The sequence below is a fragment of the Spiroplasma endosymbiont of Sarcophaga variegata genome, assembly GCF_965178695.1.
GTDB classification, from domain to species: Bacteria; Bacillota_I; Bacilli_A; order Mycoplasmatales; family Mycoplasmataceae; genus Spiroplasma; species Spiroplasma poulsonii.
Window position 1 is genome coordinate 807398 of sequence record NZ_CBCXVU010000002.1, and the last position, 461373, is coordinate 1268770.

The following is a 461373-nucleotide window of genomic DNA, read 5'->3' on the forward strand; positions in this document are numbered from 1 at the left end:
CAAAATTTTTTAATAAGGATTTACATTTAATGTGTAAAGGCCAAGTTAAAACAATTAAAAAAATTGGGAAATCAATTGTTTGTTTTTTTGAAACTGATAATAAAATGATTTTAAAAGTCTTAGTTCCTGAAAAAGAATTAAATTTAAAGAGAATGACTACAATATATTTTGATAAACATGCGTTATTAATTTATAATAAAAGTAGTAATAACTTAGTTATTGACATTTAAAGTGAGGAATTTTAAAATGAAAAATTTAAAAAAAACAATTTTACAAAAAATTAAAGATTATAATACTATTATTTGTTTGCGTCATATTTCACCAGATGGTGATGCTTATGGTTCAGCGTTTGGACTAGCACAATTTATTAAGGATAATTTTCCTATTAAAAAAGTTTTGGTTGATGGTGAACCAAGTAAGTATTTGGCTTTTTTAGCAACACCTGATCTTGTTAAACAAGAAGATTATCGTGGAGCTTTAGTAATTGTGACAGATACAGGTAATGTTGAACGAATTGATAGTAAATATTGACAAGAAGCAAAAGAAATTATTAAAATTGACCATCACCCCAATGTAACACCATATGGAGATTTACAATGAGTTGATGCAAATAAAATTGCAGCTAGTGAAATGATTGCTGATTTAGTTTTAACATCAAAATTAAAAGTTTCAGCAGCAGCGGCAAGATTAATCTTTACGGGGATTATCACTGATTCTAATCGTTTTATGTATAACAAAACTTCTCTTGAGACTTTGACGTTAGCAGGGCAATTACTTGCAAAAGGTTTTGATTTGCAAAACATTTATCACAATTTATATGAAGAATCATGAACAAATGCGTGTTTTAAAAATTATTTGTTATCACAAGTAATGGTTTATGATGATCAAATTAGTTATGTTAAAATAACAGACAAAATGTTAAAAGAACATCAAATGGATTATGAAACTGTTAAACCATGAGTTAATATTATGAGCAATATTAAAGAATTTAAAATTTGAATGTTATTAATTGAAAACAAAGCAGAAGGTTATATTAATATAAGTATTCGTAGTAATACTTATATTATTAATGGTGTTGCTCAAAAATATAATGGTGGAGGCCACGAATTAGCTAGCGGTGCTAGAATTTATCAGTGAGAAGATACTGAGAAAATTTTAGCCGATTTAAGTATTTTAATTAAAAATAATGTTAAATATGTGGAAGGTGAATAATGTATTTTTTAAATAGTAAAGCACAAATGGGATGAATTGAGGTAATCACGGGTTGTATGTTTGCTGGAAAAACAGAAGAGTTTATTCGTCGTTTAGTACGGTTAAGTTATGCTAAATTTAAAATTCAAGTTTTTAAGCCAGAAATTGACAACCGATATAGTGAGAATAAAGTTGTTAGTCATAGTCAAAATTCAGTTGAAGCAATGCCAGTAAAAGATTCAGCAGAATTATTAAGTCGAATTGAGCCAACAACAAATGTGGTTGGAATTGATGAAGTTCAGTTTTTTGATAACAATATTGTTAAAGCTGCTGATTCGTTAGCAGATAAAGGAATCATTGTTATTGTAAATGGTTTAGATAAAGATTTTCGTGGCGAATCATTTCTTAATGTTGAGCAATTAATGACTCGCGCAGAAGAAGTTAAAAAATTGCATGCAATTTGTGTTAAATGTGGAAATTTAGCAAATCGTACGCAACGGTTGATTAATGGTAAGCCAGCTAATTATTATGATCCCATTGTTTTAATTGGCGAAAAGGATAAATATGAAGCTCGTTGTCGACATTGCCATGAAGTAACATATTAAGTTGGAAAGGAAAAAAATGTTAACAAAAGCAGGATTAAATGCAGAAGCATATTTTATTATAAATAGTAAACCAAGAACAGTTATCAAACTTAAAGCACACTTTGTTGAAAATTTACCAATTAATTCCTTTAATTTTGTCGAAAACTCTTGATGAAATAAAAAAAATCATCAATATGACAATTTGAAAACTAATTTTGTGTAAGATTATGATTTTGCTTTAAATTTTTTAAACGTTAAAATATAATACCGTTGATTGTTGGTTTGGTGTTAAACCTTTGTGTTGGTATTTTCATTTTCAGAGCTTTAAATAATTTTGAATATTAGTGAAACCCAAACCATGATAATGAATTAAGGCTTCTTTAAGACTGGATTGTAATTTACTAATCTTATTTAACTTTTGATAACTAGTATCAGGGTTTGTACTAGTTTTGGTGGAATATAGAGTAGAATTTGTTTGTTTTGCTACTAATAAATATAGTGGTTGCATATCAGAAATAATTATTGATTTTTCTTTAATTAGTTGCTTATTCATATTTTCAATAATCCATTGTTTTTGTAATCTTTTGGTATTGGTGGATTGAACAAAAATATTATTATTGCTATCAACTGCCATTTGAATACAGCATTTGGTATCAGTTGAAAATGGATCGAGATGAGTTTTTCGTTTATCAAATTTATCTTTAAAATTGCCTTTATGAATTTCTTTAATAAATGTTTCATCCATTTGGATTTGACCATTTAATTTTTTAAATTTTAACTGTGTATTTTCTAATTGTTTTGATTGCATTAATTTTTGTCGATTATATCAAGCGGTTTTTGGGGTTGTTTTAATAAAACGAGAAATTATTTTACTAGATTGTCCTAACAATGAAATTTGAATTAATAAATTTCACTGTTCATAATTTAAATGACTTCAATAAGTAAAATGATGACGAAATGCATCAAAACTAGCACGACATTTTTTACATAAATATTTTTGTTTTCCTTCGGAATTATGACCATTTTTAACACAATGAAAAGATTTGCAATTAGGACATATAATGCCTTTATCTCTAAATTTTTGATCAATTTCATTTAAACGTTTTTGTTTTTTAATTAAGTCTGCTTGTTGTTTTATTTTTTCATAAAATTCTAAAAATTGATCATCTGTTAAGCTATTTATTAATTCTGTAATTATTTTTTTCATCATTTATTTACCTCTATATATTAAAAATATACCTAATTTTAGGTATATTTTATAAATATCAAGAGTTTTCGACAAAATTAAAGATTAATTCTAAAATTACAATTATGGAAAATTTAATGGCGAAGGAAAATGATAATGTTGTTGTTAATGGCAATGTTTTTAAAATTAGTCAAAAGATTATTACTAAACATCCCGTTAAAAAAACCTTTGAGAGTTGTGAGTATCGTTTAACCCTCCTTGATCAATTAAGAAAATTACCAAAATTTCAAGAAATTATTGCCAATCAGTAAATAAATCATTAATTATTATGATTTATTTTTATTATAATATATTAAATTAGGCATTATAATTTAAAATATATTATAATAATTGCTAGGTATCTGAATAAATAGAGGTGGATAAAATGAATCAAAAAACAGTTGAACGATTAGAAGCAATGTTGAAGCGGTCAAATTTAATTAATGAAGAACTAACAAAACCAGAAATAGTTAATGATGTAAAAAAATTAACTAGTTTGGCAAAAGAACAAGCACAATTAGAAGATACTGTTGCATTATATTTAACTTATAAAAATGTTTTAAATAATATTAATGAGGCAAAAGCAATTTTAGAAAATGAAAAAGATGAAGAATTAATTGAGTTAGCTAAAGAAGAAATTAAGACTTCAGAAATTCGAAAAGAACAAATTACAGCGGAGTTAAAAGTGATGTTATTACCAAAAGACTCTAATGATGAAAAAAATGTTATTTTTGAAATCCGCGGTGCTGCTGGTGGTGATGAGGGAAATATTTTTGCTGGTGATTTATATCGAATGTATTTAAGATATGCTGAGCAACAAAAGTGAAAAATTGAAGTGATTGAAGAAAATGAATCAGAAGCAGGTGGGTTTTCCACAATTTCATTTATGGTGAAAGGTGATCGTGTTTATTCAAAAATGAAGTTTGAATCAGGTGCACATCGGGTACAACGAATTCCAAAGACAGAGAGCAAAGGACGAGTTCATACTTCAACTGCGACAGTTGCCGTTTTACCAGAAATTGAAGAGGTTGATTTTGAAATTAAAACAGTTGATTTAAAAATTGATACATATCGTGCTTCGGGGGCTGGAGGACAGCATGTTAATACCACCGATTCAGCGGTACGAATTACCCATTTACCAACTGGTGTTGTAGTTACATCACAAGATGGTCGTAGTCAACATGATAATAAAGCATTAGCAATGCAACATTTACGTAGTAAATTGTATGAAGAACAACAACGTAAAATTAATGAAGAACGAGGAACGTTGCGAAAAGATGCAGTCGGAACTGGTGATCGTAGTGAGAAGATTCGAACATATAATTATCCACAAAATCGAGTTACTGATCATCGTATTAATTTAACTTTACAAAAGTTAGATCAAATTATGGAAGGTAATCTTGATGAAATTATTACAGCTTTAATTAATGAAGAACAAAGATTGAAAATGGAAGGAAACTAATGACAGTTAACGAATTAATTGAAAAGTCAGAAGAGTATCTTAAAGCGTCTAAAATTGATAATTATCTTGCTGATGTTAAAACTTTGATAGCATTTTTTATGAAAATATCATTAGCTAAATTATATGCCGTTCAAAATGAAAAAATTAATTTTAAGGTTGATGATTATTGGCAAAAGTTAGTTGAATATCAAAATGGAAAACCAATTCAACAGATTACTAATTTACAGAGTTTTTATGGTTATGATTTTTATGTTGATGACAACGTTCTTATTCCACGTTATGAAACAGAAGAGTTGGTGGATAATATTAATGTTTTAATTGATGATAATTTTGTTGAAGGTAAAAAACCATTAACGTTAATTGATGTCGGAACCGGTAGTGGAGCAATTGCAATTAGCTTGGGGTTAGAAAATCCAAATTTAACAATTTATGCTAGTGATATTTCACCATTAGCCTTGAATGTTGCAAAAAGAAATATTAAACAATTAAATTGTAAAAATGTTCAATTATTAAAGGGTGATATGTTAGAACCGTTTATTAAAAATAAGATTAAAGCCGATATTTTAGTATGTAACCCGCCCTATATTCCAAGCAACCAACAGATTAGTCATCGTGTTAAAGATTATGAACCGCATGTCGCTCTATTTGGTGATAATGATGGATTATTTTTTTATCTTCAGATTTTTAAGAATTGACAAAAAATTGTTAATAAAAATGGTTTTTTATGTTTTGAACATAGCTATGATCAAAAAAAAGCATTAGAAAAATTAGTTAAAGAATATTTCCCAAACCAAAAATATTATTTTAGAAAAGATATAAATAAAAAATGACGAATGTTATTTGTTAATATTTTGTAGTAAAATAATAAGAGCTCAGGTGTGAGGTGAAAGTATGGATGATAAGATTAAAAAAATCAAAAGAATTTGCATTATTAGTATTGCATTTTTAGTAGTTTTATTTATTATGATGCCATATTTTGTTTTTATTGTTGTTTCGCACAATGATGATATTTTAAAGAATTTCTTTGCATTTACGGAAACAACACCGAAAGAAGTGTTAGAAACTTTTACAACTTCTAATTTGCCAAACCGCTTTTTAATTTTTGGTTTGCCATATATTGCTTTAGGAACGTTAGCTGGTGCAATTATTAGTACTGTTTTTTATATTTACTATCAAAAACGAACAATTAATTTTAATAATCGTATGTTGTTAATTGGAACAATTACTATTACTTCTTTTATTTTTATTACGTGTTTACTATTTTCATTTGCAGAGTATTATTATGATTTATTTACCGAATGATGTCGATCTTTAAAAGGAGGGTATACTGGTCCTGACTATATTGAAAATATTAATAATATGATTAAACCAGGAACTCCTAATCGTGATGCAATTATTGAAATATTAATTAATTTAGCAACAGGATCAGGAACTCAAAATCCTTATCCGTTGGCATGAATTGGAATTAATGTGATTTGATGAATTACAGGTTTACAGATGATTTTTATTATTTTTATTATGCTAAAAGTTGGTTTTAAATTAGAATGGTTATTAAATACTAATGTCAACTTAAATAAAAAGGAGGAATTAGTTGTTTTAAAAGACACTTTTAATCAGAGTGTTGCTAAGAAAATTATTAGTTTATTTTTAATTCCAAATGAATTTAACATTTCATTATGAGTCATTTTCTTTTCAAGTATTGCTTTTATTCCGCAACTAATTTATACAATTACTATAGGAAGTAGTTTTACCGATGCAAATCGATTTATTTTGTATTCTTATTTATATTCAGAGTTAACAATTAATGTTATTATTCCTGGAACAAGTAGTATTTTAGATCAACCAAATCTTGATTATTTCAATATGACAAGTAAAATGCCAGGATCACCGTTCTTTATTAGTATTGCACCAATTATTTTTTCCTCTTTAATTATTTCAATGCTATTTGCATTTAGTTTCGTAATGATTAAAAAACCAAATTTAACCAAAAAAGGATTTATTAGTTTTTATTTTAGTTTTTTAATTGTAACGGGAACATCGCTAGTAATGTTTTTAATTTCACAGTATCAAATGACACAAGCGGTTAACTATTGAAATAGCCAAAATGATCATTTTAAAGAAACAGTTATGAAACCACTTTTTGGAACAACAAAACTAAATTATTTTTGATTACAAGGAAGCGAACTTATTGCAAGTGGAATTTTATTATCTTCTTTTATTGGTGTGTTATCAATCATTGCCATTTCTCATATTTCAAAAATTAAAAGTAATAATAATTATGAAGAACAAGTAAGAGTAAATTCTAAAAATTTATAAGATAAGGGGGGTTAGGTAAAAAATGAAAGTATATACAGTAAAAGAACGCAAAGAAATTATTGCGGGTTATTTGGCGGAGAATGTTATTATTATTCCGACCGACACAATTTATGGCATGACATGTATTATTAGTTCACAAACAGCAAAAGCAAGAATTTTTAAAGTTAAAGGCCGTTCAGAAAGAATGTATTTATCAGTAATTGTTAGTTCGATTCAAATGGCAAAAAAATTTATTGATTTAACATATGAAGATCTAAAACTTTTTAAAAAAAATGAAACTATTACTATAATAGGTAACATAAAAAGTGATATTAATAGTCAGTATAATATCACTAGTGATAATACAATTGGGCTTCGAATTACGAAGTCAAAATGATTGCAAAAAATTATTAAAAAAGTGGGACCAATTTATGGGACAAGCGTTAATATTAGCGGCCAAAATTATGCAAAAGAATTTAATGAGCTAAAAAAATTTGATGTTGATATTATTGTTAATGATGGGTATTTATATAATCGTCCTTCAAAAATTTATAATTCTTTAACAAAAGAATTTATTAGATAAGAGGTAAACAATGGTAGAAAAAAATAAAACCAAAAAATGATCATGATATAAAATTGTTAATCTTGTTATTTTAATTATTTTAACGATTGCTTTTACAGCGATGTTTGTTATTGATCAAAAAGCATATACCGTTGCCTTTTTAATGAGTGTTTTATTGTTAGGAATTTGAGTAACTGGTTATTTCATGGGCCATTTTTTATTTATGAATCGAGAAAACATTAAAGATGGGACAAGAAAATTATTTGATGATTATCGCAAAAAGGATAAGAATAAAAATAAAGAATCGAAAGCAGAGAAAATTAAACGTTTAGAAAAAGAACTGGCGGATTTAAAAGAAGAGGAAGAAGATTAATTTTATAAAAAGAATAATATCATACCAAATTGCACTTTAAATTACAATTTTTCTTTAATTTTGTCGAAAACTCTTGATATTTATAAAATATACCTAAAATTAGGTATATTTTTAATATATAGAGGTAAATAAATGATGAAAAAAATAATTACAGAATTAATAAATAGCTTAACAGATGATCAATTTTTAGAATTTTATGAAAAAATAAAACAACAAGCAGACTTAATTAAAAAACAAAAACGTTTAAATGAAATTGATCAAAAATTTAGAGATAAAGGCATTATATGTCCTAATTGCAAATCTTTTCATTGTGTTAAAAATGGTCATAATTCCGAAGGAAAACAAAAATATTTATGTAAAAAATGTCGTGCTAGTTTTGATGCATTTCGTCATCATTTTACTTATTGAAGTCATTTAAATTATGAACAGTGAAATTTATTAATTCAAATTTCATTGTTAGGACAATCTAGTAAAATAATTTCTCGTTTTATTAAAACAACCCCAAAAACCGCTTGATATAATCGACAAAAATTAATGCAATCAAAACAATTAGAAAATACACAGTTAAAATTTAAAAAATTAAATGGTCAAATCCAAATGGATGAAACATTTATTAAAGAAATTCATAAAGGCAATTTTAAAGATAAATTTGATAAACGAAAAACTCATCTCGATCCATTTTCAACTGATACCAAATGCTGTATTCAAATGGCAGTTGATAGCAATAATAATATTTTTGTTCAATCCACCAATACCAAAAGATTACAAAAACAATGGATTATTGAAAATATGAATAAGCAACTAATTAAAGAAAAATCAATAATTATTTCTGATATGCAACCACTATATTTATTAGTAGCAAAACAAACAAATTCTACTCTATATTCCACCAAAACTAGTACAAACCCTGATACTAGTTATCAAAAGTTAAATAAGATTAGTAAATTACAATCCAGTCTTAAAGAAGCCTTAATTCATTATCATGGTTTGGGTTTCACTAATATTCAAAATTATTTAAAGCTCTGAAAATGAAAATACCAACACAAAGGTTTAACACCAAACCAACAATCAACGGTATTATATTTTAACGTTTAAAAAATTTAAAGCAAAATCATAATCTTACACAAAATTAGTTTTCAAATTGTCATATTGATGATTTTTTTTATTTCATCAAGAGTTTTCGACAAAATTAAAGCAATTTTTTTACAATTTTTTTAGTAAATATGATATAATTTAAATATGGAGAAATGATGCAGGAGGGCTAAACGTGTACATCAATCCATTCGAACGAATGAAAAATTTAAAATTAAATACAGAAGAGACAAAGCCAAATAATTCAAAGAGCAATGAACAAAAAATGAATTCAACACAAGTTGTTAATGAGGATGCAGGGATGGCAGTAGGTTTATTTAAAAATAGTGGGCATGAAATTAAAAAAAATATAAACAAAGAAGAATTAGGTAAGATTGATGGCATGGTATTATCAAATTATGAAATTGTTCGTGATTTAATAAAAACATTTAAAGAAAAAAATAATGAGATGCAGTATTTCTTAACAATCGTTGATAATCAACACCAGGATTCAATGTCGGAAATTGTTAGTTCATTTTTTTTAATGCCACTTGTTAATATTGATCTGTTACGTATTGAGTTATATGCTTCACCGTTCTTATTCCTACTTAAGAGAATTATTAAATGGTTACCAAAAGTTAGTTTAGAAGATAAAAAAGTTTTATGAGATCGTGTTAAATTGTTTGCAAGAACGTTACGAAACAATGAATTATCAGAACAAACTAACGATTCAAATTCAGTGGTAATTATTAATGAATTAGAATTTGATGATCCGCTAGAATATATTAAGAAAGAATTCGAAGACATTTTACGGGCATATGAGATTAAAGATAATATTGTAATAATTTTCAACAACATTGATTTAGTTGGATATGCAAAGTTTAAAACAGTTTTTAGTTTAGTATATGCAATTTTTAAAGGAATTATTCAATTTAAATTTATTGTTGCATTAAATCCGGTTTTAATTGAGACTTATGTTACCCAAGTTTATGGTAATAATTTAACAGACCAATTAATAAAACATGAAATTAGTGTTTTTGATAAATGCTACATTATTAGAGATGACCAAGACGATAATTCTGTTGAACAAGCAGCACCAAAAGTAGAAGAAGAAGCACCCCAACCAATGCAAAATTTTGTCCCAGTTGAAGAGGAAGAAGATGATGAAACAATTGGGTTTGATTATTGAGCTATGCGTGGCGGAAAGTAAATTAGAGGAGGATAAGTTGATATGTTTACATTTTTAGTAACCTTAGGATGAGTCCTAATCATAATTGGTGCAATAGTTCAAATTTTTGCGGCAATATTAAATATCTTGGTGATTCAACAAGTTGCGCTTCCAACAATTTTTAATTCAATAAATGATATTTTTCAAACATCAATTTTTAAACAAGAAGAAATTTTAAATGGTTTAACTGGTGATGCATGGGCATATACCATTAACGCATTATCAATCTTTGTTGCTTTAGCAGCAATTACGTTAGTATCATTTCAAATTAACCGTGTTAAGAAAGGACAACGAATTGCAAGATCATATATCAAAATGATTTTTGTCACATTAATTATTGCTTCATTAGTATATGGAAAAGTAGCTGTTTTAATCTTTGCTGCATTCATCTTTGTTGCTTTATTATTTATTGAATCGTCATTATTTGATGTAGAAGCTTTACAAAATTTTGTTGAAGAACGAAATATGATTGTTATTTACCATCAAGATAAAAAACTTGAAAGAGAGGTAAATAAAGAGGTAAAGTATCATGGAAGCGCAACTATGGGAGTTGGCGTTACTACCGCAGGGATCGAAGATACCGGAAAAAATTTCAGAGACAATGATTACGTAAGCGCGGATGATAATAAAAAATCATCGGCCCAAAAATCAAATGCAATGTTTACATCAAATGAATTAAATAATTTATTTAATTCTGGTAAGAGTGATGTTGATGAAAATGAATTAGCAAATTTAATTAGTGATATGACACATGTAGTGTCAAATCCTTCTAATTCAGAAGTAAGTAAGCTGAATGATTTAACAAAACCACCATTGCCAACAGAGCTTATTAAAGATATACCAGTAGAACCAGTAAAGGTGGAAGAACCATTAGTTGCAACAACGGTAAATGTTGAGCCCGAAACAAGTGCATTAGAAGGTAAAATTGTTAATGTTCCTATTACAGAAACTAATCTTAATTCTGATCATACAGTTAATGCTGATGTTGAACTTTTTGTTGATAAAACAGCAGTTTTAGAAGAAAATGATAATTTAAATGATGAAGAACAAGAAGAACCAACAAGAGATAAAGAAATTGATTTTGATTTTTTAAATGATGGGATATTAAATTCTTCATCTTCTGATGCAAGAGTATTAACAAAAAAAGAAAAGAAACTTTACAATAAATGAAATGAGATGTATCAGCAAGCTCTTAATATCAAAAACTTGATTGAAGAGGAAGTTCAAATTCAAAATACTAATGCACCAACTAAATCAATTAAAAAGAAAGCTAAGATTTATAATTTAATTGCTAAAGAAGCAAACGGTCTAGTAACAAAATTAAAATTAGGTTCTGATCAGCATTTGAAAATGATGCATATTGCTGAAATTTTTGGAGATAATTCACAAGCAACAAGTGATTTTCTGAATGAAAATGCTATTGTTTCAAATAATGATATTTTAGACAACATTTCAAATGAAACAAGTAGTAGTAAAGAAGATAATGATATTCTTGATAGTTTGACAAAAACAGATGATTTAATTACCAATGATTTGAATATTGGTACTGATGATGGTACGGTTATTTTTGGGACAACTGTTGCAACAGAAATTGTGCAAGATAGTCCGCAAGAAGATCTTACTTTTACTCCAAAAAATTATAATATTGATAAATTAGATGGTGAATTATTATCCGAAATTCAATCATCAGATAGTCAGACCCAAGAAACTATTAATTATATTGATGACAGTCACGGATATACATTTGCAGAATTAGAAGGATTGGATGATCTTCATAGTGAAGGATCTCCAACCGGAATTGAATATAAAGGCCCTGATGCTGAAATAATAACATTTGAAAATAATGAGCATGTTGAAACAATGCCGGAAGAATTAGCAGCAATTGATAATAATTCAATTTTAGATGAACCTTCAGAATCTGTTTTAGCAACTGCTGAAAAAATAGCAAGTTTTAATGCGCCAGTTGAAGAAAACAAAATGACAGCTTCACCATCAGAAAGACAGTTAGTAAATAACTTAGAAAATATTAACGATGAATTAGTTGATGATCATGATAATAATGATGGGGAACTATTAGACGATGTTATTGTAAGTGAACCAATTAAATCAGTACTATCGGAAATTAAATCAACACAATCAGAAATTAAACTAGCTTTAGATGATGAAATATCATATAGTTTGGATGAACTAGATAATAAAATTATGAATGGGGATTTTTCAAATCTTGATGACGAAGTAATTGAATATGAAATTGAACAAAAAGATCCACCAGTGGTAGAAACTACCCCAGTGAAACAAAAATTAGAACCAGAGCAGGGGTCAATTGCACTTCAACCAGAATGTGATAACAATTTTGATTGCCGATTTGAAAAGTTAGAAGATCTAATTAAAAATTCAATTGATTTGCAATCAGCTCATACAAAAACATTGGGTGAAGTACAAGAACATTTAACTAGTTTAACTTTAAAAGTAGAAACATTAGAAACAAAATCAACTGATTTTGCAAAAAAAATTGCAGATGTTGAAACAAAAAAATATGTTAATTATCATGGGGTAGTACCGATTGATCAGTTTTATCCACAAATTGATGATCTTAACTTAGCTTCAACACGTTATAATTTATACAATAAAAAAGGATATTCAAATACATATGGTGCAACTAGTGCTAGTGATGTTCCATATTGTTCGGGAAGTTATTATCGGGCAAAAAATCCTTCTTCAGGACAAGACGAAATGATGATAAACAATAATCCGCAGGTTGATTATAACCATCTTAATTTACATAATATTTCAAAATATACAAAGCAAGACATTCCTTATGAAAGTAATTGTCCATTCTGTAAAAAAATAGTAAATAAAAAAATACCTTAGGTAAATCCAAGGTATTTTTTTATTAAAGTAATTCAAGCCATTATAATTTTTTGAAAAAGTATTATACCATAAAAAATAGAAAATTTGACAATTTTATTTTTTTCTGTTATACTTACTGTAGTAGATGATCAGGATATCTACATTAATGGAGGTGCTATGTATGACCTTCCCTTCATTAGTGACTTTACCAGTTGAATTACAAAATCATGTTTTTAATGTTTGTATTAATATGAATATTAACTAAATTAACCTAATAAAAAACTCAGTCGCTTTGGAAACCTGACTGAGAAGAGTAGTTTATTTGACTGGTAAAGTCATTTTTTTTAATCACAGATTAATTATATATAAATTCTAAGAATAATGCAATATTTTTTGCTTTTTTCTTATAAATATGTAAAAACGGTAAATTATGCTATTTTTTAAATAAAAAGTAGCATTTTTTGCTTTTTAATTATTTAAATAAATGTCTTGTTTTTAAAAGCAAATATTAACTTATGGTATTATATAGGTACATCATAATTATATGATGCATAATTTATGATTAAGAAATGAGGCAACATAAAAATGAAAAAAATGTTAACATTTATTATTCCTGCTATTTTAACAGGGGCTTCTATAAGTACGGGAGCAAGTAGTATTAATCATATCAATCATGCAAAAAGTATTAATAATAAAATTGATAAAATTACAGAATATTATTCATTAGAAGAAATGACTACGAATTTTAGAATATTATCTAAGTGAACTGATTCAATTGGAATTGGAGTTGAAAGAGAAACAAATGAAGTATTTCTAGTTAAAGGGAATGATAATTTTGTTGCTTTAAACGTCAAAGTGACACCAGGGGTGGTGGTTAAACAACAATTAGTATTTTCCTTTGACCAAACTAATTGCATCATTAATTTGGGATCAAGTTTCGTTTTGGTTAATACATCAGGTGTGGTTAAAACCCTTAATGTGCCGTTTTCTGGTGTTTGAGATTTTATGGCAATTAATTCAAATTTAATGTTATATGTAGAAATTACTAATATTGGATTTAGTTCTGGTAATATGTACGAAATTGACGCACAAGGTAACTATAAATTTATTGGCTCTAATGTAGTAACTTTTTCAAAAGTTACAAATAATAGCTATATATATTCAGCAATTTTCTCAGATGGAAAAACATACAAAACTTATTTTGTTGATAAAGAAGCAGGGAAAGTTACTAGTTTTAATGGAATGGCAGATAACTTAGTAATGATTAATGATAATTGAGGAATTTCTCATGATAATTTTAAAAAAATCAGTATCTTTAAACCTTCAACTTATGATAAATTCAATGATTCAAAAGGAAACATTGCAATCAATGAAAGGAAGTTTTATTGATGAAGATGGAAACTTGACAGCGACAGCAGCAGCAGGTACTGGTGAAGAAAGATGTTGGAATGGAAATGTAGCTTTTGGAATGTCAGGAGATACTTGCTGATTTTTAGCAGATAACGGTACTATTAGAATAATTCCTAATATGTTAACAAATAACTATGCTATGGTTAACGATAACATTATCATTATTGGTGCACAATCAATGGATATAAGTTATATTCTTAATGCCCGTGGTTATTTAATAACACCAGTTCCGCTAAAAGCGTTAGCAATGGATTGTTTTACACCAACTTCGGCTTTTTTAATTGATGAGCGTACTAGTAAAAACTATATTTTAACTTTAAAATAAATAAGAATAAAGTTTTAGTTTAAAATAATATCTTTAAAGAGGAAAGAATCTTTCAAAGATATTATTTTTATTTAATTACAATAAATTTATAAAAAAGTTAAATTCAGTTAATATGAATTTATTTTTTTATTTGGAAAGTAAAACTACCTCCTTTCTTTTCTCTTAAAAATATGTTAAAAATAAATTAGCAATGATATATTACATTGCTGGCGTCTTAAAAATCATAAATATAATATAAAAGGGAATATTCAATTGCCAAATAGAAATTAAAAATATAATAGGAGGAAACACACGATGAGAAAATTGCTCAGTTTTCTAACAGTATCAACGTTAATAACAACTTCAGGTACTTCTCTTGTCGCTTGTGCAAAAAAATACACTTTTGATAGTGATATTTGGGTTATTACTGATGCTGGAACAATTACTGATGCATCATTTAATGAATCAGCATGAGATGGAGCAAGTAAATACGTTGTTTCGCAAAAAGATCCAAAAATTACCACTGCAGAGTGGAAAAAAAGTAATTGACGAGCTAGTTATTTTGAACCAGCAAGTCAAACCCCTTCTGATTTTAAAACAGCTTATGTAACGGCAAATATTGCTGGAGCTAAAACGATCATTTTACCAGGGTTTGCTCACGGTAATACAATTGGCTGAGCAGCAGAAGTGGCACAAAATATTATTTATATTGATGGAAGTAGCCAAAATATTCACTTGGGAATGGATACAACAAGACCATTAGCAAAAAATATTATTGGAATAACTTATGAAGCTGAATCTTCTGGTTTCTTTGCTGGCATTGCAGCAGCTTTATGATTGAATGCTAATCAAGAGAGATATCCTGATGGTTTAAAAATTGCGACCTATGGTGGAATGGATAACCCTGGTGCTGTTTCAAACTATATGTGAGGTTTTATTGTTGCAGCTGATACCTTCAATACAATTATTAATGATAGTAGTTTCCCAAAACTATATCAAATTAAAAATGATATTTTAAAACAAGTACAAAAAATGAATCCAAGGGTTACAGCATTACAACCAATTGGAAAAGTTCAAAATGTTGTTAAAAGTAATGAATCATGATTTTCACAATCATTTGAGGTTGGGCAAGGCAAAGATATTTCTGATGAATTGATTTCTCGTAAAGCAAGTATTATTTTTCCAGTTGCTGGACCGCAAACACAAGATACAATTGATCGAATTAGATATAATAAATCAATGGCAAAAGTTATTGGGGTTGATACGGAGCAATCAAAAATTTATGGCGAAGAAATTGTTGTGACAAGTGCTTTAAAAGAAATTGCAACTTCAACTTCAGAAGCATTAAAAAATATTTATTCATCAACGTGTGGTTATCAAGAAGATAATAAAACATGAGATAATAGTAAAGCAACTCCTGACTGTTGAATTAATACTGATCAATCATCAATTCAACATCCGACTTGAACTGGAATTGAAAAAACAAAGGCAATTAATGATGATACTGTTGCATTCATTCATAACGAGACAGATGAACATGCAAAAGATACTGTTTTTGATAAAATTGTTGAAGTATTACAAGATGTGTATTCACGTGGGATTGAAGGACAACCACCGGTTGCTGTACAAGTATTTTCAAAAACATTAGCAAATACTTATCAAAGTAGTGATAAATTAAAAGATTATATTCTAAATGCAATTGAAGCAGCTTTATAAGAAAGGACACAGTAATGGCAAATAATAATGAATATGCAATTGAAATGAAGTCAATTACAAAAGTTTTTGGTGATTTAATTGCAAATGATGATATTACCCTAAAAGTTAAAAAAGGTGAAATTCATGCTTTGATTGGTGAAAATGGGGCTGGAAAATCAACCTTAATGAGTATTTTATTTGGGTTATATGAACCAACAAAAGGTGAAATTCTTGTTAATGGAAAACCAGAATACATTAGCAACCCAATTAAAGCAAATAAATTAGGAATTGGGATGGTTCACCAACATTTTAAATTAATTGATATTTTTACTGTTTTAGACAATATTACATTAGGATATGAAAAAGTAATTGGTAAAGTATTTCTTGATCGACAAAAAGAAACACGAGATATTGCCCAAATTGCGATTAAATATAATTTACAAGTTGATTTTCGTTCAAAGATTGCCAACATTTCAGTTGGGATGCAGCAGCGGGTAGAAATTTTAAAAATTTTATACCGTGGTGCTGACATTTTAGTTTTTGATGAACCAACGGCAGTATTAACACCACAAGAAATTGAGAGGTTATTAAAAATTATGTTAGATCTAAAAAAAGATGGAAAAACAATTATTTTTATTTCACATAAACTAGATGAAGTTAAAAAAATTGCTGATCGTGCGACGGTTATTCGTCGTGGAAAAGTTATTGAAACATTTGAGGTTAAAGATAAAAACGAAAAAGAAATTGCTGAAGCAATGGTTGGGCGGAATTTGGTTGCTATTAAAAATGATGGAAAAGCCCTACAAAAGGAAGCCTTATTAAAAATTGAAAATTTATCAGTAAAGAAAAAAGGATTAACGCGTTTAATGGCTTTAGATTATTTTAATTTAACGGTTCAGGCCGGTGAAATTGTTGCGATTGCCGGAGTGGAAGGAAATGGGCAAACTGAGTTAGTTAATGCTCTAGCAGGATTAGAAAAAGTAACATCAGGAAAAATAATTTTTAATGATATTAATGTTACGAAGAAAAGCATTTATGAACGTTATCAAAATGGAATGTCACATATTCCCGAAGATCGTCATAAGTATGGTTTGATTTTAGATTTTAATGCAATTGATAATGTTGTGTTACAAAATATTAATCAAGAACCATTTTCAAATTATGGTTTATTAGATAAAGCTGCAATTCAGTTATATGCCCAACAAATTGTTACAAAATATGATGTTCGTGGTGCTAACTCCGGTTTTGCGATGACAAGAGAACTATCTGGTGGTAATCAACAAAAACTAATTATTGGTCGTGAATTATCACGTCAGCATAATATTTTAGTTGTTGTTCAACCAACCCGGGGATTAGATGTTGGTGCGATTGAATACATTCATAATAAAATTTTAGAAGAAAAGGCACAAGGTAACGCAGTGCTCCTTGTTTCTTATGAATTAGAAGAAATTATTAGTTTAGCTGACCGCATTGTTGTTTTACATAATGGTAGGGTGACGGGTGAAGTTTTTGGAAACAAGGTTAAACGAGAAGAAATTGGCTTAATGATGGCTGGGACATATCAGCAGAAAGGAACTCAAATTGATGCAAAAGCAAATTAAAAGTTATGGCTGATTGTTAAGACAAAAAACCAAAATTTTCTTTCGTTCAAATGAATTCAAAACAAAAATGAATTATTTTAAAGCATCTGTTTGTGCCATTATTGCGGGAGCTATTCTTAGTTTTATTATTATTGGTGCAAATGCTTCAAATCCATTGTTATTCTTTAGTTATGTTTTTCGTTTAGCTTTCCACCCTTTATTAAAAGACCAAACATTAACATATTGAGCAATCTATATTGTTGCGGGGTTAGCTGTTGCGGTTGGGTTTAAAGCGGGACTATTTAATATTGGAGTTCCCGGACAAATGCTCCTTGCTGGTAGTATGACAATTGTTTTAGGATTAAAAAATCCAGCTATTAGTCAAGGAGCTGGTGTTGTTGGAGCGTTGCTTATTTCAATTTTAGTTGGAGCAGCTTTAGCAGCAATCGCTGGTGCACTAAAAGCGTATTTTAATATTCATGAAGTTGTTTCAACAATTATGTTAAATTGAATTGTTTGATATGTGATGAAATGAATGTTTATGAATCCCGCGCATGGGATGTGAAATTCAAATCATAATTCAACAATTGATATTGTTACAGCTGCTCCTAATTTTAATTTAACATTAAATGGTCAAACATGAATTATTCCATTTATTATTGCAATGTTATTATTACTAACAGTTATCTTCATTATGAATTATACAGTATTAGGATTTCGGATTAAAGCGGTTGGAAAATCAAGAAATGCTTCACTATATGCTGGAACAAACGTTCGTGCCTATATGATTGTGTCAATGGCCTTATCGGGTGGACTAGCTGGTGTTTTAGGAATGCTATATTATATGACTCAATCAACGGTCTTGCGGTTTACAACGGATGCTTTGCCGGTGGTTGGATTTGATGCGATTGCTGTTGCATTAGTTGCTTTTACTAATGGTGTTGCAATTTTACCAATTGCTTTATTATGAGGAATCATTAAAACCGCAGCGTTACAAGCAACGCAATTACCAGATTTTCAAATGTCAAAACAAATGGGACAATTAATTTTTGGGATTATTATTTATATGACCGCGATTCCGGCCCTATTTATTTACTTCAAACCAATTTTTTGAATTCGTCGTTGGTGAAATATTCGCCATTATGTTGATTGAAAACAAGAATATAATGAATATAAGCAACAAATTAAAACATATCAGAGACAAATCAAAACAATCAATAAAAGGTATCGAGTTAAAATCCATGAATTAAAACAGCAAGGAGATAAGGAATTAATTAAAGCTTATCGTGAAGAAATTAATGATGAATTAACATTATATGCTGGAAAGATTACAACTTTAAAAACAGAAATGCGTTTCTTTACAAATTCAAAATACAAAGAAGCAGCAAAAATTGGGCAACGAGGAATTAAAACAAAATATGATTTAGCCGTTTTTATTGCTCTTGGTTCAGCGATGGATCATTTTGTACAAGTAAAAAATGAATATTTAGCAAAAAAACAACAAGCTAGTTTTTTAAAACGAAATTATGTTCAAACAGTTAAAAAATGTAAAGGACAAACAAAACAAAAACTTTCTCAACTTTATGGTCTACCGAAAAAAGATTTATATGCTAGATTAGCACAATTACAAACACAATATGGTGATTTAATCTTAAAACAAGAGGATGCCATTAAAAAGGTGCGTGAGAGTTATTATCCTGTTTTTGATGAAATTCAACAAAAATATTTAACTGATTTTAAAACATTGCAAAGTAAAGAAAAGGTTGTTACTAAACAATTAAATCAAGAAATTAAAAAACTAAAACATCAACAGTGGAAAGAAATGTGTCAGTTTAAAATAACAAATTACCAGACACGAAAAGAAATTAAATATGAATTAAAAGCAATTGATGTTAAATTAAAAAATGATCCTGGGATTAAAAAAGAAGTAGTGATGTTAAAAAAAGATTTAACAATACAATTAGCAACGATGAAACAACAATTTGATGTTGAAAATAAAGTTGTTAAAGAAAAACATCGGACAAATTTACCGCAGTGAAGAAATGAATTAAATCAGAAGTTAAATACAATTATTAAGGCTGTTGGTGAAGATAATAAAATTTTAAAAACAGAGTATCTTCGTCAGAAATCAGCATATCATAAGTCAGCACAAGAAGGAGGAAAAAACTAATGGAAGCAGTTTCACAATTATTTGCCAATGGTTCGGTCCTTTTTTCTGTATTATTAATTGCTGCAATGGCGGGGTTATATTCAGAACGAGTTGGTGTTATTAATATTGCGATTGATGGAATGATGATTATTGGGGCTTTAGTCTATGCATTGTTAGGAAAAGTTCTTTCACAATATGGAAATGGCATGCAAATCATTGCTTTATTAATTGCCACAATTGTTGGGGGAGCATTTGCCTTATTGCATGGTTTTGCTTCAATCACTTTAAAAGCACAACAAGTAATTTCGGGGACAGCTTTAAACTTATTAGCAACAGGATTAGGATTATTCTTTGTTAGTATTCCAGCTTTAGCTGCCGGAAATATGATTCAAACTGGTTTTAGCACAATTGGAATCGATCGAGCACAAATTATTAATATTTTTTTAATTATTGCAATTGTTCTAGCGATTTTTACCTTTGTTTTCTTTAGATTTACTAAAACAGGAATTCGCTACGCTGGATGTGGCGAAAATCCAAATGCAATTGATGCTGCTGGAATTAATGTAATTAAAACAAGGTATAAAGCGGTTATTATTTCAGGATGTTTAGCTGGTTTAGCTGGTGCAATGTTTACCCATTATGTTTCAGGTCAATTTCGTGGTGATGTACAAGGCCAAGGTTATATTGCCTTAGCAATTATGATTTTTGGACAATGAAGAATTCAATATATTACCTTAGGAGCTGTTTTATTTAGTTTCTTAATTGCGTTAGCAGGAACATTATGACGATTTACTGGTTGAAATATTGCTGATCCATCAAACCAATTGCTAAAAATATTACCATTTGTTTTAGCGTTAGTGACAATGGTCGCATTTTCCAAATATTCCAAAATTCCAAAAGCGTCAGGAATTCCCTTTGATAAGTCCCTGCGGTAAAAAAAACAACCATTGGTTGTTTTTTTATTATGTTTAGTTAAATACTTGCTTTTTTATAATAATAATAGGAAACAAAAGGTATTGTTTTTCGGAGGAAAAAAAATGAAAAAACTATTAACTATTTTTGCCATTTCGGCTATAATAACAGGGGTCCCAATTAATCTGGCGGGTTGTTATAAGAAAAATATTGTTAATGATTATGACAACTCAAATTTACAAAATGATATGATAAATTTAACTAAAATTTCTAGTAAAGTTAGTTCTGTTATTACTGATTGTGATAATAATGGTAATTTGAAGGATTCAAATGTCTTTTCAGAATTGACCCCTTTTTATGATTTAGTTAATAAAGATCAGCAAAGTATCGAACTTGATAAAACAGACCCAAAGATTAGTTTGGGATTAGAAAACGTTGAGAATGGTTTTCGCTCTGTTTTTGATAATTTAAATTTTGAAATTATTCGAGAATATTCAAATTATTATTTGGATACGGTGCCATTAACATTTGATAAAGAACAAAGTAAATTTACGTTAAATTATATTGATTTAGATAAAATTGGTAAATTAACCAATACCCCAGTGGCGGGCGTTAAAGCGGTGCAATTACAATATAAGTTTGTGTTAAATTTAAGTTTTAAAAATTTAAATCAATTAATGCCGTTTACGATTACTTATATTATTACAAATGAACCAGAAAAAATTCAAAAACTTTTACAAAATTCAATTCAAACAATTACTAAAATTTTAATTAGATTCTTTAATAATTATCAAAAAGTAGTTATTGATAGCAATGACAAGTTTCGTTCAATTTATACTAATTTTCAAATTAATTATAATATGGATGTTAAACCGTTGGATGACATTTTTGTTATTAATTTAAAGAACATGATTAGAGAAGATTCTGAAATTGACCAAGCAGTTCGTGATGCAATTGTATTTGACAATGGTGGAAATAAAAAATTAATGCGTTTAATTTCTGGAACAATAACCGCAGAAAATTCCGGTCAAATTCCAGAAAAAGCTGATATTGGAAACTATCAACCCGCGCTTTGAGCTGGTGAAGGTCTTAACCCAATTGGTTTAACACCAGAAAATTTTGTGACAGCATATAAGAAAAGTTTACCAATTTTTAATGTTGATCATAACAATATGATGTTAGCAAAATTAAATGTTAATTTAAATTATATTTCATTATATGGTTTACCATTGGCAGGAACTTTAAAAATTAATAATCAAACTTTTGAAAGTAATATTTTAATTAGTCGCCAAGGATTAGATAGCAAATTAATTAATTTTGGGAAAATTATTGTAGCATTTCATAAATACTATAATGTTGAATTAAAAAAACGAGTTCTTGGAAGTAGTGATGCTAATAATTTTAAAAACACTAGTGTTTTTCATGTTGGGGATAGTCTTTTTGCAGAATTTAAAAATGATATTAGTAGTGCAAATACAATATTTAAAAAACTCTTAACTAATTTTAAACGTAGTAAGATAGCAAAAAATTTACCTGATCTTGAATTATTCAATTTGCATAATCTAGTTAAGGACAAGTCATTATGAATTGGGGGACCAAATGATTATGAACCAACCCGTGACAAAATTGTTTTTAATTATAAAAACGGATCATTTTGCTTAGCATTTACTTTTGGCCAAGATCGTATGAATTCAATTTTTTATACAGCATATGGTTCAAATGCCGGAGATATTAATGTTCAGCATGGATGATGAGCATGAATTTTAATTGATAAATAATTAAGTTGCAAAACTTAATTATTTTTTAGTAAAATTAAGAAGACCTTAAAGGAGGTAAAACAGATGGCAGATTTTAATCCAAAATGTTTTAAATGTGTTGCAGAACAAGAAAAACAAGGAGTTGCTGGTGGCGCTGCGGGAGTTTTATTCGGAAAGATGAAACAAGCAATGGTTGGCGCAACTGATGATGAAATTTTTGTCTGTGACCGTCATGAGTAGTAAGGCTTGTGATAAATAGTGAACAAAAAGATTTTAAAAAAGATAAGGAAATGGTCAAAATGATTGACTTTTCTTCTAAACCAATATAAAATTTATAAGCGTATATTGTGAAAAGTGAGGTTAATAATTAATGGCATTAAAAGAAAAAGAATTTGGGCACTATGCTAAAAGAATCGATTATACAAAAGTAAGTGGGAATTTAGATTTACCAAACTTAATTGAAATTCAAACTGAAACATATGATTGATTTAAGAAAATCGGTATTAGCGAAGTGTTCAGTGAGGTATTTCCAATTGTAGGACATGAGGGAAATATTGTTTTAGAGATGTTAAATTGAGAATTTAGAGAGCCGCGGCGAACTATTTCTCAAGCAAAAGATGAGTCAAAAATTTTTGAAGCACCAATTTATTCCAATTTAAAATTAACAATTAATTCAAAAGATTTAGAAGTAGAAAAATTAATTGTTAAAGGGGAACCAGAATTAATTAAATCATGAATTGAAGAACGTGTTGGACACATGATCACAATTTTAAAAAAATCACCAGATGTTATTTATTATGATATTCACTCTGGCGATGAAACAGCAACATGTACGGTAACAATTACGGAAAGACTAGAAGATAGGTTATTAGTGGATATTACAATTGAAAAAGAAGGAGAGGTCTTTTTTGGTGATTTTCCATTAATGACTGGAAAAGGAACTTTTATTGTTAATGGTTCAGAAAAGGTTGTTGTTTCACAATTGATTCGTTCACCAGGAGCATATTATAAAATTGATTTAAACCGTAAAAATGGGGAAAATGTTTATTATGTTGATTTAATTCCATCACGAGGAACATGGTTAGAATTTGAATCAGATCATAAAAAAATTAAAGTGGGAAAAGAAGAACGCTTTGAAAATGTTTTTTATATAAAGATTGATAAATCTCGAAAAGTATCAGTTGCTAATTTCTTAACGGCATTAGGAATTGTTAAAGAGGATGCACTAGATATTTTTGGTGACAATAAATTAGTAAAAAGCACTTATGAATTAGATCCATATACTGGTGACATTGCTTATGATCAAAGTATTGCGGTTCAAGAAATTTATAAAAAAATTCGTTCAGGAGAAACCGCAACACCTGATGGTGCAACAAAATATTTATACGGATTATTATTTGATAAACGTAAATATGATTTAACAAAAGCGGGACGTTTTAAATTAGTTCAAAAATTATCTGTTGAAAACCGAATTTATAACAAAGTTTTAGCCGAGGATATTAAAGATGTTAATGGTAAAGTTGTTTTTAAAGAAGGAACTTTAATGGATAAAGAAGCCATTAATAAACTAAAAGGAGTTTTAAAAGCGGGAGCTTGTTTAGAAGAAGTTAAATTTAGTGATAAAGTTACTTGTTCAAAAAAAATTCAAAAAATTAAAGTTTATGTTGATAATGAAGTTCGCACGCGTTTAGCAAACATTATTGGAATTGATCCAAATGCAACTGATGAATATGTTACTGTACCAGATATTTTGGCAACATTTTCATATTTATTAAATTTAACGGATGGAATTGGTGAAGTTGACGATATTGATCATTTAGGAAACCGTCGTGTTCGTACAATTGGAGAATTATTACAAAATCAATTTCGTATTGGTTTATTAAGAATTGAAAAAAATGTTAAAGAAAAAATGTCAACATCAAACTTATTCAAAATGAAACCATCAAATATTATTAATAATAAACCATTGTCTGCTATTATTGGAGAATTTTTCAATTTATCACAGTTATCACAATTTATGGATCAAACAAATCCATTAGCAGAGTTAACAAATAAGCGTCGGTTAACAGCGCTGGGGCCAGGAGGGTTATCAAGAGAACGTGCTGGATTAGAAGTGCGGGATGTCCATTACTCACATTATGGACGAATTTGCCCGATTGAAACACCAGAAGGACCCAATATTGGATTAATTAATAATTTAGCAACATATGCTAAAATTAATGCCTTTGGGTTTATTGAAACACCATATCGTCGTGTGATTGACTGCAAAGTTACTGCTGAAAATGATTATTTAACAGCAGATCAAGAAAAAAATTATGTTGTTGCACAAGCAAATATTCGTTTAAGTGATAAAGGTGAAATCTTAGATGAACAAGTAGTTGCACGATTCCAAGGTGAAAATATTATTGCAACGCGTAATGATGTTGACTATGTCGATGTTTCACCAAAACAAATTGTTTCAATTGCGACAAGTTGTATTCCTTTTTTAGAAAATGATGATGCTAACCGTGCTTTAATGGGAGCTAATATGCAACGTCAAGCAATTCCACTAATTTCACCAAATTCACCATATGTTGGGACAGGAGTTGAATATGCGGCAGCACGTGATTCAGGATTAGCGATTGTGTCACAATATGATGGTAGTGTTGATTATGTTGATGCAACAAGAATTGTTTTAAAAACAAAAGAAGGGCTAAAGAATTATAATTTAGATACTTTTGTACGTAGTAATCAAGGAACTTCATTGACACATGTTCCATTAGTAAAACAGGGTCAAAAAGTTGAAAAAGGACAAGTTTTAGCGGATGGACCATCAATTGATAAAGGAGAGTTGGCATTGGGGCAAAATGTTGTTGTTGCCTTTACAACTTGAAATGGTTATAACTATGAAGATGCTATTATTGTTTCTGAACGCTTAGTTTCAGAGGATGTTTTTACATCGATTCATATTGAAGAGTATACAATTGAACGCCGTCAAACAAAACAAGGAGCAGAAGAGATTACTCGTGAAATTACAAATATTTCGGAGAATGCTCGTAAATTCTTAGATGATGATGGATTGGTCATTATTGGAACAGAAGTTAAACCAGGTGACATTTTAGTTGGAAAAGTAACACCAAAAGGTCAAACCCAATTATCACCAGAAGATAAATTGTTACAAGCAATTTTTGGTGAAAAATCAAAAAATGTTAAAGATAATTCATTACGTGTACCAAATGGTGGTGAAGGAATTATTCAAGCAATTAAACGTTTTCCTCGTGAAAAATATGAATTATTTGCTGATGTTTTAGAAGTAATTAAAATTTATATTGTTCAAAAACGAAAAATTCAAGAGGGAGATAAAATGGCTGGACGCCATGGAAACAAAGGGGTTATTTCAAAAATTTTACCATTAGAAGATATGCCCCATATGGAAGATGGAACCCCAATTGATATTATGTTAAATCCATTAGGAGTACCATCGCGGATGAATATTGGTCAGGTGCTAGAAATTCACTTGGGAATGGCGGCTAAAAAATTAGGACAAAAAGTTTCGACGCCAGTTTTTGATGGAATGACAAATGAAGAATTAATTGAAATTATGGAAAAAGCTAACATGAAAAACTTCGGGAAAGAAGTTTTAATTGATGGTCGTACGGGTGAAAAATTTGATAATCCAGTTTCGGTGGGAGTAATGTATATGTTGAAATTATCACACATGGTTGATGATAAATTACATGCCCGAAATGTTGGACCATACTCGTTAATTACACAGCAACCATTAGGAGGAAAAGCTCAAAATGGGGGACAACGTTTTGGAGAAATGGAAGTATGGGCGTTAGAAGCTTATGGTGCAGCACATACCCTACGAGAAATTTTAACAATTAAATCAGATGATATTAAAGGAAGAACTCGTGCTTATGAATCGATTGTAAAAGACAAAAAGATTCCTGAACCAGGGATTCCAGAATCATTTAATGTTTTAACTCGTGAAATTCAAGGATTAGGATTTAATATTCATATGATTGATGAAGAAGGAAACATTAAAAACATTAAAAGCTATGATGAATCAGATTATGTTGATGAAGATTTGTTGACCGATAATGATGAATTTGAAGATGAATTTGATATTGATAATTTTATTTTAAATACAAATCGGGAACCACAACAAGATGACATTTTAGATGGTTTTGCTAAAATTGATGATGAATTTGATTTGCAAAATAATTTAGAAGAAGACTCTTATGGCAATGGTGATATTGAAAGCAAAATTGATTATGTTGATGATCAAGAAGAATTAAATTAAGGGGGGCAGAGAAAATGGTTGAAAATAATGAAAAAAATAATTGTATGATTAAAATCGGTTTAGCGAACCCTGAAGACATTCGTGGTTGATCATATGGTGAAGTAAAAAAACCAGAAACAATTAATTATAAAACTTTAAAACCAGAACGTGATGGTTTATTTGATGAAAAGATTTTTGGGCCAACTAAAAACTTTGAATGTGCTTGTGGGAAGTATAAAAAATCAAAAAATAAAGGAAAAATTTGTGAACGTTGTGGTGTTGAAATTACAGAAGCAATTGTTCGTCGTGAACGTATGGGTCACATCGAATTAGAAGAACCAGTTAGTCATATTTGAATGTTAAAAGCAGCGCCAAGTCGAATTGCATTAATTTTAGATATGAAAACAAAAGAATTAGAAGAAGTTGTTTATTTCGTGTCGTATATTGTCTTGGATGCTGGTGATGCTAAATCATTAAAACAAAAAATGGTTTTAGATTTAGGAAATGCCAAAACTTCAGCAGCAACTCGTCAACGTTTAACAAAAACATTACGAGAAATTTTAGATACGTTAGAACAAGGGACTGTTGCTTATGAGGCTGGCGAAACAATGATTGAGGATTTAAAAAATACTTCATTACCTTTTTCAATGGATGAATGTGCACAGTTTATTAATCGCCATACTAATGCTCGTTTTGGAATTGGAGCTGAAGCAGTTGAAACATTATTAAAAAATCTAAATATTGATGATGAAATTGAAAAGATTAAACAAGATTTAAAAGATAAAAAAACACAATTAGATCAAAATAAATTAATGAAACGTTTAGAAGTATTAGACTCATTAAAAAAATCAGGTTCACGTCCAGAATGAATGATTCTGCGTGCAGTTCCAGTTATTCCGCCAGATATTCGACCAATTATTCAATTAGATGGTGGTCGTTTCACTACTTCAGAAATTAACGATTTATACCGTCGAATTATTATTCGAAACGAACGATTAAAAAAAGTTAAAGCAATGGGAGCACCAAGTGTTATTGTTAATAATGAAAAAAGGATGTTACAAGAGGCTGTGGATGCATTATTAGATAATGAACGAAAAGCACGGCCAGTAACTGGAAAAGATAAACGACCATTAAAATCATTAACAAGTATTTTAAAAGGAAAACAAGGTCGTTTCCGTCAAAACTTATTAGGAAAAAGAGTTGATTATTCAGGACGTTCAGTTATTGCAATTGGGCCAGATTTAAAAATGTATCAATGTGGATTACCTCGTGATATGGCAATTACATTGTTTAAACCATTTATTATTAGTAAATTAGTGAAGGATGGTTTAGCAGCAAATATTAAAGTTGCTGAAAAATTAATTTTAAATCAAGATGACAAAGTGTGAGAAGTTTTAGAAGAAGTCATTAAATCACGACCAGTGTTATTAAACCGTGCGCCAACATTGCACCGTTTAGGAATTCAGGCTTTTGAACCAAAATTAGTTAAAGGAAAAGCAATTCGTTTGCACCCCTTAGTGACAACAGCGTTTAATGCCGACTTTGATGGTGATCAAATGGCGGTTCATGTTCCGATTACCGATGAAGCTGTTGCTGAAGCACGTAGTTTAATGCTAGGAAGTCGTAATATTTTAGGACCAAAAGATGGAAAACCAATTGTAACGCCAACCCAAGATATGGTGTTAGGAAATTATTACTTAACATATGAAGAAAAAGGACAATTGGGTGAAGGAACAATTTTTAAAGATTTAAACGAAGCAGTTATTGCTTATGAAACTGGGGCCGTAGCCTTACATGCCTTAGTTGCAATTCCTGCCAGTGGTTTTGCTAATAAAAAATTCAAACCTGAACAAATGGATGATTATATTATTACAACACCAGGAAAAATTATTTTTAACCAAATTTTTAAAGAAGAGTTTCCATATTTAAATGAACCAAATGTTCAAAACTTGACAGCATTACCAGCTCGTTCATTAATTAAGGATAATGTTAATTTAGTTGAGTATTTAGAAAAATGGGAGGTCAATCCACCATTTAAGAAAAAAGACTTATCAAACATTATTGATCGTTACTTTAAACTTTATGGAGCAAATAAAACCGCTGAAATGTTAGATAACATGAAAAACTCAGGGTTTAAATACTCAGGTAAATCAGGGGTAACTGTTTCAGCGGGCGATGTTAAGGTTTATGATAAAAAACAAGAAGAGTTTAAAGAAGCAGATAATAAGGTTAAAGAAATTAATGAATACTTTAAAATGGGAATGTTAACAGGTCGTGAAAAACAACATCGAATTATTAACGTATGATCAAAAGTAAAAGATAACATTCAAACAGAATTAGAACATGTTTTACGAGAAGATCCTAAAAACCCAATCTTTATGATGGCTGATTCAGGAGCACGGGGGAATGTTTCAAACTTTACGCAGTTAGTTGGGATGCGGGGATTAATGAACAACCCGAAAGGAGATATTATTGAATTACCAATTAAATCTTCGTTCCGAGAAGGATTAACCGTATCCGAGTTCTTTATTTCAACCCACGGGGCACGAAAAGGGATGGCTGATGTGGCGTTAAAAACTGCGGATTCAGGTTATTTAACAAGACGTTTAGTTGACGTTTCACAAGAAATTATTATTACAATAAAAGACTGTAATGCTCGTCGTGGTTTTGTTGTTTCTGATATTATTGAACAAAAACACTCAAATATTATTGTGCCATTATTTGACCGTTTAGTTGGGCGTTATAATTTAAAAGATATTAAATTAAAAAATGGTAAAGTAATCACAGCGAATACATTGTTATCAGAAGAAGATAGTGCAGCGATTGTTGCTAGTGGGATTAAAGAAGTGATAATTCGTTCAGTTTTAACTTGTGAAGCTGAAAAAGGAATTTGTCAACGTTGTTATGGAAAAAACCTTGCGACAGGAATGGAAGTTGAAATTGGTGAAGCAGTTGGGACAATTGCGGCCCAATCAATTGGAGAACCAGGGACACAGTTAACAATGCGTACTTTCCATACTGGAGGTGTTGCTGGTGGAGCTGATATTACCCAAGGGTTACCACGGATTAAAGAATTATTAGATGTTACAACACCAAAAGGATCAATTGCTGTTATTTCAGAAATTGATGGAGTTATTAGTGACATTCGTGATGAAAGTGGAATTCATACCATTTATGTTGCATCAGATAGTGATGAACGAAAATATAAAACACAATATAATGCCGTTTTACGAGTTAAAATTGGTGATAAAGTTGTTCGTGGACAAAAGTTAACGGAAGGTTCAATTAATATTAAAGAATTATTAGAAATTGCTAAGATTGAAGATGTTCACAATTACATTTTAAAAGAAGTTCAACGTGTTTATCGTTTACAAGGGATTGAAATCTCAGACAAATATATTGAAATTATTGTTAAACAAATGTTGAATAAAGTTAAAATCATTGATGCTGGTGATACTGATTTATTGCCAGGTGAAATTGTAACAATTAAACGCTATCGTAATAAAACAATTAAAGCAGTTCGTTCAATGAAAAAACCACCAACTGCTAAACATGTTATTTTTGGAATTAAGAAAGCACCATTAGAATCAGAGTCATTCTTATCGTCCGCTTCATTCCAAGATACAACGCGTGTGTTAGTTAAAGCAATTATTAAAGGAAAAGTTGATCGTTTAGAAGGCTTAAAAGAAAATATTATGTTAGGACATTTAATTCCAGCTGGAACAGGATTAAAAAATCCGAAAGATATTATTACAGCCGGAATTGCGGCAAAAGCTGAAGAATATTAAAAAAAGACCGTCTGGTCTTTTTTTATGATAAACAGTTAAATAATTATCTTTAATTTTGTCGAAAACTCTTGATATTTATAAAATATACCTAAAATTAGGTATATTTTTAATATATGGAGGTAAATAAATGATGAAAAAAATAATTACAGAATTAATAAATAGCTTAACAGATGATCAATTTTTAGAATTTTATGAAAAAATAAAACAACAAGCAGACTTAATTAAAAAACAAAAACGTTTAAATGAAATTGATCAAAAATTTAGAGATAAAGGCATTATATGTCCTAATTGCAAATCTTTTCATTGTGTTAAAAATGGTCATAATTCCGAAGGAAAACAAAAATATTTATGTAAAAAATGTCGTGCTAGTTTTGATGCATTTCGTCATCATTTTACTTATTGAAGTCATTTAAATTATGAACAGTGAAATTTATTAATTCAAATTTCATTGTTAGGACAATCTAGTAAAATAATTTCTCGTTTTATTAAAACAACCCCAAAAACCGCTTGATATAATCGACAAAAATTAATGCAATCAAAACAATTAGAAAATACACAGTTAAAATTTAAAAAATTAAATGGTCAAATCCAAATGGATGAAACATTTATTAAAGAAATTCATAAAGGCAATTTTAAAGATAAATTTGATAAACGAAAAACTCATCTCGATCCATTTTCAACTGATACCAAATGCTGTATTCAAATGGCAGTTGATAGCAATAATAATATTTTTGTTCAATCCACCAATACCAAAAGATTACAAAAACAATGGATTATTGAAAATATGAATAAGCAACTAATTAAAGAAAAATCAATAATTATTTCTGATATGCAACCACTATATTTATTAGTAGCAAAACAAACAAATTCTACTCTATATTCCACCAAAACTAGTACAAACCCTGATACTAGTTATCAAAAGTTAAATAAGATTAGTAAATTACAATCCAGTCTTAAAGAAGCCTTAATTCATTATCATGGTTTGGGTTTCACTAATATTCAAAATTATTTAAAGCTCTGAAAATGAAAATACCAACACAAAGGTTTAACACCAAACCAACAATCAACGGTATTATATTTTAACGTTTAAAAAATTTAAAGCAAAATCATAATCTTACACAAAATTAGTTTTCAAATTGTCATATTGATGATTTTTTTTATTTCATCAAGAGTTTTCGACAAAATTAAAGATAATTATTGACTTAATTTTGGGTTTTATGTAATATAATATATGGATTGTATTCTTTGATACACTCGGATATGTGAAAAAGAAAGGAGCAAGTTTAATGCCAACAATTAACCAATTAGTTCGTAAACCACGTAAAGAAAAAGTGTGAAAAACAAAAGCCCCCGCTTTAAATAGAGGGCTAAACTCTTTACAAAAAAAACCAACTGATGTAACCTCACCACAAAAAAGAGGAGTTTGTACTCGTGTTGCGACAATGACACCAAAAAAACCAAACTCAGCGTTACGAAAATATGCCCGTGTTCGTTTAACAAACGGAATGGAAGTAACAGCATATATTCCAGGTGAAGGCCATAACTTACAAGAACATAGTGTTGTTTTAATCCGTGGAGGAAGGGTTAAAGACTTACCAGGGGTACGTTACCATATTATTCGTGGAACGTTGGATACTGCCGGAGTTAATAACCGTCAACAAGGACGTTCACTATATGGTACAAAAAGACCAAAAGCAACTAAAGCTTAGATAAAAAGAAAGGAGGAGTTTTATGCGTAAACGCCAAGCAGAGAAAAGAGATGTTTTACCAGATCCAATTTATAGTTCAAAATTAGTGACTCGTGCAATTAATAAGATTATGATTGATGGGAAAAGGGGAGTTGCTCAAACAATTTTATATGGAGCATTTGATATTGTAAAAGAAAAAACAAATAGTGAACCACTAGAAGTGTTTAAAAAAGCAATTGAAAACATCACACCACATTTAGAACTAAAAGTTCGTCGAATTGGGGGAGCTAATTACCAAGTCCCAATTGAAGTAAATGATGATCGTAAAGTTACTTTAGGATTAAGATGATTAATTAATTATGCAAGATTACGTAATGAAAAAAGTATGATTGATCGTTTAGCAAATGAAATTATTGATGCCTCAAATGGTATTGGTGGGTCAGTAAAGAAAAAAGATGATACACATAAAATGGCAGAAGCAAATAAAGCTTTCGCCCATTATCGTTGATAAGAAACACAGAAAGGAATCTAAAAATGGCAAGAGAATATTCTCTAGAAAATACGAGAAATATTGGAATTATGGCGCACATTGATGCTGGGAAAACCACAACAACAGAGCGGATTTTATTCCATACTGGTAAAATTCATAAAATTGGAGAAACACATGACGGGGCTAGTCAAATGGACTGAATGGCCCAAGAACAAGAACGTGGAATTACAATTACTTCTGCGTCAACAACAGCCTTTTGAAAAAATATTCGTTTAAATATTATTGATACTCCAGGTCACGTTGACTTTACTGTGGAAGTAGAAAGATCATTGCGAGTATTAGACGGGGCAGTTGCTGTTCTTGATGGACAATCAGGAGTTGAACCCCAAACAGAAACCGTTTGAAGACAAGCAACAACTTATGGGGTACCACGAGTTGTCTTTGTTAACAAAATGGATAAAATTGGAGCTGACTTTTTATACTCAGTAAAAACAATTCATAACCGTTTACAAGCAAATGCACATCCAGTGCAAATCCCAATTGGCGCAGAAGATCAATTTTCAGGAATCATTGATATTGTGGAACGTAAAGCTTACCATTACGATGGAGCAGCAAATGAAGAAGCCCAAGAAATTCCAATTCCTGATGATTTAAAAGATTTAGTGGAAGAATATCGTACAAGATTAATTGAAGCAGTTGTTAATTTCAATGAAGAGTTAATGCTAAAATACTTGGATGGTAATGAAATTACAATTTCTGAAATTAAAAGTGCAATTCGTGCGGCAACATTAACGGGAGACTTTTTTCCAGTCTTTTGTGGAAGTGCCTTTAAAAATAAAGGAGTTAAATTACTGTTGGATGGGGTAATTGACTACTTACCTTCGCCAGTTGATATTCCAGCGATTAAAGGAGTATTAGCAAACGGAGCAGAAGTTGAACGTCATACAAATGATAGTGAACCATTTTCAGCGTTAGCATTTAAAATTATGACTGATCCTTTTGTTGGAAAATTAACATTTTTCCGAGTTTATTCAGGAGTATTAAAAAAAGGAAGTTCTGTTTTAAACTCAACAAAAGATAAGAGTGAACGAATTGGACGGTTATTAAAAATGCACGCTAATAATCGTGAAGAAATTGAAGAAGTTTATGCGGGTGATATTGCTGCTGCAGTTGGGCTAAAGTTAACAACAACGGGAGATACTCTTTGTGATGAAAAAAATGAAGTAATCTTAGAATCAATGGTTTTCCCAGAACCAGTTATTAGTTTAGCGTTAGAACCAAAAACAAAAGCAGACCAAGAAAAAGTGAGTTTAGCATTACAAAAATTAGCAGAAGAAGATCCAACATTTAGAACATGAACAAATGAAGAAACAGGGCAAACAATTATTGCTGGAATGGGTGAGTTGCACTTAGACATTCTAGTTGATCGAATGAAACGTGAATTTAAGGTGGAAACCAATGTTGGAGCACCACAAGTTTCATATCGTGAAACCTTCAAAGATAGTGCGGAAGTAGAAGGAAAATACATTAAGCAATCAGGAGGACGTGGACAATATGGTCACGTATGAATTAAGTTTGAACCAAACCATGATAAAGGTTTTGAATTCGTTGATGCAATTGTTGGGGGAAAAATTCCCAAAGAATTTATTGGTTCTGTTAAAAAAGGAATTGAAGAATCAATGCAAACTGGTAAATTAGCAGGGTATCCAATGATTGATATTAAAGCAACTTTATTTGATGGGTCATACCATGATGTCGATTCATCACAAATGGCGTATGAATTTGCTGCTAGTTTAGCTTTAAAAGAAGCGGCAAAAAAATCTAAACCAGTTATTTTAGAACCAATTATGGCGGTTGAAGTTACTGTTCCAGAAGAATACTATGGAGATGTAATGGGGAACTTATCATCACGTCGTGGTCAAATCGAAGGAAATGATCAACGTGGAAATGCCCAAGTTGTTAAGGCAAAAGTTCCATTATCAGAAATGTTTGGATATGCAACTGATTTACGAAGCTTTACACAAGGGCGAGGAACATACACAATGTTATTCTCACACTATCAAGAAGCACCAAAATCAGTTACCGAAGAAATTATTAAAAAAGCTGGAAAATCAGCTGAATAAGGTTATTACACCGATGGTTTTTATCCACCATTATTAAAAAAGGATTGCAAAGCAAGACAAATTAATTTACAATAGTTATGACATTTGTCTATTAAATATAGGAGGAAAAGATTAAAATGGCAAAACAAAAATTTGATAGAAGTTTACCACACGTAAACGTTGGAACAATTGGTCACGTTGACCACGGTAAAACAACCCTAACAGCAGCTATTACAACTGTATTAGCTAAAAAAGGATTTGCAGAAGCACAAGGATATGATAATATCGATAAAGCACCTGAAGAAAAAGAACGTGGAATTACAATTAATACTTCACACGTTGAATACCGTACTGAAAAAAGACATTATGCTCATGTTGACTGTCCAGGCCATGCCGATTATGTTAAAAACATGATTACAGGGGCCGCACAAATGGATGGTGCGATTTTAGTTGTTGCGGCAACTGATGGGCCAATGCCTCAAACAAGAGAACATATCTTATTATCAAGACAAGTTGGTGTACCAAAAATGGTTGTTTTCTTAAACAAATGTGACATGATTGGTGACGATACTGAAATGATCGACTTAGTTGAAATGGAAGTTAGAGACCTATTAAGTGAATACGGATTTGATGGAGAAAATACCCCAGTTATTAGAGGATCAGCGTTAAAAGCACTTGAAGGTGATCCTCAATGAGAAGAAAAAATTATGGAATTAATGGATGCAATTGATACTTGAATTCCAGAACCAGAAAGAGATATCGCAAAACCATTTATGATGCCAGTTGAAGATGTTTTCACAATTACAGGACGTGGAACAGTTGCAACAGGACGTGTTGAACGTGGGGTTGTTAAAGTTAATGAAGAAGTTGAAATTATTGGATTAAAAGAAGACACTAAAAAAGTTGTTGCAACAGGTTTAGAAATGTTCAGAAAATTATTAGATGACGCTAAAGCTGGAGACAATGTTGGGATTTTATTACGTGGAGTAAACCGCGACGATGTTGAACGTGGGCAAGTTATTGCAAAACCAGGTTCAGTTAAACCACATAAAGAATTTAAAGCACAAGTTTATGTTTTAAGTAAAGAAGAAGGAGGGCGTCATACACCATTCTTCGGAAATTACCGTCCACAATTTTATTTCCGTACAACCGATGTTACAGGTTCAATTAAATTACCAGCTGGAGTAGAAATGGTTATGCCAGCTGATAATGTTGAAATGACAGTTGAATTAATTGCCCCAGTTGCGATTGAAGAAGGAACAAAATTCTCAATTCGTGAAGGTGGTCGTACAATCGGTGCCGGAACAGTTGTTTCAATTATTAAATAATTAACTTTTTTAAAAATAGCTCAAGTACGAGCTATTTTTTATTATTTAAAAGTTTATCTTGTTTTTATTATTATTTTCTTATATAATGATTAACAAATAGGCCCCCCGTAAAGGAGGAACAAAAATGGGATATAATCCAACAGTAAATAATGCAGAAGTTGCAGCAAAAAGTAGTTTTTTTGGCAAATTCTTTGTTTATATTTGGTTTATTTTAATTTTTCCAATTTTCTTATTTATTTTATCAAGAAATAATTTGATTCGTAATAAAGAAAAAATTGAGGAAACAGCATCAGATATTGACGTTCAATTAAAGCGAAGAGTTGATATGTTAACAAAATTAATTGACAGTACAAAACAATATATGAAGTATGAAAAAGATACTTTGACAGCAATTGTTGAGCTAAGAAGTCAAACTAATCAAAACTTAAATGTTAAAGAATTAGATAAGGTTAATAATGCAATTACTAGTCAAGCGGGGAAAATTAATGTTTTATTAGAAAATTATCCAGATTTAAAAGCAAACAATAGTGTTATTGAATTACAAACAGGAATTAAAGATTGCGAAGACAATATTGCTGCCGATCGTCGTTTCTATAATTCAGCAGTTCGTGATTTTAATGCCAGTTTAAAAACTTGGCCATCAAATGTTGCGGCAAGTTCATTACGTTTAAACACGTTCTTATATTTTGAAGCAGATGCTGTTGATCGTCAAGATGTTAAAATAGATTTAGGACAATAATTAGTTGTTCCTAATTCTATTTTTTAAATTAATGGGGGAATTAAAAGGAAGCAATGGAAAATAATATATTACCTTTAGAAGCGGTTGTTACACAAGAGTTTACCGACCCGGTTATGAAACATAAATTAACAAATATTAATTTTAAATATTTAAAAAAGCGCTATATGTTTTTGAATTGGTTTTTAGTAATAATTAAATTTTTATTATGATTTTTATTAATAATAACTTTTATTAAGCTTAGTTTGTTCTTTTTAGCAGCTCTAAGTTCGGTGGGAATTACTGGTCAAGTTCTCATTTTTCTTGCTAGTTTAGGTTCGTTAAGTGGTGCTGGATATTTAACATTTAAATATTCAAAAGCAATTAAATTACAAAAACTTATTATTCAAGAATTGCCCTTAGCAAAATTCTACCAAACAGAATTAGATGCTATCACAACAAAGAAATATCAAGTTGACACCGTTAAAAAAGATTTTGATCTTTTTCCCTATGTTGGAGTCCCAGCAAAAAGTGAAATTAGACAAGATTATGTTATTAACTTTCAAACAACAAATGTTAATTATTCGTTTGGAACTTTAACCCGTAAAGAATTAATCTTTAATTTTGTCGAAAACTCTTGATATTTATAAAATATACCTAAAATTAGGTATATTTTTAATATATAGAGGTAAATAAATGATGAAAAAAATAATTACAGAATTAATAAATAGCTTAACAGATGATCAATTTTTAGAATTTTATGAAAAAATAAAACAACAAGCAGACTTAATTAAAAAACAAAAACGTTTAAATGAAATTGATCAAAAATTTAGAGATAAAGGCATTATATGTCCTAATTGCAAATCTTTTCATTGTGTTAAAAATGGTCATAATTCCGAAGGAAAACAAAAATATTTATGTAAAAAATGTCGTGCTAGTTTTGATGCATTTCGTCATCATTTTACTTATTGAAGTCATTTAAATTATGAACAGTGAAATTTATTAATTCAAATTTCATTGTTAGGACAATCTAGTAAAATAATTTCTCGTTTTATTAAAACAACCCCAAAAACCGCTTGATATAATAGACAAAAATTAATGCAATCAAAACAATTAGAAAATACACAGTTAAAATTTAAAAAATTAAATGGTCAAATCCAAATGGATGAAACATTTATTAAAGAAATTCATAAAGGCAATTTTAAAGATAAATTTGATAAACGAAAAACTCATCTCGATCCATTTTCAACTGATACCAAATGCTGTATTCAAATGGCAGTTGATAGCAATAATAATATTTTTGTTCAATCCACCAATACCAAAAGATTACAAAAACAATGGATTATTGAAAATATGAATAAGCAACTAATTAAAGAAAAATCAATAATTATTTCTGATATGCAACCACTATATTTATTAGTAGCAAAACAAACAAATTCTACTCTATATTCCACCAAAACTAGTACAAACCCTGATACTAGTTATCAAAAGTTAAATAAGATTAGTAAATTACAATCCAGTCTTAAAGAAGCCTTAATTCATTATCATGGTTTGGGTTTCACTAATATTCAAAATTATTTAAAGCTCTGAAAATGAAAATACCAACACAAAGGTTTAACACCAAACCAACAATCAACGGTATTATATTTTAACGTTTAAAAAATTTAAAGCAAAATCATAATCTTACACAAAATTAGTTTTCAAATTGTCATATTGATGATTTTTTTTATTTCATCAAGAGTTTTCGACAAAATTAAAGGAATTAATTGATATGGGGAAAAGCAAAGATATTATTTATACACGTTATCCATATTTAATAATTGATGTTAATGAACTATGAATGTTAATTGCGACAATTAAGGCAATGCGAACTTTTTTAAAAATCTTTAAATCAAAAGATAATACGGACTTAGAATCAACAGAATTTGAAAAAATATTTGCTGTTAATGCAAATTATCAAATTCTAATTCGAAAACTATTAACCCCAAAAGTAATGGTTAATCTAATTGAATTAGCTAATAACAATAAGAAAATCCCCTTAATGCAATTTGATGGTGGTTATATTACAATTTCTTTCAATAATTATAATGTTAATAGTTTTAATGATATAACGGGGATGTTGCTTGGTTTTTGTTTTGTTGGAACTTACCAAGAAGCGATAACCAATGTTGTTAATGTTATTCGTAATGATTTAGAATGATTATTAAAATCATTGCAGTGAATTGAGGCCTATGATTTTAAGAATTAGGTTTTGATGGGGGAATTGGTCGGTTTAAGATAATTAAATTTACTGTATTAAAACCACCAATAATAGAACAACTTCATAAGGCATAACCAAAACCAGCATATCATAATTGTTTAATTGCATTGTTAAAAGTTGTTTTTAAAATTAGTTGGATTGAAACAATTGTTAAAAAGAAAAAAACAAGGGTAATAATAAAAACAAAAATATAAAAGTAAAAATTTAGACTTAATCTATTTTTTTCACCATCATAACGATAAATTTTTGAAAAAACAAAGGGGTTTTTGATAATTAAATAGTTAATAAATAATAGCAACAAATTAATGACAATAAAAATTGAACAGTACATTAATTTATCTTGGGCTGACATTTTTTTCTGTAATAAAAAGATAATTAAAAAGATAATTGTAACCAACCCCAAAGCGGCAAGAAGCCATAACAAATGCCACTTTATTTTTTTAAGATAGCTACGAATATTAATAATTTCCATTCTGAACTCCTTTTCTGCTAGTTATTTATATCTTACTATAAATTGATAAGATAATATTATTTTTTCGGTTTTTATGGTTAAATATAAATGAAAACCTGAGGAGGACATTTATGTATAAAGTAATTAAAGTAACCCCGTTTTTTTCTGAACGATTATGAGGGGGCCACAAGTTGAAGGATTTTGGCTTTCAATTACCAACAAATGATTTATATGGCGAAGCATGAGTTATTAGTGCGTTAGATAATGGTATGAGTTATATTGCAACTGGCCCAGAGCAATGAACGTCATTAAAATCATTTTATGAAAACCATCCTGAATATTTTGGCACTACGGAAAGCGAGTTTCCGTTATTGTCAAAAATTATTACAGCAAATGATTATTTATCGGTGCAAGTGCATCCTGATGATGAATATAGTTTAAAGCACAATAAGATGTTGGGAAAACCAGAATGTTGATATATTCTTGATTGTTCATCTGATGCCACAATGATTTATGGTCATCAAGCCCAAACCAAAACGGAATTGATTACAATGGTGGAACAAAAAGCATGAGAACAATTATTTACTAAAGTAAAAGTTAAGAAAGGTGATTTTTTATATGTCCCACCGGGAAAAGTTCATGCAATAACACCGGGAGTGACTGTTTTTGAGTTACAGCGTTCATCCGATGTGACATATCGTTTTTATGATTTTGATCGAGCCGATAAAGATGGGAACTTGCGTCCCTTACATTTACAAGAGTGTTTTGATGTAACCACAGTTCCAGATTCAAATGAACAAGTCCAACATATTATAGAAGGAATATTGGTTGATAATCAATATTTTACCTTACACTTATTAACAAAAACGCAGGTCCTTGATTTATCATTAGTGCAATGAGGGCAAGTAACAGTTGTTGAAGGGGAAATTACAATTGGAACAGAAACGCTTAAAGCTGGTGAATCAGCAATTATTTTTGATTTAAATCAAAAGATCACGGTTAAGGTTAATGGGAAAGCCCTACTAAGTTATAAGAAATAAGTGGTTTATTCAAAACCATTTTTTATAGAAAAAAATTCCAGTTTTTTTAAAAAAATAGATTTTTTTAAGTATTCTATTGCTTTTTTTTTTTTTTTTTGTTAAATTTAAGATTGTAGGAGGAAAAAACTATATGTATAATAAAATTTTTAATGAGAAGCATATCATTTTAGATTCAACCGCAAAGACTAAAGAAGAAGCTTTTTTAGAACTTGCTAAGTTGGCTGAAACATTAGGGTATGTTTCTGACCCGAACGAACTTGTTAAAGGTTTTGAGGCTCGTGAAAAAGAATCTTCAACAGGTTTTGAAGATGGTTTTGCAGTTCCGCATGCGCGGATTAAAGAAGTTAAAAAAGAAGCAGTTTTGTTTATTCGTTTTAAAGATGCTATTGATTGAAAAGCAATGGATGGAAAACCAACAAAAGTGGCAATTGCCTTAATTATTCCTGAGGCTAAATCAGGTGATATTCATTTAGGAATATTAAGTGAAGTTGCTCGAAAATTAATGGATGAAAACTTTAAAAAAGAAATGAAAGTTGAAACAAATAAGGACAAAATTCAAGCAGCACTATTAGCTGGTTCTGATCAAAACGATACGAAAGAAACTACTAAACCAACTGGTGAAAAACCGTTGATTTTAGCAATGACAGCTTGTGCAACAGGAGTAGCGCATACTTTCCTGGCTGCTGATAAATTAAATCAAACTGGTCCAAAATTAGGATATGATATTAAAGTTGAAACGCATGGGGCAGAAGGAATTCGTAACGATTTTACTGAAGCAGAAATTAAACGAGCAGAAGTAATTATTGCGGCAACTGATATTGGTCTTGATATGGCAAGATTTGGTGGAAAAAAGGTATATATTTGCCCCGTTGCTAAAGCAATTAAAGACCCTGAAGGAGTTATTAATGCTGCTTTAAAAGAGGGAAAAACTACACCAGTTGGAGAGTTTGCAACAAAAAGTGGTGGTAATAATGGTCAGAAAGTTGGAGTTATGAAACATTTGATGGCAGGGGTATCATATATGGTGCCAATTGTTATCTTGGGGGGGATTTTTATTGCTATCTCATTAGGATTGGCGAAAGCAATTTATGGTCCTAATTATGAAAACTTCCACGGTTCTTCAAAAGGGATGGGTTGAATTCCTGACCCAGCAGGAGGAACAGCACATTGAGGAGAGTTATTCTATACTGACCCATTAACTGATCCTAAGAACTTTTTCTATTATTTAAATATTTTGGGGGGATCAGCATTTACGTTAATGATTCCTGTTTTAGGAGCATTTATTGCTAACTCAATTGCTGGTCGTTCTGCAATTGCGCCAGCAATTGTTGTTTCATTTATTGGTAACAATGTTGCTAACTTTTATCCTTTACCAGGGATTGAAGCAGTTAATACGCCAACTGGATTTATTGGAGCGATTGTGGCTGGATTAGCTGTTGGTTATACCGTTAAATGAATTAATGCATGAAACGTGCCAAAAGGTTTAAAACCAGTAATGCCAATCTTCTTTATTCCAATTGTTGTTGGATTTATTTATGGAATGATTATGATGTTCGTAATTGGTTCAACAGTTGGATGAGTAATGGGAAAATTCCAAGAATGAATTTCAAAAACATGAGGAAATATTTCAAATGCTGCTAATGTGGCAATTGGATTAGCCTTTGGTCTATTAATTGGGGCAATGGCTGGATTTGATATGGGAGGACCAGTTAATAAAGTTGCTTTCTTAGCATGTACTGGTTTAATTGGTTCAAAAATTTATACTCCAATGGGAGCAATGGCAGTTGCAATCCCAGTTGCACCAATGGGAATGGGAATTGCAACATGAATCTTTAAACCATTTTATAATGAAGAACAACGAACAATGGGTTCAACAGCGTTCTTTATGGGTTGCATCGGAATCTCAGAAGGAGCTATTCCGTTTGCGGTAAATGATCCAAAACGTGTTATTCCAAGTAATATTGTTGGATCAGCGATTGCTGGTGGATTAGCTGGAGCAGTAGGGATTGCTGATTTAGCTGGACATGGTGGTCCAATTGTTGGGTTCTTATCCGCTTTAGGTCGTGGAAACGGTGACACTGGTGTTTATGGTTGAGCTGGTGCTTGAGGATGAACATTATTAGCATTCTTATTTATGGCGATTGGAGCGTTAATTACTGCCTTTATGTATGGATTTTGACAAATTGCTGATAAAAAACGTACTGGTGAAACAATTTCAATGAAACAATTTGTTTTAAAAACACGTTCTGATAAAGTTGCTGCTGATAAAAAAATTAAAGCAGCTAAAAAAGAGAACAAAAACAATATCGCTAAAAAACAATCATCAAAACGAAGTTAAGCAAATAAAAAATTAATAACGAATGTTATTAATTTTTTATTTTTGTGTATAATGGTAGATATTATAAAGGAGGAAAATTAAGTGATGTTAATGGTAAAATCATTGTTTGATGTTCTTCCGTGATGAGCAGCATTATTAATCGTCATTGTAATTTTAGAAATTGTTGTTGGGCTTGTTTTGTTCTTTAAACGAAAAACAGATCAAATTGAAAATCATAGTGAAAGAGTCAAGATTGAAAGTTTATGACAGAAAATTTGTAAAAACCACAAGAATAAAAAAACAGAAAAACTAGCAGTAAAGCAAAAGGCAAAAAAGAAAAAGCAAAAGTAGCAAATGGAGGCGCCAATGAGTTTAATGAGTTATAGTTTTGGTGGTTGGAACGGACCTTGAGGTTTTTTTGACCCCTTAGGTAGTCAATGAGCACAACCGAATGGACCCGTTACTTTTGGAATTGAATTTGGTGTTGGTTTAAGTATGGTTGTTGTTTTATTACTATTAGTTTTTTTATTACCAAAGTTTAATGCGAAGTTAGCAACAAGGAATGCCTTTCGTTATTCTTTGGGTAGTTATTTAATTTTTGCATGATTAATTTTTTGATTATTAAAAGTCATTTATTATTATCAAGTTATTCCAACTTTAATGTTTAATGGTGATAATAACATTTTAATTAATGGTTTGCAATATGGACAAAATAATATTGTGCAATATGAGGGGCAATGATATGCTCATTTTTTTTGATACTGGGGCTGTTGATCGTTTGCACTTGCCAATTTATAAGGCTTGAGTTAAAGTTAGGTTAATTAGTCCAGGTGTTTATGAAACAATTTCTAGTGGTTCAACGATTCGCGCTGATAATTGAACCGATGCTGTACCGTTAGAGTTATGTAAATGATTAAATTTAATTTATGGAATTTTATTATTGTGTCCACAGCATAGCAAAGTAACCAGAAACTTATATTCGTATTATGCGCCATGGGGAGTGTGATTGCCAATCTTGGCCTTAGTTTTTCCACCAGATGCTTATACTTTTGGGAATTATTATTATTGAGCTCATTATGGGAATCACGCTTTAATTATTGCTGTTTGTTGACATATGCACCTTTATGGAACCCCAAGTTATGATAAAAAACAAATTTTGGGAAGTTTAATAATGTTTTTAATATACGCTTTGTTGGCGTTATTATTTTCAGCAATTCTAAATGATAATTTTCAATATATGGGTAAAGGTGTTTGAAGTTTTGGCGGGACTAATGTTCGTGATTTACTGGGTGGTTATCCATCCCAAATCGTGCCTTTATTTGTCTTGGGAGCATTGGGAACAGTTACTGGCCATTTAATGTTGAATGCTTGTGGTCAGTGGTATCAAATTAACTTTAATAATCATACAGCACAATTAGTTCGAACAAAGAAAAATAAATTAGGGTTTTCAAAAGATGAATGAACATACCATAATTTATTGTGCTATAAGTTATACCAAAAATATTGTTTAAAAAAAATAAAAAAATAATGTTTTTTTATTTTTTTTATATTATAATATTTGCAGTGTAATTTAAGCTGAATGGGAAGGGATATACAATGACACAAATTCAAAGCAAGAAACGACCAAAATTTTTTGCTTCAAAAAAATGATATGCAACAGCTTTAGCTTTAATTTTATTAGCAACATTGCAAGAAATTATTATGGAGTCAACGGATTTAGTTGATAATTTTTTTGCTAGTGCAATTAAGAGCAATGTGCATGGTTTTCAACATTTGGCTGATGAGATTAAAACTATTTTTGGAGCAGATAATGTTTATAATGTAAAAGAAGTTTGAGAACAGTGGGGTTTAGGAAACTATGTTGGTTTTCATTATACGGCAGGTCAATTAGCGATGAATGGAGTTGCCGCTTCAAATCAACTTTATTTTATTATGTTTGCGATTTTAAGTGGAATCTGTTATGGGTTTGGTGTTTTTAATGCACAATATTTTGGTGCACAAAAATACAAAGAATTGCAAGAAGTTACCTTATTAAAAATTTATGTTTGTTTAATTATTTGCTTTATTGTGTTAATTTTATCGCAACTTTGTGGTTACCAATTAATTAGTTTTGCAACAACACCTAAGTATGCACCACATCCAGATGTTTTTCAACAATTACAACCAGGTGATAAAGACTTAGCAATTCAATGATTTAAATACTTTGAATATCAAGCAGCATCAATTTCAACGGAAGAAGGAGCAGAGTATTTTAAAATTATTGCTTTATCATATCCATTATTAGCAATTAATATTGCATTTATTACAACACTTCGTGAAACAGGGTGTGCTGGTTTGGCGGTTTGAATTTCAGTTATTGCTTTAAGCACAAATTGTTTTATGAATCCATTTTTAATTGAACCACATTTTCTTGGCGATTTTAAAGGAATTGGGATGCAGGGAGCAGCAATTGCGACCTCTGCTTCGCGGGTTCTGCAACTTATCTTTATTATTATTTTGTTTTGATATAAACGGTATGAATTTATTCCTCGTAATTGGTATCGTTTTGATGGCTATGTTACCCGTCGTGCGTTTCAAAAGGCATGGCCAATTGTGTTAAATGAAATCTTTTGATCAGTTGGAATGGTTTTACAGGTTAAGCTACGAGCATATTATAGTCTAGATGCTCTGACAGCAAATGCTATTTTTTCAACAATAATTGCCGCCTTGTATACCCCATTGTACCATGGGTTCTCAGCAGGAACCTCAGTGTTAGTTGGTAGTCGCTTGGGCGCTAATAATTTAGAAGAAGCAGAATACAATGGTAAACATTTAGTGATTTTAGCTTTCTTTGTTGGAATTATTACTGGATTAGTTTTAGTCGCCGGTGGTTGATTTTTACCAGAATTATTATTTAGAAATAATACGCCAGAAACATTTAGAATTGCTCACTGGATGCTCTTTGCTTATGGTCTTTGATATCCTTGTTTAATGATTGCTGCGACAAGTTATGCGATTATTAGAACCGGTGGGGCAGTTATGAATGCGTTTATTTTAGATGCTTTATTTATATGATTAGTTCCTGTTCCATTATTAGCAATTTTAATTTTTACATCAAATTTAGATATTATTTATATTGTTTTAATTATGCAAACAGCAGACATTCTAAAAGCAATTTGAGCGATCGTAATTTTAAGTCGTAAAAAATGAGTTAAAAATTTAACAGCAACAAAACATATTACTGAATTTGACAATAAAGTAAAAGAATTAAAAGAAAATGCAAAAGAAATTTAAAAATTTTGCATTTTTTTATTTTTTGTGTATAATATTGTTTTTAATTTTAACGGGTAAAAATAGCGAATATATGATATAATTATTTTGTAATAAAAAATGGGTATAAAAGTGGCTAGACAAAATTTAATAAAACAAATTAAGTTTTTTTGAATGGGGTAAATTGAGACAATGGAAAAAATTAAAGTATCATTTTTAGAAAAAAAAGGAATTTTAAAAGAATTCCTATATCAAGATGTTGCTGTCAAAGCGGGGGATGATATCGCCTTGATTGAAAGTGACAATGGCGAAGCCATCATTAAAGCCTCAATGGATGGAATCATTGTTAAACCAATTAAAGCCGGCAGCAAAATTAAAAAAAACGCTGTTATTGCTCATTTATTAACAACAGAAACTGAAATTGAAAAATATTATTTTAAACATCTTGAAAATGATGAATTCAGTCATTTAGATAAAAAAGGTGTTGTGTTTACAACAACCAAAAATGGTGAATTTGGAACAAAATGAAAAGATGTTGAAGAAGATGATTATTCTGGTATTAATCTTGTTAAATCCGACACTTTAAATCCGACTTTTACACCACCATTATTAGATCAACAACAAATGCAAAATAATAGTGAGGCAACACAATCCAATTATAATGAAATGAATATTGATTCTAAAGCAGAATTAATTAATGAAGCGCCACTTTCAAATGAAAGTTTTGGACAAGGTTTTGAACAAAATAATTTAAATCAACCATTGCCAACAACAATGGACTTTAATAATATGGGGCAACCTATTAATAATTCTAATTTTATTAATAACACAATGGTTCAACCAACACCAACAATGGAACAACAAACCATTTCAGAAAGTAAACCAACTGAAATTAAAAGATGAGACGAAACAGAATTAACATTTGGTCCTAAAAAAACTCGCCGCCTTTCTTTTAAAGATTTTGATATTGATGATGATCATATTATTAATAACCGTGCAAAAATTCCTTCAATTGATACAATTAAACAACCAAGTAATCAAAATGTAAGAAGTGAAGAAAATAATATGATGATTAATATGCATAATATAAATGATGTTATGAAAGAAAATAACTTTGATTCAGCAGTTAGCAGTCTTAATGTTAATACACAATCAACTGGACAAAATATTATTGCTAATGCTGTTCTAATTGGGCAAAAAAAAATAGAAGAAGAAAATCAAGCAAAAGAATATGCTAAGTATTTAGTTAATGAAACAAAACATCAAGATGAAGCCCCAGCTAATGCAGCCGCTCTTTTTGGCAATCAAGCAGAAAATAGTAGTTTTCGTAATCTTGTTAATAAACGTCGTCAGCAGTTACATAATAAAAATGATTTTCATGAATTATCATTAGAAAGTGATAATTCAAAAAGTTCAATGGATTTCCTAGATGATGATGGTCGTCCAAAAATTTTACGTAATATTGTACAAGGAAGGATGAATGATCTAATTAAAAGAAATGCTAGTCCAGAAATGTTAAGTGGTCAAAGTGGAGGCAGCACTTATGGTTATGACCAACCAGATTATCGTGCTAAGGATGACGACTTGTCAGATGAAGTTTATATTTCAGCTGACGGTTATACCGTTGATCCTAAGGATACAGAAAAATCAGCGCTTAAAAAACCGAGTTATTTTTCACCGTTAAAATCTTATCGTGATCGTTTATATGAAAAATTAAATGATGGGGGACAACGTGAAAAAATTTTAAAAACAAGAAACCAACGTGAATTAATTAAAAAAAGAATGGAACAAATTGCAAAAGGAAATGTTGAAGTTGATTCAGTATTAGGAGAAATTAATAATTATCGTCGTCCTTCTTTTGAAGAAATTGAATCACAATACGAAATGTTGGATAATGAATATTATGGAAATGAAAATCAGCATCATGAGCAATCAACAACAGAACATCAACAAGGTTTTGCTAATCAAAATAAAAACCAACCAGGATATGGACCGGTAAACCAAGAAGCAAAACAAGGAACAGGGAGTGTCACACCAATTACAAATAACTATCAATGTCCGTCAACGCAACAATCAGCAAGTGATAATACTATGCTTGTTGAACTAGCTGTTTTAAAAGAAAAATTATTAAATCAAGAACAAAGTAATCGTCAAAATGAATTGTTACGTGAAATTCAAAGTTTACGAGAAACAAATAATAATATGAATCAAAACAATAATGTTAACAACTTAGATAAAATGATGCAGTATATGTTAATGCAACAAATGTTGAAAACAATGAATGCCCCCGATCTAATGTTAAAAGAAATGTTGAAAGAATTTAATTTGAACAACAAACAAACTCTTAACCAAGGAATTGAAAATACTTCGGGTGGTAATAATTTACAAGTTAAAAAGTTTGATAGCGAAACAAATGCAATTCCCAATACTTATGGAAATTTAGTTCAACCATTAAACAATAGTTTAAACATTGTCAATACAAATAGTAAGATTGAACCACAAGGATTAGAAACAAGAGAAGAAATTAAAGCAACAAGATATCCGGCGATTCAGTCAATGATCATGTCACAAACGCATATACCACCATTAACAATTAATGCTGAAATTGATATGTCTTCAATTATTGATCAACAACGTAAATTGAAAAATGCTAATACTGAGTATGGTGTTCGTTTTTCAACAATGAGTTTTCTTGTTAAAGCTGTTTCATTAGCATTAAGTGAGTATCCAAAATTAAATTCATATTATGATTCAAAAACAAATCAAATCGTTATTAAAAATTCACAACATATTGGGTTAGCAACAGAAACTAGTGAAGGTTTAGTTATTCCTGTAATTAAATTTACGGAACGCATGAGTTTAAAACAAATTGCAATTAATATTCAAGAAACAATTGAACGTTTACGCCAAGGTGAATTATACGATTATGAATTACAAGGAAGTACGATTACGATTGCCAACTATGGAACGGTAGGAGCTGTTAATGCAACACCAACAATTTTTTATCCAAACTCAGCGGTAATTGGGATTGGCCGTATTGTTCGTAAGCCGGTTGTTATTAAAGGTGATAAATTAGTAATTCGTTCAATGATGAATATTGCTTTAACAGTTGATCAACGAATTATTGATGCAGCCGAGGCTGGAATTTTCTTAACACGTTTAAAAGAAATTTTAGAAGCGCCAGAATTAATTACTTTATCATAAAAAAATCTTATTAATAAATATTAATAAGATTTTTTAATTTTTTAAAATTTTATAACTATATATTATTACTTTAATAATTAAATTATCTAATTCGATTAAGACACTGTTGTTACGATCGATGATTATAGTAAAAATTAAGTCACCACGATAAATTAGTCTAGATACAATATTGATTTTATTTTTGTCTAAAAGTTCTCGTAAGAATACTTCGTTCAAGGGGCGCAATAAAATTCCAATTTTAATTTGTTCATTTATTTTTTCTAATTGGGCGGAAGTTAAAATAATACGGGTAATGGTCGCATACCCATTCTTAATCCAGTCTTCGGGTAAATTATAAATTGGATTATAATACCGATGAACTAAGACAATAATATTTGTTAGATTTTTTTCAATAATGTTTTCCAAAATGGTTTTTCCAGAGATATGTCGCGCTTTACCATTATCAGTTTTATAAATATTTTAACGCCTACTGCCGATGACATATGCATATGCGTTATGGTTTGCCTTTTTATTTTTATACTTTCTTAAGAAGTTAATAACATCTGTCTCTGTTTGAACGTAACTAGCGAAACAAAGGAATTTAACATTGCGAATTATTAGTTCTTTAGTTAAAATTTTGTTCTTTTTAATTATATACATTTAGTTACTCTTCTTCCATTCGCACTCCTTTGGGTACTGCATATATGTACCTAGTACATTATAATATAAAACTATTGATAAGATTTATTAACAATTTAATAGTTTTAAAATGTTTAAGGTGATGGCCGGAAACTTTTGGGGAACTAGAAAATTTTCTATTTACATTTTCTTGTTTTAAGTTATAATAAATAAGGTTATTTATTTAATCATACGTGGCGGTTGTGGCGAAGAGGTTAACGCTCCGGATTGTGGCTCCGGCACTCGTGGGTTCAAGTCCCATCAGCCGCCCCATTTTTAACTACAGGTAAGTAGTTTTTTTATTTTTGGAATTATGTAAAATGAAATGCAACAAATCTTATTAGTCAAATAATACAATAAAAATCATAAAAAATCAATTATAAAAGGCATCGTGTAAATTCAAGCAGCAAATTCTGTCTCTTGTTAGATTGATAATAACACTCTTTTTAAGAAATGCAACTATTTTTTTCAAAAAAATAAAATATTTGTAAATTTGCCCTATTTTTAGCATATTTAAACACACTGAAAAATAATTTATTAAATTTTTCAAATAAACTTATTTAAAATTCTCTGAAAATACTTCTTTGGAAGTTTTTCAATTTAGAACAGGCCTTAATTTTTCATTTATAACATCATTGACTACTCAATCTATTTCTTGTTGAGCGACATTATTAAAATCAGTTCCCTTAGGAAATCATTGTCTAAGTTCAGAATTCATATATTCAATTAATGGTTTTTTTTGTGGTTTACCAGGGTCGCAAAAATAAATATTAGAACCAGTAATCTTTTCCATTTCTTCAAACTTACTAAATTCTTTTCCTCTATCTGTTATTATTCCTTTAATTTTTCCAACTAAACCATTAATTCTAACTATATGTTCAAGTTTTTCTAAAACTTCACTTGAATTATTTTTTTCTAATTTCATTGCAAAATAATTTTTACTATTTTGTTCAACTAATACTAAAACAGCAGATTGATGGTCTTTTCCAACTACCGTATCCATTTCAAATCAACCAACATTAGATTGTTTATTTTCAATATCTCATATTGACTTAAATTTATCATCTAATTTTCCACGATTTTCAGTTTTTCCTTTTCTTTTGTATTTTTTACCATGATGGCGTAAATTTTGTTTATTTAATCCTAATAAATTTAACTTAATTCATTTATATAAAGTTTTTTTACATGCTGGAAATTTAACACCAAACTTTTTTTTAAATTTTCTAATAATTTGTGATGGTGTATCATGATATTTATTAAATCTTACATTTAATCATTCTTTTTGTTCTTCTGTAAATTCAGGTAGTTTTTTAATAGATTTTTTTCGTTTTTTATAATAATCACCATGTGCTTTACGAGCATCATAATCTTCTATATTTTTAAATCTATTAATTTCTCTTTTAACAGTATTAACTGCACGACCCGTTTGCCTTGATATTTCAGATAAATTAAGTGTGCCATTTTTCTTTTTACAACTATCAGATAAAAATAAATCCTTAAAAAATCTTCGTTCATCAAATTTTACATGTATATAATCTTGCATTTTTTTCTGTCTCCAATCTTTTAATTTAATTTATAACATTAAATTAAAAAATTAAAATTATTATATTGACAAATATTTTTATAGGAATATAATATACGCAATAAACAGTATTTGAATTCTGTCTCTTAAAAACTGTTTATATTAAAAAATAAAAAGTAAAGTAATTTGCTTTTTTTTATTTTGATGTAAAATATAGATAATAAAAAAAGAGCCGAGTTGGTTCTTTTGTTACATTTTTATAGTATTGTTTACTCTTTTATTTAATCATATTGTTTAAATAATAGCAATTTTAATATGCAAAAAGGAGTAAAAAATGAAAGAATTTAATCCAAAAACAGCAAGTTTAAGCACAATTAAGCGTAAAATAGAAGAATTTTGAGCCGATAAGAAACACAATATTCCCTATACTTTGAATGATTTAACCAATAAATTCAACCTTTCTCGCAAGTGAAGATATGATACTTATGCGAGCGAAAAGATAGTTCCTTTAATTGAAAGACAAATTAATAGGATTGAAAGTGAAATAATTGAATATATGATGCGTTCACCTGATGGTGCTAAATTATATTGACAACGAGCATTTAATTATAAATATTCACTGCAAGAAAAACAGTTAGAACAAGAATTAAACTTAAATAATCAACAACCAATAATAGTTAATTTACAAACTGATATTAGAGATATTAAGAAAGAAAATGATAATAATGCTTAACCATTTTACTTATTTGTTAGAAACTCCTTATTGGTTATTACAAAATAGTAGTATTGGTAATAAATATCCATTTGCTAAGAAATATGAGTTAGTTAATGAAATTAATCAAATTGGAACACGATATAGTGGTAAGACTATTTCAAATATTAAAATGTTTGGTGAATTATTAAAAATTAGTTTATTAATTAAAGAACCAATTTGTATCATTGCTAGTATGTATTGAAGTAAAGATTTAAAAGATAGTGTATTTCAAAATATATGAAATATGTTAGATGAAAATCATATTCCTTATACTATTAATTTATCAAATTTTACTTTTACTTTATCAAATGGTAGCAAAATATATTGTAAAGGTTTACATTCACCAAGTCGTAAAGAAAAATTAAAAGCTTTTGCTGATTTGAATAAATATAAATTAGTTATTGATTGAAGAGAAGAATGTGACCAATTTCAACAAAAAGATTTAAGTGATTTAGAGTTTGCTATTCGTGGTTATCAAAATAAAATAACAATTAATACATGTAATCCTGAAAGTTTAAAACGATATATTGTTGGTTATTGTAATGAATTAATGCCTTTTGATGAAGAAATAATGCGTAGTAAATATGAGCAAATTAAGTATATTGAAAAATGAAATATGAAAATTATTATTCATTATTCTAGTTGAAGATTAAATTATGAATTACCACAAGATAAAGTTAATGAGCAATTAAGATTAGAACAATTAGATATTGAAAGAGCAAGAGTTTGGAGTTGAGGTTTACCAGGTAATACTAGTGGTTCAATCTTTGCAAGATATCTTGATATTATGCAAGCAACAGATATTATTCAACCAACTAAGTTATTAGGTGGTGTTGACTTAGCAAACTCTACTAGTCCTAAGGGACATACAACAGCAGCGAGTTTTTGAATATATAATTCATTTGATAAAAAAGCCTATAAAGTTGCTGAATATACACACTCAAATGCTACTCAACAATTTAAAGGACCATTAGAACAAGTAAAAGATATATTGGAGTTTTATAATAATCAATTAAATCAATATTTTAATTTAATACAACAAGGTATATCAATTAATGTTGATGATAGTGCTTATGCAACATTAGAAAGTTTAAACCGAGAGAAATACAATTATACTTTTGGTCAATACATGCATTTTAAACCAGCGCAAAAGCAGAAATTTAAAATAAAGCATCGTGTAGAAGCATTTACAATGTTAATTAATACTAATCAATTAAAATGATTATGAGAAAAATGTCCTGTAAGTAAAACACAATATGAATTAATTCAATGAGAAGATAAACCAGATGCTAGAGAAGAGAGAATGTTAGATTTATATGATGATACATTTGATAGTGATTTTTATGCTTTACACTTTGAATTAGTTAATATGGTTAAACATAATAGTTCAGCAGATTATAAATTATGACAACAAAGGGAGTGAATAACTTAATGAAAAAAGATATTTATGTAATACACGATGAAAGAGTAATTAATGCAAAAAGACCATATATGTCTGTTTGTGGACAAGTTAAAAAAAGACTTTGTCAAGAATTAAAAAAAGATAATATCGCAATATGTAAATTAAATTTATATAACGAATATATTAAGAAATATCAAAAAGTTAAAGTATGTGTACAAGTTTTAGCAAATGAACCTAGTTTATTAACAGTAAATATTATTAATTATGCACTTATTTTAAAATTAAAGGAGCAAAATAACAATGAATAATACTTTTCCTAGTTTACCAAACTTAAATGATATTAATAGTGTTTTAAAATTTTATAATTATGATTGAACTATTAATTTAGCCAATATTATTGCTCGTCATCAAATGCGATTAATAAATGGTAAAGATATTTTATTTAAATCTCATCGTAAAGACATTTTAGAAAAATTAAACTGATGATATGAAACTTATAAAATAAAAGAAAAATTAGATAAAAATGAATTAACAGCAAGTTTAATGGGTAAAACTATCTTTGGTTTATTAGAGACTAATGACGGCAATATTGATTTATGAATTAACCCTTTTAACTTTACATCACGTGTAAGTAAAATAAACGAAATTGAACAAGGTGCTGATATTTGATTAAATTATCATCAATCAGATAGTGGTTTTATTTTAAATTTAATTTGTACCAAAGATAAAATAGTTATTAAAGGTTGACCTAAAAATAATGAAGTAGTTGTTGGACAAAGTAAAACACAAATTAAAGATGGTGTTAGACCTGTTTTAGTACAAGAATTTAAAAACAAATTAGGTATTGTCCCTTTTTGAGAAATGATTAATTAACCTAATCCATTATTTTTATCAACTTCAACAACATTAAACCCATGGCCTACTATGGCAAATTGTTATAAATTACAATTTGATTTATAAGATAGTTTTAATATTAAATCAAAAGAAATATGAGCAAATCGTACTCATTGATATGGGGTATTAGATGATGATTTAATGACTGCTTATAACAAAGGTAATAAAAAAGTATTACAAGATGCTTTTGATGATATTTTTATTCAATCAGGTCAATCAGCAGTAGATGGTCAATTATCCCAATCTTTACAAGTAGTACAAGGTACACCAACCTTAGAAACATATACCGAAGACCAAAAAGTTATTATTGAACAAGTATACTTAGCATGTCATTTTTCTAGTCCTTTTGGTGATAAATCAGATAATGACCAAAATAAAACACAGTCATTATTAACTAAAACAAAAGACTTAGAAAAACAAGCATATTTACAAGCATATCGTAAGCAATACTATACTAAAATGTTTGATACTGTTTTAAAATATTATGGTTTATGAGATGGTGTTGGTGAACGAGAATATGGTTTTGATTTTGTTAGTGCTAGTTTAGTTGACCAAATGCGACAAAATGAACTAATTACTGCTAGATTAGATAATTGCACAATGGAACCAATAAGAGCAATTACTGAATATGATAATATTGATGAATTAGAAGCAACCAAATATTTTGAAAAAGTAGAAGCATGACAAGAAAAAATGCAAGCCAAAGAAATAAAACATAATAATAAATTACTAGAATATGATTAAACTGGTAATAATCAAAATGCAGTACAAGGTAGAACGGAAATTAAGGAGAATTAACAAATGAGTAGAATTAACCCAGGTGTTATGGAAGAATTAAGAAGACAGGCCCATGATACTTTAATAGATATTAGAGAAAATATACGAGATAATAGACATTGAATGGTATTTCCTTTTAATGTTTATAGCTCATATATACCTGATACTGAAACAGGTTGAAAACCTAATAATGCCAAACCAAGTGATTATGGTAGTTATACAAGAATATTTGATAATATGGAAAGTACTATTGCGCAATGACAAGATAGTTTAAAAATAGTACAAAAATATAAAGGTGAAGAAATTAATATATTAATGATTGATGATTTTAATAAACAACCAATTAACTCAACTATATGAGCCAATAATGAAACACCTTTTGCGATAAAATTAAAAGATGAAAATAATAATTTTTATTGAAAATTAATTGATGGTGAAAAAATTTATGATGTTAATAAAATGTTAGAATACTTAAATCAATATAAATTAAGTTATTTTATGAATAATGATAATAAAGCAGATAATTTTTATACAAAAGAAGTTAAAGTTGGTAAATATTGAGATGCTTATATGATTGATGATAGAAGTTCAATTCAATTTGGTGATGTTAAATTTGAACAAGTATTTACTCAACAATCAACCGAAAGACAATATACTTTATTAATTTTAGATGAAGATGCCGATAAATTAAATATTAATGATTATTATAATTTTTATACTGTATTTAATGATCGTGGATTAAATATTGGTGGTGGTGATATTAATTCTGCACCACAAGATAGACAATGATTATATCCATCAAATGTTATTAATTATTATTCACCTTATGATGGTAGTTTTTTATGACAAGAAATTACCTTTTCAAGTATTAATGACAAAATTAGTAATAGTGGTTTGGCAGTACGACAATTTATTCAAACATCAGCACCAGGTGAAGGTTATTGTTTTCCTAAAATAACTTATGATGAAAAACTAAATAAAGGTATTGTTGAATTAGATGAAGTTTTATTAAAAGACCCAGGTGTTAGAGCAATGGCAGTTAAATTTTATGGTAATCCTATCTTTTTTGATATGCCTGTTATTGGCCGGCCAATTATTAAAGGTCAATTTAATAAAAAAGTAATGAATTCAAGAGATTTATTAATGTATAACATGTATCCTGCCCCACCTGATAAAATAAATACTTATGCATCACCCGAAGTAAGTTGATATAACATTCAAGGGATACAACCAACTATTATTACTGGATATAAAGATTGAAAAGAACATATTCAATCAATGTCTGATTTTTGAATTGAAAAAAATAATGAGGGTATGGTAATAACAGATAAAGCAAGTTCAACAGCAACCAATCCGACTGTTGGAACAACTATTAAGTAAGAAAATTCAAATTCTAAACCTTATTGGTCTAAAAGTTGAATGATTACTCCACCAAATCAAGTAAAAGTAAATAGTGGAACTGTTAATAATATTATTAGTACCCAAGCGTCATCATATTTTAGAAGAAAAGATGAATTTGGTAATACTGTTGGAAGTGTTCAAATTGAATATAATAAAATGGGTTCGTGTAATGTTTGAGACATTTTAAATATGAATAATTTTATTAATCGCCAAATTACCGTATTAACTTTAAACTATACGCAAAAATTAGTCTTTAATCCTTTTACTATACCTGCTATTGGAAAGTTTTTAAACTTTGTTTCTTTTGGTATTCCTTGGGACTTAATTGGAAATTTAACAATTACCCAAGATGATAAATGACCTAATTTTCCATGACTTAATGGTTTTATGAGTGCTAATGTTTATAGTTTTTATAACGATGCCTTTTGAGGTGATAAGTCTGCTGGTAAAGGTTATTTACCATTTGAAATATTTAGAGAACAAGGAAATGATAAAATTGGTGCTATGATTGGTGCTAATGCCACTAGTTTTAGTTTTACTACTTTATTAACTGATAAATTTAAAGGGACTGTTTTAACTAATGATGGTAAACCAACCGAAGAATTAGTTTATTCAACTTATAATTTAAAACAATTAAATCCTAAAACTAACCGAGTTTATTTAATTAATGAACAAACCAAAGCAATTGATGCACAAACACCAGTTAGTGATAGTGAAAAAGATAATGATTGCGAATTCTTACAAACACCAGATGGTACAAATTGTAGTTATATAATTGATATGTTTTCAATCCAAGCATTATATAAAGGTAATTTTGAAATTATCTTTTATGCTGATAACCCATATACTAATAATTAAGAAGATTATTTACGATTATCAGTATGGAGTTTTCGTGGAAAAACAAAAAGTACATTAAATAATTATTTACGCGATATGACAACTAACTATAAAACTAGTTTCTTAATCCCACATGATTATGAAATACCAACATTTAATTACCCTGAATATGTTCTGCCACCAGTTCCATATAATTATCAAGAGTATACAAAGGATATTATTCCTTCTGATGTAGTACAACCATTAAAAACTAAAATTACAACACCAGAACAATGTAAACATTCAAATATTCCTAATAGTTATTTTAATTTATTTTCTGATGAGTTTAATTCTGCTTATTATGAGGTAGAAATTGACTTAAAACAAATTGACCCAACAATTCAAAGTATAAGTAAATTCCAAGATGCTTATAAAACTATTGAAATAAGTAATCTGAGTAATTTACAAGTTGAGTGTGGACCATGTGATATAGAAAATTTTATTCCAAATAGAAATGTTAATATTTTAGCAGGTTATTCTACTTGTGAATATAATTTTGGTACTTTATCTGATGCAAGTTTACAAGAAAGTGGTAGTTCACAAACTGATAAAGTTAATTTCCCAAATATTTTTAGAATAAATGATACTAAAGAAATAACTAATAATATTAAAACATTTACTACTGGTAAAACTAATGGTTTACCAAGTTATGATGATTATAAAAGTAGATATACTATTTCTTGAAGAAGATGACCAATTAACTTTTTAACTTGTATACTGTAAAACTAAATCATAAAAAGTTATAATTATATTAACATATTAATCATGAAATACAATAAAAAAGTAAAAAGTAGTAATAAAACTATTTTTTACTTTTTTATATTTTTATTAATTTATTTATTTTCGTTTGTTTTACTAATATTTTCAATATTGTCTGTTTTATTTTGTCTTTTATTTAAGTTTTGGAATGCTGTTTTTATTTCCTGAATTTCTTTATCATCATTTTTTAATAATTCAGGGTGACAATTTTTATAACTTAATTTAAGATGTTTTTTAACTATATTAAAATCAAGCACCTCAACTTCAATTTCATCACCAATATCAAAAAAATATTTAATATCTTTAACAAAATAATCTGAAACTTCACTAATATGGATTAAACCATCAGCCTTTTCTGCTCGACAAAAAGCACCATAGGGAGTAATATTTGTTATTTTTACAATAATTTTGTTATTTTTATCATACATATATTTTTTCTCCTTTACTAAAATTCTTTAATTTTGTCGAAAACTCTTGATATTTATAAAATATACCTAAAATTAGGTATATTTTTAATATATAGAGGTAAATAAATGATGAAAAAAATAATTACAGAATTAATAAATAGCTTAACAGATGATCAATTTTTAGAATTTTATGAAAAAATAAAACAACAAGCAGACTTAATTAAAAAACAAAAACGTTTAAATGAAATTGATCAAAAATTTAGAGATAAAGGCATTATATGTCCTAATTGCAAATCTTTTCATTGTGTTAAAAATGGTCATAATTCCGAAGGAAAACAAAAATATTTATGTAAAAAATGTCGTGCTAGTTTTGATGCATTTCGTCATCATTTTACTTATTGAAGTCATTTAAATTATGAACAGTGAAATTTATTAATTCAAATTTCATTGTTAGGACAATCTAGTAAAATAATTTCTCGTTTTATTAAAACAACCCCAAAAACCGCTTGATATAATCGACAAAAATTAATGCAATCAAAACAATTAGAAAATACACAGTTAAAATTTAAAAAATTAAATGGTCAAATCCAAATGGATGAAACATTTATTAAAGAAATTCATAAAGGCAATTTTAAAGATAAATTTGATAAACGAAAAACTCATCTCGATCCATTTTCAACTGATACCAAATGCTGTATTCAAATGGCAGTTGATAGCAATAATAATATTTTTGTTCAATCCACCAATACCAAAAGATTACAAAAACAATGGATTATTGAAAATATGAATAAGCAACTAATTAAAGAAAAATCAATAATTATTTCTGATATGCAACCACTATATTTATTAGTAGCAAAACAAACAAATTCTACTCTATATTCCACCAAAACTAGTACAAACCCTGATACTAGTTATCAAAAGTTAAATAAGATTAGTAAATTACAATCCAGTCTTAAAGAAGCCTTAATTCATTATCATGGTTTGGGTTTCACTAATATTCAAAATTATTTAAAGCTCTGAAAATGAAAATACCAACACAAAGGTTTAACACCAAACCAACAATCAACGGTATTATATTTTAACGTTTAAAAAATTTAAAGCAAAATCATAATCTTACACAAAATTAGTTTTCAAATTGTCATATTGATGATTTTTTTTATTTCATCAAGAGTTTTCGACAAAATTAAAGTTTTCATTTATAAAATTCTTTTCCTCTATCTGTTAAAATACAACTAAATTTATTAATACCAATTTGTCTAATCATTTTCATTAAAACCATTAACACAATACTTGCTTTTTTAGTAAATAAAATATCATAAAAAACTATTTTAGATTTCCGATTTACTAAAACTAACAAATGAAAATTACCACAATCAAGGGTATCCATTTCTCAAATTCCACTAAAACTTAAATCATCTCCATAATCATTTAAAAATTGCTTATAATCTCTAATATTAAGCAATACACCACGATTATCATTTTTTTCACCATTTTTAGTTTTTCGCTTTTTATTTTTAAAATACAAATTATTTTTTGATAAATTAAAATAACCTAATCTAATATATTTATACATTGTTTTAAAACATACACTAAATTTTACATTATATTGTAATTCATACGACATAATAATATTTTGTGGCGAACGACCAAAATTATTATATTCATTAGAAAAATGACTTAATTCTTGTGAATTTAACATTGAATATTTACGACATTGTTTTTTGTTTTTATCATGTATTTTTTGTGCTTTTGCAGCATTATAATCACCAATATTATCAAACATATTTAATTCTTGCCAAATAGTTCTATAATCTCTATTCATTTGCTTAGCAATTTTTCGAATATTAATTGTTCCATTTTTCTTTTTAAATAATTCATTGTTTTTTAATTTTTCCAAATTTACTCTTTCATTAATATCTAATCTTTCATATTTTTTCACACTTTACCTCCTAAAATATTAAAATATGTTATAATTTACTTAAAATAATTATAGCATTTTAAGTAAGGAGTTAAATATATGAAAAAATGACTTAGCATTTTAGGAGCAATCGGATTAACAGCAACAAGTACAACAACATTAATTAGTTGTGAAAAACCAAATAACAATGAAAACGGAGGGGGTAATAAACCGAAACCTACACCTGAACCACAACAACCACAAGAACCACCAATTGGAAGTAATTGAAAATGATATTCAGGAGATGAATTGAACCATGGACCAACTAATAAATGATATATATTAATATCTAAATCAACTAATTCAACTGATGCAGTATATGCAATACATTTAATTCATTTTACAACAAGTACAAGTATTAGAACAACATATCCATTTTTAAAGTCAATATACAGATGAGAAGAACTAAATAAACCAGCTCTACCAATAATTGATAATAAAACAGGTAAAATTACTGATTGAAAAGAATAAAAGGACCTATAAGTCCTTTTTTATATTAATCGAACAAATTTCATAAAAATAATTAATAGGAATATATTTGTTATTGTGTTATATAATGCTGGACTAAATTTTCATACTTCGAATGTTTGATTAAAAAAACTATATATTGTTTGAAATATTTTACCAACTCCGCTTGCTAATTCATTCACTTGCTTAACACCAGGAATATTATTTACAATTCAAATTGCCGCATTTCTAATATGACACGCTAAATTATATCAACTACAACTTTCATATTGTGCTTGTCATCATTGCCCATCAGGAAATAATCCACCATTATTTATTTCTTGTCAGTTATAAATACCAAAATTAAAATCATAATAACGATACATATCATTTTCTTTTTGTGCTTGTAATTCAAAAACATTATAACCAATTTTTTGTTCTTCAATCTTTTTATATTTTAAACCATATTTATCTTTTAAAGCACCTTCAAAAATATAACCTTCATTTTGATTAATATTATAATCATTTGCAACAGAAAAATCATAATTAAATACATTACCATAGTTAATGTTATAAAATCGTTTTTTAAATGCTGAATACAATTTAATATCTAGTTGCTTATATTTATCAGAAAAATAAAAATAACGAGGATAAATCTTAAAACCATTATTTGCTAATAAACCATATTTTTTATTATAACCTTGCACATAAGTATTGTTTTCTAAGTCAAAAATTGTTCGTAAATAATCTTTATAAAAATTTTGGGAAACCGTAAACATACTATTTAATAGTTTTTCAAATTGATTTTTATTAGTATTAGTTTCATCAATTAAAACATCTCTAAAATTAATCAATTTTAAACCAAAAAAATTAATTAAAACAGTATCATACTGTAAATTATCAATATAACCACTTTCAATAAAATTACTGCGATTTTGAAATACAGGTACCAAAGCATGGGTAAAAAAGGCTTTTAAAAATTTATTAATCTCAATTTGACCTTTCATCTGTTCAAAAACCATTTTACCAATATTAGGAGTATTATCTTGATTATAATTATATGTTTCAACACTAAAATTAAAGATACTATCTTTTTCTTTCATAAAAGTAAACAAAAAACCTAAATCATCAGTATATCGATAACTATTTGCATTATTACCATCCCAATATTGTTTAAGATGTGTTAATTCTAAACTACCAGCAATAATATTTTTATGTTCATCAATCGTTAAAATCATTCGATAAATTGATTTTCTAGTTAAAATAATACTAGGTTTTCAGTCCAATTTTTCCATATTATTAATAATTTCAAAATCAAAGATTATTCTTTGAATGCCTAAATTTGAATCATCATAATCAGGATTACCACCTTGCTGTATTCTAATATTTTCTTGAACAATTACATAAATATACTTTAATAAAAAAGAACGAACCTTTTGATAATCATTATCAGTATAAAAAAGAAGATTACCTTGATTATCTATTTCAGGAACTTGTTTATCAGTTGGAATACTTGTATTTTCTCATCTGTATATTGACTTTAAAAATGGATATGTTGTTCTAATACTTGTACTTGTTGTAAAATGAATTAAATGTATTGCATATACTGCATCAGTTGAATTAGTTGATTTAGATATTAATATATATCATTTATTAGTTGGTCCATGGTTCAATTCATCTCCTGAATATCATTTTCAATTCTGAAATTTTAAATTAACTTGTTGCAAATTGTCAATACTTTTTTCTAATTTATTAATTATTTCAACAGTATTAAAATACTTAGCAAAAGAATAAGAAAAATTTGTTAATTCTTTTAGAAATTGTTTTTTATCAACATCATAAAATTTATCAATGTTATATTGTTTAACATAACTATCTCAATTTTTGTATAAATCCATAAATTCATTACTGGGTTTATCAAATGAAATCCCCGTTGAATAACTATCCTTTAAAAAATCTAAATATCATTTATCATTATAAGTTAATGATTGCGATGTTTTTAAAGTTGGATTAATAAAATAATTGGTTTCAGACCAATTTTCAAAAAAACTACTGCGTAAAAACATTGTATTAATAAAATCAGTTTCATTCATTCCTGTTGTTTGTTGATTAACAGTATAATTTTGTTGATTTAACGGTTTAAATGCTGTTAAAGTAATAAAAGGAATAATTAAACCTAAAAGCCCTAAAAGTCCTATTGAAAATAAAGAAAATAATTTTTTCATAAATAACTCCTAACTATATAATGTTTTTGAAACAATAAACCCAACAATATATAAACTTGATATTGTTAACATTAACGGATGACTAAACAAAATTGCCATCTTACCAAATAAAGAAAGTAAAAAAGTATCTGAGTTATATAAATCCATAATAATATTTTTTGCTGATGTTAATTGATTAATAATAACTGTAATAAAACCAGTACCAAATATAGCAATTGCCGCAACCAATAAAACTAGTCTAATCATTATTTATGCACTCTCCGATATCCTTGTTCTCTTGTTTTTGCTTGTTTTGCTAAACTTGATAATTGTTGTTTATTACGATTAATTTTAAACTGTTTACGCTCTGTAATATGTTTTTGCATACCTTGTTTAGTATCTGAAACTCCACGAGCAGTCGCAGAATAAATATTTGATACCCCCGTTTGTACTATTGAACCTAATTCGTTATATTGTGTTCTTGTGTCGTGAATTGCATAAATTGATAACTTAACAACCATAAAAAAAATAATAAAATAAGCAATTGTTGTATTTGTCATTGGTAATTTAGTATTTCAAATTACATCAAAAATAAACAAAAAAACATCAAAAATAAAACTAAAAATCTTATCTCAATTACTACTTTCTGACAACAAATTAATCATTTTTATCACTTCCTTTTTCTTTTTTAGGTTTTAAATTCTTTTTCAAAATATCAATATCAAACAATTCTAACCGCTCTTTAACACTCAATTTAGTAATTTCTGACCAATAGTATTCTTTGTTATTAATTATTTCATCATTTTTTAAATCACGAACAAACTTTAATCATTGACTATCATATTTCTGTGCAAATTCTAACGGAATAATTATTTTAAAAAACCGAATTCCTAAACCAACATCTGACTTATGTTTTACTCGTTTACCTTCTGCTGTTCGTTCTACTGATTTTGTTTTTCAAATTTCATAATCCGTAATATCTTGAAAAATACCAATTCGCATAATAAAGAAACGATTAAAAAAATTAAATCCTTTTTTAGCAATCGGTTTTTTAAGTGAAATTGGAATAATAATACCACTTGCTAATTGTCGGATATTATTTCAAATCATACCCTCACGCTGTGCTGTAAACAAAGCACGATTACCAAAATGTCTTGCTAAAACAATTCACGGAATTTTACCACTATGGACTTTTTTCTCATCGTGAGGACTAGTTCCATCAATATATAAATAACTTTCATCAAATAAAATAACACTATCATCAGGGGGAACTGGTTTTGTTCTATCTGTAAAATCTAAATTTTTAAATGTTAAAACTTTAACTTTCTCATCTTCTAACGGATAATTACTATAAATTTTATCTGTTAATAATTTCATAGTTTGTGATAAATAAGTTAAAAGTAAAGTTTTTCCGGTTCCTAATTTACCAATAATAACTGATAACGGATTATCTCAAACAAAACTTACTAACCGAAAAGCATTTAACTGATAAAATATGTTTTTTCAAACTCATCATACAAAATAAACACATTGCAAAGCAAATAATAATCAAAATACTAAACCAGTATAATTTAATGAAATTATTCAAAATAACAAATCAATTAAACTAAACAAAATCATTGAACTACTAATATAACAATAATTTTTTAAGAAAAATACAAACTTTTTCATTATTTAAAATACCCAACTATTTTAAAAATCATTCATAACAAAAACCAAGTTAAAAATAAAATAACAACTCAAACACCAACCATCAAAGTTAAATATTCATTCTGTGTCAAAGTCCAAGTTGTAATACTTTCAACATTTGTTTTATTTATAAACAAAAAGACATGAATAAAAAACTCTTTTAATTTTTCTCAATCATTTTGCATTTTTAAAAACTCCACATTTTTTGAATAAGTTTAAAAAACATCCCAAAAAATAAAACGATAAATAATACAAACGATATAACATATAAAAATTCAGGGGCATTTGAACCAAAAATATAACTAACAAATTGAACTCAATAGTCATATAAACTCATTTAATTTAAACTTTCTAAATCATTAATTAATTCTTGCTCTTTTTCAACACTTCAATTTGTTAAATTATTATTGTTATTATTTACTTTTACTTTTTTAGGTTCATTTGAAAATAATGCTTTGTGCATACGATTAAAATAATTTTGTTTATATTGATTATACAAATTAATTAATTCTGTTCCAGTTAAATACTTTCAAATATGACGTTTTAAATTTTCATCATATTTTACAATAGGATAAGAATTATCATAAATCAAACCGATTGCTACTTGTTCTGAGTGTTTTTCACTCGGATAAATAAATTTATTACTCAACCAAAAACCAATATGACGATTATGATTAGGTAAATTTATAAAAATTGCTTTTTCTGTTTCAAAAACTATCAACTCTTTACGAATAAAATAATTTTCTATATTTTGATTTTTCTTAACAAAATTACTCAATTTTATCAACTCCTAACTAAATATTTATTTAATAAACAATGTTATATTTAATGTTTATATATTGTTTACTTATTGATAAAAACACTGATTATTAACAATGTTATACATAATGCTATATATTGTTTATTTAATGTTTAATAAACAATGTTATTAACAATGTTAAATATATAAAATAATAAAAATTGACACACTGAAAAATACTATTAAGTTTTAAAATAATAGTTATACAAAATAAATTAATAAAAAATAAATAAACTAGTGTGCCTTAGTTTCTTATTACTAAAATCCTTTGACCATAACACGGAAAAAGTTTAATATTTTAACAATAACAAAAATACCAAATGGAATTAAAATAATTCACGCATCACCTAAAAAAGTCATTAATTGTGGTAATACAGCATAAATTGCTTCTTTAACTTTCATCATCGCTTGCCCTAATCCACTTCAAATAGAACCCATTCCATCTGAAATAGTAGGTGGAGTATCTGCTGCTAAAAAATTAATTGCTGTTGTTAAATACATCCCTAACATTATTTTTTATCCTCCTTGTTTTCAATTTCTTTTTTATCTTTTTTCTTACCTCGAATTTGGCGAATTTTCTGATAAATTGATAAACCAATTCACGCAAAAATACCTAATATAATAACAACACTAAATATTGTCGTTAATCAAACTGGCATAATATATCTCCTTTCAATAAATTAAAAAATTGAAATTTGCAAACTCGCTCCGCCCGTTGTCGCTTTGCTCCACTTAAAAAACATTATTGAATAAATTATCCGCTAATAAATTACGCGGAATAATTTATTCTTTTACTTTTTAATTTCAATATCTTTTACAATCTTATTGACAGTATTAATAACAATATCTTTACCATACTTTTTCACTAATGACCGCAAAATTAAATATTGCTTTGTTTGCATAATTTCAACCTCCTATAATTAACTTAAAAAAGTTAACTAAATTAATAGTTAACTTTTTATGATTTGGCATTTACAATTTACAACTCAAATAACAAAATTATCTAATAATGATAATAACAAAATTAGAGAAACATATATACAAGCATATTATACTAATGATGTAAAATTAAAAATTAGATTTTCAAAAATATTATTTATTCAACTATCAGGATATTGTGAAACAAATCATACTTCATGAGGTAATGATAAAGATATAACAATAGATATTAATAATCCAAATGTTTTAGGTATTAGAAATAAGAGCGATAGTTCTGTTAAAATTATAATTAAACCAAGATAAAAGAAAAAGAGATTTTACATCTCTTTTTTATTCGCCACTAACTTTTACAGTACCATCTTTATCAATATCTAAATTAGGTAAATTTTGTTTTTCACCATTTCAACGATAAACAAATTTAAAATAATTACCATGATATATTCTTCAAGGCCAGTTTGTCATATTAGATGGTTCATAAACATTTAAATCAACTTCATATTTTAAACTATAACGATGTAATTCAAGTTTATATTCATCTTTTTGTTCTAAAACTTTAAAACTATCCTTATTTTGTATTTCTTCATTATTTTTAAATTTGGTGATATTTCAATTTTTACCTTTTCATACAACATAATATCATTTATTATCAACTGTATTAAATGGCATTTCTTGTGGTGCTATTCATTCTAAATTGTCTTTAATTTCTTTGTTTTCAGTATCTATTTTATGTTTTTCTTTTAGTTCTTTTAATTGTTGTTCTGTATATTGTGGTGTATTACAAGCAACTAAACTGGTTGTACTGGTTCCTATTAAAGTGATTGTTCCCAAAAGACTTAATATTTTTTTCATTATCTAATGTTTTTTAAATATTCAGTTAAACCGTTTTTTTCATTTTGCATAGATTTTTTTTCTTTAATTATACGTCTAATTTTTTCCCTAGATTCATCTAAATATCTTAAATATCCTGTATCATAATTTTCTGCATATAATTTATTATAATTTTCCATTTTTTTTCTTTCATCTGTTTCTTCTAAAATTTTATTTTCAATTTCATTTTCTAAATAATATATCTTTTGTTGAATTTGTCTTATTTCATCATTAATATTTATTAATTTATTTTCTTCATAAGAATTGGCAGCAATTGTGGTTGGTATAGTAGTCCCACTAATTGTTAATACACTTAATAAACTAAGTAATTTTTTCATACTTGTATTTCTCCTTTTCTTATCTTGAAACTTTTTATCAAGATCTAATTGTATTATATATATAAGCAAGCAAAATATTATGAATTATTTTAAAAATTTATCTTGAAAAATAGCTCTTATGACGCGTTTTAAGGGATAAATTAGCAATGAAATATATTAAGTTTATTTTATAATAAATATATAAATATATAAATATATATATTAATATTTATATTATATTAAATATTATTAAAATATAGATAAATGACTTTATAAATGATATAATTTATATGTAAGTCCTAAGTAATTACGGTTTCGGGTATCCGGATGACCTAATCGCATTGTAAATGCGGGTAACCTTAGGCATTTTTTTATTTTATTTGTTTATTATTTTTATACATAAAGTATTGCTTTAATTTTGTCGAAAACTCTTGATGAAATAAAAAAAATCATCAATATGACAATTTGAAAACTAATTTTGTGTAAGATTATGATTTTGCTTTAAATTTTTTAAACGTTAAAATATAATACCGTTGATTGTTGGTTTGGTGTTAAACCTTTGTGTTGGTATTTTCATTTTCAGAGCTTTAAATAATTTTGAATATTAGTGAAACCCAAACCATGATAATGAATTAAGGCTTCTTTAAGACTGGATTGTAATTTACTAATCTTATTTAACTTTTGATAACTAGTATCAGGGTTTGTACTAGTTTTGGTGGAATATAGAGTAGAATTTGTTTGTTTTGCTACTAATAAATATAGTGGTTGCATATCAGAAATAATTATTGATTTTTCTTTAATTAGTTGCTTATTCATATTTTCAATAATCCATTGTTTTTGTAATCTTTTGGTATTGGTGGATTGAACAAAAATATTATTATTGCTATCAACTGCCATTTGAATACAGCATTTGGTATCAGTTGAAAATGGATCGAGATGAGTTTTTCGTTTATCAAATTTATCTTTAAAATTGCCTTTATGAATTTCTTTAATAAATGTTTCATCCATTTGGATTTGACCATTTAATTTTTTAAATTTTAACTGTGTATTTTCTAATTGTTTTGATTGCATTAATTTTTGTCGATTATATCAAGCGGTTTTTGGGGTTGTTTTAATAAAACGAGAAATTATTTTACTAGATTGTCCTAACAATGAAATTTGAATTAATAAATTTCACTGTTCATAATTTAAATGACTTCAATAAGTAAAATGATGACGAAATGCATCAAAACTAGCACGACATTTTTTACATAAATATTTTTGTTTTCCTTCGGAATTATGACCATTTTTAACACAATGAAAAGATTTGCAATTAGGACATATAATGCCTTTATCTCTAAATTTTTGATCAATTTCATTTAAACGTTTTTGTTTTTTAATTAAGTCTGCTTGTTGTTTTATTTTTTCATAAAATTCTAAAAATTGATCATCTGTTAAGCTATTTATTAATTCTGTAATTATTTTTTTCATCATTTATTTACCTCTATATATTAAAAATATACCTAATTTTAGGTATATTTTATAAATATCAAGAGTTTTCGACAAAATTAAAGAAGATTTTGATATTGGTTGTGGAATTGTTGTATCATCTAGTAAAGGTTTTTCAGGTTGGTATATTGACACAAATGGTCTTATTAGTTCTTTTGAAAATATAAAAATAGGTAATTTAAAAATTAAAAGAAAATTGGTGAGTTAATAATGAAACAAGATAAAACAACTTGATTAAAAGGTGCCTTACCTTGAAATTGATTTAAAAAAGACCCTATTCCGACTTATAATTGAACTCATAAAGATATTAGAGAATGAGAAAGAAAATATAAAATTCGTAGTTGAGTAGTTAGTTTTTATACATTGATATTTTTAGCATTAAATTGTTGATTAGAATATGGCATGATCAATGCAATAAAAGATAATATTAATTGATATAATTATGGTCAATATTGAGGTAATGGAATTGCTATTTTATTAACACCTTTATTTACACACGGAATTCAGGGTATATTTGTTGCTAGTAGTAAACCCAAAGTAGATATGAAAATTGATATTCCACGATTAAAAATATCTAAAATGGGATTAGTATTTACAATTTTACCTTTAATTACTTTAATAATTTCTTTAATTATTATTTGAATTGATAAATCAAAATGAAAAAAAGACCATTTAAGACATTGCTTAGATTGTCGAATTAATTCTCGTGTTATTCAACCAAGAATAGCAAAACAATGAAATAATTTGGACGGTATAACAGAAGAAATATTTAAAAATATGCAAGATGAATATACTAAAAAACAAGAAGAAAATAACAAAGAATTAAATTTAAAATAAACTATATATAGGGGCGGTTGATATTTTTGGGTGGTTATATAGTTTAATTTATAAATTATTTTGTTCTGAAAGAATGGATGGCCACTGTTTGAGTAAGGATAAGAAAGGAAATAAAGAAATGGAAATTAGTAATGAAATAGTAATTGCTTTACTTGTGTTAGCGGGTGCTGGTGGAATGGGTAGTATTGGTATTCTTGGATTATCTGCTAAAAAAATTAAAAAATATAAAGCAGAAATTAGAGAATTAAGAACTGCTGTTATTGCTCACGAAAAACATTTACGAGGACCTGATTATGCAACAGAATTAGCATTAAAAACAGGTCAAATTAAAAATGTTAAAAAACAAGTTAAAGTAAATGACAAAAAACAAGCACAAAAAGATGCTATTAAAAAACTAACAAATAGTATTTAAAAAAAATAACCTTAATTGGTTATTTTTTATTTTCTAATATTAAGTCTAAATTTTTAACTTTACAAATAACTAAATTATTTTTTCCATAATTATTTTTATAATATTCTCAGTATTCAGTTGAATTAATATCTACATCTTGTTTATCAATCCCAATTATATATTCACCACGAGGGTTTTTACAAGGGCGATTACCTTGTTCAGATCGATAACATAAAATATAATTATTCATATTCTTTATTTCCTTTATAATGTGTTATATAAAAGTTAATAAGATATTCAATTCGTTGCGAATAAGTAAAGTTATTAAATTCATTTCAAACTTTTTCTTCATTTTTATTTAAGTAAATATTAACATTACGAATTTGACAAGAATAATACTTTCCTGTTTTTTGATTATATGAATGTTTCATAATATTAACTTTCATAATTAGCAATAATAATTGCATCTCGTAAATGATTACTTATTTTTTCATTATTATAAAATCAACCTTTACCATATTGATAAGTTAAATTAGTATCTTTATCAAATTTTCATATACAACTATCATTATATTTACTTAAATTTTCCATATTTTTAACAACTGATTTAGTATTTTTTGGTGATACTCAATTAATAAAATATTTATAAACAGATAATGCTCCTAATAATCTTAATAAATCATCTCTATCTTTACTTGCATTAGCAGATGTATATAAACAATCTTCAATATTAATTTTTTCTTCATAATCAAACAATTTATCATTAATAAATTCATATTGTTCTTTTCAATTTTTATTTGTAAATTCTAATTTTTCAATTAATTTATTATCTTCATAAATAACAATAGCAGTAGTACCTGTTCCTGATGGGTCAACACCTATTTTTATCATTATCTTAAAAATCTTTCTTTAAATTGATAATAAAAATCTTCGCTTTGTTTTCTAATTATAACTGGTGATAATTTTTCAACATTTAATTCTTCCTTTATTCAATTTTTACCTTTTGAAATAATATCTTGTTCTATTTTTGTATTTGTAATAAAATCTTTAATATTATTAAAATGCTCTTCCCTCATTCAATTTAGATTTAAATTATTAATTTGTTGCTTATTAGTTTCTTTAATAACTTGATTACTATTTTCTTTACTTATTTCAGTACTATCAGCAGGGTCTAATTCATCAGTTGCTATACCAAATGTCTTACACAATCAATAACGAGCACCATAAGTTAAAGCACTACCAACTGCTTTTGCAATATCTGAATTTTGTGCTGATAAAATAATTCCTAATTCTAATTTTTCATCATTTTTATAAAGTGTTAATAATCCTTTTGAATAATAATTTACCATTTTATCATTATTAATAAATGTTGGTTCACCAACTGCTTGAATTGTATAAGTTATATGATGCTCTTTTAATTGTGGTTTTAAAGTTTGATACAAATCACTTTCAGTAAAATAATTATATTTATTAAAATCATTCCCTGCATTTTTACCAACAAAAATATTTATATTAGATTGAATTTCACCAATACTTTCTATTAATGTTTTTTTAATTTCTTGTGGCATTTTCTCATTCCTCTCTTTCTTGTCATATTAAAATGGCTTCTTTAATTTGTTCTAAATCTTGTTTAGTAATATTAACTTTTTCTTTAATTACTATTTTTAATTTTGGATTAATAATTATTATTAATATTTTTTTACTATCTATACAAAAATCTTTTTCTAATAAATAATAAAGTTTTAATTGTCAAATATAGCGTTCAATATCTGTTTTTTCATTAGAACTAGTAATTTTTCAATCACATATTATATACTCATTATATATTGTTATGCCAATAAAATCAGTTGTTCCACATAATAAAGGATGATAATATGTTTTTTCAGTTTCATAATGTTTAAATTTAATATCTTTAAAAGTTTCTTGATATAATTTTGTAAAATTTTTAAATAATTCACGCATCACCTAAAAAGGTCATTAATTGTGGTAATACAGCATAAATTGCTTCTTTAACTTCCATCATTGCTTGCCCTAAACCACTTCAAATAGAACCCATTCCATCTGAAATAGTAGGTTTATCACCAACTGCTAAAAAATTAATTGATGTTGTTAAATACATACCTAACATTATTTCTTATCCTCCTTATTTTCAATTTCTTTTTTATCTTTTTTCTTTCCTAGAATTTGGCGAATTTTTTGATAAATTGATAAACCAATTCATGCAAAAATACCTAATATAATAACAACACTAAAAATTGTCGTTAATAAAACTGACATAACTTATTCCTCCTAAAAATCTAATTTTCGCGGCACGCTTCGCGTGTTCGCTACGCTCAAAATAAACTATATTGAATAAATTACCGCTAATAAATTACGCGGATAATTTATTCATCTTCTTTTTCATTATTAATTACAATATTATTTACCGTATTAATAAAATTATCTTTTCCATACTTAGTTACTAAGGACCGTAAAATAAAATAATGTTTTCTTTCCATTAAAAAATCAACTCCTTTCTGAGTTGATTTGTTGCACTTAACTTACACGATGCCAATTATTTAAAATAAAAAAACAAACTACAGTTTGTTTTTTTCTGTTTCTAAGACAAAAACACTTGCATTTATTAATAAAATTTGTTAAATATATTATTGGCAGTTACATATGCCGTTTGCTAAAATTATAAATAAGGAGGGATTTTTGATGATAAAACCATTAGGCAAAAATATTGTCTTAGCAAAAGAAGAAAAAGAGGAAACTTTTATTAATGGAATTTATTTACAAGAAGATGAGAAAAGCAAAAGTCATATCGGAAAAATAATTGCAATTAGTACCGAAGTTGAAAAAGAACAAGCATTTGAAGGAAAAATTAATAATAAAGTTCTTTATCGTGAATATGCTGGAACCGAAGTTGAATATGATAATAGAAAATTAGTTTTAATTTCTGTCGAAGATGTTTTAGCTATTATTAAATAATAGACTTTAAAGGGGGAATCAAATTATGGCAAAATCAATTAAATTTTCAGAAGATGCAAGAATGATGTTAATTAACGGAATTAATAAATTAACTGATGCTGTTAAAGTAACATTAGGACCAAAAGGAAAATATGTTTTATTAGAAAAAGAATATGGTTCACCATTAATTACAAATGATGGTGTTACTATTTCAAAAGAGATTGAATTAAGTAATCATTTTGAAAATATGGGAGCAAAATTAGTTGCTGAAGTAGCAAATAAAACAAATGATGTAGCTGGTGATGGGACAACAACAGCAATTGTTTTAACACAAGCAATTGTTAAAGAAGGATTAAAAAATATTACTGCTGGAGCTAATGCGGTAGCAATTCGAAATGGAATTGAAAAAACAGTTAAAGCAATTGTGGAATTATTACAACAATCAGCAAAACAAATTAAGACTAAAGCAGAAATTGCTCAAGTTGCTAGTGTTAGTTCAAAAGATCCAGAAATTGGTAATTTAATTGCTGAAATTATGGAAAAAGTTGGTAATGATGGTGTTATTACAATTGAGGAGTCAAAAACAATTGATACTGAATTAAGTATCACCGAAGGATTACAGTTTGATAAAGGTTATTTATCACAATATATGGTAACTGATAGTGAAAAAATGTTAACAGAATTTGAAAATCCTTATATTTTAATTACTGATAAAAAAATTAGTAACATGAAAGAAATTTTACCAATTTTAGAAAAAATTGTTGAAGAAGGACGACCATTATTAATTATTGCCGATGATGTTGATGGTGATGTTCTACCAACATTATTACTAAATAAAATGCGTGGAGCATTTAATATTGCTGTTGTTAAAGCACCAGAATTTGGTGATAATCGTAAAAACTTATTAGAAGACATTGCTATTTTAACTAAGGCAAAATTTGTTAATGGTGAATTGGGAATGGATTTTAAAACATTAACTTTAGATGATTTGGGAACAGCAAAAAAAGTAATTGTTTCAAAAGATACAACAACAATTATTGAAGGCGGTTGCAAAAAAGCTGATTTAGAAGCACGAAAAGAGTTTATTCGTGGTCAAATTAAAAGTGCAACTTCATCATTTGAACAAGAAAAGTTACAAAAACGTTTAGCAAAATTAGCAGGCGGGGTTGGAATTATTAAAGTTGGGGCACCAACCGAAACGGAAATGAAAGAGAAAAAACTTCGAATTGAAGATGCATTAAATTCAACAAAAGCCGCAGTTGAAGAAGGAATTGTTGCTGGTGGGGGAACTGCTTTAGTTCAAGTTGGACATAAATTAACTAATTTGAAATTAAATGAAGAGGAAAAATTAGGATTAAATATTGTCTTACGAGCAATTGAAGAACCAGTTCGTCAAATTGCTGATAATGCAGGGGTTGATGGTTCAATCATTATTAATAAATTAAAAGACCAACCTAATAATGTTGGTTATAATGCTGCAACAAATGTCTGAGAAGACATGATTACAGCTGGAATTGTTGATCCCGTTAAAGTAACAAGATATGCCTTACAACACGCTGGTAGTGTTAGTGCATTATTGTTAACAACAGAAGCAGTTGTGGTAAATGACCCAGAAGAAAAACAACCAAAAATACCAAGTTATCCCGATTTAGGAATTTAATTAACAAGAATTTTATTTCAATAAAAGACAAGTTTTACTTGTTTTTTTTCATTAAAATAAAAAAGTATTTATTTTTATAATGTACAAAGGGAAGGTTTTATCTTATGAAAAAAATATTAAGTTTTTTTGCCATTACAACTGTTGTAGTTGGAAATAGCATGCCGTTATTAGCTTGTCGCCATAAAAATGACAGTAATAATGACAACAATGATATTCCTGAAAAACTTCGTAGTATGATTAATACAACAGGGTTGCTAACAAAAATTTCCTTATTAGCACGTTATGAAAATTTAAATTTTAACCCAAGTGAACTTGTGCGAAGTTTATATGATCCAGCAGCATATTTAAAATCAATTCCAAGTATTTATACTTACAATAATCAAAAAATTAATTTATCAAAATTAATTCAAGATGGCATCGTATAAGTGAAGTGCAACAAATCAACTCAGAAAGGAGTTGATTTGTTGCACTTCACTTATACGATGCCTTTGTAAAATTATTAAATTATTGGATAAAGTTTTTCTTGCTAGTTGGTGCTTTTTTATTTACTTAATAAATATAACTGTTATAATTACAATGTTGATGTGTTTAAAATATTAATTAAATAATTTTTATTTTAAATTAATTAATATCAAAAAAAAACAAAATTTTATATTATGGCAACTTATAATTTTACAGACATTTTTAATTGTTTTATTTTTAATTTTTTTTGTTGTAATTTTTATTAATGGATTAATAGGGAGGCAGCATAATGGACACGTTACAAGTTGGAGATAGTGTTTTAGTACATGCTTACAAACACAATGGCTCGGTTTATCGTAGTTGAGAATCAGCTGTTGTTTTATTGTTAGAAGAAGAGTATATTGTTTTAGTAAATGAAGATGTGACCGTAACAGAATTAAACGGCAGAAAATGAAAAACAAATGAACCAGCAATTTGAATTTTTAATCGTAAGAATTGGAGCAACATCATTTGTATGTTTAAAGAAACCGGAATTAATTATTATTGTAATATCGCATCGCCATTTATTATGGACCAAAAGACAATTAAATATATTGATTATGATTTAGATATTAAAGTTTTTGCTGATGGAAGTTATAAAATTTTAGATTTAAAAGAATTTAATCGAAATCGGATTGCATGAAAATATACGCGTGATATTATTAATGTGATTTGAACAGAAATTGATAATTTAAAACATTTAATCAAGAATAAAAAATTTATTTTTGAATATGAGGCAGCATTAGCAATGTGAGAACGGTATTTAAAATTAAAACCAAAAATCAAAAAATAAATCCTTGATGGGATTTTTTTAATTATTACAAATAATTTAATACCCAATAAAAAGCAAGGTGCTTTTTTTGAAGATGGTAAATTGTCTTCAAATTGAGATTATTGATTTAAGATTGAAAAATATCGTTTTTTTAATCAACAACCTTGTTTAAATGATTTTTATCATCGTTATCCAGAGGATATTAAAATTGCAAAGGAATTAAATTTTAATTCATTACGAACATCAATTCAATGGACTAGATTAATTCCAGATGGTAAAACAATTAATCCAAAAGGAGTTACATTCTATAATAATGTTATTAATGAAATGTTAAAAAATAATATTAAACCAATTATTAACTTATTTCATTTTGATATGCCACATTGAGCGCAAGAAAAAGGGGGCTGATTATCGCGCGAAGTCGTTGATGCTTTTGCTATTTTTGGTACTAGTTTTATTACGGTGATTATAAATCAATTAACATCAGCAAAAAATATCATTATGGATTTATATAACTCAGATACTTTTTTACTTTCTTTGTTTGGTAAAATGGCAATTTTGTTTAGTCATCCATTAATGTTAACAATATCAAGTTTATATATTGTTGGGTTTATTGTTTCAAAAACATTGTATAGTTAGGGGTTGAATTATAAATATGAAAAAATCATTATCTTTATTTGCCATATCTATTTTAGGTATTTTAGGTTTAATTATTCCATTTATTACTTTAACAGCATTTAAACCCTTAAATCAGCAGAATTATACTGTTAATTAACAAACAATGGGAATGAATGAAACTGATTTTATTAATACAATGTTTTTACGCAGTAGTTTTTTTGAAAACTGGTCTGAAACAAATTACTTTATTAATCCAACTCTAAAAACATCACAAACATTAACTTATAATGATAAATGATATTTAGACTTTTTAAAGGATAGTTATTCAACGGGAATTTCATTTGATAAGCCTAGTGATGAGTTTATGGATTTATATAAAAATTGAGATACTTATGCTAAACAATATAATATTGATAAATTCTATGATGTTGATAAAAAACAATTTTTAAAAGAATTAACTGATTTTTCTTATTATTTTGCTAAGTATTTTAATACTGTGGAAGTTATTAATAAATTAGAAAGAGGTATTGATAATTTACAATTAGTTAAAATGATTAATGAGTTTTGAATACAAATTCCTAGAACACAGGCACCTAATAAAGAATTTTTAACTGCTACTAATAAATGATATTTTTATGGAGAAAAAAGAAATGGTCAATATTTGCTTACAAAATTTTATTTTGATAATAATTTTATTAAAAATCAAAATTTGTTATGACAACACTTAAAAAATGATTCAGATTTTATTTGAAACTATAATTTAGTATATCGTTGAGATGGAAACGGTGAACCAGAATTACCCGTTGTTGATAATGATGGCAAATTAAAATGATATACTGAATATTATCAAAATGTTCGTTCTTTTTTGCTTAAATATATTGATGTTATTGTACAAGAAAATATCCGAATTCAGCAAGGTGGTAATCCAAACTATGATGACCCAAATTTGGGTAGTGAAAGAATAATTTTTGATTTTGAAATTATTAATAATATGGAAAAATTAGATTGAAAACCTGATGTTATTTTAACTAGAAAATCAATTTATCGGATGATTTTAACAATTGATTAAAATAAAAATATTATTGCTGGTAGTTTAGAATTAACACATTTTAAACAATATTGGGATGGTAGTGATTATAATAATTATCGGTATACTGATGATTTAGGTTTTTTATTTTCTTTCATAAAAGAAAAAGAAGATACTTTTAATTTTAGTGCTGAAACTTATAATTATTATCAAGGTAATTCTCCTAATATTGGTAAAATGGTTTTTGAACAGATGAAAGGTCAAATTGAGATTAATAAATTTTTAAAAGCCTTTTTTACCCATGCTTTGGTACCTGTATTTCAAAATCGCAGTAATTTTATTGAAAGTGGTTATATTGATAATTTACAGTATGATACTGTTTTAATTAATTTTTTTGGTTTAAAATTGATTAATTTTAGAGATGTTTTAATTGATGAAACTAATACTAATAAAAATCAATTTGAAAAACTATTAAATAGTATGTTTACGGTTTCCCAAAATTTTTATAAAGATTATTTACGAACAATTTTTGATTTAGAAAATGATACTTATGTACAAGGATATAATAAAAAATATGGTTTATTAGCAAATAATGGTTTTAAAATTTATCCCCGTTATTTTTATTTTTCTGATAAATACAATCAATTAGACATTAAATTGTATTCAGCATTTAAAAATCGTTTTTATAATACTAATTATGGTAATGTATTTAATTATGATTTTTCAGTTGCAAATAATTATAATATTAATCAAAATGAGGGTTATGTTTTTGAAGGTGCTTTAAAAGATAAATACGGTTTAAAATACAAAAAAATTGAAGAACAAAAAATCGGTTATAATGTTTTTGAATTACAAGCCCAAAAAGAAAATGATATGTACCGTTATTGTGATTTTAATTTTGGAATTTATAACTGACAAGAAATAAATAATGGCGGGTTGTTTCCTGATGGACAATGATGACAAGCCCAATATGAAAGTTGTAGTTGATATAATTTAGCGTGTCATATAAAAAATGCTGCAATTTGAATTGTAAATAATATTCCTGGTGTTAAACAAGTAAAAGAATTAGCAAGCGGTGTTGGTAAAATATTTCAAACAATATATAGTTTTTTTAGTCAAACATTTGAGGTATGAAAATTTAGTCCAGCATTATATAATACAATAACAAATATATTCCTATTAATTATCTTTATGAAGTTTGTTCGATTAATTTAAAAAAGGACTTGTTAGTCCTTTTATTCTTTTCAATCAATTATTAGTCCTGTGTCTTTATTAATTTCTGGTATTTGTGGTTCATTGTTTTTATTTCAACGATATACTAAATTATAGTTTCAAATAAAATCTGAATCATTTTTTAAGTGTTGTCATCAAGTGTTTTGATTATTAATAAAATTACTTTAATTTTGTCGAAAACTCTTGATATTTATAAAATATACCTAAAATTAGGTATATTTTTAATATATAGAGGTAAATAAATGATGAAAAAAATAATTACAGAATTAATAAATAGCTTAACAGATGATCAATTTTTAGAATTTTATGAAAAAATAAAACAACAAGCAGACTTAATTAAAAAACAAAAACGTTTAAATGAAATTGATCAAAAATTTAGAGATAAAGGCATTATATGTCCTAATTGCAAATCTTTTCATTGTGTTAAAAATGGTCATAATTCCGAAGGAAAACAAAAATATTTATGTAAAAAATGTCGTGCTAGTTTTGATGCATTTCGTCATCATTTTACTTATTGAAGTCATTTAAATTATGAACAGTGAAATTTATTAATTCAAATTTCATTGTTAGGACAATCTAGTAAAATAATTTCTCGTTTTATTAAAACAACCCCAAAAACCGCTTGATATAATCGACAAAAATTAATGCAATCAAAACAATTAGAAAATACACAGTTAAAATTTAAAAAATTAAATGGTCAAATCCAAATGGATGAAACATTTATTAAAGAAATTCATAAAGGCAATTTTAAAGATAAATTTGATAAACGAAAAACTCATCTCGATCCATTTTCAACTGATACCAAATGCTGTATTCAAATGGCAGTTGATAGCAATAATAATATTTTTGTTCAATCCACCAATACCAAAAGATTACAAAAACAATGGATTATTGAAAATATGAATAAGCAACTAATTAAAGAAAAATCAATAATTATTTCTGATATGCAACCACTATATTTATTAGTAGCAAAACAAACAAATTCTACTCTATATTCCACCAAAACTAGTACAAACCCTGATACTAGTTATCAAAAGTTAAATAAGATTAGTAAATTACAATCCAGTCTTAAAGAAGCCTTAATTCATTATCATGGTTTGGGTTTCACTAATATTCAAAATTATTTAAAGCTCTGAAAATGAAAATACCAACACAAAGGTTTAACACCAAACCAACAATCAACGGTATTATATTTTAACGTTTAAAAAATTTAAAGCAAAATCATAATCTTACACAAAATTAGTTTTCAAATTGTCATATTGATGATTTTTTTTTATTTCATCAAGAGTTTTCGACAAAATTAAAGATTTTAATATTAAATTTATAAATTAATGAAAGGTATATAAATGTTATGTATAGTCATTTAAGTTTTATTGATAAGGTTAAATTGGAAAAATTATTATTATCAAAATTATTTTTAAAAAAGAATGGTGAAATAAATATTTCACAAATTGCTAAATGTTTGAACAGAAATCGTAGTACTATTTTGCGAGAAATTAAGCGTTTTAAAACTATTGATGAATATAGTGCTTATAAGTCAGATAAAATGTATTATGAGAAAAGAAAAAAGAATAATAAAAGATATAAGTTTACAGAAGAACAATTAAATTTTATTAATATAAGATTTAATGTTTATCGTGATTCTCCATCACAACCTATTCATCGTTATTTTCTAAAGTTTGGTATTAAATTTCCTGTTTGTGTTAAAACATTGTATAAATGAATTCGTTTGGGTTTTTATGGTTTTTTAAAACATAATTTACGTCATCGTGGTAAAAAATATAAAACAAAAGGAAAATTTGATAATCGTGGTAAATTAATTAATTTTAAATCAATATGAGATATTGAGAATAAAGAGACTGATGTTGGTTGATTTGAAATGGATACCATAGTTGGAAAAGAGCATCAATCTAGTAATTTGGTTTTAGTTGAACAAAATAGTAAAAGTTATTTTGTTATGAAATTAAAAAACCATACTGCTAATGAAGTTGTGGAAAAGTTTAAAGATATTGTTATAAGTAATAATTTATTTGGGAAAATTAAAGGAATAATAACTGATAGAGGAAAAGAATTTAGTAAATGAAGAGAATTAGAAATATTTGCTGAAACACAAATTTATTTTTGTGACCCTGGTAAACCACAACAAAAACCATTAATTGAATATATGAATTCTGAACTTAGACAATGATTTCCTAAGGGAACTGATTTTAATAATGTTAGTCAACAAAAAATAAATTGAGTAGTTAATGTTATAAATGATAAATTAAGGCCTGTTCTTAATTGAAAAACAGCAAAAGAGGTATTTTCAGATAATTTTAAATAGGTTTATTTGAAGTAATTTAATAAATTATTTTTTAGTGTGCTTAATTTTCCTTAAAATAAAATAAAAACTATAAATATTTTGATTTTTAAAAATTTATAATTGATTTTTTATGATTTTTATTGTATTATTTGACTAATAAGATTTGTTGCATTTCATTTTACATAATTCCATGTATAAAAACTAACTACTCAACTACGAATTTTATATTTTCTTTCTCATTCTCTAATATCTTTATGAGTTCAATTATAAGTCGGAATAAGGTCTTTTTTAAATAAATTTCAAGGTAAGGCACCCTTTAATCAAGTTGTTTTATTTTGTTTCATTAATTAAAAATCCTTTCTAAATTACTTTTCATATCATTAAAACTAAAACTTGTATTAAAAATTAGTTTATTAACTTTTAATCATGTTTTCGCTCAGGTATTACTTGAATTTCATCCGTTTTTTGCCCGTGTATAAACTAGAAAATCAATTTTGATTTGATTATTTTCTAATTGATATCTTACATTTGCTCATCCTCATTCTTCATTTTGGGTATAACCTTGATAATGATGAAAAATTTGTGATGCTTTTGCTATGCCACTTATTTGATTTAGATCGATATAGTGATAAGCATTATAATCCACTTTTGCTGCTTTGTTATGATCAACATAACCCTCAAAATCTATTTTAATCTGCTTGTATTTATTTTTAAAATCATTTCAACTACTAGCATAATCAAGTACATTAACATAATAATATGATGATTCTACTTTTTTTGTATAATCACCACCCCAAGTTTCACCCGTTTCTACATCAATATCATCATTTCAATTAATATTTTTTGTAAAACTTGGTGCTGTTGGATTAAAACTTTTCTTTGCATTTTTACTAATAACTTGTTCTTGCTTTGCAATTGAAAAATTATCATTGATGGATGATTTAAAAATAAGTGGTTCACTTACACCAATCAACGATGTTAATAAACATGATAATATAATCTTTTTCACAGCATATAACCCCCTTTCTATTTTTTAAAAATGTAATTAGATAAAAATTTTAATCTTATATAATATTCAATCTATAAAATAAAAAAATATAAAATGAATTGGCATAATAACAAATCAAATTAATCATTCACTCATATTGTAATTTTTAATTAAATATATTGAATTTGTTGCGAAAAAGTACATTCCAGTTAAATAATTGCCAATTCGAAAAACACATATTAAAAACTTGAATATTATTTTCATTTTATTTCAAAGTTGGATATATTAATCCGAATCATAATCCAATTACTAACAAAAGCAACAACAAACAACTTATACTAACATATAATATTATTCGACAAGTTTTTTTATATTTGCTTATTTCAATTTGTTTTTTAATTTTTTGTAATTTAATACCAAGAAATTTTCATAAACAACCAAATAAACCGATTACAGCAATGGTTCCCATCATTCCGATTATTGTGTTTAACATCATTTACACTTCCTTTCTTTTTTATCTCTTATTTGTGGTAAATAACTTGTAAAGTATTCGTTTCAAAATGCTCATATTTTTGTTTGCATATTTTGTTTTGTTAATAACCAATATGCAAATCCCTCTGCCAATAACTCGTGATCATCACTCAATCCATAATTACTGTTGGCAAATATCTTTAACACTTTTTCTTTGTCTAGTTCTGAAAATTTATTTAAGTTGTTAATTTTTTGTCCTAAAAATTGCTTTAAATAAAAAATATGATTGATTTTAAATGTTTCTCAATCATAAAAATAAAAGATATGTCCTAATTCATGGATAAAAATATGCAGAAAGTTATTGGTTGTAAATTGACCTTTGTGTCATTCGTTATTTATTGTTTTTTCAAACGCACAAGATAAAACCTTTTTTATTAAAATAGTTTGGTAATTATTTGTTTGTCCTAGGACATTATTATCACCATCAATCACATTTTTAATTTCTATTTTCTTTAAAATTTCACTGATATTTGTTTTATTTCAAATATTAGCAACAAAATTATAAAACAATAAAATAAGTTGCTTTAAATTATCTTGGTTTTTTTGACAAATATTATTCAATAAATTTTGTCAATAATTTTGCTGGTATATTTTTAAATAACCTTGTAATTGTTCATAAGTGATAAATTTTGTTTTAAATTTAATTGCTAAATTATTATTTGCTTTGCTTAAAAAGGCATTAGTTAATTTTTTGATTATATCTGTTTTATATTGATTAAAGAAAGTTCCTTTATATTCTCGCTGTTGAATTAAAACAGGGTGGGGAAAGTATATTTTTTCTAAATCAATATTTGTTTCTGAATTAACTTTTAAATCATTATCTGAATTATGTTGTAAGTGTGGTTTTTTATTTGTAATATTTTCACAACTAATTAAATTCACCGTGTTTACAAACGACAACAAAAATATTGATAAAAAACTAAGTAATTTTTTCATTCATTTTTATTTTCCTTTCTATTTTGAAAAAATAAAAAAATAGCAACTTTATTTTTTGCTATTGATTTTTGGATTAAATGCTTGTCCTTTTCCGGTTTTTCCAACTATAAAATTAAAGTTATATTTATTTTTACTTTTTCTTAATATTTCATAATATTTAATATTTCCATTTTCAAAATATGAATTAGTATTTGCATCAAAATTAAAGATGTTATCTTTATTTTTCATTTTATTATTTCCTTTCTATTTTGATAAAATAAAAAACAGCAATTAAATTAAAACTGCTGTTTATTTTTAAGATATATTTAATTTTCACTAAGATAATATTTTTTTATTATTTTTTATTTTTAATTTTTTAATAATAATATAAATAGAAAATAATGTAATTGTTAATAATATAGCAATTATAATAAAACAAATTCAATTTGTTTTTCTTTTTAAATATTTTTTTTCTTCTAATGATAAGATATCTGTTCCTCAATAACCTATTATTTGTGTTTTAGTTTTTTTAAAATGAATAAAACAAAAACAATGCAAAATAAAAAATAATAATATTAATGAACTAGTTATTATTATTTCTGTTTGTAAATTTTTTATTGTTCCTATTTTTCAAAAACCTAAATAAAAAATATTTTCATTATTAATATACTGATATTGTAATAATATCAATATAGACAATGTAATTACACCAACTATATAAGAAAAACTGCAAAATCAATTAGCAATAATTTTATATACAATACTTTTTTTATATACATTATATATAAATTCTGGAATAGTATTTTCATCATTTTTTAATCATAATTTATATTTTTTTGCTTGTTTTTTTATCATTGTTAAATTAAAACAACCATATATAAATACAAGAAAAAAGATTATTAATAAAAAAATTAATAAAAATGGATAGGGAATTAATTCTATTTCAAGGGATTTAACAATCTTATTAAAAATAAAATTAATATTTGTATTTAATTTAAAAATTTTGTTTTTATAATCAATGTTATAATATAAAAATAATATGAAAGATAAAAACAAGAATAAAAATAAAGAAAATAATATTTGAAAAAACGAAATTACTTTAATAAAAGTAATTTTATTTTTAATAAATCTAGGAATTGTTTTTTTATTTTCAAAATAATTCATTTATTAATTTAACTCCTTTACTTTTTATATTTTTTCTTATTCTCTTGTTGTTTAATTCTACCAGGACAACAAATTTCTAACATATTTTTCTCCCTTTACTTTACACTTAATTACTTTTGCTAATTTATTCGTTTTCATTTGTTTTACTAATATTTTCAATATTGTCTGTTTTATTTTGTTTTTTATTTAAACTTTTAAAAGCTGCTTTTATTTCTTGAATTTCATTATCATAAGTTTTTAATAACTCAGGGTGACACTTTTTATAACTTAATTTAAGATGTTTCCTAACTGAATCAAAATCAAGTACCTCAACTTCAATTTCATCACCAACATCAAAAAAATCTTTAATATCTCTAACAAAGTAATCTGAAATTTCACTGATATGGATTAAGCCATCAGCTTTTTCTGCCCGACAAAAAGCACCATACGGAGTAATATTTGTTATTTTAACATTAATTTTATTTCCTTTTTCATACATAAATAAAATATATCTCCTTTTCTAAATTAAATTTTGATAAGTTAATATTTGATACATTTTATCTTTCTCTATTTGTTTCTTTTAGTTTTAGTTCCATTTCTAAAATTTCTTTTTTTAAGCGTAAATTTTCATTTTCAAGGATTAACTCAGGTTTTATTTCTTGCTTCTTTTGCATTTCTTTTGCTTTCATAGATTCCAACCCTCTTTTTAATTTAGCAATTTCTGTTTTTCTTAATGGTATGTTTTCTTCATAAGATTTAATTAATCTACGAGTAACTCGTGTAGGTTTTGGGTTGGAATTGAACTTTATTAAATCTTCTTCCATTTCTTCTAATTCTTTTTCGCGGATTTGAATGCGATATTCGAGAAATGGAATTATTCCACTTTTATAGTAATCATATCATTCTCACGCTTGATCTCAATCTTTCTGATTTTCTAAACTATGTTTTTGTTTTAAAGTTTGTTGAGGATCAAGATATGATTTTGATAAAAATGGATATCTATTTAAATCAGGAACTTGATGACCAAATTTTTCTAGTACTCACATAACATTATTTTGTTTATCACTATTTAATCTATCAATGCTTAAAGGAATATTCGCCCCCCCGAGTGCATCAATAATTGCAGCGTGAATTTCAGTTGCAAGACCTCTGTCTTGCATTCTTGAAACGCGTTCTCAGTTGACTTCGCCACCTAATAATCGTCATAATCCTATGATTTATCACTCCTTTTTATTTACATTATACCACATTTCTTATTTTTGTCAGGTGTTTTTTGACTTTAATTTTGTCGAAAACTCTTGATGAAATAAAAAAAATCATCAATATGACAATTTGAAAACTAATTTTGTGTAAGATTATGATTTTGCTTTAAATTTTTTAAACGTTAAAATATAATACCGTTGATTGTTGGTTTGGTGTTAAACCTTTGTGTTGGTATTTTCATTTTCAGAGCTTTAAATAATTTTGAATATTAGTGAAACCCAAACCATGATAATGAATTAAGGCTTCTTTAAGACTGGATTGTAATTTACTAATCTTATTTAACTTTTGATAACTAGTATCAGGGTTTGTACTAGTTTTGGTGGAATATAGAGTAGAATTTGTTTGTTTTGCTACTAATAAATATAGTGGTTGCATATCAGAAATAATTATTGATTTTTCTTTAATTAGTTGCTTATTCATATTTTCAATAATCCATTGTTTTTGTAATCTTTTGGTATTGGTGGATTGAACAAAAATATTATTATTGCTATCAACTGCCATTTGAATACAGCATTTGGTATCAGTTGAAAATGGATCGAGATGAGTTTTTCGTTTATCAAATTTATCTTTAAAATTGCCTTTATGAATTTCTTTAATAAATGTTTCATCCATTTGGATTTGACCATTTAATTTTTTAAATTTTAACTGTGTATTTTCTAATTGTTTTGATTGCATTAATTTTTGTCGATTATATCAAGCGGTTTTTGGGGTTGTTTTAATAAAACGAGAAATTATTTTACTAGATTGTCCTAACAATGAAATTTGAATTAATAAATTTCACTGTTCATAATTTAAATGACTTCAATAAGTAAAATGATGACGAAATGCATCAAAACTAGCACGACATTTTTTACATAAATATTTTTGTTTTCCTTCGGAATTATGACCATTTTTAACACAATGAAAAGATTTGCAATTAGGACATATAATGCCTTTATCTCTAAATTTTTGATCAATTTCATTTAAACGTTTTTGTTTTTTAATTAAGTCTGCTTGTTGTTTTATTTTTTCATAAAATTCTAAAAATTGATCATCTGTTAAGCTATTTATTAATTCTGTAATTATTTTTTTCATCATTTATTTACCTCCATATATTAAAAATATACCTAATTTTAGGTATATTTTATAAATATCAAGAGTTTTCGACAAAATTAAAGTTTTTTGATTATTGCTTTTTCTTTTCTGCTTTTTTGGCAGCTTTTTCATCTCATTTTTTCTGTCTAGCGTCTGATTTTGTTAAATGATCTTTAAGTTTTTCATTAATCTTTGTTTGTTTCTCATTTAAATTTTGTAATGAAACTTTTTGATTATGCTTCATTTCTTTTTTGATTGTTGGTTTAAGATATGAAAAACTGTTTTTGCTAGTAAATTTGTTTTCGACTTTCCCTGGTTTTTTGTTTAAAGATTTTCTATTTCATTTATCTAAATCTATTGTTTTTGATATGTTAGTTTCCGTTCCTTTGCTAGCTAGTTGTGGATTAAATCTTTTTCCAATTGCCTTGAATGGTGTTGCAATCCCAGTTCCAATTTGGCGGAAAAATCCTTTTGTTCCACCTCCGCGAGCTGCTCCCACTAGTTTGCTTGTTGCTAGGGTTGTGACTCCAAATCCAAATCCTGCCAAACCAACAATCCCGGCTCTTGAGCTCATTCCCTCGGTAGCATGTCAGAAATGACGAAAGTCAAGGGGTTTTTCTTGGCGAGATTGACCGCTTGCTGTTTCATTATCACCTCAATCACCATCACCGCCACCAGCCATTGAACCCATTGCGTTCATGGTTTTTTCGCCCATACTAGTGCCACCCATTGCCATTGCTCGTTTGGCTCTTTTACTTTTAGCAAATCCGAATGCTTTTCCTGCTATTTTCCCAGCCCCCATTGCCATCATTCCACCAGCAACAGTTGATTTCATTGAACTCATCCCTTCACGAACACCGGCTGCTTCACCAATTAGGTTGGCAACAACATCCGAAAATGCCATTACCGCTAAACCACCACCATACATCATCAGAATTACAAACAATGATTTACCATATCCTTCGATTCCCAATCCCGCTAAATTAGTGCTTAAAATTGTTTGAATTGTTGTCATAAAAATAAAATATCCTGTTAAAGTGGCGGTTGATGCTAGAAATTTTGCAATTACCATATCTTTTCAAATAAATGCTCCTTTCCCGTTGTCAATTGTCATAATAACCATTACTTATGGCGAAATAATAAATAAGAAAAACAATTCGATTATTTTTTGTACCAAAGCAATTCCAATCATAAACATTGCAAATAGCATAAATCATACTCCAAAAACTTCGGCAATCATATTAAAATCACCAATATTGTCAGGATAGGAATAATTGCTTGGTATATTATCACCACTACCATCTCAATGTTTGTTTCCGATATTGTATAGATAATTGGCAATATTTCCGTTTTCGCCCCCAAATCCAGATGTAATCATTTTGGCAATGTTAGCAATTGCAAAATTTGCCAAAAAGAAAAAGATTGGAATTAAAAATATAAAAATAAATGCCTTACTACCATTTTGTAAGGCAACAATAAATTTTGTTTTTGTTTCGCTGGCATCTTGAAACAAAATTTTAATCATGGTAATTGTAAATATTAAAGAAAATAAACAAAGAGCCGTTATGACAAAATATCAAAATGCCATTGGGATATTTTGAAAACTAAATTCTTGTTTTGATCCAAACATTAAATCACCAACCACACCACCTGTTAAATAATTTAGAACAGTGTTAAATGATGCAATTAACTGCAATGGCCCTTGTACAAAAATCGATCATATTAGTTTATATAGTGCATTAACTATCATAATTTTTCACCTCCTTTCATTTTTTATCAACTATGTTCCAATACTAGGGTTATATGTTTTGATAACTTGTAAAACAACATTCATAATGGCAGTAAGTACCAATATAGATATAATTGCTCCAATTGGGAATTTTAAAGCACTTAAATAATTTGCTCTTTCTTCCGGACTATCTGCACTTCGCATAATTGAAACTAAAATAAAAATTAGTTTTCAAATCGCAAATATAACTACAATTACTAAAAAAACACCAAATACAACATTACTTCATAAAGTAATAACATCACAATTATTTCTCTAAAATTTGCCGTGTTGTTTGATTTCATATTTTCCTCCTCCTTTGTTATTTTAAAAATTTGTTTTTGTTAAATTTGTTTATTTGTCAATAAAAAAGATTTTTATTTTTTTGATAGTGTTGTTGATGATTATTAAAATAATTTTTAATATTGTTTTTCTTAGTCATTTTTATTTTTCCTTTCAAAAGGAAGACAAAATAAATGCAACAATAAATCACCGAGCATAAAATCACAATCAATTCCGAGGGTAATTAAAAATAAAATGGGGGAAATTACTAGCAACAAAATTCCAATAATAATTGTTAAAGGATATAAAAGTCATTTTCACCAAACTTTTCTTTTATTTTGCATCTTTTATCTTTCCTTTCTATTTGAAACATTGATATAAATATTTTTTCTAACACATTAACAACAATACTGTTGCCGGCTTGTTTATAAAGTTGGGTTTCTGAAACAACTTTGCTTGCTTTATCAAAATCTTTATTACTAAATCCCATTAATAATCAACATTCTCGTGGAGTTAATACTCGTAAAAAATATTCTTTTTCATCAATTAAAAAATATAGTATTTTACTACTATCTTGTTCTTGTAATTTATGGTTATCAACGATGATTTTATTGATATTACTTGCTGCGATTGTTCCCATATAATTATTTCCTGTTTTTCAAAACTGATTATATGAACCGTTAACTAGTAAACCATCTTTTGCTCGTGGTAAAACAATAAAATTACCATAATCCTTAATTGGCAATGCAATTTGTGGTGGTCTTCCTTGTGCTGTTGTAATGGTTGGAATAAGATTATTTTTTGTTATGTCATTAAAAATATTAACTTGATTATAATTTCTCAGATTAATAATTAATTTTCCATCATTTAATTTTTTTATATAATTGGGAATTGCAATAATTCCTGCGTTTCCTCATCGCATTTGTTTTGTTGTAATTGTATAAGCACATTTTTCAATGATTTTAAGTTTATTGTTTTCAATTGCTTTTTTCATTGATTCTTGCCGAATAAAATATTTTTCATTCACATTATTTTCTAAAATATCTTTTACTAAAAATTTCAAATTACAAGGTTGGGGATATTGAAATTTAAAATCTTGTTTTAATGTTGAAATCATAAACAATCGTTTTCTATTTTGGGGAATTCCATAATCTTTGGCACTCATTGTAAAATATTGGTTATTATATCCTAATTTATTAAGTTGATTTTGTAGATTTTGAAATCCAACAAAAAACTTTTTACTTAATAAATTTGGTACATTTTCCATTAAAAGATATTGGGGTTTTATTGTCATTGTTTTTATTAAATCAACAACTTTGTAAGCTAAACCACTTCGTTTGCCATTTAATCCTTGGCCATTATTATTGGCATTTGATATGTCTTGGCATGGAAATGATCAAGTTATTAAATCAGCATACGGTAAAGTTTCTAGTTTAGTAATATCACCTAAATTAGGGGTTTCATAATCATTAAAAATTGCTCGGTATGATTTTTCAGCGTATTTATCATTATCACAAAAAGCAACTACTTTATGGTTAATTTCAATCTTTTCTAATGCTCTTCTTTGACTTCCAATCCCAGCAAATAATTCAATTACTTTAAGCATAATAAATCATCGTTCTTCCAATTTTTCTTTTATCTAAAATGATTCATGGATTGGGATATCTATAAGAACAAAAAAATAATATATGGATATTGTTTTCATTATAAGTATTATGAATATATTTACAAAACGGACAATTAATCATTGCCGCACCTCTTTCTAAAAACAAGATATTAATTATCTTGTTTTGTGTTATTTTAATTATTTATGTTATTTTTAATTTAATCTGTTATATGTTTTCATTATTTATATTGTTTTTGTTTTGTTTTTTATTTTTAATTAATTGTAAAATTTCAAAACAAATACATAATATAACTCCGCCACCAATAACAATATTAAAAATACAAACTACAACATAAACAAAAAGACCCCCACTATCATTTATTCATTCTCTACATAAAATTAAAAATGTAGTCATTAAAACACACATTATAATTGATAAGCAACTAATAAATAATTTTAATAAATTAATTTCTTTTAAAAATTTTTTCACATTAAATCATTCCTTTCTTTTTTAATTTTTTTGTTGTTTTTTATTATCTATAAATTCCAAGACTTCATGGAAAGTTGATAGTACAAACAAACTACCAAAAGTAAAATTAATAACACAAAAATAAATATATATTGGAAAAAATAAATTTTCTTTTGATGACCACTCTCTACATAAAATTAAAAATATAGTTGTTAAAATAAAAATTATAATTGATAGGTAATTTATTTAAAAAATTTTTTCACATTAAATCTTTCCCTTCTTAATTTCTTTTAACTTCATCCAAAATAATTTTTATATTTTTAATTTTTGTTTTAATTTTTTCTAAATCTTTCTGGTCAAAATCACTATTTTTAATTTCACTTAGTAAATTTAAAGCACTATTTAAATTTTTTATTTGTTTTTCTAACAACTTAATTGCTTGTTGTTTTTGTTCGTCTGCTTTAATTTTGTCGAAAACTCTTGATATTTATAAAATATACCTAAAATTAGGTATATTTTTAATATATGGAGGTAAATAAATGATGAAAAAAATAATTACAGAATTAATAAATAGCTTAACAGATGATCAATTTTTAGAATTTTATGAAAAAATAAAACAACAAGCAGACTTAATTAAAAAACAAAAACGTTTAAATGAAATTGATCAAAAATTTAGAGATAAAGGCATTATATGTCCTAATTGCAAATCTTTTCATTGTGTTAAAAATGGTCATAATTCCGAAGGAAAACAAAAATATTTATGTAAAAAATGTCGTGCTAGTTTTGATGCATTTCGTCATCATTTTACTTATTGAAGTCATTTAAATTATGAACAGTGAAATTTATTAATTCAAATTTCATTGTTAGGACAATCTAGTAAAATAATTTCTCGTTTTATTAAAACAACCCCAAAAACCGCTTGATATAATCGACAAAAATTAATGCAATCAAAACAATTAGAAAATACACAGTTAAAATTTAAAAAATTAAATGGTCAAATCCAAATGGATGAAACATTTATTAAAGAAATTCATAAAGGCAATTTTAAAGATAAATTTGATAAACGAAAAACTCATCTCGATCCATTTTCAACTGATACCAAATGCTGTATTCAAATGGCAGTTGATAGCAATAATAATATTTTTGTTCAATCCACCAATACCAAAAGATTACAAAAACAATGGATTATTGAAAATATGAATAAGCAACTAATTAAAGAAAAATCAATAATTATTTCTGATATGCAACCACTATATTTATTAGTAGCAAAACAAACAAATTCTACTCTATATTCCACCAAAACTAGTACAAACCCTGATACTAGTTATCAAAAGTTAAATAAGATTAGTAAATTACAATCCAGTCTTAAAGAAGCCTTAATTCATTATCATGGTTTGGGTTTCACTAATATTCAAAATTATTTAAAGCTCTGAAAATGAAAATACCAACACAAAGGTTTAACACCAAACCAACAATCAACGGTATTATATTTTAACGTTTAAAAAATTTAAAGCAAAATCATAATCTTACACAAAATTAGTTTTCAAATTGTCATATTGATGATTTTTTTTATTTCATCAAGAGTTTTCGACAAAATTAAAGTTCGTCTGTAAACTCATTTTATTTTTTACATAGTAAAATTTGATATTCACAATTATTTAGTTCCGACATTTTGATAAATTTTTCTGTTTGTGTTTGTTTTAATTCTGTTTGATAATCTTCTTCACCTTCATAATCCTTTTTACTATTTTCAATTTCTTTAATTACTTCATCATATTCTTTAGTTTCTGCTGTAATCTCTTGTTTTAATTTTTCATAGTAAAAAATGTCTTTGATTATTGGTTCTTTTGGTTTTGTTGGTGGTAAATGTGGTTTGTTATTTGTAATATTACCACAGCCTATTAAACTCACTGTGTTCGTACACGATAACGAAAATATTGATAATAAACTAAACAATTTTTTCATATTTGTTGTATCCTAAATAAAAACCATTATCTCAATAATTGGGGTTATCAATATTTTCTAAATCTTCTAGTAGTTGTTTTTCTTCTTCTATGGAAAATTTTTGTTGTGTTGTTTTGTTATCATAATTATTGTTATATTTATTTAGTAAATCATTATTATTATCATTTTTGTTTTGCAAATTAAACTTCTTTTTGTTTTCTTGCTTTAATTTTTCAAAAGATAAAATTAAATTTTTTCCCACAATATTGCCACTTTTGTTATTTAAGATATTATTTACTACATAATTTTTATTTTCATCAATTTCTGTTTTTAAATTTTCTAAAATTGCTTCTTTTTTTGTTGCCACTTTAAATTCACAAAGAATTGTTTTTTTTGTTGAAAAAACAGCACATTTTGAACTATTTCCCCCTAAATCAATTGCCAAAACATTCATAGTATTTTATTTCCTTTCTATAACTCAATAATTTGTTTATCATTAGTATTATTAGTTAATTCTAGAATTTTAATAATTTCTAGTGAAATAGCTTTTGTAACAATGTTTGATTCTATTTTTTGATTTTTTCATAGTTCATAAATGTGGTCAATTTCAAAACATAATCCTTCACCAGCTGTTTTTAGTTGTTCATTAACATTTTTAAGTAAATTTCCTTGTAAATCATACACTTGATAAGTATATGCCATATGACAAGAATCTTTATGATAATCAACATGAGATTTTTGATATCAATAAGGAGGCTTAAATGAAAATAGTTTTTATTGGAGCAGGACGAATTGTAAAATGATTTTTAGATGATTTAAAAAATACTAAATATTACGATAAGATAACCTTATTTGGGATTTATAACTTAACACATGAAAAAGCGTTCCAATATCAATCTGAATATCAAATTCAAAAAGTTTATCAATCTTTAGATGATTTTCTTCAAGATGCAGCAAACTTTGATTTGGCTTATATTGGAACAAGTGATGCCACCCATTATGAAATTGCAAAGCAATTATTGATTAATAAAATTAATGTTTTTTGTGAAAAACCATTAACATTATCATATCAAACCGCAAAAGAATTATATGATTTAGCAACTACTAATAATGTTTTGCTATTTGATGGTATTAAAACTGGCTTTTCACCGGTTTATCAACTAATGCGCAAAGATATTGAAGCTGGTTTAATTGGAACAATTGAATATTTAAGTGCTAGTCATTCTAAGGTTTCAACAAGTGGCAAGAAACCACAACCAATTTGAAATGATCCAAAATTTGTTGGATTGCATCTCGCGGGAGGGATGTATGCTTTATTTATTGGCCTTGATTTACTAGGACCAGCGCAGCTAGTAACACATTTAAATAATGCTTATGCAACCCATAGGGCGATTTAAACTTCTGTTTTAAATATTCGTCATAAAAATAATGGTATTTCAACAATTTTAGCAAGTGATAATTTATCCAGTGATTTATCTGCTCAAATTTTAGGAACAGCTGGGTATATTAAATTGGGGGGTAATTTACAAAAATATCATGTTGATTATCATAAAGATTCTTGTCATATGGCATATACTTATCAAGTGTATGATTTACAAGGAAATTTACTTAAAAATGTTAATGAACAACTAAAAACAGCTGGTGAAGGATTATGTTTTGAAATTGACCACATTTATGAACTATGAAAAAATCAAAAAATAGAATCAAACATTGTTACAAAAGCTATTTCACTAGAAATTATTAAAATTCTAGAATTAACTAATAATACTAATGATAAACAAATTATTGAGTTATAGAAAGGAAATAAAATACTATGAATGTTTTGGCAATTGATTTAGGGGGAACTAGTTCAAAATGTGCTGTTTTTTCAACAAAAAAAACAATTCTTTGTGAATTTAAAGTGGCAACAAAAAAAGAAGCAATTTTAGAAAATTTAAAAACAGAAATTGATGAACAACTAATTAAATATCACATTGATTGATCGACAATAAGTCAAATTGGTTTTGCTATTTCTGGTTTTTTAGATGAAAAAGGGGGAATTGTTGTTTTAGCGGGTAATTTAAATTGACATTATTTTAATATTAAAAAAGAAGCAGAAAATCTTTTTCAAAGACCAGTGCATATTATTAATGATGCTAATGCTGCTGTATTAGCTGAATATTGAGATCGCATTTATGATAAAAAAGAATCATTATTATTATATACTCTCGGAACTGGCATTGGTGGTGGTATTGTTTTAGATGGTCGCTTATGAACTGGGGCAAATGGATATGCGGGAGAATTTGGCCATAGAGGTTATTTTCAAAACCGTTTTCCTTGTACTTGTGGTTTACAACATTGTATTGAACCAGTTTCGTCGGCAACGGGCTTAACAAGATTAATCAACCAAGTGGCTGATGAAAAACAAGAAAGTTTATTAGCTACTTTAAAAAAGAACTTGCAATGTGATTTAAAATTAGTTGACATTAAACCATTATTTGATAAGAATGATGAAATTACAATTGCAACGATTACATAAGGATTAATTCCACTGGCCGACCACATTGTTACAATGTTATATACTTTAAACCCCGAAGTAATTATTTTGGCAGGAGTAGTTACTAATTTGGGGGTAAAATTAAAACAAATTCTTGAAAATTTAGTAAAAACACGAATTGGTGATTTTATGTTAAAAACTTTTAAAATTGAAATTTCTAATTTACAAGATAAAGCAGGAATGTATGGGACGGGATATTATGCCCTTTCGAAGATAAACGAGGTAAAATAAAGAAAAGGAGAAAATTATTATGGAACAAGTAAATTTTGAAGAAGTATCATTTGGAATTATTACTTTTGCTGGAATGGCAAAGTCAAATGCTTTAATTGCAATTAAAACAGCAAAAGAGGGAAAGATTGAAAATGCGAATAATTTAATTACAGAAGCAGAACAAAATATTATTGAAGCAGAAAAACAACATATGAGTATTATTCAACAAGAAGCCCAAGGTGTTAAACACCAAGTTCCGGTGTTATTTATTCATGCTGAAGATCAAATGATGACAGCACAAATGGTTATTGAACTTGCAAAAGAATTTATTGATTTATATGATAAATTACAAGCAAAAAAGGTTTTAGATTAATTATCATGCGTCTTGGTATTAGTTTATATCCACATTTGATTAAAGCAAACTATGATTTAGAAGGATATTTGATAAAGTGTGCAAAAGGACAGATCAACGTTATTTTCACTACTTTAATTAATGCTAAAAAAGATGACAAAGAATTATTGCAACGGTTTTTAACTTTAACGAAGATAGCTAACAAGTTAGGAATGGAAGTTTATGGTGAAGTCGATGATACTGTTTATGATGAATTTAAATTAGATAAGAATAATCGTGAAGAAATTATGCATTTTTTTATCGCAGAATTAGGATTAAAAGGAGTTCGTTTTGACGCAGGAGTTAGTGCTGAAGGAATTGCAAAGTTAACGCATAATCATGAGAATATTAAAATTATTTTAAATAGTTCAAATCCAGCGCAGGAAACCCCATATTTACTTTCCTTACAAGCAAAGAAAAGTAATTTAGTAGCATGCTGAAATTTTTATCCACAACGTTATACTGCTAGTTCATTATCATATTTTGTTGAAAAAATGAATGCTTTGAAAGCAACGGGGATTTTATCACAGGCCTTTGTTGCTTTACAACGTGTCGATGCGCAAGGTCCTTGACAACACAATGATAAACTACCAAGTATTGAAATGCACCGTGATTTGGCACTAGATTTTCAAGTTCGTCATTTTGTTGCTCTAGGTGTTGATGATATTATTGTTTCAACACAATTTTTAAATGATGATGAATTGATGACGTTAAATAATATTAACTTATCTCAAATAACGTTAAATTTAAGACCATCTGTTGAAATTACCGCAGCAGAAAAAACAATTTTGAGTGATAAAAGGGTCCATTTTGTCCGTCCAGATTTGGCAGAATATATGATTCGTAGTACTTTTTCTCGCTTAAAATATCATGACGATGATATTCCACCTCGTCACTTTGAAGGAAAATATTTTGAGAAAGGTGATGTTGTTATTTTAAATAATGAAGCTCAAAACTATCGTGGCGAATTACAAATTGTTACGAAACGAATGGCCAATGATGGCATTCGTAATTGAGTTGGACAATTGGATGAAAACGAGCAAAAGATTGTTGATTGTTTAATATCAAATCGTGAGTTTAGTTTTAATTTAATTTAGCAAAAAACTTAACAGTTTGTTAAGTTTTTTTGTTTAAGCATTTTAATTTTTATGGGTAATTGTTTATTAAACCTTGGTATCTTTTCTTTATTTATGTTAAAATCTAATAAATTAAGGAGGAAAAATAATTAATGTCATTTACGGTAATAAAACACCCCCTAATTTTAGATAAATTAACAAGGATGCGTAAGAAAGAAAGTAACTCAAAGGTGTTTAAGGAAAATCTAGATGAAATTGCCCAATTAATGGCTTACGAAATATTTCGTGAGATTGAATTAAAGGAATTTAAAATTGATACACCAGTAGCAAAAACAAAAGGATATAAAATTGCGAATGATATTGTTTTGTTTCCAATTTTAAGAGCCGGTTTAGGAATGGTTGATGGAATTATTAATTTAGTTCCAAATGCTAAAATTGGTCACATTGGATTATATCGTGATGAAAAAACACTAGAACCTCATGAGTATTTTGCTAAAAAACCAGAAAATATTATCAAGGCAAATGTTTTAGTTTTAGATCCAATGTTAGCAACAGGAGGTAGTGCTAATCTTGCGATTCAAAAGGTAAAAGAATGAGGAGCAACTAATATTAAACTAGTATGTTTAGTTGCTGCACCAGAAGGTAAAGCATATATTGAAAAACATCATCCTGATATTGATATTTATGTTGCTGCTTTAGATGAACGATTAGATGGATATGGTTATATTATTCCAGGTCTAGGTGATGCAGGAGACCGTATTTTTGGAACTAAATAAAAAGAATAAATTACATTGAAAAAAACATTTTAAAGGTGTAGAATATAAAATGTCAATAATAAATTTAATTATGTTTTTAGGAATATTTGCGATATTGACGATTATATATTTGACTTTAAAACAGGACTGAACTTTATACTCGGGATTAGTCTTAGGGTATTTGTTTTCTCTTATAGGTTTCTTAATCATTTGCTTTTCGGGATGATTGTTAAGTATAAGTTTAAATAAGTACTTTTTTATCTTATTGTACCTAGTTCGCTTAGTTATTTATTCTATACCAATAGTTATTTATGCTAAGAATACTAGTTTTTTTAGTATATATACGGTAATTGTGGGTATTAGTCTTTGTCCTTTATCGTCATTATTTGTTAATATTAAATTTTCAAGTCATAAGCACAGAAAGGAAGGGATAAATGGTGATGAAAGTTAATTTTTGTCAACTTTTTGCAATGGATTTAATTCCTGATCCAAATAAAACTGGAATGGACGTATGAAGTTATACAATTTTATTACCGCAACTAGTAACGATAGTATTAACTACTTTTATTATTATGCTTTTATCAATTGGTTATTATAAAAGGTTAAAAAAAATTGGTCCAACTGATGTTCCAACAGACTTAGTACTTTTTGCTGAAATTGCAATTAAATGAGTTGAAAAGCAAGTTGTGGACTTAATGGGACCAAAATATAAATTTTTAACAGTTTATGTTATGTACTTATTATTGTATGTTGGTATTGGTAATTTAATGAGTGTTGTTGGATTTGATTCACTGGCAACAGCTTATACAGTGCCACTATCAATGGGGTTAGTTACTTTTATTGGAATATATTATTTTGGGATTAAATATCAAAAACTAATGTATTTTAAAAAATTTATTGTTAACCCATTAGAATTATTAACGCAATTTGTGCCGTTAATTTCAATTTCATTTCGTCTATTTGGAAACATTTTAGGGGGAACAGTTATTATTGCTTTATTTACCGCTTTAATGAGCTTTATTTGAGGACAAATTCCTTATATTGGGCCAGTTGATTTATTAGCGGGAGTATTTTTACCATTTTTAAGTATTTATTTTGATGTTTTTGATAGTCTAATCCAAGCGTATATTTTTTCTATCTTAACAATTGCGTATTGGGCGATGGAAATGCATACTGATGAAAAAACCGATAAAGAAAAAACAATTAAATTAAAAAAACATAAAAAAATAAAAAATGTTCAAAATGTCCACTTAAATAGGTAAAAAAGTATTAAAATAAAATTATATATTTTTAAAGAAGAGGAGAATTACAATATGTTAGATTTAATGTCAAATATGATTGGCGTATGATTAATGGCAGGAATTAATGATGGGTTTACCAAAGGAATGTCTTTATTAGGAGCAGGATTAGCTGCGATTGGATGTTGTGGTTCAGGAATTGGACAAGGATACACTGGGGGGAAAGCAGTTGAAGCGATTGCTCGTAATCCAGAAGTTGAGGGGAAAGTTCGTACCCAATATATTATTGCTGCTGCTATTACTGAATCAGGTTCAATTTATGCATTAGTTATTGCTATTATTTTAGCATTTGTTACTGGTTAATAATTAATAATATTAAAAGAATTTTAAAACAGAAAGGTTTGGATGTCTTATGTTATGATTAATGTCAAAACCAATTGAGCCAGCAGAAATTATTAATCAACTATTTCCAAATTTATGAATTTTTATTGCTCATGTTATTGCAACAATTATTTTACTAATTTTATTATCAAAATGAGTATATAATCCATTTCGTAAAGCAATGCGTGCTCGTCGTAATAAAATTCGTGAATTAATTCAAGATGCTGCTGATAAACAAGCAAAAGCAACAATTGATCAGAAAGAAGCATCAAAATTGCTGACAACAGCAAAAGTAGAAGCTAATGGGATTCTTGCTGATGCGCGGACTGAAGCAGAAACAAAACGACATCAAGTGTTAGAAACAGCAAAAGCGGAAGTAGTTCGTTTAAATGAACAAGCACATAAAGAAATACAAAAAGAAAAAGAACAATATAAAGATGATATTCGAAAATCAATTATTAATATTGCGTTTAATGCAGCTGAACAATTATTAGAAAACGAAATAACAAAAGAAAAAAATGAAAAATTAGTAGAAGATTTTATTAAGGATTTAGACTAGAACATTATGTTAGTTAGTGAAAAATTTATTGATAATTACGCTGCTGCTTTAATGGATTTAGCGCTTGAAACAAAAAAACTTGATCATTATTTAGAAGTAAGTAATATGATTGTTGAATTATTTAAACAAGATCCAGAATATGTTAAATTAATGATGAATGCTTATATTACTAAAGAAGAACGCAAAAAAATATTAGCGAAACCATTTCAGAAGGCGGTTGATCCGTTAATTCTAAATGCGCTTTTTTTATTAATTGACCGAGAAGCCTTTTGTTATGTTCGAAGAATTTTTAAGCGTTTGCGAAAAATTATTAATATTAGTTATGATGTTCAATATGGTAATATTTTTTCAATACAACCGTTAACAAAAAAACAAATTGAAATAATTGAGAATAAATTAAGTAAAAAATTTGGATATCATATTGAATTAGTTAATAAAATTGACCCATCATTACTTGGTGGTGTTCGCGTTAAAATTAAACATGAAATTATTGATGGTTCGATTGCGGGCCAATTAGAAACAATGCGCCAAAAAGCAATACATAATAAATAGAAGATGGGGTGGAAAAAGTGGCTTTAAATATAAATGAAATTTCTGAAATAATTAAAAAACAGATTAAAGAATATGGAAAGAAAATTGAAATTCATGAAGAAGGAACTGTTGTTACCGTTGGCGATGGAATTGCTTTAATTGATGGACTTGATAATGCGATGATGAGTGAGTTATTAATTTTTCCAAACGAAATTTATGGGATGGTGCTAAATTTAGAAGAAGGTGCTGTTGGTGCTGTATTAATGGGAGATGATACAACTGTCCGTGAAGGTGACCAAGTTCGTCGTTCAGGAAAAATTGTTGAAACACCTGTTGGCGATGCTCTATTGGGTCGTGTTGTTAATGCTTTAGGTCAACCAATTGATGGAAAAGGACCATTGAAAGCAACAAAAACAAGACCAGTTGAAAGAATTGCGCCAGGAGTTATGACTAGAAAATCAGTTGACCAACCGATGGAAACAGGAATTATGACAATTGACGCGATGATTCCAATTGGAAAAGGGCAACGGGAATTAATTATTGGTGATCGTCAAACCGGAAAAACAGCAATTGGAATTGATACAATCTTAAATCAAAAAGGAAAACATGTAAAATGTATTTATGTTGCAATCGGACAAAAAGCATCAACTGTTGCTCAAATTGTTGAAAAACTGCGTGCAGCAGGGGCGATGGAATATACGACTGTTGTTTCAGCAACAGCAAGTGAATTAGCACCATTGCAATATTTAGCGCCTTATACTGGTGTGACAATTGGAGAAGAATGAATGGAATCAGGCGATAATGTTATTATTATTTATGATGATCTTTCCAAACATGCTGTTGCTTATCGAACAATGGCTTTGTTATTACACCGCCCACCAGGTCGTGAAGCGTATCCGGGGGATGTTTTCTATTTGCATAGTCGTTTATTAGAACGAGCAGCGCGAGTAACAAAAGAATATGGGGGTGGAAGTATTACCGCCTTGCCAATTGTTGAAACACAAGCTGGTGATATTTCTGCTTATATTCCAACAAATGTTATTTCAATTACCGATGGTCAAATATTTTTAAATAATGATCAGTTTAATGCTGGAATTCGTCCTGCTGTTGATGCTGGGTTATCAGTGTCACGGGTAGGATCAGCGGCGCAAATTAAAGCAATGAAACAAGTAGCGGGTTCTTTAAAATTAGAATTAGCACAATATCGTGAACTGCAAGCTTTTGCTCAATTTGGTTCGGATTTAGATGATACAACGAAAGAAGTATTAGAGCACGGAAAACGGGTAATTGAAATTTTAAAACAAAAACAATATGCCCCGCTTTCACAAATTGACCAAGCAATTATTTTATTAGCAGTTAATAAAAAAAGAATTCGTTGAGTTCCAGTTGATAAAATTCAGGAGTTTAAGGAAGAAATTATTGAACATTTTGATATAAAAGCAAAAAAATATTATGATGAATTAGCGCAAGAAAAAGCTTATAGCGAAACTTTAATGACAAATATTGATCATGAAATTATTAGTGTTGTGAAAAAAGTTACTAACAAAATTGCAGATTATAATCCAGAACGATTTGGGCGAATTGAAGAATGAAATAAACTAGGACGATAAAAAAGGTTATTAAGAATGGCAGTCGGAACAGGTTTAAAAAAACAAATTACTTCAATTAATTCAACTTCAAAAATAACACAGGCAATGAAGTTAGTCGCTACCGCAAAATTAAAAAAAGTTGGAAAACGAATTTCTAATGCAAAACCATATTTTGCTGAAGTTTATACCGTTTTTAACGATATCATTAGTAAAGCTGATGATTCAATTTATCAGAAAAAAGGCCCAACTAATGCTAGTATTAAAACTTGTTGAATTATTGTTAATTCAAATCTTGGTTTATGTGGTGGTTATAATATTAATATTAATAAATTAGTTTTAAAAGAATTGCGTCCAAATGATTGTATTATTGCAATTGGGTCAAAAGCAGAATCATTTTATCTTCATAAAGGTTTTAAAATTATGCATGCGAAAAAAGACATTGATATTAATTTTTCATATGATGATGCTCGTGAATTTGCTCAAGAAATTCTATCTGGTTTTAATAGTAACACTTATGATGAAATTAAAATTGCTTATACAAAATTTATTAATAATGTTACTTTTGAACCAACCATCTTACAATTGTTGCCAATTGTTAAAGCAAGTAGTAAAGAAGAAACTAAACACCCACATGTTATTACTGAATTTGAACCAGACCCAGCAATAATTTTGGAAAATGCAGTACCAATGTATTTAAATACAATTTTATTTTCAACAATTGTTGAGTCACAAGTTTCTGAACAAGCATCACGAAGAGTAGCAATGGAAAATGCAACCGATAATGCTAACGCAATGTTAGAAAAGTTATCATTATTATATAATCGTAAGCGTCAAGCAGCAATTACTCAAGAAATTACGGAAATTGTTGCTGGAGCAGGCGCACAAGAAAATTAAGAGGTGATTAGAAAAATGGAGAAAAATGGAAAAGTAGTACAGGTATTAGGACCTGTTGTTGATGTACGGTTTGCCGAAGAATATTTACCTGAATTGTACAATGCGATTATGGTTGATAATAATGGAACTAAATTAGTTTTAGAAGTTGTTCAACACATTGGTGATGATACTGTTCGGACAATTGCGTTAGGACCAACCGAAGGAATGGTCCGGGGAATGGAAGTTATTGATACCAAAGCCCCAATTACAGTTCCTGTTGGTGAAGAAGTGCTGGGAAGAATGTTTAATGTGCTTGGGGAAGCAATTGATGAAAAACCGCAACCAAAAACAAAATTAATGCAACCAATTCACCGTGAGGCACCATCCTATGAAGAACAACAAACAACTGCTGAGATTTTAGAAACAGGAATTAAAGTTGTTGATTTATTAGTACCTTTTGCAAAGGGAGGAAAAATTGGATTGTTTGGAGGAGCCGGAGTTGGAAAAACTGTTTTAGTACAAGAATTAATTAATAACGTTGCAAAAGCACACGGAGGAATCTCTGTCTTTGCTGGTGTTGGTGAACGAACTCGTGAAGGTAATGATTTGTATTATGAAATGATTGAGGCTGGTGTTATTGACAAAACAGCATTAGTGTTTGGACAAATGAATGAAACACCAGGTGCTCGTATGCGGGTTGCTTTAACGGGATTAACAATTGCCGAATATTTCCGTGATGATAAAAACCAAGATGTTTTATTATTTATTGATAATATTTTCCGTTTTACGCAAGCTGGTTCTGAAGTTTCAGCCTTATTAGGTCGTATGCCTTCAGCAGTTGGTTATCAACCAACATTAGCAACAGAAATGGGAGCATTGCAAGAACGAATTACTTCCACTAAAAAAGGAAGTATTACTTCCGTTCAAGCCGTTTATGTTCCAGCGGATGATTTAACTGATCCCGCACCAGCAACAACGTTTGCTCACTTAGATGCTAAAGTTGTTTTAGATCGTGAAATTGCGGCATTAGGAATTTATCCGGCGGTTGATCCACTAGGAAGTTCATCACGATTGTTAGATCCATTAATAGTTGGTGAAGAACATTACGAAGTTGCACAGGGTGTCCAAGAGATTCTACAAAAATTTAAAGAGTTACAATCAATTATTGCCATTTTAGGAATGGATGAGTTATCAGATGAAGATAAGTTAGCTGTTGCCCGTGCAAGAAAAATTCGAAACTTTTTATCACAACCGTTCTTTGTTGCTGAGAAATTTTCAGGAAAACAAGGAAAGTATGTTCCTGTTGTTGAAACAATTCGTGCTTTTAAAGAAATTTTAGCGGGAAAATATGATGATTTACCAGAGCAACCGTTTTTATATGTTGGAACAATTGATGAGGTTATTAAAGCAGCAACTGCTTTAAAACATAATTAAAATGGCTAATCAAATTGCTTTAAAAATTATTACTCCACAAGGGGTAATTGTTGATAATCCAGTTGATATTGTGACAGTAAGAACAATTACTGGTTATATGGGAATTTTGTATGGTCATATTCCGCTTGTTTCAACGCTTACTCCATCAGAAATGTCATATAAAATTAATAATCAAGAGCACAAGTTAAACATTGGGGGAGGAATTTTACAAGTTGAACAAGAATTTGTTAAAATTCTAACTGATGAAGTTGAAGTTATTAATTAAATAAGAAAAAATAAAATCTCTTTTTGAGATTTTTTATGTTAATTATAGTAAAAACACGATAAGATAATAAGTAATAGGTAGTAGAAAGTGGGAATTCCTATGGCAGTAAAAATGATTGTTTGTGATATTGATGGGACATTAGTGACAGATAAAGAAAAAGTGATTCCATTAGCTAATATTGAAGCATTAAAAAAGGCCCAAGCCGCCGGGATTTTAGTAACAATTGCATCAGGACGAGTACCAAGTAGTCTCTATGATTATGCTATGACGTTGGGGATTATTGATAATTGTCAGTATGTTGTTGGTAGTAATGGTGGTGCTGTTTTAAATTTAAAAACTAATGAGTATGTTTATGATGAAATAATTTCATATGAAGATACGTTATGAGCAATGGCAATTGTCAAAAAATTTGGTTATGATTTTTATTTAGCTCCTCTTGATGAACAAAAGGCTTTTGTTTCACGGAAAAATGTTATCACAGAAGATACTTTTTTATTTCGTAACAGTGATATAAAACCAGAACTATTTGATTGAAATAACATTCCGCAAATGCGCAAAGTTGTTATTTCTTGTCATGATGAAGAAAAACAAAATTGATTACGTCAACAAGTTGCTGTTAGTGCCACGTTACGTACGGAGGTTACTGGCTATCGTTTTATTGAAATTATTCCAAAGAATGTTAATAAATGGCAAGGAATCTTGCGATTAACGGCGGCGTTGAAAGATAATGCAAATATTCACATTGACTGAGATGAAATTATGTGTTTTGGTGACCAAATGAATGATTATGAAATGATTAAAAATGCAAAATATGGCATCGCGTTAGCTAATGCGACACAACAATTAAAAGAAGTTGCAACAGCTGTTACGAGTAAAGATAATAATGCGGCAGGAATTGCAGATTACCTTTATCAAACTATTTTAAAATAGAAAATGAGGTCCAAATGTTAAAAATTAATGATCACGAAATTAAGTTAATTGTAACTGATGTTGATGGAACATTAATTACCGATCACCAAGAGTTACCCGTTATTGTTCAAAATAAATTAATTGTTTTGCAAGAACAAGGGGTTTATGTTTCAATTGCTTCAGGACGAATGCCGTTGGGATTTGATAATTATACAACAGCATTAAAAATTAAGGATTATTCACAATATGTCATTGGAGCAAATGGGTCATTAGTTTACAATGCGAAAAATAACAAAATTGCTTATAGTAATTTATTGACTGTTGATGATGTTCGTGCTGTTGTTACAATTTTATTAGAATACCAGTGTGAGTTTACTATTTCATATGAAAATGATAATACTTTTTATTGTGCTGGTGAAGTCCTTTTAAAAGCGAAGTCCGAGCCAGGCGCTTTTTTAGATGGAATGAAAATAGCAAAACCATTTCAGTTTGATGAAATTAAACGCGCAAATAAAATTGTTGCAAAACATCTGTCGCGAACAGTTTTTCACGAAATGTTTCAGGTGTTGAAGCAAATGCAAAATATTAATGTTGAGCAATTATCAGATTATGGTTGTGATATTGTTCATGTTCAATCAAACAAAGGTGAAGCAATTTTGCATTTAGTTGATATTTTAAACCAGACCCAAAAGACAAATATTAAAATTGAAAATGTTTTATACTTTGGTGATAATTATAATGACCGTTCTGCTTTTGAAGTTTTGCCATACGCTATTGCAATGGAACATGCCCCAACGGAAGTATTAAAACTAGCTTTTGATGTTGCGGGCAGTAATAATGCCGGTGGAATTTATCATTATTTAAATAAACTTGAACAAAATAATTAAAAATTACCGTTAAAATGCTATAATTTTCTTGATATTATAGTATGATTAATAAGGACATAAATTAAGTTAGAGAGGACGGTTTTAATGAGCCTATCAAGTATGATGCTTTTAGCAATTGATTCACAAACAGCTAATACGGTTATCTATGTTTTTGAAATTGTGGCATTAATTGTTTCAATTATTATGATTATCATTGGGTTGCTGCAAAACAAAAAAGCCCAAACTGGTTTAAGCGCTTTGAACGGTGGTAATGATGAATTATTTGCTAATAGTAAAGAAAGAGGATTAGACTGTACATTATCAATTTTTATGTTAAGCTTTGGATCAACATTATTAATTGTTACATTGTTGATAAGTTTATTGACCAAAGTGTTACTTTAAAAAAGTAGATTACTAATAATGGCATTAATTTTAAAGAGATTTAAAAATGTCTCTTTTTTCATTTAGGGGGAAGTTGTATGCATGATCAAATCATTGCGATTTTAAAAAAACAAGCAAAGCCGATTGATACAATTGAATTAGCACAACTATTGGCAATTAATAATATTGATGATAATAAGATGATGTTAAAAACTTTAGTTGAACTAGAAAATGATAATATTATTGCGGTTGCAAACCACAATCGTTTTTACTATTTAGATCCAAAAGTTTATTTACAAGGAGTTGTAAGTGTTAATAAAAAAGGATTTGGTTTTGTTAAAATTGGCGAAGGCCAAGAAGAGTATTTTATTAAGCAAGATGATTTAAATAATGCATTAGATCAAGATTCTGTTTTATTTGTTTTAAAAAAACATAAACCTAATAATAATGCCAGAAAAATTGAAGCACAAGTTATTAAAGTTGTTAAACGAAATAATGAATATGTTGTTGGAGTTGTTAAAAAAAATCGTAATAATCAAAAGTATCTAGAAATTTTAAATAATAAATTAACACAGTATCGTGCTGAAATTATTAATTTTAAAGAAGCAATTGAAAATACAATTATTAAAGGGAGCATTGTCAATATTAATAGTAAGACCAATTTAATGCAAGTTAAGATTGCTGAAATTATTGGCAATGCTAATCAAGTTGGTGTTGATGTTTTAGCAGTCTTACATGAATTCAATATTCCCACTAAATTTAATGAGCAAGTCTTACGTGAGGCCAACCAAATTAAACAAGAGCTTGATGTAACAGAAGCATTAAAAAATAAATTACGTCGTGATTTACAAAATGAAATGTTTGTAACAATTGACGGTAATGATTCAAAAGACTTCGATGATGCAATTTTAGTTAAGAAAAATGCGAACGGGAATTACTTACTATCAGTTGCAATTGCTGATGTTGCACACTATGTTCCCTCGAATAGTGCCCTTGATAAAGAAGCCTTTGACCGGGGGTGTTCAATTTATCTAATTGATCGGGTTGTGCCAATGTTACCAGAAAAATTAAGTAACGGTATTTGTTCGTTAAATCCGTTTGAATCACGTTTAACATTAACTTGTGAAATGGAAATTGATGGACAAGGGCATGTTGTTACTTCAAGTATTTATGAATCTGTTATCATTTCAAAAGCACGGTTAACTTATGATGAGGTTAATAAATTTTTTCAAAATGAAAAAAACCAAATTCCTCTTGCGTTAACAGAGATGCTTTCTTTGGCCCATCAGTTGTACCAAATTTTAGCAAGAAAAAAACAACAAGATGGTGTTGTTGATTTTGATTTAGATGAACCGAAATTTATTGTTGATAAAAATGGTAAAATTAAAGATATCATTACTATTGAACGTGCGGATGCTGAAAAGTTAATTGAAAGTTTTATGATTCGTGCAAACAAAACTGTTGCTGAAACAATTTACTGAATGGATTTACCATTTGTTTATCGTATCCATAATAAACCAAAACCAAAAAAATTATTTGATTTGTATACCCAGTTGTCTTATTTGGGATTAAATATTAAAGGTAAAATGGAAAATATTCATTCTAAAGATTTACAACAAATTTTAAATAAATTAAAAGACAAAGAAAACTTTAAAGTTATTTCAGCATTAGTTTTACGCAGTATGGAAAAAGCTAAGTATATTCCAATTAATGATGGCCACTTTGGATTAGCGTCGTGGTGTTACACGCATTTTACTTCTCCAATTCGGCGTTATCCCGATTTAATTGTCCATCGATTATTAAAAGAATATTTGTTTCAGGCAAAAGTTAAAGTTACTGATTTGGAACAAACACGCGCTTTGGTTGGCCATGCCAGTCAGCAATCATCATTAGCAGAGTTACGAGCAATGGAATGTGAACGAGAAGTTGATAAGATGAAAGAAGCAGAGTATATGGAAAGCAAAATTGGTTATCAATATGATGGAATTGTGGCTGGTGTAACGGCATTTGGAATTTTTGTTGAGTTACCAAATACGATTGAAGGATTGGTTCACATTACTGATTTAAATGATGACTATTATCCTTTTGATGAAAAAAGTTTAAAATTAGTTGGAGAACGAAAACGAAAAGAATATTTTTTAGGAAAAAAAGTTCGGATAAGAGTTAAAAAAGCAAGCAAGAAATTACGACAAATTGATTTTGAATTAGTTAATTAAGCAAGGAGTTGATCATAATGTTAATAATTACAATTAATAAGCGTGCACGGTATAATTATGAAATTATTGAAACTTATGAAGCGGGCCTTGCTTTAACAGGAAGTGAAATTAAATCAATTCGAAATAATGATGTTTTAATTAATGAAGCATTTGTTATTATTCGTAAAAAGGAAGCATTTGTTATTAATATGGTGATTGCACAATATAAATTTTCAACAGCTTATGTTCCTGATGCTGATCGTACCAGAAAACTACTTTTACATAAATCTGAAATTAAAAAGATTTTGCAACGAATTAAATTAGAACGACTAACAATGGTTCCATTAAAGTTGTATTTAAAAAATAATTATGCTAAATTGGAAATTGCTCTAGTTCGTGGGAAGAAGAATTATGATAAACGAGAACTAATTAAGCAACGTGATAATGAACGTTTACGTCAAAAGCGTTAATAAATAAAATAAAAAGTTGGGAAGGTTAGGGTTTGCGGGAGCTAGTGCCCTCCTTTTTATTGCGGTTTGTAGTATAATTAATATGGTAATTTTTTTAACTAAGGGGTAAATAATATGAAATGAGATCCACAGCAAACTATTGAAATATTAAAGGAATATGTTTATAGTAAAAATCGAATTGATGAATATCGTAATCGAGTTGCCTTATCAAATTTACAATTGCCACCTTTTTATGTCAAAGAAAATAATAATCAGTCAATGTCATCGGTTGTTGTGCGTTTCATTAATGAAAAAGAAATTAAAAAAACATATGATAAGGAAACTTATCAATGAATTGTGACAAGTTTAGAAGAAACAATTTTAAATTCACTAAAAATGGCAGAAAATATTGTTGGTATTCATCGTCATGAAGATATTTATTTAGCATTATATGAAGATGATGGTGATTTAGATTATTTAATTGAAATTGCTAATTATATTAATACAACTGTTAAAATTATTAACTATACGTTATATGAAAAATATCAAACGGTAAAAGAAGTAAAAGTTGGAATTGGAATTGCAAATGATCCTTCCGAAGAAAAAATTTATGATTTAGAAGATAGTTTTTTAGTTCCCTTTGATGATCGCACAAAAGATAGTGTCAAGTTAGCAGAGATGTATGCAGCAGAAGTTATTATGTTTAATAACTTACCAGTTTGTACTGATGCATGAGTTTTTGTGAATTTAAATGATGAGAATCAGGAATTAATTCGAAAAAATTATCGCCAATATTTTAATACTAAAATGCCACACCAACGATTATTTACTGATTTAGTTGATCCTAAGATTGGACTAGAAATTGAACAGGGAACATTACAAGTTTCAGAATAAGTTAAAACAATGTTATTTAAAGTTGTTCTAGCTTATTCTTTTTTATTTGATATTTTTATTATTTGGGTATAATCATAGGTAGAAGGAAAAGAGGGCAAAAATATGAAAGCATTAATTTTTAAAGGAAAAAATAAAATTGAATGAACAGAAACAACGGAACCAGTTATTGTCGAACCGACAGATATTATTGTAAAAATTGAAGGGTTTACTTTTTCATGTGCCGATTATCGTCCTTATTTGGGCCAAGAAGATAGTGTTGCTCTAAATACAATTATGGGACACGAAGGGGTTGGTATTGTGACTGCTGTTGGTGTCAGTGTTATTAATCTTAGGGTTGGTGATCGTGTCGCAATTGGTTGTATTACGCATTGCAACATTTGCCAGTGGTGTCTTCGAAAAGCTTTTGCAAAATGTGTTAATGGTGGTTTTATTTTGGGAACAAAAATTAATGGAACGCATTCTGAATATGTTCGCATCCCATATGGTGACAATAGTGTAATCAAAATCTCTTCTACAATAAATTTAGCTGATGCATTAATGCTTAGTGATGTTTTACCAACGGCTTATGAGAATGTTATCAAAAAAGTTGATTTTCAAAATATTAATAATATTGCAATTATTGGTGATTGTCCAATCGGCCTTGCAGTTCTTTTGTTAATAAATAAATATCATAAAGAAGTTGATGTCTATGGTCATCATAGTCGAAAATTAGATTATTTTGAAAAACTTGGAGCACATAAGGGATATTATAGTACTAAAACTATTCTTAATATTAAATACGATTTAGTAATTGAATGTGTTGGGAATGATCGGGGAACCTTTGAACAAGCTCAACAAATGGTTAATTTTAATGGTACAATTATTACAATCGGTGTTTTTAATAAATCTGTTGTTTTTAATTTACAACAATTATGATACCAAAATATTACTGTTCACACTGGGATCTTAAATGTTTATACTCTTGATGAATTAGTTACAAAAATTGAAGCAAAGGAAATTTCACCAATGCAGTTAGTAACAAAAGCTTTTAATAAAAATCAAGTCTTACAAGGCTTATAAAGCTTTTATGGACAAAGATATATTTAAAGTTGTGGTGAAATTATAGTACGAAATAGAATAGGGTGAAGTTAAAAATGGGTTTTTTCCAAAGATTAAAAGCAAAGCGAGAAGAAAAAAAACAAGTTAAATTAGAAAAAGCATTACGTAAAACAAGATTAACTTTTTCAAATGATATTAAAAAATTAGCAAATAAATATAAAGAATATGATGATGAATATTTAGAAGATTTAGAAGCAATTTTGATTGCTAGTGATATGGGAATGAACATGGTTTTGCAAATTACCGATCAAATTCGAAAAAAAGTGCAAAAAGGATGAAGCATTGATGATACTAATGATTATTTGGTCGAAGTAATTATGGATTTATATAATGATCCCAAAAGTAAACAAAACCAATTAAATTTAAAAGATAACCGTTTAAATGTTATTTTAATGGTTGGTGTTAATGGGGCTGGAAAGACAACAACAATTGCCAAATTAGCTAAACAATTTCTTGACCAAGGGAAAACTGTTTTATTTGTTGCGGGCGATACGTTCCGAGCTGGAGCTGTTGAGCAATTAAACCAATGAGCAATGCGATTAAAAGTTAATATTGTCAAACCAGTTAAAGAAGGACAAGACCCCGCCAGCGTAATTTATGATGGTTTAATAAAAGCAAAAAACGAACAAGTTGATGTCGTTATAATTGATACGGCAGGGCGTTTACAAAATAAAGTCAATTTAATGAATGAATTAGATAAAATTAATCGCATTATTAAACGAGAAATTTCTGATGCTCCGCATGAAACATTATTAGTAATTGATGGGGTGACTGGTCAAAATGGGATTTCACAAGCAAAGAATTTTTCAGAAGTGACAAATGTGACCGGGATTGTCTTAACGAAAATGGATGGAACTGCTAAGGGTGGTGTTGTTTTAGAAATTAAAGATCAGTTAAATATTCCAGTTAAATTAATTGGTCTTGGTGAACAACCAGAAGATTTACAAGAGTTTGATATAGAACAATATATTTATAATTTGACAAAAGATTTATTTAATCATGATGAAGTGGATGAAGCATAATGAAAGATTTAGAAAAATCAAATGAATTAATTATTTTATATGATTTATATAATTCGTTATTAACACCTAAGCAAGTTGAGTATTTTGAATTATATTTTTTTGATGATTATTCTTTAAGTGAAATCGCTGGGCAAAAAAACGTTTCTCGTAATGCAGTTTATGATTCATTATTAAAAATTACAAACGCATTGCACAAATTTGAAAATAACCTACAATTAAGTTATACACAACAACAACGTGAAATTTTTTGTCAACAGTTTGATAAAATTGATGAATGTGTTCCATTAATAAAAAAATTAAAAGAAATTGATAATGATTAAGGAGAGGCTCGAATGAATATTTTAATGATTGGTGATATTTATGGTAAGACTGGTCGGATAGCAGTTAATAAGTATTTACCTTTACTAGTAAAAAAATACAACCTACATTTAGTTATTGCTAATGGTGAAAATACAACCCATGGGAAATCTATTTCAAAGCACCATTACAATGAATTAAAATCATATGGTATTAATATTATTACTTCTGGTAATCATATTTTTCGTAATCCTGAAGTATTAAATTATATTGAGGAAGTTAATGACTTATTGAAGCCAGCAAATATGAATTCATTTACGCCGGGGAACGGTACTGTTAAAATTAAAATTAATAATAAGAAAATCCGGATAACTAATTTAATGGGACGCAGTTTTATGGACCCAGTTGATAATCCCTATGCTGTTTTTGAAGAAATTCTGGTAAATGATGATAGTGATTTACATTTTGTTGATTTTCATGCAGAAGCTAGTGCTGAAAAATTAGCATTTGCTTGAAATTATGATGGCATAATTACTGGTTTTTTTGGAACACATACGCATGTGCAAACAGCAGATAACCGGTTATTACCACGAGGAACAGGATATATTACTGATGTTGGAATGTGTGGAAGTTATAATTCAATCATTGGGGCTAATCCCACTGAAATTATTATTAAAGAAAAAATGGGGTTACCATTACGATTTGAACCAGCAGAAAATGATGATCAATTAATTTTTTCTGCTGCGTTATTAGAAGTTGATGATAAGACAAATAAAGCAGTTAAAATTGAACGAATTTTAATTCGCCCGGAAAATGAAGCAGACTTTTTGAAATAAAAGAAGGAGAAGTTAAATGACTAGTTTTATTAAAACAGATCTTATTATTGTTATTTGTGCCATCGTAGGGATTTTTCTTTGCCGTTATTTGCTTTTTCGATTTTACCGTCTTTTTAATAAAAAAGCCAAACCAGGACAAATTCAACTACCAGAATATATTGAAAATAAACATTTTCTTACTGCTGATCAGTATGAATTAACAACATTGGGAACAGTTAATAAGGATAGTGAATATATTCTTTTGGCAGTGCATGACTTATATGGAGCGAAAGAGAATTTTATGGGATTAGTTAATAATGATGAGCTATTAAAAAACAAAATAAGTGTTATTACTTTTAACCAAAGAAATGTCAAGGATAATGTTTCAGCGCGCATCAAAAATGTTGGGGTTTTAGTTAACGACATTTTTGATGTCATTACGGCATTAAAAAATAAATACGAACAGCAAAAGATTATTTTGTTATTAGAAGGTTTTTCGATTAGTTTAATTGGTTTATTGTTAAAAAAGCAACCATTAGTTGAAAAGGTTATTTTAGTTAATCCAGTTACTAATCATAAAGGAATTCGTTTTTCAATTACTAGTAAAATTGGTATTGGTATTGGTTTTATTTTTAACTTAGATAAGTTACTTAAAATCCACATTGATTATCAAGTTTTAAGTCAAAATGAAATTTATAGTCAATTAATGTTGCAAAAAGAACAGACGTATTTTTTAAATCAAATTTTACAATTTAATTATTTAAATAAAAAACTTCTTAAACAACTTAATAAAATAAAACTAACCACTTTAATTGTTCAAGTAGAAAATGATAAATTTTATAATAATAAAAAAGTAAACTTAATTAACAATAAAATGATTAACATTGTCAAAGTTTCAGTAGCAAAGCACTATCTTTTTACTGATAAAAATATTGATCATAAAATTTTTACAGAAATTATTAATTTAAAACAAAATTAATTAATTTTTAAGTTATAATAAATATGTTGTCAAGTAACAACATAAAACTTATTTTGAAGTGGTTAGTACGCTAAACAATGATCCACTAGCAACCCTATATTTAATTAGAAGGTGCTTTTAGCAGGGCAAGATGATATGCTACCAATAAGATTTATTAGTTATTGAATAAAGTTAACTATTAATTTAAGTGTAAACATATTATTATTAATGCCACATTATTATGATGTGGTTTTATTTATGATTAAGGAGAAAAGGTATGAAGAAAGAGAAAATTTTATTTACTTCTGAATCAGTTTCAGAGGGACATCCTGATAAAATTTGTGATCAAATTTCTGATGCTGTTTTAGATACTTGTTTACGAGAAGACCCGTTTTCACGAGTTGCTTGTGAGTGTTTTGTTACAACGAACCGTGTTATTATTGGCGGTGAAATTACAACAAAAACAAACGTTGACTATGCAGCAGTAGCGCGAAAAGTGTTAAAAGAAATTGGTTATAATAATGCTGAATGAGGAATTGACTGAGAAACTTGCGAGATTGAAGTTTTAATTAAAACACAATCACCAGATATTTCCCAAGGGGTTGATAATTTTGGCGCTGGTGATCAAGGGATTATGTTTGGTTATGCGACAAACGAATCAGATAATTATATGCCATTAGCCATTTCGTTAGCCCATGCATTAGTTAAAAGAGCAAGTATTTTACGAAAAGAAGGAATTTTTCACGGAGCTCGTCCGGATATGAAATCACAAGTGACATTAGATTTAACAAATTCTAAAAATATTTTTATTGATACAATTTTAATGTCAATTCAATATGATGAAGATATTGATGAAAAGAAATTTAAAGGATTCGTTATTACTGAAATTATGGAACCAGTTGTGAAAGAATTTAAAATGAATTTAGATTTTAAAGTATTGATTAATCCAACTGGACGTTTTGTAATTGGAGGACCGAAGGGAGATGCTGGATTAACTGGTCGGAAAATTATTGTTGATACATATGGTGGTTATGCTCGCCATGGCGGGGGTGCTTTTTCTGGTAAGGATGGAACAAAAGTTGATCGTTCGGCGGCTTATATGGCACGCTATGTTGCCAAAAATATTGTTGCAGCAGGATTAACTGAACGTTGTGAGATTCAATTATCTTATGCAATTGGTGTTGCAGAACCAATTTCAATTTTTGTTGAAACCTTTGGAACAAATCTGGTTTCTAATGATGTAATTTTAACGGCTATTAAAGAGAACTTTGATTTTCAACCACAAGCAATGATTGCAAAATTAGAATTACAAAAGCCAATTTATCAACAAACAGCAACTTATGGTCATTTTGGTCGTTATCATAGTGAATTACCATGAGAGAAATTAGATAAAGTTCAAAGTTTAGTCAAATATCTGTTGGTTTCTTAAATTTTAGATATAATTAAAAGAAAGGAAATAAGGAGAAAGAACTAATGGAATATAAGTTAATTGCGCTTGATTTGGATGGAACAACAGCTCATCGAAATCAAATTTCAAAACAAAACATTGCTGCAATTAAATGAGCGTTAGCAAATGATATTAAAGTAATTATTGCCACTGGGCGTAGTATTGGAGTAATTCGAAAAGTGGCAAAAAAATTAGGAATTATTGAAAAACAAATGCCAGTGATTGGTTTTAATGGTGGAATTATTTATGATTTTGCTAAGGAAAAGATTATTCAACAAAATGCTTTTACAAATGAAGAATTAATTACTGTTTTTAATATTGCTAATGAATATCGTATTCAATTATGAGCTTATTCTGTTGCTAATGATCATTTAGCCTATGTTAATACTAACCATGGTTTTATGGTGAAATGAATGAGTATTCATACAAAACGAAAAAGAATTTTAGTTAAAAATAGTAATACTTTGCACGACCAAGCATATAAGTTTGTTGTTAGTGGTAAAAAGGAAGCTGTTTTAAAATTTAAAGCAAAAATTTTAGTGAAATACGAGTTTAATGTTTTTGATTCATCATATTTAACAAACCAGAGTTTAAATTTAGAAATTAGTCCAAAAAATAGTGATAAAAAAGATGCTTTAGAGTATTTGACAAAGATATATAATATTCAGCCTGCGGAAGTTATTGCCATGGGTGATGGTTCAAATGATTATGCAATGTTAAAATGAGCAGGTGTTGGAATTGCAATGGGAAATGCAACAGATGATATCAAGGGTATTTCTGATGATACAACAGCCCATTATCGTCGTTCCGGAGTTGCTAAAGCAATTGATAAGTATTTTAAAAAGTAAAAAATATCAAAAAAGTATTGATATTTTTTTTGTTTTCCCTATAATTAATGTGGTTGTAATTTTAAAACAAAAAGTTTAGTATAACTAAACACAATTACAAAAAGGATGTGTGCATATGTTACTGGGTGAGAAGATTAAGTTGTTACGTCAAAAAAACAATTTAACAATTGAAGAATTAGCTAATCGCTGTGAATTAACAAAAGGTTTTATTAGTCAACTTGAACGAGATATTTCTTCGCCTAGTATTGTAACACTTCAAAATATTTTAGAAGTGTTAGGCACCAACTTAGCAGATTTTTTTAAACAAGAAAAAAATAAAAAGTTTGTTTATCAAGCAGATGATCATTATGAAGTTAAACAAGATAATTATCGCATTGAGTGATTAGTTCCGAATGCACAAGCAAACGAATTAGAACCAATTTTAATTCAGATTAAACCACATTGTGAATCCGAACGGATTTTACCATTTGAAGGTGAAATTTTTGGATATGTTTTAAAGGGGACAGTAATGGTTTATTCTGGACCAAAAGCACAAAAAGCACAAGCAAAAGATAGTTTTTATTTATATGGGAACAACCAACATTATTTAAAAAATGAAACAGCTGACATCGTTGAAGTATTATGAATATCAACGCCACCAACATTTTAAGTTGCTAGAAAGGAAGAAAAAAATTGGAAAAAAATATTTTAGAGTTACGTAACATTTCAAAACAATATGATGGGAAAGTTGTTTTAAAAGGGATTAACTTAAACATTAAAGAAGGAGAATTTGTTACATTATTAGGTCCATCTGGATGTGGAAAAACAACAACATTAAGAATTATTGCTGGTTTTGAGCAACCAAATAGTGGTGAATTATTATTTTTAGGAAAAGATTATCTTAAAATTCCGGTTCATAAACGAGAGATTAATACTGTTTTTCAAAACTATGCTTTATTTCCCCATCTAACTGTTTTTGATAACATTGCTTATGGTTTGAAAATTAAACGAATTAAATATGATGTTTTGGAAGCAGAAGTTAAAAAATTTCTTTTTTTAGTCGGACTAGAAGGTTTTGAAGATAAGTCAGTTGAATTATTATCGGGGGGGCAACGTCAGCGCGTAGCTTTAGCGCGTGCCTTAATTAATAAACCAAAGGTTTTATTATTAGATGAACCAATGGCGGCGTTAGATGTAAAATTACGGAAAAAAATGCAAGCTGAACTAAAAGCTTTACAAGGGGAGATTGGTATTACGTTTATTTTAGTAACGCACGACCAAGAAGAAGCACTAACAATGTCTGATCGAATTATTGTAATGAATGATGGTGCAATCCAGCAAGTTGGAACCCCAACTGAAATTTATAATGAACCAGAAAATATTTGAACCGCACAATTTATTGGTGATTCAAATATTATTTCAAATGCTATTTTCTTAAAAGATAATTGTGTTCAATTTGATGGAAAGAAATTTGAATGTCTTGATCGTGGTTTTGGTGAAAAAGAGGATCAAATTGATATTATGATTCGCCCCGAAGATATTGATATTGTTCCAGTCGGAAAAGGATTTTTTACCGGTGTAGTAACTAGTGTTAATTTTAAAGGTGTTCATTGAGAAATTATTGTTAAATGTAAAGATCGCAAATACTTAATTCATTCAACTGATAAAGTTGAAGAATATGACACAGTTGATATTTCATGACATGTTGAAGATATTCATGTTATGTGAAAAGAGATTGATGATTAAGAGGAGGGTATAATGGCAAACAAAGAAAAACCACCAGGGAAAGTTAAAACTTGATTTAAAAAACAAACTAGTCGTGCTAAATCACGTAGACAACATTTTGCTGCTTGATGTCGAACAAAATATCTCAACATTTCTTATCAGGCAAAACAAAGTAAATGATTTAAACGAGGGTTAAATCCAATTTTATGACCATACATTATTATTATGATTTTATTAATTGTTGTTCCGTTACTAATTATTTTATTATATTCATTTATTCAACCAACCGGAAATAGTTTAGTTTTTGAAATTAATTTTAAAAATTTTGTAACTTTTTTATCAGAACGAAAATTTGTAATTGCATTGCTCTTAGCACTAGGTTATTCATTTATTGCGGCTTTAATTGCAATTGTAATTGCATATCCAGTTGCTTATGTAATGGCCTTTTGTAAGTCAAAACTATTATCAAAAAATATTTGAATTCTTGTAACTTTACCGATTTGAATTAATATGTTATTAAAAATTATTGGATTACAAACCTTATTTAATATTATTGCGCCAGGATTATTGGGGACCCCAATTTCAGTTGTAATTGGGGTGGTATATGCTTTTTTACCATTTGTGATTTTACCAATTTATAATAGTTTAGATAAAATTGATAAATCATTAATTGAAGCTTCAAAAGATTTGGGTGCAAATGGTTTTAAAACATTTTGAAAAGTTGTTTTTCGTCAATCAATTCCAGGAATCATTGCTGGAGGAACTTTATTGTTAGTTCAAGCAGCAACTTCTTTAATTATTGTTAAGTTTATGGGGAATGGTCGCATTAATTTAATTGTTGATGTAATTGAATCATATTTCTTTAAAGGCGAAAACTTTGGAATTGGAGCAGCAATCTCAGTTATTTTAGCAATTATTGTTTTTCTGATTATTGTATTATCAAACTTATTATCAAGATATTTTGAAACAAGAAAGGGGCGTCGTAATGAAAAGATTTCTTAAATCATCTTACATGGCATTAATCATATTGTTTATTTATGTTCCAATTATGATTCTAATTTTGTTCTCATTTAACATTGGGGAGAGTACGAGTATCTTTAATGGCTTTTCTGATCGTTGATATAAACAACTTGCTAATGAACAACCATTTCTACAAAGTATTATTGTTTCTGTTTTTACTGCCCTTATTGCAACAGTTATCTCGGTTATAATTGGAACATTAGCAGCGATTGGTTTAAGTCGTGCCCGTAAGATTACACAAAAAATGACATTATCAATTACTAATATTCCGTTAATTAATGCCGATATTATTACGGCGGTTTCGTTAATGATGTTATTTATTGCCCTGGGAGCTAACTTTGGAATGCTTACCTTAGTACTGGCCCATATTTCGTTTGATGTACCTTATGTAATTATTACTGTTTTACCAAGGTTACGAAAAGTTGATCCAAAATTACTTGAAGCATCATTAGATTTAGGAGCAAAACCATCACAAACCTTACGTAAAATTATTTTACCAATTTTAAAACCAGCAATTATCGCTGCTGCTGCAATTGCTTTTGCAATGAGTTTCGATGATTTCATTATTTCATATTTCACCGGGGGTGATGATGTTAACGTTGCAACATTTATTTACACAATGAAACGAATCAAACCATTCATTAATGCATTTGGAACAATTTGTATTGCAATTATTGCTTTTGTTATTATTGGTTGAAATGGTTGAAATATTTATAAAATTAATTACAATCGTTTACGCCGCGAAATGTTAAAAGGAACATATAAAGATAAAGACATTATGTGTTATGAAATGAAATTAGCATTGCTTTATCATCAACTTAATACTAAAAAATTTCAAAGTGAAAACCAAAAAGAACGTTTACGTTGAAAAATTATTAAATTAGAAAAAAAATATGAAAAAACCTTAGTATGAATTAAAAATAAAAAACAAACTTTTATTGAACGCCAAGAAACTAAAGAGAACATTAACAAAATGTCACGAAAAAAATTTCGTTGATTTTCACGGAGTTGAAAACCATTATTATTAGCAGTCATTTCAGTTGGTTCCGTTGGATTATTAACGGGGGTTTATATTAGTAATAACATTTATGATTTGGCCGTTGCCAATTGAGGTGGTTATATTACTTCTGATTTAATTAGTAATTTTGAGAAAAAATATAATGTTAAAGTTAAATATAGTGTTTATGATAGCAATGAAACATTGTACAATAAATTATATACAACGCATTATGATGTTATGGTTCCAAGTGATTATATGGTCAATAAATTAGCCCAAGAAGGGCGCTTAGAAGAAATTGATTATCAAAAACTAAATGATGTTGATAAAAGTTTTAATATTATTAAACCTAATCCAACATATAATGAAAATAATTCAGGTAAATGAACAATTGGTAATCAGTATTTTAATGATTTAAATATTTATATTACTGCAGTAAAAGAAATTAATCCAGATTTTTATCAAAACTGTGTTGTTTCAACTATTGACCCAACACAATCAAAGTGTTTTGATAAAACATATGCGGCATCATTAAATAATGGTTTGTTAAATATCTTAAATGAAAATAAAATTAAAGGGACTGATAAGTTGGCAGGGCAACCTAATGCTGATGTTAAAACAATTGTAAATTATAGTTTACCATACTTTTGAGGAGAAGTTTCATTAGTTATTAATCCAACAAAAAGTAACTTAGATTTTTTACAAGATATTTTTGCTAAAGCAAATACTAACTTACCAGCACCAGCAAAAGGAAAATTTGGTTATCAACGTGAACAATGAGATCCTGCAACAAATCGTGATCAAATTGCTATTAATGAAGTAACCCACAATAATATTTATTCAAATGGTATTTCATGAGATATTCTTTGGCAAGCAGCAGCAGCTAAAAAACGAGTTTTAGTAAATAATGATCCACGAAATTTATTTATGCTAGCAAATGAAAAAAATTATTTTAGACCAATTCCAAAAACACAAAGCCAAGTTGATGTTGATTATAATCAATTAACAACATTATTAAAAAACAATAATGTTGCTTTGATGAATGATGAATTACTTAATGCTGTTGGTGATGGAAACTTTGATTTTGCATTTATGTATAATGGTGATGCGATTTATGCTGACACATTATTTGCAAATAGTAGAAAAGAAGCCAGCGGTACAAAATTAATTATTACTCGTCCCCGTGCAACAACCCAGTGAATATCACAAACAACTGAAGGAACTAATATTTGAAGTGATAATATGGTATTAGCAAAAGATGCTAAACACAAAGATTTAGCTTATAAGTTTATGAATTATGTTGTTCAAAATGCAACAGCAATAACAGAAGAAGCAAATTATACTTCACCTTATCAACAAGTTATGGATTATGAAAATAATTACAACTATTATAGTAATGGCCATGATCCCGAATCAGGAACAATGGTTAACTATCGTCGTGATTATGTACAGGTGGCAAGATTTGATGAGACGCTTCAACAGTATATTGCTAAACCACAAATTTCCGACGGTCCATTTATGTTGACTGACTTAGATACTTATCTTTTAGATAAATATAATATTTTAATTGCTGGGAAGAATTAGAGATGTATCATCTCTTTTTTTCTTGCAAGGAAAATGAAAAGACAATGATTATATCATAAGTTGAAAGCGGGTGGTTTTTGTTAAAAAGAAGGGATATTTTATTTTTACAATATTATTTGGTATTTTAGTTACTTTAATTTATTTTTTATTTTCTTGACGAATAAATGTTAATAATTTTGTAGAAAAAGACCTCCGAAAATATGATTACAAAATAATTTTTACAAATAAATATAATTTACCATTAGCACAACCAAAAGTAATTCCAACTCCTGTTTGAATTTCTGCGGAAATGGTTGGTTGAACAATTGAAACAATTTTATTAAATTATCAGTTTGATTTTAATGTTTTTGCTCCAATTCATAAAAATATTTTGCAAAAAAAATATCAGCAAATATCAACAATTGGACTAATTCCAACAGCACAGTATATTAAATGATATCAACGGCAATTATTAACAAAACAACTTTTAAAACAAGTTTTAATTCCAAATTTTCTGCAATCAAAAGTTATCAAAATTTTGCAAGATAAAGTAAATTCTTCTAAGATTATCATTACTAAATTACAACAATATTTAAGTGGTAGTTATTTAAAATATTTTAATATTATTAGGTTGTTTTGTGTTTTTTAATCTAAAACAGATGTATTGTTTTTTTAAAAAAGCAGATTTTATTTTACTTGTAGGAATAATTCTTTCTAATTATTTACTTTTGATAAATAGTTATTATGCTATTTTAGTTATTTTTATTTTAGGTTTTGTTTTAATTTGACAACAACGAAGAATTCATTTATTAATATTAATTTTAGCGATTATTGTGTCAGCAATTTTATCTTATTATTTAAAGCAACCAAATTTTTATCACAATCAAATTGTTACTGGGCAGATTCAAAAGAGGGGGTAGGTTATTATTATTTGCAAATTGGTTGAAAACAATATTTTTCTTTAATTTTGTCGAAAACTCTTGATATTTATAAAATATACCTAAAATTAGGTATATTTTTAATATATGGAGGTAAATAAATGATGAAAAAAATAATTACAGAATTAATAAATAGCTTAACAGATGATCAATTTTTAGAATTTTATGAAAAAATAAAACAACAAGCAGACTTAATTAAAAAACAAAAACGTTTAAATGAAATTGATCAAAAATTTAGAGATAAAGGCATTATATGTCCTAATTGCAAATCTTTTCATTGTGTTAAAAATGGTCATAATTCCGAAGGAAAACAAAAATATTTATGTAAAAAATGTCGTGCTAGTTTTGATGCATTTCGTCATCATTTTACTTATTGAAGTCATTTAAATTATGAACAGTGAAATTTATTAATTCAAATTTCATTGTTAGGACAATCTAGTAAAATAATTTCTCGTTTTATTAAAACAACCCCAAAAACCGCTTGATATAATCGACAAAAATTAATGCAATCAAAACAATTAGAAAATACACAGTTAAAATTTAAAAAATTAAATGGTCAAATCCAAATGGATGAAACATTTATTAAAGAAATTCATAAAGGCAATTTTAAAGATAAATTTGATAAACGAAAAACTCATCTCGATCCATTTTCAACTGATACCAAATGCTGTATTCAAATGGCGGTTGATAGCAATAATAATATTTTTGTTCAATCCACCAATACCAAAAGATTACAAAAACAATGGATTATTGAAAATATGAATAAGCAACTAATTAAAGAAAAATCAATAATTATTTCTGATATGCAACCACTATATTTATTAGTAGCAAAACAAACAAATTCTACTCTATATTCCACCAAAACTAGTACAAACCCTGATACTAGTTATCAAAAGTTAAATAAGATTAGTAAATTACAATCCAGTCTTAAAGAAGCCTTAATTCATTATCATGGTTTGGGTTTCACTAATATTCAAAATTATTTAAAGCTCTGAAAATGAAAATACCAACACAAAGGTTTAACACCAAACCAACAATCAACGGTATTATATTTTAACGTTTAAAAAATTTAAAGCAAAATCATAATCTTACACAAAATTAGTTTTCAAATTGTCATATTGATGATTTTTTTTATTTCATCAAGAGTTTTCGACAAAATTAAAGATATTTTTTGAAAACAACGCTTAATTTTGAGGTGCATAATCAAGTTCGTTTACAAGGATATTATTCGGCAATTATCTCATCATCTAATATTTATGAATTAAATCGCCACGCTTGATTAAATGCGAACAATATTTTTTATCAATTTAACTTAACAAAAATAATAGAAGTTAAAACAGGAACTAGTATTCTTGCCAAAATAACAAATTTCTTTAATAATTATGATGATTTAACAAAGGATACAATTTATTTAATTTTGTTTGGTCAGAAAGCAAAAACAACACTTAATTTGTATAATGATTTTGTCAAAATAGGGGTCATTCATTTATTAATTGTTTCGGGATATCATATTAATATTTTATTTTGTTTTTTAGATAAATTATTTCAGCGAATTTTTCGAAAAAAAATTTATTATTATTTCATTTATGGTTTCTTACTTTTTTATTTATATCTTTTAAATTACTCTTTTGCAAGCGTTAAAGCTGTTATTTTATTAACCCTTTCATTGTTTAACACTCATTTTTTACAAAAAAAATTATCGTTGCACAAAATATGAGGATTAAATGTTTTCTTAGTATTATTATTTTTTCCGTATAGTTTTTTATCAAGTAGTTTCTGGTATAGTTTTACAGTAACATTATTTATTTTTACTTTTCAAACAAGGACAAAGCACTTTACTTTTTATCAAAAATTATTTTATTATAATTTTATGATTTTTGTTGTATTACTTGGTTGGACAATGTATTTTAATTATCATTTAAATTTTTCTAGTATGTTGTTTAATTTGTTATTAACACCAATTTTAGTGTTAATTTATTTCCTTTCATTTCTAATTATTTGCTTACCACCTTGTTATTTTGTTTACCAATATTTTTATTTGTTATTAAGGAACTATGTTATTCTTTGTACAAAAATTAATTTAGTATGAAATATTGGTGTTGTTAATATTGGTTATATTGTTTTATATTATCTTATTTTATTAAGTGTTATTAATAGTATTGGGTTATGAAAAAAGATCCTTGCTTTTGGGTTAATACTTTTTTTACTTTGTAGTAGTTTTCAAAATACTTTGTTTAATGCTAATTATTCTATGACAATGCTAAATGTTGGTAATGGTCAAACAATTGTTTTTCAAGATAACCGAACTTTAAGAACTGTTCTGTATGATGCCGGTGTGGGTAGGGGTCGGTCAAAACAATTAGTAAGTAATTATTTACGATGAGCAGGAGTTAATTGAGTTGATGCTGTTTTTATTTCACATCAATATGATGATCACTATAATAATTTATTAGGAGTGCAAAATTATTTTTTAGTTAAACAAATTATTTATAATAATACTAAGTTAACAAGGATTAGATTTGGAGAAATGAAATTTACGGTTTTACATCGGTGGATTAATGACTCTGATGAAAATAATAATAGTTTAGTTGTTTTAGTTAAAATTAATAATACTAAAATTTTATTAACAGGAGATATTACTCAAAAAATTGAACTTAATTTATTAGAACAAGATTTGACAACAGTTACTTTATTGCAAGTTGCTCATCGTGGCTCGGTGACAAGTTCTAATCTACTTTTTTTGCAAAGAATAAAACCAATGTTTTGTTTTATTTCTGGTGAAAAAACAAAACAACAAAAGTATCCTGATGCAACAGTTTTACAAAATTTGCAAGCTGTTAATTGCCAAATTTATTTTACTGGTGGTAAAAGAAATCTTCAGTTTCATATTATTGATAAAAAAACAGTTCTCAAATTATTTTAAGTTAACATTTTAATTATTTGTTTTTATGATAAGATTACTTTAACATAGTTTTTAGCACAGTTTAAAGGAGTTTTAAAGATGTTTTTAATATATGGGGAAGATGCTTTTTTAATTAAAATGCAAAAAAATAAAATTCTAAAGAAAATTAATCCAGATAATGAATATGATTTGCAAGAGTATAGTTATTTAGAAGATTTTCTTTTAACAATTTTAAATGATGCTAATACAATACCATTATTTTCTGAAAAAAGAATTATCATTATTAATGATAGTTACTTTATTACCGAAGAAAAAATTAAAACAAAAGTTGATAATAAAGAATATTTAACCCATTTAATGGAATATTTGTTAACTCCCAATCCAAGTACTTTCATTATTTTTATTTGCCCAGTAAATAATATTAGTAATCGTTTAAAAATAACAAAAAAAATGTTGGAATTAACTAGTGTTTTAAAAGCAACTAATTTATCATACAATGAATTAACAAAATTTATTGATAATTATATTGTTAAAAATAACGGAACAATTAAGCAAAATTTAATTAATAAAATTGTTGAATATTTACCAAATAATTTATATATTATTAAAAATGAACTAAAAAAATTACTTTTAATTGATAAAGTGATAGCTGATGATTTAATTGAAAATAATATGACAAAATATTTGGATACGGATATTTTTAAATTGGTTGATGACCTATTAAAAAATGATTTAAATAATTTTCTAATTAATTATCATTATTTGCAAGAACGGGGATTAAGTAGTATTGCTTTGTTAGCTTTAATTACTAATAGTGTTATTTTTACAAGAGATATTATTGTATTATCTGCTTTAAAGAAAACACCATCCCAAATTGCTGAAATTCTACAAATTCATCCTTTTCGGGTTAAAAAAATTGCTGAACATATGCATAATTTTAGTATCAAAAAAGCAAATAATATTATTAAGGAATTATTTTGAATTGATTATAATATAAAAAAGGGTATAATAAGGAAAGAAATTAGTAGTGATTTGTATTTAATTAAATTATTTGATATAAATTAAACTATAGCAAAGAAAGACGAGGGAAACAAATGAAAGAAAATAAATTATATGCTCATATAGTTTATACATTATACAATACATTTAATGATGACAATATAAAGGCACAAGTAATCGTTAATCCAGAGTTTAAAAAATTAGTAATTCAGCAAATTTGTAACCTATTGACATTAGAAAAAGAATTTAATGCAAATTTAAATGATAATAAGTTTACTCTTTCATTTGCACAAGTCTTAGCCGATATTACCAATGAATCAGAAACAATTGAAAAAGTTGACGGGGCTACTTTTAACTCGTTAGATGAAGAATATGTTGAATTTGTACAATATATTGTTCAAAATTTTGAAGTTGAAAAAAGTTATATTACGAGAGAAAATGTGATTACAAATGAATTAATTGATGCAACAGCTGATTTTACTGATAAAAAAGCAGTTGAAAATGCACAAGATAAATTAAAAATTAAAACTAACAAAGAAGAATTAGATGAATTACGGGACAAAACAGGACCAACAATTGCTGGTGCGGGTGCTGCTATGGGTGGGATGGGACCTAACTTTCCTGATCCAAATAATTTTGATATGTCGCAGATGATGCAACAAATGGCTAATATGCCAGTTCCACCGCGATTGGATCCCCGTTTTTACTTTTATACTTCAAAACCAAAATATATGCCGCTTTTGAAAAAAATTGTTGCTGGTGTTGTAATTCTAGCGTCGGTTTTATTAGTAATTCTATGATTTTTAACTTCTTATTTAAATATCCGCTTAGATACAAAAGTAATTGTTTATACAATTCCGGGAACAAAATTATCGATTATTGTTGGTGGAGGAGCAGATTCTGCCTTACATAATGTGAATAATAATTTTAGTAAAGAAGCATTTGCTTTTGGTTCGCAGTATAACTTCTCATTAATGTTGTCCGCTGGTTTACAAACATTTTCTGGGATTCTATCAATCTTACCGGGAATTTTCTTGGGCTATGAGTTATTGGGGAAAAAACGTTTTAAACGAGATAACTATGTTGTTCGTTTTTGACCAGTTGTGTTGTCAATTGTGATTTTATTATATTCTGCGTTATCATTAATTCAAGTTTTACTACCAAATATGGTTGAGAAATATCTTAATAAAATCTCAGTTCCTAACAATGGAGTAATTATTAAAAACGACCCCGGATTAGACATTACTGGTGGGTTATTATTGCCAGATTCTGATTTGGCTGAAACAATTAAAAGTTTAATAAATGAAGTGTATAATAATACAACTTATCAAGTTTTACGAATTTTTACAATTATTTCAATGATTATTGGTCTAATTGCTGGAATTATGGTTGTTATTTTAGCTGTTTTAGCACCTAAAGTAGATCGCAATAAATTGATTCGTGCTAATACAGAATATCAAAAAGCAGTGACAGCAATGATGAGTGGTCAAAAATACGAAATGGACCCAACGCTGTTTGATGATGAATTTAAAGATGACAATGTTTTTGAAAAAGATGACTCATATCGTAAGAAAGATAATTAAAATAAAAAGTTTTCATAAATTAATTATGAAAACTTTTTATTTTAATACTGTTGTCTATTTTGAAAAAGGATGCGTAATTAATTTGCTTTAAGCATTAATTTACTTTTAACACGAGCAGCTTTATTAGCATGATAAATTCCTTTAGTAACTGCTTTATCAACTAAACTAATTGCTGTGCTAACTAGTTCTGTTGCATTTGCATCATTTGCATTGATTGCAAATTCTGCTTTTTTAATTGCAGTTTTTATTGAAGATTTAAAAGATTTATTTGCTAAATTAGCTTTTGCATTTGTTGCAACTCTTTTCATTTGTGATTTAATATTAGCCATGTTAGGTCTCCTTTCATTTTTTAAGACACAAAGGAATTATAGCAAATAGATAAAAAGGTGTAAAGAAAAGTAGTACTTTTTCTCGATAATTTATAACTTTTTTTCTTGATTATATGTATAATAAAGGTAATAGGAGCTACGGGCATGGGTTATTATTATCAACATAAGTTAGGATTTTCTTTTCATGGTTTACAACGCGGATTCGGGAACGAATTCCACTTTTTAAGAATGAAAATGATTGAATCATTAAAGATAAAATTATTAAAATGATTGACAACTCTTCTGATCGGATTGAAACAAGGAGTAATTTATATATTAAATTAGATGATTTAGAGGGTAATTTGTATGTTGCTGTTGAAAAACAACAGCGTTTAATTGTTACTGTAACACCAATGAGTCCAAAAAAATTACTTGATGTAATTACCCAAAATTAGGGTCTAAGTGTTTTCGTGGGGAAGATGTGTTATAGTTAAAATATAGGCAAAGGAGAAAAGAAACTATGAAAGTGATTATAGGGAACGATCATACTGGTGTTGAGATGAAAAACGCAATTGTTAAATATTTAACAGATCAAAAACATCAAGTTATTAATTTAGGGACAAATAGTGATGCGGCAGTGGATTATCCAGACTTGGGTCAAGCAGTTGGTGAAAAAGTGATGCAAGAAAAAGATAGTCTTGGCATTGTCATTTGTGGAACGGGAATTGGAATTTCAATTGCAGCCAACAAAGTAAAAGGAGTAAGAGCGGCGTTGTCCAATGAAACAAATTTAACTAAATTAGCACGTGAACACAATAATGCAAATGTTTTGGCATTAGGGGCCCGTGTTATTGCTATTCAAAATGCAATTTGAATTGTTGAAACATTTTTAAATACTAGTTTTGATGCGGGACGTCATGCGTTACGTGTTGATAAACTTAATAAACTGTAATTATTGTTATGAATAATTGAGATAGTTTAATTTTGTATCCCTTTTTAACAATATTAGTAATGATTGCTTATGTTATTGGTTTGGTTAAAAAAGGAGCAAAATCTTTTTGGCAATGAGTTTTTATTGTTCAACATTTTTGTTTTTGATTAGCATTATCATGTACATTAACTTTAAACTATAATTTTATTATTTTTGATTTTGCAAAAAACATTACTTCAATTGCAATTTTATTTGCCGTTAGTACTTCGTTTTATGCTGCCATCTTTTTTATTCCAGGAGCATGAATTACTGTTTTGGTTCGTAGCCGGAAACTATGATTGTGGATTTCATATGGGTTAATGCTTTTTGGAATTTTATTAGTTTTAATTTTGCCATATAATTGAGTGGCAATGATTATTTGTACCATTGCGTTTGGATTTGGTGTTTCAACCAATTCAATATGATATTTAAGTTTTAATGAAGTTTATTTATATCGAACTAATCCGTTTTTAACAATTGCTTTAAACTTACCAGTTGTATTTTTAGCTAATATGGCAGGAGCAAATTTTTTAATGTTTGTAAAAAATTTTAATCAAAATCCTTTAACATTACATTATGTTATTTTTGGAACTATTTTTGGTTTGTTAATATTTGCGATGATCTTTTGTTTTTATTTGCCAGAAATTAAGAGTAATATTGGTGCATTTCAGCCACCAGTATTAAAACAACTTCCGCTGTTTTCATAATGAAAAGTTGTTATTATTTTTGTTTTGTTATTTTTTGTCGCAATATTAAGAGAAATAAGTCAAGGTGATTTTTAAACTTATTATTAGCTCAAGAAGCTTGGGTTAAGTACCATAACAAAATAATTGTCGAACAATATCTTCATTCTGTGCAAGAAATTTGGTGAATTGCACAAATTGTTGATGCCGCATTAATATATCATTTTTTTGTTAAAAAGGTTGGAATTAAAAATTCACTAATATTAGCATTTGCTATTTGAGGAGTATATTTCATTTTAGCCGCAACAATTTCAGTGCCAGAAGTTTTGTTGGGATTGCAAGTTTTAAATGGTTTTGCTTTAGGAGTATTATTTGGGGTTTTGTTTTCCTTAGCAATTATGTGGAATTATCGGATTCGAAACCGACCGGTAACTGGTTGTTTTTCGGCACTAAATTCTTTGATGACTTTTTTAGTTCAGTTTTTAATTCGTGTTTTTGCTGACAATCATTTTGGTATTTTTAATAATTTAGCGATAAATTGAAATTTACCATTTGTTGAAAACGATGCATTTTTAAAAACACTAAAAACTGTTATTTTATTTTTATATTTAGGGTGTGCACTTAGTTGTTTTGGATTAATTATTCTTGTTTATTTTACTGCTAAATTTATTAGTGGTGAGTATTATTATCCAAAACAAGCGGAAGTAAAATTAGCGGAATTAGTAGGAATGGTTGTTCCAGAACGGGTTGATCAAAAAATTGTCTTACAAGAATATTTACAAACAAAAAAAGAAGTTACATAATAACTTCCACTGTTTTAATGTCAGGCATTTCTTGTTTAACAATTTGTTCAACGCCATCTTTAATTGTTGAATCAATTAATCCGCAGCCAACACATGCCCCAGCTAATCGAACATAAACAACATTATCTTTAACTTCGACAAATTCAATGTCCCCACCATCTTGGTTAATATAGGGGCGAAGATTATCGATAATATCTTTTGCTTGACTTGTTTGTGTCATTTTATCACCTTCATTATTTATTATATCATTATTATTTTCTAATAAAAGATTGTTTAATTCATTATGGATAAGTATATAGTATAAGTAAGGATTCAATTTGAATTTTTATCTCATACCAAAATTTTATAGGAGGACTAATGGAAGAAAAGAGTTTTAGTATATATGGCCTGTCTGCTGGAGTTAAGTTAGCAGATGAAATTTGTAATATGTTAGGTGTTAAAAGAGAAGAAATGGAAACTATTCGTTTTGCTGATGGAGAAATTTTAGTACGAGCAATGAATTCAGTTCGTGGCAAAGATGTTTACATTATTCAATCAACATCACGGCCAGTTAATGAAAATTTGATGGAGTTATTAATTGCAATTGATGCTTTAAAACGCGGAAGTGCACAAAGCATTAATGTGATTATTCCTTATTTTGGTTATGCGCGACAAGACCGTAAAGCGCGTGGCCGTCAACCAATTACTTGTAAGTTAGTTGCTAATATGTTAACAACAGCAGGGGCAACAAGAGTGATGACTGTTGATTTACATTCACCACAATCAATGGGATTTTTTGATGTTCCTGTTGACGATTTACGTTCAACACAAGAATTAGCAACAACAATTATTCGTAAATTCGAAGAAGATCATATTACTGAAGAAGTAACAATTGTTTCACCAGACCACGGTGGATTAGTTCGTGCTCGTGACGTTGCTAATCGGTTAGGGAGTTTGGCCGGGAATATTGCGGTAATTGATAAACGTCGCCCAAAACCAAATGTTAGTGAAGTTCAATTTGTGTTGGGAGATGTTAAAGATCGAATTTGTTTTATTGTTGATGATATGATTGATACAGCAGGAACAATTTGCAATGCCGCTAAAGCTTTAAAAGAAAATGGTGCAAAAGAAGTATACTTATTAGCTTGTCATGGTGTTTTTTCACCACCAGCAAAAGAACGATTAACTGAAATCATCAATAATGGAACTGTCAAAAAAGTTATTGTTACGAATACAATTGATATTAATAGTGACCGTCTCTTTGATGGGTTAGAAGTTATTTCAATTGCTAGCTTAATTTCACAAATGATTAAAGCAATGATTGAAAAACGTAGTTTATCTGATGTTTATCTACAATGTAATGAAAAAATTAAAAAATTAGTAGAAAAAATCAAAGGAATAAAATAACAGTCATTTAATATATTAAATAAAAATAAGATACTAAAATAGTTATTAAAAAAGTTTAAGGTTAATTAAAAAATAGACCTTAAACTTTTTAATTTTAGTATGGTAGTTTTCTAAAACCTACTATATTTTGTTATTTTACTTTATTTCAAGTTTTGTAATTTGCTCTAACTAAAAATGATAATGTTGTACGACTATATTGTCGCACATAACCTGGATCATAATCAAAGAAGGGGCCATTATTTGTGATTTGATATTTTTTACTATTGTTTGGTTGTTTTGCTTCCTTTTTAGTTGGTGCTTGATGAATACTTTCTTGCTTTGAAATTGTACGACCGGCATAGTTAGTTTTTTTAATTTTTTGTGTAATTCGTTTATGTTTCTGTTCATTAATATACTCTAATTGTGAAGGCGGTTTAACTTGCTGTGGTTTAATTGCAACAATTTTTCCTTCTTTTTTATTATTAGTTTTTTTGATTGTAATTTGTTTTGGTGTTTTTGGCAATTCCAAAGTTTGACCGGGAGTTAAATTTTTTGTAATTGATAAAAGGAGTTGTTTTTGATCTTGTGTTAGTCCTTTTTTAAAACGTAATAATCTTTCAATCGTCGGTGCATTTAAGCGCATTGCTAATAGTTAATTTAAAATATTTTGATTTTCTACAGTATATTTTTTTGTTGTGATATAGGGTTGAAGTTGTTGTTAATTTGTTTGTACTCATTTTGTTCCTCATTTTTTACATATATTTTTACGATACCATATTTTTTAACAATCTGGTATGCTTTATAAGAATTTTTTAAAATTGTTTTTTAAATGTTGTTACATTTAACAATGCCAAAAAATTAAAATTTATTTACAAATTTTAAAAAATAAAAGAAAAATTTCTTGCAATTTATTTTTACATCGTGTATTATTTTATTCAATTTTTTATATTGATTAATACCTCCTTTTATGTTAATATTAATAAATTAGTGTAATTATTTAAGAGGGGTTATTTTAACATAAATAAAGATACTGAAAAAGATCTTAGTGAAGATATTGATCCAAACGCTTCGCCTGATCAAAATGAAATTGTTAATCCTAAATCTGAGAAAAAACAAACTACGGATAACATTAAATATGGACGTGCAACATTTGGGGGAATTTTTAAAACAGAATTATATAATTCTATTGCCCGTGATAAAAAACATTTGCTGCGATTTTTATTAATTTGTTTTATGTCTTTTTTGTATGGAATTATTTGTATTACTGGAGTTTGAGATCCAGTTGCTAATATTTCAAAAGTACCAATGGCAATTGTAAACCGTGATGATGCAACTTGTGTTGCTTATGTTAATAGTAAAGGTGGAAATGAATTTATTGACAATGCAGTTAAAGTTGGTTATTTAGAAGCAAAAAGCTCAGAAGAATGTAATGGGCAAGCAAGCAAATGATACCAAAGTGAAAGATTTGATCCAAATAAGTATGAACTTAATTATCGTTATTCTTCATTGGTTGATAGTGTTATTACTAATAATAACAAATATGATGAAAATTCAAAAACTTTAACAACATCAATTGGTGATATTGCAACAACAATTAAATATTTAAAAGAGACAGAAACTAGTTTTACTCCAAATAGTAAATACTGAGTGCAACTAAAAATTCCAACTGATTATTCTTTAAATACTTATAAATTAATGCGTGGATTAGCTCAAATTGGTGAACCAAATTTTACTGATGATGATGAAAACGATTTCTTTAAAACAATGGATTATTTCAGTGCTAATAAAATGGAATTTTGAGCGACATATGAACATAGTTTTATGATTGGTAATATGATGAATATGTTACAAGCGGGTTTTGGAAGTTTAGCTAGTAGTATTCTAGCAACATTAGCACCAGAAACAATGTTTTGATTAGCATCACGACAAGATTATGGTGAAAGTTCAAATGGTGGTGGGAGCTCTCATTTTGGTGAGTATTATATTATCCCCAAAAATATGTATAATTTTATCATGGCTGTTGTTCAAAACATTAGCACATATGATTGTGATGGGAAAGTATGTCAGGGACCAAAACCAAATGAGCCATCAAACTTATATAAAGCGTTACAACATCTAAAACAAAATAACCCTAAATTATATGAATCCGTTAACAAAATGTTTGGTCATATTAAAAACGATGTTATGATTTCTGTTGGTGGGATTATTGAATTAAAAATGGCGGATATTTTACCGCTTGCTTTTCAAATTATGTTTCCTGATTTAGGAAGCCCAAAAGATAATGACCCAAGATGAGAACAACGTGTTTACTTTTCAGATTATAAAACAAAATTATTATATGTAACTCAATATTTTTCTTTAATTTTGTCGAAAACTCTTGATATTTATAAAATATACCTAAAATTAGGTATATTTTTAATATATAGAGGTAAATAAATGATGAAAAAAATAATTACAGAATTAATAAATAGCTTAACAGATGATCAATTTTTAGAATTTTATGAAAAAATAAAACAACAAGCAGACTTAATTAAAAAACAAAAACGTTTAAATGAAATTGATCAAAAATTTAGAGATAAAGGCATTATATGTCCTAATTGCAAATCTTTTCATTGTGTTAAAAATGGTCATAATTCCGAAGGAAAACAAAAATATTTATGTAAAAAATGTCGTGCTAGTTTTGATGCATTTCGTCATCATTTTACTTATTGAAGTCATTTAAATTATGAACAGTGAAATTTATTAATTCAAATTTCATTGTTAGGACAATCTAGTAAAATAATTTCTCGTTTTATTAAAACAACCCCAAAAACCGCTTGATATAATCGACAAAAATTAATGCAATCAAAACAATTAGAAAATACACAGTTAAAATTTAAAAAATTAAATGGTCAAATCCAAATGGATGAAACATTTATTAAAGAAATTCATAAAGGCAATTTTAAAGATAAATTTGATAAACGAAAAACTCATCTCGATCCATTTTCAACTGATACCAAATGCTGTATTCAAATGGCAGTTGATAGCAATAATAATATTTTTGTTCAATCCACCAATACCAAAAGATTACAAAAACAATGGATTATTGAAAATATGAATAAGCAACTAATTAAAGAAAAATCAATAATTATTTCTGATATGCAACCACTATATTTATTAGTAGCAAAACAAACAAATTCTACTCTATATTCCACCAAAACTAGTACAAACCCTGATACTAGTTATCAAAAGTTAAATAAGATTAGTAAATTACAATCCAGTCTTAAAGAAGCCTTAATTCATTATCATGGTTTGGGTTTCACTAATATTCAAAATTATTTAAAGCTCTGAAAATGAAAATACCAACACAAAGGTTTAACACCAAACCAACAATCAACGGTATTATATTTTAACGTTTAAAAAATTTAAAGCAAAATCATAATCTTACACAAAATTAGTTTTCAAATTGTCATATTGATGATTTTTTTTATTTCATCAAGAGTTTTCGACAAAATTAAAGATATTTTTTAAATAATGTATCAAAATCAACTAGTGTTAATAAACATATCCAAGGTTATGAATTTGGAACTTATGGATATGGATTAGGATTATATTTTATTTCAATTTCATTGTGAATTGGAGCTATTACGCAAACATTTATTTATCGTAAAAAAAGTTATACGCCTAATGCAAAATGATATCAACACTATTTTTCAAAATGATTTACAATGTTGATAACTTCCTATGCCCAAACGCTATTGTTATTCTTAGGATTATTAGCTGTTGGTTATGGAAAATTAGGATCACCAATTGTTTATATGCTGATGTGGATGATTGTCACAGCGACCGTCTTAACAACAATAACCCAGGCGCTCTGGTACTCAATGCCAGATGATAATGTCGGGCGATTCTTATCTATTATCTATACTGTCTTTAATTTAACGGCCGGGGGAGGAAGTTTCCCAGTTATTTTACAAAATGGCTTTTTCCAAGCAATTAGTTATATTGTGCCATTTAAATATACGATTTTTGGAATGAGTAATATTGTCTATGGAATTGCATCTAACGAGGGAATTGTTAGCATGTATAACAATGAAATTTTAGGGTGTTTTGGAGCATTACTAATTTTCCTAGCAGTCTTTTTAGGAATTGGTTTAGGAACGGCATATATTTATCGTCGAATTGAAATGTTTGGAACATTTAGCTTAAAAGAAATTTATGAAACAATGGATAATATTGATGCAACAAAAGAATTTGTTAGAAGTCGTCGTGTTATTAACAATTTAAGTGTTGAATATGCTTTATTAATTAAAGAATATATTGATGAAAAACATCGTGAACAAAAAATTAAAGATTTAGAAGATAAAATTAATTCATTGTATAAAGATCCTGCTGTTGTTCGAATTAAAAAATTAGAAGCAATAATTGAAATGTATCGAAACCGTTTTGAAATAATTAAGCAAAAATATGTTATTTTAGTTCAAAAAGCTGAAATTACAAATGATAGTTATGATATTCGTAAATCACAAATATTAAAAGAAAAATTAGAAACTTTAGGCGAAAAAATTAAGGCAGCACGAAAAGAAATTGAAATGCTGAAAACTAATCCAAATTATGAACGTATTCTAAAATTACGTGAACAATTTGATAATTTAAAAGACAAATATAATTTTGCAACACGAACAATTAATGACAATAGTTCAAAGCTAAAATTACGAAAAGTATATACTTTACGACAACAATTAACATATATTCAAAATAAAATTGATGAGTTAAACAGTAATACAAAGAAAACAGTTTTTGATAACCCACGTGATAAAAAAATTAATAAATTAATTGTTCAATATAATCTAGAAAAAGAACATTTAAATCATTTAAAACAAACAAAACCAGAATCAAGAATAGTTGCAATTTGCCAAGAAAAATTATTAATATTGGCAAATGATATTAAAGATTTAGAGGCAAATAAAACCCAAGTTAATCATCATATTGAAGACCGTATTGCTAAATTAAAACGTCAATTAGAAGAATTAAATGCTGAAAAAGATAAAAATTATAAGTTATCGAAAATTACAAAAGATGAAATATACAATATTAGAATTCATAAGATTAATACTAAGATTGAAGATATTAATCACCAAATTGAAAATCTAGAAGATGAATTACGTTCAATTATTGAACAGCAAAAAGATAAAATTACTAATAAATTTAAATTTGCAAAATATAATGCGGAATTAGTTAAATTAAAAACAAATTATGTTTATGATGATAACCGCGAAGGAATAGATTGGGAGGCTTAGTGATGAAAAACGACGAGTACAAAATAAATAAAAAGAATAACACGGATATTAAACCAAAATTTAGTGATATTTTAAAAAACGAATTACGTGCCTTTTTTGTTGAAAAGCCATTTAATAAAGTAATCGCAATTGTTGGTTGTTTTATGACCTTTATTTATGGATTTTTCTATATTTGAGCCTTCTTTAATCCGTATCAAAATTTGCGAAGAATACCAATGGCAATTGTTAATCAAGATGCTAATGTTTGTATGATTTATAAAGATGATAAAAACTTGCCACCATCAACTGATGGGACTGATTAATTATTAAATGCAGAAGGAATTTCATTTGATTATACTGTTAATAATCAAGCAGATTGTACTTCACAAGCAAAAATGGTTGGGAAAATAGGTTATTATACAAGTATTTCTGATGAAGCTGTAACAAAATTAAATTTTTACAATGCTGACACTAATCGTTTTACTTATGACTTAAAAGTTGGAAAAGTTGAAGGAGATTATGTTCGCTATTCAGGGCAAAATGTTAGTGAATTAGATAGTAAATATTAAGTTCAAATCCGAATTCCACAAGGATTTACACAACATTTAGCTTCATTAATTGTCAACATGAATAAAGCAAATTATGCTTGCTTTGATGGTTTTGATAGTAACAATGTTTGCAAAGACGGTGACCCAACACATGTTTTACCAGCAACAGAATTAAATGGTATTATTATTAAGGAATTACGTTGATTTGTTCAAAACAGAATTATTTTTTGAGGAACATTTCGCCAGAATTTTGCAAGTGGGATGATTAGTAATTTTTATGGAAATTTAACAAAAGCATTAAGTGCTCAAATTTTACCACAGTTAATGGCTACAACTTTGTTTACAATGTTTAGTTATTATCCACCAAATTCAACAAATCCTAATGATCGAACAATTCAAGAAGCTGATATTAATCGCTTTCTATTTGAATTCATTGATCCATCATTGGTTCCACCAATGGTTATTGCTGGACGCCCAGTTAAATTAAGTGATTATATCCCAGTCCAAAAAAGAGCAATTGCTTTAAAAAATATTTTAGATGTTGCAATTTCAGGAAACTATATTAGTTCAAAAATTGCTGATGAAATTTATCGCTTCTTAACGGGAATTCAACCAATTTCATTAATGCCAATTGTTAATGACTTATTTCAAATTAACAATCCAAAACCAAATCCGGCATTTGACATTGATCTTATAACCTATCAAGTTAAATTTAATCGTAAGGAAATGAATTATACTGAATTTTCAGCAGCATCAAAAAGCTTTACTGAAACAGGTTCTAATTTAATAAATATTTTTAAAATGCCACATACTTTAGTTGGAAAACAATATAGTCAATATGGAATTGGGTTAGGATAAGCATTTATTTTAATTGCAACTTTCATTGGAATCTTTGCTTCAACAATTATTTATAATCGCCGGTCACGGACACCTAATACTAGATTTTATCAACATTATTTATCTAAAATGCTAATTTTACAAGTTAATATGTTTATTCAAGTCTCAATTTTATTATTAATGTTATTGCCAATTGGATTTTGACAGTTAGGATCAACATTTTGGTTACTATATTTATTCTCACTTTATGTTGGGTTTATCTTTACCTTTATTGTTGGTGGTATATGGTTATCCATTCCTGATGAAGTTTCTTCACGGGTATTAAATATGGTTGTTCTAATGTTTAATTTTGCTTGTGGATGAATTTTATTCCCATCATTTATGTCAAATCCATTCTACAATGCATTATCAAATATTATGCTACTCATTTATGCAATGCATAATATGGGAAATATTATTTATTGAATTGCATCGGGGGCGGGACAATTATGATACTATAAAGCAGATATTATTAAAAACTGTTTAGTCTTATTAGCAATGGCTATTATTATGATTGTTATAAAATTAGCGACATTACATATTCGGTTCTTTCGTGCTCATTATGGAACACGTCGAATGAGTGTTATTTATAAAGCAATGACACAAGTTGAAAGTACAGCAGAGTATGCTCATAAAAGAAGTGTGTTATTGATTTTAACAAAAGAGCAGAAAAAAGAAATCAAGGCAAAAGTTAATGAAATATTGTTTACAAATATTAGTGAAAAATATTCTTATACAAAATTAAGTAAAAGACAAATTAAAAAAATGGAACGAAATTCAATTGATTAAGGAGGACCAATAAATGAAAAAATTATTATCATTACTAACAATTTTTTCATTGTCAGCAGCAGTTGGAGTTAATGTTGTTGGTTGCAAGACAAACAATCTTGGTGATTTTCCTGGTAATAATCAAGTTGCGAAGACAGCGGCACCAGCAGTTATCAATGCTGTTAATAACTTTTTAATGTATAATGTTTTATATATTAAAGGTACTTCTGCTGCTGACAATAAGTTTTATTATAATTATCAAGATATTTTACAGAACCAATGAGAGCGTTATCCTTCGTTAGAGGATCCTTCATTAAATCCATGAACAAACAATGACCAAGGAACAACAGCCGTTAATTCACTAGCGGTGGTGTTATATACTGTTACTTTATTAGGAAATAGTAAGGATAAACCTTCGGGAGTTAATGGTGCTGTTGCGAGAATTATGCCCAATAAAAACGGAACATTATTTCAGACCGCACAAAGTTTGGTGCCAACATCAGATTTTATTGATGATGCAATGTATAAAAAAGCAAAAGTTAGTCCTGCTGCAAAAAAATGTTGATGGGTTACTACCAAATTAGTGGCAAAGCAAAAATTCATGAGTATGGTTATTCAATGTTACCTAATTTAAGTGCTGTTGATTTTGGGTGACTTAAAAAAGATTTTTTCACAACCAATGATAGTGAAGCAGATATTACAAAAGTTGTTATTGCTGAATTAGATAAAGAAAGTAACATTAAAATTGATCCTGCTGAAGTTGAATTAGTTGTTAAAACAAGACCAAGCGGTGGAACTGCCGGTGGGAAATTAGTGGTTGGAACTTACGAACTTACTTTGGAAGCAAAAAAAGACGCTAAAACAATTCAGGGATTAGGTAATTTTAAAGTTGATGTTGTTGATAAAGCTAACTTTAAGTTTAATTTAGAAACAATTCCAACAAAATATTTTTCAGTTGATTTAACTGTTGGTAACAAGGTTAGCGATTTAAAAGCAGCGGTTAAAAATTATGTTGAATCATTTGTTGCTCCAGCAGTTGATAAAACCGAAATTGAATATACTGTTGAAAATGAAACTGATGATACAAAAGCATTAACAGTAAAACCATATAAAGTTATTGTGTCAGCAAAAAGCGCGGCTACAACAGTGGATAAAAAATTAGAAATTATAGTTGGAGTTTTAAATAAACCAGTTGTTGACTTAGACTTAACAAAGTTTTCAAATAAAATTCCAGCACCATCATTTTTAAATAGTAATTATAAAGAAGATGACTTAGAAACAGCAGTTAAAGCAGCGGTTTTAAAATGAATGCCACGAGAATATCGCAATGGTGTTACTTTGAATACAACAATTGATGCACGACCAGCTGGTGGTAGTGCTGTTGGTAATTTAGTTGAAGTAAAGTATGCTGTAACAATCACGCCAATTGGTGGTAAAGTTACAGGAACTTATAAAATGAATATTCAAGTTATGAAATTTACAACTAATGAAACAATTGATATTTATTGAGCAGGAGTTGATATTCCAGTTGCCAACATTACGAATGGATAAAAAGTAAAATTAATTTTACTTTTTTTATTTTTAAAATATTTAAAGCGAAGATTGATATAATTAAAGTAGAATAAAAAGAGAGCAGTATAAGGGGGGTGTCATAATGTTTAAACTAATCGCTAATTATTTGCCAGCTGGTGACCAACCATTAGCAATTGAACAATTAACAACAAATTTATTTGCGAGTAAAAAGCATCAAGTTTTACTGGGAGCGACTGGGACTGGAAAAACCTTTACGATGGCAAATGTTATTGAAAATTATCAAAAACCAACATTAGTAATGGCTCATAACAAAACATTGGCAATGCAATTATATGTTGAATTAAAAGAAATGTTTCCGGAAAATCGGGTGGAATATTTTGTTTCAAACTTTGACTTTTATCAACCAGAAGCATATGTTCCTAGCAAGGATTTATATGTTGACAAGGATGCTCGTCAAAATATGGAATTAGATATGATGCGTCTAAGTGCTTTTAATGCTTTAACAACGCGTAAGGATGTAATTGTTGTTGCTTCAGTTGCTGCAATTTATGGTGCCCAAGATCCCAACGAATATAAAAAATCTTTTTTTCAAGTTGATCGTAACCAGAAAATTAGTAAAAAAGCGTTAGCAAATTTTTTAGTATCTTCAGGATATGTCCGAAATGATATTGAATTAATTCCAGGTAGTTTCAGTGCAAAAGGAGATGTCATTAAAATTGTTCCGGGATGAAATATTAAAACTTTTATTCGGATTGATTTATTTGGTGATGAGATTGAAGACTTAGCATATATTGATGGGTTAACTGGTGATGTAACACAACGGTTATCAACCTTAACAATTTTTCCGGCACAAGATTATATTACTTCACCAGAACGATTAGCAGAAGCAATCAAACGGATTGAAGCAGAATTAAAAGTTCGCCTAGCAGAATTAGAACAGGAAGGAAAAATTGTTGAAACACAACGATTAAAACAACGGACAGAATATGATTTAGATTCGTTACGAGAAAGTGGAATTTGTTCTGGGATTGAAAATTACTCACGGCATTTAGATTTACGAAGTGAAGGGGAAGCTCCATATACTTTAATTGATTTTTTTGGTGATGATTTTTTAACAATTATTGATGAATCACATATGTCATTACCCCAAATTCGGGCAATGTATAATACTGATCGCAGTCGGAAAGAAACACTAGTTAATTATGGGTTTCGATTAAAAAGTGCGCTAGATAATCGCCCGCTAAATTTTGATGAATTTAATCAAAAATTAAAGAATGTTATTTATGTTTCGGCAACACCAAGTGATTATGAATTAGCATTAGTTAATCAAAAAGTAGTTGAACAAATTATTCGACCAACTGGTTTATTAGACCCAACTGTTGAGGTAAAAGGAACAGTTGGGCAAATCAATGATATTATTGCCCAAGTTAAAAGTCGCCGTGAAAAAAATGAACGGGTATTTATTACAACTTTAACAATTCGAATGTCAGAAGATTTAACAAGTTATTTACAAGAACAAAATGTTAAAGTTGCTTATTTACATAGTGAATTAAAAACATTAGAACGGAGTCAAATTTTATTAGACTTACGAAAGGGTGTTTATGATTGTATTGTTGGTGTTAACTTGATTCGGGAAGGAATTGATATCCCAGAAGTATCACTAATTTGTATTTTAGATGCTGATAAACAAGGTTTCTTACGTAATGAACGTAGTTTAATTCAAACAATTGGACGCGCAGCACGAAATGCTAGTGGGCATGTTATTTTATATGCAGATAATGTTTCTGATGCAATGGAAAAAGCAATGGCAGAAACAGCACGTCGTCGTCGAATTCAAGACGAGTATAATCAAAAATATCATATTACACCAACGACAATTATTAAAAGCATTCGTGATTATACTAATATTAAAAGTCAGGATGATAAATTACAAAAAATTAAAAATAAAAAATCAAAAGAATATAAAACAGCAAAAGAAGCATTGCTTAACGATTTGCGAAAAGAAATGTATGAAGCCAGTGAGAAACTTGACTTTGAACGAGCAGCAGAATTACGCGATATTATTATTGAAATTGAAGCAGAATAAAAATTTGTGATAGTATTAAACTATGAGGAGGAACTTAGGGTGGAAAAGTTTATTGTAAAAGATATTGTTGATAGATTTGAATATGAAGTTTTAGCAGGAGCAAAAGGACTTAACCGTGAAGTTAAAGTTTATGGTCTTAATCGTCCGGGGTTAGAGTTAGCAGGATTTGATTTTGAAAAAAATAATAGTAACCGTCGGGTAGTTTTATTATCAAATAAAGAGCAATTATTTGTTAATACATTAACTGATGAGATAAAAAAAGAACGTTATGAATATATTTTAAATGAAAACATTCCAATGATTATTTTGACAGAAAAGTTTACGGATAAAGTATTATTAACAATTGCCGACAAGCATGATTGTCCGGTTGTTTTAGCAAAAAATATTACCACAAGTCGTTTGTATCAAGTTGTCCTAGAATTTTTTGATGAACAATTTGCTCCAATAGTGGAAGAACATGCGTCATTAATTAATATTTTTGGGAAAGGAATTTTATTAAAAGGAAAATCTGGCATCGGAAAATCTGAGATGACATTAGAATTAGTTAAAAAAAATCATTTATTTGTTGGTGATGATCGGATTATTATTCAACAACGAAATAATAAGTTGTATGGGCAATCACATGAAATGTTAAAAAATTTAATTGAGGTTCGTGGTTTAGGGATTTTAGATTTAAGCAAAATTTATGGCTTACAAGTTTTATTAGATGAAACAACAATTGATTTAGTAATTGAATTGATTCATCTTGAGGATGAGCAATATAAATCAATCGACCGTCTTGGCTCAGAATATAAATATATTAAAATTTTAGATACACAAGTTCCAATTGTAACAATTCCCGTTACGTATGGACGAAATGTTAGTGAATTAGTTGAAACAGCTGTTTCAAAATTAAAATTAGGAGCAGCTGGTATCTCTTCAATGAAAACATTACAAGATCGTTTTAAAAAATATTCAAAATAGAAAAAGGAGTAGGGCTGGTGAATTTAGGAATATGAATTGCCTATGATACTTATGGGAATTGATTTCGACCATATTGATTTTTAATTTTTTGTGGTTTTGCAATTACAATTATTTTGTCATGAGTTAATTTTTGTAAACGCCATATTCCCACCCAAGGATTATATTTAGGAATCTTTGTTATTTCACCAATTGCTTTATTAGGAGCTAGTTTTTTTGGAAAATACGATGCTAAGAATCCAATTTTCTTTTTTACGTTATTTTCGTTTTGACAACCAGGAATGAGTATTCATGGTGGTTTAATTTTTGGTTTAATAACCGGGTGAATTTGATTTGGATTTGAATCACGGAAACATAATATTTCCATTTGAGTTTATGCTGATTCAATTGTTCCAAATATTTTATTAGCACAAGCAATTGGGCGTTGAGGTAATTTTTTTAATCATGAGTTATTGGGAGCAGCTGTTGCACGAGAGCAATTAATGTGACTACCAAGTTTTATTCGCGACAATTTGTTTAAATGATATGTTCCTGATCCAATACCAAATAATTTTCACCCAACACAAGCGGTCGGAATTGGTGGTGGTCCTGTTGATCCAACTGATTTTAATAATGTGCAATATTTTCAACCAATTTTTTTATATGAATCATTTGCCAATATTTTATTATGAATTTTAATTGTGATTGCATTACCATTAATATTTCGTTATAGTTATTATTGACGGTTTAAAAAAGAAGAACCCGATTTTACGAAACTATCGTGAAAAGGGATTTGAGCAAAATGATATTATGATATTAAACCTGACCCAATGATAGTCAATAACCTATCACAGGAGGTAAATTTAAAAAAAGTTTATTTTAAAAATAAACATAAAATGACAAAAAAACAAGTAATGAAAACTTACTTTAAATATCACGGTGCACTTTTAAAACAAATTTTAAAAGCTGATAAACGAGAGTTAGAAAAAGTAGAAAATCCCCATCGATTAAAGATTTTCCGTTGTGGGATCCAAACAGGAATGTACCTTGCTGGTTATAATATTATTCGGATAATTTTAGAAACACAACGTGATGATCATGATTTATTTATTAAAAATATGCGGATCCTTGATTATGTTATTCTTAGTTTAATGATTGGGATTGGTTTAATTTTAATATTATTTGCACATTGAATAGCTGTTATGAAATGAAGAAAAGGCGGATGATTGTATGAAAAACAATACTAATGAAATATATGATATATTAATCATTGGTGCAGGACCAGGGGGGATAACTGCTGCAATTTATGGGGCACGGGCAATGGCCAAGATTGCAATGATTGAAAAAGGGGCTCCAGGAGGAAAAATAACAAAAACCAGTGAAATTGAAAATTATCCGGGGTTTGATAGTATTCAAGGCCCAGATTTAGCATTAAAAATGTTTGAACAAACCCAAAAATTAAATATTCCCTATTTAGCAGAACGCGTAACAAATATTACTAAAAAAGATAATTTATTTGAATTAGATTTATTATCGGGTAAAAAATTATTTGCAAAAGTAGTAATTGTGGCAACTGGAACTGTTGAACGAAAATTGGGAATTCCTGGGGAAATTGAATTAAATAGTCGTGGTGTTTCGTACTGTGCTGTTTGTGATGGTGCTTTATATCGAAGAAAAGATGTCGTTGTTGTTGGTGGTGGTTATGCTGCAATTGAAGAAGCAATGTATTTAGCACGGTTTGTTAATAAAGTTTATTTGATTCATCGTCGTGACCAATTCCGTGCGGATATGAACATTGTTAATAAAGCAAAGGCTAACCCTAAAATTGATTTTATTGTTGATAGCATTGTAACAGAAATTAAAGATGTTGATGCAAATCGGGTAACAGCAATTGTTGTCAAAAATGTTAAAACTGATGAAATAACAGAATTAGAAGTTAGCGCAGTCTTTCCATATATTGGTGCAATTCCAATTAGTGATTTTGCAAAAAATTTAGATGTCTTAGATGAAAATGGATACTTTATTGTTGATAATAAATGTTTAACAAAAGTGCCGGGGTTATATGCAACTGGTGATGTGACGAATACAACATTGCGTCAAATTGCAACAGCTGTTAGTGACGGGGCAAAAGCAGCGCAATTTGCCTTAGAATATCTTGATAATTGCTGTTAAAAGGAAAAATTTACGATAAGATATATATTAGATAAAGCACAAAAGAAAGTGAGAAAGTAGTTATTATGAATAAAAAAGAATTAAAAGATGTTCAAGTTAATGGGAAAAAAGTTTTAGTTAGAGTTGATTTTAATGTGCCAATGAAAGATGGGCAAGTAACAAATGATAATCGAATCACAGCAGCATTACCAACAATTAAATATTTGCTAGAGCATCAGGCAAAAGTTATTTTATTTTCACATTTGGGAAAAGTAAAAACAGTAGCTGATTTAGAAAAACGTGATATGGCGCCGGTTGCTAAAGTTTTGGAACAAAAGTTAGGACAACCAGTTAAATTTGTTGATGCTTTTGAAGGAAAAGAATTAGAAGCAGCAATTAATGAAATGCAAGAACAAGATGTTATTTTATTTCAAAATACCAGATTTGCTGACATTCTTGATAAAGATGGGCAAGTTAGTGTTGATGATAATGGCAATGCAACTGCAAAACGTGAAAGTAAAAATGATGCAGCATTAGGAAAATATTGAGCGAGTTTAGGTGATGTTTTTGTTAATGATGCTTTTGGAACAGCGCATCGTGCTCATGCTTCAAATGTCGGGATTGCTTCAAATATTAAGGAATCATGCTTGGGATTTCTAGTTGAAAAAGAAGTAAAAATGTTATCACAAGGAGTTGATAATCCAGTTAAACCATTTGTTGCAATTATTGGTGGGGCTAAAGTTTCAGATAAAATTGGTGTAATTGAACATTTATTAACAAAAGCGGATAAGATTTTAATTGGCGGGGGAATGGCATATACTTTTTTTGCCGCCCAAGGTCATAACATTGGAAATTCATTATTAGAAGCTGATAAAATTGATATTGCAAAAGAGTTTTTAGCAAAAGCTAATGGGAAAATTATTTTACCAATTGATGCGTTAGAAGCACCAGAATTTGCTGATGTTCCAGCAAAAGTTACTAACGGAGTTGAGATTGATGAAGGTTATATGGGCTTAGATATTGGGCCAAAAACAATTGAGTTTTTTAAAAAAGAGTTAGCTGGTGCTAAAACAGTTGCTTGAAACGGACCAATGGGAGTGTTCGAATTTAGTAACTATAGTATTGGAACAAAAGCTGTTTGTGAATCAATTGCCGAATTAAAAGATGCCCTTACCCTAATTGGTGGTGGTGATTCAGCGGCTGCTGCAATTCAGTTGGGTTATAAAGATAAATTCACCCATATTTCAACTGGTGGTGGGTCAAGCCTAGAATATATGGAAGGTAAACCGTTACCGGGAATTGAAGCTGTTCAAAATAAATAGGACATAAAAAACGACAATGTTGTCGTTTTTTTCTTTGTTAAAGTTGTTGTTGTGTAATACAGTGAATGTTTCCACCACCCAATAAAATTTCATAAGCATAAATTGTTTCAATCTTATGATGTGGGAAAGCAGTACTAATAATATCAATTGCTTGTTGATCGGTTGCTAAATTAAAGATTGGTAAAATGATTGCACCATTAGTGATGTAGAAATTAACATAACTACCAGCTAAGCGGGTATTTTCTAATCGTGCTTTAACATGTTCTTTGTCAACAATATCACTAGTATCTTCTCTTGTTGTATACATTGGTGTTGGAATTGGCAATTTAATTACTTTAATTTTACGACCCATTGCATCAGTTGTTGTTTCTAGCACTTTGAGGGCATCAAGACTACGTTCATATTGGGGATCATTTTGATAATCAGTTCAGGCCAAGAGAACGGTTCCTGGTTTAACAACACAGCACATATTATCAATATGGCCACTTGTTTCATCATTGAAAATTCCGTAGGGTAATCAAATTACTTTTTTAATATTTAAGTATTTTTTTAAAGCTGCTTCAATTTCTGCTTTTGATAAATCTGGATTACGATTAGGATTTAATAAACATTCTTCTGTCGTATATAAGGTTCCTTCACCATCAACATAAATACTACCTCCTTCTAAAACAAACGAAGTACGATAACGATCAATGTTTAAATAAGCACATACTTCAGCGGCAATTTTATCATCATTATCCCATGGAAAGTATAAGCCACCATTTAAACCTCCTCACGCATTAAATACTCAATCAACAGCATAGACATTACCACTTTTTTTAAAAAGGTTGGACCAATATCACGCATTCAGGCATCGTCGTTTTCGAAGATTAAAATTTTAATGGTTGGATCCAATAATTTTTTGGCAATTTCTTTTGTTCGTGGCGAAGTAATCATTGTTACAGGCTCATATTTATTAATTGTATTAGCAACTTTTGCATATACAATTTGTGCGGGTTCAGCATTTTTTCGTCAATTATCAATTCGTTCCGGGAAAACCATTCAACAGCCTTGGTGTGGTTCGAATTCTCCGGGCATATAATATTCATCATCTTGCGATATTGTTTTTAATAACTTATTCATGTTGTTGTGTTCCTCCTTTTTTATGTTTTCATTTGTTGTAACTAATTAAGATTTCTCCAACAATAATGACGATAATGCTCCAAACAATACAAAAGGTAACGTGTTGCCCGCCACCATTGAAAGCTCAGGTGTCATTCTTAACAATAATACTACCAAAAATAAACAAAATAACAGAAAAAATAATAATAATGGTTGGAAGTAAAACAATAATTCATTGAACTCATAGGGGTCCTTTAATTTTAAATGGCCGTTCAATATTAGGCTTGCTAAGCAGTAACTTAATATAGGCAGGAAAGATTAAAAAGTAAGGGGCTAAAAACATCAGCGATGAAAAAGCATATAAGGTTCAAAATAGGTTTGCAACATTTGGTGTTACTGATAGCATTGCTCCGCCAATTAAAATAACAATAGTTGAAATAATACCGGTAATAATTGATGCTCATAATGGTGTATCATTTTTTAATTTAGAAGCAAAGATGCTTGGAAATTCACCGTCTTCAGCCGCTTCTTTAATTGCTAAGTTTGCGCCAGATGTTCAAGTAATCATTGTTCCAAAGAAAGTAAACAAGATAAAAATAGCAACAATCATTGTAATTCAGGGTGCTTTAAAAGCAGCACCAATTGATTGGATAATTCCATTTGCTTCATCAAGGTGGTTAACATTAACAATAATGTTAACAGCGGCGGTTCCAATTAAATAACAAATAATGATAATAATTACACTAATTAAAATACTTTTTGGAATTGTTTTTCGGGGATTATCAATTTCATCAGTAGCATTACTTTGTAATTCAAAGCCAGAAAAATTATAAATAATAACCGGCAGAAAGATAACACCTGTTGATCAGGAAGGTAAAAAACCAAATTTTGCATCATTAATTGGAGTTGAAACTGGATGCCCATTTGCTAATCAGTAAATTGCACCCGCAATTAAGGCAACAGTTACAATTAATTTTGCGACTGATGTTAAATTTGGAATTGATTTTAGTTTCTCTAACCGAATAAAATTTAATACGATTGTAATTCAAGTTAGCAATAAGGCAATTCCAATTTGAATTCAAAAGTTTAGCGTATTATTAAAAAGGCAAATGATAAGGTACTTGAAAAAGCTAAGTAAACAGATGGCATTCATAGTCCAACGTTAATTCAATATAACCAATTTGTTCGTGCAGCTCATTTTCGTCCAAACGCTTTTTTCACTCAAACATACATTCCACCTTCAGCACCAAAGGTAGAACTTAATTCAGCACTAATAAAACCATACGGAAGAAAATAAAAGATTGCGAGTAAAAATCAATAAATAATTGATGATCATCCAATTTTTGCAGCAGCAGCAAATGAGTCAAGGACAAAAATGGCACTAAAGGTAAAAAGGATAATATCAGTTATTTTTAATTTCTTTGTTTTCATAAAGATTATTCTTTATGATTAAAAGTATAACGTTGTTTTCACGGACGCTGAATATTATATAATCAACTAGTAATATCACCACTATGATAAATTTTTGTATATTCTGTGGCAATATCGAGGCATTGATAGATAAAGTAAACTAACAAGGCCAGTTGGGCAGTTAAACGGTTTTCAGCTTGTTGAAAAACAATTGATTGAGTTCCATCAATAACTTCATCCATAACTTCAATGTTTCGTGAAGCTGGCAAACAGTGCATAAATCTTGCTTGTGGTCCCGCTTTTGCCATTAGGGAATTAGTAATTTGATAAGTTGGTTTAAAGGCTTTTACACGTTCGTCTGCTTCATCTTCTTGGTCAACTCATCATCATAAATCAGTATAAATAATATTGGCATCTTTAACATAATTTAAATCTTCCGTAATTAAAATACTACCGCTATTGTTTTCTTTAATGTTTGCTTTGGCAATATCAATTCACTCTGGTGGTGATTGATATTTTTTCGGGGCAATATGAACAAAGTTCATTCCCATTTTTGTCGTAATGTGCATTAACGAACTACAAACATTAGTTCGATCACCAATAAAAACAATTTTTAATTTGCTAAAGTCATTATTCAAATACAAGGTTGGGTCAGTGTGTTCTAAGATCGTAAATAAATCACATAAGGCTTGTGTCGGATGATTATAATCACTTAGGCCGTTAAAAACAGGAACATCAGCATTTTTGGCAATTGCCGTTACTGTTTCGTGTTTTCAAGCCCGAATTAAAATTCCATCAGTCATATATATGTGATAAAACTTTAATTGTGTAATAAAGAGACTCTTTTTGGCCAAGATGAATTTCTCCAGGTTTTAAATATTGTGCATGTCCGCCCAATAATGTCATTGCTGCTTCAAAAGAAACCCTTGTTCTTGTTGGAGGTTCTTCAAAAATCATTGCTAATGTTTTATTTTGTAATAAGGGTGGAATTGCACCATTATAACGAGCAGTTTTTAGTTTTTTCATTAGCGTTAATAAATCCAAGATTTCATTCTTACTAAAATCTTGTGTATCAATAAAATGTCGTAATTGATTCATTGTAATTCTCCTCTCTTTGCTTTTATTATATTTTTCTCGCAACATTTTACAAATTAAGATTCTAATTATTTTATAATTAATTAGGAAAAAAATGGATTTTTTTTCGGAAATAAGTTAATATTAAGGCATAAAAAAGGACATTAAAGGATTTTAATCAGTAGCATTAACATTTTAATTATAAAATAATGGTTAAAATAAGGACCTATTGGAATGAAATCAGGTTATTTTGTTTTTTTAATTAAAATTGAGAGGTAATAGTATGATTAGATTGGATGAAATAGATCGGGATATTATTGGGCAGTTGCAAAAAGATAGTCGCATTTCAGTACGCAAAATTAGTAAAACAATTAATATTTCTGAAAAAACAATTCGTATGCGAATTAATAAGTTAATGGGGCAAAATATTATTAAACCTATTTGTATTGTTAACCCAAATGCTTTTGGTTATGTTAATTTTGTTGATATTTTTTTTTAAAATTGAGCATGATGTTGATATTAAAGTTTTACAAGAATTATTACATAATAAAGTTTATGTTTCATACTTATCACGTCATTGACATGACCAAGACTTTGCAATTCAATGTTGGTTTCAGTCAGGAAAATAAATGATTAATTTTATTAGTGAATTAGAGAATTATCCTGGTGTTTTAGATGTTAAGTATTATTTAATAAGTGAGATTTTATGAGATTCTTATTCATGAAAACCAGAGGATAAGAATTATCGTTAATTAACATTGTGCAATAATTATGCGAACATTATTTTTTATGATATAATAAAAATGATTGTTTATAATTGTGTAGAATAGAGGAGATAGTTACATGGCAGTTAGCGACCGTAATATTGTAAAAAAACATGGAAAAATAGCAGATAAGATTATAGCCTTAGATGGAGCAATGCAAGCATTGTCTGATGAAGCATTAAAAGCAAAAACAGCTGAATTTAAAGAGAAATTAGCACAAGGTGCAACATTAGATGACATTTTAGTTGAGGCCTTTGCGGTGGCGCGGGAAGCAGCGCGTCGTATTTTAGGTTTGCATGCTTATTGTGTTCAATTAATTGGGGGAATTGTTCTACATGAAGGTGATGTTGCGGAAATGAAAACCGGGGAAGGGAAAACCTTAACTGCCTTAATGCCAACATATTTAAATGGTTTAACTGGGAAAGGAGTCCATGTTGTTACTGTTAATGAATATTTATCAAAACGGGATTACGATATTAATGGTCAAGTGTTTTCATTTTTAGGTTTAACAGTAGGGTTAAATACTCTTAGTGGAAATAAAGATGAAAAGAGAAAAGCCTATAGTTGTGATATTACTTATACAACTAACGCTGAATTAGGGTTTGATTATTTACGTGATAATATGGTTAAAAACTTTAGTGATAAAGTACAACACGGATTAAACTATGCTATTATTGATGAGGCTGATTCAATTTTAATTGACGAATCAAGAACACCATTAATTATTTCGGGAGGTCGCCAAAATCGAATTCCACAATATCAAGCAACTGATCATTTTGCAAAATCATTGGCACGCAAAAATGATCTTGAAATTGATTTAGAAACAAAACAAGTGTATTTAACGCCAGAGGGAATTTCAAAAGCAGAAAAGATTTTTTCAATTAATTCATTATTTGATATTAAAAATACCGAATTATATCATTTAATTTTAAATGCTTTAAAAGCTAACTTTGTTTTTAAAAATGGAGTTGAGTATGTTGTTCAAAATAATGAAATTATTTTAATTGACCAGTTTACTGGACGGTTAATGCCAGGACGGGCATATAGTGATGGTTTACAACAATCATTACAAGCAAAAGAATATGTTGAAATTGAACAAGAAACAGTAACAATGGCAACAATCACTTATCAAAACTTTTTCCGTTTATATAATAAATTAAGTGGAATGACCGGAACGGCAAAAACAGAAGAAGAAGAGTTTGTTAAAATTTATAATATGCGAGTAATTCAGATTCCAACTAATCGCCCCCTAATTCGTCGTGATGAAGCAGACTATATGTTTGCAAATCGTGATGCAAAAATGCAAGCAATGATAAAAGAAATTCTGACTTTACATGAAAAAGGACAACCAATTCTAATTGGGACAACTTCGGTTGAATCATCAGAAATTGTTTCGCATTATTTACGAAATGCTAATTTAAAATTTGAAATGTTAAATGCTAAGAACCATGAACGAGAAGCGGATATTATTGCGGAAGCTGGAGAAAAGGGGGTAATTACCTTAGCAACAAATATGGCTGGTCGGGGAACGGACATTAAATTAGGTGCAGGAGTAACAGAACTTGGTGGCTTGGCCGTGTTTGGTGTTGAACGAAATGAAGCTCGTCGGATTGATAATCAGTTACGAGGACGTTCAGGACGACAAGGTGATCCCGGATTTTCGCGTTTTTATGTTGCAATGGATGATGAGTTAATGATGCGTTTTGGTGGTGATCGCCTACGCCGCATTTTTGCAAGATTAGGATCAGACTTTATCCAATCACGAATGTTAACAAGAGCAATTTCAAATGCACAAAAAAAAGTTGAAGGAATGAATTTTGATCAACGAAAACACATTTTAGATTATGATAATGTTTTAGCACAACACCGTGAAGCAATGTATGCTCGTCGTGATCAAATCTTAACAGCTACTGATTTAAAACCAATTATTAAAAAGATGCAGTATTCAGCAGCATATGATTTAACAAAAATGTTTGGAAATCAATCACATGGTGAGTGATTTATTCATTATGATGAATTAATTAAAGGTGTTAATGATAAAGTTGTTGCAAATAATGTGTTAGATAAAACAGTAATGGAAAAAATGACGCGAGAGGAAGTTGCAAAATATCTTGCTGAAAAAATGAATGGCTTTTATCGTGCGCGAACAGAAGAAGTTCCTGTTGATGTGATGAACCAAATTGAACGAAATGCGATTATTTCTTCGTTTGATGAATATTGAACAAAGCACATTGATCAAGCAAGTAAATTACGAAGTGGGATTTATTTACGTAGTTATGCACAAACTAATCCGATTCATGCTTATGTTGAAGAAGCGGCAAAATTATTTGAACATATGCAATTATCAATTGCCCATGAAGTTGTTATTAAATTAGCAAATGTTGTAATCCGAAAAGTTGAGGATGGGGGAATTGAACCAATACAAGATTCTGAACAAGAGGTTCGCGAATTTAAACAAAAAGGTTAATTGTCCAAACCACTATGCCAAGATAGTGGTTTTTTCTGTACTATTAAACGAGAATTAAAAGAGGGATAAAAATGAGTTTTGCGTTAGAAGTTAAAGAGGAAATTGTTAAAAAAGAATTTGACCTAATTTGTCAAAAAGCTTTTCTATGTGGTTTTGTTAAATATAATATGACATTAAATATTAGTAACCATTATTTTAATTTTGAAGTTAGTTCAATTAGTAACGCAATTATTCGAACAATTTATATGTTTCTTAAAAACTTATACCACGTTGAAATTGACATTATTATTATGCAAACAACAAAATTAAAGAAACATAAAACGTTTATTCTGCGGATTGAAGAACGGGCAGCTGAAATTTTAAAAGACTTAAATATTTTTGACGCTGACACTAACGAAAAGATTATTACAATTCCAGTTGATTGAAGTGAACGTCAACAACGTGCTTATATTGCGGGGATTTTTGTTGCGTGTGGTAGTGTTAATTCCCCTGAAACAAGTAACTATCACTTAGAGGTACAGTTTATTGATGAAATTTCCGCACAAACTTTTCGTAAATTATTACATAAATTTCATTTTCCTTTTAAAATAATTATGCGACATGATAAATGTGTTTGTTATCTTAAGAAATCAATTTTAGTTTCTGATTTTCTAAAATTAATTGATTCAATTAATAGTGTTTTAGCATTTGAAAATACCCGCATTTCGCGCGATATGGTAAACAGTATTAATCGGTTAAATAACGTTGAGATTTCAAATCAACAGAAGGCAATGAAAGCTGGAGAAGAACAGGCCGTTATGATTAATTATTTGTTGGATCATAATTTATTTGATGAACTAAATGATAATACTCGAAAAGTTGCATTATTACGGGTTTCTTATCCCGATGCATCATTACAAGACCTTTCACTATTATTAGAAAGTGAACATAATTTAGAAATTTCAAAGTCGGGAGTTAATCATTTGTTTCGTGAAATTAAGAAAAAATATTATGAAAACCAAAAATAAGATATGCTATAATTTACTTATCTTTTTTATAAGATATGTTTATTGAAGGTTATGTATTTGAAAATGGAGGAAAAAAATTATGGGAAAAACGAAAAAACATGTTAAGTTCTTTGAATTTTTAACTGTTTTTTCAACGGCTGTTGGAATTACAATCGGAATTGGGATTTATTTAAAAAATGATACTTCTGAGGGCCATGTTTTATATTTTACTCAAAATCCATATTTAGCAATTGCCCTATGAATTTTAGTTGGAATTTTAGGAATTGCGATGATTATGGTTTTTATTGAAATTGCTTCCATTAACACAAAGAGTGGTAATGGAACATTAGCATTATGAGCCAATGTCTTAATTGGTCGTAAGGTTGGAAGTTTGTTTTCAATTTTTTATATCTTTTTTTATTTTCCAATCTTACTAGGAATTTTTCCAATTTTTAGTATTAATGCAATGTTTGATGCGTTAGAAGTAACGAGTATTACGAAGGGAACACAAAATGCAATTGCAATTAGTGTGGGTAGTATTCTTTTAATTTTGTTTTACTTATTAAATATTTTTTTACGAAATGTTGGAAAATGAGTACAAACAATCGGGACTTTTGTTAAATTTATTCCACTAGTGGTAAGTTTAATTCTTGGATTTATTATTCCAATGAGTGGTAACGTGTTTGATACTTTTAAAGAATTAAAATTTGGGAATTTCTTTATGGGTCTTTTGCCGGTGTTATTTTCTTTTGATGGCTTTATTTATGCCGCCGGATTACAAAAAGAAGTTTCTAACAAAAATGTTGTCCCAAAAGCATTATTTGTGGCAATGGTTTTTATTACGGTTTTTTACTTGATTCAAGTTATTTCATTATTTTTAGGAACAAATGATGGAAGTGTTTTTAGTTTATTTAATAACATTATTAGTGGACCAATTGCCCGTATTTTAACTTGATTTATTGTTATTACCGCATTAATGAGTATTAACGGTTTAACATTTGTTTCACCAGCATTGGGACAAACTGTTCAAGATGAACGTCTTGTCTACATTGGTAAAAGAGAACTAAGTTATCAACAAATTGGTTTAATTCAAATGACAATTACAGTTAGTTTTAACTTAATTATTATGGGAACTAGTTTAGCAGTCAAAGATGATCCGCTTTATTTGTTAGATATCTCTTCAAATGCTGTTAGTTTTGTTGCTTTTATTTGTTATATTAGTTTAATTGTTGCAGTATGAGTAAATCGTTATACAAAGCGGGTTGAAGTAACGAAAGTAAAAGGAATGTATTACTATGCTGGTTTTGCGATCTTCTTGTTAGTAGTTTCAATTTGCTATATTATTTATAGTTTTGTTGCTTTTAAAAGTAATCACAATACCTTATATAGTTTAATAATTATTGTTGGAGGAAGTTTAATTTTGTGAGAAATTAATGAATTATTATTAAGCAAAACAGCGCCCCCAGTTCCATACCAAATAAAAACCCCAATGATTAATAAAATTAATCAATAGGGTTATAAGTTAAGATTTTATCAATTTCATCAGTGTGGTGAACTTTTTTTCAGCCGCCCATCAAAATATAAACTTTAAAATTATGTTTTTTTAGCAAACGATATAAGTCAAGATGTGAATGACCTGCACTTGAAATAAAAAGGATTTTTTTATCTTTAATAACTTTTTTTGAATAAATTAAACGGAACAAATGATGAGAAATATTAATACTATTAGTAATATGACTTTCATGTCATTCTTCTTTTGGGCGAACATCTATAATTAATCATTTTTTAGAATTATTAATTTTTGGTAATTTTTTAATTGATTTTGTATTATATTTAATTTGAAATGCTGAAAAAAACATCTTTTCACCTCTTTGTAATATATTATAACATTAAGAAAGTTATTATTTTACTAGGAAATTCTTTAATTTTGTCGAAAACTCTTGATGAAATAAAAAAAATCATCAATATGACAATTTGAAAACTAATTTTGTGTAAGATTATGATTTTGCTTTAAATTTTTTAAACGTTAAAATATAATACCATTGATTGTTGGTTTGGTGTTAAACCTTTGTGTTGGTATTTTCATTTTCAGAGCTTTAAATAATTTTGAATATTAGTGAAACCCAAACCATGATAATGAATTAAGGCTTCTTTAAGACTGGATTGTAATTTACTAATCTTATTTAACTTTTGATAACTAGTATCAGGGTTTGTACTAGTTTTGGTGGAATATAGAGTAGAATTTGTTTGTTTTGCTACTAATAAATATAGTGGTTGCATATCAGAAATAATTATTGATTTTTCTTTAATTAGTTGCTTATTCATATTTTCAATAATCCATTGTTTTTGTAATCTTTTGGTATTGGTGGATTGAACAAAAATATTATTATTGCTATCAACTGCCATTTGAATACAGCATTTGGTATCAGTTGAAAATGGATCGAGATGAGTTTTTCGTTTATCAAATTTATCTTTAAAATTGCCTTTATGAATTTCTTTAATAAATGTTTCATCCATTTGGATTTGACCATTTAATTTTTTAAATTTTAACTGTGTATTTTCTAATTGTTTTGATTGCATTAATTTTTGTCGATTATATCAAGCGGTTTTTGGGGTTGTTTTAATAAAACGAGAAATTATTTTACTAGATTTTCCTAACAATGAAATTTGAATTAATAAATTTCACTGTTCATAATTTAAATGACTTCAATAAGTAAAATGATGACGAAATGCATCAAAACTAGCACGACATTTTTTACATAAATATTTTTGTTTTCCTTCGGAATTATGACCATTTTTAACACAATGAAAAGATTTGCAATTAGGACATATAATGCCTTTATCTCTAAATTTTTGATCAATTTCATTTAAACGTTTTTGTTTTTTAATTAAGTCTGCTTGTTGTTTTATTTTTTCATAAAATTCTAAAAATTGATCATCTGTTAAGCTATTTATTAATTCTGTAATTATTTTTTTCATCATTTATTTACCTCTATATATTAAAAATATACCTAATTTTAGGTATATTTTATAAATATCAAGAGTTTTCGACAAAATTAAAGAGGAAATTTATAAAATTTAAGTATATAATTAAAATGTTATTATAGAAAAGAAACGAGGGAAAAAAATGCGAAAACCAATTATTATTGGAAACTGAAAAATGCATAAGACAACGAGTGAAACAATTGAATTTTTAAAACAAGTTGATGCTGCTTGTGCTAATCTGACATTAGAAGCAGGAGTAGCAGTACCATATGTTAATTTAGCTGTTGCAAAACAATATGCTAAAAATTTAATTATTGCGGCGCAAAACTGTCATTATGAAGATTTTGGGGCCTTTACTGGTGAAATTTCAGTTGATATGTTAGAAGATTTAAAAATAACACATGTTATTATTGGGCATTCTGAGCGTCGTCAAATGTTTAATGAAACTGATGAAACTGTTAATTTAAAAGCAAAAAAATTATTAGCAAAGGGAATGATTCCAATTATTTGTTGTGGTGAAACATTACAACAATATGAAAATAATGAAACTCAACAAATTGTTGAAAATCAAATTGCAAAAGCTTTTCAGGGAATTGATTTGGAAGATGCAAAAACAGTTGTTATTGCTTATGAACCAATTTGAGCAATTGGAACTGGAAAAACAGCAACTGCTGAAATTGCTCAAAAAGTTTGTGCGATAATTCGTACTAAAATTGCTGCGCTTTATGATGAGGTAGTAGCAAGTGTAATTCGAATTCAATATGGTGGTAGTGTTAAACCAGATAATATTAAGGAATTATTAGCACAACCTGATATTGATGGTGCTTTAGTTGGGGGAGCTAGTTTAGAACCACAAACTTTCTTAGGATTAGTAAAATAAAGAGGAATAAAAAGGGACTGAATAATTTTTGCCAGTTATTGTTTTTGAATCCGATGCGTTAAAATAAAAAAAGTTATATTTTAAAAATATAACTTTTATTTTGAAAATGATCTTTAATTTTGTCGAAAACTCTTGATGAAATAAAAAAAATCATCAATATGACAATTTGAAAACTAATTTTGTGTAAGATTATGATTTTGCTTTAAATTTTTTAAACGTTAAAATATAATACCGTTGATTGTTGGTTTGGTGTTAAACCTTTGTGTTGGTATTTTCATTTTCAGAGCTTTAAATAATTTTGAATATTAGTGAAACCCAAACCATGATAATGAATTAAGGCTTCTTTAAGACTGGATTGTAATTTACTAATCTTATTTAACTTTTGATAACTAGTATCAGGGTTTGTACTAGTTTTGGTGGAATATAGAGTAGAATTTGTTTGTTTTGCTACTAATAAATATAGTGGTTGCATATCAGAAATAATTATTGATTTTTCTTTAATTAGTTGCTTATTCATATTTTCAATAATCCATTGTTTTTGTAATCTTTTGGTATTGGTGGATTGAACAAAAATATTATTATTGCTATCAACTGCCATTTGAATACAGCATTTGGTATCAGTTGAAAATGGATCGAGATGAGTTTTTCGTTTATCAAATTTATCTTTAAAATTGCCTTTATGAATTTCTTTAATAAATGTTTCATCCATTTGGATTTGACCATTTAATTTTTTAAATTTTAACTGTGTATTTTCTAATTGTTTTGATTGCATTAATTTTTGTCGATTATATCAAGCGGTTTTTGGGGTTGTTTTAATAAAACGAGAAATTATTTTACTAGATTGTCCTAACAATGAAATTTGAATTAATAAATTTCACTGTTCATAATTTAAATGACTTCAATAAGTAAAATGATGACGAAATGCATCAAAACTAGCACGACATTTTTTACATAAATATTTTTGTTTTCCTTCGGAATTATGACCATTTTTAACACAATGAAAAGATTTGCAATTAGGACATATAATGCCTTTATCTCTAAATTTTTGATCAATTTCATTTAAACGTTTTTGTTTTTTAATTAAGTCTGCTTGTTGTTTTATTTTTTCATAAAATTCTAAAAATTGATCATCTGTTAAGCTATTTATTAATTCTGTAATTATTTTTTTCATCATTTATTTACCTCTATATATTAAAAATATACCTAATTTTAGGTATATTTTATAAATATCAAGAGTTTTCGACAAAATTAAAGAAAATGATTAATTAGATTCTAACTATTTTTAGTTATAATTAAATTTATTAAAATTATAAGCTTTTAAAAATAGGAATAAGTTTGAGAAATTAAATAATTTCTCAAACTTATTATATTGTTTTTTTTGTATAATAGTAAAAATCTTGTTTTTTAGGAAGGCAATTTGGTAAAAGATGGTAAATTATGTTAAAAAACTATTAATTTGTTAAATGGAACTGTTCTTACTCTTAATGATGTTAATGTTTCAGTAAAACCAGATGAACATTCTGCTAATTATAGTAAAGGGGTTATAACTCTAGCTCTTAAGGCTGGATCACGCTTATTTGAAATTAGTGATGGTAAAGCAAAAAAATGACAAAGAAAGTAAATTATCTAGTATCAACTCAATTTGATATTGATTCTAATAATCACAGTGCGTTGGAATAATAATAAGGTTAATACTATTTTATAAAAGATAATTTTATGTTATAAAAACTCTGGTATGATTAATATTTGTTTTAATTAAAAAATAGGAAAGATTATTATTAATCTTTCCTATTTTAAATTAATTTTTTTATTTTATTTCAACTAAATTATCATTTTTAATGATATATGTTTTGGGGCCATTTAATGGTTGATATTTATCATTGTTAAAAATTTGAACACGATTTCCTTCGGCAGGAATAATTTCAATTTGATAATTTTCATCATATTTAATGCCATTAGTTAAATCATGTTTTTTAATAATTTCAGCGAAATTTTGATCACCAGTAATAACAATATCTTTTATTAACTCACCAAGATTATTTTTAATTTTAATAGTATAGTACATTTCGTGTTTAAAATAATAATGAATTTCTTCAGAATTACCATCAAATTTAATTACTTTATCTTGTGAATGTAAACCAATTATTCCTTTATATCCATCACTGATTCCTTGGAATACCATTGTATTATTTAATTTGTTTAACTTAAACAAATATTTTTGAATATTTGGAATTTTATTTTTTTGAGCAATTTTCAATTCAACAGGAACTAACAAAGTATTTTTGTCTTTTAAAAATGTGTTTACTGCTGAATTATAATCAGTAGCTACTGTTATTTTTTCATCGTCACTTAAATTAGGCACTGTAAAAATTTTTTTAATTGCACTCATTGTTTTAAATTCATCACCAAAATTTATTGTTACATTTTTTGCAGCAATTTCTTTGGTTGATGCTATTTTTTTATTGGCATAATTTTTTGAACAATTGGGTGCTCTTTTGTTAATTATTCGATGATGTTATTTCAAATTGGTTTTGTTAAACGTTGATATTTACTAATAATATTTTTAGTTTCTTTAGTTGGTGATAAACCTCATTCTTGAAAGAATGGTGCTAAATTATAACCTGATATTTCTGATGTATGAATAATAAAATTTTGAATTTTAACTTGATCACTATTAAGTTCGTTTTTTCTGTATTAAGCATTGCGCGATAAGTTTGATTTAATTGTGGATAAAAGTTTTTGCCAAATGCCATTTGTAATTTTCAAAACATTGCTAGTTTAACTCACAAAGGTTCTTGTTTTATTTTATTAAAATCTCGTTTTTCAATTGGAGTTTGGAAAAATAATTTAATTTCTTTAATGTAATTGAAAATTCGCAATGGAACATTAAAATGTTCTTGGACATATAGGGCACTAATATTATTAGTAACTTCTCCTAAATCGTTTCATTTATATTGGGAACTTTAATAAGTATGACCAGTTTCATGTCATAGTGCTCATTGACCAGAAATTTGATCTAAAAATAAATCTTGTCCAGCTGAAGTACTATTTTGAAACATTATTCGATTATCACTAGCATTAGCATAACCATTACTATCATTTTCGTTGGCAATATGAACATATTGTGGATATTTTTTATTGATTCCCTCATTTGCTTCATTTAAACCAAGAATTTCATTAGTATATTTTCACGTTTTATCTCACCCTGCTAAAATAGCATTAAAATGTTGTTCTAGGCGGGGAAAAACTTTCTTAATAATCATTTCTGTTTGCATTGTAGCAATAAAATGATTAGAAACAAATTCAACAAAAGGAGAATTTGTGTTTAAAACACCATTAATAAAATCATATTGATTAGATTTATTTATTTTAAAAGTTGGCATTTTAATAACAGCATTAGAATTTTCTGCTGTCACGCTAGTTACTTGTAAATCCGTTAGATTATTATCGGCAAGATAAAGAACGCCATCAGTTTCTAAATAAAAAGTAATAAAATTAGCTTTTGTTGGAATTACAAAATGACTAAAAACACTATTTTTGTTTTCATTTATTTTTTTGTATTGTCCTCACTGCCCAATTGATAGTTTAATCTGTCCTAATTCATTGTCTGTTAAATCACGGTTTAATGTTACTTTATAAGTATTGTTTGCTTGTAAATAATATCATGTTGGTTTAAATTCTGAGTGTGTAAGAACACGATTTTCTCGATCAGCAATTTCTCTACTATTTAAAAATTGATAGTTCTCTTTTAACAATTGGTTTGTATTGATACTATACTAGTGTCTGAATAAATCTTGAATGCAAGAATTGTGTTTGTGCTAGTAATTGTTAATCCGGCGGCCCCCAAAATACTCAATAACCTTTTCATGTTATTTTCCTCCTTAGTATTTTAAGTTCTCTAATTTTTATAATTATTTTAAAGTTTAGACTGCTGGCGGTTTATACTCCTTTTTAAGTAAAGACAAGCATTTTGTATGTAAGGCATTAATTAATAATGCTTTCATTAGACAAGCATTATTAAGATTATGAACAAGAGGTTGCATTATTAATTTCACTCCTTTACATATTATTATGTTTTCATTTTATAATCTTTTAAAAAAATGTAAAGAGATGATGAACTTAACACCTTGATAAAACTAATTATTAAATAAGACCGAATATATTTTTAAAAACTAATTCTAAATTTTATTAGTTAAAATTAAGTTTTTTAATAAATGTAAAAATTTCGACAGTAATGTTAAGAAGTTATTTTATATAAAACTTTTCTTTAATTTTGTCGAAAACTCTTGATGAAATAAAAAAAATCATCAATATGACAATTTGAAAACTAATTTTGTGTAAGATTATGATTTTGCTTTAAATTTTTTAAACGTTAAAATATAATACCGTTGATTGTTGGTTTGGTGTTAAACCTTTGTGTTGGTATTTTCATTTTCAGAGCTTTAAATAATTTTGAATATTAGTGAAACCCAAACCATGATAATGAATTAAGGCTTCTTTAAGACTGGATTGTAATTTACTAATCTTATTTAACTTTTGATAACTAGTATCAGGGTTTGTACTAGTTTTGGTGGAATATAGAGTAGAATTTGTTTGTTTTGCTACTAATAAATATAGTGGTTGCATATCAGAAATAATTATTGATTTTTCTTTAATTAGTTGCTTATTCATATTTTCAATAATCCATTGTTTTTGTAATCTTTTGGTATTGGTGGATTGAACAAAAATATTATTATTGCTATCAACTGCCATTTGAATACAGCATTTGGTATCAGTTGAAAATGGATCGAGATGAGTTTTTCGTTTATCAAATTTATCTTTAAAATTGCCTTTATGAATTTCTTTAATAAATGTTTCATCCATTTGGATTTGACCATTTAATTTTTTAAATTTTAACTGTGTATTTTCTAATTGTTTTGATTGCATTAATTTTTGTCGATTATATCAAGCGGTTTTTGGGGTTGTTTTAATAAAACGAGAAATTATTTTACTAGATTGTCCTAACAATGAAATTTGAATTAATAAATTTCACTGTTCATAATTTAAATGACTTCAATAAGTAAAATGATGACGAAATGCATCAAAACTAGCACGACATTTTTTACATAAATATTTTTGTTTTCCTTCGGAATTATGACCATTTTTAACACAATGAAAAGATTTGCAATTAGGACATATAATGCCTTTATCTCTAAATTTTTGATCAATTTCATTTAAACGTTTTTGTTTTTTAATTAAGTCTGCTTGTTGTTTTATTTTTTCATAAAATTCTAAAAATTGATCATCTGTTAAGCTATTTATTAATTCTGTAATTATTTTTTTCATCATTTATTTACCTCTATATATTAAAAATATACCTAATTTTAGGTATATTTTATAAATATCAAGAGTTTTCGACAAAATTAAAGAAACTTTTATTTTATTTCTATTTTAAAATAAGGTATAATTATATATTGTAATAAGGGATTGAGGTTAAAATGAGTTTAATTAATATTGAAAATTTAAGTCATGCTAACGGTGGAAAGATTTTATATAAAAACGCAACAGTTCGAATTAATAAGGGTGAACATCTAGCATTAATTGGGGCTAATGGAACGGGGAAGACTACTTTATTAAGTATTATTTATGGAAAAATTACACCTGATGAAGGAATGATTGACTTACATCCAAAAGTTAAAATTGGTTATTTAGATCAGCACCAAGAGTTAGATGGTAGTTTGACCGTTGATCAGTTTTTAAAATTAACATATCAACATTTATTTGATATTGAACAAAGAATTCATGATATTTATGAAAAAATGAGTGCTAATTATGATGAAGATGAATTAGTAAAAGCTTTAAAATTACAAGAACATTTAGACCAAAATGGGTTTGAAACAATTGATAAAGAAATTCGTAGTTTAGTTAATGGATTAGGAATTGACCCCACAAGGTTAGATGCAAAGTTATCAGAATTATCGGGGGGACAACGGTGGAAAGTTATCTTAGCAAAATTATTATTATCAGAAAATGATTTTTTATTGTTAGATGAACCAACTAACTTTTTAGACTTAGAACAAGTTGAATGATTGGCAAAGTTTTTGCAAAGTTATGACAAAGCTTTTTTAGTGGTTTCGCATGATATTGATTTTATTAATAAAGTCGGAAAGGTTATTTATGCAATTGAAAATTTAACAGTTAATCGTTATGTTGGAAATTATCAACAGTATTTAGCATTAAGTGAATTAAAAAACGAACAATATGATAAAGCCCAAAAAGGACAAGAACGGTTAATTAAAAAATTAGAAACTTATGTTGCAAAAAATAAGGCTCGTGCTTCAACAGCAAAAAGTGCCCAATCACGACAAAAACAAATTGATAAAATGGAAATTATTGAAAAGCGTCATGAGTTGACTAAACCAAAGTTTAGTTTTAAATATAAACGCCCAGCAAGCACAATCATTGTTAGTGCTGAAAAATTAGAAATTGGTTATCAGTTTCCGTTAATTCAACCACTAACATTTGATATTCGTGATGGTGAAAAGTGTATTTTTCGTGGATATAATGGAATTGGAAAAACAACTTTTTTGAATACGCTAGCTGGAAATATTCCGAGTTTAGGGGGAACTTTGAAACTTGGGAATGGCGTTGTTATTGCTTATTTTCATCAAATTGAAGCAATTATGGATATGACGCCAATTGAATATTTAAAAAATTTATACCCTGAGCTTGAAGATGGGCGCATTCGTAGTATTTTAGCAAACTTTGGAGTTAAAAGTACGTTAATGCAAAATCAAATGATAAAGTTATCGGGGGGAGAACAAACAAAAGTTCGTTTATCAGCGTTATCATTAGAACCATGTAGTTTATTAATTTTAGATGAACCGACAAATCATATTGATGTTTTGGCAAAAGAAGCATTATTAGAAGCAATTCAAGCATTTGAAGGAACTGTTTTAATTACAACCCATGATATTAATTTTAATGTTAATTGAGCAGATAAAGTGCTTGATTTTGAGAAAATGATATAGGAACTAATTATGAAAAAACATTATTTTTATGTGCTAGTTTGTGCTGATAAAACATTGTATGCTGGATATACTGTTGATTTAGTTCGCTGTGAAGCAAGAACATAATTTTGGAACGGGGGCTAAATATACGGCGCAATCAAAACGAAGACCAGTTAAAATAATTTATAGTGAAGAATATCAAACTCGTTCTGCCGCAATGCAACGCGAAGCTGCTTTTAAGCAGTTGTCACGGGTTGATAAAATTAGTTTTTTACAAAAGCAAAATGTTTATTTATCATTTGTAATAAAAACAGATGTGGTAAAATCATAATAGTAATATTAAAACGGGGGTAGGATGGATAACAACATTCAAGTTTTAGTTGATGAGTTAACACAACTATATCAACGATATCAAGTACAATCATTACAAAATGACATTATGATTTGCTTAGATATTTTAAAATACTATGATTTTAGTGATTAAAATAATCAGGTTTTTATTGGCTATGTGTTACGAGTGTTTTATATTTTAAAAGCAAAACTTGAACAAAATATTGATTTAACAACTGATTTATCAAATTTAATGGCAAAAGGATATACAACAGGTAATAACCGGAATATTTTTCGCCGTAAAATTGGAAAGAATCGGCAAGAATTTGAAAATGAGGTTGAATTTTATGTTAACCGAAATTATTTTGATGATGAATATGACCGGTTACAACGAATGCTTTTGAAAAATGGGGCAAAATTAGTCGGGTCCGCAAGTGCTTCTTTAGCTGGTTTTAACTACGAAAAGATTCTAACAAATTCAATTCAATTATTGGATAGTCAAGAGTTAGCATTACGATTACAAAAAATTGTGATGCGAGTATTAAAACCATTTGAAAATGAAAAAAGTCAATTTTTAGCAAAGCAGACAATGGTTAATGAAGATTTGGATGAAACGATAACTAAACGAGAAAATTATTTGCAACAATATAACAAATTATTTAAACAAGAAAATAATTAATTTATATAGTACAATATAAGTAGTTAAAATAAGGGAGGAAAATATGAAACCAGAATTAAAAGAATTATTATTAGAAATTAAAACAAAAATTAATGATGATAAACTTTTTCGCGATTTTGTTGGTGAAATTTTAAATGAAGCTAATTACAATAACTATTATGAACAATCAGTTGCTGATGAAGAAATTGCAGAGCAATTAGTTGAGATTTATTTTATTGAAAATTATAGTAGTGATGAAGAAGTTTCAGAACTAAAAGAAAAAATCATGAAAATTTTATTCTTCTTAGAAGGACAAAAAGAATTAGTTAAAGAATATTCCTATTTTATTGAAAATAAAGTAAGTCAATTTGCTACAGAACTTAACTAATTTTATTAATCTGACAGCAAATGTTAGATTTTTTTAAACTATATTTGCATTATTTTTAAAAAATAATATCATTTTACTATGTTACTTTTACAAAATAATAATTAAGAAGGTGAAAAAATGGGAAAAGATTGGATTGTTGTTAAAGGAGCACGTGAAAATAATTTAAAAAATATTGATGTTCAAATTCCAAAAGATAAATTAGTTGTTTTTACTGGCTTATCTGGGAGTGGAAAATCATCATTAGCTTTTAATACTATTTATGCGGAAGGTCGTCGACGTTATATTGAAAGTTTGTCGAGTTATGCCCGTCAATTTTTAGGTGGAAATGAAAAACCAGATGTTGATGCAATTGATGGATTATCACCAGCAATTTCAATTGATCAAAAGACAACTAGTCATAATCCCCGAAGTACAGTTGGAACGGTAACGGAGATTTATGATTATTTGCGATTGTTATACGCTCGGGTTGGAACCCCTTATTGTATTAATGGCCATGGTGTTATTAAGTCAGTAACAATCAAGGAAATTATTAATAATTTAAAACAACTTTTAAACGAAGGTGAAAAGTTTATGATTTTATCAACAGTTGTGCGTGACAAAAAAGGGAGTTTTAAAGATTTATTTGCACGATTAAAACAAGAAAGTTTTATTCGGGTAAAAGTTAATGGTGAAATTAAAACATTAGATGAAGAAATTGAGTTAGACAAAAATAAACGACAAAACATTGATATTATTATTGACCGATTAGTGTATAAAAATTCGGAAGATTTATTGAGTCGGATTCATGATGCAATTGAAGTTGCTTTAAAATATGGAAATGCTTTAGTAAAAATTGATTTTGTTGATCAACAAAAAGAAACGTTATTTTCAACAAATTATTCATGTAATATTTGTGGTTTTGTGATTCCAGAATTAGAACCACGATTATTTTCTTTTAATTCACCAGCTGGAGCTTGTAATGAATGTAAAGGGTTAGGAGTGAAATTAGAAGTTGATGAAGATTTATTAATTCCAAATCGCTCACTATCAATTTTGCAAGGAGCAATTGTTTATTTAAAAAATATTGTTAACACAACAAATATTGAATGACAAAAATTTAAAGTTTTAGCAGAGCACTATCACATTGTTTTAGAACAACCAGTTAGTGATTTGACAAAAGAACAGTTAGGATATTTAATTCGTGGTAGTGATGAACCAATTGAATATAATTTTAAAACAGCAAGCGGTAATATTATGCGTGGTTATGATTATATTGAAGGAGTTGGGCAATTAATTGAACGGCGCTATACGGAAACTGCTAGTGAAACTGCTCGGGAATATTACAAACAATTTATGACAGATAAAAAATGTGGAACTTGCCAGGGGAAACGATTAAATGAAATTCCATTGTCGGTAAAAATTAATAATATTAGCATTTCTGATTTTACCGATTTATCAGTTGAAGATGAATTAAAAGAAATTTTAAATTTAGTTTTAACCGAATCACAACAAGAGATTGCACGATTAGTTATTAATGAATTAGTTAATCGTCTTGATTTTTTAAACCGTGTTGGTTTAAGTTATTTAACATTGTCACGGAATGCCTCAACTTTATCAGGGGGAGAAGCACAACGAATTAGATTAGCAACACAAATTGGAAGTCAACTAACTGGAGTACTATATGTGTTAGATGAACCATCAATTGGATTACATCAACGTGATAATGATAAATTAATTGAAACCTTAAAAAGTTTACGTGACTTGGGAAATACTTTAATTGTTGTTGAACATGATGAAGATACAATTCGTGCCAGTGATTATGTTGTTGATATTGGTCCACGGGCAGGAATTAATGGTGGTGAAGTTGTTGCTGCTGGAAGTATTGAGGACATTAAACAAAACCCAAATTCAATTACTGGAAAATATTTGACGGGTGAATTAGAAATTACAGTACCAACTAAACGTCGTGGTGGTAATGGTCTAACATTAGAGATTAAAGGAGCGCGTGAAAATAATTTAAAAAATATTAATGTAACAATTCCTTTAAATAAATTTGTTTGTTTAACCGGAGTTTCTGGTAGCGGGAAGTCAACATTAATGAATGAAATTTTATGAAAAGGAATTAAAAAAAATCTTGGATTGGCAACTGATCGCCCCGGTGCTTATGATAAAATTGTTGGGATTGCTAACATTGATAAGGTTATTAATATTTCACAAGATCCAATTGGAAAAACGCCACGGAGTAATCCAGCGACGTATACTTCTGTCTTTGATGACATTCGTGATTTATTTGCAAATACAAATGAGGCAAAGGCCCGTGGTTATTTAAAGGGGCGTTTCTCTTTTAATGTGCCTGGTGGGCGTTGTGAGAATTGTCAAGGTGATGGAATTATTAAAATTTCAATGCATTTTTTACCAACGGTTTATGTTCCTTGTGAAGTTTGTGAAGGAAAAAGATATAATGATGAAACATTATTAGTTAAGTTCAAAGATAAAAATATTTATGATGTTTTAGAAATGACAGTTGATCAAGCTTGTGAATTTTTTGCAAAGCAACCAAAGATTAGCCAAAAGTTAGCAACAATGCAAGAAGTTGGTTTGGGTTATATTAAGTTAGGACAATCAGCAACTGAGTTGTCAGGTGGTGAAGCACAACGAGTTAAATTATCAACATTTTTATTAAAACGAACAACAGGAAAAACATTATTTTTATTAGATGAACCAACAACGGGGTTACATATTGATGATGTTAAAAGGTTATTGTTAGTTTTAAATAAAATTGTCGATAATGGTGATACGGTTGTTACGATTGAACATAACTTGGATGTAATTAAAGTAGCAGATTATATTATTGACTTAGGGCCAGAAGGTGGTGTTGGTGGCGGAGCTGTTATTGCAACAGGAACACCCGAACAAATTGCGGCAAAAAATGATATTAGTTATACCGCTCAATATTTACAACCATTATTGGATAAGGGAAAATAATTGATGGATGTTAAGAAACAACTTTTTAAAGCTGCTTTGTTTAAGAAAGAATATAATTTAACAAAACTATTAGTAGAAAAATATCATAATGGACAAGATAAAATTCAAGTTATTAATGTTGTTGGAACTAATGGCAAATGTTCTGTTTCTAATTATTTGCAACGCCAACTAATGTTGAATTATAAAAAAGTTGGTCTTTTTACTTCACCAGCATTTTTAAAGCACAATGAACGAATTAAAATTAATAACCAAGTTATTAGTGACAATGATTTAAAACGAATTATTAAAAGTATTAAAAACGAAATTGAAACTTATCAGTTAACTTTTTTTGAAATTTGAGTTTTAATTTGTATTAAATATTTTTTAGAACAACAAGTTGAAATTGCTGTTATTGAAGCTGGCATTGGTGGACGATTAGATGCAACTAATGTTTTTAATAATCAACTAGCGGTGTTATTGACTTCAATTGATTATGACCACACCGAAGTTTTAGGAACAGAATTAGAAAGTATTATTCAAAATAAAGTGGGAATTGTTAAAAATGATTGCCAACTTTTTATTAGTGCAAGTTGTCAAAAATATTTTTCTGTTATTGCAAAATATCTTAATTTGGATAGAATTATTACAAGCGAAGTTTATCCGCAAGCAATTAATTATTATCAGGAATTTAATGTTGGATTAGTAATTAAGTTTTTGACAGTTTTTAAGTTTAAAATTAATTATGCACTTTTTAAAGTAAATCCGGTCTTGGGCCGTTTTACCCAGTTGAGTAAAAATCCGTACTTTATTATTGATGGTGCGCATAATCCAGAAGGAATTCGTGCTTGCATTCATACATTTGAAACGTTAAATAATTTAAATCATAATGAGGTTCTAGTGTTATATGCATCATCGCAAAAGAAAGATTATTTGCAAAACTTAACGTTGTTAAAAGAACATTTTGGGACAAATTTATATATTACTGCTTTTAAACACCCAATGTCGTGAGATATTACGGACATTAATTTTCATAATAAAGTTAAAAATTGAAAGAAATTATTATTACAAAATAAAACAAAAAATATTTTAATTTGTGGATCGTTATATTTTATTTCGTTAGTATATCAGTTTTATTTAGAAAGGATGTAAAGTATGTTGTATTTATTAACAAATATTGGCGCTTGATTAGGGATTGCCCTGTTACTTGGAATTGGCGCTTGATTAGATTATAAAAATTTAAAAAAAATTAATATTTTAACAATAACAATCACAAGTCTATTGATTGCATTATCAGTTATTTTAACAAATTTAATTGGTTACACAATTCCAATTACAGGAGGAATTAAGTTAGAATTAGGTAACTTTTTAATTTTTGTTGTTGGAATGTTATTTGGGCCTTTCTTTGGTGTTTTAAGTGGAATTGCCACCGATACTTTAGGAGCCTTAGTTAATATTCAAGGAACTTACCATGGTGGTTTTGCCTTTAATCTTGCCTTTTATGGTTTTATGGGCAGCATTGTTTTTCTTTCTAAAAATGAAAAATTCTGAATTATAAAAACAATTATGTTATATATTATTTCCTTTATGTTAATTTCATTTGGATTTAATGTTTTATGACTATATTCAATTGGTTGAAATTCAGTTGTGTTAGGAGCAACATTTATTGCAAAAGCCGTTAAGTTTCCAATTCAAATGGCAATTTATTTACCAATGACAATTTCTAGTTTTACTATTTTATATAAATTAATTACATCACGGCACAGCATTACTTTGTGGTGTGCGCAAAACAAGGCGTTAGCATTAATGCCATTTAAATTTAGAAAACGTAATTCTTCTAATAATTAAAAATTGTTTATATGTGCAAAACTTTTAAAAATATAATAAAAATAAGACTTTTTATTAAAAATATTTGTGGATAACTAAACAGATATTATGATTTTGTTAATTTATATTTACTTATTATTTGTTAGTTGTAATATTATTAGTGAAATTTAAGTGAAGAGGAATGTGAAAAAATGTTGGGGAAAGTGGTTACATATTTAATAAAACAAGAAAACCAGTTATCAGATGATGAACGTATGCTGCTTTTATGTTTATATCGTCCAATTATTGGCGATAAAGCACATATGTTATATCTTGCTTTTACAGCACAAGATTTTGTTTTAGAATTAAATATTAAGTATCAATTAGACCATCTTTTATTATTATTACAAATGACATATGAAGAGTTTTTGACAGCAAAAAATAAATTAGAAACAATTGGATTGTTAAAAATGTTAAAACGCAAAAATGGTGCGCATCATATTTTAAAACCGCAATTACCTATTTCTGCAATTGCTTTTTTTGAAAATAAAATCTTAAGTGAGCACTTATTAAATATTGTTGGGGGTAAATGTTTTGCAATTATTAAAGCTAAATTTAGCGAAGCAGATTATTCTAATGTTACTAATGAACCAGCACCGCCACTAAATAGGACCAATGTTAATTTAGATTTTGTTTATATTGATAAGTACTTAGCAGCTAAAAACGCCAATCATAAATTATATCTCCCATATCGTGAAAAAATCATTCAACTAGCAAATTATTACCATGTTTTAACAAATAATCTTGCTATTTTTATTTATAAGAGTATCGAACTAGTTGAGCAAAAACGTATTTTTAATTATGAAAAATTTCAACATTTATTATCTGATTTTCATCAAAAAACAATTTTGAAAAAACAAATAACTGGAGAGCAGTTAAACTTAACTGTTAATGAAGAAAATATTGTAAGGCCAACAAATATGTTAGAAGCAAAAATTAATGAAATGACATCAATTGATCCAATTGAATATTTAACTTTATTACGTGAAAACACAAAACCAACGCCAATGGAAATTGATTTAATTCGTGATTTAATTGTTAATTATTCGTTAAAGCCAGGGGTTGTTAATTGCTTAATTGAATATGTTTGGTTTAAAAATTCTCGTCGAATTGAAAGAAAATATTGTGAAAAAATTGCAAATACTTTTAATCAATTACAAATTGACACAGTTGATAAGGCAATGCAACATTTACGTAGTGCTTATGCGAAGACACAAAAAAATAAAATTGCAAAAGAAACAATTAAAAGTACTACTTATAAATTTAAAGAAACAACGGCGAAAGATAACATGTCATCGTTAGAATATAATAAACTTTATGAACAAAAACGACAAAAACGAGAAGAAGAAAAGGTTGACCTTAACCAATTATTAGATGATTTAAAAAACTTATAAAATAATTTTCAAAAGAGGAGACACAGGAATGACAAAACTAAATTTGTTAGAACAAATTAAGATTAATGAAGAGTTAATGCTTAATTTGCAAGCAATTGCTTTTGATGTTAATGATTATGAAAAGTTTAGTTCGCTCTTTGAAGAATATTTAAATAATTATCATTACTGTGAATCTAGTCCGAATTTATTATTTTGTCAACAACAATTTAAAGGTTATAAATATTATTTTAAAAAAGAAGCTGACAAGTTATTTTTAACACGGGTTGAGTGTAACCATACTATAACATTGAACGAAGTAAACAAAGTTAAAAATAATTATCTTTACTATGACTTTAGTGATGAGTTATTAAAACTTCGTTTAAATGATATTAAAAAAGATGAAAACTTCAATAATATGCATCAGATTATTGTTGAAATGGTTAAATTTGTTAAAGGACAACGCCAAAAAGGATTATATATTTATGGTGAACCGGGGGTTGGGAAAACTTATTTATTAATTAGATTAGCTAATGTTTTAGCAAATAATAATTGGAAGGTTGCTTTTATTTCAGTAATTAATTTAATTAACCGCGTAAAAGAGTCATTTAATATTTTTAATAACAAATCCTCGTTAGTTGTGGACTTATTACGAGCCGATGTTTTATTTTTAGATGACATTGGTGGGGAAACTATTTCACCATGAGTTCGTGATGATTTATTATTTCGAATTTTAAATGATCGGATCAGCCACCAGTTACCAACTTTTTTTTCTTCTAATTTTACAACAACTGCATTAACAACAATTTATGCTAATGTTAAAAATGAAATTGGTGATAAGGAAATTAATAAGGTAAAAGTGTTGCGGATTGTTGATCGGATTCGAGGACTGGCAACAGAATTAGAATTGATTGGAAGTAGTAGGAGAAGTGATAATGATTATGCTAAAGTATGAACTACATAAATATTTTTTTAAAGGATATGATCAAAAAAATAAGGTGCAAGATATTTTATATTTAGATGTTCAAAAATATTGATATGAACCACAAGTTGGGATTAAAGTAATAACAAAAGATAAAAAAGAATATCTAATTAAAAATTATTGATTTGATTATGATAAACCAGACCCAGATGATAAGTTTAAGTTTGAATGTTTTGAACGTGATTTACATCGAATTTTATTTTTAAATGAATGACAACAAGACAAAGAAGCACTTATTGATAAACATTATTTACCATTAGAAAAATTCAATCTTTTAAAAGAACAAAAACAAAAAATTCTGGCCGAATATTTGGCTGTGCATGGAACGCTAGCAAAAGATGATCCAGCATATCGTAGTTTAGAAGCTTCTTTTAGTTTATTAAAACATAAAACACAGCCAGAAGTAGTACAAGAATTAACGGAAATGGCAGAATATTATGAAATGGATATGAAAGAATTTTAAAAGCTAAAGCAAGCAAATTCGTTGTTAGCTTTTGAAGCGATTGCATTAGATTTATATGGTGACCCATTATTATTTGAAGCAGCAGTTGATGATGAAAATGAGTTTTTAATTCACAATGAAGATTTCTAGTTTTTTGTGCTTGCTTTATTTGGATATTTTCTAAATTTCTTGCAAATTAAGGAACGAGGTTGTAAAATAAGAGTAAGGATGCAATGTTTTATTGCAGACTAAGTTATTAAACTAGTAGAGGAGAAAGAGTAGATGACAAAAATTGCAATTAACGGATTTGGACGTATTGGCCGTTTAGCATTTAGAAAATTATTTGAAGAAAAAAATGTTGAAATTGTCGCAATTAATGATTTAACAGATGCAAAAACATTAGCAACATTATTAGAACTTGATTCAGCCCAAGGGGGATGAATGCGTGGAAAAATTTCTTCAGAAGAAAATGCTATTATTGTTAATGGAAAGAAAGTAGTTGTTTGTGCAGAAAAAGATCCAACCGCTTTGCCATGAGGGAAATTAGGAGTGGGTGTTGTTGTTGAATCAACAGGAAGATTTGCTGATAAAGCAGGAGCTTCACAACATATTACAGCAGGAGCAAAAAAAGTTTTAATTTCAGCGCCAGCAAAAGGAACTGATGTTAAAACGATTGTTTACAATGTTAACCATAAGGATATCACAAAAGATGATACTGTTATTTCGGGAGCAAGTTGTACCACAAACTGTTTAGCACCAATGGCTAAAGTTCTAGATGAAAAATTTGGAATTGAAAAAGGATACATAACAACTGTTCATGCTGTTACAAACGACCAACGTTTATTAGATTTAGCTCATGATGATTTAAGAAGAGCGCGCGCTGCCTTTTCTAATATTGTTCCAACTAAAACTGGAGCAGCCGCAGCCGCAGCATTAGTATTGCCACAATTAAAAGGTAAGTTTGATGGAATGGCGTTACGTGTCCCAACAATTACCGGTTCAATTGTTGACTTAGCAGTTGAATTAAAAACAACAACAACAGTTGATGAAATTAATAATGCAATGAAAGCAGCTGAGTCAGAAACTTTTGGTTATAATACGCAACCAATTGTTTCATCAGATATTATTGGCGAATCACATGGATCAATCTTTGATGCGACATTAACAAAAATTATTGAAGTTGATGGGAAACAATTAGTTAAAGTATATGCATGATATGATAACGAAATGTCATATGTATCACAAATGGTACGAACATTATTATACTTTGCAACAGTTTAATTAAAAGTAAGAAGCACTAAAAATTTTTTAGTGTTTTTTATTTTTTTAGAAAAATATATTTCTTATGTTATGATAATTATATATAAGAAACTAACCTTATAATTAATAAAACTGAATAATAATACCTTTTGCGTATTTATAACAGTGCTGTTAAATGGCTGAAGTATTGAAGGAGATTATTAAAATGAAGAATCCTATTTTAGAGAAACACTTTCATAATATTCGCGACAAATTAAAATTAGTCTTAAGTATTGAAAAAATTCGTGATTCCACTAATCCGATTCAATTGTTATATGACAATGTGCTTTGAATTCGAAATAGTGGTCGTGTTATTACTGAAGATGATTTTACATATCGATTGGAATTAGCGTTAGCTGACACCTATAAAACATTATTGCTGCGAATTGATTCCTTATTGTTAAATGCTAAAACATTATCTTTTAGTTATTTCAAAGAGAAATTAGATGTTAAAGTTTACAATAATAAATTATATAAACAGGCAACTAATATTTTAAAGGAAAATTACGATAATCGTATTGATGACATTGATTTTATTTATATTGCTTATCAAATGACAGAATTGCTAGGAGAAGGCTTACGTAGTATTTCTTCTCGCAAACTAAGTGAAGTAACAAGATAAATTATTGTTAATGAAAAATAGTTATCATCATAACTATTTTTTTATTTATCTGATAAACAGAAAATGCGATATAATTTATATTAGCAATTATAAAAATGAGAGGGATATTATGAGTCAGAACAAGAAATTATTTTATGTTACAACCCCAATTTATTATCCAAGTGCCCAATTACACATTGGCCATGCTTATACAACAACCTTAGCGGATATTTTAAACCGTTATAAGAAGTTAGATGGCTATGAAACCTTTTTCTTAACTGGTAGTGATGAACATGGTGAAAAAATTGAAAAGAAAGCAAAAGAAGCGGGTGTTACACCATTTGAATTTACAACAATGATTGTTAATAATTTTAAGTTATTATGAAATAAATTAGGCATTGAGTATTCAAAATTTATTCGCACAACAGATCATGCTCATGAACAAGGGGTTCAAAAGATTTTTAGTAAATTATATCATAAAGGAGATATTTATTTAGGTGAATATGAGGGCTTATATTGTGTTAGTTGTGAGGAGTTTTTAACAGAATCACAATTAGATAAAATAACGCAGCAATGTTTGGTGTGCGGGAACAAACCAAAGAAAGTTAAAGAAGAAACTTATTTTTTTAAAGTTTCAAAATATAGCCAGTTTTTAATTAATTATTATAATGCTCACCCAACTTTTATTGAACCAGAAGCTAGAAAAAATGAAATGTTAAATAATTTTATTCTACCAGGATTAACTGACTTGTCAGTAACAAGAACAACTTTTTCGTGAGGAATTAAAACATTAGAAAATAACAAACATATTATTTATGTTTGAATTGATGCGTTATCTAATTACTTAACAGCATTAGGTTATTTATCAGAAGATGAAACATTATTTAATAAATTTTGAAATAACACAAATGTTGAAATTTTGCAATTATTAGGAAAAGAAATTGCTCGGTTCCATACCATTTATTGACCAAGTATGTTAGAAAGATTGGGGTTACGTCAGCCAAATAAACTTTTATCCCATGGTTGAATTTTATTCAAAGATACAAAGATGAGTAAATCAATTGGTAATGTTGTTGACCCATTATATTTAATTGATCAGTATGGTCGTGATGTTTTAAGATTTTATTTAGGATATGAAATTCCAACTGATCATGATGGGAAATTTTCTTATGAAATGTTTTTAGAATCATATAATACTCATCTAGTCAATAATATTGGAAACTTAGTATCACGTGTCAGTAATATGATTAGCAAATATTTTAATGGGGAACTTTTATCGCAAGGAACATTAAAAAATGATTTAATTGATAGTTGTTTGTTAGCAATTAAAAATTATCAAATAGCAATGAATAATTATCAAATTGCAAAAGCATTAAGTATTGTTTTAGAATTATGTAATAAAGCAAATAAATATATTGAAGAAAGTAAACCATGAGAATTAGAAAAGAATCAAGAAACAACCCAATTACATACAACATTAGCAACGCTAGCTTATGTTATTATTGTTAGTGCCTTTTTATTACAACCAGTATTAATTGATCACGCGCAAAAAATTGCGGATTACTTTAACATTGATTTACAAAATTTAACATTTTCAACAAGTTTAAGTCAAGAAATGATATATAATAAAAGGATAGAGAAAAAAGCAAATTTATTTGAACGTTTAAATGTTGAACAAGAATTAAAACGAATTGAAGCAGAATTAAATCAGTAAAATAATTTAAAGGAGGGGTTTTAATGAAAGAATACGATGTAATTGTTATTGGGGCTGGATATGCTGGTGTTGAAGCAAGTTTAGTTGCTGCTAGAATGCAGAAAAAAACATTGTTAATTACTTTACATAAAGATAAAATTGCCTTAATGCCATGTAATCCCTCAATTGGTGGCCCAGCAAAAGGCATTGTTGTTCGTGAAATTGATGCTATTGGTGGTGAAATGGCCAAAGCTGCTGATGCGACTGCTTTACAAATGAAATTATTAAATTCTTCTCGTGGTCCAGCAGTATGAGCATTACGAGCACAATCAGATAAAATTAAATATGCAAAATATATGCAAACTGTTATTGAAAACCAAGTTAATTTGGAATTATATGAAGGAGCAGTGCAAAGTTTGTTGGTTGATGATAATAATGTTTGTTATGGTGTTGTTTTAAAAGATCAAACCCAATTTTTTGCGAAAAAAGTTATTTTAACAACAGGAACATATATGCAATCATTAGTTTTACAAGGAAAAGAAAAAAAGGCACAAGGACCTGATGGAGATATTACAACAGCGGGGTTATCAACACAATTAAAACACTTAGGGTTTGAATTATTTCGGCTAAAAACAGGAACACCCGCTCGTGTTCTTAATACTTCAATTGATTATACGAAAGCACAACCAGAACCAGGAACTGATATGAAGTTAGCTTTTTCTTATGCTACCAAAAAATTTACCCCGTTACAAGAACAAGAATTATGTTGATTAATTCATTCGACCCCAACCACGCACACTATTGTGCAAGATCATTTGCCTTTATCAGCAATGTATTCTGGAAATGCGAAAGGAACTGGCCCACGTTATTGTCCTAGTTTTGAAGATAAGATTGTTCGGTTTGCTGATAAACCTCGTCACCAAATCTTTTTAGAACCAGAGTCAAAGAGTTTAAATACAATTTATGTGCAAGGATTTTCAACATCAATGCCAATTGATGTTCAAGATAAGATGCTCCGTTCATTACCTGGTTTTGAAAATGTTGAAGTTTTAAAATGAGCATATGCAATTGAATATGATGCAATTGTTCCAACCCAATTGGCCCACACGTTAGAAACAAAACGAATTAAGAATTTATATACTGCTGGACAAATTAACGGAACAAGTGGTTATGAGGAAGCTGCTTGCCAAGGTTTAATGGCGGGAATTAATGCGGTATTGAGTATTAATAATCAAGAACCATTTATTTTACGTCGTGATCAAGCCTATATTGGTGTTTTAATTGATGATTTAATTACAAAAGGAACCGAAGAACCTTATCGGTTACTAACTTCTCGCGCAGAATATCGCTTATTATTACGAAACGATAATGCTGAAGAACGGTTAAAAAAATATGCTCATCAGTTTGGTTTAATTGATGAACAAAGTTGAAATGAATATCAAACAAATGTAAAAAACTATAATGAGGTAATCCAATTATTAAAAGATACTTATTTTACTGTAAAATCACCAATTATTCAAAAGTTAGCAACGTTAGGAATTGCCAATATTACGGAACGAATCTCGGGATATAATTTGTTAAAACGACCAAATATTGAGTTAAAATATTTAGAAGAGGAGTTACTACCTTTACAAAACTTAAAATCATTTTTAAAACAAAATCTATTAATTAACATTCGCTTTGAAGGATATATTAAAAAAGAACAAGAAATTGCTTTAAAAACAATTAAATTAGAAAATAAATTGATTCCCGCTAGTTTAAATTATGATTTAGTAGATAATTTGGCACTTGAAGCACGAGAAAAATTTAAAAAGATTCGTCCTATTTCAATTGGCCAAGCAAACCGGATTTCGGGGATTAATCCAGCTGATATTCAAATGCTTTTGTTTCATTTGAAGAAAATGGAATTTGAATCAAATAGATAAGAGGGTGAAGTATGAGATTATATAATACTTTGACTCGTGATTTTACAGATTATGGTCAAACAAAAAAAGTTAATATTTATGCATGTGGACCAACAGTTTACAATTATATCCATATTGGTAATGCGCGCGCTATTATTAGTGTTGATTTATTAGTTAGTTTTCTACAATTTCAAGGGATTGAAGTTAACTATGTGCAAAATTATACGGATATTGATGATAAAATCATTAATAAAGTTGTTATGGAAAATAAAACGGAACAAGAAATTGCTGAATTTTATATTCAAGCGTTTGAAGAAGATGTTACTAATTTAAATGTTAAAACGCCAACAGCGCGGGTACGGGTTACTGATCATATTAATGATATTGTTATTTTTATTAAAGCATTAGTTCAAATTGGAGCCGCATATGAAGTTAATGGTAATGTTTATTTTAATATTAAAGAATATCAAGAAGTTTATGGTTGTTTAGCTAATAAAAAGTTAGCAGAATTAGAAGTTAATGCACGGATTGAACATAATGCAAATAAACATAGTCAATATGATTTTGCTTTGTGGAAAAATACTTCGACAGGGCTTTCGTTTCCATTTTATGATATTAATGGTCAAAAATATCGGGGTCGTCCAGGATGACATACAGAATGTGCGGTTTTAATTGATAAATTTTTTAACCATCAAACAATTGATATTCATGCTGGGGGGATTGATTTGGTTTTTCCGCATCATGAAAATGAAAGAATTCAATTTTTTGCTAAAAATAAAGGAAAAGAAATTAGTAAAATTTGAATGCATAATGGGCATTTAAATGTTGCAGATGAAAAAATGAGTAAATCATTAGATAATACTATTTTAGTTCGTGATTTTATTAAATCATATGGTGCTAATGCGTTGCGCTACTTGTTATATGCAACTAATTATACGCAACCTTTAAATGTCACCGATACTATTATTGGTGTTGTTCAAAATGAAATTGACAAGATTTTAAAGGTTTTGAAAGCAATTAATTTATTTTTAGCAGAATATGATTTAAGTTATAATTTAGCAAAGCACGGTGAATATGTTAAAAAGGTTCTTGCTGAATTAGCTAATAATTTAAATAGCCCTAATGTTTTGACAATTATTAGTCAGATGATAAAAATGATCAATACACAATTACGTAATAAAATGTTAGATTTGCAATTAGCTAGTGATTTTTATAATATTATTTTTAATATTATGAATTTTAATTTTAAATTACCGGTTATTAGTGGTGAAATTCGGGAATATTTATTGGAATGAATTAAATCTAAAGATAGCAAAGATTTTGTTAAAGCTGATGAGCTTCGTAAAGTTTTATTAGAAAAAGATATTTTTTAAACTGATGAAGACAAAAGAAATTAATATTGTTGGTGCTGGTTTAGCTGGTTCAGAAATTGCATATCAATTAGCAAAACGAGGATTAAAAGTTAACTTATATGAAGGAAAGAGCAAGCAAAAGAATTCGGTACAAAAATTAGAAACTTTTGCCGAATTAGTTTGTTCTAATTCTTTTCGTAGTGTGTCAAAAGAAAATGCGATTGGCATTTTAAAAGAAGAATTAAAATTATTGGATTCATTAATTTTAAAAACAGCTTATGAAATACAAGTACCAGGAGATGACGCTCTTAGTGTTGATCGTGAATTGTTTTCTACAAAAATTACAACAACATTATTGAATCATCCTAATATTTCTATTATTTACGATGAATTTGTGACAATTGACCCACAACAAGTTACCATTATTGCAGCAGGACCATTAATTAGTCCAAATTTTGAGACAGAATTAAAAAAGTTAATTGGAAACAAAGCGTTATATTATTATGGTGGTTCAGCACCAATTATCACAAAATCGGGAATTGATTTTACGAAAGCATATTATGGGGCACGCCATTCCGAACAGAAAGATTATATTATTTGTCCATTAACAGAGCAAGAATTTGACCAATTAGTGACAGAACTAGTTAATGCAAAGCGAGTTATTATCCCTGCTTTTGAAAAATATTTTAGAGGTTGTCAACCAATTGAAGTTATGGCGCAAACATCACGAAAAATTTTGTTAAATGGTCCAATGAGTAGTAATAATCTTTTAAATCAATATGGTGAACAACCATTTGCTGTTGTCCAATTACGCCAAGATAATGTGATTGATAGTTTATATAATTTGGTTGGTTGACAAACAAATTTAACCTGACCAGAACAAAAACGAATTATTAAACAATTTATTCATGGTTTAGCGGATGTTGATATTGTTCGTTATGGTGTTTTACATAAAAATAATTACATTAATGCACCAAAGATTTTAAATCAATATTTGCAATTTAAACAAAATAGTAACATCTTTTTTGCGGGTCAAATTATTGGTGTTGAAGGTTATTTAGAATCCGCGGCATCAGGGTTATTGTGTGCTTTAAATGTTTATCAATATATGATGGAATTGCCGTTAATTAAATTACCTTCAGAAACCGTTTTGGGTTCATTAATTAATTATGTTACTAATCCAAAACAGAAGGATTTAAAACCAATGAAAGCAAATATTGGGATTCCCAGTCTTGGAACCTAAATTTCCAAGTAAAGCAGCAAAAAACTTGGCAATTTATCAGCGAGCAATCGAAAAATTAAAAGAAACTATTAAAAAGTATAAAATTGAACTATAATATTTGTAAAATAATTTATTAATATTGGTTATGCATAATAAAATAGGAAAAGGAAGATAATATGCAAGAATATATATACATTTATGGAATTAATCCCGTTGTTGAATCCTTATTAAACCCAACAATGAAAGTTAATAAATTATATTTATTAGATCAAAGTAAAAATAATGATTATTATTTAAAATTAACCCAAGATCGCCATTTAAAGGTTGCTTTTTGTTCTTCTGATAAAATGACCACATTAGTAAAAACAAATAAACATCAAAATTTAGTGTTAGAAATTTTAAAACCGCAAAATTATTCGCTTGAAACACTAACCCAAGAAGCTTTGCAAAAGAAGCATCCATTTTTATTGGTTCTTGACCAAATTTCTGACCCGCATAATTTTGGTGCCATTCTTCGAACTTGCGATATGTTTAATGTTGATGGGGTAATTATTTTAGATAAACGGCAAGTTGATATTAATGCCACGGTTGCAAAAACTTCGGCCGGAGCTTTTAATTATGTTCATGTTTCGCGGGTAAATAATTTAACAAATGCGGTTGAATATTTAAAAAAACAAGGTTTTTGAATTTATGCAACAAGTTTAACAACAGATGCACAAAAGGTGCACGAATTAAAATATGATACCCCTGTTTGTTTAATTGTTGGAAACGAAGGGACAGGGATTAGTCCCAAACTACTAAAACATTCTGATTTTAACCTTTATATTCCAACAACAGGTCATTTAGATTCTTTAAATGTATCAGTTGCGAGTGCAATTTTAATTTATCAAATTAAAATGCTACAGCAATAAAACAAATAGTAATTAGAAAGGAATTGATGCTTATTAATGAATATGAACTACTTTATTTATTTCAAGAGGGTCATAACAATAAAGCGGTAATTAATTTATATAAATTATATGCCCCCCTTTCTAGAAGAGGTAAAACGACGAACGTTTTATAAGTATTTTGCTTTGCCAATTGAATTATCCGATTTAGAGAGCTTGAAGTATTTTTCTGTCCTAGAAAGTGCGAAAATGTATAATCCTCAGTCACGGAAAAAACTAAAAGATTTTATTTTTCAACGTTATACATGAGATATTCATAAGCAAATTCGCCAATGTTTAAATATGCGAAATCGCGTTTTTAATTATTATGTTAAACTAGCAAATGATAATGTTACAAGCAATGAAGAATATTTTTCAACAAAAATTGCGCGTTTTGATGAACAAAAACAAGTTATTAAATTATTTTATCAACGGTTATCACCATTAGAAAAAGAAGTTTTTCGATTATGGTATGCGGGGGAAAATATTTATAATATTCATCAACTTTTAGCCCTAGATTATTGGCAAGTTGATAATGCAATGCAACGAATTATGCAAAAAACAAAGGATTTTTATAAAAATAATTAAATTAAGTATACCAATATTTTTATTAATATACTATAATTAAATATGGTGAATATTATGCGCGAAAAAATCATATTAGTATGCTCGGAATGTTTAAATCGAAATTATTCAACATTTAAGAATAAGATGACACAAAAAGAGCGGTTAGAAATAAATAAATTTTGTAAAACATGTAACAAGCATACGAAACATAAAGAAACAAGGTAGGTGTTCGCAATGACTAAAAAAGCGAAAGATGATAACGCAAAAAAAGAAATTAAACCAGTTTTAACAAAAGAAAAAAAAAAATCGTTAAAGCTGCAAAAGAAAAATGAGAAAGCAGCGCTAATTTTTCAAAAAAAAGCAAGTAAAACAGCACCAATTCAAATTGGAACAAAAAAAGAAATTACTGCACCAGAAATTGACGAAAATGGTGAGCCAATTAAAAAAGGTCTTTTTAAACGTAAACATTCCGATAAAAGTAAAAGAACAAATTGAAAATTAGCATTTCGTGAATTTCCTGTTAAAATGGCCAAAGAAGTAACAAGAATTCGTTGGACAAGTAAAGGTAGTTTAGGACGCAAATTTTTAATAACAATTTTATTTATTATTGCTTTTGCAATATTTTATTTAGTATTGGATTTAGTTTTACACCACTTACTAACCGTCGCGCGCATTATATAATAGTACGATAAGAAAAAATTAAAGGAGCAAAATAATGACAGAACAGAACACAATGACAGAACTAGAGGCAAATAATGATAACCTGGATAACAGTGAAGATTTCGATGATGTTACGAAGTATCCTGGAAAATGATATGTAATTAATTGTTATTCTGGTCACGAAGATCGTGTCCGTGATGATTTAATTCAACGGGTAGAATCATTAAATATGAAAGATGTTGTTTTTGATATTAGAGTTGTAAAAGAAACAGTACCACCCAAAAACGGGAAGACAATAGAAAAAAACGTTTATCCAGGATATATTTTTATTAATATGATTATGAATGATGAAGCCTGATATATTGTTCGAAATACAACTGGTGTTACCGGGTTTATTGGTTCATCAGGACGCGGGACAAAACCGTTTCCATTAACTGACCAAGAAGCAAAAACAATGCTTTCAAAATTACTAGCAGCTAAAAAAACAGCAGCACAACAAGGGAAAAAAGTTAAAAAAGTGTTTGTTGCAAACTTTGAAGTTAACAATTATGTTCGTATTCTATCTGGAACTTTTGTTGATATGGAAGGACAAGTTACAAAAATTGATACTTCAAAAGGAATTGCAACAGTAAATTTAGAGATGTTTGGTCGTTTAACTCCCACCGAAGTTGATTTTGACCAATGTGAAAAGATTGGTTAAGAAGACATAACAAATTAGTAATAATTTTTGTTATGTTTTTTTCGCAAAAATGTTAAATTTAACACGATTAGTAGATTCTGCTTTTTTTTCGCAAAATGCTATTATTGTTGCAAAACAATTATTAGGAAAGTATTTAATTCGTATTATTGATGGGAAAAAAATTATTTGTAAAATTATTGAGACAGAAGCATATGATGGACCAAACGATGATGCTAATCATGGTTTTAACAATAAACGAAGTTTACGTAATGAAACATTATTTTGACAAGGCGGTTATGCCCATATTTTTATGATTTATGGGATGTATTTTTGTCTTAATATTGTTACTGATCAAGTTGATTATCCGAGTGCTGTTTTGTTACGAGCTGGTGAAATTATTCTTGATGAAACAATTCCTAATTTTATTAGTAAACCTAATTTAGCAAATGGTCCAGGAAAACTGTCACGTTATTTAAAAATTAATAAAACTGATGATGGGCTTGACCTTATCAAAAGTTCAACACTATATTTAGGGCAAGAAACAACGCCAAGTGTTTTTGACATTACAACAACGCCACGGGTTAATATTGATTATGCAACTAATTTTAAGTTAAAACCATATCGTTTTTATATTACCAATCATAAGGCAGTTTCAAAAAAGTAAGAGGTTAAAAATGTACAAAACAAAAAACACAGAAATTTGAAAAATTCATCCTGATTTTCCTTATCTTGAGATTAGTAATATGGGTCGTATTCGTAACAATATGACAAAGAAAGTTAAGGAACTAAAAAAACCAAAAAATACAAATTATTTTTTAGTTCGTCGTCGTGAAGAAGGAAAAACAAAAACAAAACCGCTGCATAAATTAGTTGTTGAATTATTTATTGGCCAAGTACAACCAAATATGACGATTGATCATATTAATGGTAATCCCCGCGATAATCGTGCTGAAAATCTTGAAATTGTGTCAAAACGTGAAAACACAATGCGGCAAATTCGAATGTGATCACATCCACACAGTTTTTATAATCGTAATTTAATTGAATCTCATAGCGAAAAGCGTTGAATGTATCGCGATCAATTATACAATTGGATTGAGTTGTTAAAATTACTACACGCTCAAGGAATTATTTATTATCAAGTTAAATGAAGGGGCAGTAGCAGCGGGCGGATTGGTCAATTGCCAAACGGTGAAACCATTATGCGGGTAAAAAACATTGATTTTGACGATGATGATTTTTAAAAAAACTATTATTTATTAAGATAATAGTTTTTTTAAAAGGTAATGTGGGGGTTAAGGCCAACACTACATGTTAGGTCAAGATAACCATGGTAATTTAATTTAATAGCATCAGTTAAAGTTGCAGAAACACAAACATCTAAGGCAACACCAACCAGGACAAGGTCTGTCACATTTTGTTCTTGTAAGAATTTATGTAAACCGTTCGAAATTTGATCATCATTGAAAAAGGCACTATAACTGTCAATGTCTTGTGCTGTTCCTTTTAAAATAATTTTATTAAAATAACTTTCTGGTAATTGATAAAGTTTGCTTCCTCAATTATTGGCAAGACAATGTGGTGGTCACTTTTTAAATGAACAGTGATCTTTGGGATGAAAATCTTTTGTGGCAACAACTAAATCTTTATTATTTTGAAACGTTTTAATTAACTTTACAATTTGATGATGAAGTTTTTCTGCTCCAGAAACATATAATGCTCCTTTTGGATTAACAAAGTCATTTTGATAATCAACAACAATTAACGCTTTTTTCGTCATTTTTAACTCTCCTTTTGAATAATTTTTATTATCTATTTATATATTAACAAATATCTTGTTATAATGTTAACGCAATTAAAAGTTATGAGGGGTTATGATGATCAAACTAATTAATGATTATTTTTCTGAGCTTGTTATTAACAAACAGCAAGAAGAACAATTAGAACAATATTATCAATATTTGGTTGAGCAAAACAAAGTAATGAATTTAACAACCCTTGTTAGTCGTGAGGATGTTTATATTAAACATTTTCTAGATTCAGCATTAGTGTTAAAAAATTATACGTTTGGTGATAAAGTAAAAGTTGTTGATGTTGGGAGTGGCGTTGGATTTCCGGGGATTATTCTGAAAATATTTTGTCCAACAATTAAATTAACGATTATTGAAGCATTAGAAAAACGTTGTTTGTTTTTGCAACGGTTAATTACCAAGTTACAGTTAAAGGATGTTGAAATTGTTCATGCTCGTGCAGAAAATTACAGTTGACAACATTCTGAACAGTTTGATTATGTTGTCTCACGAGCTGTTGCTAATTTAGGAATGTTGTTAGAATTAGTTGTGCGAATGGTTAAAGTTCAGGGGAAAATTATTTGTTATAAAGGACCTAATATTGTTAACGAATTAGCAACAGCACAAGCAACATTAAAGGCCTTAAATTTAAAGTTAGAACAGACACAATATGAAAATATTCTTCCATTAGGAGAACGTAATATTTGTTATTTTATTAAAACCGCACCAACAGTAAAACCATATCCACGCAGTTTTAATCAAATAAAAAAATTCCCAATTGGGTAAAGTGTTATATAATAGTAGTATATAAAATTATTAGTTACAGAGCAAAGAGAGGAAAATTATGGGGAAAATTATTGCAATCACAAACCAAAAAGGTGGGGTTGGAAAAACAACAACTTCAATTAATTTAGCGGCGGGCTTAGCGCGAACTGGGAAAAAAGTTTTATTAGTTGATATTGATCCCCAGGGAAATGCGACAACAGGAACGGGGGTTAATAAAGATGAAATTCATGATGGGATGAGTATGTATGATGTTTTAGTTGGCCAAGTGCCGTTAAAAAATATTATTATCCCAGGCGTTATCAATAATGTTGATTTAGCACCAGCAACAATTTCGTTAGCGGGAGCAGATATTTATTTAATGGAAAGATTAGATGATAATCAAAGTCTGTTACTTGACCGGATTAAACCGATTCGTGATAAATATGATTTTATTTTAATTGATTGTCCACCGTCATTAGGATTAATTAATCGAAACGCGTTAGCTTGTGCTGATTCAGTTTTAATTCCAATTCAAGCGGAATATTATGCATTAGAAGGTTTGGCCCAATTGTTAACTTCAATTCGCTTTGTACAAAAAATGTTTAATAAAAATTTAACCATTGAAGGGATTGTTCTGACAATGTTTGATTCACGAACAAAACTATCATTTGAAGTAATGGCAGAAGTTAAAAAATATTTTAATGAAAAAGTATATCGAACGCATATTCCCCGTAATATTAAAATTAGTGAATCACCCTCACATGGATTAAGTATTTTTGATTATGATAAAGGTGGCGCCGGGGCAATTGCGTATGAAGAATTAACGAGAGAGGTGTTGGCAAATAATGGCAAACAATAAGAGTCGATTAAGTTCAAAGGGATTGGATAAAATTTTTGGTGAAGGAATTAACGATGTAATTAAAGAAATTGAAAGTAGCGATGAATTAAAAGCAACAGCAAATGAAATTATGCTAACAGAAATTTTTCCAAACCCACATCAGCCACGAAAAACTTTTAATGACGAAGAGTTGGCAGAATTAGCACAATCAATTAAAGCATATGGTTTAATTCAACCAATAATTGTTAAAAAAACAAGTAGTGGTTATTATTTAGTGGCGGGAGAACGTCGTAGTCGCGCTGCTAAATTAGCAGGGTTAACAAAAATTCCAGCAATCATTGTTGATTTTAATGATCAACAAATGAAAGAAGTGGCATTGGTTGAAAACATCCAACGGGTTGATTTAAATACGATTGAAGAAGCAAATGCATATAAGGAATTAATTGCGTTACTAGACTTAACCCAAGATGAATTAGCAAAACGAATTGGAAAATCACGGAGTCATATTACAAATACCTTACGTTTATTAACTTTACCAGCTGATGTTCAGAAATTATTATTAGAAAATAAAGTTACGATGGGACAAGTGAAACCGTTAATTAGTCTTCACATTGATAAGAGTGAATTTAAAAAGGTTGTTGATAAAATTGTCAGTCTTAATTTAAATGCGCGCCAAGTTGAAGAATTAGTTAAAACTTATGGGACAAAACCAAGTAAAGTTCAAGAAACTAATAAAAAAGATTCGGGGAAACGAACTGTTAATGAATTTTTAGAAAATAAAATTATGCGAAAATTAGGAACAAAGGTCGTTATTGATGCTGATAATGTTGTTATTAGTTACCATGGATTAAAAGATTTAAACCGAATTTTAGAATTATTAGGTTTAACAGATGATTAGTTGATAGTAAGGAATAAAAAAGATGGCATTAAAAATGGGGATTGTTGGTTTACCAAATGTTGGTAAATCAACTTTATTTAACGCAATTACAAATTCACAAGTTGAAGCAGCAAACTATCCGTTTGCAACAATTAATCCTAATGTTGGAACAGTTGAAGTTCCTGATGAACGCATGGATACTTTAATTAATCTTTGTGAACCAAATAAAGCAATTCTTAGTACATTTGAATTTTATGATATTGCCGGATTAATTGCTGGCGCTAGTAAAGGAGAAGGCTTAGGCAATGCTTTTTTACAAAATATTCGCGAAACGGATGCAATTTGTATGGTTGTTCGTTGTTTTGATAATAAAGATATTACACATGTTGAAGGAACAGTTGACCCAATTCGTGATATTGAAATTATTAATTTGGAACTAATTATTTCTGATCAAGAACAAATTCAGAAACGAATTGATAAAGTGGCGAAAAAAGCGCAAACCCTAAAACAAAAAGATGATGTGCTTGAATATGAGTTGTTATTAAAGTTAGCAGCAACATTAGAACAAAACAAGTTATTAAAAGATCTTGTGTTATCAGAAGATGAATTAAGAGCTGTAAAAAGTTTTAATTTATTAACAATTAAACCATTTATTTATGTTGCTAATGTCGCTGAAGATGATTTGAGTCAACGAGATAATGTTTATGTTGAAAACGTAAAGGCATATGGCAAACAAAATGGGATTGAAGTTGTTGTTATTTGTGCCAAAATTGAAGAAGAATTATCGGTGTTAGATGTAACTGATCGTGCTTTGTTAATGGAAGATTATGGTATTAAAGAAACAGGGTTAAATCAATTAATTAAAAAATCATATGCCTTATTAGGATTACAAACATTTTTTACGGCGGGAAAACAAGAAGTTCGTGCCTGAACTTTTAAGAAGGGTTCAACAGCACCAATGTGTGCGGGTCTTATTCACTCTAATTTTGAACGTGGTTTTATTCGTGCCGAAATATATTCATATGCTGATTTAATCAAATACGGTAGTGAAAAAGCGGTAAAAGAAAATGGTCGTCTACGGAGTGAAGGAAAAAGTTATATCATGCAAGATGGTGATATTTGCTTTTTCAAATTTAATGTTTAAGGAGAATAATAATGCGGATTGGTAATAGTTATGATTTACATAATTTAAAAGCAGGAACAGGATTACTTTTGGGAGGAATTTTTATTCCCTGTCAACATCAAGTTGAAGCTGTTTCGGATGGTGATATCTTGTTACACACAATTAGTGAAGCAATTATTGGAGCCTTAGGACTTGGCGATTTAGGTGATTGGTTTGATGAAACAAACAAAAATATTAATTCACAAGTAATTTTAAAGCAAGCACTAACTTTAATGGCTAAGCAAAATTATCAAATTGTTAATATTGATACAACGATTATTGTTGATGCGCCAAAATTAAAAGAATATAAAACAGCAATTAAGATGAATTTAAAACAATTATTACAATTAGAAGATGAAAATATTAATATTAAAGCAACAACAGCAGAAAAAAACTTTACTAACATTATTCAAAGTTATACAACATTGCTGCTAGTTAAAAAAGACAATTGTTAGAAGTTAGAATGAGGAACTAAAATGAGTCAAAAGATTAGATTACGTTATGCACCAAGTCCAACGGGATTTTTACATATTGGGAATACAAGAACAGCTTTATTTAATTATTTATTTGCGAAACATTATCAAGGTATTTTTGTTTTACGGATTGAAGACACTGATACAGAACGTAATGTTGATGGAGCAATTGCATCACAATTAGATAATTTACGCTGATTAGGAATTGAACCAGATGAAACAATTGATCGACCAGGAGCTTATGGGCCATATCGCCAGTTAGAACGGTTAGATTTGTATCAAAAATATGCTCAAGAGTTATTAGATATGAAAAAAGCATATTATTGTTTCTGCACCCCAACTGAATTAGAACAAGATCGTGAAGCGCAATTAGCGGCAGGACGCCTTGCTCCACGTTATAATCGAAAATGCTGAAAATTATCAGCAACTGAAGTTGCAACAAAATTAGCAAATAATACGCCATATAATTTGCGCTTTTTTGTTCCCGATAACACAAATTATGATTTTGATGATTTAGTTCGTGGTTCGGTTCATTTTGAATCAAAAGACCTTGGGGATTGAGTTATTTTAAAATCAAACGGGATTCCAACTTATAATTTTGCAGTAGTAATTGATGATATGTTAATGGCAATTAGTCATGTTGTTCGCGGTGAAGAACATATTTCTAATACCCCTAAACAATTAATGATTTACCAAGCTTTTAATGTAACACCACCAATTTTTGCGCATTTAACTTTAATTGTTAATGAACAACATAAAAAACTATCAAAACGTGATAGTCATTTAGTGCAGTTTATTAGTCAGTATCGTACCTTAGGTTATTTACCAACGGCAATTTTTAATTTTATTAGTTTATTAGGATGATCACCATTGGGAACAGCAGAAATTTTTTCTCATGATGAATTAATTAAGTTATTTGATGAAAAACGATTTAGTAAATCGCCAAGTATGTTTGATGTTAAAAAATTAACTTGAATGAATAATTATTATCTTAAACAACTTAGCGATGAAGATTATCTTGCTTTTGTTCGACCTTTTTTAGCGCAAGCATTTGATTTAACAAAAAAAACCCCAGAATGAGTAAATATGTTATTATTAATTTATAAAAAAGAACTTCAATATGGTGCGGAAATTGTTACATTAGCAAAACCTTTCTTTGAACCAGTTGCGCAGTTAGCACTAGCAACAAGGGGAATGTTAACAGAATTAAGTGGTTATGAGACAATGATTGCAACTTTTAAAACACAGTTACATGAGTTATCAGATTGAACAGAAACAAATATTAAAGACCTAATTACAAAGATGGGTGATCAGTATAAAATGAAAGGAAAGAATCTATTTATGCCAATTCGAATTTTTACTTCTCATCAAGAACACGGACCAGAACTAGCAAAGGTTATTTATTTATTAGGAAAGGAACAAGTAATTAGTAATATTACAAAATTACAATAAAGATGATGAAATTACCCTTAACAATCCGGGATAGTGTTCATGGTGATATTGAAATTATTGAAGAAATTGCTGTCAAATTAATTAATACTCCAGAATTTCAGCGGTTACGTCGCATTAGTCAGTTAGCAGGGGGACAATATGTTTTTCCAAGTGCGTCGCATACGCGTTTTTCACATTGTATTGGTGTTTATCATTTGGTTAGTAAAATGTTAGAAACACCAAGTTTTCAAGAAATGTATAGTAAACATGAACAATTATTGGTTAAATTAGCAGGATTATTGCATGATATTGGGCATGGTCCTTTTTCGCATACTTTTGAAATGATTAATAAAATTACGAATAGTAATATTAACCACGAAAGTTATTCAACATTATTAATCAAAAGTCCAACATCAAATATTAATAAGATTTTAATTGAAGAATTTAGTTCAGATGAAATTAATGAATTATGTATGATTATTGAAGGAAAACATCGGGATAGTGTTTTATCATCATTAGTTTCATCGCAATTAGACGCTGATCGGATGGATTACTTATTGCGTGATGGCCAAACAAGTGGTGTTGGTTATAGTCATGTTGATACGCAATGAATTATTCGGCACTTGTTTATTAAAGATAAAAAAATCATTTTTCCGTTAAAAGTTCAGTATGCAATTGAATCCTTTCTAATTGGTCGTTATCATATGTATAAACAAATTTATTTACACCCATTAAGCATTGGTTTTGATTTAACTTTTAAAATGATGTTTAAGCGTTTATGTGATTTGTACCATGAAAAATATCCTTTTAAAAATAAAGATATTGTAACATTATTAAGGCCATTATTTGATGGTAAAATGATGAAAGCAGAAGAGTATTGTTTATTAGATGATTACACTTTATTTACTTATTTAAAAATGTTAGAGCAGGAAAATGATGAAATTTTAGTTACTTTAATTAAAATGTTAACAAATCGTCAGTTTTTACGAAAAGTAAATAATGATAAAAGAAATTTAGAAGAAATTAATAAAAACCATTATAATTATTTTATGGTTGAATATAACCTAAAACCAGTTAAATTATATGATAGTGATACAAAACCAATTTATATTGATACTCCTGATGGTATAAAATGCATTATGGAAGTGTCAGAAGTCTTGGCATTTAAAAATAATAACAAAGAAACTGCAACAACAATTTGGTTTTCAATTGGTGAAAGATATGAAAGTAGTTAGTAAGAAAGGTTTAAATTAATGAACGATAGTGTAGAATTATTAGAGTTAGTGTATTCATGTTTAAAGAAAAAAGGTGGAAGTGATACTTTTGAAAATATTTGAAATGAGATTGCTTCACAAAGTGCTGTAATAGTACACGGAACAAGTAAGGAAGACGTTATTGCGGAATTATATACTGATTTAGTTTTAGATAATCGTTTTGTCTTAACAAGTGAAGGTATGTGAGGGTTGCGTGAATTTTTAAAATATGATGATATTAAAAAACAATATGATTATACTGATCAATTTGAAACAACAGAAGAATTTGAAGATATTGATTTAGATGAAGAGGAAGAAGATGAAGAAGAGGAATCATTGATTGACACTCTTGATTTTGATGATACTTTAGATGAAGATGATAATGAAGAGGATGATTTTGTCAAAATTGAAGTTGAGGATGATGAGTTGACGAATGATTATTCTGTTGATGATGACGATGAGACAGTAGCAGCTAAATTGGGCATTACAGAAGAAATTGACTGAAAAGCTCTTGAAAATGAAATGGAAGAAAATAATTAATACCAAGATTGAAGAGTGTTAGAACTGACAACCCTGTTAATTTCTAAACTCTTTTTATTTGGGGATGAAAGGATGAAAATACGATGGCAAAATATATTTTTGTAACGGGAGGAGTTGTAAGCGGTCTGGGGAAAGGAATTACTGCTTCTTCAATCGGTGTCTTATTAAAAGCAAGTGGATTAAATGTTTTTATGCAAAAATTTGATCCATATTTAAATGTTGACCCAGGAACAATGAGCCCCTATCAACATGGGGAAGTTTTTGTTACAGCTGATGGTGCAGAAACTGATTTAGATTTAGGACACTATGAACGTTTTATTGATGAAAACTTAACAAAAGAATCAAATATTACTTCAGGACAAATTTATAAAAATGTAATTGAAAAGGAACGTCGTGGTGAATATGATGGCGGAACAGTCCAAGTGGTGCCATATGTTACTAATGAAATTAAAAAGAAGGTATATCATGCCGCAGAAACATCAAAAGCTGATATTATTATTACTGAAATTGGTGGTACTGTTGGTGATATTGAATCATTACCTTTTATTGAAGCAATTCGCCAAGTCCGAATGGAACAAGGTCGTGAAAATGTGATATATATGCACGTTTCATTAGTTCCGTATATTGCTGCTTCAAAGGAATCAAAAACAAAACCAACGCAACATTCAGTGCGAGAATTATTATCATTAGGAATTCAACCCGACATTGTTGTTGCTCGCGCAGAACAATTATTAGATGATAGTTTAATTGAAAAGATTGCTTTATTTTGTAATATTGAAAAAAGTAATGTTCTTGTTGCAACTGATGCTGCGAGTATTTATGAAGTACCAATGAAAATGTATCAGCAGAATGCGCAGCAAGTGATTAGTAATTTGTTAAATTTAAACATTACAAAAACAGATATTACGGAATGAAAGCGATTTGTTGAAAAAATTGAATATTCACAAACAACAATTGAAATTAAGTTGGTCGGAAAATATATTGAGTTACCAGATGCTTATCTATCTGTTAGTGAATCATTACGGATTGCTGGTTATGAAAATAGTGTTCAAATTAAAATTGATTGAATTAAAGCTGAAGATGTTACTGTCGATAATTATCAACAGTTATTTCAAAATGCAAAGGGAATTTTAGTTCCTGGTGGTTTTGGTAAACGAGGTTTTGAGGGGAAAATTTTGGCTTGTCAGTTTGCCCGTGAAAATAAGATTCCGTTATTAGGAATTTGTTTTGGAATGCAAGCAGCAGTGATTGAATTTGCTCGTAATGTTTGTCATATTGAGGATGCAAATTCTTCTGAACTAGTTAAAACAAATAATGCTGTTATTGATCTGATTCGTGGCAAAGATAAAACAGAAGATATTGGTGGAACGTTACGATTAGGAAATTATAAAACAACTTTAGTTCCAAATACATTAGCTCATCAATTATATGGTAAAGATGAAGTATTAGAACGTCATCGTCATCGTTATGAGGTTAATAATGATTATCGTCAACAATTAGAACAAGCAGGATTAGTTTTTAGTGGCCTTTATGAGACAAAAAACTTGGTTGAAATTATTGAATTACGTGATCATCCGTTTTATATTGCTGCGCAATATCATCCTGAGTTTACTTCACGGCCAAACAAACCAAACCCATTATTTAATGGTTTTATCCAAGCGGTAATTAAGACTAAATAAAGAGAAAAAATGTAAAATCATTGAAAATTATATTAAGATTAAAATATAGAAAGGTTGGGAATAAGTTATGAGTGGTACAAATTATCGAACATTAGCGGTTGTTGGTAGTCAATGAGGGGATGAAGGAAAAGGTAAAATTACCGATTATTTTGCCCAAAAAGCTGATGTTATTGTGCGCTGAGCGGGTGGCGATAATGCTGGGCACACAATTGTGATTAAGGGAACAAAATATAAGTTAAGTATTGTTCCTTCGGGTGTTTTTAATAAAAATTCAATTAATGTAATTGGGAATGGTTGTGTTGTTAACTTACGAAAATTAGTTAGTGAAATTAATTATTTACAAGAAAATGGGTTTGATTGTAGCAATCTACGGATTAGTGATCGAGCACATTTAATTTTTCCATATCATATGAAAATTGATGAATTGCAAGAAGAATATCGCCAAAAAGATTCAATTGGAACAACAAAAAAAGGAATTGGACCTTGTTATCAGGATAAGGCCGAACGAATTGGGATTCGTTTAGGTGATTTGTTTGATGAAGCTGGATTTTTACAAAAATTAGAAAATAATTTGAAATTTAAAAATGAAATTTTAACAAAGATTTTTAATAGTGAAGGATTTGAACCAAAATTAATTTGAAAAGAATATTTAGATTTATTCCAACAAATTAAAACAATGGTAACTGATATTTCAATTTTAGTTGATAATGCGATTCATGCCCATAAGAAAGTCTTATTTGAAGGAGCCCAAGGAGTAATGCTGGATTTAGACCACGGAACCTATCCTTTTGTGACATCTTCTAATCCAACAGCTGCATCAATTCCGGTTGGGGTTGGAATTGCCCCGCGTTATATTAATAATGTTATTGGAATTGTCAAAGCTTATAATACGCGAGTTGGAACTGGTCCGTTTCCATCAGAAATTTTCGGCGAAACAGAACAATATATTCGCGAAGTAGGACGCGAGTATGGCACTGTTTCTGGTCGCGCGCGGCGAATCGGGTGGTTCGATGGTGTTTTAATGAAACATTCATTACGAATTAGTGGTTATACTAGTATGGCAATAATGTTGTTAGATGTTTTATCATCAATTAAGGAATTGAAAATTTGTGTTGGATATGAATATGAGGGTCAACAAATTGATTATGTTCCAAGTACAATTAAAGAATATGAAGCATGTAAACCAATCTTAATTACAATGCCAGGGTGAGAAGAGGATATTAGTAAAGTGACGTCATTTGAAGAACTACCACATAATGCTCAACAATATTTAATGAAATTAGAGGAAATTGTTGGAGTACCAATTAGTTTATTTTCGGTTGGTCCTGATCGTGAACAAACCATTTTAATGAATGAGGGAATTTTCTAATGATTAATCGTTATGCTGTTTCAGAGTTGGAAGCAATTTGAAGTGATGAAAATAAATATAATACTTGAGCAAAAGTAGAGCTATTAGTTTGTGAAGGTTGAGCTAAAATTGGCTTAATTCCTCCTGGCGATATTAAAAAAATTAAAGAACATTTAACAGTAAATTTATCACGAATGTTAGAATTAGAAGTTGAAACAAAACATGATGTTGTTGCTTTTACCCGCATGTTGTCTGAAACATTAGGACCAGAAAAGAAATGAATTCATTATGGTTTAACATCAACTGATGTTGTTGACACTAGTCAAAATTATTTAATTAAAGTTTCAAATGAAGTTGTTAAAAAATCCTTGCACCAGTTGCAAACAGTTTTAAAATCGTTAGCCCTCTTATATAAAAAGCAACTAATTATGGGGCGTACCCATGGGATGTTTGCTGAACCAACTTCATTAGGATTAAAATTTTTACTTTGGTATGCAGAATTAGAACGAAACATCATTCGTTTTAATTCAGCAGCACAAGGGATTGAAGTTGTAAAAATTTCTGGTTCAGTCGGTAATTTTGCTCATGTTGAAATGTCGGTCGAAGAATATGTTGCACAACAATTAGGATTACAAATTGATCCAATTACAACTCAAGTTACTTCCCGTGATTATCATGTTGCGTTGTTCACTAGTTTTGGGCAAATTGCTAGTTTATTAGAAAAAATGGCTTTAGAGTTTCGCCACTTTCAACGTTCAGAAGTTAGCGAAATTGCCGAAGGCTTTAGTAAAACCCAAAAAGGGTCATCTTCAATGCCCCATAAAAAAAATCCAATTAGTGCGGAAAATATTTCAGGATTAGCTCGTTTAATTCGTAGCAATATGAATGTTGCTTTTGAAAACAATTTATTATGACATGAACGTGATATTTCACACAGTAGTAATGAACGAATTATTATTCCTGACACATATCAGTTAGTTGTTTATTTGTTAAAACGAATGATTATTGTTCTTGAAGATTTAGTTGTTAATCCAATTAAGATTAATGAACATTTACAACAAGCGAATAATCTTTATTTTAGCCAAGTTGTTTTAACAAAAATTTTGAAAAAAACTAATTATTCGCGGGAAGAAGTTTATGATTTTATTCAAAAATGCACCTTACTTACACAACAACAACAACAACAAATTGATTTTAAAAAAGTCTTGATTAAAAATGATGTTGCAAAATATTTAACATTATCAGAACTAGACCAGTTATTTGATATTAATTATTTTTTACGTAATGTTGATAAAATTTATCAACGGGTGTTTAAATAAAGAGGAGCGAAATTATGAAGTTAATTGTGGGTTTGGGTAATCCGGGTTGTGAATATAGTTATACAAGACATAATATCGGATTTTTAGCAATTGATAAACTAGTTGTTAAGTTTAATTTAACAAAACCTCGTAATGTTTTTAATGCTTTTGTTTGAGAAACAGCAATTAACAATGAAAAAGTTCTTTTTTGTCAACCGCAAACTTTTATGAATTTAAGTGGTGATGCCGTTTTATTAATTAAACAATTTTATAAATTAACGTTAGAAGATATCATTGTTATTTATGATGATAAAGATCTTGCCTTTAATGTTATAAAATTAAAAAAGAATGGTTCAAGTGCGGGGCATAATGGTATTAAAGATTTAATTCACAAGTTAGGTAGTGAAATTTTTTTGCGTATTAAGTTAGGAATTGGTAAGCATGATCAAATCCCGCTTCGCAACTGGGTTTTAGGAAAATTTAGCGCTGATCAGTTAGCAATTATTAATAATGACCTTCTAGAAAGAGTTTCTCAAATTATTTCCCAATATTTGGTTCAAGGTGATAGTTTTGATAAACTAATGAGTCTTTATAATGGCAAATAAAATTAAACAATATAGTTTTAAAAGTAATCAGCCCAAAGTTTATTTAATTGCAACACCAATTGGGAACTTACAAGAAATGACACCACGAGCGATTGATGTTATTAAAAATAATGTTCAAAAAATTTATTGTGAGGATACTCGTAATACTTTAAAATTGTTAAATTATTTTAATCTAAAGAAAAAATTAGTTTCATTAAATAAAGAAAATGAAATTGAACGGTTTACAGAAATGATTAATGATTTAACAGCTAATTTATCGATTGCTATTATTAGTGATGCTGGTTATCCGTTAATTAGTGATCCGGGTTATTATGCTGTTCATAAAATTTTAGCGGAGTATCCTTATGATGTTGTGCCAATTAGTGGAGCAAATGCTGCTTTAAATGCGATTGTTAGCTCAGGTCTTAATCCAAAACACTTTTTATTTTTTGGTTTTTTAGATAAAACTAAAACAAAGAAAACTAATGAATTAGCACAAATTGCACAGCTACCATACCCAGTTATTTTTTATGAAGCACCACACCGTCTGTTAGAAACATTAAAACTAATTTTTACGGTGCTGGGTGATCGTCAAATTGCAGTGGGGAAGGAACTTACAAAAATTCATGAACAATGATATCGTGGTTCTTGCCAAGAAGTTTTAACATTTTTAGCAGAAGAAGAAAATGTTGCTTTTGGTGAATATGTAATTGTTGTTGATGGATTTACTTGTGAACCAAAAAGCATCGTTGCTGATGAAGTTTTAATTAATGAAATTGATCAATTAATTAAAAATAAAAATTATCGAGTTAGACAAGCAATTGATTTTGTTGCTAGCAAATATCAAATTAGTAAAAATATCTTGTATAATAAATATCATCATCACAAGGAGTAATATGTCAAAACAAATACAGATTAAAAATTTAATTTATTGTAGTCTTCTTTTTAGTTTGGAAATTATTATTTTAGCGTTAACTTATTTTTATAGTTTATTTCATTATCAATTAAATTGGTTAAGTTACTCATAATATTTTATTAGTTGATGGAGTGTTCAAACGGATTTATTAATTTTGTTATTTGCGTTAGGTGGTTTAATTTATTTTAGCAAGCAAAAATATTGTCATTTTGTGACAAACCATCTTTTTGTGTTATATATTGTTTTTGCAGCGTTGTTAACTTTTTTGTTTTTTACAATCGGTAGTGTGATTGGTGCAATTACAAGACAAACTTTTACCGCAAGTTGGAATAATATTACAATTTATTGGATTAGTACTGTTGTTCAACATTGACTTTGTCCAATTATTTTTATTATTTATTTTTGTTTTAGGTTTGAAAAAAAATAATTAATCATCGTGATTTTTATGCACGAAAGTTATACAAGTTTTATCTTCATCCCATTTTCTACACAATTTTTATTGCTTTACGACAAATAGTATTATTGTTAACTCCGATTGATGAAAAGTTATGAAATTATAGTACTCCTGCCAAAAATTATTATGTTCCATATTTTTTTCAAGATTTTCGGAAACCAGAATATTATATTTTATATTTAATTGTCTTAAGTTTAATTATTGCGTTATTAGTTTCAATTGTTGTTAATTTAAATAATTTGTTAGTTAATCGTCAAAAAATTAAAGAAAATCAAGAAAAGACAAATTAAAATAACATAAATTCTTATTTTATGGTAAAATTGGAGTAAATAATAATTTATAGAAATAGAGGGATATGATATTATGACACAACAGAATAATTTCTGAGCAGATGTTGAAAAAGGAATGATGAATTATTTAACAAAATATATTGATCTTTTTGAAGTAGATTATCAAAAGGATACTGCAGAAAAAAACCCAAAAATTGAAGCATTTTTAGCAGGAGCTAAATTTAAAACTAATTTTGAGGATTTATTTAATTTTGTTAAAACAGAAATTAAACCTTTATTTGATGATATTAGAACTGAATATTTAGAAGATAAAACACCCGAAGAAGTTGATCAAAAGAAAGTGACAACACTAATTGAAGTAAGTAAATTATTTAATTCAATTATTCCGTTACCTCGTTTTTTAAACGATTTTATGGCTAGTGCCAAAGAATCAAGTCCAGTTGATTTAAATAAACTTTTCGTAGATATGATGAAAGTAGAAATTACTGAATTAACAAAAATTTATGATGAAGAAATTAAGAGTTTAGATTCAGCCCTTGATAAATGTTTAGAAGATATTAACCAAGCAAGTGATGCGTTAGAAATTTGAAATTTAGTAAATCAATTAGGATTATTTTTACAACGCGATATTGTTTTAACTGAATTTTCAGTTGATCAAGAAGAAGAAAAATTAAAAACACAATTAGAAAATATTGATAAAATTGAGAAAGATTTTAATGAGGGAAAAATTAAGTTACCAGAATTTAACAAAGCAAAAATTGTTGAAGAAGTGGAAACTTATCATAAATTTGTTATTGGATTAACACCAGAAAAAAGATTAGAAATTGCTCAAAAAATAACAGACTATCGTAATAAAGTTGTTCCATTAGTACAAATTATTCAATGCTTATATGAGTTATTAATGAATATTTTGACTTCAACTAATATTATTAATATTGCAAAACAATAAGAAATTTATTGTTTTTTTATTTAAAAGAGTATAGGATAGAGGTATAAGGATAAAAAAGTAAGGAATGGCATCCTTACTTCTGCAATATGTAAAGTCATATTGTCAATAAATATGTGAAAACCACAGACATTTAAGAATTTAGTTCATACCGTTAATAAAATTATAACATTAAAATAAAAAACTGCCATTAATTTTTGGCAGTTATAAATTAAATTAGAATGATAATACCATATTTGGGCCAGCAATAGTACAATTGCCACTTTCAAGTACATCCAGTCCAATTATTGCGTCAAATCCTTGGCTGGAAATATGTTCATTTCCGTGAACCATTGTAATCTTAGTTACAAATGAACTTGGGAATACTCGAGATTTTAATCCCTCAGGTGTTGATACTATTCCTTGTTGAAGGTCAGTTGGTAAATGTAAAGCAACCATATATGTATAAAATTCATCTTCTGAATTAGAACCAGTAGAAACTTTCATTTTTCCTCTTGACTCAAGTTTTAATTTTTCAACAATTTTAGTTGATATAACAGAATTTGTTGCACCAGGTATCTATTAAAGCTTTACAAAAAAACCATCCCTTAAATTAATTTCTTTGTTGGAAATGGAAGTAACGACTAAATCAACTTCGAATCTTCTATTTTTAAGTGACGTTCAAATTTTAGGCATAAAAACTTAATCCCACATATCCAAAATTATTCATTTTTGGATCTAAATCACTAATTTTTTGAACAGTATGTTGCCAAAAGTTCAAGCAGCAATGAAATTTGCTAGTTTAGGTGATCAAAAAGTTGCTATTATTGCTGAATTAGCGCAAGCAAAAGCAGCATTAGCTGGTAAAACTGGAACAGCAATTAAAAAATAATTGATTTATAAAAAAGTATTTTATTAAAATACTTTTTTTATTTTTTATCTTTAATTACCTTAATGAAGACGTCCTGACTATTCAGACGATCTATTAACAGCTGATAAAATAATAAAATTATTGTTCGGGGGTAAAAAAGAAGGGAAGGAATTTAAGACATAATGAAGCAATGAAAATTAAAACAATTAAAAACATTGTGCAAAATCCATTCAACTGTCTTGAAATTAAACTAGTTATTTTGTATAATGTTAAATTGCAAGATCGAAAATGTTATTTCATGGCTTTTATGTTATAATTAATATAAATGATTAAATTGCGAATAGGGTGAATAATATGGGTGAAAACATAAAAAAGGGTCATAGTAAGGGTTGCCATAATAATTGTCGGATTCATTATAATCCTGATTTTTTTAGTTATTATCAATATCCATATCCATATCCACCGTTTTATCCATATCCTACTCCCCCATCAGGAGTGCAGTATACCCTACCACAAAATTTATATCCCCCATTGTTATCGCAGTATAATTATTCGCCAGTAATTCAACAACCAAAACCATTACAACAACAATCTCCCGCAATGGTAAATCCAACGCCACCGTATCAAAATATTAATCAAACGGTGAATCCTTCTTCATTGCCAAATTTGGGGCCTGAGAATGATATGCGAAATATGTCATCATATCATAATCGGTATGATTATCGTAATCAACAATATTTGGATGATCCTTATTCACCGTATTATAATTCTCGCCCATTCGCGAAAGAAAGTAATTATAATGATTTTCGTCGTCCTGTCGGTCCGCTTAGTGCTGAAGATGAATATAATTGAGCAATTCATATTTCTAAAATTTTAGATGAGTTTATTAGCAGCGATCGTAATCAGCCAAAAACAAGTGGTGGTGAATACAAAGAATTAAAAAATACGTTAGATACTTCACTTCGTCATTTAAAAGAAGCTGAAGCTTTAAATAAAACTTTAATTGAAGCTTGAGAAAAAAGAAATGAAAAACAAGAGTCACGGTCAACTGTAACTAGTTCAGAAACAATTATTTTACCAGAATTACCATTAACAACTGAACAAGAAGAAGTAATCCAAAATGAACCACCAACAATTTTAAATGCGGAGAATCGCTCAGAAGTAAAAGATGTCATTGAACCTGCAGGAAAGGCAAAAATTGATTCACTATCTGAAAATAATGTTTTTGATTTATTTAATTTTGATGATGATTTTGATAGTCACTTTGATGACGAACAGGATGACGAACACAGTTTCTTCTTCGATACTGCTGAATTCAATGACCCCACTCCCCCAATTGTTAATAAAGCAGAAAATGATGATAATTTTGACAATAATTTTACAGAAAATTTACATGATTTTTTTGATACAAATGCTCCAGTAATTGATTTAGATCCAACGAAAGTTGAACCAATGATAGATGATGAAACAGAAGAAAGTTTTAAAAATAGTTTTGTAAAAGGAGTGGTTGATACATCACCCGGATTGGGAACATATAAAAATTACACCATTAAGACATTAATGGGAAAAATTCAAGCACAAGAAATTTATGATAAAATCTTTGATGAATTTGGTCATAGCAAGATGGATCAGTTTGAAGTTATGAATGAATTTGGGCTTACGCAAAAACAATATGATAAGTTAATTGATAATTTTTATCAAGTAAAGAAAAATTGGAATAAGAAAATCGATGAAAAACAAATTAGGGTTGTAATTCGCTCAAGATTTAATGTCAAAACCTTTTGAATTAGTATGACTATTATTGGAATAATTTTGTTACTAGTTGGGGTTATTGTTATTCTTTATTTTACAGTTCCAATTGTTGCAAATACGATTGATATGATTATTAATAAGATTCGAAATCTATTTTAGTTTGAAAAAATAAATTTAAATAGTTTTTTTGAAATATTATGTATAATAATTATTGTAATGTATTATCCAATTTAAAGGAGAGAAAAAATGGCGAATACGCTGGTAATAATGGAATCCCCCACAAAAACAAAAGCAGTTGAAAAATATCTTGGTGATGGTTATTTAGTATTATCTTCAGAAGGACATATTCGAAACTTATCAACAAAGGGTGAGTATGGTCTGGGTGTTGATATTGAAACTTTTGAACCAACTTACAAGATGGAACGTGGGAAAAAAGAACTGGTAAAAAAATTAAAACAAGAAGCTAAAGCTGCAAATTTAGTTATTCTTGCAACGGACCCCGACCGCGAAGGAGAAGCGATTGCATATCACTTGAATGAAGTTTTAAATTGTAATGACAAATCGCGTCGTGTTCGTTTTAATGAAATTACAAAAGAAGCCGTTTTAGAAGCGTTTCATCATCAAACTGATATTGATATGAACTTGGTAAAATCACAAGAAGCACGCCGAATTCTTGACCGTTTTATTGGGTTTCGATTAAGTAAATTGTTACAAAAAAAGATTAAGTCAAAATCAGCTGGACGAGTACAATCTGTTGCGTTAAAATTAGTTGTTGAACGAGAAAAAGAATGACAAGTTTTTGTTCCCGAAGAATATTGAACTGTTGAAGGATTATATAAAAAAGCAGTTGTTAAATTAACAAAATTTAAAGATGAAAAGATTGAATTAAAAAATGAAACTGATGTTTTAAAAGTTAAAAAGGCATTAAAAAAAGATTTTGTTGTTGTTCAAGTTAAGGAAACAGAAAAACACCGAAAATCACCTAATCCACACACAACATCAACAATGTTACAAGAAGCAAGTAGTAAGTTGGGGTTTGATTCAAATAAAACTTCTTTAATTGCGCAACAACTATACGAAGGAATTAAAGTAAAAGATGATATTACGGGGTTTATTAGTTATCCTCGAACAGACTCTATTCGGTTAAGTGATAAATTTATTCAAGATGCCTTTGATTATATTACGATTAAGTATGGGCAAAAATATTTGGGTGAAGTTAAAACTCCCGCTAAAAATAAAAAAAATGTGCAAGATGCCCATGAAGCAATTCGACCAACGGATTTAATGATGACACCTGATGCAGCAAAAGAATATTTGAGTCGTGATCAATTACGTTTATATAAAATTATTTATAATCGTGCTCTTGCTAGTTTAATGGCTAGTGCTAAATTATTAAGTAAAGCAATTATTTTAGATAATAATAATTATGAATTTCGAATGACGGGAAGTACGGTTCAGTTTGATGGTTTTTTAAAATTTTCCGCATTAGATGATGATGAAGAAATTGCAAAATTACCAGCCTTGAAACCAAACCAAATTATTAATTTAAATGAATTATTTGGAATTCAGCACTTTACAAAACCACCAAGTCGTTATTCTGAAGCAAAATTAATTAAAACACTAGAAGAAATTGGTGTCGGTCGACCATCAACTTATGCCCAAATTATGCGTACTTTAAAAGAGCGTGGGTATATTATTGTCGAAAATAAAGCTATTAAAGCAACAGAAAAAGGAATTTTAACAAGTGATAAGTTGCAAGAATATTTTAATGATATTATTAATGAAACATATACTTCAACCATTGAGGAAAGTTTAGATGTGATTGCCCATAGTGAAGCAGACCCTAAACCATTATTAAAAGAATTTTGAGAACGCTTTAAACCACGAATTGAAGCAGCAATGGAATTGATGGAAGAGATTCCGGTTGAAAAAGCGGGAATTGATTGTCCAGAGTGTGGTAGTGATTTGGTATATCGTTATGGAAAATATGGAAAATTTATTGCTTGTTCTGGTTTTCCCAAATGTCGCTATATTCACCAAACTGGTCCTAAATTTGGGCTATGCCCAGAGTGTGGTGTTGGTGAAATTATTTTAAAATTTAATAAACGTTTTCAACGCTTTAAAGCTTGTACTAATTATCCAAATTGTCATTATAATGATTCTTATAAAGAAGAAAAACCTGAGCAAGAAGGAAATAATGAGGATAATAATGAAAATAACGGATTATATCGCCTTAATTTATTAAAATAAGGTGATATAATCCTTTTTATATGTGGCTAATAAATTTTTTTCTGATTTAGAAAATGATTTTCATAGTTCTAGCGGTATAATTACTATAGTTTTAGAAGGGGGATGTGACTAATTATGTATGAAAAAGGAAGTAAAGTTATTGCGAAGATAACAAATATTACTCCGTATGGTGCTTTTTGTCGGGCAGAAAAAGCTGATGGCTTAATCCATATCAGTGAAATTTCAGATTTCTTTGTAAGAGATATTAAAGAATTTGTTAATGTTGGTGACAATGTTGAAGTGGAAGTACTTGATTTTGATCCAGTTAAGAAACAAGTTAAATTAAGTTATAAAAACTGCCGACCTGAATTACTGAAGAAAAACAACAGTCAAATTCAAGAGACGGGAGCAGGTTTTCAACCTTTACGTGAAAAAATTACTTCGTTAACAAGTAAATAAAACGTTTAAATTTTATAAATAAAGGGATTTTTAGATAGAAAGCAGGCAATATTATAATGATCAAAGTAAATTTTACTAATGCATTAAGTGAAGCTGTTTTCGAGAAGTATTTAGGACAAGTTAAAGATATTCACCATATGATTCATGACAAAACTGGCCCAGGAAGTGATTTTTTAGGTTGGGTTGAATGACCAAATACTTATGATCAAGCAGAACTTGCAGCAATGAAACAAACAGCAAAACAATTAGCGAATGAAATTGATGTTTTATTAGTAATTGGAATTGGTGGGAGTTATCTTGGTGCTCGTGCTGCGATTGAAATGATTAATGGGTTATATAGTCAACAAAAAGTCAAAGTAATTTATCTTGGTAATACAATGTCTTCAACTTATATGGCACAAGTTTTACAATATCTTCAAAATAAGAAATTTGGAATTTGTGTTGTTTCTAAATCTGGAACAACAACTGAACCAGCGATTGCATTTCGTCTATGTAAGGAGCTTTTAGAGAAAAAAGAAGGTTTTCTAAAAGCGGCAAAATTAATTGTTGCAATTACCGATAAGCATAAAGGTGCATTAAAAACATTAGCTGATGAAGCAGGATATCAAACCTTCGTAATTCCTGATGATATTGGAGGAAGGTATTCAGTTTTAACTCCGGTTGGGGTTTTTGCAATGCTCGTAAGTGGTATTGACGTTGACAATGTTTTTAAAGGAGCACAACAAGCTTATCAAGACACTTTAATTGATGATTTAACTAATTATGTCTATAAATATGCTGTTGGCCGTTATATTTTGAATTACGAAAAAAAATATAAAGCTGAAATGCTTGTAACTTATGAGCTACAAATGCAGATGATTACTGAATGATGAAAACAATTATTCGGAGAATCAGAAGGAAAAGATTCAAAAGGATTACTACCTTTATCATGTATTTTTTCAACAGATTTACATTCTCTTGGTCAATTTATTCAAGAAGGAACAAAAAACATCTTATTTGAAACAGTTATTGAAATTAAAAAACCGCAATTAGATCTTGCTTTAACCAAAGCAGAGCAAGACCTTGATGGCTTAAACTATCTAGCAGGAAAAACATTGCACGAGGTCAATACAACTGCAATCCAAGGTGTTATCGCCGCTCATACCAAAGTAGGACATGTTCCTAATATTATTTTGGAATTTGAGACAATGGATGAAAAAATGTTTGGCTATTTATCATATTGATTTATGAAAGCATGTGCGATGTCAGCTTATTTATTAAAAATAAATCCGTTTGATCAACCTGGTGTTGAAATTTATAAAAAAAATATGTTTGATTTGCTAGGAAAAAATTAAAAAATAACAAGGTAAAAAATATTGAATCTCAATATTTTTTGTTTTTTTAAGTTAAATTAAAGCGACAAATGCGGTAAAACTATTAATTAAATAATAGAATTTTTGATTTAAATATGATTCTTATCATTATTTTATATTAAAAAATAATTTTCTTGTGCTTTAAGGTAGGATAATACTATCTTAGGATGTCCTAAGAGATAAAGAAAGGTTAATTTTAAATGAAAAAAATTTTAAGTTTAGTAAGTGTATTAACAATTGGCGTTGCACCAATTTTAACATTAAATGCTACGAGTTTATATGATGTAAAAAATAATTTTGAAGGTACTGATTTCAAAGCTAACTTAGAATCTAGTCAACAAGCAAAAAAAATAGTAAAAAGAGAAACTGAGATTCATCAAAAAAAATCTAATTTTGTGAAAGATTCAGAATTGGCAACACCAATTACGAAGGTGACCGCTTTTTATATAAATAATTCGGATAAGAATACATTTATTTGATCAAAAAAATTACCAACAGGAACAAAATATAATTTTTTTAATGTAGAAATTAAAGAAAATAGTAATTATTGAGTTGAAGGGTATGAATTTAATTATTTTAATCGAAGGGTTTATTCACCGCTAGGTTATGTAGTTAATATGTCATTAATAAATAATAAAGAAGATGAAAAAACATTAGCAGAAGAAACTTATAGTAGCTAGCTATGTATGAGGGAATAAGAGTTGAAGAAAGATTGATGTAGTAAACGTAAAGTTAATTTTAAATTTGCAATATTCTGATAATGTCATAACTGCGAAATTTACCGCTAAAGCTACTGTCAAAAATACTAGTTTATTTAGTTGAGTGAAAACTCAAGCCAAATTTTATTTTAAAATTATAGTTTCTTAAAACAAATGATTATAATAATGTTGAATAAAATTCATGAACTATTTTTTTAAACTAACTTTATTTTAAATATGATTATAATTTTTATATTACCTATTTTATTTAAAAATACTAAATCTCTTTATCAATATGATATATTTTAATTAATAACATTATTTTATTTATCTTTAATTATTAAGGACTATAAAATAATGTTTTTTTATTTAAAAATTAACTTAAAAAAGTTAATTTATTTTAGTTTGTATTTTAGGTTATAAATTATAAACCTGATTTTTGCATTTTATAGACTTGTTTTAAAACCATTTTACGAGGTAAGTGCTTTGCGAAAAAAACATTAATTTTATTTTTACTGCCAATTAAAACAACGTCTCTTTTTGTTTGATTAATTTTTTTTAAAAGCAATTTTAGTAAATTTAGTAACATTCATACTACCAGGTGGTAGTTTTTTACTTTGATATTGGGCTCTATTTCAAAAGTCTGTTTTGATTGGACCGGGACATAACGCAATTACTTTTAATTTAGATTTTTGTTGTTGCAATTCAAAATTTATTGCACAACTAAAATTTAAAACATAACTTTTTGAGGCAAAATAAGTGGCATGTAATGGTCCTGGTTGGAAGGCGGCGATGGAAGCGAGGTTAATAATTCTTTTTTCGGTGTTAGTTTTATGATATTTTAAATAGAAGTATTTAGTCATAAATTGGAGACTTTTAATATTCAAATCAATTAAATTTAGTTCATCATCAATGTTAGTATTCTCAAACATTCCGAAAACACTAAAACCAGCATTATTGATCATAATATCAAAATCAATTTTATTAAGTTCAGAAATTAGTTTTCTGTTGGTTGCAATTTGACTTAAATCACAATTAAATGTTTGTAAATAACTGGTTAGATTTTGTTCTTTTGCTCAGATTGTAATTGGTGTTGTATTTCTTGCCACACAAAAAACATTAATATGGTTGGTTAAGTATTGTTTTGCTAATTCAAAGCCAATTCCTTTGCTTGCTCCTGAAATAAAGACACTTTTAATGTTATTTAATTTCATTTTAGTCCCCCCTTTATTGTTATTTTTTTAGTTGTTCAATTTGTTTTAAAAAGGTTGAAGAAATTTCCGTTAAGCCATAATCAGCAACAAAGAAGATTGTCTCAAGATTTTCATTTAATTTTTTATTAGCAAAAGCTAATTCCATTTCATATTTTAAATCATTATTATTTCGTAATCCTCGAATAATATAGTTAACTTTTAATTCTTTTGCAAAATCGCTGGTTAACATTTTATCATTAATGACAACTTCAATGTGTGGATTAATTTGTTGACAAACAGCAATAACTTTTGCTGCCCGGATTTTAATTTCAGTTTGTCCTGTTTTTTCTAAGTTATTAGTAACAACAACATACAATTTTGAAAAGAGAGCACTAGCTTTTTTAATAATATTAAGATGTCCATCATGAATTGGGTCAAAACTACCCGGAAATATTGCTTTCAATGTTATTTCACATCCTTTTGATTGCTTTTATTATTTTAACTGAAAAAATGTGGTATTATAATGGTAATAAGATATTTTTTTAATTATTTGTATATTTTTTTAATACTAATGTATAATAATTAAGATTACATTTATTTAATTTAAGAAAACAATGTAAAAAGCATTTAAATAATGAAATGTAAATGAGTACTAAACAAAAAAGAATAGAAAGAAGTAGATTTTAATTATGGCAAAAATTAGTTTTTTCGCTCTTGGTGGCCTAGATGAGAGAGGTAAGAATTTATACTGTATCGAAGTAGAACAAGATATTTTTATTTTTGATGCAGGAACAAAAAACCCTGAACGAGGGATTTTAGGGATTGATGTAGTAATATCAAATTTTGATTATTTAAAAGAAAATCGTGCCCGTATTAAAGGGATTTTTATTACAAAACCTTCTGATGAATGTTCAGAAGCATTAACTTATATGTTAAAAGAATTAGCGGTACCAGTTTATGGTAGTGATTTAACATGCAATGTTTTAAAATTCCATTTACAACGTTTTAAAGTACGTGGTAAAGAAGAATGTTTTAATGTTATTAATGCAAAGGATGTTCTTGATTTTGGAACATGTCAAGTTGAAGTTTTTTCAACAACAACAAATATGCCAAATAGTTTTGGATTTGCATTACACACACCAGATGGAACAATTATTTACACGGGGGATTATATTTTTGATGCCAAAGCTGATCCAAACTTTGCAACTGATTTACAACACTTAAATCAAATTGTTGCTAAAAATAAGGTGTTATTATTTTTATCTGAAGCTTCAACAGCATCACGACGCGATTATACAGCACCAAATCATAAAATTAAAAATTATATTGAACGAGCAGTCAAAGAAGCAGAAGGACGGATTATTTTAGCTTGTTTTGATCAAGATTTACATAAAATTAGTGAACTTTTTGACTTAGTACGAGAAAATAATATTTCAGTTGGAATTTACGGTCAAACCTTATTAGAATCATTAAAAGTGTTATCAGATAGTAATAAATTAAACTTTAACGGGATTAATATTAAAGGTTTACAAGAAGTGGTTAAAGAAGAAAAATCATTAATTATTGTAACTGGTAGTGGTGAACGTTTATATAGTCGTTTAATTAAAATTGCTTCTGGGAATGATGATATTTTAGATATTAAAGAAAGCGATATGATTATTTTAGCAACCCCACCAAATCCAGGAAGTGAATTAAACTATGCTAATGTTTTAGATGAATTAGCACGAACAGTGGCAAAAACAATTGCTTTATCGGATAAAAAAGTTTGAACAATGACAGCAAGTTATGAAGATGTTAAATTAATGAGCTCAATTATTAAACCAAAATACTTTATTCCCGTCAAAGGATTATACAAAGACTTTGTCCAAGAAAAAACTGCGGCAATTGAAGCCGGTATTAACCCAAACCATATTTTTATTGTTGATAATGGTGATGGTGTTGAATTTGTTGATGGTGAATACACAAAAACAACAAATAAAGTAAAAACAGCCGATTTATATGTTGATGGAATTGGTGTTGGTGATATTGGGGCTGTTGTTTTAAATGAGCGAAAACAATTAGCAACCGATGGAGTTGTTATTATTGGTGTCTCAATTGATGGTAAAACAAAAGAATTAGTTTCCTTAATTGATACACAAATGCGAGGAGTAATTTATATTCAAGAAAATAATGATATTTTTCGGAAAATGCAAAAGGTAATTATTGACATTATTGAAAAACATTATAAAAAAGCTGTTGCTGGTGAAATGTATGATGTTAATGAAGTTAAAAATGAAATTAGATTAACAATTAGTTCATTTGTTAAAACGGAAACAGGGAAAACACCAATTATTTTAGCAATTGTGAATGAAATTTAATTTTATGATATATTTATAGTATATAAATATTTGAAACTTTTTAAATGTATGGTCATATTTAAAGTAATTCTTAAATATTTAGGATTTTAGGAGGGCTGCACCATGAAAAAGAAATCTTATGATGATCACCTTTTAAATGATCATAATGAGAACACTGCAATCTTAAAAGTCGAAAAAAAGCAACGTCGTAATGATTCAATCGGGTGAGTAATCGGTGCGTTGTTAGTTACTTTTTTTACGATTCTTGCGGTGGGCCGAATTACTTTAATTGGGCAATTTTTAGATGATGTTTTATTTACATTTGCTTTTGGTTGATTTAAGTATTTACTATATTTAGTATGCTTAGTGCTTGGAGTTACAATTTTTATCGGTGTACGGATTAAATTAAAGAGTCGGGTATGCTGAATGATTATTAGCTTTGTTATTTTATCTTGTTGATTAGTAAGTAGTTTTTTACTAATTTATCAATATGCTAATGGTCAAATTGCCTTTTTTAATAAAACCGTTTTTTTAGATGTTATTAATAATTATTTAGCACATTGACAGGATGCTTCAATTTTTAATGCTAATCCAAGTCATCCGATTACTTTTATTGGATTTAATGGAGCTTGAATTACCTTATATGCTGGTGGCGGAATTATTGGAAATTTCCTGGCGGGAATTTTTAGTTATACCACAATTTTTGGTTCACTAATTTTTTGTTTATTAACTTTTTTATTATGAGGAAGTTGAGTAACAACCGGAACAGTTTGAGGACTGTTTTTACCAAAAGCACAACGCCAACAACAGGGGTTGCGTGTGTTAAGATTATCAGCTAATCGCCGCCAAAAACAAAATATTTATCAATCATTTAATATTCCTGATGAGGAATTATTTTCAGCTCGCCAAGTAATGCATACAACGGAAGCATCAGATATTACTATTCAAATGCCGTCTTATACCGCTTTACATGATAAACGGTTAATTGATGATTTAATTGCGGATGATTTTGTTGGGAAGAAAAAAGGGAAACAAAATTATGTTCGTTTTGATGAACAAGAAACAATGCAATCGAGAATGCCTGCTGATAAATTTAATGATTATAATCCAACGCCACCGCAACGAACACCAAAAGTTTCGCCAACACCAGACCAATATATTCAACCACGTAATCGTCAAAATAATAATTATCTTAATAAGAATATTGATGACTTACCAGTATATAGTTCCGCTTATGGCAAAGATGTTAATATTGATGCTGCTCGTGATAAACTGAATTCAGAGACAAATATTACGCCATTTGGGAAAATTAATCGTAATCTTAATCCAACCAAGGTTAAACAAACATCATTTTATGATGATCATGTTCAGGTTGATGATTTTAATGCTGCAGAACCACAAGACTATGATCAATTTGATTCAAATGTGCTTAATGATGATGGGATTTATCATCGTCAAAGTAATCAACCAATTTTTAATGAACCTGACCCTTATCAAACAGAATATTATCCTTCATATGAACCGCCCTTAATGAGTGGGAATAATTTTAATATGCCACCGCAACAACGCCGTGCTTCAAAGCCAAAAACAATTGAAGTTAATAAAAAACTTAGCCAAGCTGCACCGCGTCGTAGTAGTTTTAATAATCCACATTATAAATTACCAAATTTAGGATTATTAAATCCAAAAGAAGATAATCGGCGAAATAATGAACGTAATAAAATTTCTGCGCAAAAGAAAGCGGTTAAAATTAATGAGGTCTTTCATCAATTTAATATTGCCGCTAGTGTTCAAGGTGTTAATATTGGACCAACAATTACAAAATTTGAAGTTCAAATGCAACCTGGTGTGAAAGTTAATAAAATTATGAATTTAGAAAATGATCTAAAATATGCTTTAGCAACCCAAAATGTTCGAATTGAAGCACCAATTCAAGGTAAGTCAGCGGTTGGAATTGAGATAGCAAATGAAATTAGTAGCAAAGTAACCTTACGTGAAATTATGGAACGAGTACCCTTAGAAAAACAAAATAAGAAGTTGTTAGTTGGAATTGGGCGTAGTGTTAATGGTGAAATTATTTTTGTTGAATTAGATAAAATGCCCCATTTACTAGTTGCCGGGTCAACGGGAAGTGGAAAATCAGTATGTATTAATACGATTTTATCATCGTTATTATTACGAACAAAACCATCAGAAGTTAAATTATTGCTAATTGATCCAAAACAAGTTGAGTTAGCAGTTTATAATAATTTACCGCATTTATTAGCACAAGTGATTTCTGATACAAAATTTGCAAATGCTGCTTTAAAAAAAGTTATTGAAGAAATGGAACGCCGTTATAGTATGTTATCAGAACGTGGAGTTAGAAACATTGAAACATTTAATAATAAAGTTTCCCCAAAAGAACGCTTACCATACATTGTTGTTGTAATTGATGAGTTAGCAGATTTGATGATGACAGCGGGAAAAGATATTGAAGATTCAATTATGCGAATTACTCAATTGGCGCGAGCAGCAGGAATTCATATGGTAATTGCAACCCAACGTCCTTCAACTGACGTTATTACGGGGGTTATTAAAACAAATATTCCATCACGAGTTTCCTTTTCTGTTGCTTCTTCGATTGATTCACGCACAATTTTAGATCAAGGTGGTGCTGAAAAATTAATTGGTTATGGTGATATGTTATATGCCCCAGCTGGTCAAAATATTCCAACCCGTGCGCAAGGAGCATTTATTTCCGATGACGAAATTCAACGATTAGTTGATTTTTGTCATGCGCAACAAGAACCTGATTTTGATGAAGAATTTATTAATATTGAGAATTCGAATGAAGTTGGTGGTGGGAATGAAGGTGAAGATATTGACCCAATGTATAATGAAATTAAGCGTTTTGTAATTTTAAATCAAAAAGCATCAACATCGTTAATTCAACGTAAATTTTCAATTGGTTATAATCGGGCAAGTCGGTTAATTGATGCTTTAGAGGACAACGGAGTTATTGGGCCACAAAAGGGGGCTAAACCACGTGATGTTTATATTCAAAGCATTGACTTAGATGATAATGATTTTAGTAGTGGTGGTCAATGATAAGTGGCTTGTTGAAAAATAAATTTTTTATTGTGTATTTATAATATTTATATATAATTAAATATGAAATTGGAAAGAAAAAATTTCTTTAATTTTGTCGAAAACTCTTGATGAAATAAAAAAAATCATCAATATGACAATTTGAAAACTAATTTTGTGTAAGATTATGATTTTGCTTTAAATTTTTTAAACGTTAAAATATAATACCGTTGATTGTTGGTTTGGTGTTAAACCTTTGTGTTGGTATTTTCATTTTCAGAGCTTTAAATAATTTTGAATATTAGTGAAACCCAAACCATGATAATGAATTAAGGCTTCTTTAAGACTGGATTGTAATTTACTAATCTTATTTAACTTTTGATAACTAGTATCAGGGTTTGTACTAGTTTTGGTGGAATATAGAGTAGAATTTGTTTGTTTTGCTACTAATAAATATAGTGGTTGCATATCAGAAATAATTATTGATTTTTCTTTAATTAGTTGCTTATTCATATTTTCAATAATCCATTGTTTTTGTAATCTTTTGGTATTGGTGGATTGAACAAAAATATTATTATTGCTATCAACTGCCATTTGAATACAGCATTTGGTATCAGTTGAAAATGGATCGAGATGAGTTTTTCGTTTATCAAATTTATCTTTAAAATTGCCTTTATGAATTTCTTTAATAAATGTTTCATCCATTTGGATTTGACCATTTAATTTTTTAAATTTTAACTGTGTATTTTCTAATTGTTTTGATTGCATTAATTTTTGTCGATTATATCAAGCGGTTTTTGGGGTTGTTTTAATAAAACGAGAAATTATTTTACTAGATTGTCCTAACAATGAAATTTGAATTAATAAATTTCACTGTTCATAATTTAAATGACTTCAATAAGTAAAATGATGACGAAATGCATCAAAACTAGCACGACATTTTTTACATAAATATTTTTGTTTTCCTTCGGAATTATGACCATTTTTAACACAATGAAAAGATTTGCAATTAGGACATATAATGCCTTTATCTCTAAATTTTTGATCAATTTCATTTAAACGTTTTTGTTTTTTAATTAAGTCTGCTTGTTGTTTTATTTTTTCATAAAATTCTAAAAATTGATCATCTGTTAAGCTATTTATTAATTCTGTAATTATTTTTTTCATCATTTATTTACCTCCATATATTAAAAATATACCTAATTTTAGGTATATTTTATAAATATCAAGAGTTTTCGACAAAATTAAAGAAAAATTTCAATTAATATTTAAAAATATTAAGATATAATTAAACTATTATGTAATTAACATTAAGGATGAGAAGAAATGGCAAAAAAAACAAAAAAACCAAATTCAAAATTAGAGAAACTAAATGATGTTTCATTAAAATTAACTGATGTTGAATTTCGCTACCGTGAAAATCATCCTAATGCCGTTGATGGAGTTAGTTTTGAAATTAAACATGGTGAATATGTAACAATTATTGGTCATAATGGGAGTGGAAAATCAACAATTAGCAAAATTATTATTGGTGTTTTACGCCCCCAAAAAGGAAGAATTGAAGTTTTTGGGAATGAAGTTCATTCATTAACACTAACTGGAATTCGTAAATTTTTAGGAATTGTCTTTCAAAATCCAGATAACCAATTTATTGGTTCAACTGTTCGTGATGATATTGCTTTTGGATTAGAAAATCGCCAAGTACCACAAAAAGATATGCAAGCAATTATTGACAAAGCCGCTGCAAAAGTAGGAATTAGTAATTTTCTTGACCACGAACCATTAATGCTATCAGGAGGACAAAAACAACGTGTTGCGATTGCTTCGGCGTTAGCATTACAACCTGATATCATTATTTTTGATGAGGCAACAAGTATGTTAGACCCCAAAGGACGTAAAGAAATTAAACAAATTATGGTTGATTTAAAAGAATCGCGCGAAAAAACAATTATTTCAATCACGCATGATATGGATGAAATCTTAAATGCGGATAAAGTTATTGTTATGAACAAGGGTCAAATGGTTAAATGTGGAAAACCACACGAAATTTTGTATGATGAAGAATTTTTAAAATCAATTCATTTAGACGTGCCGTTTGTTTCGCGAGTAATTGATAGCTTACGTTTAAATGGGTTGAATGTTAAAAATACGCTGGATCTTAGAGAGTTGGTGGATGAACTATGTCAAAAGTAAAAAAGAAAACTAAAGTTGAGGCCTTACAAAACACTGATATTACATTTACCGATGTCTCTTATGTTTATGCACCAAAAACACCGTATGAATATAAGTCATTGCAAGATATTAATTTAGTTATTAAACCAGGGAAAATTACTGCTATTATTGGTTCCACGGGGAGTGGAAAATCAACTTTGATTCAACATATTAATGGATTATTAATTCCAACAACAGGAGTTGTTGATGCAAATGGTTTCATTATTAAGGCAAAGCAAAAGCGGATTATAAATATTAAACAACTACGAAAATCAATTGGTTTAGTATTCCAATTTCCGGAATATCAGTTATTTGAAGAAACAATTGAAAAAGACATTATGTTTGGTCCAATTCATTTAGGTGAGAGTAAAGAAATTGCTCGTGAAAATGCTAAGAAATATTTAACAATGGTTGGTTTACCGTTAAATTATTTAGAACGTTCACCATTTGATTTATCAGGAGGACAAAAACGAAGGGTTGCAATTGCGGGAATTTTAGCAATGGAAGGAAATACTTTAATTTTAGATGAACCAACCGCAGGATTAGACCCGGAAGGAGAAGAAGACTTTATTAAGTTATTTCACCGGATTAATCAAGAACAAAACAAACGAATTATTTTAGTTACTCATAATATGGATCATGTTTTAGAAATTGCTGATGAAGTTGTTGCTTTAAAAGATGGGAAAATTATTAAAATTGGAACACCTTTTGAAATTTTTAAAAACAAAGATTTATTACAAACACTTTTAATTGAACCACCAAAGATTTATAATTTAATTTATCAATTAAAAGAAAAAGGATTTGATTTAACAGATGCTGACATTCGGAATATTGATGAATTAGCAAAAGAAATCATCCAACGTAAAGGCCTAAAAAGAAAGGGGTAAAAAGATGCGCTTATCATTTGGACGTTATATTGCCTACAATTCCGCTGTTCATCGGATGGACCCACGGGTAAAACTATTTATGTTGTTATCATTAATGGTATCAATCTTTTTTTCGACTGGTTTTACCGGTTATGCTATTCTGGGGGTAACCATTTTTACGTTGTTCTTTTTAGCAAAATTACCACCACGATTGCTAGTAGCATTATTAAAACCAATCTTATTTATGTTTGTTGTTTTACTATTAATTAACTGTTTTTTAGTAACCGATGGTTATATTGGTTGACACTGAGGTGGCAAAGCAACAGCAACTGGTCCTTTCGCTCGGGGCGGGAAAAGTTGATTTGCTTTTTCCGAAAAAGCTGTTTTTAATGCGCTGTATATGGCTTGCCGGATTTATTTAATGATTTTAATTACAACCATTTTAACAGCAACAACACAACCATTAGATCTAACATTAGCATTAGAGGATTTATTGAGTCCTTTAAAATTAGTTCGTTTTCCAGTTCATATTTTATCAACAATAATTTCAATTGCCTTACGAATGATTCCAACGTTAATTGAAGAGGCTGGTCGGATTATGAAGGCTCAAGCTTCGCGGGGGGGTGATTTTCGTAATGGTCATTTTAAAGATAAAATTAAATCAACAACGGCTTTAATTATTCCATTATTAGTATCGGCTTTTCAAAAAGCCGAAGATTTAGCTTATGCAATGGATGCACGTGGTTATGACCCGTATGCAAAAAGAACACGTTATCGTCATTATCGTATTCATTTCCCAGATATTTTGTTGTTTATTTTTGGGGTTGGGGTTGCAAGTATTATTATTGCGCAATCAGTTACGATGGGTCAATATCAAACTTTCTATGAAGTTTGATATTGAGGAACAAATGGATGAGCATTTGGGAAAATTCCAACTGGATTTTTACAAATTCGTATTCCTCACATTGATGATTTTGTTTTAGGATGATAATGTCATTGTTATTATTAACCCTTGAATATGATGGTTATGATTATAATGGTTGAGTTAAACAAAAAAATGCACGAACAATTCAAAACGAATTAGAAAGAGCATTTTTTCGTGTTTGTCAGCAGCCAGTTTGAACATTGGGTGCTAGTAAGACTGATGCTGGTGTTCATGCTTGTGATCAAAAAGTGTTAGTTAAGATTCCGTTTCAACCACGCAATGTCGATTTTTTTATTAAAACAATTAGCAAAATTTTACCAATTAATATGAATATTAAAGATTATAAAGTAGTTGCTGATAACTTTAGTGTTCGGACAACAAAATTAAAAGAATATGTTTATACGATTAATGATCATAGTTATGATTTTACTAATCACCGTTATGAATTAAAAGTTGATGAATTATTGGATCTTAAAAAATTACGGCAAGTTAGTCAAGTGTTTGTTGGTGACCACGATTTTGCTTATTTTTCAGGAGTAAAACAAGGCGAAGCAATTAAGACCCAGCGTAAAATTAATAAAATTTATGTTAAGAGAAACAAAGCAAAAAAAATTGAGATACATTTTATTGCAAAGGGTTTTATTCGTTATCAAATTCGGATGATAACACAAAACATTTTAGCGTGTTATTGGGATAGAATTAGTTTAGAACAGTTGAAGGAAGTTTTGGATCATCCTCCAGTTGGTCAAACAACAAAATATTGTGCAAAACCACATGGTTTATGTCTAAAAAAGATTAAATATTAACGAAAGATAAAAACTATCTTTTTATTTTATTTTATTTTGTAAACTGTAATATGAAGTGCAACAAATCAACTTTGAAAGGAGTTGATTTTTTTAATGGAAAGAAAACATTATTTTATTTTACGGTCCTTAGTAACTAAGTATGGAAAAGATAATGTTATTAATACGTTAAATAATATTGTAATTAATAATGAAAAAGAAGATGAATAAATTATCCGCCTAATTTATTCAATATAGTTTATTTTGAGCGTAGCGAACACGCGAAGCGTGCCGCGAAAATTAGATTTTTAGGAGGAATAAGTTATGCCAGTTTGATTAACGACAATTTTTAGTGTTGTTATTATATTAGGTATTTTTGCTTGAATTGGTTTATCAATTTATCAAAAAATTCGCCAAATTCGAGGAAAGAAAAAAGATAAAAAAGAAATTGAAAATAAGGAGGATAAAAAATAATTTTAGGTATGTATTTAACAACAGCAATTAATTTTTTAGCAGTTGGTGATAAACCTACTATTTCAGATGGAATGGGTTCTATTTGAAGTGGTTTAGGGCAAGCAATGATGAAAGTTAAAGAAGCAATTTATGCTGTATTACCAGAATTAATGACCTTTTTAGGTGATGCGTGAATTATTTTAATTCCATTTGGTATTTTTGTTATCATTAAGATTTTAAACTTTTTCCGTGTTATGGTTAAAGTATTTTAATATTTATTATTACTGATCATATATCTTAGCTATGGCACACTAGCTTTTATGTGAGTTGATTAAATAATTTTGTTGTTTATTTTTGTATTACACACTGTCTATAAGTTATTATTGAAATTATTAGTAATGAAATAATTGTTTTAAAGTAGGATTTAATAAAAATAAGAATATTTTTATTAAGGGTCATATTAATAGTAGTTTTGGAATATAAATTTTTATAATATTCTTTATAAATATATCTACTTTCTTTTTAAAATTTGTAGGCGGTGTGTAGTGCAAAAATATCAATTTAATTATAAATGATTAATTTTATATTTTAATAACTATTATTAAAAATTAAATAGTATTTTTCAGTGTGTCAATTTTTATTATTTTATATATTTAACATTGTTAATAACATTGTTTATTAAACATTAAATAAACAATATATAGCATTATGTATAACATTGTTAATAATCAGTGTTTTTATCAATAAGTAAACAATATATAAACATTAAATATAACATTGTTTATTAAATAAATATTTAGTTAGGAGTTGATAAAATTGAGTAATTTTGTTAAGAAAAATCAAAATATAGAAAATTATTTTATTCGTAAAGAGTTGATAGTTTTTGAAACAGAAAAAGCAATTTTTATAAATTTACCTAATCATAATCGTCATATTGGTTTTTGGTTGAGTAATAAATTTATTTATCCGAGTGAAAAACACTCAGAACAAGTAGCAATCGGTTTGATTTATGATAATTCTTATCCTATTGTAAAATATGATGAAAATTTAAAACGTCATGTGTGAAAATATTTAACTGGAGCAGAACTAATCAATTTGTATAATCAATACAAATAAAATTATTTTACACAAATGAAAAAAGCAATATTTCCTGGTGAACCTCAAAAAGTAAAAACAACTAACAATAATTTAACAAATTGAAGTGATGAAAAAGTAGATAAATTAATTAATGACTTGAAGGACTTAAATTAATGGGTTTATATGATTATTGAGTTCAATTTGTTAGTTATATTATTGGTTCAAATGCTCCTGAATTTTTATATGTCATATCATTTGTATTATTTATCGTTTTATTTTTGGGGATGTTTTTTAAACTTATTCAGAAAATGTGGAGTTTTTAAATATGCAAAATGATTGAGAAAAATTAAAAGAGTTTTTTATTTATGTATTTTTGTTTATAGATAAAACGAATGTTGAAATTATTACAACTTGAAATTTAACTCAAAATGAATATTTAACTCTTATGATTGGTATTTGAATTGTGATTTTATTTTTAACGTGGTTTTTATTGTGAATGGTTTTTAAAATAGTTGGGTATTTTAAGTAATGAAAAAATTTATATTTTTCTTAAAAAATTATTGTTATATTGGTGGTTCAATGATTTTGTTTAGTTTAATTGATTTATTACTTTGAATAATTTCATTAAATTATACCGGTTTAGTATTTTGATTATTGTTTGCTTTGCAATGTGTTTATTTTGTCTGATGAGTTTGAAAAAACATATTTTATCAGTTGAGTGCTTTTCGTTTAGTTAATTTTGTTTGAGATAATCCGTTATCAGTAATTATTGGTAAGTTAGGGACGGGAAAAACTTTACTTTTAACTTATTTATCACAAACTATGAAACTATTAACAGATAAGATTTATAGTAATTATCCGTTAGAAGATGATAAAGTTAAAGTTTTAACATTTAAAAATTTAGATTTTACAGATAGAACAAAACCAGTTCCCCCAGATGATAGTGTTATTTTATTTGATGAAAGTTATTTATATATTGATGGAACTAGTCCCCACGATGAGAAAAAAGTTCATAGTGGTAAAATTCCGTGAATTGTATTAGCAAGACATTTTGGTAATCGTGCTTTATTTACTGCTCAGCGTGAGGGTATGATTTGAAATAATATTCGACAATTAGCAAGTGGTATTATTATTCCAATTTCATTGAAAAAACCTATTGCTAAAAAAGGATTTAATTTTTTTAATCGTTTCTTTATTATGCGAATTGGTATTTTTCAAGATATTACAGATTATGAAATTTGAAAAACAAAATCAGTAGAACGAACAGCCGAAGGTAAACGAGCAAAACATAAGTCGGATGTTGGGTTAGGAATTCGGTTTTTTAAAATAATTATTCCATTAGAATTTGCACAGAAATATGATAGTCAATGATTAAAGTTTGTTCGTGATTTAAAAAATGATGAAATAGTTAATTATAAAGAATATTATTGGTCAGAAATTACTAAATTAAGTGTTAAAGAGCGTTTAGCATTGTTTGATATTGATATTTTGAAAAAAAATTTAAAACCTAAAAAAGAAAAAGGAAGTGATAAAGATGATTAATTTATTATCAGAAAGTAATAATTGAGATAAGATTTTTAGTTTTATTTTTGATGTATTTTTGTTTATTTTTGATGTAATTTGAAATACTAAATTACCAATGACAAATACAACTATTGCTTATTTTATTATCTTTTTTATGGTTGTTAAGTTATCAATTTATGCTATCCACGGAACAAGAACACAATATAATGAATTAGGTTCAACTGTTAAAAACAATACATCAAAATTGTATGCTTCAACAGTACGTGGTGTTAAAAAAGCACATAAGGCTAATAAAAATGGTCGGTGAAAGGAAACAGATTAATGATTAGATTAGTTTTATTAGTTGCTGCAATTGCTATTTTTGGTACTAGTTTTATTACGGTGATTATAAATCAATTAACATCAGCAAAAAATATCATTATGGATTTATATAACTCAGCTTTAATTTTGTCGAAAACTCTTGATGAAATAAAAAAAATCATCAATATGACAATTTGAAAACTAATTTTGTGTAAGATTATGATTTTGCTTTAAATTTTTTAAACGTTAAAATATAATACCGTTGATTGTTGGTTTGGTGTTAAACCTTTGTGTTGGTATTTTCATTTTCAGAGCTTTAAATAATTTTGAATATTAGTGAAACCCAAACCATGATAATGAATTAAGGCTTCTTTAAGACTGGATTGTAATTTACTAATCTTATTTAACTTTTGATAACTAGTATCAGGGTTTGTACTAGTTTTGGTGGAATATAGAGTAGAATTTGTTTGTTTTGCTACTAATAAATATAGTGGTTGCATATCAGAAATAATTATTGATTTTTCTTTAATTAGTTGCTTATTCATATTTTCAATAATCCATTGTTTTTGTAATCTTTTGGTATTGGTGGATTGAACAAAAATATTATTATTGCTATCAACTGCCATTTGAATACAGCATTTGGTATCAGTTGAAAATGGATCGAGATGAGTTTTTCGTTTATCAAATTTATCTTTAAAATTGCCTTTATGAATTTCTTTAATAAATGTTTCATCCATTTGGATTTGACCATTTAATTTTTTAAATTTTAACTGTGTATTTTCTAATTGTTTTGATTGCATTAATTTTTGTCGATTATATCAAGCGGTTTTTGGGGTTGTTTTAATAAAACGAGAAATTATTTTACTAGATTGTCCTAACAATGAAATTTGAATTAATAAATTTCACTGTTCATAATTTAAATGACTTCAATAAGTAAAATGATGACGAAATGCATCAAAACTAGCACGACATTTTTTACATAAATATTTTTGTTTTCCTTCGGAATTATGACCATTTTTAACACAATGAAAAGATTTGCAATTAGGACATATAATGCCTTTATCTCTAAATTTTTGATCAATTTCATTTAAACGTTTTTGTTTTTTAATTAAGTCTGCTTGTTGTTTTATTTTTTCATAAAATTCTAAAAATTGATCATCTGTTAAGCTATTTATTAATTCTGTAATTATTTTTTTCATCATTTATTTACCTCCATATATTAAAAATATACCTAATTTTAGGTATATTTTATAAATATCAAGAGTTTTCGACAAAATTAAAGATTTTTATTGTATTATTTGACTAATAAGATTTGTTGCACTTCATTTTACATAATTCCTTAAGTTATATTTTTTATGTTATTATTAAATTAATAGATTTGTTGCACTTGCATTTACAATTTACATTTAATAATTTTCAATTTATGAAATAATAAAATTAATCAGTTGCAAATTTATTTAAATGGAGGTTATAAATGAATATACGGGAAATTAAAGAACGTGTTATAGCAAGAAGTAAAAATAGTTTAGCAAATTTTGTGGATTTAAAACGCCAATCATTTCGAGTTATTGATTTATTTGAAATTGGCAATTATTTAGGAAATCAAAACTTGTTTCAAGAGTTATTAATAAAAGGAAAAATATCATTAGATTTTTTAAATAACAAAACGGTTTTAAAACCCACTTTATCAATCTTAACAGATTATGAAACAGATAGAATTTATGAAAAAAATAATGAAATAGATGTTAATGATAATATAAATGAGTATATTTTATGAAGAAAAAATGAAATATATCAGAAATTACTTAAATTAAATAAAACGGATGCAGAGTCTCGTCGAGAAACAGGGATTTCACATTTGAAAATTGGATTTCCTTTTGTTTCTGGTGCATATTATGATGAAAATAATAAAATAGATTATTATCGAGGACCATTATTCTTTTTTAACGTTACGTTTGAGCAAGCAAACAATAAATTTAGTATTAATTGAGATCAAAATATTAATCCAAACATTAATTTATTAAGTCGATCGGGATATTTTTTAAAGACAGATTTAGCGAATGAAATTGAACAACTGGAAAATGATGAAAATGATAATAATTCAATTTTTGAAATTATTAAAAATAAATATGATTTAATGCTCAACATTTTTTGTGAGAAATTAAATATCAATATTCCAAATTTAGAATTTGTAAAAGAATTTAATCTTGTAAAATTTCCATTTAAGTTTTAGTCATTAGCAACATTAAGAAAAAAAGCAGAAATTATTGATTCATCTTTAGTTTATAGTGCTTTAATTGGGTTTTATAAAACCGAAAGTGCAGAATTAATTCATGATTTAGATAATTGGGAAAATTCAGAAGAATATTTTACTGAATTAGAAAATCAATTAAGTAACAAGGATGTTGTTGATAAGAATTATAATCCTATTAAATCAATGGGAAAAATTGTGCAAATTTCAGAATTAGATTTTTCACAAAAATTAGCTATTTCATCAGCATTACAAAAAAATCTTGTTATTAATGGTCCACCGGGGACGGGTAAATCACAAACAATTGTTAATTTGTTAATTAATATTTTGAATAATAATAAAAAAGCGCTTTTTTGTGCTGAAAAAAGAGTTGCAACAGAAGTCGTTTATAATAGACTAAAACATTTTCAAACCTTTGCTTTATTAATTTATGATTTAAAAAATGATAAAAAATTGTTTATTAATCAGTTACGTAAAAGTTTTTCTTCTTTAAGAATGTGAAGTTCACAGCCGGTGCAATCAACAGAAGATATTTCAACTAAAATTAATGAATTATTAAATCAAATTAGTAATTTTCATGATGCTTTAGCAACCGAAGATGCTCAAACATATATTAATGATTTAACAAAATATAGAGGCAAAGTTGCTGATGAGATTATTAGTAAAGTCAAAGATTACGAAATTTTTAATAATATTTTATTAAATAATTTTGATGAACAATGTCAGCAAATTAAAACATATTTACAGGCTAGTGATTATTATGATTATATTTTAGCAAAAAGTAATATTATTAAAAATTTTACAGCTTTCAAAAAGGTAGTAAATTTTAATTGAAATGCTACTACAGAAAAAGAATTAGTTATTGTTCAATACTATTTAACAGATAAATTAAAGCATAAGATTAGTTTTTGGAATAAAAGAAAAGTAAAAAAATATTATACTAGTAATATTTTAAATTCAGAGTTTGAATTGTTTGATGAACTTATAAATGAATATCAATATTTAGGAACAAAATGAAGTAATAATTATTCTGTAAGTTTTAATAACGAAATAAAAGATATTCTTAGTATTTTAAAAGATAATAAACTTAGTTTAGAGTATTTAATAAAATGTATTAGTATTAGTTTAAAAAAATTTGAAGATAAGTATTTGGATGTTTTCAAATTAGAAGAAATTGATTGAAAATCTGAATATAAAAAATTAATTAAGAAAAAGCAAAAAATAGATTTAAAAAATTTGCATATTAAATTTGCAAAACATATAATGTTCAAAATTGAAGTATTACAGCAAGAACAACCGAAATTATATGTAAAATTTGAGCGCTTAATGGATGGAAAACGATTGCCAACTCTTAAAAAAATGATGGAATCATACAGAGTCTTTATTTCTGAAATTTTTCCAATTATTATTTCTTCAATTGAAGGCGGGATAACATTGTTTCCAAATAAAAGAGGGAGTATTGATTATATGATTTTTGATGAGGCTTCACAAATTTTTTTAGAGCGAGGTATTAGTTTAATGAATCGTGGTCAAAAAGTTATTGTTGCAGGAGATGGAAAACAACTTCAACCATCGAATTTTTTTGCAAAAAATCTTGATGATTATGATGAAGAAGATGATATTGATGAATTTAAAGCAAGCGAGTATTCATCACTACTAGAATTTGCAACCACTTTCTTTTCAAAGGAAATGTTAAATTATCACTATAGTTCAGAGAATCGTGAATTAATTGAATTCTCTAATAAAATATTTTATGAAGGAAAACTCTTAGTTTGTGAAAAACCATATAAAAAACAGAAGGCAATTGAAGTTCGCAATGTTGATGGAAAATGAATTAATCAAAGAAATGAAATTGAGGCAAATACTGTTGTGCAAGAAATTCTGAATATTTTAGACAATAGAAAAAATAATGAAACAATTGGGGTTGTTGCATTTAATAAGAACCAAGCAAATTTAATTTTAGAAAAATTGGAAAAACTAAATGATCCGATAGTTGAATGAGAAATGAATGGTAAGTCTGATGTTAATAAATTTTTATTTGTAAAAAATCTTGAAGAAGTACAAGGAGATGAAAGAGATATTATTATTTTTTCAGTTTCATTTGCAAGAGATAGTGTTACAAATCGTTTAAAACGAAATTTTGGTCCTATTAATAATAGAAATGGTGAAAATCGAATTAATGTTGCGGTTTCCCGAGCTATTAAAAAAATTATTGTTGTAAAATCAATCAAGGGTCATGATTTTGGTTATGATATTTCAGCACTAAAATCTGAAGGAGCAAAAGTATTTGCTGACTATATTAATTATGTTGATCACTTGCAATCATGCAATTTAGATAATGAGGTTTTTCAATCAATTTGAAGTAAATATCTTATAGAATATAGTGATGAGAATCCTTATCAACAAATGGATAGTATTTTAGAAGAAGAAATTTATACTCAATTGAAAAAACATTTAAATGGAGAAAGATTTGAAATTATTCCGCAAGTAAAACAATCTGGTTTTCGGATTGATTTAGGAATTAAAGATAAAACAACAGGTAATTTTGTGTTAGCAATTGAGTGTGATGGTCATACATATCATTCTAAGCCAATGGACCGAGCTCGAGATATTTGGCGACAATCAATTTTAGAAAGTAATGGTTGAAAATTTGAACGAATTTCATCGTTGCAGTGATGAAAAGGAAACCAAAATAAAGTAATTGAGCGAGTTTTAAAGAAAATAGAAACTTTAAGTTAGAGTTTAAAGGAATAATTATTTTTTATTTTTTAAAGAAATAACCTATTAATTAAAAAATAGATATAATATTATATATTATTTCCTTTTTTTATGCTATAATATATATAGTAAAGTATGGGTAGAAGATAGGGTAAATGAGGTGTAGTAATGAATAATGGCTTTTATATCTTACCAAATGAAGAAGGATATTTAGTGAAGTCACATGATACCAATAGTGAAATAGCGTTATTTAGAAGTCGCCGTGATGCTGAAGTGTTTATTAGTACACTAACGTTGTCACCATCAATTTCACCTACAAATAATTATTCAGCAGTATCAGCAATCCCACAATATTCGACACCACCACAACAACAAGTTATTACTCCGTATCCTGCGGCTAGTGGTGCTTCGCCACAAGTCTTTTTTATTCAACAACCAGCGCTAGCGCCATATCCGTATTATCCAATGATGCCGCCAATGCCACCAATGGGAATGCACCCAGGAATGTATCACGGCATGTATCCTAACCATTGATCGCAAAATGGCTGTGGTGGTGGATGCACTTGTGGCCATGGGGGTTATCATGAACATTCAGAAGAAGATTACCATCGAAAAGATTCTACAGAAAAAAATCATCAGGGCAGTAAAAGGGATGATGATTTAAGAAAGAATGCTGATGAAGATAATGATCGCCAACAAAGTGGTCGTGGTTTTAATTCTGAAAATGTGGCTGTTTCAAATGTTACTGATATTAAATCAGAACCTCTACAAACAGCCCAAGTTGAACCAATAGCACCCGTTACTGCACAAGAACAATATAATAGTACACAACCAATTGGTACAAATGAATTGCCTTTAGAACAACAAGGAGCAGAGAGTGGCCCATTAGGATCACAAGGATTTGGACAACAAGGAACATCTGGTGAGCAACAACAAAATCAAGCGGGGGCAGGAATGCCAGATTACTACGAACAAGCTTTTGTTGCAAACCCAGTTTATGTTAACCAAGATTTATCACAACCGCAAGCGACAACGAAACCAACTGATTTAAATGATGATGATTTCTTTAGTTTTATTAATGATAATGATTTTAATCATAATTCAGAAATGTCAAAGAAAGAAACAAAACGTTTAGCAAAAGAAGAATTAAAAGCGGCAAAATTGCAAGCAAAGTTAGAAAAACAAAGTCGTAAAAAATCAAATCGTGAGAATGTTAACGATATTGAAGACTTAAATCCGATTGTAAAATAAAAAGTAATTTAAATACTTTTGCAATGTTTCTTTTAACTAAGAGAATATTAATAAAAACCTTTCTAGGTTTTTATTAATATCTAAAGTTAGGAGAAACATTTTTATATGGTTAAAAATTATATTAATTATTATTTAATTTAATTATTTTTTACTGATAGTTACTATAAATAATTAGATTAGGGTTCTAAAAATTATTTTCTTATTTTTTTAAAATATTTTGGGTTTATAGCTTTAATTTTGTCGAAAACTCTTGATATTTATAAAATATACCTAAAATTAGGTATATTTTTAATATATAGAGGTAAATAAATGATGAAAAAAATAATTACAGAATTAATAAATAGCTTAACAGATGATCAATTTTTAGAATTTTATGAAAAAATAAAACAACAAGCAGACTTAATTAAAAAACAAAAACGTTTAAATGAAATTGATCAAAAATTTAGAGATAAAGGCATTATATGTCCTAATTGCAAATCTTTTCATTGTGTTAAAAATGGTCATAATTCCGAAGGAAAACAAAAATATTTATGTAAAAAATGTCGTGCTAGTTTTGATGCATTTCGTCATCATTTTACTTATTGAAGTCATTTAAATTATGAACAGTGAAATTTATTAATTCAAATTTCATTGTTAGGACAATCTAGTAAAATAATTTCTCGTTTTATTAAAACAACCCCAAAAACCGCTTGATATAATCGACAAAAATTAATGCAATCAAAACAATTAGAAAATACACAGTTAAAATTTAAAAAATTAAATGGTCAAATCCAAATGGATGAAACATTTATTAAAGAAATTCATAAAGGCAATTTTAAAGATAAATTTGATAAACGAAAAACTCATCTCGATCCATTTTCAACTGATACCAAATGCTGTATTCAAATGGCAGTTGATAGCAATAATAATATTTTTGTTCAATCCACCAATACCAAAAGATTACAAAAACAATGGATTATTGAAAATATGAATAAGCAACTAATTAAAGAAAAATCAATAATTATTTCTGATATGCAACCACTATATTTATTAGTAGCAAAACAAACAAATTCTACTCTATATTCCACCAAAACTAGTACAAACCCTGATACTAGTTATCAAAAGTTAAATAAGATTAGTAAATTACAATCCAGTCTTAAAGAAGCCTTAATTCATTATCATGGTTTGGGTTTCACTAATATTCAAAATTATTTAAAGCTCTGAAAATGAAAATACCAACACAAAGGTTTAACACCAAACCAACAATCAACGGTATTATATTTTAACGTTTAAAAAATTTAAAGCAAAATCATAATCTTACACAAAATTAGTTTTCAAATTGTCATATTGATGATTTTTTTTATTTCATCAAGAGTTTTCGACAAAATTAAAGGTTTATAGTTGTTTTTTAAATAAAATTAATGTTATAATGATTTAGGTTTTCGGGCTATAGCTCAGTTGGTTAGAGCGCACCCCTGATAAGGGTGAGGTCGATGGTTCAAGTCCATTTAGCCCGACCATTTTTTATCTAATTTTGGGCCCGTAGCTCAGCTGGGAGAGCACCTGCCTTGCACGCAGGGGGTCGACGGTTCGATCCCGTTCGGGTCCACCATTTCAAATATATTTAATTTAAACAGTAAACAATAAACAAAACATATCAAATTCCCATTGGTATGTTTTTTTAATTGTTTAGAAAAGATAATTGGTTAAGAAAATAGAATGCAATAAAAAAGCGATGATTATTAAAATTATTTTATTTATCATCAAATATAAATCCAAAGTTATTGCTTTAATTAATCTTGTTTTTTTGGTATAATATATATAATGTAGAAATAAAAAATATAATCAGGGGTGAAGTATGTCAATTTTTGATAAAAATGAAAATAAAAGATATGCGTATTTTTTAACAAATTTTAAAGAAATTTTATCTGATTGGTCAGTGATGGTCAATGACCAATTTATTAAAACATCGTTAGATAATTCGTCAACTAAATTATTTGGAATGAATGTTGATAAAGCAATTATTTTTTTTAATATTAATTTAGAAGTAAATAATACTTTACAAGAATTAGGAATTATAAAAGAAAGTTATAGTATTGATTTGATTAATGACTTGGAATTAGATTTAAATAAAAAATCAGTTCAAAAAAAAGATCAAAAAAATTATGATGTAATTTATAATCAAATTGATACCTTTTTTGTTGAAGATTCAGAACTATTAAAGTTTTGTGAGTATAGTTTAAATGTTGTTAATTTATCAACAGAAACAGATGGACCAACTATTAATGCTTTAAATAATTATAAGTCAATTGCTTTTAATAGTTTCCCAACTAAAATTTATGAATTGTTAGATTGATTTGGCATTGATGTTGTTGAGACAATTAGTAACAGTTGCAAGGTTAAACGTTTTGGTGTAAAAGAAAATCATTTTGGTAGTAACAGAAAGTTAAGACGAAAACCGGGGTTTACATCAAAGCGCTCATTTGATAATGATAATGATGATGAAGAAAAAATTAATAAGGAATCAATCTTTACGGAGTATTTTGCTAATAATGGTGATATTAATGCTAAGTTAACAGTATTAAATAAATTATTGCCGTTGTTAGAAGAAAAACGCACAGACATCAAAGAATTTAATCCTAAGTTAGAATATGATATTTTTAGTTTCTTACAACATACAAAATATCGTAATTCATTAACATACCAAGAAGATCCTGATGCAGAAAAACGTTTAGACAAGGTTTTTAAGAAAGCTGTCTTATGTTTGTACTTATTAGATATTGGTTAAAAACGAATAGTATCATTCGTTTTTTATTATCCTTCTTAAAATGATAAAAGAAGTATTTTTTTAAGATAGTTTTCCTATATAATTGATAATAGGTGATTATGATGAAAGTTATTTTAATTAAAGATGTTAAGGGCAAAGGCAAAATTAATGATGTGATTGAAGTTTCAGATGGTTATGCGAAAAATTATTTAATTAAAGAAGGATTTGGGATTCCAACAACCCCAGCTAATTTAGCAAAACTCAATGTTGTTCTATCCGAACAAGCAGCCCAAGCAGCAGCAAATAAAGCGACATTAGAAGAACTAAAGACAGCTTTAGAACAATTAACCTTAAATTTTAAATTAAAAGTTCATGATAATAAAACTTTTGGTTCAATTTCATTAACCCAAATTGAAGATCGTTTGGCAAAAGAATTTAATTTAAAAGTTGATAAAAAGAAATTTCTTGATAATAATAATTTAACAAGTTTTGGGTTGCACTATTTAAAAATTAAATTAGCCCCTAATTTAATTGCAACTTTGAAGGTGATGATTGATAAAAAGGAGAGTTAGGTAATGGATAACTTAAGTAAAAAAGAGTTAAATAAGATTAATGTTATTAATGAAGCGGAAAAAAATGTTTTAGCAATTATTGCTCATTCAATTGCTGCTGCAGAAGAAGTGTTTTCAATTTTAACAGAAGAAGATTTTACCGTAATGAATTATAAAGTTATCTTTAAAGCCTTACAAGAACAGTTTTTGGCAAAAGTAGCCATTAACATTACGACATTAAGTAATTATATGTTAAAAAATAATATGTTAAATAAAATTGGGGGAATTGAATTTTTAACAGATTTATTTCAATCATATACAACTGATGCAAATTTAACAGAGTATTTAGATATTATTATTAAAAACACCACGTCACGCCGTTTAAAAGCGGTGCTTGAAAATATCCATCGTGAAATTGAAACTCATCAGCCAATTGATGAAGTTGTTAGCAAAGCCGAAAAAGAGATTTTAGATGTTAAAAAAGAACGAAAAGGAAATTTATTTAAAACATTATTTGATGAAGTTGACAAAGTTTTACAAAAAATTGAATTGTTAGAAAATTCTGGTGAAATGTTAACAGGTAGTCCAAGTGGTTTTCGTGATTTAGACCGAATGACATCAGGTTTTCAAAAAGGGGATTTTATTATTCTAGCAGCACGACCATCAATGGGGAAAACGGCATTAGCTCTAAATTTTGCTGTTAAATCTGCAGCACAATCAAAAAAAGCTGTTGCGATTTTTTCAGTTGAAATGCCCGCAGAACAATTGATTCAACGGATGATTGGGAGTTATTCAACAGTGGATTCAGCAAAAGTTCGTACTGGAAAAGGTTTACAAACTCGTGATTGAGAAAATATTACAAAGGCTGCGGACTTTTTAAAACAAACCAAGTTATTTATTGATGATACACCAGGATTAAAAGTTATTGAATTACAATCAAAACTTCGAAAACTGTGTCGTGAAAATGAAGTTGGATTAGTTGTTATTGATTATTTACAATTATTGAGTACGGGAACGCATTTTAGTGATTCTCGTCAACAAGAGGTTTCAACTATTTCGCGCCAATTAAAAGCTTTAGCGCGGGAATTAGAAGTACCAATTATTTGTTTATCTCAGCTATCACGGTCAGTTGAAAAACGAGAAGATAAACGTCCAATTATGTCAGACTTACGTGATTCAGGGGCAATTGAACAAGATGCTGATATTATTATGTTTTTATTTCGTGAAGACTATTATGAAACCTATGATCCAAATAACTTATATGCTCCATTGGAAACTGAAAAAGCACAGTTAATTTTATCGAAGCATCGGAATGGCCCAACTGGTAGTGTCGAATTATTATTTGTAAAAAAACATGGTTCATTTGCTGATTATGGTTTGCAAAATGCTAAAATTTAGGTTAACATTTTAGTTAGTAGCAGAGATGCAATTATATTAAATAAACGCTTAGGAAAAGGGGTCTAAAATGCGTAAATTATTATCACTTTTTACAGCAACAACTTTAATTACAACATCAACAACTTCACTTGTTGCTTGTAATACAACACCGCAAGGAAATCCGGTGCCTGTTTTTGTATATAATGGGAATCAAAAATTTAGTCATGCGCCGACTGTAACTGGAAAATCAGTTAATGGAATCGATAACGCTGCTGAATCAGGGAAAGATGAAACGGGAGCTCCTTATGAATATAGTTTACAAGGGAGAAGAATGGGATTAATTAGTAATGTCGTTGTTCCATTTTTAACTGGAATAAATTTAACAAAAGACAATAGTAAGACAACTGTAAAAGGAGCAAATTGAACACCAGAACAAATTGCTGCCGGATTACAAGAACAAAAAGATAATATTATTGCAAATGCAAAAATTGATGGAACTGACCCTTTTGATAATGCAAAAAAAATTAATCAAAAAACCTTATGAGAAGAATTTTTTACTAATTATTCAACTAGTTATGATTCATATTATACCCAAGTTGGTTTAACGGCAAATGAAAACCCAACTGTTGTTGATCCTAATAATCAAAATTTAGTAACAATGAGTGGTAATGCAGAAAAAACATCAAATAAAGATTGGGTGAAAGAACATACGTGAGGTAGTAAAAAATGACCTTATACACCACCATCATTAAAAACTTTATCGCCAGTTGCGACAATTTTAGATTGATTAAATGATCCAAATAACAATTATAATAAAGGATTTGACCAGATTAATGAGAACCGTGGTTATCAATCAGCTCGTTATCTTGCGATAACAATTCCAAATGTAACAATTCGGTTTGAATTCCAAGGCGAACATAAACGTTTTACTTTTTCAGCAATAATTGATAAATTAGTTGCTTACGCTAATTACTTGGTTTATAAAAATCCAAATAGTAGTACGGATAAACCAACATACGCTCATCAATGGTTTTTTCTTAGTTATGGTTTTTATGATTTTAGTAAATTAACAAATGATGATTATCATGACTATAATTTTAAGATTCCAGTTCCTAATATCGATCCAAGTGTTAGTATTGCATTAGGATATGTTAAAAAAGGTGACAAAGATGGAATTTTAACAGCTGATGAAGATAAAAAAGTTGATAAAAATGGACAATTTCCATCGTTATCACCAGATTATGCTTTTCCTGATTTAAAATGAAAAATTAATGTTGATTCAATGACAGATCAATACAAGTAATGGATATTAAAATTTTAACAGTTGGTTCATTAGATAAAAGTTTCTTAATATCGGGTTGTGCTTTGTTTTTAGAGCGAATTAAACATTATGCTAAAATCGAAATCATTGAAATAAAAGAAATTGTAAATAAAAATGAACAAGTAGCAGTTAATAAACAAACAGTATTAGTAATAAAAAAAGCTTTAGATTATCCCGATTATTATAAAGTATTATTAGCTCTGGATGGTAAATCATTAACAAGTGAAAAAATTGCTGCTTTAATAGCAGATGTTAAGGATTTTAAAAAAGCAAAATTAATGTTTATTATTGGTGGTAGTCATGGTTTTAATTTAACAATCCAAGGACAGGTTGCTTTTCAATTAAACTTTGGAGCAATAACATTACCGCATCAATTATGTCGATTAATTTTACTAGAACAAATTTATCGGGGATTTAAAATTATTAATAATGAAGTTTATCACAAATAAATTAACAGTATAAAAGAGTTTTTCTTTAATTTTGTCGAAAACTCTTGATATTTATAAAATATACCTAAAATTAGGTATATTTTTAATATATGGAGGTAAATAAATGATGAAAAAAATAATTACAGAATTAATAAATAGCTTAACAGATGATCAATTTTTAGAATTTTATGAAAAAATAAAACAACAAGCAGACTTAATTAAAAAACAAAAACGTTTAAATGAAATTGATCAAAAATTTAGAGATAAAGGCATTATATGTCCTAATTGCAAATCTTTTCATTGTGTTAAAAATGGTCATAATTCCGAAGGAAAACAAAAATATTTATGTAAAAAATGTCGTGCTAGTTTTGATGCATTTCGTCATCATTTTACTTATTGAAGTCATTTAAATTATGAACAGTGAAATTTATTAATTCAAATTTCATTGTTAGGACAATCTAGTAAAATAATTTCTCGTTTTATTAAAACAACCCCAAAAACCGCTTGATATAATCGACAAAAATTAATGCAATCAAAACAATTAGAAAATACACAGTTAAAATTTAAAAAATTAAATGGTCAAATCCAAATGGATGAAACATTTATTAAAGAAATTCATAAAGGCAATTTTAAAGATAAATTTGATAAACGAAAAACTCATCTCGATCCATTTTCAACTGATACCAAATGCTGTATTCAAATGGCAGTTGATAGCAATAATAATATTTTTGTTCAATCCACCAATACCAAAAGATTACAAAAACAATGGATTATTGAAAATATGAATAAGCAACTAATTAAAGAAAAATCAATAATTATTTCTGATATGCAACCACTATATTTATTAGTAGCAAAACAAACAAATTCTACTCTATATTCCACCAAAACTAGTACAAACCCTGATACTAGTTATCAAAAGTTAAATAAGATTAGTAAATTACAATCCAGTCTTAAAGAAGCCTTAATTCATTATCATGGTTTGGGTTTCACTAATATTCAAAATTATTTAAAGCTCTGAAAATGAAAATACCAACACAAAGGTTTAACACCAAACCAACAATCAACGGTATTATATTTTAACGTTTAAAAAATTTAAAGCAAAATCATAATCTTACACAAAATTAGTTTTCAAATTGTCATATTGATGATTTTTTTTATTTCATCAAGAGTTTTCGACAAAATTAAAGGAGTTTTTTATACTTTTTTTATTTTTTTGATCTTTTTTTTGATTGAGCTGCTTGTGTCATCATTTCAATTTTTCGTTTTCGGGCTAATTCAGAAAGTCCAGTTGTGTTTTTTTCTAATAATAGTTGGCGATAATATGGATTATTTTTTTTCGCTAATTTAACAATTTTAACACGATCAGCAACAGTCATATTATTAACATCAATATAATTAGGGTCATTAGTTTTAAAAGCTTGTTTTCTTAACTGGTTATTCTTTTTTTGGGCATTTAATAAAATTTTATACATTGGATTATTTTTATCAATTATTTTTTTCTTATCAAGTTTTGGTTTTTTCTTTGTTTTACGGTATACTTCATGGGCTCGTGATGTTTTACGTGCTAAATTATCAAGCTCAATTTTAACTACTTGTGCTTTAAACTCTTGGATTTTTTCATAACGTAAATCATGTTCAACAATTTTTGACTTTTTTCATATGATAGTTTTATCATCCTTTTTGTTTGCCATTTTTCTCCTCACCCTTTGTTACTTTTATACAATAATAATTATAACGAGATTAAAAAAATAATAAAAGATAAGATAATATTTTTCTGTTACTGACGATTATGAATGTGATAATAATTGCTAATTTTATCCCCTTTAAAATATTATTTTTTTTATTTTTTTTTAAAAAAGTACTTGCATTATTGGATGTTATCCAATAAAATAAATTAGCATGTATATTTTGTGGAAACGTCTTTTATGGTCTATCTTTGATACACTGATAGGCGTTGTCAATGTTTACACAAAAAATATAAATAAATTAGGAGGAAAAGTAATGGCTCAAACTAAAATGAGAATAAAATTAAAGGGTTATGATCACCGTGTGGTTGATCAATCAATTCAAAAAATCATTGAAGCAGCTCAAGCCGCAGGAGTAAAAGTTAAAGGACCAATTCCTTTACCAACTGATCGTGAAATCATTACTATTTTACGTGCAACTCATAAATACAAAGATTCAAGAGAACAATTTGAAATGAGAACACATAAAAGAATTATTGATATCATTAATCCTGATGGTCCAAAAGTAATTGATACTCTAAAACGTGTTCAATTACCAAGTGGTGTTGAAATTGAAATGAAATAAATAACCGCTCTTAAATTTAATTTATCAGCAAGATATACATGACGTATTTTCAAGGAGGAAAGAAATGAAAGGAATCTTAGGACGCAAAATTGGTATGACACAAGTTTTTGCTACCGATGGTAGACTAATACCAGTTACAGTAGTTGAAGTACAACCTAATGTTGTTTTACAAGTGTTAAGTAAAGAAAAAAATGGTTATCAAGCGCTTCAATTAGCTGTCGAAGATAAAAGAATTAACTTGGTTTCAAAACCAGACCAAGGACAATTTAAAAAAGCGAATACAACACCTAAGCGCTTCGTTAAAGAAATCAGAAACATGGATGGCTATAATTCTGGCGATATTATTAAAGCTGATATCTTTACTGCTGGGGAATTCGTTGATGTAACCGGAACTTCAAAAGGGAAAGGATTTACAGGGTCAATTAAACGACACAACTATTCACGTGGACCAATGGGTCATGGATCAGGATATCACCGTGGAGTTGGGTCAATGGGACCAATTGCTCCAAACCGCATTTTAAAATCAAAAAAAATGCCGGGGCATATGGGAGCTGAAAAAGTAACAATTCAAAATTTAGAAGTAGTTGCAATTGACACTGTAAAAAACGCCTTGTTAGTAAAAGGTTCAATTCCGGGACCAAACAAACAGTTTGTAGTTATTAAAGAAACAATTAAAGGTTTAAACCCAAAGACACCAACAGAACTAATTAAAAGAACTGTTGAATCAAAAACACCAGAACCCGAAATTAAAACAGAAAAACCAGTTGAGGTAGTTGCTGAAACACCAGTTGAAGCAGCACCAGCAACCGATGCACCAGCATCAGTTGAAGAATAGTTTTGTAGAAAGGAATTTTAAAATGAAATTACAAGTACTTGATGCGAAGGGAAGTAGCATTAAAGAAATTAGTGTAAATAAGACAATTTGAGGGATTGAACCACACCAACAAGCAATGTTTGATGCTGTTGTTGCGCAACAATCGGCAATGCGTCAAGGTACACACAAAACTAAAACAAGAACTGAAGTATCTGGTGGGGGAAGAAAACCTTGAAGACAAAAAGGTACTGGTCGTGCTCGCCAGGGTTCAATTAGAGCACCACAATGAAAAGGAGGAGGCATCGTATTTGGTCCAACTCCAGAAAAAAATTACTTAAAACATGTTAATAAAAAAGTAAGAAGATTAGCAATTAAATCAGCATTATCATTAAAAACACAAGACAAAAATTTAGTGATAATTGATCAATTTGGAATTGAACAACCTTCAACAAAAGCAATGGTTGGGGTTTTAAATAATTTAAAAGTTAATAATGAAAAATTATTAATCATTACAACCGATGGTGATGAAGTTAACTTTAAATCATCACGTAATATTGAAAAAGTAAATATAATTACATCTGCTGGAATTAATATTTATGATTTACTAAATGCTGACAAACTACTAATAACAGAACAAGCGGTTAAAGCAATTGAGGAGGTGTACGCATAATGCATATTACAAATGTCATTAAAAAACCAATTTTATCAGAAAAAACATATCGTAATATGGCTGATGGGGTTTACACTTTTGAAGTGGCACGTACTGCTAATAAAGTTCAAATTAAAAAAGCTTTTGAAAAAATCTTTGAAGTAAAGGTTGAAAAAGTTAATGTTATTAATTATGACCCAAAAGAAAAGAAAATGGGAAAATTTGTTGGAGAAACAACGTATACAAAACGTGCAATCATTAAATTAAAACCAGGAGAAAAATTAGATTTATTAGGAGAAGATAAATAATTCCAGGATACAACTATCTGGGACTGTTTATTGGCGAAATAGGAGGATAAATAAAAATGCCAATTAAGAGTTTTAAACCAGTTACACCGAGTCGTCGTAATATGACAACATTAGATTATTCCGTTCTAACAACTGATCGTCCGGAAAAATCATTAATTGAAACTCGGAAAAGACATGCTGGTCGTAATAACCAAGGGGTTATTACCACAAGACATAAAGGTGCCGGTCATAAAGTTAAATATCGAATTATTGACTTTAAGCGAAATAAGGATGATGTTGTTGGTAAAATTGCCACAATTGAATATGATCCAAATCGTAATGCCTTTATTTCTTTAGTTAATTATGTTGATGGTGAAAAAAGATATATTTTAGCACCAAAAACAATTAAAGTTGGAATGCAAATTATTAGTGGGGAAAAAAATGATATTAAAGTTGGAAACTGCATGAAATTAAAAAACATTCCAGAAGGGACAGTATTTCATAATTTAGAATTACGTCCTGGTAAAGGTGGACAATTAGCGCGTTCAGCGGGTTCATCAGTTCAATTACTAGGGAAAGATGAAGATGGTAAATATGTTACAATTCGGCTAACTTCTGGTGAAGTTCGTAAGGTTCTAGCTGAATGTCGTGCAACTATCGGAGAAGTTGGAAATGAAGACTATGGCTTAGTAAATTGAGGAAAAGCAGGACGTAACCGTTGACGCGGAATTCGGCCAACTGTTCGTGGGTCAGTTATGAACCCAAATGATCACCCGCATGGTGGGGGAGAAGGAAAAGCTCCTGTTGGGCGTAAAGCACCAATGACACCATGAGGTAAAAAAGCATTAGGAGTAAAAACTCGTAATAAGAAAAAAGCTTCAACTAAACTAATTGTTAGAAGACGCACTAAATAATCTTACTAATTAGCAGTCAAATATGACGAATAGTAGTTGAAAGTAAAGATTGAAATTAGAGAGATTATTTAAAAGGAGGTACAACAATGTCACGAAGTCTAAAAAAAGGACCATTTGTTGATAAACATTTACAAAAAAAAGTTGAAGCATTAAATGCAATAAATAAAAAAGAAGTTGTTAAGACTTGATCAAGAAGAAGCGTTATTTTCCCTGAATTTATTAGTCATACCTTTGCTGTACATAACGGAAAAGAACATATTCCGGTTTATGTTACTGAAGATATGGTTGGTCATAAATTAGGAGAATTCTCACCAACGAGAAAATTTGGTGGCCATGGCGATGATAAGAAAAAGAAAAAATAATTAAATTCAGAAAGTGAGTATTATATAAATGAATGTAAGAGCAAACTTAAGAAGTATTCGAATATCGCCACGAAAAGTTAGATTGGTTATCGATTTAATTCGAAATAAAAAAGTGGGAGACGCAATAGTTATTCTTAACAACACAAACAAAAAATCATCAGTACCAGTTCAAAAATTAGTAAAGTCAGCAGTGGCAAACGCTGTTAACAATAATGGCTTGGATGCTGATCGCTTATTTATTAAAGAAATCTTCGTTAACGAAGGACCAACATTAAAACGATTCCGTCCTCGTGCCCACGGACGCGCATATGAAATTTTAAAGAGAACAAGTCACATCACAGTTACTGTTAGTGATGGGCAGCAATAAGAAAGGAAGATAACAAGATATGGGTCAAAAAGTTAGTCCAACGGGATTACGTGTTGGAGTTATTAAAACACGAGATTCAAGATGATATGCTGAAAAGCAAGATTATGTGAATTGATTGCATCAAGATATCAAAATTAGAAAAGCTCTAATGAAAAAATTAAAAGGAGCTAGTGTTTCTAAAATTGAAATTGAGCGAACAAAAAAAGAAATTGTTATCTTTATTAGAACTGCTCGTGTTGGTGTTGTCTTGGGGCAAGAAGGAAAAAACATCGTCGAATTAGTAAAACTAGTAAGAGTTACAATTGGTGATCGTAAAATGGAAGTAAAAATTAATGTTGTTGAAATTAAAAACCCCGATACTGATGCACAATTAGTTGCAAATACAATTGCAGAACAAATTGTTAATCGTGCATCATTCAGAACTGTGCAAAAGTTAGCAATTAAAAAAGCAATGAAAGCTGGTGCACAAGGAATTAAAACTGCTGTATCAGGACGTTTAGGTGGCGTTGATATGGCTCGTACCGAAGGATATACCGAAGGAACAGTACCATTAGCCACTTTACGTAGTGATATTGATTATGCTTTGGCTGAAGCTTTGACAACTTATGGTCAAATCGGTGTTAAGGTTTGAATTTGTAAAGGTGAAATCTTAAGTAAAGATCTAGTCACAACTAGCGATGAAAAACCAAAGTTTGAACGAAGAGATTATGATCGTTCGAACAATAATCGTCGTGAATATCCACCAAAATCACGTTCTGCTCCTAAGGAGGCAAAATAATGTTATTACCAAAAAGAACGAAATATCGTCGTCCACATCGGATTAAATACGAAGGAAAAGCAAAAGGGAATACTAAAGTTGATTTTGGAGAATTTGGATTACAGTCACTAGATGGAGCACGAATTACAAACCGTCAAATCGAAGCAGCGCGGATTGCTATGACACGTTATATGAAACGTTGAGGAAAAGTTTGAATTAGAATTTTTCCCCATATGGCAAAAACTAAAAAACCATTAGAAGTACGGATGGGATCAGGGAAAGGTTCACCAGAAGAATGAGTAGCAGTAGTTAAAACGGGAACTGTTATGTTTGAAGTAGCAGGAGTTTCAGAAGAAACAGCCCGTGAAGCGTTACGTTTAGCAATGCATAAATTACCAGTGAGATGTAAGATTATAAAAAAAGGAGAAGAGTAAGGATGAATGATTTAAACAAAAAATCAGTTGAAGAGTTAAAAAGACTGGAAGAAGAATCACGCGCTGAATTATTTGCTTTAAGATTTCAATCAGCAATGGGGAACTTAGAAAAACCACATCGCATTGGGGAATTGAAAAAACAAATTGCTCGCATTTTAACAATCTTATCTTCTCGTAAAAAAGCTGGTGAAAACACAGCAATTAATGTCAAAATTAATTTAAGTGAAACATACGCTAAAATTGAAAAAGAATCACAAGAATTTGCAAAGCAACGCAAAGCCAAAATTGATCAAATTATGGCAGAACAAGAAGGTCCCGAAGACAACATGGCAAGTTTAATGGATTTACCATTAACTGATGCGATGGAAATGACGGCGGAAGGACCAAATCTTGAACCAGTTGCTAAAGCAGATGACAAAAAACCAGCAGCGGTAAAAGCAGCAACAACAAAAGAAGTTTCAGCAGCCCCCGCGAAAAAACCAGCAGCACAGTTGCAAGAAAGCAAACCAGCCGCTAATAAAACAACTAAGTCAGCACCAAAAAAAGAAGCTGACAAAAAACCAACTACCCCTGCGGTAAAGAAAGAACCTGCTAAAGCAACGCCAAAAGCAGCCCCAGCAGCGTCTTCTAAAACTCCAGTGGTAAAGAAAGAACCTGCTAAACCAGCAGGAGCAAATGATGCTGCTTTAAAATCTTTAATTAAAAAGAACGAAGCAGCAAAAGCAGTTAGTAAACCAGCTGCACCAACAACAAGTAGCAAATCAACAGTAACCGTTAAATCGGTTACTTCGGCAAAAGCAGAAATCGAAATGCCAAAAGTAACAAAAAAATCAACGGGAACTAATACTGCAAAAAAAGATGTTGAACTTAATGCAAAAGAAAAATTAGCAGCAATGAAAAGTTCAATTTCAATCGGAACAGAAAAAGGTCGCGGAACAGGTGTTAAAATCAATTTAGATTTAAAAGCAAAAGATCCAAAAGCATCAGAGTATACTTATGGAACAAATTGAAAAGAAAATCGTGATAAAATTTTAACTGCTGGAAAAACAACAAAAAAAGCCGATGATAAAACAACTACCAAGAAAGGGACAGGGAAAAAATAATGGAAAGAAATAGTCGAAAAGTGCTACAAGGCCGTGTTATTTCGGATCGAAGCAATAAAACAATTACTGTTTTAGTTGAAACATACAAAAACCACCCATTATATAAAAAACGTGTTGAGTATTCAAAAAAATATTTAGCTCACGACGAATATGAACAAGCACATACCGGGGATAAGGTAAGTATTATGGAAACACGCCCCTTATCAAAAACTAAACACTTTCGTTTAATTGAAGTTATTGAAAAAGCAATTGGTTAATTAAGAAGAGGAAAAATAAATGATCCAACAAGAAACAAGATTAAGAGTTGCCGATAACTCTGGAGCAAAAGAAGTGTTAGTAATTAAAAACTTAGGTGGTTCATGACGTAAGTTTACTAATATTGGGGATATTGTTGTATGTACCATTAAAAAAGCCACTCCCGGTGGGATTGTTAAAAAAGGGCAAGTTGTTAAAGCGGTTATTGTTCGCACAAAACGCGGATTAAAAAGAACCGATGGAACACAAATTCAATTTTCAGAAAATGCAGTAGTTTTAATTAAAGAAGATAAGACGCCACGGGGAACACGTATTTTTGGTCCAATTGCCCGTGAAGTTAGGGATGCTGGATTTGGAAAAATCGCATCATTAGCGCCAGAAGTATTATAGGAGGCTAAGTTATGAGTAAAGTTAAATTTAAAAAAGGTGACTTAGTCAAAGTTGTAACGGGAAAACACAAGGGAACTAAAGGACCAATCATCTGTGTTTTACGTGAAAAAAGTCGTGTTGTCATTGAAGGAATTACTAATATTAAACATGTTAAACCGTCACAAGACAACACCGAAGGAGGAATTCAACAAGTTCCTGCTTCAATTCATATTTCAAATGTTGCATTAATTGATCCAAAGAACAAAAAAGAAATTACTAAAATTAGCTATCAAGTTGCTGATAATGGTAAAAAAGTTCGCATTGCTCGTAAGTCAAAAGCGCATTTAGCGTAAAGAAAGGAATAATTATTAATAATGAATGTTAGTTTAGAAAAAAAATATAAAGATGTAATTGTTAAAGAATTATTCAAAGAGCAAGGTTATCAGTCAATTATGCAAGTTCCTGCCGTTAAAAAAATTGTTGTTAATATGGGAGCTGGTGATGCAGCACAAAATAGTAAAGTAATCGAAGATATTACAAATGAATTAGCGTTAATTACAGGATTACATCCAGTTGTTACCAAAGCAAAAGGTTCAATTGCGGCCTTCAAATTACGAGAAGGAATGCCAATTGGAGCAAAAGTTACTTTACGTGGTAAAAAGATGTATCAGTTTTTAGATAAACTAATTAACATTGCTTTACCACGAGTAAGAGATTTCCGTGGGGTTAGTCTCGACGCTTTTGATGGGCGCGGGAATTACACGCTAGGAATCAAAGAACAAATTATTTTTCCCGAAATTGACTATGATAAAGTTAAAAAAATTCGTGGAATGGATATCACAATTGTCACAAGTGCAAGTAATAATGGCGATGCTCACGCCTTATTAGGTAAAATGGGAATGCCATTTAAAAAATAGGAGGAAAGAAATATGGCCAAAAAATCATTAAAAGTTAAACAACAACGCCATCCAAAATTCAAGGTAAGAGGTTATACTCGCTGTGGAAACTGTGGACGACCTCATGCTGTGTTACGTAAATTTAATTTATGTCGTTTATGCTTTAGAAATTTAGCATACAAAGGACAAATTCCTGGGGTTAGAAAAGCTTCATGATAGAAAGAGAGACTAATTAATTATGATGATTGATACAATTGCTGATATGTTAACAAGAATTCGAAATGCTAACCAACGTTTACACAAAAGTGTGATTATGCCTTCAAGTAAAATGAAAGTAAGAATTGCTGAGATTTTGAAAGAAGAAGGTTATGTTGAAGATTTTAAAATATCAGGAGATGTGAAAAAAGAATTAAGTTTAACTTTGAAGTACAAAGGAAAAACAAAAGTTATTTCAGGATTAAAAAGAATCTCAAAACCAGGATTAAGAGTTTATGTAACCGTTGAAAAAGTACCTCAAGTTTTAAATGGGATGGGAATTGCAATTATTTCAACAAGCCAAGGAATTATGACAGATAAAGCAGCAAAACATGCTCACTTAGGTGGGGAAGTTATTGCTTATGTTTGATAGAAAACTTTAAAGGAGAACAGAAAAATGTCTCGTATTGGTAATAGAGAGTTAAAAATTCCAACAGGTGTCGAAGTAACAATTCAACCAAACAATGTTATTGTCAAAAGCACAAAAGGACAATTAGAACAAGCAATCCCAAGTGTTATTACCGTTAACGCAAAAGATGGCATTGTGACAACAGAAAGAGCAAATGACGTGAAACATAGTAAGCAATTACACGGAACCATCAATTCTTTAATTCAAGGAATGTTGGAAGGTGTTAGCAAAGGTTTCAAAAAAGAATTAGAAATTAATGGGGTTGGTTATCGTGCTGCTTTAGCAGGTGATAAATTAACCTTAAACTTAGGATATTCCCATCCAGTTGAGTATCATATTCCAAAAGGAATTACCATTACCCTTCCCAAACCAACACAAATTGTTGTGGAAGGAATTTCAAAACAATTAGTTGGGGAAGTAGCAGCTAACATTAGAAATTATCGTAAACCCGAACCTTACAAAGGAAAAGGGGTTAAATACAAAGATGAACATATTATTCGTAAAGAAGGGAAATCTGCTGGTAAATAGCAGAAGAGAGGAAGAACAACAATGGCAAATTTACAAAGTCAAAGTCGAAGCGCAAAACGTAAAAAAAGACATTTTCGTGTTCGTGCAAAAATCAATGGTACTTCTGCAATTCCCCGTTTGAATGTGTTCAAGTCGAATGGGCATTTCTATGCCCAATTAATTGATGATGTTAAGCAAACAACAATTGTTGCTGCCTCAACATTAAAAATGGCAGATTTAAAAACAACAAGTAATGTTGGGGCGGCAGAAAAAGTCGGAACTGATATTGCAAAAAAAGCACTTGATAAAAAAGTTACAACAGTAGTATTTGATCGTGGTGGGTACTTATACCATGGAAAAGTAAAAGCATTTGCAGAAGCTGCGCGTAAAGCAGGATTAAAATTTTAAAAGGAGCAATAAGAAAATATGGCAGAGAATAAAACAGATTTAACACCAAATACTGGTGGACCATCAACACCATCACAACCACCAAAAGGTGATTTTTCACGAAACAATCCCCGTCAACCACATCAACGTTCAGAACGAAACTTTGATCGTCGTGGTGAGGATAATATGTTTGAAGAAAAAGTAGTAACAATTCGTCGTGTGACAAAAGTTACAAAAGGAGGACGTCACTTCCGTTTTGCGGCAGTTGTCGTTATTGGTGATAAAAAAGGTCGTGTTGGGTTTGGAACTGGAAAAGCAAATGAAGTTCCTGATGCAATTAAAAAAGCAATTAAAGAAGCAAAAAAACAATTAGTAAAAGTGCCTTTAGTTGGAACAACAGTTCCCCATCAAATTATTGGTCATTTTGGAGCCGGTGAGGTTTTAATTAAACCAGCGCGCAAGGGAACCGGAGTTATTGCCGGGGGGCCAGCGCGAGCAGTAATTGAGCTAGCGGGCTTAGCAGATGTTTATACAAAATCATTAGGATCAAATACGCCAATCAATATGATTAGAGCAACATTAGATGGTTTACGCAATTTACGAACAGTTGAGCAAATTGCGAAATTACGTGGTAAAACCCCAGAAGAATTACAAGGAAAGAGGTAAGGAAGATGAAATTAAACGAATTACAATACACCGAAGGGGCTCGTCATAGTAAAAAACGTTTAGGACGAGGAACTTCTTCTGGTCTTGGAAAAACTTCGGGGAAAGGTCATAAGGGGCAAAATGCTCGTACTGGGGGTGGCGTTCGTCCTGGTTTTGAAGGGGGACAAACGTCAATCTTTCGCCGCTTACCAAAAGTTGGGTTTACTAATATTTCAACAAAAACTTATGTGTTATTAAACTTAAGTGATTTAGAAAAACTTAGTTTAAATGACGTTAACCATCAAACATTAGTTGCAAAAAAAGTGCTAAAAAATGAAAAAGAATTAATTAAAATCTTAGGGAATGGTACAATATCTAAGAGTGTTAATGTTAAAGTTAACAAAATTTCACAAACTGCAAAAGCAGCAATTGAAAAAGCCGGAGGAAAAGTGGAGGTAATATAGTGAAAACTAAGACAAAAAAAAGAAAAACAACCCGCAAAAATGGTGATATTGATATTGTTAAATCATCAAATTTCTTTGTTAAAAATAAAGATTTGATGAAACGAATTGGTTTTACCTTATTAGTTTTAGTTTTAATCCGCTTGGGAAGTTATTTAACAGTCCCAGGTGTTACAATTTCACAGAACTTCCAAGATCTATCAAACAATGACCAGTTCTTTAGTTTGATTTCGATGTTGGGAGGAGGAACATTAGGGAAGTTTTCTATTTTAGCGTTAGGAGTTTCACCATATATTACTGCTTCAATTATTGTGCAGTTATTATCAACTGACGTTATTCCCCCACTATCGCGCTGAGCGAAGAGTGGGGAACGCGGTCGAAAAAAATTAGATCGTTTAACAAAATGATTAACAATTCCGTTTGCAATTATGCAAGGAATTGCAACAATTTTTACAATGGCAAATCAAGGAATTATTTCACCAAAATGAGATTCATCTGATTTTGGAACTGGAAGTCCAATTTTCTATTATCTGTTAGTACCAACGGCTTTAATTGCTGGAACAATGTTAATGTTATGATTAGCAGATCAAATGACAATTAAAGGAATCGGAAATGGGGTTTCGTTAATTATTTTTGCTGGAATTGTTGCGCAATTACCAAACAATTTACAAACAACATTTAAGTTTTGAATTTCAGGACAAGAGGATATTAACTTATTGTTTGATGGAATTTTAAAATTCTTAGTTTATGTTGTAATGTTTTTATTGGTAGTGTTGTTTGTTGTAATGTTAAATGAATCAGAACGTAAATTACCAATTCAACAAACCGGAAGTGGGTTAGCGTCAGGTGATGAAAATAATCGTCCCTTCCTACCCTTAAAAATTAATTCCGCGGGAGTTATTCCAGTAATTTTTGCTTCAGCATTAATTTCAGCGCCAATTACTGTCGCTCAAATTATTAGCGTTAGCAACCCAGCTAATGGCTTTGTCCAATTTACGAATAATTATTTATCGTTTAGTACTTGGCCAGGAATTATTATTTATGCCGTGTTAATAATTTTATTTACGTTCTTATATTCACAAGTTCAAATGAATCCAGAAAAGATTGCGGAAAACTTTCAAAAGGCCGGAACTTTTATTCCAGGGGTCCGTCCCGGAAAAGAAACCGAAAAATACATTAAAGGAACAATTAACCGTTTAAGTATTTTAGGATCAGTCTTTTTAGCAGCAATTGCGATTTTACCATATGTAATTAGTAAGTTAACATCATTACCAAGTGCGTTAGCAATTGGAGGAACAGGATTAATTATTATGGTGTCAGTTGCGTTAGAAACAATGCGTCAAGTTAAAGGTCGTATTACTCAACAAGCTTTTATTGACAAAAAGTCACAAAAATTAGAAGATGAAACAAAAGATTCATACTTATGATAGAAAGCCAGAGGACAAACAATGCGAAACATTATTTTGTTAGGAGCGCCAGGTAGTGGGAAAGGAACCCAATCTGAGCATTTAGTCAAACAATTTGGCTTTACGCATCTTTCAACCGGAAATATTATTCGTGATAATATTAACCAGAAAACACCGTCAGGATTGTTGTGTCAACAATATTCTGAACAAGGAAAGTTAGTTCCTGATGATCTTATGATTGAAATGGTTGAACAACATTTACAAACAATCAGTGGTGATTTAATTTGAGATGGTTTTCCGCGGACAATTACGCAAGCAGCAAAATTAGACCAGTTACTACAAAAGTTGAATAGTAAAATTGATCATACTTTATATTTTGAAATTGATGAAAGAAAATTATTTGATCGGATTGTTGGACGGTTAACTTGTCCAACTTGTGGACGTACGTATAATCGCACAGCGTTTCCACCAAAAGTCGAATGAGTTTGTGATGATGATCAAACACCATTGGTTCAACGAAAAGATGATAGTGAAGAAAAAATTAAAATTAGGTTAGCAGCTTATCAAAATGATACAGCACCCTTAGTGCAGTATTATTTAAATCAGCAAGTACTAACCGTTATTGATGCTGATATGGAAGGATATGCTGTATGGGACCAAATTATGGCAGTTCTAAAATAACGGGGATTGGAGGTAATAAATAAAATGGCCAAAACTGATTTATTAGAGGTACAAGGAACAATTTTAGAAGTATTACCAAATACAATGTTTAAGGTGAAACTAGAAAATGGGGCAGTTATTTTAGCTCACGTTTCGGGTAAAATCCGGATGAATTACATTCGCATTTTACCCGGGGATGCAGTAGTTGTCGAAATGTCACCTTATGACTTAGAACGTGGGCGAATTATTTTTAGACATAAATAAAAAAGAATAACAAAAATAAAATTTGGTAAAGGAGAATACACGATGAAAGTAAGATCATCAGTTAAAAAAATCTGCGACAAATGTCGTGTAATTAGAAGAAAAGGGCGTGTGATGATAATTTGTTCACAACCAAAACATAAACAACGACAAGGTTAAGAAAGGACGGGAAGAAGATAGATGGCACGTATTGGCGGAGTGGATATTCCAAATGATAAGCGCGTTGTAATTGCATTAACTTACATTTATGGAATTGGAAAACCACAGTCACAAAAAATTTTAAAAGAAGCAAAAATATCAGAAGATATTCGAGTAAAAGATTTATCAGAAGATGAATTAACAACAATTAGGAATGAAATTGCAAAAATAAAAACCGAAGGTGACTTACGACGTGAAGTTGCTTTAAACATTAAACGATTAATGGAAATTGGGAGTTATCGTGGGATGCGTCACCGTAAAAGTTTACCAGCGCGCGGACAATCTTCAAAGCAAAACGCTCGTACGGTTAAAGGACCGCGTAAAACGGTTGCTAATAAGAAAAAATAATAGATAAGGAGAAGAATTATGGCTGTTAAGAAGACAACGAATAAGAAAAAAGTTAAGAAAAATGTCCTAAAGGGAATTGCACATATTCATTCAACTTTCAATAATACAATCGTTACCATTTCCGATGAAGCGGGTAATGTAATTTCATGATCATCAGCAGGGGCAATGGGTTTTAAAGGAAGTAAAAAATCAACCCCATATGCAGCACAAATGGTTGCTGAAGCTGCTGGGAAAGCAAGTCAAGAACACGGAATGAATAGTGTTCAAGTTGAAGTAAAAGGACCAGGTCCGGGGCGAGATGCTGCAGTCCGTAGTATTCAAGCAATTGGATTAGAAATTACTTCAATTAAAGATGTAACGCCAATTCCCCATAATGGGGCACGACCACCAAAAAGACCAAGAGGATAGGAGAAGGATCAGGCGATGAAACAATTTATTAGACCAGAATTTAAATTACAAGCAGAAGATAAAGCAAATAATTATGGAAAGTTTTTAGTGGAACCTTTAGAACGAGGGTTTGGGGTAACATTGGGGAATGCTTTACGCCGAACATTGTTATCAGCAACACCAGGGGCTGCTGTTTTTGCAGTTCGTATTAAAGGGGCTTCACACGAATTTACTGCTATTCCCGGGGTTGTTGAACATGTTACAAAAATAATTTTAAATATTAAAAATTTAGTATTGAAAATTAACCAAGATATTATTCCTGATGGTGAATCAGTTATCTTGAAGGTAGTTTCTTTAAAAGAAGGAGAAGTTTACGCGAAAGATTTAGTGGTGCCAACGGGAGTTGAAATTATTAATGGAACCTTATTATTAGCAACAATTGCTAAAGGTGGGGAATTAGAACTAGAATTACACGCTCGTAATTCGCGTGGTTATAAATCATTTACAGATAACAAGAAAGAAAAAAAATATGCTGATTTAATCGTGATTGATTCAAATTATTGTCCAATTCAACGAGTAGCATATAATGTTGAACCAACAAAAGTTGGGAAAAATGCGGACTTAGAAAAATTGGAGTTAGAAATTCAAACTGATAGTTCAATTACACCAGTTAATGCTGTTGCAATGGCGGCAAAAGTTATTACTGAACACTTAGAGTTCTTCGTTAATTTAAACGAAGCAATTAAATTAACCCAAATTATTTTATCAGAAACTGAAACAGAAGAAGATGAATTAGATCGTAGTATTGATGAATTAGAATTTACCCAACGTTCACAAAACTGTTTAAAACGAGCAAAAATTGATACGTTACGGGACTTAGTTTCAAAAACAGAAGATGAAATTCAAGATATTCGAAACTTAGGAAAAAAATCACTAACAGAAATCAAGGACAAAGTGGCCCAATTAGGTTTACACTTTCGTCGCGATTAGGAAAGGAGGAATGTTATCATGTCATATCAACAAAAAAGAGGAAAAAATACAGCTTGACGAAATGGCTTAATGCGTAATTTAGCAACAGAATTAATTATTAATGAACGTTTAGAAATTACTGAAACCCGAGCAAAAGAACTACGTCGTCATGTTGATAAATTAATTACCTTAGGGAAACGACAAGATTTACATGCTCGTCGTCGTGCTGCTAGTTTTTTACGCGATATTGATGCGAATGAAAAAGAAACAGCATTACAAAAATTATTTAATGGTGTTGCAAAAAAATATCAAAATCGTAATGGGGGTTATACTCGCATTTTAAAATTAGATAATCGTAAAGGGGACAATGCCCCAATGGTGATTATTGAATTAGTATAAAGGAAAACTAACAGGATCGTTAGTTTTTTTCTTTTTATGATACTGTAAATTGTAAATGCCAAATCATAAAAAGTTAACTATTAATTTAGTTAACTTTTTTAAGTTAATTATAGGAGGTTGAAATTATGCAAACAAAGCAATATTTAATTTTGCGGTCATTAGTGAAAAAGTATGGTAAAGATATTGTTATTAATACTGTCAATAAGATTGTAAAAGATATTGAAATTAAAAAGTAAAAGAATAAATTATTCCGCGTAATTTATTAGCGGATAATTTATTCAATAATGTTTTTTAAGTGGAGCAAAGCGACAACGAGCGGAGCGAGTTTGCAAATTTCAATTTTTTAATTTATTGAAAGGAGATATATTATGCCAGTTTGATTAACGACAATATTTAGTGTTGTTATTATATTAGGTATTTTTGCGTGAATTGGTTTATCAATTTATCAGAAAATTCGCCAAATTCGAGGTAAGAAAAAAGATAAAAAAGAAATTGAAAACAAGGAGGATAAAAAATAATGTTAGGGATGTATTTAACAACAGCAATTAATTTTTTAGCAGCAGATACGCCACCTACTATTTCAGATGGAATGGGTTCTATTTGAAGTGGATTAGGGCAAGCGATGATGAAAGTTAAAGAAGCAATTTATGCTGTATTACCACAATTAATGACTTTTTTAGGTGATGCGTGAATTATTTTAATTCCATTTGGTATTTTTGTTATTGTTAAAATATTAAACTTTTTCCGTGTTATGGTCAAAGGATTTTAGTAATAAGAAACTAAGGCACACTAGTTTATTTATTTTTTATTAATTTATTTTGTATAACTATTATTTTAAAACTTAATAGTATTTTTCAGTGTGCCAATTTTTATTATTTTTATATTTAACAATGTTTATTAAACAATAGATAAACAATATTTTAACATTATTTATAACATTGTTAATTAAAAAAAATGTTTATTAAGGAGTTGATAAAATTGAGTAATTTTGTTAAGAAAAATCAAAATATAGAGAATTATTTTATTCGTAAAGAATTCATAGTTTTTCAGACTGATAAAGCTTCATTTATAAATTTACCTAATCATAATCGCCATATTGGTTTTTGATTAAGTAATAAATTTATTTATCCGAGTGAAAAACATTCAGAACAAGTAGCAATTGGTTTGATTTATGATAATTCTTATCCTATTGTAAAATATGATGAAAATTTAAAACGTCATATTTGAAAGTATTTAACTGGAACAGAATTAATTAATTTGTATAATCAATATAAACAAAATTATTTTAATCGTATGCACAAAGCATTATTTTCAAATGAACCTAAAAAAGTAAAAGTAAATAATAACAATAATAATTTAACAAATTGAAGTGTTGAAAAAGAGCAAGAATTAATTAATGATTTAGAAAGTTTAAATTAAATGAGTTTATATGACTATTGAGTTCAATTTGTTAGTTATATTTTTGGTTCAAATGCCCCTGAATTTTTATATGTTATATCGTTTGTATTATTTATCGTTTTATTTTTTGGGATGTTTTTTAAACTTATTCAAAAAATGTGGAGTTTTTAAAAATGCAAAATGATTGAGAAAAATTAAAAGAGTTTTTTATTCATGTCTTTTTGTTTATAAATAAAACAAATGTTGAAAGTATTACAACTTGGACTTTGACACAGAATGAATATTTAACTTTGATGGTTGGTGTTTGAATTGTTATTTTATTTTTAACTTGGTTTTTGTTATGAATGATTTTTAAAATAGTTGGGTATTTTAAATAATGAAAAAGTTTGTATTTTTCTTAAAAAATTATTGTTATATTAGTAGTTCAATGATTTTGTTTAGTTTAATTGATTTGTTATTTTGAATAATTTCATTAAATTATACTGGTTTAGTATTTTGATTATTATTTGCTTTGCAATGTGTTTATTTTGTATGATGAGTTTGAAAAAACATATTTTATCAGTTAAATGCTTTTCGGTTAGTAAGTTTTGTTTGAGATAATCCGTTATCAGTTATTATTGGTAAATTAGGAACCGGAAAAACTTTACTTTTAACTTATTTATCACAAACTATGAAATTATTAACAGATAAAATTTATAGTAATTATCCGTTAGAAGATGAGAAAGTTAAAGTTTTAACATTTAAAAATTTAGATTTTACAGATAGAACAAAACCAGTTCCCCCTGATGATAGTGTTATTTTATTTGATGAAAGTTATTTATATATTGATGGAACTAGTCCTCACGATGAGAAAAAAGTCCATAGTGGTAAAATTCCGTGAATTGTTTTAGCAAGACATTTTGGTAATCGTGCTTTGTTTACAGCACAGCGTGAGGGTATGATTTGAAATAATATCCGACAATTAGCAAGTGGTATTATTATTCCAATTTCACTTAAAAAACCGATTGCTAAAAAAGGATTTAATTTTTTTAATCGTTTCTTTATTATGCGAATTGGTATTTTTCAAGATATTACGGATTATGAAATTTGAAAAACAAAATCAGTAGAACGAACAGCAGAAGGTAAACGAGTAAAACATAAGTCAGATGTTGGTTTAGGAATTCGGTTTTTTAAAATAATTATTCCGTTAGAATTTGCACAGAAATATGATAGTCAATGATTAAAGTTTGTTCGTGATTTAAAAAATGATGAAATAATTAATAACAAAGAATACTATTGGTCAGAAATTACTAAATTGAGTGTTAAAGAGCGGTTAGAATTGTTTGATATTGATATTTTGAAAAAGAATTTAAAACCTAAAAAAGAAAAAGGAAGTGATAAAAATGATTAATTTGTTGTCAGAAAGTAGTAATTGAGATAAGATTTTTAGTTTTATTTTTGATGTTTTTTTGTTTATTTTTGATGTAATTTGAAATACTAAATTACCAATGACAAATACAACAATTGCTTATTTTATTATTTTTTTTATGGTTGTTAAGTTATCAATTTATGCAATTCACGGCACAAGAACACAATATAACGAATTAGGTTCAATAGTACAAACGGGGGTATCAAATATTTATTCTGCGACTGCTCGTGGAGTTTCAGATACTAAACAAGGTATGCAAAAACATATTACAGAGCGTAAACAGTTTAAAATTAATCGTAATAAACAACAATTATCAAGTTTAGCAAAACAAGCAAAAACAAGAGAACAAGGATATCGGAGAGTGCATAAATAATGATTAGACTAGTTTTATTGGTTGCGGCAATTGCTATATTTGGTACTGGTTTTATTACAGTTATTATTAATCAATTAACATCAGCAAAAAATATTATTATGGATTTATATAACTCAGATACTTTTTTACTTTCTTTATTTGGTAAGATGGCAATTTTGTTTAGTCATCCGTTAATGTTAACAATATCAAGTTTATATATTGTTGGGTTTATTGTTTCAAAAACATTATATAGTTAGGAGTTATTTATGAAAAAATTATTTTCTTTATTTTCAATAGGACTTTTAGGACTTTTAGGTTTAATTATTCCTTTTATTACTTTAACAGCATTTAAACCGTTAAATCAACAAAATTATACTGTTAATCAACAAACAACAGGAATGAATGAAACTGATTTTATTAATACAATGTTTTTACGCAGTAGTTTTTTTGAAAATTGGTCTGAAACCAATTATTTTATTAATCCAACTTTAAAAACATCGCAATCATTAACTTATAATGATAAATGATATTTAGATTTTTTAAAGGATAGTTATTCAACGGGGATTTCATTTGATAAACCCAGTAATGAATTTATGGATTTATACAAAAATTGAGATAGTTATGTTAAACAATATAACATTGATAAATTTTATGATGTTGATAAAAAACAATTTCTAAAAGAATTAACAAATTTTTCTTATTCTTTTGCTAAGTATTTTAATACTGTTGAAATAATTAATAAATTAGAAAAAAGTATTGACAATTTGCAACAAGTTAATTTAAAATTTCAGAATTGAAAATGATATTCAGGAGATGAATTGAACCATGGACCAACTAATAAATGATATATATTAATATCTAAATCAACTAATTCAACTGATGCAGTATATGCAATAGATTTAATTCATTTTACAACAAGTACAAGTATTAAAACAACATATCCATTTTTAAAGTCAATATACAGATGAGAAAATACAAGTATTCCAACTGATAAACAAGTTCCTGAAATAGATAATCAAGGTAATCTTCTTTTTTATACTGATAATGATTATCAAAAGGTTCGTTCTTTTTTATTAAAGTATATTGATGTAATTGTTCAAGAAAATATTAGAATACAGCAAGGTGGTAATCCTGATTATGATGATTCAAATTTAGGCAGTCAAAGAATAATCTTTGATTTTGAAATTATTAATAATATGGAAAAATTGGACTGAAAACCCAGTATTATTTTAACTAGAAAATCAATTTATCGAATGATTTTAACGATTGATGAACATAAAAATATTGTTGCTGGTAGTTTAGAATTAACACATCTTAAACAATATTGGGATGGTAATAATGCAAATAGTTATCGATATACTGATGATTTAGGTTTTTTGTTTACTTTTATGAAAGAAAAAGATAGTATCTTTAATTTTAGTGTTGAAACATATAATTATAATCAAGATAATACTCCTAATACTGGTAAAGATATTTTTGAACAGATGAAAGGCCAAATTGATATTAATAAGTTTTTAAAAGCATTTTTTGCTCATGCTTTAGTTCCAGTATTCCAAAATCGTAGTAATTTTATTGAAAGTGGTTATATTGATAATTTAGAATATAATACTGTTTTAATTAATTTTTTTGGTTTGAAATTAGTTAATTTTAGAGATGTTTTAATTGATGAAAATAATACGAATAAAAATCAATTTGAAAAATTGTTAAATAGTATGTTTACAGTTTCGCAAAACTTTTATAAAGATTATTTACGAACAATTTTTGACTTAGAAAACAATACTTATGTGCAAGGTTATAATAAAAAATATGGTTTATTAGCAAATAATGGTTTTAAGATTTATCCTCGTTATTTTTATTTTTCTGATAAATATAAGCAACTAGATATTAAATTGTATTCAGCATTTAAAAAACGATTTTATAACATTAACTATGGTAATGTATTTAATTATGATTTTTCTGTTGCAAATGATTATAATATTAATCAAAATGAAGGTTATATTTTTGAAGGTGCTTTAAAAGATAAATATGGTTTAAAATATAAAAAGATTGAAGAACAAAAAATTGGTTATAATGTTTTTGAATTACAAGCACAAAAAGAAAATGATATGTATCGTTATTATGATTTTAATTTTGGTATTTATAACTGACAAGAAATAAATAATGGTGGATTATTTCCTGATGGGCAATGATGACAAGCACAATATGAAAGTTGTAGTTGATATAATTTAGCGTGTCATATTAGAAATGCGGCAATTTGAATTGTAAATAATATTCCTGGTGTTAAGCAAGTGAATGAATTAGCAAGCGGAGTTGGTAAAATATTTCAAACAATATATAGTTTTTTTAATCAAACATTCGAAGTATGAAAATTTAGTCCAGCATTATATAACACAATAACAAATATATTCCTATTAATTATTTTTATGAAATTTGTTCGATTAATATAAAAAAGGACTTATAGGTCCTTTTATTCTTTTCAATCAGTAATTTTACCTGTTTTATTATCAATTATTGGTAGAGCTGGTTTATTTAGTTCTTCTCATCTGTATATTGACTTTAAAAGTGGATATGTTGTTTTAATACTTGTACTTGTTGTAAAATGAATTAAATCTATTGCATATACTGCATCAGTTGAATTAGTTGATTTAGATATTAATATATATCATTTATTAGTTGGTCCATGGTTCAATTCATCTCCTTAATATCATTTTCAATTACTTCCAATTGGTGGTTCTTGTGGTTGTTGTGGTTCAGGTGTAGGTTTCGGTTTATTACCCCCTCCGTTTTCATTGTTATTTGGTTTTTCACAACTAATTAATGTTGTTGTACTTGTTGCTGTTAATCCGATTGCTCCTAAAATGCTAAGTCATTTTTTCATATATTTAACTCCTTACTTAAAATGCTATAATTATTTTAAGTAAATTATAACATATTTTAATATTTTAGGAGGTAAAGTGTGAAAAAATATGAAAGATTAGATATTAATGAAAGAGTAAATTTGGAAAAATTAAAAAACAATGAATTATTTAAAAAGAAAAATGGAACAATTAATATTCGAAAAATTGCTAAGCAAATGAATAGAGATTATAGAACTATTTGGCAAGAATTAAATATGTTTGATAATATTGGTGATTATAATGCTGCAAAAGCACAAAAAATACATGATAAAAACAAAAAACAATGTCGTAAATATTCAATGTTAAATTCACAAGAATTAAGTCATTTTTCTAATGAATATAATAATTTTGGTCGTTCGCCACAAAATATTATTATGTCGTATGAATTACAATATAATGTAAAATTTAGTGTATGTTTTAAAACAATGTATAAATATATTAGATTAGGTTATTTTAATTTATCAAAAAATAATTTGTATTTTAAAAATAAAAAGCGAAAAACTAAAAATGGTGAAAAAAATGATAATCGTGGTGTATTGCTTAATATTAGAGATTATAAGCAATTTTTAAATGATTATGGAGATGATTTAAGTTTTAGTGGAATTTGAGAAATGGATACCCTTGATTGTGGTAATTTTCATTTGTTAGTTTTAGTAAATCGGAAATCTAAAATAGTTTTTTATGATATTTTATTTACTAAAAAAGCAAGTATTGTGTTAATGGTTTTAATGAAAATGATTAGACAAATTGGTATTAATAAATTTAGTTGTATTTTAACAGATAGAGGAAAAGAATTTTATAAATGAAAACTAATAGAAAAATATTTAAAAATAAGAGTTTATTTTTGTGACCCTGGAAAACCAAAACAAAAAGCATTAGTTGAAAGGATAAATAGAGATATAAGGCGTTGGTTTTTACGAAATGAGCCTATAATTAATATTCGCAGTAGATTAAAATCTGTTTTAGATATATTAAATACTACAATAAGACCTTGTTTAGGGGATTTTACATCAAAACAATATTTTAAAAAAATATTTGTTCATTAATTAGTTAATGTATATAATAAAAATAATAAAATCTATTAATTATTTTTGTGTTTAACAAATTTTTTTCAGCATTTTAATAATATAATTAGATTTTAGTAAAGGAGAAAAAATATATGTATGATAAAAATAACAAAATTATTGTAAAAATAACAAATATTATTCCCTATGGTGCTTTTTGTCGAGCAGAAAAGGCTGATGGTTTAATCCATATTAGTGAAGTTTCAGATTATTTTGTTAAAGATATTAAATATTTTTTTGATATTGGTGATGAAATTGAAGTTGAGGTGCTTGATTTTAATATAGTTAAAAAACATCTTAAATTAATTTATAAAAATTGTCACCCTGAATTATTAAAAAATGATGATAAAGAAATTCAGGAAATAAAAACAGCATTCCAAAACTTAAATAAAAGACAAAATAAAACAGACAATATTGAAAATATTAGTAAAACAAACGAAAATAAATAAATTAATAAAAATATAAAAAAGTAAAAAATAGTTTTATTACTACTTTTTACTTTTTTATTGTATTTCATGATTAATATGTTAATATAATTATAACTTTTTATGATTTAGTTTTACAGTATACAATACAATAAAAAAATAAATGGAGTCAAAACATGATTACAATTAAAACTGGGCAAGAAATTGAATATATGCAGAAAGCTGGTGTTGTTTTAAAACAAATTCATCAAGAATTACGAGCAATGATTAAACCGGGCGTAACAGGAATAATGCTTAATCATCGCGCAGAAGAAATTATTGCCGCAAATGATTGTCAACCCAATTTTAAAGGATTATATGGTTTTCCTGCATCAATTTGTGTTTCTTTAAATACTGTCTTAGTGCATGGGATTCCTAATGATGTTCCATTCCAAGTGGGTGATCTTGTTTCAATTGATGCAGGATGTGCTTATAAGGGCTATAATAGTGATGGTGCTTTTACTGTTATTGTTGATGCTGATCAAAATCCAGAGCATGTTAAGTTACTAACTGTTACAGAAACAGCGTTAACAAAAGCAATGGCAATTTTAAAACCAGGCGTTCGGATTGGTGATATTGGTGCTGTAATCCAAACATATGTTGAAGGGGAAGGCTTTTACTTACCAACTGAATTTACTGGTCACGGAATTGGGCGCAGTTTACATGAAGACCCAATAATTCCGAATGTTGGAAGTGCGGGAACGGGGCTGCGGTTGCAAGCAGGGATGACAATTTGTATTGAACCAATGGTCCAAATTGGAACTAAAGCGATTAAAATGTTAGATGATGGGTGAACACCTGTTTCGGCATTAGGATTAGCGAGTGCCCACTTTGAGCATACGATATTAATTACTGAAACTGGTTATGAGGTTTTAACATAACGTTTTTTATTATTTTTATAATTTTTAAATTTGAACTTTAATTTTGTCGAAAACTCTTGATATTTATAAAATATACCTAAAATTAGGTATATTTTTAATATATAGAGGTAAATAAATGATGAAAAAAATAATTACAGAATTAATAAATAGCTTAACAGATGATCAATTTTTAGAATTTTATGAAAAAATAAAACAACAAGCAGACTTAATTAAAAAACAAAAACGTTTAAATGAAATTGATCAAAAATTTAGAGATAAAGGCATTATATGTCCTAATTGCAAATCTTTTCATTGTGTTAAAAATGGTCATAATTCCGAAGGAAAACAAAAATATTTATGTAAAAAATGTCGTGCTAGTTTTGATGCATTTCGTCATCATTTTACTTATTGAAGTCATTTAAATTATGAACAGTGAAATTTATTAATTCAAATTTCATTGTTAGGACAATCTAGTAAAATAATTTCTCGTTTTATTAAAACAACCCCAAAAACCGCTTGATATAATCGACAAAAATTAATGCAATCAAAACAATTAGAAAATACACAGTTAAAATTTAAAAAATTAAATGGTCAAATCCAAATGGATGAAACATTTATTAAAGAAATTCATAAAGGCAATTTTAAAGATAAATTTGATAAACGAAAAACTCATCTCGATCCATTTTCAACTGATACCAAATGCTGTATTCAAATGGCAGTTGATAGCAATAATAATATTTTTGTTCAATCCACCAATACCAAAAGATTACAAAAACAATGGATTATTGAAAATATGAATAAGCAACTAATTAAAGAAAAATCAATAATTATTTCTGATATGCAACCACTATATTTATTAGTAGCAAAACAAACAAATTCTACTCTATATTCCACCAAAACTAGTACAAACCCTGATACTAGTTATCAAAAGTTAAATAAGATTAGTAAATTACAATCCAGTCTTAAAGAAGCCTTAATTCATTATCATGGTTTGGGTTTCACTAATATTCAAAATTATTTAAAGCTCTGAAAATGAAAATACCAACACAAAGGTTTAACACCAAACCAACAATCAACGGTATTATATTTTAACGTTTAAAAAATTTAAAGCAAAATCATAATCTTACACAAAATTAGTTTTCAAATTGTCATATTGATGATTTTTTTTATTTCATCAAGAGTTTTCGACAAAATTAAAGAATTTGAAATTGAAAAATATTCTAATATCGTGTATTATAAACAAATAGGGCTTGATAATTTATTATAGGGGGAGATAATGATGAGATTCAAAGAAAGAAATTGAACTTGAAAGATTAATATTTTTGGTAAGCATATTAAAGCGGGAACAGGAAAATATGACCCGTTTGATTATGGCCGTGTAAAACGAATGGCGCGCGAAGAAGCAAAACAACAACGATTAGAAGCAAAACAAAATCGTAATAATAATTATAATTTTTAAAACCATACTTAGAATTAAGTATGGTTTTTGTTTTTTGTGTTGGAAATTATTTTATAGGTGGTAAGTGATAAGAATTAGCAATTTTTTTATAAATCATTGTTTGACAATCTTCATCGGTATAACAATTAAACCGAAAAACACCAACAAAGTGATAACCAATGCCTTTTTCTTTTTCATTTAATTTTGCAAAAGTGACAAATTCAGTTTGCTGTTGGCTTTGTTGTTCACCAAGTTTTTTTCGTTTACTAAGCGGTTTGGTGCTATCAAATTGATAAAGATATGTTCCATCAGGAGCAATGTAATTGGCATAACCCTTTTCAATTCCCCCAGCAAGGCGATGGGGTGGTGGGATATTTACTAGTCACACTTGTTGGTGATCATTAATAGTATAACCACTTTTCAATGTTGAAAGATGATTTTCATCGGTAAAAAGGGCACTTAAAACATCAAAGATGGTACTAAAGATAATATCATCGGTTGTTTTAATTTCTCTTTGTTGTAAAATTTTTTGTAATGTTTCATTTGGCATTTTAAAACCTCTATTTTCAAAGCATTTAAGTTCAATGATTTTCTTTTCTAGTGTAATATAATAATTATACTAAAAAATAAATTAAAATGTTATAATTATTACAAGTATAAATAGGGGGGATACTAGTATGTTTTTATCATTTCTTATTGTAACACAGAATAACCCCGTCAAACTAATGAAAACATTAATGTCAATTAAAGAGCAAACCAATGGTGATTATGAAATTGTTTTAGTTGATGATACTGGTTTTCAACCTAAATCACAAACATTAGAGGTTATGAGTGAGCATTTTTATAATGTTGGTAAAAAAATGCAAGTCGTTACAAATTTACGAAGTCAAGGTTTTTCTTATGGTCTTAATAGTGCTATTTGTGTTGCGCGTGGGGATTATTTTATGATTGTTGATGAAGGTGAAGTTATTCATAAAACAGCTGTTGCTGTGCTAAAAGAAAATGTTACAAAACACCAAGTTGAGCATAAAAAAATTGATATTGTTGAATTTCGGTTACATTATCCGCATTCAAAAGGAAATAGTGAGATTCGTAATAAAGCTAATGTTTTATTATCTCCAAAAACAGATAAGGAAGTGTTAGCTTACACCCATTCTTTGGTTTTTACTAAAATTTTTCGGCGTAAATTAGTATTGCAAAAAAATATTATGTTACTTAATTATCGCCGGACTGATGCCTTCTTCATTTATAATATCTTAGCATATGCCAACGGTTTTTTAGCAATTGAAGATATTTTAGCTGATTATGAATTAGGGCTTGTCAATTATAGCGTTTTTGATTTACTAAAACAATGAATTTATATTTTTAATTTATATCGTGATTTAAATTTATATCGTGAGTATCAAGAAGAATTAGAATATGCCTTTATTCGTTTTTGTCTTGTGACATTTTTACGTCTGGTACGGTTGCAAAACAATAAAGCCTTATCAATTAAAGCGATTCATAGCACCGAAAATAAATTAGAACGACGATATAAAAGTTTTCTTAAAAATAAATACATTAAAGATATTCAAGAACCAAAGTTTAAAGTAATTGTTAGTGATATTAAAGGATTTATTAAAAATTGAAAACTAGAAAATGCTAAATAAGATTTTATGACAGAATTAAATGATAAAACTAAGCATTCGATGCAAAACAACGATACGGAGGATATGACAATAGCAACAACAACGAAAGGCGAAGATTATAACTTGCACCAATTAGCGCGACCAGCACGCATTATTTTCGTGCGTTTTCTTGATATTATTTTAGCTAGTTTAATTCCATTAATTTTAACTTTGACAATGAATTACTGATATGGTCAGCGTACTGTTTGACCACCAATTGTTGTGATTGGCATAACATTTTTGTTGTTCTTTTGTTATTTTGTCCTTTTACCGTATTTTTGAGATGGTAAAACGATTGGTAAGTTTTTGTTTCAAATTAAATTAGTTAACACAGAACAAAAGTTAAAATTAGGAGTTATTTTTACGCGAGAATTATTTATTATATTTTTGCCGTGGTTTATTGTATTATTAACAAATTTAAGTTTAAATTTAATTTTTCATGTTAATTTAGGTGATTTATTTCGAACAACTAACAAAAATCCCGTGGCAATTATTGTGATTCGAATTGTAACAACAACTTATTTTTTATGATATTTAGGGTTAATTTTTGCGGTTGTTTTAAATCCAAATCATCAAATTTTATTTGATCGTCATTTTAATTTATTTAATGTTAAAACAAAACCAATTGTTAAAAAACAAAAAAAGGCGTCAAAAAAACCAATAACAAGAGAGCATCAACATGTTCATTTACAAAAAGATCAACCGGGGAATATTTCTGATGAAATTTTAAAAGAAATTGATGAATTATAAGGTAAAATGTAATTGTTTGAAAAGAAAGGCAGAAGCACATGAGGAATGAATTTATTGAACATTTAAATCCAAATCAACGAGAGGCTGTCTTAGCAATTAATGGTTCTGTTCGAATTATTGCTGGCGCTGGTAGTGGAAAAACACGAGTAATTATTAATAAGATTGCTTATTTAATTAAATACGCTGATTTACAACCATGACGAATTTGTGCGGTGACTTTTACGAATAAAGCAGCGAATGAAATGAAAGAACGGATTGTTGACTTAATTGGTGTTAATGGCAAACGTTGTATGATTTCAACTTATCATGCTTTGTGTGTACGCATCTTACGCGAAGATATTGTTGCGCTAAATTATGAGCGTAATTTTAATATTATTGATATGGCTGATCAAGATAGTATTTTACGTAATATTTATAAAACATTTAATGCTAAGTATGATGCCCAAGAAAGCCGGATGGTAAAGAATTATATTAGTAATCAAAAGAATGATTTTATTAGTCCGGCCAGTGCAAAGGATAATGCAATTGGGGATGAAAAACGTTGAGCGGAAGTGTATGGACATTATGAGACACGGTTAAAAGAATTAAATAGTCTTGATTTTAACGATTTAATCTTGCTAACATATAAGTTATTTAAACACCATCCAGAAGTTTTAGAAAAATGACAAAATCGTTTTGATTATTTTTTAGTTGATGAATTTCAAGATACAAATGAAATTCAATTTGATATTATTAAATGATTAGTTGGTGACGCACATAATATTATGGTTGTTGGGGATCCTGATCAAACAATTTATTCATGACGGGGAGCAAAAGTTAGGTTAATTTTAAATCTTGAGCAATATTTTCCGGGAACAGAAACAATTATTCTGAATGAAAATTATCGATCAAGTCAAAGTATTTTGTCACTAGCTAATAATTTAATTGCAAATAATAAAGACCGAATTGAAAAGGATTTATTTACAAACCAAACATTAGGACAGTTACCAATTTTATATCATGCTGTAAATAGTGCTGATGAAAGTGACTTTGTGGCACGAAAAGTTAAGGAATTGATTAAACAAGAAAGTTATGATTATAAAGATGTTTTAATTTTATATCGGGCAAATTACTTATCGCGTGATTTAGAAGTTGCTTTAGCAGACTATGGAATTTCTTATCGTATTTTTGGAGCGTTCAAATTTTATGAACGAAAGGAAATTAAAGATGCGCTTGCCTTTTTAAAAATAATTATGAATAATGACCAGTTAGCAGTGGAACGAGTATTATTATTAACGCCAAAAATTGGTCCAAAAGCATTTGAACAAATTCTCACAGTTTTAAAAGAACGAGAATTAACTTTTACGGCATTGTTAGAACATCATTTTGATTTATTACCAACAAGTTTACAACATAATCTAGCTGCTTTACGCACAGCAATGTTAGCTGCTTTAACAGAATTACCAAAAACAGCAACAATTGAAAATCTGGTAATATTATTGTTAAATAAAACAGGATATCAACAACGTTTGCGTGATAATTTTGAAGAAGAACGTGAAGAAAATATTTTAGAATTAATTAACTCAATAAAAAAATTTGACCAGCAAAATGATAATCTAACTGGAGTTGAATTATTAAGTGAATACTTACAATTAGTTTCATTACAAACCGATAGTGATAGTGATAATTTAACTGATAATACTGTTTCTTTAATGACAATTCATAATGCGAAAGGATTAGAAAAAAAGATTGTTTTTATTGTTGGTTTAAATGAAGGAATTTTTCCATCAAGTCAGGCAATTAAAATGGGCTATGATCAGATTGAAGAGGAACGACGAACATTATATGTTGCGATTACAAGAGCACAAGAAATGTTATTTTTAAGTCATCCAGAAGGTTATTCATATATTACTGGAAACGAACGTTTTCCTTCGCGTTTTATTAAAGAATTAGATAGTGATTTTCATCAAAAGGTTAATAGTGAATTAATATTTAGTAAACCAAAACCTTTTTCAAACCGTAATGGGATGAAGTTAAGTGGTGAAACAACAGTTTTTCATTTGAACAAAAATGTTGAACCATCTTTTAAACCTAACTTATGAAAATTAAATGATACTGTTAGTCATGATTTGTTTGGCATTGGGGTGGTTGTAAAAATTATTGCTCAAAATGTACAAATTGTTTTTCCAGACCCGTACAAAGTTAAAATCATTTCAGCAGATAGTCAGGCAATTAAGAAAGTAGAATAAGGGAGGTTGAACTAGATGAAAATTAAAAATTATAAAGAATTAGCAAAAATTGCTGGTTGTGGTGTTGGCACAATTTCGCGCTATTTTAGTGGCGGTTCAATTAGTGATGATATGCGAGAGCGGATTAACGCAATTTTACAACAAAATGATTTTTTATTTAAAAAGAATCAGGTGCAAACAAATGTTACATTATTAATTTTTGATAAAACATCAAAATGGACTTGCCAAATTATTCAATTTTTAGCAAATAAATTAGCCAATGAAAATATTATGATTAATATCGTGTTGGTTAATGAAGATGAAAACCTCTTTGACTTAAAGCTACAAGCCTTACAACAACAATGAAATATGAAAATAATTATTTTTACTAGTTATTATGAAACAGTTTCAAAACTATTAAAAAAATATGAAAATAATATCAATGTTCTTCTGTTTGGACAACAAAATAACAAGTTCCAAGCATTATATTTTAACTTTGAAAAAATAATGTATCAATTAGTAACAAAAATTGCTTTGCAAACAAAAGCAATCTTGTATTTATCATTAGGAACAGAGTGAAAAACATTATATCGAGGATATTTTAAGGCTAGTAATGATTTAAACTTATTGACAAATTATCTTGTTTTAACTGTTGATGATTATGAAACTGATGTAACATTATTGACAAATAAGATAATTGACAAACATATTGAAACAGTAATTTGTGTTGATGAAGAAAGTTATTTTCTTGTTAAAAGTATTAAAAAATTAGATTGCAAAATTATTAATGTTATTTTTGAACCCAATTTAGTGACTAATTATTTGATATCAAATCAAGCAATTAAAATTAATTTTAATTGAATTATTGAACAGATAATGATATTTCTAAATTCAAGAACAATTTCTGATGAACAACAAGAAATTCCCGTTGAAATTATTGGTTAAAAAGGTAAAATTGTTGAATGATAATATAGTTATTTTTATTTTTTTGATATAATAAGTGAGTATATTTTAAAGGAGGAAATTTAATGGCATCATTTAAAGCTGTTATCGCTGATCCTGTTGGGATGCATGCTCGCCCAGCTGCATTAATTGTAGGAGAAGCAGGAAAGTACCAGTCAGATATTACTATTTTCTCAGGAGGAAAAACTGGTAATCTGAAATCAATTATGACTATTATTGCGTTAGGAATTCACCAAGGTGCAGAAGTGGAAATTGTTGCATCAGGTGCTGACGAAAAATCTGCAATTGCAGGAATCGAAAAAGTAATGAAAGACAACAAGGTTATTTAGATTGGATTTTTATTGAATATACAAAACAAAAATAAATACTACAATTTTGTAGTATTTTTTATTATTTTTGATAGTAATCGGTTTCTTATCATTTTATTAAAAATTATTATATAATATTTTAGAGGTGTATGTAATGGTAATTCTTGCAATTGAAACAAGTTGTGATGAAACTAGTGTTGCGATTTATAAAAATGGAAAAATTTTAGCAAATGTTATTTCGTCCCAAATTAATGAACACACAAAATGTGGTGGTGTTGTTCCAGAGCTTGCGTCCCGCTTGCATTTAAAAAATTTTCCATATGTTTTATTAGAAGCTTTACAAACAGCAAAAATAAAAATCACAGATTTACAATACATTGCTTACACAGCAAAACCAGGTTTAATTGGTGCGTTACATATTGGTAAAATAATTGCTGAAACTTTAGCCAGCTATTTAGCAATTCCAATTCTGCCATTAAATCATTTATATGGTCATATTTACGCTAGTGCAATTGATAATAATTTTTTATTTCCCTTGTTAGCGGTCCTTGTTAGTGGTGGCCATACCCAACTAATATTAATGAAAAAACATTTAGATTTTGAAATTTTAGGTTCAACATTAGATGATGCAGTTGGTGAATGTTATGATAAAGTTGCACGCATGCTAGAACTAGGATATCCTGGCGGGCCAATCATTGATAAAATAGCAGGAACTGGGACACCAACCGCTTATCATTTACCATTGCCTTTGAATGACCAAAGTTATAATTTTTCTTTTAGTGGTTTAAAATCAGCGGCAGCTAATTTAATTGCAAAAGAACACGGTAAGGAAAATCTTAACCCCCCTAATTTTTGTGCCACCTTTCAGAAAACTTGTGTTGATATTATTATGCGAAAAACAAAGTTGGCAATTAAAAATTTTCAACCAAAGATGGTTACGTTAGTTGGCGGCGTTTCTGCCAATAGTGCATTGCGGACAGCAATATTAGATCTAGCAACATCAAATTTAAAAGTAATCATTCCAAAATTAGAATATTGTACTGATAATGCTGCAATGATTGCCCGCTTGGCGGAACAAGAATTAATGGAAAATAGAATAAAAGGAGATTAGATACAATGGCATCGTTTTTATCAAAATTAGAGACATTTGATTCAAAGAATTTTACCAAAAAGGAAAATGAAATAATTAAATATATTAAAGAAAATATGAAAGAAGTAACAACAATGAATATTGAAATTTTAGCACAACGAGTTAATACTGGTTATAGTGCAATTTATGGTTTGTTACGAAAAGTGCAAATTAAAGGTTATCGTGATTTTCTAATTGCAATTGCTGCTGATGTTGAAATTAAATCATTAGATTTTGAAAACATGGAAAGTTTAATGAAAAAAACATACTTTGATATTCTTAATCAAAATGATACGATGATTAATAATGATGTAATGAATCAAACGATTAATGCTATTAAGGTAGCATATCGAATTTTTGTGATTGGAATGGGTTCAACTAATGCTTTATCACAAACTTTAGCATTAGAATTATATCACTTTGGTTTTAATGCCTTTAATTTAAATGAAAATGAAGAGGATCTAATGGTTCGTTCTCGTTTTATGAATAAAAATGATTTAATTTTAGCTTATTCATTATTTGGTGATAATGAATCAGTCAACAAAGCTTTAACAATTGCGAAAGAAAAAGGAGTTACAATTATTGCTATTTCTGGAAAAGATATGTCAAAAGCGGTTCAATTATCAAATTGATCACATATTATTTCTACCCCTAATCAACGCGCTAATGACCATAAAATTTATGTCAATAAACTATTACCTTGAATGTATTTTACTGATCATTTAATTAATAAGATTTGATCATCAGATATCGTTGATAAAGAGTTTGTCATGGCACAACAAGATAATCGTTGGGATTATTAACAAATGGAAAATATTTCAATCCTTTCTAAGTTATCAATGATTCAAGGAAGTTGTACTAAAAAAGAAGTTAAAATTGCTAATTATATTCGCGATAATGTTCGCAATATTCGTAATATCAAGATTGAAGAATTATCAAAAGCAACGGGCATTGGTTATTCGCCAATTTATTCTTTAATTGATAAATTAGGTTTTAAAGGTTATCGTGATTTTATTATTGCAATTGTTGCTGAACAAGAACGATTAGAAACTAATAATTTAAATTTAGATGCAACAGAGAATATTTTTTATATTATCAAGATATTTTACAACGTAACAATCAAATTTTTCATAGTGATAAATTGTTAGAAACAGTGACACTACTAAAAAAAGCAAAAGCAATTTATTTAGTTGGTGTTGGTAATACCGGTTTATCAGTAAAAGAGTTAGCTAATCGTTTATTTAGTTTTGGTTTTGCTTGTAGTATTTTAGTTGAAGATGAAAATAATACTATTATGCGGGCAAGTTTAATGCAACCAGATGATTTACTAATTTGTATGAGTTTAGAGGGAAAAACACAATCTGTTGTTGCGGCTGCAAAAGAAGCAAAAAACAATGGTGCAAATGTTGTTGCCGTTACTTCAAAATATAATTCTGATTTATCAAAATATGCTGATGTTAACCATATTGTTGTTTCATCATCATTATATGAAAAAAGTGAAATTTTTATTTCAGTGCTATTACCATTAATATATTGAAACGATAATTTAATTCAGGTGTTATTATCAATGGATAAAGATCGCCAATATTTAGAAAATAAGGTTAAAAGTAATAAAATTTTAAAAAAGTATCGTTAAATTGCAAGGAACTAATGTTTCTTTTTGTTTTCTATAGTACAATATAAATTAAACATAGAATATTAAGAGGAGATTACAATGACACCACATATTAATGCCAAAAAAGAAGATATTGCTAAGACAGTTTTGATGCCCGGTGATCCATTACGAGCTAAATTTATTACGGAAACTTTTTTAGAAAATGTAAAATTAGTAAATGAAATTAGAAATATGTATATGTATACAGGGACTTATCAGAATAAACCAATTACAATTGCTGGAAACGGAATGGGTTGTCCAAGTATTGGGATTTATTCGTATGAATTATTTAAATTTTATTATGTTGATAATATTATTCGGGTTGGTTCAGCTGGAAGTTATGATGCAGCATTAAAAGTTTATGATATTGTTAATGTAACGGGAGCTTATGGCGAAAATAATTTTGCTGAAATTGTTGCTGGAGTTAATGATAAAGTTCTTCAAGCTTCACAAGATATTTTTGAAACAATTGAAGAAGTTGCTCAAGCAGCTAAGATTAAGACCTATCCTGGCATTGTCCATTCTTCTGATGTTTTTTATCGTAAAAATGCAGATGATTGAAAGAAGATTAAAGCTGAATATAATGCGGTTTGTGTTGAAATGGAATCATTTGCTTTGTTTGCTAATGCGTTAGCATTAAATAAAAAAGCAGCAACATTATTAACGATTTCAGATTCGTTTATTTCAGGTGAAGTTACCTCCTCTGCTACTGAACGCCAAAATAATTTTCACCAGATGGTTGAATTAGCATTACAAAGTGCAATTAAATTATAAAAACAAAAAGGAGATAAATAATGACGACAGTTTTACAATTATATCAAGATCAGATTCAAGATCAAAGTGAAATTACGATTTTAGGATGAGTGCGTTCAAATCGTAGTAGTGGAAAATTAGGGTTTCTAGTTGTTAATGATGGAACTATTTTTGACAATGTTCAAATTGTTTATAAGGCGGAACAATTAACTAATTTTTTAGAACTTAGTGGCGTACGTGTTTCATCGGTAGTAAAAGTTACCGGAAAGTTTTGTTTAACGCCAACTGCAAAGCAACAATTTGAAATTCAAGCAAGTAACATTGAAATTCTTGACCAAGCAAGTGAAGATTACCCGTTACAAAAAAAAGAACACACTTATGAATATTTACGTGAAATTGCACATTTACGAGCAAAAACTAATACTTTTAATGCAATTTTTCGAATTCGTAGCAGCAGTGCTTTTGCAATTCACGAATTCTTTAACAAAAATAATTTTATTTATGTTCATACTCCAATTATTACAGGGAATGATGCTGAAGGAGCTGGTGAATCATTTGTTGTTACAACAAGAACCGATGATCATTATGCCGAAGATTTCTTTGGCAAAAAAGCTAGTTTAACCGTTTCTGGCCAACTTCATGCTGAAGGGTTTGCGCAAGCCTTTCGTCAAGTTTATACTTTTGGCCCAACCTTTCGGGCAGAAAATTCTAACACAACAAAACATGCTGCCGAATTTTGAATGATTGAACCAGAAGTTGCGTTTATTGATTTAACCGAGAATATGGACTTAATTGAAACAATGGTGAAATATATTATTAATTATTTATTCAATAATAATCATCGTGAACTTGCGTTCTTAAATGATAATGGTGATGATCAGTTACTAACAAGATTACAAAATGTTGTTAATAATCAATTTGTGCGACTTTCATATACCGAAGCAATTACAATTTTACAAACAGCAGTAAAGAATGGTCATAAATTTGATAATGCTGATATTTTTTGGGGAATGGATTTACAAACTGAACATGAAAGATATTTATGTGAACAAGAAACTAAGAAACCAACGTTTTTATTTAACTATCCAAAAGAGATTAAAGCTTTTTATATGAAAGTTAATGATAATAAAACAGTCGCTGCTTGTGATTTACTGGTGCCAGGAATTGGAGAATTAGTAGGAGGAAGTGTTCGGGAAAATAGTTATGATAAGATTATTGCTCGTTGTCACGAATTAAAAATTCCAACAACAGATTTACAATGGTACTTAGATTTACGAAAATATGGTTATTATAAAAGTGCTGGGTTTGGACTTGGATTTGAACGTTTGGTAATGTATGTGACCGGAGCGTTGAATATTCGTGATGTGATTCCTTTCCCGCGTACTCCTCGTAATTTATTATTTTAATCTGATGCATACAAAAATTTTATTTAACAATAAAATTTTTTTTCTGCTATAATTTTTGCATTGCATAGATAAAGAAATATATTATTTAACTTAGTTATTTTTTATATGAAAGGAATATATAAATGAACGAAGTTATTAAGCAATTACGGATTCATAAGGGTTTGACCCAGCGTGAATTAGCAAAGATATCTGGCTTACAACAATCAACAATTTGTCGAATTGAAAAAGATTGTTCAAAAACTAGTTGAAATAAAATTTTAAAATTACTAGTTGCATTAAAATTAAATGTTAAAAAATTTATTGATAAACTGTCGACATATAATGAAAGTAAAGTATATGAATTTTTATCCTTAATTATTGATAATCCCAAAATTCGTAAAGAACTTGATCAAAGCCCACGAGTATTAGCATTAAAGGTTTTACGAATTTTTACTAATTAATTTAAAATAGTTAGATAATATTGTCTTACCGTGCAGTTGAATCAACTATGAAGAAAAAAGAAGACCATAAGGGTCTTTTATGTTTTTCCTTTAATTTTGTCGAAAACTCTTGATATTTATAAAATATACCTAAAATTAGGTATATTTTTAATATATAGAGGTAAATAAATGATGAAAAAAATAATTACAGAATTAATAAATAGCTTAACAGATGATCAATTTTTAGAATTTTATGAAAAAATAAAACAACAAGCAGACTTAATTAAAAAACAAAAACGTTTAAATGAAATTGATCAAAAATTTAGAGATAAAGGCATTATATGTCCTAATTGCAAATCTTTTCATTGTGTTAAAAATGGTCATAATTCCGAAGGAAAACAAAAATATTTATGTAAAAAATGTCGTGCTAGTTTTGATGCATTTCGTCATCATTTTACTTATTGAAGTCATTTAAATTATGAACAGTGAAATTTATTAATTCAAATTTCATTGTTAGGACAATCTAGTAAAATAATTTCTCGTTTTATTAAAACAACCCCAAAAACCGCTTGATATAATCGACAAAAATTAATGCAATCAAAACAATTAGAAAATACACAGTTAAAATTTAAAAAATTAAATGGTCAAATCCAAATGGATGAAACATTTATTAAAGAAATTCATAAAGGCAATTTTAAAGATAAATTTGATAAACGAAAAACTCATCTCGATCCATTTTCAACTGATACCAAATGCTGTATTCAAATGGCAGTTGATAGCAATAATAATATTTTTGTTCAATCCACCAATACCAAAAGATTACAAAAACAATGGATTATTGAAAATATGAATAAGCAACTAATTAAAGAAAAATCAATAATTATTTCTGATATGCAACCACTATATTTATTAGTAGCAAAACAAACAAATTCTACTCTATATTCCACCAAAACTAGTACAAACCCTGATACTAGTTATCAAAAGTTAAATAAGATTAGTAAATTACAATCCAGTCTTAAAGAAGCCTTAATTCATTATCGTGGTTTGGGTTTCACTAATATTCAAAATTATTTAAAGCTCTGAAAATGAAAATACCAACACAAAGGTTTAACACCAAACCAACAATCAACGGTATTATATTTTAACGTTTAAAAAATTTAAAGCAAAATCATAATCTTACACAAAATTAGTTTTCAAATTGTCATATTGATGATTTTTTTTATTTCATCAAGAGTTTTCGACAAAATTAAAGTGTTTTTCTGTTTTGTTTTTGTAAATTAGTGATATAATAATAAAGAATAGCTATTAATGTCGTAGAATGAGGAATAATACAGTGAATTGGGATTATTATTTTATTTTTGATGGAAATGGAACAACACAAACATTGCGTTGCATTTGCAAAACAGCTGTTGATGCAAAGGAAGCTTTGGAAGATTGTTATTTAGATAATAAATATAATACTGATATTGTTAATCAAATTTCATTTTGTTTAATCTTTACCTTTGATAATACAACGGATAATTATGAATTGAATAAACGGGCAACAGAAGAATTTATTAAAGAATTATCGGTTTGTCAACAATGTAATCGGGTAAAAAGTAAATTAGATCGTAATCAACTTTGTTCAGAATGTGAAAGCGAATTAGCAGGAATTGAAACCTTTCAATGTGACTTGTGTAAAAAACATCGTCTTGTTCGTGATGATTTTAACCGTGAATTATTCGGAAAATTATTAGTTAATAATAAAGAATATCTTATTTGTTTTAAATGTGCAGCGCAAAATTATCCGCTTCCAAGACAACAAGAAAGGATGGAAACATAGTGAATAAGACAAAAAATTTGTATATATTGTTTTACACTGAAAATGCACTTTATCCAGATCAAGCTAAAGTTGTTAAAATTTTTACAAATCAAATAGAAGCTAACAAATATTTACTAACAAAAGTAACTTTAAATGGCAAGAAAGTTTCAAAAGATAATAAATGAATTTTAAAAGTTTATGCTTATGTTGGTTCAAATGATCGTTATGAATATTCAAAATGAGAAACAGGGCAGTTTAAAAATGACATTGGTAATTGTATTCATTGTCATGAATATTTTTTACGAGAAAATAATGCCAATATGTGTGAAAAGTGTTTGGGTCAAGTCAAACAAGGACTGAAGGAATGTGAAGTTTGTCATAATTTCTTTAATCCTGTTGGAATTAAATTTGTTTCAAATGGGGATGTTTTTCCATCGTTAGCTTGTCCTGATTGTTCTAAAACATTAATTAAAAATTTGCAAATTACAATTAAATAATGAGAGGTATTTTAAAACCAAGAGATATTGTTATGACTGATTATTTTGATAAATTTTAATTAGTCACATCAGAGGTTTATGATTGATCTTAATAAATAATATAGCTTGGAAATACAGTTGAATTTTATTAAAAAAGGAACTATAAAAGTAATATCAATTAAAAAATAACATCGTAACAAAAATATTATAAAATATTAAGTAAAAATCTTTAATTTTGTCGAAAACTCTTGATATTTATAAAATATACCTAAAATTAGGTATATTTTTAATATATAGAGGTAAATAAATGATGAAAAAAATAATTACAGAATTAATAAATAGCTTAACAGATGATCAATTTTTAGAATTTTATGAAAAAATAAAACAACAAGCAGACTTAATTAAAAAACAAAAACGTTTAAATGAAATTGATCAAAAATTTAGAGATAAAGGCATTATATGTCCTAATTGCAAATCTTTTCATTGTGTTAAAAATGGTCATAATTCCGAAGGAAAACAAAAATATTTATGTAAAAAATGTCGTGCTAGTTTTGATGCATTTCGTCATCATTTTACTTATTGAAGTCATTTAAATTATGAACAGTGAAATTTATTAATTCAAATTTCATTGTTAGGACAATCTAGTAAAATAATTTCTCGTTTTATTAAAACAACCCCAAAAACCGCTTGATATAATCGACAAAAATTAATGCAATCAAAACAATTAGAAAATACACAGTTAAAATTTAAAAAATTAAATGGTCAAATCCAAATGGATGAAACATTTATTAAAGAAATTCATAAAGGCAATTTTAAAGATAAATTTGATAAACGAAAAACTCATCTCGATCCATTTTCAACTGATACCAAATGCTGTATTCAAATGGCGGTTGATAGCAATAATAATATTTTTGTTCAATCCACCAATACCAAAAGATTACAAAAACAATGGATTATTGAAAATATGAATAAGCAACTAATTAAAGAAAAATCAATAATTATTTCTGATATGCAACCACTATATTTATTAGTAGCAAAACAAACAAATTCTACTCTATATTCCACCAAAACTAGTACAAACCCTGATACTAGTTATCAAAAGTTAAATAAGATTAGTAAATTACAATCCAGTCTTAAAGAAGCCTTAATTCATTATCATGGTTTGGGTTTCACTAATATTCAAAATTATTTAAAGCTCTGAAAATGAAAATACCAACACAAAGGTTTAACACCAAACCAACAATCAACGGTATTATATTTTAACGTTTAAAAAATTTAAAGCAAAATCATAATCTTACACAAAATTAGTTTTCAAATTGTCATATTGATGATTTTTTTTATTTCATCAAGAGTTTTCGACAAAATTAAAGGTAAAAATTAATTAATTTAATATCGGAGGTTTTTGTATGTTTAAATGAAATAATAAAATTTTATTTTATGTTCTCTTAGGAGTTTTGTTATTAGTATTATCTTTTTTAATTGTTGATTTAGTTTTCACAATTATTGCTCCATTACCACAATTTAGTGCGTTAGGTTATGCAGAACGAGTATCAAATTATTATGCTTTTTTTACAACGCAAACAAATTATATTGTTGCAATGTATTTCTTTGTTTACTTATTTGAAAGTAAGTTTGCAAATCGTAGCCCGAGTTATTTAATAAAATTAGCAGTTACGACATATATTACAATTACAATGTTAGTTTTTTGGTTAGGAATTTTTATCAATACCCAAGATGCTAACCAATATGATGCTTATTCATGAATATCAACAATTGTGTTACATTTAGTGATCCCAGTTAGTATGATTATTAGTTATATTTTAACATCAGGGAATTTTCAATATAATCTTAAAAAACATCATAAATTAACATTATGATTAATTTTAATTTACCCAGTTTTGTATTTTATTATTATTTTAATTCGGGGAACATTATGTTATTTAGACCATAGACCATCAAATACATGATATCCATATTTTTTCCTAAATGTTTATCAAGAATGAGGATGATTAATTTTAATCTTTTCTTTCATTTGCATTTTGGCACGTTTGTTGGTTTACAATATTTATATTTTTTTTTAAATAACAAATTATATCGTAAGTATCATGGTGAAACATTAAATAAACGTGTTAATGAAAAAGTATTCGGAATTAAAGAAGAAAGTGTAACATTACAAAACAAAGATGTTTTCATACCACAAACATTATTAAATATTTTTTATCACTAAAATGGGTTTTAAAAAATATTTTTATTTTGAACTAATATATTTAATTTTTTAACAAATTATCTTATTTATTTTTTATTATTAAAGTTTATTAGTTTTGGTAGGGTGGTTGGGTTGTATAGAATAGAATGAATATTAAATTATATATGTAAAAGTTGTTAGTGTTATTGGGTACAATAACAATTGTTGGAAGCGGAATCATAAATCTGACCGCAAATAGTAATTTGATAGCAAACAATGAAGGAATTATTAACAAGAATTTATCAGTTTTACAAAGTCCTGAATCTGAAACGGATGAAGTTGATTGAGATCAAGTTAATAAATACTTTAAAGATTTAAATAAAAACTCTTCGAATAAAACTTCACGTGAAAAAGAGATGTTTAAATCAGTTAGTGAATTTGGTAAAAAAGTGTAAAAAAATATCAAAAAATGGGAGGACAATTATTTACGAATTTATTTGATATTATGATAAATGATTTTCGAACTGAATTTCCAGATTTTAAAAATTTGTATGACAAAGAAATCCAAAAAAATGAAGGAACTATGGCTTTTAGTTCAAATTCAGGGTTAAATTTTAATAATGATATTAATGTTGCAACCTATAGTATCAGCAAAGATAAACAAGCTGCATTAGAATATTGAGATAAACTAAATGATATAAATTTGGGGTTTAAAACAGCAACTACTATTGTCGCAATTGCAGCCGCTGGTTTTTGAGCAGCGGCCTGATTTTTTGGGATTAGTGTACCGTGAGCCATTGCGGCTACTGTTGTTGCGGCATCACCGGGTGTTACAACGGCGGGAATATCGTATTATTTAAATATAAATAATGAGTACCAGAATAATCTTATTAAAAGTATTCGTGTTACTTTATCAATAAAATAGGAGCTATTAGTACGGGGGGGGGGTACAACTGATCATTTTAATATTAAGTTATTTAAATGAACTGATTATGCAACTTCATGAGAAGAGTTTCTGAAATATTATGATTATATTAATTTAAATAATTCAGTTGTTGCGGCTGGTGGTCAAGGAGCAACTATTCAGCGAAAAAATATTAAAGTATCAACAAAATTAATTGGTTCTTCAAAAATTGATAAGAATAATTGATCTAGTCGGCAACCCATTTACCTTAAACAAGAACTAATAAATTATGAATATAGATTTATTGTCGCTCATCACACATCACGAATTGATATGTATTTATATCGTAGTGGCAAAGAAATTCATGCTCTTTTATGCATTATAACACAAAGTGTGAATGCTATTTATCGAGTATGAAATTCGTTGAAAGTTTCATCATTTGATGTTACAAATAAAGATTTTTATGAGCCAAATGACATAAATGATTGATGAAAAAATATAATTAAAGGAATACTAGGATAAAATTAGAAATTTAATATTATTAAATATTTATTAAAATTAAAACTTTGCTTTATAAAGCAAAGTTTTTTTATTTAAATAATTTAGTTGCTGAGGTTGGAAGACAAGGGAAAACAATTAAACGAAAAAATATTAAATTACCAACTATTTTTGTTCAATTTTTATTAATTGAAAATGGGATAATTTATAATTATTCCAAATAAAATTTACCTTTAAAAGTTCCAATTATTTCTCTCTATCATTGAAAAAGTGTTAAGTTGAAAAACTTGACTCTTTTTTTATTTAAGGTATGATATATAGGATGTTAAGTTTCATAGTTTAACAGGAAAAGAGAATTAGAAAGGAAAAAATTGATGGTAAAATTACGTTTAAAAAGAACAGGTAAAAAGAAAGCGGCTTTTTATCGGATTGTTGCAACAGATGCTCGTGTCAAACGTGATGGAGAATATATTGAATTAATTGGAACATATAATCCTTTAAATGGTGATGTAAAAATTGATCAAGATATTGCTTATAAATGATTATCAACAGGAGCGCAACCAACCGATACAGTTCGTAATTTATTAAGTAAAGAAGGTTTAATGACTAAGTTACATAATGAAAGACAAGTTTCAAAACCCAAAAAAAGCACAAAAAAATAGCTGTTGTTTAAAGTTACAACAATAAACAATATGTATATTACAGAACTTAAAAATTTAATTGAACCGTTAATTTCTCAAGACAATAACGAATTATATTATGAGATTCGACAATTGCCAGAAACAAAAACAGGTGAAATTAATTTATTAGTAATGTGTAGTGAAGAAGTTTTTGGGTATGTTGTTGGTAAATCAGGTTTAATTGCTAATAGTTTACGAACATTATTAAATATTAGAGGGCAATTTGATCAACATAAAGTTAATATTAAATTTGAGGTTTTTTAAATGAAAGATTTATTAAAAATTTTTAAGATTAATAAACCGCATGCAATTAAGGGAGAAGTTAAGGCAACTTTATTAATTAACATTAAGGATGTAGAACAGTTAGTTAATAAGGTAATGTTTCTTAAGTTGCCGCTGCTTTATCAACCAGTAACATTAATTAAAATTACACTTACTAATCATGGTTATATTCTTAAATTTAAAGAATTTAATAATATTAACGAAGTGTTAGATTTTAAAGAATGTTATTTGTTATGCCAAAAGGCGGATTTGGAATTAGCAACAGTTATTAGTCAAGAGGATTTAACTAATTTTAAAGTTTTTTATCAGGATGTTGTAATTGGAACATTATCACATCAATTTGAAACAAAAGCATATGTTGTTTTTGAAATTCAAAAAACTGATCAAACAAAGATGATGATTCCATATGTTGATGAATATGTTGAACAAATTGATTTGATTCAGCAAAAAGTAATTTTAAAAAAGGTTATTTAAATGAAACAGTTTACAGTATTGACTTTGTTCCCGGAAATGTTTAATAATTTTTTAACAACATCAATTATTGAAAAAGCTTTAGCAAAGAAACTAATTGCAATTAATATTGTCAATCTTCGGGATTATAGTGTTGGTAAACATCACCAAGTTGATGATTATCAATATGGCGGTGGTGAAGGAATGGTCCTAATGATTGAACCATTAGTTAAAGCCATTAAAGCGCACCAAACTAAAAATAGTATTACTATTTTATTATCACCTCAGGGAAAACAATATCGTCAACAGCAAGCTCAACAGTTGGCAAAACAAGAGCAGGATTTAATCTTGGTTTGTGGTCATTATGAAGGTTTTGATGAAAGAATTTTACATTATGTTGATTATGAATTATCAATTGGAGATTATGTTTTAACTGGTGGTGAATTAGCAAGTATGATTGTGATTGATAGTGTTGCAAGACTATGCAGTGATGTTATTAATGCACAGTCACATCTCAATGATTCTTTTACAAATAATCTCTTAGATTATCCCGTTTATACAAAGCCAGTTGCATATGATGGACATCTTGTGCCTGAGGTTTTGTTAAGCGGTCATCATCAAAACATTGCACAGTGACGAGAATATGAGGCATTAAAAAAAACTTGATTAAAACGACCAGATTTATTATCAAAAATAACTTTAACACCACAACAAGAAATTTTATTAACAAAAATTAAAAATGAAAAATAAAATAGGTTTATTAACCATAGAAAGGAAGAACAGTTATGAATATGCGTTTAACAGAAGAAATTACAAGGGATCAACTTCGTGCTGATTTACCTGAGTTTTCTTCAGGAGATACTATCAAGGTTCACTATAAAATTCAGGAAGGAAATAAATTTAGAATCCAAGTTTTTGAAGGAGTAGTAATTAAGTTACAAGGTAGTGTCATTACTAAATCAGTTACAATTCGTAAAATTAGTAATGGTGCTGGGGTTGAAAGAAATTTTCCACTACATTCACCTTTAATTGATAAAATTGAAGTTGTAAAATATGGGCGTGTTCGTCGTGCTCGTATTTACTATATGCGAAATCGTGTTGGTAAAGCTGCACGGATTAAGGAAATCATTAAAACTAAATAAATTAAAAAGGCTGTTAAAGTCTTTTTAATTTCTACTAAAATTATAAAACAAGGAGGAAACACAATTATGTGTGACAAGACAATTGCAATCCCAAGTGAATTTATTAAAAATAATAAAAGAGTTGATAAACTAGCAGCAACAGCAGATGTTATTATTGAAGTTGTTGATGCAAGAGTTGCGTACTCCGGTGCTAATCTTTTAAATTATGCAAAATTAGAACATGTAAAAAGAATAATCCTTTTTTCAAATACGCAAAAAGCTGATGTGGAACAAACAAAAAAATGAATGGAATATTATTATGGGCAAGGAATTTACTGTCAAATGTTATTAAGTCCTGACCAGCAAAGCGAAGAACAATATCAACAGTGTTTAAAAGGGTTTCATGCCTTTTTAAAAGATTATGTTGATAAAAAAATATTAATTATTAGTTTACCGCATAGTAATAAAGAAATTTTATTAGCAAAACTATTTAGCAATAGTGAAAGCTTTGAAAAAGCAAAATTAGCATTATTTGGTCGTGAGAAAGTTCATCGTTATAATAATGTTGAATTCATTGACACAGCACCGATTACCGGTGTTAATTTCAAAACACCTAATGTTTATTGAAATATCCAAATTTTAGGAATTTTTAATATTGAAGAAAACACAGAAGTTGTGGCCATTAAAGCCTTTAAATTATTATTAACAAAATATCAAGCAAAATTAGAAACAGCATATAGTGTTAATGTTCAATTAAAATCTTCGGTTGATGAACTTGTGAAAGAATTTATTAAATTAAAGTCAGCTAATGTTTCATTGCCAGAAGGCGAAACAACCGATAATTTATTACTTTGTGCTGATTTTTTAGCAGATCTTCAAAATGGGAAAAAAATCCCAGCAATTTCGTTAGAATGAGTTGAGGACTATTTTAAATAATAATTATATAAAGGAAAACATTAAGAAGGGAGAAAAAGAAGATGTCAACGAACATTCATTGATTTCCTGGCCATATGGCAAAGGCGATTAAGCAAATTGATGAACAAAGTAAATTAATGGATTTGATTATTGAAATTGTTGATAGTCGGATTCCTTTTTCTTCTGCCAATCCTTTAATTGATAAATTACGAGGTTCAAAGCCAAAACTAATTATTTTAAATAAAAAAGATTTGGCAGATCCAATCGTAAGCAAAGTATGACTTAATTATTATGAACAACAACAAATTGCTGTCTTACCATTAGATAGTAAACATACTAAAATTAATAAAATTATTGTTGAGAAAATTTATGCTGTTTTAAGTTCTAAAATTACTCGGGATAAAGCACGAGGTATTAAAACGCCAAAGTTAAAAGTATTAGTAACGGGGATTCCTAATGTTGGTAAATCAACTTTTATTAATGCTTTGGTAAACCGTAATTCAGCACGAGTTGGTAATAAACCTGGTGTAACAAAGGGCCAACAATGATTAAAATTAAATGAACAAATTGATTTAATTGATACCCCCGGGATTTTATGACCAAAAATTGAACAGCACCAAGTGGCTCTTAATTTAGCATTTACCCGGGCAATTAAAGAAGATATTTTACCAAAAGAAGATGTTTGTTTAGCAGCTATTAAATGAATGTATCAACATTACTTTTCATTATTAGCAAAACAATATCATTTATTACCAATTGATCAGTTTGATGTGACCAATGAAGTTGAATTATTTCATTTATTATTAAGAATGCAACAAAATCGTTTTCACAAAGTTGATGAAGACAATGTCATAAATATTGTAACTGACTTTTTAAATAAATTATGAAATAATGGATTTGGATTAGTTTCATTTGAGTTTCCGCCACAAAAGGAAATGTAAATTATGAATAGTTTTGAACAAAAAATTTTAGCATCATATTCATCCACGACAATAATGGCAGGAACAGATGAAGCAGGACGAGGTTGTTTAGTGGGTCCATTAGTTGTTGGTGCTGTTATTTTACCAGCTGATTACTTTAATCCAGCAATTAAAGATAGTAAAAAGTTAACGGTAAAACAACGAACAATGTTAGCAACAGAAATTATGAATGTTGCCATCAGTTATGCAATTGAAACAATGTCAGTGACAATGGTTGAAACACTTAATCCAAAACAAGCAAGTATTGTTGGGATGCAAAATGCAATTGATAAGTTAACAGTTAAACCAGATTTAATTTTAACTGATGCTGAAAAATTAGCGCCATCTTATCATTATCAAGCAATTATTGATGGTGATAATCTTTCACAATCAATTGCGGCAGCTTCAATTTTAGCAAAAGTAACACGGGATAATCTAATTTTAGAATATGATCAAACATATCCGCAATATGATTTTAAAAATAATAAAGGTTATGGGACTAAAAAACATTTATCTGCTTTACAAAAATATGGAATAACAGCAATTCATCGGAAAACTTATCGACCGGTTCGTGATCTTATTTTAAAAAATAATGTTACTGATAAATAAAAATTAAAAAAGTAAAATTCTTCGTGTTATATTCTTTATGTTAATAAGATACTTATTTATTAATAGAAAGGAAGCAAGATGCGTCGAGTTCTACTTTTTTTTGCATTAAAATATGAAGGGGATTGACTTAAAATTTATCAAGCGTTAGAGACAAAAGAAAAAATTGCTTATGAAGATTTAATTGATATTGAAACAAAAATTACTTGTCAGTATGTCACAATTATTGATCAAGATTATCCAAAGGCTTTTTGCAATATTTACCGACCACCTTTTGTGTTGTTTTATGATGGTGATTTAACGATAGTTAATAATAAATGCCATAAATTAGCAATTTGTGGTATAACAAAACCAGATGAAACAGGATTATTGATTACTAAAATGTTAACAAAAAAAATTATTAGACGAAAATTAATTTTAATTGTAATGCTAGAAAAAGGAATTAATCAATGTGTTATTGAAAATCTTGGGTTCGGTAATGGTGTTCTAATAATTAAAAAATGACAAGATTATGCGCACATTTGCAAAAAATATCCAGATGTTAAATTTCAAATTGTTATTTCTGAATCATATGATGGAAATTTAAAGAAAACAAAATATGAAATTTATCGAATTATGTCTGGTCTAATGGACGGTGTTATTATTGTTCAATCAAAACCTGATGATGATACGCATCGGCTTGTTACGTTAGCAAATCATGATGGCAAAGAAGTTTTTTGCTTTCCCGAACGAGTTACAATTGCTAATAAGAACAATAGTTTTATTAAAAATGGTGCACAACCAATCGAAAGTGTTAATGATATTTTTTGTAAGTTATAATGTTTTGCTATATTTATTAAAATATTTTTAGAATTAAAGATAAAAATTAATTATAAATGAATTGGACAACATATAATTTTAAAATTATCTTGCATTACTAGCAATAATAAGTTATAGTTGTTGTGTGATAAAAATAAAATGCTTATATATGTTAGTGTTATGGACTAACGTTTCTACATCTTACCGTTATTAAGATACTATAGGTCATGAAGATTCTTTTGTTTTATTTTCTTGATTTAACAAAAATAATTTGCATAACCTATTTAGAATTAACTATAGTAGTTTATGCTTTTATTTTTTTATTTTTGTAAAGGAGAATTATTAATTGTGCAAATGGAAAAACTAGAATTATACCTTTCTGAAGCTAAGATTCAAGAAGGAATCAAAACTTATGCGGAAAAAATTAATACCTTATATGCGGGAAAAAAATTATATTGTATTGGTTTAATGAACGGAGCCCTCTTTTTTATGAGTGATTTATTAAAACGACTTAAAAATTATATTGTTGTTGATACAATGAGTGTTTCAAGTTATGAAAAAACAAATTCTACCAACAATATTACAATTCATAAAGATATTTCAAAAGATATTACCGGGCAAGATGTTTTGTTAATTGAAGACTTAATTGATACTGGGCAAACATTATCGGTTGTGATTGAAAAATTACAAGCAAAAAAACCAAATAGTTTACGAGTGGTTTGTTTAGCAGATAAAATTGAAATGCATCCTGACTTTAAATATGATTATGATGCTTTATTTAATTTCCCAAATGAATTTATGGTTGGTTATGGGTTTGACTATGATGATCAATATCGTCAGTTACCCGATGTATATATATTTAGAGGTGAATAAATGAAAACAGAAAATAAAATTATTATCTTAGATTTTGGATCACAATATACGCAACTAATTGCTCGTCGTATTCGTGACTTAGAAGTATATTGTGAGGTGTGACCATACAATACACCGTTAGAAAAAATTAAAACAACCCCAATGAAAGGAATTATTTTATCCGGTGGTCCTGCTTCAGTTTATGCAGAGGATGCTTTTTTAATTGATTCAGAGTTACTTCAATTAGATTTACCAATTTTAGGAATTTGTTATGGAATGCAGTTAATTAGTCATTTATCTGGTGGAAAAGTGCAACGAGCAGCGAAAAAAGAATTTGGTTTTTCAGAATTAGTTATTGATGATCACCACGATTTATTTGCTAATGTTCCAGTTAAATCACAAGTCTGGATGAGTCATGCTGATCACATTGAAGTGATGCCAAAAGATTTTGTTCAAATTGCGCATAGCGCAAATTCAATTAGTGCAATTAGACATACAACGAAAAAAATTTATGGGTTACAATTTCATCCTGAAGTAACACATACTTTAATTGGTGAACAATTATTAAAAAATTTTGTTTTTAAAATTTGCCAATGTGAAGCAGATTGAAAAATTTCAGAATTTATTACTATGTCAACAAGGGAAATTAAAACTAAAGTTGGTAGTGACAATGTTGTTTTAGCATTATCGGGGGGAGTTGATTCTAGTGTTTGTGCAGTCTTATTACATCAAGCAATTGGTCAACAGCTAACTTGTATTTTTGTTGATACGGGGTTATTGCGTCAAGATAGTGGTTGATATGATTTACAAAAATTTCAAAAACAATTTGGTTTAAGCATTCTAAAAATTGATGCTAAAGAAAGATTTTTAACAGCATTAAAAGGAGTTACTAATCCAGAACAAAAACGAAAAATTATTGGAAACTTATTTATTGAAATTTTTAATGAAGAAGCACAAAAAATTAAAAATGTTAAATGATTGGGGCAAGGAACGATTTATCCTGATGTGATTGAATCGGTATCAGTAAAAGGGCCTTCAGCAAAAATTAAATCGCATCATAATGTGGGGGGATTGCCAAAAGATTTACCCTTTCAATTAATTGAACCATTACGCGTGTTATTTAAAGATGAAGTTCGTAAGACTGGTGAAGCGTTAGGAATTGATCATCAATTTGTTTACAAGCATCCTTTTCCAGGACCAGGTTTAGCAGTTCGAATTATTGGTGATATTACATCCGAAAAAGTAACATTACTACAAGCAGCTGATCAAATTTTCATTGATGAATTATATAATTTTGACTTATATGATCAAGTTGCTCAAGCTTTTGTTGTTTTATTGCCCGTTCAATCAGTTGGGGTAATGGGTGATGTTCGGACATATGGTTATACTGCTGTTGTTCGTAGTGTTGATACAACTGATTTTATGACAGCGAATTGAAGTCGGTTACCGTTTGAACTATTAGATAAAGTTTCATCACGGATTGTTAGTGAGGTTCACGGTATTAATCGTGTGACTTATGATATTACTTCAAAACCACCTGGCACAATTGAGTGAGAGTAGCAACCATAACAGTGTTTAATAAAATAAAAAAAGGGAGAATTAATCTCACTGCGCTTGATTGTTCTCATAACTGTTAGGGCAAAAAAGAGTGAAAGTAGAAAAATAGGGAATTTCTTCATATAATTGGTTTATTTTGAAAAAAGCTTTATGAAGGATATTACAAGACAATTAAGAAGAAGATATTTACAAATCATTTTAAAAATGATATTATTTATGTTAAGAATGTTGAGGTATAAAATGCAAATTAAGATGCTACAAGAATTAAAAATTTTTTTACAAAAAAATAAGTTAATTCTTTTTGATATCTTTAATATTCTACAAATTAACAATATAATGAAAATTAATAATGCAAAATTTACTAGTTGATAATGTTTATAAACTAGTTTTTAATGCAATTTTAAGAATGAAAGGAGAAAAAATGGAAAAAGAACAAATTACGAGCATCGATAATAATGTTAAATTATTATTAGCTCCCCATGAACGCCCAAAAACTTTTTTACAATGATCAATTTTATCCTTGCAATATGTTTTTGCAATGTTTGGTTCCACAGTGTTAGTGCCGTTGATTATTAATCAAACAGCTGGTGTTGAAGTTATGAATATTTCAATGGCTTTATTTTGTTCGGGTGTTGGAACATTAATTTACATTGCCATTACGGCAGCAAAAGTGCCAATGTATTTAGGAAGTTCATTTGCCTATATGGGAGCAATGGGGGTTTGTTATCCTTTGTATGGAAATGCTATTTTTATTGCCGTAATGATGGTTGGAGTTATTTATATTACATTTGGAGTTTTAGTATATTTTATTGGTAATAAATTTTTAGAACGACTATTGCCAGCAGTTATTGTTGGACCATTAATTATTATTATTGGAATGTCAGTTGCTCCGAGTGCTATTAATAATGCTGGATTAAATCCAGCAGCTTGAAAAGAAAGTTATTCACATTTAATTGGAATTGGGATTGCAGTTTTTACTTTTTTGGTAACGGCAATTATTGCTTTAAAATGTAAGGGATTTGCAAAAGTAGTACCAGTTATTATTGGGGTTGTAATGTGTTATTTATTATGTGTTATTTTGCATTTTGCAATTGGAACTCAATATCATATTTTAGACACTTCAAAAATTAGTGACCCAAGTCAATGACAGTGATATCCTTATTTTAAAAAATTTGAGATTTAAAAGCAAGTAATATTGTCCCAGCAATTTTAGCAATTAGTCCCTTGGCAATTATTGCCATTGCTGAACATATTGGTTATCATATTAGTATGGGACAAATGACAGGTAAGAATTTTGTTAAAGATCCTGGAATGCATCGAACATTAGTTGCAGATGGGGTTTCAATTATTTTTGATGGCTTAATAGGAGGTCCTGCAAACACAACTTATGGTGAAAATACCTCGGTTGTTGGAATGACAAGAATTGCTTCAGTGTGAGTAACGGGATTAGCTGCCCTGTTTGCGATTGTGTTATCTTTTATTGCCCCGGTTAACCAGTTGGTTCAAATGCTACCAGGTCCAGTTATTGGTGGTATTAGTATGATTATGTTTGGTTTAATTGCAACAAATGGAATTCGTGTTTTAATTAATAATCGGATTGATTATACCAATATGAAAAATGTCTTTGTAACAGCAATTATGTTATTCTTAGGATTGGGGGGAGCAATTTTTAACTTTAATATTGGTAGTGGTAATTTACAATTTATGGGAGTTGCTTTAGCTGCTTTTGTTGGAATTTTCTTAAACTTACTTCTACTAGATCATCAAAATAATGGTTTTATATGGTGAGAAAAAATCAAGCTAATTATTAAAAAGAAAAAAGACCGCCCAAAAAAAGTAAAAGATAAAAATGAACAAAAAGAAGAAGTAAGTCAAAACCAAAAAAATAATAAAAATAAGAAACCTAATAACGAAGATGATTAAATTATAATAAAAGAAAAAAAGCAATAAATATTGCTTTTTTAATATATTTTTTGAATATTAATGTGTAGGTTAATTATTTTTAATAATATTTTGAATTCAATTACTAAAAGCTCCAACAGCAGTAAAAACAGTTGGTAATGGTGTTGTTCAATCATAAACACCGTGGCTAACAATTCCTTCTGTTACTCATTGGTTATTAATTTTTTGAATTACAGGACCACCACTATCACCAAGGGCAGAGCTTATTCTTTTGCCAGTAATTGTTCCACCTAAAAAATCATAATTTTGATCAAAATCAGAAATTTGGTATTTTGGGCCTTTCGTAATTGCGTGGTCTTGAATTGGCATTAATGCTTTTTTCATATGTGTTGGTCAAATTGGTTGTCCTTGTGAATCAAGACCACTAATTCCAAAACCAGTTACAATTGCATTTTGTCTTGCTTGGGGGATTTGTGATTTATTTGCAACTTGAATTGGTGTAATATCAGTAACGGGATGATCTAATTTAACTAGAGCAATATCTTTTTTCATATCATAATGACTGCCACCATAGACAAAATATTGGTTAGCATATACTGTTTCTGGTTGATAAGGTGTTACTTTATCATAAAGGCCAAATGTAACTTGCATTGGTAACTGTGCAAATTGAAAATCACTAGCAACATGCGCTGCTGTTAAAAGTCAATTTGGAGAAATTAAAACACCACCACCAATTCCGGTGGTTGTAATTGGTGCTCCCTTATTACTTATAAGACCATATCATGGAAATTCACCATTTTTAACATCAACACCATTGGTAACTTCAACATTATTATTTTTATTATTGATAACGATTGTACTAATTGTACTTGTGCTAGCCATTGCTAGACTAGTAAAAAGAACCAGTATTTTTTTCATAGTTACATCTTCTTTCTTAAATTATTGGTTATGAGATGAGGGTGGTTAATTCTCACTTATTTTATAACCGGCTTCATTATATCCTTAATAATCTGCAAAAAAATTGCTTTAACTTTTTTTATTGTAAAAATTATTTCCCTAATTTTGTTATTTATCAATGATTTTAAAAAATTTAATTGCAAATAGTTAACTTTTATAGAATAATTAATAAGGAATAATTCGGTTTGTTATTAGGTTAAATTTTAAGGAAGTGAAAATCAGTGCTATTTTTGAAAAAACTGGAGGCGTTTGGATTTAAGTCATTTGCTGACCCATTAACTGTCAATTTTGATCATAAAATGATTGGAATTGTTGGACCTAATGGGAGTGGAAAATCAAATATTAATGATGCAATTCGTTGATGTTTAGGTGAACAATCAATTAAATCACTGCGTGGAAATAATAGTGAAGATGTTATCTTTAATGGTTCTGAAACAAAATCAGCTTTAAATATGGCAGAAGTAAAATTAACTTTTGATAATACAAAACGAATTTTTGCAATGGATTATGATGAGATTGAAATTGTTCGTCGTGTTTTTCGAGGAACAGGAGAAAATGAATATTTTATTAACAAACAACGGGTACGTTTAAAAGATGTGCAAGATTTTGCGATGGATAGTGGTTTAACAAAATCATCACTAGCTATTATTTCACAAGGCAATATTAATGCTTTTGCAGAAGCAAAACCATTAGATCGTCGTGCTTTATTTGAAGAAGCGGCGGGGGTTTCAAAATACAAACGACGAAAATTAGAATCATTAAAAAAATTAGAACGTTCAAATGAAAATTTAGCTCGTCTAAAAGATATTTTAAATGAAATTGAACGAAAGTTACCAAGTTTAAAACGGCAAAGTGAAAAAGCTTTAAAATATACTACCTTAAAGGATAAATTAAATGAAATTGAATTATCGGTTTTGGTTAAGGATATTACTTTTTTTAATGATAAATTATTTGAATTACGTGAACAACAAAAAACAATTACAAGTACAAAACAAGAAGCAGATCGTGAATTAAAAAATAAAGAAATTGAATATAATGAATTGAATAAAGAAAATTTTAACTTAGATACAAAAATTAGTACTTTAAGTAGAGAATTTCAGAGTTTAGTTTCAGAAATTAGTGATTTAAAAGTTCATAAAATTGAATTAGATAATAAAGAAGCTGCTTTAAAAATGTCAAATAATGATATCACAATTACTAATATGCTTAGTGATTACAATGAACTAACTTTTAATCTCCAAAATGAACAAGAAAAATTAGAAATTTTGGAAAAACAACAACTTGAATATCGTAATCAGCGCAATGATTTTAATGCAATTCAAGCTAAATTAAATGAGAATCTAGGGGCAATTAATAAAACAATCGTTCGTTTAGAAAGCGATTTAGAACGAGCACAACATAAGTTTGAAAATCAAGATAATTTGCATGAAGGGGTTAAAAATATTATCAACAATAAAAATGTTTTACCTGGTATTATTGGGTTAGTACAAGAAATAATTAATGTTGATAATAAGTATGAACAAGCAATTGTGACAGCTTTAACGGGACGGTTACAAGATATTTTAGTTAAAAATGTTGATAGTGCAAAACGAGCAATTTTATATTTAAAACAAAATCGCGCTGGACGGGCAACTTTTATTCCATTGGATGTTATTTCGCCGCGTTTTCTTAGCGGTGATGAAGAATTTGTGATTAAGTCAGTACCCGGATATTTAGGTTTAGGAAATAATTTAGTTAAAACAAGCAAAGAATATCGCATTGCAATTGATTATTTATTAAGCCGTTATATTATTTGTGCCGATTTTGATGTTGCCCAAGAAGTTGGAAGATTAACAAAATATCGTTACAATATTGTTACTTTGGATGGGGAGGTAATTCGCCCACAAGGAGCTGTTTCGGGTGGTTCGCGCCGTAATAAAATGACAATTGTAAATCCAGAAAAAGAGCTTAATGAAATTAATGGGCATTTAGCAGTTAAGGGTGATGAACAACAAGGAATTATCCAACAGTTAAGTACAATTCGCCATCAATTAGATGAAGTTAATGAAATTATTGCTGAAAATCAGGCTTCAATTGGTGCGGCAAAGCGGCAAATTGAAATTATTAAGCATGATCAGATGAAATTGCAAAGTGAATACCATTTGTTAACAGCAAAAAATATTGATGAAACAAAATTAGAAGAAAATCAAGAGGTTCTTAATATTGTTGATAAAATTAAGCAAAAAGAACTTTTAAAAACAAAATTAGAACAACAATTAAATGTTGCCCACAGTTTGAAAGATAAACAATCATTCACCATTAATGAATTGAATAATTATATTTCAGAAAAACGTTATTATATTTCCGCTTTACAAGACCAAATTAGTAAAATCAACACTGATTTATCGATTATTAATGTTAAAATTCAACAAAATTTAACACGATTAACAGAAGAGTATCAAATGACATATGATCATGCCAAAACATTAGAATTAAAAGTAATTGATAATGAAGACTTGATTCGTGATGAAATTAAACAATTACGAAGTGATTTAGCGCAAATTGGTAGTGTTAATTTAGAAGCAATTGATGAGTATAAGGAAGAATATGAACGTTTCCAGTTTATGAATAATGAATATAATGATTTAAATGATTCAGTTAAAAATTTATTAAAGTTGATTGATGAAATGGATGCTATTATGGAAGAACAATTTGATAAAACAATCAAAGAGGTTAATAAAAATTTACCATCAACTTTTGAAGTTTTATTTGGTGGTGGGTCAGCAAAAATTATTTATACTGAACCAGAAAATTTATTAGAAACTGGTGTTGATATTAAAGTATCACCACAAGGGAAAAATATTACTAATTTAAATTTATTATCTGGTGGTGAAAAATCATTGGTTGCGTTATCAGTTCTATTTGCGATTTTAAAAGTTCGCCCAATTCCGTTAGTTATTTTAGATGAAGCAGAAGCACCGTTAGATCCAGCAAATGTTGAGCGTTTTGCTAAATACATTCGTACGTTTGTTGAGGCAACCCAGTTTATTGTTGTTACTCATCGAGTTGGAACAATGGAAAATTGTGATGTCTTATATGGGGCAACAATGCAACAAAAAGGGGTAACAAAGATTGTGGGAATTAAATTGCAACAAGCTGAGGAAATGATTCAAGATTTTGAAAATAAAAAAGCATAAGATATTTTATGATTTTTTATTTTTTTGATACAATTAATGTAAATAAATGAGCAAAGTTAAAAATATATTACAGCGGGAGGAAACTTAACGGATGAAGCCAAACGAATCTACTAAAGCTTTTTCAAAGAAACAAGAAAAGAAAAATTTCTTTAAAACTTTAGTAGGAGAGATTAGCAACCATAAAATGATTACTTTAATTGGTTTTGTTTTAGTGTTAGTAATATCAATTGTTATTTGAACAGTTGCTTCGGCGAGTAATGTTATTGTCGCGGGGGGAAGTACTTCTGTTGCACAAGTGATGGCAAATATTACCGAGCAGTATAAACGTGATAAAAAAGAAGACATTCTATATAATTCATTAGGAAGTGCAGCTGCTTTAGTTGGCGTTAAAAATGGGAGTTATGCTTCTGGGTTTTTATCAAAAGATTTTAATTCTACGCCAACTCAAGGTGATAATCGTGCTAATGCCCAACAATTATGAGAAGATTATCAAACATCTCGTTTTGTGTTTGCCCGTGATTATATTGTACTGTTTTATCATTTACCAGCTGGTTGTCAAATTAATCCTACGCAAGATTCATTACATTTTGAAAGTTTTTATGGTGGAAAAGGAACAGAATTGATCCGTCGAATTTATACGGATACTAATTTTACTTGACAACAAGCTTTTGGTTCACAACTAACTTGTAGTGGTGGGAGCAATAAGTTTTATACTTTAACCCGAGAAGCAGGAAGTGGAACAAGAGATTTCTTTGAATCAGCAGTAATTAAAACCAAAAACTATGATACAAATCAAGTTGCAGCATCAAATGGTGCGATGTATCAAGCTGTTTCAACTACGCCAGGATCAATTGGCTTTATTTCGTTTTCGTATCTTAAAACAATTATTGATGATAGTCGTTTAGGAATACAATCAATTGCGAGTGTGATTGGCCAAAGCACAACGACACCAGAATTACCATATAAAATTATTGATAAAAATTTAGAATTTAATCCAAAGTATTCTTTAACCCGACCATTTACCGGAATTATTAATTATCGTGGTTCACAATTTGATAAGGCATTAGCTTTTATTGCTTTAATGTTAGACCCGTTGCCATATGCAAAAACAAAGCAGTATTTGCGTAATGGTCAGATTAATCCGTATTATGACTCGAATTTTAAATTAAGTGTTCATGATGCAGCATATTGATATATTGAAGAAGGAGAAGAACCCTTAACATTTGATGATATTTTCTTCCGAAAATATAATAATAATACAGAATTTGCAAAAAGCGGCAAAGCAACACCTAATGAAAAAGTTCCATGGAATTTTAGCGCAAATTATAGTAGTATTTGAGATACTATTTTACAAAAATTCCCTGGTAAATATCAGGCGTATCCTGGTTATGAATATAATGGATCGGAGAATTAACGATGGCAAATAAAGATGTTAAAGAAGTTATGACAGCAGATAGAAAACCAGTGCGGGAAAAAATGCGCATGTGACGTATTCGCTTTGCCAATAATTTTCGTGGTCGAAAACAATTAACTGATTTTGGATCTAAAATTATTATTTATAGTTTTGCGATTTTAACAATTTTAATTTTATTAACTTTAGTTGGTTTTATTATTTATAAATCAATTTATTTTTTCCAACATTATCCAGGTGGTTTTTGAGGATTTTTATCTGGTCAAACCTGAAATGCTAATAATAATCAATTTGGAATTTGACGAATTGTTATTGCTACTTTCTTTGTTTTATTAATTGCGTTACTTTTTGCAATTCCGTTAACAATTTTTTCTTCATTATATATTTCAGAATATTTAAGTCCAACGATTAAACGTCGTGTGATAGGAATTATTCAATTGCTAGCAGGAATTCCTTCTGTTGTTTTTGGGTTATTTGCCTTAGCTATTTTAGGACCGTTATTTATGTTAATGGGAGCACCATCAACATCAAACTTATTGGTAACATCAATTACGTTAGCATTTATGGGTTTACCAATTATGATTTCTTTATCAATAAATGCGTTAGAAAACGTTCCCGATTCATATCGGTTTGGATCATTAGCATTAGGTTTGAGTAAAACACATACCACTTATCGCATTGTGTTACGATCAGCATGGTTTAAAATTATTACAGCCATTATGATGGGGGTTGCTCGAATTATTGGGGAAACAATGGCTGTTATGATGATTGCCGGGAATGCACCTGATGGATTAAAAGTTGGGAATGGTTTTCTTAATTTTATTTTTTCATCAATTGCGACAGTAGCTTCAACAATTGGGTTAGAAATGTTAGAAAACTCGGGACCAATGCATGAGTCAGCTTTATATGATATTGGTTTGGTTTTATTTATAATTGTTTGTATTATTAATATTTTTATTATTTCATCGCAAGCTTTTAATAAGCGTAAACGAAATTATCATACTCGTAAAACAACAAAAAGTTTACGTTTAAGTAAATCATATAATGGTAATAAAATTAATAAATTATTTTATGAACGAATTGAAAAAACACGGGGAATTAAAAAATTTAAAGATGGTTTAGGAATGTTCTTCCTAATTTCATCAACAGTGATTGTGGTGTCTTTTACCTTAATTATTTTAATTACTATAATTTGAAAAGGTTTATTTGGAATGGTTTGGCACGACTTAATTTCGACTTCAACATTTGATGGCGGTGCGGGAATTCTTTCAACCTTTTTTGTCACCTTGTTATTAGTTATTTGTTCAATGATCTTTGCAGTGCCATTAGGTTTAATGGTTGCGATTTATTTAAATGAATATGCTCGTCAAAGTAGTATTTTTGCCAAAGCAGTTCGCTTTGCAATTGATGTTTTATCATCAACACCAAGTATTATTTATGGAACATTTGGATTAGCATTCTTTATTGGTGTTTGTCGGTTGCCCCTATCAGTTTTAGCATCAGGATTAACTTTAACAATTGTTATTTTGCCAATTATGATTCGTAGTATTGAAGAAGCTTTAGCGGGAGTCGAAAATTCAATGCGAAATGCTTCGTTAGCTTTAGGGGCAAATAAAACATCAACAACCTTAAAAGTTGTTTTACCAAACGCAATGCCAGGAATTGTAACAGCAATTATCTTAGCAATTGGGCGAGTAATTGGGGAGTCAGCCCCAGTTTATTTAACATTGGGAACCGCTGTCCGGTTGCCAATTGCTGGGTTTATGTCCCCAGGAGCAAGTATGACAACGCAAATTTTAATGTTATCAAAGGAAGGCGCAACAGCTGATGCGATGCGGATTATGTTTGAATTAGCTTTTGCCATTATGGTGTTAATTTGGTTATCAAATAGTTTTGCCCATATTTTAGGGAAAAAATTTGCTCCAAATTATGTTAAAATTGGATTTAAGCAGAAGTGAAAAATGCGAATTAATAGTTTAAAATTTTTCTTTTCAAAAGAAAACTATCTTCATCAAAAAGAAAACGTTACTAATTTTTGAAGAAAAATTGGACCTAAGAAAAAACAAACAGCAAAAGAAGACAAAGATGATAAGAAGGGAGAACAATAATGGATCCGAAAGTAATCATTAATAATCCAACATTTGATTCATCAGACAATAATCCAGATTTAATTGAAGTAAAACATGTTGATTTTTTCTATAAAGGAAATAAACAAGCCCTTTTTAACATTTCAATGAAAATTAAAGAAAATACGGTAACTTCTTTTATTGGTTCATCAGGGTCGGGGAAATCAACATTATTACGATTATTTAATCGAATGAATGATGTTGAGCTAAAATCCGTTGTTAAAGGTGAAATTCTAATTAATGGAAAAAATATTTATAGTCCTGAAACAGATATTGTCAAATTAAGAACTGATATTGGTATGGTTTTTCAAAAACCTTCACCATTTCCAATGTCCATTTATGATAATGTTGCTTATGGACCACGAAACCAAGGGATTCGTGATCGAAAACTTATTAATAGTATTGTTGTTGAAAGTTTAAAACGAGCAGCATTGTGAGATGAAGTAAAAGATAATTTAAGAGATTCTGCTTTTGCTTTGTCGGGTGGTCAACAACAACGACTTTGTATTGCTCGTGCCATTGCGATGAAACCAAAAATTTTATTAATGGATGAGCCAACAAGTGCGTTAGATCCAATATCAACATCAAAGATTGAAGAATTAATTACACAATTGAAAAAAGATTTTACAATTATTTTAGTAACCCACCATATGCAACAAGCAGCACGTGTTGCTGATTATACTGCTTTTTTTGCAAAAGGGAAATTAATTGAATATAATAAAACTAAGATTATTTTTTCACGTCCGGCTAATAAAAAAACGGAAGATTATATTACTGGTCGTTTTGAATAATGACAGAAAGGAGAAGGAAGGAAACGATGAGCGTTAAAATTGAAAATGATCTAGCCCAAACAAAACAAATGATTATTGATATGATTGCGATGACAAAAAATCAATATGATGATATGGTTAAGTGTCTTGAGGAAAATGATATTGAACTTGGGAAAAATGTGATTTCTTCTGATGAGACAATTAATAAAATGCAAGAAGCTTTTATTGAAGTTTCATTATGAAAAATTGCAAAACAACAAATGGTAGCAAAAGATTTGCGACGAGCAGTTGGTTTTATCTTAATTGTTAAAGAGGTTGAACGGATTGCTGACTATGCAAAAAGTATTTGTCGCTACTATATTAAATATAAACCCTCAACTAAATTAATTAATTTTTTAAAAAAATTAGTTGCTAAAGTTATTGAAATGCTAACTGAAGTATCAAATATTTTTGAAGAAGAACGAATTGAATCGGCATATAATATTTTAAAATATGATACTGAATTAGATAAAATTTATAAAGTTGAAAATGATGCATTAATTGAAAAAATCCGAGAAGCAAAAACTAAAGAAGAAATTAAAGTTATTACACTAACAATGCAACAATTACGTTCAATTGAACGAGCAGGAACACACATTATTAACATTGCAGAAACTTTAATTTATATTATTGAGGGAAAAATCTATGACTTTGAATTACCAATTTAAAATAATCTTCTTTATGAAGATTATTTTTTATTAATAACATTATTGAAAATAAATAGTGATTTACTAGTAATTTGTTATAAATATTATAAAATAAAATTGTTAAAAAGGTGATTTTAAAGGAGAATTGATATGTCATATTTAGATAATTTAAAGTTATGGAAAAATGCTAAAAACTTAGATCCAACATTAGAAACTGAATTTCAACAAATGTCTGAGGTTGAATTAATTGCTGCTTTTTCGAATGATCTGGAATTTGGAACAGCTGGGTTACGAGGATTACTTGGTCCTGGAACGGGCAAAATGAATTTATATACAATTAGAAGAGCAACATTGGCATTTATGCAATATTTAAAGAAAATTTATTCAGAAACTGATTTAAAAACAAAGGGTGTTGTAATTGGCCATGATAATCGTCATTTTTCTACTGAGTTTGCACAAGAGGTTGCTGATATTTTTGCTAATAATAATATTAAAGCAATTTTATTTAATAATAATGATTTACGACCAACACCAGTTGTTTCCTATACTGTTCGTAAAATAAAAGCTGCTGCCGGGGTCATTATTACAGCTAGTCATAATTCACGTGAGTACAATGGTTATAAGATTTATGATCATAATGGTTGCCAATTTTTACCTGTGGCAACCGATATTATTGGAGCAAATTATTTGAAAATTAAAGAAGAAGTTTTTAATTTAACATTAAAACCAGATCCAAGTTTAATTACTAATGTTCCTTTAACAATTGAAGAAAATTATATTGCCGATGTTAAAGCAATGCAGTTTTATCCAAATCAAAAACGTAATATTAAAATTGTTTTTTCTAATTTACATGGCACAAGTAAAGACTGAACACCACGAATTTTACAAGACTGTGGATATGAAGTTATTATTGTTGAAGAACAATTTGCCAATGACCTTAATTTTACTTTTGCGCCCAATCCAAATCCAGAATTAACTGAATGTTATGATTTAGCATTAAAATATGCCAAAAAGGTTGATGCAGATGTTATTATTTTAAATGATCCAGATGCTGATCGTTTGGGAATTGGGGTTAAGATTGCGGATAAGGAATACTACTTAATGACAGGGAATGAAACTGCCCCAGTTTTAATTGAATATTTATTTTCACATTATAAAAAGAACAACACACTACCTCAAAATGGTGTATTATATAATACTTTTGTCACCGGTAATTTATCAGATAAAGTTGCTGAAAGTTATGGTGTTAAGGTTATTAAAACATTAACTGGTTTTAAATGAATTGGTGATCAAATGAGTAAAGCAGATAGCAACGGAGTTCAGTTTTTATTTGGTTTTGAAGAAGCATATGGTTATGTTTTAAAAGATATTACTCGTGATAAAGATGGAATTCAATCATCGGTGGTATTAGCTGAAGCTTGTTGATATTATCACCAACAAGGAAAAACACTTTTTGATGTCTTAGTTGAACAATATGATAAATTTGGATATTTTTACTGTAATACCGTTAATTTAGTTCGTGATAGTGTTGATGGAAAGACAATTATTAAGAGGATGTTGCAAAAATTGCGACAAGAAGAGATTGCTAGTTTAAACGGAATTAAATGTATTAAAAAGGAAGATTATCTAAATGGGTTATATAATATGCCAGGACAAGATTTACTAAAATTTTATTTTGAAGACGGTAGTTGATTTGCTGTTCGGGCAAGTGGGACAGAACCAAAAATTAAGTTTTACTTTGTTTGTGTTGATAAAACAAATGAACAAGCAAAAGCAAAAATGGAAGCAATGTATCAAGAATTAGAAACTAATTATTTAAATACTTAAAAGTATGCTAAGATATATTTTAGGGGGTTACTAAATGGCAAAGATTATATTTGAAGCTGATGACAATCGTAAAGGTATTATCGATAAACTTTTTGTTAAAAATCAACAAAAGGTGCAAGCAGGAGATAAAATCGTTAATGTCATCACTCAAAATAAAGTATATGAAATAAAAACGCCAGAAGCTGGTGAAGTACAAAATCTTATTGCTTATGAAAATAAAGTTATTAATAGTGGCGATGTTTTATTAGAAATTGTGCCACCAGAACCCGCTCTTAATGACCAAAAATATGAAACTAGTCAAGATTATAATACTAGTTCTTTTCGTGGTTCATCAAGATATAATGCAGCTAATAATCCATCAATTGATATTAAAAAATCAGAAACTGAAATTTTTCGTGAAGAATTAATTGAAACATTATTAGCTCGTGAAGTTACCGGTGAAAACCCTAAAAATGATTTTGAACCAACAATTGAGCTAAACTCAAAAGGAACAACACCGCAACAAGAGAAACAAAATTTATTTCAAGATAATGTTAGTACAACATCATTTTTATTAAAAGATAAAGTTGAAAATGTTATTGAAAATATTCCAAATGAAAATAATATTGAAACCTTGAAAAAGGATCTTGGCCAATTAAAAGAAAATTTAACAACAGTTAAAGATGATTTAGAAACAATTAATATTAAAGAAGAAATTATTGAAGATATTGCACATTTAGAACGAGACTTAGCATTATCAGCAGAAATGAAAGAAAAAACGCAAAACTATGATGAAATATCAAATACGTTGATTCACCGTATGTATACAGATATTCAAGAAGAGTTAAATCAAGAAAGTAATGAAAAAGAATTAATTTTAGATGATGATAATCCCGAAACAATTTATTTTAGTGAAGATTTAACATTAGAAGAGTTGGGAGAAGATATTGCTTTATCTGCCTCAAATATTGATGAAATGAAGACTGATTCAAAGTTAGGACATAATGTTTTAAGGGTAACAGACGTAGTTTCAACAAAACAACATAATAATGGACCTTCCGAATCCCATCCTCATCATTCAGAATCTGTTGTTCATCATAGAGAACCAAAACCTCATGCAGAATATCACACAATGTCTATAATCAATCATAAAGAAGTAAAACATGATGAGCCAGTAAAAACACATCATTCTGTTTCGGATCCAAAGACCCACAGTAGTCATAGTGAATCTGCTCCAGATCGAACAGAAGTAAAAGGACATTATGCTCATTCTGAAACGCACCCGGTTTTGCATTCTGACACCTCTGAAGGTTTAAAAACACATGTTTCGCATTCAAAACCAGTAACTCATTTGAGCTCTCATGTTGATGAAGATGCTAGTTCTGGTTCAGAAACTGTTTCGCACCCAAAACCACATGCTGGGTCTCATTCAACATCTACGGTTCACCATAAAGAAGTAAAACATGATGAAGAAGTAAAAACACATCATGCTGCTTCACATTCAAAGGTACATAGTGGTCATAGTGAATCTGCTTCGCATTCTGTTGAAACAAAAGCACATTCGGCAGGACATTCAAAATCACATGTTGAAACATCAGAACATATGCAAGACAAAGCAGTTCTTGACAATAATGGTAAAGTATTACAAGCTGATCAAGTTAAATTAAATCATCAAGCAATCACCCGGGCAAAAGTAATTATGGAAAGCAGAAAGAATATTGCTCATAGTTTTATTGATGTTGAGGTTGATGTTAGTGAATTAGTTAGTTTATTATCAATCATGCGAGAAGCATATTTATCAAATGAGCTTGAATTAACATTATTACCATTTTATATTAAGGCAGTTTATGAGGGTTTAAAAAAATTCCCAATTTTAAATGCATCATTTATTAGTAAAGAACATGCCCTTTTATTAAAATGATTTTATAATATTGCTTTTAGTGTTGATATTGATGCGGGGATTAAAATGCCTGTTTTATCTAATTTAAAAAATGAATCAATTAAAGAAATTGCGGTAAAAGCAACAAAATTAATTGAACAAACTATTAATGATAAATTAACCGACAAAGATTATCAAGATGCATCATTTTCAATTGTAAATTATGGTGAATATGGAATTACGCGGGGAACTTTTACCATTCCAGAAGACAATGTTGCTGGAATTGCAATGGGAATTATCTTTAAAAAACCAGTTGTTGTTGAAAAAAACGATATTACAATTCGTGATATTATGATAATTACCCTTGGTTATAATGAAGCTGTGATTTATATTACTGAAGCAAGTAAGTTTGTACATTATGTTGCATATTTATTATCAAATCCAGGATTATTGTTATAAAACAAGAAAGTGATGTTTTTCTTCATTATGCATTTCTTTATTTTTAGAAAGGAAAAAAGACAATGAATATTAGGGACTTAACGAAAGGGACCAATAATATTGAATTAGTGGTCATTGCTGATAAGGTAACACAAGGAACTGCTTCAAATGGGAGTACTTATTTGTCAATAACATTAAAAGACCGCACAGGAACAATTGAAGCACGATTATGAGATGCTCGTCCTGCTGATATTGAATGTTGAATTAAAGGAAATTGTTATAAAGTAAATATTAATATTATTGAATATCGAAAAGTGTTACAATCAAAAATTAATACTTATGACATTATTGATAATGATAGTATTAACTTAGAAGATTTTATTGAAGTAGCACCACTTCCACCTGATGTAATGTATGATGAAATTATTACTACAGTGCAAGCAATGCAGACAACAGAATATCGTGAAATTATGACTTTAATTTTATCAAAATATGGGGAACAATTTAAAATTTGACCAGCAGCAGTTCGCAACCACCATGAAATTAAATCAGGATTAATTTGACATAGTTTAACAATGTTAAAAATGGCAAAGAATGTTGCTAATGTATATTCTGATCGGTTAATTGATTCTGAACTTTTATATTGTGGTGTTATTTTACATGATTTGGGAAAAGTTATTGAAATTACAAGTGGAGCAACTAATGATTTTTCATTAGAAGGAAAATTAATTGGTCATATTTCAATTATGGCAAATGAATTAAACCATATGGCTAAAATTAATGATTTAAATTCTGAGAAGATTATTTTATTAGAACATATGATTTTAGCTAGTCATGGTCGTTTAGAATATGGGTCACCAGTTGAACCACATTTACTAGAAGCTGAAATTTTATCATTTTTAGATAATTTAGATGCGCGAATTTATCGAATTGATAAAGAATTAGAAAAAACGTCAGTTAATGAGCAAACACAACGTTTATTAGCGGTTGAAGGACGTTGATTCTTAAAACACTTTGAAAAATAAGCGATATCCTAGTCAAAAAATACCAAAATTTTTGAAAAATTTTGGTATTTTTTCAGTTTTCTTACCTTTTTCGTGTGTTTTTCTTTTCTATTTTTTATGGCAGGTATATAATAAAGGTACGGTATGATTTAATTTTCAGGAATATATGCCGCATTTTTAAATATAACTATGGGCATTTTTTTAGTTAGTTATATCGAAAAAACCAAAAATACTGTGAGAACAGAGAAGGAGAATATAAATGAAAGTTATTGTAGTCGGAACTAATCATGCGGGGACAACTGCTGTTAGAACCCTAAGAAGATTAGATCCTAAAGCAGAAATTGTTACTTATGATAAAAACAACAATATTTCGTTTTTGGGATGTGGAATTGCATTATGAGTTTCAGGAGAGGTAAAGGATCCAAAAGGCTTATTTTATGCTTCACCAGAGATTTTACAAAGTGAAGGTATTAAAGTAAATATGGAACATGAATTATTATCAGTTGATAATAAAAGTCAAAAAATTCGTGTTAAAGATTTAAAAACTGGCAAAGAATTTGATGACAATTATGACAAATTGATTTTAGCAATTGGTTCATGACCAATTATTCCAAACATTGAGGGTATTAACCAAGAAGGTGTTCATATTGTTAAATGATACCAACACGGGGAATTGGTAAAAAAAGCAAATGATGATAAAAATATTAAAAATGTGGTTGTGTGTGGAGCAGGATACATTGGCGTTGAATTAGTTGATGCTTTTCACCAAAAAGGAAAAAATGTGACCCTAGTTGATATTTCAGATCGTATTATGCCACGTTACTACGATAAACCATTTACTGATAAAGTTGAAAACGCAATGCGGGAAGCGGGCGTTAATTTACGTGGTGGCGAAAAAGTTATTAAATTCGAAGGAAACAATAACAAGGTAACAAAAGTAGTAACCGATAAAGGTTCATATGATGCTGATTTAGTAATTTGATCAGTTGGATTTAAACCTGCCACAGAAATTATAAATGGTGTTATTGATTTAGATAAAAATGCCGCAATTATGGTTGATAAATATATGAGAACTTCAGATCCAAATATTTTTGCAATTGGAGATTGTGTTGAAGTTTATGATAACGCTAAAAAAGCACCAGCATATATTGCTTTAGCAACAAATGCTGTTCGAACAGGAGTTATTGCTGCTGTTAACGCTTTAAAACCAGAAGGTTTAGCATCACCAGGATTCCAAGGTTCAAATGCAATTAATGTTTTTGGTTGAGCATTAGCTTCAACAGGAGTAACAGAAACAGTTGCAAAAGATCTTGGTTTTGATTATGAACAAATTACTTTTACCGATAATGATCGTCCAGAGTTTATGGAATCTTATCAAGAAGTTTTAATTAAGATTATTTGAGATAAAAAAACAAGAAAAATTATTGGAGCACAAGTTGGTTCAGTAGCTAATCATACAGAAGTTATGTATATGTTTTCATTGGCTATTATGAAAGGAGTTACAATTGATGAATTACCATTAGTTGATATTTTTTTCTTGCCACACTTTAATAAACCATATAACTTTATTACTTTGCCAGCATTAGGGGTACTAGGTTTAAATTACTTTAAAAAATAACTATGATCTGTTTTAAAAATCCTTCTACGGATGTCTATTTTAATTTGGCTTTAGATGAATATCTCTTAAAAAATGAAATTAAGGACAATATTTTCTTTTTGTGAAAAAACTCGAATACAATTGTAATTGGTCGTAACCAAAATACAATTGAAGAAATTAATTTACAAGCAGTTGAGACTGATAAAGTAAATGTTGTTAGACGTATTACTGGGGGAGGATCTGTTTATCAAGATGATGGAAATCTATGTTTTTCCATCATTGTTGATAAAGATGATGAAATCGCGAAAAATTATGAAAGTATTTTGCAACCTATTATCAATGTTTTACAAAAGCTTGGTTTAAATGCTAAGTTTGCTGGTAAAAATGATATTGAAATTAATGGTAAAAAAATTTCTGGAAATGCTCAAATAAAATATAAAAATCGCTTATTACATCATGGAACATTTTTGTTTGATGTTGATTTAAGCAAGATGCAAAAATATTTGAATGTTGATCAGAGTAAAATTGTTTCAAAAGGAATTAAATCAATTCCAGCGCGAGTAACAAATATTCGCCCATTGTTAGAAACAGATATTACAATTGATCAGTTTATGGATTTTATTACAAAAGAACTATTAGCCCAAGGAAAAACAGTGGTTGATTTACCGCCCGATATTATTGCTGCTGCTAATAAATTAGCGGATGAAAAATATCGAACATGAAACTGAAATTTTGGTAATTCACCAGAATTTAGTTATCAAAATAAAATCCGTTATGAAGGAAAAGGAACTGTTGATGTTCGTTTAAGTGTTAATGAAGGAAAAATCACAAATATTAAATTTTATGGTGACTTTTTAGGTTCAGGTGGAACAGATCACCTTGAAACGCTTCTAACAGGTTGCGAATATAGTCCGGACAAAATTACAAAAGAATTATTAAAAATTAATATTAAAGAAATTTTTGGAGAGAAATTTGAAACACAAGAAATCTTAGATGTTATTTTTAATTAAAAACTTATAGAGAAACAGAAAGGATGGAATTAAAAATGTATTTTGACAAGTTTAATTCGTTAAAAAATGAAATGCTTCAAATTATGGATGAAACAGGAAAAATTGTTAAACCAGACTTGATGCCAAAAATTAGCGATGATGAAGTTTTAACCGCGTATAAATTAATGTGTTTATCTCGTCGCCAAGATGATTTTCAAAATAAAATTCAACGTCAAGGGCGAATGTTATCATTTTTATCTTCGACGGGGCAAGAAGCAACTGAAGTAGCATATGGAATGCAAATCATTAAAGGAAAAGATTGATTTTCTTCAGCTTACCGAAATAATGCTGCTTGATTAGCAAGTGGTGTGCCAATGCGAAACATTATGTTATATTGATGTGGAAATGAAATGGGGAGTAAAATGCCAGAAGGAATCAATACTTTGCCAGTAAATATTCCAATTGCAACACAATATTCCCATGCAACTGGTTTAGCATTTGCCGAAAAGTATAATAAACGTGATGGTGTTGCTATTACAACCACTGGTGATGGAGGTACATCAGAAGGAGAATTCTATGAGGCAATTAACTTTGCGCAATTATATGAAGTTCCAGCGATCTTTATTGTTGAAAATAACCAATATGCTATTTCAACACCACGCCGAAAAGCAACAAAAGCAATTAACTTTGCTGTTAAAGGAGTTGGTGTTGGAATGCGTAATATTTTAGTTGATGGAAATGATTTTTTTGCTGTTTATGGTGCCGTTCAAGAAGCAATTAGTCTTGCTCGTAAGGGCGAAGGACCATCATTAATTGAATGTAATACATATCGTTTAGGAGCTCACTCATCAGCTGATGACCCAAAAGTTTATCGTGATGAAAAATTACACGAAGAAGCCTTAAAAAAAGATCCTCTAATTCGTTTAAAAGCATACTTAATTGCAAAGAAAAAATGATCAGAAAAAGAACAAGAAGCATTAGATGCTGAGCAGGATAAATTTATTAAAGGTGAATTTGCTTGAGTTGAAGAAAACAATAATGTTTCAATTCGTGATATTTTTGCTTACACATATGCTGAAATGCCAAAATTTTTAGAAGAACAATATCAAGAAGCAGAGGCATTCTTTGCAAAATATTCAATTAAAGGAGGACATCACTAATGCCAGTTGTAAATAATATTCAAGCATTAACACATGCTTTAGATCTAGCAATGGAAAAACATCAAAATGTTGTTTTGTATGGAGAAGACGCTGGTTTTGAAGGCGGAGTTTTTCGAGCAACAGTTGGATTACAAGAAAAATATGGTGAAGACCGTTGTTTTGATGCGCCAATTGCTGAGGCAACTTTAGTTGGAAGTGCGGTTGGAATGGCAATTAATGGGATGAAACCAATTGTTGAAATGCAATTTGAAGGATTTTCATATCCTGCTTTACAACAACTTTTCACTCATGTTGCTCGTATGCGTAATCGTTCACGTGGGCGTTTCACTTGTCCCCTAATTGTTCGTATGCCAATGGGGGGAGGAATTCGTGCGTTAGAACACCACTCTGAAGCAATGGAAGCAATGTTTTCACATAATCCAGGATTAAAAGTGATTATTCCTTCAAGTCCATATGATATGAAAGGATTATTATTAGCGGCTGTTGAATCACCAGATCCAGTAATCTTTTTAGAACCAACAAAAATTTATCGTGCCTTTAAACAAGAAATTCCTGATGAATATTATACTTTACCAATTGGTGAAGGTTATAAAATTCAAGAAGGTGATGATTTAACAATTGTTACTTATGGGGCACAGGTTGGTGACTGTGAAAAAGCATTGGCCCAACTAAAAGAAGAAGGAGTCAATGTTAATGTTGATCTAATTGATTTACGAACAATTCAACCATGAGATTGTGATATGGTTATTGAATCAGTTAAAAAAACTGGTCGTATTTTAGTTGTTCATGAAGCAGTTCGTTCATTTTCAGTTGCCTCAGAAGTAATTACAATCGTTAATGAAAATTGTTTTGAATATTTAAGAGCCCCCGCTGGACGGGTAACAGGTTATGATATTATTATTCCGTTTGATCGTGGAGAACATTATCATCAACCATCAGTACAAAAAATTGCTGTTAAAATTAAAGAATTAATTAACTACCAATTTTAGAGAGGAGTTGTAAGAAAAATGGTTAAATTTAAATTTGCAGATATCGGAGAAGGATTAACTGAAGGAAAAGTTGCTAATATTATGATTAAAGTTGGCGACAAAATTAAAGATGGAGATGAAATGTTTGCTGTTGAAACAGATAAAGTTAATACAGAAATTTATTCTCCATGTGATGGCGTTGTTAGCAAGATTAATATGAATGTTGGTGACACAATTTACGTTGGTGATGTTGTGGTTGAAATTGATGATGGTGGTGCAGATAGCACTGATACCGCCCCAGCACAACCAGCCTCAGCCCCAGTAGAAGAAGAAAAAGCAGCCGGGGTAGTTGGTGCTGTGCCAATTTCAAATACTGTTTTAGCTCCCCGTCATTTACCAAATAGTAATAATATTAATAGTGGTAATAACAGCAATGTTTTATCAACACCGCTTGTGCGAAAAATGGCGGCTGATTTAAAAATTGATTTAACAAAAATTCAAGGATCAGGGTCAAATGGTAAAATTATGAAAGCTGATTTAGCACAGGGTAATAGCGCCTCACCAACTGGTCCATCATTATCAGCAATGCCAATTGAAATTCCAAAAATTACGGCAACGGGAGCTGTTCGTCGTGAACCAATGTCACCAATTCGTAAGGCAATTGCTAAACAAATGACATTATCAAAAACAGTTATTGCAGAAACAACATTAATGAAAAATATTGATGTTACAAAATTAATTGAAATTAGAACGCAATTAAAAGGACAAGCAGAAAAGCAAGGCGTTAAATTAACTTATATGCCCTTCTTTATGAAGGCATGTGCCGTTGCGTTAAAAGATTTTCCAATTTTAAATTCGTCATACGATCAAGAACAACAAGAAATTATTTTTAAAGATTACTATAATATTGGGATGGCAACTGATACCCCAACAGGATTAATGGTTCCCGTTGTGAAAGGTGTTGATCAATTAAATGTTATGCAAATTGCAAAAATGGTTAATGATTTAGCATCAAAAACACGTGAACGTAAATTAAAACCAGATGAAATGAAAGATGGAACTTTCACAATTACAAATTTTGGGTCAGCTGGAATTGAACTAGCAACACCAGTTATTAACTTCCCAGAAGTTGCAATTTTAGGAGTTGGAATTATTAAAAAAACACCAGTTATTAATAGCAACAATGAAGTTGAAGTTAGTTCAATCTTACCATTGTCATTAACAATTGATCATCGTTTAATTGATGGTGCTGATGGTGGACGCTTTTTAGCACGAGTAACTGAATTATTAGAATCACCAGCTTTATTATTATTGTAAGAGAAGAGGTTATGAGATGGAAAATAAATATGATGTAATTGTTGTCGGAGCTGGTCCAGGTGGATATGTTGCGGCAATTAAAGCAGCCCAAGAAGGTTTAAAAACATTAATTATTGAAAAAGAATATTATGGTGGTGTTTGTCTAAATGTTGGTTGTATTCCAACAAAAGCGTTATTAAAAAGTAGTAAAGTTTACGATTTAATTGGTCATGCTGATACTTATGGAATTGATATTTCAAAAATGACAGAAGTTGCCCCAAATTGAGTAAAAATGCAAGAACGCAAAGCAAAAGTAGTAACACAATTAACAAAAGGGGTTGAATTCTTATTGAAAAAAAATAAGGTTGACCTAGTTAAGGGTGAAGCGAAAGCAATTGATAAAAACACAATTGAAGTAGCAGGAAAACGCTATACATGTACAAATTTAATTATTGCAACAGGAAGTGTTTCACGTAATTTACCATTACCAGGCTTTGAACAAGCAGAAAAAGATGGTTATGTTATTTCATCAACCGAAGCTTTATCATTACCAAAAATTCCAAAAAAATTGGCAATTATTGGTGGTGGTGTTATTGGAATTGAATTTGCTTGTTTATACCGTCGTTTAGGAACAGAAGTAACAATTTTACAAGGTTTAGATACAATTTTAGAAATGTTAGATAAAGATATTCGTGAAGAATTAACAAAACTATTAATTAAAAATAAAGTTAAAATTGAAACATCTGTTAAAATTAAAGAAATTAAAGGTAAAACCGTCATTTATGATAATAGTGAAGGAAAAGAAGTTAAGTTAGCAACTGATTATTGTTTAGTATCGGTTGGTCGTGTCCCTGTTACAACCGGTTTTGAAAATATCGGGTTAAAAATTGGTGAACGAAAAAATATTGAAGTTGATGATCAATGTCGTACTAATTTACCAGGCGTTTATGCAATTGGGGATGTTGTTGGAAGAGCAATGTTAGCCCATGTTGCTTCATCACAAGGTCTTTTAGTAATTGATAATATTAAGGGAAAAAATGAAAAAATGAATTATAATCGCATTCCATCATGTATTTATTCATTTCCAGAAGTTGCAACCGTTGGAATCACCGAAGAACAAGCAATTAAAGATAAAATCGCTTATAAAGCTTTTAAATTTCCGTTATCAGCGAATGGAAAAGCACTAGCAGATGGTGAAACCGATGGGTTTGTTAAAATTTTATGTGAACCTAAATACGGTGAAATTTTAGGGGCCCATATTATTGCGGCAACAGCAACGGATATGATTTCAGAAATTACTGTTTGTATGGAAACAGAAGGAACAATCCATGAATTTGGAAAAGCGATTCATCCGCACCCAACTTTATCAGAAGTTTTAATGGAAGTTGCGCACTGTTTAGAAGGACATGCCATTCATATTTAAAGTTACAAAAAGTAACTTTTTTTATATTAATTAATTGTAAAAAATCTAATCTAATCTTTAATTGCATTTATTCTTAATTTTGCTATAATGAGTCCATATTAGAGAGCACGTAGGTTATATAAAGGGGAATTAAGGAAGAAACTAATGGCAAAAAAACCAGGAAGTTGAGATAAACTTAATAAATTAACGAAAAACGTTACTGTTGCTTCGCGAAAAAGAGGGTGAATTGCGGCAATTTGTGCATTGTTATATATCGCAGTTTTAATTCCGTCGGCTTATTTTGCGGTGTCATTTTTAGCGAAAATCTTAAGTTATGGGGGAATTCAAACGGATGGTCCTTTACCAGACTTTGAGGCAGGGGATTATTTTCAAGTTAATTTTGCTAAAACTGAACTACGGGATAATACTAAAAAAACTCCTGTTTTTGCAACATATGAACTGCCACCTGATCCAACAACTGGCTGTGTTGCACAAACACGAGTTCAAGCGACATCATTACGATTAGAATATGCTTATAATTATATTTTTGCAAATGCCCCAAAAATGTATATTGCGAATAATATCTTTTTTAAAGGAAAATATGGTGATGTTAACCAAATTCAAATTTTAAATATTTACGCTAATCCGCAAGGAACAAAATCATTAGGACTTGCTGATGTTCAACAAAATAAGTTAAATTTAATGGAAAATATGTTGTATTTAAAAATTAAATATAAAGGTGAAGAACAATCAACATTAATTTGAATGCCAACGCTTTTTGTTGGAATTGAAGGATTTTTATCAAACTTTTTAAATTTTAAAACAGCAGAAACAATGAACAAGGATAAACCTGACCCAACAATTTGAGAAAATCAGACAAAAATTCTTGGTAGTCAAGCAAATAATATTATGTTAAATGGAAGCAATAATAGTTTAACTTTAGATGATGAAGTTTATGCGGCTTATAAAACAAAATTTGCTGCTTTTTACAACGAAAATAAAGGGACAGATAAAGAATTTATTGGTGATTATAATCCATACAGTAATTTTGCCATTTCAAGTGTTAATCCACAAGATCAAATTTTACCAGGGGTATTTTTTGATAGTGTTGGCTATATGTTTGATATGAATCGAGTGATTCAATCAGCACAACAAAATAATCCTGATTTTAGCGGATCACTAGCAAAAAAAGACATTAATATTGGAGGTCAATACATTCCGCAATTATTAATTTTCTTAATTAATGTTTTAGAAACATCAGAAAACCGGGGGTTAGTTTTACCCGAAGATTTAGTACCAAATGATTGAAAAGATTGATATCAATTAATTCAACCGAAACGATTAGACGTCACTAAACCAGAACAATTTTATTTTATGTTCTTGCCAAAAGATGAAACAATTCAAAATATCATTGGTAATCGTTTACGCAATCAGGTAACAGATGTCTTAAGCGGGAAAGAGACACTAGCAACTGCTGTTAAAGATTTACAACGTGATGTTTTGAGCAATCCTAATGATTCAAAATATAAATGGGTTTATGATTGAAATATTTTACCATTTCAATCATATGGTTTTATTGAAAAAAGTGATTATACTGTCATTAAACGAACAATTCAAGAAAATAAAAATTTAGTAATTTATTTTCTTGGTAATTCTTTGCCAGGAACAGAATTTGTCACAATTGACCAACCATCATTACACTCAGTCACTAATTTAGTTCATCCAGGAAATGTTGATGCGTATACCATTGATGATCCTCAAAAACGAAATACATTATTTACAAAATATTGAAGTGCTAACTTATATGGAGCAACAACAACACTAAATCAAATTAATATTGATGTAAGAAATATTAGTCTTGATCAAAAGGCATTTGAAACAATGTTGATGAATCAAATTATTGACCAAACATGAGCGTTTATCAAAAATATTGCCCAAGTAGCAGGAAATAAATTAAATATTATTAATGGTATTTCAAAAGCACAATATGAAACAACTTTCAAAAAGGATTATCAAACAACATTTACCCCAGTTAATAATTATCATAGTAGTGTTGGCACATTCCTTGAATGATTTAATACCATTCTTGCTAATGATGAAACTCGTTATAGTCTTTTTACGGTCCTTGATATTAAATTAGCATTACAAGTAGGTGGGAATATCCCAGAGAGTTTAAAGGCGGTCACTTTCCGCTTTAACATTAATTATCAATAAGATAATAAACAGTGTATAATTATACTAGTAAATACTTAGGGAAGGAGAGATGTTCTCAATGCGAAAAATTTTAGCACTTTTAATAGCAACTGTTTTGGTAAGTAGTTCAACAGCCAGTGCAATAGAATGTGGAACACCTTCACCTTCAAAAATTAATGGAAAAGAAAATCTTGCGACAGAATTTACTTTGACAAATAATGTCATTGTTACTGATGACAATATTCCTGTTCTTGATTCAATTTTTGAGCAAGCAAAAACAGAACAACGAATTGCTTCAACTTTGACAGTAGATATTTTTACTGTTACTGATTCTGCAAATTTGGAAAAACCGGTTAATGATAACACTCCACAAGAGGGTTATGTTGTTTTAACAGTTCGTGATGATAATGATATTCCGTATATTGGTTCAATTATTATTCATTTTACTGTTATTAAAACAGCATCAATTGACCTTAGCCAAACGATTCAGTTAAAAGATCTTTGGGATATTACAAAATATGATTCAATTAATGATTTATACCAAGATATTTGAAAAGTAGCAGTTAATGATTTGCAACCAGATACACCAAAGAGTTACGATACGTACGATATGTCAGGGTTTAAGATACCACCGGTAACTTTTAACCAAAAATTAGATGTTGAAATGCAGGCCGCTTATAATGGTAAAGCGAATACACCAACTGCAATGTATAGTGGAACAATTGTTATTAAGTTAGCGGTCATTAGTTATCGTGCGCAAGTTAACTTAAAATTACAACAAAATAACTTACCACCAGATGCACTATATGATTTAGTTTGAACAGAAGTTAAAAAATATTTTGCCACTGATGCAAGAGTTTCAAATGATCGAAATGACTATTTAATTGACTGAAATAGTGTGACAGAACCCCCAGTTGGAGAAGCTGTTTATTTATACTTTTTAGCAACGCCAAAAGATGAGAATGCACACCATTATATTCGTGTTGTTGGAGGTGTTACTAAAGATCCAATATTGTTACCACCAACAATAAAACTAACGGTGCCAGTTGTTGTAACGCAAAGAGAACGTCCAAATGTTAATAAAGATTACATCTGGGCGATGGCAATGCAAGAAGCAAACTTAGTAAATGGACCAGAACTAAAAGACTTTGATGTAACGAGTTGAACGACAACTTTAAATCAAAATTGACCTAGCATTGGTGGGTCAAGAGTTGTGACATTAAATGCAATTAACCTTAATACAAATCCAATGTTTAAAGGTGATGTTGCAATTGAAGTTGAGTTAATTAATCAAGGAACGGCTATTAGTTTATTACCAGTTGATTCAATTTTATTAGTTCGTCAAGATCATCATACTGTTGATTCGGTGCTAAATTTAGTTTGAAATAATGTTATTAATACCCCAGAATGAGGTCCTAGTTTATCAAACCAATTAAGTAATTTTAGAATTGAACGAAAAGACGATTTAAAACGAGCATTAGAAGCAACCGAGCGTAATGGTGATTGAGCAACTTATGTTATTTCAATTCTTGGTAATCAAGAAGATGGATCAGGGCGTGATGTTGATGTTCTTGTTCAAGGAAAAATTAAAATGATTGATAATCCAATAACAGTTGATTTACCAATTGATTTAACAAGTAAAAATTATCGTTTTAATGCAACAAAATTAGAGACATGAAAAGAACGGGGATCTTATTTTAAACATCAAATTTGAAAAGACGTTATTAAACAACCACCATTTGTTGATCAGAACGAACTTACTTTTGGGATTTCCAAAAATGAAGCTGATTGAAATGTAACAGAATTAGGAACACTGATTGGTGAAGCGATTAAAAATTATGACCCTAATACAGCAAAAGACATTTCTTTACAATTCGATCTGATGTTATTAAATCCAACAAATTATGGTGGTAAAATAACACTTGATTTTAAATTAACACCAGGAATACCAACTGCTTTTGGAGATATTGATTTAACTAATAAAGTAGAACCAATTTTTGTTCGTAAGTTACCAGCAACTGAAGACGAGAAAACTGCTTTGTTGGTAAAAATTATGGAAACATTATTAGATCAAAGCATTACAAAAAATCCTGCTTTACATAATAAGTATCCAAATGTACCATTAGATTTAAATGTGTATAATGCCTTTACAAATGAAGTTTTAAACCAACTAGTCTTGCCGATAGCAACAGATTCTATTAAGGAATCAATTATTACAATTCAGCTAAATATTCCGGTATTTGAAGGAACAGTTAAACTTAAAGTAAAACTTATTTATCAACCATAAAAAATTCTTCTAAGCTAGAAGAATTTTTTTATTTTTAGGGGATAGTATTTTTTGAAGAAAATGCTATAATCATTGTAAATAAAAGGGAAAGTAGTAATTTTGGGTGATATTGATGAGCAAACAGGACAAATGAACGATAAAAGCAAGTTCGCAAGAACAAGATATTCGTTTAACACGAATGTATTTTAATAATGCAATGGAAATTGTTGGCCGTATTTTGATTTTACTTGGTCAAGGAATTATGCTGGGGGTGATTATCATTGTGTCAGCCTCATTAGCAATGATTGCAACTAGTAAGATTCCAATTCCAGCTGTTTTTAATAATTTTGGTGTTGCTGATGGTGTTTTTCGTGGGATGACAATTATGCTTGCTTTGTTAGGCATTATCTTTTCGTTAGTTTTTGTTATTCCAACGTTAATTGTTCGTAATATTAAAACAATAAAATTAACAGGAATTATTTTTATTACCTTAGGGTCTTTCTTTACTTTATTAATGTTAGCAATAAGTGTTGTTGCTTATCTTTATATTCCAGTGCGCTTAAATTTCCCGGGTGTTATTATGGCTGGAGTTTGTGCATTAGTTTTGTTTTGAGGGAGTTTTTTATTATGACTTTCAGCATGACAACAACAAAAACGGATTAATATTGCAATGGCGGAAAGTTTAGATTTTAGATCACAGTTAAAAGTGGTTGAGTAGGAAGGTGTCAAATGAAAAAAGAGAAAACAATATTGTCAAAAGGTGAGACCGCATCAGAAATGGTTCAGACAATTCAATTTGTGGAAGATAATCGCCCAGCGTCATTAAAAAGTTTGGACAAAACGGTGGTGGATAAAACAGTTAAATCATTAGGTGAGTATGAATTAAAACGCAAAAAACAAAATAAACCTTTGCCTTATCATTATAACGTTGATGCAACTAAATATTATTTTGCAACAAAAGGAGAAACTTTAGCCCGCATAATGATTATTTTTGGGCAATTAATGTTAATTGTTGTTTCATTGGTATATATTCCAACTTTAAGTCAAGTTATTGCCCAATTTCTGATGTCTTTGGTTTCAAAATTAAACACTTCTTTTACGGGGCCAATTGTGGCAATTGGACAACCAATTGTTATTGCCTTAATTATTTTCTTATCAATTGCCTGAGTATCAACATTCTTTTTCTTAACAATTCCAATTTTAACGGCTCAGACCTTACGAACTGTTCACATTTGAACAATTATCGTAAGCATTGTTGGCAACATTAATTTTATAATTGTTTTTTTAATTGCGGTCCTACAAGTGCTTTATATTAAAGGTTCGGTTGCTGGATTAAATATTAACCCATTTATTTTACGAGGAATCATTCTTGCTGCTTTTGTTTGTTTTGCAATTGGATGTATGGCTTTACAAAATAACTGTAAGAAATATCAACGAAAAGTTGAAAATGAATTAGCAAATCAAATTCGTGCAACAAGAGGATAAGGAGAGATTAGGATGTTAACAAAAATTAGTTCAAAACGCGATGAATTAGCATTACAATGAAACACTCGAGTTGAAGTTGCAACACGGTTATTAATCATTGGTTTTTCTATTTTAGGTACTTTTATGGGTTATTTTATTAGTGCTGGTTGTGCGATGGCTTACAATAATATCAAAAATTTAACGGGAGTTATTTTACATCGAACTTATGAAATTCATTATATTATTGCTGTTGTAATTGGCCTTGTTTGTGCCTTCTTTTTCTTTTGTTTTATTGGTTTGCCCTATCTTAAATTAAAAAGAGCGGCAAGTTTTAAAAGTTGAATTATTATTTCCACTGTTTTTGCCATCATATATTATACAGTTTGTTTTATTTTAACAGTTACTTATATTGGAATGTTTAATACAATTAATAATTATTTTATTGTTGCTTTTACTTTAATTAGTGTTTGTATTCTAGTGATTTTTCCTTCCTATGTTTTATTGTGACGAGAAGTTAAAAAACAATGAATTTTACGAAAAAAATTTGAATATTTAACAGATGAAACAAAAATTAAAAAAGTTGAAACAAAGTTAGTGACATTAGAACAAGAACGACAACATCTTGTTGAATTAGAAACAATTAAGTATAATAAAGAAAAATATAATTTAAATAATTTAAAAGAAAAAAAACAGCGGGTGTATGTTCAAAAACCAGTTTTAGAACAACAAGAAAAAAAGCAAGCAGGAAGAAAAAAAGAGTTTAAAGCAGATTTAAAAAATGATTAATGTGCATGGAAGGAAAGGCTATTAATGGTAAAATAAGATAAGACTAATAATATTTTAGAATCACCAGTACCAATGCGTCGAAAATTATCGCGAAAAACTAATTTAAAGATTTTTGCCATTATTGGAACAGTTGCGATTGCAGCTGGTCTAGGTGGTGTTATTTATTCTGTTGTTGCACCCTCTTCTTATCATAATAAAAATCCATGAGCTAATGCTACTTTGTTGGATGATAAAATTACTAGAATGATAAATCAACAATTATCAAAACCATTACTTGATCTTAATGGTGATCCAAGGCCAGAACATTTAGCGAGTTATGTTTCTTTTAATACTGGTGAAAAAGATGGGATTGATATTTATCCTAATTTAGATAATATTAAAATTATTCAAGAAATTTTTGCAAAAAACGATTGAATTAAAAATAATTTAAGTACTGTTGAAACAATGTTAAAAGGAACAGGGGCCACTTTGTCAGGAACTCGAATAATTTATCAAGGAAATCGATTGAATTTAATTTTACGACCAAAAATTTTAACTTATCCCTATAATAATGGTGATGATAAATACGGGTTAGTAACAGTTACTCCTGTTGATAAAGACCGCGGATTATTTACTTATAAAATTAGATTTGCTTTGTAACTAATTGGAACTGATAATGCTGGTTATTATGTTGATTTAGAGAAAACTTTTGATTATACATATGATACAACACAAGCGGCAGTACCAACATTATTAACTTTAAGTTAAATGTTAAATTTAATGAGTAATAGCAAAATTGTGACATTAGTTCAGAAATATGGCCTTGCGTTAGACACTAATAATGAAATAATTTTAAATGCACTTTTAACAGAATATTATCCAATCGCAAAGGCTGATAATAGTATTATTATTAATGAGCAAGTTGTTAATAAAAATGGAACTCCATTTGCAGCAATTACAGATAACCCTTCTGCAAGTAATTTAACATTAAATATTAAGTATAATGTTAAAAAATTTAATTCCTTACAACAATTTGGTGCTAGTCTTTTTGATTATCACAGTAATAATTACGGGGCAATTGCCAATATTTTTACCAAAATTGGAATTAAAATGCCAACCTTTGTTAATGTTAAAATAGTTATGATTTATATGATCGAAATACTGATCAAACATTTTTAAATGGCGTAATGCAAGATCAACGGGTTTATTCTTATCAAGGTTATATTAAAGAAATGGGATTAAGTTCTGATAATGTCTCTGATAATGTTAACTATGAAAATAATGATTTTAGTTCATATGTATGAGGTTCTGAACACCAAATTTTTTATAATGAAGTATTAATTCAGTTTTTAAATATTAATAATAATGGTTTGCCAGATAAAATTAACCGCGGGATCCAACAAAAATGTATTATGATCAACAAAGTTATACTGCTCGTTCCATTAATTATCAAGAATTTAACTTAGTTGCTAATGTTAAAGATGTGATTGAAAATATTAAATATGATGATTCAGAACAAGCAATTGATCTTCGTTTAACAAATAAGATTGATGCTATTAAATCAAGTTTAAAAAGTTATTTGTTAGAAAATTTAAATAATCAATATATTGATATTAACAAGATTGTTAAGGACATTACCGTTGGTGTTGGGATAAATCCCACAACAATTGTGGGAACAACTTTTACTAAACAACCGCCAATCAATGGAATGTTACGAGGAAATAATAATAATGTGTATCAAGATAAACTTTTAAGTTTTCCAAGCATTGTTATTAATGTGCAATTTTCATATGATGGAACGTTTAATAAACTTTATGATTTATCTTATGAATATGAACTTCCAACTAAAGTTGTGAAAGATCCATGGGGCGTTGATAAAAACAATCTTAATGTTTTACAATCAACTTTTGCTTTATCGAAAACATACACAACCTTGGATAGGGTGAAAGACCTATATAATGATTATCAACAAGCAATTTTTCAAGCTGCCAATGATTGAGATTATCGTAATCAAACGGGTAGTGGACAACCAGGTAATAATTATCCCGTTGAAAGTTCGCATAGTAATGCTTTTAATATTGCGGTAAATGAACTTAATGTTGGACGCTATAATAATACTAATTTGCGGGTAGGAACATATAATGCAATAATTACGGCAACGAAAGACTCATTAAATTATCAAGGCAGTTTTAAAACAGGGGTTATTCGGATTACAGCAGCACCAATTAGTGCCATTTCCTTGTCACAATTAGTGGTGGATAGTTCTTGGACCCAACAGCGTGCCTATCGTGAAATTAAAGCACAAATTCTAGCACGAGCACAAAGTAGGGGGTTAAATTTAAATTACTCTGATTTTAGCATTAGTGGTATTACAGAAAATAGTTTAATAAAATTAACAACCGGTCAAAAGACAATTACAATTACTGCCCTTGGCAATGATAATGTTGTAACAGGCATAACAACCTTTAATTTAACTGTGGAGCCTGTTTCAATTAATAAATATTACAATAAGATTAATCCTGGGCAGCAAAAATTTGGTAATTCGGTTCGAAATGTCGTAAGCACCATTATGAATCAACTAAAAGCAGCTATTAATAGGGGTGGTTATAATATTAATAATATTACTAATTATTTTACAATTGTTATTACGGATGGAAATGGCCGCCGATTAAATGATAGTAGTATTTTTCAAGTGTCAGGAAGATATTGGTATGATGCAGTAACAGCAACGGATGGTTCAAAATATTTTGATGGGATAATATCACGTGATTTTATTGTTGAAAAGTAGGAAAAATGTAATTTAATTGTTTAAATTTATGAAAAAATGCTAAAATAATAACAATATGGTTCATATGTAGCAAAAGGGGGTTCAAGATGAATAAAAATAAGCCAACATATGGAAATAAATTTCCTGATTTAGAACTGCTTGATACAGAGGAAGAACGACGAAAATACGAAGAAGAAGTTAAAGAATTATCAAAACAAGAACAAAAACGTTTTAGTTATATTTCACCAACCCAAAATAATGATTTTTCTCAACGTCGAATGTTTTGAGATAGTCCGTTAGAACGAGTTGGGCGTAGTTTTATTATTCTTGGGCAAGTGTTCGCAATTACTTTGGCATATTTTATTGGTAAAAAAGCAATATTAATTGCTTTAAGTAACTATGTTGATCCCAGTATTAAAGTTTTTGCCAATATTTATGTTAAGGATTTTTTAAGTTATGGATTTTTATTTATCACATTGTTATTTAGTTTATTATATTTTATTCCAATGGGAATGGCACGAACCGCGGGGGCGGTTTATGGGTGGGCAATTGCCTACATTATGTTAGTAATTTTGTACTTTTTATTTGTTGAAATTCTATGTGCGGCTTTATTAATTTTAGGTAGTATTAAAGCAAATACCTCAGAACCAGTTAGTCAATGATTATTAATATTTATTGTGTTAGTTTTAGTAATTACCTCAATTTGAATTGTTGGGGCATGTCTGTTAATTGTTAAATCAGATGATGTCAAACGAAAAATTAATTTAGAAGTTTAAGGAGTAAAGAAAAATGATGACGCTTACAGAAAGATTAGAAGAATTAACAAAACAATTACAGCAAAATGTTTATGAAAAAGAAGAAATTTTTAATTTAGCAATGTTAGCAATGCTAAGTGGAGAATCTATTTTTCTTTTAGGAAAACCGGGAATTGCAAAATCATTAGTTTCACGACGTTTAAAACATGCTTTTAAAAATGGGACTATTTTTGAGTATTTAATGAATCGTTTTTCAACACCAGAAGAAATTTTTGGACCAATTTCAATTGAGGATTTACAAAAGGGAGTATATAAACGGTTGATTGATAAATATTTACCAACTGCGGAAATTGTCTTTTTAGATGAAATTTGAAAGGCAGGACCTTCAATTCAAAATACATTATTAACAATTATTAATGAAAAGATTTTTCGTAATGCGGGGGTTGATATTAAAGTTCCAATGAAATTATTGATTTCTGCGTCAAATGAGTTACCAGCAGAGGGCCAAGGTTTAGAAGCCTTATATGATCGTTTTATTATTCGTTATATTGCCCATGGCTTAAAAGATGAAACAAATTTTAATGATATGATTGCTGGAGTAACAGAATTAGATGTTAAAGTTGATGAAGCTTTACAGATTACCCATGAAGAATATGATGTGTGACGAAAAAAAATTAATAAAGTTAAAATGACCCAATCAACATTTGATTTTATTTCACGGTTTCGAAAAGCAATGTATATTGCAACTGATGGGGAATATTATATTTCTGATCGCCGATGAAAAAAGATTGCCCATTTAATGAAAGCATCAGCTTTTTATAATGGTCTTGATACGGTTGATAAAGCTGATTGATTAGTTATTCCCTATTGTATTTGAGATGACGAACAACAAGAAGAAGAATATAATGCTATTTTTAACGAGTTTTATCTAGATGCGTTAACTTATGATGTTCGTGAAAAAAAGATTCGTTTAAGTAAAGAATTAGAAGAATTATCAGCACAGTATGAAGATATTCAAGAAGTTAATAGTCGTAAAAGTGAGTATTTGGATGTTTTTGATGGAAAATTACAAGGAACTTTTCATCGTATTCTTTGAAAAAATCAACAATATCCGATTTGTTTTATTCGCGTTGAAGATTTGATTGATGCTCGTCATAATAAAACACAACCAACATTAGTTGAATTATATTATGGCGAAGACTTAGATAATATGGTTGATGTGTTACAAACTGAAATTAGTTATGTCAATGATAGTACTTTTAAAATTATTAAAACATATGAGGAAATTAGAGTTGAAATTAAAAATTCAAAAGTTGAAGATAATAATTCTAAACTTGAAAAAAGAATTTTAGCAGTTGAACGTGAAATTGATAAGTTAGCAACTGCTTTTCCTGATGAAAAAGAACGTTTATTAGAATTAAATTGTATCTTTTTTAGAGACCGTTTTATCTTAGCTGTTAATAATGCTTTTAATGATGACAAACTGAATTTTAATGAGGATATTATTGAAGTTGATTATCGTTCAAAAGATAATACCGAACCTAATTCTGGCAGTTTATCAAATTTAGTTAAAAATTAATTTTGTAAAACAAAGGAGTATTCATTATGAATCCATATTTAGAGCAAAAAGCAGGGGTTAAATTAGCGGAAAAATTAATAGAATTAAAAAAGACTTATTTAGCTAGTCCAAATTTTGCTCTGGTTAAAAAATCAAATCGATGATTAAGTGATATTTTTGATCAAGAAATTAATAATTTTTATGATAAAAAAATTGAAGATGAAATTATGAAAATTAAATTGAGTCCAAATATTGAAAAAGAAATTTATTTATTTCATTGAATTAAAGTTAATGGGTATGAAGGATTAAAAAAGAATTATGCTTCAACACAGGATTTTTTATTTAAAGTCAATTCACCGTTTTATGATCGGTTAAACTATTATCGTTATGAATTTAATAAGAAAAATAATAATCCTAATATGTTATTTCGAGATTTTGTTGGGATGTGAGAATCCATTTTAATTAAAAGAATTAATGATTATCGGTTCACTAAAATTGAAGAGTTACGCAGTAAATTTATGCAAGATTTGTACAATAAGATTGCAATTTATCATCAAGCAAATAGTTTATTAAAGACAGTATGAAATTTTTTTGGAAAAATGTGAGATCCAGCAGAACTATTAAAACCAGGTGTTGATATGACAGCAATTGATAAGTTTGCTAAATTTTTAGAAAGTAACCCCGCAATTATGGAAATTGCAACTTTATTAGGACGTTATCAGGGTGAAAGTAATTTAATTGAACAACGAATTTTAGAAGAAATTGTAATGGATTTTGAGTGAAAACCAGTTGGTTCATCGCCAGAAGAAATCATTGGGGCGACTGAATCAAAAGATTTAGAACATATGTTTCCTGCTGAATTATTTTTATTACGTTATCCTATTTTAAAATATATTTTTTATAAAAAATATATTGAAGGAAAATTAACAACATTTGAATTTTTATCACAAGATAAGGTTCCAAAAGAACAAATTAAATTAACGACAGTTGAATCATATGTTCTTGAAGAGAAAGGGCCAATTGTGTTGTCAATTGATACATCTTCTTCAATGCGTGGTAGTCCGGAACAAATTGCTAAAGCATTGGCGTTGGCGATTGCTAAAATTGCTTTATCAGAACATCGTCCGTGTTATATGATTAATTTTTCAAAAAGTTTAGATGTTTATAACTTATCCCAACTAAAAGATTCTGTTCCAAAGTTAATTGATTTTTTATCAAAAAGCTTTGGTGGTGATACGGATTTTGAGCCAGCATTGCAACATACTTTAACGGTAATGGATAGTAATGAATATTTTAATGCGGATTTATTATTAATTAGTGATTTTATGACATCAGATTTATCATCTGATATTATTGAAAAAATTAATATATTAAGAAAAAGACGTAATCGTTTCCACGCCATTATTATTGGGACAATGGGAGAAGAAAAGGCGACAACAGTTTTTGACAACGCATGAATTTATGATCCTCGTGATCCGTTTGCTTCAGAACGGATTATTGCTTCATTAACGGGGGAAGTTGTTAAGAAATATGATAAAATTCCAGGAGCAAAAACTATTTTAAACAAAATTAGAACAGAACAGGGGGTCAATAACAATGTTAAGTAACGCAACTTTTGCATATTTACTTGAAAATCAAAAAAAGATAGATCATCATATTTTAACAAAATTTAAGTTAAATGATGAACAAACCTTAGATAAACGAATTTTGGCTTTTCTAGTTGAACTAGCCGAATTTATTAATGAACAACGTGATTTTAAATATTGAAGTATCAAACCAGCTTCAGAACAAGATGTTTTGTTAGAAGAATATATTGATGGAATTCATTTTTTAATTAGTATTGGTAGTAGTTTACAAGTTGATTTTAATAAATTTCATTATCAAAATAAATACTTTGGTAAAGTAGTTAGTTTAACAAAACTCTATTTAGAATGTTTTGCTGCTTGTGCTAAATTAATTAAAAAACAAACAACTAAAATTTATTTTCAAGTTTTAAACCAATATTTAATTATTGCTGCGCAGTTAAAGTTTACGGAAACTGATTTAATTACAGCATATAATAAGAAAAATGAAATTAACTTTGCTCGTCAAGAAAATAATTATTAAAAAATGTTTTATAAATATTTATAAAACATTTTTTAATCAGTATCAAGACTACTTTTTCGATTTTCTTTAAATTCTTCTAATGTTTTAATAAAAATGGCAGCCGTTGGACAAACCATTTGTGCTTCAACTAGTTCTTGAACATTTTCAGTTGTATTTGCAAAACCATCATCATCCATAAAGAATGTTTCGGTTTCATCAATCATAATACAGCTTCCACAAGAAATACACAAGTCAGTGTTAACATATGTTCTTTTCTTTGAAATATCGCGGTCTGCCATCGAGATCCCCCCACTATCTTATTTATTACTATAATGATAACAAAAATTTTAATAATAATATATAATTTTAATGTAGTTTGAAAAAGTTGGAGGAGTACAATGGAAACTAGAATGGAAAAATTTGCCCAACTACGTGAGATGATCAAGAAGGAAATTGAATTAGATCAAGAAATTAATCAGGCAAATCAAGTAATTAATAGTTATATGGCAAAATTAAATGTCATTGATGCTACTTTCTTTAACAATGTTAAATCAGATTTTGAACAAGAATTTAGCTGAGAAAAAGTATATTTGGATAAAAATCCAGATGAACAACCATATCCATCTGATTTTAAATATGATTTACAGCAATTATTAGAACAAGTTGTTAGTACAACAAATATATCCGCTCAAGTTAATTTAAAAAATGATCAAGATGCTGGTGATATTATGCATAATATTTTAATTGCTGAAACATTGTTAAATAAACCAACTTATCAAAAATATCAGACAATTTTAGAAAGTATTCTAGCTGAAAAAATTACATATCACCGTTTAAGTGATAAAATCCAAGAAGAAAATAGTGATTTTAAAATTAATTCAACAAACATTGAATTTAGTACAATTGCTCATATGCGCAAAAATGACAATCGTAGTACAGCAGAAATGTTAAAGGAATCAAGTATTTTATTAGAAGAAAAGCATAATAATGTTCTAGTTACTTATCGTAAAATAAAACTAAACTATAAAATGTTATTATTAACAATACTTTTGCTTGTTATTTTATTAGGTGCTTGTTTGGCACTAATCTTTGTGTTATAGAAAATGGGAGAAGATGATGAAATTAAATATAGCTATTGATGGTCCAGCTGGTAGTGGTAAGTCTTCTGCCGGTTATGAATTGGCCAAAAAATTAAACTATCAATTTATTGACACCGGATTAACTTACCGTGCTTTTACTTATTTTTGTGCAAAGGCACAGATTGATTTTAGTAATAATCAGCAGTTACAAGTTCTATTAACAAAGTTTAATTATCAAGTGTTAAACAATAAAATTTATGTTAATAATGAAGATGTCACAGCAATGCTTCAAACAAGTTTAGTTTTGGATAATATTAATAAAATTACCGGTCTTGAGTTTATTCGAACAGCAATGGTAGCATTACAACGCCAATTAGTTACTAAGAAGGGTAATGTTGTTGTTGGTCGTGATATTACAACTGTTGTTTTGCCGGATGCAGAAATAAAAATTTATTTAACAGCTAGTATTGCTGCTCGCGCTAAACGAAGATGAAGTCAAAATAATGAAAATGATATTACACCAAATAATTTAACAGAAATTACTACAAAGTTAAGAGAACGTGATCATGTTGATACAAGTCGGACAGTTGGAACATTAAAAATTGCTGCTGATGCAATTGTAATAGATACTAGTAGTTTAACCTTTGAACAAACAGTCGCTGCAATTTATCAAGTTGTAATGGAATATAAGAAAGTAGGAAAATAAATGGCACAAAAAGGAACCGTAGCAATTGTAGGACGACCAAATGTTGGGAAATCAACATTATTTAATCGTATTATTAAAAACCTTCTTGCAATTGTTGAAGATACTCCTGGTGTTACACGGGATCGAATTTATGCCTTTTCGGAATGATTAACGCGTGAATTTTTAATGATTGACACCGGAGGAATTACTTTAGATAATGAAGCAATGTTTGCCCAAGAAATTAAAATGCAAGCAGAAATTGCGATTGCGGAAGCTGATGTTATTATTTTTGTTTTATCATATAAAGAAGGAATTACCCCAGATGATGAAATGATTGCAAAAATATTATATCGGGCAAAGAAACCGGTTTTATTAGTTATTAATAAATATGATAAACAAGAAAAAGAAAGTGAATTATATGAATATATGACATTAGGATTTGGTGAACCAATTGCCGTTTCAGCAACGCATGGGATTGGGATTGGTGATTTATTGGACAAAGTCATTTCTTATTTAGACCAAATTCCAATTCAACCAAAAACGGAAGGAATTCATTTTTCTTTAATTGGAAAACCAAATGTTGGGAAATCATCATTAACAAATGCGATTTTAGGAGAAGAACGAGTAATTGTCTCACCAATTGCAGGAACAACAACTGATTCAATTGACACAACCTTTAAACGAAATGATCACCTTTATACGGTTATTGATACAGCGGGGATTAGACGGAAGGGGAAGGTTTATGAAAAATTAGAAAAATATAGTGTTCTTCGTGCCGTTAGTGCCATTGAAAGAAGTGATCTTGTTCTATTAATCATTGATGGGACAGTAACAATTACTGATCAAGACACTAATATTGCTGGAATTGCTTTTGAACAAAACAAGCCAATTATTTTAGCTGTTAATAAATGGGATGCTGTTGTCGAAAAAAACGACCGTTCAATGCAGACAATTGAAAGTCAAATTCGTGGTTATTTTAAATATTTAAGTTATGCAAAAATGGTTTTTGTTTCAGCATTAGAAAAAAAACGTTTGCATATATTATTTCAAACAATTGACGAGGTTTATACTGGTTTAACGCAACGCATCAAAACAAGCGTTTTAAATGAAATTTTAGTTAAAGCACAATTGTTAAATCCACCGCCAGATTTTAATGGTGGTCGAATAAAAATTTATTATGCAACACAACCCGAAAGTATGATTCCAACTTTTATTATGTTTTGTAACAACCCTAAATATATTCATTTTTCTTATAAACGGTTTCTTGAAAATCAAATTCGTGAACATTTTGGGTTTGATGGTGTACCAATTAAAATATTATTTAGAGAAAGAAAGTAATGAGGTAAGTAATAATGAGAAAAGAACAAAAGAATATTACTATTATCGGAACGGGAGCATATGGTACTGTTTTGGCTAATGTTTTAACAGATAATGATCATAATGTTATAATGTATGGCATTGATAGCAAAGAAGTTAATGATATTAACGATGAACATTTAAATATTCATTTTTTTGGTGATTTAAAAATTAATCGGGAAATTAAAGCAACAACTAATTTTACCGAAGCTGTTGAAGACGCTGAATATATTATTTTGGGAATTCCAGTTATTGCTATTAAACCAATTATTGAAAGAATTAATCAAACAGTAACAAAACCAGTTGTTATTATTAATGTTTCAAAAGGATTAGATCCTGAAACACATGAAGTATTATCACGTTCAATTGGAAAATTAATTAATAATCAAATTTTAAAAGCATATGTTGGAATTTATGGTCCAAGTATTGCTAAAGAAGTTTTACAACGAAAACCAACGTGCATTATGGCAGTTTCAAATGAAATTGCAATGGCCCAAGAAGTTCGTAATTTATTTAATAATGAGTATTTTGTTACCTTCGCAAATACCGATGTTGTTGGTGCTGAATATGCTGTTGCCCTAAAAAATGCTGTTGCAATTGCATCGGGGATTTTTAACGGTCTTTATGCATCAGATAACGCTAAAGCAGCATTAATTACGATGGGATTAAATGAAATTCAACTTTTTGCAAAAGCAAAAGGTGCTCGGATTGAAACTTTTTTAAATTTTGCCGGATTAGCAGATTTAATTTTAACTGCAACTTCAAGCAAATCACGAAATTACTCACTTGGTTTTGAAATTGCACAAGCAGATGATGCTAAAAAAGTCTTAGCAAGTCATGCTAAGACAGTTGAAGGTGTTTTAACTTGTAAAACAATTGTTTTAGATGCTCGTGCTAATAAAATCGTATTACCATTGTTTGAAGCGTTATATGATATTTTATATAACAATAAGCGTCCAAGTGCGATTATCAATAGTGTTTTTACAAAAGCAATATTGGCATAGCAAAAATCCTCATTTTATGGTATAATTTTTATACAATAGTGTATGGCAATATATAGTGAGAGGGCATAAAATGAGTTTACATCATACTTGAAATAATAATGGTTTAGAAAATAAACCTGACAATAATCAACAACAGCTTTCCCCTAATCAAGGGAATAATTTTAGTGCTGCACCGCAACAATATCAGCAGAATGTTGCACCACAGCAGTATCAACAACAACCATTAGCACAGCAATATTCACAACAACAAAACTTGATGCAACAACCACCACAAAGTGTTGCCCCGCAGCAATATTCACAGGCGCCGCAGCAATATTCGCAGTCACAGCAGCAAACAGCTAGTGCGCCGTCGCAATATCAGCAGAATGTTGCGCAGCAACAATATCAACAACAACCATCAGCACAGGAATATTCACAGGCACAGCAATCAGGACAAAATACAGCGCCGCAACAATATCAGCAACAACAGCATCAACAATATCAGCAACCAATTATGAATCAGCAACGTGCTAATTTTGCACCAACAGTGCAACAGAATTCACAAGGGATAAATCCAACGCCTAATGTGCAACAATCAGCGGCAGCTCCAACACAGAATCAAACATTAGCGGAGCGAATTGCTAATTTACAAAGTTGTGGTTTAAATCAAAATGAAAATTATTATGGGCAAAAAAACATTAAACCATCCGATTTGTTAAATGTTCCAATTGATCATAATATTAAGGTGGGTCTTGGTAAAAATATGAATATTGCAGCATCTTTACCAACCGATTTATTTGAAGATGAAAATAGCAAAGGAAGTCGTAAAAAAAATCGAAAATTAAATACTAATATTGAAAATGATGGAACACAATGTCAATGTAAAAATTGTACAAAAAAATCACGTCCTTGATTAACAGTCTTCGTTAGTGTTTTAATAATGTTAGCAATTTTAGGTGGTTGTGTTGGCGCTATTTATGGTTTTCGCACCGAAATTAAAGATTGATTATTAGGAACAAACCTAACTGTTAGTAAAAGCGCGGGAGCATTAATGTCAGATAATAAATCAATATCACCAACTACTTATTATTTAAATTCATAAACCATATTTAAAAATATGGTTTTTTCTTTTACAATATAATTATGGAATTTTTAATAGAAAGTAGGAAATTATGAGAAATATTAAATTAATCGCATTAGATATGGATGGAACTGTATGTCGTTTTCATCAAGGGATTGAAACGGATAATATTATGCCAATTATTAAAGCCCAAGAAATGGGAGTGCGAGTTATCTTTGCAACGGGACGACCAGTTTTAACATCCTTGCCAGAAGCTTTAAAAGTAAAAATGGATTATTTTCAGCAGTATTTTATTGGTTTTAATAGTGCTTGTATTTATGATATTAAAACAAACAAGATTGTGCATCAATAAACGTTGTCTATCCTGCAAGTTAACTTTTTATTTCAATTAGCAACAAAATATCACAAAAAAATATGATGTTATATTGATGATTTAACAAAAGTAGTTGTTAATTTTGATCCTATTGCCGAAAATAACCCAGAATTAACTTTCTTTCATGGTGAATTTATTCAATATGATAGTTTATCGGAAGTGAAAAATACTGATTACAAATGTATTATAATGGATGTCCAGGAAACGGATGAATTTATTACTTTAGCACGTGCTGAAAACATTGAAATTGCAATTGATGCTTCCCATACCGCTGAAGTAAATGCTCCTGGAATTAGTAAATTAGCAGGTTTAAAATGAATTTCACAACAGTGGGGGATTGCCCTATCAGAAATGATGGCAATTTGTGACAGTATGAACGATTATTGAATGATAAAAAATGTTGGGTTAGGAATTGCAATGAATAATGGGCAGGATCAAATTAAAGCAATCGCAAAAGATATTACTAGTAATATTGAATAAGGCGGCGTTGCAAAAATGATTGAAAAATATATTCTCAATAGTAAAAAATAATTATATAATTGTTGAGGAAAAAGAAAAAGAGGAGAAATATTAAGATGAAAGCTAAACAACCAATTTTATTAGCAATTCTTGATGGATGAGGAATTGCCCCTGATTCAAAAGGAAACGCTGTTACACAAGCACATATGACAAATGTTGAAATGTTAAAAGCAAAATACCCTTGAGTAGCTGCTCATGCATCGGGAGAATGAGTTGGGTTACCAGCTGGGCAAATTGGAAATTCAGAAGTTGGTCATATTAATTTGGGCGCTGGTAGAATTAAATATGAGTCATTAACATTAATTAATAAAGCTATTAAGGATGGAACTTTTAATCAAAATCCAGAAATCTTAGCCGCAATTAATTTTGCAAAACAAAATAATAGTGCTTTTCATATCATGGGATTGTTTTCTGATGGTGGTGTTCATTCCCATCTTAATCATATCTTTGTCGCGTATCAATTAGCAGCAAAAGAAGGTGTTAAGGAAATTTATTTACATTTATTTGGTGATGGTCGTGATACTAAACCAGAATGTATTAAAACATATATTGAACAATTTAACGCTTTACAAGCAGTTTTAAAAGTAGGGGTGATTGCTACAATTGGGGGTCGTTATTATGCAATGGATCGTGATAAAAAATATGACCGGGTGCAAGTTGCATATGATGTTTTAGTTTCACGAAAAGGAGCTGAGTTTAGTGACCCGTTAGCCTATATTGATCAAGAATATGCGGCTGGTCGTAATGATGAGTTTTTAATGCCAGCTTATAATATCAATACCCCACAAGGCTACATTAAAGCGGGCGACGGCGTATTTTTTGCTAACTTTCGTCCTGACCGGGCAATTGCGATTGCTTCAGCATTAACAAATGCTAATTTTCCTGTTAATGAAGCAGAAAGTTATTTTGTGCCAAAATTAAATGACATTTATTTTGTGTCAATGATGGAATATGCTGAAACAGTTGGGTCAAAACATGTTGCTTTTCAACCAATTGAAGTTGTTAATGGCTTGGGAGAATGGTTAAGCAAAAAGGGTTATCGTCAGTTGCGAATTGCTGAAACAGAAAAAATTGCGCATGTGACGTTTTTCTTTGACGGAGGAAAAGACTATTTTAAAAATGGGTTAGCAACTCAAGCTGAAATTACATTGCCATGTGCTTCAGCTGATTTGATTCCATCACCAAAAATTGCAACATATGATTTAAAACCAGAAATGTCAGCATATGAGATTACTAATAAATTGATTGCTGAAATTGAACGTAATGAATTTGATGTTATTATTTTAAATTTTGCCAATTGTGATATGGTTGGTCATACTGGAATTTTACCAGCAGCGATTGCAGCAGTAAAAACAATTGATGATTGTCTTGGCAAAATTTATCAAGCAATGCAGAAAGTTACTGGAATTATGATTATTACAGCTGATCATGGTAATGCTGAAGTTATGATTGATGAAACTGGGGGACCAAATAAAAAACATACTTCCCAATTAGTTCCAATTATTATCACTAAAGCAGGATTAAAATTACGTGATAAAGACCCAGCGATTGCTGATATTGCACCAACCATTTTAGAATTGTTGGATGAGGAAATTCCGGTTGAAATGACACAACCATCATTAATTGTTAAATCAGAAGATATTATCTAATATCTTTTTTTATGAAAGAATTCGTAATTTTAACAATATTTTAGTTATAATCGGTATATAATTAACAAATAGGGTTTAAAGGAGTATTAAAGATGAATGATAATGAAAATGTTTATAATAATTTTAAAAGACCATGATATGAATTAAAACCAACCGTAGTTGACCGTGCAGAACCATTTGATTTTAAACTGGTGAATGTTCGTAATACTGGTTATATTTTTATCGGAACAGCAATCTTTGCTCCATTTTTTATTAGTATTTTAATTTCTTATTTATTTGCGCATGATCAATATTCATTAGTTGGGATGAATTTTGTTAGTTGAATTATTGTTGCTGTTGGTTCTTATTTTGTTATTAGTCGTGCTCAAAACGAAATTATGCTTTCTGGGGCAATTGTATTTTATTATTTTTATTTTATTCCTAATATGGTTGGTTTAATAATTGGTATTATTGCTAATTTATTTCAACCATCTGCTGCTGCGTTAACAACAATTAATTTATTAACAAGTTTAATTGCTGCGTTGGTGACGATTTTTATTACTTACAAAACTTCGCCATTTATTTTTAAAAAAATTAAATTAACTTTTAAACAAGACTATAAACGTTTATTGCTAGTTAGTGCAATTGCAATTGTTGTGGTTTTTCTTTTTAATCTTACTTTTGGTTATTTACAATCATTAATAACTCCAACTGCATCAAATAATCAAAATAGTTTAATTAAAGGGCTTGATAAGTGGTGAAATATTGTTATTTTATCGATTTATACGGTTTTTGTTGCCCCAATTATTGAAGAGTTAGCTTGTCGGCATGGAATTTTTAGTTTAACGGGAAATAAATGAATTGCTTTTGCTGCTTCAACAATTTTTTTTGCTGGAATGCATGTTACGGCAACTGGTGATTGAGAACACCTTCTTGGTTATTTAGGCGCAGCACTAGCATTAGGGATGTTGTTCATTGTTGTTAATGGCAATGTAACTTATAATATTATTGCTCATAGTGGTTTAAATTGTATTAGTACTATTTTAATTATTGCCGCACCAAGTTTTCTAACTAGATAAAATAAAAAGACCTTCTTGGTCTTTTTATTTTTTAGAGTAGTTAATAATTGTTCTAAAAATAAATTAATTTCATTTTGATATGTAAAACTAATAAAGAATGGGGTTCCACCACCGGTAACTTTAAATTGTTCTTTATTTGTTTGTAAGAAATTATTAAGATTAAATTCAGTTTGATTTTTTTTCGTAAAACTAATAAAACCATACTTTAACCTTGTATTAACAAAAATAATTAGGGTATTTTGATGTTCTTGTAAGTATTTATTTAATTTATTACGAACTAATTCAAGGGTTATTTTTTCATCATTAATAATAATTTCTTGCACTGTTAAATTATCGTTAATAGGAATTGTTTTAAATGGAAAAGTGGTTTCTTCAATAATTTGTAATAGTTGTTTATATTTAACTTTTGCTGTTTCATTTAAGTCTTTTTCTAATTTTTCAATATTAAGGTTTAAATTATTTTTTTCAATCAAAGTTGTTGGAACCAAAAAATTAGGAATGATAAAAGTAAAAGTTGGATCATAACCACTAATTTTTTTGACGCTTTGTTCTAATGCTGTTCTTTTTTGGTTAATTCAGTTCGTAAAATATGCTTGTGTTGTTGCTTTATTGGTTGAAAATTGAATTCTAACTTTCTTTTTATCAACTCAACAATCTCAAATTTCAAAAAAATCAATTTCTTGTAAATTATTAACATGGGTTCCACCACATAAATCAATTGTTGCTGTAGGGAATTCAACAACGCGGACAATTGGGTCATATTCAAAATTTGGATGAGCAATTTTTAATTTTATTGCTTCGGCAATTGGCATTTGATGTTCAATTTTAGCAATATCATGTTTAATTAAATCATTAATAATTTTTTCTCGCGCTGTTAAAATAATATCTAATCAATTATAAACTTTATTCATTGCCAATAAAGCATAATCCGTTTTAATTTGAACTGAATATGTCATTTCACCATCATTTAAAATTTGCTCAATAATATATGACAGAAGATGCTGTGCTGTATGGTTTTTAGTAAGTTTAATGCGCCGTTCTTGGTCAATTTTTTGTTCTAAAGTATCATTAAGCTTAATTGTTGTTCCTTGTGTATCAACAAGATGAAGATATACTTTTTTATAAATTTGTTTATTAAGATCAAAAACGCTAATTGTATGTGTATCTTTCATTAAAATAGCAGTATCGGAGATTTGACCCCCACCAAGGGACCAAGGGCATAAAAAACAGTATGATCAAAGGCGACAAAACCAATTCCATTTATAATTTGTTCAATAGGGTGGCCAGCTTCGTTAAAAAGCGCTAAAATAGTTCCTTTATCAGTTGTTTGTTGATACCCATGAAATTTTGTTAAGGGAATTATCACTTTGTTGTCTTGTTTTTTTAAGTTAGTTCATAATAATTCAATTTGTTCATTATTCATAGTTAATAATATCCTTTCTTAGTATTAATTAAAATTATATGTCATTTTATAAAATAAAAAAGAATAATTAAAATATTCTTTTATTTTTTATTTAAAATGACAGGAATAATTAGCGGATTACGACGTTTATAACGGTAAATAAACGGCGATAATGATTGTTTGATTGCATTTTTAAGAGCACCAAAGGTTGGTTTTTGTGTTTTTAAAACTTCATTAACTGCTTCGGTTGCTAAGCGAATTGATTCATTAATAATATTTCCTGATTCTTTAACATAGAAACTTCCTCGTGAAATAATACGAGGAGGGGTTAATAACTGGTTATTTTGTGAATCAATTGAAATAACAACAGCAATTAAACCATCTTTTGACAAAATCTCACGATCACGAACAACGGCAGTTGTTTGTCCAGATAAGTCTTTTCCATCCACATACACCGCTTCAGCTTCAATTCGTTTTCCGATGGCAGCTGTCCCATTCAACATTTCAATTTGATCACCATTGGCACAAATAAAGACGTTTTCTTTTGGGACATTAACACTACTTGCGGTTTCACCGTGTTGACGTAACATACGATAATCCCCATGCATTGGCATAAAATATTTTGGTTTTAATAATGTAAATAATAGTTTTTGTTCTTCTTGTGAAGCATGTCCTGAGGTATGGATTTGATTTAACGGACTATTTTCTTGAACAATTGCGCCAGCACGAACTAGTTTATTAATAACACGTTCAACATCAGCTTGGTTACCAGGAATTGGCGATGATGAGAAAATAACAGTATCACCAGGAACAATTGAAATATGTTGATGTTGATTATTTGCAATTCGTGATAAAGCAGCCATTGGTTCTCCTTGGCTTCCAGTACAAATAATTAAAATTTCGTTATCCTTATAGTTTTTAGCATCATTAGCTTTAATAAAGGCTTTATCAGAAATTTTTAAGTGTCCCATTTGTCGGATAATTTTAATAATTCGATCTAAACTTCTCCCGAAAACTAAAATTTTACGACCATATTTATTCGCAATTTCAACAATGTGTTGAATCCGGTGAACATTTGAAGCAAATGTTGAAATTAGGATTCGTCCTTTTGCTTTTACGAATAATTCTGCAATATTTTTAATAATTTTTGTTTCAGTTTGAGTATATCCCTCAACTTCGGCATTTGTACTGTCAGCCATTAGTAACATAACACCTTCTTGGCCCACATTTGCCATTCGTTCAATATCTGAACGATGTCCTAATGGTGTTCAGTCAAATTTATAGTCTCCTGTTGATACGACTTTTCCATTTGGTGTCATAACTGACATGCCAAAAGCATCAGGAATACTATGGTTAACAGCAAAAAAGTTAATCTTAAAGTTTTTTGTTTTAATAACACTCATATTGTCAACTTCTTTGACAATAGTAGTTTGTTCTAACTTTGCTTCTTTTAATCGGTCACGAATTAAAGCAGCAGCTAGTCGAGGAGCATAAATGATTGGAATTGTTACTTCTCTTAATAAGTATGGAATTCCCCCAATATGGTCTTCATGCCCGTGGGTAATAAATAGGGCTTTTATTTTTCGTTGATTTTCTTTCAAATAATTGTAATTTGGAATAACAGCATCTACTCCAAGCATTGTTGAACTAGGAAATTTAACTCCTGCATCAAGCATAATTAGTTCTTCATCATGTTCAATACAGTATGTATTTTTACCAACTTCTTCTAACCCTCCTAGGGCAAAGACTTTTGTTGGAAACTTATTTTTAATAATATTTTGTGTTGTTGTTTTTGGTACTATACTAGCTGGTTTTGTAGTTGCTGGTTTACTAATTTTATTTATTTCTTTGTTTTCTTCATTCATTGAAATTATCACCTCATAATTCTAAAAATTCATAGTTTTTTCTTTATTAAATTTATTATTTAATAAAGAAAAAAAGTTAATCTCCCAGTATGCAAAAAATTATAACACAAAGATTAATAAGTTTACAAAAAAATACTTTTTCTTAAAAAAGTTAAAAGTTATTAAATTTATAAAATAATCCAATCAGAATTTTTTAATCAAGGATTCTTTTTATTAATTAAGTCATAATATAATTTACCTTCTAAATGTTCTTGTTCATGTTGAAAAACAATTGCTTCATAACTTCGAACGGTAATTGTTACCTTTTGTTGTTTTAGATAGTCATATCCTTCAATGATAATCCGAAAACTACGGGGAACAAAACCTTCTTTATCACCATCAACACTTAAACAACCTTCTCCTTCTTCAATACAAGCTAATTGGCTACTTTTGCCACTAATTTTTGGATTAATCATGGCATGCTCATTTATTTTTTTGGTTCCAGTTTCATCATCAGTATCTTCGATTCTAATATAATACATCTTAATATTATGACCAATTTGTGGGGCGGCAAGGCCAACGGCAGGTCTAATGGTTTGTTTATCATTTTTTTGTGGATCTTGTGAATATCGGACAAAATCAATTAGTTTTTGCATAACAAGTTCATTTTCAGGCAATAATGGGAATGAAACATCACTTGATGATTGTCGAATTGATGGTGTATCATCAAATACTAATCAGTCTTTACTTGGAATTTCATTTTGCAACACTAAAAATCACCTCTTAAAAAATTATAACATATCCCATAATTATTAAAGAAATTTAGTATAATTTAAAAAAGATAGAAAAGGGACTAAAACGATGCGTGTAATTAGGGGAAAATATAAGGGTTATCAAATTAAGACATTAGGGGGGATGAATACACGACCCATGACAGCCCGGGTAAAAGAGGATATGTTTAATATTTTAGATAATTATTTTATTTATGAAAATAAAACTGGTTTAGATATTTTTGCTGGTAGTGGTCAACTAGGAATTGAAGGGTTATCACGTGGTTTACAGCAATGTTATTTTAATGATTTTCATCAAGGTGCTTACCAAATAATTACAACTAATCTTCAAAACTTAAAAATTACGAATGGAAAAGTGTTAAATTATGATTATAATGTGTTATTAAATTGAATAATTCAAAACCATAGCACAATTGATATTTTATTTTTGGATCCACCTTTTAAACAAATTGAATATTATTATGATATTATTACTATAATATTGAAAAACAATATTATAAATAACTATGGAATAATAGTTTGTGAATCAAATCAAGAACTATCATTTGTTCAATTTGACTTAGTAATGTTACGTTACAAAAAATATAAAAAAAAGTATTTATATATACTACGTTTAGAAAAAGGAGAAAATTAGTGTGCAAAAAAAGGGTTTTTTAATTATCTTCTCTGGTCCATCAGGCGTTGGCAAAGGAACAATTTGTCAGGAGTTGTTCAAGTATGAAGAATTAAATTTAGCTTATTCAGTTTCAATGACAACAAGGGAAAAGAGGTCAGATGAAATTGAGGGCTTAAATTATTTCTTTGTTGATCGGCCAACCTTTGAAAATGCAATTAAAAATGATGAGTTATTAGAATATGCAGAATTTGTTGGGAATTATTATGGGACCCCAAAATCATATTGTATTGAACAAATTGAAAAGGGAAATAATGTTTTATTAGAAATTGAAGTTCAAGGAGCAACACAAGTATTAGAAAAAATTACTGATGCAGTTTCAATTTTTTTAATTCCACCAAGTTTAGAAGAATTAGAGAGCCGAATTCGGGGTCGAAAAAGTGAACCGGAATCTGTTCTTCAAGCCCGGTTAGCAAAAGCAGCTGATGAACTTCCGTTACAAAGTAACTATAATTATGTTGTTGTGAATAATACCGTTGAACAAGCAGTGGCAGAAATTAAAACAATTTTAGAGCAAGAAATTGCTAATCGTATATAAGTTAACTAAAGGTGGTTAAGGTATGCGAGCAAGAGAATTAGCCTGAGATATTCTGTGAAAAGTTTTTGCAAAGAATAAATTTAGTAATCATTTATTAGCAAAAACAATTGAACTAAATGCCAGTTTTACTGACCAGGATAAAACCTTAGTTTATCGAATTGTTTATGGCACTCTTAAGAACAAATTATATTTAGAATATATTGCTAATCAATTTATTGATAATAGAAAAACTAATCAAAAACTCCAAGTAATTTTATGAATGAGCATTTATCAATTTCGTTTTTTAGACCGAATTCCAAATTATGCTATTGTTAACGAAGCAGTTAATATTGGCAAAAAACTTAATCCAAAATATGCCGGGTTTGTTAATGCTACTTTAAAAAAGATTTTTGAAAGTAAGGAAGATATTTTTGAAATTAAACTTACTGATGAAACAAAAAAGTTAAGTATTAAATATAGTTTTCCTTTGTCATTATATTTAATTCTTCGGAATGAATATAACGAAGAAGTTGCCCGAAAAGTAATGGAAGATAATTTAACAATTCCAAAGATTGCTTTTCGTGTCAATACTTTAAAAATTACACAGGATGAATTATTAACAAAGTATGCTGGTTATAATTTAACAAAAAGTGTCGTTTCTCCGGTTGGTGTTATTGCCGAAAAACCAGTTATTAATTAAGAAATGTTTGAAGAGGGCTTAATTTTTATTCAAGATGAAATGAGTATGCGAATTGCCGAAGTATTAGATCCGCAAGAAACTGATCGTGTTTTAGATATGTGTAGTGCTCCTGGTGGTAAAACAACCCATTTAAGTCAGTTAATGAATAATAAGGGTATTATCGATGCATGTGATATTAGTGAAAGAAAACTTAATTTAATTAAGACTAATGCAAAACGACTGGGAATTACAAATATTTATCCCCATTTATTAGATGCTAGAAAAATTACTGCATCAGTTAAATATGATAAAATTTTATGTGACGCACCATGTGGTGGTCTTGGTGTCATTAAACGAAAACCGGAAATCAAATATCATTCTTTTACAAATGAGAAGTTAGCTAATTTGGTCGAAATCCAAGAACAATTGTTAGAGAAAGCCTATGAATTATTAAAGCCAGGAGGTATTTTAGTTTACTCTACTTGTACATTTGAAGTATATGAAAACAACCTCCAAATTAGGAATTTTTTAGCAAAATATAATGATCTTGAAATAATTGCAACTGAGCAAACTTTTGGGTATGAAAACAATACTGATGGATTTTATTATTGTAAAATTCGAAAAAAAGATAAGTAATTATAAAAAGTATGTAAAATATATATAAGAATAAGAAAGGAAGCGGAGTTATGAATACGAACGTTAAACTGATTGAAGAACTTTTACAACAATATTTAAAGGTCCACAATTTAACAAAAGAAGTGATGGTTGAAAAACCACGGCAAGAAGGGTTTGGGCACTTATCAACAAATCTAACTTTATTATTAGCTAAGGATTTAAAAAAAGCGCCAAACAAAATTGCTGCAGAAATTATTGCCTTTATTGAAAAAAATAATAAACCGTATTTTAAAAAAATTGAAATTGCTGGGGCAGGATTTATTAATTTTACATTAGCTGATGAACAATTACAGCACGTTATTAGTGATGTTTTAAAATTACAAACAAAATATGGTCATTCAGCCCCCAAAAACTTTATTTATAATTTAGAAATTGTATCAGCAAATCCTACTGGTTTTTTACATATTGGGCATGCCCGAAACGGTGCAATTGGTGATAGTGTTGCTCGGATTTTACGTGCCGCTGGGTATAAAGTGCAAACTGAATATTATGTTAATGATGCAGGTAATCAAATTAATAATCTTGCAGTAACTGTTTTTGTAAGTTATCTAAATTTATTAGGGAAAAAAACAGAACTACCACCAGAAGCATATCGCGGGGATATGTGTGATGGGGTAGCACAATATTTTGTTGATAAGTATCAAGATAAATTTATTGATGTAACTTTTGATGAGGATTATAAACTTAGTGATCCAGAAGTGCACGAAATGTTTCGTAAGAAGTCAGTTGATTTATTTTTAGATATTATTAAGGAACAATTAAAATTATTTTGTGTTGAAATCGAACACTATTCTTCAGAAGCATCAATGTATGAAGGTGGTAAAATTCAAAGTACATTAGCACAATATTCGAAACTAAATAAAACATATCAGCTTGATGGTGCATTATGATTAAAAACAACTGATTTTGGTGATGATAAAGATCGTGTTTTAGTTAAATCAAATGGCGATTTAACATATATTACACCAGATTTAGCTTCCCATAATGAACGCTTAATGCGGTCAAAAGCTGATAAATTAGTTAATTTTTGAGGTGGTGATCACCATGGGTACATTATCCGAATGCTAGCTGGTTTACAGTTATTAGGTTATAAAAAAGATATTTTAGATATTGATATGATTCAAATGGTCCGTTTAATTAAAGATGGTGCTGAATATAAAATGAGTAAACGAAAAGGAACAGCAGTTTGATTAATTGATTTAATTGAAGAAATTGGGGTTGACCCGATTCGTTACATGTTAGTTTCAAAGAGTGCCCAAAGTCATATGGATTTAGATATTGGTGTTTTAAAAGAGCATTCATCAAAAAACCCAGTTTATTATGCCCAATATGCAACAGCACGTTGCAATAGTGTTTTACAACAAGCTAAAGTTAATGATATTAAGGTTGATGATGTCAAAACCTTTGAGTTATTAACTTCCCAAAAAGAATTAGATCTTTTAAATGATATTGATTTGTTTAATCGTTGTATTGAAGGAGCCGCAAAGTTACGTCAACCGCATCTAATTTGTGATTATTTACAAAATATTGCACGGCAATTCCATTCGTATTATAATGAATCAAAAGTTATTAATTTAGATAACTTAGAATTAACAAAACAACGTTTAGTTTTTATTAAAGTAATTTATCAAATCTTAGCAAATGCCTTTAACTTATTAGGGGTTAATGTTATTGAACAGATGTAAATTAAGTTGTGCTATAATTTATCATAGAAGAAAGAGGGGCCAAGCATGTTAAAGAATAATTGAGATGTTTTTCTATTTAATCCATTAATGTTATTATTGTTATTTGTTCTTTATATTTTAATTTTAGCGAAAAACATTAAAATTAAACATGCTAGTCAAAAGACATTTTTCGTTCAAACTTTTTTATATTGATTTGCGTTATCAGCAATTATTGGTGATAATTTAGAATTTAGAAATTTATTTTTTGCTGCTTCAATCAATAATTTTGAGGGGGTTGCGTTAATTGCCGTTACATCGCTTTCATTTTATGCATTTTTAGCAATGATTCCTTATGTTTTCTTACATAAGGTTTTTTATCGTGTTGGGTGACATTTTGCGCAATATGGGATTTTCGCTGGTTCCGCACTAGGGATTATTATTTTAATGGCTTATCCGTCGCTACCAACTTTAATTATTGCGGCGATTTTTTTAGGGTTTGGAATCATTAGTAAAGCTAGTTATTTTCTGTCATATAATGAAGTCTATGGTCGTAAGTTTTTTCCTTTTAAAACGGTTAGTTTAATTGCCCCATTAATGACTTTTGCCCTTATTTTTGGTGGTGAATTTAATAATTTGGTGACAACAAGAGGGAGCGATTTATCCAATCATTTACAAGTTGTAATAATTGGGGCAATTGTGGTTTGTGCGATTGGGATTGCCGCAATGTTATATTCGTTCTTTTCACATAAAGAATTTACTTTGCAGCCGTTTACCGTTGAACAACAAAAAATGTTTGAACCATTTAAATGAAAAAAAGTTTTAATTATCTTTTTTATGTTTATTTTAATTATTGCCTTAAAAGAAATCTCCCAATCAAATATTTATATTTGATTATTGGGACAGCGGACTTGGGAAAAATACCATAATGTTTGAAAAGTTAACCAATTTGTTCGTTTGAATGAACAGTTATTTTTAATTCCGCAATTTTTTGGGGCTTATTTAGCATGTCATTTACTTTATAATAAAATCGGTGTTAAATATTGTTTTAGTTTAGGGTTGTTATTATGATTCTTGTTCTTTAGTGTTGCTGCTTTTAACCATTCTCCTGATGTATACTTATTTTTACAAATAATTAATGGTTTAGCTTATTCAATGTGTTTTAGTATTTTATTTGCAATGACTTGTGAGTGAAAATATCGTTCACCAACTAATCGTCCCGTTGTTGCTCAATTCCAATTATTGTGATTTGGTGTTGAATTTATTACAAAATTCTTTGATGACTTTGTTCGTGACAAACAAATTTGAATATTTAGTAATTATGTTGTTCCCGGGCAAAACTATATTCCAGTTGATAATTTTGCTGGTCAAATTGATAACATTACAACAATAATTTTTACAATTTGTGCATCAATTGTATTAATTATTCTGTTAATATTTTATTATACCTCAGACCTAATTTTAGCGGAATATCGCAATCATTTACGATTATTAGTTCCTAAAATTAACTTATTGCTACGTGAAAGCTTTATTAGTCGGGTAAAGTCAAATATGGCAATTGGGGCAGATGAAAAAAATAAAAGTTAACATAATAATTAATTATTCCTTGGTTTAAGAAGCAATGCTTTTTATTATTTTTAACTTATTTAAAAAGGAGTGTATAATGAAAAAACTAATGAAGTTTATAATGGCGTTACAAATAGTTATTCCTTTAACTAGTTTTTTAACAGCTTGTTTAAAAAAATACCAATATATGAGTAATATTTGAGTTATTAGTAGTAGTACTATTAATGATAAGTCTTTTAATCAATCAGCGTGAGAAGGAGCTAGTCGATATCTTGTCACACATTCCGAACAGTCAGTTTTATCAAATTGACAAGATAGTAACATCCGTGCCAGTTACTTTGAACCAGTAGGATTAACCCCAGCAGAGTTTAAAGCAGCTTATATTACAGCAAGTATTGCTGGTGCAAAAACATTAATTTTACCAGGTTTTATTCATGGTAATACCATTGGTTGAGCGGCGACATTAGCAAATAATATCATTTTTATTGATGGTAGTGGCAAAAATATTCATAAGAATATGGATCAAAAAGAATCGTGAGTAGATAATGTTGTTGGAATTTTATTTCAAAAAGAAATTGCTGGTTTTTTAGCGGGACTTGTAACAGCAATGTGACTTAATTTGCATCAAACACAATTTAATGGTCAATTAGGGATTGGAACTTATGGTTGGATGGATAATCCAATTGGGGTTTCAAATTACTTATGAGGCTTTTTATTATCAGCGGATATTTTTAATGAAATAATTAATAACAATAGCCTTTATCCTAACTTACATCACTTAAAACAAGATATTTTAACTCTCTTACAAGGAATTAGTCCAACATTGAAGGGATTACAACCGATTAATAAAGTACAAACAGTATTAAATAAAAACGAATCATAGTTTTCGCAATCATTTAATCAGGGGGATGGTAAAGTTATCTCAGACTACTTAATTAGTAAACAGGCGAATGTTATTTTTCCGGTTGCAGGATCATAAACGCAAGATACAATTGATCGAATTAAATATAATGAAGCAAAGGCAAAAGTAGTTGGTGTTGATACAGCCCAGGCATAGATTTATGGTGATCAATATATTATTACGAGTGGCTTATTAAATATTGCTCAAGCAACAGAAGATGCTTTAATAAATATTTATTCACCAACATGTGGTTATCAAGCAGATAGTAAAATATGAGATGCTAAGAAAGCAACTAATAAATGTTGAATTAATACTGATCAATCATCAAGCACAAACGCTAATTGATTGGGTGTTGAAAAAACAAAATGAATTGATAGCAAAATTATTAATTACATTGATAAAGATCCAAAGTTACTAAAATTAGCGACAACGGTTGGAAAAATTTATCGTAAAATAAATCAATTACATTTTGTTGATACCTTAGCTTTAACATATGAGAACCAAAAAACACTTAAAAAAGCGATTCTAACGTCGTTAGAAGATGGATTAAAATAAAAAAATATTTTTTGTAAAAATTTAAAAATTATAGTATAATGCTTTTAGATAGTGTGGTGTTTATATGGGAGGAATCTTGGCTATTAGTATCAAAATCTTAGGTTTAGAAATTCCAATAATCGGGTTAGTTGGATTTCTACTAGGGTTCGCAACGCTATTATTATTTATTTATTTTATTATTACTTTTTCTTTATTTCGAAGTAAAAAGAATAATCAAAATTGAACAAATATGATGAAATTAAAAGAAGAAACAAGTTTTAAGGAAAAAATTGAGTATTTTGAACAAGAAATTATGCTAGCTAGAAAAACGGGTGATAAAAACTAGATAATTCTTTTTTTAAATAAATTAATTTTCACAAGTAGGGTAGGTGAAACAAAGTATGGGTTTTTTTAATACAGTAAAATCTTTTATGACTAAAGATAAAGAACATAATAAACAGTCACAAATGCAACCAGGTAATGGTTATGGTGATAATTTTAATCCTGAATTATTGAACCAAAATGACCCAAATTTTTCTCATCAACAAATAAATAATAATGGTATTGCGCAAAATCAATGGCCACAAGATCAGTACTTCCGTCCCAATGAAACATATAAACAAAATCAATTAAATAATACCGAAATGTTATATCAAAATCACAATACAATTCGTCCGGCACGAATGAATTTAAATAACCAATATAATTATTATACAAATAATGAAAGACAGTATATTGATGAAGAACGTGAGTTAATTACAGCACCAGTAGCACCATCAACACCGCCAGGTTATGTTGAACCTTATTATAATCATGATGCCGCTAATAATTATTCTCGTCCAGTGCAACCACAAATTTTACCACGGCGAATTCATCAACCAACATCAAATTCAATGCAAGATCAATATTTAGCAGGTCAACAGAATTATGGTGGGTATTCGTATCCAGAAGCAATGAATTATCAAAATAATCGTGATGGTTATTTTAATGATGATCATGTTTATGTAAATCAATATCGTCGTCCTTACCAACGTCGTGTTGTTAATCCATATAGTCAGTTACAGTTTAACGAACAATTTAACCAGTCCGAATTATCTTATGATGGCAAAAACTATTATCCTAATGTAAATCCACAACCATATTTTGATGGAAACCAAATGATGGCAAATGCAATGCCAGCTCCACCTGCCTTTTATCAAAATAATAATTATTTACCACCAGCCCAGTTGGAAGGTCAACCTTTTCAAAATGGTTTTGAAAATAATCGTTATGCTTATCAGCCACAATTACCAGCAAAACATCGTCGTCGTCATTTTAATCGTGAATATGCTAATAAATTAATTCCGTTAGAAATTGCGCGTGAAATTCGTTCGGAAAAAGTTCGAACACTAATTATGATTACATTTGGTCTTTTTGGCACAATGTCAACAAGTTTATTTATTGCCTTATATTTCATTTCACATCAACAAGGTTTATCATCAATTATGGAAATTCAAGCGAAATATATTCCCCATCCATTTTTAACAATTACCTTTTTATTAATTTCATTAGGATTATTATTTGCCGGAATTTTTGATTTATCACGGGTTCGCATTGAAACAAACAATTATATCTCGCATTTAATGCGTGGTAATCATACGATTCCACACTTCTTGATTGATAATTATAAAAAAATGACTGTTCGTAGTATTATTTTAAATTGATTAGCATTTCCAACATATTTCTTTGGCGGAATTGTGTTAGGAATCCTTTATGGTTTTCAACAACATTCTGGCGAAGAATTCCGATTTGGATTTTGAAGTTGGGGAATTGTTGATGATTTAACAGCAGCAATTACAATTACAATTACGATTTTAATTGCAACATTAGGAATTCATATTGCTAATATTGTTTTAACAAAAAAACGTAAAGCAAATATTATTGGTTATTATGGTTATGAAATTGTTAAACCAGAAGAATTAGCGGCGTTGAAGAAGAAAACCAATCGCATTTGCTTAGTTATTTTTATTATTTTTCTAATTATCTTAACGCTAGTAATTTCAATTCCATGGTTAATTGCTCGTCGTCGTAAACGTCGTGGTGAACCAATCCTTGGTCGTTGATTTAACCGTAATTAAGAATTGTGTTGAAAACAATTATTTTTTATTTGAAATTATCTTATAATTATTAATAAAGAAGTGAGGATTAATAATGATTGAACATTTATATGTACATATTCCTTTTTGTGACCATATTTGTTTTTATTGTGATTTTTTTAAAATCAAAAAATCACGAAATGAAATGGTTGACGAATATTTATTGTCGTTAGAAGCAGAAATTTCACAGCCCCAACCACGATTCAACTTAAAAACAATTTATTTAGGAGGCGGAACACCCAACAGTTTGGATGATAGCCAATTAGAAAAATTATTACAATTGTTGCAAAAGATTGATCAAACAGCAGTTGTTGAATATACTATTGAATTAAATCCTGAAAGAATTACGAAAAGTCAATTGCAACTTTTAAAAAAATATCATGTTAATCGGTTATCAATTGGGGTGCAAACATTTAGTGATCAGTTATTAAAAAAAATTAATCGTCATCATAGTGTTGCAGATATTGTTACTAGTTATAATTTAGCGCGCAGGGAGGGTTTTAATAATATTTCTTTTGATTTAATTTATAACTTATTTGACCAAACAACAGCTGATATTGAACAAGACTTAATAATGGTTAAACAATTACAACCTGATCATATTAGTTGATATTCATTAATTTTAAAAGAAAATTCTTACTGAGGAAAAACGAAAGTTAAATTGCCTGATTATGATATTGCCTTTGATGAAATTATTAATGCGGCTCTTAAAAAAATGGGGTATGTTCGTTATGAAATTTCAAATTACACTAATAACAATAAAAAATCACAGCATAATTTAGGATATTGAACTAATAAATCATTTTGATTGCTTGGACCAGGAGCAGCTGGTTTTATTAATGATGATGGTTATTATTTATTAGAAAATAGTCGAAAATATGCCAATTGAACGCAGCAGAAAACAGAAATATCATTAGCAGATTATTATTTTCAAATTTTAATGATGGGATTACGAATTTTGGAGGGCATTAATTTAGGAACAGTCAAAGATGCACAAGCAGCAGTAAATTATTATGAAGCTAAAATTACCGCTGAAGTTGCAAAAAATAATTTGGTTTTTGAAAATAATCATTTACGTTGTACAAAACAAGGATTAAATATCTTAAATGATATTTTAGTTAATATTATGGAATAATTTTTATGTTATAATATGAGTATCAAGGCCCTTAAAAGGGAAAGGAAAATAAAATGGAAATAGATGTTATTAAATTACAAGAAAAATATTTTTCAGAAGCACTAGTAAAAATTCAAGATGTTATTAAAATTCCATCTGTTCGTAGTGCAGCACAACCAAATGCCCCATCTGGAGCAGGAACAAAAGCTGTCTTAGATTATGCTGTTAATTTATAGCAAAAGAATTAGGTTTTAAAACTTATCAGGACCCTGAAAATCGTTATGGGTATGTAGAATATGGAACGGGTGCTGAAATCTTTGCAATTTTAGGGCATTTAGATGTTGTTCCGGCGGGTGATCTTAAAAAATGAGATTTTGAACCATTTCAACCTCAAATTAGCGATGGAAAGTTATTAGGTCGTGGTGCATTTGATGATAAAGGACCAACCATTATTAATTTGTATGCTTTAAAATATTTAAAAGATCATAATTATCAACCAGATTATTGTATTCGTTTAATTTTTGGTTTAACAGAAGAAACCGATTGAGCATCAATTAAAGCATATATGGCAGTTGAAGGAACTCCAGCATTAGGTTATAACCCCAGATGGTGAGTTTCCAGTTGTTTATGCCGAGAAAGGAATTATTAATGTCGATATTATTGGTTAGGGACAAAAATTTGTTTTATTAGGTGGCGAAGCGTACAATTGTGTGGCTGATGTTGTTCGTTATCAAGGACCTTATCTTACAGACATTAAAACTAAGTTAGACCAAAAACAAATTGAAACAGATCTTGAAGATGATTGATTAATCGTGAAAGGAAAAGCATCCCATGGTAGTTTACCTGAACGAGGAATTAATACTGCTTTAGTAACATTAGCAACGTATGCTGAATTTACAACTGACTCGCCAATTGCTAATTTTGTGAAAAAACATCTATACAATGATTTTAATTTTAAACAAATTTTTTCAACAATGAAAGATGATACCGGTTTATTGATTGTTAATAATGGCATTGTTGAGATTAATGCTGAAAAAACCCGTTTGACATTAAACATGCGAGTACCAATTTCATATCATTTAAAAGATGTTGAAGCACCATTAACAGCGGAACTATCAAAATATCATTTACAATTAGCGATTATTTCTTCAGAAAAACCAATTCATATGCCACTTGATAGTCCAATGATTAAGAATATTATGCAAGTTTATCGTGATGTTACTGGTGATCATTATGCAAAACCAGTCGCAATTGGTGGTGGAACTTATGCAAAAGCAATGCCAAACTGTGTTGCTTTTGGGGATGAATTTGATATTAATGAGTCAACAATGCATGCATATAATGAGTATGTTAAAATCAGCGACTTACAAAAAATGTTAGAAATTTATACAAAAGCAATTCCGTTGTTAACAACAAAGTAATATTGTTGTAATTAAAAAAGTTTTAACAAAGATCTTTATAAGGATATTTATTAAAACTTTTTATTTTTTATTATTACACTAATTTAGCAAGACGTTGAGCAATTGATGGTTCTCCTTTTGCTCAGAAAATAATGACGAAGATTGTTCCAATAATTGTTGCCATTAAAATTCATTGTAACAAAGAACATAATCCATAAACAAATTTTCCTTTGCGCGTATTTGGACAATCAGTTCCAAAAAGCAGGGTCCCAACAGGATTCACATTAAAAATTCATAAAATTACGTTTAATCAACAAAACAAGATGTTGAAAAGTGATGATAACATTCTTTTATCCATAAATTTGACTCCTTTCATCTTAAAGATAGTTATTTCATATAAGAATTATACTATGAATTTTTAGAAATTTTTCAGTTAAATTGTTTGGTCATTGTTACCTCATTTAACATTATTTAACAGATAAGTTCTTTAATTTTGTCGAAAACTCTTGATGAAATAAAAAAAATCATCAATATGACAATTTGAAAACTAATTTTGTGTAAGATTATGATTTTGCTTTAAATTTTTTAAACGTTAAAATATAATACCGTTGATTGTTGGTTTGGTGTTAAACCTTTGTGTTGGTATTTTCATTTTCAGAGCTTTAAATAATTTTGAATATTAGTGAAACCCAAACCATGATAATGAATTAAGGCTTCTTTAAGACTGGATTGTAATTTACTAATCTTATTTAACTTTTGATAACTAGTATCAGGGTTTGTACTAGTTTTGGTGGAATATAGAGTAGAATTTGTTTGTTTTGCTACTAATAAATATAGTGGTTGCATATCAGAAATAATTATTGATTTTTCTTTAATTAGTTGCTTATTCATATTTTCAATAATCCATTGTTTTTGTAATCTTTTGGTATTGGTGGATTGAACAAAAATATTATTATTGCTATCAACTGCCATTTGAATACAGCATTTGGTATCAGTTGAAAATGGATCGAGATGAGTTTTTCGTTTATCAAATTTATCTTTAAAATTGCCTTTATGAATTTCTTTAATAAATGTTTCATCCATTTGGATTTGACCATTTAATTTTTTAAATTTTAACTGTGTATTTTCTAATTGTTTTGATTGCATTAATTTTTGTCGATTATATCAAGCGGTTTTTGGGGTTGTTTTAATAAAACGAGAAATTATTTTACTAGATTGTCCTAACAATGAAATTTGAATTAATAAATTTCACTGTTCATAATTTAAATGACTTCAATAAGTAAAATGATGACGAAATGCATCAAAACTAGCACGACATTTTTTACATAAATATTTTTGTTTTCCTTCGGAATTATGACCATTTTTAACACAATGAAAAGATTTGCAATTAGGACATATAATGCCTTTATCTCTAAATTTTTGATCAATTTCATTTAAACGTTTTTGTTTTTTAATTAAGTCTGCTTGTTGTTTTATTTTTTCATAAAATTCTAAAAATTGATCATCTGTTAAGCTATTTATTAATTCTGTAATTATTTTTTTCATCATTTATTTACCTCTATATATTAAAAATATACCTAATTTTAGGTATATTTTATAAATATCAAGAGTTTTCGACAAAATTAAAGGATAAGTTCATCATTGTTTCCGTTTAATTTGTGATATAATTAATCCATTGAATTCTTTGGAGGATATAATAATGAAATTAGAAAACTTGCAAGATCATGATAAACCAACTGTTGAAAATAATGAGCAAAATAATTAAAATATTGTTAAACGTCATTATGAATATTGAATTAAGTTTAAATATGAATTATTTGGGTATTTATGTGAAATAATTAAACTTGGTAAAACTACTTCGTTTTATTGTAATAACTGTAATCAGGAGAAAGATATTGATGATTTAAATATTTATGATCTTTTTTTTGGTTTTAGTTTTGATAAAGTTAATGTAAAAAAAGAAACAATTGATCAATTTAATGTTGATTTATGTAATGAATGTAATGAAATGAATTATGTCACTAATTCATATATTAAAGTTTTACGTAATAATGTTGCTTGTGTTTATTGCAAAAAATTGCTTTACCCAGATGATGAACACTTAGTTCTTGATAATAATTATTGTTCACGAGAATGCTTACGCAAATATCTTAATAAAACAATTAAGTGGGGGGATTAAAAAGATGAATAATAAAGTTTTAAGTAATAATAAATGATTAGATAAATTTGCTGATTTAGTAGCAAAAATCCAACATTTAACTAATATTCCATATTTTGATTGTGAAACTTGTAATTATGAAAATCAAATGTCAAATTTAGTTTTTGCTAATTCTTCATATGAAATTTTATCTGTTTTAATTAAATCAGCTTGTGGTCATGATGTTGCGCAAGGAGTTAGTTTTTCACGAATGGTCAATGACAATGGTAGTGATTTTGAACTATTAGGAGAAGGGATTACGGAGTGTTGAGTGCATAAAGCAAAACCATGTACCCATCATTTAGATGAATCAAAAGCGTTTGTTTGTTATCAATGTGATAACCTTAAATCAAAAATTATGCGAATTGATAATGTTAATGTTTGTTCATTAAAATGTTTAAAAGATTATTTAAATGCACAAGTAAAATAAACTTTAAGAATAAGTTTAAACTATTATTTTTAAGAAAAAAAGAAAGAAGAATTTAAATTGTCAAAATAATTAAATTAAGTTCTTTCTTTTTTAAATTGTAATATTTATTTATGTTTAAAATTTTTAAAAAGTATCTTTGAAGTAAAGATTAATTAATAATTATCCTTTACTTAACGAATGATAAAAGTTAAAATTATAATTAGTTAATTACTAAGGTTTAAAGAAAGAGGTTTATACTTATTATGCCATCATATTATGCAGAACATATTCTAAAATCAAAACAACCAAAATTAAAAGCCCCTTTAACTGCAACTGAAATTGATGCAATTGTTAAAAGCTTTAAACATTTAGTATGCAAAATTAAGAAAGATGCCGTAATTATAAAGCATGAAAAATTTGGATATGAACTTTTTCGTAGTAAAGCTGATGATAAATATTGGTCATATGCTGTTACTTTTACTGAACCAATTGATCCCATCAAACCAATTTATAAACATCATTGAATTGGTAATGCTTTTATTGGTTACGGGTATGATACTCTATCAGAAACAATTGATCGAACTTTTAAAATGATGGAACAAGGGCCAACCTCACAAACAAATTTTCGTGATTACTTAGATAGTTGAGATGAAGAAAAAGATCGTATTTTCTTAACATGAGAAGAAAAGGAATGAACTTTTGAAAAATACTTGCAATTTCAACGTTGATATAAAAAAAATAAAATTAAAATTATGGCAAAACAAGTTGGTGTTAAAGATGCCGAAGATTATAACAAAGAAAATAATCACGAAAATAAACGCACCGGATTATCGGTTTTATTAGGAAAAATGCAAGACCCACCAAAACGGCCACGAGCAATGGCTGTGGCAATTCGGGAAACAGGAGAAACTAAAAAACAATGAGATGATCCTAAAACAAAAAAATATCTTGTTGGTTTTATGTATGTTAATTAAGAGAGAAAGAAAACAAGCAAATGCAGTATCGTGAAATTAATTCAACTCAAAATGAACATGTTAAATTATTAGTGAAGTTAAAAGACAGAAAATATCGTGACGAATTAAATTTAGCATTAATTGAAGGTTGAAATATTATTGAAGAAGCTTTACAACAAGAATTACTAGTTGAGGTTTTAACAACCGCAGCAAATAGGTCAAAATTAAAAAATATTGCTAATGTTTTAATAACAATTTGTTCAGAACCTATTTTAGCAAAATTAAGTCAGAGCAAAAATAGTCAGAATATTGTTGGTGTTATTGACTTAAATAAAATGAATAGTAACAATGATTTTAAGGCCAATCAAAATATTTTATTATTAGAAAATATTCAAGACCCCGGGAATTTAGGGACATTAATTAGAACCAGTTTAGGTTTTAATTTTACTAATATTATTTTATATAATCACCCGGTTGATATTTTTAATGATAAAGTATTGCGAGCCAGCCAAGGGGCAGTTTTTCGTACTATTATTAAAGAACTTAGTTTGTCAGAAATTAAAGCGTTACAAGCAAAACACTATAAACTTGTGACAACTGCTTTAAAACAAAAAAGTGTTTTCTTGAAAGAATGACAGGTTAACAAAACAGAAAAATATATTTTAGCATTAGGAAACGAAGGGCATGGTCTTTCTGCTGATTTACAAAAAATTAGTGACTATAATGTTCAAATTAAGATTAGTTCAAAGTTAGAATCATTAAATGTTGCTCAAGCAGGAACAATTTTAATGTATGAAATTAATCGCCAATTGGAGGGAAAATAATGTTTAAGTTTAAAAATGCCAATTATCTTACTTCGGCTGTAAATAAAATGGGATGAATTAATGATGATTTATTTGAAATTGCTTTTTTAGGAAAAAGTAATGTTGGAAAATCAAGTTTTTTAAATATGTTAACAAATCAACGGCAATTAGCAAAAGTTTCACAAACTCCAGGAAAAACAAGAATGCTAAATTTTTTTACAATTAATAATAATCAATTTCGAATTGTGGATGCCCCAGGTTATGGTTTTGCCAGAGTGAACGATGAACATAAAGTTGCTTTTGCAAAAATGATGGAACAATATTTAACTGAACGAAATAATTTAAAATTTGTTTGTCTCTTAGTTGATTTACGTCATTCTCCAACCCAAGATGATTATGAGATGTACCAATATTTAAAGCACTTTAAAATTCTAACAGTTGTTATTGGAACAAAGTTAGATAAGTTGAAAAAAAACGACATTCAGAAACAAGAAAAAATTATTAAAACAAAATTAAATTTTGCCGATGGCGATTATTTTATTAAAACATCAAGTAGTAAAAACATTGGTCGTGATGAATGCTGAACATTATTTGCAAAATTATTAGGATTTAATGTATAATCTAAACCATAGTTTATTTTAAAAATAAAGGGGAAAACAATGAAAAATACTATTAAAATAGTGCAATATCAAAATGAAATTGATAAGTTAGCAAAAGTTGATGTATCAGTTTTAGAAGGCCATTTATCTTATTCTGAACAAGCAATTATTGGTGCTTTTGAATCGTCTGATCGTAAAATTAAGGCAGGAATTATTAATACATTATTAAATGGTTTTTTGGGAGGACTATTTATTTCTGTTGGGTATATTGCTGCATTATATGCTATTCAAGGAATTACAACAACAGGAATTAAACAAGTAATTTTTGGAATTGTCTTTCCGGTTGGTTTGTTATTAGTAACATTTTTAGGTGCAATTATTGGTTCAGCGAGTGGTTCCTTATTATTAACAGTTGCTGGTGTGACTTCAAACGGAATTGGAAACGGTGCCTGACTAGGTGTCTTATCAATTCAACCTTTTAGCCAGGTTAATGGCGTTAACACATTTATTGGAACCGGCTTTATATGATTTATTATTAGTGGATTATTAACAATGGGAGTAAGTATGACGCTAACTTGGTTTTTAGAAAAAATTCCACGTTTTACTAAATTACGAAATGAATTATTAAACATTAAAGGAAAAAGTTTACTTAATTTTAGAAAACAACCAAACGTAGTGGAAAATACTTAGTAAATAAGAAATTAAACGGTAAAGGAGAACATAATGAGTAAAATTAATTTTCAAGAAGCGATTGTGTATAAAATTCATACACAATCGTTTTATGATACTAACAATGATGGGGTTGGTGACATCCCAGGTATTATTCAAAAGTTAGATTATTTAGCAATGTTAGGTGTTAATTATTTATGGCTAAATCCAATTTATTTTTCCCCACAAAAAGATAATGGCTATGATGTTGCTGATTATAAAAAAATAAATCCCTTGTTTGGAACAATGGATGATTTTGAACAATTAATTAGTGAAGCAAAAAAACGAAACATTTATATTATGATGGATATGATTTTTAATCATTGTTCAATTGAACACCAGTGGTTTCAAAAAGCACTTGCAGGGTATAAAGATTATCAAAAGCGTTTTTTCTTTTTACCGGGAAATAAAACAGTGCTACCAAATAATTGACATAGTAAGTTTGGTGGTTCAGCTTGAGCGTATCTTGATAAATTACAAAAGTTTTATTTACACTTATTTGATAAAACTCAGATTGACTTAAATTGGCGTGATGATTAATTACGCCAAGATATTTATGAAATTATTAATTATTGATTGCAAAAAGGGGTACAAGGGCTCCGCTTCGGTGTTATTAATTTAATTGGAAAACCAGAAGTCTTTGTTGATGATTTAACGGGTGATGGGCGAAAATATTATACTGATTCACCACAAGTTCATACTTATTTACAAGAAATGGGGCAAAAAACATATCATATGAAAGAAAATGTTGTCACAGTTGGGGAATTATCTTCAACTTCAATTGAACAAGACATTTTATATACTAAACCAGCATCAAAAGAATTAAATATGGCTTTTACTTTTCACCATTTAAAAATTGATTATTTAAATAATGAAAAGTGAGCATTAGCTCCTTATGACCCCGCAAAATTAGTAGCAAATCTTAAAGAATGACAGAGATTAGTTCAAATAGAAGGTGGATGGTTAGCAACCTTTTTAAATAACCATAACCAACCACGAGCGTTGTCTCGTTTTGGTGACCCACAACGTTATCGTTTTGAATCAGCAATTGCGCTTGCTGCGGTTGTTTTATTGTTAAGGGGAACACCATATCTTTATCAAGGGGAAGAATTTGGGATGGAAAATAATGATTATCAAAATATTAATCAACTGAAAGATATTGAATCAATCAATTATTATCAAATTTTGCAACAAAAGGGTTATGAAAGATCTGCAATTTTAAAGGTTCTTAGTGCACGTTAACGGGATAATGCTCGAACACCAATGCAATAAAATGATCAGCAGTTTAGTGGATTTAGTTCTCATCAACCATGAATTAATGTAAATACAAATTATTTAAAAGTTAACTGGGAAAAAGATTATCACAGTCCCCAATCAATTTTTAAAGCATATCAATTTTTAATTCAGTTCCGCAAAAAAAATTTAGCCTTTAGTTATGGCCAAATTGATTTTATTGAGCTTAATCCCGTTGTACTAAGTTTTTATCGTTTTTATCAGGATCAAAAATTTTTAGTAATTATTAATTTGTCAAACCAAGAAATTATGCTTGATGATAAGGCACCTAATTTTAAAATTGTTTATAACAATTATCAAACTTTTGATAAAAAAATTAAACCATATCAAGTAATAATTTTTGATTATTTAATGTCAAACCCAGTTAAATAATCTAATCCCTTTTTTAAATGACTTAAATCTAATTCAATTTTAGCAATTAAATCATCAATACAGTCTTGAATATTTTTGTTCCTTGCAATAATTGGTTTTCAAATTTGATCTTGATGATGTGCTTTTTTACTATAATAATATTTATCAAGCAGTAAAGTAAACTTATTATTAACAAAAGACATTGATAAAACTTCTTGATATTTATTACTATTATCAATTAAATTAGCCATTACTTTTGGTGTTAAAATCTTTCGTAATTCAACTGGATCAGTTGTATTAGTATCAAATAAGTTCGGAAATTCTGTTCCTTCTAGTTGAATTTCTTTGTTATTTAAAATAAACTTTTTAAATTTGTTTTGATGAGGAACAATATTTGCTTCAATTTCAAAGTTTTTTGGTAATGTTGCAGTAAAGAAAAAGTAGTTTTCTGATCGCTTCATTTCAATTCATAATAATAATTAAGTCATATTAATACCATTAGCAATGCTATTTGATGTTTTTGCATCTTTGCCTTTACTATTAGAAAGACTAGCCAAAATAATTAGACCAATAAGAAGACAAAAAATTAATGTTTTTAAGAAAACCATTGTTTTTCGAACAGTAATAACACCTAATGAAAAGGTGTTATTTTTTGTTGTTCCGTTAATAATTTTATTATCTAGTTTTTCTTCTAAACTACTTACTCGAATTAAACTTTGTTGTAAAAGATTATTTTTTTTGGTATTTACTAAAACTAGTAAAATTTGGTTCGGGGATAATTTTAAAGTTGTTGCTTACTTCATCAAGGTTAATTTCATCTTTTCAAAGATCTTCAATTGCAATTCGGTAATATGCATTATAATCTAAGCGGTTAAGAAAGAGACTAATGCTAACAGCGCCAGCTTTGATTAAAATATAAATAATAATTGTTACCACCAATAGTGGTAAGGTAAGATAGATAAGATAAAATTGTAATTGATTATTATTAGTATTGACAATTTTAAGGATAATTCCTACTAGCAAAGATGTTGCTAAAATTGTAATTAAGATACAAAAAATAATGTCGATTATAATTGATTTTCGTCAAAAACTAGTAATTTTTTTATAGTGTTGTTGAAGATGTTCTTGATGAAGAGTTTTAATTTTATTAACTGCTGCTCCTGATAACGCAGTATTGTTCATTTCTAATTTCACTTCGCTTTCTAATGTTTATATTAATTTGGGTAAATTATAATTTAAAAAGAAGAGAATTACAAATATGTTGTAAAAATAAGCTTTAATTTTGTCGAAAACTCTTGATATTTATAAAATATACCTAAAATTAGGTATATTTTTAATATATAGAGGTAAATAAATGATGAAAAAAATAATTACAGAATTAATAAATAGCTTAACAGATGATCAATTTTTAGAATTTTATGAAAAAATAAAACAACAAGCAGACTTAATTAAAAAACAAAAACGTTTAAATGAAATTGATCAAAAATTTAGAGATAAAGGCATTATATGTCCTAATTGCAAATCTTTTCATTGTGTTAAAAATGGTCATAATTCCGAAGGAAAACAAAAATATTTATGTAAAAAATGTCGTGCTAGTTTTGATGCATTTCGTCATCATTTTACTTATTGAAGTCATTTAAATTATGAACAGTGAAATTTATTAATTCAAATTTCATTGTTAGGACAATCTAGTAAAATAATTTCTCGTTTTATTAAAACAACCCCAAAAACCGCTTGATATAATCGACAAAAATTAATGCAATCAAAACAATTAGAAAATACACAGTTAAAATTTAAAAAATTAAATGGTCAAATCCAAATGGATGAAACATTTATTAAAGAAATTCATAAAGGCAATTTTAAAGATAAATTTGATAAACGAAAAACTCATCTCGATCCATTTTCAACTGATACCAAATGCTGTATTCAAATGGCAGTTGATAGAAATAATAATATTTTTGTTCAATCCACCAATACCAAAAGATTACAAAAACAATGGATTATTGAAAATATGAATAAGCAACTAATTAAAGAAAAATCAATAATTATTTCTGATATGCAACCACTATATTTATTAGTAGCAAAACAAACAAATTCTACTCTATATTCCACCAAAACTAGTACAAACCCTGATACTAGTTATCAAAAGTTAAATAAGATTAGTAAATTACAATCCAGTCTTAAAGAAGCCTTAATTCATTATCATGGTTTGGGTTTCACTAATATTCAAAATTATTTAAAGCTCTGAAAATGAAAATACCAACACAAAGGTTTAACACCAAACCAACAATCAACGGTATTATATTTTAACGTTTAAAAAATTTAAAGCAAAATCATAATCTTACACAAAATTAGTTTTCAAATTGTCATATTGATGATTTTTTTTATTTCATCAAGAGTTTTCGACAAAATTAAAGAAAATAAGTGTACTTTTTTATTAGAACTTGGTATATAATTGTTATGCATTGATTATTAGTAATTAATTATTAATAAAAGGAGTGAAAAATTAAATGAGTAACATATTATTAACAAGTGGTCCACCTTCTCCGGATTGAATTACCCCAACGAATACGCCGCATGATATTTTAGCAACATATGATGGTTGAGTTCATATGTATGCTGTATTTATTACAACGGGAATGATTTTATCTGTTTTAGCCTGTTTTATTCGGTTAAAAATTAAGAAGATTCCAATTGAACCTTTAATTTGGTCAATTTTTGTTATTATTCCTTTTTCATTATTTGGTGCTAGTTTTTTTGGAAAAGTTAATAATGATATTCATAATCCATGAGTAACAGAACCAGGAGCCGTACCATTTTGATCATTATTTGCCTTTTGAAAAGCAGGAATGAGTATTCATAGTGGTGTTCTGTTTGGAACTATTGCTGGTTTAATTGTCTTTGGGATTGTTGGACGAAAAGCAAAAGTTTCTCTTTGAGTTTACACTGATGCTATTATTCCAAATATTTTATTGGGACAAGTATTAGGGCGTTGAGGTAATTTCTTTAATCACGAATTATTGGGGAGTGTTACTTCTTATGATTCATTACGTTGATTACCAGCATTTATTCGTGATAACTTATGACAATGAGATGGTTTATCACCAGAAACAGTTGCAGTTGGCGGACAAATTGTCTTTCGTCAACCAATCTTCTTATATGAATCGTTCTTCAACTTTTTAGTGTGATTATTCATTACTTTCTTTATTCCGTTTGCTGGTCAATTATTTAGTAAAAAACCGTGGAAAAAAGATTCAAAAGAATATCCTTTTGATTTAAAATATAATTTTATTCATTTTTTTAATCGGAAATATATTAAAAAAGATAAAATGACATGAAAAGAAGTTTGGGATAAAGCGTATTTTAATTATGTGCCAACGCAAAAACAATTAGATGAAATGCCAAAAGTATCAATTACTAAATCGAAATCAGAACTAAGTAATACTTTTAAAAGATGGTGACACAATGATAGTGCCCAATTAACAAAATTAAATAATCCTGGTCGTTATTCAATAACACGTAGTGGAGTGCAAACTGGTTTTTATTTCTTTTTATGAAATTTAATTCGTTTTGTTCTTGAAACACAACGTGATGATGTCTCAACATTATTTATTAAAAATTATCGGGAATTAGATTATGCTGTTTTAATTTTAATTGCAGTATTGGGATTAGTATTAGCAGTTTATGCGCAATGAAGAGCTCCAAGAAAATTCCGTAAAAATGGTTTTATTTATGAAAAAGAATATGTTGATTTTGAAAGTTTACAAACTTGAAAATTTGATAAATATTTAACTAATAATATCGTTATTGGAGAAGACAACTATGTTGATAAATTACCAACGATTATTAAAATAAAAGTAATGGAATTCCTAGGTTATCAAGATGAAACTTTTGATAAATATTTTGAATTAAAATATTTTAAAGCCAATGATCAAACTTTAACTAATAATGAAATTACTAATTATAGCTTTAAAATTGTCGCGTTACCAACCAAAAACAATAAGTTTATTGATGATTTAGTTGTTAATCAAACATATAAAGTTGATTTAAGCAAAGTTTTAAAACATGCAACGTTAAAATTAACTAAACCAAATAATAATCAATATTTAACATTATCAAATCAACAATTTGGAACATTATTAAATGATCTTGCTCATCATAATGAACCAGCAACGCAAATTAAAGCAATTTGGAATAAGTTTTATCCAAATATTAATGAGAAGAAAACAACTATTTTTAACCTTAATCTTAATGAATTAATTAATTTTGATGAATTAAAAATTAGCCCAGATGCTAAAAAAATTGAAGTATCAAAATTCAAATTTAAAGAAAACCAATTTTATTATTTTAATAAAAAAGTTTGTTTTAAATTAAACTGACAATAAAAGGTGTACAATGGAAGTAGAAAGAGGGGGAGAGTTATGTTAACAAAAGAGATGGAAAAAGACTTACAACAATATATTAATGAACATCTTAAAATGCAATTTTTTTGTTATAATTTAAGTTCAGCCGCTGAAAAATTAGGTTTTCCTGGTTTTAGTCATTATTTTCAAGTTCAAGCCCAAGACGAAGTTTTACATCAACGTCGAATTATGAACTTTGTATTAGATCGTGATGGTCATTATGAAGTAAAAAATATTACTGAAGAATATCATAATGTTAAAAATATTACTGAACTAATGGAAACCTATCAAACAAAACGGGCATATTTTGCTGATTTAACCAATAAATTAGCACATTATGCGCAAGAAGTTGGTGATTTAGTAACTTATAAATTTTATGATTGATTTATAATTGATTTTTATGAAGAATTAGCGGAAATAAAAGATATTATTGATTGAATTAAAATGTCAGATAATAGATATTATAATATTGATGATAAAATGGGAGCAAAAGAAGAACCAGATACTTTAGCAGTTATTGATCCATTTAGTCCACATGCATAATAATACTTTTTCTTTTAAAATTGGAATTATGTAAAATGAATTGCAACAAATCTTATTAGTCAAATAATACAATAAAAATCATAAAAAATCAATTATAAATTTTTAAAAATCAAAATATTTATAGTTTTTATTTTATTTTAAGGAAAATTAAGCACACTAAAAAATAATTTATTAAATTACTTCAAATAAACCTATTTAAAATTATCTGAAAATACCTCTTTTGCTGTTTTTCAATTAAGAACAGGCCTTAATTTATCATTTATAACATTAACTACTCAATTTATTTTTTGTTGACTAACATTATTAAAATCAGTTCCCTTAGGAAATCATTTTCTAAGTTCAGAATTCATATATTCAATTAATGGTTTTTGTTGTGGTTTACCAGGGTCACAAAAATAAACTTGTGTTTCAGCAAATATTTCTAATTCTCTTCATTTACTAAATTCTTTTCCTCTATCAGTTATTATTCCTTTAATTTTCCCAAATAAATTATTACTTATAACAATATCTTTAAACTTTTCCACAACTTCATTAGCAGTATGATTTTTTAATTTCATAACAAAATAACTTTTACTATTTTGTTCAAATAAAACCAAATTACTAGATCGATGCTCTTTTCCAACTATGGTATCCATTTCAAATCAACCAACATCAGTCTCTTTATTCTCAATATCTCATATTGATTTAAAATTAATTAATTTACCACCATTATCAAATTTTCCTTTTGTTTTATATTTTTTACCACGATGACGTAAATTCTGTTTTAAAAAACCATAAAAACCCAAACGAATTCATTTATACAATGTTTTAACACAAACAGGAAATTTAATACCAAACTTTAGAAAATAACGATGAATAAGTTGTGATGGAGAATCACGATAAACATTAAATCTTATATTAATAAAATTTAATTGTTCTTCTGTAAACTTATATCTTTTATTATTCTTTTTTCTTTTCTCATAATACATTTTATCTGACTTATAAGCACTATATTCATCAATAGTTTTAAAACGCTTAATTTCTCGCAAAATAGTACTACGATTTCTGTTCAAACATTTAGCAATTTGTGAAATATTTATTTCACCATTCTTTTTTAAAAATAATTTTGATAATAATAATTTTTCCAATTTAACCTTATCAATAAAACTTAAATGACTATACATAACATTTATATACCTTTCATTAATTTATAAATTTAATATTAAAATTATTTAATACATTATTGATATATGATAAAATCAATTATAGCATTCAAGTAATTTTAATAAAGGAGAAGTAAAATATGAAAAAGTTACTAAGTATTTTAGGAGTAATCGGATTAACAGCAACAAGTACAACAACATTAATTAGTTGTGAAAAACCAAATAATAATGAAAACGCGGGGGGGGGGGGTAATAAACCTACACCAGAACCACAACAACTACCAGAAAATAGCAAATGAACTAATATTCCTAGAACACAGGCGCCTAATAAAGAATTTTTAACTGCTACTAATAAATGATATTTTTATATAAATAAATATGAAAATAATTATATAACGACAAAATTTTATTTTGATAATAATTTTATTAATAATCAAAACACTTGATGACAACACTTAAAAAATGATTCAGATTTTATTTGAAACTATAATTTAGTATATCGTTGAAATAAAAACAATGAACCACAAATACCAGAAATTAATAAAGACACAGGACTAATAATTGATTGAAAAGAATAAAAGGACTAACAAGTCCTTTTTTAAATTAATCGAACAAACTTCATAAAGATAATTAATAGGAATATATTTGTTATTGTATTATATAATGCTGGACTAAATTTTCATACCTCAAATGTTTGACTAAAAAAACTATATATTGTTTGAAATATTTTACCAACACCGCTTGCTAATTCGTTTACTTGTTTAACACCGGGAATATTATTTACAATTCAAATTGCAGCATTTCTGATATGACACGCTAAATTATATCAACTACAACTTTCATATTAGGCTTGTCATCATTGTCCACCAGGAAACAACCCGCCATTATTTATTTCTTGTCAGTTATAAATTCCAAAATTAAAATCATAATAACGGTACATATCATTTTCTTTTTGGGCTTGTAATTCAAAAACATTATAACCGATTTTTTGTTCTTCAATTTTTTTGTATTTTAAACCGTATTTATCTTTTAAAGCACCTTCAAAAATATAACCTTCATTTTGATTAATATTATAATTATTTGCAACTGAAAAATCATAATTAAATACATTACCATAATTAGTACTATAAAAACGATTTTTAAATGCTGAATACAATTTAATGTCTAATTGATTGTATTTATCAGAAAAATAAAAATAACGAGGATAAATTTTAAAACCATTATTTGCTAATAAACCATATTTTTTATTATATCCTTGTACATAAGTATCATTTTCTAAATCAAAAATTGTTCGTAAATAATCTTTATAAAAATTTTGGGAAACCGTAAACATACTATTTAATAGTTTTTCAAATTGATTTTTATTAGTATTAGTTTCATCAATTAAAACATCTCTAAAATTAATCAATTTTAAACCAAAAAAATTAATTAAAACAGTATCATACTGTAAATTATCAATATAACCACTTTCAATAAAATTACTGCGATTTTGAAATACAGGTACCAAAGCATGGGTAAAAAAGGCTTTTAAAAATTTATTAATATCAATTTGACCTTTCATCTGTTCAAAAACCATTTTACCAATATTAGGAGAATTACCTTGATAATAATTATAAGTTTCAGCACTAAAATTAAAAGTATCTTCTTTTTCTTTTGTGAAAGAAAATAAAAAACCTAAATCATCAGTATACCAATAACTATTTGCATTATTACCATCCCAATATTGTTTAAAATGTGTTAATTCTAAACTACCAGCAATAATATTTTTATTTTCATCAATTGTTAAAATCATCCTTTAATTTTGTCGAAAACTCTTGATATTTATAAAATATACCTAAAATTAGGTATATTTTTAATATATAGAGGTAAATAAATGATGAAAAAAATAATTACAGAATTAATAAATAGCTTAACAGATGATCAATTTTTAGAATTTTATGAAAAAATAAAACAACAAGCAGACTTAATTAAAAAACAAAAACGTTTAAATGAAATTGATCAAAAATTTAGAGATAAAGGCATTATATGTCCTAATTGCAAATCTTTTCATTGTGTTAAAAATGGTCATAATTCCGAAGGAAAACAAAAATATTTATGTAAAAAATGTCGTGCTAGTTTTGATGCATTTCGTCATCATTTTACTTATTGAAGTCATTTAAATTATGAACAGTGAAATTTATTAATTCAAATTTCATTGTTAGGACAATCTAGTAAAATAATTTCTCGTTTTATTAAAACAACCCCAAAAACCGCTTGATATAATCGACAAAAATTAATGCAATCAAAACAATTAGAAAATACACAGTTAAAATTTAAAAAATTAAATGGTCAAATCCAAATGGATGAAACATTTATTAAAGAAATTCATAAAGGCAATTTTAAAGATAAATTTGATAAACGAAAAACTCATCTCGATCCATTTTCAACTGATACCAAATGCTGTATTCAAATGGCAGTTGATAGCAATAATAATATTTTTGTTCAATCCACCAATACCAAAAGATTACAAAAACAATGGATTATTGAAAATATGAATAAGCAACTAATTAAAGAAAAATCAATAATTATTTCTGATATGCAACCACTATATTTATTAGTAGCAAAACAAACAAATTCTACTCTATATTCCACCAAAACTAGTACAAACCCTGATACTAGTTATCAAAAGTTAAATAAGATTAGTAAATTACAATCCAGTCTTAAAGAAGCCTTAATTCATTATCATGGTTTGGGTTTCACTAATATTCAAAATTATTTAAAGCTCTGAAAATGAAAATACCAACACAAAGGTTTAACACCAAACCAACAATCAACGGTATTATATTTTAACGTTTAAAAAATTTAAAGCAAAATCATAATCTTACACAAAATTAGTTTTCAAATTGTCATATTGATGATTTTTTTTATTTCATCAAGAGTTTTCGACAAAATTAAAGAAATCATCCGATAAATTGATTTTCTAGTTAAAATAACATCAGGTTTTCAATCTAATTTTTCCATATTATTAATAATTTCAAAATCAAAAATTATTCTTTCACTACCCAAATTTGGGTCATCATAGTTTGGATTACCACCTTGCTGAATTCGGATATTTTCTTGTACAATAACATCAATATATTTAAGCAAAAAAGAACGAACATTTTGATAATATTCAGTATATCATTTTAATTTGCCATCATTATCAACAACGGGTAATTCTGGTTCACCGTTTCCATCTCAACGATATACTAAATTATAGTTTCAAATAAAATCTGAATCATTTTTTAAGTGTTGTCATAACAAATTTTGATTTTTAATAAAATTATTATCAAAATAAAATTTTGTAAGCAAATATTGACCATTTCTTTTTTCTCCATAAAAATATCATTTATTAGTAGCAGTTAAAAATTCTTTATTAGGTGCCTGTGTTCTAGGAATTTGTATTCAAAACTCATTAATCATTTTAACTAATTGTAAATTATCAATACCTCTTTCTAATTTATTAATAACTTCCACAGTATTAAAATACTTAGAAAAAGAATAAGAAAAATTAGTTAATTATTTTAAAAATTGTTTTTTATCAACATCATAGAATTTATCAATATTATATTGTTTAGCATAAGTATCTCAATTTTTATATAAATCCATAAACTCATCACTAGGCTTATCAAATGAAATTCCCGTTGAATAACTATCCTTTAAAAAGTCTAAATATCATTTATCATTATAAGTTAATGTTTGTGATGTTTTTAGAGTTGGATTAATAAAGTAATTTGTTTCAGACCAGTTTTCAAAAAAACCACTGCGTAAAAACATTGTATTAATAAAATCAGTTTCATTCATTCCCATTGTTTGTTAATTAACAGTATAATTCTGCTGATTTAAGGGTTTAAATGCTGTTAAAGTAATAAATGGAATAATTAAACCTAAAATACCTAAAATAAATATGGCAAATAAAGATAATGATTTTTTCATATTTATAATTCAACCCCTAACTATACAATGTTTTTGAAACAATAAACCCAACAATATATAAACTTGATATTGTTAACATTAATGGATGACTAAACAAAATTGCCATTTTACCAAACAAAGAAAGTAAAAAAGTATCTGAGTTATATAAATCCATAATGATATTTTTTGCTGATGTTAATTGATTTATAATCACCGTAATAAAACTAGTACCAAAAATAGCAATTGCAGCAACTAATAAAACTAATCTAATCATTAATCTGTTTCCTTTCACCGACCATTTTTATTAGCCTTATGTGCTTTTTTAACACCACGTACTGTTGAAGCATACAATTTTGATGTATTGTTTTTAACAGTTGAACCTAATTCATTATATTGTGTTCTTGTTCCGTGGATAGCATAAATTGATAACTTAACAACCATAAAAAAGATAATAAAATAAGCAATAGTTGTATTTGTCATTGGTAATTTAGTATTTCAAATTACATCAAAAATAAACAAAAATACATCAAAAATAAAACTAAAAATCTTATCTCAATTATTACTTTCTGATAATAAATTAATCATCTTTATCACTTCCTTTTTCTTTTTTAGGTTTTAAATTTTTTTTCAAAATATCAATATCAAACAATGCTAAACGCTCTTTAACACTTAATTTAGTAATTTCTGACCAATAATATTCTTTATAATTAACTATTTCATCATTTTTTAAATCACGAACAAACTTTAATCATTTACTATCATATTTCTGTGCAAATTCTAATGGAATAATTATTTTAAAAAACCGAATTCCTAACCCAACATCCGACTTGTGTTTTGCTCGTTTACCTTCGGCTGTTCGTTCTACTGATTTTGTTTTTCAAATTTCATAATCTGTAATATCTTGAAAAATACCAATTCGCATAATAAAGAAACGATTAAAAAAATTAAATCCTTTTTTAGCAATAGGTTTTTTCAATGAAATTGGAATAATAATACCACTTGCTAATTGTCGAATATTATTTCAAATCATACCCTCACGCTGAGCAGTAAATAAAGCACGATTACCAAAATGTCTTGCTAATACAATTCACGGAATTTTACCACTATGAACTTTTTTCTCATCGTGGGGACTAGTTCCATCAATATATAAATAACTTTCATCAAATAAAATAACACTATCATCTGGGGGAACTGGTTTTGTTCTATCTGTAAAATCTAAATTTTTAAATGTTAAAACTTTAACTTTATCATCTTCTAACGGATAATTACTATAAATCTTATCTGTTAATAGTTTCATAGTTTGTGATAAATAAGTTAAAAGTAAAGTTTTTCCCGTCCCTAACTTACCAATAATTACTGATAACGGATTATCTCAAACAAAATTAACTAAACGAAAAGCACTCAACTGATAAAATATGTTTTTTCAAACTCATCAGACAAAATAAACACATTGCAAAGCAAACAATAATCAAAATACTAAACCGGTATAATTTAATGAAATTATTCAAAGTAATAAATCAATTAAACTAAACAAAATCATTGAACCACTAATATAACAATAATTTTTTAAGAAAAATATAAATTTTTTCATTACTTAAAATACCCAACTATTTTAAAAACCATTCACAATAAAAACCACGTTAAAAATAAAATCACAATTCAAATACCAATCATAAGAGTTAAATATTCATTTTGAGTTAAATTTCAAGTTGTAATAATTTCAACATTCGTTTTATCTATAAACAAAAATACATAAATAAAAAACTCTTTTAATTTTTCTCAATCATTTTGCATATTTAAAAACTCCACATTTTCTGAATAAGTTTAAAAAACATCCCCAAAAATAAAACGATAAATAATACAAATGATATGACATATAAAAATTCAGGAGCATTTGAACCAATAATATAACTAACAAATTGAACTCAATAATCATATAAACCCATTAATTTAAGTCCTTCAAGTCATTAATTAATTTATCTACTTTTTCATCACTTCAATTTGTTAAATTATTGTTAGTTGTTTTTACTTTTTGAGGTTCACCAGGAAATATTGCTTTTTTCATTTGTGTAAAATAATTTTATTTGTATTGATTATACAAATTGATTAGTTCTGCCCCAGTTAAATATTTTCACACATGACGTTTTAAATTTTCATCATATTTTACAATAGGATAAGAATTATCATAAATCAAACCGATTGCTACTTGTTCTGAGTGTTTTTCACTCGGATAAATAAATTTATTACTCAACCAAAAACCAATATGACGATTATGATTAGGTAAATTTATAAAAATTGCTTTTTCTGTTTCAAAAACTATCAACTCTTTACGAATAAAATAATTTTCTATATTTTGATTTTTCTTAACAAAATTACTCAATTTTATCAACTCCTAACTAAATATTTATTTAATAAACAATGTTATATTTAATGTTTATATATTGTTTACTTATTGATAAAAACACTGATTATTAACAATGTTATACATAATGCTATATATTGTTTATTTAATGTTTAATAAACAATGTTATTAACAATGTTAAATATATAAAATAATAAAAATTGACACACTGAAAAATACTATTTAATTTTTAATAATAGTCTTTAATTTTGTCGAAAACTCTTGATGAAATAAAAAAAATCATCAATATGACAATTTGAAAACTAATTTTGTGTAAGATTATGATTTTGCTTTAAATTTTTTAAACGTTAAAATATAATACCGTTGATTGTTGGTTTGGTGTTAAACCTTTGTGTTGGTATTTTCATTTTCAGAGCTTTAAATAATTTTGAATATTAGTGAAACCCAAACCATGATAATGAATTAAGGCTTCTTTAAGACTGGATTGTAATTTACTAATCTTATTTAACTTTTGATAACTAGTATCAGGGTTTGTACTAGTTTTGGTGGAATATAGAGTAGAATTTGTTTGTTTTGCTACTAATAAATATAGTGGTTGCATATCAGAAATAATTATTGATTTTTCTTTAATTAGTTGCTTATTCATATTTTCAATAATCCATTGTTTTTGTAATCTTTTGGTATTGGTGGATTGAACAAAAATATTATTATTGCTATCAACTGCCATTTGAATACAGCATTTGGTATCAGTTGAAAATGGATCGAGATGAGTTTTTCGTTTATCAAATTTATCTTTAAAATTGCCTTTATGAATTTCTTTAATAAATGTTTCATCCATTTGGATTTGACCATTTAATTTTTTAAATTTTAACTGTGTATTTTCTAATTGTTTTGATTGCATTAATTTTTGTCGATTATATCAAGCGGTTTTTGGGGTTGTTTTAATAAAACGAGAAATTATTTTACTAGATTGTCCTAACAATGAAATTTGAATTAATAAATTTCACTGTTCATAATTTAAATGACTTCAATAAGTAAAATGATGACGAAATGCATCAAAACTAGCACGACATTTTTTACATAAATATTTTTGTTTTCCTTCGGAATTATGACCATTTTTAACACAATGAAAAGATTTGCAATTAGGACATATAATGCCTTTATCTCTAAATTTTTGATCAATTTCATTTAAACGTTTTTGTTTTTTAATTAAGTCTGCTTGTTGTTTTATTTTTTCATAAAATTCTAAAAATTGATCATCTGTTAAGCTATTTATTAATTCTGTAATTATTTTTTTCATCATTTATTTACCTCTATATATTAAAAATATACCTAATTTTAGGTATATTTTATAAATATCAAGAGTTTTCGACAAAATTAAAGATAATAGTTATTAAAATATAAAATTAATCATTTATAATTAAATTGATATTTTTGCACCACACACTGCCTACAAATTTTAAAAAGAAAGTAGATATATTTATAAAGAATATTATAAAAATTTATATTCCAAAACTACTATTAATATGACCCTTAATAAAAATATTTTTATTTTTATTAAATCCTACTTTAAAACAATTATTTCATTACTAATAATTTCAATAATAACTTATAGACAGTGTGTAATACAAAAATAAACAACAAAATTATTTAATCAACTCACATAAAAGCTAGTGTGCCATAGCTAAGATATATGATCAGTAATAATAAATATTAAAATACTTTAACCATAACACGGAAAAAGTTTAAAATCTTAATGATAACAAAAATACCAAATGGAATTAAAATAATTCACGCATCACCTAAAAAGGTCATTAATTGTGGTAATACAGCATAAATTGCTTCTTTAACTTTCATCATTGCTTGCCCTAAACCACTTCAAATAGAACCCATTCCATCTGAAATAGTAGGTTTATCACCAACTGCTAAAAAATTAATTGCTGTTGTTAAATACATACCTAACATTATTTTTTATCCTCCTTATTTTCAATTTCTTTTTTATCTTTTTTCTTTCCTCGAATTTGGCGAATTTTTTGATAAATTGATAAACCAATTCACGCAAAAATACCTAATATAATAACAACACTAAAAATTGTCGTTAATCAAACTGGCATAACTTATTCCTCCTAAAAATCTAATTTTCGCGGCACGCTTCGCGTGTTAGCTACGCTCAAAATAAACTATATTGAATAAATTACCGCTAATAAATTACGCGGATAATTTATTCATCTTCTTTTTCATTATTAATTACAATATTATTTACCGTATTAATAACATTATCTTTTCCATACTTAGTTACTAAGGACCGTAAAATAAAATAATGTTTTCTTTCCATTAAAAAATCAACTCCTTTCTGAGTTGATTTGTTGCACTTCACTTACACGATGCCATTCAAAAGGAACCCTTTCAAATAACATTACTTGATTGCAATGCTGTTGTTAAATTTAAAACCAATACTCGTAAAGGATATGAAATGTTTGAAAATTATCGTACGCCCCCATTAGGTTGAAAAATTGGTAAAAGTAATGAATGACAACCATTTATGTCGTTTTGGTTAATGAATGATGAAAAAATATATGGGTTGGGGGAAAAATTCCGTTTTTTAGTTAAAAATGGAATTGAGACAACGATTTGAAATAGTGATAATTCTTGTGTTGCAAATCATGATTTAGCATATAACGGATTGCCGTTATTTTATTCAACAAAAAAATGAGGAGTATTAGTTAATACTGGTGAACAAACTAGTTTTGAAATTGGTTCGCCAGTAACTGATGCTATTAGTTTCCTTAGTTTTGAATCCTGTTTAGACCTTTATTTTTTTACGGGGTCAACAATGAAGGAACTGATTAGTCAGTATACCGACTTAACTGGTAAACCAACAGAAATCCCTGATTTGAGTTATTGGATATGATGTAATCGCTTGTATTATCATAATAAAGCTGAATTGTGAGCAGAAATTGAAAAAAGAAACAAAGTTAATTTCCCATTAGATGTTATTTGTTTAGACCCAAAATGATTAGAAAACCGCTATACAAAAAGTTGTAACTTTGAGTATAACGAAAATGCTTTTGGTTCTTTTCAAGAATTATTTGCTCAATTAAAAGCAAAAAACATTGCCGTTTGTTTTTGAATTAACCCTTATTTACAAGCTGATAATAGTGTGAATTGACAAATTGCTTTGAAAAATAATTATTTAGTAAAAACAACAAATGATAATTCATATGCCCATCCGCTAACAGGAACCGAAACTTATCAAACAAATTGTGGTATTGTTGATTTTACTAATCCAGCTGCTGTTAAGTGGTATCAAGATGAATTGCAAAAATTATTTAAATTATGATTACGATTTGTTAAACCAGATTATGGGGATGGTATCCCACCCAATGCTTATTTTAATAACGGTTTAACGGGAGAAGAATTTCGCCAATATTATCATTTTTTATATTGTAAAACAGCATATGATGCTAGTGTTAAGTATTTTGGGCCAAACAAAACATTATCTTTTTGCTGGCCAGGATATATTGGCACACAACGCTTCTCAGGAAAATGATCTGGTGATAGTTATTCAAATTTTACAGAATTAAAGATTCATTTAAATGCGGGGTTATCGTTAGGGATGAGTGGGAAAATGGCATGAGGAACTGACATTGGTGGTTTTTATAGTGAAGAACCATTTGATGAATACCTTTATATGCGTTGAACACAAGTGGGAATGTTATGTCCTTTATCACGTTTTCATGGAATTGGCCCGCGTGAACCATGAAACTTTTCAGCAAGGGTGTTAGATAACGCAATAAAATATGCAAAATTAAAACGAAAACTATTACCATATTTTAAAATGTGTGAATTAGAGGCAGCAACAACAGGGGTTCCAATTTTGCGAGCAATGGTGTTGGAAAATGAAGATGATTCAATTGTACAATTAATTGATGATCAGTTTTATTTAGGAAGTAATTTATTAGTGGCACCTGTTTTAACACCACAAACAACAAAGCGGGAAGTTTACTTGCCAGCTGGAGAATGGTTTTTGTTCGGGCAAAAAGAAAAAAAATATCTTGGAAAGCAATCTTATTTATTGGTTTGTCCGGTTGATGAAATGCTAATTTTTGTAAAAGGAAACAATATTATTCCAACTATTAAAGAAGATAATTATCATTTTGAACAATTAGATACTGTTTCATTGGAATTAAATCTTTATGGAACATTACCAGCACAATACGACTTAAAGTTTAAACTTAACGAAAAATTAATTATAATTACTTATCAAAATAAAAAGTTTGATGTTTCATCAAATCATAATTATCTTGTAAAATAGGTACTATCTTTAATTTTGTCGAAAACTCTTGATGAAATAAAAAAAATCATCAATATGACAATTTGAAAACTAATTTTGTGTAAGATTATGATTTTGCTTTAAATTTTTTAAACGTTAAAATATAATACCGTTGATTGTTGGTTTGGTGTTAAACCTTTGTGTTGGTATTTTCATTTTCAGAGCTTTAAATAATTTTGAATATTAGTGAAACCCAAACCATGATAATGAATTAAGGCTTCTTTAAGACTGGATTGTAATTTACTAATCTTATTTAACTTTTGATAACTAGTATCAGGGTTTGTACTAGTTTTGGTGGAATATAGAGTAGAATTTGTTTGTTTTGCTACTAATAAATATAGTGGTTGCATATCAGAAATAATTATTGATTTTTCTTTAATTAGTTGCTTATTCATATTTTCAATAATCCATTGTTTTTGTAATCTTTTGGTATTGGTGGATTGAACAAAAATATTATTATTGCTATCAACTGCCATTTGAATACAGCATTTGGTATCAGTTGAAAATGGATCGAGATGAGTTTTTCGTTTATCAAATTTATCTTTAAAATTGCCTTTATGAATTTCTTTAATAAATGTTTCATCCATTTGGATTTGACCATTTAATTTTTTAAATTTTAACTGTGTATTTTCTAATTGTTTTGATTGCATTAATTTTTGTCGATTATATCAAGCGGTTTTTGGGGTTGTTTTAATAAAACGAGAAATTATTTTACTAGATTGTCCTAACAATGAAATTTGAATTAATAAATTTCACTGTTCATAATTTAAATGACTTCAATAAGTAAAATGATGACGAAATGCATCAAAACTAGCACGACATTTTTTACATAAATATTTTTGTTTTCCTTCGGAATTATGACCATTTTTAACACAATGAAAAGATTTGCAATTAGGACATATAATGCCTTTATCTCTAAATTTTTGATCAATTTCATTTAAACGTTTTTGTTTTTTAATTAAGTCTGCTTGTTGTTTTATTTTTTCATAAAATTCTAAAAATTGATCATCTGTTAAGCTATTTATTAATTCTGTAATTATTTTTTTCATCATTTATTTACCTCTATATATTAAAAATATACCTAATTTTAGGTATATTTTATAAATATCAAGAGTTTTCGACAAAATTAAAGGGTACTATTTACATTTTCTCCTTAAAAAAGAGTATAATATATATGGTAATTATTTATTGCCGTTATTCCACTTATACATTTAAAATTAATACTTCTTGCTTAATACTTTAAGTAGAGGAGACATAATTATGGAAATATCTATATGAGTAATAACCATTATTGCTGTTGCAATTGGTTTTTACTTTCTTGGGTTTTTATGTGAAAAATATCTAAGATTTAAATTAATTAAAAAAACGAAGTTAAAAATAAAACAAGCTGAAGAAAAGGCAAAAAAAATTATTAATGTTGCAAAAGCCGATGGAAAAGTTGAAGCAGCACAAATTCGACAAGAAATGAATAATGAATTAGCTTGTAAACGAGAAGAATTTTTAGAAACAGAAAAGTTCTTAACAAATAGAGAGCGTTTAATTATTGAACGTGAAGAAGTATTACATAGTAAAGAGCAAGAAACGTTTCGTAAAAAAGAAGAATTACAGGGAAAGATTAATTATTACCAAGAACTAGTTGAACATAATCTTCAACAACTTGAAAAAGTTGCAGGTTATTCTCTTGAAGAAGCGAAAGATGTACTTTTTAAAGAAATAAGTGACCGTTACCAAAAAGAAATTGGTGAATTTTTAAAAAATGCTGAGAATACAGCAAAAATTAATGCTAAAGAAACAGCGATTAGTATTGTTACTAGTGCAATTGAACGGTATGCTGTTAATATTGTGGTAGAGAAAACAACCACTTCTGTTTATTTAGAAGATGATAATATGAAAGGCCGAATTATTGGGAAAGATGGTCGTAATATTCGAAATTTTGAAGTTGCTGCTGGAGTTGATCTAATCATTGATGATACTCCAAATGTTGTTCAAATTTCATCTTTTAATCCTATTCGTCGTGAAATTGCCAAAAAAACATTAGAAAAATTATTAATTGATGGGCGGATTCAGCCAAATCGGATTGAAGAAACAATCAAATTAGAACAAGAAGAAATTGAAATGACAATTTTAGAAACAGGAAAAGAAGTTGTTGCGGAATTAGAATTAGATAATATGGACATTGAATTGATTCGTCATTTAGGAATCTTAAAATATCGAACTAGTTATGGCCAAAATGTTTTATTACATTCAATCGAAGTTGCTAAATTAGCAGCAACAATGGCTAGTGAATTAGGTTTAGATGCAACGATTGCAATGCGAGCTGGTTTATTACATGATATCGGAAAAGCAGTTGATTTTGACAACGAAGGAAGCCATGTTACCTTAGGAGTTAAATTAGCAACAAAATGTGGTGAAAATTCAATTGTTATTAATGCAATTGCTTCACACCATGGTGAGGTTCCTGCTAATAATACATATTCAGTTTTAATTTCTGCAGCTGATACATTATCAGCAGCACGCCCAGGGAGTCGTAATAATAATCTTGAAAATTATATTGCCCGAATGTCTGAATTAGAAAAAATCTGTCAAACAGTAGTTGGCGTTCAGTCAGTTCATGCTTTACAAGCAGGTCGTCAAATCCGTGTTATTGTTAATCCAGTTATTAGCGATGATGACCGTACCCATAAAATTGCAATTGATATTAAAGAAAAAATTAAAAAAGCAAAGGCAATCCCAGGAGATATTGTTATTACAGTAATTAGAGAATTACGAATCACAGAGACTGTTATTTAAAAGAATAATTTTTTATTCTTTTTTTATGGAAGTTTTCGTATTATAATTAAGAGGAAAGATTTTGTTATAAAAAATAAAGGAGAATTAGTAATGATTGGAGATTTTTTAGCAAACCGATTAAAAAAATCAATTGAAAAAAATATGAAAAAATCAACCCTAACTAGTGATGCTATTAGTGAAACAATGCGTGAAATTAGGTTAGCATTATTAGAAGCGGATGTTAATAATGAAGTGGTAAAAGATTTTATTAAAGCAGTAGAAGCAAAAGCCCGTGGCGAATACATTTTAGATGGTTTGAATTCATCACAAATGATGGTTAAAATCGTTCATGAAGAATTAGTTAATATTTTTGGGAAAACAGCAAAGGAATTATCTTTTGCTTCAAAACCAACAATTGTGATGATGGTCGGATTACAAGGGGGTGGGAAGACAACAACAACTGGTAAAATTGCTAAGTTTGTGGAAAAGAAATATCAAAAAAAACCATTGTTGGTAGCTTGTGATATTTATCGTCCCGCTGCAATTGATCAGTTAAAAACAATTGGAAAAAATTTAAATATTGAAGTATTTGAACGGGGAACACAAAACCCTGTTAAAACAGCCCAAGAAGCAATTAAATATGCGAAAGAAAATAAAAATGATGTTATTTTAATTGATACGGCGGGACGTTTACATATTGATGCAGAATTAATGCAAGAATTAAAAGAAATTAAAAATAATATTACCCCTGATGAAATCTTACTTGTCGTTGATGGGATGACGGGACAAGATATTATTAATGTTACAACAGAATTTAATCAGTTGTTAAAATTAACTGGCGTTGTTGTTACTAAGTTAGATGGTGATGCTCGTGGGGGAGCGGCATTATCAATTACGCACCTAACCAAATTACCAATTACCTTTATCGGAACTGGAGAAGGAATGAGTAATTTACAAATTTTCTATCCTGACCGAATGGCAGATCGAATTTTGGGGATGGGAGATGTTCAAACCTTAGTTGAAAAAGCAAAAGATGTTTTAGATGAACGTGATATTAAAAAAACAATGAATCGAATGATGATGGGACAGTTTGATTTACAAGACTTGCTAAATCAAATGCGACAAATCTCAAAAGTGGGGAAAATGGGGGGAATTATGAAATTACTACCCGGGATGCCAAAAATGAGTGATGAAAAAATTGCTGATGCAGAACGTAAATTAAAAGCAACAGAAGTCTTGTTATCTTCAATGACAGTTAAAGAACGTCGTGAACCACGGTTGTTGAAACACCCATCACGAAAAAACCGTATTTTAAAAGGTTCAGGACGAACAGAAAAAGAATATAATGAGTTAATTAATCAATTTGAAAAAACAAAAAAACAAGTAGATGAAATTGCCCGTAAAATTAAATCTGGTCGTATGCCAAACATTCCTGGTATGGGTGGTTTAAGCGGAATGGGCTTTAATTAAAATAATATTTCAAAGATTTATTATAAAAAATTGGAACTCAAATGAAAAAAAGTTTAAGAACAATTAAAGATTGTAACTTAAACTTTTTTTCATTATTTAGTTCTTATTTTGTTTTTTAATTTATTGGTGATATATATAGATCAACACCATCTCTATAATCTCCAACAACTTGTTTTGATGCAAATGAATAGTATAAACCATTATCAAAACTTTCGCCAAACGTAAACATCACTGCTCATTTTGTCCAAACTTCAGCAGTCCAAGTTAGATCATTATTTCAATTTTGTTCTCCTTTAGGGTTCCCTAATGCTGAATGTAATTTAATGTTAAATAAATCAAGGTCTTCCAAATCATTGGCTTCTTCAGAAACTTTAAAATCCTTTACTAAGAAAGCAATAACACTTTTAAGACCATCTTTGCGGTTTTGTTCTAATACTTTTTAAATGTTTTATTAGGAACTCTTAATTCAACCATTCGCCCAGAAAAAGTACCACCGCGGGCATATTTTAATAAATTGAATAATAATTTTTCCTCAACTTGCTAATTTTTTATTATTGCTACATTGATGTGGTATAACTGACAATCTTTCTTTAGAATAAACTGCTTCATAACATTTTCTTTCATTCAATTTATAATAATGTTTTAATATTGGTCTATAATCTGGCATTTAATCGTATTCCCTTCTAACAATATTTATCTGTACAACTTTCACACACATATCTTAATTTTGCTTTAAAGTTTTACCTTAATTCTCTTGAAGAACATTCATGAATAATAAATTTAATTTCTTCTAGTGTATATCTATCATCAGGAAATATTCAAACAGTAGTATCATAAAGAATTTTTTCATAATTGTCTTCTTGACAATCTTCACAATATTTTCTATTTGCCATTAGTATTATGCCTTTCTAAAATCTATACCCTAATTTAATTAATGGTACAAAATATTCTGCACTTGTAATTACTGCAAATATTTCACATTCGTTAGTATGGTAAACATAAATAATATTATTATCCACTGTTGAGCTTGCTTTTATTATTCTTAGTTCCATTAAGTCATAAGTAAAAATTATTTCATAATTATTTTTTTTCTTCTTGTTCCTCAATAAAATCATACATTTCTTCATTTATATATTCATATTTTTTCATTATCTTATCTCCATTTTTCTTTTATTTGCTTTAACCTTATTTTTACGAATTTTTATTTTATGTTGTTGTATTTTTTATTTCTTTGCTGTCATTATTTATCACACTCCTCTAATAAATTAAAATATCTTTCATAAATATGCATTGAACCCACATTATGAAAATAACTCCCTATTTTTATTTTTAATGCATTAGCTATATAAATTTGTATTTGAGTAAAAAATACAACATCATACATAAAGCCATAAACTATATCATTACTGCGCATAGTTGTAATACAAATTAAATTTTTATTTCTTACAAAGAATTGCAGTGCAATTGTGCATGGTATATCATTTATTCCCTGTCTTTCTTCCATATTTTGAGGAAGTTTTATATTAATTACTGCTCTACGAGAATTATTGTCATTTTTTAATTCATTAATTACTCATTCTAGTTGGTTAAATGAACCTTTATTTGTAAAATATGAATTGTCCATTATTCGATACCCATAAGAGCACTATTAACATATTCTTCATTTGGATTAGAATATAATTTATTTCAAAATTTTGAATATTTAGCGACTGATGGCAAGTCTGACTTACCAGATCAATATCAATCCAATTCTCCGTTTAAATAATTCAAATTAGGTTGTCTAATTCTTGAATTAATAATGTTATCATTAGGGTTTTTAATTTCTATGTGACAATTAATAAGTTCTAAAGTTGAAAAGTTTCGTGGTGATGTTTTTATTCCTGTTGTTTTTAATTGATTTAATATTTGTTCAAAAGCATCTGTAGCATTTTTTGCAATTATCATTTTCTTTTCATAATAAAGACATCACATTTTGTTTTTCTTTTTAGTAATAATTTTTTAAATAATTTATCAGCCCTTTTTAATTGTTTTCAATTAAAATCTTCTTTTCTTTCTAAATGTGCTTTTTTAATTATTTTTTTAGTAGCTTGATAATAAACAATATATCCATTTTTATTAGCAATTTCTAATTCTAATTTTTCAAGATCATTAACAGTTAATTTAGCCTTTCTATTAAATAATTTTGAATATACAAGTTCGCCATAAGCATATCTATCAAAAATTATATTCGAGCAAGTATTATTATTTAATTCTGAATATCATTCATAAGTATTAGGTGTTTTAGAATCTGAATGAATTATCATTCCTTTTGAACTTAAATTATTCATTAATTTATTTGCAAAAGTTGTTTTTCCAACACCATCAATACCCTCTAATACTATTCTATTCATTCTTAAATATTCTCTCATTCATTAAATCCATAATATCCATACCAGATTTTTTGTTTGCTCTTTCTAAAAGTTTAAAAGCTCTTCCTCTTAATGACTTTGCCATAACATTTAGAATAGTTTTATTTTTAATTAAAATATAACCTTTTTGCGATGATGCAAACTTATAACCCTTAATAAAGTTGTTTTCATCATCTAACTTTTTTAAAAACTTTGAAAATATTACAGATGAGTTTAAAACAGATAACTCTGTCTTACTCTCAGGATAATTAATTAGAAATCGTTCATTGCATAAACAAAGTATCAAATCACGATGAATTCATTTATCAATTGCATTTTCATTTAAAAATTCATAAATATATGATTTATATACTTTTTCTTTAATTTTGTCGAAAACTCTTGATGAAATAAAAAAAATCATCAATATGACAATTTGAAAACTAATTTTGTGTAAGATTATGATTTTGCTTTAAATTTTTTAAACGTTAAAATATAATACCGTTGATTGTTGGTTTGGTGTTAAACCTTTGTGTTGGTATTTTCATTTTCAGAGCTTTAAATAATTTTGAATATTAGTGAAACCCAAACCATGATAATGAATTAAGGCTTCTTTAAGACTGGATTGTAATTTACTAATCTTATTTAACTTTTGATAACTAGTATCAGGGTTTGTACTAGTTTTGGTGGAATATAGAGTAGAATTTGTTTGTTTTGCTACTAATAAATATAGTGGTTGCATATCAGAAATAATTATTGATTTTTCTTTAATTAGTTGCTTATTCATATTTTCAATAATCCATTGTTTTTGTAATCTTTTGGTATTGGTGGATTGAACAAAAATATTATTATTGCTATCAACTGCCATTTGAATACAGCATTTGGTATCAGTTGAAAATGGATCGAGATGAGTTTTTCGTTTATCAAATTTATCTTTAAAATTGCCTTTATGAATTTCTTTAATAAATGTTTCATCCATTTGGATTTGACCATTTAATTTTTTAAATTTTAACTGTGTATTTTCTAATTGTTTTGATTGCATTAATTTTTGTCGATTATATCAAGCGGTTTTTGGGGTTGTTTTAATAAAACGAGAAATTATTTTACTAGATTGTCCTAACAATGAAATTTGAATTAATAAATTTCACTGTTCATAATTTAAATGACTTCAATAAGTAAAATGATGACGAAATGCATCAAAACTAGCACGACATTTTTTACATAAATATTTTTGTTTTCCTTCGGAATTATGACCATTTTTAACACAATGAAAAGATTTGCAATTAGGACATATAATGCCTTTATCTCTAAATTTTTGATCAATTTCATTTAAACGTTTTTGTTTTTTAATTAAGTCTGCTTGTTGTTTTATTTTTTCATAAAATTCTAAAAATTGATCATCTGTTAAGCTATTTATTAATTCTGTAATTATTTTTTTCATCATTTATTTACCTCTATATATTAAAAATATACCTAATTTTAGGTATATTTTATAAATATCAAGAGTTTTCGACAAAATTAAAGTACTTTTTTGAATAACTTTATATTCATTTCTACCTCATTAAATGTGCTACGTAAAATAAGAAAATTACTGATTCAGTAAAATGTCATCTTATTCAGTCATCTTATTAAATAAATAATATAAAGATAACAAACTGACTAAAATTTGATAATAATGAAAAATAGTATCTAACTTTTAAAATACCTGAAAAAATCCTTATTTTATCGCACGATTGCAAATAAAAAACCGCCCGTTAAGCGGTTTAATGATTAACTATTTTTAAAAATAGTTTAAAATTATTGTTAAACTGGTACCTAAAATAATATTCGAACTTACTTTTATTTTGCTTATTTTTTTAAAACAATTTATAATATATTAGGAATAAACAAGAAAAAGAAAGGAATGTTATAATGGCATTACAATATAAGCGTGTTTTATTAAAATTGTCTGGTGAAGCATTAGGAAATCCTGCTGATTTGTATGATTCAAAGAGAATTCATGATATTGCTAGACAAATTGTTAAACTACAAAAAGAAGGACTGCAAATTGCAATTGTTGTTGGTGGTGGCAATATTTGGCGCGGTAATCGTGCTGATAGTATCAATATGAATCCGATTAGTGCGGATTATATGGGAATGTTAGCAACGGTAATGAATGCATTAGCATTAGAAGCAGTTTTAAAATATGAGGGAAGTGAGAATGTTGTTGTAACTTCAAAAATTCAGGTTCCAGAAGTAGCATCGCCATATTTATTTAAAAAAGCAAAAGCTGGTTTAGAAAAAGGGGCAATTGTTATTATGGCTGGTGGAACTGGTCAACCAAAATTTACAACTGATACTGCAGCAACAATTCGAGCAATTGAGATTGATGCCGATGTTATGTTAATGGCAAAGAATGGTGTTGATGGCATTTATGACAAAGATCCGCGTGAAAATTCTGATGCAATTCGATTTGATAATATTAGTTTAAATGAACTACAAGAAAAACAATTAAAAGTGATGGATTTAACAGCATCAAGTTTAGCAATGGAAGATAATGTTAAAATTGTTGTTTTTGATATTAATGAACCAGATAATATTTATAAAGCAGCACACGGAAGTGCTCGTTCAACAGTTGTTACAGGAGGGAAAAAATAAATGTCACAAGAAATTATTAACCAAACAAAAGAGAAGATGACAAAAGTATTAGAGTCATTTGAAAATGAATTAGTAAAGATTCGGACAGGTCGTGCTAATCCAAATATGTTAGCTCATATTATGATTGATTATTATGGAACACTAACTCCAATTCAACAATTGGCAAACATTATGGTTCCTGAGGCGCGCCAGTTAGTAATTAAACCTTATGATCGAGGAACAATTAGTTTAATTGTTACAGCAATTAATAAGTCGGATTTGGGATTATCACCAAATTCAGAAGCAGATTTAATTCGTTTAAATATCCCTGCTTTAACAGAAGAACGTCGTAAAATGTTAGTAAAAGATATGTGAAAAGAAGTTGAACATTTTAAAATTGCGGTTCGTAATGAACGTCGTGATAGTAATGAACAAATTAAAAAAGATGCTAATTTAACTGATGATGACAAAAAATATTACGAAGGTGAAATTCAAAAATTAACAGATAATTTTATTAAAAAGCTTGATGAAAAAGGGACATTAAAAGAAAAAGAACTAATGGAAGTATAAACTTTCATTTTTTATTATGCTAGATATAATAAATAAGACAAGAAAGAAGGAACAAAGAATATGAATGTGCCACAACATATTGCAATTATTTTAGATGGAAATGGTCGTTGAGCAACAAAACAAGGTTTAAAGCGAACAGCTGGCCATGAAGAAGGAGCAAAACGAATTAAAGAAGTTGCTTTAAAAGCAAATATGTTAGGAGTTAAATATTTAACACTTTATTGTTTTTCAACAGAAAATTGAAAGCGTAGTAAAAGTGAGGTTGCGTATTTAATGGAAATGCCAGAGCGGTTATTAAATAATAAAGAAGTAAATAATTTTAAAAATGAAAATATTGTTTTAAACCATATTGGTCGTAAAACCAAAATGCCAGCAAAAACGTTAGCAGCAATTAATGAAGCTATTAATCAGACAAAGCATAATAGCGGTTTAGTATTAACCTTTGCCTTTGATTATGGGGCGGTTGAAGAAATTGTTACTGCTATTAACGAAATGTTAACAGCACAATTATCTGAAATTGATGAAAAAACCTTGTTTAATTATTTATATATTTTACTGATAAATTTTGACCAGAATTTGATGAAAATGCTTTGTTAACAGCAATATTAGATTATAATAATAGAAATAGAAGATTTGGAGGGGTAAAAAGTGATGAATAATAAGCAAGATAATGTTCTTGTTGATGAAACAAACGTACCGTTGGATAAAAATGGTAATAATATTACCGAAACAAGCAAAACGGAACAAAAAAAAGGAATGTTTCAAAAAAAATATGTTGCACGCCATATTACCTTTTATGTTTTATTAATTTTTTTGGTATTATATTTATTTACTGGTGCAATTGCTACAGAATGACAAGGCAAAGTTGCTCATATTGAAGTTGCCAATTATGTTTTTATTAGTATTAACGCTGTGATTTTGGGATTAGTTAACTACGAAATTCTGCGGTTAGTAGGGGGAACAAAGTGACCAATTTATACCCAAGTTATTACTTACTTATTTATGCTGTTTTTATTTTTATTTCCAGTTGAATCTGTTACGGACAATTATGGTGGGATTGGGGCCATTAATTATCCGTTTTATACTTTATTAAATTTAAATTGATTAAAACCATGAATTATTTTTGTCATTTATTTATGTGCAATTTTAGTATATTATTGTTTAGTTTTTAGTTCAAAAGAAATTACTTTTGGTAAAATGACGTTAGTTTTAATTTTTACATTATATTTAATTTTTGCTTTTAAAGCAATGAATAAATTTATGTTAAATCCTAATTATGGTTGAAGTAGCGTTGTTTGATTAGTGTTAATTATTATTTTAACTGATACTTTTGCATTTGTGGGTGGGGTTAGTTATGGAAAACACAAACTAGCACCAAATGTTTCGCTAAACAAAACTTGAGAAGGGGCTGCAACAGGAACAATTATGGCGGCTGGAATTGCGATTGCCTATGCTGTTTTAATGTTTAATTTTGGAAATGAAAAAAATTGAGTTTTTAATTTCTTTTCAAATGATAATGCCAAAAATGTAATGCGTTATGTTATTTATGTTTTATTAGCTTTTATGTTAAGTATTCTATCACAATTAGGTGATTTATCATTTTCATGAATTAAACGGCGTTATGATATTAAAGATTTTAGTAATTTATTACCTGGTCATGGTGGTGTTCTTGATCGTTTGGATTCATTTTCATTAGTCTTTTTTATAATGTTTATTATTTCAAATGTGGCATTACAACGTTAATTAATGATGCGAGAACTTATTATTTTTGGGGCTTCAGGAAGTATTGGCCAACAAGCCTTACAAATTATAAAAACTAATCCAAATGATTTTACCTTAAGAGTAGTTAGTGTTTATCACAATGTTGCTGTTCTTGATGAAATGCTAGAAACATTTCCAACAATCACGATGGTTCATGTTGCTAATGCAACAGAACAAACAGTTTTTGCTGTTAAGTATCCAACAATTACTTTTGTTATAGGAGAAGCAGGTTTTGACCAAATCTTAACAACATTTCCAACAGCAATGGTTCTTAATGCCATTGGGGGGTTTGCTGGGTTATACCCAACTTTACAAACATTACAAGGATATAATCGCACCTTATTATTGGCAAATAAAGAATCATTAGTTTTAGCGGGCGATTTAATTAATAAATTATTGGAAGAACATCAAAACCAATTGTTTCCAATTGATTCTGAACATTGTGCGATTTTTCAATGTTTAGAACAAAAGAATCCAGTGCAAGAAATTATTTTAACTGCTTCGGGAGGAATGTTTGCGGAAAAAACATTAACGGAATTAACAATGATTGATGAAAGCCAAGCGTTGTGTCATCCGAATTGGCAAATGGGTCAAAACATTACAATTGATTCTTCAACAATGGTTAATAAAGCTTTTGAAATTATTGAAGCATATCATTTATTTAAAACAAAAAACATTACCGTTGTGATACACCCTCAATCAATCTTACATTCAGCTGTGCAATATGAAGATTATTCAATTCTAGCGCAATTATCACCGCCATCAATGATTCAAGTTTTAAATTATTTTTTTTATTATCCGCTGCGGAAAAAAAATAATTTATTAAAACCACTGGATTTTAACGATTTAATTACTTTGACATTTCAAAAAGCAGATTTATCACGGTGAAAAGCTTTAACATTGGCTTATCGTTGTTTAAATGAAAATAATGCTTTGGCTGTTGCTTTTCATACTGCAAATGAACAGTTGCGGTTGTTATTTTTAGCTGGAAAAATTAAATTTTATCAAATTGTTGATTATATTGAATTTTTTATGGATAAAATTAAGCCACAAAAACTATCTAATTATCAACAAATAAAACAATTAAATGATACTATTAAAAGAGAAATTATTAATTATTTTTCCAAAAAATAATGTTATGAAAAGGTACAGTTAGGAGTTAGTCAGTAAATGTCGGCGGGAATGATAGTTTTAGGATTTGTAATTGGAATTATAATTTTATTAATGCTAGTTACAGTTCATGAATTTGCTCATTTTGTTATTGCAAAATTATCAGGAGCATATGTTTATGAATTTGCAATTGGATTTGGTCCAAAGATTTTTTCTTGAGGGAAAAAAGAAACGCGTTATTCAATTCGAATTTTTCCTTTTGGTGGCTATGTGTATATTGCTAGTGAATTAGTTGATGCTCCGAAAGGGCGTGAAGAAGAGGAAGTTCCAAAAGAACGAAAAATGGAAAACATTGCGAAATGAAAACGGTTAATTTTTATTGTGGCGGGAGCTTTAATGAATTTTTTTATTGCTGTTTTCATTTTTACAACAACTTTTGCCGCTTTAAATCTCAAACCATCAGATATGACATATTGGGGGGCAAAATATGATGTTGGAGGAGCAGCATATAATGCGTTATCAACAAGAAAAGTTCCGATTAGCCAGGATATTGTTATTTTAAATTATTGATTAGGTCCAGACCAAGCTACTCTTAAAGTGGCCCAAAATTATTATCGTGATAATGGTACAGATGATGAAGGATATAATAAAACACATAAGATTTTAGTTAGTCATATTGGAACTGTTCATAATATTCCAAATTATCAAACAACGGTTTATAATTTTATTAATAATTTAAAAAAACAATATGATCAAAGTGATGCCCAACAACGTACCAATTTTATTACGTTAGATTTTGTTCGGGTAAATAATAAAAAAGAAGTGACAACTGATCAAAACAATCATTTGTTTCAAACTGAACCAGCTGAATTAAAAATAACGGGTAATACTTATACGGTTGGAATTCGGGCACCGGATCGTCAGTTTGTTTCAACAGCACAGGCTTATGGCTATGGTTGACGTGAAACGTTTACTGAATCAGTGACAATTTTAAAGTCATTTGGGTTATTATTTACTGGTCAATGAGAGCAGTTATCAGGACTAGTTGGTATTGCTAAAACAGTTTCTTCAATTTTAACGGAAGGACCAGCATTATTTTTTATGTATGTTGCAATGTTATCAGCAAACTTATTTGTTTTAAATTTAATTTCAATTCCACCATTGGATGGATACAAATTCTTAGAAACCCTAGTTGAAGGAATTGTTGGTGGGGGGAAACGGCTTAAAGGGCGTTTTCAAATTTGAAAACATCGTCACAATCCAGAACAGCAAAAGTTATTATTAGAAGAATATCAAACAAAAGAACAAAATTGACAACTCCCACATAAGGCAAAGATTATTATTAATGTCACGGGGGCAGTACTCTTTATTTTATTATTTATTGGAATAACAATTAAAGATGTCTTTTTTTAGAAATGAAGAATAGATGAGGGATGGCAAATGGATCAACAATTGATAAAACTATTTACAACTAATAATTTAGAATTTACGGATAATTATTTTGCTGATGCAAAAATCATTAAAAGTGAGTATAGTACAAGCGAGTCGTTTTTTCGTGTTATTATTGAAATCAATGATTTCTTACCAACTGATGTCTTATTAAAATTAGAAACAACTTTATTAGCAAATGCAACGTTGCCAACAAAAGTTTCATTTCGCGTACGAAATGAAAATTATCAATTAGAAACAATTTTTTCTTATTTAGAATATATTCGTTTTAATAAATCAGAATTAAAAAATAGTTTTTTTAGTAAATTACCACCATCTCGGTTTACTTTAGCAGATAATATTTTAAAAATTATTGTTCATTCCGATAGTGAAAAAAAACTTGTTAGTGAACATTGTCATTATTATGAAAACAAATTACGTCGTTATGGTTTTAATAATTTACGATTAGATTTAATTGTTGATTTACAAGAAAATAATATTTTAGAGCTTAATGAACAAGAATTGATAAAATACCAAGAAAATCAACAAAAAAATGAAAGTTTAACATTAAAACCAGCAATTTCAACAAAACAATTGCGAAATGGGACTAGTAATTATGTTAAAGGGAAAATCGGGCAAGTAAGTTATGAACGAATCGCTGATATTGACCAAGATGCTCCTAATATAACAATTTATGGAAAAATTGTTAATAAAGATCGCCAATTCATTTCAACTAAAAAATTTATTTATACAATCACAGTAACCGATTATAGTGATACTATTGCTGGGAAGTTTTTTACGCGAACTGAACAAGCAGATGATTTTTTTGAAGAATTAAAAATTAATGAATGAGTTAGTATTTTTGGGGACATTCGTTATGATACTTATGCTAATGAACAAATGCTTTTTATTAAAAAAATTGCCCGTTTAGATCGCGAAGACTTATATCGGGAAGACAATGCTGCTGAAAAGCGCGTTGAATTACATTTACATACTAAAATGAGTACAATGGATGGGGTGATTGATCTTCCAGCGCTTTTTAAAACCTTACAACATTGGGATCATTCGGCAATTGCTTTCACTGATCATTTAAATGTGCAAGCGTATCCTGAAATTTATAATCTTAATAAGAAATATCCAAATATTAAAGTTATTTATGGAGTCGAAACAGATGTACTTGATGACAAAGTTTGGTACGTTAAAAATCCTCATCATCATGATTTACGGACAGCAAAATATGTTATTTTTGACTTAGAGACAACTGGTCTAAGTAGTAGTTATGATGAGATTATTGAGTTTGGAGCAGTTATTATGGATGGGATTAGTGGGGAACGTAAAATTATTAACCACTTATTTAAACCAACAATTAAGTTATCTTCTTTTACAACAGATCTAACAGGAATTACGGATGAATTATTGGCGGATAAACCAACTTTTACGGAATCAATTGAACAAATTTTAGAGTATTTTAAAGATGCGATTTTAATTGCCCATAATGCTGAATTTGACTTAGGTTTTATTCAATCATGGTTAGAAAAAGCCGGACGTTCTAAGATCAATAATACTGTTATTGATACTTTACAAATCTCAAGGATTTTAGAACCACATTTAAAAAACTATCGTTTGGGAACAATTGCTCGGTGCTATAATGTTATTTATAATGAAGAAGTAGCGCACCGTGGGGATTATGATGCTATTGTTTTAACCGATGTTTATGAACATCAATTACGAAAAATGATTAATGTTTATGGGGTTGAATTTGATGATGATATTGATCAAATTCATGATGCTGCTGTTTATAAAAAGCTCCGTCCAAAACATATGACAATTCTTGCTAAAAATCAACCGGGATTATTGGATTTATTTAAATTAATTACCGCCGCACATACAACTTATTTCTATTCGTCACCAAAATTATTACGTAGTGTAATTAATGAACATCGTGCTAATTTATTAATTGGTTCATCATGTGTTAATGGTGATGTTTTTGAAGTAGCTCGGAATAAAGATCTTAGTGAGTTAACCGAAGTGATTAGTTTTTATGATTATATTGAAATTCAACCACCAAGTGTTTATAAACATTTAGTTCAAATGGGTGATTTATCAGAAGAACGATTATTAACAGTTATTAAGGACATTATTTATACCGCGAAAAAATTAAATAAACTAGTTGTTGCCACAGGTGATGTTCATTATCTTAATCCAGAAGATAAAATTTTTCGTGAGGTTTATATTAATGCAAAAGGAATTGGGGGGCGACCACATCCATTGTATGATTATAAACAACGGGTAACTGATTATCCGGACCAATTTTTACGAACAACACCTGAAATGTTAAATGAATTTAAATTTTTAAATGATGACGAATTAATTCAAGAAATTATTGTTACAAATCCAAGTCTTATTGCCAATCAAATTGAAAAAGTTGAAATTATTAAAGATAAATTATATACTCCCAAAATTGATGGTAGTGATGAACTTTTAGAAGCGTTGTGTTATCAGAATGCTTATAAGATTTATGGTAATCCATTACCCGAAATTGTGGCAAAACGATTAGAACGAGAATTAAGTGCGATTATTAAGCATGGTTTTGCTGTTATTTATTGAATTGCCCATAAATTAGTTGACAAGTCATTACAAGATGGTTATTTAGTTGGTTCACGAGGAAGTGTTGGAAGTAGTTTTGTTGCCACGATGAGTAATATTACAGAAGTTAATCCATTACAACCACATTATTTGTGTTCAAATTGTACTTATAGCGAGTTCATTGTTGATGGGTCTGTAAAATGTGGTTATGATTTGTCACCACGTAATTGTCCAAAATGTCAACATCCATTAAAAGGTGATGGTCATGATATTCCTTTTGAAACATTCTTAGGATTTGAAGCAGACAAAGTTCCGGACATTGATTTAAACTTTTCGGGTGAATATCAACCAAATGCCCATGATTTTACGAAAGAAATGTTTGGAGAGCGAAATGTTTATCGTGCCGGAACAATTTCAACGGTGGCAGAAAAGACTGCCTATGGATATGTGAAGGGTTATTTTGAAAATAAGAATACCTTACATTTAAAACGACGTGCTGAGTTAGAACGAATTGCAAAAGGCTGTGAAGGTGTGAAACGAACAACGGGACAACACCCAGGAGGGATTGTTGTTATCCCAAAAGAATATCAAGTCGAAGAATTTACGCCGGTTAATTTTCCTGCTGATGATATTAAGTCAAATTGATTAACAACACACTTTGATTTCCATGCGATTCATGATAATGTTTTAAAATTAGATATTTTAGGACATGTTGATCCGACCGCTTTACGAATGTTAGAGGATTTAACGGGAATTGACCCAAAAACAATTCCAACTAATGATGAAAAAGTGTTAAGTCTTTTTCGTAGTTTAGATGTTTTAAACATTAAACCAGAAGATATTAATGGTGAGAAAATGGGGGCTATTGGGATTCCAGAGTTTGGAACTTTTTTTGTTCGGAAAATGTTATTAGATACTAAACCAACATCTTTTGCTGATTTAGTCCAAATTTCAGGGTTATCACATGGAACTGATGTTTGAATTGGGAATGCCCAAGATTTAATTCGAAACCAGAATATTCGAATTTCTGATGTTATTGGGTGTCGTGATGATATTATGGTTAATTTAATTTATAAGGGCTTACCAGCGCAAAGTGCTTTTAAAATTATGGAAGATGTCCGAAAAGGAAAGGGCTTAACCCCAGAACATGAACAATTAATGCGTGAAAATAATGTTGAACAATGATACATTGATTCATGTAATAAGATTAAATATATGTTTCCAAAAGCGCATGCGACAGCGTATGTTTTAATGGCATGACGCGTGGCATGGTTTAAAATAAATTATCCAGTTGAATATTACGCAACATTCTTTTCAACGAGAACTGATGTTTTTGATATTAAAACAATTTTAAAAGGAGCAGAAACAATTAAACAAGTTTTACGTGATATTCAAGTTCGTTTAGATAATAAGGATTTTAATGCGCCAAATAAACCATCACAAAAAGAAAAGGATTTAATACCGGTTTATGAAATTGCTTTAGAAATGTATGCCCGCGGGATTAAAATGAGTAATATTGATTTAAAAACAAGTATGAATAAAAATTTTACCGTTGTTGAAAATGATAATCATGAAAAAATTATTCTACCACCATTTTCAGCGATTGATGGTTTGGGAGGCGCTGTTGGTGATAGCATTATTAATGCTCGGAAAGAAAAACCATTTTTATCAATTGCTGATTTACAAAAACGAACAAATATTACAAAAGCACATTTAGAGTCTTTTGAAGAACTTGGAATTTTAAAAGGCTTATCATTAGATGATCAAATTGCATTTGAATTTTAAAATAATGAGCTTTTATCTTATTTTCCTTTATAATTAAGTTAATTACGAGGTGATAAAAATGACAATTAAATCAGGGTTTGTGGCAATTATTGGCCGTCCAAATGTTGGAAAGTCAACATTATTAAACACAATTTTAAATAATAAAGTAGCAATTGTTACAGCAAAAGCCCAAACAACGCGTAATCGAATTCAAGGAATTTATAATGACAATGAAGCGCAAATTGTGTTTATGGATACGCCAGGAATTCATAAAGCACATCATGAAATGGGTAAATTTATGAATAAAGTTGCTTTATCAACAACAAAAGCAGCTGATGTTATTTTATTTTTAGCGCCTGTAAATGAACATATTGGTGATAATGATCGTTATATTATTAAAGCACTCCAAGAACGAGGTGTTCCAATTGTTTTAGTTGTTACTAAGATTGATTTAGTTTCAAAAGGGGATTTAATGGTTAAAATTGCTGAATGAGAAAAAGTTCACAATTTTACTGCTGTAATCCCAATTTCAGCATTAAAACACGAAAATGTTCCGCAGTTATTAACATTATTAAAAGATCATCTAACAGAAGGACCACAATATTATCCTGATGATATGTTAACTGACCAACCAGAAAAGTTCTTAATTCGTGAAATTATTCGCGAAAAAATTTTACTTTTAACAGAAGATGAAATTCCACATAGTGTGGCAATTTTAATTGACAAGATTGAAGAACAACCAACATTATTAAAAATTATGGCTTCAATTTGTGTTGAGCGCAATTCACAAAAAGGCATTGTGATTGGTAAAAATGGACGGTTAATCAAAGAAATTGGGACGCAAGCTCGTTTAGAGTTAGAACAAATTTTAGGAACAAAAATATTTTTAGAGTTATTTGTTAAAGTGGTTGAAAAATGACGTGATAAACCATCAATGATTGCTCGTTTAGGATATAACAAAGAAAGTTATTAAGCAATAATGACAACAAAAGTTACTGGAATTGTTATTAATAAGCAAAGTTACGATGATGACAGTGAAATTATAACGGTTTTTACCAAAGAATTAGGTAAGTTAGCTTTTTTTGCTCCGGGTGTTCGAAAAATTACTTCGAAAAATCAATATGCGGTGCAATGGTTAGCAACTAGTACATTTGAAATATTTTTATCATATCAAGCAAATAAATTAAGTAAGTTAAAAACAGGAAATTTGTTAATAACACGAATTAAATTAACACAAAACTATGATGATTATTTACTAGTGACATTGCTTTGTGAAATTACCGAACAAGCTGTTGAAGAACGTTCTGCTGATTTAAAACTATATGATTTATTAGCAACAGCATTAGATAATTTAGTTGCTTGAGAAGATAACTTAAGTGTTGTGATTGTTTTTATGTTACAAGTTTTAAAATGGTATGGATTACAATGAAATCTAACGATGTGTAAACGTTGTGGGGGAAAACATAATATTAAAACAATTAGTTTTATTGAAGAAGGATATATTTGTAAAAATTGTTATTTACCAACAGATTATCTTTTTTCAATTGAATTAGTAAAAATGTTTAGTACAACGTCATTAGATAATTTTTATTTTCATAACAAAATTAATGTTAAAGAAATGATTATTTTATTTAAAATGCTATGTGAGTATTATTTAATGAAAGTTGGGATTTTTTCTTATAGTATTTATGAAATGCAGAAAAAATCTTTAATTTTGTCGAAAACTCTTGATATTTATAAAATATACCTAAAATTAGGTATATTTTTAATATATAGAGGTAAATAAATGATGAAAAAAATAATTACAGAATTAATAAATAGCTTAACAGATGATCAATTTTTAGAATTTTATGAAAAAATAAAACAACAAGCAGACTTAATTAAAAAACAAAAACGTTTAAATGAAATTGATCAAAAATTTAGAGATAAAGGCATTATATGTCCTAATTGCAAATCTTTTCATTGTGTTAAAAATGGTCATAATTCCGAAGGAAAACAAAAATATTTATGTAAAAAATGTCGTGCTAGTTTTGATGCATTTCGTCATCATTTTACTTATTGAAGTCATTTAAATTATGAACAGTGAAATTTATTAATTCAAATTTCATTGTTAGGACAATCTAGTAAAATAATTTCTCGTTTTATTAAAACAACCCCAAAAACCGCTTGATATAATCGACAAAAATTAATGCAATCAAAACAATTAGAAAATACACAGTTAAAATTTAAAAAATTAAATGGTCAAATCCAAATGGATGAAACATTTATTAAAGAAATTCATAAAGGCAATTTTAAAGATAAATTTGATAAACGAAAAACTCATCTCGATCCATTTTCAACTGATACCAAATGCTGTATTCAAATGGCAGTTGATAGCAATAATAATATTTTTGTTCAATCCACCAATACCAAAAGATTACAAAAACAATGGATTATTGAAAATATGAATAAGCAACTAATTAAAGAAAAATCAATAATTATTTCTGATATGCAACCACTATATTTATTAGTAGCAAAACAAACAAATTCTACTCTATATTCCACCAAAACTAGTACAAACCCTGATACTAGTTATCAAAAGTTAAATAAGATTAGTAAATTACAATCCAGTCTTAAAGAAGCCTTAATTCATTATCATGGTTTGGGTTTCACTAATATTCAAAATTATTTAAAGCTCTGAAAATGAAAATACCAACACAAAGGTTTAACACCAAACCAACAATCAACGGTATTATATTTTAACGTTTAAAAAATTTAAAGCAAAATCATAATCTTACACAAAATTAGTTTTCAAATTGTCATATTGATGATTTTTTTTATTTCATCAAGAGTTTTCGACAAAATTAAAGGAAAAAATCAATTTATTTTAAATAATAACATAGTATAATTGAGGGTAGAGAAATAAAAAGGAGTTATATTTAATGCAATATACATTAGAAGAAGTTGTTAATCATTTAAAAGCACAAGGCTTTGTTTTTCAAGGAAGTGAAATTTATGGGGGTTTAGCAAATAGTTGAGATTTTGGTCCATTAGGTGTTGAATTAGAACGAAATTTAAAAAGTTTATGATGGCAACATTTTATTACAAAATCGAAATATAATGTTGGTCTTGATAGTGCAATTTTAATGAACAATAATGTGTGAAAGGCTTCGGGTCATTTAGGGAATTTTGCTGATCCATTATTAGATTGTAGAAAATGTAAAACCCGTATGCGAGCAGATAAACTAATTGAAGATAATTATCCTGACCTTAATTGTGGGGGATGAAGTAATGAACAATTAAAAACATTTATTGAAGAAAAGAATTTGGTGTGCCCAAATTGTGGAGCGCATGATTTTACTGATATTCGTCAGTTTGAATTAATGTTTAAGACGAATCACGGTGTGTTAGAAGATGAAAAATCAATTGTTTATTTACGACCAGAAACAGCACAAGGAATTTTTGTTAATTTTAAAAATGTTCAACGTTCATTGCGAAAAAAACTGCCATTTGGAATTGGCCAAATTGGAAAGTCATTTCGAAATGAAATTACACCGGGAAATTTTATTTTTCGAACACGTGAATTTGAACAAATGGAGTTAGAATTTTTTTATGATCCAAATGAAGAAACAGATTGATTTGAATATTGAGTTAAAGAAGTTACTAAGTTTTTAAATTTGATTAATTTAAATCCTAAGAATTATCTTTTTCGTAACCATGAAGCCAATGAATTAGCCCATTATGCTAAACGTACAATTGATGTTGAATATAAGTTTTTATTTGGAACAGGTGAATTATGAGGGATTGCTGATCGTGGTGATTTTGATTTGCGTCAACATAGCATAACGAGTAAACAAGATTTAAGTTATTTAAACCAAGAAACAAACGAAAAAATTTTACCCCATGTTATTGAACCATCAGTTGGGGTTGGGCGTTTAATGTTAGCAATCTTATATGATGCTTATCATGTTGAACAAGTTGGTGATAATGATTCACGAATTGTTTTAAAATTAAGTCCGTTGTTAGCACCATATCAACTTGCTGTTATTCCATTAAGTAAACAATTAAATGCAGCAGCTTATCAATTGTATGAAAAATTATTAAATCAATTCCAATGTACCTATGATGAAACGGGAAACATTGGAAAACGTTATCGTCGCCAAGATGCAATTGGAACACCATTTTGTGTTACTTTTGACTTTGAATCATTAGAAGACCAAAAGGTTACTGTTCGTAATCGTGATACAATGGTGCAAGAACGAATTGCTATTGCTAATTTAGAAGAGCATTTTCAAGCATTATTAAAATAAATAATTAAAAGGAGGAGGAAGGTATGGCATTAATTAGTAATGAAAAGATTGATTTAATTCGGTCAAAAGTAAATATTGTTACAGTAATGTCAGAGTATTTATCGTTGGAAAAACGGGGACGAAATTATTGAGCTGTTTGTCCTTTCCATCAAGATTCACATCCTTCAATGAGCATTTCACCAGAAAAACAAATTTATCGTTGTTTTGCTTGTTCAGCTGGTGGCAATGTTTTTACTTTTTTACAAGAATATGAAAATATTAGTTTTATTGAAGCTTTAAAAAAAGTTGCAGGAATGGCTAATATTTCCTTAGATGAGTTAACAACTTATCAAGAAAAAGCAAAATATGATGAAACTGATAAATTAATTTTTGAAATTAATGCTTTAGCACAAGCTTATTTTAGCAATAACTTAGCAACAAAAAAGGCTCATGCGGCAAAAGAATATTTAGCAACAAGAAAAATTGATGAACAAGAGATTGAGTTATTTAATATTGGTTATGCTGAAAGTGGTTTTGATCATTTATATCATTTTTTAATTAAAAAAGGCTATAGCATTAATGATATTCAACAAACCGGATTAATTACGATTAAAAATGAGAAAGTTTATGATTATTTTAATAATCGAGTTATGTTTCCAATTAAAAATGAGGATAGTTATATTATTGGATTTTCGGGGCGTGTGATTGGGCAAGATGACAACGTTGCGAAGTATTTAAATACCCCAGAAACAAAAGTCTTTAAAAAAGAACAATTAATGTATAATATTCAACGAGCAAAACCATTTATTCGCCAACAAAATAATTTAATTTTGTTAGAAGGATATATGGATGTTATTAGTTTAGATAAATTAGATCTTAAAAATACCGTTGCATTAATGGGGACAAATTTAAGTGATTATTATATTAAGGAAATTAAGAAGTTAACAGGTGAATGCTTAGTCTTTTTAGATGGTGATCAAGCAGGAATTAATGCTAGTTTAAAAGTTGCAGCAAAATTATTAGTTAATAATTTAAAAGTAAAAATTGTTTTAAACGAAACACAGCAAGACCCCGATGAATTGGTCAATAGTGGTCAGGGAGAATTAATTCAGACAATGTTAACCCATGCAATGCATCCAATTAATTTTGCACTGGATTATTTTAAAAATAAATTTAATTTAGAAGAAGCAAATGAATTAGAAGAATTCATCAATGTTGTTGGAACTTTAATTAAAGCAAGCCCCAATCCCTTAGAACAAGAACTAGCAATTAATAATTTGGTAAAAATTACGGGAATTTCAAGTGAAACAATTCAAACAAAAATTACCCAAATTAAAGTGTATTATAAACCAATTACAAATGCTTCAACATTAGACTCACCTTCACCAGTTGTTGTCCCCGAAGTTGCAAAGGCCGCACAAAAGTCAACATCCGGAATTGTTAAAGATTCTAAGGCCATTAAAAAAACAAAATATAAAATTAAAAGTTTAAAACGTTATATGTTAGCAGAGCAAAACATATTATTACAATTACTTGTGTCGCGAAAGGCCGTTGATTTTTATCAGACAAAAATCGTATATTTGAATTTTAATAGTTATCGACTGCTAGCAAATGATATAATTATGTATTATAATAGACATTTAGGGGCAGAAAATGTTAATATTAATATGTTGTGTGAAGAAATAAATGATCCGGATTTAAAGAAGATGTTAATGGACATTATTGATAAATCAACGATTAAAATTAAATATAATAAGAAAGAATTAGAAGACTATGCGCTGCTAATTGATGATTTTGCCAATGAAAAAGAGATTGCAATGCTATGAAATAAACTAGAAAAAGCAAATAATCTGATTGAACAACAAACCATTTCAATGGAAATTGATAAGATGAACCAACGTTTAAAGTTTAAAAAGGGGTAGAGAGAATGGGATTATCAAAAAAAGACATCAGAGAAATAAAAACTTTTGATGAATTTAAAGATTATATTAATAAATTTTTAGAAGAAAATAACAATGAAATTGAACAAGAAAAATTAATTACTTTAATTAATGATCATTTTGAAATTGATGATAATGATGTTGACGAGTACTTTGAAGAATTAGTTGCTAATGGGGTTGAATTTAGCGATGTAAATTTAGAAGAAGTTGAAGAAGTTGAAGAAGTTGAAGAAGTCGAAGAAGTAATTAAACCAGGAAAAAAACAAAGTGAGGATAAGTTGCGCTACAAAGTTGGCGGAATTTCAAATGAAACTAAAATTCAAGATATTATTAAAGCATACTTTAATGTTTTAGGAACAAGTAAAATTCTTACCCGTGAAGAAGAAATTAAATATGCTAAAATACTGGAGGCAACAGATCCCGAAGAAAAACGTTATGGACGTGAAAAGTTGATTACTTCAAACTTAAAGTTAGTTGTATCGGTTGCTCGTAAGCATTTAAACCGGGGGTTAGATTTTTCTGATTTAATTGAAGAAGGAAATATTGGTTTAATGAAAGCGGTTGATAAATTTGACTATACACGTGGATTTAAGTTTTCAACATATGCAACATGATGAATTCGACAAGCAATTACACGAGCAATTGCTGATCAGGCACGAACAATTCGAATTCCAGTGCATATGGTTGAAACAATTAATAAATTAACAAGAATTGAGCGTCAGTTAACGCAAGAATTAGGTCGTGAACCAAGTTTTAATGAGATTGCTGAAAGAATGGGGCAGGGAATGACTGGTGAAAAAGTGCGTGAAATTAAGCGCTTATCAATTGAACCAGTTTCATTAGAAAAGCCAATTGGAGATGAAGATGACACTCATTTTGGTGACTTTGTTAATGACAAAGATATTTTTACTCCTGATGAATATGCTGAGAAAGAATCATTACGAGAAGTAATTGATGAAGTTTTTCATGAGATTTTATCAGCACGTGAAGAGAAAGTAATTAGAATGAGATTTGGAATTTTACCAACAAAATTAAGAACTGTTTTAAGATTGGCAAAGGAATGTGAAGATGAAACTTTTCCAGAATTGGTGCAAACAGTAAAAGCGTTAGATATTCATTATGACACACCAATTGAAAAGGTTCAAAGTCGAAAAAATAAACTAATTGATAAACATTTGTCGAAATACGATTCGCCAAAAACCTTAGAAGAAGTGGGAAAAGAGTTTAAGGTTACTCGTGAGCGTATTCGTCAAATTGAGGCAAAAACAATTCGTAAATTTAAACCAAACCAAGCTAATTCAAAAGCAAAAGTATTAAAAGACTTTTTTAAATGATAGGTGTTTAAACCATGGATAGATTATCAGAACGCCTATTATTAATTGCAAAGCAAGTTAATGATAAAGACGTTATTTGTGATATTGGAACTGATCATGCAATGATTCCAATTTATTTGGCAAAAGGAAATTTAATTACCAAAGCCTATGCTTGTGACATTGCAGAAAAACCATTAGCACAAGCAAAAAAAAATATTGCTAAATATCAAGTTGGTGAAATTATTACCCCAATTTTAGCAAATGGTTTGTATGGACTTGCCAATATTAAAATTGATTCATGTATTATTTCGGGATTAGGTAGTGCTAGTATCCTTGAAATTTTACAAAATGATTCAGATCTAATTGATCGTTATATTTTGTGTTCAAATGATGACCCAACTATTTTACGACAATGAGTTAAAGCAAAAAAATACTTTATTGAAAAAGAACTTTTAATTAAAGAAAATGAAATTATTTATGAAATTATTGTTATCAATAAAGTTGCTGGGCAAAAAGTTAAAAACAAAAGAGACATTCTGTTCGGGCCAGTATTGCGAAAAGAACAAACTAAACTTTTTCAAGAAAAATGATTATTAAAAAACGATTATTATCAAACATTATTAAATAAAATTCCAGTCAAAACAAAACGTTATAAAGAAATTAGAGCAAAATTAAAAATGATAAATAAGGTGATTTAATGTTAATTAAAAAATTATATCAAGAAATTGAAACTGATTTTCCGTTAAAAACAGCAGCGAAGTGAGATTATAGCGGTTTTCAATGGGGATTTAAACATAATGAAATAACGCAAGTTTTTGTTAGTTTAGATTTAACAACAGAAGTGATTGATGAAGTCATTGCCCAAAAAGCAAATGTGATTATTACGCATCATCCGTTTTGTTTTAATAAGAAAAAAGTATGAGCACAAATTAAGTATAAACAAGAAATTTTAAAACGGTTAAAAGAACATCAAATTTCGGTTTATGCGGTTCATACTAACTATGATGGTTTAATGAATGAATTAATTTTGCAAGAACTAGATGCGCAAAAAATTATTTCATTTGCAAAAGATTCTTTTACTAAAATTGGTTATGTGACATTAACTGTTGATGAAGTTATTACAAAGTTGAAAACAATTTTTAACATTGCAGTAGTGCAACATAATTTAACAAATTATCACCAACCAATAACAACAATTGCTTTAGCTGCTGGTGCTGGTGGGGATGTTATTGCTAAATTAGATAATGAAGTTGATCTTTTTATTACTGGAGAAATAAAATGAGACCAGTGAGTGTTAGCAAATGAGAAGCAACTTTCCGTTGTTTGTTTTAACCACTATATGGAAGACTTTTTTAGTATTGCTTTTGCGGGTTATTTAAAACGGAAATTTCCAACTTTGCCAGTTACTGTTTATCATATTAAAAATATTATTAACTATCGTTAGTAATATTTTTTAATTTTTCAAAATATTGCAACATTTGGCAAGTTTTAGCGATATTTTTTATTAATTTTAACTTTTTTAGGTTAGAATTAATGTGGCAATTTCTTTAATTTTGTCGAAAACTCTTGATATTTATAAAATATACCTAAAATTAGGTATATTTTTAATATATGGAGGTAAATAAATGATGAAAAAAATAATTACAGAATTAATAAATAGCTTAACAGATGATCAATTTTTAGAATTTTATGAAAAAATAAAACAACAAGCAGACTTAATTAAAAAACAAAAACGTTTAAATGAAATTGATCAAAAATTTAGAGATAAAGGCATTATATGTCCTAATTGCAAATCTTTTCATTGTGTTAAAAATGGTCATAATTCCGAAGGAAAACAAAAATATTTATGTAAAAAATGTCGTGCTAGTTTTGATGCATTTCGTCATCATTTTACTTATTGAAGTCATTTAAATTATGAACAGTGAAATTTATTAATTCAAATTTCATTGTTAGGACAATCTAGTAAAATAATTTCTCGTTTTATTAAAACAACCCCAAAAACCGCTTGATATAATCGACAAAAATTAATGCAATCAAAACAATTAGAAAATACACAGTTAAAATTTAAAAAATTAAATGGTCAAATCCAAATGGATGAAACATTTATTAAAGAAATTCATAAAGGCAATTTTAAAGATAAATTTGATAAACGAAAAACTCATCTCGATCCATTTTCAACTGATACCAAATGCTGTATTCAAATGGCAGTTGATAGCAATAATAATATTTTTGTTCAATCCACCAATACCAAAAGATTACAAAAACAATGGATTATTGAAAATATGAATAAGCAACTAATTAAAGAAAAATCAATAATTATTTCTGATATGCAACCACTATATTTATTAGTAGCAAAACAAACAAATTCTACTCTATATTCCACCAAAACTAGTACAAACCCTGATACTAGTTATCAAAAGTTAAATAAGATTAGTAAATTACAATCCAGTCTTAAAGAAGCCTTAATTCATTATCATGGTTTGGGTTTCACTAATATTCAAAATTATTTAAAGCTCTGAAAATGAAAATACCAACACAAAGGTTTAACACCAAACCAACAATCAACGGTATTATATTTTAACGTTTAAAAAATTTAAAGCAAAATCATAATCTTACACAAAATTAGTTTTCAAATTGTCATATTGATGATTTTTTTTATTTCATCAAGAGTTTTCGACAAAATTAAAGGGCAATTTTAAAAAAGGAGATGTCTATTAAATATGAAAAAACTATTAGCATTGCTAGAAATTTCTGCTTTGACAACAACAAGTGTTAGTACAATTGTTGGATGTCAACATTTGCAACCAGCAGAAGAAGACCCAAATATTGGAACTGCGAAAGATGCAGAGATTTTAAACAAAATTTCACAACGTGCTTCAAATGCTTTTTTAGATTATATTTGCGCTAAAAACATTATTGATAGTACGGAATATCAAAACCAATTTAGTAATTTATACACAATGGTCTATAAAAACAACCAAAAGGTCCCATTGTCTCCAACCTATGAAAACGTTAAACCAGCTTTATCAATTCTAATGGCTGGTTTTATGGCAAGTTTTAATAACATTAATAATGCAATTATTAGTGATTATTAAAATTATTATTTAAAAACAACCCCATTAGAGATAGTTCCTAATAGCTCAACATATAGTTTGAGTTTTATTGATGTTAACCAATTAGTAGCTATTTCTGATCCAGCGATTGAAGATGTGCATGCTGTTCGCATTGATTTTAATTTTAAATTTGAAGTTAATTTTAAAACATTAACATCATCTTCTGAGTATTCAATGCAATATATTATTACTGATAATCCAATTGTAATGAAAAAAGTTTTAACGGGAGTTATTAGTAAAATTTCAAAAGTAATCGTTGATTTCTTTAATAAAGAAGGAACATTTCAAATTGACAACAATAATGATTTTAAATAAATTTATGATGATTTTAATGTTAATTATACAACTAATTTTACGGACTTAGATAATATTATTTTCTTTAATTTTGTCGAAAACTCTTGATGAAATAAAAAAAATCATCAATATTACAATTTGAAAACTAATTTTGTGTAAGATTATGATTTTGCTTTAAATTTTTTAAACGTTAAAATATAATACCGTTGATTGTTGGTTTGGTGTTAAACCTTTGTGTTGGTATTTTCATTTTCAGAGCTTTAAATAATTTTGAATATTAGTGAAACCCAAACCATGATAATGAATTAAGGATTCTTTAAGACTGGATTGTAATTTACTAATCTTATTTAACTTTTGATAACTAGTATCAGGGTTTGTACTAGTTTTGGTGGAATATAGAGTAGAATTTGTTTGTTTTGCTACTAATAAATATAGTGGTTGCATATCAGAAATAATTATTGATTTTTCTTTAATTAGTTGCTTATTCATATTTTCAATAATCCATTGTTTTTGTAATCTTTTGGTATTGGTGGATTGAACAAAAATATTATTATTGCTATCAACTGCCATTTGAATACAGCATTTGGTATCAGTTGAAAATGGATCGAGATGAGTTTTTCGTTTATCAAATTTATCTTTAAAATTGCCTTTATGAATTTCTTTAATAAATGTTTCATCCATTTGGATTTGACCATTTAATTTTTTAAATTTTAACTGTGTATTTTCTAATTGTTTTGATTGCATTAATTTTTGTCGATTATATCAAGCGGTTTTTGGGGTTGTTTTAATAAAACGAGAAATTATTTTACTAGATTGTCCTAACAATGAAATTTGAATTAATAAATTTCACTGTTCATAATTTAAATGACTTCAATAAGTAAAATGATGACGAAATGCATCAAAACTAGCACGACATTTTTTACATAAATATTTTTGTTTTCCTTCGGAATTATGACCATTTTTAACACAATGAAAAGATTTGCAATTAGGACATATAATGCCTTTATCTCTAAATTTTTGATCAATTTCATTTAAACGTTTTTGTTTTTTAATTAAGTCTGCTTGTTGTTTTATTTTTTCATAAAATTCTAAAAATTGATCATCTGTTAAGCTATTTATTAATTCTGTAATTATTTTTTTCATCATTTATTTACCTCCATATATTAAAAATATACCTAATTTTAGGTATATTTTATAAATATCAAGAGTTTTCGACAAAATTAAAGATTATTTTTACAAAATTAAAAAAAGTTCTGACAGATGATGCGACTTTAAAAGATTTTGTTGATAATATTAAATATAATTCAGCAATTCCATTATTAACTTTATTAACTAGTGCAATTAATGATAAAACAAATGGCGAAGCTGTTGTCAGAGCAGATACAGCGACGTATAATTGAACTGGTGAAGGTTATCAACCAGCGCAAATTACCCCAGAACATTTTGTTCAATTTTATAGTTCATTTGTTAATGTTTTTAATACTGGTCATAATAATTTAAACTTAGCAACTTTTAATATTGATTTAGGAAAAATAATTGTTGCTGGTTTACCATTATCGGGCGCTGTTATTAGTGGTGACCATCCGTTAAAAGTCCAAGTTGAAATTACAGAGGAAGGTTTAACAAATAAATTAACCCAATTTGGAAATTTAATAGCTGCTTTTTTTAAATATTTTCAAATTGAATCAAATAAAAATTCAGCGGTGCTTCATCTTAACGATACAACGTTTGCTAAAATTTTAGCTTTATCACAGTATGATTATATAAAGATTTTACACATTTTATCTAATGATTTTAAAGCATCGGATGAAGCAAAGGATTTACCAGGTTTGAATATTTTTTCTTTAGGAGATTTAAGTCAAAATCATAATTTAGAATTGAATGCTGCTAAAACTCGTTTTACTTTAGGGCGATATTGGATTTGAAATTTTGATTTTCATTTTGGAACAAATAATGCAATTTTTTATACCGGTTGAACTTTATGAAATTTTGCTTTAATTTTGTCGAAAACTCTTGATGAAATAAAAAAAAATCATCAATATGACAATTTGAAAACTAATTTTGTGTAAGATTATGATTTTGCTTTAAATTTTTTAAACGTTAAAATATAATACCGTTGATTGTTGGTTTGGTGTTAAACCTTTGTGTTGGTATTTTCATTTTCAGAGCTTTAAATAATTTTGAATATTAGTGAAACCCAAACCATGATAATGAATTAAGGCTTCTTTAAGACTGGATTGTAATTTACTAATCTTATTTAACTTTTGATAACTAGTATCAGGGTTTGTACTAGTTTTGGTGGAATATAGAGTAGAATTTGTTTGTTTTGCTACTAATAAATATAGTGGTTGCATATCAGAAATAATTATTGATTTTTCTTTAATTAGTTGCTTATTCATATTTTCAATAATCCATTGTTTTTGTAATCTTTTGGTATTGGTGGATTGAACAAAAATATTATTATTGCTATCAACTGCCATTTGAATACAGCATTTGGTATCAGTTGAAAATGGATCGAGATGAGTTTTTCGTTTATCAAATTTATCTTTAAAATTGCCTTTATGAATTTCTTTAATAAATGTTTCATCCATTTGGATTTGACCATTTAATTTTTTAAATTTTAACTGTGTATTTTCTAATTGTTTTGATTGCATTAATTTTTGTCGATTATATCAAGCGGTTTTTGGGGTTGTTTTAATAAAACGAGAAATTATTTTACTAGATTGTCCTAACAATGAAATTTGAATTAATAAATTTCACTGTTCATAATTTAAATGACTTCAATAAGTAAAATGATGACGAAATGCATCAAAACTAGCACGACATTTTTTACATAAATATTTTTGTTTTCCTTCGGAATTATGACCATTTTTAACACAATGAAAAGATTTGCAATTAGGACATATAATGCCTTTATCTCTAAATTTTTGATCAATTTCATTTAAACGTTTTTGTTTTTTAATTAAGTCTGCTTGTTGTTTTATTTTTTCATAAAATTCTAAAAATTGATCATCTGTTAAGCTATTTATTAATTCTGTAATTATTTTTTTCATCATTTATTTACCTCCATATATTAAAAATATACCTAATTTTAGGTATATTTTATAAATATCAAGAGTTTTCGACAAAATTAAAGAAATTTTCTTTAATTTTGTCGAAAACTCTTGATGAAATAAAAAAAATCATCAATATGACAATTTGAAAACTAATTTTGTGTAAGATTATGATTTTGCTTTAAATTTTTTAAACGTTAAAATATAATACCGTTGATTGTTGGTTTGGTGTTAAACCTTTGTGTTGGTATTTTCATTTTCAGAGCTTTAAATAATTTTGAATATTAGTGAAACCCAAACCATGATAATGAATTAAGGCTTCTTTAAGACTGGATTGTAATTTACTAATCTTATTTAACTTTTGATAACTAGTATCAGGGTTTGTACTAGTTTTGGTGGAATATAGAGTAGAATTTGTTTGTTTTGCTACTAATAAATATAGTGGTTGCATATCAGAAATAATTATTGATTTTTCTTTAATTAGTTGCTTATTCATATTTTCAATAATCCATTGTTTTTGTAATCTTTTGGTATTGGTGGATTGAACAAAAATATTATTATTGCTATCAACTGCCATTTGAATACAGCATTTGGTATCAGTTGAAAATGGATCGAGATGAGTTTTTCGTTTATCAAATTTATCTTTAAAATTGCCTTTATGAATTTCTTTAATAAATGTTTCATCCATTTGGATTTGACCATTTAATTTTTTAAATTTTAACTGTGTATTTTCTAATTGTTTTGATTGCATTAATTTTTGTCGATTATATCAAGCGGTTTTTGGGGTTGTTTTAATAAAACGAGAAATTATTTTACTAGATTGTCCTAACAATGAAATTTGAATTAATAAATTTCACTGTTCATAATTTAAATGACTTCAATAAGTAAAATGATGACGAAATGCATCAAAACTAGCACGACATTTTTTACATAAATATTTTTGTTTTCCTTCGGAATTATGACCATTTTTAACACAATGAAAAGATTTGCAATTAGGACATATAATGCCTTTATCTCTAAATTTTTGATCAATTTCATTTAAACGTTTTTGTTTTTTAATTAAGTCTGCTTGTTGTTTTATTTTTTCATAAAATTCTAAAAATTGATCATCTGTTAAGCTATTTATTAATTCTGTAATTATTTTTTTCATCATTTATTTACCTCCATATATTAAAAATATACCTAATTTTAGGTATATTTTATAAATATCAAGAGTTTTCGACAAAATTAAAGGAAATTTTGAACTTCAGTTTGAGAAATTTAATATATAATTTTAAGATAATAAAAATAAAGCGAATTTCGCTTTATTTTTTAGATGTTTTCTAAAAAACGAATTACTTCTAATTGAATAATACTTGGTGTTGAAGCACCAGCAGTAACAGCAACATCGCTTTTGTTTGTTAATCAATCACGGTTAATATCATTTTTATCATTAATACGATATGATTTAATGCCAATTTGTTCTCCCATTTCAACTAATTTTAAAGTGTTACTACTGCGTTCATCACCAACCACTAATAAAAGATCAATATTGGTTGGATCTAAACTTAAAACTGCATTTTGGCGCTCCAATGTCGCGTTACATAAATAATTTTTAAAAGTAATTTCATTCGGAACTAACCTTTTAATTTTTTCAACAATTGCTTCAATATCAATTTTTGATAAGGTGGTTTGGTTAGTAATTAAGATTTTTTTATTTGGATCAAGGTCAAGCAGAATTGTATCAGCTTCTTCTTCGGTTGTGACAAGTTTAATGGTGGGACTAATTGCTAACATTGCATTTGTTTCTGGATGAAAGTGTTTTCCGATAAAGATAATTTGATAATCGTCTTTTTGTAAATATTCTTTAATTAAATCTTTCGTTACTGTCACTCATTCACATTCGGTATCAACAAGCGTAATGTTTTTCACTGCCGCAATATCTTTAATTCGATCATCACTGCTATGAGCACTTAAAATGATAACAGCATTATCTGGTATTGTTTTAATTAATTCTAAGCGGTTGAGTTTAAAGTCATTAACGGGGATGACACCTAAGTTAACAATTTCTTCAATAACATGGCGGTTATGGACTAAGTAACCTAACATATAAATTTCCCGCCCGGCATACTTTACTGCCGCTTCTTTTGCTCATTTAATTGATTTAACAACACCAAGGCAGTATCCGCGTGGTGTTACTTTGACAACTTTCATTTTTTCACCACCCATTTTATCTATTTATATGATAACACAACTAAAAAATGTTAGTCTCATCATTTTAAAATAATCTGTTAAAGGTATTTATTAATTAACTTAAATTTGATACAATTATATGGTATATTTTAAGGTAAAGAGTATGATTTTCCTTAAAATATTACATTTATTTTAAAATAGTAATACTTTAGGATAAAAATAATTTAATTAAATATATAGCGCTAAAAGCATTATACGAAAGGAGATTGAGTATGACAACTTCAAAAACTGTGAAAACTACTAGCAAGGCATCAACGCCTAAAAAGCCTGTATTAAAAAATGGTGTGGAAGAAAAATGAATATTTATTAAAGAACAAGCAGTAGTAGATTCAACTCCAGCGATGAAAAGATCAATCGATCGTTCAGTTGGATATGTTTATACTAAAACTGTTGCAGATTATCGTGCCAAAGATGGTTCGGCAATTACAACCGCAATTACTGCAGAAAGATTAATTGCAGAGAGATTAGGGAAATCAACAGCACAGCGAAAAGCAATTGAAGCAAAAAATCGTAAAGTGGCAAATGAAAAATTAGAAGCAATTGGAAATGGGAATCCCGCAAAAAAAGCAGCAGCAAAAAGCAAGGGTGCTAAAAAAACAAGTGCAAAAAAAACAACAGGGAAAAAAATGGCATTAAAAAAATAAGAGAAAATAAAGAGAGATAGGAACAATAACTAGTTTTACTAGTTATTGTTTTATTTAAATTTTTTATTAATATTTTTACTGTTTTATTAAAAAATAGAAAAATAAAATTAAGAATTTTTGATAATTAGGACTATAATAAACTTAAATAAGGGGAAAGAGGTTGAATTATGAAAACATTTGCAAAATGAAGTATTGCTTTAATTTGAACTATTGTTTTACTTATTTTAGTTTTAGCATTAGCTTTTTTAGCTGTTCATTATAATGGTTATTATTGAGAAGGGAAAGAACTACCTATTAATATTAATGATATTAAATCATTTGATGGGAATGGTTATCAATTAATTACTGAATTAGGTCTTGGGGAAGTAATGCGATTAGCATCAAGTGGGACTTTTACTTGAGGGTATTCTAATTATGTTACTGTTAATGGTCAAGCGATAGACTTAATGGAATGATTAAAACAACCAGTAAGTGTTGTAAATGGTATTATTCAGTGACCAGCAGATTATGAACTTGAAATTGGAACAAATTTTGCAACAGTAACGGGAAGTATTGTTGTTGTCTTATTAGTTGCCATCCCAGTTTTAAGTCTTGTTGGTTTTTATGTAACTGCAAAAATGACTAAAGCAATTACTCGCCCTTATTCAATTGAATATTTAGATGCTCGAAAAAATATTAAAAAAACAAAAACTCATGCTAAAAAAGCATTAACAAAAATGGGGAAAGCTGTTAAAAAAGGAAAAGAACAATCAACCACGTTAGCTAAAACAAAAGAATATTGAACTAATTCATTAGATCAAGCGCAATCTGCTTTTAATAAAGAAAAAGAACTTTTTAAAACCAAATATAATAAAAAACCTCCAGCCAAAAAATTAAATATTGCTGTTGGAAAATAGCAGATTAAATAATTAAATTAGCAATAATTTCATTTTTTATTTATGTTATAATTTTGATATTAAGAGGGTGCTGACAATGAGTAATTTTAATAAACTAGGTTTAAAACGCTTTTTAAATTTAGGGTTAGAACAATTAAATTTTACAGAACCAACAATGGTCCAAGAAAAAGTTATTCCATTGTTATTAAAACATCAAAATGTTATTTGTAAAGCCCATACGGGGACGGGTAAAACTTTTGCTTTTTGTTTACCAATTTTAAATAATTTAAATTATGACCAACCAAGCATTCAAGCAATCATTGTGACACCAACGCGGGAGTTAGCAAAACAAATTTATGATAACATTCGTTTTTTTAAAACGTTTCAACCAGCATTACAAGTTAATTGTTTTGTTGGTGGAGAAGATATTAACCGCCAAGTAGAACAGTTAACGCGAAGTCAACCACACATTATGGTTGTGACACCAACACGGTTAAAGGATTTGTTTGATCAGCAAAGTTTAAAATTAGGAAAGTTAACAACATTTATTGTTGATGAATGTGATATGATTTTTGATTTAGGTTTTATTGAAAATGTTGATTATTTGTTAAGCAAGGTTAATTCTAATGTTCAAGTTTCTGTTTTTTCAGCAACAATTCCAGAAGAACTAAAACCATTTTTAATTAAATATTTAAATAATCCGCATTACTTAGATTTAAATGCAAATCAAACAACAAACCAAAATATTACGCATATTTTAATTCCAACGAAGCACCAAGAACGAAGCACTGTTTTATTAAAACTTTTAAATACGTTTGATCCCTATTTATGTTTAATTTTTGTTAATAAAAAAGAAGAAATTAATAAATATTATGATTTATTATTAGAACATAATTATTCGGTAACTCAATTGCATGCTGGGTTAGAACCACGTTTGCGAACTCAAATTGTAAAACGAATTCGTAATTTAGAATATAAATATATTATTGCAAGTGATATTGCTGCGCGTGGAATTGATTTTGTTGGCGTAAGCCATGTTATTTCAATCGACTTACCAACTGACCTCGAATATTATATTCATCGTAGTGGTCGAACCGGACGGGCGAATTATACTGGTTATAGTTATACTTTGTATGATACAAAAAATTTAACGCTAGTTCAACAACTAATTGCAAAGGGAATTACTTTCAAGTATCAAAAATGAAATCAGCAGAACGAATTAGTCGATGTTGATTTAGCAATTAGTAAACCAAAAAAACAAAATTCAGAACAAGTCAATAATGAAATTAACAAAATTATTCATCGTTATAAAACAAAAGAGAATAATAAAAAGGTTAAACCTGGTTATAAAAAGAAACGAAAAGAAGAGATTGCTGCGTTAAAAAAACAAATTCGTCGTGATCATATAAAAGCATCAATTAAAAAAATTAAAAAAGAAAAAGCAAAAGAACGGGGAATGAAATTATTTGATAAAGAATAACAAAGCAAGATTGAAAAATTTAATATAAAAAAGAAACAAAAACCTTTTTATTATAATTATTCTATAATTTCTAAAATTAGAAATTATTTATAAAAACAAATAGGAGGAAAAATATGACTCATAATGAGGCAACAAAAACAACAAGCACTAAGAAAAAAACAGATCTAAATAAAAAAATTAGTTCATTTTTTTCAATAAAAATGTTTCGTTATACTTTAATTAAAATGTTAAAATCACCATCAACATATGTTATGTTTGTGTTGACATTTGTTGTAGGATTAATTATTACTATTTCAATGTCGACAACAATGATGGATAATCCTAGTGGTGAATATAGTGAGACAGCAAAATCAGTATTTAGTATTTATTCATAAATTTGATATATGTTGTATTTTGGTTTAACATCAATGTTTATTGGATTTAAAGCTGTACAATTAGTGCGTGATGAAATTGATGATGGAACATTATTAATTTTTTCATCAATTCCAATTTTACGAACAAGAATGATTATTGAAAAATGATTAGCACTACAATTTTTGTGTTTAGTATATTCAGTAATAATTTTATTAGTACCACCTTTAATTTCATTAGGAATGGGTCCAAAAGGAGCGGCACTAGGAAAAGTAATTTTAAGTAAAATTAATTTTATGATTTTAACAAGTTTTATTTTACAATTATTTTTGACAACAATTGGAATTTTAATCTCATTAGGATTAAATTCAAAAGGAGTTATTGGAATCTTATTTACAGTTGGTTTTTTAACTGTAATTGGGGCGATGATTCCCTTCATTTATAATTCAACAAAATTTTCTGATAAGTCTTCAGCATATTTAATGCAAACAACGGACTTAGCAAAAAGTCCCGTCAAGTTTAATGATTCTGAACTTATTAAAACATATCATAATATCCTTGACCCGGTTGGATGGCCAGCTTGAAGTTATTATAATAACAAACTTCAACTTAATATTAATTCTAGTTTAGATGTTAACACAGCTGGTTCATTTAATGTTACTAGTTTAGTTAATAATATTGATACTGCAATTCAAAATGCTTTAACAGCAAATCCGGGGGCAACAGAAATTAATTGAGAACAGTTTGTAGCAGAAGTCAAGAAAGATTCAACCAGTTATCCAAAATTAGCAAAATTAATTAACAATAATTTTTTAGAATTCGATGGTTATAATCCAAAACCATTTACTGAAATGGAAAGAGGAAATGATAAAGTTAAATTTTCTAATAATACGGATAAAGGAATTAATATTTTAGGACAATTTTATCAAGAATTAGCTTCTGGAACACCATTGATTGTTTCATCAGCAAAACCTTCATCAACAAAACTTAATTTAAATGAAATAGATGAAAGTAAATTAACAAGTAATACTTCAAAACAAATTTATAAAATTATGAAAACAATGTATGATAAAGGGGTATTTTTACCAACAATTATTGGTTATGATTATAATTCATATCGTTCTAATTCATATAGCGATCTTCTTGGACCAAATGTTATTACAAATTTTATTGTTGCAGGATTATCAAACGATAGTCACAAACATTTTCGTGATTTTAGTGGTAATTTAACAAACTTTTTAACAAAAAATTTATATTTGCAAAATGTTTATCTTAATGACCCCGTAATGTCAATCTATTATCAATTTGTTTCACAAATGTATTATTGGTTGAATCAAGGAGCATATACAAGAATGTCAGATACTGCTATTTTTGATGATAAAACTAAAGCCACATCAGAATTACAAAGTATTGCCAGTGCTGAAAAACAATATAAATTAATGGCTTATTTAAATATTTGACAACAATTAGTTATTATGTGAACAGGTGATGCTCGCGCAAGTCTTGCCGCACAAGATAATATTGTATCATCAATGTTATTACCATTAAATAATTATTTAGAACCAAAAGTTAATAATGTTGAATACAAAGTTAATAACAATGCTGCACAAACAGGTTATTTCTTAATGGCTGATTTTAATAGACCAGTAACATTAACTAGTTTAACAGGAATGTATGCCGGTTATTTATTAGTAACTGTCGGATTAGCAGCGATAACATTATGATGAATTACAAGAAAGGATTTTGTATAGTTATGAAAACAAAGAAAAATGATTTTACACCAGATCCTAATTTAGCAATTGAAATTCATGGATTTACAAAAAAATTTAAAAAATTTGTTGCTGTTGATAATATTGATATGAAAATTGCAAAAGGGAAAATTCATGGTTTCATTGGTCCTAATGGTAGTGGTAAAACAACAACAATTAAATCGTTAGTTGGAGCAATTATTCCAACCGTTGGTAATTTTAGTATTGATGGTTTGAAAGCTAATTCACCCGCTGCAAAAAAAATTATTGTATATATTCCAGAAAATGCTCGTTTTCCAAAGCATTTAAATGTTTATCAGTACTTAGTTGAAATGAGTTATTTACGTGATATTCCTTTTAAAGATGCAAAAGTAAAGGTAAAGAAAATTTTAGAAAATTTAAATTTATGAAAATTCCGCAGTAAAAATCCGAATACTTTTTCATCAGGAATGAAGAAAAAAGTCTTATTAGCGCAAGCGTTAATTGCTGATCCAAAAGTATTAATTTTAGATGAACCTGCTGCTAATTTAGATCCAACAGCACGTCAAGAATTATTTAATGATTTAATTTATGTTAAAAACCAAGGTAAAACAATTTTAATCTGTTCACACATTTTAACAGAATTACAAGATCTTGCCCATGAAATTACCATTTTAAATTATGGAAAAGTTGTTTTTTCCGGAGCAGTTATTAATTCTAATCAAAATTATTATCAGTTTACAGTAATGGAACAACCAATGTTAAATGATTTTTAAGCAGTAATTAAAAAATTAGATATTCCAATTATTGAAAAATTAGAGGATTCTTTAATTTTACATTTAGAAAAAGATAGTGAGCAAATCAAACAAATTGCCCATCATACTTTTGAAAAAAAAGTAATTTTAATTACAATTAAACCATTTGTAACAAACATTACAGAAATTTATGATCTTGTTGTTTTTTCAGTTAATAAAAACTTTGGGAAAGCAAGTGCGTTAACTAATTAAAGATATCTTTAAAAAACCTTAATAAATTAATTTTTTTGAGCTATAATTTAAGAAGGATTATAAATATAGTTTTACAAATTACTTTACTTAGTAAGGTTTTTTTGCTTTTTAAATAGGGGGGATTAAGTTGTCGGAAGTTTTAACGGTTCGTGAGAAAAAATTACGGTTTGAACAGCCATGAAAAACAATTGCATACTTTTGTATTCCAACCGTTTTTTTAATGATCGTCCAAGGATTATATAATATTATTGACAAAAAATTAGCTTTAGCATTTGTTGCGCCTGATGCAATTTATGATCGGTTTTATATTGATGCTTATAATCAAATAACAGGAAGTGCTGTTTCAATTGTGCCATTAGCTGATATGCGGTCATATATTAATGTAGCAACACAATATGCTTCACAAACGTATAATTTACAATGATCATTTAGTATTATGATTGGAATGGGTTGTGCAATGAATTTTTCAATTGCCTATGGACAGCGCGACATTCCGAGAATGCGTCGGATTGCTGGAAATGGTTTTTCAACAACGGTGCTTTTTTCGATTATCATCGCGTTTGCAATTTTTTGTATTGTGTATCCCGGGTGAAATGCTGTTTTCATCACTTCGCAAATGGGGAAAAATTATAATCCAATTACTGAACGTTTATGTTGAGAATATTCTTTCCCAATGTTAGCAGCAGCGCCAATGATGTTTTTGAGTTATTATTTTATGTCATTGCTTCGTAGTGAAGGACGAATGAAATGAGTAACAATAATGATTTTAAGTTCAATTATTATTAATTCTGTTGCAGCAATTTTCTTTATGAAAGTTTGTCATTTGGGAATGTCTGGGGCAATGTTGGGGACAGTTTTTTCGTGAACAGTGCAAGTAATATGAGGATTAATTATTGTTTTTAAAACAAAAAATAGTTATTCAAAATTTTATTGAAGTGATTTATTTCACATTGAAGGGACAAATGTTGCTGATTTTAGTAAAGCGGGATTACCAAATTTTATTAACAATGCCGCTTTAGTTGTTACGTCATATGTTGCAACATCTCTAGTTGGTCAGTTACCAAATCAAGTCATTCATAATGGCGTCCCGGTTTTACAAGATCTTTATTCTTCCATTGTGCCATGAATGACATTAGTTTTATCTGCCGGAATTGGGGTCACCCAAGGAGCACGGAGTATTATTGCCTATAATTTTGTGGCGAAGAAAAACGCCCGGATTTGAGAAGTTTTAAAACGAGTTAGTTTATTAATCATTATTTGATTTAGTTTAATGTTAATTGTTTTCATTATGTTTGGAAAAGATATGATGATTTTGTTTGCTTTCTCACTAGAGTATGCGGCTCAATATCGTTGATGAATTGTTTTAAACTTTATGACATATCCATTTTGTTCATTAACTTACATTGCGTTAACATTATTCCAAGGAATTAATCGTTCAATTTTAGCAACTTTTACAAGTAGTTTACGTTCAATTGTTGTAATTTTACCTTTAATTGGAATTGGATATGGCGTTAGTCAAGCAACGGGTAATCCAATTTTCTATTATGTTTTTATCGGTTTAAATGATTTAATTTCTGCAGCAATTATTATTCCAATTTTAGTTTATTATTGAAAAAAATATCATACTAAATTGGTTGATGAACCAGATCCATATTTTAATGAATATCAAGAAGATTTACAATTAAAAAAAGGCTTAAAGTTAAGTCATAAAAAAAATAAGAATTAGGTAATTTCCTAATTCTTATTTTTTTGTTGTTTCATCATTAGTTTTCTCAACAAGGAGCACTCATTTATCCTTTGAAGAAAAACTATAACAATTCTGATGATAATTATTAATAACAAAATTATTTAACGGTGTTATTGCCATTAGATATTTTTGATCAAGAATTTCACTATTACATTTTTTACAAGTTAAATTATTAACCATATAGGTAATTGTTGTTTGCTGCATAGTTTGAAGATTCTTAATTTTACCTTTACTAATTTTTGTGGCAATTTGGCTTAAATCATTTCCTTTTGCTTTTGTGACATATTCGCTTAAATATAAATTAATTGGTCGAAACCCTAATTTGCGATAAACATTATATCCTTCTGGTGTGGCAATTAAACCAACTAAATCATAATCTTGATTATAAACACGGTTAATTAAATGATTCATCATTAGTTTTGCCAATCCTTGGCGGCGAAAATTTTGATGTGTTGAAATATCATCAATAATTGCGATGTCTTTTTCAAAATAAATATTTCCAGTTGCTGCGGGAAGATCATTTTTATATAATAAATCAATTTCAGCAACGTCTTTATCCTTGTTTAGTTTTAATAATGTTTTATAAAAGGCATAATCTCAACTTTTTGGTCCCATAGCACTTTCTAAAATTTTACTAAAATCAGTTAATCGTTTGTTATCATTAACTCGTCGAAACTTAATACTTTTATCAGTTTTTGTTTTATATTTTTTTCATTTGGTTAAATCAAGGACCATTCCCACTAAAATTTCATTTTGAACAAAACCTAATGATTCAAAAAAAGCTTGTTCTTTTTCATCAATTTTTTCACCAATGGTATATCATAAAAAATCTAAATCATTGTCAACATAGTCTTTTACTAACTCTTTAACACGTTCAGCATCTTCTTGGTAATCTAGTTGGGTACTAATAGCAATAGTATAAGTTTTATCAACATCATTGCTAATATCAGTCATATATATTTCGTTTTCAGTATCAATTAGTTCATTTCGGATTCGTTTATCTTGGAAAGGGTTAGTCATATAACGAACAAAATTTTGTGCTAATTTTGTTGCTTCATATTCCCCTTTAATCCGAAACATTCGTTTAATTTTCGGGTTCTGTCGATACTTTCTTCGTTTCATCTTTTCATCCACCTTAAATTACATATATTATATCGTGTTTTTATCAAACTTGCATTAAATTATTAGTTTTCATTAAAATTAATAGTACTTAGAGAATTAAAGATCATAACTAGCCTTATTTATTATAATTTAAATAAACTAGAAAATATTTTTGATGCGGGAAAGAATAAAATTAGAATGGAACTAAATATTAAGGATATAATAATATCAAAAAATAATGCAATCAATAATTAATAATACTAATTTCATTTAAATATTATAAGGACAAAAAACATTAATATTATGGGATTCTTTAGTAACCATAGTAATTTTAGAGAAACTTGTTACAAATAAGGAGGTAAATTAATTGATATAATACAGAGATAAGTACCGATGAAGTTATATTAGTGAAGCAGATGTATCGTTTTTTGATACTGCTTTTTGAAGAACACCTAATTTAATATGCAATAGTAAAGATGATAATGTTATATGTAAGAAATATTTACATTCTATGCATAAACTTTGAACTATAAAAAATGATGAAATTGAATTAATTCACGCTACTAGTAAAGGTGATCATAAAATAAAAGTAATTTTACAAGAAACAGTTTTAGATAAAAACTTTTCTGATTATTTAGTTAAGGTTATTAATGAGGCACATTTAATTGCGCAGGAGATAAAATTCGAAGGCAAATATGGTGAAGTTTCTCAAGGAGCAATAGAAGCAACCGTTGCCTTGTTAGTTCAAAAATGATCATATAACACAAATATAACAATTAAAAAAATGTCTGCAGATTTATTATTTGCCTTTGCTTGTCGACATAAATTTAAAAATGGCAATAAAAGAACGGCATTAGTATCTTGTGTATTATTTTTAAAATTTTGTGTATTATTTTTTAGAAATACAAACTATGATGAAACAGGATATATGGGTTATTGAGAACCATTTATGGAAAGGATAGTTGAAACTTGTTCAAATAATACATTTACTGAAGAAGAATCATTAGAATGTATAAAGATCGTAATTGACAGAAATGTAACTATATCACATACTAGATATAATTAAAAAAGATAGGAAATATGTTATGAAAAAAAATAATAGGCAAATAGATTATAAAGTAATGGAATCTAAATTTAATGAATGAAAAGAAGATATAAAAGCTAATCCAGTTTTAATGGTAATAATAAAAATTAAGTTAAGAAATATTAAAAAATAAATATGTAAGGTACCATACACATTTAAGAATTTAGCATAATACCGCGTAAAAGCGGTTTTTTACGTTTAAGAAGGAGAAATGTGGTATGGAAAAAATTAACAGTATTATTAAACAAATAGAACAAGTAAAACAAATATGTGGTGATGATTTTAAAAAATGACCTAACAAAATGGCACATGAGACATTAAAAATGGTTTATGAAGAATTAAAAGAGGCAATTGATAATGGCAAAATATTGTAAAAAATGTCAATGTCCAGTAAATACGATTGATAGCGATTTATGTTTATTTTGTAAGGGAGGATACTAATAATGGCAAAAACAGTTATACAAATAAGCCAAGAGCAACAAATATATTTACAAGAAAGTTTAAGCAATAAAACATATAAAGATGTTTGTGATGAATTTATTGAATTATGTAAAAAATTAAGTTTAGATGATTATGAAAAAGGTAAATCAATGATGGAACATTTTAATAATTTTATCAATGCACAAATAGTAGGAAAACAAGAACTTTTAACTTGTCAACATTTTATTAATGCAAAAGGTAAAATTAGTGAATTACCTTGAAATAAAGAAATTCAAAATGAGAATATAAAATAATGACAATAAAAGAATTTAATTATAAATATAAAAATGGATATATAGTTAAAAAATTACCTAACTCAGAGAAATATTTATTCCTATATGTTATAGGCAATGACGATTGAGATTGAATTGCATGAATTACTGAAGATTATTTTAATTCTACAGGACATTTAATTGAACCTGAAGTAGTTAAAGACTTTATATCAATTAAATTAAAAGGAGAAAAAAATAAATTACAAACAATTATTGAATTATAAATTTACTAAAATAAAAAAGCTAGGAAAAAATTATGAAGAAACTATGAAAAAAAATAAAACAACTAAAAGAAATTAAAAAAATACATCAATATGCTGTTAAGTGAGCAGCAGATATTCCACATATTAAATTTAAAAAAAGTGCAACATAACTGTTGAAAAATTAATTATTTTTAATTAGAAAGGGGTTAGCTACAATGGAAAACATAAAAATTTGTGAATCTGGTTGCCATGATCGAAGTAGGAATTTTGCTAAAGACTTTGATTTTATAAAAGAGTTTAGCACTAATTCTGAAACTAAAGAAATTTATAAACCTTACAAGCAAAAAGATAAAAATAAAAATATATCTAATTATCGAATTCATAAAAGTTCTATGCAAAAATATAATAATTGTGGCCAAAAAATAATTAGTTACATTGTTAAAACTCCTGAGCGTTGAATTATTGTTCCTGGTTCTTTTGTTCATAAGGATAAATTTAAAGATGATTTTTTAATAGTTGGAATTGTTCCACAATTTATTTATTATACTCGAACAAATAGAGAAGCTGCACATAGAATTCCAAGTATTAAGAAAAAAGGATTTAATATTTTTGTTGATTTAATTGAATTAGAACAATATGATCATAAAACACAAATTGAGGCTAATAATCAATTAACAAAAATATGAAATAACAATCAAGAATGAATTAATAAGCGTATCGAAAATAATGAAAGAATAAAAAAACTTGCTGAAGTGCAAGAAAAACAATTAGCAAACCAACCTGTAACCTACCGTGGTGCAGAATATAAAATTAATGATAACCCTGACAGTAATAATGATCCTCCAACCATTGTTTTTGATAATGACGACAATATTTTATGAGATTAATGATAGGAGAGGGAATTTAATAGAAACATACGTATATGTGTAAATTATAACACAATAGACTATTTTTGCGTAAATTGTTATTTTTGCTTTGGCAAAATATTCTGATATTCTTGTTCATATAAAATATACAAAAGAAATCACAGAAAGGTACACATAAAAGTCACGAATATTGATATGGAGGTTTTTATGAAACAACAAAGTTATTTTCCTATTTTCTCAGTTGGGATAGATCCAGCTGGAATTGGAACTACTGGTATTTTTATTAAGACAATTGGAACACGATTCCCCCACTATAAATATGTCCAAGTAAGGTGCAGTAATCCAACGGATTCAGCAAATGAAATTTTAACTATTATCAATAATTTTAAAAATAAACATCATGATTTATCTTTAAATGTGGTAGTAGTTGAGAATTTGCACATAGGTCCTGAAAAAATGCGTGAGGTGCGTGCAACCCGTGAGTTAATTGGAATTTTAAGATATGAATTGCAAAATAAAATGCAATTACATTACCCAGCTGATAAAAAAAAGGAAATGATTAAAAAAGAACTTAAAGAACGAACTATTAAAAATGAGCATTCAATTCATGCAAAAGCAATTTTAGAGGCACATTTTAGGGAAAAAGAATTTGGGGATATAAATGTGAAAAATACAATTGGGAGGTAATTGATTATGGCACAAAGAAAAATTGATAATAAGATGTTGCTATCAGTATTTGATGGCATTGTTGCAGTTTATAAAAAAGATTTATTAAAAGAAAAAATTAATGTTGTTGAAGTTGATGTGATGAGTATGCAAATTCGTTGAGGTTCCAGTTATGGCTGAATTAAAGAAACTATTTCAAAAAATATAACTCAGTTAAAGAAATTTGAAGTTAATGATGTAATTCACATTAAAGGCTCTTTAACTAATATTTTTAGTCGATATTATAAAAATAATTTGTTAGTTATTAATAATTTAATTGAAATTGATAAAGTAGGTAGGTTGGATCGTGCATATCATAAAAAATAAGTAAACCTTGACAAATTAAGAAAAATAGTGCATCTATATGTACCAGGGGGAATTATTATGGCCAATATAATTAAAAAATTAAAATTAGATGATAAAGGTAATCCAATTTTAAATGATAAAAAAGAATTTGAAATTGAAGAAGTTGATTTATACTCTTTAATGGCAGATGAAATAAAAAAACAAGTTAATGAACAAGGTGAAAAATTAGCAGAAGAAAAAGCTAAAGAAATACTCACTAAACAATTAGAAGATCAAACTACTAAAACGAAAACTGAAAAAGAAGATCGTCTTGCAGTTCTTGAAAAACAATTTGCAGAAATTCAACAAGGAATTAAAGGAAATCAAGGTGTAGGAGTTACTCAAGAAAATAAACAGTCTGATAACTTAAATGTTAATAATAATCAAGAATCAAATTCTTCAATGGGAATTGATTTACAATCATTCAAAATAGTGGGAGGTAGTGAATAATGGCAATTACATTAAATAATATTCAAACTTATTTTAAGGATAATTTTAAATTAAGTAATTTATATGGAAGATCTAAATATGCTGTTTTATTCCCTAATGAGTTGCAACAAGATGGTGGGGGATGAAAAGCCGAAGTTTACTTACCAATTATAAATGAATCAATAACACAAAAATATTGAGATCCTAATTTAGGTTTTACGGAAACTTATGTTACAGAAGACTTTAAAAAAGTACAATTAGATCAAAATTTTACTGTTTATAATCGAATTGCTAATCAAGATAAATTGGCATCAAATTGACCAGCTAATAAATTAACAATTACTGATTCACAAAAAGCTAAAATTTTAGATAAATATATTATTAAAGTTTTATGCACAAACGTAGCAAATAAAATTACAAGTCCAATTAAAATTACAAAAGATAATTTTGTAACTGAATTAAAACGTTTACAAGCATTTGTTTTAGAAAATGATATTCATTTAGAAGATTGTATTATTTTTATTGATCCTGAAGTCGTAAGTGCAATGATTAATGCTAAAATTCAATATTCAAAAGCAACAATTGAAGGAACTTTGGCAACAATTACTTCCGCATTAGGATTTAATTTTGTTGAGGCTCCAATTAAACAGTATGGTCATTTAATGGTACCAATTGCACCACAAGCAATGGCATAAGTTCTTGCTGTTGATGTGCCACTACAAGCGGGACAGTATACTCAAGGAAGATATTTGGGTCAGTTATTTATTGCCAATAATGAATTTTATCATGGTGAAGTTGTTCAAAATAAATTTTGATTTTCATATCCAGACCCCGATTATGTGCCACCATCATCAACAAGAGTAACAAGAAGTATTGAAAATGTTGAACAATTAGAAAATGCAAAAAGATTAGCCTTAGATTTAGTTCTTGAAGCTTATGATGGTGTCCCTTACACTAAAGAACGTAGTGAATATGTTAAAAAAATTAATGATGCAAATAAATTAGATGATGTATATAAAACTAAAGAAGAAGCATTTAAGTTTTTAGACACTAAAAATGCCTCGTAAGATTTTAGATCAAAACTTAATAACGTATAAAAAACGGATTGTTTATCAAACGCCTCAAAAAGCAAAATAATTTTGAGAACTATTATTAGCGATGATTGGTCTACAAGTATTAGCAACGGTTTTAGGGTTTTTAACTGCTGGAATTGGGGCAGGAATAATTGAGGGTTTAGGTGCATCTCAGTTGTTTATTACAACAGGAAAAGTTTTTATTAGTGGGGTTACGAATTTTTTAGTAATGGAAACAAATGATGTTATCAATAACAATGTGAGTTTAAAAAATACGTTATTAAATTTGGCTTTTTCATTTAATGATTTTGGTAAATTAGGACGAGGTTTAAAAGCTCAAAAAATTATTAAAATTGCTAATGAACAAGGAATTTTCAAGCAATTGAGGATTAGTGCTAAAGTTAAAAACTTTATGCAAATTAGAAATAAAGTTGCTTTATCCGAAATTATTACTAAAAATAAAGTTGTAATTCGTTTTAATAAAACTGTAACAGATGAACAATTACTGCAAACAATCGCTAGCATTGCTGATGCTGAATTACGAAAACAGTTAAAAAATCTTTCTGCTGATTCAATTCGCGATTTATTGGCACTTCAAAAAACGATTTATAAATTAAATCCTAGCTTAATTCCAAAATATACTAATTTAGATCTTAAAAAATATGATAGTTATTTACAAAAGTCGGCTTTAATTTTGTCGAAAACTCTTGATGAAATAAAAAAAATCATCAATATGACAATTTGAAAACTAATTTTGTGTAAGATTATGATTTTGCTTTAAATTTTTTAAACGTTAAAATATAATACCGTTGATTGTTGGTTTGGTGTTAAACCTTTGTGTTGGTATTTTCATTTTCAGAGCTTTAAATAATTTTGAATATTAGTGAAACCCAAACCATGATAATGAATTAAGGCTTCTTTAAGACTGGATTGTAATTTACTAATCTTATTTAACTTTTGATAACTAGTATCAGGGTTTGTACTAGTTTTGGTGGAATATAGAGTAGAATTTGTTTGTTTTGCTACTAATAAATATAGTGGTTGCATATCAGAAATAATTATTGATTTTTCTTTAATTAGTTGCTTATTCATATTTTCAATAATCCATTGTTTTTGTAATCTTTTGGTATTGGTGGATTGAACAAAAATATTATTATTGCTATCAACTGCCATTTGAATACAGCATTTGGTATCAGTTGAAAATGGATCGAGATGAGTTTTTCGTTTATCAAATTTATCTTTAAAATTGCCTTTATGAATTTCTTTAATAAATGTTTCATCCATTTGGATTTGACCATTTAATTTTTTAAATTTTAACTGTGTATTTTCTAATTGTTTTGATTGCATTAATTTTTGTCGATTATATCAAGCGGTTTTTGGGGTTGTTTTAATAAAACGAGAAATTATTTTACTAGATTGTCCTAACAATGAAATTTGAATTAATAAATTTCACTGTTCATAATTTAAATGACTTCAATAAGTAAAATGATGACGAAATGCATCAAAACTAGCACGACATTTTTTACATAAATATTTTTGTTTTCCTTCGGAATTATGACCATTTTTAACACAATGAAAAGATTTGCAATTAGGACATATAATGCCTTTATCTCTAAATTTTTGATCAATTTCATTTAAACGTTTTTGTTTTTTAATTAAGTCTGCTTGTTGTTTTATTTTTTCATAAAATTCTAAAAATTGATCATCTGTTAAGCTATTTATTAATTCTGTAATTATTTTTTTCATCATTTATTTACCTCTATATATTAAAAATATACCTAATTTTAGGTATATTTTATAAATATCAAGAGTTTTCGACAAAATTAAAGCAATACTTTTTATAAATAATAAATACTAAACTTAATGTATTTTGTTGCTAATTTAACCCTTAAAACGTGTCATAAGATTTATTTTTCAAGATAAAATTTTAAAATAATTTATAATTTTGCTTGTATATATATATAATTTTATAAGTTAATAAACATTAGAGAGGGTGGTTAATTAAAATGAAAAGATTATTAAGTATTTTATGTATAGTTAGTTTAAATGCAAGCGAATCAAACATTGTAATTGCTTGCGATGGAGGAAATATAAAACAAAAAATTAATTTAAATACAATAAATAAATTAACTGTAAATATTATTTATGAAAAAAATAAAAAACTATCTGATTTAAATACAAAAATTATTAATGCACAAGAATTTATAAATAAACCTTTAAATGAAGGTTATACTATTAATTATTATTCTAGTGAAGATTTAAGTAATAAAAATGATATTTCTGATTTTCCTCAAAGTGAAAACACTGCTATTTATGTTGTTATAATTGCTTATAAAAATGATAAAAATTGAGAAGGACAAACTTCAAGATTAAAAGTAGTAATGAAATAAAAAATATATGAAAAGATTATTAAGTATTATTGGAGCAATATCATTATTAGTAGGAACCAATACAACCAGTTTAGTTGCTTGTAATAACATAGTAGAATACACACCCGATGAATTAGCAAAATTAAAAGCAGAAAACAAAATTAAAACAAACAACCAAGAAATTAGAGACAATTTAGAATGAATAGCACCACAAGAAAAACCATTTAATAACGTTGATAATAAATATTATTATGTTGTTTGGCGTGGTGATAAAAATGATAATTGAAGAATTGTTAATTTTAAAAATAACCAACAAGATAAATTAAAAAATAAAGATAAATATGATAAATATAAACTTGCACTAGTCCAAGATTTAGACTGGCATAGTATATTTGATTTAACTATTCAAAAAGGTAATTTAACATGAATATTTTGACATAATGATAATCAACATTTTAAATATGTTTATCGTTGAAATGGTGATGAAAAAAAATTACCCAATCTAGTTGTTTATAATGATGATAATGTAAAAGTTAAGGGAGAATAGAAAAAGAGATTATTAATAGACTGCACCCCAAAAAGTAAGTAAAATAAAAAAAGATTTTACTAAACTTTTATAGGAGGTGCATTTTTATATGGCAAGAAAAGGACAAAAATATAACAAATATACATCAGAATTTAGAACAAAAATTATTGAGGAAATTAAACAATCCTAAAGTACCTAAAATTTCTTTTGGCAAAAGAGATTTAGAATATTATAAAACAAGGTATGAATTGCTAAAAAAGCTCCATGACTTTTACAATTAAGCAAACTAAAAATCGTCTCTTTTATTAAACAAAATTGTCGTGAATATTCAATAAAATTATTATTAGAAGTAACGGGACTAAAGCATAGTTATTGAGATAAATATAAAAATTATGACAGTAGCAAAAAAGATAAAAAATCAATAAATGATATTGTAAAAGTCTATGAAGAAAATTTAAAACAATTTGGATATCGAAGAATTACTAAATACTTAAGGGAAGATTATGATATAAAATATAATTCAAAAAAAGTTTTAAGGATTATGCGCGATAATCAAATACAGCCCGAATATGTAAGAAAAATGAGAAAAAAAATAAAATATCAACAGAATAAAGAAAAAAGTTTATTGCAATATCCTGATTTAATTAATCGCAAATTCAATGATATAAAAACAAGATTATCAGTGCTATATACTGATGTAACATATTTAATTTGAAAAGGAGAAAGATATTATCAATCAACAATTATTGATGGATATACTAAAGAAATAGTTGATGTAAGGTGGTCTAAATATAATGACAATAAATTAGTAATAGATAATTTAAATGGTGCAATTAATAAAATAAAATTAATAAAAAAAGATCTGAGTGGAATAATAATTCACTCAGATCACGGATATCAACACACATCCACTGTTTATCGTGATAAATGTATATTTAACGGTATTATAATCTCAATGGGGAAAAATTACCATTGTGCAGATAATATTGTTATAGAAAGTTTTCACTCACTACTTAAGAAAGCTACAATACATAACAAAACATATAATTCGCATGAAGAATATATACAAGATGTTATAAAATGAAATACATGATATTCAAACCGCAAAGAAAAGGATATAATTAAAAGATATTAAGTACTTTTTATTAGTACTTACTAAAATGGGTGCAGTCTATTAATAATCTCTTTTTCTATTCTCCCTTAACTTTTACATTATCATCATTATAAACAACTAGATTGGGTAATTTTTTTTCATCACCATTTCAACGATAAACATATTTAAAATGTTGATTATCATTATGTCAAAATATTCATGTTAAATTACCTTTTTGAATAGTTAAATCAAATATACTATGCCAGTCTAAATCTTGGACTAGTGCAAGTTTATATTTATCATATTTATCTTTATTTTTTAATTTATCTTGTTGGTTATTTTTAAAATTAACAATTCTTCAATTATCATTTTTATCACCACGCCAAACAACATAATAATATTTATTATCAACGTTATTAAATGGTTTTTCTTGTGGTGCTATTCATTCTAAATTGTCTCTAATTTCTTGGTTGTTTGTTTTAATTTTGTTTTCTGCTTTTAATTTTGCTAATTCATCGGGTGTGTATTCTACTATGTTATTACAAGCAACTAAACTGGTTGTATTGGTTCCTACTAATAATGATATTGCTCCAATAATACTTAATAATCTTTTCATATATTTTTTATTTCATTACTACTTTTAATCTTGAAGTTTGTCCTTCTCAATTTTTATCATTTTTAGAAGCAATTATAACAACATAAATAGCAGTGTTTTCACTTTGAGGAAAATCAGAAATATCATTTTTATTACTTAAATCTTCACTAGAATAATAATTAATAGTATAACCTTCATTTAAAGGTTTATTTATAAATTCTTGTGCATTAATAATTTTTGTATTTAAATCAGATAGTTTTTTATTTTTTTCATAAATAATATTTACAGTTAATTTATTTATTGTATTTAAATTAATTTTTTGTTTTATATTTCCTCCATCGCAAGCAATTACAATGTTTGATTCGCTTGCATTTAAACTAACTATACATAAAATACTTAATAATCTTTTCATTTTAATTAACCATCCTCTCTAATGTTTATTAACTTATAAAATTATATATATATATATATATATATACAAGCAAAATTATAAATTATTTTAAAATTTTATCTTGAAAAATAAATCTTATGACACGTTTTAAGGGTTAAATTAGCAACAAAATACATTAAGTTTAGTATTTATATTATTTATAAAAAGTATCTTTAATTTTGTCGAAAACTCTTGATGAAATAAAAAAAATCATCAATATGACAATTTGAAAACTAATTTTGTGTAAGATTATGATTTTGCTTTAAATTTTTTAAACGTTAAAATATAATACCGTTGATTGTTGGTTTGGTGTTAAACCTTTGTGTTGGTATTTTCATTTTCAGAGCTTTAAATAATTTTGAATATTAGTGAAACCCAAACCATGATAATGAATTAAGGCTTCTTTAAGACTGGATTGTAATTTACTAATCTTATTTAACTTTTGATAACTAGTATCAGGGTTTGTACTAGTTTTGGTGGAATATAGAGTAGAATTTGTTTGTTTTGCTACTAATAAATATAGTGGTTGCATATCAGAAATAATTATTGATTTTTCTTTAATTAGTTGCTTATTCATATTTTCAATAATCCATTGTTTTTGTAATCTTTTGGTATTGGTGGATTGAACAAAAATATTATTATTGCTATCAACTGCCATTTGAATACAGCATTTGGTATCAGTTGAAAATGGATCGAGATGAGTTTTTCGTTTATCAAATTTATCTTTAAAATTGCCTTTATGAATTTCTTTAATAAATGTTTCATCCATTTGGATTTGACCATTTAATTTTTTAAATTTTAACTGTGTATTTTCTAATTGTTTTGATTGCATTAATTTTTGTCGATTATATCAAGCGGTTTTTGGGGTTGTTTTAATAAAACTAGAAATTATTTTACTAGATTGTCCTAACAATGAAATTTGAATTAATAAATTTCACTGTTCATAATTTAAATGACTTCAATAAGTAAAATGATGACGAAATGCATCAAAACTAGCACGACATTTTTTACATAAATATTTTTGTTTTCCTTCGGAATTATGACCATTTTTAACACAATGAAAAGATTTGCAATTAGGACATATAATGCCTTTATCTCTAAATTTTTGATCAATTTCATTTAAACGTTTTTGTTTTTTAATTAAGTCTGCTTGTTGTTTTATTTTTTCATAAAATTCTAAAAATTGATCATCTGTTAAGCTATTTATTAATTCTGTAATTATTTTTTTCATCATTTATTTACCTCTATATATTAAAAATATACCTAATTTTAGGTATATTTTATAAATATCAAGAGTTTTCGACAAAATTAAAGCCAAAAATTAATGGCAGTTTTTTATTTTAATGTTATAATTTTATTAACGGTATGAACTAAATTCTTAAATGTCTGTGGTTTTCACAATTAAAAAATAAAATATTTATTGAATTTTTTCAAGATAACGATATAATTAATTATGGTTGTTTCAGTTTCAACCGCTCTTTGACTTTTAAGTACCTAAAGGATATGTAATACTTATCTACTTACAAGGCGAGTATAAACTGGAGGTGTAAAAATGTTTGCAATAATTAAAACTGGGGGGAAACAATTACGTGTTTCTCAAGGTGATGAAATATTTGTTGAAATGTTAAACGGTAACGAAGGTGAAAAAGTTAATTTTACCGAAGTTTTAATGGTTGATGGAAAAGTGGGAACTCCCTTTTTAAAAGGGGCATCAGTAACCGGGACAATTTTAAAACAAGGAAAACAAAAGAAAATTGTTGTGTTTCATTATAAACCAAAGAAAACACAACATAAGAAGTATGGTCATCGTCAGCCATACACAAAAATTAAAATTGACCAAATTTTATTGTCAGGGACAGCAAAACCAGCTGTAGCAGCAGAAACTAAACCAGCAGCAGTTAAACCAGCATTTAAACCAGCAGCATTAGCAAAACCTGCAACGAGTGCTGAACCAAAACCGGTTGTGAAACCTGTGGTAAGTAAACCAGCACCAGCAGCAAAACCAGCAACAGTAAAATCAACAACTGCGGCGAAACCTGCTGCAAAAACTTCAACAACAACATCACCAAAAAAACCAGTAACAAAAACAGAAAAAAATGATAAATAATTATGATTAAAATTATAATTAATAAAACTGAACAAAAATTTACAAAAATTGAAATTACTGGTCATACACAGGCAGGTGAATATGGTAAAGACCTTGTTTGTGCAGCAATAACAGGAATTGCAACAGGTGGTTTAAATGCAATTGATCAAATTAAACCAAATAGTTGTGAATTTGTTATTAATGAAGGATTAATTACTATCATCGTAAAAGAAAATAGTTCTGATTTACAAGTTATTTTACAAACGATGTATTATCAATTTTTAACAATTTATCAGCAATACCAAGAATTTATTAGTGTAAAGGAGGTTGAAGAATAATGATGAAGTTCTTATTAGGCTTACAGTTATTTGCTTCAAAAAAAGGAGTAGGGTCGACTAAAAATGGTCGTGATTCACATTCAAAACGTTTAGGCGCAAAAAGAGCTGATGGCCAAGGAATTCGAGCTGGATCAATAATTTATCGTCAACGCGGAACAAAAGTTCACCCAGGAGTAAATGTTGGGCGTGGTGGGGATGATACCTTATTTGCTTTAATCGATGGGATTGTTAAGTTTGAAAAATTTGGACGAAACAAAACAAAAGCATCAGTTTATCAAAAACCAGCAAAATAAACAAAAATAAAAATACTAATTTACCCCAAAAGGTAGCATTAGTATTTTTTTAATTATCGTATAATGTACGATGAAGCTCCAAAAAACAACTCTTGTTAGGGTTGTTTTTTTATTTGAAATAAAAAATCCCTAAAAGGAGGTAATGATAATTAAACAACAAAAAATATGTGATGTTAATGATTGCTATAAAGCAGTATCATTCATTACCGAAGAATTTTTATCAAATAAAGTTTTATTAACTTGTGAAAAACATAAATATTTATTAAATAAAATAAAAGATAAAACACAAAAACAGTTTTATCAAAAACTAGAAAATTCAAAAATTATCTTTGATTATGAAACTGGTTCTTTTAAACTTTGATTTTATAAAACAACTTAATGCAGTGTGGGACGGTTATTTTAAATAACTAAGTGTTTTTATTCCGTCTAGCCCAGCGGTAATCAGTCCGTAAATAATAGACGCTTTAACAAGCGATAGTCGTGATAAGTGCGAGGTCAACATCAAACGACAATAAATATTGAGATGGCCACTTTATAAATAAATTTGCGATAGATATTATCCCATTAGAGGATGACAGAGGTTTTAAAAACCACAAAGCCAGCATTAGGCTCTTCAAGGTGCAAGTGAATTTATTTTAAAAACTGAACGCTTTGACCTGAAATGGTGCGGATGAAGAGAGAGAATTCTCTGGCATTATCTTATAAAAACAACTGTCGATTATTAAACATTAAACAATAAAACATACCGCCACCGCTCACCCGCAGTGAAGCGGATGGCGTAGTAAATAAATAGATAAATACTTAATTATATAACTAACTCTCGCTTTGGCACTTTCACTTGGGAGTGAGTGCCAGCGAGTTAAAAATAGGAGGTAAATATGACAATCAAAAATCTAATATCAATATATATGTACAATGATTTTTGTATTAATATATTTGATAATAAAACAGGGCAAAAAGAAAATATTAATGATGATATTAATTTAATTAAAAATGAAGAAGCACATTTATTAAATCAAGAAATAACTTATTTTGATATTAAATAACAAAAAGGAAGAAAATTAATAGAAATATTAATAGCAAAGAACGAGGTAAATTAGTATGTGAAAAGATGAAAATGGTTATGTTTATACTGAAGAAGATTTATTTAATATGGCATTAGAAGAATGTCATTCAGAAGAAAGTGCTTATGAATATATTGATAATTTAATTAATGAAATGGAATTAGAGGAAATTTAATTATGGCAGATTTAAAATTAAATAATGAAGTTAAAAATATTACGTATCCATTTTATTTAAAAGGAAATAATTTTAAAGAATTAAGTTTAAAAGCATTAACAATTAAAAAATGAATTGATGAAAATGGACAAGAATTAGCAGAATTTATATATCGACAACAAGCTTGATTAATAAATGGAGAATATAAATCACAATCACTAAAAGATTTAAAATTAGTAGTTTCAAAAATTGATTATATTTTTAGAGAACCATTAGAATTAATAAAATCTTTTAAAGATGAATTAAATTTTATTAGAAAAGATATTTTGAATTTAGAAAATAATATTAAGAATAATCATGATTCTTTAAAAAATAATGTTATTAATATTCAATTTCAAAAACAAAATGAAATTATTGAAACTCATAAAAAAGAACAATTTTTAGAAATTAAAAGTGTAGCAAAACAAGAGCAAGAATTAAAAATTATTACTAGTAATTTTCGGAAAGAAAAATTATTAATTAAAGATATTGAGGTTATTGGTATTAATGATGATTTTTTACAAAATGCTGATAAATTAGAACTTATTAATCTTATTAAAAATTATTTAGTTGTTGATGAACAAATTGTTAAAAATGAAATTAAAGATCAGTGAGATAGTAATAAAGATATTAATTTAATTGAGGTTAAAGGTATTAATTTTAAAATAAATAAAGGAGAAAAATAATATGGCAAATATTGTTGAATTTTTAAGAACAGATAAAGCAACAGAATGAATAAAAAGTAAATTTTCTAATGAAAATGAAATTGCAAGATTTAAAAGTAATATAGTTGCAATATCAAATAGTAATGAATTATTACAAAAAGCAGATCCAAAAACAATTATGACTGCTTGTTATCAAGGAGTTTTATTAAATTTACCAATGGAAAAACAATTTGGTTATGCTTATGTAGTTCCATATAATACTAAAATAACAAGAATTATTAACGGTCGCGAAATCCAAGAATGAATTAATCAAGCTCAATTTCAAATGGGTTATAAAGGTTATATTCAATTAGCACAAAGAAGTGGTCAATATTTAGATATGTCAGTATCAGATGTTAGAGAAAATGAATTAGTAAATTATGATCGTTTAAAAGGAACTAGTTTTAATTGAATTCAAAATGAAGATGAAAGAGAAAAATTACCAATTATTGGTTATGTAGCATACTTTAAAATGGTTAATGGTTTTGGAAAAACTTTATATATGACCAAAGAACAAATGGAAAATCATTTTATGAAATATTCTAAAACTTATGCTAAAAATAAATCATTTTATATTGCTAGTTTTGATGAAATGGCCCTTAAAACCGTATTAACATCATTATTAAGAAAATGAGGTATTATGTCAGTTGAATTACAACAAGCATATAAATCAGATCAAGCAGTTATTACAACTAATGATGAAAAGATTTATATTGATAATGATGCTACTTTCACCCAAAATAAGAGGCATATTAACGATGAAACTTTATCAAATAATATAAATTATAATACCCCACCTAATGATGAAATAGTGGAAATAAACGATAATGTAGTTAAAGAAGAAGATATTTCAAATTTAGTAAAAGCAGTTAATAATAATAACGATGAGGAATGAGCCACTTGATAAAAATAGGTATTGACCCATCAGGAACTGGTACTACTGCTATTGTTATATATGAAAATAATAAATTAATTAAACAAAATGAATTTACTAGTAAATATTGAAAAGAACATTATAAATTTATTGATGAATTTATAGATGAATATTTATATTCAGATTATTATGTAAAAAATAAAGGTGAACTTTTTCCAAAAGGATTAAATATTGAAGATTGTTTATATACATCTGCTAATGCTAGTAAAGATAGAGATGATTTATTAAGATTACTGGGTGCGATTGAAAATACTTGAGTTAGTTATAATTGGGTATCACCTAAACATACTAAATCAGTTGTTAAAAATATGGAAAATTTAAGTAAATATAATGATAGTTGTATATGAAAATTTGATAAATATACTAATTTAACTTATCAATATGGTAAAGGTTGAAAATATAATAATGATAAAATAAGTAATCATTTACGAGATGCAATTATTATTGCTAATTATGAAAGTTAATATTATGAAACATTCATATAATCAAAAAACTGGAAAATATTATTCTTGCAAAATTAGGAATGTTAATATTTACTTAAATAAAAACGAAGAAAAAGTTTGAAATGAATTAAATTTTAATACTTATTATCAAAAAATAGAATATCTTATTAACTTTTATATAACACATTATAAAGGAAATAAAGAATATGAATAATTATATTTTATGTTATCGATCTGAACAAGGTAATCGCCCTTGTAAAAACCCTCGTGGTGAATATATAATTGGGATTGATAAACAAGATGTAGATATTAATTCAACTGAATACTGAGAATATTATAAAAATAATTATGGAAAAAATAATTTAGTTATTTGTAAAGTTAAAAATTTAGACTTAATATTAGAAAATAAAAAATAACCAATTAAGGTTATTTTTTTTAAATACTATTTGTTAGTTTTTTAATAGCATCTTTTTGTGCTTGTTTTTTGTCATTTACTTTAACTTGTTTTTTAACATTTTTAATTTGACCTGTTTTTAATGCTAATTCTGTTGCATAATCAGGTCCTCGTAAATGTTTTTCGTGAGCAATAACAGCAGTTCTTAATTCTCTAATTTCTGCTTTATATTTTTTAATTTTTTTAGCAGATAATCCAAGAATACCAAGACTACCCATTCCACCAGCACCCGCTAACACAAGTAAAGCAATTACTATTTCATTACTAATTTCCATTTCTTTATTTCCTTTCTTATCCTTACTCAAACAGTGGCCATCCATTCTTTCAGAACAAAATAATTTATAAATTAAACTATATAACCACCCAAAAATATCAACCGCCCCTATATATAGTTTATTTTAAATTTAATTCTTTGTTATTTTCTTCTTGTTTTTTAGTATATTCATCTTGCATATTTTTAAATATTTCTTCTGTTATACCATCCAAATTATTTCATTGTTTTGCTATTCTTGGTTGAATAACACGAGAATTAATTCGACAATCTAAGCAATGTCTTAAATGGTCTTTTTTTCATTTTGATTTATCAATTCAAATAATAATTAAAGAAATTATTAAAGTAATTAAAGGTAAAATTGTAAATACTAATCCCATTTTAGATATTTTTAATCGTGGAATATCAATTTTCATATCTACTTTGGGTTTACTACTAGCAACAAATATACCCTGAATTCCGTGTGTAAATAAAGGTGTTAATAAAATAGCAATTACATTACCTCAATATTGACCATAATTATATCAATTAATATTATCTTTTATTGCATTGATCATGCCATATTCTAATCAACAATTTAATGCTAAAAATATCAATGTATAAAAACTAACTACTCAACTACGAATTTTATATTTTCTTTCTAATTATCTAATATCTTTATGAGTTCAATTATAAGTCGGAATAAGGTCTTTTTTAAATCAATTTCAAGGTAAGGCACCCTTTAATCAAGTTGTTTTATCTTGTTTCATTATTAACTCACCAATTTTCTTTTAATTTTTAAATTACCTATTTTTATATTTTCAAAAGAACTAATAAGACCATTTGTGTCAATATACCAACCTGAAACACCTTTACTAGATGATACAACAATTCCACAACCAATATCAAAATCTTCTTTAATTTTGTCGAAAACTCTTGATGAAATAAAAAAAATCATCAATATGACAATTTGAAAACTAATTTTGTGTAAGATTATGATTTTGCTTTAAATTTTTTAAACGTTAAAATATAATACCGTTGATTGTTGGTTTGGTGTTAAACCTTTGTGTTGGTATTTTCATTTTCAGAGCTTTAAATAATTTTGAATATTAGTGAAACCCAAACCATGATAATGAATTAAGGCTTCTTTAAGACTGGATTGTAATTTACTAATCTTATTTAACTTTTGATAACTAGTATCAGGGTTTGTACTAGTTTTGGTGGAATATAGAGTAGAATTTGTTTGTTTTGCTACTAATAAATATAGTGGTTGCATATCAGAAATAATTATTGATTTTTCTTTAATTAGTTGCTTATTCATATTTTCAATAATCCATTGTTTTTGTAATCTTTTGGTATTGGTGGATTGAACAAAAATATTATTATTGCTATCAACTGCCATTTGAATACAGCATTTGGTATCAGTTGAAAATGGATCTAGATGAGTTTTTCGTTTATCAAATTTATCTTTAAAATTGCCTTTATGAATTTCTTTAATAAATGTTTCATCCATTTGGATTTGACCATTTAATTTTTTAAATTTTAACTGTGTATTTTCTAATTGTTTTGATTGCATTAATTTTTGTCGATTATATCAAGCGGTTTTTGGGGTTGTTTTAATAAAACGAGAAATTATTTTACTAGATTGTCCTAACAATGAAATTTGAATTAATAAATTTCACTGTTCATAATTTAAATGACTTCAATAAGTAAAATGATGACGAAATGCATCAAAACTAGCACGACATTTTTTACATAAATATTTTTGTTTTCCTTCGGAATTATGACCATTTTTAACACAATGAAAAGATTTGCAATTAGGACATATAATGCCTTTATCTCTAAATTTTTGATCAATTTCATTTAAACGTTTTTGTTTTTTAATTAAGTCTGCTTGTTGTTTTATTTTTTCATAAAATTCTAAAAATTGATCATCTGTTAAGCTATTTATTAATTCTGTAATTATTTTTTTCATCATTTATTTACCTCTATATATTAAAAATATACCTAATTTTAGGTATATTTTATAAATATCAAGAGTTTTCGACAAAATTAAAGATACTTTTTATATATTATATAACTAAACTTAATATATTTCATTGCTAATTTATCCCTTAAAACGCGTCATAAGAGCTATTTTTCAAGATAAATTTTTAAAATAATTCATAATATTTTGCTTGCTTATATATATATATATATATATAATGCAATTATATCTTGATAAAAAGTTTCAAGATTAAAGAAAGGAAATTATACAAAATGAAAAAACTTTTAAGTTTATTAAGTGTATTAACTATTAGTGGAACTGCTGTACCAACAACAATTGCCGCTAGTCCTTATCAAAAAGAAGAACATAATACAGAAACTGATAGTGGTGTTAGTGTTTTCTATCAAATTATAGAAAATGGTAAACGTAAATCAATTATTGAAAAAATATATGGAGTTAATGAAAATGAAAGTTATATTAGATTTTTAGGTTTTGATAATAGAAATAATAAATATTATATAAATGATAAAAATATTTACTTTGTAAATAATAAAAATAATAATAATAATAATAATAATGCTATATCGATTAAATTACTAAGCTTTAAACCAGCATCAGTTATTGATTTTAGTAGTACTGATAATTTTGTTATGTTTAATTGAAAAGATTTAAATAACACTATTCATGTTTATAGAATAAAAATTATAGATTTAGAAAATAACAATTTAAATAAAATAAATGAATTATCTAAAATTATTTCAAATCCTATTTTAGGAACAGTTAAAATTAATAATGAAAAAGGATTACTAACCGAACAACAAATTAAAGATTTTTTAAAAGATAAAAATCCTCAATTAGATATAACTAAGATAGGAATTAAAAATATTATTGATGATTTATACAATAATAATAAAAAAAGGATTACAGTATTTTCAAGTGACTCAACAATTTATACTGGTGAAGCAACTGTTTTTTTAGATATTGAAAAATAGTTAAGATTTAAAATAAATGAAAAAAATATTAAGTCTTTTATCAACAATAACCTTAATTGGAACAAGTACAACCAGTTTAGTTGCTTGTAATAAACAATATAGCGAGGATGAATTAAAAGAACAAAAAGAAAAACATAAAATAAATACTACTAACCAAGAAATAAGAAACAATTTAGAATGAATAGCACCACAAGAAAAACCATTTAATGAGGTTGATAATAAATGATATTATGTAGTATGGCGTGTTGATAAAAATGAAAAATGATATGTAAGTAAATTTAATAATAATACAAAATTAGAGGGTGGAAAAGAAAAAAATATTGATAAATTAAATAATTTTTTCTTATCTTTATATTTTTATATTGGTGCTAGTTTTCCAGTTTTAACAACATGTATTTCTTCAAAAGATATAAAAATTCCCTGAGGTAGTAAAAATAATTATATTAAATCAGTTTATCGTTGAAATGGTGAAGAACAAAATTTACCCAACTTAATTGCCGGTAATAACGGTAATGTAAAAATTAATGGAGAATAAAAAAACAAAGTGCATTGAGCACTTTTTCTATTTATCTTGGATTTATTGTAATTTTAACAGGACTATTACTATCATTTCTAATATCTAAAACATTTTGATTATTAATATTTATTGTAATATTTTTATTATTACCTGCATAACTTAAATTAATTTGAGCCAACAATCATAACTGAGCAAATAATACTTTTGAAAATCTAATTTTTAATTTAACATCATTAGTATAATATGCTTGTAAATATGTTTCTTTAATTTTATCATTATAATTATTAGATAATTTTGTTGTTTGAAGTAAAAAATTAATTGCTCCACTTTTTTCTGTATAATAAATGCTTTTATAATTTCCACTAGATAAACCATTAGTATAGGCAGTAGCGAATTTTTGAATAACATTTGCTTTTATATTATCAGTATATAAAGTTATTGTATTATCAAAATTAATATTATCAGTTTGTGATAATCCTTCTCTTTTTAAAGTTATATTAGACAATAAACCACTATTAAAATCGCAACCATAACGACCACCCAATAGATTAATATCTCTATTAGGAATAAAATTTTCTATATTTGGTGGAGAACATTCAACTTGTAAATTACTTAGATTACTTATTTCAATAGTTTTATAAACACTAATAAATTTATCTATACTTTGAATTGTTGGGTCAATTTGTTTTAAATCAATTTCAGTTTCATAATAACCCTCATTAAATTCATCAGAAAATAAATTAACAGGAATTCCATAATTTTGTGCTTTCTTACATTGTACTGGTGCTGTAATTTTGGTTTTTAATGGTAGTACTGCATCAGAAGGCATAATATCTTTTGTATAAGGTTTATAGTTATATGGTACTGGTGGAAGAACATATTCTGGATAATTAAATGTTGGTATTTCATAATCGTGTGGGAGTAAGAAGCTAGTTTTATAATTAGTTGTCATATCGCGTAAATAATTATTTAATGTACTTTTTGTTTTACCTCTAAAACTTCATACTGATAAGCGTAAATAATCTTCTTCATTATTTGTATATGGGTTGTCAGCATAAAAGATAATTTCAAAATTACCTTTATATAATGCTTGAATTGAAAACATATCAATAATATAACTACAATTTGTTCCATCGGGTGTTTGTAAGAATTCGCAATTATTATCTTTTTCACTATCACTAACTGGTGTTTGAGCATCAATTGCTTTGGTTTGTTCATTAATTAAATAAACTCTATTTGTTTTTTCATTTAATTGTTTTAAATTATATGTTGAATAAACTAATTCTTCTGTTGGTTTACCATCCTTAGTTAAAATAGTACCTTGTATTTTATCTGTTAATAAAGTTGTAAAACCTAAGCTAGTAGCATTTGCTCCAAAAATAGCACCAACTTTATCATTTCCTTGTTCTCTAAATATTTCAAATGGTAAATAACCTTTACCTTTTGATTTTTCAGACCAAAAAGCATCATTATAGAAACTATAAATATTTGCACTCATAAAGCCATTAAGTCATTGAAAATTAGGTCAAGTTTTTTCATCTTGGTTAATTACTCATCCTCAGGGAATACCAAATGAAATAAAGTTTAAGAACTTACCAACCCCACCTGGTATCGTAAAAGGGTTAAAAACTAATTTTTGCGTATAGTTTAAAGGTAATACTGTAATTTGGCGATTAATAAAATTATTCATATTTAAAATATCTCAAACATTACAAACACCCATTTTATTATATTCAATTTGAACTTGTCCGACAGTATTACCAAATTCATCTTTTCTTCTAAAATATGATGATGCTTGGGTACTAATAATATTATTAACATCTTAATTATTTACTTTTACTTTATCAGGTGGAGTAATCATTCAATTTTTAGACCAATAAAATTTAGAGTTATTATCTTCTTTATGAATAGTTGTGCCAACCGTAGGATTAGTTGCTGTTGAACTCGCTTTATCGGTTATTACAATTCCCTCACTATTTTTTTGATTTCAAAAGTCGTATCTACTTTCCATATCTTGCTTTCAATCTTTAAAACCAGTTATCATTGTTGGTTGAATACCTTGAAAGTTATATCAACTTACTTCTGGAGCAGCATAAGTATTTACTTTGTCAGGTGGGCAAGGATATATGTTATACATTAATAAATCACGGGAATTCATAACTTTTTGATTAAATTGACCTTTAATAATTTTCCGACCAATAACTGGCATATCAAAAAAGATAGGATTACCATAAAATTTAACTGCCATTGCTCTAACACCTGGGTCTTTTAATAAAATATCATCTAATTCAATAATTCCTTTATTTAATTTTCCATCATAAGTTATTTTAGGAAAACAATAACCTTCACCGGGTGCTGATGTTTGAATAAATTGTCGCACTGATAAACCACTATTACTAATTTTGTCATTAATACTTGAAAAGGTAATTTCTTGTCATAAAAAACTACCATCATAAGGTGAATAATAATTAATAACATTTGATGGATATAATCATTGTCTATCTTGTGGTGCAGAATTAATATCACCACCACCAATATTTAAACCACGATCATTAAATACAGTATAAAAATTATAATAATCATTAATATTTAATTTATTTACATCTTCATCTAAAATTAATAAAGTATATTGTCTTTCAGTTGATTGTTGAGTAAATACTTTTTCAAATTTTGCTTCACCAAATTGAATTGAACTTCTATCATCAATCATATAAGCATCTCAATATTTACCAACTTTAACTTCTTTTGTATAAAAATTATCGGCTTTATTATCATTATTAATAAAATAACTTAATTTATATTGATTTGAGTATTCTAACATTCTATTAATATCATAAATATTTTCACCATCAATTAATTTTCAATAAATATTATTATTTTCATCTTTTAATTTTATAGCAAAAGGTGTTTCATTATTTACTCATATAGTTGAGTTAATTGGTTGTTTATTAAAATCATCAATCGTTAAAATATTAATTTCTTCACCTTTATATTTTTGGACTATTTTTAAACTATCTTGTCATTGAGCTATAGTACTTTCCATATTATCAAATATTCTTGAATAACTACCATAATCACTGGGTTTGGCATTATTAGGTTTTCATCCTGTTTCAGTATCAGGGATATATGAACTATAAACATTAAAAGGAAAGACCATTCAATGACGATTGTCTTTTATGTTTTCTCTGATATCTATTAAAGTATCATGGGATTGTCTTCTTAATTCTTCGATAACTGCTGGGTTAATTCTACTCATTTTTTAATTCTCCTTAATTTCTGTTCTACCTTGTAAGGCATTTTGATTATTACCAGTTTCATCATATTCTAGTAATTTATTATTATGTTTTATTTCTTTGGCTTGCATTTTGTCTTGTCATGCTTCTACTTTTTCAAAATATTTGGTTGCTTCTAATTCATCAATATTATCATATTCAGTAATTGCTCTTATTGGTTCCATTGTGCCATTATCTAATCTAGCAGTAATTAGTTCATTTTGTCGCATTTGGTCAACTAAACTAGCACTAACAAAATCAAAACCATATTCTCGTTCACCAACACCATCTCATAAACCATAATATTTTAAAACAGTATCAAACATTTTAGTATAGTATTGCTTACGATATGCTTGTAAATATGCTTGTTTTTCTAAGTCTTTTGTTTTAGTTAATAATGACTGTGTTTTATTTTGGTCATTATCTGATTTATCACCAAAAGGACTATAAAAATGACATACTAAGTATACTTGTTCAATAATTGCTTTTTGGTCTTCAGTATATGTTTCTAATGTTGGTGTACCTTGTACTACTTGTAAAGATTGGGATAATTGACCATCTACTGCTGATTGACCTGATTGAATAAAAATATCATCAAAAGCATCTTGTAATACTTTTTTATTACCTTTGTTATAAGCAGTCATTAAATCATCATCTAATATTCCATATCAATGAGTACGATTTGCTCATCTTTCTTTTGATTTAATATTAAAACTATCTTCTAAATCAAATTGTAATTTATAACAATTTGCCATTGTAGGTCATAGGTTTAATGTAGTTGATGTAGATAAAAATAAGGGGTTAGGTTCATTAATCATTTCTCAAAAAGGAACTATGCCTAATTTATTTTTAAATTCTTGTACTAAAACAGGTTTAACATCATCTTTAATTTGTGTTTTACTTTGTCCAACAACTACTTCATTATTTTTAGGTCAACCTTTTATACCTATTTTATCTTTGGTACAAATTAAATTTAAAATAAAACCACTATCTGATTGATGATAATTTAATCAAATATCAGCACCTTGTTCAATTTCGTTTATTTTACTTACACGAGATGTAAAGTTAAAAGGATTAATTCATAAATCAATATTTCCATCACTAGTTTCTAATAAACCAAAAATAGTTTTGCCCATTAAACTTGCTGTTAATTCATTTTTATCTAATTTTTCTTTTATTTTATAAGTTTCATATCATCAATTTAATTTTTCTAAAATGTCTTTACGATGAGACTTAAATAAAATATCTTTACCATTTACTAATCGCATTTGATGACGAGCAATAATATTGGCTAAATTAATAGTTCAATCATAATTATAAAATTTTAAAACACTATTAATATCATTTAAGTTTGGTAAACTATGGAAAGTATTATTCATTGTTATTTTGCTCCTTTAATTTTAAAATAAGTGCATAATTAATAATATTTACTGTTAATAAATTTGGTTCATTTGCTAAAACTTGTACACATACTTTAACTTTTTGATATTTATTAATATATTCGTTATATAAATTTAAATTACATATTGCGATATTATCTTTATTTAATTCTTGACAAAGTCTTTTTTTAACTTGTCCACAAACAGACATATATGGTCTTTTTGCATTTATTACACGTTCATCATGTATTACATAAATATCTTTTTTCATTAAGTTATTCACTTCCTTTGTTGTCATAATTTATAATCTGCTGAACTATTATGTTTAACCATCGGTACTAATTCAAAGTGTAAAGCATAAAAATCACTATCAAATGTGTCATCATATAAATCTAACATTCGTTCTTCTCTTGCATCGGGCTTATCTTCTCATTGAATTAATTCATATTGGGTTTTACTTACAGGACATTTTTCTCATAATCATTTTAATTGATTAGTATTTATTAACATTGTAAATGCTTCTACACGATGTTTTATTTTAAACTTCTGCTTTTGTGCTGGTTTAAAATTCATGTATTGACCAAAAGTATAATTATATTTCTCTCGGTTTAAACTTTCTAATGTTGCATAAGCACTATCATCAACATTAATTGATATACCTTGCTGAATTAAATTAAAATATTGATTTAATTGATTGTTGTAAAACTCTAAAATATCTTTAACTTGTTCTAATGGTCCTTTAAATTGTTGCGTAGCATTTGAGTGTGCATATTCTGCTACTTTATAGGCTTTTTTATCAAATGAATTATATATTCAAAAACTCGCTGCTGTTGTATGCCCTTTGGGGCTAGTAGAGTTTGCTAAGTCAACACCACCTAATAATTTAGTTGGTTGAATAATATCTGTTGCTTGCATAATATCAATATATCTTGCAAAAATTGAACCACTAGTATTACCAGGCAATCCTCAACTCCATACTCTTGCTCTTTCAATATCTAATTGTTCTAATCTTAATTGTTCATTAACTTTATTTTGTGTTAATTCATAATTAAGTCTTCAACTAGAATAATGAATAATAATTTTCATATTTCATTTTTCGATATAATTAATTTGTTCATATTTACTACGCATTATTTCTTCATTAAAAGGCATTAATTCATTACAATAACCAACAATATATCTTTTTAAGCTTTCGGGGTTACATATATTAATTGTTATTTTATTTTGATAACCACGAATAGCAAATTCTAAATCACTTAAATCTTTTTGTTGAAATTGGTCACATTCTTCTCTTCAATCAATTACTAATTTATATTTATTCAAATCAGCAAAAGCTTTTAATTTTTCTTTCCGGCTTGGTGAATGTAAACCTTTACAATATATTTTGCTACCATTTGATAAAGTAAAAGTAAAATTTGATAAGTTAATAGTATAAGGAATATGATTTTCATCTAACATATTTCATATATTTTGAAATACACTATCTTTTAAATCCTTACTTCAATACATACTAGCAATGATACAAATTGGTTCTTTAATTAATAAACTAATTTTTAATAATTCACCAAACATTTTAATATTTGAAATAGTCTTACCACTATATCGTGTTCCAATTTGATTAATTTCATTAACTAACTCATATTTTTTAGCAAAGGGATATTTATTACCAATACTACTATTTTGTAATAATCAATAAGGAGTTTCTAACAAATAAGTAAAATGATTAAGCATTATTATCACTTTCTTTTTTAATATCTCTAATATCCGTTTGTAAATTAACAATTATTGGTTGTTGATTATTTAAGTTTAATTCTTGTTCTAACTGTTTTTCTTGCAGTGAATATTTATAATTAAATGCTCGTTGTCAATATAATTTAGCACCATCATGTGATTTCATCATAAAGTTAATTATTTCACTTTCAATTCTATCAACTTGTTTTTCAAGTAAAGGAACTATCTTTTCGCTCTTGTAAGTTTCGTGCTTTCATCTGTTAGAAAGATTGAATTCATTGGTTAAATCATTCAAAGTATATGGTTTATTGGGTGATTTATTTTCTCAAAATTGCTCTATTTTACGATAAAAAGTTGCCAAACTTGCTTTATTTGGATTAAATTCTTTCATTTTTTACTCCTTTTTGCATATTAAAATTGCTATTATTTAATGAATATGATTAAATAAAAGAGTAAATAAAAACTATGAAAGAACCATCGCGGTTCTTTTTATTATTTATATTTTACATCAAAATAAAAAAAAGTAAATTACTTTACTTTTTATTTTAGTATACAAGCATATAGAGATAAATTGGAGCTTGTTACAATATAATTATATAATTAATAATATATTTGTCAATAATTTTAATTTAAAAAAATGTGAAAATTTATCTTTTTTATAAATTTAATGTATAACTATTTTTATAAAAGAATTGGAGGAAATATAGAGTAATGAAAGATTATACACATGTAAAATATGATGAACGAAGATTTTTTAAGGATTTATTTTTATCTGATAGTTGCAAAAAGAAAAATGGCACACTTAATTTATCTGAAATATCAAGACAAACAGGAAGAGATATTAATACTGTTAAAAGAGAAATTAATAGATTTACAAATATAGAAGATTATAATGCCCGTGAGGCACATGATGATTATTATAAAAAACGACAAAAGTGTATTAAAAAAATACCTACATTTACAGAAGAACAACAAGAATTTTTAAATTTACGATTTAATATTTTGGGTGATTCACCAGCAGAAATTATTCAGCGATTTTTAATAAAATTTGGTATCAAATTTCCTGCCTGTCTTAAAACATTTTATAAATGAATTTTTTTAGGTCTTTTGGGTTTGTTAAAGAAAAATTTATTAAATGGTGGTAGAAGAAATAGAACAAAGAAAAGACCTGATAATCGTGGGAAATTAGATGAAAGATTTAAATCAATATGAGATATTGAAAATAAAGAAACAGATGTTGGTTGATTTGAAATGGATACCGTAGTTGGAAAAGAACATCAATCTAGTTGTTTAGTTTTGACAGAGAAATCAAGTAAAAAATACTTTGCTATGAAATTAGAAGAACATACTGCTAATGAAGTTTTAGAAAAACTTAAACATATAGTTAGAATTAATGGTTTAGTTGGAAAAATTAAAGGAATAATAACCGATAGAGGAAAAGAATTTAGTAAGTTTGAAGAAATGGAAAAGATTACTGGTTCTAATGTTTATTTTTGTGACCATGCTTCGCCTAATCAAAAACCATTAATTGAAAGACTAAACCGTGAATTTAGAAAACGATATGGTAGGGGGACAGATTTTAATCTTGTTACGCAACAAGAAATAGATTTAGTAGTCGATATTATAAATGAAAAATTAAGGCCCGCTCTTAATTGAAGAACTTCAAAAGAAGTATTTTTAGAGAATTTTAGATAAGTTTATTTGAAGTAATTTAATAAATTATTTTTCAGTGTGTTTAAATATGCCAAAAATAGGGTAAATTTAAAAATAATTTATTTTTTTAAAAAAATAGTTGCACTTCTTTTAAAAAGTGTTGTTATTAAAATAACAAGAGATAAATTTGCTTTAATTTTGTCGAAAACTCTTGATATTTATAAAATATACCTAAAATTAGGTATATTTTTAATATATGGAGGTAAATAAATGATGAAAAAAATAATTACAGAATTAATAAATAGCTTAACAGATGATCAATTTTTAGAATTTTATGAAAAAATAAAACAACAAGCAGACTTAATTAAAAAACAAAAACGTTTAAATGAAATTGATCAAAAATTTAGAGATAAAGGCATTATATGTCCTAATTGCAAATCTTTTCATTGTGTTAAAAATGGTCATAATTCCGAAGGAAAACAAAAATATTTATGTAAAAAATGTCGTGCTAGTTTTGATGCATTTCGTCATCATTTTACTTATTGAAGTCATTTAAATTATGAACAGTGAAATTTATTAATTCAAATTTCATTGTTAGGACAATCTAGTAAAATAATTTCTCGTTTTATTAAAACAACCCCAAAAACCGCTTGATATAATCGACAAAAATTAATGCAATCAAAACAATTAGAAAATACACAGTTAAAATTTAAAAAATTAAATGGTCAAATCCAAATGGATGAAACATTTATTAAAGAAATTCATAAAGGCAATTTTAAAGATAAATTTGATAAACGAAAAACTCATCTCGATCCATTTTCAACTGATACCAAATGCTGTATTCAAATGGCAGTTGATAGCAATAATAATATTTTTGTTCAATCCACCAATACCAAAAGATTACAAAAACAATGGATTATTGAAAATATGAATAAGCAACTAATTAAAGAAAAATCAATAATTATTTCTGATATGCAACCACTATATTTATTAGTAGCAAAACAAACAAATTCTACTCTATATTCCACCAAAACTAGTACAAACCCTGATACTAGTTATCAAAAGTTAAATAAGATTAGTAAATTACAATCCAGTCTTAAAGAAGCCTTAATTCATTATCATGGTTTGGGTTTCACTAATATTCAAAATTATTTAAAGCTCTGAAAATGAAAATACCAACACAAAGGTTTAACACCAAACCAACAATCAACGGTATTATATTTTAACGTTTAAAAAATTTAAAGCAAAATCATAATCTTACACAAAATTAGTTTTCAAATTGTCATATTGATGATTTTTTTTATTTCATCAAGAGTTTTCGACAAAATTAAAGTAAATTTGGAGCTTAGATTTACATAATACGTATATAATAATTGAAATATTTAAAAGGAAGATTAAAATGTTTTACAAGAAGGAGATATGAAGAGACTGACGAGTTTACTACAAATTACTCTTTGCAGTTTTAATTGGGTACGGTATTTTTGCGGCATTGATTGAAAGTTATGTTCATGGAATTCCTATTACTGTGAAAAATCCGACATGATCAGAGGAAGCAACAAAAAACTTTATCAATGATAAAGGTGATTATACTTTTAATTATTTTAATTATTTTACAATTCAAACAAATCTGTTAGTATTTGCCTTATTACTTGGAGCAGGGTTATTTCCTAAATATGAAGGAAAAAACAAGTGATTAGGTTACAATATGACTTTAGCAATTACAATTTATATTAGTATTACTTTTTTAATTTTTAATTTAATGTTATTACCAGTTGAACAACCACAAACTTGAAGAGCTTGGTTGTATTCAACAATTCAACACGTTATTTGTCCAATAGTCATGATTGTTTATTTTTTATTCTTTATGGAACGAGAAAATAATATTAAAACAACAAAAGTTTATTGAAGACAAGATCTTTGAAAATTTTATTTTTATCCAATTGTATGAACAATTGTGAATATGATTCGTGGTGAATTTCGTTGACAAGCGCGGAAAGCATTTCCCTATCAATATTTTTTCTTAAATGTTCATAAATCATTAGCTGGAATTCCTGGGGTGGTATGGTTTATCATCGCTGTGATTGCTATTGCAGGGTTAGTTTTTTGGCTAGGAACCCTGTATAATTTTTGTTCATATAAGTTTGTTAATAAGAAAAAAATTGTGAAATAATTTTATGTGATTTTTTATTAATTAAAAAAGAAACACCAAAAAGAACGATTGTTAATTTTATTAATAATTGTTTTTTATTATATTAATTATTATCTTGAAAAGAAAGGAAAAAATTATGAAAAAGAAGAGGCATGTTAGTAAGTTTGGTTTTATTGTTTCCACATTAGGTGCAGCAATTGGACTTGGTAATGTTTGAGGGTTCCCCACCTTATCGAAAGCAAATTGGGGTTTAGCTTTTTTTGTCTTATATATTTTAGCAATTGTGACTTGTGCTATTCCGTTATTGATTTTAGAGTTTAATATTGGGAATATGCGCCGAAAGTCGTTAATTAATATTTTTGAAGAAGAAAATCCAACAGCAAGTCGTTTTATTGGTTTATTTCAATCAGCATTTATGTTTGTTGTTGCTAATTATTATACGGTTTTAATTGACTATGTTTTAATTTTGTTGTTATTAAATTTTACAAATTTAATTAATACACCGTTATGATTTAACAATAATATTTTAAATGCTGGTGGTGTTGGAGTAACGGGGACTGCTAATTTTCAATGAATAGCATACTTAGCGTTTATTGCAATTGTGATTATGGCTGGTACTATTATAATGTTTCGGGCAAAAGGGATTGCAAAAGCAAATGTTATTTTTATTCCGGTCTTATTTGTTATTTTATTAGTGTTGGCAATTTATGTTTTAACAATTCCTGGTGCTTTAGCAGGACTAAGGACAGTTCTAATGCCAACAGAAAAAACCTTGGCGTCATTTGGTAATGTCCAAGTTTGAAGTGATGCTTTTGGATTGGGAGTATTTACCGTTTGTGTTGGATCAGGGTTTATGTTATTATTTGCTGGTGCTGCTTCAAAACGACAAGATAACGCTAATAAAGCATATATTTTATCATTTGGAGTGTTGGCAATTTCGTTATTAACATTAATATTAGTGTTTGGGTCATCGGGGGGGGTATTAGTTCATGAAACAAATCCTGGTTTAACATCAATTGATGATTATGCCAAAGCAATTGACCGCGTGTTTCCGAATAATGATGGTGCTAGTTTTATCTTTAATGTTTTTCCACAAACCGTTAGTGTTATTAATCATCACACAATCGTTGGTTTTGGGAACTTCTTAGGAATTTTATTCTTTACGGCCTTATTATTTGCTGGGTTAAGTAGTATTATTGCAATGCTGGAAGTTGTTGTTAATGGTATTTTTTCAAATTATAAAGTTAATGAAAAGAAAGTTATCTTTATTTTAATATTATTAATGGCAACAATTGGGTTAGTTATAATGTTCAAAGATACTAATCAGTGGATTTATTCATTCCAAGCTTTAGCGGGGAGTGTTAATATGTTGTTAATGGCTTTAACAGAAATAATTTTATTTATTCATATTTATAAAAAATTAAAACTTGTGCTTGCTTACAACAATGAACATTCATGAATTAAACTTGGGAAAACATATTGATTTACTATTTCATATGTTACCGCTTTCTTATTAGCGGTTAATATTATCTTTATGTTTTATGCCTTTATTAGTTCTGGTTTATCAAAACCATGATGATTATCGGTTTTAGCAGTTTTACTTGGAATTATAATTCCACTGTTAGTTAGTCTATTATCAGTTACCGTTTTGCGAAAATATCAAACAAAAGTAATCCCAAATTATGGGCATAAAGGAGAAAAATAACAAATGGCTAGTTGATTAATTATTACTTTAGTAATTATTATTGTTTTATTCATTATTTTATTTGGTGGATTTATCTTTTTTATTTATAAAGATTGAAACAATAATTTAAAAGGGGCAGAAGAAGTAAACGCAGAAAATGAAACAAATAAAAGTTAGAAATAACTTTTATTTTTATTTTTAAGCGGTAAAATTAAAAAGAATGCTAAATGGAGGACATAATGCAGTTATTATTGGTTGAAAATAAAGTTAGCAAGGCAATTATTGACACATTAACAGTATGAGGGTTTTGAAGTGCCATTATTGCTACAATTTTTGTGATATTTTTAGGATGACTTTTAACAAAAAAAGGAACATTAAAACAAGAATGAGATGTTGTTTTTATTAAAATATTAGTTGTAATTGGTTTACCAGCTTTAGTTTTTGAAGGATTTATTTCTGATGCTACTGTTGAAAATGTTAAACAAGAAGCGGCTGTTTTATTAAGCGGTTTTTTATTTTATATTATTTTAGGGATTATTGCAAAATACTTTTATATTAAATATGATCGTGATGTCCAAGATGCGTTATCAATGAGTATGACTTTTGCAGCAACTTCTTTTTTTGGTATTCCAATTGTAACGGCGTTGTTTCCGGGACCTGATGCAAAAATTGCTTCAAATATTTTTAATGTTCCGTACCATGTCTTTTTATATTCATTAGGATTTATTATTATGGGCAAAGATAATAAGGGTTATTTACAAGATAAGGTTGTTATTAGAAATAGTTTTAAGAATCGATATGCTTATGGCCGAAAAATGTTTAAAACTAATTCTAAGAAGATTTTATTAAATCCAATTTTATTAGCGACAATTATTGGATTTACCTTTTGAGTAACACAGTTGATTCCGGGAATTGCTGTTGTTCCTGATCAAAATGTGCTTGGTAGTGGCAAATAATTTTCACCATTACGATTAGATAATACTTTTCCTCCAATTAAAAAAATTTTAGTAACATTACAAGCAATTTGCACGCCGTTAGCATGATTAGCAATTGGAATTAATTTAACAAAAGGGACGTTAAAAGATAGTTTAAAAAGTTTTAAAATATGATATGGGACAATTATGAAGGTTTTAGTAGCGCCAGTTATTGGCTTAGTAATAACCTTGATTGTAACAGCAATTGGAAAAGAAACTGGGGCTTGAACAATGAGTAGTATGGGCTTAACAATTATTATAATTATGTTAGCAGCTCCACCAGCTTCGGTAATTGTTGCATATTCAATTAACTTCAAGAAAGAAACCTTGTTAACAAGTAATGTAACATTATTATCAACTTTAATGTCAATTATTATTTTGCCATTTTGAATTATTGTTACAACAGCCATTGGATCAACTAGTTTATTTACTTAGTTAAACAATTAAGAATAAAGATAAAACTGGTAAAATTGTTGCAATTAATCAAAAAAGAATTATAATAAAACCATAAATATTAGAGGAGTAATTAAACAAAATAGTTCAGAGAGTTAATTGGTGGTGTGAAATTAATCTATTTGTTTAATGAAGGTTACTAATATTTCAACTTGATATTTTAATTAAGATAATAAGTTTGTACTTATTAAAAAAGGATGGTACCGTAATTATTAAATAATAATTGCCCCTATTATTTTGTTAAAATAATAGGAGTTTTTATTTAGATAGGAGATTTAATGGCAAAGGAATTAAGTAAAAAGTATAATCATAATCTTGTTGAAGAAGGAAAGTATCAATTTTGAAAAGATGCTGGGTATTTTACCGCTGATTTAAAGAGCAATAAACCAAGTTTTAGTATTGTGATTCCTCCGCCAAATGTCACTGGAAAGCTACATTTAGGGCATGCATGAGATACAACTTTACAAGATTTAATTATTCGTTATAAAAAGTTAATGGGGTTTGATACGTTATATTTACCAGGAATGGATCATGCCGGGATTGCGACGCAAGCAAAAGTTGAAGAACGGTTACGAATAACAAAAAATGTTTTACGGCATGATTTAGGCCGTAAAAAATTTGTTGAACAAGTTTGAGCATGAAAAGAAGAGTATGCGGAGGTAATCCGTGAGCAATGAGCCAAGTTGGGGTTAGCGTTAGATTATTCGCGTGAACAATTTACTCTAAATGATAATTTGTCAGCAGCGGTTCAAAAAGTTTTTATTGATTTATATCAAAAAGGATTAATTTATCGTGGAAAACGAATTATTTTATGAGATCCAGTGCAAAAAACAGCCTTATCAAATATTGAAGTTTTATATCAAGAACAAAAAGGTAAAATGTATTATTTTAAATATTTTCTAGAAAATAGTACTAGTGAATATCTAACTATTGCCACAACCCGCCCAGAAACAATGTTTGCTGATCAATGCGTGGTTGTTAATCCAAATGATGAACGTTATCGGCAATATTGAAATAAAAAGGTTATTAATCCAGCAAATGGTGAGTTAATTCCTGTTCTTTGTGATGACTATGTTGACCAAGAATTTGGTACGGGAGCAATGAAATGTACACCAGCCCATGATGCTAATGACTTTGAAATTGCGTTGCGTCATAATTTAGCAATGCCGATTTGTATGAATACTGATGGAACAATGAATGAAATGGCGGGGGAATATTTTAATCAAGATCGATTTATTGCCCGACAAAATTTAGTTACTGCTTTAACAAAACAAAATTTAGTTGTTGAAATCAAAGACCATTTTCATCAAGTTGGTTTTTCTGAACGAAGTGGAGCAATTGTTGAACCATATTTATCTGACCAATGATTTGTTAAAATGGATTCTTTTGCGGAAAAAATTATTAAATTTCAAGAAACAAAAGATCAAATTAAATTTTATCCATCACGGTTTAACACAACATTAATTAATTGAATGGAAAAAATTCAAGATTGATGTATTTCCCGTCAACTATGATGAGGACATCAAATTCCAACGTGATATGTGAAAGACGACCCGACTAAAATCTATGTTGGATTAACACCACCAGATGATACAAATAATTGATTACAAGATGAAGATGTTTTAGATACATGATTTTCATCAGCATTGTGACCAATGACAACATTAGGGTGAACTTGAAATGAAACATTATTTCAACGTTATTTTCCAACTAATGTTTTGGTAACTGGTTATGATATTATTTTCTTTTGAGTTTCAAGAATGATGTTTGATTCATTAGAATTTACTAATGAAAAACCATTTAATGATGTTTTAATCCATGGTTTAATTCGTGATGAAGAAGGTCGCAAAATGAGTAAATCATTAGGAAATGGGATTAATCCAATGGATGTTATTAATGATTATGGAACTGATACATTACGTTATTTTTTAGTGACAAATAGTGCGCCAGGCCAAGATTTACGATATTCGCAAGAAAAAATTAATGGGGCTTGAAATTTTATTAACAAGTTATGGAATGCGGCACGTTATGTTGAAATGAATTTAGCAAGTGATTTTAAACCATTGCTAAAGTTTGACCAAGAAATTGTAGCACTATTAACTAAACATCAAGAAAATGCGATTGACCAATGAATTTTAACAGAGTTAACAAAAACAATTAATAAAGTTAAGGTTAATATGGAAAGATACGAGTTTGTTTTAGTTGGTAAGGATTTATATGATTTTGTATGAAATAAGTTTTGTTCATGATATATTGAATTAACAAAAGTTAATTTACAAAGTGATAATCAAACAATCAAAGCTGTAACAACACAAACATTATTTTATGTTTTAACACAAATTTTAGTGATGTTACATCCCTTTATTCCATTTGTAACAGAAGAAATTTATCAAAAATTAAATTTAAAAGCATCAATTATGTTAGAAACATATCCAACAACTAATTTTAATTATGATGTAGAATATTTAAATTTAGTAACTGAAATTATTGCTGCAATGCGGGAATTACGTAGTAATTATCAAATTAAAAAACAACAAGTAATTGAAATTTGATTAGATGCGACAAATAATAAAATAAAAATTAATGGGGAAATAATTCCATTAATTAATGATTTCATTTTTAAAATGGTAAATAGTGAAATTAAAGGTATTTTAAAAGAAAAAGATCTGAAACAAACATATATCACAGTTCCATTAACAGATGTGATTTTAGAAGTGGTTGCTAATGATATTATTGATTTAGCAGCAGAACAAAGGAAAGTAGCCGCTGAATTAAAACGCTTAGAACAAGAGCTTATCCGTAGTAAGAATATTTTAGATAATCAAAACTTTTTGGCAAAGGCAACCCCAGAGAAAATTAAAGTTGAACAAGAGAAATATGCGAAATATTTGGAACAATATGACCAATTAAAAGAAAAGGTAAACTATGGCAAAACTAAAAATTAATATTATTGGTGCTGGTTTAGCTGGAACTGAAGCAGCCTATCAGTTGGCAAGAAGAGGGTTTCAAATTAATTTATATGAAAGTAAACGAATTAATAAAAACCCAGTGCAAAAGCAAGATAGTTTTGCGGAATTAGTTTGTTCAAATTCATTACGAAATGATAGTTTAACAAATGGTGTTGGGCTCTTAAAACAAGAAATGCTAGCTTTTGATTCATTGATTATTAAAGCTGCTTATGCTAGTCGTGTCCCGGCTGGTGGTGCTTTAGCGGTTGATCGCCAACAGTTTTCAAATTATGTTACAACTTGGTTAACAAAACATCCTAATGTAACTTTAATTGATCAAGAAGTTGCAACAATTGATTTAACAGCAATTACCCTAATTGCATCAGGACCATTAACAACACCAAGTTTACAAAAAGAGATTCAACAGTTATTAGGAAAAGAATACTTTTATTTTTATGATGCAGCAGCACCAATTATTACAAAGGAAAGTATTGATTTTCAAAAGGTTTATTATAAGTCACGCTATGATAAAGGTGAAAGTAAAGATTATATTAATTGTCCAATGACAAGAGCAGAGTTTGAAAGATGAGTACAAGAATTGATTACAGCTGAAACAGTTGCTTTACGTGAATTTGAAAAAGAAATTTATTTTGAAGGATGTATGCCAATCGAAGTAATGGCCAAGCGTGGAGTTAAATCATTATTATTTGGACCATTAAAACCAGTTGGGTTAGAAAAACCAAATGGTGAACGACCATATGCTGTTATTCAATTACGCCAAGATGATGCGATTGACACGTTGTATAATGTTGTAGGATTTCAAACTAATTTAAAATTCCCAGAGCAAAAACGTCTTCTGACAATGATACCGGGGTTAGAAAATGCTAATATTGTTCGTTATGGTGTTATTCATAAAAATAATTTTATTAATTCACCAGTGTTGTTAAATCAATTTTTACAATTAAAATCACAACAAAATGTTTTCTTTGCTGGTCAAATTACAGGTGTTGAAGGTTATGTTGAATCAGCAGCAACCGGGATTATTAGTGCGCTTAATATTGCAAACTTTTTAAATAACAAGGCAATGTTAATTTTTCCTCCTGAAACAATGATGGGAGCATTAATTAACTATATTATTAATGCTTCATCAACTAATTTTCAACCAATGAAGGCTAACTTTGGGATTGTCCCTAATCTTGATCAACATTTTAAAGCAAAAGTCGACAAATACTTAGCATATAGTGACCGTGCCTTAACAAAATTAACCAATTTTATTAAAAACAATAAGTTAAATGATGAAATTAACTTTTAATAATTTTAAAAAAGCATAGAATAGAAGTAGAATGAATATGAAGAGAAAAGAGGAAGTGAAAAATGAGCTTAGAATTAAACGCATTAATTAATGGCAAATTAATGAATAATGGCGATTGATTAGAAATTATATCACCAATTGATAATAAACCTTATGGACGTGTTCCAGCTTTAAAAGAAAAAGAAATTAAGCAAGCTTTTCAAACAGCACGCCAAGCCCAAAAACCTTGAGCAAAATTAACTGTGTTTGAACGGATTAGTTATTTACGAAAATGAGCAGATTTATTGTTAGTTCATAAAACGGAGTTGGCAAAAACTATGGCTTATGAAGTTGGCAAAAGTTTAAAAGATGGCCAAGTTGAAGTTGAACGAAGCATTGAATATATTGATTACACAATTGAAGAAGCAAAACGAGTTTTTCCAGAAACTTTAACAGGCGATGGTTGAAATGTTCAAAATAAACTTGGTATTTTTTCCCGTGTTCCGAAAGGCGTTGTATTAGCAATTTCACCATTTAATTATCCGGTTAACCTAAGTATTGCTAAAATTGTTCCAAGTTTAGTTGTTGGAAATAGTGTTGTTTTTAAACCAGCAACAAATGGGAGTTTAACGGGATTATATATGGCAAAATTAGCGCATGAAGTTGGTTTTCCGAAAGGTGTCTTTAATGTTGTAACAGGTCGTGGTCGCGATATTGGTGATTTACTAGTTTTAAATCCAGAAATTGATGTAATCTCTTTTACTGGTTCTGTTGCCGTTGGAAATCACATTCGTAAATTAGGCCATGGCAAAGATTTAGTTTTAGAATTAGGTGGAAAAGATCCGGCATTAGTGTTAAAAAATGCTGATTTAGCAAAAGCTGTGAAAGAAATTATTGGTGGAGCTTATTCTTATTCAGGACAACGTTGTACAGCAATTAAACGTGTTTTAGTTGATGAAACAATTGCTGATGAATTAGTTGCACGATTAAAAACAGAAGTTAGCAAGTTAGAGATGGGTTCACCGTTAGAAAACAAAGCAATTATTCCAGTAATTGATATTAAGGCTGCTGAATTTGTCCAAGAATTAATTGATGATGCTTTGGCAAAAAAAGCAACTTTAGTTATTGGAAATCAACGGAAAGATAATTTACTTAGTGCAACTTTAATTGACCATGTTACAGCAGATATGCGATTAGCCTGAGAAGAACCATTTGGACCTGTTTTACCAATTATTCGTTGTAAAAATGTTGAAGAAATGATTATGTTAGCAAATAAATCGAATTTTAAGTTACAAGCATGTATTTTTACTAATGATATTAATGCTGCTTTCAAAATTGCTGGTGAATTAGAAACAGGAACTGTTAATATTAATGGTCGTACGCAACGTGGTCCTGATTCATTTCCATTTTTAGGAATTCATGATTCAGGGCAAGGAGTGCAAGGAATTTGTGAAACCATTAATTCAGTTACTCGTTTTAAAGGTTTAGTAATTAATTACTAAAGTAATTTTAAAGAACCTTTTTTCATTTTATTCTTATTTTATGATATATTATATTCTTTAATTTTGTCGAAAACTCTTGATGAAATAAAAAAAATCATCAATATGACAATTTGAAAACTAATTTTGTGTAAGATTATGATTTTGCTTTAAATTTTTTAAACGTTAAAATATAATACCGTTGATTGTTGGTTTGGTGTTAAACCTTTGTGTTGGTATTTTCATTTTCAGAGCTTTAAATAATTTTGAATATTAGTGAAACCCAAACCATGATAATGAATTAAGGCTTCTTTAAGACTGGATTGTAATTTACTAATCTTATTTAACTTTTGATAACTAGTATCAGGGTTTGTACTAGTTTTGGTGGAATATAGAGTAGAATTTGTTTGTTTTGCTACTAATAAATATAGTGGTTGCATATCAGAAATAATTATTGATTTTTCTTTAATTAGTTGCTTATTCATATTTTCAATAATCCATTGTTTTTGTAATCTTTTGGTATTGGTGGATTGAACAAAAATATTATTATTGCTATCAACTGCCATTTGAATACAGCATTTGGTATCAGTTGAAAATGGATCGAGATGAGTTTTTCGTTTATCAAATTTATCTTTAAAATTGCCTTTATGAATTTCTTTAATAAATGTTTCA

The 461373-nt window shown here is 28.2% G+C and carries 492 protein-coding genes, 3 tRNA genes, 15 pseudogenes and 1 riboswitch (2 of these 511 only partly in view); of the genes and pseudogenes, 396 read left to right on the forward strand and 114 right to left on the reverse strand.

The annotated features are described in order from the left end of the window. The 4 genes in view from ACOBME_RS05945 to ACOBME_RS05960 are tightly spaced (at most 16 nt apart) and all read left to right on the forward strand, a layout consistent with a single transcriptional unit that may run on beyond the window. A protein-coding gene (locus tag ACOBME_RS05945) for a hypothetical protein (RefSeq protein WP_419334649.1) crosses the window boundary here: on the forward strand, positions 1–230 show its final stretch. It extends 1696 nt beyond the left edge of the window; the window shows 230 of its 1926 coding nt (coding positions 1697–1926); its start codon lies beyond the left edge, outside the window; it ends in the stop codon at positions 228–230. 16 nt (positions 231–246) lie between these two features. Then, on the forward strand, positions 247–1212 hold the full coding sequence (locus tag ACOBME_RS05950; RefSeq protein WP_338964794.1) for a DHH family phosphoesterase: 966 nt from the start codon (positions 247–249) through the stop codon (positions 1210–1212). Then, on the forward strand, positions 1212–1796 hold the full coding sequence (locus ACOBME_RS05955) for a thymidine kinase (protein ID WP_338964796.1): 585 nt from the start codon (positions 1212–1214) through the stop codon (positions 1794–1796). The genes ACOBME_RS05950 and ACOBME_RS05955 overlap by 1 nt, the downstream gene beginning before the upstream one ends. 16 nt (positions 1797–1812) lie before the next feature. Continuing rightward, positions 1813–1998, forward strand: coding sequence for a hypothetical protein (locus ACOBME_RS05960; RefSeq protein WP_419334651.1), 186 nt, complete (start codon positions 1813–1815; stop codon positions 1996–1998). A 24-nt stretch (positions 1999–2022) separates the two neighbouring features. Here ACOBME_RS05960 and ACOBME_RS05965 read toward each other — a convergent pair whose 3' ends face one another. Beyond that, the gene (locus ACOBME_RS05965; RefSeq protein WP_338963247.1) at positions 2023–2985 is read right to left on the reverse strand and encodes an IS1/IS1595 family N-terminal zinc-binding domain-containing protein; all 963 of its coding nucleotides are present in this window, start codon (positions 2983–2985) and stop codon (positions 2023–2025) included. Between the two features lie 101 nt (positions 2986–3086). Between ACOBME_RS05965 and ACOBME_RS05970 the strand changes: the two genes are divergently transcribed. The 28 genes from ACOBME_RS05970 (at position 3087) to ACOBME_RS06105 (ending at position 39271) form a co-directional block, all read left to right on the forward strand. Next, positions 3087–3272 (forward strand): hypothetical protein, encoded by a 186-nt coding sequence (locus ACOBME_RS05970; protein ID WP_419334653.1) that lies wholly within the window; start codon positions 3087–3089, stop codon positions 3270–3272. 113 nt (positions 3273–3385) lie between these two features. Next, entirely contained in the window at positions 3386–4462 is a 1077-nt protein-coding gene (gene prfA, locus ACOBME_RS05975; protein ID WP_338964802.1) for a peptide chain release factor 1, read from the forward strand. Further along, positions 4462–5319: a peptide chain release factor N(5)-glutamine methyltransferase gene (gene prmC, locus ACOBME_RS05980; protein ID WP_419334655.1), complete on the forward strand. Its 858-nt coding sequence runs from the start codon at positions 4462–4464 to the stop codon at positions 5317–5319. Before prfA ends, prmC begins: the two co-directional genes overlap by 1 nt. A gap of 34 nt (positions 5320–5353) precedes the next feature. Beyond that, on the forward strand, positions 5354–6778 hold the full coding sequence (locus tag ACOBME_RS05985) for a polypeptide chain release factor methylase (protein ID WP_338964807.1): 1425 nt from the start codon (positions 5354–5356) through the stop codon (positions 6776–6778). 22 nt (positions 6779–6800) lie between these two features. Then, the gene (locus ACOBME_RS05990) at positions 6801–7340 is read left to right on the forward strand and encodes an L-threonylcarbamoyladenylate synthase (protein ID WP_419334657.1); all 540 of its coding nucleotides are present in this window, start codon (positions 6801–6803) and stop codon (positions 7338–7340) included. A gap of 10 nt (positions 7341–7350) precedes the next feature. Further along, positions 7351–7692: a hypothetical protein gene (locus tag ACOBME_RS05995; RefSeq protein ID WP_338964812.1), complete on the forward strand. Its 342-nt coding sequence runs from the start codon at positions 7351–7353 to the stop codon at positions 7690–7692. A gap of 132 nt (positions 7693–7824) precedes the next feature. Beyond that, positions 7825–8787 (forward strand): IS1/IS1595 family N-terminal zinc-binding domain-containing protein, encoded by a 963-nt coding sequence (locus tag ACOBME_RS06000; RefSeq protein ID WP_338963247.1) that lies wholly within the window; start codon positions 7825–7827, stop codon positions 8785–8787. A gap of 196 nt (positions 8788–8983) precedes the next feature. After that, complete coding sequence (locus tag ACOBME_RS06005) at positions 8984–9973, forward strand: hypothetical protein (RefSeq protein ID WP_419334659.1); 990 nt, start codon at positions 8984–8986, stop codon at positions 9971–9973. A 108-nt stretch (positions 9974–10081) separates the two neighbouring features. Beyond that, positions 10082–12862 (forward strand): hypothetical protein, encoded by a 2781-nt coding sequence (locus tag ACOBME_RS06010; protein WP_419334661.1) that lies wholly within the window; start codon positions 10082–10084, stop codon positions 12860–12862. Between the two features lie 564 nt (positions 12863–13426). After that, entirely contained in the window at positions 13427–14344 is a 918-nt protein-coding gene (locus ACOBME_RS06015) for a hypothetical protein (protein ID WP_338964820.1), read from the forward strand. Next, positions 14310–14576, forward strand: coding sequence for a hypothetical protein (locus ACOBME_RS06020; RefSeq protein ID WP_338964823.1), 267 nt, complete (start codon positions 14310–14312; stop codon positions 14574–14576). The genes ACOBME_RS06015 and ACOBME_RS06020 overlap by 35 nt, the downstream gene beginning before the upstream one ends. Before the next feature lie 294 nt (positions 14577–14870). Beyond that, positions 14871–16271 carry a BMP family ABC transporter substrate-binding protein gene (locus tag ACOBME_RS06025; RefSeq protein WP_419334663.1) on the forward strand — a complete coding sequence of 467 codons (1401 nt, stop codon included), beginning with the start codon at positions 14871–14873 and terminating at the stop codon, positions 16269–16271. Positions 16272–16285: 14 nt separating this feature from the next. Further along, the gene (locus ACOBME_RS06030) at positions 16286–17851 is read left to right on the forward strand and encodes an ABC transporter ATP-binding protein (protein WP_338964829.1); all 1566 of its coding nucleotides are present in this window, start codon (positions 16286–16288) and stop codon (positions 17849–17851) included. Then, positions 17835–20000, forward strand: coding sequence for an ABC transporter permease (locus ACOBME_RS06035; RefSeq protein WP_338966578.1), 2166 nt, complete (start codon positions 17835–17837; stop codon positions 19998–20000). Before ACOBME_RS06030 ends, ACOBME_RS06035 begins: the two co-directional genes overlap by 17 nt. Next, on the forward strand, positions 20000–20914 hold the full coding sequence (locus tag ACOBME_RS06040) for an ABC transporter permease (RefSeq protein ID WP_338964832.1): 915 nt from the start codon (positions 20000–20002) through the stop codon (positions 20912–20914). The genes ACOBME_RS06035 and ACOBME_RS06040 overlap by 1 nt, the downstream gene beginning before the upstream one ends. 102 nt (positions 20915–21016) lie before the next feature. Next, entirely contained in the window at positions 21017–22669 is a 1653-nt protein-coding gene (locus ACOBME_RS06045; protein WP_419334666.1) for a hypothetical protein, read from the forward strand. 63 nt (positions 22670–22732) lie between these two features. After that, on the forward strand, positions 22733–22888 hold the full coding sequence (locus ACOBME_RS06050; protein ID WP_338964838.1) for a hypothetical protein: 156 nt from the start codon (positions 22733–22735) through the stop codon (positions 22886–22888). Between the two features lie 130 nt (positions 22889–23018). Next, on the forward strand, positions 23019–26933 hold the full coding sequence (gene rpoB, locus ACOBME_RS06055) for a DNA-directed RNA polymerase subunit beta (RefSeq protein WP_338964841.1): 3915 nt from the start codon (positions 23019–23021) through the stop codon (positions 26931–26933). 14 nt (positions 26934–26947) lie between these two features. Beyond that, positions 26948–30700, forward strand: a complete 3753-nt coding sequence (rpoC, locus tag ACOBME_RS06060; protein WP_338964843.1) for a DNA-directed RNA polymerase subunit beta' — start codon at positions 26948–26950, stop codon at positions 30698–30700. 127 nt (positions 30701–30827) lie between these two features. Further along, positions 30828–31790 (forward strand): IS1/IS1595 family N-terminal zinc-binding domain-containing protein, encoded by a 963-nt coding sequence (locus ACOBME_RS06065; RefSeq protein ID WP_338963247.1) that lies wholly within the window; start codon positions 30828–30830, stop codon positions 31788–31790. A 196-nt stretch (positions 31791–31986) separates the two neighbouring features. After that, on the forward strand, positions 31987–32409 hold the full coding sequence (gene rpsL / locus ACOBME_RS06070) for a 30S ribosomal protein S12 (RefSeq protein WP_040094450.1): 423 nt from the start codon (positions 31987–31989) through the stop codon (positions 32407–32409). Between the two features lie 22 nt (positions 32410–32431). Then, a complete protein-coding gene (rpsG, locus tag ACOBME_RS06075) occupies positions 32432–32899 on the forward strand; it encodes a 30S ribosomal protein S7 (RefSeq protein ID WP_338964854.1) in 468 nt (155 codons plus the stop codon). A gap of 23 nt (positions 32900–32922) precedes the next feature. Further along, positions 32923–35001, forward strand: coding sequence for an elongation factor G (fusA, locus tag ACOBME_RS06080; protein ID WP_338964857.1), 2079 nt, complete (start codon positions 32923–32925; stop codon positions 34999–35001). A 116-nt stretch (positions 35002–35117) separates the two neighbouring features. Further along, a complete protein-coding gene (tuf, locus tag ACOBME_RS06085; protein WP_338964859.1) occupies positions 35118–36308 on the forward strand; it encodes an elongation factor Tu in 1191 nt (396 codons plus the stop codon). Between the two features lie 124 nt (positions 36309–36432). Then, positions 36433–37047 (forward strand): LemA family protein, encoded by a 615-nt coding sequence (locus ACOBME_RS06090; protein ID WP_419334671.1) that lies wholly within the window; start codon positions 36433–36435, stop codon positions 37045–37047. Between the two features lie 269 nt (positions 37048–37316). Next, positions 37317–37673 (forward strand): hypothetical protein, encoded by a 357-nt coding sequence (locus ACOBME_RS06095; protein ID WP_419334673.1) that lies wholly within the window; start codon positions 37317–37319, stop codon positions 37671–37673. A 46-nt stretch (positions 37674–37719) separates the two neighbouring features. Next, on the forward strand, positions 37720–38682 hold the full coding sequence (locus tag ACOBME_RS06100; protein ID WP_338963247.1) for an IS1/IS1595 family N-terminal zinc-binding domain-containing protein: 963 nt from the start codon (positions 37720–37722) through the stop codon (positions 38680–38682). Between the two features lie 112 nt (positions 38683–38794). Continuing rightward, positions 38795–39271, forward strand: a complete 477-nt coding sequence (locus ACOBME_RS06105; protein ID WP_419334675.1) for a DUF3137 domain-containing protein — start codon at positions 38795–38797, stop codon at positions 39269–39271. Here ACOBME_RS06105 and ACOBME_RS06110 read toward each other — a convergent pair. After that, complete coding sequence (locus tag ACOBME_RS06110) at positions 39261–39755, reverse strand: hypothetical protein (protein ID WP_419334677.1); 495 nt, start codon at positions 39753–39755, stop codon at positions 39261–39263. The two genes, ACOBME_RS06105 and ACOBME_RS06110, sit on opposite strands and share 11 nt — an antisense overlap. Before the next feature lie 110 nt (positions 39756–39865). Between ACOBME_RS06110 and ACOBME_RS06115 the strand changes: the two genes are divergently transcribed. The 7 genes from ACOBME_RS06115 (at position 39866) to ACOBME_RS06145 (ending at position 49544) form a co-directional block, all read left to right on the forward strand. Beyond that, entirely contained in the window at positions 39866–40774 is a 909-nt protein-coding gene (locus tag ACOBME_RS06115) for a type I phosphomannose isomerase catalytic subunit (protein WP_338964869.1), read from the forward strand. A gap of 130 nt (positions 40775–40904) precedes the next feature. Next, complete coding sequence (locus ACOBME_RS06120; protein ID WP_338964871.1) at positions 40905–43112, forward strand: PTS fructose transporter subunit IIABC; 2208 nt, start codon at positions 40905–40907, stop codon at positions 43110–43112. 84 nt (positions 43113–43196) lie between these two features. Continuing rightward, positions 43197–43442, forward strand: a complete 246-nt coding sequence (locus tag ACOBME_RS06125; protein ID WP_419335375.1) for a hypothetical protein — start codon at positions 43197–43199, stop codon at positions 43440–43442. A 15-nt stretch (positions 43443–43457) separates the two neighbouring features. Further along, positions 43458–43889, forward strand: coding sequence for a hypothetical protein (locus ACOBME_RS06130; RefSeq protein ID WP_419334679.1), 432 nt, complete (start codon positions 43458–43460; stop codon positions 43887–43889). Beyond that, complete coding sequence (locus tag ACOBME_RS06135; protein WP_338964873.1) at positions 43834–44619, forward strand: TMEM164 family acyltransferase; 786 nt, start codon at positions 43834–43836, stop codon at positions 44617–44619. Before ACOBME_RS06130 ends, ACOBME_RS06135 begins: the two co-directional genes overlap by 56 nt. Positions 44620–44687: 68 nt before the next feature. Beyond that, the gene (locus ACOBME_RS06140) at positions 44688–46364 is read left to right on the forward strand and encodes an MATE family efflux transporter (protein ID WP_419334681.1); all 1677 of its coding nucleotides are present in this window, start codon (positions 44688–44690) and stop codon (positions 46362–46364) included. A 168-nt stretch (positions 46365–46532) separates the two neighbouring features. Continuing rightward, the gene (locus ACOBME_RS06145) at positions 46533–49544 is read left to right on the forward strand and encodes a 2-oxo acid dehydrogenase subunit E2 (protein WP_419334683.1); all 3012 of its coding nucleotides are present in this window, start codon (positions 46533–46535) and stop codon (positions 49542–49544) included. Positions 49545–49577: 33 nt separating this feature from the next. On the opposite strand, the gene ACOBME_RS06150 is transcribed toward ACOBME_RS06145, so the two are convergent. After that, positions 49578–49949, reverse strand: coding sequence for a hypothetical protein (locus tag ACOBME_RS06150; protein WP_338964879.1), 372 nt, complete (start codon positions 49947–49949; stop codon positions 49578–49580). Between the two features lie 449 nt (positions 49950–50398). Between ACOBME_RS06150 and ACOBME_RS06155 the strand changes: the two genes are divergently transcribed. Continuing rightward, positions 50399–50474: transfer RNA gene (locus ACOBME_RS06155), tRNA-His, on the forward strand. A gap of 283 nt (positions 50475–50757) precedes the next feature. Here the strand turns inward: ACOBME_RS06155 and ACOBME_RS06160 are convergent. After that, entirely contained in the window at positions 50758–51744 is a 987-nt protein-coding gene (locus tag ACOBME_RS06160; protein WP_338964882.1) for an IS30 family transposase, read from the reverse strand. 313 nt (positions 51745–52057) lie between these two features. On the opposite strand from ACOBME_RS06160, the gene ACOBME_RS06165 reads away from it, so the two are divergent. From ACOBME_RS06165 to ACOBME_RS06200, 8 genes are all read left to right on the forward strand, one after another. Further along, positions 52058–52456: a hypothetical protein gene (locus ACOBME_RS06165; protein WP_338964885.1), complete on the forward strand. Its 399-nt coding sequence runs from the start codon at positions 52058–52060 to the stop codon at positions 52454–52456. Further along, the gene (locus ACOBME_RS06170) at positions 52449–53909 is read left to right on the forward strand and encodes a PBSX family phage terminase large subunit (protein ID WP_419334685.1); all 1461 of its coding nucleotides are present in this window, start codon (positions 52449–52451) and stop codon (positions 53907–53909) included. The genes ACOBME_RS06165 and ACOBME_RS06170 overlap by 8 nt, the downstream gene beginning before the upstream one ends. Then, positions 53909–54187: a hypothetical protein gene (locus ACOBME_RS06175; protein ID WP_338963373.1), complete on the forward strand. Its 279-nt coding sequence runs from the start codon at positions 53909–53911 to the stop codon at positions 54185–54187. Before ACOBME_RS06170 ends, ACOBME_RS06175 begins: the two co-directional genes overlap by 1 nt. Beyond that, the gene (locus tag ACOBME_RS06180; protein WP_338964890.1) at positions 54180–54752 is read left to right on the forward strand and encodes a hypothetical protein; all 573 of its coding nucleotides are present in this window, start codon (positions 54180–54182) and stop codon (positions 54750–54752) included. The genes ACOBME_RS06175 and ACOBME_RS06180 overlap by 8 nt, the downstream gene beginning before the upstream one ends. Positions 54753–54914: 162 nt before the next feature. Next, positions 54915–55517, forward strand: coding sequence for a hypothetical protein (locus ACOBME_RS06185; RefSeq protein ID WP_419334687.1), 603 nt, complete (start codon positions 54915–54917; stop codon positions 55515–55517). A gap of 57 nt (positions 55518–55574) precedes the next feature. Beyond that, positions 55575–56930: a hypothetical protein gene (locus ACOBME_RS06190; RefSeq protein ID WP_419334689.1), complete on the forward strand. Its 1356-nt coding sequence runs from the start codon at positions 55575–55577 to the stop codon at positions 56928–56930. Positions 56931–56969: 39 nt separating this feature from the next. Then, complete coding sequence (locus ACOBME_RS06195) at positions 56970–57809, forward strand: hypothetical protein (RefSeq protein WP_419334691.1); 840 nt, start codon at positions 56970–56972, stop codon at positions 57807–57809. 75 nt (positions 57810–57884) lie between these two features. Further along, a complete protein-coding gene (locus ACOBME_RS06200) occupies positions 57885–58550 on the forward strand; it encodes a hypothetical protein (RefSeq protein WP_419334692.1) in 666 nt (221 codons plus the stop codon). A gap of 110 nt (positions 58551–58660) precedes the next feature. Here ACOBME_RS06200 and ACOBME_RS06205 read toward each other — a convergent pair whose 3' ends face one another. After that, complete coding sequence (locus ACOBME_RS06205) at positions 58661–59014, reverse strand: S1 RNA-binding domain-containing protein (protein ID WP_338964901.1); 354 nt, start codon at positions 59012–59014, stop codon at positions 58661–58663. Positions 59015–59119: 105 nt separating this feature from the next. Here ACOBME_RS06205 and ACOBME_RS06210 point away from each other — a divergent pair, with 105 nt between their 5' ends. Next, positions 59120–60082, forward strand: a complete 963-nt coding sequence (locus ACOBME_RS06210; RefSeq protein WP_338963247.1) for an IS1/IS1595 family N-terminal zinc-binding domain-containing protein — start codon at positions 59120–59122, stop codon at positions 60080–60082. Between the two features lie 100 nt (positions 60083–60182). Here the strand turns inward: ACOBME_RS06210 and ACOBME_RS06215 are convergent. Beyond that, positions 60183–60932: pseudogene (locus ACOBME_RS06215) on the reverse strand (IS30 family transposase); the annotation flags it as partial. 78 nt (positions 60933–61010) lie between these two features. Here ACOBME_RS06215 and ACOBME_RS06220 point away from each other — a divergent pair. After that, complete coding sequence (locus ACOBME_RS06220) at positions 61011–61421, forward strand: lipoprotein (RefSeq protein ID WP_419334696.1); 411 nt, start codon at positions 61011–61013, stop codon at positions 61419–61421. A 20-nt stretch (positions 61422–61441) separates the two neighbouring features. On the opposite strand, the gene ACOBME_RS06225 is transcribed toward ACOBME_RS06220, so the two are convergent. From ACOBME_RS06225 to ACOBME_RS06260, 8 genes are all read right to left on the reverse strand, one after another. Next, positions 61442–63622, reverse strand: a complete 2181-nt coding sequence (locus ACOBME_RS06225) for a spiroplasma phage ORF1-like family protein (protein WP_419334697.1) — start codon at positions 63620–63622, stop codon at positions 61442–61444. 9 nt (positions 63623–63631) lie between these two features. Further along, complete coding sequence (locus ACOBME_RS06230; protein WP_004027616.1) at positions 63632–63868, reverse strand: hypothetical protein; 237 nt, start codon at positions 63866–63868, stop codon at positions 63632–63634. Then, positions 63868–64266 carry a hypothetical protein gene (locus ACOBME_RS06235; protein ID WP_419334699.1) on the reverse strand — a complete coding sequence of 133 codons (399 nt, stop codon included), beginning with the start codon at positions 64264–64266 and terminating at the stop codon, positions 63868–63870. The genes ACOBME_RS06230 and ACOBME_RS06235 overlap by 1 nt, the downstream gene beginning before the upstream one ends. After that, positions 64259–65272, reverse strand: coding sequence for a hypothetical protein (locus tag ACOBME_RS06240; RefSeq protein ID WP_338963280.1), 1014 nt, complete (start codon positions 65270–65272; stop codon positions 64259–64261). Before ACOBME_RS06240 ends, ACOBME_RS06235 begins: the two co-directional genes overlap by 8 nt. Then, positions 65272–65475, reverse strand: coding sequence for a DUF2649 family protein (locus ACOBME_RS06245; protein ID WP_338964909.1), 204 nt, complete (start codon positions 65473–65475; stop codon positions 65272–65274). Before ACOBME_RS06245 ends, ACOBME_RS06240 begins: the two co-directional genes overlap by 1 nt. 152 nt (positions 65476–65627) lie before the next feature. Continuing rightward, entirely contained in the window at positions 65628–66068 is a 441-nt protein-coding gene (locus tag ACOBME_RS06250) for a DUF3627 domain-containing protein (protein ID WP_338964911.1), read from the reverse strand. Between the two features lie 279 nt (positions 66069–66347). After that, a complete protein-coding gene (locus ACOBME_RS06255; RefSeq protein ID WP_126821078.1) occupies positions 66348–66599 on the reverse strand; it encodes a hypothetical protein in 252 nt (83 codons plus the stop codon). After that, positions 66599–66748: a hypothetical protein gene (locus ACOBME_RS06260; RefSeq protein ID WP_004027793.1), complete on the reverse strand. Its 150-nt coding sequence runs from the start codon at positions 66746–66748 to the stop codon at positions 66599–66601. Before ACOBME_RS06260 ends, ACOBME_RS06255 begins: the two co-directional genes overlap by 1 nt. A gap of 301 nt (positions 66749–67049) precedes the next feature. Between ACOBME_RS06260 and ACOBME_RS06265 the strand changes: the two genes are divergently transcribed. Further along, on the forward strand, positions 67050–67331 hold the full coding sequence (locus ACOBME_RS06265) for a hypothetical protein (RefSeq protein WP_338964914.1): 282 nt from the start codon (positions 67050–67052) through the stop codon (positions 67329–67331). A 27-nt stretch (positions 67332–67358) separates the two neighbouring features. Here ACOBME_RS06265 and ACOBME_RS06270 read toward each other — a convergent pair whose 3' ends face one another. The 3 genes from ACOBME_RS06270 to ACOBME_RS06280 form a co-directional block, all read right to left on the reverse strand. Continuing rightward, positions 67359–67877 (reverse strand): lipoprotein, encoded by a 519-nt coding sequence (locus ACOBME_RS06270; protein WP_419334701.1) that lies wholly within the window; start codon positions 67875–67877, stop codon positions 67359–67361. Further along, a complete protein-coding gene (locus ACOBME_RS06275) occupies positions 67877–68233 on the reverse strand; it encodes a hypothetical protein (RefSeq protein WP_338964922.1) in 357 nt (118 codons plus the stop codon). Before ACOBME_RS06275 ends, ACOBME_RS06270 begins: the two co-directional genes overlap by 1 nt. Positions 68234–68722: 489 nt before the next feature. Next, positions 68723–69685: an IS1/IS1595 family N-terminal zinc-binding domain-containing protein gene (locus tag ACOBME_RS06280; RefSeq protein WP_338963247.1), complete on the reverse strand. Its 963-nt coding sequence runs from the start codon at positions 69683–69685 to the stop codon at positions 68723–68725. A 225-nt stretch (positions 69686–69910) separates the two neighbouring features. Between ACOBME_RS06280 and ACOBME_RS06285 the strand changes: the two genes are divergently transcribed. Further along, entirely contained in the window at positions 69911–70537 is a 627-nt protein-coding gene (locus tag ACOBME_RS06285; RefSeq protein WP_338964164.1) for a hypothetical protein, read from the forward strand. Positions 70538–70610: 73 nt separating this feature from the next. After that, positions 70611–70949 (forward strand): hypothetical protein, encoded by a 339-nt coding sequence (locus tag ACOBME_RS06290; RefSeq protein ID WP_338964936.1) that lies wholly within the window; start codon positions 70611–70613, stop codon positions 70947–70949. Between the two features lie 19 nt (positions 70950–70968). Here ACOBME_RS06290 and ACOBME_RS06295 read toward each other — a convergent pair whose 3' ends face one another. From ACOBME_RS06295 to ACOBME_RS06325, 7 genes are read right to left on the reverse strand one after another with little or no spacing between them, the layout of a single operon-like run. Then, on the reverse strand, positions 70969–71178 hold the full coding sequence (locus ACOBME_RS06295) for a hypothetical protein (protein WP_338963231.1): 210 nt from the start codon (positions 71176–71178) through the stop codon (positions 70969–70971). Then, complete coding sequence (locus ACOBME_RS06300) at positions 71171–71374, reverse strand: hypothetical protein (protein WP_419333849.1); 204 nt, start codon at positions 71372–71374, stop codon at positions 71171–71173. The genes ACOBME_RS06295 and ACOBME_RS06300 overlap by 8 nt, the downstream gene beginning before the upstream one ends. After that, entirely contained in the window at positions 71364–71819 is a 456-nt protein-coding gene (locus ACOBME_RS06305) for a hypothetical protein (protein ID WP_338964939.1), read from the reverse strand. The genes ACOBME_RS06300 and ACOBME_RS06305 overlap by 11 nt, the downstream gene beginning before the upstream one ends. After that, complete coding sequence (locus tag ACOBME_RS06310; protein WP_338964941.1) at positions 71819–72496, reverse strand: ERF family protein; 678 nt, start codon at positions 72494–72496, stop codon at positions 71819–71821. The genes ACOBME_RS06305 and ACOBME_RS06310 overlap by 1 nt, the downstream gene beginning before the upstream one ends. Further along, positions 72480–72893 (reverse strand): hypothetical protein, encoded by a 414-nt coding sequence (locus ACOBME_RS06315; protein ID WP_338964943.1) that lies wholly within the window; start codon positions 72891–72893, stop codon positions 72480–72482. Before ACOBME_RS06315 ends, ACOBME_RS06310 begins: the two co-directional genes overlap by 17 nt. After that, positions 72874–73056, reverse strand: a complete 183-nt coding sequence (locus ACOBME_RS06320; RefSeq protein ID WP_338964946.1) for a hypothetical protein — start codon at positions 73054–73056, stop codon at positions 72874–72876. Before ACOBME_RS06320 ends, ACOBME_RS06315 begins: the two co-directional genes overlap by 20 nt. After that, the gene (locus ACOBME_RS06325) at positions 73056–73205 is read right to left on the reverse strand and encodes a hypothetical protein (RefSeq protein WP_338964949.1); all 150 of its coding nucleotides are present in this window, start codon (positions 73203–73205) and stop codon (positions 73056–73058) included. Before ACOBME_RS06325 ends, ACOBME_RS06320 begins: the two co-directional genes overlap by 1 nt. Positions 73206–73628: 423 nt before the next feature. Here ACOBME_RS06325 and ACOBME_RS06330 point away from each other — a divergent pair, with 423 nt between their 5' ends. The 8 genes and pseudogenes from ACOBME_RS06330 to ACOBME_RS06365 all read left to right on the forward strand — a co-directional run bounded on the left by ACOBME_RS06330 (position 73629) and on the right by ACOBME_RS06365 (position 82014). Further along, on the forward strand, positions 73629–73901 hold the full coding sequence (locus ACOBME_RS06330) for a hypothetical protein (RefSeq protein ID WP_338963589.1): 273 nt from the start codon (positions 73629–73631) through the stop codon (positions 73899–73901). A gap of 25 nt (positions 73902–73926) precedes the next feature. Then, positions 73927–75540, forward strand: a complete 1614-nt coding sequence (gene groL, locus ACOBME_RS06335; protein ID WP_338963590.1) for a chaperonin GroEL — start codon at positions 73927–73929, stop codon at positions 75538–75540. A gap of 104 nt (positions 75541–75644) precedes the next feature. After that, positions 75645–75965 (forward strand): hypothetical protein, encoded by a 321-nt coding sequence (locus ACOBME_RS06340; protein ID WP_419334705.1) that lies wholly within the window; start codon positions 75645–75647, stop codon positions 75963–75965. Positions 75966–76291: 326 nt separating this feature from the next. Further along, positions 76292–76834 carry a DUF402 domain-containing protein gene (locus tag ACOBME_RS06345; protein WP_338964955.1) on the forward strand — a complete coding sequence of 181 codons (543 nt, stop codon included), beginning with the start codon at positions 76292–76294 and terminating at the stop codon, positions 76832–76834. A gap of 81 nt (positions 76835–76915) precedes the next feature. Next, on the forward strand, positions 76916–77452 hold the full coding sequence (locus ACOBME_RS06350; protein WP_338964958.1) for a family 1 glycosylhydrolase: 537 nt from the start codon (positions 76916–76918) through the stop codon (positions 77450–77452). 16 nt (positions 77453–77468) lie between these two features. Further along, positions 77469–79673, forward strand: a pseudogene (locus ACOBME_RS06355) (spiroplasma phage ORF1-like family protein). Between the two features lie 260 nt (positions 79674–79933). Next, positions 79934–80896, forward strand: coding sequence for an IS1/IS1595 family N-terminal zinc-binding domain-containing protein (locus tag ACOBME_RS06360; protein WP_338963247.1), 963 nt, complete (start codon positions 79934–79936; stop codon positions 80894–80896). Positions 80897–81042: 146 nt separating this feature from the next. After that, a complete protein-coding gene (locus ACOBME_RS06365; RefSeq protein ID WP_338964580.1) occupies positions 81043–82014 on the forward strand; it encodes an IS30 family transposase in 972 nt (323 codons plus the stop codon). Positions 82015–82130: 116 nt separating this feature from the next. On the opposite strand, the gene ACOBME_RS06370 is transcribed toward ACOBME_RS06365, so the two are convergent. The 13 genes from ACOBME_RS06370 to ACOBME_RS06430 all read right to left on the reverse strand — a co-directional run bounded on the left by ACOBME_RS06370 (position 82131) and on the right by ACOBME_RS06430 (position 92462). Continuing rightward, positions 82131–82337 (reverse strand): hypothetical protein, encoded by a 207-nt coding sequence (locus tag ACOBME_RS06370; RefSeq protein ID WP_338964961.1) that lies wholly within the window; start codon positions 82335–82337, stop codon positions 82131–82133. After that, a complete protein-coding gene (locus tag ACOBME_RS06375; protein WP_338964964.1) occupies positions 82337–83002 on the reverse strand; it encodes a hypothetical protein in 666 nt (221 codons plus the stop codon). The genes ACOBME_RS06370 and ACOBME_RS06375 overlap by 1 nt, the downstream gene beginning before the upstream one ends. A 244-nt stretch (positions 83003–83246) precedes the next feature. Next, positions 83247–83477 carry a hypothetical protein gene (locus ACOBME_RS06380; protein ID WP_419334709.1) on the reverse strand — a complete coding sequence of 77 codons (231 nt, stop codon included), beginning with the start codon at positions 83475–83477 and terminating at the stop codon, positions 83247–83249. After that, positions 83468–84448 carry a hypothetical protein gene (locus ACOBME_RS06385; protein WP_419334711.1) on the reverse strand — a complete coding sequence of 327 codons (981 nt, stop codon included), beginning with the start codon at positions 84446–84448 and terminating at the stop codon, positions 83468–83470. Before ACOBME_RS06385 ends, ACOBME_RS06380 begins: the two co-directional genes overlap by 10 nt. Positions 84449–84496: 48 nt before the next feature. After that, positions 84497–84676, reverse strand: a complete 180-nt coding sequence (locus ACOBME_RS06390; protein ID WP_338964970.1) for a hypothetical protein — start codon at positions 84674–84676, stop codon at positions 84497–84499. 1039 nt (positions 84677–85715) lie between these two features. Continuing rightward, entirely contained in the window at positions 85716–86069 is a 354-nt protein-coding gene (locus ACOBME_RS06395; protein ID WP_419334712.1) for a S1 RNA-binding domain-containing protein, read from the reverse strand. Between the two features lie 58 nt (positions 86070–86127). Further along, a complete protein-coding gene (locus tag ACOBME_RS06400) occupies positions 86128–86730 on the reverse strand; it encodes a hypothetical protein (protein ID WP_338964976.1) in 603 nt (200 codons plus the stop codon). Between the two features lie 217 nt (positions 86731–86947). Beyond that, complete coding sequence (locus ACOBME_RS06405) at positions 86948–87910, reverse strand: IS1/IS1595 family N-terminal zinc-binding domain-containing protein (RefSeq protein ID WP_338963247.1); 963 nt, start codon at positions 87908–87910, stop codon at positions 86948–86950. A gap of 88 nt (positions 87911–87998) precedes the next feature. Further along, entirely contained in the window at positions 87999–89021 is a 1023-nt protein-coding gene (locus tag ACOBME_RS06410; RefSeq protein WP_338964979.1) for a hypothetical protein, read from the reverse strand. 12 nt (positions 89022–89033) lie between these two features. Next, positions 89034–89657, reverse strand: coding sequence for an Mbov_0396 family ICE element transmembrane protein (locus tag ACOBME_RS06415; protein ID WP_419334715.1), 624 nt, complete (start codon positions 89655–89657; stop codon positions 89034–89036). Between the two features lie 30 nt (positions 89658–89687). Continuing rightward, the gene (locus tag ACOBME_RS06420; RefSeq protein WP_338964984.1) at positions 89688–89840 is read right to left on the reverse strand and encodes a hypothetical protein; all 153 of its coding nucleotides are present in this window, start codon (positions 89838–89840) and stop codon (positions 89688–89690) included. Between the two features lie 412 nt (positions 89841–90252). After that, positions 90253–91563, reverse strand: coding sequence for a DNA cytosine methyltransferase (locus ACOBME_RS06425; RefSeq protein WP_338964986.1), 1311 nt, complete (start codon positions 91561–91563; stop codon positions 90253–90255). Between the two features lie 749 nt (positions 91564–92312). Beyond that, complete coding sequence (locus ACOBME_RS06430; RefSeq protein WP_338964988.1) at positions 92313–92462, reverse strand: hypothetical protein; 150 nt, start codon at positions 92460–92462, stop codon at positions 92313–92315. A gap of 109 nt (positions 92463–92571) precedes the next feature. On the opposite strand from ACOBME_RS06430, the gene ACOBME_RS06435 reads away from it, so the two are divergent. After that, positions 92572–93534: an IS1/IS1595 family N-terminal zinc-binding domain-containing protein gene (locus ACOBME_RS06435; RefSeq protein WP_338963247.1), complete on the forward strand. Its 963-nt coding sequence runs from the start codon at positions 92572–92574 to the stop codon at positions 93532–93534. Between the two features lie 118 nt (positions 93535–93652). Here the strand turns inward: ACOBME_RS06435 and ACOBME_RS06440 are convergent, their stop codons facing one another. Genes ACOBME_RS06440 through ACOBME_RS06450 form a run of 3 tightly spaced genes read right to left on the reverse strand, consistent with a single transcriptional unit; the run spans position 93653 to position 94678 of the window. Next, entirely contained in the window at positions 93653–93997 is a 345-nt protein-coding gene (locus ACOBME_RS06440; RefSeq protein ID WP_338964990.1) for a hypothetical protein, read from the reverse strand. Continuing rightward, positions 93981–94430 (reverse strand): hypothetical protein, encoded by a 450-nt coding sequence (locus tag ACOBME_RS06445; RefSeq protein WP_419334718.1) that lies wholly within the window; start codon positions 94428–94430, stop codon positions 93981–93983. The genes ACOBME_RS06440 and ACOBME_RS06445 overlap by 17 nt, the downstream gene beginning before the upstream one ends. Before the next feature lie 17 nt (positions 94431–94447). Further along, positions 94448–94678 (reverse strand): hypothetical protein, encoded by a 231-nt coding sequence (locus tag ACOBME_RS06450; protein WP_338964994.1) that lies wholly within the window; start codon positions 94676–94678, stop codon positions 94448–94450. A 59-nt stretch (positions 94679–94737) separates the two neighbouring features. Here ACOBME_RS06450 and ACOBME_RS06455 point away from each other — a divergent pair, with 59 nt between their 5' ends. The 37 genes and pseudogenes from ACOBME_RS06455 to ACOBME_RS06635 all read left to right on the forward strand — a co-directional run bounded on the left by ACOBME_RS06455 (position 94738) and on the right by ACOBME_RS06635 (position 129699). Continuing rightward, the gene (locus ACOBME_RS06455) at positions 94738–95373 is read left to right on the forward strand and encodes a Gfo/Idh/MocA family protein (RefSeq protein ID WP_338964995.1); all 636 of its coding nucleotides are present in this window, start codon (positions 94738–94740) and stop codon (positions 95371–95373) included. Positions 95374–95487: 114 nt separating this feature from the next. Beyond that, the gene (locus tag ACOBME_RS06460; RefSeq protein WP_338964998.1) at positions 95488–95772 is read left to right on the forward strand and encodes a hypothetical protein; all 285 of its coding nucleotides are present in this window, start codon (positions 95488–95490) and stop codon (positions 95770–95772) included. Positions 95773–95789: 17 nt separating this feature from the next. Beyond that, positions 95790–96743 (forward strand): annotated as a pseudogene (locus ACOBME_RS06465) (ROK family protein). A 19-nt stretch (positions 96744–96762) separates the two neighbouring features. Next, positions 96763–97095 carry a PTS sugar transporter subunit IIA gene (locus tag ACOBME_RS06470; protein ID WP_338965001.1) on the forward strand — a complete coding sequence of 111 codons (333 nt, stop codon included), beginning with the start codon at positions 96763–96765 and terminating at the stop codon, positions 97093–97095. A 5-nt stretch (positions 97096–97100) separates the two neighbouring features. Further along, positions 97101–98210 (forward strand): MupG family TIM beta-alpha barrel fold protein, encoded by a 1110-nt coding sequence (locus tag ACOBME_RS06475; RefSeq protein WP_419334721.1) that lies wholly within the window; start codon positions 97101–97103, stop codon positions 98208–98210. 131 nt (positions 98211–98341) lie between these two features. Then, positions 98342–98965 (forward strand): uracil phosphoribosyltransferase, encoded by a 624-nt coding sequence (gene upp, locus ACOBME_RS06480; RefSeq protein WP_338965006.1) that lies wholly within the window; start codon positions 98342–98344, stop codon positions 98963–98965. 49 nt (positions 98966–99014) lie between these two features. Continuing rightward, positions 99015–99395: an MG406 family protein gene (locus ACOBME_RS06485; RefSeq protein WP_419335376.1), complete on the forward strand. Its 381-nt coding sequence runs from the start codon at positions 99015–99017 to the stop codon at positions 99393–99395. Continuing rightward, positions 99385–100206: a F0F1 ATP synthase subunit A gene (locus ACOBME_RS06490; protein ID WP_338966580.1), complete on the forward strand. Its 822-nt coding sequence runs from the start codon at positions 99385–99387 to the stop codon at positions 100204–100206. Before ACOBME_RS06485 ends, ACOBME_RS06490 begins: the two co-directional genes overlap by 11 nt. A gap of 51 nt (positions 100207–100257) precedes the next feature. Next, the gene (gene atpE / locus ACOBME_RS06495) at positions 100258–100545 is read left to right on the forward strand and encodes an ATP synthase F0 subunit C (RefSeq protein ID WP_040094327.1); all 288 of its coding nucleotides are present in this window, start codon (positions 100258–100260) and stop codon (positions 100543–100545) included. A gap of 61 nt (positions 100546–100606) precedes the next feature. Continuing rightward, entirely contained in the window at positions 100607–101122 is a 516-nt protein-coding gene (gene atpF / locus ACOBME_RS06500; protein ID WP_419334723.1) for a F0F1 ATP synthase subunit B, read from the forward strand. A gap of 6 nt (positions 101123–101128) precedes the next feature. Further along, positions 101129–101674 carry a F0F1 ATP synthase subunit delta gene (locus ACOBME_RS06505; protein WP_338965013.1) on the forward strand — a complete coding sequence of 182 codons (546 nt, stop codon included), beginning with the start codon at positions 101129–101131 and terminating at the stop codon, positions 101672–101674. A gap of 17 nt (positions 101675–101691) precedes the next feature. Continuing rightward, positions 101692–103263, forward strand: coding sequence for a F0F1 ATP synthase subunit alpha (gene atpA / locus ACOBME_RS06510; protein WP_338965015.1), 1572 nt, complete (start codon positions 101692–101694; stop codon positions 103261–103263). A 15-nt stretch (positions 103264–103278) separates the two neighbouring features. Further along, on the forward strand, positions 103279–104136 hold the full coding sequence (atpG, locus tag ACOBME_RS06515; protein WP_338965017.1) for an ATP synthase F1 subunit gamma: 858 nt from the start codon (positions 103279–103281) through the stop codon (positions 104134–104136). 15 nt (positions 104137–104151) lie between these two features. Next, complete coding sequence (gene atpD / locus ACOBME_RS06520) at positions 104152–105549, forward strand: F0F1 ATP synthase subunit beta (protein ID WP_338965018.1); 1398 nt, start codon at positions 104152–104154, stop codon at positions 105547–105549. A gap of 1 nt (position 105550) precedes the next feature. After that, positions 105551–105814, forward strand: coding sequence for a FoF1 ATP synthase subunit delta/epsilon (locus ACOBME_RS06525; protein WP_127092524.1), 264 nt, complete (start codon positions 105551–105553; stop codon positions 105812–105814). Between the two features lie 99 nt (positions 105815–105913). Continuing rightward, a complete protein-coding gene (locus ACOBME_RS06530) occupies positions 105914–106744 on the forward strand; it encodes a Cof-type HAD-IIB family hydrolase (protein ID WP_338965021.1) in 831 nt (276 codons plus the stop codon). A gap of 14 nt (positions 106745–106758) precedes the next feature. After that, positions 106759–107610 carry an HAD family hydrolase gene (locus ACOBME_RS06535; protein WP_338965023.1) on the forward strand — a complete coding sequence of 284 codons (852 nt, stop codon included), beginning with the start codon at positions 106759–106761 and terminating at the stop codon, positions 107608–107610. A gap of 84 nt (positions 107611–107694) precedes the next feature. Continuing rightward, positions 107695–107991, forward strand: coding sequence for a preprotein translocase subunit SecG (gene secG, locus ACOBME_RS06540; protein WP_338965025.1), 297 nt, complete (start codon positions 107695–107697; stop codon positions 107989–107991). Between the two features lie 77 nt (positions 107992–108068). Continuing rightward, positions 108069–110186 carry a ribonuclease R gene (gene rnr / locus ACOBME_RS06545; RefSeq protein ID WP_338965028.1) on the forward strand — a complete coding sequence of 706 codons (2118 nt, stop codon included), beginning with the start codon at positions 108069–108071 and terminating at the stop codon, positions 110184–110186. Continuing rightward, positions 110183–110635, forward strand: a complete 453-nt coding sequence (gene smpB / locus ACOBME_RS06550; protein ID WP_419335379.1) for an SsrA-binding protein SmpB — start codon at positions 110183–110185, stop codon at positions 110633–110635. Before rnr ends, smpB begins: the two co-directional genes overlap by 4 nt. Before the next feature lie 114 nt (positions 110636–110749). Further along, on the forward strand, positions 110750–111508 hold the full coding sequence (locus ACOBME_RS06555; RefSeq protein ID WP_338965033.1) for a hypothetical protein: 759 nt from the start codon (positions 110750–110752) through the stop codon (positions 111506–111508). A 102-nt stretch (positions 111509–111610) separates the two neighbouring features. Next, entirely contained in the window at positions 111611–112567 is a 957-nt protein-coding gene (locus ACOBME_RS06560; RefSeq protein WP_338965035.1) for an alcohol dehydrogenase catalytic domain-containing protein, read from the forward strand. A 74-nt stretch (positions 112568–112641) separates the two neighbouring features. Continuing rightward, on the forward strand, positions 112642–113628 hold the full coding sequence (gene ftsY, locus ACOBME_RS06565; protein WP_338965037.1) for a signal recognition particle-docking protein FtsY: 987 nt from the start codon (positions 112642–112644) through the stop codon (positions 113626–113628). Then, the gene (gene ylxM, locus ACOBME_RS06570) at positions 113628–113948 is read left to right on the forward strand and encodes a YlxM family DNA-binding protein (RefSeq protein ID WP_338965040.1); all 321 of its coding nucleotides are present in this window, start codon (positions 113628–113630) and stop codon (positions 113946–113948) included. Before ftsY ends, ylxM begins: the two co-directional genes overlap by 1 nt. A gap of 12 nt (positions 113949–113960) precedes the next feature. Then, entirely contained in the window at positions 113961–114761 is an 801-nt protein-coding gene (locus ACOBME_RS06575) for a TIGR00282 family metallophosphoesterase (RefSeq protein ID WP_419334729.1), read from the forward strand. Positions 114762–114777: 16 nt separating this feature from the next. Beyond that, on the forward strand, positions 114778–115719 hold the full coding sequence (locus ACOBME_RS06580) for a hypothetical protein (RefSeq protein ID WP_419334731.1): 942 nt from the start codon (positions 114778–114780) through the stop codon (positions 115717–115719). Between the two features lie 256 nt (positions 115720–115975). After that, positions 115976–117127, forward strand: coding sequence for a methionine adenosyltransferase (gene metK, locus ACOBME_RS06585; RefSeq protein WP_338965049.1), 1152 nt, complete (start codon positions 115976–115978; stop codon positions 117125–117127). 44 nt (positions 117128–117171) lie between these two features. Continuing rightward, a complete protein-coding gene (locus tag ACOBME_RS06590; RefSeq protein ID WP_338965051.1) occupies positions 117172–117993 on the forward strand; it encodes an HAD family hydrolase in 822 nt (273 codons plus the stop codon). A 115-nt stretch (positions 117994–118108) separates the two neighbouring features. Continuing rightward, positions 118109–118642 (forward strand): helix-turn-helix domain-containing protein, encoded by a 534-nt coding sequence (locus ACOBME_RS06595; RefSeq protein ID WP_338965052.1) that lies wholly within the window; start codon positions 118109–118111, stop codon positions 118640–118642. Positions 118643–118665: 23 nt separating this feature from the next. Next, on the forward strand, positions 118666–119718 hold the full coding sequence (gene potA, locus ACOBME_RS06600; RefSeq protein WP_338965053.1) for a spermidine/putrescine ABC transporter ATP-binding protein: 1053 nt from the start codon (positions 118666–118668) through the stop codon (positions 119716–119718). Positions 119719–119730: 12 nt separating this feature from the next. Continuing rightward, positions 119731–120699: a spermidine/putrescine ABC transporter permease gene (gene potB / locus ACOBME_RS06605; protein WP_338965055.1), complete on the forward strand. Its 969-nt coding sequence runs from the start codon at positions 119731–119733 to the stop codon at positions 120697–120699. Beyond that, entirely contained in the window at positions 120683–123298 is a 2616-nt protein-coding gene (locus ACOBME_RS06610; protein WP_419334735.1) for an ABC transporter permease subunit, read from the forward strand. Before potB ends, ACOBME_RS06610 begins: the two co-directional genes overlap by 17 nt. A gap of 70 nt (positions 123299–123368) precedes the next feature. Further along, entirely contained in the window at positions 123369–123926 is a 558-nt protein-coding gene (locus ACOBME_RS06615) for a hypothetical protein (protein WP_338965058.1), read from the forward strand. 390 nt (positions 123927–124316) lie between these two features. Continuing rightward, positions 124317–125279 carry an IS1/IS1595 family N-terminal zinc-binding domain-containing protein gene (locus ACOBME_RS06620; protein ID WP_338963247.1) on the forward strand — a complete coding sequence of 321 codons (963 nt, stop codon included), beginning with the start codon at positions 124317–124319 and terminating at the stop codon, positions 125277–125279. Between the two features lie 131 nt (positions 125280–125410). Next, positions 125411–127138, forward strand: a complete 1728-nt coding sequence (locus ACOBME_RS06625; protein ID WP_419334737.1) for a ComEC/Rec2 family competence protein — start codon at positions 125411–125413, stop codon at positions 127136–127138. A gap of 78 nt (positions 127139–127216) precedes the next feature. Further along, positions 127217–128182: a DNA polymerase III subunit delta gene (gene holA / locus ACOBME_RS06630; protein ID WP_338965065.1), complete on the forward strand. Its 966-nt coding sequence runs from the start codon at positions 127217–127219 to the stop codon at positions 128180–128182. A gap of 29 nt (positions 128183–128211) precedes the next feature. Then, positions 128212–129699 carry a hypothetical protein gene (locus tag ACOBME_RS06635; protein WP_338965068.1) on the forward strand — a complete coding sequence of 496 codons (1488 nt, stop codon included), beginning with the start codon at positions 128212–128214 and terminating at the stop codon, positions 129697–129699. Positions 129700–129776: 77 nt separating this feature from the next. Here ACOBME_RS06635 and rpsT read toward each other — a convergent pair whose 3' ends face one another. Then, positions 129777–130028: a 30S ribosomal protein S20 gene (rpsT, locus tag ACOBME_RS06640; protein WP_338965070.1), complete on the reverse strand. Its 252-nt coding sequence runs from the start codon at positions 130026–130028 to the stop codon at positions 129777–129779. Positions 130029–130294: 266 nt separating this feature from the next. On the opposite strand from rpsT, the gene ACOBME_RS06645 reads away from it, so the two are divergent. The 4 genes from ACOBME_RS06645 to ACOBME_RS06660 all read left to right on the forward strand — a co-directional run bounded on the left by ACOBME_RS06645 (position 130295) and on the right by ACOBME_RS06660 (position 132463). Next, positions 130295–130462 (forward strand): hypothetical protein, encoded by a 168-nt coding sequence (locus ACOBME_RS06645; protein WP_338965072.1) that lies wholly within the window; start codon positions 130295–130297, stop codon positions 130460–130462. 65 nt (positions 130463–130527) lie between these two features. Then, positions 130528–130959 (forward strand): ribose 5-phosphate isomerase B, encoded by a 432-nt coding sequence (rpiB, locus tag ACOBME_RS06650; protein ID WP_338965075.1) that lies wholly within the window; start codon positions 130528–130530, stop codon positions 130957–130959. Between the two features lie 8 nt (positions 130960–130967). Further along, positions 130968–131684 carry a hypothetical protein gene (locus ACOBME_RS06655; protein WP_338965078.1) on the forward strand — a complete coding sequence of 239 codons (717 nt, stop codon included), beginning with the start codon at positions 130968–130970 and terminating at the stop codon, positions 131682–131684. A gap of 146 nt (positions 131685–131830) precedes the next feature. After that, a complete protein-coding gene (locus ACOBME_RS06660) occupies positions 131831–132463 on the forward strand; it encodes a hypothetical protein (protein WP_338965080.1) in 633 nt (210 codons plus the stop codon). Here ACOBME_RS06660 and ACOBME_RS06665 read toward each other — a convergent pair. Further along, positions 132456–132683, reverse strand: a complete 228-nt coding sequence (locus ACOBME_RS06665; RefSeq protein ID WP_338965083.1) for a NifU family protein — start codon at positions 132681–132683, stop codon at positions 132456–132458. The two genes, ACOBME_RS06660 and ACOBME_RS06665, sit on opposite strands and share 8 nt — an antisense overlap. A gap of 137 nt (positions 132684–132820) precedes the next feature. Between ACOBME_RS06665 and ACOBME_RS06670 the strand changes: the two genes are divergently transcribed. After that, positions 132821–133849 (forward strand): ribose-phosphate diphosphokinase, encoded by a 1029-nt coding sequence (locus tag ACOBME_RS06670; RefSeq protein WP_338965085.1) that lies wholly within the window; start codon positions 132821–132823, stop codon positions 133847–133849. A gap of 130 nt (positions 133850–133979) precedes the next feature. Here the strand turns inward: ACOBME_RS06670 and ACOBME_RS06675 are convergent, their stop codons facing one another. After that, entirely contained in the window at positions 133980–134471 is a 492-nt protein-coding gene (locus tag ACOBME_RS06675) for a hypothetical protein (RefSeq protein WP_338965087.1), read from the reverse strand. Positions 134472–135061: 590 nt separating this feature from the next. Between ACOBME_RS06675 and ACOBME_RS06680 the strand changes: the two genes are divergently transcribed. From ACOBME_RS06680 to ACOBME_RS06745, 14 genes are all read left to right on the forward strand, one after another. After that, positions 135062–136264 (forward strand): YhgE/Pip domain-containing protein, encoded by a 1203-nt coding sequence (locus tag ACOBME_RS06680; protein WP_338965089.1) that lies wholly within the window; start codon positions 135062–135064, stop codon positions 136262–136264. Continuing rightward, positions 136265–137227, forward strand: coding sequence for an IS1/IS1595 family N-terminal zinc-binding domain-containing protein (locus tag ACOBME_RS06685; protein WP_338963247.1), 963 nt, complete (start codon positions 136265–136267; stop codon positions 137225–137227). A gap of 209 nt (positions 137228–137436) precedes the next feature. Further along, the gene (locus tag ACOBME_RS06690) at positions 137437–139107 is read left to right on the forward strand and encodes a hypothetical protein (protein ID WP_338965092.1); all 1671 of its coding nucleotides are present in this window, start codon (positions 137437–137439) and stop codon (positions 139105–139107) included. Continuing rightward, positions 139107–139409, forward strand: coding sequence for a YhgE/Pip domain-containing protein (locus tag ACOBME_RS06695; RefSeq protein ID WP_338965095.1), 303 nt, complete (start codon positions 139107–139109; stop codon positions 139407–139409). Before ACOBME_RS06690 ends, ACOBME_RS06695 begins: the two co-directional genes overlap by 1 nt. A gap of 72 nt (positions 139410–139481) precedes the next feature. Further along, entirely contained in the window at positions 139482–139655 is a 174-nt protein-coding gene (locus tag ACOBME_RS06700) for a hypothetical protein (RefSeq protein ID WP_338965098.1), read from the forward strand. 57 nt (positions 139656–139712) lie between these two features. Further along, entirely contained in the window at positions 139713–140492 is a 780-nt protein-coding gene (locus ACOBME_RS06705) for a hypothetical protein (RefSeq protein ID WP_419334742.1), read from the forward strand. A 108-nt stretch (positions 140493–140600) separates the two neighbouring features. Further along, complete coding sequence (locus ACOBME_RS06710; RefSeq protein WP_419334743.1) at positions 140601–141299, forward strand: hypothetical protein; 699 nt, start codon at positions 140601–140603, stop codon at positions 141297–141299. A gap of 13 nt (positions 141300–141312) precedes the next feature. Beyond that, complete coding sequence (locus tag ACOBME_RS06715) at positions 141313–141912, forward strand: hypothetical protein (protein WP_338965103.1); 600 nt, start codon at positions 141313–141315, stop codon at positions 141910–141912. Next, positions 141837–142829 carry a hypothetical protein gene (locus ACOBME_RS06720; protein WP_419334745.1) on the forward strand — a complete coding sequence of 331 codons (993 nt, stop codon included), beginning with the start codon at positions 141837–141839 and terminating at the stop codon, positions 142827–142829. Before ACOBME_RS06715 ends, ACOBME_RS06720 begins: the two co-directional genes overlap by 76 nt. Before the next feature lie 103 nt (positions 142830–142932). Further along, a complete protein-coding gene (gene uvrB, locus ACOBME_RS06725) occupies positions 142933–144897 on the forward strand; it encodes an excinuclease ABC subunit UvrB (RefSeq protein ID WP_338965109.1) in 1965 nt (654 codons plus the stop codon). A gap of 39 nt (positions 144898–144936) precedes the next feature. Continuing rightward, positions 144937–145860, forward strand: a complete 924-nt coding sequence (gene hprK / locus ACOBME_RS06730) for an HPr(Ser) kinase/phosphatase (RefSeq protein ID WP_338965110.1) — start codon at positions 144937–144939, stop codon at positions 145858–145860. Between the two features lie 17 nt (positions 145861–145877). Further along, the gene (locus ACOBME_RS06735) at positions 145878–147083 is read left to right on the forward strand and encodes a prolipoprotein diacylglyceryl transferase family protein (protein WP_338965112.1); all 1206 of its coding nucleotides are present in this window, start codon (positions 145878–145880) and stop codon (positions 147081–147083) included. Next, entirely contained in the window at positions 147067–148008 is a 942-nt protein-coding gene (gene trxB, locus ACOBME_RS06740) for a thioredoxin-disulfide reductase (RefSeq protein WP_338965114.1), read from the forward strand. Before ACOBME_RS06735 ends, trxB begins: the two co-directional genes overlap by 17 nt. A gap of 65 nt (positions 148009–148073) precedes the next feature. After that, a complete protein-coding gene (locus tag ACOBME_RS06745) occupies positions 148074–149309 on the forward strand; it encodes a phosphoglycerate kinase (protein ID WP_338965117.1) in 1236 nt (411 codons plus the stop codon). A 37-nt stretch (positions 149310–149346) separates the two neighbouring features. Here ACOBME_RS06745 and aguA read toward each other — a convergent pair. From aguA to argF, 4 genes and pseudogenes are all read right to left on the reverse strand, one after another. Then, positions 149347–150431, reverse strand: a pseudogene (gene aguA / locus ACOBME_RS06750) (agmatine deiminase). Continuing rightward, entirely contained in the window at positions 150424–151563 is a 1140-nt protein-coding gene (locus ACOBME_RS06755; RefSeq protein WP_419334748.1) for an APC family permease, read from the reverse strand. Before ACOBME_RS06755 ends, aguA begins: the two are co-directional and overlap by 8 nt. Continuing rightward, positions 151497–151841 carry an amino acid permease gene (locus ACOBME_RS06760; RefSeq protein WP_338965121.1) on the reverse strand — a complete coding sequence of 115 codons (345 nt, stop codon included), beginning with the start codon at positions 151839–151841 and terminating at the stop codon, positions 151497–151499. The genes ACOBME_RS06755 and ACOBME_RS06760 overlap by 67 nt, the downstream gene beginning before the upstream one ends. Positions 151842–151846: 5 nt before the next feature. After that, positions 151847–152918: pseudogene (gene argF, locus ACOBME_RS06765) on the reverse strand (ornithine carbamoyltransferase). A gap of 259 nt (positions 152919–153177) precedes the next feature. On the opposite strand from argF, the gene ACOBME_RS06770 reads away from it, so the two are divergent. From ACOBME_RS06770 to ACOBME_RS06790, 5 genes are all read left to right on the forward strand, one after another. Beyond that, positions 153178–153393 carry an Lrp/AsnC family transcriptional regulator gene (locus ACOBME_RS06770; protein ID WP_338965128.1) on the forward strand — a complete coding sequence of 72 codons (216 nt, stop codon included), beginning with the start codon at positions 153178–153180 and terminating at the stop codon, positions 153391–153393. Positions 153394–153523: 130 nt separating this feature from the next. Next, the gene (locus tag ACOBME_RS06775) at positions 153524–153646 is read left to right on the forward strand and encodes a hypothetical protein (protein ID WP_338965131.1); all 123 of its coding nucleotides are present in this window, start codon (positions 153524–153526) and stop codon (positions 153644–153646) included. A gap of 91 nt (positions 153647–153737) precedes the next feature. Beyond that, positions 153738–156125 carry a preprotein translocase subunit SecA gene (gene secA / locus ACOBME_RS06780; RefSeq protein WP_338965134.1) on the forward strand — a complete coding sequence of 796 codons (2388 nt, stop codon included), beginning with the start codon at positions 153738–153740 and terminating at the stop codon, positions 156123–156125. 71 nt (positions 156126–156196) lie between these two features. Continuing rightward, positions 156197–157132 carry a DNA-binding protein WhiA gene (gene whiA, locus ACOBME_RS06785; RefSeq protein WP_419334751.1) on the forward strand — a complete coding sequence of 312 codons (936 nt, stop codon included), beginning with the start codon at positions 156197–156199 and terminating at the stop codon, positions 157130–157132. 79 nt (positions 157133–157211) lie between these two features. Continuing rightward, on the forward strand, positions 157212–158624 hold the full coding sequence (locus tag ACOBME_RS06790; protein WP_338965138.1) for an APC family permease: 1413 nt from the start codon (positions 157212–157214) through the stop codon (positions 158622–158624). On the opposite strand, the gene ACOBME_RS06795 is transcribed toward ACOBME_RS06790, so the two are convergent. Both ACOBME_RS06795 and ACOBME_RS06800 read right to left on the reverse strand, forming a co-directional pair. Further along, positions 158614–158970, reverse strand: a complete 357-nt coding sequence (locus tag ACOBME_RS06795) for a rhodanese-like domain-containing protein (protein ID WP_338965140.1) — start codon at positions 158968–158970, stop codon at positions 158614–158616. The two genes, ACOBME_RS06790 and ACOBME_RS06795, sit on opposite strands and share 11 nt — an antisense overlap. 160 nt (positions 158971–159130) lie before the next feature. Then, positions 159131–160093 (reverse strand): IS1/IS1595 family N-terminal zinc-binding domain-containing protein, encoded by a 963-nt coding sequence (locus ACOBME_RS06800; protein WP_338965143.1) that lies wholly within the window; start codon positions 160091–160093, stop codon positions 159131–159133. Between the two features lie 145 nt (positions 160094–160238). Between ACOBME_RS06800 and tpiA the strand changes: the two genes are divergently transcribed. Continuing rightward, positions 160239–160976, forward strand: coding sequence for a triose-phosphate isomerase (gene tpiA, locus ACOBME_RS06805; RefSeq protein WP_338965146.1), 738 nt, complete (start codon positions 160239–160241; stop codon positions 160974–160976). A 211-nt stretch (positions 160977–161187) separates the two neighbouring features. Here tpiA and ACOBME_RS06810 read toward each other — a convergent pair whose 3' ends face one another. The 5 genes from ACOBME_RS06810 to ACOBME_RS06830 form a co-directional block, all read right to left on the reverse strand. Beyond that, the gene (locus ACOBME_RS06810) at positions 161188–162150 is read right to left on the reverse strand and encodes an IS1/IS1595 family N-terminal zinc-binding domain-containing protein (protein ID WP_338963247.1); all 963 of its coding nucleotides are present in this window, start codon (positions 162148–162150) and stop codon (positions 161188–161190) included. Positions 162151–162783: 633 nt separating this feature from the next. Beyond that, positions 162784–163365 (reverse strand): putative mucin/carbohydrate-binding domain-containing protein, encoded by a 582-nt coding sequence (locus ACOBME_RS06815; RefSeq protein WP_338965149.1) that lies wholly within the window; start codon positions 163363–163365, stop codon positions 162784–162786. Between the two features lie 574 nt (positions 163366–163939). Next, complete coding sequence (locus ACOBME_RS06820) at positions 163940–164731, reverse strand: M60 family metallopeptidase (protein WP_338965152.1); 792 nt, start codon at positions 164729–164731, stop codon at positions 163940–163942. Further along, positions 164725–164844: a lipoprotein gene (locus ACOBME_RS06825; protein WP_419334755.1), complete on the reverse strand. Its 120-nt coding sequence runs from the start codon at positions 164842–164844 to the stop codon at positions 164725–164727. The genes ACOBME_RS06820 and ACOBME_RS06825 overlap by 7 nt, the downstream gene beginning before the upstream one ends. Before the next feature lie 497 nt (positions 164845–165341). After that, on the reverse strand, positions 165342–166304 hold the full coding sequence (locus ACOBME_RS06830) for an IS1/IS1595 family N-terminal zinc-binding domain-containing protein (RefSeq protein ID WP_338963247.1): 963 nt from the start codon (positions 166302–166304) through the stop codon (positions 165342–165344). Positions 166305–166453: 149 nt separating this feature from the next. Between ACOBME_RS06830 and ACOBME_RS06835 the strand changes: the two genes are divergently transcribed. The 24 genes from ACOBME_RS06835 (at position 166454) to ACOBME_RS06950 (ending at position 189088) form a co-directional block, all read left to right on the forward strand. Next, a complete protein-coding gene (locus tag ACOBME_RS06835; protein ID WP_338965154.1) occupies positions 166454–167986 on the forward strand; it encodes an ABC-F family ATP-binding cassette domain-containing protein in 1533 nt (510 codons plus the stop codon). A gap of 88 nt (positions 167987–168074) precedes the next feature. After that, positions 168075–168296 carry a GIY-YIG nuclease family protein gene (locus ACOBME_RS06840; RefSeq protein WP_338965156.1) on the forward strand — a complete coding sequence of 74 codons (222 nt, stop codon included), beginning with the start codon at positions 168075–168077 and terminating at the stop codon, positions 168294–168296. Positions 168297–168320: 24 nt separating this feature from the next. Continuing rightward, a complete protein-coding gene (locus ACOBME_RS06845; RefSeq protein ID WP_338965159.1) occupies positions 168321–168449 on the forward strand; it encodes a hypothetical protein in 129 nt (42 codons plus the stop codon). 33 nt (positions 168450–168482) lie between these two features. After that, a complete protein-coding gene (locus ACOBME_RS06850; RefSeq protein WP_338965162.1) occupies positions 168483–168974 on the forward strand; it encodes a hypothetical protein in 492 nt (163 codons plus the stop codon). Between the two features lie 43 nt (positions 168975–169017). Beyond that, positions 169018–169341: a hypothetical protein gene (locus ACOBME_RS06855; RefSeq protein WP_419334758.1), complete on the forward strand. Its 324-nt coding sequence runs from the start codon at positions 169018–169020 to the stop codon at positions 169339–169341. A 117-nt stretch (positions 169342–169458) separates the two neighbouring features. After that, positions 169459–172305 (forward strand): excinuclease ABC subunit UvrA, encoded by a 2847-nt coding sequence (gene uvrA, locus ACOBME_RS06860; RefSeq protein ID WP_338965166.1) that lies wholly within the window; start codon positions 169459–169461, stop codon positions 172303–172305. 3 nt (positions 172306–172308) lie between these two features. Continuing rightward, entirely contained in the window at positions 172309–173433 is a 1125-nt protein-coding gene (locus tag ACOBME_RS06865) for a bifunctional folylpolyglutamate synthase/dihydrofolate synthase (RefSeq protein WP_338965169.1), read from the forward strand. A 3-nt stretch (positions 173434–173436) separates the two neighbouring features. After that, positions 173437–174129 carry a folate family ECF transporter S component gene (locus ACOBME_RS06870; RefSeq protein ID WP_338965171.1) on the forward strand — a complete coding sequence of 231 codons (693 nt, stop codon included), beginning with the start codon at positions 173437–173439 and terminating at the stop codon, positions 174127–174129. A 170-nt stretch (positions 174130–174299) separates the two neighbouring features. Further along, complete coding sequence (locus tag ACOBME_RS06875; protein ID WP_419334761.1) at positions 174300–175541, forward strand: DnaD domain protein; 1242 nt, start codon at positions 174300–174302, stop codon at positions 175539–175541. A gap of 28 nt (positions 175542–175569) precedes the next feature. Further along, entirely contained in the window at positions 175570–176481 is a 912-nt protein-coding gene (locus tag ACOBME_RS06880) for an ATP-binding protein (protein WP_419334763.1), read from the forward strand. Then, positions 176453–176962 carry a hypothetical protein gene (locus tag ACOBME_RS06885; RefSeq protein ID WP_338965181.1) on the forward strand — a complete coding sequence of 170 codons (510 nt, stop codon included), beginning with the start codon at positions 176453–176455 and terminating at the stop codon, positions 176960–176962. Before ACOBME_RS06880 ends, ACOBME_RS06885 begins: the two co-directional genes overlap by 29 nt. 261 nt (positions 176963–177223) lie before the next feature. Then, positions 177224–178222, forward strand: a complete 999-nt coding sequence (gene gap, locus ACOBME_RS06890; RefSeq protein WP_338965184.1) for a type I glyceraldehyde-3-phosphate dehydrogenase — start codon at positions 177224–177226, stop codon at positions 178220–178222. Between the two features lie 154 nt (positions 178223–178376). After that, positions 178377–178862, forward strand: a complete 486-nt coding sequence (locus tag ACOBME_RS06895; RefSeq protein ID WP_419334765.1) for a hypothetical protein — start codon at positions 178377–178379, stop codon at positions 178860–178862. Positions 178863–178971: 109 nt separating this feature from the next. Further along, the gene (gene metG / locus ACOBME_RS06900; protein ID WP_419334767.1) at positions 178972–180555 is read left to right on the forward strand and encodes a methionine--tRNA ligase; all 1584 of its coding nucleotides are present in this window, start codon (positions 178972–178974) and stop codon (positions 180553–180555) included. A 20-nt stretch (positions 180556–180575) separates the two neighbouring features. Beyond that, positions 180576–182459, forward strand: coding sequence for a tRNA uridine-5-carboxymethylaminomethyl(34) synthesis enzyme MnmG (gene mnmG, locus ACOBME_RS06905; RefSeq protein WP_419335381.1), 1884 nt, complete (start codon positions 180576–180578; stop codon positions 182457–182459). An 11-nt stretch (positions 182460–182470) separates the two neighbouring features. Further along, on the forward strand, positions 182471–183811 hold the full coding sequence (gene cysS, locus ACOBME_RS06910; protein WP_338965192.1) for a cysteine--tRNA ligase: 1341 nt from the start codon (positions 182471–182473) through the stop codon (positions 183809–183811). Between the two features lie 4 nt (positions 183812–183815). Continuing rightward, the gene (gene trmFO, locus ACOBME_RS06915) at positions 183816–185033 is read left to right on the forward strand and encodes a methylenetetrahydrofolate--tRNA-(uracil(54)-C(5))-methyltransferase (FADH(2)-oxidizing) TrmFO (RefSeq protein ID WP_338965194.1); all 1218 of its coding nucleotides are present in this window, start codon (positions 183816–183818) and stop codon (positions 185031–185033) included. 155 nt (positions 185034–185188) lie between these two features. Beyond that, positions 185189–185923 (forward strand): 23S rRNA (guanosine(2251)-2'-O)-methyltransferase RlmB, encoded by a 735-nt coding sequence (gene rlmB / locus ACOBME_RS06920; protein WP_419334770.1) that lies wholly within the window; start codon positions 185189–185191, stop codon positions 185921–185923. Positions 185924–186148: 225 nt separating this feature from the next. Further along, positions 186149–186526, forward strand: a complete 378-nt coding sequence (locus ACOBME_RS06925) for a hypothetical protein (RefSeq protein WP_419334771.1) — start codon at positions 186149–186151, stop codon at positions 186524–186526. Positions 186527–186580: 54 nt separating this feature from the next. Next, the gene (gene rpmG / locus ACOBME_RS06930) at positions 186581–186730 is read left to right on the forward strand and encodes a 50S ribosomal protein L33 (protein WP_071890193.1); all 150 of its coding nucleotides are present in this window, start codon (positions 186581–186583) and stop codon (positions 186728–186730) included. A 9-nt stretch (positions 186731–186739) separates the two neighbouring features. After that, on the forward strand, positions 186740–187186 hold the full coding sequence (secE, locus tag ACOBME_RS06935) for a preprotein translocase subunit SecE (protein WP_338965202.1): 447 nt from the start codon (positions 186740–186742) through the stop codon (positions 187184–187186). A 34-nt stretch (positions 187187–187220) separates the two neighbouring features. Next, on the forward strand, positions 187221–187865 hold the full coding sequence (gene nusG / locus ACOBME_RS06940) for a transcription termination/antitermination protein NusG (RefSeq protein ID WP_338965205.1): 645 nt from the start codon (positions 187221–187223) through the stop codon (positions 187863–187865). A gap of 49 nt (positions 187866–187914) precedes the next feature. Continuing rightward, on the forward strand, positions 187915–188508 hold the full coding sequence (locus ACOBME_RS06945) for a DNA-3-methyladenine glycosylase (RefSeq protein WP_338965207.1): 594 nt from the start codon (positions 187915–187917) through the stop codon (positions 188506–188508). A 10-nt stretch (positions 188509–188518) separates the two neighbouring features. After that, positions 188519–189088, forward strand: coding sequence for an HNH endonuclease signature motif containing protein (locus ACOBME_RS06950; protein ID WP_338965210.1), 570 nt, complete (start codon positions 188519–188521; stop codon positions 189086–189088). 32 nt (positions 189089–189120) lie between these two features. On the opposite strand, the gene ACOBME_RS06955 is transcribed toward ACOBME_RS06950, so the two are convergent. Next, complete coding sequence (locus ACOBME_RS06955) at positions 189121–189624, reverse strand: isochorismatase family protein (protein ID WP_338965212.1); 504 nt, start codon at positions 189622–189624, stop codon at positions 189121–189123. A gap of 94 nt (positions 189625–189718) precedes the next feature. Here ACOBME_RS06955 and rsmG point away from each other — a divergent pair, with 94 nt between their 5' ends. The 15 genes from rsmG (at position 189719) to ACOBME_RS07030 (ending at position 204491) form a co-directional block, all read left to right on the forward strand. Beyond that, positions 189719–190420 (forward strand): 16S rRNA (guanine(527)-N(7))-methyltransferase RsmG, encoded by a 702-nt coding sequence (gene rsmG, locus ACOBME_RS06960; RefSeq protein WP_338965215.1) that lies wholly within the window; start codon positions 189719–189721, stop codon positions 190418–190420. Between the two features lie 58 nt (positions 190421–190478). After that, positions 190479–191258 carry a ParA family protein gene (locus ACOBME_RS06965; RefSeq protein ID WP_338965217.1) on the forward strand — a complete coding sequence of 260 codons (780 nt, stop codon included), beginning with the start codon at positions 190479–190481 and terminating at the stop codon, positions 191256–191258. Beyond that, the gene (locus ACOBME_RS06970) at positions 191245–192135 is read left to right on the forward strand and encodes a ParB/RepB/Spo0J family partition protein (RefSeq protein WP_338965220.1); all 891 of its coding nucleotides are present in this window, start codon (positions 191245–191247) and stop codon (positions 192133–192135) included. Before ACOBME_RS06965 ends, ACOBME_RS06970 begins: the two co-directional genes overlap by 14 nt. A 22-nt stretch (positions 192136–192157) precedes the next feature. Then, positions 192158–193258, forward strand: coding sequence for a redox-regulated ATPase YchF (gene ychF, locus ACOBME_RS06975; protein WP_338965223.1), 1101 nt, complete (start codon positions 192158–192160; stop codon positions 193256–193258). A gap of 11 nt (positions 193259–193269) precedes the next feature. Continuing rightward, positions 193270–193731, forward strand: coding sequence for a 2-C-methyl-D-erythritol 2,4-cyclodiphosphate synthase (gene ispF, locus ACOBME_RS06980; RefSeq protein WP_338965225.1), 462 nt, complete (start codon positions 193270–193272; stop codon positions 193729–193731). A 21-nt stretch (positions 193732–193752) separates the two neighbouring features. Next, the gene (gene gltX, locus ACOBME_RS06985; RefSeq protein ID WP_338965227.1) at positions 193753–195201 is read left to right on the forward strand and encodes a glutamate--tRNA ligase; all 1449 of its coding nucleotides are present in this window, start codon (positions 193753–193755) and stop codon (positions 195199–195201) included. Between the two features lie 2 nt (positions 195202–195203). Beyond that, positions 195204–196415: an HD domain-containing protein gene (locus tag ACOBME_RS06990; protein ID WP_338965229.1), complete on the forward strand. Its 1212-nt coding sequence runs from the start codon at positions 195204–195206 to the stop codon at positions 196413–196415. A 48-nt stretch (positions 196416–196463) separates the two neighbouring features. After that, a complete protein-coding gene (gene rpoE / locus ACOBME_RS06995) occupies positions 196464–196973 on the forward strand; it encodes a DNA-directed RNA polymerase subunit delta (RefSeq protein ID WP_338965232.1) in 510 nt (169 codons plus the stop codon). Positions 196974–197056: 83 nt separating this feature from the next. Continuing rightward, positions 197057–198652 carry a CTP synthase gene (locus ACOBME_RS07000; protein ID WP_338965234.1) on the forward strand — a complete coding sequence of 532 codons (1596 nt, stop codon included), beginning with the start codon at positions 197057–197059 and terminating at the stop codon, positions 198650–198652. 67 nt (positions 198653–198719) lie between these two features. Further along, a complete protein-coding gene (locus ACOBME_RS07005; protein ID WP_338965237.1) occupies positions 198720–200021 on the forward strand; it encodes an adenylosuccinate synthase in 1302 nt (433 codons plus the stop codon). After that, the gene (gene purB, locus ACOBME_RS07010) at positions 200021–201319 is read left to right on the forward strand and encodes an adenylosuccinate lyase (RefSeq protein ID WP_419334778.1); all 1299 of its coding nucleotides are present in this window, start codon (positions 200021–200023) and stop codon (positions 201317–201319) included. Before ACOBME_RS07005 ends, purB begins: the two co-directional genes overlap by 1 nt. Before the next feature lie 14 nt (positions 201320–201333). Next, positions 201334–201903, forward strand: coding sequence for an aminoacyl-tRNA hydrolase (gene pth, locus ACOBME_RS07015; RefSeq protein ID WP_338965241.1), 570 nt, complete (start codon positions 201334–201336; stop codon positions 201901–201903). Then, positions 201893–202777, forward strand: a complete 885-nt coding sequence (gene rsmI / locus ACOBME_RS07020; protein WP_338965242.1) for a 16S rRNA (cytidine(1402)-2'-O)-methyltransferase — start codon at positions 201893–201895, stop codon at positions 202775–202777. The genes pth and rsmI overlap by 11 nt, the downstream gene beginning before the upstream one ends. Before the next feature lie 543 nt (positions 202778–203320). After that, positions 203321–203542 (forward strand): hypothetical protein, encoded by a 222-nt coding sequence (locus tag ACOBME_RS07025; RefSeq protein WP_168226815.1) that lies wholly within the window; start codon positions 203321–203323, stop codon positions 203540–203542. A gap of 73 nt (positions 203543–203615) precedes the next feature. After that, positions 203616–204491, forward strand: a complete 876-nt coding sequence (locus ACOBME_RS07030) for a hypothetical protein (RefSeq protein ID WP_338965246.1) — start codon at positions 203616–203618, stop codon at positions 204489–204491. A 213-nt stretch (positions 204492–204704) separates the two neighbouring features. Here the strand turns inward: ACOBME_RS07030 and ACOBME_RS07035 are convergent, their stop codons facing one another. Continuing rightward, a complete protein-coding gene (locus tag ACOBME_RS07035) occupies positions 204705–204974 on the reverse strand; it encodes a hypothetical protein (protein WP_338965249.1) in 270 nt (89 codons plus the stop codon). Positions 204975–205230: 256 nt separating this feature from the next. On the opposite strand from ACOBME_RS07035, the gene ACOBME_RS07040 reads away from it, so the two are divergent. From ACOBME_RS07040 to ACOBME_RS07065, 6 genes are all read left to right on the forward strand, one after another. Continuing rightward, the gene (locus ACOBME_RS07040) at positions 205231–205359 is read left to right on the forward strand and encodes a hypothetical protein (RefSeq protein ID WP_338965252.1); all 129 of its coding nucleotides are present in this window, start codon (positions 205231–205233) and stop codon (positions 205357–205359) included. A 333-nt stretch (positions 205360–205692) separates the two neighbouring features. Beyond that, on the forward strand, positions 205693–207249 hold the full coding sequence (locus tag ACOBME_RS07045) for a hypothetical protein (RefSeq protein ID WP_338965254.1): 1557 nt from the start codon (positions 205693–205695) through the stop codon (positions 207247–207249). 87 nt (positions 207250–207336) lie between these two features. Continuing rightward, a complete protein-coding gene (topA, locus tag ACOBME_RS07050; protein ID WP_419334782.1) occupies positions 207337–209340 on the forward strand; it encodes a type I DNA topoisomerase in 2004 nt (667 codons plus the stop codon). A gap of 114 nt (positions 209341–209454) precedes the next feature. After that, complete coding sequence (locus tag ACOBME_RS07055) at positions 209455–209778, forward strand: S1 RNA-binding domain-containing protein (protein WP_338965260.1); 324 nt, start codon at positions 209455–209457, stop codon at positions 209776–209778. Between the two features lie 56 nt (positions 209779–209834). Beyond that, positions 209835–211112, forward strand: coding sequence for a glucose-6-phosphate isomerase (locus ACOBME_RS07060; RefSeq protein WP_338965262.1), 1278 nt, complete (start codon positions 209835–209837; stop codon positions 211110–211112). A gap of 218 nt (positions 211113–211330) precedes the next feature. Beyond that, complete coding sequence (locus tag ACOBME_RS07065) at positions 211331–211810, forward strand: hypothetical protein (protein WP_419334785.1); 480 nt, start codon at positions 211331–211333, stop codon at positions 211808–211810. A 566-nt stretch (positions 211811–212376) separates the two neighbouring features. On the opposite strand, the gene ACOBME_RS07070 is transcribed toward ACOBME_RS07065, so the two are convergent. Together ACOBME_RS07070 and coaD are read right to left on the reverse strand one after the other, a co-directional pair. After that, complete coding sequence (locus tag ACOBME_RS07070) at positions 212377–213042, reverse strand: SDR family NAD(P)-dependent oxidoreductase (RefSeq protein ID WP_338965268.1); 666 nt, start codon at positions 213040–213042, stop codon at positions 212377–212379. A gap of 19 nt (positions 213043–213061) precedes the next feature. Continuing rightward, on the reverse strand, positions 213062–213484 hold the full coding sequence (gene coaD / locus ACOBME_RS07075) for a pantetheine-phosphate adenylyltransferase (protein ID WP_338965270.1): 423 nt from the start codon (positions 213482–213484) through the stop codon (positions 213062–213064). Between the two features lie 226 nt (positions 213485–213710). Here coaD and ACOBME_RS07080 point away from each other — a divergent pair, with 226 nt between their 5' ends. Continuing rightward, entirely contained in the window at positions 213711–215378 is a 1668-nt protein-coding gene (locus ACOBME_RS07080; RefSeq protein WP_338965273.1) for a ribonuclease J, read from the forward strand. A gap of 102 nt (positions 215379–215480) precedes the next feature. Next, positions 215481–218450 (forward strand): DNA translocase FtsK, encoded by a 2970-nt coding sequence (locus ACOBME_RS07085; RefSeq protein ID WP_419334788.1) that lies wholly within the window; start codon positions 215481–215483, stop codon positions 218448–218450. Positions 218451–218633: 183 nt separating this feature from the next. Here ACOBME_RS07085 and ACOBME_RS07090 read toward each other — a convergent pair whose 3' ends face one another. Further along, entirely contained in the window at positions 218634–219596 is a 963-nt protein-coding gene (locus ACOBME_RS07090) for an IS1/IS1595 family N-terminal zinc-binding domain-containing protein (protein ID WP_338963247.1), read from the reverse strand. A gap of 156 nt (positions 219597–219752) precedes the next feature. Between ACOBME_RS07090 and ACOBME_RS07095 the strand changes: the two genes are divergently transcribed. The 11 genes and pseudogenes from ACOBME_RS07095 (at position 219753) to ACOBME_RS07145 (ending at position 226798) form a co-directional block, all read left to right on the forward strand. Further along, positions 219753–220619: an energy-coupling factor transporter ATPase gene (locus ACOBME_RS07095; protein ID WP_338965279.1), complete on the forward strand. Its 867-nt coding sequence runs from the start codon at positions 219753–219755 to the stop codon at positions 220617–220619. Then, the gene (locus ACOBME_RS07100) at positions 220607–221524 is read left to right on the forward strand and encodes an energy-coupling factor transporter ATPase (RefSeq protein ID WP_338965282.1); all 918 of its coding nucleotides are present in this window, start codon (positions 220607–220609) and stop codon (positions 221522–221524) included. Before ACOBME_RS07095 ends, ACOBME_RS07100 begins: the two co-directional genes overlap by 13 nt. A 4-nt stretch (positions 221525–221528) precedes the next feature. Continuing rightward, the gene (locus ACOBME_RS07105; protein ID WP_338965285.1) at positions 221529–222494 is read left to right on the forward strand and encodes an energy-coupling factor transporter transmembrane component T family protein; all 966 of its coding nucleotides are present in this window, start codon (positions 221529–221531) and stop codon (positions 222492–222494) included. After that, positions 222494–223234 (forward strand): tRNA pseudouridine synthase A, encoded by a 741-nt coding sequence (locus ACOBME_RS07110; protein WP_338965288.1) that lies wholly within the window; start codon positions 222494–222496, stop codon positions 223232–223234. The genes ACOBME_RS07105 and ACOBME_RS07110 overlap by 1 nt, the downstream gene beginning before the upstream one ends. Positions 223235–223534: 300 nt before the next feature. After that, complete coding sequence (locus ACOBME_RS07115; protein ID WP_004027793.1) at positions 223535–223684, forward strand: hypothetical protein; 150 nt, start codon at positions 223535–223537, stop codon at positions 223682–223684. Further along, positions 223684–223935 (forward strand): hypothetical protein, encoded by a 252-nt coding sequence (locus tag ACOBME_RS07120; RefSeq protein WP_338966586.1) that lies wholly within the window; start codon positions 223684–223686, stop codon positions 223933–223935. Before ACOBME_RS07115 ends, ACOBME_RS07120 begins: the two co-directional genes overlap by 1 nt. Positions 223936–224479: 544 nt before the next feature. Continuing rightward, positions 224480–224914: pseudogene (locus ACOBME_RS07125) on the forward strand (DUF3627 domain-containing protein). 151 nt (positions 224915–225065) lie between these two features. Continuing rightward, positions 225066–225269 (forward strand): DUF2649 family protein, encoded by a 204-nt coding sequence (locus tag ACOBME_RS07130; protein WP_338963585.1) that lies wholly within the window; start codon positions 225066–225068, stop codon positions 225267–225269. After that, positions 225269–226282, forward strand: coding sequence for a hypothetical protein (locus ACOBME_RS07135; RefSeq protein ID WP_419334791.1), 1014 nt, complete (start codon positions 225269–225271; stop codon positions 226280–226282). The genes ACOBME_RS07130 and ACOBME_RS07135 overlap by 1 nt, the downstream gene beginning before the upstream one ends. Next, positions 226275–226535: pseudogene (locus ACOBME_RS07140) on the forward strand (hypothetical protein); the annotation flags it as partial. The gene ACOBME_RS07135 and the pseudogene ACOBME_RS07140, both read left to right, overlap by 8 nt. A 50-nt stretch (positions 226536–226585) precedes the next feature. Then, on the forward strand, positions 226586–226798 hold the full coding sequence (locus tag ACOBME_RS07145; protein ID WP_419334793.1) for a hypothetical protein: 213 nt from the start codon (positions 226586–226588) through the stop codon (positions 226796–226798). 5 nt (positions 226799–226803) lie between these two features. Here ACOBME_RS07145 and ACOBME_RS07150 read toward each other — a convergent pair whose 3' ends face one another. Beyond that, positions 226804–227766: an IS1/IS1595 family N-terminal zinc-binding domain-containing protein gene (locus ACOBME_RS07150; protein WP_338963247.1), complete on the reverse strand. Its 963-nt coding sequence runs from the start codon at positions 227764–227766 to the stop codon at positions 226804–226806. Between the two features lie 272 nt (positions 227767–228038). Between ACOBME_RS07150 and ACOBME_RS07155 the strand changes: the two genes are divergently transcribed. From ACOBME_RS07155 to ACOBME_RS07210, 12 genes are all read left to right on the forward strand, one after another. Beyond that, the gene (locus tag ACOBME_RS07155; RefSeq protein WP_338965301.1) at positions 228039–228797 is read left to right on the forward strand and encodes a DUF4011 domain-containing protein; all 759 of its coding nucleotides are present in this window, start codon (positions 228039–228041) and stop codon (positions 228795–228797) included. A gap of 204 nt (positions 228798–229001) precedes the next feature. Next, positions 229002–231554 (forward strand): AAA domain-containing protein, encoded by a 2553-nt coding sequence (locus ACOBME_RS07160; protein WP_419334795.1) that lies wholly within the window; start codon positions 229002–229004, stop codon positions 231552–231554. A gap of 147 nt (positions 231555–231701) precedes the next feature. Beyond that, positions 231702–232784: a hypothetical protein gene (locus ACOBME_RS07165; protein WP_338965309.1), complete on the forward strand. Its 1083-nt coding sequence runs from the start codon at positions 231702–231704 to the stop codon at positions 232782–232784. A 309-nt stretch (positions 232785–233093) separates the two neighbouring features. Then, positions 233094–234056 carry an IS1/IS1595 family N-terminal zinc-binding domain-containing protein gene (locus tag ACOBME_RS07170; protein ID WP_338963247.1) on the forward strand — a complete coding sequence of 321 codons (963 nt, stop codon included), beginning with the start codon at positions 233094–233096 and terminating at the stop codon, positions 234054–234056. Positions 234057–234206: 150 nt separating this feature from the next. Further along, positions 234207–234283 (forward strand) — tRNA-Ile (locus ACOBME_RS07175). 16 nt (positions 234284–234299) lie between these two features. Then, positions 234300–234375, forward strand: a tRNA-Ala gene (locus ACOBME_RS07180). A gap of 246 nt (positions 234376–234621) precedes the next feature. Further along, the gene (locus ACOBME_RS07185; protein WP_338965311.1) at positions 234622–235551 is read left to right on the forward strand and encodes a hypothetical protein; all 930 of its coding nucleotides are present in this window, start codon (positions 234622–234624) and stop codon (positions 235549–235551) included. A 98-nt stretch (positions 235552–235649) separates the two neighbouring features. Further along, positions 235650–236102 (forward strand): 50S ribosomal protein L9, encoded by a 453-nt coding sequence (gene rplI, locus ACOBME_RS07190; protein ID WP_419334797.1) that lies wholly within the window; start codon positions 235650–235652, stop codon positions 236100–236102. Positions 236103–236105: 3 nt separating this feature from the next. Further along, positions 236106–237479: a replicative DNA helicase gene (gene dnaB, locus ACOBME_RS07195; protein WP_338965314.1), complete on the forward strand. Its 1374-nt coding sequence runs from the start codon at positions 236106–236108 to the stop codon at positions 237477–237479. Positions 237480–237546: 67 nt separating this feature from the next. After that, positions 237547–238761 carry a lipoprotein gene (locus tag ACOBME_RS07200; RefSeq protein WP_419334799.1) on the forward strand — a complete coding sequence of 405 codons (1215 nt, stop codon included), beginning with the start codon at positions 237547–237549 and terminating at the stop codon, positions 238759–238761. Further along, positions 238761–239228, forward strand: a complete 468-nt coding sequence (locus ACOBME_RS07205; RefSeq protein ID WP_338965318.1) for a 23S rRNA (pseudouridine(1915)-N(3))-methyltransferase RlmH — start codon at positions 238761–238763, stop codon at positions 239226–239228. The genes ACOBME_RS07200 and ACOBME_RS07205 overlap by 1 nt, the downstream gene beginning before the upstream one ends. Positions 239229–239331: 103 nt before the next feature. Further along, a complete protein-coding gene (locus ACOBME_RS07210) occupies positions 239332–240294 on the forward strand; it encodes an IS1/IS1595 family N-terminal zinc-binding domain-containing protein (RefSeq protein WP_338963247.1) in 963 nt (320 codons plus the stop codon). Positions 240295–240412: 118 nt separating this feature from the next. Here the strand turns inward: ACOBME_RS07210 and ACOBME_RS07215 are convergent, their stop codons facing one another. Continuing rightward, entirely contained in the window at positions 240413–240898 is a 486-nt protein-coding gene (locus ACOBME_RS07215) for a hypothetical protein (protein WP_338965321.1), read from the reverse strand. 310 nt (positions 240899–241208) lie between these two features. Here ACOBME_RS07215 and rpsJ point away from each other — a divergent pair, with 310 nt between their 5' ends. The 36 genes from rpsJ (at position 241209) to ACOBME_RS07395 (ending at position 261621) form a co-directional block, all read left to right on the forward strand. Then, positions 241209–241517 (forward strand): 30S ribosomal protein S10, encoded by a 309-nt coding sequence (gene rpsJ, locus ACOBME_RS07220; protein ID WP_040092918.1) that lies wholly within the window; start codon positions 241209–241211, stop codon positions 241515–241517. Between the two features lie 64 nt (positions 241518–241581). Further along, entirely contained in the window at positions 241582–242352 is a 771-nt protein-coding gene (gene rplC / locus ACOBME_RS07225; protein WP_040092920.1) for a 50S ribosomal protein L3, read from the forward strand. A 22-nt stretch (positions 242353–242374) separates the two neighbouring features. Then, positions 242375–243001, forward strand: a complete 627-nt coding sequence (gene rplD / locus ACOBME_RS07230) for a 50S ribosomal protein L4 (protein ID WP_338965331.1) — start codon at positions 242375–242377, stop codon at positions 242999–243001. Continuing rightward, a complete protein-coding gene (gene rplW / locus ACOBME_RS07235) occupies positions 243001–243288 on the forward strand; it encodes a 50S ribosomal protein L23 (RefSeq protein WP_070406459.1) in 288 nt (95 codons plus the stop codon). Before rplD ends, rplW begins: the two co-directional genes overlap by 1 nt. A gap of 56 nt (positions 243289–243344) precedes the next feature. Next, complete coding sequence (gene rplB / locus ACOBME_RS07240; protein WP_338965337.1) at positions 243345–244181, forward strand: 50S ribosomal protein L2; 837 nt, start codon at positions 243345–243347, stop codon at positions 244179–244181. Positions 244182–244267: 86 nt separating this feature from the next. Then, positions 244268–244543 carry a 30S ribosomal protein S19 gene (gene rpsS, locus ACOBME_RS07245; protein ID WP_338965339.1) on the forward strand — a complete coding sequence of 92 codons (276 nt, stop codon included), beginning with the start codon at positions 244268–244270 and terminating at the stop codon, positions 244541–244543. A 28-nt stretch (positions 244544–244571) separates the two neighbouring features. After that, entirely contained in the window at positions 244572–244910 is a 339-nt protein-coding gene (rplV, locus tag ACOBME_RS07250) for a 50S ribosomal protein L22 (RefSeq protein WP_338965341.1), read from the forward strand. A 19-nt stretch (positions 244911–244929) separates the two neighbouring features. Beyond that, positions 244930–245688: a 30S ribosomal protein S3 gene (gene rpsC / locus ACOBME_RS07255; RefSeq protein WP_338965342.1), complete on the forward strand. Its 759-nt coding sequence runs from the start codon at positions 244930–244932 to the stop codon at positions 245686–245688. Continuing rightward, complete coding sequence (gene rplP, locus ACOBME_RS07260; RefSeq protein WP_338965343.1) at positions 245688–246101, forward strand: 50S ribosomal protein L16; 414 nt, start codon at positions 245688–245690, stop codon at positions 246099–246101. The genes rpsC and rplP overlap by 1 nt, the downstream gene beginning before the upstream one ends. A gap of 2 nt (positions 246102–246103) precedes the next feature. After that, on the forward strand, positions 246104–247204 hold the full coding sequence (gene rpmC, locus ACOBME_RS07265; RefSeq protein ID WP_419334804.1) for a 50S ribosomal protein L29: 1101 nt from the start codon (positions 246104–246106) through the stop codon (positions 247202–247204). After that, complete coding sequence (gene rpsQ, locus ACOBME_RS07270; protein ID WP_338966587.1) at positions 247201–247461, forward strand: 30S ribosomal protein S17; 261 nt, start codon at positions 247201–247203, stop codon at positions 247459–247461. Before rpmC ends, rpsQ begins: the two co-directional genes overlap by 4 nt. 19 nt (positions 247462–247480) lie before the next feature. After that, a complete protein-coding gene (rplN, locus tag ACOBME_RS07275; protein ID WP_040092935.1) occupies positions 247481–247849 on the forward strand; it encodes a 50S ribosomal protein L14 in 369 nt (122 codons plus the stop codon). Between the two features lie 11 nt (positions 247850–247860). Beyond that, positions 247861–248181, forward strand: a complete 321-nt coding sequence (gene rplX, locus ACOBME_RS07280) for a 50S ribosomal protein L24 (protein WP_338965345.1) — start codon at positions 247861–247863, stop codon at positions 248179–248181. A 21-nt stretch (positions 248182–248202) separates the two neighbouring features. Further along, entirely contained in the window at positions 248203–248745 is a 543-nt protein-coding gene (gene rplE / locus ACOBME_RS07285) for a 50S ribosomal protein L5 (protein ID WP_338965346.1), read from the forward strand. Between the two features lie 12 nt (positions 248746–248757). Then, positions 248758–248943 (forward strand): type Z 30S ribosomal protein S14, encoded by a 186-nt coding sequence (locus ACOBME_RS07290; RefSeq protein WP_283272911.1) that lies wholly within the window; start codon positions 248758–248760, stop codon positions 248941–248943. A 19-nt stretch (positions 248944–248962) separates the two neighbouring features. Beyond that, complete coding sequence (gene rpsH / locus ACOBME_RS07295; protein WP_419334808.1) at positions 248963–249352, forward strand: 30S ribosomal protein S8; 390 nt, start codon at positions 248963–248965, stop codon at positions 249350–249352. Between the two features lie 24 nt (positions 249353–249376). Next, on the forward strand, positions 249377–249916 hold the full coding sequence (gene rplF / locus ACOBME_RS07300) for a 50S ribosomal protein L6 (protein WP_040092941.1): 540 nt from the start codon (positions 249377–249379) through the stop codon (positions 249914–249916). A gap of 21 nt (positions 249917–249937) precedes the next feature. After that, positions 249938–250303, forward strand: coding sequence for a 50S ribosomal protein L18 (rplR, locus tag ACOBME_RS07305; protein ID WP_338965350.1), 366 nt, complete (start codon positions 249938–249940; stop codon positions 250301–250303). Positions 250304–250468: 165 nt separating this feature from the next. Further along, the gene (gene rpsE, locus ACOBME_RS07310) at positions 250469–250948 is read left to right on the forward strand and encodes a 30S ribosomal protein S5 (protein WP_338966591.1); all 480 of its coding nucleotides are present in this window, start codon (positions 250469–250471) and stop codon (positions 250946–250948) included. Between the two features lie 5 nt (positions 250949–250953). Beyond that, complete coding sequence (rplO, locus tag ACOBME_RS07315; protein ID WP_338965352.1) at positions 250954–251391, forward strand: 50S ribosomal protein L15; 438 nt, start codon at positions 250954–250956, stop codon at positions 251389–251391. Beyond that, positions 251391–252818, forward strand: a complete 1428-nt coding sequence (gene secY, locus ACOBME_RS07320) for a preprotein translocase subunit SecY (protein ID WP_338965353.1) — start codon at positions 251391–251393, stop codon at positions 252816–252818. Before rplO ends, secY begins: the two co-directional genes overlap by 1 nt. A gap of 18 nt (positions 252819–252836) precedes the next feature. Beyond that, positions 252837–253475: an adenylate kinase family protein gene (locus ACOBME_RS07325; RefSeq protein WP_419334811.1), complete on the forward strand. Its 639-nt coding sequence runs from the start codon at positions 252837–252839 to the stop codon at positions 253473–253475. A 24-nt stretch (positions 253476–253499) separates the two neighbouring features. Next, on the forward strand, positions 253500–253718 hold the full coding sequence (infA, locus tag ACOBME_RS07330) for a translation initiation factor IF-1 (RefSeq protein ID WP_040092948.1): 219 nt from the start codon (positions 253500–253502) through the stop codon (positions 253716–253718). Between the two features lie 42 nt (positions 253719–253760). Further along, positions 253761–253874, forward strand: coding sequence for a 50S ribosomal protein L36 (gene rpmJ / locus ACOBME_RS07335; RefSeq protein WP_004028447.1), 114 nt, complete (start codon positions 253761–253763; stop codon positions 253872–253874). Between the two features lie 21 nt (positions 253875–253895). Then, a complete protein-coding gene (gene rpsM / locus ACOBME_RS07340) occupies positions 253896–254261 on the forward strand; it encodes a 30S ribosomal protein S13 (RefSeq protein ID WP_338965360.1) in 366 nt (121 codons plus the stop codon). 18 nt (positions 254262–254279) lie between these two features. Then, positions 254280–254669 (forward strand): 30S ribosomal protein S11, encoded by a 390-nt coding sequence (gene rpsK / locus ACOBME_RS07345; RefSeq protein ID WP_070406476.1) that lies wholly within the window; start codon positions 254280–254282, stop codon positions 254667–254669. A 15-nt stretch (positions 254670–254684) separates the two neighbouring features. Then, a complete protein-coding gene (locus ACOBME_RS07350; RefSeq protein ID WP_338965363.1) occupies positions 254685–255638 on the forward strand; it encodes a DNA-directed RNA polymerase subunit alpha in 954 nt (317 codons plus the stop codon). An 18-nt stretch (positions 255639–255656) separates the two neighbouring features. Next, positions 255657–256016, forward strand: coding sequence for a 50S ribosomal protein L17 (gene rplQ / locus ACOBME_RS07355; protein ID WP_040092952.1), 360 nt, complete (start codon positions 255657–255659; stop codon positions 256014–256016). Between the two features lie 368 nt (positions 256017–256384). Next, positions 256385–256534, forward strand: coding sequence for a hypothetical protein (locus ACOBME_RS07360; protein WP_004027793.1), 150 nt, complete (start codon positions 256385–256387; stop codon positions 256532–256534). Continuing rightward, on the forward strand, positions 256534–256785 hold the full coding sequence (locus ACOBME_RS07365; RefSeq protein ID WP_126821078.1) for a hypothetical protein: 252 nt from the start codon (positions 256534–256536) through the stop codon (positions 256783–256785). The genes ACOBME_RS07360 and ACOBME_RS07365 overlap by 1 nt, the downstream gene beginning before the upstream one ends. Before the next feature lie 209 nt (positions 256786–256994). Beyond that, entirely contained in the window at positions 256995–257435 is a 441-nt protein-coding gene (locus ACOBME_RS07370) for a DUF3627 domain-containing protein (protein WP_338963574.1), read from the forward strand. A 152-nt stretch (positions 257436–257587) separates the two neighbouring features. Next, the gene (locus ACOBME_RS07375) at positions 257588–257791 is read left to right on the forward strand and encodes a DUF2649 family protein (protein WP_126821076.1); all 204 of its coding nucleotides are present in this window, start codon (positions 257588–257590) and stop codon (positions 257789–257791) included. Further along, entirely contained in the window at positions 257791–258804 is a 1014-nt protein-coding gene (locus tag ACOBME_RS07380) for a hypothetical protein (RefSeq protein ID WP_338963280.1), read from the forward strand. Before ACOBME_RS07375 ends, ACOBME_RS07380 begins: the two co-directional genes overlap by 1 nt. Continuing rightward, on the forward strand, positions 258797–259195 hold the full coding sequence (locus ACOBME_RS07385) for a hypothetical protein (RefSeq protein ID WP_338963282.1): 399 nt from the start codon (positions 258797–258799) through the stop codon (positions 259193–259195). The genes ACOBME_RS07380 and ACOBME_RS07385 overlap by 8 nt, the downstream gene beginning before the upstream one ends. Further along, positions 259195–259431, forward strand: coding sequence for a hypothetical protein (locus ACOBME_RS07390; protein ID WP_004027616.1), 237 nt, complete (start codon positions 259195–259197; stop codon positions 259429–259431). Before ACOBME_RS07385 ends, ACOBME_RS07390 begins: the two co-directional genes overlap by 1 nt. Positions 259432–259440: 9 nt before the next feature. Continuing rightward, positions 259441–261621, forward strand: coding sequence for a spiroplasma phage ORF1-like family protein (locus tag ACOBME_RS07395; protein WP_338965368.1), 2181 nt, complete (start codon positions 259441–259443; stop codon positions 261619–261621). A gap of 20 nt (positions 261622–261641) precedes the next feature. On the opposite strand, the gene ACOBME_RS07400 is transcribed toward ACOBME_RS07395, so the two are convergent. Both ACOBME_RS07400 and ACOBME_RS07405 read right to left on the reverse strand, forming a co-directional pair. After that, positions 261642–261863 (reverse strand): hypothetical protein, encoded by a 222-nt coding sequence (locus tag ACOBME_RS07400; protein WP_419334815.1) that lies wholly within the window; start codon positions 261861–261863, stop codon positions 261642–261644. Positions 261864–261872: 9 nt separating this feature from the next. Then, positions 261873–262052, reverse strand: a complete 180-nt coding sequence (locus tag ACOBME_RS07405; RefSeq protein WP_419334816.1) for a lipoprotein — start codon at positions 262050–262052, stop codon at positions 261873–261875. Positions 262053–262130: 78 nt separating this feature from the next. On the opposite strand from ACOBME_RS07405, the gene ACOBME_RS07410 reads away from it, so the two are divergent. The 5 genes from ACOBME_RS07410 (at position 262131) to ACOBME_RS07430 (ending at position 265918) form a co-directional block, all read left to right on the forward strand. Continuing rightward, a complete protein-coding gene (locus ACOBME_RS07410) occupies positions 262131–263117 on the forward strand; it encodes an IS30 family transposase (RefSeq protein WP_338965371.1) in 987 nt (328 codons plus the stop codon). Positions 263118–263230: 113 nt separating this feature from the next. Then, positions 263231–263584 (forward strand): S1 RNA-binding domain-containing protein, encoded by a 354-nt coding sequence (locus tag ACOBME_RS07415; protein ID WP_419334818.1) that lies wholly within the window; start codon positions 263231–263233, stop codon positions 263582–263584. A gap of 152 nt (positions 263585–263736) precedes the next feature. Continuing rightward, entirely contained in the window at positions 263737–264480 is a 744-nt protein-coding gene (map, locus tag ACOBME_RS07420; protein WP_338965373.1) for a type I methionyl aminopeptidase, read from the forward strand. Positions 264481–264595: 115 nt separating this feature from the next. Beyond that, entirely contained in the window at positions 264596–265558 is a 963-nt protein-coding gene (locus ACOBME_RS07425) for an IS1/IS1595 family N-terminal zinc-binding domain-containing protein (RefSeq protein ID WP_338963247.1), read from the forward strand. 177 nt (positions 265559–265735) lie between these two features. Next, the gene (locus tag ACOBME_RS07430) at positions 265736–265918 is read left to right on the forward strand and encodes a hypothetical protein (RefSeq protein WP_242441434.1); all 183 of its coding nucleotides are present in this window, start codon (positions 265736–265738) and stop codon (positions 265916–265918) included. 46 nt (positions 265919–265964) lie between these two features. Here the strand turns inward: ACOBME_RS07430 and ACOBME_RS07435 are convergent, their stop codons facing one another. Next, on the reverse strand, positions 265965–266447 hold the full coding sequence (locus ACOBME_RS07435; protein ID WP_419334820.1) for a hypothetical protein: 483 nt from the start codon (positions 266445–266447) through the stop codon (positions 265965–265967). Positions 266448–266574: 127 nt separating this feature from the next. On the opposite strand from ACOBME_RS07435, the gene ACOBME_RS07440 reads away from it, so the two are divergent. The 19 genes from ACOBME_RS07440 (at position 266575) to ACOBME_RS07530 (ending at position 282540) form a co-directional block, all read left to right on the forward strand. After that, positions 266575–267546: a glycosyltransferase family 2 protein gene (locus tag ACOBME_RS07440; protein ID WP_338965378.1), complete on the forward strand. Its 972-nt coding sequence runs from the start codon at positions 266575–266577 to the stop codon at positions 267544–267546. A gap of 6 nt (positions 267547–267552) precedes the next feature. Continuing rightward, complete coding sequence (locus ACOBME_RS07445) at positions 267553–268314, forward strand: RDD family protein (protein ID WP_338965380.1); 762 nt, start codon at positions 267553–267555, stop codon at positions 268312–268314. Between the two features lie 38 nt (positions 268315–268352). Continuing rightward, positions 268353–270542, forward strand: a complete 2190-nt coding sequence (locus ACOBME_RS07450) for an ATP-dependent helicase (RefSeq protein WP_338965382.1) — start codon at positions 268353–268355, stop codon at positions 270540–270542. 15 nt (positions 270543–270557) lie between these two features. Then, positions 270558–271466: a hypothetical protein gene (locus ACOBME_RS07455; RefSeq protein ID WP_338965383.1), complete on the forward strand. Its 909-nt coding sequence runs from the start codon at positions 270558–270560 to the stop codon at positions 271464–271466. A gap of 83 nt (positions 271467–271549) precedes the next feature. Next, a complete protein-coding gene (locus ACOBME_RS07460; protein WP_338965384.1) occupies positions 271550–271813 on the forward strand; it encodes an HPr family phosphocarrier protein in 264 nt (87 codons plus the stop codon). 133 nt (positions 271814–271946) lie between these two features. Further along, positions 271947–272903: a tRNA (adenosine(37)-N6)-threonylcarbamoyltransferase complex transferase subunit TsaD gene (tsaD, locus tag ACOBME_RS07465; protein WP_419334821.1), complete on the forward strand. Its 957-nt coding sequence runs from the start codon at positions 271947–271949 to the stop codon at positions 272901–272903. A gap of 5 nt (positions 272904–272908) precedes the next feature. Beyond that, complete coding sequence (locus ACOBME_RS07470) at positions 272909–273724, forward strand: MurR/RpiR family transcriptional regulator (RefSeq protein ID WP_338965388.1); 816 nt, start codon at positions 272909–272911, stop codon at positions 273722–273724. Positions 273725–273727: 3 nt separating this feature from the next. Then, complete coding sequence (locus ACOBME_RS07475; RefSeq protein ID WP_338965390.1) at positions 273728–274069, forward strand: MurR/RpiR family transcriptional regulator; 342 nt, start codon at positions 273728–273730, stop codon at positions 274067–274069. 5 nt (positions 274070–274074) lie between these two features. After that, positions 274075–274557: an SIS domain-containing protein gene (locus ACOBME_RS07480; RefSeq protein WP_338965391.1), complete on the forward strand. Its 483-nt coding sequence runs from the start codon at positions 274075–274077 to the stop codon at positions 274555–274557. Between the two features lie 78 nt (positions 274558–274635). After that, positions 274636–275349, forward strand: coding sequence for a purine-nucleoside phosphorylase (deoD, locus tag ACOBME_RS07485; protein WP_338965392.1), 714 nt, complete (start codon positions 274636–274638; stop codon positions 275347–275349). Positions 275350–275369: 20 nt separating this feature from the next. Beyond that, positions 275370–276734, forward strand: a complete 1365-nt coding sequence (gene asnS, locus ACOBME_RS07490) for an asparagine--tRNA ligase (protein ID WP_338965394.1) — start codon at positions 275370–275372, stop codon at positions 276732–276734. 122 nt (positions 276735–276856) lie between these two features. Continuing rightward, on the forward strand, positions 276857–277174 hold the full coding sequence (locus tag ACOBME_RS07495) for a helix-turn-helix domain-containing protein (RefSeq protein WP_338965395.1): 318 nt from the start codon (positions 276857–276859) through the stop codon (positions 277172–277174). Between the two features lie 168 nt (positions 277175–277342). After that, complete coding sequence (locus tag ACOBME_RS07500; protein WP_338965748.1) at positions 277343–278305, forward strand: IS1/IS1595 family N-terminal zinc-binding domain-containing protein; 963 nt, start codon at positions 277343–277345, stop codon at positions 278303–278305. 181 nt (positions 278306–278486) lie between these two features. Beyond that, positions 278487–278975, forward strand: a complete 489-nt coding sequence (locus ACOBME_RS07505; protein WP_419334822.1) for a hypothetical protein — start codon at positions 278487–278489, stop codon at positions 278973–278975. Continuing rightward, on the forward strand, positions 278975–279451 hold the full coding sequence (locus tag ACOBME_RS07510) for a hypothetical protein (RefSeq protein WP_419334824.1): 477 nt from the start codon (positions 278975–278977) through the stop codon (positions 279449–279451). The genes ACOBME_RS07505 and ACOBME_RS07510 overlap by 1 nt, the downstream gene beginning before the upstream one ends. A gap of 286 nt (positions 279452–279737) precedes the next feature. Continuing rightward, positions 279738–280700, forward strand: a complete 963-nt coding sequence (locus tag ACOBME_RS07515) for an IS1/IS1595 family N-terminal zinc-binding domain-containing protein (protein WP_338963247.1) — start codon at positions 279738–279740, stop codon at positions 280698–280700. A gap of 136 nt (positions 280701–280836) precedes the next feature. Continuing rightward, the gene (locus ACOBME_RS07520) at positions 280837–281511 is read left to right on the forward strand and encodes a hypothetical protein (protein ID WP_338965401.1); all 675 of its coding nucleotides are present in this window, start codon (positions 280837–280839) and stop codon (positions 281509–281511) included. A gap of 304 nt (positions 281512–281815) precedes the next feature. Next, positions 281816–282070, forward strand: coding sequence for a hypothetical protein (locus ACOBME_RS07525; protein WP_419334826.1), 255 nt, complete (start codon positions 281816–281818; stop codon positions 282068–282070). A gap of 50 nt (positions 282071–282120) precedes the next feature. Next, positions 282121–282540 carry a hypothetical protein gene (locus tag ACOBME_RS07530; RefSeq protein WP_419334828.1) on the forward strand — a complete coding sequence of 140 codons (420 nt, stop codon included), beginning with the start codon at positions 282121–282123 and terminating at the stop codon, positions 282538–282540. A 104-nt stretch (positions 282541–282644) separates the two neighbouring features. Here ACOBME_RS07530 and ACOBME_RS07535 read toward each other — a convergent pair whose 3' ends face one another. Further along, positions 282645–282782: a hypothetical protein gene (locus tag ACOBME_RS07535; protein ID WP_338965404.1), complete on the reverse strand. Its 138-nt coding sequence runs from the start codon at positions 282780–282782 to the stop codon at positions 282645–282647. 606 nt (positions 282783–283388) lie between these two features. On the opposite strand from ACOBME_RS07535, the gene rpsP reads away from it, so the two are divergent. The 13 genes from rpsP to ACOBME_RS07600 all read left to right on the forward strand — a co-directional run bounded on the left by rpsP (position 283389) and on the right by ACOBME_RS07600 (position 293160). Beyond that, positions 283389–283679, forward strand: a complete 291-nt coding sequence (gene rpsP / locus ACOBME_RS07540) for a 30S ribosomal protein S16 (RefSeq protein ID WP_174842681.1) — start codon at positions 283389–283391, stop codon at positions 283677–283679. A gap of 30 nt (positions 283680–283709) precedes the next feature. After that, complete coding sequence (locus ACOBME_RS07545) at positions 283710–283961, forward strand: KH domain-containing protein (protein ID WP_127092573.1); 252 nt, start codon at positions 283710–283712, stop codon at positions 283959–283961. After that, the gene (rimM, locus tag ACOBME_RS07550; RefSeq protein ID WP_419334831.1) at positions 283962–284453 is read left to right on the forward strand and encodes a ribosome maturation factor RimM; all 492 of its coding nucleotides are present in this window, start codon (positions 283962–283964) and stop codon (positions 284451–284453) included. Continuing rightward, positions 284454–285179, forward strand: coding sequence for a tRNA (guanosine(37)-N1)-methyltransferase TrmD (gene trmD, locus ACOBME_RS07555; RefSeq protein WP_338965408.1), 726 nt, complete (start codon positions 284454–284456; stop codon positions 285177–285179). A gap of 35 nt (positions 285180–285214) precedes the next feature. Beyond that, the gene (gene rplS / locus ACOBME_RS07560; RefSeq protein ID WP_338965409.1) at positions 285215–285571 is read left to right on the forward strand and encodes a 50S ribosomal protein L19; all 357 of its coding nucleotides are present in this window, start codon (positions 285215–285217) and stop codon (positions 285569–285571) included. A gap of 66 nt (positions 285572–285637) precedes the next feature. Further along, on the forward strand, positions 285638–286486 hold the full coding sequence (locus ACOBME_RS07565) for a ribosome biogenesis GTPase RsgA (RefSeq protein WP_338965410.1): 849 nt from the start codon (positions 285638–285640) through the stop codon (positions 286484–286486). 41 nt (positions 286487–286527) lie between these two features. Beyond that, the gene (gene ylqF / locus ACOBME_RS07570; RefSeq protein WP_338965412.1) at positions 286528–287406 is read left to right on the forward strand and encodes a ribosome biogenesis GTPase YlqF; all 879 of its coding nucleotides are present in this window, start codon (positions 286528–286530) and stop codon (positions 287404–287406) included. A gap of 3 nt (positions 287407–287409) precedes the next feature. Further along, on the forward strand, positions 287410–288033 hold the full coding sequence (locus tag ACOBME_RS07575; protein WP_338965413.1) for a ribonuclease HII: 624 nt from the start codon (positions 287410–287412) through the stop codon (positions 288031–288033). Positions 288034–288111: 78 nt separating this feature from the next. Further along, on the forward strand, positions 288112–288849 hold the full coding sequence (locus ACOBME_RS07580) for a DNA-processing protein DprA (RefSeq protein WP_338965415.1): 738 nt from the start codon (positions 288112–288114) through the stop codon (positions 288847–288849). A 122-nt stretch (positions 288850–288971) separates the two neighbouring features. Beyond that, positions 288972–289069: riboswitch (purine riboswitch) on the forward strand. 113 nt (positions 289070–289182) lie between these two features. Beyond that, positions 289183–289701 (forward strand): hypoxanthine phosphoribosyltransferase, encoded by a 519-nt coding sequence (gene hpt / locus ACOBME_RS07585; protein ID WP_419334835.1) that lies wholly within the window; start codon positions 289183–289185, stop codon positions 289699–289701. Further along, on the forward strand, positions 289702–291240 hold the full coding sequence (gene guaA, locus ACOBME_RS07590) for a glutamine-hydrolyzing GMP synthase (RefSeq protein WP_338965417.1): 1539 nt from the start codon (positions 289702–289704) through the stop codon (positions 291238–291240). A gap of 346 nt (positions 291241–291586) precedes the next feature. Further along, entirely contained in the window at positions 291587–292420 is an 834-nt protein-coding gene (locus ACOBME_RS07595; protein ID WP_419334838.1) for a solute carrier family 23 protein, read from the forward strand. 41 nt (positions 292421–292461) lie between these two features. Next, positions 292462–293160 (forward strand): solute carrier family 23 protein, encoded by a 699-nt coding sequence (locus ACOBME_RS07600; RefSeq protein WP_338965420.1) that lies wholly within the window; start codon positions 292462–292464, stop codon positions 293158–293160. Positions 293161–293229: 69 nt separating this feature from the next. On the opposite strand, the gene ACOBME_RS07605 is transcribed toward ACOBME_RS07600, so the two are convergent. Beyond that, entirely contained in the window at positions 293230–294057 is an 828-nt protein-coding gene (locus tag ACOBME_RS07605; RefSeq protein ID WP_338965422.1) for a serine protease, read from the reverse strand. Between the two features lie 260 nt (positions 294058–294317). On the opposite strand from ACOBME_RS07605, the gene ACOBME_RS07610 reads away from it, so the two are divergent. From ACOBME_RS07610 to ACOBME_RS07740, 27 genes are all read left to right on the forward strand, one after another. Next, a complete protein-coding gene (locus tag ACOBME_RS07610; RefSeq protein ID WP_419334840.1) occupies positions 294318–297272 on the forward strand; it encodes a chromosome segregation protein SMC in 2955 nt (984 codons plus the stop codon). Between the two features lie 91 nt (positions 297273–297363). Beyond that, the gene (gene ptsS, locus ACOBME_RS07615; RefSeq protein WP_338965424.1) at positions 297364–298686 is read left to right on the forward strand and encodes a phosphate ABC transporter substrate-binding protein; all 1323 of its coding nucleotides are present in this window, start codon (positions 297364–297366) and stop codon (positions 298684–298686) included. Positions 298687–298688: 2 nt separating this feature from the next. Continuing rightward, positions 298689–300791: a phosphate ABC transporter permease PstA gene (pstA, locus tag ACOBME_RS07620; RefSeq protein ID WP_419334842.1), complete on the forward strand. Its 2103-nt coding sequence runs from the start codon at positions 298689–298691 to the stop codon at positions 300789–300791. After that, positions 300791–301600 (forward strand): phosphate ABC transporter ATP-binding protein PstB, encoded by an 810-nt coding sequence (gene pstB, locus ACOBME_RS07625; RefSeq protein ID WP_338965428.1) that lies wholly within the window; start codon positions 300791–300793, stop codon positions 301598–301600. Before pstA ends, pstB begins: the two co-directional genes overlap by 1 nt. A 26-nt stretch (positions 301601–301626) precedes the next feature. Then, on the forward strand, positions 301627–302286 hold the full coding sequence (phoU, locus tag ACOBME_RS07630) for a phosphate signaling complex protein PhoU (protein WP_338965429.1): 660 nt from the start codon (positions 301627–301629) through the stop codon (positions 302284–302286). A 129-nt stretch (positions 302287–302415) separates the two neighbouring features. Further along, positions 302416–304092 carry a phospho-sugar mutase gene (locus ACOBME_RS07635; protein WP_419334845.1) on the forward strand — a complete coding sequence of 559 codons (1677 nt, stop codon included), beginning with the start codon at positions 302416–302418 and terminating at the stop codon, positions 304090–304092. Between the two features lie 34 nt (positions 304093–304126). Beyond that, positions 304127–306409 (forward strand): 2-oxo acid dehydrogenase subunit E2, encoded by a 2283-nt coding sequence (locus ACOBME_RS07640; RefSeq protein ID WP_419334847.1) that lies wholly within the window; start codon positions 304127–304129, stop codon positions 306407–306409. A 62-nt stretch (positions 306410–306471) separates the two neighbouring features. After that, positions 306472–307413 (forward strand): 3'-5' exoribonuclease YhaM family protein, encoded by a 942-nt coding sequence (locus ACOBME_RS07645; protein WP_338965434.1) that lies wholly within the window; start codon positions 306472–306474, stop codon positions 307411–307413. A 238-nt stretch (positions 307414–307651) separates the two neighbouring features. Further along, entirely contained in the window at positions 307652–309010 is a 1359-nt protein-coding gene (locus ACOBME_RS07650) for an FAD-dependent oxidoreductase (RefSeq protein ID WP_419334849.1), read from the forward strand. A 2-nt stretch (positions 309011–309012) separates the two neighbouring features. After that, the gene (locus ACOBME_RS07655) at positions 309013–309999 is read left to right on the forward strand and encodes a lipoate--protein ligase (RefSeq protein WP_419334851.1); all 987 of its coding nucleotides are present in this window, start codon (positions 309013–309015) and stop codon (positions 309997–309999) included. Positions 310000–310034: 35 nt separating this feature from the next. Further along, complete coding sequence (gene pdhA, locus ACOBME_RS07660; RefSeq protein ID WP_419335384.1) at positions 310035–311138, forward strand: pyruvate dehydrogenase (acetyl-transferring) E1 component subunit alpha; 1104 nt, start codon at positions 310035–310037, stop codon at positions 311136–311138. Next, positions 311138–312127, forward strand: coding sequence for an alpha-ketoacid dehydrogenase subunit beta (locus ACOBME_RS07665; RefSeq protein ID WP_338965440.1), 990 nt, complete (start codon positions 311138–311140; stop codon positions 312125–312127). Before pdhA ends, ACOBME_RS07665 begins: the two co-directional genes overlap by 1 nt. An 18-nt stretch (positions 312128–312145) precedes the next feature. Then, positions 312146–313423: a dihydrolipoamide acetyltransferase family protein gene (locus ACOBME_RS07670; RefSeq protein WP_338965442.1), complete on the forward strand. Its 1278-nt coding sequence runs from the start codon at positions 312146–312148 to the stop codon at positions 313421–313423. Between the two features lie 16 nt (positions 313424–313439). After that, positions 313440–314825 carry a dihydrolipoyl dehydrogenase gene (gene lpdA, locus ACOBME_RS07675; protein WP_338965443.1) on the forward strand — a complete coding sequence of 462 codons (1386 nt, stop codon included), beginning with the start codon at positions 313440–313442 and terminating at the stop codon, positions 314823–314825. 144 nt (positions 314826–314969) lie between these two features. Next, positions 314970–317018: a hypothetical protein gene (locus tag ACOBME_RS07680; protein ID WP_338965444.1), complete on the forward strand. Its 2049-nt coding sequence runs from the start codon at positions 314970–314972 to the stop codon at positions 317016–317018. A gap of 58 nt (positions 317019–317076) precedes the next feature. Further along, positions 317077–319284, forward strand: coding sequence for a hypothetical protein (locus ACOBME_RS07685; protein WP_419334854.1), 2208 nt, complete (start codon positions 317077–317079; stop codon positions 319282–319284). A gap of 112 nt (positions 319285–319396) precedes the next feature. After that, complete coding sequence (locus ACOBME_RS07690; RefSeq protein ID WP_338965448.1) at positions 319397–319981, forward strand: hypothetical protein; 585 nt, start codon at positions 319397–319399, stop codon at positions 319979–319981. Between the two features lie 11 nt (positions 319982–319992). After that, positions 319993–320748 (forward strand): hypothetical protein, encoded by a 756-nt coding sequence (locus tag ACOBME_RS07695; protein ID WP_338965450.1) that lies wholly within the window; start codon positions 319993–319995, stop codon positions 320746–320748. Between the two features lie 12 nt (positions 320749–320760). Next, positions 320761–321513, forward strand: coding sequence for a hypothetical protein (locus ACOBME_RS07700; RefSeq protein ID WP_419334856.1), 753 nt, complete (start codon positions 320761–320763; stop codon positions 321511–321513). Between the two features lie 72 nt (positions 321514–321585). Continuing rightward, complete coding sequence (locus ACOBME_RS07705; protein ID WP_338965455.1) at positions 321586–322152, forward strand: hypothetical protein; 567 nt, start codon at positions 321586–321588, stop codon at positions 322150–322152. Between the two features lie 108 nt (positions 322153–322260). Next, a complete protein-coding gene (locus ACOBME_RS07710; protein WP_419334858.1) occupies positions 322261–322671 on the forward strand; it encodes a hypothetical protein in 411 nt (136 codons plus the stop codon). Between the two features lie 8 nt (positions 322672–322679). Continuing rightward, entirely contained in the window at positions 322680–322958 is a 279-nt protein-coding gene (locus ACOBME_RS07715; RefSeq protein ID WP_338965457.1) for a hypothetical protein, read from the forward strand. Beyond that, entirely contained in the window at positions 322898–324280 is a 1383-nt protein-coding gene (locus ACOBME_RS07720) for a hypothetical protein (protein ID WP_338965458.1), read from the forward strand. Before ACOBME_RS07715 ends, ACOBME_RS07720 begins: the two co-directional genes overlap by 61 nt. Positions 324281–324366: 86 nt before the next feature. Then, positions 324367–325035 carry a hypothetical protein gene (locus tag ACOBME_RS07725; protein ID WP_338965459.1) on the forward strand — a complete coding sequence of 223 codons (669 nt, stop codon included), beginning with the start codon at positions 324367–324369 and terminating at the stop codon, positions 325033–325035. A gap of 13 nt (positions 325036–325048) precedes the next feature. Next, the gene (locus ACOBME_RS07730) at positions 325049–326593 is read left to right on the forward strand and encodes an AAA family ATPase (RefSeq protein WP_419334860.1); all 1545 of its coding nucleotides are present in this window, start codon (positions 325049–325051) and stop codon (positions 326591–326593) included. A 26-nt stretch (positions 326594–326619) separates the two neighbouring features. Continuing rightward, on the forward strand, positions 326620–328179 hold the full coding sequence (locus tag ACOBME_RS07735) for a VWA domain-containing protein (RefSeq protein WP_419334862.1): 1560 nt from the start codon (positions 326620–326622) through the stop codon (positions 328177–328179). After that, on the forward strand, positions 328169–328678 hold the full coding sequence (locus tag ACOBME_RS07740; protein WP_338965468.1) for a dUTP diphosphatase: 510 nt from the start codon (positions 328169–328171) through the stop codon (positions 328676–328678). The genes ACOBME_RS07735 and ACOBME_RS07740 overlap by 11 nt, the downstream gene beginning before the upstream one ends. A 32-nt stretch (positions 328679–328710) precedes the next feature. Here ACOBME_RS07740 and ACOBME_RS07745 read toward each other — a convergent pair whose 3' ends face one another. Beyond that, the gene (locus ACOBME_RS07745) at positions 328711–328956 is read right to left on the reverse strand and encodes a ferredoxin (protein ID WP_338965469.1); all 246 of its coding nucleotides are present in this window, start codon (positions 328954–328956) and stop codon (positions 328711–328713) included. 99 nt (positions 328957–329055) lie between these two features. Here ACOBME_RS07745 and ACOBME_RS07750 point away from each other — a divergent pair, with 99 nt between their 5' ends. The 9 genes from ACOBME_RS07750 to ACOBME_RS07790 all read left to right on the forward strand — a co-directional run bounded on the left by ACOBME_RS07750 (position 329056) and on the right by ACOBME_RS07790 (position 337440). After that, complete coding sequence (locus ACOBME_RS07750; protein ID WP_338965471.1) at positions 329056–329757, forward strand: hypothetical protein; 702 nt, start codon at positions 329056–329058, stop codon at positions 329755–329757. 13 nt (positions 329758–329770) lie between these two features. Beyond that, positions 329771–330442: a (d)CMP kinase gene (gene cmk / locus ACOBME_RS07755; protein ID WP_338965473.1), complete on the forward strand. Its 672-nt coding sequence runs from the start codon at positions 329771–329773 to the stop codon at positions 330440–330442. After that, positions 330443–331759 (forward strand): ribosome biogenesis GTPase Der, encoded by a 1317-nt coding sequence (gene der, locus ACOBME_RS07760; RefSeq protein WP_419334865.1) that lies wholly within the window; start codon positions 330443–330445, stop codon positions 331757–331759. Between the two features lie 14 nt (positions 331760–331773). Continuing rightward, positions 331774–332781: an NAD(P)H-dependent glycerol-3-phosphate dehydrogenase gene (locus tag ACOBME_RS07765; RefSeq protein ID WP_338965477.1), complete on the forward strand. Its 1008-nt coding sequence runs from the start codon at positions 331774–331776 to the stop codon at positions 332779–332781. A gap of 70 nt (positions 332782–332851) precedes the next feature. Continuing rightward, positions 332852–333862, forward strand: coding sequence for a hypothetical protein (locus ACOBME_RS07770; protein WP_338965479.1), 1011 nt, complete (start codon positions 332852–332854; stop codon positions 333860–333862). A 70-nt stretch (positions 333863–333932) separates the two neighbouring features. After that, a complete protein-coding gene (locus ACOBME_RS07775; protein WP_338965481.1) occupies positions 333933–334193 on the forward strand; it encodes an HAD hydrolase family protein in 261 nt (86 codons plus the stop codon). 3 nt (positions 334194–334196) lie between these two features. Beyond that, complete coding sequence (locus tag ACOBME_RS07780; RefSeq protein WP_338965483.1) at positions 334197–334694, forward strand: HAD family hydrolase; 498 nt, start codon at positions 334197–334199, stop codon at positions 334692–334694. 95 nt (positions 334695–334789) lie between these two features. Next, on the forward strand, positions 334790–336382 hold the full coding sequence (gene gpmI, locus ACOBME_RS07785; RefSeq protein ID WP_338965485.1) for a 2,3-bisphosphoglycerate-independent phosphoglycerate mutase: 1593 nt from the start codon (positions 334790–334792) through the stop codon (positions 336380–336382). Positions 336383–336474: 92 nt separating this feature from the next. Next, positions 336475–337440, forward strand: coding sequence for a CPBP family intramembrane glutamic endopeptidase (locus tag ACOBME_RS07790; protein WP_338965487.1), 966 nt, complete (start codon positions 336475–336477; stop codon positions 337438–337440). On the opposite strand, the gene ACOBME_RS07795 is transcribed toward ACOBME_RS07790, so the two are convergent. The 4 genes from ACOBME_RS07795 to def form a co-directional block, all read right to left on the reverse strand. Further along, complete coding sequence (locus tag ACOBME_RS07795; protein WP_419334869.1) at positions 337359–338612, reverse strand: alanine--tRNA ligase; 1254 nt, start codon at positions 338610–338612, stop codon at positions 337359–337361. The two genes, ACOBME_RS07790 and ACOBME_RS07795, sit on opposite strands and share 82 nt — an antisense overlap. Beyond that, complete coding sequence (locus tag ACOBME_RS07800) at positions 338612–338863, reverse strand: hypothetical protein (protein WP_419334870.1); 252 nt, start codon at positions 338861–338863, stop codon at positions 338612–338614. Before ACOBME_RS07800 ends, ACOBME_RS07795 begins: the two co-directional genes overlap by 1 nt. Before the next feature lie 80 nt (positions 338864–338943). Continuing rightward, positions 338944–340707, reverse strand: coding sequence for a ribonuclease J1 (rnjA, locus tag ACOBME_RS07805; RefSeq protein WP_338965490.1), 1764 nt, complete (start codon positions 340705–340707; stop codon positions 338944–338946). A 167-nt stretch (positions 340708–340874) separates the two neighbouring features. After that, positions 340875–341456 (reverse strand): peptide deformylase, encoded by a 582-nt coding sequence (def, locus tag ACOBME_RS07810; protein ID WP_338965492.1) that lies wholly within the window; start codon positions 341454–341456, stop codon positions 340875–340877. 85 nt (positions 341457–341541) lie between these two features. Here def and rsmD point away from each other — a divergent pair. The 14 genes and pseudogenes from rsmD to ACOBME_RS07880 all read left to right on the forward strand — a co-directional run. Beyond that, a pseudogene (gene rsmD / locus ACOBME_RS07815) lies at positions 341542–342111 on the forward strand (16S rRNA (guanine(966)-N(2))-methyltransferase RsmD); the annotation flags it as partial. 1 nt (position 342112) lies between these two features. Beyond that, entirely contained in the window at positions 342113–342688 is a 576-nt protein-coding gene (gmk, locus tag ACOBME_RS07820; protein ID WP_338965494.1) for a guanylate kinase, read from the forward strand. 22 nt (positions 342689–342710) lie between these two features. Further along, a complete protein-coding gene (locus tag ACOBME_RS07825; RefSeq protein ID WP_338965495.1) occupies positions 342711–343367 on the forward strand; it encodes a transcription antitermination factor NusB in 657 nt (218 codons plus the stop codon). Positions 343368–343370: 3 nt separating this feature from the next. After that, on the forward strand, positions 343371–343982 hold the full coding sequence (locus ACOBME_RS07830; protein ID WP_338965498.1) for an RsmB/NOP family class I SAM-dependent RNA methyltransferase: 612 nt from the start codon (positions 343371–343373) through the stop codon (positions 343980–343982). Positions 343983–344032: 50 nt separating this feature from the next. After that, complete coding sequence (argS, locus tag ACOBME_RS07835; RefSeq protein WP_338965499.1) at positions 344033–345706, forward strand: arginine--tRNA ligase; 1674 nt, start codon at positions 344033–344035, stop codon at positions 345704–345706. A gap of 45 nt (positions 345707–345751) precedes the next feature. Further along, a complete protein-coding gene (locus ACOBME_RS07840) occupies positions 345752–347269 on the forward strand; it encodes a hypothetical protein (protein WP_419334874.1) in 1518 nt (505 codons plus the stop codon). A gap of 76 nt (positions 347270–347345) precedes the next feature. Then, a complete protein-coding gene (locus tag ACOBME_RS07845; protein ID WP_338965502.1) occupies positions 347346–348131 on the forward strand; it encodes a type 1 periplasmic-binding domain-containing protein in 786 nt (261 codons plus the stop codon). Between the two features lie 363 nt (positions 348132–348494). After that, entirely contained in the window at positions 348495–348704 is a 210-nt protein-coding gene (locus ACOBME_RS07850; RefSeq protein ID WP_338965504.1) for a hypothetical protein, read from the forward strand. A gap of 64 nt (positions 348705–348768) precedes the next feature. Continuing rightward, positions 348769–349029: a hypothetical protein gene (locus ACOBME_RS07855; RefSeq protein WP_419334876.1), complete on the forward strand. Its 261-nt coding sequence runs from the start codon at positions 348769–348771 to the stop codon at positions 349027–349029. 55 nt (positions 349030–349084) lie between these two features. Next, complete coding sequence (locus ACOBME_RS07860; protein WP_338965507.1) at positions 349085–350800, forward strand: MSC_0882 family membrane protein; 1716 nt, start codon at positions 349085–349087, stop codon at positions 350798–350800. Between the two features lie 73 nt (positions 350801–350873). Further along, on the forward strand, positions 350874–351953 hold the full coding sequence (gene hemW, locus ACOBME_RS07865; protein WP_338965508.1) for a radical SAM family heme chaperone HemW: 1080 nt from the start codon (positions 350874–350876) through the stop codon (positions 351951–351953). Positions 351954–352006: 53 nt separating this feature from the next. Beyond that, positions 352007–352168 carry a hypothetical protein gene (locus tag ACOBME_RS07870; protein ID WP_338965510.1) on the forward strand — a complete coding sequence of 54 codons (162 nt, stop codon included), beginning with the start codon at positions 352007–352009 and terminating at the stop codon, positions 352166–352168. A 98-nt stretch (positions 352169–352266) separates the two neighbouring features. After that, on the forward strand, positions 352267–352581 hold the full coding sequence (locus ACOBME_RS07875; protein WP_338966593.1) for a M20/M25/M40 family metallo-hydrolase: 315 nt from the start codon (positions 352267–352269) through the stop codon (positions 352579–352581). Positions 352582–352642: 61 nt separating this feature from the next. Continuing rightward, positions 352643–353353, forward strand: a complete 711-nt coding sequence (locus tag ACOBME_RS07880) for a M20/M25/M40 family metallo-hydrolase (protein WP_419334877.1) — start codon at positions 352643–352645, stop codon at positions 353351–353353. A gap of 73 nt (positions 353354–353426) precedes the next feature. Here ACOBME_RS07880 and ACOBME_RS07885 read toward each other — a convergent pair whose 3' ends face one another. Together ACOBME_RS07885 and ACOBME_RS07890 are read right to left on the reverse strand one after the other, a co-directional pair. Further along, entirely contained in the window at positions 353427–353690 is a 264-nt protein-coding gene (locus tag ACOBME_RS07885; RefSeq protein WP_419334879.1) for a hypothetical protein, read from the reverse strand. Positions 353691–353917: 227 nt separating this feature from the next. Next, on the reverse strand, positions 353918–354880 hold the full coding sequence (locus ACOBME_RS07890; RefSeq protein WP_338963247.1) for an IS1/IS1595 family N-terminal zinc-binding domain-containing protein: 963 nt from the start codon (positions 354878–354880) through the stop codon (positions 353918–353920). Between the two features lie 460 nt (positions 354881–355340). Here ACOBME_RS07890 and ACOBME_RS07895 point away from each other — a divergent pair, with 460 nt between their 5' ends. From ACOBME_RS07895 to ACOBME_RS07925, 7 genes and pseudogenes are all read left to right on the forward strand, one after another. Then, entirely contained in the window at positions 355341–355511 is a 171-nt protein-coding gene (locus ACOBME_RS07895) for a hypothetical protein (RefSeq protein WP_338965514.1), read from the forward strand. A 4-nt stretch (positions 355512–355515) separates the two neighbouring features. Beyond that, entirely contained in the window at positions 355516–355959 is a 444-nt protein-coding gene (locus ACOBME_RS07900; RefSeq protein ID WP_338965515.1) for a hypothetical protein, read from the forward strand. A gap of 242 nt (positions 355960–356201) precedes the next feature. Then, positions 356202–356912 carry a hypothetical protein gene (locus ACOBME_RS07905; protein WP_338965516.1) on the forward strand — a complete coding sequence of 237 codons (711 nt, stop codon included), beginning with the start codon at positions 356202–356204 and terminating at the stop codon, positions 356910–356912. Between the two features lie 20 nt (positions 356913–356932). Further along, positions 356933–357715 (forward strand): TrmH family RNA methyltransferase, encoded by a 783-nt coding sequence (locus ACOBME_RS07910; RefSeq protein WP_338965518.1) that lies wholly within the window; start codon positions 356933–356935, stop codon positions 357713–357715. Next, positions 357715–358314, forward strand: a complete 600-nt coding sequence (gene yihA, locus ACOBME_RS07915; protein ID WP_338965519.1) for a ribosome biogenesis GTP-binding protein YihA/YsxC — start codon at positions 357715–357717, stop codon at positions 358312–358314. Before ACOBME_RS07910 ends, yihA begins: the two co-directional genes overlap by 1 nt. Before the next feature lie 39 nt (positions 358315–358353). Then, on the forward strand, positions 358354–358983 hold the full coding sequence (locus ACOBME_RS07920; protein ID WP_338965520.1) for a formate/nitrite transporter family protein: 630 nt from the start codon (positions 358354–358356) through the stop codon (positions 358981–358983). 33 nt (positions 358984–359016) lie between these two features. Further along, positions 359017–360243: pseudogene (locus tag ACOBME_RS07925) on the forward strand (alpha-amylase family glycosyl hydrolase). Between the two features lie 395 nt (positions 360244–360638). On the opposite strand, the gene ACOBME_RS07930 reads toward ACOBME_RS07925, so the two are convergent. Together ACOBME_RS07930 and ACOBME_RS07935 are read right to left on the reverse strand one after the other, a co-directional pair. After that, on the reverse strand, positions 360639–361106 hold the full coding sequence (locus ACOBME_RS07930) for a DUF3137 domain-containing protein (protein ID WP_338965522.1): 468 nt from the start codon (positions 361104–361106) through the stop codon (positions 360639–360641). Positions 361107–361374: 268 nt separating this feature from the next. After that, entirely contained in the window at positions 361375–361839 is a 465-nt protein-coding gene (locus tag ACOBME_RS07935; RefSeq protein ID WP_419334883.1) for a hypothetical protein, read from the reverse strand. A 160-nt stretch (positions 361840–361999) separates the two neighbouring features. On the opposite strand from ACOBME_RS07935, the gene ACOBME_RS07940 reads away from it, so the two are divergent. From ACOBME_RS07940 to ACOBME_RS07950, 3 genes are all read left to right on the forward strand, one after another. Continuing rightward, positions 362000–362962 (forward strand): transposase, encoded by a 963-nt coding sequence (locus ACOBME_RS07940; RefSeq protein WP_419334884.1) that lies wholly within the window; start codon positions 362000–362002, stop codon positions 362960–362962. A 193-nt stretch (positions 362963–363155) separates the two neighbouring features. Then, the gene (locus ACOBME_RS07945; RefSeq protein WP_338965525.1) at positions 363156–365030 is read left to right on the forward strand and encodes a prolipoprotein diacylglyceryl transferase; all 1875 of its coding nucleotides are present in this window, start codon (positions 363156–363158) and stop codon (positions 365028–365030) included. Positions 365031–365066: 36 nt separating this feature from the next. Further along, positions 365067–365591: a ferritin gene (locus ACOBME_RS07950; protein WP_338965526.1), complete on the forward strand. Its 525-nt coding sequence runs from the start codon at positions 365067–365069 to the stop codon at positions 365589–365591. 191 nt (positions 365592–365782) lie between these two features. On the opposite strand, the gene ACOBME_RS07955 is transcribed toward ACOBME_RS07950, so the two are convergent. Further along, positions 365783–366754, reverse strand: coding sequence for an IS30 family transposase (locus ACOBME_RS07955; protein WP_419334886.1), 972 nt, complete (start codon positions 366752–366754; stop codon positions 365783–365785). Positions 366755–366873: 119 nt separating this feature from the next. Between ACOBME_RS07955 and ACOBME_RS07960 the strand changes: the two genes are divergently transcribed. Continuing rightward, the gene (locus ACOBME_RS07960) at positions 366874–367311 is read left to right on the forward strand and encodes a lipoprotein (RefSeq protein ID WP_419334887.1); all 438 of its coding nucleotides are present in this window, start codon (positions 366874–366876) and stop codon (positions 367309–367311) included. Positions 367312–367331: 20 nt separating this feature from the next. On the opposite strand, the pseudogene ACOBME_RS07965 reads toward ACOBME_RS07960, so the two are convergent. After that, positions 367332–368528 (reverse strand): annotated as a pseudogene (locus ACOBME_RS07965) (spiroplasma phage ORF1-like family protein); the annotation flags it as partial. 78 nt (positions 368529–368606) lie between these two features. Between ACOBME_RS07965 and ACOBME_RS07970 the strand changes: the two are divergent. Beyond that, positions 368607–369569: an IS1/IS1595 family N-terminal zinc-binding domain-containing protein gene (locus tag ACOBME_RS07970; RefSeq protein WP_338963247.1), complete on the forward strand. Its 963-nt coding sequence runs from the start codon at positions 368607–368609 to the stop codon at positions 369567–369569. Positions 369570–369625: 56 nt separating this feature from the next. On the opposite strand, the pseudogene ACOBME_RS07975 reads toward ACOBME_RS07970, so the two are convergent. From ACOBME_RS07975 to ACOBME_RS08020, 10 genes and pseudogenes are all read right to left on the reverse strand, one after another. Further along, positions 369626–370687, reverse strand: a pseudogene (locus tag ACOBME_RS07975) (spiroplasma phage ORF1-like family protein); the annotation flags it as partial. A 16-nt stretch (positions 370688–370703) separates the two neighbouring features. Continuing rightward, positions 370704–370940 carry a hypothetical protein gene (locus ACOBME_RS07980; protein WP_338963583.1) on the reverse strand — a complete coding sequence of 79 codons (237 nt, stop codon included), beginning with the start codon at positions 370938–370940 and terminating at the stop codon, positions 370704–370706. Between the two features lie 50 nt (positions 370941–370990). Further along, a pseudogene (locus ACOBME_RS07985) lies at positions 370991–371251 on the reverse strand (hypothetical protein); the annotation flags it as partial. After that, positions 371244–372257 carry a hypothetical protein gene (locus ACOBME_RS07990; protein WP_338964101.1) on the reverse strand — a complete coding sequence of 338 codons (1014 nt, stop codon included), beginning with the start codon at positions 372255–372257 and terminating at the stop codon, positions 371244–371246. The pseudogene ACOBME_RS07985 and the gene ACOBME_RS07990, both read right to left, overlap by 8 nt. After that, positions 372257–372460 carry a DUF2649 family protein gene (locus ACOBME_RS07995; protein ID WP_338963585.1) on the reverse strand — a complete coding sequence of 68 codons (204 nt, stop codon included), beginning with the start codon at positions 372458–372460 and terminating at the stop codon, positions 372257–372259. The genes ACOBME_RS07990 and ACOBME_RS07995 overlap by 1 nt, the downstream gene beginning before the upstream one ends. A 151-nt stretch (positions 372461–372611) precedes the next feature. Further along, positions 372612–373046: pseudogene (locus ACOBME_RS08000) on the reverse strand (DUF3627 domain-containing protein). Between the two features lie 322 nt (positions 373047–373368). Next, positions 373369–374331 (reverse strand): IS1/IS1595 family N-terminal zinc-binding domain-containing protein, encoded by a 963-nt coding sequence (locus tag ACOBME_RS08005; RefSeq protein ID WP_338963247.1) that lies wholly within the window; start codon positions 374329–374331, stop codon positions 373369–373371. A gap of 410 nt (positions 374332–374741) precedes the next feature. Continuing rightward, positions 374742–374993, reverse strand: a complete 252-nt coding sequence (locus tag ACOBME_RS08010) for a hypothetical protein (protein ID WP_338963620.1) — start codon at positions 374991–374993, stop codon at positions 374742–374744. Beyond that, complete coding sequence (locus ACOBME_RS08015) at positions 374993–375142, reverse strand: hypothetical protein (protein ID WP_004027793.1); 150 nt, start codon at positions 375140–375142, stop codon at positions 374993–374995. The genes ACOBME_RS08010 and ACOBME_RS08015 overlap by 1 nt, the downstream gene beginning before the upstream one ends. Before the next feature lie 107 nt (positions 375143–375249). Next, positions 375250–375405, reverse strand: coding sequence for a hypothetical protein (locus ACOBME_RS08020; RefSeq protein ID WP_338966611.1), 156 nt, complete (start codon positions 375403–375405; stop codon positions 375250–375252). A 96-nt stretch (positions 375406–375501) separates the two neighbouring features. Between ACOBME_RS08020 and ACOBME_RS08025 the strand changes: the two genes are divergently transcribed. After that, positions 375502–377343, forward strand: coding sequence for a TIM-barrel domain-containing protein (locus ACOBME_RS08025; protein WP_338965528.1), 1842 nt, complete (start codon positions 375502–375504; stop codon positions 377341–377343). A gap of 107 nt (positions 377344–377450) precedes the next feature. Here the strand turns inward: ACOBME_RS08025 and ACOBME_RS08030 are convergent, their stop codons facing one another. Beyond that, positions 377451–378413 carry an IS1/IS1595 family N-terminal zinc-binding domain-containing protein gene (locus ACOBME_RS08030; RefSeq protein WP_338963247.1) on the reverse strand — a complete coding sequence of 321 codons (963 nt, stop codon included), beginning with the start codon at positions 378411–378413 and terminating at the stop codon, positions 377451–377453. Positions 378414–378621: 208 nt separating this feature from the next. On the opposite strand from ACOBME_RS08030, the gene rny reads away from it, so the two are divergent. Next, a complete protein-coding gene (rny, locus tag ACOBME_RS08035; protein ID WP_338965532.1) occupies positions 378622–380151 on the forward strand; it encodes a ribonuclease Y in 1530 nt (509 codons plus the stop codon). 90 nt (positions 380152–380241) lie between these two features. Continuing rightward, on the forward strand, positions 380242–381600 hold the full coding sequence (gene ffh / locus ACOBME_RS08040; RefSeq protein ID WP_419334890.1) for a signal recognition particle protein: 1359 nt from the start codon (positions 380242–380244) through the stop codon (positions 381598–381600). A gap of 115 nt (positions 381601–381715) precedes the next feature. On the opposite strand, the gene ACOBME_RS08045 is transcribed toward ffh, so the two are convergent. The 7 genes from ACOBME_RS08045 to ACOBME_RS08075 form a co-directional block, all read right to left on the reverse strand. Further along, positions 381716–381949, reverse strand: coding sequence for a hypothetical protein (locus ACOBME_RS08045; RefSeq protein ID WP_419334892.1), 234 nt, complete (start codon positions 381947–381949; stop codon positions 381716–381718). Positions 381950–382340: 391 nt separating this feature from the next. Beyond that, positions 382341–382493, reverse strand: coding sequence for a hypothetical protein (locus tag ACOBME_RS08050; protein WP_419334894.1), 153 nt, complete (start codon positions 382491–382493; stop codon positions 382341–382343). A gap of 347 nt (positions 382494–382840) precedes the next feature. Beyond that, positions 382841–383224, reverse strand: coding sequence for a thymidylate synthase (locus ACOBME_RS08055; protein ID WP_338965537.1), 384 nt, complete (start codon positions 383222–383224; stop codon positions 382841–382843). Next, complete coding sequence (locus ACOBME_RS08060; RefSeq protein ID WP_419334896.1) at positions 383224–383544, reverse strand: thymidylate synthase family protein; 321 nt, start codon at positions 383542–383544, stop codon at positions 383224–383226. The genes ACOBME_RS08055 and ACOBME_RS08060 overlap by 1 nt, the downstream gene beginning before the upstream one ends. Further along, the gene (locus ACOBME_RS08065; protein WP_419334898.1) at positions 383538–383990 is read right to left on the reverse strand and encodes a hypothetical protein; all 453 of its coding nucleotides are present in this window, start codon (positions 383988–383990) and stop codon (positions 383538–383540) included. The genes ACOBME_RS08060 and ACOBME_RS08065 overlap by 7 nt, the downstream gene beginning before the upstream one ends. Further along, on the reverse strand, positions 383983–384408 hold the full coding sequence (locus tag ACOBME_RS08070) for a hypothetical protein (RefSeq protein ID WP_419334899.1): 426 nt from the start codon (positions 384406–384408) through the stop codon (positions 383983–383985). Before ACOBME_RS08070 ends, ACOBME_RS08065 begins: the two co-directional genes overlap by 8 nt. A 57-nt stretch (positions 384409–384465) precedes the next feature. Continuing rightward, positions 384466–385428 carry an IS1/IS1595 family N-terminal zinc-binding domain-containing protein gene (locus tag ACOBME_RS08075; RefSeq protein ID WP_338963247.1) on the reverse strand — a complete coding sequence of 321 codons (963 nt, stop codon included), beginning with the start codon at positions 385426–385428 and terminating at the stop codon, positions 384466–384468. Between the two features lie 467 nt (positions 385429–385895). Between ACOBME_RS08075 and pyrH the strand changes: the two genes are divergently transcribed. The 18 genes from pyrH (at position 385896) to ACOBME_RS08165 (ending at position 406768) form a co-directional block, all read left to right on the forward strand. Continuing rightward, on the forward strand, positions 385896–386621 hold the full coding sequence (gene pyrH / locus ACOBME_RS08080; protein WP_338965539.1) for a UMP kinase: 726 nt from the start codon (positions 385896–385898) through the stop codon (positions 386619–386621). Continuing rightward, positions 386622–387170, forward strand: coding sequence for a ribosome recycling factor (gene frr / locus ACOBME_RS08085; RefSeq protein ID WP_127092728.1), 549 nt, complete (start codon positions 386622–386624; stop codon positions 387168–387170). It abuts the gene before it with no gap. 60 nt (positions 387171–387230) lie between these two features. Further along, positions 387231–387767, forward strand: a complete 537-nt coding sequence (gene uppS, locus ACOBME_RS08090; protein WP_338965541.1) for a polyprenyl diphosphate synthase — start codon at positions 387231–387233, stop codon at positions 387765–387767. A 54-nt stretch (positions 387768–387821) separates the two neighbouring features. Beyond that, positions 387822–388913, forward strand: coding sequence for a phosphatidate cytidylyltransferase (locus tag ACOBME_RS08095; RefSeq protein WP_338966594.1), 1092 nt, complete (start codon positions 387822–387824; stop codon positions 388911–388913). A gap of 3 nt (positions 388914–388916) precedes the next feature. After that, the gene (dxr, locus tag ACOBME_RS08100) at positions 388917–390065 is read left to right on the forward strand and encodes a 1-deoxy-D-xylulose-5-phosphate reductoisomerase (RefSeq protein WP_338965542.1); all 1149 of its coding nucleotides are present in this window, start codon (positions 388917–388919) and stop codon (positions 390063–390065) included. Positions 390066–390101: 36 nt separating this feature from the next. Then, positions 390102–391454: a site-2 protease family protein gene (locus ACOBME_RS08105; RefSeq protein ID WP_338965544.1), complete on the forward strand. Its 1353-nt coding sequence runs from the start codon at positions 390102–390104 to the stop codon at positions 391452–391454. Between the two features lie 27 nt (positions 391455–391481). Continuing rightward, the gene (locus ACOBME_RS08110) at positions 391482–395840 is read left to right on the forward strand and encodes a PolC-type DNA polymerase III (RefSeq protein WP_419334902.1); all 4359 of its coding nucleotides are present in this window, start codon (positions 391482–391484) and stop codon (positions 395838–395840) included. 58 nt (positions 395841–395898) lie between these two features. After that, positions 395899–396792, forward strand: a complete 894-nt coding sequence (gene era, locus ACOBME_RS08115) for a GTPase Era (protein WP_338965548.1) — start codon at positions 395899–395901, stop codon at positions 396790–396792. A gap of 6 nt (positions 396793–396798) precedes the next feature. After that, complete coding sequence (recO, locus tag ACOBME_RS08120) at positions 396799–397605, forward strand: DNA repair protein RecO (RefSeq protein ID WP_338965550.1); 807 nt, start codon at positions 396799–396801, stop codon at positions 397603–397605. After that, the gene (locus ACOBME_RS08125; RefSeq protein ID WP_338963247.1) at positions 397606–398568 is read left to right on the forward strand and encodes an IS1/IS1595 family N-terminal zinc-binding domain-containing protein; all 963 of its coding nucleotides are present in this window, start codon (positions 397606–397608) and stop codon (positions 398566–398568) included. 172 nt (positions 398569–398740) lie between these two features. Then, a complete protein-coding gene (locus ACOBME_RS08130; RefSeq protein ID WP_338965552.1) occupies positions 398741–400108 on the forward strand; it encodes a glycine--tRNA ligase in 1368 nt (455 codons plus the stop codon). Between the two features lie 23 nt (positions 400109–400131). Further along, entirely contained in the window at positions 400132–402009 is a 1878-nt protein-coding gene (gene dnaG, locus ACOBME_RS08135; RefSeq protein ID WP_419334905.1) for a DNA primase, read from the forward strand. Positions 402010–402014: 5 nt separating this feature from the next. After that, on the forward strand, positions 402015–403364 hold the full coding sequence (locus tag ACOBME_RS08140; RefSeq protein ID WP_338965554.1) for a sigma-70 family RNA polymerase sigma factor: 1350 nt from the start codon (positions 402015–402017) through the stop codon (positions 403362–403364). A gap of 11 nt (positions 403365–403375) precedes the next feature. Then, positions 403376–404038 carry a tRNA (adenine(22)-N(1))-methyltransferase gene (locus ACOBME_RS08145; RefSeq protein WP_338965555.1) on the forward strand — a complete coding sequence of 221 codons (663 nt, stop codon included), beginning with the start codon at positions 403376–403378 and terminating at the stop codon, positions 404036–404038. Continuing rightward, positions 404038–404784 (forward strand): Nif3-like dinuclear metal center hexameric protein, encoded by a 747-nt coding sequence (locus ACOBME_RS08150; RefSeq protein WP_338965557.1) that lies wholly within the window; start codon positions 404038–404040, stop codon positions 404782–404784. Before ACOBME_RS08145 ends, ACOBME_RS08150 begins: the two co-directional genes overlap by 1 nt. A 181-nt stretch (positions 404785–404965) precedes the next feature. Beyond that, positions 404966–405928 carry an IS1/IS1595 family N-terminal zinc-binding domain-containing protein gene (locus tag ACOBME_RS08155; protein ID WP_338963247.1) on the forward strand — a complete coding sequence of 321 codons (963 nt, stop codon included), beginning with the start codon at positions 404966–404968 and terminating at the stop codon, positions 405926–405928. A gap of 132 nt (positions 405929–406060) precedes the next feature. After that, entirely contained in the window at positions 406061–406435 is a 375-nt protein-coding gene (locus tag ACOBME_RS08160) for a hypothetical protein (RefSeq protein WP_338965558.1), read from the forward strand. A 57-nt stretch (positions 406436–406492) separates the two neighbouring features. Beyond that, positions 406493–406768, forward strand: a complete 276-nt coding sequence (locus tag ACOBME_RS08165; protein WP_419334908.1) for a hypothetical protein — start codon at positions 406493–406495, stop codon at positions 406766–406768. Between the two features lie 162 nt (positions 406769–406930). Here the strand turns inward: ACOBME_RS08165 and ACOBME_RS08170 are convergent, their stop codons facing one another. Further along, positions 406931–407893 carry a transposase gene (locus tag ACOBME_RS08170; RefSeq protein ID WP_419334611.1) on the reverse strand — a complete coding sequence of 321 codons (963 nt, stop codon included), beginning with the start codon at positions 407891–407893 and terminating at the stop codon, positions 406931–406933. A gap of 557 nt (positions 407894–408450) precedes the next feature. On the opposite strand from ACOBME_RS08170, the gene ACOBME_RS08175 reads away from it, so the two are divergent. After that, positions 408451–408816, forward strand: a complete 366-nt coding sequence (locus tag ACOBME_RS08175) for a hypothetical protein (protein ID WP_419334910.1) — start codon at positions 408451–408453, stop codon at positions 408814–408816. Positions 408817–408840: 24 nt separating this feature from the next. Here the strand turns inward: ACOBME_RS08175 and ACOBME_RS08180 are convergent, their stop codons facing one another. The 3 genes from ACOBME_RS08180 to ispH form a co-directional block, all read right to left on the reverse strand. Continuing rightward, a complete protein-coding gene (locus ACOBME_RS08180; RefSeq protein WP_338963247.1) occupies positions 408841–409803 on the reverse strand; it encodes an IS1/IS1595 family N-terminal zinc-binding domain-containing protein in 963 nt (320 codons plus the stop codon). Between the two features lie 187 nt (positions 409804–409990). Continuing rightward, entirely contained in the window at positions 409991–410953 is a 963-nt protein-coding gene (locus ACOBME_RS08185; RefSeq protein ID WP_338963247.1) for an IS1/IS1595 family N-terminal zinc-binding domain-containing protein, read from the reverse strand. Between the two features lie 158 nt (positions 410954–411111). Next, the gene (gene ispH, locus ACOBME_RS08190) at positions 411112–411993 is read right to left on the reverse strand and encodes a 4-hydroxy-3-methylbut-2-enyl diphosphate reductase (RefSeq protein WP_419334912.1); all 882 of its coding nucleotides are present in this window, start codon (positions 411991–411993) and stop codon (positions 411112–411114) included. Positions 411994–412244: 251 nt separating this feature from the next. Here ispH and ACOBME_RS08195 point away from each other — a divergent pair, with 251 nt between their 5' ends. The 7 genes from ACOBME_RS08195 to ACOBME_RS08225 all read left to right on the forward strand — a co-directional run bounded on the left by ACOBME_RS08195 (position 412245) and on the right by ACOBME_RS08225 (position 419842). Next, entirely contained in the window at positions 412245–412676 is a 432-nt protein-coding gene (locus ACOBME_RS08195) for a hypothetical protein (protein ID WP_419334913.1), read from the forward strand. 167 nt (positions 412677–412843) lie between these two features. Further along, the gene (locus tag ACOBME_RS08200; protein WP_338965568.1) at positions 412844–413572 is read left to right on the forward strand and encodes a hypothetical protein; all 729 of its coding nucleotides are present in this window, start codon (positions 412844–412846) and stop codon (positions 413570–413572) included. 76 nt (positions 413573–413648) lie between these two features. After that, complete coding sequence (locus tag ACOBME_RS08205) at positions 413649–415031, forward strand: DEAD/DEAH box helicase (RefSeq protein ID WP_338965570.1); 1383 nt, start codon at positions 413649–413651, stop codon at positions 415029–415031. A 113-nt stretch (positions 415032–415144) separates the two neighbouring features. Next, positions 415145–415405: a hypothetical protein gene (locus tag ACOBME_RS08210; RefSeq protein ID WP_338965571.1), complete on the forward strand. Its 261-nt coding sequence runs from the start codon at positions 415145–415147 to the stop codon at positions 415403–415405. Between the two features lie 33 nt (positions 415406–415438). Beyond that, entirely contained in the window at positions 415439–417133 is a 1695-nt protein-coding gene (locus ACOBME_RS08215) for an ABC transporter permease (RefSeq protein ID WP_338965572.1), read from the forward strand. Between the two features lie 2 nt (positions 417134–417135). Then, a complete protein-coding gene (locus ACOBME_RS08220) occupies positions 417136–417885 on the forward strand; it encodes an ABC transporter ATP-binding protein (protein ID WP_338965574.1) in 750 nt (249 codons plus the stop codon). Between the two features lie 358 nt (positions 417886–418243). Beyond that, the gene (locus ACOBME_RS08225) at positions 418244–419842 is read left to right on the forward strand and encodes an MATE family efflux transporter (protein WP_338965575.1); all 1599 of its coding nucleotides are present in this window, start codon (positions 418244–418246) and stop codon (positions 419840–419842) included. A 15-nt stretch (positions 419843–419857) separates the two neighbouring features. Here ACOBME_RS08225 and ACOBME_RS08230 read toward each other — a convergent pair whose 3' ends face one another. Beyond that, entirely contained in the window at positions 419858–420985 is a 1128-nt protein-coding gene (locus tag ACOBME_RS08230; RefSeq protein WP_338965576.1) for a GNAT family N-acetyltransferase, read from the reverse strand. A gap of 490 nt (positions 420986–421475) precedes the next feature. Between ACOBME_RS08230 and ACOBME_RS08235 the strand changes: the two genes are divergently transcribed. The 11 genes from ACOBME_RS08235 (at position 421476) to ACOBME_RS08285 (ending at position 427202) form a co-directional block, all read left to right on the forward strand. Beyond that, positions 421476–422030, forward strand: coding sequence for a type II toxin-antitoxin system death-on-curing family toxin (locus tag ACOBME_RS08235; RefSeq protein WP_338965577.1), 555 nt, complete (start codon positions 421476–421478; stop codon positions 422028–422030). Positions 422031–422266: 236 nt separating this feature from the next. After that, on the forward strand, positions 422267–422422 hold the full coding sequence (locus tag ACOBME_RS08240; RefSeq protein ID WP_157944260.1) for a hypothetical protein: 156 nt from the start codon (positions 422267–422269) through the stop codon (positions 422420–422422). Positions 422423–422491: 69 nt separating this feature from the next. Then, complete coding sequence (locus ACOBME_RS08245; RefSeq protein ID WP_338965580.1) at positions 422492–422782, forward strand: hypothetical protein; 291 nt, start codon at positions 422492–422494, stop codon at positions 422780–422782. Continuing rightward, on the forward strand, positions 422782–423024 hold the full coding sequence (locus tag ACOBME_RS08250) for a hypothetical protein (protein WP_338965581.1): 243 nt from the start codon (positions 422782–422784) through the stop codon (positions 423022–423024). The genes ACOBME_RS08245 and ACOBME_RS08250 overlap by 1 nt, the downstream gene beginning before the upstream one ends. 194 nt (positions 423025–423218) lie before the next feature. Next, the gene (locus tag ACOBME_RS08255) at positions 423219–423890 is read left to right on the forward strand and encodes a hypothetical protein (RefSeq protein WP_338965582.1); all 672 of its coding nucleotides are present in this window, start codon (positions 423219–423221) and stop codon (positions 423888–423890) included. A 186-nt stretch (positions 423891–424076) separates the two neighbouring features. Beyond that, complete coding sequence (locus tag ACOBME_RS08260; RefSeq protein WP_419334918.1) at positions 424077–424556, forward strand: hypothetical protein; 480 nt, start codon at positions 424077–424079, stop codon at positions 424554–424556. 6 nt (positions 424557–424562) lie between these two features. Further along, positions 424563–424901, forward strand: a complete 339-nt coding sequence (locus ACOBME_RS08265) for a hypothetical protein (RefSeq protein WP_338965584.1) — start codon at positions 424563–424565, stop codon at positions 424899–424901. Positions 424902–424958: 57 nt separating this feature from the next. Further along, positions 424959–425369 (forward strand): hypothetical protein, encoded by a 411-nt coding sequence (locus tag ACOBME_RS08270; RefSeq protein ID WP_338965585.1) that lies wholly within the window; start codon positions 424959–424961, stop codon positions 425367–425369. Beyond that, a complete protein-coding gene (locus ACOBME_RS08275) occupies positions 425369–426043 on the forward strand; it encodes a hypothetical protein (RefSeq protein WP_419334920.1) in 675 nt (224 codons plus the stop codon). The genes ACOBME_RS08270 and ACOBME_RS08275 overlap by 1 nt, the downstream gene beginning before the upstream one ends. A 15-nt stretch (positions 426044–426058) precedes the next feature. After that, complete coding sequence (locus tag ACOBME_RS08280) at positions 426059–426415, forward strand: hypothetical protein (RefSeq protein ID WP_419334922.1); 357 nt, start codon at positions 426059–426061, stop codon at positions 426413–426415. Positions 426416–426506: 91 nt separating this feature from the next. Further along, positions 426507–427202 carry a hypothetical protein gene (locus ACOBME_RS08285; RefSeq protein ID WP_419334924.1) on the forward strand — a complete coding sequence of 232 codons (696 nt, stop codon included), beginning with the start codon at positions 426507–426509 and terminating at the stop codon, positions 427200–427202. Between the two features lie 5 nt (positions 427203–427207). Here ACOBME_RS08285 and ACOBME_RS08290 read toward each other — a convergent pair whose 3' ends face one another. Then, positions 427208–428170, reverse strand: a complete 963-nt coding sequence (locus tag ACOBME_RS08290; protein WP_338963247.1) for an IS1/IS1595 family N-terminal zinc-binding domain-containing protein — start codon at positions 428168–428170, stop codon at positions 427208–427210. 257 nt (positions 428171–428427) lie between these two features. Here ACOBME_RS08290 and ACOBME_RS08295 point away from each other — a divergent pair, with 257 nt between their 5' ends. The 4 genes and pseudogenes from ACOBME_RS08295 to ACOBME_RS08310 all read left to right on the forward strand — a co-directional run bounded on the left by ACOBME_RS08295 (position 428428) and on the right by ACOBME_RS08310 (position 430451). Next, entirely contained in the window at positions 428428–428811 is a 384-nt protein-coding gene (locus ACOBME_RS08295; protein ID WP_419334926.1) for a hypothetical protein, read from the forward strand. A gap of 7 nt (positions 428812–428818) precedes the next feature. Continuing rightward, complete coding sequence (locus tag ACOBME_RS08300) at positions 428819–429337, forward strand: lipoprotein (RefSeq protein ID WP_419334928.1); 519 nt, start codon at positions 428819–428821, stop codon at positions 429335–429337. Positions 429338–429737: 400 nt separating this feature from the next. Next, positions 429738–429884 (forward strand): annotated as a pseudogene (locus ACOBME_RS08305) (transposase); the annotation flags it as partial. Positions 429885–429896: 12 nt separating this feature from the next. After that, on the forward strand, positions 429897–430451 hold the full coding sequence (locus ACOBME_RS08310) for a DDE-type integrase/transposase/recombinase (RefSeq protein WP_338965605.1): 555 nt from the start codon (positions 429897–429899) through the stop codon (positions 430449–430451). A 55-nt stretch (positions 430452–430506) separates the two neighbouring features. Here the strand turns inward: ACOBME_RS08310 and ACOBME_RS08315 are convergent, their stop codons facing one another. From ACOBME_RS08315 to ACOBME_RS08325, 3 genes are all read right to left on the reverse strand, one after another. Further along, positions 430507–431025 carry a lipoprotein gene (locus ACOBME_RS08315; protein WP_419334928.1) on the reverse strand — a complete coding sequence of 173 codons (519 nt, stop codon included), beginning with the start codon at positions 431023–431025 and terminating at the stop codon, positions 430507–430509. A 7-nt stretch (positions 431026–431032) separates the two neighbouring features. Next, a complete protein-coding gene (locus tag ACOBME_RS08320; RefSeq protein ID WP_338965601.1) occupies positions 431033–431416 on the reverse strand; it encodes a hypothetical protein in 384 nt (127 codons plus the stop codon). A gap of 289 nt (positions 431417–431705) precedes the next feature. Continuing rightward, positions 431706–432668, reverse strand: a complete 963-nt coding sequence (locus ACOBME_RS08325) for a transposase (RefSeq protein WP_419334931.1) — start codon at positions 432666–432668, stop codon at positions 431706–431708. Between the two features lie 318 nt (positions 432669–432986). Here ACOBME_RS08325 and rplU point away from each other — a divergent pair. From rplU to ACOBME_RS08380, 11 genes and pseudogenes are all read left to right on the forward strand, one after another. Next, positions 432987–433277: pseudogene (gene rplU, locus ACOBME_RS08330) on the forward strand (50S ribosomal protein L21); the annotation flags it as partial. A 266-nt stretch (positions 433278–433543) separates the two neighbouring features. Then, positions 433544–433858, forward strand: coding sequence for a ribosomal-processing cysteine protease Prp (locus tag ACOBME_RS08335; RefSeq protein ID WP_338965628.1), 315 nt, complete (start codon positions 433544–433546; stop codon positions 433856–433858). A 2-nt stretch (positions 433859–433860) separates the two neighbouring features. After that, on the forward strand, positions 433861–434151 hold the full coding sequence (rpmA, locus tag ACOBME_RS08340) for a 50S ribosomal protein L27 (protein ID WP_040093422.1): 291 nt from the start codon (positions 433861–433863) through the stop codon (positions 434149–434151). A 142-nt stretch (positions 434152–434293) separates the two neighbouring features. Next, positions 434294–434530, forward strand: coding sequence for a hypothetical protein (locus ACOBME_RS08345; RefSeq protein WP_419334933.1), 237 nt, complete (start codon positions 434294–434296; stop codon positions 434528–434530). A 499-nt stretch (positions 434531–435029) separates the two neighbouring features. Beyond that, positions 435030–435197, forward strand: coding sequence for a hypothetical protein (locus tag ACOBME_RS08350; protein WP_338965635.1), 168 nt, complete (start codon positions 435030–435032; stop codon positions 435195–435197). 55 nt (positions 435198–435252) lie between these two features. Then, the gene (locus ACOBME_RS08355; RefSeq protein WP_338963239.1) at positions 435253–435390 is read left to right on the forward strand and encodes a hypothetical protein; all 138 of its coding nucleotides are present in this window, start codon (positions 435253–435255) and stop codon (positions 435388–435390) included. A 2-nt stretch (positions 435391–435392) separates the two neighbouring features. Continuing rightward, the gene (locus ACOBME_RS08360; protein ID WP_338965637.1) at positions 435393–436094 is read left to right on the forward strand and encodes a kinetochore Spc7 family protein; all 702 of its coding nucleotides are present in this window, start codon (positions 435393–435395) and stop codon (positions 436092–436094) included. Position 436095: 1 nt separating this feature from the next. Further along, on the forward strand, positions 436096–437019 hold the full coding sequence (locus tag ACOBME_RS08365) for a recombinase RecT (RefSeq protein ID WP_338965639.1): 924 nt from the start codon (positions 436096–436098) through the stop codon (positions 437017–437019). Further along, positions 437004–437510: a hypothetical protein gene (locus ACOBME_RS08370; protein ID WP_419334935.1), complete on the forward strand. Its 507-nt coding sequence runs from the start codon at positions 437004–437006 to the stop codon at positions 437508–437510. The genes ACOBME_RS08365 and ACOBME_RS08370 overlap by 16 nt, the downstream gene beginning before the upstream one ends. Beyond that, positions 437500–437703 (forward strand): hypothetical protein, encoded by a 204-nt coding sequence (locus tag ACOBME_RS08375; RefSeq protein WP_419334937.1) that lies wholly within the window; start codon positions 437500–437502, stop codon positions 437701–437703. The genes ACOBME_RS08370 and ACOBME_RS08375 overlap by 11 nt, the downstream gene beginning before the upstream one ends. Further along, a complete protein-coding gene (locus ACOBME_RS08380; RefSeq protein WP_338963231.1) occupies positions 437696–437905 on the forward strand; it encodes a hypothetical protein in 210 nt (69 codons plus the stop codon). Before ACOBME_RS08375 ends, ACOBME_RS08380 begins: the two co-directional genes overlap by 8 nt. Positions 437906–437924: 19 nt before the next feature. Here ACOBME_RS08380 and ACOBME_RS08385 read toward each other — a convergent pair whose 3' ends face one another. The 3 genes from ACOBME_RS08385 to ACOBME_RS08395 all read right to left on the reverse strand — a co-directional run bounded on the left by ACOBME_RS08385 (position 437925) and on the right by ACOBME_RS08395 (position 440171). Further along, positions 437925–438263 (reverse strand): hypothetical protein, encoded by a 339-nt coding sequence (locus ACOBME_RS08385; protein WP_338963556.1) that lies wholly within the window; start codon positions 438261–438263, stop codon positions 437925–437927. Positions 438264–438336: 73 nt separating this feature from the next. Next, on the reverse strand, positions 438337–438771 hold the full coding sequence (locus ACOBME_RS08390) for a hypothetical protein (RefSeq protein ID WP_338965642.1): 435 nt from the start codon (positions 438769–438771) through the stop codon (positions 438337–438339). Between the two features lie 437 nt (positions 438772–439208). Then, complete coding sequence (locus ACOBME_RS08395) at positions 439209–440171, reverse strand: IS1/IS1595 family N-terminal zinc-binding domain-containing protein (protein WP_338963247.1); 963 nt, start codon at positions 440169–440171, stop codon at positions 439209–439211. A gap of 281 nt (positions 440172–440452) precedes the next feature. On the opposite strand from ACOBME_RS08395, the gene ACOBME_RS08400 reads away from it, so the two are divergent. Together ACOBME_RS08400 and ACOBME_RS08405 are read left to right on the forward strand one after the other, a co-directional pair. After that, positions 440453–441172 carry a hypothetical protein gene (locus ACOBME_RS08400; protein WP_419334939.1) on the forward strand — a complete coding sequence of 240 codons (720 nt, stop codon included), beginning with the start codon at positions 440453–440455 and terminating at the stop codon, positions 441170–441172. Between the two features lie 16 nt (positions 441173–441188). Then, positions 441189–441707: a lipoprotein gene (locus ACOBME_RS08405; RefSeq protein WP_338965647.1), complete on the forward strand. Its 519-nt coding sequence runs from the start codon at positions 441189–441191 to the stop codon at positions 441705–441707. Between the two features lie 31 nt (positions 441708–441738). Here the strand turns inward: ACOBME_RS08405 and ACOBME_RS08410 are convergent, their stop codons facing one another. The 6 genes from ACOBME_RS08410 to ACOBME_RS08435 all read right to left on the reverse strand — a co-directional run bounded on the left by ACOBME_RS08410 (position 441739) and on the right by ACOBME_RS08435 (position 448462). Continuing rightward, positions 441739–443412 carry a hypothetical protein gene (locus ACOBME_RS08410; protein ID WP_419334941.1) on the reverse strand — a complete coding sequence of 558 codons (1674 nt, stop codon included), beginning with the start codon at positions 443410–443412 and terminating at the stop codon, positions 441739–441741. A gap of 99 nt (positions 443413–443511) precedes the next feature. Next, positions 443512–444945, reverse strand: a complete 1434-nt coding sequence (locus ACOBME_RS08415) for a hypothetical protein (protein WP_419334943.1) — start codon at positions 444943–444945, stop codon at positions 443512–443514. A gap of 3 nt (positions 444946–444948) precedes the next feature. Next, a complete protein-coding gene (locus tag ACOBME_RS08420) occupies positions 444949–446340 on the reverse strand; it encodes a hypothetical protein (protein WP_419334945.1) in 1392 nt (463 codons plus the stop codon). Next, entirely contained in the window at positions 446333–446611 is a 279-nt protein-coding gene (locus ACOBME_RS08425) for a hypothetical protein (protein ID WP_338963607.1), read from the reverse strand. Before ACOBME_RS08425 ends, ACOBME_RS08420 begins: the two co-directional genes overlap by 8 nt. Continuing rightward, complete coding sequence (locus tag ACOBME_RS08430) at positions 446611–448071, reverse strand: PBSX family phage terminase large subunit (RefSeq protein ID WP_338965657.1); 1461 nt, start codon at positions 448069–448071, stop codon at positions 446611–446613. Before ACOBME_RS08430 ends, ACOBME_RS08425 begins: the two co-directional genes overlap by 1 nt. Then, a complete protein-coding gene (locus tag ACOBME_RS08435; RefSeq protein ID WP_338965659.1) occupies positions 448064–448462 on the reverse strand; it encodes a hypothetical protein in 399 nt (132 codons plus the stop codon). Before ACOBME_RS08435 ends, ACOBME_RS08430 begins: the two co-directional genes overlap by 8 nt. A gap of 320 nt (positions 448463–448782) precedes the next feature. Here ACOBME_RS08435 and ACOBME_RS08440 point away from each other — a divergent pair, with 320 nt between their 5' ends. From ACOBME_RS08440 to ACOBME_RS08485, 10 genes are all read left to right on the forward strand, one after another. Continuing rightward, positions 448783–449766, forward strand: a complete 984-nt coding sequence (locus ACOBME_RS08440; protein WP_338965662.1) for an IS30 family transposase — start codon at positions 448783–448785, stop codon at positions 449764–449766. A 228-nt stretch (positions 449767–449994) separates the two neighbouring features. Next, positions 449995–450957: an IS1/IS1595 family N-terminal zinc-binding domain-containing protein gene (locus ACOBME_RS08445; RefSeq protein ID WP_338963247.1), complete on the forward strand. Its 963-nt coding sequence runs from the start codon at positions 449995–449997 to the stop codon at positions 450955–450957. A 292-nt stretch (positions 450958–451249) separates the two neighbouring features. Further along, positions 451250–451894, forward strand: coding sequence for a Pr6Pr family membrane protein (locus ACOBME_RS08450; RefSeq protein WP_338965664.1), 645 nt, complete (start codon positions 451250–451252; stop codon positions 451892–451894). Positions 451895–452009: 115 nt separating this feature from the next. Next, positions 452010–453578: a sodium-dependent transporter gene (locus ACOBME_RS08455; protein ID WP_419334947.1), complete on the forward strand. Its 1569-nt coding sequence runs from the start codon at positions 452010–452012 to the stop codon at positions 453576–453578. A 3-nt stretch (positions 453579–453581) separates the two neighbouring features. Next, a complete protein-coding gene (locus tag ACOBME_RS08460) occupies positions 453582–453734 on the forward strand; it encodes a hypothetical protein (RefSeq protein WP_338965673.1) in 153 nt (50 codons plus the stop codon). Positions 453735–453796: 62 nt separating this feature from the next. After that, positions 453797–454513 carry an AEC family transporter gene (locus ACOBME_RS08465; RefSeq protein WP_338965676.1) on the forward strand — a complete coding sequence of 239 codons (717 nt, stop codon included), beginning with the start codon at positions 453797–453799 and terminating at the stop codon, positions 454511–454513. Between the two features lie 165 nt (positions 454514–454678). After that, on the forward strand, positions 454679–454966 hold the full coding sequence (locus ACOBME_RS08470; protein WP_338965679.1) for an AEC family transporter: 288 nt from the start codon (positions 454679–454681) through the stop codon (positions 454964–454966). 296 nt (positions 454967–455262) lie between these two features. Next, positions 455263–457929: a valine--tRNA ligase gene (locus tag ACOBME_RS08475; protein WP_338965681.1), complete on the forward strand. Its 2667-nt coding sequence runs from the start codon at positions 455263–455265 to the stop codon at positions 457927–457929. Continuing rightward, a complete protein-coding gene (gene trmFO / locus ACOBME_RS08480; protein ID WP_338965683.1) occupies positions 457910–459244 on the forward strand; it encodes a methylenetetrahydrofolate--tRNA-(uracil(54)-C(5))-methyltransferase (FADH(2)-oxidizing) TrmFO in 1335 nt (444 codons plus the stop codon). The genes ACOBME_RS08475 and trmFO (ACOBME_RS08480) overlap by 20 nt, the downstream gene beginning before the upstream one ends. Positions 459245–459306: 62 nt before the next feature. Beyond that, entirely contained in the window at positions 459307–460725 is a 1419-nt protein-coding gene (locus ACOBME_RS08485; RefSeq protein ID WP_419334951.1) for an NADP-dependent glyceraldehyde-3-phosphate dehydrogenase, read from the forward strand. Between the two features lie 155 nt (positions 460726–460880). Here ACOBME_RS08485 and ACOBME_RS08490 read toward each other — a convergent pair whose 3' ends face one another. Next, positions 460881–461373 carry the 3' portion of an IS1/IS1595 family N-terminal zinc-binding domain-containing protein gene (locus ACOBME_RS08490; protein ID WP_338963247.1) on the reverse strand. The gene runs 470 nt beyond the window's last position, so only the last 493 of its 963 coding nucleotides appear in the window; its start codon lies off the right edge, out of view — the gene reads right to left on this strand; the stop codon is at positions 460881–460883.